The 451,980-nt window shown below is 65.2% G+C and carries 442 protein-coding genes and 10 tRNA genes (2 of these 452 running past the window's edge); 205 read left to right on the top strand and 247 right to left on the bottom strand.

Annotated elements, in window-relative coordinates; translation table 11 throughout:
• The 4 genes in view from V6U71_RS08645 to V6U71_RS08660 are tightly spaced (at most 32 nt apart) and all read left to right on the top strand, a layout consistent with a single transcriptional unit that may run on beyond the window.
• Window positions 1-248, top strand: the 3' portion of a protein-coding gene (locus V6U71_RS08645; protein WP_411341854.1) for a lipoprotein-releasing ABC transporter permease subunit. The gene continues 1,003 nt to the left of window position 1, outside the view; the window shows 248 of its 1,251 coding nt (coding positions 1,004-1,251); its start codon lies off the left edge, out of view; it ends in the stop codon at window positions 246-248.
• Window positions 241-918, top strand: a complete 678-nt coding sequence (locus V6U71_RS08650) for an ABC transporter ATP-binding protein (protein ID WP_411341855.1) — start codon at window positions 241-243, stop codon at window positions 916-918. The genes V6U71_RS08645 and V6U71_RS08650 overlap by 8 nt, the downstream gene beginning before the upstream one ends.
• 32 nt (window positions 919-950) lie before the next feature.
• Complete coding sequence (locus V6U71_RS08655; protein ID WP_411341856.1) at window positions 951-1,502, top strand: hypothetical protein; 552 nt, start codon at window positions 951-953, stop codon at window positions 1,500-1,502.
• Window positions 1,499-1,975: a glutathione peroxidase gene (locus V6U71_RS08660; protein ID WP_411341857.1), complete on the top strand. Its 477-nt coding sequence runs from the start codon at window positions 1,499-1,501 to the stop codon at window positions 1,973-1,975. The genes V6U71_RS08655 and V6U71_RS08660 overlap by 4 nt, the downstream gene beginning before the upstream one ends.
• Window positions 1,976-1,978: 3 nt before the next feature.
• On the opposite strand, the gene V6U71_RS08665 is transcribed toward V6U71_RS08660, so the two are convergent.
• A complete protein-coding gene (locus V6U71_RS08665; protein ID WP_411341858.1) occupies window positions 1,979-3,670 on the bottom strand; it encodes a sulfatase-like hydrolase/transferase in 1,692 nt (563 codons plus the stop codon).
• A gap of 269 nt (window positions 3,671-3,939) precedes the next feature.
• Here V6U71_RS08665 and dnaE point away from each other — a divergent pair, with 269 nt between their 5' ends.
• Together dnaE and V6U71_RS08675 are read left to right on the top strand one after the other, a co-directional pair.
• Window positions 3,940-7,428 (top strand): DNA polymerase III subunit alpha, encoded by a 3,489-nt coding sequence (gene dnaE, locus V6U71_RS08670; protein WP_411341859.1) that lies wholly within the window; start codon window positions 3,940-3,942, stop codon window positions 7,426-7,428.
• Between the two features lie 119 nt (window positions 7,429-7,547).
• A complete protein-coding gene (locus V6U71_RS08675; protein ID WP_411341860.1) occupies window positions 7,548-9,152 on the top strand; it encodes a long-chain fatty acid--CoA ligase in 1,605 nt (534 codons plus the stop codon).
• Here the strand turns inward: V6U71_RS08675 and V6U71_RS08680 are convergent.
• Genes V6U71_RS08680 through V6U71_RS08695 form a run of 4 tightly spaced genes read right to left on the bottom strand, consistent with a single transcriptional unit; the run spans window position 9,149 to window position 13,362 of the window.
• The gene (locus V6U71_RS08680) at window positions 9,149-10,243 is read right to left on the bottom strand and encodes a PA0069 family radical SAM protein (RefSeq protein WP_411341861.1); all 1,095 of its coding nucleotides are present in this window, start codon (window positions 10,241-10,243) and stop codon (window positions 9,149-9,151) included. The genes V6U71_RS08675 and V6U71_RS08680 overlap by 4 nt on opposite strands.
• Window positions 10,244-10,289: 46 nt before the next feature.
• Window positions 10,290-10,814 (bottom strand): molybdenum cofactor biosynthesis protein B, encoded by a 525-nt coding sequence (gene moaB / locus V6U71_RS08685; RefSeq protein WP_411342330.1) that lies wholly within the window; start codon window positions 10,812-10,814, stop codon window positions 10,290-10,292.
• On the bottom strand, window positions 10,804-12,573 hold the full coding sequence (locus tag V6U71_RS08690; protein WP_411341862.1) for a lytic transglycosylase domain-containing protein: 1,770 nt from the start codon (window positions 12,571-12,573) through the stop codon (window positions 10,804-10,806). The genes moaB and V6U71_RS08690 overlap by 11 nt, the downstream gene beginning before the upstream one ends.
• Before the next feature lie 3 nt (window positions 12,574-12,576).
• Window positions 12,577-13,362, bottom strand: coding sequence for a uracil-DNA glycosylase family protein (locus V6U71_RS08695; protein WP_411341863.1), 786 nt, complete (start codon window positions 13,360-13,362; stop codon window positions 12,577-12,579).
• 119 nt (window positions 13,363-13,481) lie between these two features.
• Between V6U71_RS08695 and V6U71_RS08700 the strand changes: the two genes are divergently transcribed.
• From V6U71_RS08700 to V6U71_RS08735, 8 genes are read left to right on the top strand one after another with little or no spacing between them, the layout of a single operon-like run.
• Window positions 13,482-15,137, top strand: a complete 1,656-nt coding sequence (locus tag V6U71_RS08700; RefSeq protein WP_411341864.1) for an electron transfer flavoprotein-ubiquinone oxidoreductase — start codon at window positions 13,482-13,484, stop codon at window positions 15,135-15,137.
• 19 nt (window positions 15,138-15,156) lie between these two features.
• Window positions 15,157-16,821 carry a hypothetical protein gene (locus tag V6U71_RS08705; protein ID WP_411341865.1) on the top strand — a complete coding sequence of 555 codons (1,665 nt, stop codon included), beginning with the start codon at window positions 15,157-15,159 and terminating at the stop codon, window positions 16,819-16,821.
• Window positions 16,818-17,666 (top strand): 4-(cytidine 5'-diphospho)-2-C-methyl-D-erythritol kinase, encoded by an 849-nt coding sequence (locus V6U71_RS08710; RefSeq protein WP_411341866.1) that lies wholly within the window; start codon window positions 16,818-16,820, stop codon window positions 17,664-17,666. The genes V6U71_RS08705 and V6U71_RS08710 overlap by 4 nt, the downstream gene beginning before the upstream one ends.
• Complete coding sequence (locus V6U71_RS08715; RefSeq protein ID WP_411341867.1) at window positions 17,663-18,394, top strand: N-formylglutamate amidohydrolase; 732 nt, start codon at window positions 17,663-17,665, stop codon at window positions 18,392-18,394. Before V6U71_RS08710 ends, V6U71_RS08715 begins: the two co-directional genes overlap by 4 nt.
• Before the next feature lie 59 nt (window positions 18,395-18,453).
• Window positions 18,454-20,316: a dihydroxy-acid dehydratase gene (gene ilvD, locus V6U71_RS08720; protein WP_411341868.1), complete on the top strand. Its 1,863-nt coding sequence runs from the start codon at window positions 18,454-18,456 to the stop codon at window positions 20,314-20,316.
• On the top strand, window positions 20,313-20,702 hold the full coding sequence (locus V6U71_RS08725) for a hypothetical protein (RefSeq protein WP_411341869.1): 390 nt from the start codon (window positions 20,313-20,315) through the stop codon (window positions 20,700-20,702). The genes ilvD and V6U71_RS08725 overlap by 4 nt, the downstream gene beginning before the upstream one ends.
• A 31-nt stretch (window positions 20,703-20,733) precedes the next feature.
• Window positions 20,734-22,086 carry an NAD(P)H-hydrate dehydratase gene (locus V6U71_RS08730; RefSeq protein WP_411341870.1) on the top strand — a complete coding sequence of 451 codons (1,353 nt, stop codon included), beginning with the start codon at window positions 20,734-20,736 and terminating at the stop codon, window positions 22,084-22,086.
• A gap of 1 nt (window position 22,087) precedes the next feature.
• The gene (locus V6U71_RS08735) at window positions 22,088-23,290 is read left to right on the top strand and encodes a class I SAM-dependent RNA methyltransferase (protein ID WP_411341871.1); all 1,203 of its coding nucleotides are present in this window, start codon (window positions 22,088-22,090) and stop codon (window positions 23,288-23,290) included.
• Here the strand turns inward: V6U71_RS08735 and V6U71_RS08740 are convergent.
• The 5 genes from V6U71_RS08740 to V6U71_RS08760 form a co-directional block, all read right to left on the bottom strand.
• Window positions 23,287-23,721, bottom strand: a complete 435-nt coding sequence (locus V6U71_RS08740; RefSeq protein ID WP_411341872.1) for an MAPEG family protein — start codon at window positions 23,719-23,721, stop codon at window positions 23,287-23,289. The genes V6U71_RS08735 and V6U71_RS08740 overlap by 4 nt on opposite strands.
• An 11-nt stretch (window positions 23,722-23,732) precedes the next feature.
• A complete protein-coding gene (locus V6U71_RS08745) occupies window positions 23,733-24,164 on the bottom strand; it encodes an MAPEG family protein (protein WP_411341873.1) in 432 nt (143 codons plus the stop codon).
• Between the two features lie 66 nt (window positions 24,165-24,230).
• Window positions 24,231-25,391: a CaiB/BaiF CoA transferase family protein gene (locus V6U71_RS08750; protein ID WP_411341874.1), complete on the bottom strand. Its 1,161-nt coding sequence runs from the start codon at window positions 25,389-25,391 to the stop codon at window positions 24,231-24,233.
• Window positions 25,392-25,461: 70 nt separating this feature from the next.
• Window positions 25,462-26,787, bottom strand: coding sequence for an MFS transporter (locus V6U71_RS08755; RefSeq protein WP_411341875.1), 1,326 nt, complete (start codon window positions 26,785-26,787; stop codon window positions 25,462-25,464).
• Between the two features lie 357 nt (window positions 26,788-27,144).
• Entirely contained in the window at window positions 27,145-28,338 is a 1,194-nt protein-coding gene (locus tag V6U71_RS08760) for a type III PLP-dependent enzyme (protein WP_411341876.1), read from the bottom strand.
• Between the two features lie 296 nt (window positions 28,339-28,634).
• On the opposite strand from V6U71_RS08760, the gene V6U71_RS08765 reads away from it, so the two are divergent.
• The gene (locus V6U71_RS08765; RefSeq protein ID WP_411341877.1) at window positions 28,635-30,329 is read left to right on the top strand and encodes an FAD-dependent oxidoreductase; all 1,695 of its coding nucleotides are present in this window, start codon (window positions 28,635-28,637) and stop codon (window positions 30,327-30,329) included.
• Between the two features lie 3 nt (window positions 30,330-30,332).
• Here the strand turns inward: V6U71_RS08765 and V6U71_RS08770 are convergent, their stop codons facing one another.
• From V6U71_RS08770 to V6U71_RS08790, 5 genes are all read right to left on the bottom strand, one after another.
• Window positions 30,333-31,520 (bottom strand): carboxynorspermidine decarboxylase, encoded by a 1,188-nt coding sequence (locus V6U71_RS08770; RefSeq protein WP_411341878.1) that lies wholly within the window; start codon window positions 31,518-31,520, stop codon window positions 30,333-30,335.
• A gap of 81 nt (window positions 31,521-31,601) precedes the next feature.
• Window positions 31,602-32,603 carry a N(4)-(beta-N-acetylglucosaminyl)-L-asparaginase gene (locus V6U71_RS08775; protein WP_411341879.1) on the bottom strand — a complete coding sequence of 334 codons (1,002 nt, stop codon included), beginning with the start codon at window positions 32,601-32,603 and terminating at the stop codon, window positions 31,602-31,604.
• A gap of 40 nt (window positions 32,604-32,643) precedes the next feature.
• Window positions 32,644-32,994 carry a DMT family protein gene (locus tag V6U71_RS08780; RefSeq protein WP_411341880.1) on the bottom strand — a complete coding sequence of 117 codons (351 nt, stop codon included), beginning with the start codon at window positions 32,992-32,994 and terminating at the stop codon, window positions 32,644-32,646.
• On the bottom strand, window positions 32,991-34,082 hold the full coding sequence (locus V6U71_RS08785) for an alpha/beta fold hydrolase (RefSeq protein ID WP_411341881.1): 1,092 nt from the start codon (window positions 34,080-34,082) through the stop codon (window positions 32,991-32,993). Before V6U71_RS08785 ends, V6U71_RS08780 begins: the two co-directional genes overlap by 4 nt.
• Window positions 34,083-34,084: 2 nt before the next feature.
• Window positions 34,085-35,293 (bottom strand): saccharopine dehydrogenase family protein, encoded by a 1,209-nt coding sequence (locus V6U71_RS08790; RefSeq protein ID WP_411341882.1) that lies wholly within the window; start codon window positions 35,291-35,293, stop codon window positions 34,085-34,087.
• Between the two features lie 65 nt (window positions 35,294-35,358).
• Here V6U71_RS08790 and V6U71_RS08795 point away from each other — a divergent pair, with 65 nt between their 5' ends.
• The 5 genes from V6U71_RS08795 (at window position 35,359) to V6U71_RS08815 (ending at window position 39,482) form a co-directional block, all read left to right on the top strand.
• Window positions 35,359-36,348: a threonine ammonia-lyase gene (locus tag V6U71_RS08795; protein ID WP_411341883.1), complete on the top strand. Its 990-nt coding sequence runs from the start codon at window positions 35,359-35,361 to the stop codon at window positions 36,346-36,348.
• 49 nt (window positions 36,349-36,397) lie between these two features.
• Window positions 36,398-36,853 (top strand): hypothetical protein, encoded by a 456-nt coding sequence (locus V6U71_RS08800; RefSeq protein WP_411341884.1) that lies wholly within the window; start codon window positions 36,398-36,400, stop codon window positions 36,851-36,853.
• Between the two features lie 122 nt (window positions 36,854-36,975).
• Window positions 36,976-38,196: a DUF3419 family protein gene (locus V6U71_RS08805; protein WP_411341885.1), complete on the top strand. Its 1,221-nt coding sequence runs from the start codon at window positions 36,976-36,978 to the stop codon at window positions 38,194-38,196.
• Between the two features lie 2 nt (window positions 38,197-38,198).
• Window positions 38,199-38,846, top strand: a complete 648-nt coding sequence (locus V6U71_RS08810; RefSeq protein ID WP_411341886.1) for a class I SAM-dependent methyltransferase — start codon at window positions 38,199-38,201, stop codon at window positions 38,844-38,846.
• A 36-nt stretch (window positions 38,847-38,882) separates the two neighbouring features.
• A complete protein-coding gene (locus V6U71_RS08815) occupies window positions 38,883-39,482 on the top strand; it encodes a GNAT family N-acetyltransferase (RefSeq protein WP_411341887.1) in 600 nt (199 codons plus the stop codon).
• Here the strand turns inward: V6U71_RS08815 and V6U71_RS08820 are convergent.
• The 3 genes from V6U71_RS08820 to hemA are packed head-to-tail and all read right to left on the bottom strand — an operon-like array spanning window position 39,479 to window position 41,560.
• Window positions 39,479-39,646, bottom strand: coding sequence for a hypothetical protein (locus V6U71_RS08820; protein ID WP_411341888.1), 168 nt, complete (start codon window positions 39,644-39,646; stop codon window positions 39,479-39,481). The two genes, V6U71_RS08815 and V6U71_RS08820, sit on opposite strands and share 4 nt — an antisense overlap.
• 13 nt (window positions 39,647-39,659) lie before the next feature.
• The gene (locus V6U71_RS08825; RefSeq protein ID WP_411341889.1) at window positions 39,660-40,349 is read right to left on the bottom strand and encodes a nitroreductase; all 690 of its coding nucleotides are present in this window, start codon (window positions 40,347-40,349) and stop codon (window positions 39,660-39,662) included.
• The gene (gene hemA / locus V6U71_RS08830) at window positions 40,346-41,560 is read right to left on the bottom strand and encodes a 5-aminolevulinate synthase (protein ID WP_411341890.1); all 1,215 of its coding nucleotides are present in this window, start codon (window positions 41,558-41,560) and stop codon (window positions 40,346-40,348) included. The genes V6U71_RS08825 and hemA overlap by 4 nt, the downstream gene beginning before the upstream one ends.
• A gap of 200 nt (window positions 41,561-41,760) precedes the next feature.
• Between hemA and V6U71_RS08835 the strand changes: the two genes are divergently transcribed.
• On the top strand, window positions 41,761-42,285 hold the full coding sequence (locus V6U71_RS08835) for a hypothetical protein (RefSeq protein ID WP_411341891.1): 525 nt from the start codon (window positions 41,761-41,763) through the stop codon (window positions 42,283-42,285).
• On the opposite strand, the gene murI is transcribed toward V6U71_RS08835, so the two are convergent.
• Window positions 42,282-43,088: a glutamate racemase gene (gene murI / locus V6U71_RS08840; protein WP_411341892.1), complete on the bottom strand. Its 807-nt coding sequence runs from the start codon at window positions 43,086-43,088 to the stop codon at window positions 42,282-42,284. The genes V6U71_RS08835 and murI overlap by 4 nt on opposite strands.
• Before the next feature lie 133 nt (window positions 43,089-43,221).
• Here murI and plsY point away from each other — a divergent pair, with 133 nt between their 5' ends.
• The 7 genes from plsY to V6U71_RS08875 all read left to right on the top strand — a co-directional run bounded on the left by plsY (window position 43,222) and on the right by V6U71_RS08875 (window position 52,322).
• Window positions 43,222-43,830: a glycerol-3-phosphate 1-O-acyltransferase PlsY gene (gene plsY, locus V6U71_RS08845; RefSeq protein WP_411341893.1), complete on the top strand. Its 609-nt coding sequence runs from the start codon at window positions 43,222-43,224 to the stop codon at window positions 43,828-43,830.
• The gene (gene dprA / locus V6U71_RS08850; RefSeq protein WP_411341894.1) at window positions 43,827-44,927 is read left to right on the top strand and encodes a DNA-processing protein DprA; all 1,101 of its coding nucleotides are present in this window, start codon (window positions 43,827-43,829) and stop codon (window positions 44,925-44,927) included. Before plsY ends, dprA begins: the two co-directional genes overlap by 4 nt.
• 114 nt (window positions 44,928-45,041) lie before the next feature.
• On the top strand, window positions 45,042-46,655 hold the full coding sequence (locus V6U71_RS08855; RefSeq protein ID WP_411341895.1) for a VWA domain-containing protein: 1,614 nt from the start codon (window positions 45,042-45,044) through the stop codon (window positions 46,653-46,655).
• Window positions 46,656-46,762: 107 nt separating this feature from the next.
• Complete coding sequence (locus V6U71_RS08860) at window positions 46,763-47,755, top strand: hypothetical protein (protein ID WP_411341896.1); 993 nt, start codon at window positions 46,763-46,765, stop codon at window positions 47,753-47,755.
• A gap of 93 nt (window positions 47,756-47,848) precedes the next feature.
• Window positions 47,849-48,517 (top strand): hypothetical protein, encoded by a 669-nt coding sequence (locus V6U71_RS08865; RefSeq protein WP_411341897.1) that lies wholly within the window; start codon window positions 47,849-47,851, stop codon window positions 48,515-48,517.
• Window positions 48,518-48,582: 65 nt separating this feature from the next.
• Window positions 48,583-51,135, top strand: coding sequence for a type I DNA topoisomerase (topA, locus tag V6U71_RS08870; protein ID WP_411341898.1), 2,553 nt, complete (start codon window positions 48,583-48,585; stop codon window positions 51,133-51,135).
• A 65-nt stretch (window positions 51,136-51,200) separates the two neighbouring features.
• Window positions 51,201-52,322, top strand: a complete 1,122-nt coding sequence (locus tag V6U71_RS08875) for a lipase family protein (protein WP_411341899.1) — start codon at window positions 51,201-51,203, stop codon at window positions 52,320-52,322.
• A 1-nt stretch (window position 52,323) separates the two neighbouring features.
• Here V6U71_RS08875 and V6U71_RS08880 read toward each other — a convergent pair whose 3' ends face one another.
• From V6U71_RS08880 to lepB, 4 genes are read right to left on the bottom strand one after another with little or no spacing between them, the layout of a single operon-like run.
• A complete protein-coding gene (locus V6U71_RS08880) occupies window positions 52,324-52,785 on the bottom strand; it encodes a hypothetical protein (protein ID WP_411341900.1) in 462 nt (153 codons plus the stop codon).
• Between the two features lie 22 nt (window positions 52,786-52,807).
• Window positions 52,808-53,701 (bottom strand): GTPase Era, encoded by an 894-nt coding sequence (era, locus tag V6U71_RS08885; RefSeq protein ID WP_411341901.1) that lies wholly within the window; start codon window positions 53,699-53,701, stop codon window positions 52,808-52,810.
• Window positions 53,698-54,378, bottom strand: coding sequence for a ribonuclease III (rnc, locus tag V6U71_RS08890; protein WP_411341902.1), 681 nt, complete (start codon window positions 54,376-54,378; stop codon window positions 53,698-53,700). Before rnc ends, era begins: the two co-directional genes overlap by 4 nt.
• Window positions 54,375-55,193 (bottom strand): signal peptidase I, encoded by an 819-nt coding sequence (gene lepB, locus V6U71_RS08895; protein WP_411342331.1) that lies wholly within the window; start codon window positions 55,191-55,193, stop codon window positions 54,375-54,377. Before lepB ends, rnc begins: the two co-directional genes overlap by 4 nt.
• Before the next feature lie 196 nt (window positions 55,194-55,389).
• On the opposite strand from lepB, the gene pgi reads away from it, so the two are divergent.
• The 3 genes from pgi (at window position 55,390) to V6U71_RS08910 (ending at window position 59,426) form a co-directional block, all read left to right on the top strand.
• On the top strand, window positions 55,390-56,895 hold the full coding sequence (gene pgi / locus V6U71_RS08900; RefSeq protein WP_411341903.1) for a glucose-6-phosphate isomerase: 1,506 nt from the start codon (window positions 55,390-55,392) through the stop codon (window positions 56,893-56,895).
• Between the two features lie 107 nt (window positions 56,896-57,002).
• On the top strand, window positions 57,003-58,349 hold the full coding sequence (gene gor, locus V6U71_RS08905) for a glutathione-disulfide reductase (protein WP_411341904.1): 1,347 nt from the start codon (window positions 57,003-57,005) through the stop codon (window positions 58,347-58,349).
• Window positions 58,350-58,409: 60 nt separating this feature from the next.
• A complete protein-coding gene (locus V6U71_RS08910) occupies window positions 58,410-59,426 on the top strand; it encodes an NAD-dependent epimerase/dehydratase family protein (protein WP_411341905.1) in 1,017 nt (338 codons plus the stop codon).
• On the opposite strand, the gene V6U71_RS08915 is transcribed toward V6U71_RS08910, so the two are convergent.
• Window positions 59,423-60,832 (bottom strand): helix-turn-helix domain-containing protein, encoded by a 1,410-nt coding sequence (locus V6U71_RS08915; protein ID WP_411341906.1) that lies wholly within the window; start codon window positions 60,830-60,832, stop codon window positions 59,423-59,425. The genes V6U71_RS08910 and V6U71_RS08915 overlap by 4 nt on opposite strands.
• 108 nt (window positions 60,833-60,940) lie before the next feature.
• Between V6U71_RS08915 and V6U71_RS08920 the strand changes: the two genes are divergently transcribed.
• From V6U71_RS08920 to V6U71_RS08970, 11 genes are all read left to right on the top strand, one after another.
• The gene (locus tag V6U71_RS08920; protein WP_411341907.1) at window positions 60,941-62,473 is read left to right on the top strand and encodes an acyl-CoA carboxylase subunit beta; all 1,533 of its coding nucleotides are present in this window, start codon (window positions 60,941-60,943) and stop codon (window positions 62,471-62,473) included.
• 94 nt (window positions 62,474-62,567) lie between these two features.
• Window positions 62,568-63,317: a hypothetical protein gene (locus V6U71_RS08925; RefSeq protein WP_411341908.1), complete on the top strand. Its 750-nt coding sequence runs from the start codon at window positions 62,568-62,570 to the stop codon at window positions 63,315-63,317.
• 10 nt (window positions 63,318-63,327) lie between these two features.
• Window positions 63,328-63,768 carry a methylmalonyl-CoA epimerase gene (mce, locus tag V6U71_RS08930; protein ID WP_411341909.1) on the top strand — a complete coding sequence of 147 codons (441 nt, stop codon included), beginning with the start codon at window positions 63,328-63,330 and terminating at the stop codon, window positions 63,766-63,768.
• Between the two features lie 110 nt (window positions 63,769-63,878).
• Window positions 63,879-66,032, top strand: coding sequence for a methylmalonyl-CoA mutase (gene scpA / locus V6U71_RS08935; RefSeq protein ID WP_411341910.1), 2,154 nt, complete (start codon window positions 63,879-63,881; stop codon window positions 66,030-66,032).
• Complete coding sequence (locus tag V6U71_RS08940) at window positions 66,029-66,523, top strand: hypothetical protein (RefSeq protein WP_411341911.1); 495 nt, start codon at window positions 66,029-66,031, stop codon at window positions 66,521-66,523. The genes scpA and V6U71_RS08940 overlap by 4 nt, the downstream gene beginning before the upstream one ends.
• A gap of 21 nt (window positions 66,524-66,544) precedes the next feature.
• Window positions 66,545-67,825: an O-acetylhomoserine aminocarboxypropyltransferase gene (locus tag V6U71_RS08945; protein WP_411341912.1), complete on the top strand. Its 1,281-nt coding sequence runs from the start codon at window positions 66,545-66,547 to the stop codon at window positions 67,823-67,825.
• Window positions 67,822-68,262, top strand: a complete 441-nt coding sequence (locus tag V6U71_RS08950; protein ID WP_411341913.1) for a hypothetical protein — start codon at window positions 67,822-67,824, stop codon at window positions 68,260-68,262. The genes V6U71_RS08945 and V6U71_RS08950 overlap by 4 nt, the downstream gene beginning before the upstream one ends.
• Before the next feature lie 22 nt (window positions 68,263-68,284).
• Window positions 68,285-69,322, top strand: a complete 1,038-nt coding sequence (gene bioB, locus V6U71_RS08955; protein WP_054726746.1) for a biotin synthase BioB — start codon at window positions 68,285-68,287, stop codon at window positions 69,320-69,322.
• Window positions 69,319-69,711: a lysozyme inhibitor LprI family protein gene (locus tag V6U71_RS08960; protein ID WP_411341914.1), complete on the top strand. Its 393-nt coding sequence runs from the start codon at window positions 69,319-69,321 to the stop codon at window positions 69,709-69,711. The genes bioB and V6U71_RS08960 overlap by 4 nt, the downstream gene beginning before the upstream one ends.
• Before the next feature lie 5 nt (window positions 69,712-69,716).
• Window positions 69,717-71,723: a biotin carboxylase N-terminal domain-containing protein gene (locus V6U71_RS08965; RefSeq protein WP_411341915.1), complete on the top strand. Its 2,007-nt coding sequence runs from the start codon at window positions 69,717-69,719 to the stop codon at window positions 71,721-71,723.
• Between the two features lie 124 nt (window positions 71,724-71,847).
• Window positions 71,848-72,219: a tRNA-binding protein gene (locus V6U71_RS08970; protein WP_411341916.1), complete on the top strand. Its 372-nt coding sequence runs from the start codon at window positions 71,848-71,850 to the stop codon at window positions 72,217-72,219.
• On the opposite strand, the gene V6U71_RS08975 is transcribed toward V6U71_RS08970, so the two are convergent.
• Window positions 72,220-73,602, bottom strand: coding sequence for a peptide MFS transporter (locus V6U71_RS08975; RefSeq protein WP_411341917.1), 1,383 nt, complete (start codon window positions 73,600-73,602; stop codon window positions 72,220-72,222).
• A gap of 120 nt (window positions 73,603-73,722) precedes the next feature.
• Between V6U71_RS08975 and V6U71_RS08980 the strand changes: the two genes are divergently transcribed.
• Window positions 73,723-74,130, top strand: coding sequence for an MAPEG family protein (locus V6U71_RS08980; protein WP_411341918.1), 408 nt, complete (start codon window positions 73,723-73,725; stop codon window positions 74,128-74,130).
• Window positions 74,131-74,133: 3 nt separating this feature from the next.
• On the opposite strand, the gene V6U71_RS08985 is transcribed toward V6U71_RS08980, so the two are convergent.
• Window positions 74,134-74,901, bottom strand: coding sequence for a cyclase family protein (locus V6U71_RS08985; protein WP_411341919.1), 768 nt, complete (start codon window positions 74,899-74,901; stop codon window positions 74,134-74,136).
• Window positions 74,902-75,016: 115 nt separating this feature from the next.
• Here V6U71_RS08985 and V6U71_RS08990 point away from each other — a divergent pair, with 115 nt between their 5' ends.
• Window positions 75,017-76,648 carry an MFS transporter gene (locus V6U71_RS08990; protein WP_411341920.1) on the top strand — a complete coding sequence of 544 codons (1,632 nt, stop codon included), beginning with the start codon at window positions 75,017-75,019 and terminating at the stop codon, window positions 76,646-76,648.
• Between the two features lie 57 nt (window positions 76,649-76,705).
• On the top strand, window positions 76,706-77,755 hold the full coding sequence (alr, locus tag V6U71_RS08995) for an alanine racemase (RefSeq protein ID WP_411341921.1): 1,050 nt from the start codon (window positions 76,706-76,708) through the stop codon (window positions 77,753-77,755).
• Window positions 77,756-77,875: 120 nt separating this feature from the next.
• Here alr and V6U71_RS09000 read toward each other — a convergent pair whose 3' ends face one another.
• Together V6U71_RS09000 and V6U71_RS09005 are read right to left on the bottom strand one after the other, a co-directional pair.
• The gene (locus tag V6U71_RS09000; RefSeq protein ID WP_411341922.1) at window positions 77,876-81,067 is read right to left on the bottom strand and encodes a TonB-dependent receptor plug domain-containing protein; all 3,192 of its coding nucleotides are present in this window, start codon (window positions 81,065-81,067) and stop codon (window positions 77,876-77,878) included.
• A 188-nt stretch (window positions 81,068-81,255) separates the two neighbouring features.
• Window positions 81,256-81,489, bottom strand: a complete 234-nt coding sequence (locus tag V6U71_RS09005) for a hypothetical protein (RefSeq protein WP_411341923.1) — start codon at window positions 81,487-81,489, stop codon at window positions 81,256-81,258.
• A gap of 100 nt (window positions 81,490-81,589) precedes the next feature.
• Here V6U71_RS09005 and phaR point away from each other — a divergent pair, with 100 nt between their 5' ends.
• From phaR to V6U71_RS09025, 4 genes are all read left to right on the top strand, one after another.
• The gene (gene phaR / locus V6U71_RS09010) at window positions 81,590-82,129 is read left to right on the top strand and encodes a polyhydroxyalkanoate synthesis repressor PhaR (RefSeq protein ID WP_411341924.1); all 540 of its coding nucleotides are present in this window, start codon (window positions 81,590-81,592) and stop codon (window positions 82,127-82,129) included.
• Window positions 82,130-82,174: 45 nt separating this feature from the next.
• Window positions 82,175-83,701, top strand: a complete 1,527-nt coding sequence (locus tag V6U71_RS09015) for an aminoacyl--tRNA ligase-related protein (RefSeq protein WP_411341925.1) — start codon at window positions 82,175-82,177, stop codon at window positions 83,699-83,701.
• A 155-nt stretch (window positions 83,702-83,856) separates the two neighbouring features.
• Entirely contained in the window at window positions 83,857-84,597 is a 741-nt protein-coding gene (locus tag V6U71_RS09020; RefSeq protein WP_411341926.1) for a hypothetical protein, read from the top strand.
• 48 nt (window positions 84,598-84,645) lie between these two features.
• Window positions 84,646-86,943, top strand: coding sequence for a ribonuclease R family protein (locus V6U71_RS09025; protein WP_411341927.1), 2,298 nt, complete (start codon window positions 84,646-84,648; stop codon window positions 86,941-86,943).
• 38 nt (window positions 86,944-86,981) lie between these two features.
• Here the strand turns inward: V6U71_RS09025 and V6U71_RS09030 are convergent, their stop codons facing one another.
• Window positions 86,982-87,764, bottom strand: coding sequence for a helix-turn-helix domain-containing protein (locus tag V6U71_RS09030; RefSeq protein WP_411341928.1), 783 nt, complete (start codon window positions 87,762-87,764; stop codon window positions 86,982-86,984).
• Window positions 87,765-87,881: 117 nt separating this feature from the next.
• Between V6U71_RS09030 and V6U71_RS09035 the strand changes: the two genes are divergently transcribed.
• On the top strand, window positions 87,882-88,271 hold the full coding sequence (locus V6U71_RS09035; RefSeq protein ID WP_411341929.1) for a hypothetical protein: 390 nt from the start codon (window positions 87,882-87,884) through the stop codon (window positions 88,269-88,271).
• Here the strand turns inward: V6U71_RS09035 and V6U71_RS09040 are convergent.
• Window positions 88,268-88,723, bottom strand: coding sequence for a universal stress protein (locus V6U71_RS09040; RefSeq protein WP_411341930.1), 456 nt, complete (start codon window positions 88,721-88,723; stop codon window positions 88,268-88,270). The genes V6U71_RS09035 and V6U71_RS09040 overlap by 4 nt on opposite strands.
• Window positions 88,724-88,893: 170 nt before the next feature.
• On the opposite strand from V6U71_RS09040, the gene V6U71_RS09045 reads away from it, so the two are divergent.
• Complete coding sequence (locus tag V6U71_RS09045; protein ID WP_411341931.1) at window positions 88,894-90,210, top strand: pyruvate dehydrogenase complex dihydrolipoamide acetyltransferase; 1,317 nt, start codon at window positions 88,894-88,896, stop codon at window positions 90,208-90,210.
• A 7-nt stretch (window positions 90,211-90,217) separates the two neighbouring features.
• Window positions 90,218-90,775, top strand: coding sequence for a hypothetical protein (locus tag V6U71_RS09050; RefSeq protein ID WP_411341932.1), 558 nt, complete (start codon window positions 90,218-90,220; stop codon window positions 90,773-90,775).
• Between the two features lie 19 nt (window positions 90,776-90,794).
• Here the strand turns inward: V6U71_RS09050 and V6U71_RS09055 are convergent, their stop codons facing one another.
• Entirely contained in the window at window positions 90,795-91,661 is an 867-nt protein-coding gene (locus V6U71_RS09055; RefSeq protein ID WP_411341933.1) for a class I SAM-dependent methyltransferase, read from the bottom strand.
• A gap of 169 nt (window positions 91,662-91,830) precedes the next feature.
• Here V6U71_RS09055 and lpdA point away from each other — a divergent pair, with 169 nt between their 5' ends.
• The 5 genes from lpdA (at window position 91,831) to V6U71_RS09080 (ending at window position 96,404) form a co-directional block, all read left to right on the top strand.
• Window positions 91,831-93,225, top strand: coding sequence for a dihydrolipoyl dehydrogenase (gene lpdA, locus V6U71_RS09060; protein WP_411341934.1), 1,395 nt, complete (start codon window positions 91,831-91,833; stop codon window positions 93,223-93,225).
• A gap of 21 nt (window positions 93,226-93,246) precedes the next feature.
• Entirely contained in the window at window positions 93,247-93,840 is a 594-nt protein-coding gene (locus V6U71_RS09065) for a hypothetical protein (protein ID WP_411341935.1), read from the top strand.
• A 36-nt stretch (window positions 93,841-93,876) separates the two neighbouring features.
• Window positions 93,877-94,530, top strand: a complete 654-nt coding sequence (locus V6U71_RS09070) for a phosphatase PAP2 family protein (RefSeq protein ID WP_411341936.1) — start codon at window positions 93,877-93,879, stop codon at window positions 94,528-94,530.
• A 44-nt stretch (window positions 94,531-94,574) separates the two neighbouring features.
• Complete coding sequence (locus V6U71_RS09075; protein WP_411341937.1) at window positions 94,575-94,991, top strand: hypothetical protein; 417 nt, start codon at window positions 94,575-94,577, stop codon at window positions 94,989-94,991.
• A gap of 78 nt (window positions 94,992-95,069) precedes the next feature.
• Entirely contained in the window at window positions 95,070-96,404 is a 1,335-nt protein-coding gene (locus V6U71_RS09080) for a metal-dependent hydrolase family protein (RefSeq protein ID WP_411341938.1), read from the top strand.
• A gap of 11 nt (window positions 96,405-96,415) precedes the next feature.
• On the opposite strand, the gene V6U71_RS09085 is transcribed toward V6U71_RS09080, so the two are convergent.
• Window positions 96,416-97,198 carry a tyrosine-protein phosphatase gene (locus V6U71_RS09085; protein ID WP_054587672.1) on the bottom strand — a complete coding sequence of 261 codons (783 nt, stop codon included), beginning with the start codon at window positions 97,196-97,198 and terminating at the stop codon, window positions 96,416-96,418.
• A gap of 2 nt (window positions 97,199-97,200) precedes the next feature.
• Window positions 97,201-98,004 (bottom strand): crotonase/enoyl-CoA hydratase family protein, encoded by an 804-nt coding sequence (locus tag V6U71_RS09090; protein ID WP_411341939.1) that lies wholly within the window; start codon window positions 98,002-98,004, stop codon window positions 97,201-97,203.
• 50 nt (window positions 98,005-98,054) lie between these two features.
• Here V6U71_RS09090 and V6U71_RS09095 point away from each other — a divergent pair, with 50 nt between their 5' ends.
• A complete protein-coding gene (locus V6U71_RS09095) occupies window positions 98,055-99,194 on the top strand; it encodes an acyl-CoA dehydrogenase family protein (protein ID WP_411341940.1) in 1,140 nt (379 codons plus the stop codon).
• Complete coding sequence (locus V6U71_RS09100) at window positions 99,191-99,910, top strand: acyl-CoA dehydrogenase family protein (protein WP_411341941.1); 720 nt, start codon at window positions 99,191-99,193, stop codon at window positions 99,908-99,910. The genes V6U71_RS09095 and V6U71_RS09100 overlap by 4 nt, the downstream gene beginning before the upstream one ends.
• Window positions 99,911-99,914: 4 nt before the next feature.
• Here the strand turns inward: V6U71_RS09100 and V6U71_RS09105 are convergent, their stop codons facing one another.
• Window positions 99,915-101,045, bottom strand: coding sequence for a CaiB/BaiF CoA transferase family protein (locus tag V6U71_RS09105; protein ID WP_411342332.1), 1,131 nt, complete (start codon window positions 101,043-101,045; stop codon window positions 99,915-99,917).
• A gap of 229 nt (window positions 101,046-101,274) precedes the next feature.
• Between V6U71_RS09105 and V6U71_RS09110 the strand changes: the two genes are divergently transcribed.
• Window positions 101,275-102,645 (top strand): alkaline phosphatase PhoX, encoded by a 1,371-nt coding sequence (locus V6U71_RS09110; protein WP_411341942.1) that lies wholly within the window; start codon window positions 101,275-101,277, stop codon window positions 102,643-102,645.
• A 40-nt stretch (window positions 102,646-102,685) separates the two neighbouring features.
• On the opposite strand, the gene V6U71_RS09115 is transcribed toward V6U71_RS09110, so the two are convergent.
• The 5 genes from V6U71_RS09115 to V6U71_RS09135 all read right to left on the bottom strand — a co-directional run bounded on the left by V6U71_RS09115 (window position 102,686) and on the right by V6U71_RS09135 (window position 107,947).
• Window positions 102,686-103,936, bottom strand: coding sequence for an acetyl-CoA C-acetyltransferase (locus V6U71_RS09115; protein WP_411341943.1), 1,251 nt, complete (start codon window positions 103,934-103,936; stop codon window positions 102,686-102,688).
• A gap of 35 nt (window positions 103,937-103,971) precedes the next feature.
• Entirely contained in the window at window positions 103,972-104,754 is a 783-nt protein-coding gene (locus V6U71_RS09120) for an SDR family oxidoreductase (protein ID WP_411341944.1), read from the bottom strand.
• 13 nt (window positions 104,755-104,767) lie between these two features.
• On the bottom strand, window positions 104,768-105,973 hold the full coding sequence (locus V6U71_RS09125) for an acyl-CoA dehydrogenase family protein (protein ID WP_411341945.1): 1,206 nt from the start codon (window positions 105,971-105,973) through the stop codon (window positions 104,768-104,770).
• Window positions 105,970-107,064 (bottom strand): acyl-CoA dehydrogenase family protein, encoded by a 1,095-nt coding sequence (locus V6U71_RS09130; RefSeq protein ID WP_411341946.1) that lies wholly within the window; start codon window positions 107,062-107,064, stop codon window positions 105,970-105,972. The genes V6U71_RS09125 and V6U71_RS09130 overlap by 4 nt, the downstream gene beginning before the upstream one ends.
• An 82-nt stretch (window positions 107,065-107,146) precedes the next feature.
• Window positions 107,147-107,947 carry an enoyl-CoA hydratase/isomerase family protein gene (locus tag V6U71_RS09135; RefSeq protein ID WP_411341947.1) on the bottom strand — a complete coding sequence of 267 codons (801 nt, stop codon included), beginning with the start codon at window positions 107,945-107,947 and terminating at the stop codon, window positions 107,147-107,149.
• A gap of 91 nt (window positions 107,948-108,038) precedes the next feature.
• Between V6U71_RS09135 and V6U71_RS09140 the strand changes: the two genes are divergently transcribed.
• Window positions 108,039-109,130 carry an acyl-CoA dehydrogenase family protein gene (locus V6U71_RS09140; RefSeq protein ID WP_411341948.1) on the top strand — a complete coding sequence of 364 codons (1,092 nt, stop codon included), beginning with the start codon at window positions 108,039-108,041 and terminating at the stop codon, window positions 109,128-109,130.
• 1 nt (window position 109,131) lies between these two features.
• On the top strand, window positions 109,132-110,355 hold the full coding sequence (locus tag V6U71_RS09145; RefSeq protein ID WP_411341949.1) for an acyl-CoA dehydrogenase family protein: 1,224 nt from the start codon (window positions 109,132-109,134) through the stop codon (window positions 110,353-110,355).
• Window positions 110,356-110,474: 119 nt separating this feature from the next.
• Here the strand turns inward: V6U71_RS09145 and V6U71_RS09150 are convergent, their stop codons facing one another.
• Window positions 110,475-111,965 carry a class I adenylate-forming enzyme family protein gene (locus V6U71_RS09150; protein WP_411341950.1) on the bottom strand — a complete coding sequence of 497 codons (1,491 nt, stop codon included), beginning with the start codon at window positions 111,963-111,965 and terminating at the stop codon, window positions 110,475-110,477.
• 76 nt (window positions 111,966-112,041) lie between these two features.
• On the opposite strand from V6U71_RS09150, the gene V6U71_RS09155 reads away from it, so the two are divergent.
• Genes V6U71_RS09155 through V6U71_RS09165 form a run of 3 tightly spaced genes read left to right on the top strand, consistent with a single transcriptional unit; the run spans window position 112,042 to window position 114,959 of the window.
• Entirely contained in the window at window positions 112,042-113,328 is a 1,287-nt protein-coding gene (locus V6U71_RS09155; protein WP_411341951.1) for an FAS1-like dehydratase domain-containing protein, read from the top strand.
• 46 nt (window positions 113,329-113,374) lie between these two features.
• Window positions 113,375-114,169: an enoyl-CoA hydratase-related protein gene (locus V6U71_RS09160; protein WP_411341952.1), complete on the top strand. Its 795-nt coding sequence runs from the start codon at window positions 113,375-113,377 to the stop codon at window positions 114,167-114,169.
• A complete protein-coding gene (locus V6U71_RS09165) occupies window positions 114,162-114,959 on the top strand; it encodes an enoyl-CoA hydratase/isomerase family protein (RefSeq protein WP_411341953.1) in 798 nt (265 codons plus the stop codon). Before V6U71_RS09160 ends, V6U71_RS09165 begins: the two co-directional genes overlap by 8 nt.
• Here V6U71_RS09165 and V6U71_RS09170 read toward each other — a convergent pair.
• A complete protein-coding gene (locus tag V6U71_RS09170) occupies window positions 114,956-115,753 on the bottom strand; it encodes a thioesterase family protein (RefSeq protein WP_411341954.1) in 798 nt (265 codons plus the stop codon). The two genes, V6U71_RS09165 and V6U71_RS09170, sit on opposite strands and share 4 nt — an antisense overlap.
• A gap of 95 nt (window positions 115,754-115,848) precedes the next feature.
• Here V6U71_RS09170 and V6U71_RS09175 point away from each other — a divergent pair, with 95 nt between their 5' ends.
• From V6U71_RS09175 to V6U71_RS09195, 5 genes are read left to right on the top strand one after another with little or no spacing between them, the layout of a single operon-like run.
• Window positions 115,849-117,060, top strand: a complete 1,212-nt coding sequence (locus V6U71_RS09175; RefSeq protein WP_411341955.1) for an acyl-CoA dehydrogenase family protein — start codon at window positions 115,849-115,851, stop codon at window positions 117,058-117,060.
• A gap of 1 nt (window position 117,061) precedes the next feature.
• Window positions 117,062-118,045, top strand: coding sequence for an acyl-CoA dehydrogenase family protein (locus tag V6U71_RS09180; protein WP_411341956.1), 984 nt, complete (start codon window positions 117,062-117,064; stop codon window positions 118,043-118,045).
• A 3-nt stretch (window positions 118,046-118,048) separates the two neighbouring features.
• Window positions 118,049-119,413, top strand: a complete 1,365-nt coding sequence (locus V6U71_RS09185; RefSeq protein WP_411341957.1) for a wax ester/triacylglycerol synthase domain-containing protein — start codon at window positions 118,049-118,051, stop codon at window positions 119,411-119,413.
• Window positions 119,410-120,468: a DUF7065 domain-containing protein gene (locus tag V6U71_RS09190; protein ID WP_411341958.1), complete on the top strand. Its 1,059-nt coding sequence runs from the start codon at window positions 119,410-119,412 to the stop codon at window positions 120,466-120,468. The genes V6U71_RS09185 and V6U71_RS09190 overlap by 4 nt, the downstream gene beginning before the upstream one ends.
• Window positions 120,469-120,512: 44 nt before the next feature.
• On the top strand, window positions 120,513-121,403 hold the full coding sequence (locus V6U71_RS09195; protein WP_411341959.1) for an NAD(P)H-dependent flavin oxidoreductase: 891 nt from the start codon (window positions 120,513-120,515) through the stop codon (window positions 121,401-121,403).
• Here V6U71_RS09195 and V6U71_RS09200 read toward each other — a convergent pair.
• The gene (locus tag V6U71_RS09200) at window positions 121,400-122,377 is read right to left on the bottom strand and encodes an NADPH:quinone oxidoreductase family protein (RefSeq protein ID WP_411341960.1); all 978 of its coding nucleotides are present in this window, start codon (window positions 122,375-122,377) and stop codon (window positions 121,400-121,402) included. The genes V6U71_RS09195 and V6U71_RS09200 overlap by 4 nt on opposite strands.
• A 95-nt stretch (window positions 122,378-122,472) precedes the next feature.
• Between V6U71_RS09200 and V6U71_RS09205 the strand changes: the two genes are divergently transcribed.
• Window positions 122,473-123,453 carry an NAD(P)H-dependent flavin oxidoreductase gene (locus V6U71_RS09205; protein ID WP_411341961.1) on the top strand — a complete coding sequence of 327 codons (981 nt, stop codon included), beginning with the start codon at window positions 122,473-122,475 and terminating at the stop codon, window positions 123,451-123,453.
• Between the two features lie 3 nt (window positions 123,454-123,456).
• Here V6U71_RS09205 and V6U71_RS09210 read toward each other — a convergent pair whose 3' ends face one another.
• The 7 genes from V6U71_RS09210 to V6U71_RS09240 all read right to left on the bottom strand — a co-directional run bounded on the left by V6U71_RS09210 (window position 123,457) and on the right by V6U71_RS09240 (window position 129,321).
• Entirely contained in the window at window positions 123,457-124,125 is a 669-nt protein-coding gene (locus tag V6U71_RS09210; RefSeq protein ID WP_411341962.1) for an SDR family NAD(P)-dependent oxidoreductase, read from the bottom strand.
• Between the two features lie 79 nt (window positions 124,126-124,204).
• Entirely contained in the window at window positions 124,205-125,164 is a 960-nt protein-coding gene (locus V6U71_RS09215; RefSeq protein ID WP_411341963.1) for an alpha/beta hydrolase, read from the bottom strand.
• Window positions 125,165-125,178: 14 nt separating this feature from the next.
• A complete protein-coding gene (locus tag V6U71_RS09220; RefSeq protein ID WP_411341964.1) occupies window positions 125,179-126,453 on the bottom strand; it encodes an acyl-CoA dehydrogenase family protein in 1,275 nt (424 codons plus the stop codon).
• A 28-nt stretch (window positions 126,454-126,481) separates the two neighbouring features.
• Window positions 126,482-127,549: a phosphotransferase family protein gene (locus tag V6U71_RS09225; RefSeq protein ID WP_411341965.1), complete on the bottom strand. Its 1,068-nt coding sequence runs from the start codon at window positions 127,547-127,549 to the stop codon at window positions 126,482-126,484.
• Window positions 127,546-128,004 (bottom strand): MarR family winged helix-turn-helix transcriptional regulator, encoded by a 459-nt coding sequence (locus V6U71_RS09230; RefSeq protein ID WP_411341966.1) that lies wholly within the window; start codon window positions 128,002-128,004, stop codon window positions 127,546-127,548. Before V6U71_RS09230 ends, V6U71_RS09225 begins: the two co-directional genes overlap by 4 nt.
• Window positions 128,005-128,045: 41 nt before the next feature.
• Window positions 128,046-128,468 (bottom strand): nuclear transport factor 2 family protein, encoded by a 423-nt coding sequence (locus V6U71_RS09235; RefSeq protein ID WP_411341967.1) that lies wholly within the window; start codon window positions 128,466-128,468, stop codon window positions 128,046-128,048.
• Window positions 128,461-129,321, bottom strand: coding sequence for an SMP-30/gluconolactonase/LRE family protein (locus V6U71_RS09240; RefSeq protein WP_411341968.1), 861 nt, complete (start codon window positions 129,319-129,321; stop codon window positions 128,461-128,463). Before V6U71_RS09240 ends, V6U71_RS09235 begins: the two co-directional genes overlap by 8 nt.
• A gap of 81 nt (window positions 129,322-129,402) precedes the next feature.
• On the opposite strand from V6U71_RS09240, the gene V6U71_RS09245 reads away from it, so the two are divergent.
• The 5 genes from V6U71_RS09245 (at window position 129,403) to V6U71_RS09265 (ending at window position 134,016) form a co-directional block, all read left to right on the top strand.
• Window positions 129,403-130,284, top strand: coding sequence for an SDR family oxidoreductase (locus V6U71_RS09245; RefSeq protein WP_411341969.1), 882 nt, complete (start codon window positions 129,403-129,405; stop codon window positions 130,282-130,284).
• Window positions 130,281-130,784, top strand: coding sequence for a hypothetical protein (locus V6U71_RS09250; RefSeq protein WP_411341970.1), 504 nt, complete (start codon window positions 130,281-130,283; stop codon window positions 130,782-130,784). Before V6U71_RS09245 ends, V6U71_RS09250 begins: the two co-directional genes overlap by 4 nt.
• Window positions 130,777-131,637: an SDR family NAD(P)-dependent oxidoreductase gene (locus V6U71_RS09255; RefSeq protein WP_411341971.1), complete on the top strand. Its 861-nt coding sequence runs from the start codon at window positions 130,777-130,779 to the stop codon at window positions 131,635-131,637. Before V6U71_RS09250 ends, V6U71_RS09255 begins: the two co-directional genes overlap by 8 nt.
• Before the next feature lie 106 nt (window positions 131,638-131,743).
• On the top strand, window positions 131,744-132,514 hold the full coding sequence (locus V6U71_RS09260; protein WP_411341972.1) for a FadR/GntR family transcriptional regulator: 771 nt from the start codon (window positions 131,744-131,746) through the stop codon (window positions 132,512-132,514).
• On the top strand, window positions 132,511-134,016 hold the full coding sequence (locus tag V6U71_RS09265; protein WP_411341973.1) for an AMP-binding protein: 1,506 nt from the start codon (window positions 132,511-132,513) through the stop codon (window positions 134,014-134,016). Before V6U71_RS09260 ends, V6U71_RS09265 begins: the two co-directional genes overlap by 4 nt.
• Here the strand turns inward: V6U71_RS09265 and V6U71_RS09270 are convergent.
• The 3 genes from V6U71_RS09270 to V6U71_RS09280 are packed head-to-tail and all read right to left on the bottom strand — an operon-like array spanning window position 134,013 to window position 137,503.
• On the bottom strand, window positions 134,013-134,801 hold the full coding sequence (locus V6U71_RS09270) for an SDR family oxidoreductase (RefSeq protein WP_411341974.1): 789 nt from the start codon (window positions 134,799-134,801) through the stop codon (window positions 134,013-134,015). The genes V6U71_RS09265 and V6U71_RS09270 overlap by 4 nt on opposite strands.
• A 2-nt stretch (window positions 134,802-134,803) precedes the next feature.
• Window positions 134,804-136,285, bottom strand: a complete 1,482-nt coding sequence (locus tag V6U71_RS09275) for an aldehyde dehydrogenase family protein (RefSeq protein WP_411341975.1) — start codon at window positions 136,283-136,285, stop codon at window positions 134,804-134,806.
• 24 nt (window positions 136,286-136,309) lie between these two features.
• On the bottom strand, window positions 136,310-137,503 hold the full coding sequence (locus V6U71_RS09280) for a cytochrome P450 (protein ID WP_411341976.1): 1,194 nt from the start codon (window positions 137,501-137,503) through the stop codon (window positions 136,310-136,312).
• 63 nt (window positions 137,504-137,566) lie between these two features.
• On the opposite strand from V6U71_RS09280, the gene V6U71_RS09285 reads away from it, so the two are divergent.
• Window positions 137,567-138,130, top strand: coding sequence for a TetR/AcrR family transcriptional regulator (locus V6U71_RS09285; protein WP_411341977.1), 564 nt, complete (start codon window positions 137,567-137,569; stop codon window positions 138,128-138,130).
• 6 nt (window positions 138,131-138,136) lie between these two features.
• On the opposite strand, the gene V6U71_RS09290 is transcribed toward V6U71_RS09285, so the two are convergent.
• Genes V6U71_RS09290 through V6U71_RS09310 form a run of 5 tightly spaced genes read right to left on the bottom strand, consistent with a single transcriptional unit; the run spans window position 138,137 to window position 142,624 of the window.
• Window positions 138,137-139,024 carry an acyl-CoA dehydrogenase family protein gene (locus V6U71_RS09290; protein WP_411341978.1) on the bottom strand — a complete coding sequence of 296 codons (888 nt, stop codon included), beginning with the start codon at window positions 139,022-139,024 and terminating at the stop codon, window positions 138,137-138,139.
• 4 nt (window positions 139,025-139,028) lie between these two features.
• Window positions 139,029-140,180: an acyl-CoA dehydrogenase family protein gene (locus V6U71_RS09295; RefSeq protein ID WP_411341979.1), complete on the bottom strand. Its 1,152-nt coding sequence runs from the start codon at window positions 140,178-140,180 to the stop codon at window positions 139,029-139,031.
• On the bottom strand, window positions 140,180-140,935 hold the full coding sequence (locus tag V6U71_RS09300; RefSeq protein WP_411341980.1) for an enoyl-CoA hydratase/isomerase family protein: 756 nt from the start codon (window positions 140,933-140,935) through the stop codon (window positions 140,180-140,182). The genes V6U71_RS09295 and V6U71_RS09300 overlap by 1 nt, the downstream gene beginning before the upstream one ends.
• The gene (locus V6U71_RS09305; protein WP_411341981.1) at window positions 140,932-141,843 is read right to left on the bottom strand and encodes an SDR family oxidoreductase; all 912 of its coding nucleotides are present in this window, start codon (window positions 141,841-141,843) and stop codon (window positions 140,932-140,934) included. The genes V6U71_RS09300 and V6U71_RS09305 overlap by 4 nt, the downstream gene beginning before the upstream one ends.
• Window position 141,844: 1 nt before the next feature.
• Window positions 141,845-142,624 carry an enoyl-CoA hydratase/isomerase family protein gene (locus V6U71_RS09310; RefSeq protein ID WP_411341982.1) on the bottom strand — a complete coding sequence of 260 codons (780 nt, stop codon included), beginning with the start codon at window positions 142,622-142,624 and terminating at the stop codon, window positions 141,845-141,847.
• 84 nt (window positions 142,625-142,708) lie between these two features.
• Between V6U71_RS09310 and V6U71_RS09315 the strand changes: the two genes are divergently transcribed.
• The 9 genes from V6U71_RS09315 (at window position 142,709) to V6U71_RS09355 (ending at window position 153,060) form a co-directional block, all read left to right on the top strand.
• Entirely contained in the window at window positions 142,709-143,473 is a 765-nt protein-coding gene (locus V6U71_RS09315) for an SDR family NAD(P)-dependent oxidoreductase (protein ID WP_411341983.1), read from the top strand.
• On the top strand, window positions 143,470-144,234 hold the full coding sequence (locus V6U71_RS09320) for an SDR family NAD(P)-dependent oxidoreductase (RefSeq protein WP_411341984.1): 765 nt from the start codon (window positions 143,470-143,472) through the stop codon (window positions 144,232-144,234). The genes V6U71_RS09315 and V6U71_RS09320 overlap by 4 nt, the downstream gene beginning before the upstream one ends.
• Window positions 144,234-145,733 carry a class I adenylate-forming enzyme family protein gene (locus V6U71_RS09325; RefSeq protein WP_411341985.1) on the top strand — a complete coding sequence of 500 codons (1,500 nt, stop codon included), beginning with the start codon at window positions 144,234-144,236 and terminating at the stop codon, window positions 145,731-145,733. Before V6U71_RS09320 ends, V6U71_RS09325 begins: the two co-directional genes overlap by 1 nt.
• Window positions 145,733-146,551, top strand: coding sequence for an SDR family NAD(P)-dependent oxidoreductase (locus V6U71_RS09330; protein ID WP_411341986.1), 819 nt, complete (start codon window positions 145,733-145,735; stop codon window positions 146,549-146,551). The genes V6U71_RS09325 and V6U71_RS09330 overlap by 1 nt, the downstream gene beginning before the upstream one ends.
• 1 nt (window position 146,552) lies before the next feature.
• Window positions 146,553-147,347 (top strand): SDR family oxidoreductase, encoded by a 795-nt coding sequence (locus V6U71_RS09335; RefSeq protein ID WP_411341987.1) that lies wholly within the window; start codon window positions 146,553-146,555, stop codon window positions 147,345-147,347.
• Window positions 147,348-147,370: 23 nt separating this feature from the next.
• The gene (locus tag V6U71_RS09340; protein ID WP_411341988.1) at window positions 147,371-148,165 is read left to right on the top strand and encodes an SDR family oxidoreductase; all 795 of its coding nucleotides are present in this window, start codon (window positions 147,371-147,373) and stop codon (window positions 148,163-148,165) included.
• 19 nt (window positions 148,166-148,184) lie between these two features.
• Window positions 148,185-149,204: a DUF2889 domain-containing protein gene (locus V6U71_RS09345; RefSeq protein ID WP_411341989.1), complete on the top strand. Its 1,020-nt coding sequence runs from the start codon at window positions 148,185-148,187 to the stop codon at window positions 149,202-149,204.
• A 119-nt stretch (window positions 149,205-149,323) separates the two neighbouring features.
• Window positions 149,324-151,729, top strand: coding sequence for a TonB-dependent receptor (locus V6U71_RS09350; protein ID WP_411341990.1), 2,406 nt, complete (start codon window positions 149,324-149,326; stop codon window positions 151,727-151,729).
• A 92-nt stretch (window positions 151,730-151,821) separates the two neighbouring features.
• Window positions 151,822-153,060 carry an MFS transporter gene (locus V6U71_RS09355; RefSeq protein WP_411341991.1) on the top strand — a complete coding sequence of 413 codons (1,239 nt, stop codon included), beginning with the start codon at window positions 151,822-151,824 and terminating at the stop codon, window positions 153,058-153,060.
• Between the two features lie 38 nt (window positions 153,061-153,098).
• Here V6U71_RS09355 and V6U71_RS09360 read toward each other — a convergent pair whose 3' ends face one another.
• The gene (locus V6U71_RS09360; RefSeq protein ID WP_411341992.1) at window positions 153,099-154,214 is read right to left on the bottom strand and encodes an amidohydrolase family protein; all 1,116 of its coding nucleotides are present in this window, start codon (window positions 154,212-154,214) and stop codon (window positions 153,099-153,101) included.
• 120 nt (window positions 154,215-154,334) lie between these two features.
• On the opposite strand from V6U71_RS09360, the gene V6U71_RS09365 reads away from it, so the two are divergent.
• From V6U71_RS09365 to V6U71_RS09395, 7 genes are all read left to right on the top strand, one after another.
• Window positions 154,335-155,057 carry a FadR/GntR family transcriptional regulator gene (locus V6U71_RS09365; RefSeq protein WP_411341993.1) on the top strand — a complete coding sequence of 241 codons (723 nt, stop codon included), beginning with the start codon at window positions 154,335-154,337 and terminating at the stop codon, window positions 155,055-155,057.
• On the top strand, window positions 155,054-156,280 hold the full coding sequence (locus tag V6U71_RS09370; protein ID WP_411341994.1) for an alpha/beta fold hydrolase: 1,227 nt from the start codon (window positions 155,054-155,056) through the stop codon (window positions 156,278-156,280). Before V6U71_RS09365 ends, V6U71_RS09370 begins: the two co-directional genes overlap by 4 nt.
• A 68-nt stretch (window positions 156,281-156,348) precedes the next feature.
• Window positions 156,349-157,566, top strand: coding sequence for a thiolase C-terminal domain-containing protein (locus V6U71_RS09375; RefSeq protein ID WP_411341995.1), 1,218 nt, complete (start codon window positions 156,349-156,351; stop codon window positions 157,564-157,566).
• Window positions 157,567-157,571: 5 nt separating this feature from the next.
• Window positions 157,572-157,997 carry a Zn-ribbon domain-containing OB-fold protein gene (locus tag V6U71_RS09380; protein ID WP_411341996.1) on the top strand — a complete coding sequence of 142 codons (426 nt, stop codon included), beginning with the start codon at window positions 157,572-157,574 and terminating at the stop codon, window positions 157,995-157,997.
• 4 nt (window positions 157,998-158,001) lie between these two features.
• A complete protein-coding gene (locus V6U71_RS09385; RefSeq protein ID WP_411341997.1) occupies window positions 158,002-160,197 on the top strand; it encodes a CaiB/BaiF CoA-transferase family protein in 2,196 nt (731 codons plus the stop codon).
• A complete protein-coding gene (locus V6U71_RS09390) occupies window positions 160,194-161,567 on the top strand; it encodes a phosphotransferase family protein (RefSeq protein ID WP_411341998.1) in 1,374 nt (457 codons plus the stop codon). Before V6U71_RS09385 ends, V6U71_RS09390 begins: the two co-directional genes overlap by 4 nt.
• 20 nt (window positions 161,568-161,587) lie before the next feature.
• A complete protein-coding gene (locus V6U71_RS09395; protein WP_411341999.1) occupies window positions 161,588-162,412 on the top strand; it encodes a coniferyl-alcohol dehydrogenase in 825 nt (274 codons plus the stop codon).
• Window positions 162,413-162,416: 4 nt separating this feature from the next.
• Here the strand turns inward: V6U71_RS09395 and V6U71_RS09400 are convergent, their stop codons facing one another.
• Window positions 162,417-163,070, bottom strand: a complete 654-nt coding sequence (locus tag V6U71_RS09400; RefSeq protein WP_411342000.1) for a TetR/AcrR family transcriptional regulator — start codon at window positions 163,068-163,070, stop codon at window positions 162,417-162,419.
• 116 nt (window positions 163,071-163,186) lie between these two features.
• Here V6U71_RS09400 and V6U71_RS09405 point away from each other — a divergent pair, with 116 nt between their 5' ends.
• Genes V6U71_RS09405 through V6U71_RS09420 form a run of 4 tightly spaced genes read left to right on the top strand, consistent with a single transcriptional unit; the run spans window position 163,187 to window position 166,929 of the window.
• Window positions 163,187-163,969, top strand: coding sequence for an SDR family oxidoreductase (locus tag V6U71_RS09405; RefSeq protein WP_411342001.1), 783 nt, complete (start codon window positions 163,187-163,189; stop codon window positions 163,967-163,969).
• 1 nt (window position 163,970) lies between these two features.
• Window positions 163,971-165,371: an MFS transporter gene (locus tag V6U71_RS09410; protein WP_411342002.1), complete on the top strand. Its 1,401-nt coding sequence runs from the start codon at window positions 163,971-163,973 to the stop codon at window positions 165,369-165,371.
• Window positions 165,368-165,763, top strand: coding sequence for a Zn-ribbon domain-containing OB-fold protein (locus tag V6U71_RS09415; protein WP_411342003.1), 396 nt, complete (start codon window positions 165,368-165,370; stop codon window positions 165,761-165,763). Before V6U71_RS09410 ends, V6U71_RS09415 begins: the two co-directional genes overlap by 4 nt.
• Window positions 165,760-166,929, top strand: coding sequence for a thiolase family protein (locus tag V6U71_RS09420; RefSeq protein WP_411342004.1), 1,170 nt, complete (start codon window positions 165,760-165,762; stop codon window positions 166,927-166,929). Before V6U71_RS09415 ends, V6U71_RS09420 begins: the two co-directional genes overlap by 4 nt.
• Here V6U71_RS09420 and V6U71_RS09425 read toward each other — a convergent pair.
• The 5 genes from V6U71_RS09425 to V6U71_RS09445 are packed head-to-tail and all read right to left on the bottom strand — an operon-like array spanning window position 166,926 to window position 173,401.
• Window positions 166,926-168,035: a Gfo/Idh/MocA family protein gene (locus tag V6U71_RS09425; RefSeq protein ID WP_411342005.1), complete on the bottom strand. Its 1,110-nt coding sequence runs from the start codon at window positions 168,033-168,035 to the stop codon at window positions 166,926-166,928. The two genes, V6U71_RS09420 and V6U71_RS09425, sit on opposite strands and share 4 nt — an antisense overlap.
• A 14-nt stretch (window positions 168,036-168,049) precedes the next feature.
• Window positions 168,050-169,282, bottom strand: coding sequence for a CaiB/BaiF CoA transferase family protein (locus V6U71_RS09430; protein ID WP_411342006.1), 1,233 nt, complete (start codon window positions 169,280-169,282; stop codon window positions 168,050-168,052).
• A gap of 24 nt (window positions 169,283-169,306) precedes the next feature.
• On the bottom strand, window positions 169,307-170,782 hold the full coding sequence (locus V6U71_RS09435; RefSeq protein ID WP_411342007.1) for an aldehyde dehydrogenase family protein: 1,476 nt from the start codon (window positions 170,780-170,782) through the stop codon (window positions 169,307-169,309).
• 10 nt (window positions 170,783-170,792) lie between these two features.
• Window positions 170,793-172,073 carry a cytochrome P450 gene (locus V6U71_RS09440; RefSeq protein WP_411342008.1) on the bottom strand — a complete coding sequence of 427 codons (1,281 nt, stop codon included), beginning with the start codon at window positions 172,071-172,073 and terminating at the stop codon, window positions 170,793-170,795.
• A 14-nt stretch (window positions 172,074-172,087) separates the two neighbouring features.
• Complete coding sequence (locus V6U71_RS09445; RefSeq protein ID WP_411342009.1) at window positions 172,088-173,401, bottom strand: amidohydrolase family protein; 1,314 nt, start codon at window positions 173,399-173,401, stop codon at window positions 172,088-172,090.
• Between the two features lie 103 nt (window positions 173,402-173,504).
• Between V6U71_RS09445 and V6U71_RS09450 the strand changes: the two genes are divergently transcribed.
• Window positions 173,505-173,909 (top strand): Zn-ribbon domain-containing OB-fold protein, encoded by a 405-nt coding sequence (locus V6U71_RS09450; protein WP_411342010.1) that lies wholly within the window; start codon window positions 173,505-173,507, stop codon window positions 173,907-173,909.
• Window positions 173,906-175,090, top strand: a complete 1,185-nt coding sequence (locus tag V6U71_RS09455; RefSeq protein ID WP_411342011.1) for a thiolase family protein — start codon at window positions 173,906-173,908, stop codon at window positions 175,088-175,090. Before V6U71_RS09450 ends, V6U71_RS09455 begins: the two co-directional genes overlap by 4 nt.
• Here V6U71_RS09455 and V6U71_RS09460 read toward each other — a convergent pair.
• Window positions 175,087-176,241 carry an amidohydrolase family protein gene (locus V6U71_RS09460; RefSeq protein ID WP_411342012.1) on the bottom strand — a complete coding sequence of 385 codons (1,155 nt, stop codon included), beginning with the start codon at window positions 176,239-176,241 and terminating at the stop codon, window positions 175,087-175,089. The genes V6U71_RS09455 and V6U71_RS09460 overlap by 4 nt on opposite strands.
• A gap of 12 nt (window positions 176,242-176,253) precedes the next feature.
• Between V6U71_RS09460 and V6U71_RS09465 the strand changes: the two genes are divergently transcribed.
• A complete protein-coding gene (locus tag V6U71_RS09465; protein ID WP_411342013.1) occupies window positions 176,254-176,412 on the top strand; it encodes a hypothetical protein in 159 nt (52 codons plus the stop codon).
• A gap of 8 nt (window positions 176,413-176,420) precedes the next feature.
• Here V6U71_RS09465 and V6U71_RS09470 read toward each other — a convergent pair whose 3' ends face one another.
• The 4 genes from V6U71_RS09470 to V6U71_RS09485 are packed head-to-tail and all read right to left on the bottom strand — an operon-like array spanning window position 176,421 to window position 180,204.
• Window positions 176,421-177,386 (bottom strand): CoA transferase, encoded by a 966-nt coding sequence (locus V6U71_RS09470; RefSeq protein WP_411342014.1) that lies wholly within the window; start codon window positions 177,384-177,386, stop codon window positions 176,421-176,423.
• Entirely contained in the window at window positions 177,383-178,375 is a 993-nt protein-coding gene (locus V6U71_RS09475) for an enoyl-CoA hydratase/isomerase family protein (protein ID WP_411342015.1), read from the bottom strand. The genes V6U71_RS09470 and V6U71_RS09475 overlap by 4 nt, the downstream gene beginning before the upstream one ends.
• A gap of 9 nt (window positions 178,376-178,384) precedes the next feature.
• Complete coding sequence (locus V6U71_RS09480; RefSeq protein WP_411342016.1) at window positions 178,385-179,890, bottom strand: class I adenylate-forming enzyme family protein; 1,506 nt, start codon at window positions 179,888-179,890, stop codon at window positions 178,385-178,387.
• Between the two features lie 5 nt (window positions 179,891-179,895).
• Window positions 179,896-180,204 (bottom strand): hypothetical protein, encoded by a 309-nt coding sequence (locus V6U71_RS09485; RefSeq protein WP_411342017.1) that lies wholly within the window; start codon window positions 180,202-180,204, stop codon window positions 179,896-179,898.
• Window positions 180,205-180,327: 123 nt separating this feature from the next.
• Between V6U71_RS09485 and V6U71_RS09490 the strand changes: the two genes are divergently transcribed.
• Entirely contained in the window at window positions 180,328-181,866 is a 1,539-nt protein-coding gene (locus V6U71_RS09490; protein ID WP_411342018.1) for an acyl-CoA synthetase, read from the top strand.
• Between the two features lie 15 nt (window positions 181,867-181,881).
• Here V6U71_RS09490 and V6U71_RS09495 read toward each other — a convergent pair whose 3' ends face one another.
• Window positions 181,882-183,159 (bottom strand): spinster family MFS transporter, encoded by a 1,278-nt coding sequence (locus V6U71_RS09495; RefSeq protein ID WP_411342019.1) that lies wholly within the window; start codon window positions 183,157-183,159, stop codon window positions 181,882-181,884.
• 361 nt (window positions 183,160-183,520) lie between these two features.
• On the opposite strand from V6U71_RS09495, the gene V6U71_RS09500 reads away from it, so the two are divergent.
• Together V6U71_RS09500 and V6U71_RS09505 are read left to right on the top strand one after the other, a co-directional pair.
• Window positions 183,521-184,462, top strand: coding sequence for a dipeptidase (locus V6U71_RS09500; protein ID WP_411342020.1), 942 nt, complete (start codon window positions 183,521-183,523; stop codon window positions 184,460-184,462).
• Between the two features lie 106 nt (window positions 184,463-184,568).
• The gene (locus V6U71_RS09505; RefSeq protein WP_411342021.1) at window positions 184,569-184,850 is read left to right on the top strand and encodes a hypothetical protein; all 282 of its coding nucleotides are present in this window, start codon (window positions 184,569-184,571) and stop codon (window positions 184,848-184,850) included.
• 27 nt (window positions 184,851-184,877) lie between these two features.
• Here V6U71_RS09505 and V6U71_RS09510 read toward each other — a convergent pair.
• Together V6U71_RS09510 and folK are read right to left on the bottom strand one after the other, a co-directional pair.
• Window positions 184,878-184,953: transfer RNA gene (locus tag V6U71_RS09510), tRNA-Lys, on the bottom strand.
• 43 nt (window positions 184,954-184,996) lie between these two features.
• On the bottom strand, window positions 184,997-185,518 hold the full coding sequence (gene folK / locus V6U71_RS09515; protein ID WP_054587767.1) for a 2-amino-4-hydroxy-6-hydroxymethyldihydropteridine diphosphokinase: 522 nt from the start codon (window positions 185,516-185,518) through the stop codon (window positions 184,997-184,999).
• Between the two features lie 23 nt (window positions 185,519-185,541).
• On the opposite strand from folK, the gene V6U71_RS09520 reads away from it, so the two are divergent.
• Complete coding sequence (locus V6U71_RS09520; protein WP_411342022.1) at window positions 185,542-186,231, top strand: uracil-DNA glycosylase; 690 nt, start codon at window positions 185,542-185,544, stop codon at window positions 186,229-186,231.
• Here the strand turns inward: V6U71_RS09520 and V6U71_RS09525 are convergent.
• Window positions 186,192-186,668, bottom strand: coding sequence for an RNA pyrophosphohydrolase (locus V6U71_RS09525; RefSeq protein WP_411342023.1), 477 nt, complete (start codon window positions 186,666-186,668; stop codon window positions 186,192-186,194). The genes V6U71_RS09520 and V6U71_RS09525 overlap by 40 nt on opposite strands.
• Entirely contained in the window at window positions 186,665-187,612 is a 948-nt protein-coding gene (locus V6U71_RS09530; protein ID WP_411342024.1) for an alpha/beta hydrolase, read from the bottom strand. The genes V6U71_RS09525 and V6U71_RS09530 overlap by 4 nt, the downstream gene beginning before the upstream one ends.
• A gap of 199 nt (window positions 187,613-187,811) precedes the next feature.
• Here V6U71_RS09530 and V6U71_RS09535 point away from each other — a divergent pair, with 199 nt between their 5' ends.
• The 5 genes from V6U71_RS09535 to V6U71_RS09555 all read left to right on the top strand — a co-directional run bounded on the left by V6U71_RS09535 (window position 187,812) and on the right by V6U71_RS09555 (window position 194,262).
• Window positions 187,812-189,671: a 2-oxoacid:acceptor oxidoreductase subunit alpha gene (locus V6U71_RS09535; protein WP_411342025.1), complete on the top strand. Its 1,860-nt coding sequence runs from the start codon at window positions 187,812-187,814 to the stop codon at window positions 189,669-189,671.
• A complete protein-coding gene (locus V6U71_RS09540; protein ID WP_411342026.1) occupies window positions 189,671-190,708 on the top strand; it encodes a 2-oxoacid:ferredoxin oxidoreductase subunit beta in 1,038 nt (345 codons plus the stop codon). Before V6U71_RS09535 ends, V6U71_RS09540 begins: the two co-directional genes overlap by 1 nt.
• 39 nt (window positions 190,709-190,747) lie before the next feature.
• Complete coding sequence (locus tag V6U71_RS09545; protein WP_411342027.1) at window positions 190,748-191,698, top strand: metal-dependent hydrolase; 951 nt, start codon at window positions 190,748-190,750, stop codon at window positions 191,696-191,698.
• Window positions 191,699-191,786: 88 nt separating this feature from the next.
• Window positions 191,787-193,067: a class I SAM-dependent methyltransferase gene (locus tag V6U71_RS09550; protein ID WP_411342028.1), complete on the top strand. Its 1,281-nt coding sequence runs from the start codon at window positions 191,787-191,789 to the stop codon at window positions 193,065-193,067.
• 19 nt (window positions 193,068-193,086) lie between these two features.
• Window positions 193,087-194,262, top strand: coding sequence for a serine hydrolase domain-containing protein (locus V6U71_RS09555; protein WP_411342029.1), 1,176 nt, complete (start codon window positions 193,087-193,089; stop codon window positions 194,260-194,262).
• A gap of 96 nt (window positions 194,263-194,358) precedes the next feature.
• Here the strand turns inward: V6U71_RS09555 and V6U71_RS09560 are convergent, their stop codons facing one another.
• The 3 genes from V6U71_RS09560 to purF are packed head-to-tail and all read right to left on the bottom strand — an operon-like array spanning window position 194,359 to window position 196,998.
• A complete protein-coding gene (locus V6U71_RS09560; RefSeq protein ID WP_411342030.1) occupies window positions 194,359-194,745 on the bottom strand; it encodes a hypothetical protein in 387 nt (128 codons plus the stop codon).
• Between the two features lie 56 nt (window positions 194,746-194,801).
• The gene (locus V6U71_RS09565; RefSeq protein WP_411342031.1) at window positions 194,802-195,530 is read right to left on the bottom strand and encodes an SDR family NAD(P)-dependent oxidoreductase; all 729 of its coding nucleotides are present in this window, start codon (window positions 195,528-195,530) and stop codon (window positions 194,802-194,804) included.
• Window positions 195,531-195,540: 10 nt separating this feature from the next.
• On the bottom strand, window positions 195,541-196,998 hold the full coding sequence (gene purF, locus V6U71_RS09570) for an amidophosphoribosyltransferase (protein WP_411342032.1): 1,458 nt from the start codon (window positions 196,996-196,998) through the stop codon (window positions 195,541-195,543).
• Between the two features lie 143 nt (window positions 196,999-197,141).
• On the opposite strand from purF, the gene hisI reads away from it, so the two are divergent.
• The 5 genes from hisI to V6U71_RS09595 all read left to right on the top strand — a co-directional run bounded on the left by hisI (window position 197,142) and on the right by V6U71_RS09595 (window position 201,963).
• Window positions 197,142-197,522: a phosphoribosyl-AMP cyclohydrolase gene (gene hisI, locus V6U71_RS09575; RefSeq protein ID WP_411342033.1), complete on the top strand. Its 381-nt coding sequence runs from the start codon at window positions 197,142-197,144 to the stop codon at window positions 197,520-197,522.
• On the top strand, window positions 197,509-198,048 hold the full coding sequence (locus V6U71_RS09580) for a hypothetical protein (protein ID WP_411342333.1): 540 nt from the start codon (window positions 197,509-197,511) through the stop codon (window positions 198,046-198,048). Before hisI ends, V6U71_RS09580 begins: the two co-directional genes overlap by 14 nt.
• A 66-nt stretch (window positions 198,049-198,114) precedes the next feature.
• Complete coding sequence (locus tag V6U71_RS09585) at window positions 198,115-198,546, top strand: MerR family transcriptional regulator (protein ID WP_054587780.1); 432 nt, start codon at window positions 198,115-198,117, stop codon at window positions 198,544-198,546.
• 63 nt (window positions 198,547-198,609) lie between these two features.
• Entirely contained in the window at window positions 198,610-200,412 is a 1,803-nt protein-coding gene (locus tag V6U71_RS09590; RefSeq protein WP_411342034.1) for an acyl-CoA dehydrogenase C-terminal domain-containing protein, read from the top strand.
• Window positions 200,413-200,466: 54 nt separating this feature from the next.
• Window positions 200,467-201,963, top strand: coding sequence for a phospholipase D-like domain-containing protein (locus V6U71_RS09595; protein WP_411342035.1), 1,497 nt, complete (start codon window positions 200,467-200,469; stop codon window positions 201,961-201,963).
• A 12-nt stretch (window positions 201,964-201,975) separates the two neighbouring features.
• On the opposite strand, the gene V6U71_RS09600 is transcribed toward V6U71_RS09595, so the two are convergent.
• Genes V6U71_RS09600 through V6U71_RS09625 form a run of 6 tightly spaced genes read right to left on the bottom strand, consistent with a single transcriptional unit; the run spans window position 201,976 to window position 207,656 of the window.
• Entirely contained in the window at window positions 201,976-202,827 is an 852-nt protein-coding gene (locus V6U71_RS09600; RefSeq protein WP_411342036.1) for an HpcH/HpaI aldolase/citrate lyase family protein, read from the bottom strand.
• Window positions 202,827-203,279 carry a MaoC family dehydratase gene (locus V6U71_RS09605; protein WP_054727031.1) on the bottom strand — a complete coding sequence of 151 codons (453 nt, stop codon included), beginning with the start codon at window positions 203,277-203,279 and terminating at the stop codon, window positions 202,827-202,829. The genes V6U71_RS09600 and V6U71_RS09605 overlap by 1 nt, the downstream gene beginning before the upstream one ends.
• Window positions 203,280-203,283: 4 nt before the next feature.
• On the bottom strand, window positions 203,284-203,742 hold the full coding sequence (locus tag V6U71_RS09610; RefSeq protein ID WP_411342037.1) for a GNAT family N-acetyltransferase: 459 nt from the start codon (window positions 203,740-203,742) through the stop codon (window positions 203,284-203,286).
• Complete coding sequence (locus V6U71_RS09615) at window positions 203,739-205,613, bottom strand: acetyl/propionyl/methylcrotonyl-CoA carboxylase subunit alpha (protein ID WP_411342038.1); 1,875 nt, start codon at window positions 205,611-205,613, stop codon at window positions 203,739-203,741. Before V6U71_RS09615 ends, V6U71_RS09610 begins: the two co-directional genes overlap by 4 nt.
• Window positions 205,610-206,005 carry a hypothetical protein gene (locus V6U71_RS09620; RefSeq protein WP_411342039.1) on the bottom strand — a complete coding sequence of 132 codons (396 nt, stop codon included), beginning with the start codon at window positions 206,003-206,005 and terminating at the stop codon, window positions 205,610-205,612. The genes V6U71_RS09615 and V6U71_RS09620 overlap by 4 nt, the downstream gene beginning before the upstream one ends.
• Before the next feature lie 52 nt (window positions 206,006-206,057).
• Window positions 206,058-207,656 carry a carboxyl transferase domain-containing protein gene (locus V6U71_RS09625; protein WP_411342040.1) on the bottom strand — a complete coding sequence of 533 codons (1,599 nt, stop codon included), beginning with the start codon at window positions 207,654-207,656 and terminating at the stop codon, window positions 206,058-206,060.
• Between the two features lie 146 nt (window positions 207,657-207,802).
• Here V6U71_RS09625 and V6U71_RS09630 point away from each other — a divergent pair, with 146 nt between their 5' ends.
• Window positions 207,803-209,887 (top strand): M13 family metallopeptidase, encoded by a 2,085-nt coding sequence (locus V6U71_RS09630; protein ID WP_411342041.1) that lies wholly within the window; start codon window positions 207,803-207,805, stop codon window positions 209,885-209,887.
• Window positions 209,888-209,907: 20 nt separating this feature from the next.
• On the opposite strand, the gene V6U71_RS09635 is transcribed toward V6U71_RS09630, so the two are convergent.
• Genes V6U71_RS09635 through V6U71_RS09645 form a run of 3 tightly spaced genes read right to left on the bottom strand, consistent with a single transcriptional unit; the run spans window position 209,908 to window position 211,705 of the window.
• Complete coding sequence (locus V6U71_RS09635; protein WP_411342042.1) at window positions 209,908-210,186, bottom strand: hypothetical protein; 279 nt, start codon at window positions 210,184-210,186, stop codon at window positions 209,908-209,910.
• On the bottom strand, window positions 210,183-210,539 hold the full coding sequence (locus tag V6U71_RS09640; protein ID WP_411342043.1) for a hypothetical protein: 357 nt from the start codon (window positions 210,537-210,539) through the stop codon (window positions 210,183-210,185). Before V6U71_RS09640 ends, V6U71_RS09635 begins: the two co-directional genes overlap by 4 nt.
• Window positions 210,536-211,705: an isovaleryl-CoA dehydrogenase gene (locus V6U71_RS09645; protein WP_411342044.1), complete on the bottom strand. Its 1,170-nt coding sequence runs from the start codon at window positions 211,703-211,705 to the stop codon at window positions 210,536-210,538. The genes V6U71_RS09640 and V6U71_RS09645 overlap by 4 nt, the downstream gene beginning before the upstream one ends.
• Window positions 211,706-211,805: 100 nt before the next feature.
• Here V6U71_RS09645 and V6U71_RS09650 point away from each other — a divergent pair, with 100 nt between their 5' ends.
• The 5 genes from V6U71_RS09650 (at window position 211,806) to V6U71_RS09670 (ending at window position 217,706) form a co-directional block, all read left to right on the top strand.
• Complete coding sequence (locus V6U71_RS09650; protein WP_411342045.1) at window positions 211,806-212,708, top strand: LysR family transcriptional regulator; 903 nt, start codon at window positions 211,806-211,808, stop codon at window positions 212,706-212,708.
• Window positions 212,709-212,801: 93 nt separating this feature from the next.
• On the top strand, window positions 212,802-213,707 hold the full coding sequence (gene cysD / locus V6U71_RS09655; protein ID WP_411342046.1) for a sulfate adenylyltransferase subunit CysD: 906 nt from the start codon (window positions 212,802-212,804) through the stop codon (window positions 213,705-213,707).
• Window positions 213,708-213,825: 118 nt separating this feature from the next.
• A complete protein-coding gene (gene cysN, locus V6U71_RS09660; protein WP_411342047.1) occupies window positions 213,826-215,739 on the top strand; it encodes a sulfate adenylyltransferase subunit CysN in 1,914 nt (637 codons plus the stop codon).
• Window positions 215,699-216,487: a 3'(2'),5'-bisphosphate nucleotidase CysQ gene (locus V6U71_RS09665; RefSeq protein WP_411342048.1), complete on the top strand. Its 789-nt coding sequence runs from the start codon at window positions 215,699-215,701 to the stop codon at window positions 216,485-216,487. Before cysN ends, V6U71_RS09665 begins: the two co-directional genes overlap by 41 nt.
• A gap of 79 nt (window positions 216,488-216,566) precedes the next feature.
• Window positions 216,567-217,706 (top strand): zinc-binding dehydrogenase, encoded by a 1,140-nt coding sequence (locus V6U71_RS09670; RefSeq protein ID WP_411342049.1) that lies wholly within the window; start codon window positions 216,567-216,569, stop codon window positions 217,704-217,706.
• Window positions 217,707-217,745: 39 nt separating this feature from the next.
• Here the strand turns inward: V6U71_RS09670 and V6U71_RS09675 are convergent, their stop codons facing one another.
• The 4 genes from V6U71_RS09675 to V6U71_RS09690 all read right to left on the bottom strand — a co-directional run bounded on the left by V6U71_RS09675 (window position 217,746) and on the right by V6U71_RS09690 (window position 221,939).
• Complete coding sequence (locus V6U71_RS09675; RefSeq protein ID WP_411342050.1) at window positions 217,746-218,900, bottom strand: cell wall hydrolase; 1,155 nt, start codon at window positions 218,898-218,900, stop codon at window positions 217,746-217,748.
• A 9-nt stretch (window positions 218,901-218,909) separates the two neighbouring features.
• Complete coding sequence (cysK, locus tag V6U71_RS09680; protein WP_411342051.1) at window positions 218,910-219,830, bottom strand: cysteine synthase A; 921 nt, start codon at window positions 219,828-219,830, stop codon at window positions 218,910-218,912.
• Window positions 219,827-220,495, bottom strand: coding sequence for an RBBP9/YdeN family alpha/beta hydrolase (locus tag V6U71_RS09685; protein WP_411342052.1), 669 nt, complete (start codon window positions 220,493-220,495; stop codon window positions 219,827-219,829). The genes cysK and V6U71_RS09685 overlap by 4 nt, the downstream gene beginning before the upstream one ends.
• A 139-nt stretch (window positions 220,496-220,634) precedes the next feature.
• Window positions 220,635-221,939 carry an MFS transporter gene (locus V6U71_RS09690; RefSeq protein WP_411342053.1) on the bottom strand — a complete coding sequence of 435 codons (1,305 nt, stop codon included), beginning with the start codon at window positions 221,937-221,939 and terminating at the stop codon, window positions 220,635-220,637.
• Window positions 221,940-222,068: 129 nt separating this feature from the next.
• Here V6U71_RS09690 and V6U71_RS09695 point away from each other — a divergent pair, with 129 nt between their 5' ends.
• The 3 genes from V6U71_RS09695 to V6U71_RS09705 are packed head-to-tail and all read left to right on the top strand — an operon-like array spanning window position 222,069 to window position 226,816.
• A complete protein-coding gene (locus tag V6U71_RS09695; RefSeq protein ID WP_411342054.1) occupies window positions 222,069-223,793 on the top strand; it encodes a DUF885 domain-containing protein in 1,725 nt (574 codons plus the stop codon).
• A 54-nt stretch (window positions 223,794-223,847) separates the two neighbouring features.
• The gene (locus tag V6U71_RS09700) at window positions 223,848-225,035 is read left to right on the top strand and encodes a TIR domain-containing protein (protein ID WP_411342055.1); all 1,188 of its coding nucleotides are present in this window, start codon (window positions 223,848-223,850) and stop codon (window positions 225,033-225,035) included.
• A complete protein-coding gene (locus V6U71_RS09705; RefSeq protein ID WP_411342056.1) occupies window positions 225,032-226,816 on the top strand; it encodes a TRAFs-binding domain-containing protein in 1,785 nt (594 codons plus the stop codon). Before V6U71_RS09700 ends, V6U71_RS09705 begins: the two co-directional genes overlap by 4 nt.
• Here V6U71_RS09705 and V6U71_RS09710 read toward each other — a convergent pair.
• Window positions 226,808-228,106, bottom strand: coding sequence for an RsmB/NOP family class I SAM-dependent RNA methyltransferase (locus V6U71_RS09710; protein ID WP_411342057.1), 1,299 nt, complete (start codon window positions 228,104-228,106; stop codon window positions 226,808-226,810). The two genes, V6U71_RS09705 and V6U71_RS09710, sit on opposite strands and share 9 nt — an antisense overlap.
• Here V6U71_RS09710 and V6U71_RS09715 point away from each other — a divergent pair.
• On the top strand, window positions 228,105-228,359 hold the full coding sequence (locus V6U71_RS09715) for a DUF1674 domain-containing protein (RefSeq protein ID WP_411342058.1): 255 nt from the start codon (window positions 228,105-228,107) through the stop codon (window positions 228,357-228,359). The genes V6U71_RS09710 and V6U71_RS09715 overlap by 2 nt on opposite strands.
• A gap of 20 nt (window positions 228,360-228,379) precedes the next feature.
• On the opposite strand, the gene V6U71_RS09720 is transcribed toward V6U71_RS09715, so the two are convergent.
• From V6U71_RS09720 to V6U71_RS09730, 3 genes are all read right to left on the bottom strand, one after another.
• Window positions 228,380-228,943: a cytochrome b gene (locus V6U71_RS09720; protein ID WP_411342059.1), complete on the bottom strand. Its 564-nt coding sequence runs from the start codon at window positions 228,941-228,943 to the stop codon at window positions 228,380-228,382.
• Window positions 228,944-228,954: 11 nt separating this feature from the next.
• Entirely contained in the window at window positions 228,955-229,734 is a 780-nt protein-coding gene (locus V6U71_RS09725; protein ID WP_054587805.1) for a SapC family protein, read from the bottom strand.
• A gap of 124 nt (window positions 229,735-229,858) precedes the next feature.
• Window positions 229,859-231,283: an FAD-binding oxidoreductase gene (locus V6U71_RS09730; RefSeq protein WP_411342060.1), complete on the bottom strand. Its 1,425-nt coding sequence runs from the start codon at window positions 231,281-231,283 to the stop codon at window positions 229,859-229,861.
• Window positions 231,284-231,471: 188 nt separating this feature from the next.
• Between V6U71_RS09730 and V6U71_RS09735 the strand changes: the two genes are divergently transcribed.
• Window positions 231,472-231,999: a hypothetical protein gene (locus V6U71_RS09735; RefSeq protein WP_411342061.1), complete on the top strand. Its 528-nt coding sequence runs from the start codon at window positions 231,472-231,474 to the stop codon at window positions 231,997-231,999.
• 140 nt (window positions 232,000-232,139) lie between these two features.
• Window positions 232,140-233,525: a DEAD/DEAH box helicase gene (locus V6U71_RS09740; RefSeq protein WP_411342062.1), complete on the top strand. Its 1,386-nt coding sequence runs from the start codon at window positions 232,140-232,142 to the stop codon at window positions 233,523-233,525.
• Window positions 233,526-233,537: 12 nt separating this feature from the next.
• Here the strand turns inward: V6U71_RS09740 and V6U71_RS09745 are convergent, their stop codons facing one another.
• Window positions 233,538-234,554: an NADP-dependent oxidoreductase gene (locus V6U71_RS09745; RefSeq protein ID WP_411342063.1), complete on the bottom strand. Its 1,017-nt coding sequence runs from the start codon at window positions 234,552-234,554 to the stop codon at window positions 233,538-233,540.
• A gap of 98 nt (window positions 234,555-234,652) precedes the next feature.
• Between V6U71_RS09745 and V6U71_RS09750 the strand changes: the two genes are divergently transcribed.
• Window positions 234,653-234,728, top strand: a tRNA-Ala gene (locus tag V6U71_RS09750).
• 69 nt (window positions 234,729-234,797) lie between these two features.
• Here V6U71_RS09750 and V6U71_RS09755 read toward each other — a convergent pair.
• The 3 genes from V6U71_RS09755 to V6U71_RS09765 form a co-directional block, all read right to left on the bottom strand.
• Window positions 234,798-235,676, bottom strand: coding sequence for a DUF4349 domain-containing protein (locus V6U71_RS09755; RefSeq protein WP_411342064.1), 879 nt, complete (start codon window positions 235,674-235,676; stop codon window positions 234,798-234,800).
• 76 nt (window positions 235,677-235,752) lie between these two features.
• Window positions 235,753-238,059, bottom strand: coding sequence for an ATP-dependent helicase (locus tag V6U71_RS09760; protein WP_411342334.1), 2,307 nt, complete (start codon window positions 238,057-238,059; stop codon window positions 235,753-235,755).
• Between the two features lie 66 nt (window positions 238,060-238,125).
• Window positions 238,126-238,992 carry a Rossmann-like and DUF2520 domain-containing protein gene (locus V6U71_RS09765; RefSeq protein WP_411342065.1) on the bottom strand — a complete coding sequence of 289 codons (867 nt, stop codon included), beginning with the start codon at window positions 238,990-238,992 and terminating at the stop codon, window positions 238,126-238,128.
• 151 nt (window positions 238,993-239,143) lie between these two features.
• On the opposite strand from V6U71_RS09765, the gene V6U71_RS09770 reads away from it, so the two are divergent.
• Window positions 239,144-240,409 carry an MFS transporter gene (locus tag V6U71_RS09770; RefSeq protein ID WP_411342335.1) on the top strand — a complete coding sequence of 422 codons (1,266 nt, stop codon included), beginning with the start codon at window positions 239,144-239,146 and terminating at the stop codon, window positions 240,407-240,409.
• 2 nt (window positions 240,410-240,411) lie between these two features.
• On the opposite strand, the gene rsmD is transcribed toward V6U71_RS09770, so the two are convergent.
• Both rsmD and V6U71_RS09780 read right to left on the bottom strand, forming a co-directional pair.
• Window positions 240,412-240,954: a 16S rRNA (guanine(966)-N(2))-methyltransferase RsmD gene (gene rsmD, locus V6U71_RS09775; protein WP_411342066.1), complete on the bottom strand. Its 543-nt coding sequence runs from the start codon at window positions 240,952-240,954 to the stop codon at window positions 240,412-240,414.
• 2 nt (window positions 240,955-240,956) lie between these two features.
• A complete protein-coding gene (locus V6U71_RS09780) occupies window positions 240,957-241,817 on the bottom strand; it encodes a pseudouridine synthase (protein WP_411342067.1) in 861 nt (286 codons plus the stop codon).
• A 154-nt stretch (window positions 241,818-241,971) separates the two neighbouring features.
• Here V6U71_RS09780 and V6U71_RS09785 point away from each other — a divergent pair, with 154 nt between their 5' ends.
• Both V6U71_RS09785 and V6U71_RS09790 read left to right on the top strand, forming a co-directional pair.
• On the top strand, window positions 241,972-242,409 hold the full coding sequence (locus V6U71_RS09785) for a response regulator (protein WP_411342068.1): 438 nt from the start codon (window positions 241,972-241,974) through the stop codon (window positions 242,407-242,409).
• A 107-nt stretch (window positions 242,410-242,516) separates the two neighbouring features.
• Window positions 242,517-243,938 carry an AmpG family muropeptide MFS transporter gene (locus V6U71_RS09790; protein WP_411342069.1) on the top strand — a complete coding sequence of 474 codons (1,422 nt, stop codon included), beginning with the start codon at window positions 242,517-242,519 and terminating at the stop codon, window positions 243,936-243,938.
• Window positions 243,939-243,947: 9 nt separating this feature from the next.
• On the opposite strand, the gene V6U71_RS09795 is transcribed toward V6U71_RS09790, so the two are convergent.
• The 8 genes from V6U71_RS09795 to purB all read right to left on the bottom strand — a co-directional run bounded on the left by V6U71_RS09795 (window position 243,948) and on the right by purB (window position 251,459).
• Window positions 243,948-245,297, bottom strand: coding sequence for a bifunctional folylpolyglutamate synthase/dihydrofolate synthase (locus V6U71_RS09795; RefSeq protein WP_411342070.1), 1,350 nt, complete (start codon window positions 245,295-245,297; stop codon window positions 243,948-243,950).
• 16 nt (window positions 245,298-245,313) lie between these two features.
• On the bottom strand, window positions 245,314-246,165 hold the full coding sequence (gene accD / locus V6U71_RS09800; RefSeq protein WP_411342071.1) for an acetyl-CoA carboxylase, carboxyltransferase subunit beta: 852 nt from the start codon (window positions 246,163-246,165) through the stop codon (window positions 245,314-245,316).
• Window positions 246,162-246,950, bottom strand: a complete 789-nt coding sequence (gene trpA, locus V6U71_RS09805) for a tryptophan synthase subunit alpha (RefSeq protein WP_411342072.1) — start codon at window positions 246,948-246,950, stop codon at window positions 246,162-246,164. The genes accD and trpA overlap by 4 nt, the downstream gene beginning before the upstream one ends.
• Window positions 246,951-247,131: 181 nt before the next feature.
• The gene (gene trpB, locus V6U71_RS09810) at window positions 247,132-248,343 is read right to left on the bottom strand and encodes a tryptophan synthase subunit beta (RefSeq protein WP_411342073.1); all 1,212 of its coding nucleotides are present in this window, start codon (window positions 248,341-248,343) and stop codon (window positions 247,132-247,134) included.
• The gene (locus tag V6U71_RS09815; RefSeq protein WP_411342074.1) at window positions 248,340-248,969 is read right to left on the bottom strand and encodes a phosphoribosylanthranilate isomerase; all 630 of its coding nucleotides are present in this window, start codon (window positions 248,967-248,969) and stop codon (window positions 248,340-248,342) included. Before V6U71_RS09815 ends, trpB begins: the two co-directional genes overlap by 4 nt.
• 103 nt (window positions 248,970-249,072) lie before the next feature.
• Complete coding sequence (gene pyrF / locus V6U71_RS09820) at window positions 249,073-249,747, bottom strand: orotidine-5'-phosphate decarboxylase (RefSeq protein ID WP_411342075.1); 675 nt, start codon at window positions 249,745-249,747, stop codon at window positions 249,073-249,075.
• Entirely contained in the window at window positions 249,744-250,073 is a 330-nt protein-coding gene (locus tag V6U71_RS09825; protein ID WP_411342076.1) for a lipopolysaccharide assembly protein LapA domain-containing protein, read from the bottom strand. Before V6U71_RS09825 ends, pyrF begins: the two co-directional genes overlap by 4 nt.
• A gap of 69 nt (window positions 250,074-250,142) precedes the next feature.
• Entirely contained in the window at window positions 250,143-251,459 is a 1,317-nt protein-coding gene (gene purB / locus V6U71_RS09830; RefSeq protein WP_411342077.1) for an adenylosuccinate lyase, read from the bottom strand.
• A 199-nt stretch (window positions 251,460-251,658) separates the two neighbouring features.
• Here purB and V6U71_RS09835 point away from each other — a divergent pair, with 199 nt between their 5' ends.
• Both V6U71_RS09835 and V6U71_RS09840 read left to right on the top strand, forming a co-directional pair.
• Window positions 251,659-251,934, top strand: a complete 276-nt coding sequence (locus V6U71_RS09835) for a hypothetical protein (RefSeq protein WP_411342078.1) — start codon at window positions 251,659-251,661, stop codon at window positions 251,932-251,934.
• A 4-nt stretch (window positions 251,935-251,938) separates the two neighbouring features.
• Window positions 251,939-252,460 carry a calcium-binding protein gene (locus V6U71_RS09840; protein WP_411342079.1) on the top strand — a complete coding sequence of 174 codons (522 nt, stop codon included), beginning with the start codon at window positions 251,939-251,941 and terminating at the stop codon, window positions 252,458-252,460.
• A 78-nt stretch (window positions 252,461-252,538) separates the two neighbouring features.
• Here V6U71_RS09840 and rnk read toward each other — a convergent pair whose 3' ends face one another.
• The gene (gene rnk, locus V6U71_RS09845) at window positions 252,539-252,901 is read right to left on the bottom strand and encodes a nucleoside diphosphate kinase regulator (protein ID WP_411342080.1); all 363 of its coding nucleotides are present in this window, start codon (window positions 252,899-252,901) and stop codon (window positions 252,539-252,541) included.
• Window positions 252,902-253,142: 241 nt separating this feature from the next.
• Complete coding sequence (radC, locus tag V6U71_RS09850) at window positions 253,143-253,826, bottom strand: RadC family protein (RefSeq protein WP_411342081.1); 684 nt, start codon at window positions 253,824-253,826, stop codon at window positions 253,143-253,145.
• Window positions 253,827-254,024: 198 nt separating this feature from the next.
• Here radC and V6U71_RS09855 point away from each other — a divergent pair, with 198 nt between their 5' ends.
• From V6U71_RS09855 to V6U71_RS09890, 8 genes are all read left to right on the top strand, one after another.
• Window positions 254,025-257,189 carry a YdbH domain-containing protein gene (locus V6U71_RS09855; RefSeq protein ID WP_411342082.1) on the top strand — a complete coding sequence of 1,055 codons (3,165 nt, stop codon included), beginning with the start codon at window positions 254,025-254,027 and terminating at the stop codon, window positions 257,187-257,189.
• On the top strand, window positions 257,186-257,401 hold the full coding sequence (locus V6U71_RS09860) for a YnbE family lipoprotein (RefSeq protein ID WP_411342083.1): 216 nt from the start codon (window positions 257,186-257,188) through the stop codon (window positions 257,399-257,401). The genes V6U71_RS09855 and V6U71_RS09860 overlap by 4 nt, the downstream gene beginning before the upstream one ends.
• A gap of 15 nt (window positions 257,402-257,416) precedes the next feature.
• Window positions 257,417-257,821, top strand: a complete 405-nt coding sequence (locus V6U71_RS09865) for a YdbL family protein (RefSeq protein WP_411342084.1) — start codon at window positions 257,417-257,419, stop codon at window positions 257,819-257,821.
• Between the two features lie 256 nt (window positions 257,822-258,077).
• Window positions 258,078-258,398 (top strand): AtpZ/AtpI family protein, encoded by a 321-nt coding sequence (locus V6U71_RS09870; protein ID WP_411342085.1) that lies wholly within the window; start codon window positions 258,078-258,080, stop codon window positions 258,396-258,398.
• 68 nt (window positions 258,399-258,466) lie between these two features.
• Complete coding sequence (locus V6U71_RS09875) at window positions 258,467-259,252, top strand: F0F1 ATP synthase subunit A (RefSeq protein WP_054587828.1); 786 nt, start codon at window positions 258,467-258,469, stop codon at window positions 259,250-259,252.
• 41 nt (window positions 259,253-259,293) lie between these two features.
• Window positions 259,294-259,521, top strand: coding sequence for a F0F1 ATP synthase subunit C (locus tag V6U71_RS09880; RefSeq protein ID WP_003044110.1), 228 nt, complete (start codon window positions 259,294-259,296; stop codon window positions 259,519-259,521).
• An 83-nt stretch (window positions 259,522-259,604) separates the two neighbouring features.
• The gene (locus V6U71_RS09885; RefSeq protein WP_411342086.1) at window positions 259,605-260,105 is read left to right on the top strand and encodes an ATPase; all 501 of its coding nucleotides are present in this window, start codon (window positions 259,605-259,607) and stop codon (window positions 260,103-260,105) included.
• Entirely contained in the window at window positions 260,098-260,640 is a 543-nt protein-coding gene (locus tag V6U71_RS09890; protein WP_411342087.1) for a F0F1 ATP synthase subunit B, read from the top strand. Before V6U71_RS09885 ends, V6U71_RS09890 begins: the two co-directional genes overlap by 8 nt.
• A 58-nt stretch (window positions 260,641-260,698) precedes the next feature.
• On the opposite strand, the gene V6U71_RS09895 is transcribed toward V6U71_RS09890, so the two are convergent.
• The 3 genes from V6U71_RS09895 to V6U71_RS09905 are packed head-to-tail and all read right to left on the bottom strand — an operon-like array spanning window position 260,699 to window position 262,353.
• Window positions 260,699-261,076: a hypothetical protein gene (locus tag V6U71_RS09895; RefSeq protein ID WP_411342088.1), complete on the bottom strand. Its 378-nt coding sequence runs from the start codon at window positions 261,074-261,076 to the stop codon at window positions 260,699-260,701.
• 47 nt (window positions 261,077-261,123) lie between these two features.
• The gene (locus V6U71_RS09900; protein ID WP_411342089.1) at window positions 261,124-261,702 is read right to left on the bottom strand and encodes a hypothetical protein; all 579 of its coding nucleotides are present in this window, start codon (window positions 261,700-261,702) and stop codon (window positions 261,124-261,126) included.
• Between the two features lie 12 nt (window positions 261,703-261,714).
• Window positions 261,715-262,353, bottom strand: a complete 639-nt coding sequence (locus tag V6U71_RS09905; protein ID WP_411342090.1) for a carbonic anhydrase — start codon at window positions 262,351-262,353, stop codon at window positions 261,715-261,717.
• 62 nt (window positions 262,354-262,415) lie between these two features.
• Between V6U71_RS09905 and lipA the strand changes: the two genes are divergently transcribed.
• Together lipA and V6U71_RS09915 are read left to right on the top strand one after the other, a co-directional pair.
• Entirely contained in the window at window positions 262,416-263,363 is a 948-nt protein-coding gene (gene lipA, locus V6U71_RS09910) for a lipoyl synthase (protein ID WP_054727122.1), read from the top strand.
• Between the two features lie 7 nt (window positions 263,364-263,370).
• A complete protein-coding gene (locus V6U71_RS09915; RefSeq protein ID WP_411342091.1) occupies window positions 263,371-263,811 on the top strand; it encodes a type II toxin-antitoxin system RatA family toxin in 441 nt (146 codons plus the stop codon).
• Between the two features lie 278 nt (window positions 263,812-264,089).
• Here V6U71_RS09915 and V6U71_RS09920 read toward each other — a convergent pair whose 3' ends face one another.
• Together V6U71_RS09920 and V6U71_RS09925 are read right to left on the bottom strand one after the other, a co-directional pair.
• Complete coding sequence (locus V6U71_RS09920) at window positions 264,090-264,647, bottom strand: CinA family protein (RefSeq protein WP_411342092.1); 558 nt, start codon at window positions 264,645-264,647, stop codon at window positions 264,090-264,092.
• Between the two features lie 4 nt (window positions 264,648-264,651).
• Window positions 264,652-265,833: a bifunctional 2-C-methyl-D-erythritol 4-phosphate cytidylyltransferase/2-C-methyl-D-erythritol 2,4-cyclodiphosphate synthase gene (locus tag V6U71_RS09925; protein WP_411342093.1), complete on the bottom strand. Its 1,182-nt coding sequence runs from the start codon at window positions 265,831-265,833 to the stop codon at window positions 264,652-264,654.
• 96 nt (window positions 265,834-265,929) lie between these two features.
• Between V6U71_RS09925 and dusB the strand changes: the two genes are divergently transcribed.
• The 7 genes from dusB (at window position 265,930) to hflX (ending at window position 275,209) form a co-directional block, all read left to right on the top strand.
• Complete coding sequence (gene dusB, locus V6U71_RS09930) at window positions 265,930-266,928, top strand: tRNA dihydrouridine synthase DusB (RefSeq protein WP_411342094.1); 999 nt, start codon at window positions 265,930-265,932, stop codon at window positions 266,926-266,928.
• On the top strand, window positions 266,925-268,022 hold the full coding sequence (locus V6U71_RS09935) for a two-component system sensor histidine kinase NtrB (RefSeq protein ID WP_411342095.1): 1,098 nt from the start codon (window positions 266,925-266,927) through the stop codon (window positions 268,020-268,022). The genes dusB and V6U71_RS09935 overlap by 4 nt, the downstream gene beginning before the upstream one ends.
• Window positions 268,019-269,437 (top strand): nitrogen regulation protein NR(I), encoded by a 1,419-nt coding sequence (ntrC, locus tag V6U71_RS09940; protein WP_054733244.1) that lies wholly within the window; start codon window positions 268,019-268,021, stop codon window positions 269,435-269,437. Before V6U71_RS09935 ends, ntrC begins: the two co-directional genes overlap by 4 nt.
• Before the next feature lie 103 nt (window positions 269,438-269,540).
• The gene (locus V6U71_RS09945; RefSeq protein WP_411342096.1) at window positions 269,541-271,847 is read left to right on the top strand and encodes an ATP-binding protein; all 2,307 of its coding nucleotides are present in this window, start codon (window positions 269,541-269,543) and stop codon (window positions 271,845-271,847) included.
• Entirely contained in the window at window positions 271,837-273,216 is a 1,380-nt protein-coding gene (locus V6U71_RS09950; RefSeq protein WP_411342097.1) for a sigma-54-dependent transcriptional regulator, read from the top strand. The genes V6U71_RS09945 and V6U71_RS09950 overlap by 11 nt, the downstream gene beginning before the upstream one ends.
• A gap of 119 nt (window positions 273,217-273,335) precedes the next feature.
• A complete protein-coding gene (hfq, locus tag V6U71_RS09955) occupies window positions 273,336-273,833 on the top strand; it encodes an RNA chaperone Hfq (protein WP_411342098.1) in 498 nt (165 codons plus the stop codon).
• A gap of 20 nt (window positions 273,834-273,853) precedes the next feature.
• The gene (gene hflX / locus V6U71_RS09960) at window positions 273,854-275,209 is read left to right on the top strand and encodes a GTPase HflX (protein ID WP_411342099.1); all 1,356 of its coding nucleotides are present in this window, start codon (window positions 273,854-273,856) and stop codon (window positions 275,207-275,209) included.
• Here the strand turns inward: hflX and mazG are convergent.
• The 10 genes from mazG to V6U71_RS10010 all read right to left on the bottom strand — a co-directional run bounded on the left by mazG (window position 275,187) and on the right by V6U71_RS10010 (window position 284,198).
• The gene (mazG, locus tag V6U71_RS09965) at window positions 275,187-275,960 is read right to left on the bottom strand and encodes a nucleoside triphosphate pyrophosphohydrolase (protein WP_411342100.1); all 774 of its coding nucleotides are present in this window, start codon (window positions 275,958-275,960) and stop codon (window positions 275,187-275,189) included. The genes hflX and mazG overlap by 23 nt on opposite strands.
• 64 nt (window positions 275,961-276,024) lie before the next feature.
• Complete coding sequence (locus V6U71_RS09970) at window positions 276,025-276,201, bottom strand: hypothetical protein (RefSeq protein WP_411342101.1); 177 nt, start codon at window positions 276,199-276,201, stop codon at window positions 276,025-276,027.
• Complete coding sequence (locus tag V6U71_RS09975; protein WP_411342102.1) at window positions 276,198-276,962, bottom strand: MBL fold metallo-hydrolase; 765 nt, start codon at window positions 276,960-276,962, stop codon at window positions 276,198-276,200. Before V6U71_RS09975 ends, V6U71_RS09970 begins: the two co-directional genes overlap by 4 nt.
• A gap of 13 nt (window positions 276,963-276,975) precedes the next feature.
• Window positions 276,976-277,752: a TatD family hydrolase gene (locus tag V6U71_RS09980; RefSeq protein ID WP_411342103.1), complete on the bottom strand. Its 777-nt coding sequence runs from the start codon at window positions 277,750-277,752 to the stop codon at window positions 276,976-276,978.
• Complete coding sequence (gene metG, locus V6U71_RS09985; RefSeq protein ID WP_411342104.1) at window positions 277,752-279,332, bottom strand: methionine--tRNA ligase; 1,581 nt, start codon at window positions 279,330-279,332, stop codon at window positions 277,752-277,754. The genes V6U71_RS09980 and metG overlap by 1 nt, the downstream gene beginning before the upstream one ends.
• 47 nt (window positions 279,333-279,379) lie before the next feature.
• Complete coding sequence (locus tag V6U71_RS09990) at window positions 279,380-280,357, bottom strand: DNA polymerase III subunit delta' (protein WP_411342105.1); 978 nt, start codon at window positions 280,355-280,357, stop codon at window positions 279,380-279,382.
• Window positions 280,354-280,983 (bottom strand): dTMP kinase, encoded by a 630-nt coding sequence (gene tmk / locus V6U71_RS09995; RefSeq protein WP_411342336.1) that lies wholly within the window; start codon window positions 280,981-280,983, stop codon window positions 280,354-280,356. The genes V6U71_RS09990 and tmk overlap by 4 nt, the downstream gene beginning before the upstream one ends.
• A complete protein-coding gene (locus tag V6U71_RS10000) occupies window positions 280,977-282,194 on the bottom strand; it encodes a D-alanyl-D-alanine carboxypeptidase family protein (RefSeq protein WP_411342106.1) in 1,218 nt (405 codons plus the stop codon). The genes tmk and V6U71_RS10000 overlap by 7 nt, the downstream gene beginning before the upstream one ends.
• A gap of 11 nt (window positions 282,195-282,205) precedes the next feature.
• Window positions 282,206-283,174: a septal ring lytic transglycosylase RlpA family protein gene (locus V6U71_RS10005; RefSeq protein WP_411342107.1), complete on the bottom strand. Its 969-nt coding sequence runs from the start codon at window positions 283,172-283,174 to the stop codon at window positions 282,206-282,208.
• Between the two features lie 13 nt (window positions 283,175-283,187).
• Window positions 283,188-284,198, bottom strand: a complete 1,011-nt coding sequence (locus V6U71_RS10010) for a lytic murein transglycosylase (RefSeq protein WP_411342108.1) — start codon at window positions 284,196-284,198, stop codon at window positions 283,188-283,190.
• A 290-nt stretch (window positions 284,199-284,488) separates the two neighbouring features.
• On the opposite strand from V6U71_RS10010, the gene V6U71_RS10015 reads away from it, so the two are divergent.
• Window positions 284,489-285,628, top strand: a complete 1,140-nt coding sequence (locus V6U71_RS10015) for an NAD(P)/FAD-dependent oxidoreductase (RefSeq protein WP_411342109.1) — start codon at window positions 284,489-284,491, stop codon at window positions 285,626-285,628.
• 250 nt (window positions 285,629-285,878) lie between these two features.
• A tRNA-Ser gene (locus tag V6U71_RS10020) sits at window positions 285,879-285,968 on the top strand.
• A gap of 7 nt (window positions 285,969-285,975) precedes the next feature.
• Here V6U71_RS10020 and V6U71_RS10025 read toward each other — a convergent pair.
• Complete coding sequence (locus V6U71_RS10025; RefSeq protein WP_411342337.1) at window positions 285,976-286,695, bottom strand: 2OG-Fe(II) oxygenase; 720 nt, start codon at window positions 286,693-286,695, stop codon at window positions 285,976-285,978.
• A gap of 204 nt (window positions 286,696-286,899) precedes the next feature.
• Between V6U71_RS10025 and V6U71_RS10030 the strand changes: the two genes are divergently transcribed.
• The 4 genes from V6U71_RS10030 (at window position 286,900) to V6U71_RS10045 (ending at window position 294,295) form a co-directional block, all read left to right on the top strand.
• Window positions 286,900-290,109, top strand: coding sequence for an autotransporter domain-containing protein (locus tag V6U71_RS10030; protein ID WP_411342110.1), 3,210 nt, complete (start codon window positions 286,900-286,902; stop codon window positions 290,107-290,109).
• Between the two features lie 271 nt (window positions 290,110-290,380).
• A complete protein-coding gene (locus V6U71_RS10035; RefSeq protein ID WP_411342111.1) occupies window positions 290,381-290,902 on the top strand; it encodes an RNA polymerase sigma factor in 522 nt (173 codons plus the stop codon).
• On the top strand, window positions 290,892-291,842 hold the full coding sequence (locus tag V6U71_RS10040) for a FecR family protein (protein ID WP_411342112.1): 951 nt from the start codon (window positions 290,892-290,894) through the stop codon (window positions 291,840-291,842). The genes V6U71_RS10035 and V6U71_RS10040 overlap by 11 nt, the downstream gene beginning before the upstream one ends.
• The gene (locus tag V6U71_RS10045) at window positions 291,824-294,295 is read left to right on the top strand and encodes a TonB-dependent receptor domain-containing protein (RefSeq protein WP_411342113.1); all 2,472 of its coding nucleotides are present in this window, start codon (window positions 291,824-291,826) and stop codon (window positions 294,293-294,295) included. Before V6U71_RS10040 ends, V6U71_RS10045 begins: the two co-directional genes overlap by 19 nt.
• 149 nt (window positions 294,296-294,444) lie before the next feature.
• On the opposite strand, the gene V6U71_RS10050 is transcribed toward V6U71_RS10045, so the two are convergent.
• The 7 genes from V6U71_RS10050 to V6U71_RS10080 form a co-directional block, all read right to left on the bottom strand.
• Window positions 294,445-295,584 carry an acyl-CoA dehydrogenase family protein gene (locus tag V6U71_RS10050; RefSeq protein ID WP_411342114.1) on the bottom strand — a complete coding sequence of 380 codons (1,140 nt, stop codon included), beginning with the start codon at window positions 295,582-295,584 and terminating at the stop codon, window positions 294,445-294,447.
• Window positions 295,585-295,690: 106 nt separating this feature from the next.
• The gene (locus tag V6U71_RS10055; RefSeq protein ID WP_411342115.1) at window positions 295,691-296,884 is read right to left on the bottom strand and encodes an acyl-CoA dehydrogenase family protein; all 1,194 of its coding nucleotides are present in this window, start codon (window positions 296,882-296,884) and stop codon (window positions 295,691-295,693) included.
• Window positions 296,885-297,067: 183 nt separating this feature from the next.
• Complete coding sequence (locus V6U71_RS10060; protein ID WP_411342116.1) at window positions 297,068-297,967, bottom strand: PAS domain-containing protein; 900 nt, start codon at window positions 297,965-297,967, stop codon at window positions 297,068-297,070.
• Between the two features lie 154 nt (window positions 297,968-298,121).
• Window positions 298,122-299,750 carry a TadG family pilus assembly protein gene (locus tag V6U71_RS10065; protein WP_411342117.1) on the bottom strand — a complete coding sequence of 543 codons (1,629 nt, stop codon included), beginning with the start codon at window positions 299,748-299,750 and terminating at the stop codon, window positions 298,122-298,124.
• Between the two features lie 4 nt (window positions 299,751-299,754).
• Window positions 299,755-300,210 (bottom strand): TadE/TadG family type IV pilus assembly protein, encoded by a 456-nt coding sequence (locus tag V6U71_RS10070; RefSeq protein WP_411342118.1) that lies wholly within the window; start codon window positions 300,208-300,210, stop codon window positions 299,755-299,757.
• Between the two features lie 222 nt (window positions 300,211-300,432).
• Window positions 300,433-301,317 (bottom strand): glutathione-dependent disulfide-bond oxidoreductase, encoded by an 885-nt coding sequence (gene yghU / locus V6U71_RS10075; RefSeq protein ID WP_411342119.1) that lies wholly within the window; start codon window positions 301,315-301,317, stop codon window positions 300,433-300,435.
• Between the two features lie 74 nt (window positions 301,318-301,391).
• Window positions 301,392-302,570, bottom strand: a complete 1,179-nt coding sequence (locus V6U71_RS10080; RefSeq protein ID WP_411342120.1) for a CaiB/BaiF CoA transferase family protein — start codon at window positions 302,568-302,570, stop codon at window positions 301,392-301,394.
• A gap of 146 nt (window positions 302,571-302,716) precedes the next feature.
• Between V6U71_RS10080 and V6U71_RS10085 the strand changes: the two genes are divergently transcribed.
• Window positions 302,717-305,983: an amidohydrolase family protein gene (locus V6U71_RS10085; RefSeq protein ID WP_411342121.1), complete on the top strand. Its 3,267-nt coding sequence runs from the start codon at window positions 302,717-302,719 to the stop codon at window positions 305,981-305,983.
• Window positions 305,984-306,072: 89 nt separating this feature from the next.
• Window positions 306,073-306,162, top strand: a tRNA-Ser gene (locus tag V6U71_RS10090).
• Between the two features lie 65 nt (window positions 306,163-306,227).
• Here the strand turns inward: V6U71_RS10090 and V6U71_RS10095 are convergent.
• Window positions 306,228-306,854: a Yip1 family protein gene (locus V6U71_RS10095; RefSeq protein WP_411342122.1), complete on the bottom strand. Its 627-nt coding sequence runs from the start codon at window positions 306,852-306,854 to the stop codon at window positions 306,228-306,230.
• Between the two features lie 178 nt (window positions 306,855-307,032).
• Here V6U71_RS10095 and hspQ point away from each other — a divergent pair, with 178 nt between their 5' ends.
• Window positions 307,033-307,407, top strand: coding sequence for a heat shock protein HspQ (gene hspQ / locus V6U71_RS10100; RefSeq protein ID WP_054587860.1), 375 nt, complete (start codon window positions 307,033-307,035; stop codon window positions 307,405-307,407).
• A gap of 9 nt (window positions 307,408-307,416) precedes the next feature.
• Here hspQ and V6U71_RS10105 read toward each other — a convergent pair whose 3' ends face one another.
• The gene (locus V6U71_RS10105; RefSeq protein ID WP_411342123.1) at window positions 307,417-308,289 is read right to left on the bottom strand and encodes an ABC transporter permease; all 873 of its coding nucleotides are present in this window, start codon (window positions 308,287-308,289) and stop codon (window positions 307,417-307,419) included.
• 113 nt (window positions 308,290-308,402) lie between these two features.
• Between V6U71_RS10105 and V6U71_RS10110 the strand changes: the two genes are divergently transcribed.
• Window positions 308,403-309,083 carry a GcrA family cell cycle regulator gene (locus tag V6U71_RS10110; RefSeq protein WP_411342124.1) on the top strand — a complete coding sequence of 227 codons (681 nt, stop codon included), beginning with the start codon at window positions 308,403-308,405 and terminating at the stop codon, window positions 309,081-309,083.
• Window positions 309,080-309,478 carry a PaaI family thioesterase gene (locus V6U71_RS10115; RefSeq protein WP_411342125.1) on the top strand — a complete coding sequence of 133 codons (399 nt, stop codon included), beginning with the start codon at window positions 309,080-309,082 and terminating at the stop codon, window positions 309,476-309,478. The genes V6U71_RS10110 and V6U71_RS10115 overlap by 4 nt, the downstream gene beginning before the upstream one ends.
• A gap of 51 nt (window positions 309,479-309,529) precedes the next feature.
• Here V6U71_RS10115 and V6U71_RS10120 read toward each other — a convergent pair whose 3' ends face one another.
• Entirely contained in the window at window positions 309,530-310,375 is an 846-nt protein-coding gene (locus tag V6U71_RS10120) for an outer membrane protein (RefSeq protein WP_411342126.1), read from the bottom strand.
• A gap of 171 nt (window positions 310,376-310,546) precedes the next feature.
• Here V6U71_RS10120 and parE point away from each other — a divergent pair, with 171 nt between their 5' ends.
• Complete coding sequence (gene parE, locus V6U71_RS10125; protein ID WP_411342127.1) at window positions 310,547-312,526, top strand: DNA topoisomerase IV subunit B; 1,980 nt, start codon at window positions 310,547-310,549, stop codon at window positions 312,524-312,526.
• A gap of 13 nt (window positions 312,527-312,539) precedes the next feature.
• Window positions 312,540-313,853: a serine hydrolase gene (locus tag V6U71_RS10130; protein ID WP_411342128.1), complete on the top strand. Its 1,314-nt coding sequence runs from the start codon at window positions 312,540-312,542 to the stop codon at window positions 313,851-313,853.
• A gap of 3 nt (window positions 313,854-313,856) precedes the next feature.
• Here V6U71_RS10130 and V6U71_RS10135 read toward each other — a convergent pair whose 3' ends face one another.
• From V6U71_RS10135 to uvrC, 7 genes are all read right to left on the bottom strand, one after another.
• Window positions 313,857-314,648 (bottom strand): LysR substrate-binding domain-containing protein, encoded by a 792-nt coding sequence (locus V6U71_RS10135; RefSeq protein WP_411342129.1) that lies wholly within the window; start codon window positions 314,646-314,648, stop codon window positions 313,857-313,859.
• Window positions 314,645-315,046: a Co2+/Mg2+ efflux protein ApaG gene (apaG, locus tag V6U71_RS10140; protein ID WP_411342338.1), complete on the bottom strand. Its 402-nt coding sequence runs from the start codon at window positions 315,044-315,046 to the stop codon at window positions 314,645-314,647. The genes V6U71_RS10135 and apaG overlap by 4 nt, the downstream gene beginning before the upstream one ends.
• A 17-nt stretch (window positions 315,047-315,063) precedes the next feature.
• Window positions 315,064-316,272 (bottom strand): trans-sulfuration enzyme family protein, encoded by a 1,209-nt coding sequence (locus V6U71_RS10145; protein ID WP_411342130.1) that lies wholly within the window; start codon window positions 316,270-316,272, stop codon window positions 315,064-315,066.
• 4 nt (window positions 316,273-316,276) lie between these two features.
• Window positions 316,277-317,278 (bottom strand): 3-isopropylmalate dehydrogenase, encoded by a 1,002-nt coding sequence (gene leuB / locus V6U71_RS10150; protein ID WP_411342339.1) that lies wholly within the window; start codon window positions 317,276-317,278, stop codon window positions 316,277-316,279.
• Between the two features lie 93 nt (window positions 317,279-317,371).
• Window positions 317,372-318,109, bottom strand: a complete 738-nt coding sequence (gene recO / locus V6U71_RS10155; RefSeq protein ID WP_411342131.1) for a DNA repair protein RecO — start codon at window positions 318,107-318,109, stop codon at window positions 317,372-317,374.
• Window positions 318,097-318,489 carry a PaaI family thioesterase gene (locus V6U71_RS10160; RefSeq protein ID WP_054727254.1) on the bottom strand — a complete coding sequence of 131 codons (393 nt, stop codon included), beginning with the start codon at window positions 318,487-318,489 and terminating at the stop codon, window positions 318,097-318,099. The genes recO and V6U71_RS10160 overlap by 13 nt, the downstream gene beginning before the upstream one ends.
• Before the next feature lie 106 nt (window positions 318,490-318,595).
• Window positions 318,596-320,530, bottom strand: a complete 1,935-nt coding sequence (uvrC, locus tag V6U71_RS10165) for an excinuclease ABC subunit UvrC (RefSeq protein ID WP_411342132.1) — start codon at window positions 320,528-320,530, stop codon at window positions 318,596-318,598.
• 71 nt (window positions 320,531-320,601) lie between these two features.
• Here uvrC and V6U71_RS10170 point away from each other — a divergent pair, with 71 nt between their 5' ends.
• Window positions 320,602-321,321, top strand: coding sequence for an SDR family oxidoreductase (locus V6U71_RS10170; RefSeq protein WP_411342133.1), 720 nt, complete (start codon window positions 320,602-320,604; stop codon window positions 321,319-321,321).
• A gap of 135 nt (window positions 321,322-321,456) precedes the next feature.
• Here the strand turns inward: V6U71_RS10170 and V6U71_RS10175 are convergent, their stop codons facing one another.
• The 3 genes from V6U71_RS10175 to ettA are packed head-to-tail and all read right to left on the bottom strand — an operon-like array spanning window position 321,457 to window position 324,295.
• Entirely contained in the window at window positions 321,457-322,119 is a 663-nt protein-coding gene (locus tag V6U71_RS10175; RefSeq protein WP_411342134.1) for a hypothetical protein, read from the bottom strand.
• Between the two features lie 32 nt (window positions 322,120-322,151).
• Window positions 322,152-322,583 (bottom strand): PaaI family thioesterase, encoded by a 432-nt coding sequence (locus V6U71_RS10180; RefSeq protein ID WP_411342135.1) that lies wholly within the window; start codon window positions 322,581-322,583, stop codon window positions 322,152-322,154.
• A 32-nt stretch (window positions 322,584-322,615) separates the two neighbouring features.
• A complete protein-coding gene (gene ettA / locus V6U71_RS10185; protein WP_411342136.1) occupies window positions 322,616-324,295 on the bottom strand; it encodes an energy-dependent translational throttle protein EttA in 1,680 nt (559 codons plus the stop codon).
• A gap of 125 nt (window positions 324,296-324,420) precedes the next feature.
• Between ettA and V6U71_RS10190 the strand changes: the two genes are divergently transcribed.
• From V6U71_RS10190 to V6U71_RS10205, 4 genes are all read left to right on the top strand, one after another.
• On the top strand, window positions 324,421-325,839 hold the full coding sequence (locus V6U71_RS10190) for a M28 family peptidase (protein WP_411342137.1): 1,419 nt from the start codon (window positions 324,421-324,423) through the stop codon (window positions 325,837-325,839).
• A 205-nt stretch (window positions 325,840-326,044) separates the two neighbouring features.
• Window positions 326,045-326,413 (top strand): hypothetical protein, encoded by a 369-nt coding sequence (locus tag V6U71_RS10195; RefSeq protein WP_411342138.1) that lies wholly within the window; start codon window positions 326,045-326,047, stop codon window positions 326,411-326,413.
• A 14-nt stretch (window positions 326,414-326,427) separates the two neighbouring features.
• Window positions 326,428-326,859: a VOC family protein gene (locus tag V6U71_RS10200; protein WP_411342139.1), complete on the top strand. Its 432-nt coding sequence runs from the start codon at window positions 326,428-326,430 to the stop codon at window positions 326,857-326,859.
• Window positions 326,860-326,896: 37 nt separating this feature from the next.
• A tRNA-Pro gene (locus V6U71_RS10205) sits at window positions 326,897-326,973 on the top strand.
• A 468-nt stretch (window positions 326,974-327,441) separates the two neighbouring features.
• Here the strand turns inward: V6U71_RS10205 and V6U71_RS10210 are convergent.
• From V6U71_RS10210 to V6U71_RS10225, 4 genes are all read right to left on the bottom strand, one after another.
• Complete coding sequence (locus V6U71_RS10210) at window positions 327,442-328,917, bottom strand: M20 family peptidase (protein WP_411342140.1); 1,476 nt, start codon at window positions 328,915-328,917, stop codon at window positions 327,442-327,444.
• A gap of 84 nt (window positions 328,918-329,001) precedes the next feature.
• Window positions 329,002-329,077: transfer RNA gene (locus tag V6U71_RS10215), tRNA-Ile, on the bottom strand.
• A 67-nt stretch (window positions 329,078-329,144) separates the two neighbouring features.
• Entirely contained in the window at window positions 329,145-330,149 is a 1,005-nt protein-coding gene (locus tag V6U71_RS10220) for a polysaccharide deacetylase family protein (protein ID WP_411342141.1), read from the bottom strand.
• A gap of 53 nt (window positions 330,150-330,202) precedes the next feature.
• Window positions 330,203-331,840 carry a histidine kinase dimerization/phospho-acceptor domain-containing protein gene (locus V6U71_RS10225; RefSeq protein WP_411342142.1) on the bottom strand — a complete coding sequence of 546 codons (1,638 nt, stop codon included), beginning with the start codon at window positions 331,838-331,840 and terminating at the stop codon, window positions 330,203-330,205.
• A 183-nt stretch (window positions 331,841-332,023) separates the two neighbouring features.
• On the opposite strand from V6U71_RS10225, the gene V6U71_RS10230 reads away from it, so the two are divergent.
• On the top strand, window positions 332,024-332,497 hold the full coding sequence (locus V6U71_RS10230; RefSeq protein WP_054727273.1) for an Lrp/AsnC family transcriptional regulator: 474 nt from the start codon (window positions 332,024-332,026) through the stop codon (window positions 332,495-332,497).
• A gap of 72 nt (window positions 332,498-332,569) precedes the next feature.
• Here the strand turns inward: V6U71_RS10230 and V6U71_RS10235 are convergent, their stop codons facing one another.
• Complete coding sequence (locus V6U71_RS10235; protein WP_411342143.1) at window positions 332,570-333,871, bottom strand: tetratricopeptide repeat protein; 1,302 nt, start codon at window positions 333,869-333,871, stop codon at window positions 332,570-332,572.
• A gap of 177 nt (window positions 333,872-334,048) precedes the next feature.
• Window positions 334,049-334,342 carry an Hpt domain-containing protein gene (locus V6U71_RS10240; protein WP_411342144.1) on the bottom strand — a complete coding sequence of 98 codons (294 nt, stop codon included), beginning with the start codon at window positions 334,340-334,342 and terminating at the stop codon, window positions 334,049-334,051.
• A 68-nt stretch (window positions 334,343-334,410) separates the two neighbouring features.
• Between V6U71_RS10240 and V6U71_RS10245 the strand changes: the two genes are divergently transcribed.
• Entirely contained in the window at window positions 334,411-336,780 is a 2,370-nt protein-coding gene (locus V6U71_RS10245) for a hypothetical protein (protein WP_411342145.1), read from the top strand.
• Window positions 336,781-336,869: 89 nt separating this feature from the next.
• On the opposite strand, the gene V6U71_RS10250 is transcribed toward V6U71_RS10245, so the two are convergent.
• From V6U71_RS10250 to V6U71_RS10355, 22 genes are all read right to left on the bottom strand, one after another.
• Entirely contained in the window at window positions 336,870-337,490 is a 621-nt protein-coding gene (locus tag V6U71_RS10250; RefSeq protein ID WP_411342146.1) for a DJ-1/PfpI family protein, read from the bottom strand.
• 94 nt (window positions 337,491-337,584) lie between these two features.
• Window positions 337,585-337,845 (bottom strand): DUF1467 family protein, encoded by a 261-nt coding sequence (locus V6U71_RS10255; RefSeq protein ID WP_054587883.1) that lies wholly within the window; start codon window positions 337,843-337,845, stop codon window positions 337,585-337,587.
• 17 nt (window positions 337,846-337,862) lie between these two features.
• A complete protein-coding gene (locus tag V6U71_RS10260) occupies window positions 337,863-339,497 on the bottom strand; it encodes a ribonuclease J (RefSeq protein ID WP_411342147.1) in 1,635 nt (544 codons plus the stop codon).
• On the bottom strand, window positions 339,494-340,279 hold the full coding sequence (locus V6U71_RS10265) for a type III pantothenate kinase (protein ID WP_411342148.1): 786 nt from the start codon (window positions 340,277-340,279) through the stop codon (window positions 339,494-339,496). The genes V6U71_RS10260 and V6U71_RS10265 overlap by 4 nt, the downstream gene beginning before the upstream one ends.
• 2 nt (window positions 340,280-340,281) lie before the next feature.
• Complete coding sequence (locus V6U71_RS10270) at window positions 340,282-341,085, bottom strand: biotin--[acetyl-CoA-carboxylase] ligase (protein WP_411342149.1); 804 nt, start codon at window positions 341,083-341,085, stop codon at window positions 340,282-340,284.
• On the bottom strand, window positions 341,007-342,437 hold the full coding sequence (gene nuoN / locus V6U71_RS10275) for an NADH-quinone oxidoreductase subunit NuoN (protein ID WP_411342150.1): 1,431 nt from the start codon (window positions 342,435-342,437) through the stop codon (window positions 341,007-341,009). The genes V6U71_RS10270 and nuoN overlap by 79 nt, the downstream gene beginning before the upstream one ends.
• Window positions 342,434-343,963, bottom strand: coding sequence for an NADH-quinone oxidoreductase subunit M (locus V6U71_RS10280; protein WP_411342340.1), 1,530 nt, complete (start codon window positions 343,961-343,963; stop codon window positions 342,434-342,436). Before V6U71_RS10280 ends, nuoN begins: the two co-directional genes overlap by 4 nt.
• A 26-nt stretch (window positions 343,964-343,989) precedes the next feature.
• Entirely contained in the window at window positions 343,990-346,038 is a 2,049-nt protein-coding gene (gene nuoL / locus V6U71_RS10285) for an NADH-quinone oxidoreductase subunit L (protein WP_411342151.1), read from the bottom strand.
• A gap of 4 nt (window positions 346,039-346,042) precedes the next feature.
• Window positions 346,043-346,348, bottom strand: coding sequence for an NADH-quinone oxidoreductase subunit NuoK (gene nuoK, locus V6U71_RS10290; RefSeq protein WP_003051614.1), 306 nt, complete (start codon window positions 346,346-346,348; stop codon window positions 346,043-346,045).
• Window positions 346,345-346,956 carry an NADH-quinone oxidoreductase subunit J gene (locus tag V6U71_RS10295; RefSeq protein ID WP_411342152.1) on the bottom strand — a complete coding sequence of 204 codons (612 nt, stop codon included), beginning with the start codon at window positions 346,954-346,956 and terminating at the stop codon, window positions 346,345-346,347. The genes nuoK and V6U71_RS10295 overlap by 4 nt, the downstream gene beginning before the upstream one ends.
• A gap of 12 nt (window positions 346,957-346,968) precedes the next feature.
• Window positions 346,969-347,457: an NADH-quinone oxidoreductase subunit NuoI gene (gene nuoI / locus V6U71_RS10300; protein ID WP_054587889.1), complete on the bottom strand. Its 489-nt coding sequence runs from the start codon at window positions 347,455-347,457 to the stop codon at window positions 346,969-346,971.
• The gene (gene nuoH, locus V6U71_RS10305) at window positions 347,454-348,497 is read right to left on the bottom strand and encodes an NADH-quinone oxidoreductase subunit NuoH (protein ID WP_411342153.1); all 1,044 of its coding nucleotides are present in this window, start codon (window positions 348,495-348,497) and stop codon (window positions 347,454-347,456) included. Before nuoH ends, nuoI begins: the two co-directional genes overlap by 4 nt.
• Window positions 348,498-348,627: 130 nt before the next feature.
• Window positions 348,628-350,640, bottom strand: coding sequence for an NADH-quinone oxidoreductase subunit NuoG (nuoG, locus tag V6U71_RS10310; RefSeq protein WP_411342154.1), 2,013 nt, complete (start codon window positions 350,638-350,640; stop codon window positions 348,628-348,630).
• Window positions 350,633-351,004: a hypothetical protein gene (locus V6U71_RS10315; protein WP_411342155.1), complete on the bottom strand. Its 372-nt coding sequence runs from the start codon at window positions 351,002-351,004 to the stop codon at window positions 350,633-350,635. The genes nuoG and V6U71_RS10315 overlap by 8 nt, the downstream gene beginning before the upstream one ends.
• Window positions 351,001-352,290, bottom strand: coding sequence for an NADH-quinone oxidoreductase subunit NuoF (nuoF, locus tag V6U71_RS10320; RefSeq protein WP_411342156.1), 1,290 nt, complete (start codon window positions 352,288-352,290; stop codon window positions 351,001-351,003). The genes V6U71_RS10315 and nuoF overlap by 4 nt, the downstream gene beginning before the upstream one ends.
• Window positions 352,291-352,396: 106 nt before the next feature.
• Window positions 352,397-353,065: a complex I 24 kDa subunit family protein gene (locus V6U71_RS10325; RefSeq protein ID WP_411342157.1), complete on the bottom strand. Its 669-nt coding sequence runs from the start codon at window positions 353,063-353,065 to the stop codon at window positions 352,397-352,399.
• Window positions 353,058-353,285 (bottom strand): hypothetical protein, encoded by a 228-nt coding sequence (locus tag V6U71_RS10330; RefSeq protein WP_411342158.1) that lies wholly within the window; start codon window positions 353,283-353,285, stop codon window positions 353,058-353,060. Before V6U71_RS10330 ends, V6U71_RS10325 begins: the two co-directional genes overlap by 8 nt.
• Window positions 353,285-353,590 carry a nuclear transport factor 2 family protein gene (locus tag V6U71_RS10335; protein ID WP_054733273.1) on the bottom strand — a complete coding sequence of 102 codons (306 nt, stop codon included), beginning with the start codon at window positions 353,588-353,590 and terminating at the stop codon, window positions 353,285-353,287. The genes V6U71_RS10330 and V6U71_RS10335 overlap by 1 nt, the downstream gene beginning before the upstream one ends.
• Before the next feature lie 23 nt (window positions 353,591-353,613).
• Complete coding sequence (locus V6U71_RS10340; RefSeq protein WP_173585685.1) at window positions 353,614-354,831, bottom strand: NADH-quinone oxidoreductase subunit D; 1,218 nt, start codon at window positions 354,829-354,831, stop codon at window positions 353,614-353,616.
• A gap of 35 nt (window positions 354,832-354,866) precedes the next feature.
• Window positions 354,867-355,769, bottom strand: coding sequence for an NADH-quinone oxidoreductase subunit C (locus tag V6U71_RS10345; protein WP_411342159.1), 903 nt, complete (start codon window positions 355,767-355,769; stop codon window positions 354,867-354,869).
• A complete protein-coding gene (locus tag V6U71_RS10350; RefSeq protein ID WP_411342160.1) occupies window positions 355,769-356,323 on the bottom strand; it encodes a NuoB/complex I 20 kDa subunit family protein in 555 nt (184 codons plus the stop codon). The genes V6U71_RS10345 and V6U71_RS10350 overlap by 1 nt, the downstream gene beginning before the upstream one ends.
• A complete protein-coding gene (locus tag V6U71_RS10355) occupies window positions 356,320-356,694 on the bottom strand; it encodes an NADH-quinone oxidoreductase subunit A (RefSeq protein ID WP_054587898.1) in 375 nt (124 codons plus the stop codon). Before V6U71_RS10355 ends, V6U71_RS10350 begins: the two co-directional genes overlap by 4 nt.
• Before the next feature lie 221 nt (window positions 356,695-356,915).
• Here V6U71_RS10355 and V6U71_RS10360 point away from each other — a divergent pair, with 221 nt between their 5' ends.
• Window positions 356,916-357,398: a YbjN domain-containing protein gene (locus tag V6U71_RS10360; RefSeq protein ID WP_411342161.1), complete on the top strand. Its 483-nt coding sequence runs from the start codon at window positions 356,916-356,918 to the stop codon at window positions 357,396-357,398.
• 102 nt (window positions 357,399-357,500) lie between these two features.
• On the top strand, window positions 357,501-357,974 hold the full coding sequence (locus tag V6U71_RS10365) for a YbjN domain-containing protein (RefSeq protein WP_411342162.1): 474 nt from the start codon (window positions 357,501-357,503) through the stop codon (window positions 357,972-357,974).
• 1 nt (window position 357,975) lies between these two features.
• Here the strand turns inward: V6U71_RS10365 and V6U71_RS10370 are convergent, their stop codons facing one another.
• From V6U71_RS10370 to V6U71_RS10380, 3 genes are all read right to left on the bottom strand, one after another.
• Window positions 357,976-358,794, bottom strand: coding sequence for an inositol monophosphatase family protein (locus V6U71_RS10370; RefSeq protein ID WP_054587900.1), 819 nt, complete (start codon window positions 358,792-358,794; stop codon window positions 357,976-357,978).
• A 41-nt stretch (window positions 358,795-358,835) separates the two neighbouring features.
• Entirely contained in the window at window positions 358,836-359,399 is a 564-nt protein-coding gene (gene efp / locus V6U71_RS10375; protein ID WP_192645519.1) for an elongation factor P, read from the bottom strand.
• 110 nt (window positions 359,400-359,509) lie between these two features.
• Window positions 359,510-361,468: an OPT family oligopeptide transporter gene (locus tag V6U71_RS10380; RefSeq protein WP_411342163.1), complete on the bottom strand. Its 1,959-nt coding sequence runs from the start codon at window positions 361,466-361,468 to the stop codon at window positions 359,510-359,512.
• A 125-nt stretch (window positions 361,469-361,593) separates the two neighbouring features.
• Between V6U71_RS10380 and V6U71_RS10385 the strand changes: the two genes are divergently transcribed.
• Window positions 361,594-361,743, top strand: a complete 150-nt coding sequence (locus V6U71_RS10385; RefSeq protein WP_411342164.1) for a hypothetical protein — start codon at window positions 361,594-361,596, stop codon at window positions 361,741-361,743.
• On the opposite strand, the gene V6U71_RS10390 is transcribed toward V6U71_RS10385, so the two are convergent.
• Genes V6U71_RS10390 through thiE form a run of 3 tightly spaced genes read right to left on the bottom strand, consistent with a single transcriptional unit; the run spans window position 361,740 to window position 364,152 of the window.
• Window positions 361,740-362,348, bottom strand: coding sequence for a M23 family metallopeptidase (locus tag V6U71_RS10390; protein ID WP_411342165.1), 609 nt, complete (start codon window positions 362,346-362,348; stop codon window positions 361,740-361,742). The genes V6U71_RS10385 and V6U71_RS10390 overlap by 4 nt on opposite strands.
• On the bottom strand, window positions 362,348-363,472 hold the full coding sequence (locus V6U71_RS10395; protein ID WP_411342166.1) for a L,D-transpeptidase family protein: 1,125 nt from the start codon (window positions 363,470-363,472) through the stop codon (window positions 362,348-362,350). The genes V6U71_RS10390 and V6U71_RS10395 overlap by 1 nt, the downstream gene beginning before the upstream one ends.
• Window positions 363,473-363,525: 53 nt before the next feature.
• Complete coding sequence (thiE, locus tag V6U71_RS10400) at window positions 363,526-364,152, bottom strand: thiamine phosphate synthase (protein ID WP_411342167.1); 627 nt, start codon at window positions 364,150-364,152, stop codon at window positions 363,526-363,528.
• Window positions 364,153-364,187: 35 nt separating this feature from the next.
• Between thiE and V6U71_RS10405 the strand changes: the two genes are divergently transcribed.
• Window positions 364,188-364,589, top strand: a complete 402-nt coding sequence (locus tag V6U71_RS10405) for a hypothetical protein (protein WP_411342168.1) — start codon at window positions 364,188-364,190, stop codon at window positions 364,587-364,589.
• Here the strand turns inward: V6U71_RS10405 and V6U71_RS10410 are convergent.
• From V6U71_RS10410 to tkt, 6 genes are all read right to left on the bottom strand, one after another.
• Window positions 364,586-365,242, bottom strand: coding sequence for an O-methyltransferase (locus tag V6U71_RS10410; RefSeq protein WP_411342169.1), 657 nt, complete (start codon window positions 365,240-365,242; stop codon window positions 364,586-364,588). The two genes, V6U71_RS10405 and V6U71_RS10410, sit on opposite strands and share 4 nt — an antisense overlap.
• Window positions 365,243-365,246: 4 nt before the next feature.
• Window positions 365,247-366,137 carry a fructose bisphosphate aldolase gene (locus tag V6U71_RS10415; RefSeq protein ID WP_411342170.1) on the bottom strand — a complete coding sequence of 297 codons (891 nt, stop codon included), beginning with the start codon at window positions 366,135-366,137 and terminating at the stop codon, window positions 365,247-365,249.
• An 87-nt stretch (window positions 366,138-366,224) separates the two neighbouring features.
• A complete protein-coding gene (locus V6U71_RS10420; protein ID WP_411342171.1) occupies window positions 366,225-366,863 on the bottom strand; it encodes a TIGR02466 family protein in 639 nt (212 codons plus the stop codon).
• Window positions 366,860-368,056: a phosphoglycerate kinase gene (locus tag V6U71_RS10425; protein ID WP_411342172.1), complete on the bottom strand. Its 1,197-nt coding sequence runs from the start codon at window positions 368,054-368,056 to the stop codon at window positions 366,860-366,862. Before V6U71_RS10425 ends, V6U71_RS10420 begins: the two co-directional genes overlap by 4 nt.
• Window positions 368,057-368,073: 17 nt before the next feature.
• Window positions 368,074-369,081 carry a type I glyceraldehyde-3-phosphate dehydrogenase gene (gene gap, locus V6U71_RS10430; RefSeq protein ID WP_054727329.1) on the bottom strand — a complete coding sequence of 336 codons (1,008 nt, stop codon included), beginning with the start codon at window positions 369,079-369,081 and terminating at the stop codon, window positions 368,074-368,076.
• 36 nt (window positions 369,082-369,117) lie between these two features.
• On the bottom strand, window positions 369,118-371,085 hold the full coding sequence (tkt, locus tag V6U71_RS10435) for a transketolase (RefSeq protein WP_411342173.1): 1,968 nt from the start codon (window positions 371,083-371,085) through the stop codon (window positions 369,118-369,120).
• A 157-nt stretch (window positions 371,086-371,242) separates the two neighbouring features.
• Between tkt and V6U71_RS10440 the strand changes: the two genes are divergently transcribed.
• The 4 genes from V6U71_RS10440 to V6U71_RS10455 all read left to right on the top strand — a co-directional run bounded on the left by V6U71_RS10440 (window position 371,243) and on the right by V6U71_RS10455 (window position 372,973).
• Entirely contained in the window at window positions 371,243-371,449 is a 207-nt protein-coding gene (locus V6U71_RS10440) for a hypothetical protein (RefSeq protein WP_054587910.1), read from the top strand.
• Window positions 371,442-371,894: a cell division protein ZapA gene (locus V6U71_RS10445; protein WP_411342174.1), complete on the top strand. Its 453-nt coding sequence runs from the start codon at window positions 371,442-371,444 to the stop codon at window positions 371,892-371,894. The genes V6U71_RS10440 and V6U71_RS10445 overlap by 8 nt, the downstream gene beginning before the upstream one ends.
• A gap of 252 nt (window positions 371,895-372,146) precedes the next feature.
• Window positions 372,147-372,731 carry a 5-formyltetrahydrofolate cyclo-ligase gene (locus tag V6U71_RS10450; protein ID WP_411342175.1) on the top strand — a complete coding sequence of 195 codons (585 nt, stop codon included), beginning with the start codon at window positions 372,147-372,149 and terminating at the stop codon, window positions 372,729-372,731.
• A 62-nt stretch (window positions 372,732-372,793) separates the two neighbouring features.
• Window positions 372,794-372,973, top strand: a complete 180-nt coding sequence (locus tag V6U71_RS10455) for a DUF2842 domain-containing protein (RefSeq protein ID WP_411342341.1) — start codon at window positions 372,794-372,796, stop codon at window positions 372,971-372,973.
• Window positions 372,974-373,053: 80 nt separating this feature from the next.
• Here V6U71_RS10455 and V6U71_RS10460 read toward each other — a convergent pair.
• Window positions 373,054-373,130: transfer RNA gene (locus tag V6U71_RS10460), tRNA-Asp, on the bottom strand.
• A 43-nt stretch (window positions 373,131-373,173) separates the two neighbouring features.
• Window positions 373,174-374,373 (bottom strand): AI-2E family transporter, encoded by a 1,200-nt coding sequence (locus V6U71_RS10465; protein WP_173585647.1) that lies wholly within the window; start codon window positions 374,371-374,373, stop codon window positions 373,174-373,176.
• Window positions 374,374-374,665: 292 nt separating this feature from the next.
• Between V6U71_RS10465 and V6U71_RS10470 the strand changes: the two genes are divergently transcribed.
• From V6U71_RS10470 to V6U71_RS10485, 4 genes are all read left to right on the top strand, one after another.
• Window positions 374,666-375,580: a hypothetical protein gene (locus tag V6U71_RS10470; protein WP_411342176.1), complete on the top strand. Its 915-nt coding sequence runs from the start codon at window positions 374,666-374,668 to the stop codon at window positions 375,578-375,580.
• 11 nt (window positions 375,581-375,591) lie between these two features.
• The gene (locus V6U71_RS10475) at window positions 375,592-376,056 is read left to right on the top strand and encodes a hypothetical protein (protein ID WP_411342177.1); all 465 of its coding nucleotides are present in this window, start codon (window positions 375,592-375,594) and stop codon (window positions 376,054-376,056) included.
• Window positions 376,057-376,130: 74 nt separating this feature from the next.
• The gene (locus tag V6U71_RS10480; RefSeq protein ID WP_411342178.1) at window positions 376,131-377,195 is read left to right on the top strand and encodes a hypothetical protein; all 1,065 of its coding nucleotides are present in this window, start codon (window positions 376,131-376,133) and stop codon (window positions 377,193-377,195) included.
• A gap of 68 nt (window positions 377,196-377,263) precedes the next feature.
• Complete coding sequence (locus tag V6U71_RS10485) at window positions 377,264-382,354, top strand: hypothetical protein (RefSeq protein WP_411342179.1); 5,091 nt, start codon at window positions 377,264-377,266, stop codon at window positions 382,352-382,354.
• Window positions 382,355-382,461: 107 nt separating this feature from the next.
• On the opposite strand, the gene V6U71_RS10490 is transcribed toward V6U71_RS10485, so the two are convergent.
• The 4 genes from V6U71_RS10490 to thyA all read right to left on the bottom strand — a co-directional run bounded on the left by V6U71_RS10490 (window position 382,462) and on the right by thyA (window position 387,103).
• Window positions 382,462-383,748, bottom strand: coding sequence for a dihydrolipoamide acetyltransferase family protein (locus V6U71_RS10490; protein WP_411342180.1), 1,287 nt, complete (start codon window positions 383,746-383,748; stop codon window positions 382,462-382,464).
• Window positions 383,749-383,752: 4 nt separating this feature from the next.
• Window positions 383,753-384,757, bottom strand: a complete 1,005-nt coding sequence (locus tag V6U71_RS10495) for an alpha-ketoacid dehydrogenase subunit beta (protein WP_411342342.1) — start codon at window positions 384,755-384,757, stop codon at window positions 383,753-383,755.
• Window positions 384,758-384,801: 44 nt separating this feature from the next.
• Window positions 384,802-386,112, bottom strand: a complete 1,311-nt coding sequence (locus V6U71_RS10500) for a 3-methyl-2-oxobutanoate dehydrogenase (2-methylpropanoyl-transferring) subunit alpha (RefSeq protein WP_411342181.1) — start codon at window positions 386,110-386,112, stop codon at window positions 384,802-384,804.
• 97 nt (window positions 386,113-386,209) lie between these two features.
• Complete coding sequence (gene thyA, locus V6U71_RS10505; RefSeq protein ID WP_411342343.1) at window positions 386,210-387,103, bottom strand: thymidylate synthase; 894 nt, start codon at window positions 387,101-387,103, stop codon at window positions 386,210-386,212.
• A gap of 184 nt (window positions 387,104-387,287) precedes the next feature.
• Between thyA and V6U71_RS10510 the strand changes: the two genes are divergently transcribed.
• Window positions 387,288-387,716, top strand: a complete 429-nt coding sequence (locus V6U71_RS10510) for a JAB domain-containing protein (RefSeq protein WP_411342182.1) — start codon at window positions 387,288-387,290, stop codon at window positions 387,714-387,716.
• A gap of 107 nt (window positions 387,717-387,823) precedes the next feature.
• A tRNA-Pro gene (locus tag V6U71_RS10515) sits at window positions 387,824-387,900 on the top strand.
• Between the two features lie 182 nt (window positions 387,901-388,082).
• Here the strand turns inward: V6U71_RS10515 and V6U71_RS10520 are convergent.
• Window positions 388,083-388,889, bottom strand: coding sequence for an N-formylglutamate amidohydrolase (locus tag V6U71_RS10520; RefSeq protein ID WP_411342183.1), 807 nt, complete (start codon window positions 388,887-388,889; stop codon window positions 388,083-388,085).
• Window positions 388,890-389,097: 208 nt separating this feature from the next.
• Here V6U71_RS10520 and cpdR point away from each other — a divergent pair, with 208 nt between their 5' ends.
• Together cpdR and V6U71_RS10530 are read left to right on the top strand one after the other, a co-directional pair.
• Window positions 389,098-389,475, top strand: coding sequence for a cell cycle two-component system response regulator CpdR (gene cpdR / locus V6U71_RS10525; protein ID WP_054587920.1), 378 nt, complete (start codon window positions 389,098-389,100; stop codon window positions 389,473-389,475).
• Window positions 389,476-389,546: 71 nt separating this feature from the next.
• Window positions 389,547-389,621: transfer RNA gene (locus V6U71_RS10530), tRNA-Val, on the top strand.
• Window positions 389,622-389,664: 43 nt separating this feature from the next.
• On the opposite strand, the gene V6U71_RS10535 is transcribed toward V6U71_RS10530, so the two are convergent.
• A complete protein-coding gene (locus tag V6U71_RS10535; protein WP_411342184.1) occupies window positions 389,665-390,456 on the bottom strand; it encodes an SDR family oxidoreductase in 792 nt (263 codons plus the stop codon).
• Between the two features lie 104 nt (window positions 390,457-390,560).
• On the opposite strand from V6U71_RS10535, the gene V6U71_RS10540 reads away from it, so the two are divergent.
• From V6U71_RS10540 to V6U71_RS10555, 4 genes are all read left to right on the top strand, one after another.
• Entirely contained in the window at window positions 390,561-391,427 is an 867-nt protein-coding gene (locus V6U71_RS10540) for an alpha/beta fold hydrolase (RefSeq protein WP_411342185.1), read from the top strand.
• Window positions 391,428-391,443: 16 nt separating this feature from the next.
• Window positions 391,444-392,205 carry an energy transducer TonB gene (locus V6U71_RS10545; protein WP_411342186.1) on the top strand — a complete coding sequence of 254 codons (762 nt, stop codon included), beginning with the start codon at window positions 391,444-391,446 and terminating at the stop codon, window positions 392,203-392,205.
• 183 nt (window positions 392,206-392,388) lie between these two features.
• A complete protein-coding gene (locus V6U71_RS10550; protein WP_411342344.1) occupies window positions 392,389-394,740 on the top strand; it encodes a TonB-dependent receptor in 2,352 nt (783 codons plus the stop codon).
• A gap of 57 nt (window positions 394,741-394,797) precedes the next feature.
• Window positions 394,798-395,481, top strand: coding sequence for a Fe2+-dependent dioxygenase (locus tag V6U71_RS10555; RefSeq protein ID WP_411342187.1), 684 nt, complete (start codon window positions 394,798-394,800; stop codon window positions 395,479-395,481).
• Here the strand turns inward: V6U71_RS10555 and V6U71_RS10560 are convergent.
• The 5 genes from V6U71_RS10560 to V6U71_RS10580 form a co-directional block, all read right to left on the bottom strand.
• Window positions 395,478-396,344 (bottom strand): FAD:protein FMN transferase, encoded by an 867-nt coding sequence (locus V6U71_RS10560; protein ID WP_411342188.1) that lies wholly within the window; start codon window positions 396,342-396,344, stop codon window positions 395,478-395,480. The two genes, V6U71_RS10555 and V6U71_RS10560, sit on opposite strands and share 4 nt — an antisense overlap.
• A 92-nt stretch (window positions 396,345-396,436) precedes the next feature.
• Complete coding sequence (locus tag V6U71_RS10565) at window positions 396,437-397,267, bottom strand: DUF4198 domain-containing protein (protein ID WP_411342189.1); 831 nt, start codon at window positions 397,265-397,267, stop codon at window positions 396,437-396,439.
• Window positions 397,268-397,286: 19 nt separating this feature from the next.
• Window positions 397,287-397,808: a DUF2271 domain-containing protein gene (locus V6U71_RS10570; RefSeq protein ID WP_411342190.1), complete on the bottom strand. Its 522-nt coding sequence runs from the start codon at window positions 397,806-397,808 to the stop codon at window positions 397,287-397,289.
• A gap of 12 nt (window positions 397,809-397,820) precedes the next feature.
• Complete coding sequence (locus V6U71_RS10575; RefSeq protein ID WP_411342191.1) at window positions 397,821-398,465, bottom strand: PepSY-associated TM helix domain-containing protein; 645 nt, start codon at window positions 398,463-398,465, stop codon at window positions 397,821-397,823.
• Between the two features lie 86 nt (window positions 398,466-398,551).
• Window positions 398,552-399,256, bottom strand: coding sequence for a glutamine amidotransferase (locus V6U71_RS10580; protein ID WP_411342192.1), 705 nt, complete (start codon window positions 399,254-399,256; stop codon window positions 398,552-398,554).
• Between the two features lie 275 nt (window positions 399,257-399,531).
• Here V6U71_RS10580 and V6U71_RS10585 point away from each other — a divergent pair.
• Both V6U71_RS10585 and V6U71_RS10590 read left to right on the top strand, forming a co-directional pair.
• Window positions 399,532-399,624 (top strand) — tRNA-Ser (locus V6U71_RS10585).
• 159 nt (window positions 399,625-399,783) lie between these two features.
• Complete coding sequence (locus tag V6U71_RS10590; protein WP_411342193.1) at window positions 399,784-400,563, top strand: DUF1134 domain-containing protein; 780 nt, start codon at window positions 399,784-399,786, stop codon at window positions 400,561-400,563.
• A 73-nt stretch (window positions 400,564-400,636) separates the two neighbouring features.
• Here V6U71_RS10590 and V6U71_RS10595 read toward each other — a convergent pair whose 3' ends face one another.
• From V6U71_RS10595 to petA, 5 genes are read right to left on the bottom strand one after another with little or no spacing between them, the layout of a single operon-like run.
• Entirely contained in the window at window positions 400,637-401,161 is a 525-nt protein-coding gene (locus V6U71_RS10595) for a nucleotidyltransferase family protein (RefSeq protein WP_411342194.1), read from the bottom strand.
• A gap of 51 nt (window positions 401,162-401,212) precedes the next feature.
• Complete coding sequence (locus tag V6U71_RS10600; RefSeq protein WP_411342195.1) at window positions 401,213-401,767, bottom strand: adenine phosphoribosyltransferase; 555 nt, start codon at window positions 401,765-401,767, stop codon at window positions 401,213-401,215.
• 26 nt (window positions 401,768-401,793) lie between these two features.
• Complete coding sequence (locus tag V6U71_RS10605; protein WP_411342196.1) at window positions 401,794-402,603, bottom strand: cytochrome c1; 810 nt, start codon at window positions 402,601-402,603, stop codon at window positions 401,794-401,796.
• Window positions 402,604-402,634: 31 nt separating this feature from the next.
• On the bottom strand, window positions 402,635-403,915 hold the full coding sequence (locus tag V6U71_RS10610; RefSeq protein WP_054727373.1) for a cytochrome b: 1,281 nt from the start codon (window positions 403,913-403,915) through the stop codon (window positions 402,635-402,637).
• Between the two features lie 13 nt (window positions 403,916-403,928).
• Entirely contained in the window at window positions 403,929-404,486 is a 558-nt protein-coding gene (petA, locus tag V6U71_RS10615; RefSeq protein ID WP_054587934.1) for a ubiquinol-cytochrome c reductase iron-sulfur subunit, read from the bottom strand.
• A 222-nt stretch (window positions 404,487-404,708) separates the two neighbouring features.
• On the opposite strand from petA, the gene V6U71_RS10620 reads away from it, so the two are divergent.
• Window positions 404,709-405,167 (top strand): tRNA (cytidine(34)-2'-O)-methyltransferase, encoded by a 459-nt coding sequence (locus tag V6U71_RS10620; protein WP_411342197.1) that lies wholly within the window; start codon window positions 404,709-404,711, stop codon window positions 405,165-405,167.
• Complete coding sequence (gene hemF, locus V6U71_RS10625; RefSeq protein WP_411342198.1) at window positions 405,164-406,024, top strand: oxygen-dependent coproporphyrinogen oxidase; 861 nt, start codon at window positions 405,164-405,166, stop codon at window positions 406,022-406,024. Before V6U71_RS10620 ends, hemF begins: the two co-directional genes overlap by 4 nt.
• Window positions 406,025-406,081: 57 nt before the next feature.
• Here the strand turns inward: hemF and V6U71_RS10630 are convergent, their stop codons facing one another.
• Together V6U71_RS10630 and V6U71_RS10635 are read right to left on the bottom strand one after the other, a co-directional pair.
• Complete coding sequence (locus V6U71_RS10630) at window positions 406,082-406,957, bottom strand: hypothetical protein (protein WP_411342199.1); 876 nt, start codon at window positions 406,955-406,957, stop codon at window positions 406,082-406,084.
• A 111-nt stretch (window positions 406,958-407,068) separates the two neighbouring features.
• Window positions 407,069-407,884, bottom strand: a complete 816-nt coding sequence (locus V6U71_RS10635; protein ID WP_411342200.1) for a hypothetical protein — start codon at window positions 407,882-407,884, stop codon at window positions 407,069-407,071.
• A gap of 132 nt (window positions 407,885-408,016) precedes the next feature.
• On the opposite strand from V6U71_RS10635, the gene lipB reads away from it, so the two are divergent.
• Window positions 408,017-408,670 (top strand): lipoyl(octanoyl) transferase LipB, encoded by a 654-nt coding sequence (gene lipB, locus V6U71_RS10640; RefSeq protein ID WP_411342201.1) that lies wholly within the window; start codon window positions 408,017-408,019, stop codon window positions 408,668-408,670.
• A 10-nt stretch (window positions 408,671-408,680) separates the two neighbouring features.
• Window positions 408,681-409,022, top strand: a complete 342-nt coding sequence (locus V6U71_RS10645; RefSeq protein ID WP_411342202.1) for a hypothetical protein — start codon at window positions 408,681-408,683, stop codon at window positions 409,020-409,022.
• A gap of 3 nt (window positions 409,023-409,025) precedes the next feature.
• Here the strand turns inward: V6U71_RS10645 and queE are convergent, their stop codons facing one another.
• The 7 genes from queE to V6U71_RS10680 all read right to left on the bottom strand — a co-directional run bounded on the left by queE (window position 409,026) and on the right by V6U71_RS10680 (window position 415,258).
• Window positions 409,026-409,658, bottom strand: a complete 633-nt coding sequence (gene queE, locus V6U71_RS10650) for a 7-carboxy-7-deazaguanine synthase (protein ID WP_411342203.1) — start codon at window positions 409,656-409,658, stop codon at window positions 409,026-409,028.
• Complete coding sequence (queC, locus tag V6U71_RS10655; RefSeq protein ID WP_411342204.1) at window positions 409,655-410,344, bottom strand: 7-cyano-7-deazaguanine synthase QueC; 690 nt, start codon at window positions 410,342-410,344, stop codon at window positions 409,655-409,657. The genes queE and queC overlap by 4 nt, the downstream gene beginning before the upstream one ends.
• A gap of 193 nt (window positions 410,345-410,537) precedes the next feature.
• On the bottom strand, window positions 410,538-410,933 hold the full coding sequence (locus tag V6U71_RS10660) for a DUF3617 domain-containing protein (RefSeq protein ID WP_411342205.1): 396 nt from the start codon (window positions 410,931-410,933) through the stop codon (window positions 410,538-410,540).
• Between the two features lie 168 nt (window positions 410,934-411,101).
• Complete coding sequence (locus tag V6U71_RS10665; RefSeq protein WP_411342206.1) at window positions 411,102-412,016, bottom strand: Hsp33 family molecular chaperone HslO; 915 nt, start codon at window positions 412,014-412,016, stop codon at window positions 411,102-411,104.
• Window positions 412,013-412,939 carry an ornithine carbamoyltransferase gene (gene argF, locus V6U71_RS10670; RefSeq protein WP_411342207.1) on the bottom strand — a complete coding sequence of 309 codons (927 nt, stop codon included), beginning with the start codon at window positions 412,937-412,939 and terminating at the stop codon, window positions 412,013-412,015. The genes V6U71_RS10665 and argF overlap by 4 nt, the downstream gene beginning before the upstream one ends.
• Window positions 412,940-412,967: 28 nt before the next feature.
• Window positions 412,968-414,155: an aspartate aminotransferase family protein gene (locus tag V6U71_RS10675; RefSeq protein WP_411342208.1), complete on the bottom strand. Its 1,188-nt coding sequence runs from the start codon at window positions 414,153-414,155 to the stop codon at window positions 412,968-412,970.
• A 116-nt stretch (window positions 414,156-414,271) separates the two neighbouring features.
• Window positions 414,272-415,258, bottom strand: a complete 987-nt coding sequence (locus V6U71_RS10680; protein WP_411342209.1) for an LLM class flavin-dependent oxidoreductase — start codon at window positions 415,256-415,258, stop codon at window positions 414,272-414,274.
• A 173-nt stretch (window positions 415,259-415,431) separates the two neighbouring features.
• On the opposite strand from V6U71_RS10680, the gene V6U71_RS10685 reads away from it, so the two are divergent.
• Together V6U71_RS10685 and V6U71_RS10690 are read left to right on the top strand one after the other, a co-directional pair.
• On the top strand, window positions 415,432-416,055 hold the full coding sequence (locus V6U71_RS10685) for a YqiJ family protein (RefSeq protein WP_411342210.1): 624 nt from the start codon (window positions 415,432-415,434) through the stop codon (window positions 416,053-416,055).
• A 63-nt stretch (window positions 416,056-416,118) separates the two neighbouring features.
• Window positions 416,119-417,813, top strand: coding sequence for a flotillin family protein (locus tag V6U71_RS10690; RefSeq protein WP_411342211.1), 1,695 nt, complete (start codon window positions 416,119-416,121; stop codon window positions 417,811-417,813).
• A gap of 70 nt (window positions 417,814-417,883) precedes the next feature.
• Here V6U71_RS10690 and V6U71_RS10695 read toward each other — a convergent pair whose 3' ends face one another.
• Complete coding sequence (locus tag V6U71_RS10695) at window positions 417,884-418,336, bottom strand: Lrp/AsnC family transcriptional regulator (RefSeq protein ID WP_411342212.1); 453 nt, start codon at window positions 418,334-418,336, stop codon at window positions 417,884-417,886.
• A 73-nt stretch (window positions 418,337-418,409) separates the two neighbouring features.
• Here V6U71_RS10695 and V6U71_RS10700 point away from each other — a divergent pair, with 73 nt between their 5' ends.
• Both V6U71_RS10700 and V6U71_RS10705 read left to right on the top strand, forming a co-directional pair.
• Window positions 418,410-419,000 (top strand): LysE family translocator, encoded by a 591-nt coding sequence (locus tag V6U71_RS10700; RefSeq protein WP_411342213.1) that lies wholly within the window; start codon window positions 418,410-418,412, stop codon window positions 418,998-419,000.
• Between the two features lie 68 nt (window positions 419,001-419,068).
• The gene (locus V6U71_RS10705) at window positions 419,069-420,085 is read left to right on the top strand and encodes an aldo/keto reductase (RefSeq protein ID WP_411342214.1); all 1,017 of its coding nucleotides are present in this window, start codon (window positions 419,069-419,071) and stop codon (window positions 420,083-420,085) included.
• Here V6U71_RS10705 and V6U71_RS10710 read toward each other — a convergent pair.
• Window positions 420,070-420,639, bottom strand: coding sequence for a hypothetical protein (locus V6U71_RS10710; RefSeq protein WP_411342215.1), 570 nt, complete (start codon window positions 420,637-420,639; stop codon window positions 420,070-420,072). The genes V6U71_RS10705 and V6U71_RS10710 overlap by 16 nt on opposite strands.
• 47 nt (window positions 420,640-420,686) lie before the next feature.
• On the opposite strand from V6U71_RS10710, the gene V6U71_RS10715 reads away from it, so the two are divergent.
• Window positions 420,687-421,154 carry a DUF411 domain-containing protein gene (locus V6U71_RS10715; RefSeq protein WP_411342216.1) on the top strand — a complete coding sequence of 156 codons (468 nt, stop codon included), beginning with the start codon at window positions 420,687-420,689 and terminating at the stop codon, window positions 421,152-421,154.
• A 2-nt stretch (window positions 421,155-421,156) separates the two neighbouring features.
• On the opposite strand, the gene V6U71_RS10720 is transcribed toward V6U71_RS10715, so the two are convergent.
• The 11 genes from V6U71_RS10720 to glmU form a co-directional block, all read right to left on the bottom strand.
• The gene (locus V6U71_RS10720) at window positions 421,157-421,408 is read right to left on the bottom strand and encodes a hypothetical protein (protein WP_411342217.1); all 252 of its coding nucleotides are present in this window, start codon (window positions 421,406-421,408) and stop codon (window positions 421,157-421,159) included.
• A gap of 23 nt (window positions 421,409-421,431) precedes the next feature.
• Complete coding sequence (locus V6U71_RS10725; RefSeq protein WP_411342218.1) at window positions 421,432-422,304, bottom strand: dienelactone hydrolase family protein; 873 nt, start codon at window positions 422,302-422,304, stop codon at window positions 421,432-421,434.
• A gap of 175 nt (window positions 422,305-422,479) precedes the next feature.
• Complete coding sequence (locus V6U71_RS10730) at window positions 422,480-423,151, bottom strand: HAD family hydrolase (protein WP_411342345.1); 672 nt, start codon at window positions 423,149-423,151, stop codon at window positions 422,480-422,482.
• Complete coding sequence (locus V6U71_RS10735; protein WP_411342219.1) at window positions 423,142-423,696, bottom strand: hypothetical protein; 555 nt, start codon at window positions 423,694-423,696, stop codon at window positions 423,142-423,144. The genes V6U71_RS10730 and V6U71_RS10735 overlap by 10 nt, the downstream gene beginning before the upstream one ends.
• Window positions 423,697-423,723: 27 nt before the next feature.
• The gene (gene glmS / locus V6U71_RS10740) at window positions 423,724-425,547 is read right to left on the bottom strand and encodes a glutamine--fructose-6-phosphate transaminase (isomerizing) (protein ID WP_411342220.1); all 1,824 of its coding nucleotides are present in this window, start codon (window positions 425,545-425,547) and stop codon (window positions 423,724-423,726) included.
• A 17-nt stretch (window positions 425,548-425,564) separates the two neighbouring features.
• A complete protein-coding gene (locus V6U71_RS10745; RefSeq protein WP_054727421.1) occupies window positions 425,565-425,933 on the bottom strand; it encodes a PIN domain-containing protein in 369 nt (122 codons plus the stop codon).
• Window positions 425,930-426,154, bottom strand: coding sequence for a ribbon-helix-helix domain-containing protein (locus V6U71_RS10750; protein ID WP_054727423.1), 225 nt, complete (start codon window positions 426,152-426,154; stop codon window positions 425,930-425,932). Before V6U71_RS10750 ends, V6U71_RS10745 begins: the two co-directional genes overlap by 4 nt.
• 30 nt (window positions 426,155-426,184) lie before the next feature.
• Window positions 426,185-426,649, bottom strand: a complete 465-nt coding sequence (locus tag V6U71_RS10755) for a GNAT family N-acetyltransferase (protein ID WP_411342221.1) — start codon at window positions 426,647-426,649, stop codon at window positions 426,185-426,187.
• Between the two features lies 1 nt (window position 426,650).
• Window positions 426,651-426,968: a hypothetical protein gene (locus V6U71_RS10760; RefSeq protein ID WP_411342222.1), complete on the bottom strand. Its 318-nt coding sequence runs from the start codon at window positions 426,966-426,968 to the stop codon at window positions 426,651-426,653.
• Window positions 426,965-427,513, bottom strand: a complete 549-nt coding sequence (locus tag V6U71_RS10765) for a GNAT family N-acetyltransferase (RefSeq protein ID WP_411342223.1) — start codon at window positions 427,511-427,513, stop codon at window positions 426,965-426,967. Before V6U71_RS10765 ends, V6U71_RS10760 begins: the two co-directional genes overlap by 4 nt.
• A gap of 4 nt (window positions 427,514-427,517) precedes the next feature.
• Window positions 427,518-428,876 (bottom strand): bifunctional UDP-N-acetylglucosamine diphosphorylase/glucosamine-1-phosphate N-acetyltransferase GlmU, encoded by a 1,359-nt coding sequence (gene glmU / locus V6U71_RS10770; RefSeq protein WP_411342224.1) that lies wholly within the window; start codon window positions 428,874-428,876, stop codon window positions 427,518-427,520.
• A 59-nt stretch (window positions 428,877-428,935) separates the two neighbouring features.
• On the opposite strand from glmU, the gene V6U71_RS10775 reads away from it, so the two are divergent.
• Window positions 428,936-429,598: an HAD-IA family hydrolase gene (locus tag V6U71_RS10775; RefSeq protein WP_411342225.1), complete on the top strand. Its 663-nt coding sequence runs from the start codon at window positions 428,936-428,938 to the stop codon at window positions 429,596-429,598.
• Here V6U71_RS10775 and V6U71_RS10780 read toward each other — a convergent pair.
• From V6U71_RS10780 to V6U71_RS10820, 9 genes are all read right to left on the bottom strand, one after another.
• Complete coding sequence (locus V6U71_RS10780; RefSeq protein WP_411342226.1) at window positions 429,595-430,287, bottom strand: alpha/beta hydrolase; 693 nt, start codon at window positions 430,285-430,287, stop codon at window positions 429,595-429,597. The two genes, V6U71_RS10775 and V6U71_RS10780, sit on opposite strands and share 4 nt — an antisense overlap.
• Window positions 430,288-430,361: 74 nt before the next feature.
• Window positions 430,362-431,375, bottom strand: coding sequence for a nucleotidyltransferase family protein (locus tag V6U71_RS10785; RefSeq protein WP_411342227.1), 1,014 nt, complete (start codon window positions 431,373-431,375; stop codon window positions 430,362-430,364).
• The gene (locus tag V6U71_RS10790) at window positions 431,372-432,238 is read right to left on the bottom strand and encodes an HprK-related kinase A (protein WP_411342228.1); all 867 of its coding nucleotides are present in this window, start codon (window positions 432,236-432,238) and stop codon (window positions 431,372-431,374) included. The genes V6U71_RS10785 and V6U71_RS10790 overlap by 4 nt, the downstream gene beginning before the upstream one ends.
• Window positions 432,235-432,516, bottom strand: coding sequence for an HPr-rel-A system PqqD family peptide chaperone (locus tag V6U71_RS10795; protein WP_411342229.1), 282 nt, complete (start codon window positions 432,514-432,516; stop codon window positions 432,235-432,237). Before V6U71_RS10795 ends, V6U71_RS10790 begins: the two co-directional genes overlap by 4 nt.
• Entirely contained in the window at window positions 432,509-432,955 is a 447-nt protein-coding gene (locus V6U71_RS10800; protein WP_411342230.1) for a MarR family winged helix-turn-helix transcriptional regulator, read from the bottom strand. The genes V6U71_RS10795 and V6U71_RS10800 overlap by 8 nt, the downstream gene beginning before the upstream one ends.
• A gap of 37 nt (window positions 432,956-432,992) precedes the next feature.
• Complete coding sequence (locus V6U71_RS10805; protein WP_411342231.1) at window positions 432,993-435,035, bottom strand: TonB-dependent receptor; 2,043 nt, start codon at window positions 435,033-435,035, stop codon at window positions 432,993-432,995.
• Complete coding sequence (gene maiA, locus V6U71_RS10810; RefSeq protein WP_411342232.1) at window positions 435,032-435,664, bottom strand: maleylacetoacetate isomerase; 633 nt, start codon at window positions 435,662-435,664, stop codon at window positions 435,032-435,034. The genes V6U71_RS10805 and maiA overlap by 4 nt, the downstream gene beginning before the upstream one ends.
• A 142-nt stretch (window positions 435,665-435,806) precedes the next feature.
• Window positions 435,807-436,826: an SO2930 family diheme c-type cytochrome gene (locus tag V6U71_RS10815; RefSeq protein ID WP_411342233.1), complete on the bottom strand. Its 1,020-nt coding sequence runs from the start codon at window positions 436,824-436,826 to the stop codon at window positions 435,807-435,809.
• Window positions 436,823-438,037, bottom strand: coding sequence for a parallel beta-helix domain-containing protein (locus V6U71_RS10820; protein WP_411342234.1), 1,215 nt, complete (start codon window positions 438,035-438,037; stop codon window positions 436,823-436,825). The genes V6U71_RS10815 and V6U71_RS10820 overlap by 4 nt, the downstream gene beginning before the upstream one ends.
• A gap of 93 nt (window positions 438,038-438,130) precedes the next feature.
• On the opposite strand from V6U71_RS10820, the gene V6U71_RS10825 reads away from it, so the two are divergent.
• The gene (locus V6U71_RS10825) at window positions 438,131-438,544 is read left to right on the top strand and encodes a DUF2147 domain-containing protein (protein WP_411342235.1); all 414 of its coding nucleotides are present in this window, start codon (window positions 438,131-438,133) and stop codon (window positions 438,542-438,544) included.
• Window positions 438,545-438,588: 44 nt separating this feature from the next.
• On the opposite strand, the gene V6U71_RS10830 is transcribed toward V6U71_RS10825, so the two are convergent.
• The 7 genes from V6U71_RS10830 to V6U71_RS10860 form a co-directional block, all read right to left on the bottom strand.
• Window positions 438,589-439,284 carry an aspartate/glutamate racemase family protein gene (locus V6U71_RS10830; RefSeq protein ID WP_411342236.1) on the bottom strand — a complete coding sequence of 232 codons (696 nt, stop codon included), beginning with the start codon at window positions 439,282-439,284 and terminating at the stop codon, window positions 438,589-438,591.
• 122 nt (window positions 439,285-439,406) lie between these two features.
• Entirely contained in the window at window positions 439,407-440,912 is a 1,506-nt protein-coding gene (locus V6U71_RS10835) for an NAD(P)(+) transhydrogenase (Re/Si-specific) subunit beta (protein ID WP_054587969.1), read from the bottom strand.
• Window position 440,913: 1 nt separating this feature from the next.
• Window positions 440,914-441,195 (bottom strand): proton-translocating transhydrogenase family protein, encoded by a 282-nt coding sequence (locus tag V6U71_RS10840; RefSeq protein WP_039573456.1) that lies wholly within the window; start codon window positions 441,193-441,195, stop codon window positions 440,914-440,916.
• 159 nt (window positions 441,196-441,354) lie between these two features.
• On the bottom strand, window positions 441,355-441,939 hold the full coding sequence (locus tag V6U71_RS10845) for a fasciclin domain-containing protein (protein WP_411342237.1): 585 nt from the start codon (window positions 441,937-441,939) through the stop codon (window positions 441,355-441,357).
• A 41-nt stretch (window positions 441,940-441,980) separates the two neighbouring features.
• On the bottom strand, window positions 441,981-442,655 hold the full coding sequence (locus V6U71_RS10850; protein WP_411342238.1) for a fasciclin domain-containing protein: 675 nt from the start codon (window positions 442,653-442,655) through the stop codon (window positions 441,981-441,983).
• A gap of 108 nt (window positions 442,656-442,763) precedes the next feature.
• Complete coding sequence (locus V6U71_RS10855; RefSeq protein ID WP_411342239.1) at window positions 442,764-443,885, bottom strand: NAD(P) transhydrogenase subunit alpha; 1,122 nt, start codon at window positions 443,883-443,885, stop codon at window positions 442,764-442,766.
• A 12-nt stretch (window positions 443,886-443,897) separates the two neighbouring features.
• Window positions 443,898-444,020 carry an aa3-type cytochrome c oxidase subunit IV gene (locus V6U71_RS10860; RefSeq protein WP_054587972.1) on the bottom strand — a complete coding sequence of 41 codons (123 nt, stop codon included), beginning with the start codon at window positions 444,018-444,020 and terminating at the stop codon, window positions 443,898-443,900.
• Window positions 444,021-444,290: 270 nt separating this feature from the next.
• Here V6U71_RS10860 and V6U71_RS10865 point away from each other — a divergent pair, with 270 nt between their 5' ends.
• The 3 genes from V6U71_RS10865 to V6U71_RS10875 all read left to right on the top strand — a co-directional run bounded on the left by V6U71_RS10865 (window position 444,291) and on the right by V6U71_RS10875 (window position 446,812).
• On the top strand, window positions 444,291-445,727 hold the full coding sequence (locus V6U71_RS10865; RefSeq protein ID WP_054727460.1) for a sigma-54-dependent transcriptional regulator: 1,437 nt from the start codon (window positions 444,291-444,293) through the stop codon (window positions 445,725-445,727).
• 87 nt (window positions 445,728-445,814) lie between these two features.
• A complete protein-coding gene (locus tag V6U71_RS10870) occupies window positions 445,815-446,471 on the top strand; it encodes an SRPBCC family protein (protein WP_411342240.1) in 657 nt (218 codons plus the stop codon).
• Window positions 446,468-446,812 (top strand): ArsR/SmtB family transcription factor, encoded by a 345-nt coding sequence (locus V6U71_RS10875; RefSeq protein ID WP_411342241.1) that lies wholly within the window; start codon window positions 446,468-446,470, stop codon window positions 446,810-446,812. The genes V6U71_RS10870 and V6U71_RS10875 overlap by 4 nt, the downstream gene beginning before the upstream one ends.
• Here the strand turns inward: V6U71_RS10875 and folP are convergent.
• The 5 genes from folP to thiD form a co-directional block, all read right to left on the bottom strand.
• Window positions 446,809-447,939, bottom strand: coding sequence for a dihydropteroate synthase (gene folP / locus V6U71_RS10880; protein ID WP_411342346.1), 1,131 nt, complete (start codon window positions 447,937-447,939; stop codon window positions 446,809-446,811). The genes V6U71_RS10875 and folP overlap by 4 nt on opposite strands.
• A gap of 97 nt (window positions 447,940-448,036) precedes the next feature.
• Window positions 448,037-449,176, bottom strand: coding sequence for a site-specific DNA-methyltransferase (locus tag V6U71_RS10885; protein ID WP_411342242.1), 1,140 nt, complete (start codon window positions 449,174-449,176; stop codon window positions 448,037-448,039).
• Window positions 449,177-449,391: 215 nt separating this feature from the next.
• On the bottom strand, window positions 449,392-450,288 hold the full coding sequence (locus V6U71_RS10890; protein ID WP_411342243.1) for an oxidoreductase: 897 nt from the start codon (window positions 450,286-450,288) through the stop codon (window positions 449,392-449,394).
• 19 nt (window positions 450,289-450,307) lie between these two features.
• Window positions 450,308-450,862 (bottom strand): ribonuclease HII, encoded by a 555-nt coding sequence (locus V6U71_RS10895; RefSeq protein ID WP_411342244.1) that lies wholly within the window; start codon window positions 450,860-450,862, stop codon window positions 450,308-450,310.
• Window positions 450,863-450,965: 103 nt separating this feature from the next.
• On the bottom strand, window positions 450,966-451,980 hold the 3' portion of the coding sequence (gene thiD, locus V6U71_RS10900) for a bifunctional hydroxymethylpyrimidine kinase/phosphomethylpyrimidine kinase (protein WP_411342245.1). 128 nt of this gene lie beyond the right edge of the window; 1,015 of the gene's 1,143 nt are visible here — the last part of the coding sequence; its start codon lies off the right edge, out of view; the stop codon is at window positions 450,966-450,968.

Genomic DNA, 451,980 nt, shown 5'->3' on the forward strand with positions numbered 1-451,980 from the left:
TCGGCATGGCGCTGGGGTTCGCCACGCTGTTTTTCCGGCAGGGCGTGCTGCGCGGGGTCGAGTTCCTGACCGGGCAGCAGCTCTGGGATCCGTCGATCCGCTTCCTGACCGAACTGCCGTCGAAGCCCGACCCGTTCGAAATCACCCTGATCGCGGTGATGACGATCCTCTTCAGCTTCCTCGCGACGCTCTATCCTGCGTACAAGGCGGCGAATACAGATCCCGTACAGGTGCTGCGCTATGAGTGACGTCGTTCTCGAACTCGCGGCATTGAAGCGCAGCTTCACCCAGGGCGATGTCACCATCGAAGTGTTGCGCGGCGTCGATGCGCATCTGAAGCGCGGCGAGATCGTCGCATTGCTCGGCCCGTCGGGGTCGGGCAAGTCGACGATGCTGCAAGCCGTGGGGCTGCTCGAGGGCGGTTTCGACGGCACGATCCGCATCGACGGTGAGGATGTCACGCGGCTGGGGCAGGGCGAGCGCACGAAGACGCGGCGCGAGAAGATCGGCTTCGTCTATCAGTTCCACCACCTGCTCCCCGATTTCAACGCGATCGAGAATGTCGTGCTGCCGCAACTGATTCGCGGTGCGAAGCAGGCCGAGGCGGAAGAACGCGCCGCCGACCTGCTTGGCCGGCTGGGGCTAGGCGAACGGCTGCATCACAAACCGAGCAAGCTGTCGGGCGGCGAGCAGCAGCGCGTCGCGGTGGCGCGCGCGCTCGCCAACCGGCCGCTGCTGGTCCTCGCCGACGAACCGACGGGCAATCTCGACGAGGCAACGGCCGACCGGGTGTTCGACCAGTTCGTCAAGCTGGTGCGCGATCATGGTTCGGCGGCGCTCGTCGCAACGCACAACGAACGGCTGGCGGCGAAGATGGACCGTGTGCTGCGCTTGCACGAAGGGCGGATAGAGGATTAGTCTGCCTCCGCCTCGGGGGTAGGGGAACGCGGATGCGAAGCGGAATAGTGTTTGGCCTGCTCGGCCTGCTGCCGGCGGCGGCGATTGCCCAGTCGACCCCGCCGGTAGCGGCGCCCGCGCCGCTGCCTTGCGCGACGCCCGATCATCGCGCTTTCGATTTCTGGGTCGGCGAATGGGATGTCTTCCCCAATGGTACGAGCACCCCGATTGCGACCAGCAGCATCGAGTCGATGTTCATGGGCTGCGCGATCCGCGAGACATGGAAGCCGCTGAAAGGCGGCGGCGGCGGATCGCTCAGCCATTACGACAATGAACGCCATTACTGGCGCCAGGCATGGGTCGACGCCAGCGGCGCGCGGGTCGACTTCGACGGCGGACCGGCGGATGGCAAGATGGTTCTGACCGGCCATTGGGCGAATGTCGTCGCCAAGGGGCAGGACGGGCTGATCCGCATGACCTATACGCCCAATCCCGACGGGTCGGTCCGCCAATATGGCGAGCAGTCCACCGATCACGGGCTGAGCTGGACCACGAGTTTCGATCTGATCTATAAACCGCGCAGGGCGGAGGAGAAAAAACAATGAACCTCTACGATCTCAAGGCGCCGCTTCCGGGCGGCGGCGCGCAGTCGATGGCCGATTACAAGGGCAAGGTGCTGCTGATCGTCAACACCGCATCGAAATGCGGCTTCACGCCGCAATATGAGGGGCTGGAAGAATTGTACCGCGACTATAAGGACCGCGGGTTCGAGATCCTGGCCTTTCCGTGCAACCAGTTCGGTGCGCAGGAGCCCGGCGACGCGGCCGAGATCGCGAATTTCTGTTCGCTGACCTATGACGTGACCTTTCCGGTGATGGCGAAGATCGATGTCAATGGCGACGATGCCGATCCGATTTTCAAGCATCTGAAGAAGGAAAAGACCGGCCTGCTCGGCAGCGGCATCAAATGGAATTTCACCAAATTCCTCGTCGATCGCGACGGCAAGACCGTCTCGCGCCACGCGCCGACGACGAAGCCCGAGCAGCTTCGCAAGGAAATCGAGGACCTGCTCGGCTGATCTCTAGCGTGCGTCGAAATCGCTCGCGGGGGGCCGCGCCACGGCGCTGCGTCGCACCTCGACCCATATCGGCTTGCGCCCCAGCCGGGCGTTGAACAAGCTGTTGAAGGTGCGGGGGTCGGGGCGCGCCGAATCGAGCGCTTCGCCGTAGAGGCGCCGGACCGCTTCGCGATCGTAACCCATGGCGCCGAGCAGGGTCGGAAAGATCCGGTAATGGCTCGACGCGTCGAAGTTGGCCTTTGCGGCGGCGGCCCAGCTATCGTCATCGCCGATGACGACGAGCGGCACGGCGCCCTCTTCGGCTTCCGGAAACGGGCTGCAATGCGTCGTCGTTCCGGGATCGCCGCGTTCGTGGAGGTTCTGGCCATGGTCTGCGGTGTAGACGATCAGCGCGCCGTCGAGGCGGGCGCCCGCGAACAGCCGGTCGAAGAAGGCACCGACCGTCCAGGCGACGGTGTTGCGGTAGCTGTTGCGATAGAGACGCCACGCCTCGGCGCCGCTGAACAGATTTTCGGGCAGCCGCATTTCGGTGACGTTGGTGCTTTCGCCGCGTGGCAAGGCCGGGCCGAAGGCTGCAGCGGTCTCGGGATATTTGTCCGCTACCGGAAAATGGGCGCCCATCTTGTTAACGAGGATGAAGTCGCGGCGGCCGTTGCCCAGCAGCGCGATCAGCGCGTCGGCGGCCGCCATGTCGCGATCGACGACCGGCGTGTCGTCGAACTGGACGAAATGGTCGATGTCGCGCCGCTCGGCGTCGTCCATCCCGTTCTGATAGGCGCCGCCGGTGCGCTGCGCATCGATATAGGTCGTCGCGAAGCCCGCGCGTCTTGCATAGGCGAAGATCGAAGGCAGCGCGGCATTCTGCCGCTGATATCCGTCACGGGTGCCGCCGTAGCGAAGGGTGAGGTTGCTGCCGTAGCTGCAATTGGTGATCGACGCGGCGATTCCGAAATTGCCGACGGTGACGCTGCCGGGCGGCGATTTCAGGCCCGAACGTACACCGGCGGGGTCGTTGATGTCGAGATAGCGCGCCGCGATGCTTTCATCGACGATCAGCACGACGTCACCCCGCGCGGCTGACGGTTTCGGCACAAGGCGCACCGGCTGGCGGGGTGGGACCGGTTCGGTCACCATCTCGATCGCATAGAGCGCCGCATAGGAGGTTCCGACCCACGCGCCGGGCAGGCCGCGTGCGCCTTCGCCGCCGCGGAAAAATAGCAGGGTGGTGAGCAGGATGAGGCCCGCGATTGGCGCCAACATTGCCAGCGCTTGCGGCATCCGTCGCGCGGGGGCGGGCTTCAGCCCGACGGCGAGAAAGAGCAGCAGAGCGCCGGTCGCGGCCCAGACGATCGAGGCGCCGTGCTGCGCCGCTGCGTCGCCCGCGAATCCCGCCGAATGAAGCATCGAAACAAACGCGTCATAGCTCATCGCCTCGGCGGTGGCCGACTGGAAGCCGTCGACGAGCAGCGCCGCGAGCGCGAACAGCGTCGCCCATGCCCAGCGCAGCGGCGATGAACGGATAAAGGCCGAGCACCACAGGCAGGCGGCGAGAACGCCATAAAGCGCAGCGTAGATGAGGAGCCCCGGCGACAGGCCGAGCATCGCGACGCGCGCAGCGATATCGGGGGCGCCGAAGGCGAGCGCGAGCAGGAGGAGGATTGTCTTGGCTGCCAGTCTTGTTCTCGCCCCACTCATCGCCTTCGTTGAATCCTATGCTTTGGCAAAAAGTGCGCCCGCCCGTGTCATCAATACCCCGTTTGTCCTGAGGAGGGGCTGAGCTTTGGCGAAGACCCGTCTCGAAGGACGGAGGCGCTAGCGTCCTTCGAGACGCCATTTCGACAAGCTCAATGGCTCCTCAGGACAAACGGGTGAATGGCATAGCACCCAGATATTGATAATCCCTCTGCACGCCTAACGGGCAATCGCCCCTTTCGCGAATCGCCGCGGGCGCATAGCGTCGTCCGATGGCCTTCAGCCCCTTTGTTCCGCTCCGCGTCTTTTCCAGTTTCACCATGCTGGAGGGGGCGATCGACCCCAAGGCGATCGCCAAGGCGGCACGCGACCGTGGCTTTCCGGCGATCGCCATCTGCGACCGCAACGGGCTCTATGGCTCGATGGCGTTCGGCGAGGCGTGCAAGGCGGCGGGGGTGCAGCCGATCGTCGGCGCGATGCTGAGCGTCGCGCGGCCGGGACAGCGGCTGGCGAACGGCGCGCCGCTGATCGACTGGCTCGCGCTCTATGCGCAGGACGAAACGGGGTACGGCAATCTCTGCGCGCTCGTCTCGTCGGCGCATCTCGACCGGCCGATCGAGCAGGATCCGCACGTCACCCTGTCGGCGCTGGCGGGCAAGACCGACGGGCTCATCTGCCTGACCGGCGGCGGCGAAGGCGCGCTGGCGCGGCTGCTCGCGGGCGAACAGGCGACCGCGGCGGATGATTATGTCGAACAGCTCGAGGCGCTATTCGGCGGGCGGCTCTATATCGAATTGTCGCGGCGCGGCGACGACACCGAAAAGGCGGCGGAGCAGGCACTGGTCGACATGGCCTATGCACGCGCGCTGCCGATCGTCGCGACCAATCCCGCCAGCTTCGTCGAACCGCAATTCCACCCCGCCCACGATGCGATGCTGTGCATCGCGCAGTCGGCCTATGTCGAGAGCGAGGACCGGCGGACGAGCAGTCCCGAGGCCTGGCTGAAGCCCGCCGAGGCAATGGAGGATGCATTCTCGGACCTGCCCGAGGCGATGCACAACACGCTCGTCGTCGCGCAGCGCTGCGCCTATATGGCGCCCAAGCGCGCGCCGATCCTGCCGAGCCTTGCGGGCGACCGCGAGGGCGAAGCGGCGCAGCTCGCCGCCGATGCGCGCGTCGGGCTGGACGCACGGCTGGCGCTGCATCCCGAACTGACCGAAGAGGAGCGCAATGCCTATGTCGCGCGGCTCGATTTCGAGGTCGGCGTTATCGTCCAGATGGGGTTTCCCGGTTACTTCCTGATCGTCGCCGACTTCATCAAATGGGCGAAGGCGCACGATATTCCGGTGGGGCCGGGGCGTGGTTCCGGGGCGGGCAGCGTCGTTGCCTGGGCGCTGACGATCACCGATCTCGATCCGCTCAAACTCGGCCTGTTGTTCGAGCGCTTCCTCAATCCCGAGCGCGTGTCGATGCCCGACTTCGACATCGACTTCTGCGAAACGCGGCGCGGCGAGGTGATCCGCTATGTGCAGGAGAAATACGGCCGCGATACCGTCGCGCAGATCATCACCTTCGGTAAGCTGAAGGCGCGCGCGGTGCTCAAGGACACCGGCCGCGTCCTCCAGATGAGCTATGGGCAGGTCGACCGGCTGGCGAAGCTGGTACCCAACCATCCGACCGACCCGTGGACGCTCGACCGCGCGCTGAACGGCGTTGCCGAGCTGATGACCGAGTATAAGCAGGACGACGGGGTCCGGCGGCTGTTCGACATGGCCAAGCAGCTAGAAGGCCTGCCGCGGCACAGCTCGACACACGCCGCCGGGGTGGTGATCGGCGACCGGCCGCTCGACCAGCTGGTGCCGCTCTATCGCGATCCGCGATCGGACATGCCGGTGACGCAGTTCGACATGAAATATGTCGAGAGCGCCGGGCTGGTGAAATTCGACTTTCTCGGGCTCAAGACGCTGTCGGTGCTGAAAGAGGCGCGGCGGCTGCTCGCGCTGCGCGGGATCGACGTCGACCTCGACGCACTCGCGTGGGACGACACGGCGGTCTACGAACTGCTCCAGCGCGGCGAGACGGTCGGGGTGTTCCAGTTGGAATCCGAAGGGATGCGGCGCACGCTGTCGGCGGTGAAGCCGACCAATTTCGGTGACATCATCGCGCTCGTCGCGCTCTATCGTCCCGGTCCGATGGACAATATCCCGCTGTTCGGTGCGCGCAAGAACGGGCGGGAGAAGATCGCCTATCCGCACCCGCTGCTCGAAGGCATCCTCGCCGAAACCTATGGCATCTTCGTCTATCAGGAACAGGTGATGCAGGCGGCGCAGATCCTTGCCGGCTACAGCCTCGGCGGTGCCGACCTGCTGCGCCGGGCGATGGGCAAGAAGGTCCAGGCCGAGATGGACGCGCAGCGCGAGACCTTTGTCACTGGCTGCGGCGAGCATAACCAGATCGCCCCAAAGGCGGCGAACGAGCTGTTCGACCTGATCGACAAGTTCGCGGGCTATGGCTTCAACAAGAGCCATGCCGCCGCCTATGCGCTGTTGTCGTACCAGACGGCGTGGCTGAAGGCGCATTATCCGCACGAATTCTTTGCGGCGTCGATGTCGTTCGACAGCCATCAGACCGACAAATTGTCGATCTTCATCGACGATATGCGCCGGCTGGGAGTCGAGGTGGCGCCGCCGTCGATCAACGACAGCGAGGCCGATTTTTCGGTCGGGCGCAGCGATGAGGGACTGGCGGTGCGCTACGCGCTCGGCGCGCTCAAAGGGGTCGGCGAAAAGGCGATGGAAGCGCTCGTTGCCGAGCGCCATGCGAAAGGCGATTTCGCGAGCCTCGACGATTTTGCCGCGCGCATCGACCCTAAACAGCTCAACCGGCGTCAGATTGAGGCGCTCGCTGGCGGCGGCGCGTTCGACCCGGTCGAGCCCGACCGGCCGCGCGCCTATGCCGGCGCAGAAGCGTTGCTCGCCTGCGCGAACAATTCGGCGCACGAGCGTTCGACGGGGCAGGGGGGGCTGTTCGGCGGCGATGTCGCGATCATGCCGGTCCTCCAGCTTTCGGCGGCCGAGCCGTGGACGCTGGCCGAGCGGATGACGCGCGAGAAGGAAGCCTTCGGCTTTTACTTCTCGGCGCATCCCGTCGAGCAATATGAAGCGATCATCGCGGCGCGCGGCGCGCGGAGTTATGGCGACATTTGCGAAAATGTCGAAATGACGCCGGGAACGCGCATCCCGATGGTGATGGCAGCGATGGTCGAAAGCGCGCGTCCGCGCGTGTCGCAGCGCGGCAACCGTTTCCTCAATCTGACGCTGTCCGACCGCAGCGGCCAGTTCCAGTCGAGCTGTTTCGACGAGGGGGCGGGCAAGATACTCGAAGCGCTCGCGGCCGATGGCGGCTGTGCGATGCTGTCGGTCGAACTCGATCTGCTCGAAGGCGAGGAAACGCCGCGCGTAACGGTGCGGGGGGCGCAGTCGCTTGTGGACATCGCCGCGACGGCGGCGCTGCAATTGACGTGCCGGGTCGAGCTGGCCGAGGCGGTGGCGGAAATCGCAAAGCTGCTCGAATGCCGCGACGATGCGCGCGGCCGTGTGATCCTGTCGACCCGCGATCCGCTGACCGACGAGGATGTCCGCGTCGAACTGGGGCGACGTTTCGCGCTGGGTCCCGATGTCGTCGCGCGGCTCGATATGATCGGCGGCGTCACCGAAGCTGTGCTGTCGCTGGTCGCGCCGCGCGAGTTCCGGGTGCGCTAGGCGACGTCTTCGGGCGCTGGCCATACCCGGCGGGAATGACCGCGGTGACTATCCGGTGCTTGCGCCGAAGGCCTTTCCCGACCTATCGCTTGTTCAAAGATAAATGGAGAGGTGCCACGATGGGAATGCAAGGCCAGCCGCTGCTCGTCACCAGCCTGATCGATCATGCCGCGCGCGAGCATGGCGAACGCGAGATTATTTCGCGCTGGGCCGACGGCAGCCTGACGCGATCGACCTGGGGCGAGGTCGGTGCCGATGCGCGGCGTTTCGCCGCCGCGATGGTGAAGCTGGGGATGCAAAAGGGCGACCGCATTGCGACGCTGGCGATGAATCACGGCCATCATCTCGTCAGCTGGTACGGTACCGCCGGGATGGGCGGGGTCCTGCACACGGTGAACCCGCGGCTGTTCGACGAGCAGCTCGTCTATATCATCAATCACGCCGAAGACCGGGTGCTGCTGTTCGACGCTGCCTTCCTGCCGATCGTCGAGCGTTTGCGCGACCAGCTACCGACGGTCGAGCATTTCATCCTGTTCGATGCGCCCGCGCGCGATGGCTATCTGTCCTATCGCGACCTGATCGATGCCGAGGACGGCAGTTTCCCGTGGGTCCAGCTCGACGAGCGCGATCCGGTGGGGCTTTGCTACACCAGCGGTACGACGGGCAATCCCAAGGGTGTGATCTACGAACATCGCTCGAACGTCATCCATGCGATCACCGAAATCCAGCCCGATGTGTTCGACCTGTCGAACCGCAGCGCGATCCTGCCGATCGTGCCGATGTTCCACGCCAATAGCTGGGGCATCCCGTTCGCCGCCGCGACGATCGGCGCGAAGCTGGTGTTTTCGGCGACGAACGATGCGCAGGTGCTGTGCGACCTGATGCACGACGAAGGCGTGACGCACAGCGCTGGCGTGCCGACGGTGTGGATCGCGATGTTCGCGCATATGGATGCGACGGGCATCGGCTATGGCGCGCTCCGGCGCGTGATCATCGGCGGGTCGGCCGCGCCGCGCGCGATGATCGAGCGCTTCATGAACGCCGGCATCGATGTCGCGCATGCCTGGGGCATGACCGAAACCTCACCGATCGGGACGATGGGCAAAAAACCGTGGAACTGGGACGCGATGAGCTTCGACGAGCGCGTCGACGTCGTCTGCCGTCAGGGCTGTCCGCCGTTCGGGGTCGAGCTGCGCGTCGTCGATGACGAAGACAATGTCCTGCCCCACGACGGCGTGTCGAGCGGGCGATTGCAGATCCGCGGGCCGTGGATCATCAAGCGCTATTTCCGCGCCGACGAGGATGCGGCCGACGACGATGGCTGGTTCGATACCGGCGACGTGTCGGTGATCCATCCCGACGGCGTCATGCAAATCACCGACCGCGCGAAGGACGTCATCAAGTCGGGCGGCGAGTGGATCAGCTCGATCGAGCTCGAAAATGCGGCGGTCGGCGCGCCCGGCGTGCAGGAAGCCGCCGCGGTCGGCGTCTATCACCCGAAATGGGACGAGCGGCCGATCCTGCTCATCGTCCGCAAACCCGGCGTGGAGGTCAGCGAGGCGGCGATCGTCGAATATCTCGCCGACAAGGTCGCCAAATGGTGGTTGCCCGACGAGGTCGTGTTCGTGGACGAACTGCCGCACACCGCGACCGGAAAGATACTCAAGCGGCAGCTTCGTGACGATTACAAGGATTACAAGCTGAAGTCGCTGGCGGCGGCCTAGACCCGGAACAACTCCATCTGACCGTCGCGTTCGGGCGGCCGGAACAGGTCGCTGCGGAGCGGCGGGAAGCTTTTGTCCATGCCATGCTCGCGCGCCGCGCGCTTCATGCGCTGGCGGATCAGTTGCGGCCAGACGCCCTGACCCTTCATGCGCGTGAAGAAATTCGGGTCGTTGTCGCGACCGCCGCGGATGTCCTGCACCATGTGCATCACCTTGTCGGCGCGGTCGGGATAGTGTGCGGCAAGCCAGGCGCGGAACAGCGGCGCGACCTCGAACGGCAGACGCATCAGGATATAGGAGGCGCGGATTGCGCCCGCTTCGGCGGCGGCGGCCATAATCGCCTCGATCTCGTGATCGGTGATCGCGGGGATGATCGGCGAGATATTGACCTGCGTCGGTACCCCGGCGTCGATCAGCGCCCGGATCGCGGCGAGGCGGCGGCGCGGGTGCGGCGCCCGCGGTTCGAGCGTGCGCGCGACCTTGGGATCGAGCGTCGTTACCGAAATCGCGACCCCGACCAGATTGTCGGCCGCCATTTGCGCGAGCAGGTCGATGTCGCGGAGCAGGCGGTCGGACTTGGTGGTGATCAGCAGCGGATGCCTGGTTTCGGCGAGCACTTCGACGATCTGGCGGGTGATGCCCCATTCGCGCTCGATCGGCTGGTAACCGTCGGTGTTGGTGCCGATCGCGATCGGCGCGACCTTGTAATTGCGCTTGGCGAGTTCGGAGCGCAGCAGCTTTGCGGCGTCGGGTTTCGCGAACAGCTTGCTTTCGAAATCCAGCCCCGGCGACAGGTCGTGAAAGGCGTGCGTCGGTCGCGCGAAGCAATAGATGCAGCCATGCTCGCAGCCGCGGTAGGGATTGATCGAGCGGTCGAACCCTATGTCGGGCGAGCTGTTGCGCGCGATGATCGTCTTCGGATGCTCGACCGTCACGGTCGTGCGCAGCGGTGGCGGCGCACCGTCGATATCTTCGGCTGCGTCGAGCCAGTCGCCGTCGGCAACCCGCTCGGCCGACCCGGTGCGCGTCGGCCGCAAATTGGTCGGCGCGCCGCGGCCCGCGATGGGGGGCAGGGGTTTGGCTGATTCCATCGGGCGAGAATATCGCGCCGATGAGAACAAAGAAAGAACAAATGCGCTATTCGGTGAGCCGCGGCATCAGTTCGACGAAGTTGCAGGGCTTGTGCCGGCTGTCGAGCTGGGTCGACAAAATGCCTTCCCATGCGTCGGTCACCGCGCCGGTCGAGCCCGGAAGTGCGAAGATATAGGTCCCGCGCGTGACGACGGCGCAGGCGCGCGACTGGATCGTCGAGGTGCCGATCTTCTGGTAGCTGAGCCAACGGAACAGCTCGCCGAAGCCGGGAATATCCTTGCCGTCGAGGCGGTGCAGCGCCTCGGGCGTCACGTCGCGGCCGGTGACGCCGGTACCACCGGTCGTGATCACGACATCGACTTCGGCATCGTCGATCCAGTTATGCAGCCGCGAGACGATCAGATCGCCCTCGTCGCGGATGATCGCGCGCGCGGCAAGGACGTGGCCGGCATCGGTGAGCAATTCGACCAGCTTGTCGCCCGACCTGTCGTCGGCTTCGCTGCGGCTGTCCGAAATCGTCAGGACGGCGATCCGGACGGGCCGGAATTCGAGAGTCTCGTCAATTGGCATCGGCGAGGCCGCCGGCATAGCTCAGCCGGACGCGGTCCTTGCCGTCGGGAAAGCGCGGCCATTTGCCCTGCGCGAGCGCGGCGCGGCTGACCGAAGGCTTGCCCTGCTGCGCTTCGTACATCCAGTAGTTGCGCAGCACGATGCCGACATAGCCCCGCGTCTCCCAATAAGGGATCGATTCCATGTAGAGCAGGGGGTCACCCTGATCGCGGATCTCGGTCTGCCAGCGCGCGACCGGGGCGGGCCCGGCGTTATAGGCGGCGATGACCTTGGGCAGCAGGCCGCCGGTCGCGCCGTCGCGGCTGAGATATTGCAGATAGCTCTGCCCGAAATCCATGTTGACCGCCGGGATGCGGAGGTCGCCGGTGCCGCTGTCGCCGCGCCAGCGCGCGACGTCGCGCGCGGTGCCGGGCAGCACCTGCATCAGGCCGAAGGCGCCCGCCGGGCTGACGACGGTGCGCTGGAAACGCGATTCCTGCAGCGTGTGTGCAAAGACGAGCGCTGGATCGACCTTCCAGCCGCCATTGGGTTCCCATTTCGGCTGCGGGTAGCGTGTTTGCGCCGCGAGCTTGCGGCCCTGCGGCGTATTATGCGCGAGATAAAGTTGCGTTTCGGGGAGGCTGAGTGCGCCCGCCATGCCGATCAACTGGGCATGCTGTTCGGGATTGCCGATCTGCGCCTGATGGCGCAGCGCCGCGCCGGCATATTTATCCTCGCCGATTTCGGCGAGCGCCATCGCGATGCGGACGTTGGGTAAATCCTCCAGCGCGCGCCAGGCGCTGCGGTCGGCGCGGACTTTCTCGCGCTGGCTGCCGGTTTCGACGCCCAGCGTTTCGGCGGCGAGCAGACCGTAGAGCGTCTCCTCGTTCGCGGCGGCGGCGCGCAGGCGCGGCTGGACCGACGCAGGATCGCCGGCGGCGATCGCGGCGCGGGCAGCCCAATAATAAGCGGCGGCGCGGGTTTCGCTGTCGGGCGCTTCCTTGGCGACGCGATCGAACGAGACGAGCGCGGTGCGGTAATCGTGGAGGCGCCACGAGGCGAGGCCCTGAACCCAGGCGCCCTGCGTCGCCCAGGCACCGCCGCCGGACGTGCAGGCCAGCGAAAGCCTGAGCGCATTCTGGTCGTCATTCTCGATATAATAGGACCAGGCGACCTTCTGCGTCCATTCGGCGCGCGCTTGCGGCGTGAGCTGGTCGGCAACGGCGTTGAGCAGCGCTTCGGCGCCCGCCGGATCGTCGTTCTTGATGCGATCGGGGATCGTCGCGGCAAGCCGCGCGGCGACCGGATCGCTGACGCTGTCGGCACCCAGCCGGCGCGGCGCGCTGCCCGCCCACGACAGGCGCGTCTGCATCGGCAGCGTCGGCAGGTCGGTCGCACCGCGCTTGGCCGCGAGCCGGCCGAGCTGCTCGGCCTGCGGCAATTGCGGCGAGCGGGCGAGGATCGGCATGATGTCGGCGACTTCGGCGCGCGGGCTGTTCGGTGCGGTGAGCAGTTCGGCGCGGAGGAAATCATTGAGCGGGCCCCCCTTAGCGTCCTGGTCGGCGCTGTCGAGGAGCGATTTTGCCTCGGCCCAACGCTGGCTGCGGATAGCCACGATCACCTGCGTGTAAAGCTGTTTCTGTTTCGACGATAATATGTCGGGCACGGTCTGCGGCTGCGCGGTCAGATCGCGGTCGCCGGCATCGGCGGCAAGTGCGGGCGCGGCGCAAATTGCGGACGCCGCAAGGGTGCAAGAGAGAAAAATTGTCTTTATCGTCATCTGTCAACGTCCCCGGTTGAACAGTTTGAGGCTATCCCAGGCCGCCGCCTTGTGGGCGGGCCGGGCCAGCAGCATCGCGGGGTGCGCGACGGCCACTGTCTCCATCTTGCGGCCATCTTGGTTAACATCGAGTAACCTTCCGCGCGCATCCGCGAGGGCGATATTTGCAGCCATGCGCACGATGTCGCTCCCGATCAGCAGGAGCCGTTCGGGCCCCGCAAGCCGCAGATGATGCCAGAGCAGCCGGTCGAGTTCGGCCGTGTCACGCTCGTTGCAGCGACCGCCCGGCGGCCGGGTGATGGCGAGGCTCGCGACATAACAGTCGGCGCGGCTGGCACCGATCGCTCGCAACATCGCATCGAGTAACGTTCCCGCGGGACCCGCGAACAAGGCGCCGTCACGCTGGTCGTCGACCTCGGGCCAGGCGGTCAACAGCATCAGCGGCGCGCCGGGATTTCCGGCGGGCAGGACGCGGCGGGCGTCCCACTGGCTGCCCGGAACGTCGGGATCTTCGGCGAGCCAGTTCTGGAACGCGGCCCATTCTTCCGGAAAAACGACGGGGCCCTTGGCGGCGGGCGCTATCGGCGCTTCCTGCCGCTGGAGCGCGGCCGGGAGCGGCATCGCCTCGGGCTCGGTGGTGGGCGCCTTGAGTTTCGGTGGAGCGGCATCATTCGCGGGCGGCAGGACCAGCCAACCCGCCGGCTCTTCGCCGACAAGTGCATCGACGCCAGCCAGCGACCACCAGTCGCAAATGCTTTCCGCCAGCAAGGCCGATTTTTGCCCACCCATGAATTTGTTTCAAACAGAGAGTTGACGGACGCGTCAATTGGCGGGCATCGCAATTCGTGACAGAATGAGCGCCGGACACGATGAATGATCGGCGCGGGGACGGCAGAAAGGTTATTGCGGTGAGCGAACGGGAATCGATGCCCTATGACGTGGTCATCGTCGGAGCGGGCCCGGCGGGCCTTTCGGCGGCGATCCGCCTCAAGCAACTCGCGAACGAAGCGGGCAGCGAACTATCGGTATGTATCCTCGAAAAGGGCTCCGAGGTCGGCGCGCACATCCTGTCGGGCGCGGTGATCGATCCGAAGTCGCTCGACGAACTGATCCCCGACTGGCGCGAACAGGGTTGCCCGCTCGCGCAGGTGCCGGTCAACGACAACCAGCATTGGGTGCTGACCAAGACGAAGAAATTCGGCCTGCCCGAATTCATCTCGCCCGGTTTCATGCACAACAAGGGCACCTATACCGGCAGCCTTGGCAACCTCTGCCGCTGGCTCGCCGAGCAGGCCGAAGGTCTGGGGGTCGAGATTTTTGCGGGCTTCCCTGCCGCCGAAATCCTCTACAACGACGATGGTTCGGTAAAGGGCGTCGCGACGGGCGACATGGGCGTCGCGCGCGACGGCAGCCACAAGGGCGATTATCAGCCGGGCCTTGAACTCCACGCCAAATATACTTTCTTCGGCGAGGGCGTGCGCGGCCACCTGACCAAGATGCTGAAGCCGCAATTCGCGCTCGACGCCGATTGCGAGCCGCAGGTCTATGGCCTCGGCGTCAAGGAATTGTGGGACATCAAACCCGAAAATCATGCCGAGGGCCGCGTCATCCACACGCAGGGCTGGCCGCTCGATCACAACAGCAATGGCGGCGGCTTCCTCTATCATCAGGCGAACGGGCAGGTGGCGCTGGGCTTCGTGACCTGGCTCAACTATCGCAATCCGCACACCTCGCCCTTCCAGGAAATGCAGAAGTGGAAGACGCACCCCGAGATCGCCAGGATCCTGAAGGGCGGCAAGCGCGTCTCCTACGGCGCGCGCGCGATCAGCGATGGCGGCTATCAGTCGGTGCCGAAGCTCGCCTTTCCGGGCGGCGCGCTGATCGGCGACAGCGCCGGTTTCCTGAACGTCCCCCGTATCAAGGGCACGCATACCGCGATGAAGTCCGGCATGATGGCGGCCGAGGCGGCGTTTGCGGCGGTGGCCGCAGGGCGCGGCAGCGATACGCTGACCGCCTATCAGGATGCCTATGACGATAGCTGGGTGAAGAAGGAACTCAGCGTCGTGCGCAATGTCCTGCCCCTCGTCGAGAAATATGGCGATCTGGCGGGTACGATCCTGTCGGGCATCACCATGTGGGCCGAAACGCTGAAGATTCGCATGCCCTTCACGATGAAGCATCATCCCGACAACACGACGCTCTATCGCGCCGACATGATGCCGAAGCCCGACTATCCGAAGCCCGACGGCGTGCTGACCTTCGACCGCCTGTCGTCGGTGTTCCTGTCGAACACCAACCATGAGGAGGACCAGCCGGTCCACCTCCAGCTCAAGGACCCGTCGATTCCGGTCGAATATAATCTGCCGCTCTATGACGAGCCCGCGCAGCGCTATTGCCCGGCGGGGGTTTACGAGATCGTCGGCGAGGCCGAGGGCGATCCCAAGTTCGTGATCAACGCGCAGAATTGCGTCCATTGCAAGACGTGCGACATCAAGGACCCGACCCAGAATATCAACTGGGTCACCCCCGAAGGCGGCGGAGGCCCCAATTATCCGAACATGTAAGTCCGCCCGGTTCCTTGCGGTGCGCTTCCTCGCGGTTGGCGCCGCCGCGCTGCCGATGCTGGTGCTCGCATCGCCCGCGTGGAGCGCCGAGGACAATGGCGGGGCGCTGAATGCGCTGGTGCGGGCGCGGCTGGCCGAGGAGGCCGGCGACCCTGCCGCGGCCCTGTCGGCCCTCGAAACGCTCGCCAGTCACGCGCCGACGCTTCCCGGGCTGCGCGGGCGGATTCTCGAACGGGCGATCGAGACGGGCGACCTCACAGTAGCACGCGGCGCCGCGGCGCAGCTCTGGCAGGTCGGCGATCGCCGTTTCGACGCCCAACTCGTCCTGCTGGTCGACGCGATCCGCCGTGCCGACTGGAAGGGTGCGCAGCTCTATATGGGCGGTCGCGCCGACAAGACCGGTGGCGACGCGATATCGCGTCTGATTCAGCCGACGCTCGATACATGGATCGATGTCGGCGCGCGGGTGAAACAGCCAGAACGTCACCTCGCTGCTGCCGGCGTCCGGGCGAGGCCCGAACCTGCGCTGCTGCTCGAAGCGGCACTGGTCAAGCTCGCGACGGGACGAACGGCCGAAGCTGTGTCGATTACCGACGAGATCATATTGACCGACCGGACGAGCCAGCTCGTCGCCCTTCGCGTCGCGGCAACGCTCGACAAGGCGGGGCAGGGCGAAGCGGGCGACCGGCTGCGGGGACGTATCGCGCTCGCATCGGGCGGCCGCGAGGATCCGATGCTGCTCTTGCCCGACCAGCCGGTATCGACGCCGCGCGGCGGGATCGGCCACTGGATGGCACTGCTCGCCGATGCCTTCGCACGCACGCCTAACAGCAGCCCGAAACTGTCCTTGTTGTTCGGGCGCACGGCCTTTTGGCTCGACGAGAACGACTGGATGGCGCGGTCGGCGCTGGTCGAGGCGCTCGATCGCAATGATCAGCGGCAGGACGCGCTGGCGTTGCTCGCGGGCAGCCGCCGCGCGATGCCACCGGTGCTCGACATGCGCCGCGCCGAGCTGATGGCCGACGCCGGCGATCTCGCGGGCGCCGCGAAGCTGGCGGAGGCGGCCGCTGCGCAGGAACCGCCGGTGCGCAGCCTGCTCGTGCGCTTTGCCGATATCGCCCGGCGATCGGACGACCCCAAGGCGGCTGAACGCGCCTATGCGCGGCTCGAAGCGACGCTCGGTACGGGGGAAGACGACGCGGCGCTGCGCGGCACGCTGCTGATCGCGCGCGCCGAACTCTTGCTGCAGGCCGACGCCTGGGGTGAAGCCGAACCCTTGCTCGAAAAGGCGGTGGCGCTGCGGCCGAACGATGCCACCGTTCTGAATTTCGCAGGCTATTCGGCGCTTGAGCGGCGCAAGGACGTCAAGACCTCGCTCGCGCGCATCGAGGCGGCGTGGAACGAAGAACCGCAGAATGCGAGCATCACCGACTCGCTCGGCTGGGCCTATTTCCTGACCGGCCGTGTCGAGGAAGCAGTGCCGCTGCTCGAAAAGGCGCAAGCGGGCGAACCCGACAATCCGGTGATCGTCGAGCATCTCGGCGATGCCTATTGGAAGGCCGGGCGGCGGTTTCAGGCACGCTATAGCTGGCGCGCCGCGGCGCTGCTCGCCGAGGCGGACATGGCGACGCGGATCGAGGCGAAGCTCCGCGACGGGCTGAGCGAAGCAACGACCGCGCCATGACCGCCTTTCGCGAAACCGGTTGGGCGAAGATCAACCTCGCGCTGCACGTCCGCGGGCGCCGCGCCGACGGCTATCACGATATCGAGACGCTGTTCGCCTTCGTCGACGACGGCGATGGAATCGCGGCGGAGTTCGCCGACGTCGACAGCCTGACCATCGACGGCGATTTTGCCGAGGGACTGACGGCGGGCGAGGATAATCTGGTTCGCCGGGTGTTGACTCTGCTGCGCACGCGCTATGGCGCTGATCGCGTACCGCCGCTGGCGGTCACGCTGACCAAGCGCCTGCCGGTCGCCGCCGGGATCGGCGGCGGGTCGGCCGACGCGGCGGCGATGGCGCGGCTGGTCCGGCGACACTTCCTGCCCGAACTGGGCGACGCGCAGCTCGCGCGGCTGGTCACACCGCTCGGCGCCGATATTGCGGCCTGCGTCGCCAGCGCGACCTGCCTCGGCCTTGGGACGGGGGACGCGCTGAGCGCGCTTCCCGAACTCCGGCTGTCCGGCACTCCGGTGCTGCTCGTCAACCCGCGCCAACCGGTGGCGACCGGACCGGTGTTCGCGGCGTGGGACGGCATCGACCGCGGGCCACTGTTCACCGGGGCAGACCTCCGCGCGCAGCTCTTTGCCGGGCGGAATGACCTCCAGCGTCCGGCAATTGCCCAGTGTCCGGCGATCGTCGACGTGCTGACCGAACTCGGCGCCCTGCGGCCATGGCTGGCGCGGATGTCGGGGTCGGGTGCGACCTGTTTCGCGCTGTTCGACGCGCCGGCCGAGCGCGATGCCGCCGCCGCACATCTGGCACAAAGCCGGCCGCACTGGTGGCAGATGGCGGGAGCATTGCGATGAGCGAGGCGTGGCGGCAACTGGGCGCGACGCGGGCAGGGGGCATCCTGTTGATCGCCGACCATGCCTCGGCCTTCGTGCCCGCCGATATCGATCTCGGCATCGATCCCGCGTTGCTCGGCGAGCATATCGCCATCGACATCGGGGTTGCCGAGGTGGCGGCGCTGCTCGTCGAAGGCGGCGCGGTCGATGCCGCGATCCTCGGCGGGGTGTCGCGGCTGGTGGTCGACTGCAACCGTGAAGAAGACGCCCCCGGCGTGTTGCCGATCGCCAGCGACGGCCACGCGGTGCCGGGCAATGCGCTCGACGATGCGGGGCGCGAGGCGCGGCTGGCGCGGTTTTTCCGGCCCTATCACGACCATATTGCCGCAACGATTGCGGCGTACCGCCCGGCGATGATCCTGTCGCTGCACAGCTTTACGCCGGCGCTGGCGGCGCATCCCGAACAGGCGCGGCCATGGCATGTCGGGGTGCTGTATAACGAGGACGACCGGCTTGCGGCGGCGGCGATCGCGGCGCTAGCAGCCGAAGGGCTCAACGTCGGCGACCAGCTTCCTTACTCAGGCAAATTGCTCAACGCGACGATGAACCGCCATGCCGAAGGCAATGGGATTCCCTATGTCGGGATCGAGATGCGGCAGGACCTTGTGCGCGATGCGGCGGGGCAAGCGCTGTTTGCCGAACGGCTTTCTCGCATGTGCAGCAAAGTTACATTGAATCTGGCCGGATAGGCGTGTAGAGGCGCGTTTCTTCGCTTATTTTTGAAATAAAATTATCAGGACTGTTGAAAATGCCTTCATATCGTTCGCGCACCACCACCCACGGCCGTAACATGGCCGGCGCCCGCGGGCTATGGCGCGCGACGGGGATGAAGGACAGCGACTTCGGCAAGCCGATCATCGCGGTCGTCAACAGCTTCACCCAGTTCGTCCCCGGCCACGTCCACCTGAAGGACCTCGGCCAGATGGTGGCGCGCGAGATCGAGGCTGCGGGCGGGGTTGCCAAGGAATTCAACACGATCGCGGTCGACGATGGCATCGCGATGGGGCACGACGGCATGCTCTACAGCCTGCCGAGCCGCGACCTGATCGCCGACAGCGTCGAATATATGGTCAATGCCCACTGTGCGGATGCGATGGTGTGCATCTCCAACTGCGACAAGATCACCCCCGGCATGCTGATGGCGGCGCTGCGCATCAACATCCCCGTTGTGTTCGTCTCCGGTGGGCCGATGGAAGCGGGCAAGGTGGTGCTCAAGGGCAAGGAGGTCGCGCTCGATCTGGTCGATGCGATGGTCGCAGCCGCCGACGAAAAATATAGCGACGAGGAAGTCACCGAGATCGAGCGGGCGGCGTGCCCGACCTGCGGCTCCTGCTCGGGCATGTTCACCGCCAACTCGATGAACTGCCTGACCGAGGCGCTGGGGCTGTCGCTGCCCGGCAATGGCTCGACGCTCGCGACCCACGCCGACCGCAAGCAATTGTTCCTCACGGCAGGACGGCTCGCGGTCGAGATGTGCAAGCGCTATTACGAACAGGACGACGACAGCGTGCTGCCGCGCAATATCGCGACCTTCGAGGCGTTCGAAAACGCGATGAGCCTCGACATCGCGATGGGCGGATCGACCAATACGGTGCTGCACCTGCTCGCCGCCGCGTTCGAGGCGGGGGTCGATTTCACCATGACCGACATCGACCGGCTGTCGCGCCGCGTGCCCTGCCTGTCGAAGGTCGCGCCGGCGAAGAGCGACGTCCATATGGAGGATGTCCATCGCGCCGGCGGGATCATGGCGATCCTTGGCCAGCTCGAACGCGCGGGACTGATCCACGCGCACCTCCCCACGGTGCACAGCGCGACCCTGGGCGACGCCCTGAACAAATGGGACATTTCGCGCACCAACGATCCCGACGTCCAGAAATTCTTCATGGCGGCGCCGGGCGGCGTGCCGACGCAGACCGCGTTCAGCCAGGACCGGCGCTGGGACTCGCTCGACCTCGACCGCGAAGCGGGGGTGATCCGTTCGGCCGAACATGCGTTCAGCAAGGACGGCGGGCTTGCCGTGCTGTCGGGCAATATCGCGCTCGACGGCTGCATCGTGAAGACCGCGGGGGTCGACGAATCGATCCTGAAATTTTCGGGGCCGGCCAAGGTTTATGAAAGCCAGGACGCGTCGGTCGCGGGTATCCTCACCGGACAGGTCGAGGCGGGCGACGTTGTCGTCATCCGCTACGAAGGACCGAAGGGCGGTCCGGGGATGCAGGAAATGCTCTACCCGACGAGCTATCTGAAGTCGAAGGGGCTCGGCGCCGCGTGCGCGCTGATCACCGACGGGCGCTTTTCGGGCGGTACGTCGGGGCTGTCGATCGGCCATGTCTCGCCCGAGGCGGCCGAAGGCGGGACGATCGGCCTTGTCGAGAACGGCGACCTGATCGAAATAGACATTCCGGCGCGCACGATCACGCTCGCCGTTCCGGAGGGCGAACTGGCTTCGCGCCGGGCAGCCATGGAGGCCAAGGGCGATGCGGCCTGGCAGCCCGCCAAGCCGCGGCCGCGCAAGGTTTCGGTAGCACTTCAGGCCTATGCTGCGATGACGACGAGCGCCGCGCGCGGCGCGGTGCGCGACCTGTCGCAGCTTAAGGGGGGCAAGACATGATATCGAACCGGGGCGCATTCCTGCCGTTCCTGTTGCTCGCCGGATGCAGCGGCGCGCCCGACAATGGCGAACTGGCCGAAGCCGAAGCGCGCGGATCGCGCGAAGCGGCCGAAAACGGCCGCATCGAATGCGCGCTCGAAGGCGCCAAGCTGTTCGACCGGACCTGCACCGTCGAGGAAATGAGCGGTGCCGACGGGACCGTGCTGGTGGTCGGGCGCGGCGATGTCGGATATCGGCGCCTGCTGATCGCGACCGACGGGCGCGGGCTGGTGTCGGCCGACGGGTCCGAACCGGCAAAGGTCACGATCGTCGGCGACAAGCTGATCGAGGTCGCGGTCGGAACCGACCGTTACCGCCTGCCCGCCAATACCGGTGGCCCGAAATAGGCTTTTGGGCAGGACATGATAGGGTGGCGCCATGTCGATACCCCCGGATGCCCCGATCCTGACCGGCGCCGCGATGCGCGAGGCGGAGGCGGCGTGCGCGATCCAGGGGACATCGCTTTCCGAGTTGATGGATCATGCGGGGGCCGCCGTTGCCGATACGGCGTGGCGGATGGCGGCGGGCGCGCCGATCCTGGTCCTCTGCGGTCCCGGTAACAATGGCGGCGACGGTTATGTCGCGGCGCAAATACTCGCGGAGCGTGGAGCGAATGTGCGCGTCGCCGCGCTTACGGAGCCGGCGACGAAGCTGGCGACGGCGGCGCGTGCGCGCTGGAACGGACCGGTCGAAACGCTCGATGAGCAGACGAAGCCGGCGCCGCTGATCGTCGATGCCTTGTTCGGCGTCGGCCTGTCGCGGCCGCTGGCCGACAGTCTGGCGGCGACGCTGCGCCGTTTCGCCGCGAGCCGCATCCTTGCCGTCGATGTGCCGAGCGGTGCCGACGGCGATGGGGCCAAGGATTGGGTGCCGCCGCTTCGAGCCGACGTGACGCTGGCGCCCGGGGCGCTGAAACCGGCGCATGTGCTGTTGCCGACGGCGGCAGCGTGCGGGCGCGTCCTGCTGGCGCCGATCGGCATCTCGGCGAACCGGGCGATGCGCAGCCTGCCGGCGATACCGCCCGCCAAACCCCGTCCCGAGGCCCACAAGTTCAGCCGCGGCATGGTGCTGGTCTTCGCGGGACCGATGCCGGGCGCCGCCGAACTGACCGCGGCGGCGGCGCTGCGGGCGGGGGCAGGCTATGTCGTCCTCGACGGCAGCGAGCGGGCACCGTTCGCCGCAATCGTCGTCGAGGGCGAAGAGAAGTTCGGCGAACGGCTCGACGATCCGCGCGTCGGTGCGGTCGTCATCGGGCCCGGCTTTCCGGCCGGCGACGAACTGCTGTTCGATGTCGAGGCGGCGCTCGATTCGGGCAAGCCGCTCGTCCTCGACGCCGCGGCGATCGCGGCGGCGTTGCCGCGCCTCTCCGAAACGCCGTGCAAGGCGATCCTGACGCCGCACGAAGGCGAGTTCGCGCGCACCTTTCCGCAGCTCTACGGTAGCAAGATTGACCGGGCGAAGGCCGCCGCGGTGCGGACGCAGGCCGTGGTTGTCTACAAGGGGGCCGACACGATCATCGCCGCGCCCGACGGCCGCGTTGTTGCCGCATGGCCGGGCAGCCCCTGGCTTGCGACCGCCGGAACGGGCGATGTGCTCGCGGGGGCGTGCGGCGCGATGCTGGCGCGCGGCGGCGATCCCTTCGACGCCGCGGTGGCCGCGGTAGGCTGGCATATCGCGCAGGCGGCGCGTATAGGCCCCGGCCTTGTCGCCGACGATCTGGTAAAGGAATAATATGACCGACAGCGCGCTGATCGAGCGCATCGCCGCGCGCGGCGATGGCGTGACGGGCGACGGGCGCCATGTGATGGGCGGCGTGCCCGGCGACCGCGTGCGCGACGACGGCATCATCATCCCCGGCCCTAACCGCGCCGATCCCCCGTGCCGGCATTTCGGCAAATGCGGCGGCTGCCAGCTCCAGCATGTTGCCGAACCCGCACTCGCCGAATTCGTGCGCGATCGGGTCGCCGGCGCGCTGGCTGGACAGGATGTCGCGGGCGGCGAGGTGCTGCCGGCGCACTTGTCGCCGCCGCAGAGCCGCCGCCGGGCTACGCTCACGGCGCTGCGGACGGGCAAGCAGGTCGCGCTCGGCTTCAACGCGGCGCAGAGCAACCAGATCGTCGACATGCGGATGTGCCCGCTGCTCCTGCCCGAATTGTTCGCGCTGGTCGCGCCGGTGCGCGAGTTGCTGGCGGTCATCGCGCCGCAAAGGCGCCCGGTGAAGGTCAAGCTCCAGATGCTCGACCAGGGGGTCGAACTGATCCTCGAGGGGGTGAAGGCCGACGGGCTCGACGCGGCGATGGCGATACAGGATTTCGCCGGCGCGCATGGCCTTGCCCGTCTGGCGATCGATCAGGGCGACGGGCTCGAAACGCTGTGGCAGCCCGAACCGCCGACGGTGCGCTTCGGCGACATATCGGTCGAGGTGCCGCCCTTTGCCTTCTTGCAAGCAACCACGGCAGGGCAAGCAGCGCTGGTCGATGCGGTCCGGCGTGCGATTGGCGACGCCGGTGCGGTTGCCGACCTGTTCGCGGGGGTCGGCACCTTCGCGCTGTCGGTCCAGGCGGGACGCAAAGTCTATGCTGCCGAGGGAGCGCGCGATGCGATCGCGGCGCTGACGGGCGCCGCAAACCGCGCCCGGGCGCTCGTCGCCACCGAACATCGCGACCTGTTCCGGCGGCCGCTGGTGCCGGCCGAACTGAACCGGTTCGGGGCGGTAATTCTCGATCCGCCGCGCGCGGGGGCCGAGGAGCAAGTCAAGCAGCTTGCCGCGTCCGAGGCGCCGGTTATCGCGTATGTCAGCTGCAATCCGGCCAGCTTCGCCCGCGACGCGAAGCTTCTCATCGCGGGCGGCTATAGCCTCGACTGGGTACAGCCGGTTGGCCAGTTCCGCTGGTCGACCCATGTGGAACTGGCCGCACGTTTTTCACGAGGTTAGTGCAACACGAAGCCGATGAAGGCGTGCACGCACAGCGCGATCAGCGCGAGGCTGGCCAGCGCGAAGATGCCGAAGCGCCACATGACGCGGTTGACGGTCGCCTGGATGAGGCTGTGGACGATGCGTAGCGCGACATAGGCCCAGGCAAGCTGCGCGTTGAGCCCGCCGCCCATGCCGCCGATCGCGAGCGCGAGCGCCACGGCATAGAAGACGGTCGGCTGTTCCATCAGATGGTTGTAATTATGCGCCTTCCACTGCACTTCGGCGGGCAGCAGGTCGTCGAGCCCCTTGCCGGTGCCGCCGACCAGCTTGGCGGCGTCGATCTTGGCGCGCTGCATCGCGGGGATACGCGTCGCGTACATCCACACCCACATGATCATCGACCAGAGCGCGAGCGTCGCGACCGGTCCCAATATTGCGTTGTTATCCATATTTCTCCCCCTCAACCCAAAGTGGCGATAACCGCGAGCAGCGACAGTGCGAGCAGGCACAGCGTCGACAGCAGGAACAGCATGAAGCGCACCGGAATGCGGTTGACCGTCGCCTGCCACAGGCTGTGGACGATGCGCAGCACGACATAGGTCCAGGCAATCCAGACGACATAGGCTGGATAGCCGCCCACGGCGTGCAGGATCAGGATGACGGCATAGAAGATCGTCGGCTGTTCGAGCAGATGCGTATAATTATGCGATTTCCAGTTGATCTCGGGCGGCAATATCTTTTCGAGATCGGCGCCGCGCCCGCCCGGCGGCGTTTTCTTGAGGTCGATCCCCGCTTTCTTGAGAGCCGGGAAGCGCGTCGTGGCAACCCACAGGAACATGATGAGCGTCCATAGGATCAGGACGGCTCCCGGTGCGAGCAGGTTTGCGGACATAGACATCTCCCCCTGTTGTTCGGATGCGATGCTAGGCCGTGCCCGGCGAGATGCAATCGCAGAACGTCACGGCCGCTTGCCGGCGACTTCGGCGCGGATCGCGGGACCGTCACCGTCGATGCGCGGGGCGAAACCAGGTTCGCGGGGCGCGGCGGCGCCATATCTGACCGGCGGCCGCATCTCGTGAAACGCGCCGACGTCGGGGTGGACGCGGCGGCGGAAAAATCCGGTCGCCTTAAGGTGCGGATCATCCTTGATATCCTCGAGATCGCGCACGGCGATGGCCGGAATGTCGTTCGCGGCAAAGATTTCGAGCCATTCGGCGGTCGTCCGGGCTGGCGTTTTTCTCGCGATTTCGCCGTAGACGAGCGCCATATGCTGGCCGCACATTTTGGCTGCCTCGAAGTCCGGCGAGGTGAGAAGCGCGTCGCTTCCAAGCAGCCCCATCAACCGCGCGGTCGAGGCGGGCGTATAGGGGACGACCGCGATATGGCCGTCGGCGGTCGGGAAGGGCTGGCGAGCCGGATCGAGCTGGCGTGGATATCCGGCGGGCCCGATCGGGGGATCGAGCGCCGCGTCGCGGAGGTGCTCGGTAAGCATGAAGGCAGCGAAGCACTCGAACATCGGCACCTCGACCGCCTGTCCTTCGCCGGTCCTGAGCCGGTGGACGAGCGCGGCGAGGATCGCCTGCGCGCCGAACTGTCCGGCGACCTTGTCGGCGATCAGTGAGGGGAGGTAGCGCGGCCGCGGATCGCCGTCGACACGCGGCAGCAGGCTGGTCGTGCCGGTCGCGGCCTGGATGACATCGTCATAGGCCTGCAGGTCGGCATAGGGGCCGTCCTGCCCGAAACCCGTGCCGTGGATATAGATGATGTCGGGCTTGAGTGCCTTGCACGCGGCATAGTCGAACCCGAGCCTTGCGATCGCCTTGCCGCGGACATTGTGGATGAAGACGTCGGCGGTCGCGATCAGGTCGCGGAGGACGGCGGCGTCCCCGGGCTGCTTGAGATCGAGCGCGATCGACCTTTTTCCGCGGTTGACGGTGAGGTGGACCGACCCCATCGTCGGGTCGGAGGCGCCGCTGCCGAGATAGCGCGACACGTCCCCGATGCCCGGGGTTTCGACCTTGATCACCTCGGCGCCGAGATCGGCGAGCATCTGGGTCGCATAAGGGCCAAAAATCACCGTCGTCAGGTCGATGATGCGGATGCCTTCGAGCATGGTCATTCAGCGATCGCTCCTTCGCCGCCGACTTTCGCAAAGCGGGACGTGGGCGCAAGAAAAATCGCTTAGGGGCCTAAGCCTCGGCCGCCGCCAGCCGGGCGTCGCCGGTTCCTGCGACATAGGCGGCTGAAATCCGGCGGTAGGATTTCGACCGGAACGCCGCGATCGTCGCGACGATGCCGAGCACGCCGGTGATCGTGAACACCGCGGCGATCCCACGTTCGGGGCCGCGGCCGTACCAGTCGCCGATCGCGTCGGCCCCGGCGCCGTCGGTCATCAGCGGGATGAAGACGAACTGGGTCAGTGGCGCAATCAGGAAGGCGGTCAGCGGCGACGCAGCCTGTTCGACCGACTGGGCGAAACCGAAGACGCGGCCCTGCCGTTCGTAGGGAACGACCTTTTGCAGCACCGTCTGCTCGGCGGCCTCGGCATAGGGGCCGAGGAAGAGCCAGACGAAGCAGCCGATCGCGAGCAGCGGGATCGACGACTGGATGGTGAAGACGGCGGCGACGATCCATTCGACGAGGCAGACCAAAAGCAGCGTCCGCACGGGATTGGCGCCAAGCCCGGTCCGTGAAATCAGCGCGCCGCTGACGATGAAGGCGCACGACATCACCGCCCACAACAGGCCCCATTGCTCGACCGCCATCAGCGACAACCCATAGGCGTCCATCAGCGCCATGAACACGCCGCCAAGCAGATTGTTGAGCGCGGTGAAGAGGATCAGCGCGAACAGGCCCGAAATGCCGAGGACGAGGCGAAACGTCCCGGCAAGGTCGACCTGCCGCGGTGCGTCATGCGCGCCGGTATCGCGCGGCTCGTCGATATGGACGAACAGCAGATGGAGCGCGGCGAGCAGCGACAGGCCGACGGCAAACATCAACGTCGCGGCGATGCCGCCCCACGCGACAAGGAAGCCGCTGATCGCCGAGGTGGTCAGGAAACCAATGCCGCTGACCACGCCGACGAGCCCGTTCGCCCTGTCGCGCCGGTCTTCGGGCACGAGCAGGGTGACGAGCGTCGGCAGCGCGATCATCCGGATATTGCCGACGATGACGCCGAACATCGTCAGCAGGATGAACAGCCATAGCGTCGCGCTGTCCTGCCTGACGGCGCGAATATCGGGATCGAGCGCATAGGCGGCGAGCGCGAAAGCATAGATCGCCAGCGAGGCGAGGCTCGAAACCAGCATCATGCTCCGCTTGCGATGATGGTCGACGAGGCTGCCGAACCAGATGCCGAGCGCCGAGGTGAACACCAGATAGATGCCCGCGATCATCCCCGTCGCGAAGACCGACTGGCTCTCGAGGAAAATCCAGAAGGTCAGCGCGAACCACACCGTGAAGTTGGTGATGTTGGCGACGAGGTTGTTGACGAGAAGATGGTGGAAGGGCTGCATGGGCGGCGCAATCTAGGGTCAGGATCCACCAATTGCGCGATCGAGGCGTCGAAATGGCGAAGATATCGGGTTCGGGCGGGCGCAGCGGGTAGCATCGCTACCCGCAAGACCGCGCGGGCCCAAGATCAAAGCCATTTCGACGTCCCTCCGGGATTTGACCGATTTTGCCCATGGCTTCGTCAGCAAGTCTTGGAATATTGACATATGCCTTCGCCTTGCCTCCTCGCCCTGCGCAAAATCGCTTCAAACCTCGATCGCGCAATTGGTGAATCCTGACCCTAGCGCCTTGGTTCGAAAGCGAAAGGGCCGGTCACATTGCTGTGCCGGCCCCTCAATTCGTGTGGCTGACCCTGAAGGTCAGAACAGCTTGGTCACCGTCGCGCTGCGGCGTTCGGGTTCGGCTTCGCCGGTGTAGAGGCTCACCATCGGTTCGTCGCTGACGACGTGGATTTCCTCGGCCCCGAAACCGTTGAACTTCGTCCGCATCGCGCAGCCATAGGCGCCGAGCATGCCGATTTCGATGAAATCGCCGGCCTTGATATCGTCGGGCAGGAAGAAAGGCCCGGCCATATGGTCGAGGTCGTCGCAGGTCGGACCGTAAAAGCTGAACGCCGTCATTTCCGCATCGCTCTTGCCTTCGCGAAGCAAGCTGACCGGAAAGCGCCAGCCGACATGCGCGGCGTCGAACAGCGCGCCATAGGCACCGTCGTTGATGTACAGCTCGTCGCCGCGGCGCTTTTCGACGCGGACGATGAGCGAGCTATACTCGGCCGACAGCGCGCGGCCCGGTTCGCACCAAAGTTCGGCCGAATAGCTGATCGGCAGGCTTTCGAAGCTGCGGTGGATCGTCTCGAAATAGGCGTCGAGCGGCGGCGGCTCCATGCCCGGATAGCTCGACGGGAAGCCGCCCCCGACATCGATAATGTCGACGGTCACCGACGCCGCGACGATCGCGGCGCGGACGCGTTCCATCGCCTGCGCATAGGCATGCGGGGTCATCGCCTGGCTGCCGACATGGAAGCAGATGCCGAGCGCGTCGCTGGCCTGGCGCGTCGCCATCAGCAGTTCGGCGACCTCGTCGGCTTCGGCGCCGAACTTGGCGGCGAGGCTGAGCTTCGAATGGTCCGACGAGACGCGCAGGCGCACGAGCAGGTTAAGGTCCTGCGCGCCTTCGGTGGCGCGGACGATCTTCTCCAGCTCTTCCATCGTATCGAGCGAGAAGGTGCGTACGCCATGCTTCCAATAGGCTTCGGAAATCGCTTCCTCGGCCTTTACCGGATGCATGAAACAGAGCGTCGCCTTCGGCAGGGTGCGCGCGACGAGGCGCACCTCGGCGATCGAGGCGACGTCATAATGGGTGACGCCCGAATCCCACAGCACGCGCAAGAGGTCGGGCGACGGATTCGCCTTGACCGCATACATGGTCGTGCCGGGAAATCGCTCGATGAAGAAACGCGCTGCGCGCGCCGCGGCGTGCGGGCGGACAAGCGTAACAGGTTCGACCGGCGAAAGTGCCTGAATCAGCCCGTGGGCGCTATGATGCTGGTGCAACTCAAGGGACCCCCAAAAAATACGTTAAACATCCAAGGCTGCCTTGCGGTTATTGGAAGTCCCCCTGGGGCAGCGGAGGGCGATATATGCAGGGGGGTCCCCCCTGTAAAGACCCTTTGGCGCAATTTTGTAATAAGCCGGTAACAGTGGGCCGAACCGGGGCTGGCATGCGCCGAAGCGGCAAGCGTCGGACGGATTCAGCTCATAGATGGTCATTGCGAGGAGCGAAGCGACGAAGCAATCTCCAGCCGTGATCATCGTGAAACAGGGCTGGAGATTGCTTCGCTCCGCTCGCAATGACGCCAAAGAAGCTCGAAAGGACACTCGCCATGGTCTCCCCCGCCGATGTGAATCACACCTTCACCGATAGCGAACTCGACGAGCTGAAAGCGTTCGGCACGATCGAATGGCGCCGCGCCGGCGACCTGCTCGTCGAGGAAGGCGCGATGGCGCCCGACTGCATCGTCACCCTGTCGGGCCATACCGACATCTTCGCGTCGACCGACGAAGGGCGCAAGCGTGTCGGCTGGATGGAGCGGGGCCAGTTCGCCGGCGACCTGTCGGTGCTGACCGGGCAGCGCCATCTGTCGCGCGTCGAAATGGGCGCCGACGGCGACATCCTGCGGATCGCCCATGCCGATTTCCAGCGCCTGATCGCGGGCAATTCCCATTATTCGGACATCTTCGTTCGCGTCCTGTCGGCGCGGCGCGAGTTCAGCAACACGCGCGGGTTCGCGGTGACGATCGTGATCGGTGCGGCGATGGACCGCAGCGTCTATGCGCTGCGCGACCTGCTGATGAAGCATGGCGTCGCGCATCGCTGGTTCGATCCGGCCGACGGGCCGGTCGCGGCGCATCTGATGGCCGAACGCGGGCTGACCGAAGCCGAACTGCCCGCGGTCATTCTCGGCGCCGCCGACGTGCTGGTCCAGCCGACGCCCGAACAGCTTGCCGCGGGGCTCGGGCTCGATCTGCTCCCCGACGGGGCGACCGCCGATGTGCTCGTCGTCGGCAGCGGCCCCGGCGGGCTGGCGGCGGCCGTCTATGCGGCATCGGAAGGGCTGACGGTCATCGCGCTCGACGCACTGGCGCCGGGCGGGCAGGCCGGGACGTCGTCGAAGATCGAAAATTACCTTGGCTTCCCGACCGGCATTTCAGGCAACGAGCTGGCGCGGCGCGCGACGGTGCAGGCGCAGAAATTCGGTGCCCGGCTGGTGGCGCCGGTGCGTGCGGCGTCGATCGGGCGCGACGGCGACGCCTATTGCCTCCATCTCGCCGACGGGCGCAAGCTGCGCAGTCGCGCGGTCGTCGTTGCCAGCGGGGCGCAATATCAGCGGCTGCCGATCGACGGCATCGAGGCCTATGAGGGGCGCGGCATCTATTATGGCGCGACGCCGATGGAAGCGCAGCTCTGCGGCAATGCCGAGGTCACCGTTGTCGGTGCGGGCAATTCGGCGGGGCAGGGCGCCATCTATCTCGCGAGCGTCGCGAAGAAGGTCCATGTCATCTTTCGCCGGTCGAGCCTGCGCGACACCATGTCGGAATATCTGGTCAAGCGGCTTGAGGAGCATCCGAATATCGAGATCGTCCCGTCGACCGATGTCACCGCGCTGCACGGCGAGGAGGGATTGGCCGGCCTGACCTATCGTTGCCGCGAGACCGGCGCCGAGGGCCATTGCGACTGCCGCTTCCTGTTCCTCTTCCTCGGCGCCAGCCCAAACACCGGCTGGCTGCCGCGCGAAATGGTCTGCGACGAGCGCGGGTTCGTGAAGACCGGCGCCGACATCGCGCCGATGGAACTGGTCAAGGCGGGCTGGTCGCTCGACCGGATGCCGAGCCGTTACGAGACGAGCTGGCCGCGCATCTACGCCGTCGGCGACGTGCGCAAGGGATCGGTCAAGCGCGTCGCGTCGTCGGTGGGCGAGGGGTCGGTGGTGGTCAGCGACATCCATCAGGCACTGGCGGAGGTGAGTCCTGTCACCGATGGGTAAGGTTCACCCCAGCCGCGTCTTGAAATCCTCATAGCCGAATTCGCGGACAAGCTTCAGTTCGTCGGTCTCGCTGTCCCACAGCCAGATCGACGGAAGCGGCACGCCGTTGAAAGTGTTGGTCTTGACCATCGAATAATGCGCCTGATCGAGGAAGGCGAAGCGCTGGCCGACGCGCGCGCCGCCGGGCAAGCGGTAATCGCCGATCACGTCGCCCGCGAGGCACGAGGGGCCGCCGAGGCGTGCCGCCATCCCCTCGCTGCCTTCGTCCAGCATCGCGGGGCGATAGGGCGCTTCGATCACATCGGGCATGTGGCAGGTCGCCGAAATGTCAGTGATGCCGATCGGCATGCCGTTGTCGAAGAGGTCGAGCACTTCGCCGACAAGGATGCCGGCATCGAGCGCGATCGCCTCGCCGGGTTCGATCATCACGTCGCAGTCGGTCGCGGCGCGCACTTGCTTCAGAAAGGCGATGAGGTCGTCGGTCTGGTAATCGGCGCGGGTGACGTGGTGCCCGCCGCCGAAATTGATCCATTTGAGGCGGCCGAAGAAGGGGCGCAGCATCGGCTGCACGGCGTTCCACGTCCGCTGAAGCGGCGGGAAATCCTGTTCGCACAGGCTGTGCATATGGATGCCGTCGATGCCCTCCAGATGTTCGGGGAGCAATTGCGTGACGGGGAAACCGAGGCGGCTGCATGGCGCCGCAGGGTCGTATTTGGCGACTTCGCCCTCGCTGTGCATCGGATTGATGCGCAGCCCGACGTCGAAGCGTTCGCCCGCCGCGCGAAGATCGTCGAGCAGCGGACGGAAGCGGGCGATCTGGCCGGGCGAATTGAAGATCAGATGATCCGACAGCCGCGCGATTTCGGGAAGATCGGCTTCCTTGTAACCGGCACAATAGGTCGCGACCTCCTTGTCGCCCTGCGCACCGCCATATTCCTCGCGCCCGAGCTTTGCTTCGTAGAGCCCCGACGCGCAGACGCCGTCGAGATATGTCGCGACGGTCGGGCCGAGCGACCACATCGAAAAGGCCTTGAGCGCCGCGAGCACGCGGGCGCCGGAGGCGTCGCCGATGTGGCGCAGCACGGCGAGGTTCGCGCGTATCTTCGCCGCGTCGACGACGAAAGCGGGCGAGGGGACGCGGGTAAGGTCGAAGCGGGCAAACGCCCCGGGATCGCCGGCTCTGGTTTCCATGGGGCGCCTCTAGAGTTTTTTGGTTCGCGATGAAAGCGGGTCGGTTCCGCGGTCGCTAAATGTGGAGACGGGGCGCCGTTTTCAAGCGACGGGCACTTTTACATTCCCGGCCGCGGTCTGGACCGAATAGCTGAACGGTTCGTCCTTCCAGCCGGTCTTGGCGCCGCCATGCGCGCCGTCGCGGCGCATCACCGCGATGCCGCCGTCTATTTCATAACCTGCGTCCTCGATCCGCCGGATCGCGGCTTCGGCCGCCGCCTGCGGTTCCATCCCGCCGCGCATCAGTTCGACGGCGTGATAGGTCGGAAGAAAACGCATCATCACGTCGCCGTTACCCGTTGCAACCGCCGCGCCGACCGCCTGATCGCAATAGGCCCCGGCGCCGATGATCGGCGAATCGCCGACGCGCCCCGGAATCTTGAACTCGCGCCCGTTGGTTGAACAGCCGACGCAAAGATTGCCCGCCGCATCGAGCGCGATGCAGCCGACGGTGTCGTGACCGGCGAGCTTTGGATTCTTGCCGATCGGCTCGGGAGCGAAAGCGTTGGTCTTTTCGCCCTTTGCCGCCCATTTGTCCCACGCCTTCTGCGATACGACGCTGGTCAGCGATGTCTCGGTGAAGCCCATGCGTGCGGCGAAGCGCGTTGCGTCGTCGCCGACGATCAGGCTGTGCTGGGTTTCTTCCATCACCTTTCGCGCCACGGAAATGGCGCGCTTGACCCGCTTGAGGCAGCCGACCGCGCCGGCGTCGTGCGTCGGGCCCCACATGATCATCGCATCGAGCGTCGTCTCGCCGACCTCGTTGGGAACACCGCCCGCGCCGACCCAATAGTCGCCGAGCAGCTCGACATGGTTGATCGCCGCCTCGACGACGTCGAGCGCCGAGGCGCCCGCCGCGAGCATCGGCCAGCCAATGGCGTTCGCGCCGGGCCCGAAGTCCCACGTCGTCATGATGAAGGACTTGCCCGTCGCGATGGCTTCCGGCTTGGCCGGTTTTGCCGTCGCCCCGCTGGTCCCCAGCGCCGCCAGTCCGACCGCGGCGGTGCCGAATGCACGCCGCGAGATCATCCGCTTGTCCGTCATCGCCCGTCCTCCTGCTGGAGCGAGGCTAGCGCCCTGCGGATCAGGCGGCAATCGGTCCCTTGAAGATGAAGAAGGCGCCGCCGGCGATCAGCAGAAAGCCGACGAGATGGTTGATCGTCAGTTTCTCGCCGAGCCAGAAGACGGCGAAACCCGCGAACACCAGCAGGGTGATCACTTCCTGCATCGTTTTCAGCTCGGCGGTCGAATAGACGCTATGACCGATCCGGTTCGCGGGGACTGCGAGGCAATATTCGAAAAAGGCGATGCCCCACGCGATCAGGATCGCCAGCCACATCGGACGCGAAACGTCGCCGAGATGGCCGTACCAGGCAAAGGTCATGAAGATGTTGGAGATGACGAGCAGCCCGATGGGGGCAAGATAGGGCGTCATGGCTTGTCCTTTGCGAGCGGCAGGACGTCGCGGAGCAGCGCGGCGAAGAAGATTCCGGGTTCCTCGACCATCGGCATATGCGCCGAATGTTCCAGCCAGACGAGCGTCTTCGACGGCGCCTGCACCTTGCCGAACCACTCCGCCGCGACCGGCGACGGCACGGTATAATCGTGGCGGCCGAGCAGGAAGACCAGCGGCACGTCCATCTTGCGCACCGGTTTGAAGCTGACGTCGGCGAGCCGCGGCCACAATGTCGTCACCGAAAATTCGCTGCCCTTGCCCCAAGCCTGTATGTCTGCCGGGCCATATTCGGGCGACAGGCGCGGGGTCTGGAAATAATATTTGAGGTCGGGCTTGTTGTAGATGAGCGAGCCGTAGGGGATCGCATATTTGCGCCAGCCGTCGGCCTTGGCGATGGTGAACTCGCCTTGCGGATAGGGAGCGAGCGCGTCGATGGCCTGCACCGCCTCGTTGTTACCCGCTGCCAGCGCCTTGGCGCGTGTCCACGCCATGCCGGCCTTTTCACCGTCGCGAAAATCGATACCCTGACCGACCCCGACATAGGCATAAAGGAGGTCTGGGCGCTTTACGGCGACCGACAGGCCGACGATCGAGCCCCAGCTATGTCCCATCAGCACGACCTTGCGCTTGTTATAGCGCTTTTTGAGCAACTCGATCAGCTCGATGGCGTCGTCGCGGTAACGGTCGGGCGTCATCGTCGGAGCCAGCGTGACGGGATCATTGAGCGGATAGGAACGCCCGGCGCCGCGCTGGTCGTACTGAACGACGGTGAAGACATCCTCCCAAGGTCGCTGGAACGCCCACGCAAACGGCATCTCGACCGCGCCCGGACCGCCGTGGACGAAGATCAGCAGCGGATTGTCCTTGTCGGCGCCGCGCACATTGACGACCTGCCGGGCACCGCCGAGCGTGGCCTCGAAGGTTTCCTGCACCCCGTTCGGCGTCACGATCTTGCCGATGTCGGCGACGATCGCACGTGCCGGGGCGTAGGCGTCTTCGGGTTGCGCGATTGCGGGCGCCGCGACCAGAGTGGCCGCGGCGGCAATGAGGCCCAGCAGTTTGCGCATCGTCAGAACGCCAGCGGCGCGTCGAGTTCCTTCACCTGCCAGGGCAGGCCGTGCTTGTTCAGCATGTCCATGAAGGGATCGGGATCCATCTGTTCCATGTTGAACACGCCGTCGCCCGACCAGGTTCCGGTGACCATCATCGCGGCGCCGATCATCGCGGGAACGCCGGTCGTATAGCTCACCGCCTGATTGCCCGTTTCGGCAAAGGCATCTTCGTGGTCGCAGATATTATAGAGGTAGAGCGTCTTTTCCTTGCCGTCCTTGCCGAGGCCGGTCGCGATGACGCCGATGTTGGTCTTGCCCTTGGTCGTCTCGCCGAGGCTCGACGGTTCGGGCAGCACCGCTTTCAGGAATTGCAGCGGGATGATCTCGCGGCCTTCGTAGATCACCGGATCGATGCGCGTCATGCCGACATTCTGCAGCACGGTAAGATGCTGGATATAGGCATCGCCGAAGGTCATCCAGAAGCGGATCCGCCGGATTTCGGGCAGGTGCGTCTTCAGGCTTTCGATTTCCTCATGATACATGAGGTACATGTTCTTCGGGCCGACGGCCTCGAAGTCGAACTGCTGCTTCACCGACATCGGCGGGGTTTCGACCCAGTCGCCATTTTCCCAGTGGCGCGCGACCGCGGTGACTTCGCGGATGTTGATCTCGGGATTGAAGTTGGTCGCGAAATGCTGGCCATGGTCGCCGCCGTTGCAATCGAGGATGTCGAGCGTGTCGATGCGGTCGAAATGATGCTTCTTGAGCCAGGTGGTGAAGACGCTCGTCACCCCGGGGTCGAAACCCGAACCGAGCAGCGCCATCAGCCCGGCGTCCTTGAAGCGGTCCTGATAAGCCCACTGCCAGTGGTACTCGAACTTTGCTTCGTCGCGCGGTTCGTAGTTCGCCGTGTCGAGATAGTGCGCACCGGTCGACAGGCACGCCTCCATGATCGTGAGATCCTGATAGGGCAACGCTAGGTTCACGACATGCGTCGCGCCGATCGAGCGGATCAGCGCCGCCGTCGCGTCGATATGGTCGGCGTCGACTTCGGCGGTCTTGATCGTGACGCCGGTGCGTTCCTTGACCGACTCGGCGATCGCGTCGCACTTGAACTTGCGACGGCTGGCGAGCGTGATGTCGGGAAAGATGTCGGGGTTCATCGCCATCTTGTGCACCGCGACCGATCCGACGCCGCCTGCGCCGATCACCAGAACCTTGCTCATGTGAAAACCTCCTGTCGGCTACCTATGCCGCTTGTCATCTATGCCGCGGCCTATAGGACGAAGCCATGACACAGCAAAGCCCCGATCCCTTGCTCGACCCGGCACGCGCGCCGTCGCTCGCGGGTGTCGAACGCGCAGCGGCGAAAGTCGCTGCACTCCTCCCGCAAACGCCGCTCCTGCCGCTTGACGTCGACGGCCGGACGATCTGGTGCAAGGCCGAATGCCTGCAGCCCGTCGGGGCGTTCAAGATTCGCGGCGCCTGGCACCGGTTGACCGATCTCACGCCCGAACAGGCTGCCGCCGGGGTGGTCGGCGTCTCGAGCGGTAACCATGCGCAGGGCGTCGCCTGGGCGGCGAAGCGGCTCGGCATCGCGGCGACGATCGTGATGCCGAGCAATGCGCCGCAGATGAAGCTGGCCGCGACGCGCGCACTAGGGGCGGAGGTCGTGCTCTACGACCGCGTGACCGAATCGCGCGACGCCGTGGCGGCGAAACTGCTCGAAGAGCGCGGCGGCACGCTCGTCCATGCCTATGGCGACCCGTGGATCATCGAGGGGCAGGGGACGGCGGGGATCGAAGCGCGCGCGCAGATGCAGGAACGCGGGATCGACGGCCCCGACAAGGTGATCGCCTGCTGCGGCGGCGGCGGACTCTCGGCGGGGCTGGCTCTCGCCTTACCCGAAACCGAACTCGTCGCGGTCGAGCCCGAAGGCTGGGATGATGTGAAGCGCAGTCTCGAAGCCGGCGAGATATTGTCGGTCGAGGACCTGTCATATCCTACCGAGTGCGACGCTCTCCAGACGCCGCAGACCTGGCCGATCAACTTCGCGGTGTTGCAGGCGCGCGGCGTCCGCGGCGTCGTCGTGACGCGCGAGGAAGTGCGCCATGCGATGCGCGTGGCATTCGAGAAGTTGCATCTTGTCGTCGAGCCCGGCGGCGCGGCGGCGCTCGCCGCTGTGCTCGCAGGCAAGGTCGAATTGGGCGATGCGACATTGATCACCCTGTCGGGCGGCAATGTCGACCCCAGGCATTATGCGGAGATATTGGCGGGATAGGCGGATACTTATCCCGATGCGTGCGTTTGGACGGGGAAGGAGAAGCAAGATGCAAAAGAGCTTTTTGATCGGCGCGGCGGCGCTCGTGCTGCTGAGCGGCTGCGAAAAGGCCGAGGCGCCCGCGCCGGCCGATACTACTACCACCGAGGTTCCGGTCGAGACCACGCCGCCCGAGGGTGCCGCCGACGCCACCGATCCCGCTGCTGACCCGGCGACGGCACCGCATCGTTTCGCAAGCTGGGCGGGCAAATGGACCGGCGTCGAGGGGATGTATGTCACCATCACCACCGGCGAGCCGGGCAAGTACAAGCTGGAGATGCAGTCGGATCTCGACACCAAGGGCACCTATGACGGCAACGACAGCGAGCATGGCATCAAGTTCAAGCGCGGCACCGAAGAATTGAGCCTGCGCCGCGGCAATGGAGACGAAACCGGCCTCAAATATCTGGCCGGCAAAAAGGAATGCCTGATCGTCAAGGAAGGCGAGGGATACTGCCGCGACTGACGGCTGCATCGGCGGCGGGGTTTTTCAGCCCTGTCGCCGGTTTGTCATCGAAACGACGCCGAAAACGCATGAACGTCTGTCATGGGCGGCTCCGGATCCACCTTGCTCCGGGAGACCTTACCATGGCCAGTCGGCCCAATCGCAAGATCGCCACAGCGGTCGTTCGGGAAGGCGTCGAACAGAAACAGCGCTTGCTCGACCGCGCCTTTGCTTTCGCGTTCAAGGGGCTGGTCTATGCCCAGATATGGGAAGACCCCGTCGTCGACCTTGAGGCGCTGGCGATCGAACCGGGCAACCGGATCGCAACGATCGCGAGCGGCGGCTGCAATGTGTTTTCCTATCTCACCGCCGATCCGGCCGAGATTGTCGCGGTCGATCTCAACACGGCACATGTCGCGCTGAATCACCTCAAACGCGTCGCCATCCAGCGCCTTCCTACCTACGACCATTTCCGGCGGTTTTTTGCGGAGGCGGACAACGACGCCAATATCGCAGACTATAAGGCGTTCGTGCGCGGGTATCTCGACGATACGACCCGTCGCTATTGGGAAGGCCGCGACCTTCGCGGGCGTCGGCGGATCGACGGTTTCGCGCACGGGCTCCACAAGCGCGGGCTGCTGGGCGGGTTTATCGGGCTCGCGCACCTTGTCGCGCGGCTGCATCGTGTCGATCCGCGGCAGTTTCTCGAGGCGACGACGATCGAGGAGCAACGCGCGATCTTCGATGCGAAGTTCGCGCCGTTTTTCGACCGCAAGTTTATCCGCTGGATCACCGACCAGCGCTCGTCGCTCTTCGGACTTGGTATCCCGCCGGCGCAATATGACGCGCTTGCGGGCGGCCGTCCGATGGCGGACGTTTTGCGCGCCCGATTGGAAAAGCTCGCCTGCGACTTTCCGCTCGAAGAGAATTATTTTGCCTGGCAGGCGTTCGGACGGCGTTACGGCAGGGACGCCAAGGCATCGTTGCCGCCCTATTTGCAGGCGGAAAACCACGCAGTGGTCAGGGATCGCGCTGCGCGGGTGACGATGCTGCATGCGAATATGACCGACATGCTCGCGGCGGCCGACGCAGCGAGTTTCGATCGTTATGTGTTTCTCGACGCACAGGACTGGATGAACGACGTGCAGCTGACCGCATTGTGGACCGAGGTTACCCGCACTGCGCGGCCAGGCGCTCGTGTGCTGTTCCGGACGGCAGCCGAACCGAGCTTGCTGCCGGGGCGCTTGCCAGAGGCGCTGCTCGACCGCTGGAAATATCGCGACGAGGCATCACGGGACTATACCCGCCGCGATCGTTCGGCCATCTATGGCGGCGTGCATCTCTATGTTCTGAAGGCTGCATGACGATGAGTGACGCGCATGGGAAATTGATGGACGGCATCTATCGCTACCAGCGGCATTTCTATGATTTCACGCGAAAATATTTCCTTCTCGGCCGCGACGAGATGATTGCGGGCCTCGCGCCGCCGCCGGGCGGCGCGGTGCTCGAAATCGGTTGCGGCACCGGCCGTAATCTCGTGCTCGCGGGCCGCGCCTGGCCGGAGGCGCAGTTGTTCGGCATCGATATCTCGGCCGCGATGCTGGACACGGCGCGCGCCGCGATGACGAAAGCGGGGCTGGACGGGCGCGCCATGCTGGCGGAAGGCGATGCGCGCGATTTCGACCCTGCCGTCCTGTTCGGCCGTGAGACCTTCGACCGCATCTTCATCAGCTATGCGCTGTCGATGATTCCCGACTGGGCCACGGCGCTCGCGCATGCGGCACGGTATCTCGCACCGGGCGGGCGGATAGAGATTGTCGATTTCGGCCAGCAGGACCGGCTGCCGACATTGTGGAAGCGCGCCTTCTTCGGGTGGCTCGCCCATTTCCACGTCGTTCCGCGCGCCGATCTGGGGCGCGTCATCGCGGGGCTCGCCCGCGAAACCGGGATGGCCGGTCATTGCCGCAGCATGGCGCGGGGCTATGCGATCCGCGGCGGTCTCGCGCGCGGCTGATTTGCTGCTATGCTTCCGTAAACGGGGGAGCGGCGGATGGGCGAGGCAATCGAACGGGCAACGGCAGCGCAGCTTGACGGTGTCAAGGCGACGCTGGCGTTCGCTTTCCAGACCGATCCGGCGCTGTCGTGGATCCTGCCTGATCCCGAGCACCGTGCACGCGCGCTTCGCGGGCTTTTCCATGTGCTTGTGCCCGCCGACTTTCGTGCGGGCGCCGTCCTCCGCTCGGCGGGCGACGAGGCCGCGGCGCTATGGCGTGCGCCCGGGCAGGCGCATGGCGGGATGATCGAGTTTTTGCGCACCGTCATCCCGCTTGTCGCGACCTTTGGCACCGCGCTGCCGCGCGGCCTGAAAGTGCAGGGCGGGATCGACGCCCATCGCCCGACGGGGCGTTTCTGGTACCTTCACTATGTCGGCGTGCGCCCTGAACATCAGGGCAAGGGACATGGCGGGCGGATTATTCGCACGCAGACAGCGACGGCGGACCGGGAGGGACTGCCTTGCTGGCTGGAAACCGCGACGGCGGAAAATGTGCCGCTGTACGAACGGCTGGGCTTTGTTACGCAGGTCGAATGGGATGTACCGGGCGGCGGACCCCATTTCTGGGGAATGATGCGGTCGGCGCGTGAAGCCTAGATCAGCGATCGAATCAGGCAGCCCGCGACCAGGCCCAGTACGACTGCGAATAGAGCCAAGCATCCGATTTGCAGCCAGCGGTGCTTTTGCAATCCCCGATCGACCGCTCCAATCATGAAAAAGTCGGCAATAGCTCCAAAAGCAGCCGACAGGATTTCGCCCATGGGCCTTGCGCCGTCAGTCGTCGAACCCGACGAAGCGTACCGCCTCGTCGACGCGCTTGCGGTTCGATACGACGGCGTTCGCCGGGAAATCCTCTGCAGGCCAGCCCATCGCGACGCAGATCATGATAACCTGATCGTCGGCGATGCCGGCATGTTCGCGCACCACCGGGCTTTGCATAATGCCCTGGCTGTTGATGACGCAGCCGAGCCCGCGCGACCAGGCGGCGTTGACGAGCGCGTTGGTCACCGCGCCGCAATCGAACGGAGCGATATCGCTGCCCAGCAGCACACGGTCGTAGGTGACGACGACGCTGACCGGCGCGTCGAACTGACGAAAACCGCGCAGCACCCAGTCCTGCCGCGCGTCCTTGTCCTCGCGCGCGATGCCCATCGCGCCGAACAATTGCTTGGCGATCTCGATCTGGCGGGCGCGGTGGTCGTCGGCGATGCCGTCGAAGCGGCGAAATTCGCGGCTGTCCGGAATGCCCGCGAGAATCCCGTCGGTATTGCCCTTGCGGATTGCGTCGAGCGGGGCGCCGGTGACGACCGCGAAATTCCAGCACTGGTTGTTGAACGAGGAGGGCGCGCGCATCGCGACCTCGATCACCTCGGCGATCAGCGCTTTCGGAACAGGCTTGTCGAGGAAGCCGCGGATGGAGCGGCGTCCCTTCACGACCTCGTCAAAACCGGGTGAGGTCGTCACGCCGCCTTGCGCAGTTCCAGCCGGTCCCAGATTTCGACGAGCGCCTGCGTCAGTTCGCGCATCATCGCCTCGTCGTGCGCCGGGCCGGGCGTGAAGCGCAGGCGTTCGGTGCCGCGCGGCACGGTCGGGAAATTGATCGGCTGCACATAGACGCCATATTCGGCGAGCAGGATGTCGCTGATCTTCTTCGCGCGCACCGGATCGCCGACCATCAGCGGGACGATATGCGTCGTCGAATCCATGACCGGCAGGCCGGCGTCGCGGAAGCTCTGCTTGAGATAAGCGGCGGCCTCCTGCTGTGCCTCGCGCTCGACGCTCGATGCCTTGAGATGGCGGACGCTGGCGAGCACCCCGGCGACGAGCACCGGCGACAGGCTGGTCGTGAAGATGAAGCCCGGCGCATAGGAGCGGATGACGTCGATGATATTCTTGTCGGCGGCGATATAGCCGCCCATCACGCCGAACGCCTTGCCCAGCGTGCCCTCGATGATCGTGACGCGGTGCGCTGCTTCGTCCCGGTCGGTAATGCCGCCGCCGCGCGGGCCGTACATGCCGACGGCATGGACTTCGTCGCAATAGGTCAGCGCGTTATATTTTTCGGCGAGGTCGCAGATCGCGTGGATCGGCGCGACATCGCCGTCCATCGAATAGACGCTCTCGAATGCGATCAGCTTCGCCGCTTCGGGATCGTCCTGCGCCATCAGCTCTTCGAGATGGGCGAGGTCGTTGTGGCGCCAGACACGCTTTTCGCAGCCCGAGTTGCGGATGCCGGCGATCATCGAGGCGTGGTTGAGTTCGTCCGAATAGATGATGCAGTTCGGCAGCAGCTTGCCGAGCGTGCCGAGCGTCGCTTCGTTCGAGATATAGCCCGAGGTGAAGAGCAGCGCGCCCTCCTTGCCGTGCAGGTCGGCGAGTTCGGCCTCGAGATCGATATGATAATGGGTGTTGCCGCCGATGTTGCGGGTGCCGCCCGAACCGGCGCCGACATCGTGCAGCGCCTCTTCCATCGCGGCGACGACCTTCGGGTGCTGGCCCATCGCGAGATAGTCGTTCGAGCACCAGACGGTGATCGGCTTGGGGCCGTTGTGGCCGGCAAAACAGCGGGCGTTCGGAAAGGCGCCCTTGTTACGCAGGATGTCGATGAAGACGCGGTAGCGCCCTTCTTCGTGCAGTCGGTCGATCGCCCGGGCGAAAATATCGTTATAGTTCACTACAGCCCCGCTTGTCAGCTGGTTGCCGTCCCCCGCCGACGGCTATTAACAGGCGGGCCAATAACGTCGAATCAGGCGGAAATCCAGTGCGAACGATTCGCAATTCACTCGCTCGATCAGAGTGATCGTGCGCACCGCGGGTCCGCCGCGATATGGTTATGGCAGGGCCTGAAGAAGGCATGTCGAAGGAGGTCGCGGATATGCGGATAGTGAAGGTCTTGATCCTGTCGGTGGCGGTGTCGGCAAGCGGGGCTTCGGCGTCGAAGCCCGCGAAGCCGCCGTTCGAGGGGTTATGGATGAGCTGCAAAAGCTGGCAGGGTTCCTCGATCTGCGCCTACACGGCGCTTGCGCAGCAGGGGACGCGTGTCTGCGGGGTGCAGAGCGACTTTGCGACCAACCGCTATTACGTCCAGCGCTTCGTCGGCACCGCGCGGGGCAATGTGGTCGAGATCGACCGCATCTGCGGCGATCCGGGGTCGGAAACCGACACCTATTGCGCCGGACAGGCACCCGCCGACGCTGCCAAGGTCGGCTGGGGCGCATCGGACGGGCAATTGTCGCTGTGCGAGGGGCGTCTGCTAGCCGGAAAAAAGGGTGAAGCGGCGCATTGCACGCCGGCAGCGGCGCGCGCCGCCATGCCCAAAACCTCGGGTCGGGATGGCGAAGGGCCTGAGGCCGAGGACCGCGCCTGGATGGCGTCCTGCGCGCAGGGCGACGACGGCTAGATCGTCTCGATCCTGCCGATGCCATAGGGCGCCAGCACCGCCAATGGCGGCGGCGGCCGGTCGTCGCTGCGGGTGAAGACCGCGAGGCCGGGCGTCGCCGTCGCCGGCCAGTCCTGCCCGTCGGTCAGATGGGCGATCCGGCGCGCGATACCGGCGGCGCCGTCGATCAGCCGGACGCCGGGACCGGTGGCTGCCTGCAGTTCGTCTTCGAGCAGGGGGAAATGGGTACAGGCAAGCACGATCACGTCCATCGCGTCGCCGCCCGGCTGGTCGCGCAGCCCCGAGATCGCGCGGGCGATAACGGCGGGATCGACCGGATCGCCGCGCAATTTTGCCTCGGCGCCGGTGACGAGCCCGGGACTGCCATGGCGCAGCACCGTTTTTCCGCCGGCGAATTTCGCGCTCAGATCGTCGACATAGGGCTGGCGGACGGTCGCTTCGGTGCCGAGCACGCCGATGACGCCGCTTTGCGTCAGTTCGGCGGCGGGCTTGATTGCGGGCACGGTGCCGACGATGGGCAGGTCGAGCGCGGCGCGGACGTGGGCGAGCGCGATCGTCGACGCGGTGTTGCACGCGATCACCGCGAGCCGCGGCTGGTAGCGTTCGACAAGCCGGCCGAGCAGCGCGGGCACGCGCGCCGCCAGTTCGGCCTCGCTTTTCTGGCCATAAGGCAATCCGGCATAGTCGGCGGCGTAGACGATCGGCGCGGTCGGCAGCAGCGCATGTGTCGGCCCCAGCACGGTGAGCCCGCCGAGGCCGCTGTCGAAGAAGAGGATGGGCGCGTCGCGAGGCGGGGATGACATCGGGCGGCGTTAGCAGGGGGCGGGGCGGGGCTCAATTGCCGTGATGCTGGTCCATTTTGACAGCGACCGATCTCGAATCGTTGATTGCACCGTCCAACATCGCCACAGTGGCGCCGATGGAGCGGGGAGTGTCATGACGATATTTTTGCTGATCGCGCTTGGCTATCTGCTCGGTTCGATCCCCTTTGGCGTCATCCTGACCCGGCTGTTCGGCGCGGGCGACCTCAGGCAGATCGGATCGGGCAACATTGGCGCGACCAATGTGCTGCGGACCGGGCGCAAGGGGCTGGCGGCGGCGACGCTGATCCTCGATGGCGCCAAGGGCGCGGTCGCGGTGCTGCTGGCGCGGCATTTCCTGCCCGATCTGGCTGAACCGGGCGCGATGCTCGCCGGGGCGGCGGCGATGATCGGCCATTGCTATCCGGTGTGGCTGAAGTTTCGCGGCGGCAAGGGTGTCGCGACCTTGCTCGGCCTGTCCTTTGCGCTCGCCTGGCCGATCGGGCTGGTCTTTGCGATTGTCTGGCTCGGTACCGTGCTGCTGCTCCGCATCTCGTCGCTCGGCGGCATGGCGGGTGCGGTGTCGGCACCCGTCGCGGCGCTGGCGTTCGGCTATCCGCCCTATGCCCTCGGCCTCGCCGGTCTCGCGGTGATCGTGTTGTGGCGGCATCGCGAAAATATCGCACGGCTGCGGGCGGGGACCGAGCCGCGGGTCGGGTCGAAGAAACAGGACAGCGCCGCGTGATCCCAGCCGAACGGCTGGCGCGGCTGCGGTTGATCCGCACGCCGCATGTCGGACCGGTAAGCTGGCACCAGCTCATGCAGCGTTTCGGCTCGGGTGAGGCGGCGCTCGATGCGCTTCCCGATCTCGTGCTGCGGGGTGGTGCGGGAAGGCCTCGTATCGCGCCCGCCGATGCCGTGCTGCGTGAAATCGATCGTGTCGCGGCGCTTGGCGCGCGTCATATCTTCAGTGACGAGGACGATTATTCGCCGTTGCTGCGCGAGGTCGAGGGCGCGCCGCCGGTCGTCATCGTGCGCGGCGATGCCGCGATGCTGCGCCGCCCTTGTGTCGCGATCGTCGGCGCGCGCAATGCCTCGGCGGCGGCGTGCCGCTTCGCGCGCCAGCTTGCGGTGGACCTCGCCGCGCGGGGCGTCACGGTCGTCAGCGGCCTTGCGCGCGGGGTCGACACCGCGGCGCATATCGGTGCGCTCGGCGGATCGACGGCTGGCGTCATCGCGAGCGGGATCGATATCGCTTTCCCGCCTGAAAATGCGGCGTTGCAGGAAAAAATTGCGAGCGACCAGTTGCTCGTCGCCGAACAGCCGCCGGGGACCGAACCGCTCGCGCGCCATTTCCCGTCGCGCAACCGGATCATCGCCGGCATGGCGCATGGTACGGTGGTGATCGAGGCGGCGCCCCGTTCGGGATCGCTGATCACCGCGCGCCGCGCCGGCGATTACGGGCGCGAGGTGATGGCGGTGCCCGGCTCGCCGCTGGATCCGCGCGCGCAGGGTTGCAACCTGCTGATCCGTGAAGGCGCGACGCTGATCCAGAATGTCGACGACGTGATCGAGGCGGTCGGGCCGATCGATACGCGCATGGTCCGCGAACCGGTCCGGCCTTTTGCCCTAGCCGCTGGCGCCCTTTCGGCTGCCGCGATCGATGCGGGCGAGGGCGACCGGCGCGATGTCGCCGCGCTGCTCGGACCGACGCCGGTCGCTATCGACGAGCTGGTCCGGCAATCGGGCCAGGCCGCGACGACGGTCCAGCTCGTCCTCCTCGAACTCGAGCTCGCGGGCCGGATCGAACGGCATGCGGGCGCGCGGGTTTCGCTGGTGTGACGGTCGGCACAGCGTCCTAACCCTTGGCAATACAACGATTCGTCCCGGTTCAGCCACGGTTCAGCGGCCGAGCGACAGGCTGATGATATTGTATCACATGAGGGGAGATTGATGATGCGTAGCCGATATCTGACCGGGGTTACGATGTTCGCCGTCCTCGCATCGGCCCCGGCGCCGTTGCCGTTGGCGGTTGCCCATGCGCAGCCGGGCGGCCAGCAGGGCTTTTGCCGTACTGCCGATCCCTTGCCGCGTCTCGACCCCGAAGCCCGGCCGCAGCAGCAATCGAACACGGGCTACAAGACCAAGGGAGGCCGCGTTTCGCGGGGCGAAGCCATGCCGATGGCGTCGCCCCCGCCACCGCCGCCCCCGCCGCCACCTCCGCCGCCGTCCCCGGTTTATGCACCCGAGGCGCGTTCGGACGAAAGCGCCGAGGCGGTGGTGGTTACCGGGTCGAGCGCCGAGCGCGGCGCCGCCGACATGTCGGCACCGGTAGAGAGCGCGCCGCCGGCGCCACCTCCTCCCGGCTCATCGAGCGACTATGCCCGGACCAGCCCGACAATATTGCCGCCATACCCGCCGCGCCCGCGCCCGCGTCCGCAACCGCAGCCGCAATCGGGCATATTGACCGCGGGCGAGCATGACGACTTGCTCAACCCCGAACTTTATGCAGCCTATGTGAACCGGACCAGCCTGGGTCAGGAAATCCGGGTGCTGCCCCGCGTCGACACGATGCGCGTCGTCACGGTGAAGGTGAACGACCGCAGCGGCCAGCCGATCCCCTTCGCCGACGTCGTCGTGACCTGTTCGGACGGCAACAGCATCACCATGGCGACACAGGCCGACGGGAGCGCGGTCTTTTTCCCCGGCCTCGACCGGCTGAGCGAACGGATCACGGTCACCGCGCGCAAGGCGGGCCGGACCATTGCCGACGCGCGGCCGGTGCTCGTCGCCGACGCGCCCGGCGGCCAGACCGTCGGGCTGACCGCGAACCAGGCGGCGGCGAAGGTCAGCAAGCTCGATCTGATGCTCGTCGTCGACACCACGGGGAGCATGGGCGACGAAATCAGTTACCTGCAGGCCGAACTGCGCTCGATCATCGGCGCCATCACCGCGAAGCACCGCGATCTCGATATCCGGATCGGCTTTGTCTTCTATCGCGATCTCGGCGACGAATATGTGACGCGGACGATCGCCTTCGACAGCGACATCGGCCGCGTGCAGGGCCAGCTTGCGCAGCAATATGCGAGCGGCGGGGGCGATTATCCCGAAGCGATGGATCAGGCGCTGATCCGCGCGGTCGGCCAGTCGTGGCGGCCCGATGCGGTGAAATCGCTGCTGCTCGTCGCCGATGCGCCGCCGCACGACGACAAGTTCGCCCGGACATGGGCGGCGGCCGAAGCCGCGCGTGCCAAGCGCATCCACATCACGCCGGTGGCCGCCTCAGGCGTTGCCGACAAGGCCGAATATGCAATGCGCGCGATGGCGGCAGCCACGCAGTCGCGGTACCTGTTCCTGACCGACGACAGCGGCGTCGGCAATCCGCACGCGCCGCCGGCGATCGACTGTTACCTCGTCACCCGGCTCGACGCCCTCGTCCGGCGGGTGATCGACAGCCAGATCAGCGGCCGCCGGATCGAGCCCGCCGATCAGGAAATCATCCGCAGCGTCGGCAATTACGATGCCGGCAAATGCATCCTGCCCGCCGATTTCAAATGGCAGAACCAGTAGCGTGTTGACTTGCCCCCGCATCTGACCGATGCGGGGGTCGTGGGTCGCTTCGGGGAACCCTTGCCGCCGGTTTGATTCTGGCCGCGGGGGACGGAGGACCAGAATCCATGAAAAAGCTGCTGTCGGCTGCCGCCGTGCTGGCGTTGCTCGCCCAGCCCATCCACGTCGCCGCAAAACAGGTGGAGCCCGTCAAGATATCGGGGCCTGCGAACGCGAAGGGCGTCACCAATGTTACCGTCGGTGCGTTCAATGTCGGCTTCATCTTCGAATCGATCGACCGTACGGCCGCGTCGGGCGGCCTGATGGGCGCGTTCGGGGGCACGACCAAGGCGAAGAGCGAGCTCGTCGGCGTAACGCCCGAAATGATGCAGGCGATCACCGATGCGGCCTATGCCGACTTCGTCGCCCAGCTCACGGCAGGCGGCTACACCGTCCAGCCCGCCGCCGACCTGTTCGGCCACACGGCGCTCGCCAAGACCAAGTCGCAGGAAGTCCCGCTCGACATCAACATCGCGCTCGAAAAGGGCAGCAAGGGCAAGGCGACCTATTTCAAACCGTCGGCGCTGCCGTCGCTGCTGATGATCCCGGGCGACTTCATGGGATCGGGCATGAGCAGCATGGGGATCAACATGTCGGCCGGGCAGGCGAACATGGCGCTGAACAACTATGCCCGCGAAACCGGGGTCGGGGTGATCGACGTCGTCTACCTCATCGACTTTTCGCAGCAAAAGCGCCCCGGTGCGTTCAGCTTCGGCGGCCTCCAGGTAAACAGCGCGCTGTCGGTCAGCGCCGACTATTCGCGCATGACGCTGATCGCGCCGAGCGGCAAACAGTCGGTGATCACCGTCAAGGCGCCGGTGGCGGTCGAGGGCGAGTTCGTCGAGAAGAGCGACGCGTCGAGCGGGACCGACAAGGCGCTGCAGTCGGGCGCGAACGTTGCGGGCGGGGTTGCCGCAGTGATGGGCTTCGGCGGTCTCCGCTTCGGCAAGACGCGCAAGTTCGCCTTCACCGCCAAGCCCGGCAATTATGAGGAAGGCGCGGCGAAAGCAGCGAATCTCGCCAGCGCGATGTTGCTGGGCCGGTTGGGGGCGCTTCGCTGAGCATCGATCCGACGGACGCCGTTTGATCTTGACGGGTCACCCGGCGTCCGCGAAGCCCTTGTCGTCGCACGGGCAAAGGGGGATTGGGTTCATATGCAGCTTGATGCATCACTCCTTGTTCCGACGCTGCGTCGGACTTGGGAGATGACGGTCGTCATGCCCGGCACCGTGCTGGTGGCGTCGCTATTGATGATGGCCATTGGCATATTGTCCGACGTCGGGGTGGAACGGTCGGGCGGCACCGGATCGGGAGTGCTCATCCTTTATGGTGTCGCGATTACCTTTGTGCAGGTCTGGTTGACGCGCGAAGCATTGGAGCGGGAAGGTGTCGAGCCGGCTGTGCCGATTTCCAACTCGCTGACGGTCTATCTGCAAGGCATTCTGGTCGGGCTGGGCATCCTTGCCGGACTTTTGTTGTTCATTCTGCCCGGCCTCTATCTGTTTGCGCGCTGGTATGTCGCCAACGTCATTCTGATCCGCGACGGCGGCGGACGTCGCGCGGCGATGAGGCGCAGTTGGGATATGCTGGAAACGCGGTGGCCCGCGGCCTTGGGCGTCGGCCTGATCCTGTTTATGATATCGGCGGGGCCGCTGGCCCTCGATCTCTATCGGCCGGCGTTTACCAAGGAGTATGAATTTGCGTGGTTGGTGATGACGAACCTGTTCTCGGGCGCCGGGCAGGTCGGTGGTTATCTGGCTGCGGTGGCGCTGCTCTTGAATATCGAACAGCCCGCATCGACCTTGCAGGAAGTTTTCGGTTGACGCACAGCGCGAGGACGCCACCCTCGCGCGTACGTACGTAAGAGTTTCCGGGGAACAGGTTTTTCATGCAATTGGTAATTGTGGAATCGCCCGCCAAGGCGAAGACGATCGAGAAATATCTTGGTCGCGATTTTAAGGTGCTGGCGAGTTACGGCCATGTTCGTGATCTGCCGCCGAAAGACGGTTCGGTCGATCCCGACGACGGTTTCGCGATGCAGTGGCAGCTTTATCCCGACAAGGCGAAGCGGCTGAAGGAAATCCAGGATGCGGCGAAGACTGCCGATCGACTGATCCTCGCGACCGACCCTGATCGCGAGGGCGAGGCGATCAGCTGGCATGTCCAGGAGTTGCTGCGCGCGAAGAAAGCGCTGCCGCAGGCGGTCGACCGCGTGACCTTCAACGCGATCACCAAGCAGGCGGTGACCGACGCGATGGCGCACCCGCGCGCGCTCGACGACGATCTGATCGACGCCTATCGCGCCCGCCGCGCCCTCGACTATCTCGTCGGCTTCACCCTGTCGCCGGTGTTGTGGCGCAAGCTGCCCGGCGCCAAGTCGGCGGGCCGCGTCCAGTCGGTCACGCTGCGCATGGTCGTCGAGCGCGAGCGCGAGATCGAGGCCTTCGTTGCGCAGCAATATTGGTCGGTCACCGGCCTGTTCGAAATGGGCGGCACGCCGTTCCGGGCGCGGCTTTCGCGCTGGCGCGGCGACAAGATCGAACGGTTGACGATCGGCACCGAAGCCGACGCGCGCGCCGCCGAGGCCGATGTGAAGGCCGGGCATTTCACCGTCGATGCGGTCGAGACCAAGCCGCTGACGCGCAATCCGCCGCCGCCCTTCACCACCTCGACGCTGCAGCAGGAGGCGGCGCGCAAGCTCGGCTTCTCGGCGAGCCACACGATGCGGATCGCGCAGGCGCTCTACGAGGACGGCGCGATCACTTATATGCGGACCGACGGCGTCCAGATGGACGGCAGCGCGATCAGCGCGGCGCGCAAGGCGATCGCCGACCGCTATGACGGCGGTTATGTCCCCGACCAGCCGCGCCAGTATCAGACCAAGGCGAAGAATGCGCAGGAAGCGCACGAGGCGATCCGCCCGACCGATTTTTCGAAGGACAAGGCGGGCAGCGGCGACCATGCGCGACTGTACGAGCTGGTTTGGAAGCGCGCGCTGGCCAGCCAGATGGCTTCGGCGCGGCTCGAACGCACCAGCATCGACCTCAGCGACGGCACCGGCAAGACGGTGCTGCGCGCGACGGGTCAGGTCGTGAAATTCCCCGGCTTCCTCGCGCTTTACGACGAGGGACGCGACGACAGCGGCGACGATGAGGACGCGCGCCTGCTGCCCGCGATGAGCAAGGGCGATGCGCCGGCGAAGACCGGCGTCGAGGTCGAAAGCCACGAGACGCAGCCGCCGCCGCGCTATTCGGAAGCGAGCCTCGTCAAGAAGATGGAGGAGCTCGGCATCGGGCGTCCGTCGACCTATGCCTCGATCGTCCAGGTGCTCAAGGACCGCGGCTATGTGACCGTCGAGAAGAACCGCTTCATTCCTGAAGAAAGCGGGCGGCTGCTGACTGCCTTCCTCGAACGCTTCTTCGAACGCTATGTCGAATATGACTATACCGCCGGGCTCGAGGAAGAGCTCGACGACGTGTCCGGCGGCCGCGCCCAGTGGCAGGCGGTACTCGACCGCTTCTGGCGCGATTTCAAGCCGCGCACCGGCGAGGTGATGGAGCAGAAGCCGTCGGAGATCACCGCGGCGCTAGACGAATTTCTTGGCCCCTATCTCTTTCCTGACAAGGGCGACGGCACCGATCCGCGCCTCTGCCCCAATTGCGGCACCGGGCGGCTGGCGCTGCGCGGCGGGAAGTTCGGACCGTTCATCGCCTGCAGCAATTATCCCGACTGCAAGTTCACGCGGAAATTCGCGCAGCCGGGAGGCAGCGACGCGGGCGACACGGGGCCGGAGACGATGGGGACCGATCCCGACAGCGGGCTTGAGGTCACGAAGCGCAGCGGGCGTTTCGGCCCCTATATCCAACTCGGCGACGGCAAGGAGGCGAAGCGGTCGTCGATCCCCAAGGACATTCCGGGCGAGGATTTCGATCTCGACTATGCGCTGCGGCTCCTAAGCCTGCCGCGCGAGGTCGGCGTGCATCCCGAAAGCGGCAAGCCGATCATGGCGGGGCTCGGGCGCTATGGCCCCTATCTGCTCCACGACGGCAAATATGCGAAGCTGACCGGTACGGCCGAAATCTTCGACATCGGCATGAACGCTGCGGTCGTCCGGATCGCCGAGGCGGCGGCTGGCGGCGGGCGCGGGCGGACCAAGGCCGAACCGCTCAACACTTTCGGACCACACCCGACGAGCGGCGGCGAGATGAAATTGATGGAAGGGCGTTTCGGTCCCTACGTCACCGACGGCACGACCAACGCGACCTTGCCCAAGACCGCCGATCCGGCGACGCTGACGCTCGAGGAAGCGATCGCGCTGATCGATGCGCGCGCGGCCAAGGGGCCGGCAAAGGGCAAGAAAAAGGCAGCGCCGAAGAAAAAGGCCGCTGCGAAGAAGCCTGCGGCCAAGAAGGCGCCGGCGAAAAAGGCTGCGGCGGAATAGCGTTAACGGGCGGCGTTTGCGGCGCCGCGAGGCCGTGATAGGATGGCGCATCGGGAGGTATTTCGATGCGCCACCTGCTTGCCGCGTTCCTCGCGTTCTGCGCGCTGTTTGCCATACCGGCGTCGGCCCAGTCGCCGCGCTACCTGATCTCGGCGCAGCCCATGGCGGACGCGCCGGCGGGCGTGCAGGCTTGGCGGGTGCAATATTGGACCACCAACGGCAGCGGCGCGCGCTTCGCGGTCACCGGTATCGTCGCGGCGCCGATGGAAGCGATCCCGCCGCGTCCGCGCCGGGTGATTGCCTGGACGCACGGCGCGTGGGGCGTCGCCGAAAAATGCGCTCCCTCGCTCAGCCCGAATTTCTTCGAATATTCGGCGGGCATGAACGCGGTTCGCAACGGCTATGTCGTCGTTGCGCCCGATTATATCGGGCTAGCCAGTCCGACGATGCACCCGTTTCTGGTCGGCCCCGATACGGCAAATGCCGTGCTCGACGGCGTGCGTGCGGCGCGCGAGATTCCGGGCGCGGCGTCAGGCGGCAGTTTTGCCGTCTGGGGCGAATCGCAGGGCGGACATGCGGCACTATGGACGGCATTGGCGGCGCGCGCCTATGCGCCCGAGTTGACGTTGGTCGCCACGGCCGCCGCCGCTCCGCCGACCGACCTTGCGGCGAACCTCCGCGAAGGGAGCGACAAGAATGCGCGTGCGTTGCTGATGTCCTTCGCGCTGCATAGCTGGTCGACGCTCTATGACTTCCCGCTCGACAGCATTGCCAACCGGACCAATCAGGGCATCATCCACCGGCTCGCCGAGAATAATTGCGTCGCGTTCAACAAGAAGCCGAAGCTCGGAACGGTCCTCGGCATCCTGAGCGTCGCGCGCGCCACGAGAAACAAGGATATCGCACGGATCGAACCCTTCGGCTCGTTCGCGCGCGCCAACAGCGTCGATCCGGCGCGCGTTCCGGGGCCGCTCCTGATCGCGCAGAGCAGCAAGGATACGATCGTCGCTCCTGCGGTGACGCGCAAGTTTGCCAAGGCGGTCTGCAAGCGCGGCACACCCGTCCGCTGGATCGACATGACCGGCGATCATGGCGCGAGCGCGAAGGACAGCGCACAGGAAACGATCGGCTGGATCACCTCGCGTTTCGACGGCAACCCGCCGCCGAACGACTGCCGGCGGGTTTAGGCTATCGGAAAGTTTCCGCATCGCCCCTTTTAAGCCAAGTTGATGCGTCTCTGCGGAACAGGATGAGGATTGAAATGACGGTCACACTTGCGGCGGCGAATCCTGCGATTGCAATGCTATCCGGCATGTGAGGAGGTCTGATACGCCAAATCATAATATAAGAAGCTAGGGCGCCACTCCCTGCGATGAACGTGTATAGACGTTTCGCAATATCGCTCGCGCGATGGGCAATATATTCTGAAAAGAGAAATGTGATCGCGAAGGACAATAAACCGCCTACTGCTGGAGCGATCGTACTTAAAGATCCATCCATTATGTACATGATAGCAGGATCGAGCATTGCCAGTGCGGTGAAGGCAAGCAACACGTCCACAAAAACCGTAAGTGGAAGGGCCCAAATAAGCCATTCGAAGATGTAGATCGATTTGGGCCTGTTAGCGTAGAATGTATCACGACGGCGCATAATTTTCCTCTGGGATCGTTCCTCACTCCACCCAGTCGAGCCCCATGTCGCGGTAGACGCTGCGGTCTTCGTCCCAATTTTCCTTGACCTTGACGTGCAGGAACAGGTGCACCTTGCGGCCCATGAGTTCGGTCAGTTCGGCGCGGGCGCGGGCACCGATTTCCTTGATCCGGCTGCCGCCCTTGCCGAGCACGATCGCGCGCTGGTTGTCGCGCGCGACGTAGATTTGCTGATGGATTTCGGCGCTGCCGTCGGGGCGCGACTTGAACAGCTCGGTCTCGACCGTCGACTGATAGGGCAATTCCTCGTGGAGCTGGCGATAGAGCTGCTCGCGCGTGATTTCGGCGGCCAGCATGCGCTCGGGCGCGTCGCTGACCTCGTCCTCGGGGAAGTGCCAGGGCCCCTCGGGCATCAGGGCCGCCAGATGCGCCTTGAGTTCGGGCACGCCATCGCCGTTGCCAGCGGCGATGAAGAAGGTTTCGTCGAACGCGAGCCGCGCGTTGAGTTCGGTCGCGATGGTGAGCAGCTTGTCCTTCTTGGTCAGATCGACCTTGTTGAGGATCAGATATTTCTTCTCGGGTCGGTTCGCGATGCCCTCCAGTACGCGCTCGACACGGCCGGTCAGCTTCGCGGCAGCGTCGACCATGACGAGGATCGCCTCGGCTTCTTCGAGGCTACCCCACGCGGCCGCGACCATCGCCCGGTCGAGACGGCGGGTGGGCGCGAAGATGCCGGGGGTGTCGATCAGCACGATCTGCGCGTCGCCTTCCATCGCAACGCCCATCAGCCGCGTCCGCGTCGTCTGCGCCTTGGGGCTGACGATCGCGACCTTCTGGCCGACGAGCGCGTTGACGAGGGTCGATTTGCCCGCATTGGGCGCGCCGACGACGGCGACGAAACCGCAACGCTGGGTCATTTTTCCTGTCCTTCGAGTTCGGCGAGCAGCGCCGCCGCCGCGGCCTTTTCGGCCGCCTGTTTGCTGGCGCCTTCGGCTTCGGCCCGCGCGAGCTTGCCGACGCTCACCGCAACGCGAAAGCGCGGGGCATGATCGGGGCCTTCGCGCGCGACGATTTCATATTCGGGCGGGCGTCGCTTGCGTGCGAGCGCCCATTCCTGCAGCGCGGCCTTCGGATGCTTGGGCGCCGCTTGCTGGCCCTCGATCATCCCGCCCCAGTGGGCGAGAATGAAGGCACGCGCGGCGTCGGCTCCCTGGTCGAGATAGAGCGCGCCGATCAGCGCCTCGATCGCATCGGCCGCGATATTGTCGCTGTAGCGGCCACCATCGCTGCGGGCCTGCGCCCCGAAGCGGACGAGTGCGGTAAGGTCGAGCCGGCGCGCGATCGCGGCGCAGGTTTCGCCCGACGCGAGCGCATGCAACCGCGACGAAAGCTCTCCCTCGGTCGCAGCGGGGAAGCGGGCGTAAAGCTCGGACGCGATGACGAGCCCGAGGACGCGGTCGCCGAGAAACTCGAGCCGCTGATAGTCGGCGCGGCCCGTACTGCCGTGGGTCAAAGCCTGATCGTAAAGCGCCAGGTCGCCCGGGGCGCAGCCGATGATGTCGGCGAGCGTCCCGGTGTCGAGGGTATCGCTCAAAAACCGTCCCCGATGCGGCTCCAGCGCGCGGCGGTGAACCAGCTGATCGGGTTGAACCAGCTTGCCGACCCGTCGGTCGAGAACATGCCGACCAGCGCGTGGCCGACGAGGTTCTTTTCGGGGACAAGGCCGATGCCCTGATTCTCGATCGCCGGGAAGCGGCTGTCGGCGCTGCGGTCGCGGTTGTCGCCCATCAGGAACAGATGCCCTTCGGGCACGACGACGAGCGGCGTATTGTCCTCGGGAATGGTCGTGATGTCGAGGATCGCATAGCTTTTGCCGCCGGGAAGCGTTTCGCGGAACTGCTTGTAGCGGCACTGGCGCAGGCCGTTCGCATCGACCTCTTCGAATTCGGGCGAATAGCAGGGCAGGGTGCCTGTCGCGCGCGATGCTTCGATCATGTTCGGCGTCACCGGGATCACGAGATCGGGCATCGCCTCGCGTTTCAGCGGCGCGCCGTTGAGCCACACGATGCCGTCCCGAACCTGTACGCTGTCGCCGGGCAGGCCGATCACCCGCTTGATATAATCATTGTCGGCGACCGGCGGTGCCTTGAAAACGACGACGTCGCCGCGTTCGGGCGTACGTGCGAAAATCCGGCCGGGGATCAGCGGGACGCTGAACGGCAGGCTGTACTTCGAATAGCCATAGGCCATTTTGTTGACGAGCAGATAGTCGCCGATCAGCAGCCGCGGCTGCATCGATTCCGAAGGGATGTTGAAGGGCGACAGGAAAAAGCTGCGGAAAATCAGTACCGCGACCGCGAGCAGGGCAAGGAAGCGGACGGTATCGACCGCCTCTTCCTTCGCCGACACCGGGGTCGGGGTGGGGGAGGCCGGCGCCGGCTGGTCGGCAGGCGCGTTATCGGCAGTAAAGCTGGCTTCGGTCATGTCCGCGCATTGGCGATGAATAGGTTCCCACGTCAAGCGAATATCGGCGGATGGCGCTGGCGCACCGATGGCGGCGGGCCTATGAAAAGGCCGATCTCGCTCCTCGAAGGAACCCAAGTTCATGACGACCGCCCAGCAGGCCTGGCAGGCCCTTGCCGACTGGCAGCCGAAGCCGTTGACCGAGCTGGTCGCTGCCGATCCCGACACGCGGTTGCAGGCTCTGGTACGCAGCGTTGCCGATATCCGCTTCGATTTCGCCAAGACCCACCTCGATGACGGCGCGATCGATATCCTGTCGAAACTCGCCGCGGCGCAGGATTTCGGCGGCCGTCGCAAGACGCTTTTTTCGGGCGGCATCGCCAATCCGACGGAAAACCGGGCGGCCGAGCACAGTGCCGAGCGGGGCGACGGGGCGCCCGAGTCGGTGCATGTCGCGCAGGCGCTGCACCAGCGGATGCGGATGATGATCGACGCGATCGAAGCGGGTGCGTTCGGCGAGATCCGCCACCTGCTCCATATCGGCATCGGCGGTTCGGCGCTTGGCCCCGACCTCCTCGTCGACGCGCTTGGGCGGCACAGTTCGCGTTATGACGTCGCGGTTGTCTCGAACGTCGACGGGGCCGCGCTTTCCGAAGCCTTTGCGCGCTTCAGCCCCGAACATACGCTTATCGCCGTCGCCTCGAAGACCTTCACCACGACCGAAACGCTGCTCAACGCCGCGTCGGCGTTGCAGTGGCTCGAGGAAGGTGGCGTTGACGATCCGCTCGGCCGGGTGATCGCGCTGACCGCGATGCCCGAGCGCGCGATCGAATGGGGCGTCGACGAAACGCGCATCCTGCCGTTCAGCGAAACCGTCGGCGGCCGCTATTCGCTCTGGTCGTCGATCGGTTTTCCCGCCGCGCTGGCCTTGGGATGGGACGCCTTTGCCGACCTGCTCGAGGGGGCGGCCGAAATGGACCGGCACTTCCGGCTCGCCGACGGCGCGGACAATATCTGCCTGCTCGCGGCGTTCGTCGACCAGCTCTATGCCAACCGCCTCGGTTGCCAGACGCGCGCGGTCTTTGCCTATGACGAGCGGCTGCGGTTGCTGCCCGACTATCTCCAGCAGCTCGAAATGGAATCAAACGGCAAGTCAGTGACGCTCGATGGCGCGCCGCTCGGACGTCACAGCGCGCCGATCACCTGGGGCGGGGTCGGCACCGATGCGCAGCACGCGGTGTTCCAGTTGCTCCATCAGGGCACGCACCTGACCCCGGTCGAGTTCGTCGTCGCGCGCGAGCCCGATCATCTGCTCGACGATGCCCATCACGAAACGCTTGTCGCCAATTGCATCGCGCAGGGCGCGGCGTTGATGACGGGCCGCGCGAGCGAGGACGGCGCGCGCAATTATCCGGGCAACCGCCCGTCGACGACGATCCTGCTCGATCAGGTCAGCCCGCGCAGCCTCGGCGCGCTGATCGCCTTTTACGAGCACCGGGTCTTTGCCAATGCCGTGCTGCTCGGCATCAACCCCTTCGACCAGTTCGGGGTCGAACTGGGGAAGGAAATGGCGAAGGGTTTGACCGAGGGAACCGTCGAATTCGACCCCGCGACACAGGCGCTGATGCACGCGGCGCTCGGCGAATGACCGGAAGTTCATCACAGTAACCGCAAATTCGATTGGCAAGTCGCCGTGGCGTAACCACATAGGCGTCCGTTGCCGATTGCAATTCATCTCAAGCGCGGGGTTCATCCATGAGCGAGTTCGACTACGACCTGTTCGTCATCGGTGCGGGGTCCGGCGGGGTGCGCGCCTCGCGCATCGCGGCCTCGCACGGCGCGCGGGTCGCGGTCGCCGAGGAGCATCGGGTCGGTGGGACCTGCGTCATTCGCGGCTGTGTTCCCAAGAAGCTGCTCGTCTATGGCGCCCATTTCGCCGAGGATATTCACGACGCTCGGAAATTCGGGTGGGAGGTCGCCGACTGCAAGTTCAACTGGACCGTGCTGCGCGACAATGTGCTGGCCGAGGTCGACCGGCTCGAAGGCCTCTATGGCCAGACGCTCGACAGCCACAAGGTCACCGTCTTCAAAACGCGCGCGACGCTGATCGGGCCGCAGAAGGTCCGCCTTGCCGACGGCCAGGAAATCAGCGCCGAACGCATCCTGATCGCGACGGGCGGCTGGCCCTTCGTTCCCGAATTTCCGGGCAGCGAGCATGCGATCACCTCGAACGAGGTTTTCCATCTCGACAAGCTGCCGAAGCGCGTCGTGATCGCGGGCGGCGGCTATATCGCCAACGAGTTCGCCGGCATCTTCAACGAATTCGGCAGCAAGGTGACGATCGTCAATCGCGGCGACACCATATTGCGCGGCTATGACGAACAGATCCGCGATCGCCTGCTCCAGATTTCGATGACGAAGGGGATCGACTTCAAGTTCAACGCGCCGTTCCAGTCGATCGAGAAGAACGACGACGGCACGCTGACCGTCCATCTCGAAAATTGCGATGCGATCACCGCCGACGCGGTGCTGATCGCGACCGGGCGGACGCCGAACACGAAGGGATTGGGCCTTGAGGATATCGGCGTCGAGCTCGACGAACATGGTGCGATCAAGGTGGGCGACGACAACCAGTCGTCGGTGCCGAGTATCTATGCCGTCGGCGACGTGACCAACCGCATCCAGCTTACCCCCGTTGCGATCCGCGAAGGGCAGGCATTCGCGGACTCGGTGTTCGGCGGCAAGCCGACCGTCGTCGATTATAAAAATGTTCCGAGCGCGGTGTTCAGCCATCCGCCGATCGGTGCGGTCGGGATGACCGAGGCCGAGGCGCGCAACAAGCTGGGCAGCATTCGCACCTACACGAGCGATTTCCGCGCGATGAAGAATGTCCTCGCCGGCCGTAACGAGCGCGCGCTCTACAAGATGATCGTCAATGCAGCGACCGATCAGGTCGTCGGGCTGCACATGATCGGACCCGATGCACCCGAGATATTGCAGGCCGCCGCGATCGCGGTGAAGGCGGGGCTGACCAAGGCCGATTTCGACGCCACCGTCGCGCTCCACCCCAGCATGGCCGAGGAGCTCGTGCTGCTGAAATAAGGTTTCGGCCCGCAACCAAAACGCGCTATCCTGGCCCAACAACGGGCAGGGGAGGTGCGGATGGCGGGCACGGCATTGGTCACCGGGGGCAGCGGCTATATCGCGGGCTTCCTGATCCGGCAGTTGATCGCGAACGGCTGGACCGTCCATGCCACGGTCCGCAGCCTGAAACGCGAGCCCGAGGTTCGCGGCTGGCTCGACGTCGATAACGGCAAGCTCGAATTTTTCGCTGCCGATCTTGAGCATGACGCGGGCTGGGCCGAGGCTATCGCCGGCTGTACCCATGTGGCGCACGTCGCCTCGCCCTTTCCGCTCGGTGTACCCAAGCATGCCGACGAACTTGTCGTTCCCGCGCGCGAAGGCGCGTTGCGCGCGCTCCGCTTTGCGAGGGCGGCAGGGGTGAAGCGCTTCATCCTGACCTCATCGATGGCGGCAATCGCCTATGGCCATGGCAAAAGCCGTGACCTCTATGACGAGGCCGACTGGACCAACCTCGATAATCCCGAGGTCATGCCCTACCCGCGATCGAAGACCGTTGCCGAGCGCGCCGCGCGTGACTGGGTAGCGGCCGAGGGCGGCGATATGGAGTTCGCCTCGGTCAATCCTGCGGCGGTGTTCGGGCCGCTGCTGTCGGACGATTTGTCGACCTCGATCGAGGTGGTGAAGCAGCTCCTGGAAGGGAAAGTGCCGATGTGCCCCGACGTCGGTTTCGGCATCATAGACGTGCGCGACGTCGCCGACCTCCACTATCGCGCGCTGACCGCCGAGGGGATCAAGAACGAAAGGTTCGTCTGCTCGGGTCCATTCCTCAAATTTATCGACGTCGCGCATATCCTGAAGGCCAATCTGGGCGAGCAGGCGCGCAAGGTGCCGACGCGGAAGATGCCCGACTGGTTGCTCAAGCTGCTCGCGATTGTCCGGCGCGAGCTCAAGCAGGTCGTTGCCGAACTCGGCAATGTGCGCGGCGGCGACAGCAGCCATGCGATGGAGACGCTCGGCTGGACGATGCGAGCCCCCGACGAAGCGCTGCTCGCGACGGCGAACGGTCTGATCGAGCGCGGGATCGTGAAGGTCTAGCCGATCCGGTACGGCACGACATCGCGCCGGTCGGGATCGACGAGGATCGGCCGGTCGCTGGGCGGAAAGGCGCGCTGGTCGCAGTCCTCGCGCGGGCAGATGCGGCACGACAGCCCGATCCGCGCAGCCGCCTGTGGCGCAGCGACATCGACGCCGTCGGCATAGACGAAATCGCCGGCATATTGTGCCTCGCACCCCAGCGCGACGGCGTAGCGGCGCGGGCTTCGCGCGTAGCTGCCCGATGGCTTCACCAGCCCCTTCGCCATCGAAACATAACGCAGCCCGTCGGGGGTCTCGGCGAGCTGAAACAGGATGCGGTCGGGGATCGCCGCGGCCTCGTGAACGATCCACAGCGGACAGGCGCCGCCGAAGCGCGCGAACTGCAGCCGCGTCGCGCTGTGCCGCTTGGTGATGTTGCCCGCCATGTCGACACGGCAGAAGAACATCGGGATGCCGCGCGCGCCGGGCCGCTGGAGGGTCGAGAGGCGGTGGCACGCCTGTTCGAAGCTGACCCCATATTCGAGCCGCAGCCGGTCGATGTCGTGCCGCACCGCGCGCGCGCTGGCGCGAAACGGACCATAGGGCATCAGCACCGCGCCTGCGGCATAGTTGGCGAGCCCGACGTGGAGCAATTGCCGGGCCGCCGGTGTTCGTAGCGGCGAGGCTTCGACCACCGCAGCGATTTCGTCGGCGAGGGCGAGCGCAGCAAGCTGGTGAGCGAGCTGGAAACGCCGGCTTTCGGTCGGCAGCGACGGATCGATGACGAGGTGACGCATCGTCGCGTCGAAGTCGCGCAGCGTCTGGCTCTGGCGATAGACGATCGAAATGCCGAGCGCGTTGCGCATGCGCCGCTCGATCGTCTCGACGGGGGGCGAGGGCGGCGAGCCGCTGAGGCTCGCAGCGAGGGCTTCGGCGGCGCGGTCGATGCTGTCGACATAATTGCCCGCATCGTGAAACCAGTCGCGCACCTCCTCCCATGGCAGGCGGCTGCCCTCGGCGGTGCCGCCGGTCAGCGCTTCGTCGATGATCTGCAGCCGCTGTCCGGCGCGGCGATAGGCAGCGTGGAGCGCAACGAACTGGTCGGCGAGTTGCGGCTGCTGCAATGCGGCGCGCTCGATCTGCTCGGGCGGCAAAGGCGCGGCGGCGAACAGCGGATCGGCGGCGGCTTCGCGGAGCGCGCCCTGCCGGCGGTCGCCGGCGTCGGCGGCGACCTCCTCCCATTCGAGCGGGAAGAGTTTTTGCAGACGGTCGAGCAGCGCCGGGGTCAGCGGGCGGTCGTCATGCTCGATCTGGCTGAGGTAGGAAGCCGAGATGTCGAGTTGCGCGGCGAAGTCCGACTGGCGGAGGGCGCGCGATTCCCGAAGTTGGCGAAGTTGTCGCCCAGCGTAGAGGCGGGTCGGTAGCATCGGGCGAGGATACTTTGCAAAGTCTGACTTTGCAACTTTGCAAATTCACATTTGCATCATGGCGCGTGCGGGGGCAGATGGCGCACTCGATATTATCCGGAGAGAAGCATGTCCGCCAACATCGCCGAAATGGAACGCCGCCGCGCCGCCGCCGCTCTGGGGGGCGGGCAGAAGCGCATCGATGCGCAGCACAGCAAGGGCAAGCTCTCCGCACGCGAGCGGCTCGACGTGCTGCTCGACGAAGGTTCGTTCGAGGAGCTCGATACCTATGTCGAGCATAATTGCACCGATTTCGGGATGCAGGACCAGAAGGTGCCGGGCGACGGCGTCGTCACCGGCAGCGGCACGATCAACGGCCGCCTCGTCTATGTCTTCAGCCAGGACTTCACCGTCTTCGGCGGCTCGTTGTCGGAGCGGCATGCCGAGAAGATCATGAAAGTCATGGACAATGCGATGAAGGTCGGCGCGCCGGTCATCGGCCTGAACGACAGCGGCGGCGCGCGTATTCAGGAAGGCGTTGCTTCGCTGGGCGGTTATGCCGAGGTGTTCCAGCGTAACGTCCTCGCCAGCGGTGTAGTGCCGCAGATCAGCCTGATCATGGGGCCCTGCGCGGGCGGCGCGGTTTACAGCCCGGCGATGACCGACTTCATCTTCATGGTGAAGGACTCGAGTTATATGTTCGTTACCGGGCCCGATGTTGTCAAAACGGTGACCAACGAAGTGGTGACGCAGGAGCAGCTTGGCGGGGCAATCACCCACACGACGAAAAGCTCGGTCGCCGACAATGCGTTCGAAAACGACATCGAAGCGCTGCTCGCGGCGCGTGATTTCTTCGATTATCTGCCCGAGAACAACCGCAGCGGCGTTCCGGTTCGCCCGACGAGCGACCCTTATGATCGCGCCGAGCCCAGCCTCGACACGCTGATCCCGCCGAATGCGAACCAGCCGTACGACATGCACGAGCTGATCCGGAAGACGGTCGACGAGGGCGATTTCTTCGAAGTGCAGCCGGGGCACGCCGCGAACATCATCTGCGGCTTCGGGCGCATCGAAGGCCGCACGATCGGCATCGTCGCCAACCAGCCGATGGTGCTGGCGGGCGTGCTCGACATCAATTCGTCGAAGAAGGCGGCGCGTTTCGTGCGCTTCTGCGACGCGTTCGAAATCCCGATCATCACCTTCGTGGATGTCCCGGGCTTCCTGCCCGGCACGGCGCAGGAATATAACGGCATCATCAAGCATGGCGCGAAGCTGCTCTTTGCCTATGCCGAGGCGACGGTGCCCAAGATCACCGTGATCACGCGCAAGGCCTATGGTGGCGCATATGACGTGATGGCGTCGAAGCATCTGCGCGGCGATTTGAACTATGCCTGGCCGACCGCCGAGATCGCGGTGATGGGCGCGAAGGGCGCGGTCGAGATCATCTTCCGCAGCGATATCGGCGACCCCGAAAAGATCGCCGAGCGGACGAAGGAATATGAAGACCGTTTTGCCAACCCGTTCGTTGCGGCATCGCGCGGTTATATCGACGAGGTCATCCACCCGCACAACACGCGCAAGCGGATCGCGCTGGGCCTTCGCAAGCTCCGCAACAAGAGCCTCGAAAATCCGTGGAAGAAGCACGACAATATCCCGTTGTGACAGCGAGCACTAAAATTTCCTCGCAGATGAGGTAGTTAGGGATCGCGGCCCGAAAGCGCGGCCGCGATGTTCGACTATCAAATGAGGTTTCGAGATGCGTAAATCCGTTCTTGCCGCTGTTATTACCCTGTCGGCGCTGATGTCGCCCGCAGCGTCGGCGTTCGACCCCGACACGCCGGTCGACGCGGAGAAGGAAGTCTTCCCGATCACGCTCGGCAGCGATGAGGATGAAACGATCGACCTGGCGTTCCGTACCGCCTTCGGCCTGCCCAAGGGGGCGGAGCCCGAGGCGGCGCGGACGATCGACGAGCGGAGCTATCATTTCCGCCCGGTCGCCATCCATCTGCTCGCAGACAACACCGGGGTGCTGCTCAGCGTCGGGTCGCTCGACGAGGCAGGGCACAGCGAAGGCGGTCTGAACGCGATCCATTATCTGAAATCGAGCCCCGACGGCTGGGTGAAGCAGGGCGAGTGGATCGGTCTCGGCGCGACGGGGACCGTCGGCAACGGCGCGACGAGCTGGGCCTTTTCGAGCCTGCTCGGCCGCAACCCCTATCTGATCACCGCGGGCGGCGGCGTATGGCAGGGCTGCGCGATCGGATCGGCGGCGGTGACCGAATTGGCCCCCGACGGCCCGGTCGATCGCGGCAGCTTTACCGACGGGATGAGTTCGGGCGCGGGCCTCGGTCAGACCGAACAGGAATATGAGGGCAAGATCGCTGCCGCGGTACCCGACAAGAGCTTCACCGTCGCCTACACCGGCACGCGGTCTTTCAAGCAGGAATATGTGCTCAACAACGGCAAGTACGAGCTGGTCGGCAAGGACCAGGTTCCGGGTTGCTGAGGAGAATGGAATGAAACTGGGTCGCCTCAACCATATCGGCGTTGCGACGCCGTCGATTGCCGACAGCATCGTCTTTTACCGCGATGTGATGGGGGCGACGCAGATTCACGAACCCTTCGACCTGCCCGATCAAGGCGTGAAGGTGTGCTTCGTCGATACGCCGGGCGCCGATGGCGCGCTGAACGGCACACAGATCGAGCTGATCGAACCACTGCCGGGCAATGCGTCGATCGCCGGATTCCTGCAAAAGAACCCTGCAGGAGGGCAGCATCATATGTGTTACGAAGTGCCCGACATTCATGCCGCGAAGGCCGAGTTCGAGGCGATGGGCAAGCGGGTGCTGGGCGAACCGCGCATCGGGGCGCACGGGACGCTGATTTTCTTCCTCCACCCCAAGGATATGGGTGGGGTGCTGACCGAGATTATGGAAACGCCGAAGGGCGATCATTGAGTTTCATTTCGTCGTCACCCCGGACTTGATCCGGGGTCCCGCTACTCGACGTCGCGGAGCGGGATGCCGGATCAAGTCCGGCATGACGAAAACAGAGTAGAGATACGCATATGACCGACAAACCGACCCTCGACCAATGGGCCGCCGCCGCCGACAAGGAAGTGAAGGGCAAGGACCTCACTTGGCCGACGCCCGAGGGGATCGACGTCAAGCCGCTCTATACGGCCGAGGACGTGAAGACCGACCCCGGCCTACCCGGCTTCGCGCCTTTCACGCGCGGCGTGCGTGCGTCGATGTATGCGGGGCGGCCGTGGACGATCCGGCAATATGCGGGCTTCTCGACCGCCGAGGAATCGAACGCTTTCTATCGCCGCAACCTCGCCGCGGGGCAGAAGGGCCTGTCGGTCGCTTTCGACCTTGCGACGCACCGCGGCTATGACAGCGACCATCCGCGCGTCGTCGGTGACGTCGGCAAGGCGGGGGTCGCGATCGACAGCGTCGAGGATATGAAGATCCTGTTCGACGGCATTCCGCTCGACCAGATGTCGGTCAGCATGACGATGAACGGCGCGGTGATACCGATCCTCGCCTTCTTCATCGTCGCCGGCGAGGAGCAGGGGGTCGAGCGCAAATTGCTCGACGGGACCATCCAGAACGACATCCTCAAGGAGTTCATGGTCCGCAACACCTATATCTACCCGCCCGAGCCGAGCATGCGGATCATCTCGGACATCTTCGGCTACACGTCTCGCGAGATGCCGAAGTTCAACAGCATCTCGATCTCCGGCTATCATATGCAGGAAGCCGGCGCGACGCAGGTGCAGGAGCTGGCGTTCACGATTGCGGATGGGGCGGAATATGTGCGCTACGGCGTCGCCAGCGGCCTCGACATCGACAAGTTCGCCGGGCGCCTGTCCTTCTTCTTCGCGATCGGCATGAACTTTTTCATGGAGATCGCGAAGCTCCGCGCCGCGCGCGTGCTGTGGCATCGCGTGATGACCAACCTCGGCGCCAAGGACGAGCGGTCGAAGATGCTGCGGACGCACTGCCAGACCTCGGGGGTTAGCCTGACCGAGCAGGACCCGTACAACAATGTCATGCGTACGACGATCGAGGCGATGGCCGCTATGCTCGGCGGCACCCAGTCGCTGCACACCAACGCGCTCGACGAGGCGATCGCGCTGCCGACCGATTTCTCGGCGCGCATCGCGCGCAACACGCAGATCGTCATCCAGGAAGAGACCGGGATGACCAAGGTCGTCGATCCCTTGGGCGGCTCTTACTATGTCGAGGCGCTGACGCAGGAGCTGGTCGACAAGGCGTGGGAGATTATCGAGCGCGTCGAGAAGGAAGGCGGGATGGCGAAGGCCGTCGCCGCCGGCTGGCCCAAGGCGATGATCGAGACGGCGGCTGCTGCAAGACAGGCGCGTGTCGACCGCGGCGACGATGTGATCGTCGGGGTGAACAAATATCGCCTCGCCAACGAGGATCTGCTCGAAACGCTCGAGGTCGACAACACCAAGGTCCGCGAGGCGCAGATCGCGCGGATCAACAAGACCAAGGCAGGCCGCGACGAGGCGGCGTGTCAGGCGGCGCTGAAGGCGCTGCGCGATGCGGCGGCGGGCGAACAGTCGATCGAGAATAATTTGCTGGCGCACGCGGTGGAAGCCGCCCGCGCCCGCGCGACGCTCGGCGAAATTTCGTCGGCGATGGAGGAAAGCTTCGACCGTTACGGCACCCAGCCGACCCCGGTGAAGGGCGTTTATGCCGCGCCCTACGAGGGTGACGACCGCTGGCAGCAGGTGCTCGACGGCGTCGCGGCGGTCGAACGCCGGATGGGCCGCAAGCCGAAACTGCTCGTCGCCAAGATGGGGCAGGACGGCCACGACCGCGGCGCCAACGTCATCGCCTCGGCGTTCGGCGACATGGGTTTCGACGTCGTGTCGGGACCGCTGTTCCAGACGCCCGAGGAAACCGTCGTTTTGGCGCTCGACAGCGGCGTCGATGTGGTCGGCGCGTCGAGCCTTGCCGCCGGGCACAAGACGCTGATCCCCGAACTGATCGGCAAATTGAAGGAAGCAGGGCGCGGCGACATCAAGGTGATCGCGGGCGGCGTCATTCCGCCGCAGGATTATCAATATCTGCGCGATGCAGGCGTGCAGGGGATTTATGGTCCCGGCAGCAATGTGGTAGAGTGCGCGGCCGACGTGCTGCGTTTGTTGGGGCACAATATGCCCCCGGTGATGGAGGAGGCTTTGACATGAAAAAGCGGTTTCTCTTTGCATTGACCCTTGCTGTCGCGGGTGTTTCGCCCGCGGGCGCGACGACCGAAGCTTCGGGAGGGCTGGCGGTGACCGGTCTCGACCGGGCGGTCGCCGAGTTCGACGATCTGTGCCTGTCGATCTTTCCCAGCGCCAAGCGCTTCGAATATGCCGTCGCCAAGAGCGATTTCGGCTATGAGCGCGCCGACGACGATCGCTGGCGTTCCGACCGGACAGTCGTGACCCGCTCGGCGCCGACGCAATGCGATTTCGACGCGGCGCTCAGCACCGGCGAAAGCGACCGCGAGACGGTCGCGACGGCGATCGAAAAAGGACTGGACAGGGCGCTCGGCCTGCCGCCGGTCCGCGTCGTCTATGACGGCGGGATGCGCTGGGAATGGCAGGTCAACGGCAAGACCCATAGCGTCTCCTATTATTTCGGCCCGACGATCCCGGCACAGCAACTTGCGCTTACCTATCGCGTCGGTGCCTGAGCGGACAGGCAGGGGGAAGGAATGACTGACATGAAGCCCGAAACGGCCGCGGTTCATGCCGGAACCCAGCCCGACCCGACGACGAAAGCGCGGATCACGCCGATCTATCAGACGGCGTCCTATGTGTTCGACGATGTCGAGCACGCATCGCGGCTGTTCAACCTGCAGGAATTCGGGAACATCTACACCCGGATCATGAACCCGACGAACGGCGCGCTCGAAGGCAAGATCGCGGCGCTCGAAGGCGGGCAGGCGGCGTTGGCGGTGGCGTCGGGGCATGCCGCGCAATTCCTGGCCTTCCACACGCTGATGGAACCGGGCTGCGAGATCGTTGCGGCGAAGAAGCTCTATGGCGGGTCGCTCAACCAGCTTGGGCAGAGCTTTCGCAAGATGGCGTGGACGACGCAGTTCGTCGACGCGGACGATGCGGACAATGTCGCCGCCGCGATCAACGACAAGACGCGCGCGGTGTTCATCGAAAGCCTCGCCAACCCCGGCGGGGTGGTGCAGGATATCGAGGCGATCGCGAAGGTCGCGCACGATGCCGGGGTGCCGCTGATCGTCGACAATACGATGGCGACGCCGATCCTCTGCCGCCCGATCGAGCATGGCGCCGACATCGTCGTCCATTCGACGACCAAATTCCTCAACGGCCATGGCAATGCGATCGGCGGGGTGATCGTCGATGCCGGGTCGTTCGACTGGGCGAAGGGCGGCAAATATCCGACGCTGAGCGAACCCAACGCCTCGTATCACGGGCTGAAGTTCACCGAGGCGTTCGGCAATCTGGCCTTCATCCTCGCCACACGGACGCTGGGCCTGCGCGACCTTGGCCCGGCGCTGGCGCCGATGAACGCTTTCCTCGCGCTCACCGGCATGGAAACGCTGGCGCTGCGCATGGAGCGGCATTGCAGCAATGCCGTCGCGCTCGCGAAATGGCTGCAGGGCCATCCGGCGGTGAGCTGGGTGTCCTATGCCGGGCTGCGCGACAGCCTCTATCATGAGCTGGCACACAAATATCTGGGCGGCCGCGGCGGGTCCGTTTTCACCTTCGGGCTCAAGGGCGGGTATGAGGCAGGGGTCAAACTCGTGTCCTCGGTCAAGCTGTTCAGCCATCTCGCGAACCTCGGCGATACGCGCTCGCTGATCATCCATCCCGCTTCGACGACGCACAGCCAGCTTTCCGAAACCGAGCTGGTCGAGGCCGGCGCGGGACCCGACGTCGTGCGTGTGTCGGTGGGGATCGAGCATATCGACGACATCATCGCCGATCTGGCGCAGGCGCTGGAGGGGGCGGCGTGAGCGTGCGTTCGCTTCTCGCCGCGCTGGCGCTGCTCGCGGCCGCCTCTCCCGCTGCGGCGAAGGATTTCGGTCAGCCGAGCGAATATCGTCCCGGCGTGACGGTCGAGCATCTCTACAAGCAGGACATCGAATATTATTTCACCAACTGGTTCGGGCGGCTCGAAGCGTCCGACGGACCGTGGCGCGACATCTATTTCGAGACGGCCGAGAAATATGTGAACAAGGGCGTCATGCGCATCAACTGCGACGATGCCGAAGCCGATATCGACTTCACCCTTTACGACGTCGGCACCTATGGCGATGCCGCCGAACGCCGGCAGGTCACCATCCCTTATGCGGATCGCAAGGCATGGGCCGACGGCAATTACGAACCGATGTCGGGCGAAACGCCGCCGATCGAATTTTACGCCGCAGCGCGCCAGCGCTTCTGCAACTAGCTCCAGAAGAAGGTTGTCCCTCATGACCCTGTCCCATCCCACCGAACAAGACGGCCTGTCGCGCACCGACTGGACGCGCGCGGAAATCGCCGAATTGTTCGACCTGCCGTTCGACGAGCTGATGTGGGAGGCACAGGGCGTCCATCGCCGCCATCATGCACGCGGCGAGGTCCAGCTCTGCACCCTCCTGTCGATCAAGACCGGCGGCTGCGTCGAGGATTGCGGCTATTGCTCGCAGTCGAAGCATGCCGACAGCGGGCTCAAGGCAACCAAGCTGATGGACGTGCGCGCGGTGCTGCAGGCGGCGGCGCAGGCGAAGGATTCGGGCTCGCAGCGTTTCTGCATGGGCGCTGCATGGCGCAACCCCAAGGACCGCGACATGCCCGCGATCGTCGAGATGATCGAAGGCGTGCGCCAGATGGGCATGGAAACCTGCATGACGCTGGGTATGCTCAGCAAGGAGCAGGCGCAGACCCTCGCAGTCGCGGGGCTCGACTATTACAACCATAATATCGACACCAGCCCCGAAAATTATGGCAACGTCATCACGACACGGACCTTTCAGGAACGCCTCGACACGTTGGAAGAAGTCCGCAGCGCGGGCATCAACGTGTGCAGCGGCGGCATCCTCGGCATGGGCGAAAACCGTACCGACCGCGTCGGCTTCATCCACGCGCTCGCGACGCTTCCCGAGCATCCGGGAAGCGTGCCGATCAACGCGCTGGTCCCGGTGAAGGGCACCGTGCTCGGCGACATGCTCGCCGATACGCCGCTCGCGGCGATCGACGACATCGAGTTCGTGCGCACCGTCGCGGTGGCACGCATCACCATGCCGATGAGCATGATCCGCTTGTCGGCGGGCCGCGAAAGCATGTCGGACGCGACGCAGGCGCTCTGCTTCATGGCGGGCGCCAACAGCATCTTCACCGGCGACAAGCTGCTGACCACCGCCAATGCGGGTGACAGCAAGGATGCGGCGCTCTTCGCCAAGCTCGGCCTGAAGCCGATGGTCAGCGAAGAGCCGATGCGCCAGGGCTGCATGCCGGAGGCGGCGGAGTGATCTTCGCGACGCTTCTGGCGATGGCCGCAGCGGCGCAGGAGCCCGAGGTCGATTGCGACAATGCGATGGCGCAATTCGAACTCAACGCCTGCGCCTACAAGGACTATGAGCGTGCCGACGCGGCGATGAATGCGCAGTGGAAGCTGACCGCGGCGCGGATGAAGGAAATCGACGCCGACTTCGATCGCTCGCAGGACAATCGCCCCGGTTATTTCGACACGCTGCTCGCCGCGCAGCGCGCGTGGCTGACGTACCGCGACAAGCAATGCGCGAGCGAAGGCTATACGATGCGTGGCGGCTCGGCCGAACCCATGGTCATCAGCGGCTGCCAGACCCAACTCACCGAAGCGCGCACCGCGCAACTGAAGTCCCTCATCGAGGAATATTGATCCCCATGTTCAAGAAGATACTGATCGCCAACCGCGGCGAAATCGCTTGCCGCGTCATCAAGACCGCGCGCCGCATGGGCATCGCGACCGTCGCCGTCTATTCGGACGCCGACGCGCGCGCGCCCTTTGTGCAGATGGCCGACGAGGCGGTGCATATCGGTGCGTCGCCGGCATCCGAATCCTATCTGATCGCCGACAAGATCATCGCGGCGTGCAAGGCGACCGGCGCCGAGGCGGTGCATCCGGGCTATGGCTTCCTGTCGGAGCGCACGAGCTTTGCCGAAGCGCTCGCCAAGGAAAATATCGCCTTCATCGGTCCGCCCGTGAACGCGATTGCCGCGATGGGCGACAAGATCGAGTCGAAGAAACTCGCGAAGGAAGCGGGGGTCAACGTCGTCCCCGGCTTCGTCGGCGAGATCCGCGACACCGAACATGCGGTCGAGATTTCGAACGAGATCGGCTATCCGGTGATGATGAAGGCCTCGGCCGGCGGCGGCGGCAAGGGCATGCGTCTGGCCTATGACGAGAAGGACGTCCGCGAGGGCTTCGAGGCGACGAAGCGCGAGGGTCTCAACAGCTTCGGCGACGACCGCGTCTTCATCGAGAAGTTCATCCTGAACCCGCGCCACATCGAGATCCAGATCCTCGGCGATCAGCACGGCAATGTGCTGTACCTCAACGAACGCGAATGCTCGATCCAGCGCCGCCACCAGAAGGTGGTCGAGGAAGCGCCGTCACCGTTCGTGACCGAAAAAATGCGCAAGGCGATGGGCGAGCAGTGCGTCGCGCTGTCGAAAGCCGTCGGCTATTACAGCGCGGGCACCGTCGAGCTGATCGTGTCGGGCGCCGATCCGACGGGCGAGAGCTTCTATTTCCTCGAAATGAACACCCGTCTGCAGGTCGAGCATCCGGTGACCGAAGCGATCACCGGCATCGATCTGGTCGAACAGATGATCCGCGTCGCCGCGGGCGAGAAGCTTGAGCTGACGCAGGACGATGTGAAAATCGACGGCTGGGCGATCGAGAACCGCGTCTATGCCGAAGACCCGTATCGCGGCTTCCTGCCGTCGACCGGGCGGCTCGTGCGCTATAGCACGCCGGTTCCGGCGTGGAAGGGCGACGAGCGCGGCGTCGACGGCGTGCGCGTCGATGCGGGCGTCGAAGAAGGCGGCGAGGTGTCGATCTTTTACGACCCGATGATCGCCAAGCTGGTGACCTGGGGCAAGACGCGCGACGAGGCCGCCGACTTGCAGATCGCGGCGCTCGACCGGTTCGAACTCGAAGGGCTGGGCCATAATATCGATTTCGTCTCGGCAATCATGCAGCATCCGCGTTTTCGCTCGGGCGAGCTGACGACGGGCTTCATCGCCGAGGAGTATCCCGAGGGTTTCCATGGCGCCGACACCGACGAGGATATCGTCCGCACCCTCGCCGCGATCGCCGGCTTCATGGCCAGCGCCGAGGCCGACCGCGCCCGCCGCACCGACGGCCAGCTCGGCGACCGGCTCGACCCGCCCGCGAAATGGCAGGTCACCGTCGGCGGCGCTGCGCACAAGGTCAAGCTCGGCCACAAGCACATCAAGGTCGATGGCGAAAAGGTCGACATCGCGCTCGAATATACGCCGGGCGACAAGCTGGTCGTGGCCGAAATAGGCGACAGCGAGCTGGCAGTGAAGGTCGCCAAGACGCGCACCGGCTGGCGCATGACGACGCGCGGGCGCATCCACGACGTGCGCGTCCTGCCGTGGCACGTCGCGCCGCTGGCGTCGCACATGATCGAGAAGATCCCGCCGGACCTGTCGAAATTCCTCATCTGCCCGATGCCGGGTCTGCTCGTCGCGCTGCATGTCGGCGAGGGCGATGCCGTCGAGGCGGGCCAGCCGCTCGCGACGGTCGAGGCGATGAAGATGGAGAATATCCTCCGGGCCGAAAAATCGGGAACGGTGAAGACGGTCAACGCCGCGCAGGGCGACAGCCTGGCGGTCGATGCGGTGATATTGGAGATGGAATAAGGAGCTTCTCGTCCTTGCGAGAAGCGTAGCGCGAAGCAATCTCCGGTTGCCGGGAGCAGATGCCCGATGGCTGGAGATTGCTTCCCCCGGCTTTCGCCGGGGTCGCAATGACGGAGTCCGATAGATGCATCTGAACCACGACAACGACGCCCCGTCGGCTGACCCGATCGCCTTCGATGACTTCCTTCGCGTCGATATCCGCGTCGGGACGATTGTCGCGGCCGAGCCCTTTCCCGAGGCACGCAAGCCCGCCTTCAAGCTGAAGATCGATTTCGGCCCGGCGATCGGGGTGAAGAAGAGCAGCGCGCAGATCGTCGACCGCTACAGTCTCGACGAACTGCCGGGGCGGCAGGTCGCGGCGGTCGTCAACTTTCCGCCGCGCCAGATCGGCAAATATATGTCCGAAGTGCTGACGCTTGGCTTTGCCGACGAAGAGGGCGCGGTCATCCTGTTTGCGCCCGACCGGGCGGTGCCCGACGGGTCGCGCCTCTTCTGATCAGGTCGCGGCGGGGTCGCCCATCAGGCGCTTCGCGAGGAACAGCTTGAACAATATGAAGGCGATCAGGCCGACGACGGCGGTCGCGACGTGGAACAGCCAGAAGGCGGTGGTCGGCATCGACGAATACCAGCCGCCGACTGTCCCGACCGCATAGTTCGCGCCGAAAAAGGCGAGATAATAGATGCCGATGATCGTCGCGTTGAGTGCACGCGGCGCGAGCTTGGTGAACAGCGCGAGGCTGACCGGCATGATATGCGCGAAGCCGATGCTGTTCAGCAGGTGGAACATCAGCGGCCAGAACAGCCCGATCTTGCCGTCGCCCTGCGTCGCCGCGGCCATGACGAGGCAGAGGCCGCCGGCGATCGAGAACAGGCTGCCGATGATCATCTTGCCGAGCTCGTCGGGTTCGCGATAGCGCTTGCCGTACCAGACATAGAAGGCCGCGACCGCGACGAGCATGCTGAAACTCGCCGTGGCATCGATGGTGATCATCCAGCTCGTCGGCAGCGTCTGGCCGAAGAAGGTGAGCTGGAAATGCTGATCGGCCCAGACCAGATAGGCGTTGAAAATCTCCTGATTGGTGAGCAGCGCGGTCGCAAGCACGGGGACGAGCAGCAGGACCGCGGCGACGCGCAGCCAGTCCTGCCGTGGCATCGGTTCGGCGGCCGCGGCGCCCGCGGCCTTTGCCTTCGACGGCAGATTGTCGGCGGGAAGCCACGGCTTGGCCATGATGTAGAGGATAAGGCCGATCACCATCACGACGCCCGCGGTGCCGAACCCCCAGTGCCAGCTCACTTTCTCGCCGAGTGTGCCGGCGACGAGCGGCGCCGCGATGACGCTGACGTTGATCGCGATGTAGAAGATCTGGAACGCCATCGCGCGGCGGAGGTCGTTCGGACCGTAAAGTTCGCCGACCTGGCTCGCGATATTGCCCTTGAACAGCCCGACCCCGACGATCAGCGCGACGAGCGCGAAGAGGAAGCTCCCCTCGAACGCCATCAGGAAATGGCCGAGCGCCATGACCAGCCCGCCGAGGATCAAGGTCGTACGGCGGCCGAGCCAGCGGTCGGCGATCAGTCCGCCGACGATCGGGGTCAGATAGACGAGCGAGGTGTAATCGCCAAACAGCCGCGACGCGAGCGGCTGGCCGTCGAGCCCGTAGAAATTCTTCACCCAATCGAGCCCGATCACGCCGGCGGCATTTTCGGGGAGCAGCAGATATTTGACCATGTAGAGCACGAGCAGCGTCTGCATCGAATAATAGGAGAAGCGCTCGCAGCCCTCGACGAAAGCGAGATAGCCGAGGCCCTTCGGATGGCCGAGGAAGGCGCGGTCGTTGCGGTCCGCCTCGAAATCGGGGGTCGCCTCGGCGATGGTCATGGGGGTTGCTCCGGTAGATATTCTCGGGCTGACGCGTAAGGTTTCCATTGCAACTTGCCAGCGGCGTTCGACGAACGACAGTGCCGGGCTATAGTGAGCGAAACAGAGGGAGAGGGAATCATGACATTACCAGTAACCGCGTTCGTTGCGGCGGTTTGCGCGCTGCTGCTCCTGCTGACTGCGGTGATGACCGTGCGTCAACGGCTGCGGCTCGGCGCCGCCTTCGGCGACCATGGCGACGCCCGGCTGATCAGTGCCAGCCGCGCGCACGGCAATCTTGCCGAGCACGCCCCGATCGTCGTCATCCTGCTGGGGCTGCTCGAAAGCGCGCGCGCGAACCATATGGCGTTGATGGCGTTCGGGGCGCTGTTCGTGATCGGCCGCATCGCGCATATCGTCGGTCTCCACGCACCGGTCGAGCCCGGCAAGCCGCCGGTGACGCGCCAGATCGGTGTGGCGGCAACGTGGATTACATTGATGGCGCTCGGCGGTTGGACGCTCTGGCTGCTGGCGACCGTGAACCTCTAGCGATCAGGCTTCGATCAGCGCCACCGCCCTGATCCAGCCCGCACTCGCGCGTTCGATCTTCACCGGGAAGCAACTGAGCGTCCAGCCGCTTGGCGGCAGGTCGGCAAGGTTGGTCAGCTTTTCGATCTGGTAATAGGGCTTGATCCGCCCCGCCTTATGGCCTTCCCAGATGATCGACGGATCGCGCGTCTCGGCCCAGCGGCGCGCGGTGTGGCTGAACGGCGCGTCCCAGCTCCATGCGTCGGTGCCGACAACCTTGACGCCGCGTTCGGTGAGATAGAGCGTCGCTTCGGCGCCCATGCCGCAGCCCTGATCGGTGAAATTGTCGGTGCCGTAGATCGCGCCCGACTGGACGAGCACGATATCGAGCGGCTGGAGGACGTGCCCGATGCGCGCGAGTTCGGCTTCCACCTCGGCGCCGCTGACGACGTGGCCCGCCGGACGGTCGGAGAAATCGAGCTTCACGCCGGGACGAAAGAACAGGTCAAGCGGGGCTTCGTCGATGCTCGGCGCGGCGCTCGCGCCGCTGTCGGTGGTCGAATGGAAATGCCAGGGCGCGTCCATGTGGGTGCCATTGTGGGTGCTGAGCGTCAGACTCTCGACCGCCCAGCCTTCGCCGTCAGGCAGGTCGGCCTTGGTCAGGCCCGGAAAGAACATCGCGATCTGCTCCCACGTATTTTCGTGGGTCATGTAAGTGATCTGCGGGCGCATCACCGGCGGGTCGGAGACGACGTCGTTGGTGATCGGGATCGAAAGGTCAATGAACTGCATATTTGCAGTCTGCCACCGGAATGACGCTACGCCAAGAAGGCTTGCGCGGCGATGCGCGGCGGCTAGAGATGGCGCAAAGCCCGCATCCGGTTGGGACGGGGGCAGGGGAGAGTTTATGACCGACGCAGCCGCCGTCGCCGACCATGGCGCGGTTTACCAGCCGACCGCGAAGGACATCCGCATGGTCATTGCCGCCTCCTCGGCGGGAACGATCTTCGAATGGTATGATTTCTTCATCTACGGCACGCTGGCGGCGATCATCGGCAAGGCTTTTTTCCCCAGCGACAATGCGACGCTCGAAGTGCTGCTCGTCTGGGCGGGCTTTGCGGTCGGCTTCGGCTTCCGGCCGCTCGGTGCGGTCTTGTTCGGTTTCCTCGGCGACCGGCTCGGGCGCAAATATACTTTCCTCGTCACCGTCACGCTGATGGGTGTCGCGACCGCCGGGGTCGGGCTGATCCCGTCGGCGGCGACGATCGGTATCGTCGCGCCGATCATCGTCATCCTGCTGCGGGTGTTGCAGGGGCTGGCGCTCGGCGGCGAATATGGCGGCGCGGCGGTCTATGTCGCCGAACATTCGCCGCCCGAAAAGCGTGGTTTCTATACTAGTTTCATCCAGGCGAGCGTCGTCGGCGGCTTTGTGCTCAGCCTGATCGTCGTGCTCGGGTGCAAGGCGCTGATGCCCGATGCGGTGTGGGAAAGCTGGGGGTGGCGCGTGCCCTTCCTGCTGTCGATCCTGCTCCTTGCCATTTCGCTGTGGATGCGGCTCAAGCTTTCGGAAAGCCCGGTGTTTCAGGCGATGAAGCAGGAAGGCGAGCTGGCGAAGAATCCGCTCAAGGAAAGCTTCACCTATCCGGGCAACCCGCGCCGCATCTTCATCGCGCTGTTCGGGATCGCGGCGGGGCTGACGGTGATCTGGTACACCGCGATGTTCTCCGGCCTGTCGTTCCTCAAGGGGCCGATGAAGATCGACGATACCGCGGCCGAGATCATCGTCGGGATCGCCGCCGCGCTCGGCATGGGTTTCTTCCTCTGGGCGGGGCGGCTGTCTGACCGCATCGGGCGCAAGAAGCCGATCGTCTGGGGCTATGGCGTCACGCTGATACTCCTCTTCCCCCTGTTCTGGCTGATGGGTGCCGTCGCCAACCCCGCGCTCACCGCGGCAGCCGAAAAGGCGCCGGTCGTGGTGACCGGGTCGAAATGCAGCTTCGACCCCTTCGCGTCGAAACAGGAAACCGCGTGCGGCAAGACGCTCGGTGAACTGACCAAGCTCGGCGTGCCCTATACGGTCGTCGCGAGCGGCAGCGCGTTCGACAGCGTCAAGGTGACGATCGGCGCGCGCGAAGTCGCGGGCGAAGATCCGGCGGTGCTCAAACCCGCGCTCGAGGCGATGGGTTATGATTTCGAGAAACAGATACCGGGGCCGCTCGGCATTGCGGTGATCCTCGCGGCGCTGCTCGGGCTCAGCGCGCTTTCAGGCTTCACCTACGGGCCCGTCGCGGCGCTGCTCTCGGAGATGTTCCCGCCGCACGTGCGCTATTCGTCGCTGTCGATCCCCTATCATCTGGGTACCGGCTATTTCGGCGGTTTCCTGCCGCTGATCGCCAGCTTCATCATCGCCAAGACCGGCAATGCCTATGCCGGGTTGTGGTATACATGGGGCGTGGTGCTGGTGGCATTCCTCGTCACGGCGTTCATGCTCAAGGACCCGGTCGAGGGGCAATGGGACAAGCCGAGATCTCCGGCCTGATCTACACCTCCAACAGCCCCATTGGCGCTGCCGTCAAAGCGGTCTAGTGGCACAGGGATGATTGCCATTCCGTCGCCGCTCCGCCTCCGTCTCGACCGTGAGGCGCTTGTCGCCAACTGGCGCTGGCTTGCGGCGCAGGGCGGCGCGGCGGCGTGCGGGGCGGCGCTCAAGGCCGACGGTTACGGGCTCGGCGCGCGCCAAGTGATGCACCATCTCGTTGCTGCGGGCTGCCGCGATTTTTTCGTGGCGAGTTGGGCCGAGGCGGCGGCATTGATGCCGCTCGCGGAAGGCGTCTCGTTGTCGGTGCTGCACGGGGCCGGCGAGGCCGACATGATCGCCACGAAAACGCTTCCGGCGCGTCCGGTACTCGGCAGCCTCCGGCAGGTCGCGCGCTGGCGTGCGGCGGGCGAGGGGCGACCGTGCGACGTCATGGTCGACACGGGCATGAACCGCCTCGGGCTGCGCGTCGAGGAAGCGCTCGGCGGTGCGCTCGACGGGCTGGCGATCGAGAATCTGCTCAGCCATCTCGCCTCGGCTGACGAGGATAGCGCGCAGAACGGACAGCAACTCGCGGCGTTTCGCGAGCTCAAAAGCCGGGTTCCTGCGCGCTGTTACAGTCTCGCCAACAGCGCCGGCATATGCCTGGGCGCCGACTATGGCTTCGACCTCACCCGCCCGGGGCTTGCACTTTACGGCGGCACCCCACGCCCCGAGGCGGCAGGGCATATCCGGCAGGTCGTCTTTCCCGAAGCGCGCGTCCTGCAGGTGCGCAGCGTCCGCGCCGGCGAGACGGTCGGCTATGGCGCGACCTGGACCGCGACGAAGAATGGCCGGGTCGCGGTCGCCAACATGGGTTATGCCGACGGCTATCTGCGCTGCCACACCGGCACTGGCGCGGCGAGCTGGCAGACGCAGCGCTTGCCGCTCGCCGGGCGCGTGTCGATGGACCTTGTCGCGTTCGATGCCAGCGATGCCGGCGCGATCGACGAGGGTGACTGGCTGACGCTCGACTATGCGCTCGCCGAAACCGCCGAGCGATGCGGGCTGTCGCAATATGAGTTGCTGACCGGCCTCGGGAAGCGCTGGGCGCGCGATTGGGTGGGTTAGGACAAGGGGCGACGGTTTTCCTGCCGATCGAGCCCACCGCAAAGTTTACGCTTCCGGAAGGCACACGAAAAAGGGCGGCAGATTGCTCTGCCGCCCTTTCGCATTCGAAGGTGTCAAACCTTAGAAGTTGCCGCGAAGGTTCATGAACACGCGGCGACCGAAATAGTCGTATTGCGAACCGAAGGCCGGTGCCTGACCGATCGCGCTGATACCAGCCTGAATGGTCGAAGCGCGCGGCGGCGCAGTATCGAAGATGTTCGCCACACCGAGCGTGATCTGGAACTTGTCTGCGATCTCGCGGGTAATCGACGCCGAATGGTAGAAGGTCGGCGACAGGCGCGTGTCCTGACAGTAACGACCGCCGGGACGGAAGATCGACGTGCGGCAAAGCGACGGATTGCCATCGGCATCGACCTGGGTGTCGAGCAGATCCTGCTTGTTCGATGTGCCGCCGATGACGTCCATGCCATAGAAGAGCGTCCACGGGCCCTTGGTCCACGACAGGTTGAAATCGCCGACCCACCGCGGGTCGCCGGCTTCGCCATTGTCGTTGACGACAAAGCCGTCGAACAGCGCGATGGTGTCCTTGATCTGCCAGGTCATCTGCGACAGGAACGTCAGCGAACCGAGATTGCCGAGATCCTGATCGAGCCGGATGGTAACGTCGATACCCTTGTTGCGTTGCTTATTGACGTTCACATAGGTGTCGAGAACCTGTGTGATGTTGTGGATATCCGGACCAGACGTCGAGCGGGTGATCAAGCCGCACAGCGGATCGTCGAGGCCGAATTCCGAATTATAGCAGCGATTGATGATGTTGCTCGCGCCGACGGTCGAAATTTCGTCGCGAATCTTGATGTCGAAATAATCTACTGCAAGATTGGCGCGCAGGCCGCTCCACAACACTCCGGACAGATCCGGCGTCAAAACGACGCTGACCGTCTTGGCTGTCGACGTCTCGGGCTTGAGAACCCCGATCCCGCCGCCGGAAACGATCGTGGCCGATCCCGTTGCCCCCTGGAAGTCCGTGGGCACGCCGGCCGCGACGCAATTATCATAGATGCGCTGGTTAATGGTTCCCTGTTCCAGTTTCGTGTCGATATCGATGCAGATGTCGATATCCTGCTGAGCAAGGAAGCCCGTCTGGTTCTCTAGGAAAAGTTCAAACAGTGCCGGCGCACGGAACGAGGTGCCCCAAGTGCCGCGGAAGCGCAGCCAATCGTTGACTTCCCAGTCGAGGCCGGCCTTCCAAGTGACGTCGCTGAAGCTGTCCTTGACCCCGTCGCGACGTGTCGCGGAGACGTCGGTGTAACGGCCGGCGCCTGACAGGGTCAAGCGCTGGATCAGCGGCGTGTTGTAGATCAGCGGAATCTGGATTTCGCCGAAAATTTCCTTCGAAATGGTCCGTCCGGCCGTGATGCCCGACGAGGTGCGGAGCGCCGCGTTGCCGGCCAGCGTGACTTCGCCCGGAACATCGCGAATTGCGTCGCGACGTATTTGTGCACCGAATGCAACGCCGACATCGCCGGCCGGGAGGGTCAGAAGGTTGCCCGAGACAGTGGCTTCGAGCGATTTCTGGGTGAACAGGGTGTTTCCGGTTTCCTTGCCCATCAGGAAGGCGCGTTCCTCGGGGGTGAAATCGCCGCGCAGAACCCGCGGGTCGGTCCAGTCGATGTCCATACACGGCTTGCCGGTAACCGGCGTGACCATGCCGACGCAGGAGCGGGTACGGAAATCCTGGGTGAAGCGGGCATCTTCGAAGATAACATCCTGCGTATAGTCGGCATCGGAGCGGCTATACTGACCGTAGATGTCCCAGTTCCATCCCGACAAAAAACCGCCGAAGTCGCCGCGGAAACCCAGGACGCCACGATAATAGTCGACGTCAGTGCTGAAATCCGATTTCACCAGAACGAGCGGGCGAAGCAGGAAATTGCCGCCGAATTCCTGGTTGAACGGATCGCCTGCATCGCCGACCACGCAATTGAAATCCGACGCCGTGCAGAAGGCGCCGGGGAAAGCGGGGTTGAGCGACAAGCCGCCAGTGTCCGGATTGACCGTCAACGAAGGAAGCAGTGAGTTGCCCGTGAACTGGAAGACGTTTAGTTGCTGAAAGCCGTTGTTGTACGACTTGCGGTTGTTGAACAGCAGTTCGGTGTAAACTTCGATATTGTCCGTGATCTCATATGAGGCGTCGATATAGCCCGTAATGCGCGACACCTTCGAAAAGACATCGGATATCTGTTCGAGCGGATCGTACTGGTTGAGCGCACCGGTCGAAGGGCCATCGAAGTTCAGGCCGTAGAAGTTGCTCGGCGCCGTGATCCCCGGAATGGAATTTAGCGGAACGCCGACCTGAGCATATTGGGGGCCGCCATATTGGCTGACAAAGAGCTGCTGGCCATTAGGTCCCTCGAGCGGGGCATCGCCAAAGATGTAGCCGAAGTCGTTGTTGGTCAGGATAACGTTGCCGAGCGTTCCGTTACATGCAGGCTTTCCGGTCCGGAAATCGACAATGTCGGCACGGCCGCCGTCCTCGAATGTCAGATATTCTTCCGAGCAGTTCAGGAACTTGCGGTCACGGCGACGCAGATTCTGCTGCTGGTAATAATCGACCGTCGCAAGGAAATGGCCGCGATCGAAACGCTTCCCGAACGTCAGGTTGACGTCGTAGATTTCGCCGCCGCCATGCTGCGGGACCGATGTGAAACCACTGATCTGGAAACCGTCGGCATTGTCTTTGGTCAGAATATTGACGACGCCCGCGACGGCGTCCGAACCGTAGATCGACGATGCGCCGGTCTTCAGGATTTCGACCTGGCGGACGATCGAGAGCGGCAGCACGTTAAGGTCGAACGAGGCGACCGCACCGCGGACGCCGGCGGGACCGGCGCGGCGGCCGTTCAGCAGCACCAGCGTGCGTTCGGCGCCGAGGCCGCGCAGCGAGATGGTCTGGGCATCGGCGCCGCCGTTGGTGACGAAGCCGTTCGAGATCGACGAGGTGATCTGGATCGAGCCGGCCGCGATCGGCGACGACTGGAGCAGGTCGGCGAGCTGGTTCTGACCCTGCTTCTGGCCGATGTCGGGGCTGATGACCTGGATCGGATCGGGGCTGTTGAATTCGCTCTTGCGGATGCGCGAGCCGGTGACGACGATCGCGTCGCCGCTGGTCGCATCGGAATCGCAGACGCCGTCATTGTTGGCGTCGGCGCAGGCGATGCTGTCGACCGTGTCTTGTGCGAAAACTGGTTGGCTGACGGAAATGGCCACTGCAAAGGCAGCGGCACCCCGAAGCAGGTGCGCTTTGAACATTGATGACTCCCCGGTTGCCCGTTCAAAAAACCAGATGAACGGCATGGGGTTTAGAAAGACCTAAAATTTCTGCGGCACAAGTCTTTGATGGCCAATTCCCGGGCCGCCAGTATCGAGAGTGAACGGATGTGCCATTTTGGCAACACCGCTCGCTCGTGCGGCACGTCTGTTCGAGTAATTTGCTTTCTTTACAACGATATGAATTGTGTGGCTGTGGTCACGGCGGCAATAAAAATGTCCAGAATGACGTTTCGATTGAAACGAAATTGCCAAAATCGGCATTCTGTCGCCTTTCGTTCCATTTTTTCCGGGAACGTCGGGAGCGTCGGCACGTCAAGAATGTCGACGGTCGGCGGCGGGCAGGCGACTCGGCTGCCATATTTCCATACCGAAGCCCTGCCGCGCATGTTGCGATGCATCATATATTGATGCTATTGCGCGCTTTGCACAATCAAAGTTCCGGCCGATGCATCTGAAACAGGGCATTCGCAACCGTCGGGGACATCAGGAGCGCGGGTCAGCATGGCGAGGTCGAAATCGACAGAAGAGGGCGACGTCGTCACGATCAAGAAATACGCCAACCGGCGCCTCTATGATACCGAGCGTAGCTGTTACATCACGCTGGAGGATCTCGGCACGATGGTTCGCGACGGCCGCGAGTTTCGCGTCGTCGATGCGAAAAGCGGCGACGACATCACGCACAATGTTCTGACCCAGATCATCATGGACGAAGAAACCCGCGGCGAGACGCTGTTGCCGGTCAACTTCTTGCGTCACCTGATCGGCATGTATGGCGACAAGATGCAGTCGATGGTGCCGCAATATCTGGAAGCGTCGATGACCGCCTTCCGCAAGAACCAGCAGGATGTCCGCTCGGCATTCGAGGGCGCGCTGGGTTCCAACCCGCTCGCCGAACTTACCCGGCGCAACATGGAAATGTTCCAGCAGGCGGCGGGGGCGTTCATGCCAGGCGCGGCTGGCAGCAAGGCCAAGGATGCCGAAATCGCGGCGCTCAAGGCCGAAGTCGCCGAGCTCAAGGCAGAGCTCGCCAAAAAGAAGTGAAGACGGGCATCACCCCGTCCCCCAACGACAGAAAACCGGAAAATCATGATCAAGCATGCGCTCAGCGTAACCCGGCAGGCCGACTTCGCGGCCTGGTATCAGGACGTCATTGCCGAAGCCGACCTCGCCGAGGAATCGGGGGTGCGCGGCTGCATGGTGATCAAGCCGTGGGGCTATGGCATCTGGGAACGCATCCAGACGATCATGGACGCGGGCATCAAGGACATGGGCGTCCAGAACTGCTATTTCCCGCTGTTCATTCCGCTGTCCTTCTTCGAGAAGGAAGCCGACCATGTCGACGGCTTCGCCAAGGAAATGGCGGTCGTCACGCACCACCGGCTGATCGGGGACGGCAAGGGCAAGCTGATCCCCGATCCCGACGCGAAGCTCGAAGAGCCGTTGATCGTCCGTCCGACCTCCGAAACCGTCATCGGCGCCGCGATGAGCCGCTGGGTCCAGTCGTGGCGCGACCTGCCGCTGCGCGTCAACCAGTGGGCCAATGTCGTGCGCTGGGAAATGCGCACCCGCATGTTCCTGCGCACCGCCGAATTCCTGTGGCAGGAAGGCCATAGCGCACACGACAGTAAGGAAGATGCGCTTGCCGAGACGATGCGCGCGCTCGAACTGTACCGCACCGTCGCCGAAGAAGCGCTCGCGCTGCCGGTGATTGCGGGGGAGAAGCCCGAGAACGAGCGCTTCCCCGGCGCCGCCGCGACCTATTCGATCGAAGCGATGATGCAGGACGGCAAGGCGCTGCAGGCGGGCACGTCGCACTATCTCGGCACCGGCTTCGCCGAGGCGGCAAACATCCGTTTCCAGGACAAGGACGGCGGTCACAGCCTGTGCCACACGGTGAGCTGGGGCTTCTCGACCCGCACGATCGGCGCGGTGATCATGACCCACGGCGACGACGACGGTCTCCGCTGTCCGCCGCGCATCGCGCCGCACCAGATCGTCATCGTGCCGATGCTGCGCGACAATGACGAGGATGCGGCGATCCTCGACTATTGCGCGTCGCTCGAAAAGGAACTCAAGGCGCTCGACGCGTTCCGCGAACCCGTGCGCGTGCTGCTCGACACCAATGCCAACAAGGCGCAGACCAAGCGCTGGGGCTGGGTCAAGAAGGGCGCGCCGATCATCCTCGAAATCGGCCCGCGCGACGTCGCCGGCGGCAATGTCGCGGTGATCCGCCGCGACCGCCTCTATAAGGACGACGGCAAGCTCAACAGTGCCTTCGTGCCGCGCGGCGAGTTTGTCGCGGCGGCTGTCGCGACGCTCGGAGAGATTCAGGACAATCTCTATGCCGAAGCGAAGGAACGGCTGCACGCCAACATCCGCCGCGACGTCACCGACCTTGCGGCGCATTACGCCGGCGACGACAAGTTCGCCGGCTGGGTCGAGGTGCAATGGTCGCGCCCGACCGGCGCCGTGCTCGACGGGATCGTCGAGCAGTTGAAGGCGCTGAAGCTGACAATGCGCAACACGCCGCTCGACGCGGTACCCGCTGACGGCGCCTGCTTCTTCACCGGCGAACCGGCGGTGGAACGCGTGCTGATCGGCCGGACCTATTGATCGCGCTGGTTAGCGCCGCCTGAACCCTGAAAGTCGTTCGCCGCCGGCCCTGTCTCTGATAGGCTGGCGGTGCAGAGGCTCGTTCGTCAGAGCTCGCCCGCTGGCCATGCCCGCGGCAGGTCGCTTGTCGCCTTCGATTCAGCAGGGGAACGATCATGATCATACGACAGATTACCGGTTCGGCCGCGATGGTGGCGCTCATCCTGGGCAGCACGGCGCCCGCATACGCCAAACCGCCTTCCGACGTCTCCGATCTCGTCGGGGCGCGTGCGCCCGGCGCCGAAACGCAGATGCAGGGCCGCGGCTACACGATGGCGAAATTCAAGGATGGCGCGCAATATTGGTGGAACAGCGGATCGCGCACTTGCGCGCGCGTTGTCGTCGCCAACGGCCGTTATGCGAGTGTCGACAAAACTGACGCGAGCGATTGCGGGCACAGCGACAGCGGCGGTTCGGGTGCCGGTGCGGCGATCGCCGGGGTCGCGGCGATCGGCCTGATCGCCGCGCTCGCCAGTCACAAGAAGAAGCATGGCAACGATCCCGGCGGCGATCACGACAGCGAATATGGCCGCGGGTACAACGACGGCCTCTATGGTGGCCAATATGACCGCAACGACAGCGAGGCCTATCACGACGGCTTCATGGCGGGCGAGACCGAGGCGTCGAACCGTCGCGCCGCCAATCGGCCCTATGCGCGCGGTGGTCCCGATGCGGCAAAGGCGGCGTGTGAGGCGCGCGGCGACCAGTATCAAAATGCCCCCGGCGGCAGCAGCGTGGCGGTGAGCCAGCGCGGCGACGGCTCGGGCAATTATGTCTTTACCATTGCGACCGGACATTATCGCTCGACCTGTACTGCCACGGCATCGGGGCAGGTACTCAACATTTCACCCTATTGATCCGCGCTTGGGGGTGACGGCTCGCCCGTTACCCCCTATCCGCGGAGGATGGCCCGCAAACAACACACCGGACTTCCTTCGCCCGAACAGATTCTGCGTTTTATCGAAGAGAGCAAGGATGCAGTCGGGAAGCGCGAGATCGCCAAGCATTTTGCGCTGCACGGTAACGAGAAGATCGCGCTGAAGGCTTTGCTCAAGGATATGACCGACGAGGGGCTCGTCGATCTCGCCCCCGGCCGCGCCTTTCACAAGCATGGCGGCCTCCCGCGCGTCACCGTACTGCGCGTCGCGGCGATCGAGGGCAGCATCGTCTGGGCGGTTCCCGATCGATGGGAGGCTGCCGGCCCGGCGCCGCGCCTCCGCGTGATGGAGCAGGGACGGAAGGGGGCGCTCGGGGTCGGCGACCGTATCCTTGCCCGCACCGAGGAACGTGGCAGCGGCCATGTCGCGCATCCGATGAAGCGGCTGCAGGCGAGCGCCGAAATGGTGATCGGTGTGCTCGTCGAGGATGTCGGCCCCGGCGGCAAGCCGATGATCTGGCTGCGCCCCGCCGACAAGCGCGCGCGCTACGACTTTGCCGTCGCCGACAAGGGCAATGCCGATATCGGCGATCTCGTCCGCGCCGAACTGACCGGGCGCGGGCCGGCGATCAAGGCGAAGGTCATCGACCGCATCGGCGACCCCTTCGCGCCGCGGTCGCTCAGCATGATCGCGATTGCGCGGCACGAGATACCGCATGTCTTCGGTCCCGAAACCCTCGCCGAGGCTGAAAAGGCGGCGAAGCTGCCGCTGACCCCCGACGGGCGCGAGGATCTGCGCGACCTGCCGATCGTCGCAATCGACCCCGTCGATGCGCGCGACCATGACGATGCCGTCTGGGCGGTCCCCGACGAGGACCCGGGCAACAAGGGCGGCTTTCGCGCCATCGTCGCGATCGCCGACGTCAGCTATTATGTCCGCCCCGACGGTGCGCTCGACCGCGAAGCGCGCCGACGCGGCAACAGCGTCTATTTTCCCGACCAGGTCGTCCCGATGCTGCCCGAAACGCTGTCGGCGGGGGTTTGTTCGCTGAAGGCCGGGGAGGATCGCGCGGCTATGGCGTGCCATCTCGTCATCGACAAGCACGGCAAGGTGACGTCATGGCGTTTCACGCGTGCGCTCGTCCGGCTGCGTGCCAACATTGCCTACGAACATGCGCAGGCGGCCTATGACGCCGACGAGCCCCGCGAGGGGTGGGATGCCGATGTCCTGCCGGCGCTCCGCAACCTCTGGGCAAGCTGGACGCTGCTCGCGAAAGCGCGCGCCGCGCGCGATCCGCTCGACCTCGAACTGCCCGAACGGCAGGTGATCCTCGACGAACAGGGCGGCATCGCCGAAATCCGCGTCCGCGACCGCCTCGACGCGCACCGGTTGATCGAGGATTATATGATCGCGGCCAATGTTGCGGCGGCAAAGGCGCTCGAGGCGAAGAAGTCGCCGGTGATGTATCGCATCCACGAGCCGCCGAGCCGCGAGAAGCTCGTCAGCCTGAAGGACTATCTCGAAACTTTCGAGCAGAGCTTCGCATTGGGGCAGGTGATTACGCCCGCCGTGTTCAACCGCCTGATTGACGGCTTTTCCGGGGACGACCGGCTGCCCGAGATCATGCAGGCGATTTTGCGCAGCCAGACGCAGGCCTATTATGGCCCCGCCAACGCCGGCCATTTCGGCCTTGCGCTCGGCAGCTACGCGCATTTCACCTCGCCGATCCGCCGCTACGCCGATCTGATCGTCCATCGCGCACTCGTTGACTCTTATCGCCTCGAAGTGCCCGGCAAGCCGAAGGATCTGCCCGCGCGCACCGGACTCGGCGACGAGGACGGCAAGGGGCTGTCGCGGATCGGCGAAGCGATCAGCGCGCTCGAACGCCGCGCGATGGAGGCCGAGCGCGAGACCGTCGACCGCTATGTCGCGGCCTATCTGGCGACCAAGACCGGCGAGATCGTGACGGCGCGGATCACCGGCGTCCAGCCCTTCGGCTTTTTCGCCACGGTCGACGGACTCGGCGGCGACGGTCTGGTTCCGGTGTCGACGCTGGGCAGCGAGCGCTTTTTCTATGACGAGGCGGCCCGGACGCTCGACAGCGAGCACGGGCGGGTGAGCTATACGGTCGGGCAGCGGCTCGATCTGCGGCTGCTCGATGCCAACCCGATCAGCGGCGCGTTGCGTTTCGAACTGCCCGATGCGCCCGAGGGCGGTTTCCGCAACCGGCCGCCGCGGCGCGACGGGGTGAAGAAGGCCGGGAAGCATATGGTCGGCAAGCGCGGGCGTCCGGCGAATATCAAGCACAAGGGACGGAAGCGCTGAATCCGTCGCCGTCGCCCCCGCCTTCGCGGGGCGACGTGTCAGTCCCCCGCCAGTTCCCGCAACAACACCGCACTTTCCGCGTCGGCCGGAAAGAAGGCTTCGATCGCCAGTTCCGACAGGGTGATGTCGACCGGCGTACCGAAGATCGTCACCGTCGAGACGAACGAGATACGCCCCGCTGCCGTTTCCAGCACCAGCGGCACCGCGATGCTGCTCACCGGCCCGGCGGCATTGTCGTTGGCCTCGACCGCATAGCCCGCAATCTCGTCGCGCAGCGACGCCAGCGCCGGATCGGCACTCGCTTCGATCTGCAGGTCGAGCCGGTGCAGGATATGAGCGCGCCACATCGCATAATTGGCGATCTGCGGTGCCAGCCCGTCCGGATGGAGCGCGAGGCGCAGCACATTGACCGGCGGCGCCAGCAGGGCGGGGGAAACCTGCCCGATCAGGATGGCGACCGCGGCGTTCGCCGCGACCATGTTCCAGTGCCGGTCGACCGCGAGCGCCGGATAGGGCTCGTGTCCTTTCAGTACATGTTCGACGATCGCGCGCATCCCCGCCATCTCGCTGCTATCGAGCGGACGTTCCTGAAAATCGGGCGCATAGCCCGCTGCGAGGAGCAGGGCGTTGCGCGCCCGGTGCGGCACCTCGAGGCAGTCGGCGATCCGCCCGAGCATCTGGGCGCTCGGTTTCGATCGCCCGGTTTCGATGAAGCTCAAGTGCCGCGTCGAGATTTCGGTATCGAGCGCGAGGTCCATCTGGCTCATCCGGCGGCGCGTGCGCCATTCGCGAAGCTGTTCGCCCAGCGGTGCAACCTGCATCATCGTCTCCTTTGCCGGCAAAGCTATACCCCGGCCTTCCTGCTTTCCATTACCTCGCGCGTAATCGACGTCATTCACTTTGCGGTCCAATTGGTCGGGGTCGAAAGGAGAACCATCATGTCGATCCCCAATCTCAAGACCATCCTCGTCGCCGATGCCGTCACCTGCACGGGCGTTTTCGCCATCGGCCTTCTCGCCGCCGTCCCGGTCGGGGCCTTGTTCGGCCTGCCCGCGAACATGGTTGCGATCGGCGGCTGGATCTGTCTCGCCGCCGCGATTGCGATGATCGCCGCTGTGCTTCAGAAGCTGCCGAGCCCGGCGCTGGTCAGGTTGATCGTGTTCGGCAATCTCGGCTGGGTCGCCGCCAGTCTCGCGGTCGTCGCGGCCTTTGCGGCTCAGATGACCGGCATCGGTATTGCGGTCGTCGTCGCGCAGGCGATTGGCGTGCTAGGGTTCGCGATCCTCGAGGTCAAGGCCGTGGCGCTGCCCCGCGCCGTTACCGTCTAGCTCAGCGCATCGAGGCGGCTGATGTCGATGCCGCCCGGGACCAGCATCACCGGACAGGGAAGCGTGCCCGCATCCTGTCCGGTGAAATGCGCGACCAAGGGGCCCGGGGCGCCCGACGCCGCGGTCGCGAGCACCAGTGCCGCAATCTCGTCGTTCGCGCCGATCACCTCGCGCACCACCTCGGCGGGCTTGCCCGATTTGACCATGATCTGCGGCGTGACATTCGCTTCCTGCACCACCGCGTCGGCGGCGGTCGCGACCAGTTCCTCGGCATGTTCGCGGGCCTCGGCCTCGATCGTCGCCTGGACGCCGCCGAATGCCACGAAGTCCTGCGGGGCGACGATGGCGAGCACCATCACGCCGCCGCCCGTCCGCGCCGCACGCCGGGCCGCAAAGCGCAGCGCCAGCGTCGCTTCGGGGCTGTCGTCGATCACCACCAGATACGTCCGCATCGCCCCGACCCCTCGTTATGCTTTTGCGGCGCGAGATTGCTTCACATTCGTATGAAAGGCAAGTTCGGCCGCTGGACCTTGACCGGCGCAATGCTTATGGCGAGGAACAATCCGTAGCGGCAGGCATGCCCTGCAAGACTCACGCCTGAAGATCGAGGACAAAAGCGACGATGCCGATCGAACTCAAAATGCCCGCCCTTTCGCCGACGATGGAGGAGGGGACCCTTGCCAAATGGCTGGTGAAGGAAGGGGATGAGGTAAAATCGGGCGACCTGCTCGCCGAGATCGAAACCGACAAGGCGACGATGGAGTTCGAAGCGGTCGACGAAGGCGTGATCAGCCAGATTCTCGTCGCCGAGGGCACCGACAATGTGAAGGTCGGTACGGTGATCGCCGTGATCGCGGGCGAGGGCGAAGATGCGGGCAGCGCGAAGGCCGCACCGGCGGCGGCTCCTGCACCTGCCGCTGAACCCAAAGCCGAAGCGCCCGCATCGGCGGCCGCGCCTGCACCTGCCGCCGCGCCCGCGCCGAGTCCGGCACCTGCGCCGGCTGCTGCGGCCCCCGTAGCATCGGGTGACCGCATCAAGGCGAGCCCACTCGCGAAGCGCCTTGCCGCCGAGCAGGGCATCGACCTCAAGGCGCTGACCGGCACCGGTCCCGGCGGCCGCATCGTCAAGGCCGACCTTGCGGGCGCTCCTGCAGGCGCCGCTGCACCCGCCGCCGCGTCGGCTCCTGCTGCCGCGGCTCCGGCAGCAGCCGCCGCACCCGCTGCTGCAGGCCCGATTCCCGACTTCGGCATCCCGCACGAGGACGAGAAGCTCAGCGGCATGCGCAAGACGATCGCGCGCCGCCTGACCGAATCGATGCAGCAATCGCCGCACATCTATCTGACCGTCGACATCCGCCTCGACGCGCTGCTCAAGCTGCGCGGCGAACTCAACGCCAGCCTCGAAAGCCGCGGCGTCAAGCTCAGCGTCAACGACATGCTGATCAAGGCGCTGGCGGTCGCGCTCGAGCGTGTTCCGGCGTGCAATGTCAGCTTCGGCGGTGACGTGATGCGCCAGTACAAGCGCGCCGACATCTCGGTCGCGGTCAGCATCCCCGGCGGCCTGATCACCCCGATCATCGTCGATGCCGGGGGCAAGTCGATGTCGAAGATTTCGACCGAAATGTCCGAACTTGCGGCGAAGGCGAAGGAAGGCAAGCTGCAGCCCAACGAATATCAGGGCGGCACCGCCAGCATCTCCAACATGGGGATGATGGGGATCAAGCAGTTCACCGCGGTGATCAACCCGCCGCAGGCGATGATCATGGCGATCGGCGCGGGCGAGAAGCGCCCTTACATTGTCGACGATGCCCTGTCGGTCGCAACCGTGATGACCGCGACGGGCAGCTTCGACCACCGCGCGATCGACGGCGCCGACGGCGCGCTGCTGATGAAGACCTTCAAGGAGCTGGTGGAGCGTCCTCTGGGGCTGGTGGCTTAGAACGCCAATGAATTGGGACGCTGCGTCTGTAGGTGTCGCTCTTGCAACTTTTGCACTGGGCCAGTTCTTTAGTTGGTGGGGCGGACGTAGATCAGCAGTGGTTTACACCCATCATTCTCTTTCCGCTCCTCTCGGCGGAATCGCAGAATTTGTTCATGAAACGCTTGGGAAGCGCTACGAAAACCATATCTACGCAGATCAATTTGAATTTGAAAACAAGGGTCGTCACATATCTGATTTTTCGGTCAGAATTAAGAAAAAGAACATTCTATCTTATAATTTATCTAAAACCTCATCTATAGATGAAGATGATATTGAAATAAAAGAAAATCAAAAGGGGAATATGATTATATCTATTCCAGACCTTCCTGCCGGAGAAAAGGTTTCTATAGATATTTTTAGCTTCTCTTATTCTGGGTCCTATGATGCGCTAGCTGGTGGTTCCTCAAAGTTTGTTTTAAAAGAGATCGGAGACTATAGAGCGCGTCGCGTGGGATTCATGATTGGATCTATTGCCGCGGCAACGGTAGCTTTTTTTGCTTTCCGATTTGCTGTTGGTGGATGAGGCGTGATGAGAGGCCAATCTAAGCCTTTTGAATAATAGTTGGCTTGCGCCACGTCGCGCTGAAGCTCGATCCAGCCATGCCGATCGACAGGCCGAACGGGCGGGTCAGGCTGGCCAGTGCGCGGGCGAGGCGCAGCTTGGCGGACGACTGACCCATCGCGGTGCGGGCGCGGCACCAGCTTTGCCCGCGGTCTGCCAGATCGACGTTCGTATAGCGGCGGAACGCGCAGAGGATCGGCAGCGGATTGACGCCGCGCTGCATCGGTTCACGGCGTAGCAGCCAGCGGTCGACCGCCCGCGGCCAGTAATTGACCAGCCAGCGCCCCGAATGCACCTCGCGCGGTGCAAGGCGGCTGGCGGTGCCGGACACGATGATGAGGCCACCGGGTTTCAGCACCCGGTCGATCTCGGCGAGCACCGCCGGCAGATGGTCGGGTGCGACATATTCGAGCACGCTGATGCACAGGATGATGTCGAAGCTCGCGTCGGCGAAGGGCAGGCGGCGCGTGTCGGGGAGGTGGCGCAGGTCGATGCGGTCGGCGACGCCGTAGCGCGCGCAGTTCAGCCGCGCGAGCGCGACGGCGCCGGGGTCGACATCGATGGCGGTGACGCTGGCGCCGAGCGTCGCGGCGACGATCGAACTGGCCGCATAATTGCACCCGAACTCGAGCAGCGCGGCGCCGTCGATATCACCCGCATAGGCTTCGATCAGGTGCCGGACGCCCTGCCATTCGACGTCGACATAGCCGCCGACCCAGCGGTCGTCGGGATCGAGGCCCATCTGTCCGGCCTGCGCGCGAAACTGCGCGTCCATCGCCTTGTCGACGACGGCAGGCGCATCGGGGGTGGAGCGGCGCGCGGGGGAATAGCTAGGGATCGGTTGCATGGTCCTGAACGCGGCTCTAAGCGAAACGCGTGAAGCCATCCTTAACCGGTCTGAAACAATAGCTTGCCGTAGCGGTCGGCCCGGCTCTCCGATTTGCGGTGGCGTCCTTGCCGCTCGCCGGTCTAAAGGGTGTCGAGCTTTCACCGATCAGGCAAAAAGGGATGCCCGAATGGCCAATAGTTACGACCTCATCGTCCTCGGTTCGGGCCCCGGCGGCTATGTCGCCGCGATCCGCGCCGCGCAATTGGGGCTGAAGACCGCGATCGTCGAGCGCGAACTGCTCGGCGGCATCTGCCTCAACTGGGGCTGCATCCCGACCAAGGCGCTGCTGCGCTCGGCCGAAATCTATCATTATATGCAGCATGCCGGTGATTACGGGCTGAAGGCAGCGGAGATCAGCGCCGATATCGACGCGGTCGTGAAACGGTCGCGCGGAGTCGCCAAGCAGCTCAATCAGGGCGTCACGCACCTGATGAAGAAGCACAAGATCACCGTTCATATGGGCACCGGCAAGCTGGCGGCGCCGGGCACGCTCGAAGTGACGGGCGAGAAGGGCAGCGAGACGCTGACCGCGAAGAACATCATCGTCGCGACCGGTGCCCGCGCCCGCGACCTGCCGTTCGCTCCCGCCGACGGCAAGCGCATCTGGACCTATCGCCACGCGCTCGTCCCGCCCGAAATGCCCAAGAAGCTGCTGGTCATCGGATCGGGCGCGATCGGGATCGAATTTGCGAGCTTCTACAAGGATATGGGCGCCGAGGTTACGGTCGTCGAAATGCTCGACCGCCTCGTGCCGGTCGAGGACGCCGATGTCTCGGCCTTCCTCGAAAAGGCACTCAAGAAGCAGGGCATGACGATCCACACCGGCGCGGGGGTCGAGGAGCTGAAGGCGACCGCGAACGGCGTCTCGGCGAAGATCAAGGGCAAGGACGGCAAGGTCGAAAGCGCCGAATTCAGCCATGCGATCGTCGCCATCGGCATCGTCCCGAACACCGAGAATATCGGGCTCGAAGCATTGGGCGTGAAGACGACCAAGGGCCATATCGACACCGACGCGATGTGCCGCACCAACGTCCCCGGCCTGTGGGCGATCGGCGACGTCACCGCGCCGCCGTGGCTCGCGCACAAGGCGATGCACGAATCGATCATCGCGGTCGAGGCGATCGCGGGTAACCACCCGCACGCGATGGACGTCCGCAACATTCCGGGCTGTACCTATTGCCGTCCGCAGATCGCCAGCGTCGGCCTGACCGAGGCGAAGGCGAAGGAACTCGGCTACGAGGTCAAGGCCGGAACCTTCCCCTTCATCGGCAACGGCAAGGCGATTGCGCTCGGCGAGGCGGAGGGTTTCACCAAGACCGTGTTCGACGCGAAAACCGGCGAACTGCTCGGCGCCCATATGATCGGCGCCGAGGTCACCGAGCTGATCCAGGGTTATACGATCGGCAAGACCGCCGAGCTGGTCGAGGATGATTTCATCGGCACCGTCTTCCCGCACCCGACGCTCAGCGAAACGATGCACGAGGGCGTGCTCGCGGCATTCGGGCGGCCGCTGCATATCTGAGGCCGTGCTGGCGGATAGAAGTTGAACCCGTCGATCCTGCATTTCTCGCGCTGGGGCAATGTCTTCAAGGCATTGTTCTTCGCGGGATTTGCGGCGCTGGCGTTCCTCTTCGCCGTCCTGCTCCATCGTGAGGCGGACGCGCCGCCGCAACGGGTTGCCTTGCCCGATATCGATCTGCCCGCACCGGCGCCGCACCGCGATCCGCTGGCGCCGGTCAAGATTCCCTTCCTTGTCGTCGCCGGCTGTGTCTGCCTCTTTTATGCCGGACGCCATGGCATGCGGGCGATAGCACGGCAGGTCGCGGTGAGGATCGTCGACGGGCAACTCCACTTCCATCGAAGCTACACCTCCGTGCCTCCGGTTCTGCCGATTGCGGATGTCGCGGAGGCGCTGTTCGACCGCGCCGACCGTCTGCCGGGCGAGGGCGACCGCGCGGCGCGGCTCGGTGCCCGGCTGCGCCACGGTCTCTACCTCCGCTATCGCACGCAAGGCGCGGAAGGCGAGCTGCGACTGGTCGACAATGATTTCGACGGCGGCACCGAACAACTGCGCCGTTTTGCCGCGCATCTGGAGGCATGGCGCCAGTCGGCGGCGCGCACCGCCTATCGCGACTGATTGCGACAGCGGCGAAGCTTTGCCAGAAGGCTTGGCATGACGTTTCTATCGGACCGGCCTGCTTCGCCTTTTCTTGCCCGCGCGCTGTTGATCATCCTGTTGCTCTTCGCCGTGCTCAGCGGCGTCGTGATGGCGGGCTTTGCAGATGACCTCGACCGCCAAATCGGGGCGTCGCTGGCGCTCTCCGCGGACACCTCGTCGTCTCGGCTGATCACGGCCATGCAATGGATCAGCTTCGTCGGCGGCGGAACGCCGCGATGGATCATCGTGATCCTGCTCTGCGGGCTCGTCTGGCGCTGGTGCGGACTACGCTGTGCGACTGCGCTCGCCGGGGCGTCGCTGCTGTCGAACCTTGCTTCCAGTTTGCTGAAGATCGCTTTCGGCCGCGCCCGGCCCGACCTCGTCGAGCATCTCGACCATGTGTCGAGCGCCTCCTATCCCAGCGGCCATGCGACGAATGCGGCGGTCGTCTACCTGCTCCTCGCCTGGCTGACACCACCGCGCTGGCGGCCTTATGCGTGGACGCTCGCCGGGACGATGATCGTCCTCAACGGCTTCTCGCGCATGACGCTCGGCGTCCATTGGGCGAGCGACATCGTCGGCGGGACGCTGCTCGGTGCGGCCTTTGCGTTGCTGGGGGCGTGGTGGGCCGGTGCGCATAACGCGTCGCCGCCACTAAGGGATTTGTAAGCTCTCGCTGCTAATATTCGCCCGTGGGAAACGGGGGCAGGATTATGTCGCTTGGGAAAATTATCGGGGTGATCGGCGGGCTGCTGCCGCTTGTCTATATCGGATATATGCTGCGTCACTTCATCGGCGTTGGCGGCGGCACGGCCGAAGGCATTGCGTGGATCGGCCTCGGCCCGACGGTGATCGGCCTGTCGATCGTCGGAATCCTGTTCGCCTTGCCGTTGATCGTCAAGCTGATCCGCGCGGGATCGGGCCTCAATCGCGTGCCCGGTGCCGCCAACCTGAAACCCGGCGAGGTGTCGTCGCCCGAAACGATCGAGTTCGACGCCGATGCCGCCTTTGCCAACTATATGCGCGGGCGCGAAGCGTCGGGCGGGGCGCCCCCGGTCGTCGAGCCGTTGCCGTCCGATCCGGCGCCGATCGCACCGCGTCCCGGCGGTTTCGGACGAAAGATCGTCTGACCCGATTTTTGGGCTGTCCTATTCAGTCCTGTTTTGCCATCCAGTTTCCCGGATAACGAAAACGGGTTGGGGGCAAATATGCAATCGCGTGTGAAGTTCGGCAGTTTTCTGCGGAGAATCGCTTTTCGCGGCGTCGCGCTTTTCGCCCTGTCGGCGGCACCTGCCGGAGCGCAGGAGGCGGAGGGCCAGACGGTCATCACCGCCGCGCGCTATATCGACGTGCTGACCGGCAAGACGGTCGACTATCCCGCCATCTTCGTTGGCGCCGACGGGCGTATCACCGGCATCGCCGATGCGCGGACAGTGCGTTGGGGTGCGAACGTCAAGCATGTCGACCTTGGCAACCGGACGCTGCTTCCCGGGCTCATCGACATGCATGTCCATCTCGACGGTCCCGCCGACATCGGCGGCTATCGCGGGCTCGAATTCACCGACAGCTTCTGGGGCATGACCGCAGTCAAGAATGCGAACGACATGCTTGGCGCGGGCTTTACCACGGTGCGCAACGTCGGGTCGGACAATCGCAACGACATCGGGCTCAAACAGGCGATCGATGCCGGCTATGCGACGGGACCGCGGATCGTTCCCGCAGGCTATGCGCTCGGCGCGACCGGCGGGCATTGCGACAGCACTTTCCTGCCGCCCAGCCTCGAGAAAAAGGACGGCAAGGAAGAAGGGATCGGCGATACGCCCGACGAACTGCGCTATCAGGTGCGTCGCCAGCGCAAATTTGGCACCGAGGTGATCAAGGTCTGCGCGACCGGCGGCGTCTTCTCGCGCAACACCGAACCCGGCCAGTTGCAGGTATCCGAAAAGGAACTCGCCGCCATCGCCGACGAGGCGCATCAGTGGGGGCTGCGCGTCGCGGCGCATGCGCATGGCGCGGCGGGCATTCGTGCCGCGATTGCCGCGGGAATCGACACGATCGAGCATGTCAGCCTGGTCGACGACGAAGGCATCCGCATGGCGCTCGCGCGCAAGCAGCCGGTGTGGTTCTCGATGGATATCTACAACACCGAATATACGCAGGCCGAGGGCGCGAAGAACGGCGTGCTCGAGGATAATCTGCGCAAGGACCGTGAGATTGCGCAGATCCAGCGCGACAATTTCCGCAAGGCGCACCGCGCGGGGGTGCGGATGGTGTTCGGCTCCGACGCCGGGGTGATGCCGCACGGCGAGGTCGGCAAGCAGTTCCGCGTTATGACCGAGTACGGGATGACGCCACTGGAAGCGATCCAGGCCGCGACGCGCAACGCGGCGCAGGCGCTGGGACGCGAGAGCGACGTGGGTGCGATCGCGGTCGGCCACTATGCCGATATCGTCGCGGTCGACGGCGATCCGCTGACCAATGTGCGCGAGCTCGAAAGCGTCGATGCGGTGGTCAAGGGCGGGGTGCTGGTGAAGGGCGGCTAGGCGCCGCGCTTTCAGTAGATCACCAGCTTGTCGACCATCGCCTCGTGCATTTCGGGGGTCAGGTTGAGCACCGCCTCGGCATAGGTCGCAACATCGCCATGGTCGCGGCGGATCGTCGCCAACGCCGCGTCGAGGAAGGCGGGATTGACCGACATCAGCGTGCGGATCGCATCGTCGTGGATCTCGCCGCCGTAGCGCGCCCGGATCTGCGATGCGCCCTGGGCGATACGCTCGTCGATCTTTCCGGCGCTGTTGGTGAGCAGATAGTCCTGCATCAGATCGTCCTCATGGACGCCGAGCAGCCGGTGGACGACCGCGACGGCCAGCCCGGTGCGGTCCTTGCCCGCGACGCAGTGGACGAGGCTGGGGGCATCATATTCCGACAAAGCGGCAAGATAGAGCCGCAGCGTCGCTACGAGGGCCGGGCGATACGGCATGCCGGCATAGGTATCGATCATGCGGGCCCGCGCCGTCTCATTGTCGATCGCGCCGCCTGCTGCTTGCAGGTGCGGTGCCAAGCCTGCGGTCTGCCCGCCCGCGAACAGCACGCGCGCCGAGAAATTCTCGCTGCGCCGGCACGGGTGGACCTCGCGCTCATCGTCGCCGCGCAGGTCGACGATCGTCTCCAGCCCCAGCGCGTCGACCGCCGCAAGATCCTCGGGCGTCGCTTCGACATGGTGCGCCGAGCGCCACAATATGCCGCCCCGCAGCCGTCCGCCGCCTTCGACGGCATAGCCGCCATAGTCGCGGAAATTGTGGATACCCGAAAGCGGCAGGACGCGTTCGGCAAGCATGGTCATTCTCCCGTAAAAACCGGCGGCCGCTTTTCGACAAAGGCGTTGATCGCCTCGCGATTGTCGGCGGTTTCGTGCACGATCGCCTGATAGGCGGCGCTTATTTCGAGGATGTCGCTCATCCGGCTGTGCTGCGCTTCGCGAAGCAACCGCTTGGTGAGCCGGAGCGCGCGCGGCGGGTTGCACACGATGCGTTCGGCGATGGCGATGGCGCGGTCCAGCAACTCCTCGTCGGGGACGACATCCGTCACCAGACCATATTCCTTTGCCTGCACGGCGTCAAAGCGGTCGCCGGTGAGGAACAGTTCGGCGGCGCGCGGATAGCCGAGGACTTTCTGGAGCAGCCATGCGCCGCCATCACCCGGTACAATCCCGACCTTGATGAAGCTGCACGCGAATTTCGCGCTCTCGGCGGCAATACGGATATCGCAGGTGCAGGCGAGGTCGCAGCCGAGGCCGATGGCGTGGCCGTTGACCGCCGCGATCATCGGGATTTCGCAATCCATCAGGGCGCGGATCACCGCCTGCACACCCTTGCGGTAGTTGCTGCGCGTCGAATCGGGCTGGTCGAGAACGCCGATGCCGGTGCGGTCCTGCATGCCCTTGAGGTTGCCGCCGGCGCTGAACGCCTTGCCGCTGCCGGTGAGGATGATCGCGCTGACGCTGCGGTCGTCGCCGAGGGTGCGGAGCGTGTCGATGATGTCCTGGCAATCCTCATGGCTGCCGATCGCGTTCATGCTCTCGGGCTTGATCATCGTCAGGATCGCGATCTTGCCCCGCCGCTCGACACTCAGAAACTCGCCCATATCTAAAATTCCTTTGCAGTTCGGGAAAGCTATTGCATGGCCAGCGGGACATGCAAGGCTTTGCGCTCTATCCCTTCGATCCGCCCGGCGACATATCGGCACTACGCGCCGATTTGCGGGCGTGGCTCACCGACCACCAGCCGCAGGGCGACATCGTGAAACGCGCCAATTGCTGGGCGAGCTTCGACGCCGGTTTCAGCCGCGCCTTGGGGGCGGCGGGTTACATCGGAATGACGCTGCCGGCGCGCTACGGCGGCGGCGACCGCCACCCGCTCGAACGCTATGTGGTGATCGAGGAGTTGCTCGCGGCGGGCGCCCCGGTCGGCGCGCACTGGATCGCCGACCGGCAAACGGGGCCGCTGATCCTGCGCTATGGCAGCGAAGAACAGCGGCAACGCTATCTGCCGGGAATCGCGAAGGGCGAACTTTATGCCTGCATCGGCCTGTCCGAACCCGGCGCCGGGTCCGACCTTGCCGCGGTACGGACGAGCGCGCGCGAAACGGCCGACGGCTGGCGGATCAACGGACAGAAAATCTGGACGACGGGCGCGCATCTGTCGCACGTCATCCTCGCGCTCGTCCGCACCGAGGAAGGCAGCGAACGCAACGCCGGGTTGAGCCAGTTGCTCGTCGACCTCGACACGCCCGGGATCACCATCCGCCCGATCATCGACATGGCGGGGAATCACGACTTCAACGAAATCTTCTTCGACGATGTGCTCGTTCCGCATGGCGCGTTGATCGGGACGCGCGGGGAAGGGTGGAAGCAGGTCACCGCCGAGCTCGGCCTCGAACGATCGGGTCCCGAGCGCTATCTGTCGAGCCATGCGCTGCTGGCCGCGCTGATCGATTCGGCAGGCAGCGACCCCGATCCGGCGGTTGCGGCGCTGATCGGCGAACTGACCGCCGAAATGTGGACGCTGCGCCAGCTTTCGATGTCGACCGCCGCGAAACTTGCGGCGGGTGAGGACCCGATGGTCGAGGCTTCTGTGGTCAAGGAACTCGGCAATGCGTTCGAACAGGATATGCCGCGCCGGGTGCAGGCGGTGATCGATTGCGGGTGGGACGATGACGCCGACCTGGCGCGGCTGCTGCGCGCGCTGCTCATCGCGTCGCCGAGCTTCTCGCTCCGCGGCGGGACGCGCGAGGTGATCCGCGGGATCATCGCACGCGGATTGGGCCTGCGATGAGCGGCGCCCGCGACATGCTGTGCGATACGGCAAGTGCCGTGTTCGCCGAGGCCGCCAGCGCGGGGATCGCGCCCGTCGAAGAAGCGGGCTTTGCCCTGTTGCTGGTGCCCGAGGCCGATGGCGGGTTCGGCGGCGACTGGGGCGATCTGAACGCGGTTTTGCGGATCGCGGGCGTGGCCGTGCCCGACCTGCCCGTCGCGCCTCTGATCCTGTCGGGATTGGGCGAGGTCGATCCTGCGTTGCACGCCGCTGCGACCGTCAGCCTGATGGCGGGTGCGATGGGGCAGGCGCTCGACCTGTCGATCGAGCATGTCAACACACGGCAGCAATTCGGCCGCCCGCTCGGCAAGTTCCAGGCGGTGCAGCAATCGCTCGCGGTGATGGCGTGCGAGGTGCGCGCGGTGGATGCGGCGGCAGCGGCGATGGCCAAGCGACTCGATGCCGTGCACTTCGATGCCGAGGCTGCCGGTTTCGAGATTGCTGCCGCCAAACTACGCGCCAACCGCGCGGTCGGGGTGGTCACCGCGGTCGCGCATCAGGTGCATGGCGCGATCGGCTTTACCCGCGAATATGATCTGCACCGCGTGACCATCCCGCTGATGCGCTGGCGCGGCGAGCATGGCAACGACGCGCATTGGGCGCAGCGACTGGGGCGTCAGGTTGCCGGTTTCGGCGGGCGCGGCCTGTGGGAAGCGATGACCGCGCGCGCCGATTGAGCCTTCAGCGTACCGCGCCGCCGCCGCGGAGCGCCGCGATCTTGTCCGCGTCATAGCCGAGCCCGGCGAGCACCGCATCGCCGTCGCCGCCGACCGCCGGCGCCTGCCGTGGTGTGTCGTTGACCGTCGCCGAATAGCGCGGCGCCGGGGCGGGATGCGGGACGCCTGCCACCTCGACGAAGGTCTTGCGCTCGACATTGTGCGGGTGGTGCGGGGCTTCGCTGAGCGACAGGACCGGCGCGAAGCAGACGTCGGTCATTTCCATCAGCTCGCACCATTCGTCGCGCGTCTTCGTCGCGAACAGCGCGGCGACCTTTGCTTTTTTCGCAGGCCAGTTTTCCTGATCGTCCTGCACATCGAAATCGGGATCGGCATCGAGCCCGGTCTTGGCGCGGAGCAGGGCATAGAATTGCGGCTCGATCGAGCCGATCGAGATGAACTTGCCGTCGCTGCACGTATAGGTGTCGTAATAGGGCGCGCCGCCGTCGAGGCGGTTCACGCCGGCTTCGTCCTTGATCATGCCCGCGCCATGAAACCACCAGCTCATCCCCGCGAGCAGCGCCGAACCGTCGGTCATCGCGCAGTCGATCACCTGACCCTGACCGGTCTTTGCGGCGTGCAGCAGCGCGCTCGACATGCCGAACGCCAGCATCATGCCGCCACCGCCGAAGTCGCCGACATAATTGACCGGCGGAACAGGCTTCTGGCCAGCGAGGCCGACGGTGTGGAGGACGCCCGACAGCGAGATATAGTTGATGTCGTGGCCCGCGGCCTGCGCATAGGGGCCGAACTGGCCCCAGCCGGTCATGCGGCCGTAGACGAGTTTCGGATTGTCGCCGAGCAGCACATCGGGACCGAGGCCGAGGCGTTCCATCACGCCGGGGCGATAGCCCTCGATAATTCCGTCGGCACTTTTGCAGAGGTCGCGGGCGATCTGGACGGCTTCGGGGTTCTTCATGTCGAGCGCGATCGAGGTGCGATTGCGCGACAGCGGATCGCGCGGGTCCATGAAGCCGCCGGGGCGGTCGATGCGGATGACTTCGGCGCCATGATCGGCGAGCATCATGCCGCAGAAAGGGCCGGGACCGATGCCGGCGAATTCGATGATACGGATACCCTGAAGCGGACCTGCCATGTCTTTCTTCTCCCAATATGTCCCCTTGGCCATGCCGTTGCGAAAGGGGCAGCGCAAGGGCCAAGCGCCCTGCGCGGAATAGGATTTCTTTGCCGGCGGGATAGGGCGCTGGCCGTCGGAAATGCTGAGGCGTCGAATGTTGCACTAATGTGCCAGCGAACATCAAATTGTTGTCAAAATGTCAGACTTCCGCAATCTGCCTGTCACGTCGTGAGCGTATCGCGCCGTCATGGAACGGGCATCCATCGCACTCGACCGCCGCGGCTTCGCCAAGGGGCTGATGGCCACCGCTTTCGCCGGGCTGGCGCTCCATAGCCGCCATGTCTCCGCCGCGATCCTCGCCGACGTCAACCGCTTCGGCGCGCCGGTTTCCGACCCTGCCCGCATCCTCGACCTGCCGCCCGGTTTTTCCTACAAGATCGTTTCGCAGTTCGGCCAGACGATGAGCGACGGACGCCGGGTGCCCAACAGTGCCGACGGCATGGGCTGCACGGCGCTGCCCGACGGGCGGCTGTGCCTGATGCGCAACCATGAACTGGGCGCCGACGAGCTCAAGCACGGCGCCTGCCCGGTGGGCACCGCGGGCGATGCGGCGGCGTTCGATTGCTACCGCATCGGCAGCCGCGAAGCCTTGCCGGGCGGCGTTTCGACGATCATCCTCGATCCCGCCAGCCTTGCGGTCGAGGAGCAATATCTCTCGCTCGTCGGCACCATCTACAATTGCGCGGGCGGCATCACGCCGTGGGGCACCTGGCTGAGCTGCGAGGAAGATGTTTCGCGCGGCGGCGGGCTTCACAAGGAAGACCATGGCTGGGTGTTCGAGATTCCCGTCGCGCCCGGCGGGCTGGTCAGCGCCGAACCGATCAAGGCGATGGGGCGCTTCAACCATGAGGCCGCCGTCGTCGATCCGCGGAGCGGCGCGGTCTATATGACCGAGGACCGGCAGGACAGCCTCTTCTATCGCTTCCTGCCTGCGGTGCCGGGTCAGCTCAGCAAAGGCGGTCGGTTGCAGGCGCTGGCTTTGGCCGATCCGGCGCTTGCGGACACGCGCAACTGGACGCGGCGCACGCTGGCGAGCGGCGGCTGGCACGATGCACGCTGGATCGACCTCGACGATGTCGAAAGCCCCAAGGACGACCTCCGCAAGCGCGGGGCGGGGGCCGGCGCGACGGTCTTCGCGCGCGGCGAGGGCATCCATGGCGGCGATGGCGAGATTTATTTCACTTGCACATCGGGCGGTCCGGCGCGGCGGGGGCAGATCATGCGCTATCGCCCGTCGCCCGCCGAAGGCACGGCGGCCGAGGCGGCGCAGCCGGGACAATTACAATTGTTCGTCGAAACGACCGATCCCGAACATTTCAGCTTCGGCGACAATCTCAGCGTCGCGCCCAATGGCGACCTGATGGTGTGCGAGGACCGGCGCGGCAGCCGGCCCGACAATTATCTGCGCGGCGTGACGCCCGAGGGGAAGGTCTATCCCTTCGCGCGGGTCAGCGCGGCGACCAAGGTGTCGGGCGTCTGCTTCGCGCCCGACGGCAAGACGATGTTCCTGAACCTCTATAACCCCGCGCGGACGATCGCGGTGCGTGGGCCGTTCTGAGCGAAGCCCCTCCCGCGTGGGGAGGGGCTTTGCTTCAGGATCAGATGCGTTCGATGATGATCGCCGGGGCCATGCCGCCCGCAGCGCACATGGTGACGAGGCCGTAGCGGCCGCCCGAGCGCTCGAGTTCGTCGAGCGCGGTGCCGATCAGGATCGAGCCGGTGGCGCCGATCGGATGGCCGAGCGCCATCGCGCCGCCGTTGATGTTCACCTTTTCGCGGTCGAGATCGAGGTCGCGGATGAACTTTTCGGCGACGACGGCGAAGGCTTCGTTGATTTCCCAGACGTCGATGTCGTTCGTGGTCAGGCCGGCCTTTTCGAGCACCTTCTTCGCCGCCGGAACCGGGGCGTTGAGCATCAGCGTCGGGTCGTCGCCCTGATTGGCGTAGGCGACGATGCGCGCGCGGGGCTTCAGGCCGTGCTTGTCGGCATAGTCCTTCGAAGTCAGCAGCAGCGCGGCGGCGCCGTCGACGACGCCCGACGAGTTGCCGGCGTGGTGGACACCCTTGAACTCGAGATCGGGATAGCGGCGGGTGATCTGCTTGCGGAAGGTGGCGCCGTCGCCAAGGTCGAAGTCGGCGAGCGCATCGAAGCTGGCCTTCAGACCCGCAAGCCCTTCGGCGGTGGTTTCGGGGCGCGGGAATTCCTCGCGGTCGAGCGCGACGCTGCCGTCTTCGTTATAGACCGGCACGACCGACTTGGCGAAGCGGCCTTCCTTGATCGCGCGGTCGGCGCGCTGCTGGCTGACCAGCGCAAGCGCATCGACGGCTTCGCGGCTGATGCCTTCTTTCGCCGCGATCGCATCGCCGCAGACGCCCTGATGCGATTGCGGGTGAATTTCGTCGAGCGCGGCGTTGCCCGAACCCATGCCGAGCGGCTTCAAGCCGGCATTGGCTTCCTCGGCGCCGATCTGCGCGGTGTAGCTCATCATTTCGGTGCCGCCGGCGATGACGCAATCTTCCATGCCCGACATCACCGATGCCGCGGCGAAGTTGACCGAGCTGATGCCGCCGCCGCAGAAGCGGTCGAGCGTCGTGCCCGATGCCTTGGTGTCATAGCCCGCGGCGAGTGCGGCCATGCGGCCGAGGTCGCCGCCCTGCTTGCCCTTCTGGGTCGAGGTCGACCAGACGATGTCGTCGACGGTCGCGGTGTCGAGATTGTTGCGATCCTTGATCGCCTTCAGAACCGTCGCGGCGAGGTGCTGCGGGTGGAGGTGCGACAGGGCGCCCTTGCCGGGCTTGCCGATCCCGCGCGGGGTGCGGACGGCGTCGATAATATAGGCTTCGGTCATTTCACAGGGTTCCTTCTTCGAGGGGAGTTTTTAAATTAACGCGGGGCCATCCTGATTGCGCCGTCGAGGCGCACGGCCTGGCCGTTGAAATAGCTGTTGCGGACCATCTCCATCGCGAGGCTGGCATATTCCTCGGCTTTGCCGAGCCGCTTGGGGAAGGGGACCGAGGCGCCGAGGCTGGCGAGCACCGGTTCGGGCAGGCCCGCAACCAGCGGCGTGCTGAACACGCCGGGCATGATCGCATTGACGCGGATGCCGAGGTCCATCAGGTCGCGCGCCATCGGCAGAACAAGACCGTTCACGCCGGCCTTCGCGGAGCCGTAGATCACCTGACCGATCTGCGCATCCTGCGCCGCGACCGAGGCGGTGAGGACGATCGCGCCGCGCTCGCCGTCTTCGAGTTCGGGCAGCGTCGCCATGCCCTCGGCCGCGATCGAGGCGATGCGGTAGCTCGCGGTCAGGATGCCGGCGACGCCATAGGCGTAATCTTCGGTCGGGGTGCGACGGAAGCTGCCGGTCGCCTTGTCGAACGCCAGCGTCTTGCCGCGGCGCGAGGTCATCGCGCAGTGGACGCAGATGCGCTCCTGCCCGTGCGCGGCGCGTGCGGTCCCATAGCCGTCAAGGACCGACTGTTCGTCGGTGATATCGACATGGATGAACAGGCCGCCGATCGACGCCGCGACCTCCTCGCCGAGCGCATCGTTGATATCGAAGATGGCGACCTTGACGCCCGCCGCGGCGAGCGCCTCGGCTGTCGCGCGGCCGAGGCCCGAAGCGCCGCCGGTGACGACGGCTGCGGTGCTGTTATCGATCTTCATGGGCGGCGCCTCCTCAGGCCGGGATCTGGTTGAAGGGGACGCCCTTGTCGGGGCGATGATCTTGCGGCAGCCCGAGAATCTTTTCGGCGATCGTGTTGAGCAGCGTCTCGTCCGATCCGCCCGCGATGCGGCCCGTCGGCGCGTTGATCCAGCTCGACGTCCAGTCCTCCTTTTGCGAGGCGTGATTGTCGTAGCCGAAGCCAGCCGAGCCTTGCAGATCGATCGCGAGTTCGGAGAGCTTCTGGCGCGATCGCACTGCGACGAGTTTGTTGAGCGAGCCTTCGGGGCCGGGGGTCATGCCGGCCTGCATCATCGCCATCGCGCGCGCGGTGATCGATTGCAGTCCGCTGCGCATCGCATAGTTGCGCGCGATCTGCTGGCGGATGCGGCCATCCTCGATCGCGGGCTTGCCATTGAGCTCAGTGTCCTTCGCAAGCTCGACGAACAGGTCGAGATGCGGGCCGAAGCCCGCACTGTCGGTCGCGACATAGCGCTCGATCATCAGCGTTGCGATCGCGACCGCGAAACCGCCGCCGACCGGCGACATGCGATGATCGTCGCCGATCTTCACATCGTCGAAGAACACTTCGTTGACGTGGCTGTCGCCGCCGACCAGCTTGATCGGACGCACGGTGACTCCCGGCGCCTTCATGTCGACCCAGAAGTAGGTGAGCCCCTTGTGCTTCGGCACATTGGGGTCGGTGCGCACGACGATGACGCCATAGTCGCTGTAATGCGCCCAGCTCGTCCACACCTTCTGGCCGTTGATCTTCCAGCCGTTGCCGTCGGGCTCCGCCTTGGTGCGCAGGCCAGCGAGGTCGGAGCCGCCGGCGGGTTCGGAGAAGAGCTGGCACCAGATTTCTTCGCCCTGCAGCGCCTTCAGCACCCGTTCCTTGACCCACGCCTTGTCCTCGCCAAACTGCATCAGGACGGGGATCGGCATGCCGAGCGAGATGCCGAAATAGAAGCTGGGGAAGCCGTGCTTCATTTCCTCGGTATCGAAGGTGACCTTTTCGAGGTGACCCTTGCCCTGACCGCCGAACTCGGTCGGCCAGTTGATCCCGGCATAGCCGGCGTCGAATTTCGCCTTCTGATATTTGCGGGCGAGCGCGAGGTCGTCGGCTTCGGACAGGCCCTTGCGCGCCGCCTTGCCATAGCTCGGCACCATCGATTCGAGCCAGGCCGCGGCCTTGGTGCGATAGGCTTCGAGATCACTCATGCGGCTTCTCCCGTCAGGCGGTCGACGAGAACGTCTTCCCAGAAGAGCAGATTGCCCTGCTCGATCGCGAGGCTGCGCGCGCGGCGGGTGTGAAGGTGGAGGCCGAGCTCCCACGTCACCCCGATGCCGCCATGAATCTGCACGCAGTCGCGCGAGGCGGTGTCATACGCCTCGGTTGCCGAGATGCGCGCCGCGGCGGCGGCGATGACGAAATCGACCTGACCTTCGCGCGAGGCGGCGTGAATGCAGTTGGCGCGCGCCAGTTCGACGAGGCCGTAAAGTTCGGCGATGCGATGCTTGATCGACTGGAAAGCGCCGATCGGCTGGCCGAAAGCGCGGCGGGTGACGGCGTAATCGCGTGCGATCTCCATCATCGCCTCGGCGCCGCCAGTTTGCTCGTGTGCGGTGATCACCGCTTGCAAGGCGAGGATATGGAGCGCCGCCTCGCGCGCCGCGCCACCGGTAACCAGCGTTTCGGCGGGTGTGCCCGCGAATTCGAGGTCGGCGTAAAGGCGGCTGTTGTCGAAGCTGGCGATTGCGGTGCGCTTGACGTCCGCAAGCTCCGCGACCGCGAGTACGGGCATGCCGGGGCCGTTCGCAAAGACCACCGCGATGTCGGCGGCAAGCCCGCCGGCAACGCCGGTCATCACCCCGTCGAGCCGCTCTCCGGTCAGCGTCAGCGACGGCCGCGCGGGCAGGGCGTTGGCGCCGCTGGCGAAGGCGACGGCGCCGATGGTCTCGCCGCTCGCGAGACCGGGCAGCCATTTCGCCTTCTGGTCGTCGGTCCCGTAGAGTTCGATCGCCTTGGCGGCGCCGAAGTTCGACGTCAGGAAGGGTGCGCCGCTCAGCGAGCGTCCTGCCTGATGCGCGATCAGCCCGAGTTCGACGAGCCCGAGGTCGAGTCCGCCATAGGCTTCGGGAAGCGCGAGCGCCGTCCAGCCTTGCTCCTTCGCCGTGGTCCAGAAGCTCTCATGATAGCGGCCACTGGTTTCGAGCAGCGGGAGCAACTCTTCCTTGCTCACCCGGGCTTCGAGCACGCGACGCGACTCGGTCGCGATCGCCTGTTGCCCTTCGTCGTATAGAATCGACATGCGCGTTCGAGTCCTCACCCTTATGTGTTGAGATATCCAACCGGACGTTGACGTAAACGTCAAGCAGTAGTTGACGCTACGGCTAGCGAACCGTGAATTTCTTGGCCTTGTCGGCCATCAGCGCGGCGCGGTTGACCTGCGGTACCCCGATCGGATTGCCGATCTGGCAATATTTGAGGCCCTGCTGCAGCGCGACGCTGCGCGGCAGGTCGAGCGATTCCCAGATCGCCTTGACCGATCCGGCCGTCGCTGCGGGCGGCTTGGCGGCGATCGTTGTCGCCAGTTCGTGCGCGCGCGGCCACAGATCGTCGAGCGTCGTGATCTCGCTGACCAGCCCGATGCGCAGCGCGGTTCCCGCGCCGATGCGTTCGTCGTTGCCGAGCAGCACCATGCGCAGCACGTCGTGGAGCGGCATGTGATAGGTCATGCCGATCGGTTCGAGCGCGCTGGTCATCCCGTATGTGACATGTGGGTCGAAGAAGGTCGCGTCTTCGGAGCAGATGATGATGTCGCTCTCGTTGAGCCAGTAGAAGGCGCCGCCTGCGGCCATGCCGTGCACCGCGGCGATCACCGGCTTCCAGCATTTCATCGACTTGGGGCCGAGATAATTGCCGGGATCCTCGCAGTGCCAGATGTTGGCGAGGTCGACGACCGTGCCGCCTTCCTTCTGCGATTCCTTGACGTCGACGCCGGTGCACCACGCCTTGCCGGGCGCCGCACGCAGCACGCAGCAATGCACGTCGTCGTTGCTGCCGACCCACTTCCACAGATGCTCGAATTCGTCCATCATCCGTTTGGTGAAGCTGTTCATCGCTTCGGGCCGGTTGATCGTGATCGTCGCGATATGGTCGGCGACGTCGACGAGGATGGTTTCATATTGCATGGCCAGCGATTCCTCTCCCGGCATTTGTCATGGTTGACCTAGTTATACAACTCGCTATGACACAGGTCGCAACAACGGGGCAAGTCCTGCGATGAATTTCGACCTCAGCGATGAACAGAAAATGCTCGGCGAGCAAGCGAGCGCGCTGTTTGCCGATATGACACCTTTCGACCGGCTGCGCACGCTGATCGATTCGGGCGCCGAATGGGACGAGCCGCTGTGGCGCGCGCTCGCCGACATGGGCTTCCTCGGCGCGGCGATCCCCGAGGAATATGGCGGACTCGGGCTCGGCGCGCTCGACCTCGGCGTGATCATGGAAGCGCTCGGCGCCGCCAACGCCGCGGTGCCGTTCATGAGCTCGATCGTGCTGGCAGCCGAGGCGATCCGGCTGGCGGGCAGCGAGGCACAGAAGGCGGCGTGGCTGCCGAAGCTGGCCAGCGGCGAGGCGATCGCCACCTTTGCCTATGCCGAAGGGCCGGGACCGGTGTTTGCGACCGGCGTGACGCTGGAGGGCGGCAAGCTAACCGGCAGCAAGTCGCCGGTCGCCGATGCAGGAATCGCCGATATCGCGGTGGTGCTTGTCAGGGGCGGCGGTTTCGCGCTCGTCGAACTCGATCAGGCGGGCGTGACGCGCACCAAGCTCGACAGTTTTGACCAGCTTCGCCCGCACTACCGGATCGATTTCGACGGGGTGGCGGCCGAGGCCATGCCGGGCGCCGGCAAGCTCGATCGCCTCATCGATCAGGCGGCGGTGCAGGCGGCATTCGAAGCCGTCGGCGGCGCCGAGGCCTGTCTGCACATGGCGCGCGACTATGCGATGGAACGCCAGATCTTCGGGCGGCCGCTCGGGGGGTTTCAGGCGATCAAGCACAAGCTCGCCGATGTTGCGGTGGCGACCGAACTCGCCCGCTCCAACGCCTATTATGGTGGCTGGGCGGCCGAATCCTCACCCGACGATTTGCCTGCGGCCGCCGCCGCCGCTCGCCTGTCCGGAATCAAATGCTTCGAAATGGCGGCGCGCGAGAATCTGCAGGTGCACGGCGGCATCGGCTATACCTTCGAGGCGAACTGCCATTTCTATTACCGGCGCGAGCGGATGCTCGCCGTGCATCTTGGCAACCGGGGCTTTTGGGCCGACCGGCTACTGAACGCACAGCCGGGCAGTCAGGTGAAGGCGGCGTAAGATGGATTTCAACGACAGCCCCGAAGAAGCCGCCTTCCGCGCCGAGGCGCGCGCGTGGCTCGCCGCGCACGCGCCCGCGCACGAACTTCCCGCCGGCGCGAAGATGCCCGACACCGAAGAGGCCGACCGCGGCCGCGCGTGGATGCGTGAGCTTTACGCCGGCGGCTGGTCGGGGCTGACGTTCCCCCAGGCGCTTGGCGGGCGCGGGCTATCGGGGATCGAGGCGGTGATCTTCGCGGAGGAAGAGGGGAAGTATCATCTGCCGAAGGGACCGTTCACGTCGATCGGGACCGGCATGGCGCTGCCCGTAATCGCGAAACATGGCAATGACGAACAGCGGGCACGCTTTATCGAAGCGACGCTGAAGGGCGACATCACCTGGTGCCAGCTCTTTTCCGAACCCGCCGCCGGCTCCGACCTTGCCGGATTGCGAACCAAAGCGGTGCGTGCCGACGACAGCAGTGGCGACTGGATCGTCAACGGGCAGAAGGTCTGGTCGAGCTGGGCGCATCTGACCGACTGGGGCATCCTCGTCGTGCGCACCGACCCGACGGTGCCCAAGCATAAGGGGCTGACCTTCTTCGTCGTCGATACGAAGACGCCGGGGATCGAGACGCGTCCGATCCGCCAGATTTCCGGGGCGAGCGAGTTCAACGAGACGTTCCTGACCGACGTCCGCATTCCCGACGCCAACCGGCTTGGCGCCGAAGGTGAAGGGTGGGCGTGCTGCATGACGGTGCTGATGGGCGAACGCCTCGGTTCGGGCGCGCATCGCAGCGGAGTCGAACCGCTGCTCGATTTCGCGGCCGTCACCCCCGACGGGCACGGCGGGACGATGCTCGACGACCGGTCGATCCGCCAGCAGTTCGCCGAGGCGCTGGCCGAGGAGCAGGGCGAACGCTTTTTTCAGGCGCGGCTGCGGACGATGGTGTCGAAGGGCGAGAACCCCGGCGCGCTCGCCGGGATGGTCAAGCTCGCTTATGCTTCGCGCTACCAGAAGACCAACGGTCTTGCGCTCGAACTGCGCGGTCTGGCGGGCATTGCGCCCGAAGCGGACGACACGCAGACGGGCGAGGTCCAGTATGACTATATCTATTCGACCGTGATGCGCATCGCGGGCGGCGCCGACGAAGTACTGCGCAACCAGATCGCCGAACGCGTGCTGGGGATGCCCGGCGAAGTGCGGATGGACAAGGACGTGCCGTTCGAGAAGCTGAAGGGATAGGCCTTCGATCTCGTCATTGCGACCCCGGTGAAAGCCGGGGGACGCAATCTCCAGCTATCGTCCAATCTACCCGATAGCTGGAGATTGCTTCGTCGCTACGCTCCTCGCAATGACGGCGATTAGGCCGCCCGCCGCCGCGCTTCCGCTGCCTTGGTCAACGGCGCGACGAGGTCCTTTTTCAGGATCTTGCCGTTCGGGTTGAGCGGCATCACGTCCATCACGACCAGCGTCCGCGGCACCTTGTTGTCGCCGAGATGCGCCTTGCAGAAATCGATGATCTCGTCTGCGGTCGCCTCGCCGCAGCCGGGGCGCAGCGTCACCGCGGCCGCGATATCCTCGCCGAGCACCTCGTGTGGTACACCGACCACGGCCGCCTGCTGGACCGCCGGATGCAGATGGAGCACCGTTTCGATCTCGAGCGGGGTGATATTGTAGCCGCCGCGGATGATCAGTTCCTTCGACCGCCCCGCCATGATCAGGTCGCCGTCATCGTCGACGAAGCCGAGGTCGCCGGTCTTCGTCCAGCCGCCCTTGAAACCCGCCTCGGTCGCTTCGGGGTCGTTCCAGTAGCGACGCTGATGTTTCTGCCAGCCGTAGATTTCGCCGACGACGCCCGGTTCGGTGACGATATTTCCCGCTTCGTCGCGGATCTGCATATGCGCCGGCATCTTGCCGACGCAGCCAGGCTTCAGCACCTGTTCCTGGCTGCGCGTCCCGATCCCGACGCCGCCTTCAGACATGCCATAGCTGTTGCGGATACGCAGATGCGGCCAGAGTTCGGCCGCCCGCTTCACCGAATCGTGGGGCAGCGGCGCGGTGCCGGTCATCAGATATTTGACCCCCGCCATGTCGTAGGTCGCGACATCGGGATGGTCGAGCACGAGCCGCAGCATCGAAGGCACAAGATAGACGAGGTCGGGCCGCTTTTCCTTCGCCAGTTCGAGGAAGCCCTTGGGATCGAATTTCGGCTGGGTGATCGCGGTAGCGCCGCCGCGCGCGGGCAGCATGACGATCCCGATATTGCCGCCCGATCCGGTGAGCGGCAGGGCGTTCAGCGTCGAGCGCGAGCGGTCCTGATTATGGCCCGTGACGCCGGTCATCAGGTCGGGATGCGAAATCACGACGCCCTTGATCTTGCCTGTCGTCCCCGATGTGCCGAGGATTTCGGCGTCGGCCGCCGGGTCGAGGCTCGCCTGATCGGGCAACGCGGCGAGGTCGCGCGGCATATCGTCGACATTCCAGCAGCCGGCGAGATCGAGACCCTTTACCAGATCGGGGGCGTCGGTCAGACAAAAGCGCGGTCCGCACAGCGCGGCATAATCGGCGACTTCCTTCGGGTTGAGCCGCGTGCTGATCGGGCAGGCGATGCCGCCGGCGCGGAACACCGCGAACACCGCGATCGCCATTTCGACCGCATGCGCGTTGCTGATCGGCAGGAAGACGCGGTCGCCGGGAACCAGCCCCGCCGCGGTGAGCCCGCCGCCGATCTCGTCGGCCTCGCGGTCCCATTCGGCGAAGCTGATCTGCCGCCTTATGTCGTCGTGTGCGATCTCATCGGCCTGATGCGACGCGCGCACCTTCAATGCATCGCTGATGCGGCGAACTTCCATTGGCGACACTATCCCCTTGCTTCGATATGAAGCATGTATTACCTAGTTATATAACTCGTGACAAGGGAGATATGCGATGGCCGAGGCGAAAAGCGACATCAAGCAAAGCGATGAGTGGCAGAAAGCCGTCGCCTATGAGATTACGGACGAGGATATCGAGCGGCAGCGCAAATTGCTCGGCTTCGATCAGGCGGCGAAGACGCGCGAATATATCCAGACCGCGACCGAGGATAATATTCGCAACTTCGCGCACGGCATGGGCGACGACAAGCCGCTCTACACCGACCCGGCCTATGCGAAAAAGACGCGCTGGGGCAGCGTGATCGCACCGGGGATGATGGCTGGCATCATCAACAAGCCGATGAAGGGCGACCCGGTGCCCGACGAGATCAAGGCGCTGAAAAAGAGCCTGTTCCGCGGCATCCACGTCTTCGTGTCGGGTTCGCAATGGGACTTTTATCGCCCCATTTATCCCGGTGACACCATCTACAGCTTCAACGGCGACGAAAGCTGCGAGGTCAAGCAGTCGGAATTTGCGGGCCGGTCGGTGATCACCGTTCGCCGCGACGTCAAGATGAACCAGCGCGGCGAGGTTGTCGCAGTTTACCGCATCCTGCGCGTCCTGACCGAGCGCAAGACCGCAGCGAAGAAGGGCAAATATTCGGCGATCGAACCCGCAAGCTATACCGACGAGGAAATGCAGGCGATCGAGGATATTTACGCCAAGGAACAGGTTCAGGGTGCCGAGAAGCGCTGGTTCGAAAGCGTGGAGAAGGGCGATTCGGTGGGGCTGCAGGCCAAGGGCCCGCTGACCGTCACCGACGTCATCTGCTTCCACGCCGGCGGTTACGGCTTCGTGCCCTATGCCCCGACCGCGAACCGCCTCGCGCACAAGAACCGCCAGCGCATCCCCGCCTTCTACGTGAAGAACGAGCATGGCATCCCCGACGTCGCGCAGCGGCTGCACTGGGACCCGCTGTGGGCGCAGGCGATCGGCAATCCGATGGCCTATGACTATGGGGTTATGCGCGAAAATTACCTGTGGCAGTATCTGAGCGACTGGGCGGGCGACGACGCGGTGATCACCCACATCCACGACGAGATCCGCAAGTTCAACTATATGGGCGACGTCCAGCGCGTCACCGGCGAAGTGCTCGCAAAGCGGCAGGAGGGCGGGCAGAGCCTCGTCGACGTTGCGGTGAAATTCACTAACCAGCGCGACGAGGAAACGGTGCGCGCGACCGCGACGATCGCGCTGCCGAGCAAGGATCGGCCGCTGCCGCTCTATCCGCAGGTGCCCGACGAACTCGCCGAAAAGGCGGTGCGCATGCTGGCGCGTCATCGCGAGCTCGGCGGGGATTGATTCACTTGCCATTCGCCATGAAGATCGGGGCAGGGGAGGCCCAGCGATGTCCGAAGTGCTGATCGACGATGATGCGGGGGTCCGTACCATCACCCTCAACCGGCCCGACCGGCTCAACGCGCTGACCAGTTCGATCATGGCGCCGCTGGCCGACGCTTGCGCCGATGCGGCGCGCGATGCGTCGGTCGGCTGCGTGGTGGTGACGGGGGCAGGCAGGGGCTTTTGTGCCGGCGGCGACCTCAAGGAAGGCGGCGCCGACAAGGCGGTCGTGCCCGCCAATCCGGATGTCGGCAGCCGCACCGAACAGGGCCATGTGCGCCTCCGCACTTTCATGGAAACCTCCCGCCTGCTCCACGAAATGCCCAAGCCGACGATCGCGATGGTCAACGGGCCGGTCGCGGGCGCGGGGATCGGCATCGCGGGAGCGTGCGACCTGCGTTTCGCAGGCAGGAGCGCGAGTTTCCTGACCGCTTTCGACCGCATCGGCGCGGGGGGCGATTTCGGATCGACCTGGTTCTGGACCAAGATCGTCGGCACCGGCGTCGCGCGCGAACTCTTTCTGCTCGGCGAAAAGCTGTCGGCGGAAGAGGCGTTCGCCAAGGGACTCTACACGCGGCTCTTCGACGACGAGGCGCTGCGCGACGAGACGATGAAGGCGGCGCGCCGCCTCGCCGACGGGCCGCGCATGGGTTACCGCTATATGAAGGCAAACCTCAACAATGCCGAGGATTGGGCGTTCGAGGCGGCGCTCGATGCCGAGGCGCTCAACATGGGGCTTTCGACCAGCGCGACTGCGATGATCTGGCGCGAGAAGAAGAAGGCCGAAAATCCCGATGGCTGATTTCGAGCATATCCGCATCGATCGCCATGACGGTGGGATCGCGGCGGTCGTTGTGGCGCGTGCCGATATCGGCAATGCGTCGTCGCCCGAAATGCTCGGTGAGATCCGCGAGGCCTTTGCTGCGCTCTCCACTGACCGCGACGTCCGCGCGATCGTGTTCGCCGCCGAGGGCAAGCATTTCTCGGTCGGCGCCGATTTTGCCTTTCTGCAAAAGCTGACGGGCATGTCGGCGAGCGAGATCAAGGACACCGTCTACGCCAATTTTCAGGGCGCGGCGCGCGCCATCTACCGTTGCCCCAAGCCGACGCTGGCGCTCGTGCAGGGCGCGGCGGTGACGGTCGGCTGCGAACTGGCACTCGCCTGCGATTTCCGTATCGCGGCCGACAATGCCATGTTTCAGGAAAGCTGGATCAAGCTCGGCATCATGCCGCCGCTCGGCGGGACATTCCTGCTCCCGCGCATCGTCGGGCTCGGCCGCGCGATGGAGATGTGCCTGCGCGGCAAGCAGGTTCGCGCCGACGAGGCGCTGCTCATCGGCCTGGTCGGCGAAGTCGTCGCCCGCGACGATCTCGACGCGCGCGGCATGGAACTGGCGCGCGACCTCGCGGCTTCGGCGCCGCTTGGCTATGCCACGGTCAAGCAGTCGATCCAGCGTGCGCTCGAAAGCAGCATGGAGGCCGAATGGCAGGCGAACCTGCCCAATCAGGCCCTGCTACTCGGCAGCGAGGATCATCGCGAGGGGCTGGCCGCGGTCACCGAGAAGCGCGCGCCGCAATTTCAGGGGCGCTAGGTCTTTTCGAGCTTCTGCCCCGCGGCGACGAAGATCGTCTGCGTTCCCTTGGCATAGACGCCCTCGGCATCGGCGAAGACCGTCTGTGCGAGGGCATGGCCGTTGCCCGCGCCCTCGGTAAACGCATCGAGCAGGAACCAGTCGCCGCGCGGCATGCGGAAGAACTGGATCGAGATGTCGAGATTGGCGTAGCTCCACTCATGCGCAAAGGTCGCGCTGCCGACGCCGTTGCCGAAATCGGCGAAGAGACATGCCTTGGCGAAGGGGGAGGCGGGCACGCCCGCCACGACTTCGCCGTCCATCCGCATCCACGACACGCCGCGCCCCGGTTCGCGCACCCGGCCCATGATCGGGCGCGTCCGGATCGCCCCGGCCATGCTCGCGCCGACGAGGAAATTGTCCTCGGCCACATCGTCGGGCGCCGGGTGCGGCTGCGGCGCGGCGAAGGCCGGGGTGTCGAGGTGGCGCGCGAGCAGCACATGCGCCTGTGCAACCAGCCGGTCGGCGGCGAGCAGCTCGATGCGGTATAGTTGCGCCTGCCGTCCCTGCCGCACCGGCACGATACGCGGCACCAGCGGCGCACGCGGGACGATGCCGAGGATATCGATCGTCAAGCGACAGATTTCGAAATCGGGATCGAAACCGGCATTCTCGACGATGTGTCCGATCAGCGCCGCGATCGGTCCGCCTGCGACCGCATTGGCGAACCAGGGATTGCGGGCAAGACCCGAAGGGAGGAAGGCTTCGCCTTCGGCGGTGAAATAGTGCGGGATGGTGTCGGGGTCGATGCTCATCGGTCGCCTCTACCACGCCCGCCATGTCGCACAACATATTTGACGTAGTTATATAACTCAGGCATAGGATTCGACAAGACGAGGGAGAGCGAGCGATGGACCTGAGCTATGGCGAGGCGGCGGAGACCTTCCGCGCCGAGGTGCGCGCCTTCCTGTCGCTTCACTGGCCGCCGCCATCGGATTTGCGCGGCAGCGACCTCAAACAGTTTGTCCGTAGCTTTCGTGCGCTCGCGACCGAACAGGGCTATCTCCACCGTGCGATCCCCAAACGCTACGGCGGTTCCGAGCAACCCGTCGATGTCATTCGCGCGCAGGTGATCCGCGAAGAGTTCCAGCGCGCGCGGGCACCGATGGAGGTTGGCGGCAACGGCATGAACATGACCGTGCCCACCTTGCTCGAAAAAGGCACCGACGAGCAGAAGGACCTCTTCATCCGCAAGACCGTCGACGGCGACTATATCTGGGGGCAGGGCTATAGCGAGCCCGGATCGGGTAGCGACCTCGCGAGCGTGCGGACCAAGGGCGAATTGTCCGCCGACGGCAGCAAATGGATCATCAACGGCCAGAAGATCTGGACCTCGCAGGGAATGCAATCGACGCACATGTTCATGCTCGTGCGCACCGAGCCCGACGCGCCCAAGCATGACGGCATCACCTATCTGTTGATCGACCTCGACCAGCCGGGCGTCACGCGCCGCCCGATCCGTCAGATGACCGGCGAGGAAGGCGATCATACCTTCTGCGAATTCTTCTTCGATAACGCCGAGACGCCGGTATCGTGGCAGGTCGGCGAGCGCGGGCAGGGCTGGTACGTCAGCCGCACGACGCTGAAGTACGAGCGTGCGAGCATCGGCGGCGCCGACGGGCTGGGTAAGCAGTTCGCCAAGCTGGTCGAGCTGGCGAAGGAGGTCGGCCGCATCGATGACCCGATCGTGCGCGACAAGCTGGCGCAGATCGAGGGATCGGTCCTGTCGCATCGCTATTCGAGCTATCGCATCTTCAGTTGCGCCGCGGCGAGCGAGGATCCCGGCCCGGTTGCGCTGATGATGAAGCTGCTGCTTACCGAAATCGGGCACGAGATGGCGCTGCTGGCGCAGGAACTGATCGGCGAAAATGCCTTTATCGAGCCTGCGGGCGCGGGCGGGCGCGGTAATCGCGGGCCGCGCGGGCCCGAAAAATGGCTCGACCAGATCATGGGCAGCCTCGGCAATTCGATCGCCGGCGGTGCGTCGAACATCCAGGGCAACATCATCGGCGAACGCGGCCTCGGCCTGCCGCGCGACCTCGCAATGAGCGGGGAGCGCTGACGTGCATTTCCACCTGACCGAAGAGCAGGCAGCCATTCAGGACGCGGTGCGCGGTACACTGGCCGACAACTGGCCGATGGAACGCATCCACGCCTTTGCCGACGGCGACGCCGATTTCGACCGTACAAGCTGGGACGCGCTGATGGGGCTCGGGCTTGGCGGGATGCTGGCGCCGGACAGCGGCATGGGGCTGCTCGACGCGGCGCTCGTCTGCGAAGTCGCGGGTGAGGCAGCGGCGGCGGGCCCGCTGATCGGGCAATTGCTGGCCGTCGCGGCGGCGGCCGCAAGCGGGCGGGGCGATGCCGAGGCGCTCATAAGCGGCAAGACGGTCGCGACGCTGGTCCATGGCGGCAGCGATTACGCCCCATCCGCTCGCGCCGCCGACCTGTTCCTGATCGTCGATCGCGCAAGGGGCGTCAGCCTCGTTCCGGCAGTCGAAGCGACCATCCAGGCCGTGAAGGCGGCCGACCGCACGCGACCGATGTCGAAGGTCGCCATCGCCGCCGGCGCAGGCGAAGTGCTCTTCGCCGCCACCGATCCGATAACCGCGCGTCTCGCCGACGCCGCGCTGGTGCTGGTCGCAGCCGATGCGCTCGGCGGCGCGCAGAAGGTCACCGACATGAGCGTCGCCTATGCCAAGGAACGCGAGCAGTTCGGCCAGCCGATCGGGCGTTTTCAGGGCCTCAAGCACCAGCTCGCGCATATGGCACTCGATGTCGAACCGGCGCGCGCCCTCGTCTGGTACGCGGCCTATGCATGGGATGCAGAGCTTCCCGACGCGCCGCGCGCCGCGGCGATGGCGAAGGCGCATCTCTGCGACGTCTATGTCCGCGCGACGCGCGCGGCGGTCGCGGCGCATGGCGGCATCGGCTATACATGGGAATATGGCCTCAACTACTGGTTCCGCCGCGCGATGGCCGACCGCGCCTGGCTCGGCAGCCCTGCCGAACATCGTGCGCGGGCTGCGACGCTCGCGGGCTGGTAGACGGTGAACGATCCGCTGACCCTCGCGCCGGGCGTGCGGCGGCTGCGCCCCGACGATCATTTCATGATCCTGTCGGAAACCGACGCCTCGCCGATGCACGTCGGCGCGCTGATCCTGGTCGACGTCCCGGCTGATCGACAGGAGGATTTTGCTGCGGCGATCCGCCGCCAGTTCGCCGACCGGCTGCCCGCCACACCCTTGCTCGTGCGGCTGCACGAGGCGCCCGACGGTTATGACAGCGACGTTTGGGCCGACATCGCACGCGCCGATCTCGAAACGCTGGTCGCGGTCGAGCCGCACGATGGCGCGTGGAGCGAGGCCGAGCTTTACGATGCGGTCGCTAGGCTCAACATGCGCCGCCTCGACCTGTCGGGTCCGCCGTTCGCGGCGCATCTGTTCGAACGGCTCGCCGAGGGCGGCAGCGCGATTTACCTCAAGATGCATCACAGCGTCGCCGACGGTATCGGCTTTCAGACGGTGCTCGGCCTGCTGAGCGACGCCGCGCCGCCGGCGACCGCGCGCTTCGCCGATGCAAGGCTGCCCGAACCCGAGAAATGGCGTTGCAAGGCCGATGCGCGCTTCGCGGCCGAAGAGGCGCTGCGCGCGGTACAATCGGCACGGCGCAAGCAGGCGCTCGCCGAACTCGACGCGTTCAAGGACGACCGCGAACCGACGCCGCAGCTCGCGATGTCGGGTCCGACCTCGGACAAGCGCCGCTATGCGACGATCAGCCTGCCGGTGGCGCGCGTGAAGGCGGCGGGGAAAGCGCTGGATGCGACGGTCAACGATATCTTCCTGACGCTCGCGAGCACCGCGCTGCGCAATTATCTCGGCGAAACGGGCGATCTTCCCGACACACCGCTCGTGATCAATTCGGCGCGCTCGTACCGCCGCGACGAGCATGGGGCTTTCGGCAATCGTATCGTAGCGCTGCATCCTCATCTCGCGACACATCTCGCCGATCCAGTCGCGCGGCTGCGCGCGATCCAGGCGTCGATGGCGAAGGAATTGCTGCGGACGGAGCACGACGAGGCGCTGCTCGACGCCGCCGAAAAGCCGTTCGGCGCGCGGGATCGGCGTGCTGCGTTCGCCGAGCGGCTGGCGGGGGGCAAGCGCCTGCTTTCCGGCAATCTGACGCTGTCGAACGTTCCCGGCCCGGCCGAGATGCGGAGCTATGCCGGTTTCCGTCAGCGCCACAATTATCCGGTCCCGATCATCGGTTCGGGCCGCTTCCTCAACATCACCTCGCGGCGCAGCGGCGACAATCTCGACATGGGCGTGATCGCCGATGCCGAAAAAATCGCCGACGTCGGCCGCATCGCGGCGCTGTTTACCGCCGCGCTGGACGAACTGGAGAGCCTTGCATGACCGACGATCTGACGTTCAGACCCGAAGACGACCGCTATCACCAGCTCTCCGACGATCCCTATGAAACCGAGACAAACTGGTGGTCGTTCAACATCCCCGAACGCAAGATCGGCTGCTGGATCCACGCGCCTTATTATCCCAACCGCAAGAGCGTGACCTGGCGGATATTTGCGTGGGACGACGAGGGCTATGATCAGGCGCGCATGGCCTATTACCGCAAGGTTGAGGAAGCGCCGATGCCCGACGCTCCCGACCTCACCGACATCGTCTTTCCCGGAGACAAGCATGGCGGCGGCTACAGCCTCAGGATGCTCGAGTCGGGGATGAAATATCATCTGCAATACGAGGACCCGTCGCGCGGCTTCGCGCTCGATTTTACTCACACCGGTCTCCACCAGCCGCACCGCTTCCCGCCGGGCAAGCCGCCGTTCATGGCGACGCCGCATTATGATCAGCTCGGTCATGTCGAAGGCTGGATGACCCTGCGCGGCGAGCGTATCCGCATCGATGGCATCGGGGTGCGCGACCGGACGTGGGGCCCGCGCGGCGGACCCTATGCGGCGAGCCCGAAAGTCTATGCGAATGACATGGAGCGGGTGAAGCATCCCGGCGGCGCGCGGTGGCGCGAGATCGAGCGCGAGCGCGGCCGCGGGCGTATCCAGTATATTTTCGGCCATCGCCGCGACGGTACCGGCTTTCTCGGCTTTGCGCGCGTGCAGGACGGCGACGCTGACGGCTGGTCGCCGATGAATGCCGGCTGGATACGCCGCGACGGGCAGTTCGGCAGCCTCGATGCCGCCCGATCGCGGATGCGCGTCTTTCGCAGCCCGAAGACCGGCTGGAGCATGTATATGCAGGTCGAGCTGGTCGACGAGCATGGCCGCGAAATGAAGAGCGAGGGCTTCACCGTTTCGACGATGAGCGAGGCCGGATATGGCGTGAACCAGTTGATGCGCTGGGACATTGACGGCGGTATCGGTTGGGGCGAGGATCAGGATGTGTGGAATCCGCAGCATTATCTGCGGATGCTCGATGCGCTGAAAGCCACCGTTTGACCGCAATCTTTTCCAGGCTGTCGCTGCCGCTGATGTGCGCGCCGATGAGCTTCGCCTCGTCGGTGCCGCTCGCCGTCGCCTGCTGTCGCGCGGGCGTGATCGGGGGCTGGCAGGGCGGTACGATCACCCCGTTCGAACAGTTCGAGGATTATCTGAAAGCGCTCGCCGACGTCGATGGGGCGCCGCCGATCGTCAACATGCCCGCGCGATGGGGCACCGATCCCGCGGCGGCCGACCGGCTCGGCCTGCTCGAAGGTTATCGCGTGCCGCTCGTCCTTTCGAGCCTCGGCGACCCGTCGACGCTGGTCGAGCGCGTCCACGGCTGGGGCGGGCGCGTCGTCCATGACGTGACGACGATGAAGCACGCCGAAAAGGCAATCGCCGCCGGTGCCGATGGGCTGATGCTCACCTGCGCCGGCGCCGGCGGACACACCGGCTTTCTGACCCCGATGGCGTTCGTGCCGGCGGTGCGGCGGATATTCGGCGGCTTGCTGATCGTCGCGGGCGGTATCGCGGATGCGCATGGCATCGCGGCGTCGCTGGCACTCGGCGGCGATATCGCCTGTATGGGCACGCGCTTTATCGCGACGCCCGAAAGCGGGGTGGTCGAAGGGCATCGGAGCATGATTCCCGCCGTGAGCGCCGACGATATCGTCGCATCGGCGGCGATGAACGGCGTCCCCGCGCACTGGATGCGCCAGTCGATCGAGGCGGTCGGGCTCGACGCAAAGGCCTTGCCCAATGTCCGCTCGCCGATGCCCGAAGGCGTAATGCCCTGGCGCGATATCTGGAGTGCGGGGCAAAGCGCCGGGCTGATCGATGTGGTCGAGCCCGTCGTCGATCTGGTCGCGCGGTTGAAGAGCGAGTTCGAGGCGTTGCCCGCGACCACCGATTGGCGCAGGCGCCTTGCGACAGTTGAGGCGGACTGGTCCTAGTCCATCACCAACACGATCCGTCCGGCGCTCTTGCCGGCTGCCGCATCCTCCATCGCCGCGCGAAAATCCTCGAGGGCGTAGCTGCGCGCGACGGCAGGCTTCAGCTTTCCTTCGGCGGCGAGCGCGAACACGGTGTCGCGATTGGCTTCGCTCTTTTCGGGTTCGAAAATGCCGAACTGGCGCACATCGACGCCGATCAGGCTGGCACCTTTGAGCAACGGCAGGTTGGTCCGCAGTGCCGCAATACCTGCGGGGAAGCCGATCACCAGATGGCGCCCGTTCCACGCGAGCGAGCGAAAAGCCGGATCGGTCGCTTCGCCGCCGACCGGATCGAACACGACATCGACGCCCTTGCCGCCATTGGCGGCCTTGACCTGCTCGCGCCAATCGTCGCCGCGCGCATCGATCACAGCATCGGCGCCGCCGGCCGTCGCGAGCGCGCGCTTGCTGGCGCTCGACGCCGACCCGATCACGCGCGCCCCGAGCTGTTTGCCGATCTGGACCGCAGCATAGCCGGTAGCGCCGCCCGCGCCGAGGACGAGCAATGTCTCGCCCGCCTTCAATTGCCCGCGATCGGTCAGCGCGTGCCAGGCGGTCGCATAGCTGACCGGGAACACCGCCGCTTCCTCGAACGACAGCGCTGCCGGCATTTTGCGCACCGTGCGTGCCGGCAGGTTCGCGACGTTGGCGAACATCCCGCCCCAGCCACTGGCGACGACCTTGTCGCCGATCTGCAGCCCTTCGACCTGGGCGCCGACTGCGATGATGACGCCCGCACATTCGCTGCCGGGAATGAAGGGCACCGGCGGCTTGACCTGGTAACCGCCCGACGCGGTGAGCACGTCGACGAAGCTGATGCCTGCCGCCTTGATAGAAATGCTAACTTGTGTGGGCGAAGGCGGACCGGGATCATGATCGACAAGACGATAGTTGTCGGGCGGGCCGAGCTCGTCGGCCATGACGGCGCGGGGCATTGCGTTTGGCGATGCGTTGGGCATAGGGGACACCTCTTGTCAGGATGATTTTAGAAGTATAACTAGGTTATATAAGAACGGAAGGGGCTAGGCTGATGGCTTTCAAGACGCGGATCACCGAAATGCTGGGGATCGAACATCCGATCGTCCAGGGCGGTATGCAAAGTGTGGGGACGGCGCAAATGGCAAGCGCGGTGTCGAACGCCGGCGGCCTCGGTATCATTACCGCGCTGACCCAGCCCAGCCCGCAGGCGCTCCGCGACGAAATCGAGAAATGCCGGTCGATGACCGACAAGCCGTTCGGCGTGAACCTGACCGTCTTTCCGACGATCAATTCGCCGGACTATAACGCCTATGCCGACGCTGTCGTCGAAAGCGGGATCAAGATTCTGGAAACCGCGGGCACGCCGGCGGTGCGCGAGATATGGGCGCGGGTGAAGCCGCACGGTGTCGTCATCCTCCACAAATGCACCGCGGTGCGTCACGCGCTCTCGGCCGAGAAAGCCGGCTGCGACATCATCTCGATCGACGGTTTCGAATGCGCGGGGCATCCGGGCGAGGACGACATCCCCGGCCTGATCCTGATCCCCGCCGCCGCCGACAAGGTCAAGATCCCGATGCTTGCGTCGGGCGGCTTCGGCGACGGGCGCGGTCTGGTGGCGGCACTCAGCCTCGGTGCCGAGGGCATCAACATGGGCACCCGTTTCTGCGCCACCAAGGAAGCGCCGATTCACGACAATGTGAAGCAGGCCTATGTCGAGAATGATGAGCGCGGCAGCTTCCTGATCTTCCGCAACTTCAAGAACACCGCGCGCGTCGGCCGCAGCGCGGTCAGCGAGGAGGTCGTCCGCCGCCTCGCACAGCCCGATGCCCAGTTCAGCGACGTGCAGGAACTCGTCGCCGGCACCGCGGGCCGCGAGCTGCTCCAGACCGGCGACCTCTCGAAGGGCGTCTTCTGGGCGGGGATGATCCAGGGGCTGATCCACGATATCCCGACCTGTCAGGAACTGATCGACCGGATCATTTCGGAAGCCGAAGCGATCCTCGACCAGCGGCTGGCGGGTTTCCGCACCTGACGGTTATTGCTGACCGCCGTCGACGCGCACCAGCGCCCCCGTCGTATAGGACGACGCGGGGCTGGCGAGCATCAGCGCGGCGGTCACAATCTCCTCGGGCCGCCCGGGGCGGCCGAGCGCAACCGGCTGCGTTTCGCGCTTCTTTGCATCCCACGCATCGGCGATGTCGGTCAGGAACGGGCCGGGGCTGATCGTGTTGACGCGCACCTTCGGCGCATATTCGCGGCTCAGCGACACCGTCATCGCATTGAGCGCCGCCTTGGCCGAACCATAGGGAATGACCATCGGCAACGCCATCAGCGCGCCGGTCGAGCTGATGTTGATGATGCAACCGCCGTCGCCTTTGCTCATCCGGTGCGCAACCTGGCTGGCGAGGCGGAACGGCCCCTTGAAGTTCAGGTTGAGCACCGAATCGAACAGCGTCTCGGGCATCTCGTGGCTGGGACAGGCGGGCGACATGCCGGCGTTGTTGATCAATATGTCGACGCGCCCGAACGCGGCGTAGCTCGCGTCGATCAGCGCATCGATCTCGTCCCAACGTCCGCAATGGACGCCATGCGCCAGCGCCTTGCGTCCCAATGCGCGGCATTCTTCCGCCACCGTCTCGCAATTTTCGATCTTCCGGCTCGCGACGATCACATCGGCGCCGCGTTCGGCGAGCGCTTTCACCATGCGATAGCCGAGCCCGCGCGATCCGCCAGTGACGAGCGCGACCTTGCCGGTGAAATCGAACAGCGGATCGGGTGTTATCTCATTCTCCTGAAGGGGCCGTCATCGCTGCGGCGGCAGCCATCAGGCCGGCGTTGCACCGCTCGGCTATGGCGGCGCCGGGTACGGCATTGAAGGCATGGATCGCGCCGGCATAGCTGTGCAACTCGACGGGTACCCCCGCCGCGGTCAGCCGCCGCGCATAGTCGAGATTTTCGTCGAAGAAGAGGTCGAGGCTGCCCGTCGCGATATAGGCGGGCGGCAGGTTCGCGAGGTCGTCGGTCAGGCTGGGCGAGAACCAGCCCCTGCGATCGTCGGCGGCGGCATAGTCGCCCTGCAGCGCGCGCCAGCCGAAGCGATTGCTCGCGCGGGTCCAGATGAACTCGCCGGTCGTCGGATTGGCATAGGGGCAGGCATCGCTCCCCGTGCGATGGTCGAGCATCGGATAGGTGAGGAGCTGCCCCGCGATCGCCGGCCCGCCGAGGTCGCGCGCCATGATCGCGAGCGCCGCCGCCAGCCCGCCGCCCGCGCTCTCGCCCGCCACGACGATCCGGCCCGCGTCGAAGCCGAGCGCCCCGGCCTGACCCGCGAGCCACACCAGCGCCGAATGGCAATCCTCCTGTGGCGCGGGAAAGGGATGTTCGGGTGCGAGCCGGTACTCGACCGACGCGACAGCCACGCTCGCCGCGACCGCGAGCATCGCCGGGCTCGTCTGGATCTGCTTCGCCGACCCCATGACCATGCCGCCGCCGTGGATATGCAGAATAGCGCCGCCCCCCGGTTTCGCTTCCGCCGGACGATAGAGATAGACGGTGATATCGGGCCCGCCGTGCACCGACGGGATGACGATCTCCTCGGGCAGGATCGCGGGCGGCGGCATGATCGCGTAGGCCCGGCCTGCCTGCTCGCGCAGCTCGGCGATCGGCGCCGATGCCAGATCGACCGGCGGGAACATGTCGAGCAACGGCGCGATCTGCTTGTCTACGAGCGGACGGGTGGTCATGCGAAACTCTCCTCTCAGCCCCGCGCCCGGATCGCCTCCAGCCGGGTCGGGATATGCTCGCTCGGGAACAGCCCCGGCGCGGGCGTCGCATTTTTGAGCCAGGCTTTCGCGACCTGTATCTTGTGCACTTCGGTCGGGCCGTCGGCCAGCGCCATTGCGGGGAGGCCCATCCACATGTCGGCGAGCGGCAGCTCGAGCGTCATGCCGAGGCTGCCGTGGAGCTGGATCGCGCGCTGGACGATGTCGTGATAGACCTTCGCCATCTGCACCTTGCACATCGCGATATGCGTGCGCGCCGCGCCGTGCGGCTCGTTGTCGATGATCCACGCGGTCTTGAGCACGAGCAGGCGAAACTGTTCGAGTTCGATGATCGAATCGGCGATCGCCCCCTGCACGAACTGATGCTCGCTGAGCTGTTTGCCCTGCGTGCGGCGCGACACGGCGCGTTCGAGCATCATGTCGATCGCGCGCTGGCATTTGCCTACGGTGCGCATCGCGTGATGGACGCGTCCGCCGCCGAGCCGCGCCTGCGCGACCTTGAACCCCTCGCCGGGGCCGCCGAGCATGGCGTCGAGCGGCACGCGCACCTTGTTGTAGCGGATATAGCTGTGCGTGCCGTCGTCCGCGCCCTTGCTGTCGCCCATCGTCTGCGAGTGGCGGACGAACTCGACCCCCGGGGTGTCGGTGGGCACGATCAGCATCGACATCCGCCCGTGCGGCGGGTTCTCGGGATTGGTCACCATCATCACGATCAGGAAGGCCGCGAAGCGCGCGTTCGACGAGAACCATTTTTCGCCCTCGATCACCCACTCATCGCCTTCGCGCCAGGCGCGGCAGGTGAATTCCTTGGGATCGGCGCCCGCCTGCGGCTCGGTCATCGAGAAGCAGGAGACGATGGTGCCGTCCATCAGCGGTTGCAGATAGCGCGCCTTCTGTTCGCCGGTCCCGAACATCGCGAGGATTTCGCTGTTGCCGGTGTCGGGCGCCGCGGTGCCGAACACGGTCGGTGCCCAATAGCTGCGCCCCAAAATCTCGTTCATCAACGCCAGCGTGAGTTGGCCATAGCCCGGCCCGCCGAGTTCCTTGTCGAGGTGGCAGCCCCACAGTCCCTGTGCCTTCACTTGCTCTTGCAGCGGGGCCATGTACGCGCGCGATTCCTTGTTCGCGACATCGTAAGGTGCGCCATGGCCGGGAAAGAGCAGGTCCATCGGCTCGCATTCCTCGCGGACGAATGTCGCCATCCAGTCGAGCTTCGCCTGCAATTCGGGTTCGATGCGGAAATCGATCATGTCGTGTCCTTGTTCGGAGGATGGGGGATTAGCCGATCAGGCGGATGAGTTTTTCGGCTTCGGCGAAATTGCCGCGCACCAGCCGGTCGAAGAAGCGCCCGGTCTCGGCGCTCAAGATACCCTTCGCCGCCTGCGCGACCTTATATTCGAGGATGCAGCCGCCCTTGAACATCGCGAGGATGAGGTAATAATCGAAGCTCGCCATGTCGCGGCCGGTGCCCGCGGCATAATGCGCCATCAGCTCCTGCCGCGTCGGCCAGTCCATGACATTGTACAGCGCCTTTTCGGGGATATGGCCGGGGAAGCGGTCGTCGCGAATGCCGTTGCAGAACCAGGCCAGGTCGAGCAGCGGGTCGGCGATCGTCGAGAGTTCCCAGTCGATCAGCGCGGTCAGCCGGCACGGCGGATCGAACGCAAAAAGGGCATTGGGCGTGCCGACATCGCCATGGATGATCCCCGGGCGGAAATCGGAAGGCCGGTTCGCGCGCAGCCAGTCGCGCGCGAGCGCATAGCCGGGGAGTTCGCGCCATTCGAAATCGTAAAGCTGTTTGTAGCTCCTGATCTGGCTTTCCCAGCGGTCGACCTGCCGTTCGAGGAAATTGTCGGGCCGCCCGAAATCCTCCAGCCCCACCGCTTTATAGTCGATATTTGCGAGCGCGATCAGCCCGTCGACCATCGCGAAAGGCACTTCGCGCGCATGCGGCGGCCGGTCGAAGGGCGGGCGGTCATGGATCTTGCCGTCGGTCAGGTCGGCGGGCCAGCCCTCGACCAGATCCATGACATAGAAGGGGGCGCCGATGACTTGCGGGTCGGCGCAACTGCCATGGCAGACGGGGTGAGGGACATCGGTGCCGTTGAGCGCGGTCAGCACGCGCGCTTCGCGCAGTACGCTCTTTTCGCTGCCCGGCGGTGGGACTGCGGGTGGGCGGCGGAGGATCAGCGTTTTGCCGCCCCGGTTAAGCGACAGGATGACGTTCGACGTACCGCCGTGGATCTTTTCGACCGCCAGCGGCGCGTCGCCGAGCCCCGGGATATTGGCGTCGAGCCATTCGGTCAGGCGTGCGGGATCGGCGAGCTCTTTCACCTCTTCGCTCATCCATCGCGCTCCCTCAGATAGGCTTCGATGTCGGTGCGGATCGCGTGTATCTGCGCGGCGGCATCGGCGAAGGCCTCGCTGCCGACGCGGCCGACCACCGCCCGGGTTACTGCGCTGGCGCGATCATGGTCGGCTGCCTTCAACGCGTGCCCTGCATCGGTCGCGATGATCAGCGAGGCGCGCTTGTGGTCGGGGTTGTTACCGAACGAGACGAGGCCGAGTTCGGCCAGGCGATTCGCGGCACGTTGCACAACCTGCCGCGGGTGCCCGAGACTGCGTCCGATCTGCGCGACCGTCGGGGGCGCAGCGGCATTCACCACCGCGGTCAGCACCGTCAGTTCCATCTCCGGCAGGCCGCTCGCGGCACGGGTGTCGGCATAGAGCGCGCGCATCCGCCCGCGCAGCCGCGACACCTCGTCGGCGAATCGTTCGAAATCGGTGAAGCGCTGTGACATGGCACTTCGATGTCAAAATGACACTTAAGTGTCAATAATCCTCAGCGGCTCGTCATCTTCGCGAATAACGATCCTTCGGCCTGCCAATCGATCCGGACCCGCCGATGCGCGAACCGCCAGCCGTCCGCTGTCCGTGCCAGCCGGTCGTCGTAGGTGCCGCTGTGATCGGGGCCGAAATTGCTGTGCACGGTGAAATAGCTGCGCGCCGTCGCAGTATCGCCATCGACCGCGATCAGCGGATTGGTGATATGATGCCGGATGAAGGTCAGCCGCGGGTCGCGCGTTCCCGATGACAGCGATGCCTCGATCTCGGCGGGGCCTTGCGGCGCCTTGCCGAGATATTCGAGCACGCCGTCCGCGGCGAAGCAGGCGGTCATCGCGTCGAGACGTCCGCGGTCGCCATTATAGGTATAGCGGGCAAGCAGGTCGCGGATCGCATCGCGGTCGGCGGCAAGATCAGCCATTGTAATGTAGCTCCAGTCCGGGTTCGTCCCAGCGCAGCTTCGCGAGCCGCCCGCTGGTCGAAAGCGTGATCCATGCGTCGCGCATATCGGCGCCGCCAAAGGCGATGTTGGTGACGTAACGCTCGCCGGAGATGTCGTATTTGCGCGAGGTGCCGTCGGGTGCGATCGTGGTGATGCCGCCTTCATAGAGGGTCGCGACGCAGATATGCCCGGCGGCGGTCACCGCGAGGCTGTCGAAGCCGACCGGTCCGGGCGCGGTCGCGACCCATTCGGGCCGCTGTTCCTCGACCTTGCGGTCGTAACGCCACAAGCGGGCCTGATGCGTGTCGGCGACATAGACATGCTCGCCGCCGGGCGAGAGGCCGACGCCGTTGTACGACACCGCATGGCGGTTGATCGCGGTGATCGCCGAGCCATCGGACAGCGCGCTGAACAGCCCGCTCGCGGTGCGGATGCCGTTGTGCGTCTTGCCGAGGTCGGTGAACCACATCCGTCCGTCGGGGTCGAAGACGATATCGTTGGGCGCTTCGAGCGCGATACCGTTGCATCTATCGTAGAGGCGCTCAAATTTGCCGGTTGCCAGATCTACGCGCTCGATGCGCCCTTCGTGGCCCGGTCCGCGCGCATTCTGGAATTTGACGAGGTCGAGTCCGCCGTTGTTGCACACATAGAGCGCGCCATCGGGCCCGATCGCGGCGCCGTTGGGGCCGCCGCCGACGTTGCAGACCGTCTCGGTCCTGCCATTCCAGCAACGCGTGATCCGCCCTGCGGCAAGTTCGACGACGATCACTGACCCGTCCGCCATCACCACCGGCCCCTCGGGAAAGGCGAGCCCCTCGGCAACGATCTCCATTGGCCTCTCCTATATAACCTAGTTATGTATGTCTTGACACGCGCCGGACGAACGCGCAACCCTGTGCGCAGGGAGAGAGACTTGCCGGTTCCAGCACATCATATCGTGGTGACACCGCCGCCGTTCGACATGCCGCCCTATCCGGGCGACATTTTTGCGGGGCAGACCGTCCTCGTTACCGGCGGCGGTTCGGGCATGGGGCTGGCGATGGCCAAGGCGTTCGCGCAGGGCGGCGCCAACGTCGCGGTGATGGGGCGTAGCCTCGACCGCGCGCAGGACGGCGCGGCGCAGCTCGCCACGCTAGGGGTCCGCAGCCATGCGATAAGCTGTGACGTCCGGTTGCCCGAGGCGGTCGCGGCGGCCTTCGACGAGGCGGAAGTTGCGCTCGGACCGATTTCGCTGCTGGCCAACAATGCTGGCGCCAATTTTCCCGTCCTTGCCGAGGATATCTCTCCCAACGCGTGGAATGCGGTCACCCGCATCGCGATCGACGGGACCTTTCTTTGCTCGACCGAATTCGCGCGGCGCCGCATCGCGGCCGGGCAGGGCGGGGCGATCGTCAACAACAGCGCGCAATATATCTGGACCGGCTTTCCCGGCGATGCGCACAGCGCCGCCGCAAAGACCGCGCAGGCAACGATGACACGGAAGCTTGCCGCCGACTGGGCGCCTTATGGAATTCGCGTCAATGCCATTGCCGCCGGTTTCTTCCCGCACGAAGGGTCGGTTTCGGGTCGCCGCGAGGAAGGCGTCGAGCCGCTGCAGAACATGATCCCCGCGGGTCGCACCGGAAGCATCTGGGAGTTCGGCTGGCTGTCGGCCATGACCTGCACGCCGCTGTTCGGCGGGATGACCGGGCAGGTGATCGTGCAGGACGGCGGCGAAAGCCTGCGCCGGTCGCTTATCATGCCCGACTTCGTTCCGCCCCGTGAACGCGCCGACGGTCCGTGGGGATGGCAATGAGCGGCTGGCTGGCGGGCAAACGCGTACGTGCCGAGGGTAACAGTGACGTGATTTTGCGCGCGCTGGAAAGAGCCGGAGCGACGCTGGTTGCCGGTGGCGATTGCGAGATATGGGTCCATGTCGCGTCGCCGCCGCCAACCAGGCTTGCGCACGACCTCACCCATGCAGAATGGCGCGCGAGCCTCGATGCGGGGCTCGACCGCCGCTTTCTCGGCGCGAAGGATTTCGCCGCCGCTTGTCGCGCTCGCGGTGAGGGTGGCGCTGTACTGTTCGTCGGCGCGCCCGAACAGGCGCTCGGCGTCGATCAGGCCGCGGCGGCGGGCGCGCTCGGCAACCTCACCAAGACGCTCGGGGTCGAATGGGCGCGTGACGGGATTCGCGTGAACAGCATCTTGACGCGCGAAGACGGTCCGACGCTCGGCAATCTCGCTGCCTATCTGGTGAGCGATTATGCAGCCTATGTCACCGGCGCGGTGATGGGGATCGGCCTCGATGACTGACCGGATGCGGCTCGACGGTCAGACGGCCTTCATCACCGGCGGCGGCGGCGGGATCGGGCGTGCCATCGCGCTGCGCCTTGCCGAAGCCGGCGCCGATATTGCGATCTTCGATATCTTTCCGGAACGCGCAGAGGAAGCCGCGGCGCGGGTCCGGGAATATGGGGTGCACGCCATCGCCATCTCCGGCGACGTGATGGACAGCGACGCGCTGCGGACGGCGATCGACCGGACGGTAAGCGAGCGGGGACGCCTCGATATCCTGATCAACAACGCCGGCGGCGTGTCGGCGCGGCCCTTCCTCGAACAGAGCGAGCGCAGCATGCGCAAACATATCGACATCAACCTGATGTCGATGCTGATCGCGACGCAGACGGCGGCGAAGCATATGGTCGCGGGCGGGCGCGGCGGCGCGATCGTCAATGTCGCGAGTATCGAGGCCAGCCGCGCGGCGCCCAACTTCGCCGTCTATGCCGCATGCAAGGCGGGGATGCTCAGCTTCACCAAATCGATGGCGGTCGAACTGTCGGCGCACGCGATCCGCGTCAACTGCATCGCGCCCGATCACACGATTACCCCCGGAAATCAGGGTAATCGTGCCGGACCGGTCGATCCCGCGACGTGGAAGTTGCATAGCGACGCAGAGGTCGATGCGATGAACCGGTTGATCCCGCTCGGACGCGAAGGCGTCGATCTGGAATGCGGCGATGCGGCGCTGTTCCTCGCCAGTGCGATGGCGGCCTATATCACCGGCACGCTGCTGCCCGTCGATGGCGGGACCTGGGCGTCGTCGGGCTGGGTGCGCGGCCGCAACGGCAAATGGACGTTGAATGAAGGATTGTCCTTTGGTCATTAACTTAAAGAAATCGCGCCAACATTGCGGGGGTGTGGCAAAACCCCTACAGACCGCGCTAGGGTAGACCCCGATTTCAACAACCCGGGGCAGGGGCAGGATTTTGCAGATGGAAAACGGCAACGCACGCATCCGGGTACCGAAGACATCCGAACTGGTCGCCGACCAGATCCGGGCCCAGATCGTCCGCGGCGAACTCAACGAAGGGGATTCCCTCCCGCCCGAGGGCACGCTGATGGCGACGCTCGGCATTTCGCGGCCGACGCTGCGCGAGGCTTTCCGCATTCTCGAGGCCGAAAATCTGATCAGCGTCGTGCGCGGATCGCGCAGCGGTGCCCGCGTCCACCGGCCATCGACCGAACTGGTGTCGCGTTACGCGGGCTATGTGCTCGAAGCGCAGGGCACGACGATCGCCGACCTTTACGCGGCGCGGCTTGCGATCGAGCCGACCGTCGTGCGCTGGCTGGCGACGGCCAAGGGACAGACGCCGGATTTCGCGCGGCTGAAGCAGGTGCTCGCCGACCTGGAAGATATGCTCAAGACCGAGAGCTATGCCGAGTTCGTCGACAATGTCTCGATCTTCCACCAGACGCTCGTCGAGGCGACCGGCAACAAGACGTTGAGCTTTATGAATCGCATGCTGCTCGACCTCGGCCGCCACCATCAGAATGACTATCAGCGCCGCCATCCGCGGACGACCGAAGACAAGTACAAGAGCCTTCGCGCCGGTCACAAATCCTTCGAGAAGCTGGTGACGATGATCGAGGACGGCGATGTCGAGGGCGCGGTCGCGCATTGGCGCCTGCACCTTCGCAATGCGAACGAGACCTGGGGCGCGCGCGGCGAGGCCGAACGGATCGTCGACTCGCTCCACGGATGAACTTTATCGAGGCGATGATCGCCGCGGCGGCGCGGACGCCGAACGCGCCGCTGACCGTCGCCTCCGATATCCGGCGCGCGGCTTCCACTCTCGGCGAGGTCGTGCAGGCGGGGCGCCATATGGGAACCCGCATGACCGCGGCGGGGATCGCGCCAGGCGATATCGTCGCGTGCATGGTCCCGAACTGGCGCGAATGGCTCGTCTTCGCGGTCGCGGCGGCGCAGGCGGGGGCGGTGATGCTGCCGATCGTCACCATCTATGGCGCGAAGGAACTCGGTTTCATCCTGCGGCAGTCGGGCGCGCGCTGGCTGTTCACGCCCGACCGCTTTCGCAATGTGGATTATCGGCAGGTCGTTGCCGTTTGCGGCGAACTGCCGGCGCTCGATCGCCATATCGTCACTGGCCCAGACTTTGCGGCGCTCGAGGCGCCGTGTGCGATCGCCGAGCCGGCGCGGATGGCGGAGGGCGATCTCGCTTTGCTCGTCTATACGTCGGGGACCACCGCCGATCCCAAGGGCGTCATGCATTCGGCGCGGACCTTCCTCGCCGAACTGGCGTCGATGCGCGAAATGCGCGGGGAGACCGACGATGACGCCGTCATCTCGCCCTGGCCGCCGGGTCATGTTGCGGGCGCGCTCTCGATGTACCGCTTCCTGTGTCAGGGAACGCCGCTGGTGCTGATGGACCAGTGGGACGCGGCGCTCGCCGCCGAACTGATCGATCGGCACAAGGTCACATCGTCTTCGGGGACCCCCTTTCACCTGTCGGGGATGATTGCCGCCGCCGACGCGCATGGCCACGACCTGACCTCGCTCCGCCAGTATCTCGTCGGCGCGGCACCCGTGCCGCCGTCGCTGATCGCGCGCTGTCAGGAGCAGGGGCTTGCGGTCTATCATTGCTATGGGTCGAGCGAGCATCCGACCGTTACCTCGGGCGTCGTCGACGATCCGCTCGACAAGCAGCTTCACACCGAAGGGCGGGTTATTCCAGGCTCTGAACTGCGCTTCGTCGACGATGACGGTAATGATGTCGCGCCGGGCCGCGACGGCGAGATCTGCACGCGCGGGCCCGAGCTGTTCCTGGGCTATTTCGATCCGTCGCTGGGCGACGGGGCCTTCCTGCCCGGCGGGTGGTACCGTACCGGCGACATTGGCCGTATCGACGAGGGCGGCTATCTGCTGATCACCGACCGCAAGAAGGATATCATCATCCGCGGCGGCGAGAATATCTCGTCGAAAGAGGTCGAGGCGCTGCTCCTCGCGCACCCGAAGATCGCCGATGCCGCTGCCGTTGCTGCGCCCGACGAGCGGATGGGCGAGGTGGTGCGCGCTTGCGTCGTACTCGCGCCCGATACCGCGCTGTCGCTCGACGAGCTGCGCGAATATTTCTTTGCCGCGGGGATCGCGAAACAGAAGACCCCCGAACGGCTCAGCATCCTGCCCGAACTGCCGCGCAATGCGTCGGGCAAGGTGCTGAAGCATGAACTCAGGCGCAGCGCCTAGTTGCGCATGATGAAGCCGCCGTCGACGTTGAGCGCCTGACCGGTAATCCAGTCGCCGGCGGGCGAACAGAGCAGCAGCAGCGCGCCAACCAGATCCTGCGGTTCGCCCCGCGGCTGCTTGACGACCCGCGCCATCGCCGCCTGCACGAACGGGCTTTCGTCGGGGGTCAACGCCTTGCCCGCGTCGGACATCGTCATTCCGGGCGCGATGGCGTTGACGTTGACGTTCATCCGTCCGAGCTCGGTCGCGAGCGTCGTCGTCAGCCCGAGCAACGCGACCTTGCTGATCCCGTAGGTCGTCTGGGCAGGAAAACCGCCCGCCGAGAGCTGGTTGACGATCTTGCCGCCGCCGCGCGCCTGGAACAGCGGCACGGCGGCTTTCGAGCAGATCAGCGCGCCGGTCAGGTTGACGCGCATCAGCTTGTCGAAATCGGCGATGCTCGTCTGGATCGCGGGGGTGCCGACAGCTTCGACCATCAGCGCAGCATTGTTGACGAGAATGTCGAGCCCGCCGAAGGTCGCGCTGGTTGCTTCCATCAGCGCCGCGACCGATGCCTCGTCGGCGATATCGACCTGTACTGCGACCGCCTTGCCACCGGCTTCATTGATCTCGCCCGCGACCCGCTCGGCGCCTTCCGCGTTCAGGTCGGCGACGACGACGCTCGCCCCCGCATTGGCGAGGCCCACGGCATAGGCGCGCCCGATGCTGTTACCGCGCCCGCCGGCGCCGGTGACGACCGCGACCTTGCCGTCGAGCCGGAACCGGTCGTTGGTGAAATCGGCCATGATCACGCCTCCTGCTTCGGAAAGATCGCGGCGCCGACGCCGATGGTGACGGTCTTGTAGTGCAGGAATTCGTCGATCCCCGCCTTGCCGCCCTCCTTGCCGAAGCCCGAGATGCCGATGCCACCAAACGGCGTGTGCGGATTGATCTGGAAACCGCCATTGTTATAGACGCCGCCCGCGCTCAGCCGCTCGGACAGGCGGTGGACGCGCTGGAGATCGTTCGACTGGATATAGGCGGCGAGGCCATATTCGCTGTTGTTGGCGATCGCGACCGCTTCATCCTCGGTGTGGAATTTCATCACGACGACCGCGGGGCCGAAAATTTCGACCTGACTGATCTCGTGATCGGGGTCGGCATCGACGATCAGCGTCGGCTCGATGAAATTGCCCGCCGCAAGGTCGCCGCCGCAGCGTCCGCCGCCAAGTTCGAATTTCGCTGCGCCGTCGGCCTTCGCACGCTCGAACATGCCGAGAATACGGTCGACCGCTGCCGTGTTGATCACCGGCCCGACCGCGACGCTCGGGTCCATCGGATCGCCGACCTTGAACTGGCCGATGATGGCTTTGAGCCGCGCGACGAAATCGTCATAGACGTCGGCATGGACAAGCTGGCGGGTGGGGAGGGCGCAGCCCTGTCCCGACAGGCAGCCGACGGTCCAGAACACCGCGCGCTCGGCGGCCGCCTGCAGGTCGCAGTCGGGAAAGACGAGGCTCGCCGATTTGCCGCCGAGTTCCATCACCGATGGCTTGATCTCCTCGGCGCAGGCGGCGAGAATCTTGCGGGCGGTGATCGGCCCGCCGGTGAAGCTGATCTTGCGGATTTTCCTGTGCCGGACGATCGCCTCGCCCGCCTCGGCGGTGCCGGGCAGGATCGACAGCACGCCATCGGGAACCCCGGCCTGCTTGCACAATTGCGCGAACATCTCGGGCGCGAAAGGCGTGATTTCGGCGGGCTTGCAGATCACGCAATTTCCCGCCGCGAGCGCCGCCGCGACCTTCATGCCGAGCGAGATCAGCGGGCCGTTCCAGGTGATGATGATGCCGACGATGCCGATCGGTTCGGGCACGGTATAGCTGAGTTCGCCGCGGGTATCGAAGGTCGAGATCAGCTCGCCCGACATCTTGTCGCACCAGCCGGCATAATAGCGCGTCCAGCCGACCGCGGTATCGACCCCGCGCTCGCCGACCATCAGCGTTGTGCCGCCATCGAGTGCGGCCATTTCTGCAAGCGTGCGCTTGTTCTCCTCGAGCAGGTCGGCGAGCCGGTTCAGGATGTCGCGCCGCGTTTCGGGCGGGGTCCGGCGCCAGTCCTCCTGCACCGCGGCCGCTCTTGCGACGGCTTCCTCGACTTCTCTGGCGCCGGCGAGCGGGATGTCGGCCTGTACGACCTGCCTGACCGGATGCAGGTGCGGGTGCGTGCCGCCGCTGCCGCTCGTGCGTTGTTCATGTCCCAGATGCAGATGGACTGCAGGTGCGCTGGCCATAATCTTGTCTCCCGATGAAAATTGTCAGGCGTCCCACGCCAGATGCAGATGTTCGAGCGCCATCACGCTGCCGCCGCGGCAGCTTTCGTCGCCCCTGGTGACTTGCCGGAAATGGCCGATGCGGCCGAACCAGGCGCGGTAGAATACGATCAGCTCCATCCGCGCCAGATGCAGGCCAAGGCAGGTGTGGATGCCCGATCCGAACGCGGCGTGGCGATAGAATTGGCGCTCGACCGACACTGTTTTGGGGTTCTCGGTCAGCCCCTCGTCCCAGCCGACGAGCGGCAGCGGGGCGAGGATGCAGTCCCCGGCAAACAGCTTTACGCCTTCGAGTTCGGTATCTTCGACGACGTAGCGCGGCGTCGCGACGAAAGCGTAGCGGCGCAGCAATTCCTCGACCAGATTGGGGATCACCGATGGGTCGTCGATCGCACGCTGGCGGAGCGTGTCGTCGTGCGCGAGATGGCGCATCCCGAAGCTCATCGCATTGGTCACCGTGTCGAGCCCGGCGAGGAACATCAGGAAGCCGATCGACATCAGCTCCTCGAAACCCAGTTTGCGCCCGTCGACCTCGCTGACGATGATTTTCGAGATCATGTCGTCGCGCGGCTCGGCCATGCGCTGCTGGATCAGTTCGGCGAGATGGCCGACGATTTGCTGCGCGAGAGTGTTGCGGCCCTCGTTGCTCGCCTGCGAGTGGAAGAAGCCGGTGACGAGGTGACGGAACTCGTCGAACTTCTCCATCGGAAAGCCGAACAATTCCATGAACACCGCGACGGGCAGGCGCGATCCGATCGCCTCGACGAATTCGCATTCGCCCTTGCCGGTCACGCCGTCGAGCAACTGGTCGGTCCATGCGGTCACCCGGTCCTCAAGCGGTTCGATCGCCTTGGATTCAAAGAAGGGGCGGAGCATCTGCCGGTAGGGACGGTGCTCGGGCGGATCGAGCATCTCGGGAATCATCTTCGGCTGGTCGGGATTGGGCGGGATCGACAGGTAACGGCTCGAGAATATCTCGGGATGGCGCACGACGTGCTGCACCGACGAACCCGTGTTGCATACCCAATGCCCGCCATGGGCATTGGTCCAGAAGACCGGCGGTGCCGTTTCCTTGAGCTCCCAATAGCGCGCATGACAATCGGCAAGAACGCCGGGGTCGGCGATATAGTCGAATTCATGCACCGGCGAACGCGCCGGTTGCGCTGACGACTCGGTCATCTATCCTCTCCTCTTGCGCAGAAGTAAACGACGGTTTACATAACGAGTCAACGGGGAACGAGCATGGCCACGAAGAATACCGATACGCCTACGCGCGACGCTGACCGGACGCGGCAGGCGATCCTTCATGCTGCGCAGCAAATCTTCGCCGAAAAGGGGTTCGCCGAAGCCGGCGTCCGCGACATCACCGCGCTTGCGGGCGTCAACCCGTCGCTGGTCAGCCGCTATTTCGGCGGCAAGCTGAAGCTGTTCGAGGCCGCGCTCGACGCGGCGCTCAACACGCGCATGATGACCGACCTGCCCAAGGAGAGCTTTGGTAAGGCGATCATGGCGCGCTTTGCCGACGACGACGACCGGGTCAGTCCGCTGCCGATGATGTTCAGCGCCGCGTCGGACAGCGAAGCGCGCGCGGTGGCGCAGCGGCTGCTGCGCGAACGGGTGTTCGAGCCGCTCAAGCACTGGTTTGGCGGCAAGGATGCCGACGTGAAGGCGGCGCGCTTCATGATGGTCTCGCTCGGCTTCTTCGCCTACCGCGACCAGCTTCCGCTCGCCGAGTTCGCAGGCCGCGTCGAACCGGGGCTGCGCCGCTGGCTGGAAAGGGAATTCCAGGCCATCGTCGACGACTAACATCGCTCAGGCCGCGAGCAGCGCCGCCGTATCGGCGGGGACAATGAACTGCAGCAAATGCGCACGCTTCAGGCACAAATGCGGATGCGCCTCGTCGGTCATGCCGATCCCGCCGTGGACCTGGATATTCGCGCGGCCGTTGTCGAGCGCGGCCTGATCGGCGAGCCGTTTTGCTGCGGCAATATGGAATGCGGCATCGTGATCATCGGCGTCGAGCGCACAGGCGGCGTAATAGAGCTGTGACCGCGCGACCGCGGCGCGCACCGCCATGTCCGAACAGATATGCTTGAGTGCCTGGAACCAGCCGATCGGCCGTTCGAACTGCTGGCGCAGCTTCGCATAATCCGTCGCCATGTCGCGCGCCGCGTCGGCGCAGCCGACGGCATAGGCGGCGCCGAGGAGTTGGAGGTGGAGCAGCGCATGCGGATCATCGACGCGCTCGATCGCCGCAGGACGGGCGATCCGCGCCAGCGGGGTGGACTGGTCGAGCGAAAATGTTGACGATAGCTGGCCTGCGAGCGCGAAACAGGCGAGGCCGTTGCCGAACGCGCCGAGCGCTCGCGAGGCTTCCACCCCGTCCAGTATCCGAACATCCTCTTGCGCGGGCAAGGCGAGCGCCGTCTTTCCGGTAGCGCCGGTCCAGCGTGCGGCGACCGCTGTCGACAGCAGTGCGACCGGTGCAAGGAACCGTCCCAGTTCGGCGAACACCAGCGCCTCGGTCGCATGATCGAGTCCCATTTCCGGAGCGGTCATGCCGGTCCATCCCATGGTGTCGAGTTGCTGCCATAGCCCCGCCGACCGCGCTCGCGCGCCTGCGAGCGGCATATGGTCTCGGCACCAGTCGGCGGTTGCGGTCTGGAGCGCGATCTGTTCGTCGTTCGGGGTCAGGTCCATGCAATCACCTCGACTTGGGCAGGCCGAGCAGGCGCTCGCCGATGATGTCGCGTTGGATCTGCGCCGTGCCACCCGCGATCGTCGCCGCGAAACCGCGCAGATAGTCGCCGACCGCATCGTCGTCCCCGTACCGGAAGTCGAGAATGTTGGCGCCCATCAGCAGCACCGCCATACGCTCGAGCCGCTGGCCGAGCTCGGAGGTGAAGAGCCGGATCACCGATGCCTCGGGTCCGGGCTGGCCGGTCCGCACGACCTCGGAAATATTGCGGTAGGTCATCGCACGTACCGCCGCGACCTCGGAGCGCATCTGTGCGAGCTGGTCGGCGATCCGGTCGTCTCGGATCATCCCGTTGGCGCGCGCTGCCGCGATCAGTTCCTCGATCTCCCGGCTCTGCTTGACCTGGTCGGCGATGAAGCCGGTGCCGCGCTCGAAGCTGAGCGTGGACATCGCGACCTGCCACCCGTTGCCGAGCCCGCCGACGACATTGGTCAGCGGAATGCGCACATCGTCGTAGAAGACCTCGGCGAATTCGGTCAGCCCCGACATCTTCCTGATCGGCCGCACGGTGATGCCGGGCGCGTGCATGTCGCAGATGACCCAGCTTAGCCCCTTGTGCCGCAGCGACCCTTCCTCGGTGCGCAGCACCAGTTCCTGCCAGTCGGCGACATGCGCGAAGCTCGTCCAGATCTTCGACCCGTTGATGATCAGTTCGTCGCCCTCGATCCGCCCGCGCGTCTTGATGCCGGCAAGGTCCGATCCCGCACCGGGTTCTGAAAAACCCTGGCACCAGATCGCCTCGCCCTTCAGGATGCGCGGCAGGTGATACGCCTTCTGCTCCTCGCGCGCGTTGAGGATCAACGTCGGGCCGCCATGGTTGATCCCGACGAAATTCGCGCCGATCCACGGCGCGTGTGCCTTCGCATATTCCTCGAGCCAGATGACCTGCTGCACGATCGACAGCCCGCGCCCGCCATAGTCGGTCGGCCAGTTGATTCCCGCCCAGCCGGCATCGAACAATCGCCGCTGCCACGCCTTGTCGAACCCGATCGCATCGGACGCATCGAGCGGGCGCTTCTCGGCGGGCACATTGGCGTGCAACCAGTCGCGGCACTCTTCGCGGAAGCGCGTTTCCTCCGGGGAGAAGCCGATGTCCATCAGTCGGGCCTCTTCGCGGCGGCGATCGGCTCGCCCTTCTTGCGCACCGCCGGATCGAAGCCCGCGTTGCGCATCAGTTCGTGGTTCAGCCCGGCGGCGATCCCCATGCCGTCGGTGTCGTAGATCAGCCTTTTGTTCTCGGCATTGCTGTGGCGGCTGTTGCCGAGGATCAGCGCGGCCAGTTCGGCGACCTTTGCGTCGAGCGCCTCGTCGGGCACGCAATAGTTGGCGAGGCCCATCGCCGCCGCATCCTCGCCCGCATAAGGCTGGCACGTCAGCATCATTTCGAGCGCCTTCGCCTGTCCGACGCGCCGCGGCAGCCGCTGCGACAATCCCCAGCCCGGGACCAGCCCCCATTTGCCATGCGTATCGGCAAAGCGTGCGCCGGTGCCGCAGACGATGAAATCGGCTGCGAGCGCGAGTTCGAGCCCGCCGGTGTAGCAGGTGCCACGCACCTTCGCGATCACCGGCTGGCGCAATTTGGTCAGCCGCTCGACGATCAGCATCTCCTGCCGCAGCCAGCCGAGCGCATCGGCGTGCGGCGGTGATTTGAGGTCGTGGCCGGCGCAGAAATGCTCGCCCGCGCCGGTGATCAACACCAGCCTGGCATCGCCGACGCCCTCCTCGATATCGCGGATATGCGCGCGGAACTCGCGGAACAGCGCGCGGTCGATCGCGTTGCGCTTGTCGGGGCGGTTGAGCGTCAGCGTGCAGACGCCGTCCTTATCGTCGCGCAGGACCAGCGCCTCGCTCATGCCCCGTCCCCGCGCGTCTTCGCGATCGCCTCGCGCGCGCTGCCGCTTTCCATCGCGCGCTTGCCGAACTGTTCGCGGATCGGCACGAACTCGGGCATCACCAGCGACCGGCGCAGCCAGTTGGCGGCGTCGACGACGAGCGTATGCCCGCTGATATACGCAGCATAGGGCGAACAGAGGAAGGTCGCCGCCCAGCCCAGTTCGCGCACCTCGCCGACGCGCATGCCGGGGATCGTATTATCGCCGCGCTCGCCTTCGCGGTGCCGCGTCATATGCGCGGGCAGATCGTCATGCGGGAAACGCCCCGGCGCGATGCAATTGACGCGAATGCCGTCGGGCGCCCATTCGACCGCGAGGCTCTGCGTGAGGTTGGTCACCCCCGCCTTCGCTGCCGCCGAATGCGAGGTGCCCGGACCGCCGGTCCAACTGTACGTCGCGCCGATGTTCAGGATCGCGCCCGGCAACCCCGCCGCCAGTCGCCGCACCGCAAATTCGCGGCTGCAATTATAGGTGCCGTTGAGCACGATATCGACGACGGTGCGAAAGCCGTTCGGGGTCATTTCCTCGGCGGGCGCGGGGAAATTGCCCGCGGCATTGTTGATCAGCACATCGACCGGGCCGAGCTTCGCCTCGATCTCGTCGAAGGCGCGCGCGATCGCATCGGGATCGCGCACGTCGCAGGCGACCGCAATGGCTTCGGCGCCGACCGCCTCGATCGCGGCGATGCCGGCGGCAAGATGGTCGGGCTTGCGGCTCAGTATCGCAATTTTCGCGCCCAGCCGCGCGAACTCGACCGCCATGCCCTTGCCAAGCCCGGTGCCGCCGCCGGTCACCGCGACTACCTGTCCGTTGTAAGTGCCGTCGGGCAGCGCCTTGGCGCCCAAGGGCGGGGGGGAGGGTAGAGCCATCCTATTTCCCCTTGTAGTTCGGCGCGCGCTTCTCGCGGATCGCGGCGCGGGCTTCCTGATAATCCTCGGTCTTGAACAGGTAGCTCTGCGCGTAGAGTTCGGCGCGCGTGCCGGTGCGGATCGTCGGGCCGTGCATCAGATTGATCATCTCCTTCGCCAGCGCGAGGTTGATCGGCGGGCGCGCCGCGATGTCGCGCGCCATCTCCAGCGCCCTCGCGTCGAGCTCCTCGGGCGCGACGACGAAATCGACCGCCCCCCATTCGAGCGCGGTTGCGGCGTCGATCTTCTGCCCCGACATCACCATATATTTGGTCCGCGACGGCCCGATCAGCGCGGTCATCATCTGCGTGCCCCCGGTGTCGGGCAGCACGCCGTATAATATCTCGGGCAGCGCCATTTTCAGCGTCGTGTCGCTGATGCGGATATCGGCGGCGAGCGCCAGTTCGCACCCGCCGCCGATCGCGCCGCCCTTCAGCGCCGCGACGATCGGCTTGGTCGACTCCTGCATCTTCAGTCGCCCTTCCTGATGCTGGCGGATGAAGTGGAAATCGCTCTCGTCGCGCGCGCGATGCCCCAGCACATTGGTGTCGCGCCCCGAACAGAAGCTCTTGCCGTTGGCGCGGATCAGGATCGTGCTCGACTCACGCTCGTCCAGCGCCTCGCCGAGCAATTTCTGGAACAGCGACGCCATCGCGTCGTCCATCGCATTGTGCCGGTCGGGCCGGTTCAACGTCAGGATACGCAAGGCGCCTTCGCGCTCGCTCAGGATCAGGTCGGCCATCTCCGCTCCCATTTTCTTTTCGGCAGGGCTTGCACGACTTGTATAACTAAGTCAATTATGTCGAAACGCTAGGGGAGAGAGAAAATGGCGGAGCTCAGCGGAAAGACCGCGCTCGTCACCGGCGCGTCACGCGGCATCGGCGCCGCGATCGCCCGCCGACTCGGCGCAGCCGGCGCGCATGTCGCGGTCAATTATGCGGGCAGCAAGGATGCTGCCGAAACACTCGTCGCGGAAATCATTGCGGATGGCGGGCAGGCCTTTGCCATACAGGCCGACGTCGGCATCATGGCGGGCATCGAGTCCATGCTCGCCGCCTGCGACGCGGCCTTCGGCGGCACCCCCAATCTCGACATCCTCGTCAACAATGCCGGCGTCGGCGGCGAGGGCGACACGGGCAGCCTGAAGAAGTGCAGCGAGGAACTGTTCGACCGCATGATCGCGGTGAACCAGAAGGCGCCGCATTTCATCACCCAGCTCTGCCTCGACCGCCTCCGTGACGGCGGGCGCATCGTCAATATCGGCTCGCTCGGCGGACGCTCGGCGCTGCCGCCCTTCGCGGCTTACGCGGCGACCAAGCGCGCGCTGCAGAGCCTCACCATATCGACCGCGGTCGTTGTCGGCCCGCGCGGCATCACCTGCAACCTCGTCGCCCCCGGGGCGGTCGATACCGAATTCAACAAGACCCTGTCCGAAAAGCCCGGCTGGGCCGAGGCGACGTCGAAGCTCACCCCGATGAAGCGCCTCGGCGTGCCCGAGGATATTGCGGGCGCGGTGATGATGCTCTGCCGCGACGAGGCGCATTGGGTCACCGGGCAGATCGTCGAAGCGAGCGGAGGGCTGTTCCTGTGAGCGACCTCGCCGGCAAGACCGCGCTCGTTACCGGCGGCTCGCGCGGCATCGGTGCCGCGATCGCGCGGCGGCTCGGGCAGGCGGGCGCGCATGTCGCGATCAACTATGCCAGCAGCAGGGAGGCGGTGAACGCGCTCGTCGCCGAGATCGAGGCTGCGGGTGGCAGGGCCTTTGCGATCCAAGCCGACGTCTCGTCGCTGTCGGGGATCGAGGCGATGTTCACCGCCTGCGACCGCGAATTCGGCGGCGCGCCCAATCTCGATATCCTGATCAACAACGCCGGGGTCGGCCGCGGCGGGCGCGACGGTACGCTGAAGGGCGCGGGTGAGGAGCTGTTCGACGAACTCTTCGCGGTCAATGTGAAGGGCCCGCATTTTGTGACCCAGGCCGCGCTGCCGCGCCTCCGTGACGGCGGGCGCATCGCCAACATCGGTTCGATGTCGGGCAAGGTCGGCCAGCCCTTCGCCGCGAGCTATGCGATGACCAAGCGCGCGATCCAGAGCCTGACCTTCAGTACAGCGCTGGCGGTCGCCAAGCGGCAGATCACCTGCAACTGCATCGCCCCCGGGGCGGTCGCGACCGAATTCATCACGGCGCTGCGCGAACAGCCGGGTTGGGACGAGGCAACCGCGAAGCACACCCCGATGGGCCGCCTCGGCGAGCCCGAGGATATCGCAGGCGCGGTGATGATGTTGCTCGGCGACGATGCGCGCTGGGTCACGGGGCAGGTGATCGAGGCGAGCGGAGGGCTTGCGCTCTGATGGCGCTGATGACCGAAAAATTGCGCGCGATCATGGCGCTCGATCCCGACCGGACGCAGATCGATTTCGGCGGGACGGATTATAGCTGGCAGCAGATCGCCGAGAATGTCCGCGCGATCGAGGCCGCGCTCGATGCGATGGGCCTGCCCGAGGATGCGCGCGTCGGCGTGATGCTGCGCAACCGCCCCGGTCATGTTGCGGCGATCGTCGCGGTGCTCTCGACCGATCGCTGCCTTGTGACGCTCAATCCGATCCTGCCCGACCCAAAGCTGTTCGCCGACGTCGAAAATCTCGGCCTGCCCGTGATCATCGCCGATGCCACCGACCTCGCGCGCCCGGGTCTCGGCGAAGCGCTCGCGCGCGCCGGTTCGGCAGTGATCGAAATCGACCCGTTCCTCGGCGGCGTCCGCGTCGTGCAGCCCGAGGTCCGCACCCGGATCCAGACCTCGCCCGGCGTCGCGATCGAGATGCTCACCAGCGGCACTACCGGGACGCCCAAGCGCGTGCCGCTCAGCCGCGATGCCTTCGACGCCAGCTTTCGCGGTTTCACCAAATATGAGCGCGGGCGCAGCTTCGACGATCCGCCACGGCTCAATTCGGGCTGCACGATGGTGGTCAATCCACTCACCCATATCGGCGGGATCTACGGCTGCATCGGCGCGCTCGCGGCGGGGCGGCGGATCGCGTTGCTCGAAAAATTCAGCGTCGACGCATGGGTGTCGGCGGTGCGCCGCAACCGTCCCGCGGTCGCGTCCGCCGTTCCTTCGGCGGTGCGCATGCTGCTCGACGCCGACGTCGATCCTGCCGACCTGACCAGCCTCAAGTCGCTGATCACCGGCACCGCGCCGCTTGCGCCCGATCTCGTCGACGCCTTCATGGCCAAATACGGCATCCCGATCTGCAGCAATTATGGCGCGACCGAATTTGCCGGCGCGATCGCCGGCTGGACGATCGACGATTTTCGAAGGCTCTGGCCTGAAAAGCGCGGCGCGGTCGGCCGCGTCCACGCCGATATCGAGGCGCGTATCGTCGATGCCGAAACCGGCGCGATTCTGCCGCATGGAGCCGAAGGTCTGCTTGAGATCAAGGGTCAGCAGCTTGGCAACGACCTTAAATGGCTGCGCACCACCGACCGCGCGGTGCTCGACGAAGACTGCTTCCTCTTCATCAAGGGCCGCGCCGACAATGCGATCATCCGCGGCGGTTTCAAGATCCATCCCGACGATGTCGTGACTGCGCTCAACGACCATCCCGCGATCCGCGAGGCCGCAGTCGTCGGCGTGCCCGACGAGCGCCTCGGCGCTGTTCCCGCCGCCGCGATCATCCTCAAGGACGGGGCTTCCACGCCCGAGACCGACGACCTCAAGGCTTGGCTCAAAGACCGGCTGATCGCCTATCAGGTCCCGGTTCATATCCGCATCGTTCCCGACTTCCCGCGCACCCCGTCGATGAAACCCTCGGCGCCCGGGCTGCGCGCGCTATTTGCAGGAGAGAGCTGATGGAAAGCTTCGCCGGAAAATCGGTGATCGTCACCGGCGGGGGCAAGGGAGTCGGGCGCGGCATCGCCGAAGCCTTCGCTGCCGCAGGTGCCGAGGTGATGCTCGGCGCGCGGACAATCTCCTACGCCGAAGATGTGAAGGCGGGGATCGAGAAGGCCGGTGGCGTCGCCGAATGCTTCGCCGCCGACATCGCCAAGCACGCCGATTGCCGCGGGCTCGTCGAGGCAACCGTGCAGGCCTTCGGCGGGGTCGATATCATCGTCCACGCCGCCGCCGACATCCCGCACGGCGGGCTCGGCCATGTCGACGACGAGCGGCTGGAAGCGGGCTTCGCCAGCATCGCCAAGGCGGCCTGGTGGCTGCTCGACGCCGCGCGCCCGCATCTGGCGCAGGCCCGCGACGGCGGCCGTTTCATCGCGATCGGTTCGATCAACGGCACCTTCAACGTCGTTCCCAATATGACCGCCTATGGCATGGCGAAGGCCGCGCTCGACGCCTTCATCCGCGCCGCGGCGGGCGACGTCGTCGGCGAGGGCATCACCGTCAACGCGATCAACCCCGGCCTCGTTGCCAGCGACCGCGCGAAAGCCGTGCTCGGCGACGAAGGCCTCGCTGCCTATGGCGCGACCGTCCCCGTGGGTCGCGCGGGCACCCCCGCCGATATCGCGCATGCCGCGCTGTTCCTCGCCTCGGCGCGCTCGGACTATATCACTGGCACGACGATCAAGATGGACGGCGGCTCGACCGTCGCGGCGTCGCCGGGCCGCAATGACATCCTGCAGGACCGGCTCAAGCTCCAGCACGGAAAGGCGCCCTGACATGGACCTAGGGATCAAGGGCAAGGTCGCGCTCGTCTTCGGCGGTTCGAAGGGCATCGGCCTCGGCTGCGCGTATGAATTCGCTCGCGAGGGTTGCAAGACGGTCATCGCGGCGCGGACGCAGGCGACCATCGATGCTGCGGTCGCCGAAGTGCAGGCAGCGGGCGGTCAGGTCGTCGGCATCTCCGCCGACTGCACCACCAAGGACGGCATCGCCAAAGCCGTGCAGGCCGCGACCGACGCTTTCGCGCCGTCCGATATCCTGATCTTCAACGTCGACTCCGGCCCCAAGGGCAGCTTCCTCGAAGTCGACGACGACACCTTCGCCGCCGCGAACAATAACAATGTCATGGCCTTTCGCTGGGCGGTTCAAGCGGTCATCCCGCATATGCACAGGCAGGGCTGGGGCCGCATCCTCACCATCGGCACCAATTCGGTGAAGGCGCCGCACCGCAAGCTCGCGCGGGCGGCGCAGAACACCTACCGCGTCGGCGCGCTCGCGCTGTCGAAGACGATCTCGGCCGAACTCGGGCCGATGGGGATCACCGTCAACACGCTCGGCACCGGGGCGATCGCGACACCCCAATTCAAGGAGGTGTTCACGAAGATCGCCGCCGAGCATGGCCAGACCTATGACGAGCATATCGCTGTGCGGACGAGCGCCTATCCGATCCCGCGCATGGGGACGCCGGAGGATATGGCCGCCGCGGCGGCCTTCCTCTGCTCCGACCGTGCGGGCTTCATTACCGGGCAGGTGCTTGTCGTGGATGGCGGCAATCTGGAAGTTCTGCAATAATTAGCAATCAAAGGAAGTAAGGCATGAAACTCGACAGCAATATCGCAGCGGTGGTGACCGGCGGCGCCTCGGGCCTCGGCCGTGCCAGCGCCGAAGCGCTGGCAGGCGCAGGGGTGAAGGTCGCGATCTTCGACGTCAACGAAGCGGGCGGCCGAGCCGTGGCCGATGCGATCGGCGGCATATTCTGCAAGGTCGACATCACCAGCGAGGACAGCGTCGTCGCGGGCTATGACGCCGCGCGTGCGGCGCACGGGCATGAACGCGTGCTCGTCCATTGCGCACAGATATCGAAGGGCGGCAAGACCGTCCGCTATGACAAGACGACCGGCGGCTATGTCCGCTATTCGACCGACGATTATGCATTCTCGGCGCAGGGCATCCTCATCGCCAGCTATCGCCTCGCCTCGCTCGCCGCGCTGGGCATGGCGAACGCCGAGCCGCTGAACGAGGATGGCGAACGCGGTTCGATCGTCCTCACCGCGTCGGCGGCGGCGCAGGATGCGCAGATCGGACAGGTCGGCTATGGCTCTTTGAAGGCCGGAGTGAACGGCCTTGTCCTGCCGATGGCGCGCGACCTGATGGACGTCGGCATCCGCGTCAATTCGATCATGCCCGGCATTTTCGCGACGCCGCCGATGCTGGCGGTGAAAGACAAGGCGCCCGCGATCTTCGAAGGGCTGGCGGCGTCGGTTCCGTTCCCGAAGCGCCTCGGCAAGCCCGAGGAGTTCGGATCGCTTGTCCTCGAACTTGCGCGCAACAGCTATTTTAACGGGCAGAATCTGCGTCTCGACGGCGCGATCCGCATGCCGCCCAAATAGACCGGAACAGGACAGAGATTTGAACGCACCCCAGCAGTTTCCGTTTGCCCGCCAGTCGGCGGGTCCCGCGCCGCTGCGCCGTCCGGGGTCGATCCGGCGAACCACGTCGATCGATTCGGACTGGCCCGACGGCTTCGGCGAACCGTGGATCATGACCGGACGGGCGCGCGACCTGCTGACGCCGCTCAATGGCGGTGCGATCGAGGTTGCGAGCGGCGGTTTCACGATCAAGGCGTCGCCGCTGCGCGAGATACTGGCGATCGATATCTCCGCCGACCACCCACGGGTCGACGAGATGGTCGGGGTGCGCGCGGGCGGGGCGAGCCGGACGGCGCTGGCCGACGTGCTGGGCGATCTGCGCGGCACGCCGCTGTTCCAGGTGCTCGACGATTATGCCGGTGCCAGCCTTGTCGCCGGGTGGATATGGTCGCGCTGGAGCGACGACTGGCATCAGCGGATGGCGAGCAACCGCGCCAGATCGGGCGCGAGCAGCAAGGGGCGGATGGTCAATATCTGCACCGGCTTCACAGAAGGCGGCAGTTCGCTGACCGCAGACGGCGACGTCGATCACAGCGACCAGTCGGCGACCGAGGTCGGTCCGCTGGCGAATCCCGACGACCCGATCGGCTGGCACGACATGCCGGCCCAGCAGGGACGCCCGCTCGCCCGCCGGGCACGGCGAATCGACGTGTGGCGCGGCGAAGGGGTGCTGAAGGTCGATGCCGCGTTTCAGGACAGCGGGCCGAACCCGCAGGGGACGCGTACCGCGATCCACGAATATCGCGTCTATGCAGAGGTCGACGAACGCGACGGCACCTTGCTTTCGCTTCAGGCGCTGCCGCTGATCCTGCCGTTCCGCGAATGTCCCGGCGCCTCGATGAAGGCGACGCGAATGGTCGGGCAGCACGTCGGCGAGTTCCGGCAGGCGGTTCTCGACACGCTGGTCGGCACGGTCGGCTGCACCCACCTCAATGACGTCCTGCGTGCGCTGGCCGACGTCCCGGTCTTGGCAAGTTTGTTGCCGAAAGAGGCGGCGTAGCGCCATTTTTTCGCCCTTTCCGCAGCGGAAGGCGTAATCCACTTGTCTGTCTTGTTAGACTTAGTTATATAACTGGCCAAGCGAGGACGCCAGGAAGCCTCGTGGGGAGGATGTTGACCATGATTTTCAAGCAGAATCGCGATTCGGCCCGATTGCTTGCGGCGGTCTCGCTTGGCGCGATTGCGCTTTCGGCTGCCCCCGCCTTTGCCCAGGCGGCGCCCGAAGAGACCCAATATGACGATGACGCGATCGTCGTCATCGGCGTGACCAAGCAGGACGCGAACATCCAGGAAACGCCGATCGCGATCACCGCGTTCAGCGGCGAGACGCTGACCGAACAGGGTATTTCGAAGGTCGAGGACATCGCGAGCTTCACCCCCGGGTTCAACATCCGCGGTGCGGGCAACAATCCCACCGCCTTCTCGCTCGCGATGCGCGGGCAGGTCCAGAACGACAATATCGCGACGCTCGAACCGTCGGTCGGTACCTATCTCGACGAAATATACATCGCGCGCGCCTATGGCCTGAACGTCGAGCTCGTCGATGTCGAAAGCGTGCAGGTGCTCAAGGGGCCGCAGGGAACGCTCTTCGGCCGTAACACCTCGGCGGGCGCGGTGCTGATCCAGACAGCGAATCCGCGCTATGACGAGATTTCGGGCAAGGCAAGCGCGACCTATGGCCGTTTCGACGAGCGCACCGGTCAGGCGGTGCTCAACCTTGGCCTGTCGGACAGCCTCGCGATCCGCGGTGCGCTCTATTACCAGAAGCGCGACGGGTACAAGACCGACATCAATACCGGCGCGAAATATGAAGGCCGCGAGACGTGGAACGGCCGCGTCAAGCTCGGCTGGAAGCCGACCGACACGTTCGAAATCCTGCTGTCGGGCGAATGGTACGACACCTATATCGACGGGCCCGTCCGCCAGAACCTGTTCTTCAACGCGCCCGCGGCTTTCGGCCCTGCCAAGCCGATCGTCGACGGGATCGCCGCAGCCGAGCGCGAAGAGTTTGGCGGCAATCCCAACCTTGCTGCCTACACACCACCCTCCGCGGTCATCGGCGCCGATCCGCGCGGTCCGTTCAACAAGACCAAGACGCAGACCTATACCGCCAAATTCATCCTCGATACGAGCTTCGGCCAGATCCGCTGGATCAACGGCTATCGCGGCGTGCAGAGCGAAAATCTGGTCGATCTCGACGGCACGAGCTTCGCGGGCCACTTCACCGAAGGCACGCAGGACCTCAAGCAATATTCGACCGAGCTGCAGGCCACCGGGACGGCGTTCGACGACCGGCTGAATTTCGCCACCGGCATCACCTATTTCCGCGAAACGGGTTTCGACCAGTCGCGTTCGAACCTGTTCAACGGCAAGTTCGCTGCGGGGCCGACGGTGCCGGCAGAGTTCGTCGGGCGGACGAGCTGGTCGAACTTCTCGGGCACGCTCGATAACGACAGTTTCGGCATGTACGGTCAGCTCAACTATGCGCTGACCGACCGTTTCAATGTGACTGGCGGTCTGCGCTATTCGATCGATGACAAGCGCGTGATCACCCGGTCGGGCGACGTCGTCGACAACACCGACCAGTTCGTCCGCTGTACCCCGGCAACGGTCGCGATTCCGTGCGATCGCGAACGGCACAAGACCTTCACCAACCTCTCTTATACGATCGGCGCCGATTACGACGTGACCGACGATATCCTGATCTATGCCAAGCAGAGCAAAGGCTATCGTTCGGGCGCGCTGCAGCTTCGTACCGTGACGCTGGAAGACTCGATCCCGTCGGATCCCGAAATCGTCAACGAGCAGGAAATCGGGATCAAGACGACGTTCCTCGATGGCCGCGCGCGCTTCAACATTGCCGGCTATCACAACAAGGTCCGCGATGCGCAACGCAGCCCGGTCCTTGCACCGAACGGCATCAGCCAGACGGTGATCGAAAATGCCGACACCGAAACCTGGGGCGTCGAAGCCGATGCATCGTTCGAAGTTGTCGACGGCTTCACCCTCTTTGCGTCGGGGGCGATCAGCGATCCGAAATATACGCGATATGAAGGCAAGGCGCTCGCCGGCACACCGCCGACACAGACGATCGTGACGGTCGACAAGAGCGATTATCTGCTCGTCGGCATCGTCAAGGAGCAGTTCACCGTCGGCGCCAATCTCAAGCAGGACCTTGGCGGGGTCGGGCTCGACGCCAACATTGTCTATGCATGGCAGGGCAAGATGCCGCAGATCGACATTCCCGTCGCGATGTTCACTTCGACAGCACCGGGTGGTCTCGGGCTGACGCAGGCGCAAGCCGACCAGCTCGCCGCCGTCGCCCAGTCGGGATCGCTCGGCCTGCTTAACGCCCGCGTCGCGCTCAGCTTCGGCCCCGAAAAGAACTTCGAGGTCGCGCTGTGGGGCAAGAACCTGACCAATGATCAGGAACAGCAATATACGCTTCTGCTGAGCAACATCTATGTCGGCACCTCATACAACGAACCGCGCAGCTACGGCGTGACCGCCAGCTTCAAATTCTAGGACCACAGGGCGCTCCTCTGGAGCAATGGGGGAGGGACGGCATTGCCGGACCTCCCTCTTTTTTTCGCGAAAGGAGAGTCATGCCTTCAGAAATGTCCAGCCGCCGCGGCCTTACGCTCGGACTGCTCGTGGTCGTCGCAATCCTGAGCTATGTCGACCGGCAGGTCTTCACGCTGTTTCAGGACGACATCAAGGTCGAACTCGGTCTCGACGACGGCCAGCTCGGCTTGCTTACCGGCATCGCATTCGCTGCATTCTATGCGCTCGCCGCCTTTCCGATCGCGCGTTACGCCGATCGCGGCGACCGGCGGCTGGTGATCGCGGTCTGCGTTTCGATCTGGAGCGCCGCGACCGCGCTTTCGGCCTTCGCGCACAGCTTCGTCCAGATGCTGCTCGCGCGTATCGGTCTTGCCGCGGCGGAAGCGGGCGCCGGCCCGGCGGGGATGTCGCTGCTCACCGATATTTTCCCCAAGGATCGCCGCACGACGATCATCTCGATCATGCTCGCCGCCAATGCCGTCGGCCTGTCGGGCGGGCTCGCGCTCGCGGGCTGGCTCTCGCAATGGTATGACTGGCGGACGGTGTTCCTGATCGTCGGCTTGCCCGGGATCGCGGTCGGCCTGCTTGTCTACCTGCTCGCCGCCGAGCCGCGCCGGCGCGGTGTTGCCGAGCCTGCTCCTGTACAGCAAACCAGCCTCGGCGACGTCTTGCGGACGATGGCATCGAACACATCGCTGCGCTGGGTCGGCCTGTTGCTCTGCATGGTGCCGCTCACCGGCTTCGCCTTCATCCTGTGGGGCGCGTCCTTCTTCCAGCGCGTGCATGGCATGGACAAGACCGAAACCGGCTTCTGGCTCGGCGGCGCGATGGCGGCGGGACTGGTTATCGGCAACCTTGTCGCGGGATGGGTCAGCGACCGTTACGGACAGGCGAAACCCGGCTTTAACGGCTGGTTCGCCGGAATCGGTCTGCTGATTTCCTTTCCCTTCGGCGTCGGGTTCGCCCTCGCCGGGAACGCTTATGTCGCGCTCGCCTGCTTCGTGGTGGTCAAATTCATGATGACGCTGCACCTCGGCCCGATCATCGCGCTCTGCTTCGCGCAGGTGCCGGTGCAGATGCGGGCGATGATGTCGGCGACGATCAACATGTTCATCGGCCTCGCCGGCGTCGGGCTGGGCGGAACAGTCGCGGGCTATCTCAGCAAGGCCTTCACGCCGGGCTATGGCGAGTTATCGCTGCAGCCGTCGCTGGCAATATTGTCGTGCTGCCTGCTGGTCGGCGGCATCGCCGCGATCATGGCGGGGCGGACAGCACGGCCGATCGAGGAATAGGGGGCTGCCCCTCCCTTTGAAGGGGAGGGGAGCCTTGATCAGGCGACGGCCTTTGCGCTCGTCACCACTTCGGGCTTCACGCCAAACAGCCGCGCGGCGTTCATTCCCAATATATTCCGCCGCACCTCGTCGCTGACGGTCATCCCTTCGAACAACTCGTCGATGATCCGGCGGCTGACGGGGAAGGTGCCTTCGGCGTGCGGATAGTCCGAACCCCACATCACATTCTTCGCCCCCGGCAATCCTGCCGCCGCCGACGCAATACACGCGCGGTCGTGCTGGAAGCTTGCCCACACCTGATCGTCGATGATCCTGCTCGGCGCGCGGCCGAGTTTCGGAAAGACGAAGTTCGCGTGGGCGACCGAGACCTCGTCCATGCGCTCGGCCAGCGCGACCAGCCAGCTCGCACCGCTTTCGATGAACGCGACCTTGGCACCCGGATTGCGGTCGAGGACGCCGCCCGATACCAGATACATGACGCTGTGCTGCGCATCGTTCATCTGGTTGGTGTAGTTGATGATCCCGGCGCCGGGGCCGCGTTCGACGATCACGCTTTCGAGGCCGGTGCCCGTGTGCATGACGAAGACGATGCCGAGCGCCGCCGCCCTGGCAAAGACCGGGTCCCACGCGTCGCTGTTATATTTGGGCAGGCCCGGCGGTGTCGTCGCCGGCAACATTGCGGCGGTGAAGCCTTTCGACGCCAGATAATCGAGTTCGGCGAGCGTGTTAGAGAAGTCGAGCACGGGTAGCATGCCGCAGCGGACGAACCGGTTGGGATGGCCACCGAGGAAGCTGTCGTTCCAGTCGTTGTAGAGCCGGGCCGAGGCCGCTTCGGCGTCGGGATTGTCGAGGCAGTAGAGCCACAGGCCGAGCGACGGGAAACAGATTTCGGCATCGATGCCCTCGAGTTCCATGTCTTCGAGCCGGCCGGGTATCTCGCGAATGCCCTTGCGTTGGGCATCGCCAAGCTGCTTCTCGCGGTGCTGCCCGACGCGCAGGCGATAGATGATCTTGTCCTTCGTCCCGGTGACCAGATACTCGCCTTCCATGCGGGCGTGGATCGCATGGTCCTTCAGCGACGCGGGCAGGCCATCGAGGAAGATGTCCGCTGGCTCCATGATGTGGCTGTCGGCGCTGAACACAAAGGGTTTCATCGGGCAATCTCCTCACGACTCGCTTTTAGCATTTGCTCGATTAAAAGATACCTAGTTATACAAGTCAAGCGCCATATGGGATAGACATCGTGTGGTATGGCGCATAAACAGGTATCTGTTATGGCAGCTCATCTCGAACCACGCGGCCCGGCCGAAACCCTTGCAAGCCGCACCGCCCGTCAGCTCTCGCAGCTCAGTCTGGCGGCTGTCCCCGGCACCCATCTCGGGGCGGAGGACGATTTGCTTGCACGCTTCGGCATCAGCCGCCCGACGTTGCGCCAGGCGGCGAAGCTCGTCGAGCGCGACCGTCTGATCAGCATTCGGCGCGGTGCGCAGGGCGGCTATTATGCCGAACGTCCCGACGCACGCGACGCGATCCAGTCGCTGGCGCGATTTCTGCGCATGAAGGGCGCCCATCTCGGTCATGTCATTCAGGTCACACGGCCAGTGTCGGAAGAGGCCGCCGTTGCCGCTGCGCGTTACCGCAGCGCCGCCGATGTCGAAACTTTGCAAGCCTTCGCCGCGACGATCGACGCGCGCGACACGCCGCGCGACCTGATCGCGGCCGAAGTCGAAATGGCGCGGCTGATTTCGCAGATGAGCGGCAATCCGGTCGTCGAGCTGATCCTCGAAATCGGTTACAGCTTTGGCCTCGACGAAAAGGGCGGCGACCTCTACGCCGATCCCGACCGGCGCCGGCGCACGCGCGACATGCAGCGCAGCCTGTGCAACGCGATCATCGACGGCGATCCCGACATCGCGCGGTTGATGATGCGGCGGCGATCGGACCAGTTTGACGCGTGGCTGCATCTGGGCGATGCGGCGAAGAAGGATCGGCAATGAGCATCGTCGAATATCGGGGTTTCGCGGGCGTCCGGCTGGAAGCCGAGGTGATTGGCTCCGAAAACGATCCCGCAGTCCTGTTGCTCCACGGCGCCGGGCAGACGCGCGCCGTGTGGTCGGGCGTTGCCTCCGCTCTCGAAAAGGCCGGCCGCCGCGTCATCAGCCTCGATCTCCGCGGTCACGGCGGCAGCGAATGGCCCGAGGATGCGCGCTACGATTTCGAAGCGCTGGTCGAGGATCTGCGCGCCGTGCTCGCGCAGATGGGCACGCGCCCCGTCGTCGTCGCCTCGACGCTTGGCGGCTGGATCGCCAGCGCCGCGCTCGAACGCGACGCCGCCGTGCTCGCGTCGGGCCTCGTACTCGTCGATTCGCCGGTGCATGTCGATCCAGCTTTGGCGCAGCGTGTCGGTGACCGGCTTCGCGAAGCGGCGACGCTCGGGCCGGGGCAGGCACAGTGGGATGTCCGCCTGTTCGATACGCTCGACACATCGGCGATGGCCGACCGGCTCGACGGGGTCGCCGCGAAGATCGCGCTGCCGACGCTTTATGTCCGCGGCGCGATCAGCGAACTCGTATCGAGGGAAGACGCCGCAGCTTTCGTCAGCCAGCTCCCCGACGGCGAACTGGTCGAGGTTGAGAACAGCGCGCTTGTCGTCATCGACGACCGCGCCGATGCCCTCGGCGGCTATCTGGTCGATTTCCTCGAACGCCGCGCGCCGCGCGGTTCGCCCGAATATCGTGCAGGCAGCGATGCGCGCACCTTCCGCGATGCACTTGGTTGCTTTGCTACCGGCGTGACCGTGGTGACTGCGATGTGCCCCGACGGCAGTCCGATTGGGCTGACCGCGAACAGCTTCACCTCGGTGTCGCTCGACCCCCCGATGCTGCTCGTCTGTATCGCCAACACCGCCGGCAGCGCGCCCTTTCTGCGCGATGCCGAACGCTTTGCGGTCAACGTTCTCCAGATCGGCCAGCAGCCGACCTCGAACCGCTTCGCCGGGAAGGGTGAGGATCGCTTCGGCGTCACCCCGTGGGAAGTGGGCGAATATGGCACTCCGGTGCTTACCGGATCGCTCTCCAGCTTCGAATGCGCGCGCGACGCGGTGCACGACGGCGGCGACCATTTCATCCTCGTCGGCCGCGTGCTGAAGGCGATCTTCGAGCCGCGCCGCGACCCCTTGCTCTACTTCCGCGGCAAATATCGCAAACTCCATTTCGCTTGACGACTGGACAAGCAGCCGCCAGCATCATATCCAACCTAGTTATATAACTAGAATCGGAGGAAAGGCGGATGGCCTGGGTCAATCAGGACAAATGCGCGATCGTGGGGATCGGGGCGACCGACTATTATGTGCGCGGCAAAAGCTGGCCGCGCACGATCAACGACATGGCGGCCGAGGCGATCATGAACGCCTGCGCCGACGCGGGGATCAGCCACAAACAGATCGACGGCTTCTCCTATTATTCGACCGCGGGCGCGGGCTATCTCGACAAGTTCGACACCGCCAGCCTGATGGAAACATTGGGCATGCCGCACATCAGCTGGTCGGCGACGCTGACCAGCGGCGGCGGCGGCTGCCCCGGCGCCATCGGCCTCGCCACCGCGGGGCTGATGAACGAGGATTGCACCTACACCGTCACCTTGATGGCGCTGCAGCAATTGCCGCAGCATCGCCTCGGCGTCGTCTTCGGCGCCGCGGCGCCCAATCCCGAAAACAGCTTTCTCCAGCCGTCGGGCCTCGTCGGTCCCGGCCATCTGATGTCGGTGCTCGCGCGGCGGCATATGCATCTCTACGGCACGACGCAGGACGCGTTCGGCGAGGTGGTAATGGCGACGCGCGCCAACACGCGCAACCGGCCCAAGGCGGTGCGCAAGGAGCCGCTGACCAAGGAACAATATGACGCTTCGGTGATGCTCGCCGATCCGCTGCGCCGCCTCGACTTCTGCCTCGAAACCGACGGCGCGGTTGCGGTGATCACCACGACGATGGACCGCGCGAAGGATTGCCGCCACAAGCCCGCCGTCGTCCACGCCGCCGCGCATGGCGGCCAGCGCGAATGGGGCCGCGCCTTTGCGTGGATGGGCATGCCCGACCCCTATTTCGCGAGTTCGGGCCACAAATTCACCGCGGACCGCGTCTGGGCACAATCGGGGCTGACCGCCAAGGACATGGACGTCGCGCTGATCTACGATCACTTCAGCCCGATGGTGCTGATGCAGCTTGAGGATTATGGCTTTTGCAAGAAAGGCGAGGGCAATGATTATGTCCTCTCGAACAAGCTCCGCTACGATCCCGCGACGGGCAAGGGCGTCAATGGCGGCGTGCCGGTGAACACCCACGGCGGCAATCTCAACGAAGCCTATATCATCGGCATGACGCACATCGTCGAGGGCGTCGAACAGGTGCGCGGCACCGCGATCAATCAGGTCAAGGATGCCGAATTTGCGCTCGTCTCGGGCGGCCCGGCGTCACTCCCCGTCTCCAGCCTCATCCTGCGCAAGGACTGACCGACATGACCTATGGCCCCGCCCGTGCGCTCCCCGGCGACCAGATCCGCATTACCACCAACCCCGATACCGAGCCTTTCTGGCAGGCGGCGAAGGAGGGACGGCTCACCGCGTGCCAGTGCGGCGAATGTGGCCATTTCCGCATGCCGCCGACCGCGATCTGCCCCGAATGCGGCAGCCGCGCCAAGGAGTGGCCGACGCTCCCCGGCACCGCGACGATCTTCAGCTATGCGATCTGCAACAAGAATCCGAAGAATGGCGAGGATTATGTCTATGTCCCCGTCGTCGTTGACCTCGACGGCGCCCCGGGAACGCGGTTGAATGCGAACGTGTCGGGATGCGATGCCGAGGACGTCCATATCGGGATGAAGGTCAGCGTGGACTGGACCCCGATCCAGGACGGCTGGGTCCTCCCCAACTTCAAGGCCTGAGGCGATGCTGGGCGACCTTCGCATCGTCGAGATCGGGCAGGGCATGGCGGTGCAGGTCGCCGGGCTGATGCTGTCCGAACTCGGCGCCGAAGTTCTGAAAGTCGAGCGTCCGGGCGGCGATCCCGCGCGCGGCACCGCGCGCTTCGCCAACTGGAACCGCGGCAAGAAGAGCCTCGTGCTCGATCTCGACACGCCCGAAGGGCTGGCGGCGCTCGACGAACGCCTCGCTGGCGCCGACGCTTTGCTCCACCAATTCACCCCGTCGCGCGCTAGGGCGCTCGGCCTCGACGACGCGAGCCTTGCCGAAAAACACCCGCATCTCGTCGTCACCGCGATCACCGGCTCGCCCGCGAACCATCCCGATGTCGAACGCAGCGACGACGAACTGCTGGTCGCCGCGCGTGTCGGCGCGATGTACGAAAATGACGGCCACCGCGCCGGCCCGATCGCCTATCGTTACCAGCAGGGCAGTTGGTCCGCCGCGCATCTCGCCGCCGCGGGTCTGCTCGCGCGCCTCGTCATGCGGCTGCAGACGGGGCAGGGCGGCCCGGCGCATACCTCGATCTTCCAGGGCTTTCTCGCGACGCTTCCGCTGGTCTGGGCGCGCAACAGCGAAGGGCCGATGCCCAACCCGGTGACTTATCCGCTCGGCCCGCGCCCGATCGCGCAGCAATTGTTCCAATGCGCGGGCGGCGACTGGCTCCAGATCATGGATCCGACTCGCCAGTTCGATTACGCCACGATGCCGACGATGTGGGACGTGATGGCGGAGGTCGAGGTCGACCTCGAAACCGAAGCCGGGCAGGCCGAAGCTTTCAAGCTCCGCCCGCTTGAGAACTGGCTCGCCGACCTGCGCGCTGCCGACATCGCCGCCGAACCCGCCTTCCCGATGGGCGAGGTGCTGCGCCACGACGATGCCGTTGCCAACCGCTATGTCATCGAAGTCGACGACCCCGACCTCGGCAAGACGCGCCAGCCCAACACGCCCTTTCACAGCGACGCCGACCTGCCGCAGGGCCGCCCGGCCCCGCGCCTGGGCGAAGGCGGCGATACGGCATGGCCCGCCAAAGCGGCGCCCGCGCCCGGCACCGTCCCCGCCGAAGTGCTCGAAGGCGTGCGCGTCCTCGACCTCGGCATGTTCCTCGCCGGGCCGATGGGGCCGTCGATGATGGGCGACATGGGCGCCAACGTGATCAAGGTCGAGGCGCTGACCGGCGACCGCATCCGCTTCATGCACCGCTATTATCAGGCCGCCGCGCGCAGCAAGCGCAGCCTCGCGCTTGACTTGACCAAGCCCGAGGCGCAGCCAATCCTCGAACGGCTGCTTCAGTGGGCCGAACTCGTCCATCACAATATGCGCTTCAAGGGCGCCGCGAAGCTGGGTCTCAGCGAAGAGGGCATCCGCAAATACAACCCCGATATCGCGTTCAACTATTCGAGCGCCTATGGCCAGCGCGGCGCGCGCGGCAACTGGCCGGGTTATGACTCGATCTTCAATGCGATCGCCGGCTGGGAGTTCGAAAATGCGGGCGAGGGCAATCGCCCCGTCTTCAACCGCCCCGGCACGATGGATGTCTCGACTGCGCAAAGCTGCCTCGTCGAACTGATGGCCTCGCTCTATGCGAAGCGCACCACCGGGCGCGGTTACACCACCCAGACCTCGCTGCTCGGCATGGCCGCCTTCACCCAAGGCGAGCGGTTGATCGGCGCCGATGGCGACCTCACCGATACCTATCACCTGACCAGCGACCAGACCGGCTTTTCGCCGTACCACCGCATCTATGAATGCGCCGACGGTGCGTGGGTGGCCGTCGCCGCACACAAGCCCGAGCAACAGGCCGCGCTGGCCAAGCTGCTCGGTGAGGATTTCGAAGCCGGGGCTAGAGCGCGCGATGCCACCGACCTGCTCGCCGACTTCGAAGCGGCGAGCGTCCCCGCCGACGCGGTCAATTTCGAAAATGCGATGCACCGCTTCTTCGACGATCCGCTCAACCGCGAGTTGAACCTGATCTCGGTCCTGCCGCAGCCGCTCTACGGCCTCGTCGAGCAGCCGGGCGCCTTCTGGAATTTCGGCGATACCCCGGTGGTGTTCAAGCGCTGCTGCCCCGCCGTCGGCGAGCATAGCGACGAGATCCTCCGCGAAATCGGCTATTCGGACGCAGAAATCGCTGCATTCCGCGAAGCGAAGATCGTCGGATGAACCCACACGACCTCATACCCGCTGGCCTTGCGTCCGCCGTCGAAAGCGCCAGCGGTGCGCGCGTCGTCGCGGTCCGCCCGCGCGGCGGCGGCGGCGCGTCGCGCGAAGGCGCCGAGCTCGACCTCCTATGGCCCGATGGCCGCGCGGCCAGCGCCTATATGAACTACGACGTGCACAAGGCGGGGGCAGGCGACGATGCAGCCTTCCTGCGCGAAGCCGCCGTTCTCCGCGCGCTTTCGGGCCGGCTTGCCTCCGCCGGGGTCCGCGTCGCCTCTTTCTACGCCTCGGTCCCCGACCAGCGCGCGCTCGTCTGCGGCATGGTCGCGGGCAAGGACCGCTTCGGCGGCCTCACGGATACCGCGCAGCGCGATATGGTCGCCGCCGACTTCATGGCCCAGCTCGCTGCGCTCCACCGCATCGACATCGCGGCGAACCCCGTCGAGGGCATGGGCCCGGTCGAACCCGCCGAGACCTTCATCCGCCGCCGCATCGCCGAACTGCGTCACGGCAACAGCGGCAAGGGCTGGGACCCGCTGATCCACCTGTCGCTGAACTGGCTCGAAGCCAATATCCCCGCGAACATGCCTGCGCCGGTCATCGTCCATGGCGATGCGGGCCCCGGTAATTTCCTCTATGATGGCGGTCGCGTCACCGCGCTGCTCGACTGGGAGCTTGTCCATTATGGCGACCCAATGGCCGACCTTGCGATGCTCGCGATCCGCATGCTCTTCCAGGGCTTCGTGCCGCTGCCGCAGGCCTTCGCTGCTTACGAGGCCGCGGGCGGGCACAAGGTCGACCTGCCGCGCCTCATCTACTGGCGCCTGCTCTTTCAGACGAGCTTCGCGCGCCGCTCGCGCTATGACGATCCCGACGCGCCGCCGCCGCCCAATCTCGGCATGAACCTCGTCTATTCGACGATCCATCGCCGCGTGCTTTCGCACGCGCTCGCCGACGCCGCGGACATCGCCTTGCCGCCCGTCGCGCTGCCCGACGCCTCGCCCGGCGCGCACGACAAGAGCTTCGCCATCGCGCTCGACGATATCAAGGACACTATCGTCCCGCGGCTTTCTGATCAGCAGGCGGCGGTGAAAGCCAAAGGCATGGCGCGCCTCATCAAATGGTGGCGCGCGATCGAGCGCCTCGAACCCGGCTTCCACGCCGCCGAAAAGGTGGAGATCGAAGCCGCGCTCGCGCTCGAGTTCACCGACTATCGCACCGCGTGGACCGCCTTCCGCGACGCCGTCGCCGGCGACCGCATTGCCACCGCTGCGGCGATCATCCTCTGCAACGCGCATGAAACGCGCGAGGCGGCGCTGATGGCCGACGCGATGGGCGGCCTCGCCGACACCAAATTCGCACCGCTGCAATAGGATCTGAAAGGGTAGAGACCATGTCGAAGGATATCTTGGGCTACAAGGGCAAGCGCGTCGTCGTCATGGGCTGTTTCTCGGGCACCGGCGAGGCCTGCGCCCGCGCGCTCGTCGATCTCGGCGCCGAGGTGCATGGCGCCGACATCAAGCCTTCACCCGTCAACCTCGCGAGCTTCACCACCGTCGATCTCAAGAACCCCGACGCCATCGCCGCGGGCATCGCGAGCATCGGCGGCAAGATCGACGCCGTCTTCAACGTCTCGGGCCTGCCACAGACCTTTCCCGGCGAGGATGTCGTCACGGTCAATTTCCTCGGCATCCGCGCCTGGACCGAGGGCTGGATCCCGCACCTCAACCCCGGCGGCGCGATCGTCTCGGTCTCATCGCTCGGCGGCATGAAATGGCTCACGCGCCAGCCGCTGCTGCGCGAATTCATCGCGATCGAGGATTTTGCCGAGGCGCGCCAATGGTATCTGGATCGCAAGGAGGAAGTCGGCGACCCTTACAGCCTCGCCAAGGAGGCGATCAACACCTGGACGCAGGTTCGCGCGCCCGACCTGATCGGCCGCGACATCCGCATCAACTGCACCATGCCCAGCCCGATCGACACGCCGATGCTCGGCGAATTCCGCAAGGTCGCGGGCGACGCGGTGCTCGGCGCCTTCGCCAAGGCCAAGGGCCGCTACTCGACCGCCGAGGAACAGGCGCTGCCGCTGATCCTGCTCAACAGCGACGCCGCAAGCTTCATCAGCGGCGTGTGCCTGCCGGTCGACGCCGGCCTCGCGGGCGGCCTCGCGACGGGCGTGCTCGACATCCAGAAGATGATCGCCGAGGCTTCGGCGTGATGTGTCAGCCGTGCGCGCCGAGCATCATCGCGATACTATGCGCCGCAGCCGCCTTCAGGTCGGCATAGCCGACGCCATCGCTATGGCTGCTCATCGGGCCGATCGCCGACAGGCGCTCGAGGATCATCAGCACGGTGCCGGCGCAGGATCGCGGGGACAGGTGCGCGGGGGTTCGTCCCGCCGTCTGCGCGCGCTCGACCTGCTTGCTGATCGCGTCCATCATCGGCCGCGCCTGCGTCATCCGCGCCTCGTAGAAGCGCGTGTCGCCTTCCTCGGCCGCCAGGTTACGCACGACGAAGATCGTCCGGTTGCGGTTCCAGATGCCGGTATATTCCTCGACGAACGCCGCCGCGGCCGCCTCGGCCCCCGGCGCCAGCCAGTCGCGCGCGACGATGGCTTCGAGCTCGGGCGAGGTCTGGCTGGCATGTTCGAGCGCCGCCAGAACGACCTCGGGCACGCCCTTGAAATAGACATAGAAGGTCGCGGGCGAGGTCTGCGCCGCGCGCGCGACGTCGACCACCGACACATCGCGCAACCCATGCGTTTCGAGCAAGTCGACCGTCGCGTCGATCAATTGCTGCCGCGTCCTTTGTCCCTTCGCGCCCAGCTTGCGCTCGGGCGGGGTCTCCGCCGCGATGATAGCCTGTGTCTGCGTCAAATAGGTGATCCTGCCCCGAAATCTTGTCGCCATCCTAACAGCGGGGTTGCGATATGGCAAAAAATTGACGTATCGTCAAAAATGAAGCGAATAGAACGAAAATCATGGGAGATGGCATGGAGAGGCTAGCCGGCAAGGTTGCCGTCGTAACCGGCGCATCGAAAGGCATGGGGCGGCATTTCGTCGCCGCGCTCGTCGCAGCCGGGGTGAAGGTCGCGTGCCTCGCGCGCCCGTCGGACGAGTTCGACACGCTCGCCGCCGAGTTCGGCGATGCCGTGCTGCCGATCGCTTGCGACGTCGCTTCGTCGGAGGCGGTGAATGCCGCCGTCGCACAGACCGCGGAGCATTTCGGCCGCATCGACGTTGTCGTCGCCAACGCCGCCATCTTCCACCCCTTCGCCTTCGAAGACGGCAGCGACGAAATCATCCGCAGCCATATCGACATCAACATCTTGGGCGTGTCCTGGCTGATCCGCGCCGCGATCCCGCACCTGCGCAAGACCAAGGGCCAGATCGTCGCGATCAGCAGCGAGTCGGTGAACATGCCGTTCCCGATGCTCGCGCTCTACGCCGCGACCAAGGCGGCGATCGAAACGCTGTGCCACGGGCTGCGCGACGAACTGCGCAGCGACGATATCCGCGTCACCGTCCTGCGCTCGGGCTCGGTCAAGGGCGGCTCGGGCGGCAAGAGCTGGTCGCAGGAAACCGTCGCCGCCTTCTACAAGAAGATCGTCGAGACGGGCCATGCGTCGATGACGGGCGAGGGGGCGACCCCCGAATCGATGGCGCAGGCTTTGCTTTCGGTGATCGGCCTGCCCGCCGACATCGGCGTCGACCTGATCGAGGTCCGCGCCGCGCAGGTCGGGGTGCCCGAGGGGGCGAAGGCCATCGCGAGCTAGCGTGGCCGACCGCCGCAACCTTCCCCTCATCATCGGCGCGCTGTGGATCGCCGAGGTCACCGGCTCGTTCGAGACGGCGATGATCCTCGCGGCGCTCAAAAAGCTGATCGAGGATTTCGGCAACCCCGCGATGGTCGGCTGGCTGATCACCGGCTACCTCATCGTCGGCGCCGCGATTGCGGCGATCGTCGGCCGCCTCGGCGACCTGTTCGGGCGGCGACAGATACTCGTAGTGGTGCTGGTCATCGGCGCGGTCGGGTCGCTGATCAGCGCGCTATCGACCAATTTTCCCGTGCTGCTCGCGGGTCGGCTCATGCAGGGCGTCACCGGCGCGATCCTGCCGCTCTGCATCGGGCTCGTCCACGAAAATGCGGGCAAGGAGCGCGCGCCGATGGCGATCGGGCTGATGATCTCAGGCGCGTCGATCGGCACCGCGGCGGGGCTCGTCGTCGGGGGTATGATCGTCGACAATTTCAGCTGGCACGGCGTCTTCTTCGCCAGCGCGGGTCTTTGCGCCGTCTCGGCGGTCGCGATCGGCGGGCTGCTTCCGCGCTCGCCGCGCCAGCCCGCAAGCGAGCCGGTCGACTGGCTCTCGGGCCTCGCTTTCGCTCCCGGCGTCGCGCTCGTCCTCGTCTATTTCTCCATGGGCAAGGATTGGGGCTGGGCCGCCCCGCTGCTGCTCGCCGCGCTCGGCCTCGGCGTGCTCCTCACCCTCTGGTGGTGGCGCGCCAGCCTCGCTAGCCAGAACCCGCTGATCGCGGTGCGCAGCTTCTCCGACCGCACCATCGCGATCGGCAGCGCGGTCACCGCGCTCGTCGCGATGAGCGCGCTCCAGATCACCGTCTTCTTCTCGCTGATGATGCAGGCGCCGCTGTGGACGCTCGCGGGTCTCGGCTTCACCGCGACGCTCGCGGGGATCGCCAAGCTGCCCTCGAACCTCAGTTCGGTCTTCGCCGGCCCGCTCGGCGGCTGGCTTGCGGCGCGCGGGGGAGGGCGCTTCGCGCTTATCGCGGGCGGGGCTGTCACCGTTGCCGGCTGGCTGCTCTGGTTCGTCATGGACGTCGACAGCTTTCCCAAGGTGGTCGCGCAGCTCATCGTCATCAGCTTCGGCACCACGATGCTCTTTTCGGTCGCGCCGACGATCATCGCGCAGGCCTCGCCGCCCGAGCGGATCAGCGAAATCTCCGGCCTGCTCACCGTCATCCGCCAGCTCTTCATGGGCATCGGCGCGCAGATGGTGACGACCTTGCTCGCCGCCGACATCGTGCGCCGCGGCGACGAAAGCTATCCGTCGCCCTTCGCCTACGACATCACCGTCGCCGTCATCGCCGCGCTCTGCACCGCTGCCGTGCTGACCGCGCTCGCATTGCCGCGCCAATATAAATCGCAGGAACCATCATGAGACCGCTTCCCGAACTCACCCCCGAAAACACCGCCTTCTGGACCGGCGGCGCCGGGGGGAAATTGATGATCGCCTTCTGCACCGACTGTGCGCATGCGATCCACCCGCCGCAGCTGATCTGCCCGAAATGCTGGAACGAGGCAGTCGAGACCAAAGCCGTTCCCGGTACCGGCACGGTCTACACCTATACCGTCAACCACCAGCCATGGGCGCCCGGCTTGGCGGTACCCTTCGCGCTCGCCGTCGTCGATCTCGACGGCGCGCCCGGCGTGCGCGTCACCGCCAAGGTGGTGAACGCCGATCCGGAAAGCGTCACCATTGGCCAGAAGATGAAAGTCGGTTTCCTCAACATCGACGATGTCTGGTTCCCGCAGTGGGAGCCCGCGCAATGACCCTGAACGCCGCCATCACCGGCGTCGGCATGTCCGACATCGGCCGCAAGACGGGTCGTCCCGCGATGATCCACCTCGCCGAAGCCGCGCGCCGCGCGCTCAAATGCGCGGGGCTGACGCGGGACGATATCGACGGCATCTCGACCTATCCGGGCAAGGCCGACAATTCGCCGGGCATGTCGCCGCTCGGCACCGGCGAAGTTCGCAACGCGCTCGGGCTCAAGACGCGCTGGCATAGCGCGGTACCCGATGGCCCGTCACAGATGGCCCCGATACAAGTGGCGGCGATGGCGGTCGCGACGGGGCAGGCGCGCCATGTCCTCTGCTTCCGCGCCCTCACCGAAAGCTCGTCGCAGACCGCGACGCAGCGCGCGAGCATCCCCGGCGCGGGCCGCGCGCGGCTCGGCGGCTGGTACTCCTACCTCGTCCCCGCCAATGCCATGTCGGCGTCGAACTGGGCGGGCTGGATGGCGCAGCGCTATTTCCACGAGTATGGCATGACGCGCGAGCATTTGGGGTTGGTCGCGACCGGCCAGCGTGCCTTTGCGCAGCTTAACCCCTCGGCGGTCATGCGCACGCCGCTGACGATGGACGATTATCTCGGCGCGCGCATGATCTCGTCGCCGCTCGGGCTGTTCGACTGCGACGTGCCGATCGACGGCGCCTGCGTCGTGATCGTCTCGGCCGCCGACGCAGCGAAGGATTGCGCGCAGGTGCCGCTGACGATCGAAGCGATGGGCGCCGCGCTCGGCTCGCAGGAGACCTGGGACCAGCGCCCCGACCTCACCACCATGGGCGCGCATGACAGCGCCGCCGACATGTGGAAACGCACCGGCCTCAAGCCCGCCGACGTCGATGTCCTCGGCCTCTACGACGGCTTCAGCATCTTCGTGCCCTTCTGGCTCGAAGCCATGGGCTTCTGCGGCCATGGCGAGGCGAAGGACTTCATCGCCGAGGGCAATATCGGTCCCGGCGGACGCTTTCCGGTGAACACCGGCGGCGGGCAATTGTCGGGCGGGCGGCTCCACGGTTTCGGCCTGCTCCACGAGGTTTGCACCCAGCTGTGGGGGCAGGCCGGCGGGCGTCAGGTGGATGGGGCGACGGTCGGCGCGTGCGGGATGGGCGGCGGCTTTATCGCGGGATCGATGCTGCTGCAGCGGGACTAGAGATCGATCCAACTGCGTTGGTTCGATGCGGTTGCCGACGCCTCGACGACCTCCTGCACATGCAGGGCCTGCGCGAAGTCGGGTGCCGCCGCTCCTACGCCGCCGATGGCATCGCGCATTTTCGCGAAGATCGACGCCAGCGCCAGCAAACCCGTCTCAGGCCGATCTGCTACGGCGCAGCATCCCGGCACCGCCAGATATTCGGGCTGGATCGCGATCTCGCCCATCGCGGCGCTGCCCAGCGCCGGATTCTGCGTTCCGAATAGCTGCGTATCGTGCGCCATCGGAAACACCGGCGCGCGCGCTTCGAGCCGCCCCTTCGATCCCCAGACCGAAAAGCAAAAGCCGTCGCCGCCGATCTTGCACCAGTTCGCCTCCAGCCGCGTCGGCAGCCCCGAAGCATGACGCAGCAACAGCGATGCCCGGTCGGGAACCGCCGGACGGATCGTTTCGCCCTCCAGCGGCCACGCTTTCAGCGCCAACGACTGGTCGGCGGTCACCGAAGCCACCCGCCCGAAAAAATGCACCAGCAGGTGCAGCATATGGCTGCCCAGATTGCGCCCCGCGCTCGCGCCGTTCGCCGGATCGGCGAACCAGACATAGCCCGGCACATTCGTCTGCGCCGCGCTGAACAAGGGTACTTCGAACGCGACATCGGCGCCGAAGACCTCGCCGAGCCAGCCGGCGTCAATCATTGCCTTCATCTGCACCATCGGCGGCACGGCCTGCATGAAGGCGTCGACCACCGCCACGGTCCCGGCCGAGCGCCATGCGGCGTGCATCGCCCGCGCATCGGCCAGATCCTTGGCGAAAGGAATGCCGTTATAGACATGCTTGCCGGCACCGAGCGCCGCCATCACCATGGCGTAGCGCAGCGGCGGACGCGTGCCGCAATCGACGATATCGATCTCGGGATCGGCGGCCATCGCGCGGAAATCGTGAAAGGCGCGCGCGACCTTGAAGTCGTCGGCCGCCTTCGCCGCGGTCTCGGGCCGCGAGGTGCAGATCGCGGTGACCTCGACCCCGTCGAGGCTACGCCAGGCGGGCAAATGCGCCTTGGCGCCCCAAGCGGCGCTGATGATGCCGACGCGAAGGGGAGGGGACATGGCGGCCTCCGCGCTCAGGCGATTGCCTTGCGGTTCTTCAGATCCTCGATGCGATCCCAGTCTAGCCCCAGTTCCATCAGGAAGAGTTCGGTATGCTCGGACGCTTCGGGCGCGCGGGTGTTCTCGACCCCCGCATGGTTGAACTGCACCGGGTTCGCGACGAGGCGGATCGGCGCACCGCCGTCGGCGGATTCGACCTCGAAAATCAGGTCGTTCGCCAGCACCTGCTCGTCGCTCGCGACATCGTGCACCGACTGATAGGCCGCCCATTGCCCCTTCATGGACTTCAGATGCTGGCACCAGTAATCGAAGCTCTGCGCCGCGATTGCCGCCTTGACCAGCGGATAGGCGTCCGCTGCATTGGCCATGATCGCCTCGGCGGTCGAGAAACGCTCATCCTGTGCGGCCTCGGGAATGCCGAGGTGCCCGAACACATCGTCGATATAGGGGCCGGGCGACAGCACGGTCAGGTTGATGAACTTGCCGTCCGAGGTCTTGAACACCCCCATGAAGGGATTGGTGCCGACCGACTGGCCGCCGCCGGGCATCAGATTCTCGAACGGATCCTTGTCCAGTTCCATCGCGACGTCGACCGAACAGGCGGTCGCCCAGATGCCCGACGACAGCAGCGAGACATCGACCTCGGTCGCCTCGCCGGTGCGTTCGCGGTGGAACAGCGCCGCGGCGATGCCGCCCGCGATGTTCATGCCGCCGATCGTGTCGCCATAGGCTGGCCCCGGCTGCGTCAGCGGGCCGTCGAGCGCCTTGGGCGTCACCAGCACAGCCGATCCGCCGCGTGCCCAATAGGCCGTGCTGTCGAAGCCGCCCTTGTCGCGCTCGGGCCCCTTGTCGCCAAAGGCGCTGCCGCGGACATAGATGATGTCGGGGTTCGCCGCGCGGATATGCTCGATGTCGATCTTCAATTTCTGCCGCGCCGAGGGCAGGTAATTGGTCAGGAAGACGTCGGCGGTCTTTGCGATCTCATAGAGCAGTTCGCGGCCTTCCTCGGTCGAGATATCGATTCCGACGCTGCGCTTGCCCCGGTTCGGATGCTGCATCAGCGACGAGCGCTGCGGGTTGACCGCGAGCCGCTGCAGCATCTGGATGCCGCGTTGCGCATCGCCGCGCACCGGATGCTCGATCTTGATCACATCGGCGCCCCAGTCGGTCATCACGCCGCCCGCGGCGGGCACGAAAGTGAATTGCGCAACCTCGAGGACGCGGATGCCCTCCATGACCTTTGTCATCGCCGTGTCTCTCCCTTTTGGCTCTTATTCAGCGTGAAAGCTGATCACCTTTTGATAGGTGAATTCGTTGAGGCCATCCTCGCCATATTCGCGGCCGTAGCCCGAGCGCTTGATCCCTCCGAAAGGCGCGTCGGACTGCATCGTGCCCGCGCCGCCGTTGATCGACACCCCGCCGGTGCGGATCTTGAGCGCCATGCGATAGGCTTCGCCGGCATCGGCCGAGTAGATCGCGCCCGACAGGCCAAAATCGCTGTCGTTCGCCATCGCGATAGCCTCGGCATCGTCGTCGAAGCCGATGACCGCGCCGATCGGCCCGAACACTTCTTCCTGCGCGATCCGGCTGTCGTTCTTCACATTGTCGAACAGGGTCGGCTCGTAATAATAGCCCTTGTCGAGCCCCTCGGGCCGCTTGCCGCCCGCGACGAGCGTCGCGCCCTCGTCCTGCGCGATCGCGACATAATCCTCGGTGCGCCGCCTCGCGACTTCGCGGATCAGCGGGCCGTAATTGACGCTGGGGTCAATGGGATTGCCGATCTTGAGATGGCCGAGCATCGCTTTCATCGCCTTGACGAACTGCGGGCGGACGCTGTTGTGAACGAGGTGCCGCGTGGTGAGTGCGCAGCCCTGGCCGCCATGCGTGGTAAAGCCCATGATCCCCGCCGCTGCGGCCTTGGCGATGTCGGCGTCGGCGCGCACGATCAGCGCCGACTTGCCGCCGAGCTCCATCACGATGCGCTTCAGCGTCGGCGCCGCCTGCGCCTGGATCATCGATCCGACCTTGTCGGACCCGGTGAAGTGGACAAGGTCAACGCGCGGATCGGTCGTCAGCAACTGGCCCGTCGCGATATCGCCGGTGACGATGCTCAGCACGCCCTTGGGCAGCCCGACCTCGTCGGCGATCTCGCCGAGGATCAACGCCTGCATCGGCGTATAGGGCGAGGGCTTGAGCACCACGGTGCAGCCGACCGCGAGTGCGGGGATCACCTTGCCGATATTGAGGAAGAAGGGGAAGTTGTACGGCGAGATCGCCGCGACCACACCCACGGGCTCGCGGCTCACCACCCCGGTGCCCAGCGTCGTGCGGCCGAGCGCATTGGGGGTCAGCTCAACCGGCAGCGACGACACCGCGGGGCGCGAGGCGACCTCCACGGTCCGCCGCGCGTGCTTCATCGGGATACCGTACTGCAGGAATTCCGCGAGCATCCGCGTCGCGCCAGCCTCCGCCACGATCATGTCGACGATCTCGCCCTTGCGCGCGTCGAGCGCGTTCAGGAAGCGCGTCAGCACCGCCTGCCGCTCGGTCACGAGCATATAGGCCCAATCGCCCTGGTCGAACGCCGTCCGCGCCGCGCCGATCGCCGCGTCGACTTGCGCTGCGCTGCCGACGGGGGCCTCGATCAGCAGGCTTTCGTCGGCGGGGTTGATCACCGCCTCGCGTTGGTCGGTCTTCTGCCATTCGCCGCCGACATAAATGGCGTCGTCATATTTCAAGAAAGCCATGTTGTTATCCTTATGAAACGGCTTTGGCGTCCCAGACGATCGGCAGGTTGCGGATCGACAGCAGTCCCGGGATCACCGTGGTATCGGCGCCGGGTTTCAGGCGGAAGGGCGGCACCCGCGACAGCCATTCGGCGAGCAGCACGCGCAGCTCGCGCCGCGCCAGATGCGCGCCGAGGCAGATATGGACCCCGCCGATCAGCGTGAAATGGCGGTTGTTCTTGCGCTCGGGGTCGAAATCGCGCGGGCAGGTGAACTGCTTTTCGTCGAAATTGCCCGAACTGTTGATGCAGGCGATCCAGTCGCCTTCCTTCAGCTCGACGCCGTGCCAGGTGAAGTCCTTTTTGATCCGCCGCCCGCTGTTGACGAGCGGCTGGACGCGCAAAAATTCCTCGACCGCGCTGTTGATGATCTCCGGATTGGCGCGGATGTGCGCCTGGAGTTCAGTGTCGAGCGCCATGCGGCGGAACATCTGGCTGATCGTCGACGCGACGGTGTCGAGCCCGCCGAGCCACAGGAACCAGGTCATGCCGATCGTCTCGTCGGGGGTCAGCGGCTGGCCGTCCATCTGGCCATTGGCGATATAGCTGCCCAAAGTCTCGTCGGGGTTCGCCTGCTTTTCGGCGATGAAGCCGCGCAGATAGGCGAGGATGCCCTTCACCGCCTCGGCCTTCGCGCCGATGTCGGGGTTGTGCAGGATCGCATATTCCCATTCGAGGAACTGGTCGAACATGCTGAAGGGGAAACCCATCAGGTTCAGGAACACCCGCACCGGATAGATGCGCCCGAAGTCATAGGCGATGTCGACCTCGCCATCCCCCACCACCGCATCGATCATCTCGGTCACGATCGCGCGGATCTTGGGCTCCATGTCGTTCATCGCCACGGGCGTGAACCAGGGGTTCAGGAACTTGCGGTAGCGGCCATGGTCGGGCGGATCGATGCCGAGCGGGATCGACGGAAAGGTCTCGCCCGCCAGCGCTTGGAACTGCGCCGCACCCTCGGTCGAGAATATCTCGTTGTCCTCATAGACGCGGCGGATGTCCTCATAATGCGACACTGTCCACGCGCCATGCTGGCGCCCGCTCGTCGGCCAGGGATAGTATAGGATGCGCGGTACCTCGGGGTCGCGCATCACGTCCGACGGCGCATAAGGGTCGGGCAGGTCATAGGCGATCTGCCCCTGCGCAAAGCGCGTGTCGAGCACCCGATCGGGCGGTACATGCGCGGGCACCGGCGGAGCGTCCGCCGGGGCATGCGCGATCGGACAGCGGGAGAGCGTCGTCTCGGTCATCGGTCGTCCTCCGCTCAGGCCGAGGCGAACATGCGTTCGATGTCGCCCGACGTCACCGGTCGCCGCGCCTTGCCGATCGCGTCCATGCTGTCGGTCTTGAGCCCGCCGAGATTGTGCCGGGGGCTGACATCGACGTCCTTGCCCAGTTCGCGCAGGTGCCCGACGGTGCAATTCTCGCGCCCGCCGTTGAGCGCGAAAGCGTCGAAGCTATATTCGCGCATCACATTGAGGTGGGTGATCTTGTCGATGATGGTCTTGTCGAGCCCGTTGACCGACGCCCACAGATACTCGGGGACATTGGGCCACACCGTATCCGAATGCGGATAATCGCATTCATAGGCGACCATGTCGGTGTTCATATAATCGAGGTTCTTCACCCCAAACTGATCGTCGATGAAGCAGCATATGATGTGCCGCTTGAACAGGTCCGACGGCCGTTCGCCATTGAAGTCGGTGAAGGTCCATTCGTGATGATGCTCGTGCGTGAAGTCGGCGCGTTCGAGGAAATAGGGAATCCAGCCGATGCCGCCTTCGCTCAGCGCCATGCGCAGGTCGGGATAGCGCTGCCAGAATTTGGCGAACGTCCAGTCAGCAGCTGAATTGGCGATCGAGATCGGCATCGCGGTGATCCACGCGTCGATCGGGCTTTCGCTCGACGGATGCAGCGCGCGCGCGCCGGTGCCGATATGGCAATTGATGACCATCTTGTAGTCGGAACAAGCCTTCCAGAACGGCTCCCAATATTCATTATGGATGCTTGGCAGCCCGATGTTGGCCGGATTGTCCGAGAAGCTGACCGCATGGACGCCAAGGTCGCTCATCCGCTTCAGCTCGGCGAGCGTGTCGTCCATGTTCCACATCGGAATGAGGCACATCGGAATGAAGCGGCCGGGGGCCGCGGCGCACCATTCCTGCACATGCCAGTCATTCCACGCGCGGCAGGCGAGCAGCGCCTCCTCGGGATCCTTCTGCGCCATGGTGACGAAGGTGCCGCCGGCAAAGCTCGGCATCGTCGGGAAGTTCAGCGACGCGAGTACGCCATTGGCGTTCATGTCGTCGACGCGCAGCTTTGGGTCATAGGTTCCGGGGCGGAGCTGCTCGAAGGCACTCGGCTCCATGCCATATTCGCTGCGCGGGCGGCCGACGACGGCGTTGAGGCCGATGGTGGGGAAGCGCTGGCCGTTCCACGACCAGATGTCCTTGCCATTGTCCTGGACGATGCGCGGCGCGCGGTCCTTCTTCCCCTCGGGATAGTGGCGGATGAAGGCCTCGGGCGGCTCGACCGCATGATCGTCGACGCTGATGATCACCATGTCGTCCATCTGCATGGCGACTCTCCTCTCAATGGTTTGTTGTTGGCCTCATCATCGCAAAAATTGACGATGTGTCAACTCTTGGCTTATGACATAGTTAAATAAGTGGGAGGTGCTGATGGTCGCGCGAACGCTGCCGGTTATCGACCGGGACAATGAAGCCTATTGGACCTGGGGCCGCGAAGGGAAGCTCGCGATCCATCGCTGCGCGTCCTGCGAATATTTCGTCCATCCGCCGGTACCCTTCTGCCCGCGCTGCGAGAGCCGCGACGTGGCGCCGCAGGCGGTGTCGGGGCGGGGCAGGGTGGTGACCTTCACCATCAACCACAAGGCGTGGGTGCCGGATCTCTCCGATCCCTATGTGCTCGCGCTCGTCGCCATCGCGGAACAGGACGATGTCCGCATCCCCTGCAACATCGTCGAATGCGACGTCGACAAGGTGGATTTCAACATGGAGGTCGAGGTCGTCTTCGAACAGGCGGAAGACCTCTGGGTTCCGCTCTTCCGCCCGGTGACGGCATGACGCGTTTCGCCGAAAAGAATAGCGCGATCACCGGGGTCGGCATGTCCGACGTCTCGCGCGGCGCCGACAAGTCCCCGCTCGCGCTCACCGTCGACGCCGCGCTCGAAGCCATCGCCGACGCCGGCCTCACCCGCGCCGACATCGACGGCATCGCGACCTGGCCCGGCGAGCGCGCCGATGGCTCGGGCTTCTCGCCCGTCGGCTGCGCGGCCTTGCAGGATGCGTTGCGGCTCGAGGTCGGTTGGTACGGCGGCGGCGGCGAGGCGCCCGGCCAATATGGCGCGGTCTTCAACGCGATCGGCGCGATCGCCGCCGGGCTCTGCCGCAACGTCCTCATTTTCCGCACCATGTACGAAGCAACGGCACGCAAGACGGCCTATGCCAATTCGCTGCTCCGCGAAGGTCAGCGGCAGGCCGGGCCCTTTTCCTGGTACACCCCCTATTACACCTATGCCGCCGCGCTCCAGCAGGCGCTCTTCTTCAACCTCTATGTCCACAAGAGCGGCATCCGACCCGACCAGGTGGGCCAAATCGCGGTCAACCAGCGCCGCAACGCCGCGCTCAACCCCAAGGCGATCTACAAGACGCCGATCACCATCGACGATTATCTCGCCTCGCCGCTGATCGCGACGCCGCTGCGCCTCTACGACTGCGACGTGCCGATCGATGGCGCCGCCGCGATCATCGTCTCGCGCATGGATGTCGCGCGGACCTTGCGGAACCCGCCGATCCGGATCGAGGCGATCGGCTCGTCGATGCGCTACCGCAACAGCTGGACCCAACTCGCCGAACTCGACACGCAGGCGCAGCCGAAGGTTGCCGAGATGATGTGGTCGCGCACCGACCTCAAGCCCGCCGACGTCGACATCGCCCAGCTCTACGACGGCTTCAGCTTCCACACGATCAACTGGCTCGAAAATTTCGGCTTCTGCGAGCTTCATGGTGCCAAGGACTTTATCGACGGCGGGCACCGCATCGCGCTCGATGGCGATCTGCCCGTCAACACCGGCGGTGGCGCCATGTCGGGCGGTCGCCTCCACGCCTATGGCGCCGTCCATGAAGCCTGCACGCAACTCTGGGGCCGGGCGGAGGCGCGGCAGGTGAAGGGCGATCCGCAAGTCTGCGCCACCTCGACTTCGGGCGGCCCGCTCGCCGGAGCCATGCTGCTCGTCCGCGATTAGGCTTGCCAGACGATCTTGCCGCCGATCAGGGTCAGGCCAACGCGTCCCAGTGCGGCGGGGTCATCGGGCCAATCGTAAAGGATGAGATCGGCGGCGGCGCCGACCGCCAGCGGTCCGGCCTGATAGAGCGCCAGCGCCGCTGCCCGGTCGATGGCTTCGTCCGCGCCAATGATTCTGCCGCCGCGGGTCAAACGGTCGGTGGCGGCGCGCAGCGCGATCCACGGATTGGCATCGCCATAAGGCGCATCGGATCCCGCGCGCACCTCGATGCCCCCGCGCTGCAGGGACCCTAGCCGGTACAGATCGCAAAGTTCATGGGGGTCGAGCTGTTCGAGATAGCGGTCGCCGCGGTCGTGGATGAAATTTGGCTGGGTGACGACGATCAGGCCCGCCGCGGCAATGTCGGCAATCAGGCTTGCGGCGATCATCCCGCCATGCTCGATCCGGTCGCCGGGACACGCACCGCCCGCCATCGCGAGCGCTTCGAGATAGAAGAGCAGTTCGCCCAACGTCACGCAATGCGCCGCGACCGCGCGGCCCAGCGCGCGCGCCGAAGCGATCCGCGATGCCACCGTCGCGACCGGTGGCAGGTCGTCTTCGTCGAGCAGCAGCTTGACCGCGCCCAGCACATAGCCATCGCCCGGTGGCAGCGCCTCGGTCCCCATGATCGTCAGTCGCTGCGGCATCGCACCGGCAAGAATCGCGGCTTCTTCGGCGCCGTTGGCCGCGCCCGCGTCGGTCACGCCGGTCACGCCCCATCGCGCCAGCCGGTCGCCCAACGCCGCCAGCGACGGCGGCGAACCCCCGATCCGTTCGCGCAGCCACGCATCGCCGCGCCGGATACGCCCGTTCGCGCGCCCATCGGCATCGCATTCGACGCAGGGAGGAAACGGCGCTTCGCCGAGCTTCGCCAGACCGGCACTGTTGAGGATCCAGTAGCCGCCGGTGCGGTCCTGCAGCCGCAGCGGCCGATCGGGTAGCCATGTGTCGAGCCGCACGCGATCGGGCAATCCTGCGGCCCGCTCGTCATAGCCGATCGCGCGCACCCATTCGCCCGGCGGCCCCGCTCCGGCCCGCAGGCGCGCGATTATGGTATCGGTGTCGCGGGCGCCGGCAAGGTCCACCGACTCCATGCGCGCTGCAGTCGCCAACAGGTGCAGGTGATGATCGTGAAGTCCCGGGCCAATAACCTGACCGCGTGCGTCGATCTCCGCGCCCGCTCCGGCAACTTCGCTTCCCACCGCCGCAATCCGCCCGTTCCGCATGCCGACCGAAAGCGCGCGCCCATCGGCGTCACGGGCATTGCGGATAAGCAGATCTAACGATGCGCTCATGCGATCGCCTCGGCAAAATGCGCCGCGGTGCCGGCCAGCGGTACGTCGAGCAAACCGCTTCTTCCATCGGCCATCGCCTCGAGCGCGAGGGTTGCCGCGGTGAGCCCCGTCAGCGGATCGGCCAGGGCGTCGCCGATGAAATTGGGCGTTCCGTCCAGCCAGCGCACCAACCCGCCCGACGCGGCGCAATCGTCGCCGAAGCCGACGCGCATCGCCGCCGCGCCGCGCCAGCCATGTGCGGTGATCGCGACCCAAAGGAGTCCGGGGTTGCGCGCGAACAAGCTGGCTTCATCCAGCCCAAGGCGCGCGAGCGCATGCGGCCGCGCCGCGGTGACCAACACGCGGGCACGCCCGATCGTCGCGATCAGGTCGGGATCGTCGAGTGCCATCGTCACGCGCTGCTTGGCGCCGTTGAGCCGGGCGTCGAGCGCCGGCATATGGTGCGATGTCGGATCCGGTCGCCCCGGGCTCTCGATCTTCACCACGCCATGACCGGCTTCGGCGAGCAGTCCGGCGCAATAGGGGCCCGCCCACAGCGCCGAGAGATCGACGACCACGCCGTCCCGGGCTGCGCCGACAGGTAATTCCGGTAGCGTTACGGGTGCCGCCTCGCCGACAATCGCGACGGGGAGATGGAGGGCTTGCGCGGCGGCCGCCATCTGTCCGGCAGAGCGGTCGGCCGCGGCAGCGATAACGGCACTCCACGGGTCGGTGTCGAACGACGCGCCGGTCCACGCGGGAACGAGGTCGCGGTCGTCGTCGCGCGCCAGCGAGACCGCCAGCCAACCGTCGCTGCACGCGACCAGCCGGCAATGCCGGTTCGGCGACCACAGGCCGGGTTCTTGCAGCGCAAGGTCTTCGTCGCGTGACAAGGCCTGCCGCGCGTCGAAAGCGATCTTTCCGTCCGCTGCCGCGACCAGCCGCTTGCCGGCGGCGGCGACCGCGTCGAGCAGGGCGGTCATGCGGCGTCCTCGATCGCGTGGATCAGACCCCATTCGCTCGCAATCCGCGCGTCTATCCGTTTTCCCGACAGCAGCATCCAGTAGCTGCGATGCCGTCCGATCGCTCGCGCGACCGTTGCGGTGCCGCCCGCGCCGGGGATCAGTCCCATCGCCAGTTCGGGAAGCTGGAACCATGCATCGGATGCCGCGATGCGGTGATGGGCGGCCGCCGCGACCTCGATCCCCGATCCCACACAGGCGCCGTGCAGCCGCACCGTTCCCCGCTCTCCCAGCGCGTCGAGCGCGCGGGCGCAACTATGCAGCATCCGCACCGCATGTGCTTCGGCGAGGTCGGTCGCGGTTCCGAACTCGGCCAGCGCGCCGCCGGTCGAAAAACAGCGTCCCGCGCCCTGCAGGGTCACGGCGGGCCTCGTCGGATCGTCGAGCGCATTGGCGAGCGCTTCGTACAGCGCATCGCGCATTATGGCTGTCATCGCGTTGCGGTTCGCGGGATCGTTTAGGGTCAGCGTGAGGCGGTCGTCCTGCCGTGCGGCGATTACCGGCTCGACCGGCGGCAGGGTGGGCGCGTCGGGCGCGGAGCGAGCCCGCCAGCGCCGGAATTCTTCGCCGCCGAGCAGCGCCGAATAGGCAAGCGATTCGACCGCCAATGCATCGGAAAGCGGCAGCTTCGCCGTCAGCCGCAACACCTGCGCCGCAATGGTGGCGGCCAGCGGGTTGGCGTGCGCGGCGTCGGTTAGCTGTGCTACCGATTTATCGAAACGCTGTTTGCCGACCGATACCCACGGGCGTGGCGCATTCTCCGTCGCGGTCACCAGCAAATCGAAATCGTCTGTGGCGACCAACGGCAGGGCGCCATCGGGGTCGAGGCCGATGACCGCCGCCTGGATCGGCGCAACGGGGCGCTGCCATGTCGCGGCGTCGACGACCAGAACCGGCGCGCCGCCCGGGGCGGAGAGCCGGTCGGCGTCGAGATGGTCGGCAATCGTCATCGCGCCTTCCTATCCGGCGCAAACCTCTTCCGCCAGTTCGGCCTTGAGGACGCGGCGGAGCAGCTTTCCTGTCTCGTTGTAAGGAAGCTCGCGGCGGCAGAACCATTGTTCGGGCGTCTTGGTCGAGCGAAGCCGGCTCCTGATCATCGCCGCCATCGCGCCCGTGTCGGGCGAACCCGATCGCGACACGATCACCGCGACGACCTTCTCGCCCCATTTCTCGCACGGAATCCCGAGGACGGCGCAATCGGCGATATCGTCGAAGCTGCGCAGCAGATCCTCGATCTCGCCGGGCGAGATATTCTCGCCGCCACGCACGATCACGTCATCCAGCCGCCCCTCGACGAAGAGATAGCCGCCTTCGTCGAGCCAGCCGGCATCGTTCGTCGCGAACCAGCCGTCGTCGGCGATCGCTTTTTTGTGCAGATATTCGCCCGACACCTGTTCGCCGCGGACGTGGATTTCGCCATGCTCGCCAATGCCGCACGGCGACCCGTCGTCGCGGCGGATCTCGAGCTCGATGCTCGGGAGCGGCTGACCGACCGAGGCGATGCGGCGGCGGATTGCGGGATCGTCGGAGGCAAAGGCGATGCGGTGATCCTCGGCACCGAGCAGCGCGATCGTCGAACTGGTTTCGGTAAGGCCATAGGCGTTGACGAAATCGACGTGCGGTAGTTGCCCTAGGGCCCGGGCAATCACCGGCTCGGGCATCTTGCCGCCGCCATAGGAGAGCGCCCGCAGCGATGGCAGCGCCTCGCCGGTCTCGTCCATCACGTCGAGAATCCGGTCGAGCATCGTCGGCACGACCATGGCGTGGGTGATGCGCTCGGCCGCGGCGATGCGGACCCAGTCTTTGGCCGTGAAAGCGGGCAGGTAGACAACGCGCCGTCCGCCATAAGCAGCGGTCAGGATCGCCGAGATTCCGGCGATATGATAGGATGGCACGCTCACCAGCGTCGCCTCTTCCTCGCCGGCGCCGAGGAATTCGACCGTCGACATGACATAGGAGGTCAGGTTGGCGTGGCGCAGCACCGCCGCTTTCGGATCGCCGGTCGTGCCGCTGGTGAACAGCAGCACCGCGATATCGTTTTCGGCTTCGGGCAGATCGACCCGTTCGGGTGCGGTGCCGGTCATGAATTCGGCCTCGAACGCGCTGCGCGCGATAAGTTCGATGCCGTCGACGGGGGCGATGCGCGGCAGCATCGCGTCATCGGCGATCAGCACGGCGGGAGCACTCCGCGCGACGAGCCGGTTCAGGTCGGCGTCGGCGAGGCGGTAGTTGAGTGGAACGAACGGTGTTCCGGCCATGCCGCTCGCGAAAAGCAGCACGGGAAGGGCGTCGCCGTTCATGCCGAGGAAGGCGGTATTCGCCACGCCCCTGGTCGCGAGCCATTCCGCAACCCGGCTGACGCGGGCGCGATAGGCGTCGAAGTCGAGCACCTTCCCGTGACCGCCGAGCGCGAGGCGATCGGGGCAGGCATCGGCGGCAATATCGAGCAGGAGCGGCGTGCGCATGCAGGTCAGTCCGAAGCGGGAAGCGGCTTGGCGCCCTTGACCGTCATCGCGGTGCCATTGAAGGCGAGTGAACCTTGCCCGGCCTTGGCGCCGAGGACCTCGAGCCCGCTATCCTCGTCGACATAGCGCTTGCCGATCGCGACTCCGTCCGAAAAATCGGGGCTGATGTCGCCGGTCGGGACGGCCGCATCGTCGATCGGCAGTACTGCCGCGCCGCCGCACTGCAGCTCGCCGGCGGCTTTCGGCGGGCGCACGACGACCAGTTGCGCGTCGCATACCGCGCTTTTCCAGCGCGAACCCGGTTTGAGGTCCATTGTCTCTCCATCCTTTCCCGTTGCCCTTGGGCTTTGCCACCGTCTCGGCGTTCGTCCGCCAATATGTCAATCGACATAGAAAGTAAACGTAGTTATATAACTCGAAACAGAAAAGGGATTGCGATGCATCCACGACATTTCGCACGAACCGCGCCCGATCGTCCGGCGGTCGTCATGGCGGCGGACGGCGGCGCGACCAGCTATGCGGCGCTCGAGGAGGTCGCAAACCGCGGCGCCCGGCTGTTCCGTTCACTCGGCATCGCCGCGGGTGACACGATCGCGATCTGGTTCAAGAACTGCCTCGAATATTATCACATCTATTGGGCAGCACAACGCGCGGGCCTCTACATCTGCCCGATTTCGACCCAACTCACGGTCGACGAGGCCGCTTATATCCTGACCGACAGCGGTTCGCGATTGCTCGTCACCCACGCCGATGTCCCGGCCGCCGCGGCGCTTGTGAATCGCGCGGTGCTCGCACCCGGCGTCGAAGCGATTTTCGATATCGGCGCCGATCTCGAAGGCGCCCTGTCATGGCATGCCGCTCTTGCAGAGCAACCCGCCGAAAGGATTGCCGACGAAACCGCCGGCTATCACCTTGTCTATTCGTCGGGAACGACCGGACGGCCGAAGGGGATTCGCCTGCCGCTCAGCGGCGAAGCCGCCGATGCGCCGCATATGCTGGCCGAGCGGATTTCGGGGCGCTACGGCGTCGGCGAAGCGAGCGTGCTCCTGTCGCCGGCGCCGCTCTATCACACCGCACCGCTGGTCTATGGCATGGCCGCGCACCGGCTCGGCGCGACTTTGGTAGTGATGGAGCGCTTCGATGCCGAGGCGGTGCTGCGCCTGATCGAGCGGCACCGGGTGACCTTCATGCAGATGGTGCCGACGATGTTCGTGCGGCTGCTCGCGCTCCCCGACGACGTACGCACACGTTACGATCTCTCCTCGCTCCAGAAGATCGTTCATGCTGCGGCGCCATGTCCGGTCGAGATCAAGCGGCAGATGATCGAATGGCTCGGCCCGATCGTCTATGAATATTATGGCGGATCGGAAGGGAACGGATCGACCTTCATCACGCCGCAGGAATGGCTCGATCGTCCGGGGTCGGTCGGCCGCGCCGATTGGGGAACGCTGCATATCTGCGACGAAGAGGGGGGCGAGGTGCCTGCCGGGAACGACGGCCTCGTCTATTTCGAGGGCGGATGGGACTTCCAGTATCTGAACGATCCCGCCAAGACACGCGATGCGCGCCATCCCGCGCATCCCGGCTGGAGCACGCTCGGCGACATCGGGCACCTCGACGACGACGGCTATCTCTATCTGACCGATCGCAAGAGCTTCATGATCATCTCGGGCGGCGTGAACATCTATCCGCAGGAAGCAGAAAATCTGCTGATCCTGCATCCCGAGGTCGCCGATGCTGCGGTGATCGGCGTACCGCACCCCGAGATGGGCGAAGAGGTGAAGGCGGTGGTGCAACCGAAATCATGGGACGACGCCGGCCCCGAACTTGCATCGCGGCTCATCGAATATTGCCGGGCGCATCTCAGCCACCTCAAATGCCCGCGTTCGGTCGACTTCGACCCGGCATTGCCCCGTCATGAGACGGGCAAGCTCTACAAGCAGGAAATCCGGGCGCGATATTGGCCAAAAGCCTGATCGGCCAACGCACACTCATTCGCTATCGGCAAGGAACTTCCGGCTCGCCATCGCGAACAGGATCGCTGCCGGCGCGAGTACGATAGCCATGATCATCAGCGCATAGCGAAGGCTCTGGATGCCGAAGTCCGGCGCGAGGAGATCGCTGATCCAGCCCGTCGCGAGTGGTCCCAGCGTCAGCCCGATGGCGTTGATCGACGCCATGACGATGGCCGAAGCGGTCGCGCGGCGCGTCGGGCCGCAAATATGCTGCACAGATGCGAAGACTGCCGGAAGAGCGGCGAAGAGAAGCGCCATCAACACCCCGGCCCAAAAGAGGAATCCGGCGAGCGACTGCGAACCGAACGCCAGCCAGGCGACGGGCATGGCGATGACATAGCTGCCCGCCGGCCACCAGACGAGCCACCGCGGATCGCGCCGGGTGAGCCGGTCGCAGACGATGCCGCCGACGATCGAACCGATGATCGTGCCGATTCCGCTGCTGATGCCATAGGTCGTTCCCGCCACCGCGACGTCGAGTTGCATGACCCGCATCAGATAGGCCGGAATGAAGATGATCGGCCCATAGGCGAAGAGCGAATAGATGGTGAAGCCGGTGATGATGAACCGGAAAGACGGCTTTTTCACCAGTGCCGAAGCTTCCTGCCGGAAGGCCGGGCGCGGTCCCGACGGGCTTTCGTCGCGGAGGCGCGGCGGTTCGCGCAGGATGAGCGCGGCGAGCACCGCGATCGGCAGCGAGGCCGCCCCCATCACGATGAACGCCATGCGCCAGCCGTGGCTATGGGCGAGCCAGCCGCCGGCAACGAGCGCCACCGTGCCGCCGAAAGTGACGGCAGAGGATAGCACCGCGAAAGCCTTGGCCCGCGCGTCCGGCGGAAAATAGTCGGCGACCAGCGCGTGGCTGACCGGCACGGCGCCGCCTTCGCCGATGCCGACGCCCATCCGGGCAATAAACAGGAAGACAAGCGAGGTGGCGAACCCGCAGAGGACCGTCATGACGGTCCACAGCATGAAGGCGACGATCAGCCAGAGCTTGCGATTGCCATGATCGGCCGCGCGCGCGAAGGGGATGCAGGACAGGGCATAGCAGAGGGCGAACGGCGCCCCGCCAAGCGCACCGAGCATGCGGTCGGACAAACCATATTCCAGCCGGATATGCTCGAGCACGACGGGCAGGAGTTGCCGGTCGGCATAGCTTGCGACGGCGATGAGAAACAGGACGATGAGGAAGAGCCAGCGCTGCCTCTCGGTAAATCGGGTCCACGGCTGAAATTCGGTCGTCGCGCCCGTCATGATCGCCTGTCCTCCCCGATGAACCGGTTGGCGATCGAACGCCCTGCATTGCTAAGGGCAAGGTTTGCCGGCTCTCTTCGCTATCCGCCAATAGAGAGGCGTTTGGCGTGCGGGGACAACTCAGTAATCCTCGCCCAATGGCGCAAATATTCTGATTCTGGACACAAGGGGCGCCCCGCTTATCCTGAATGCAGCAATGCCTGTCCGGACACCGCAACCATCGCGGAAGGGTCGGACCTGCCCGAACGACAAAAATAGTCGAATTTATACTGCGAGAGGAATGAATATGGCGACGGCGGATCAAACAACCACAGCTTCGCTAGCGGACATTCCGCAGCTCGCCGACGCTATCCTGTGCGACATGTTGTTTCCTTCGCCGCCGGCCGATGTGGAAGAGGAATTGCTGGCGCGCCGCGAGACCGGTTATTCCTATACGTCGCTGACGCTGGCGCAGGACAATGAAGCCGCGCCGTCGCAGGTCTATGCAACGCTCGCCAAAATGCGGCATTCGCTCAGCCTCCATCCCGACGACTTCATCGTGGTCGATAGCGTCGACGATATTCGCGAGGCGAAGCGCACCGGCAAGATCGGCGTCGGCTTTCACTTTCAGGGCAGCGAGGCCGTAGGCCGCGACCTGGCCAATGTCGGCGCCTATTACAAACTCGGCGTCCGCTGGATGCTGATGGCGTATAACTTCCAGAACAATGTCGGCACGGGCTGTATCGAGGCGCAGAAGAACGATGGCGGGCTGTCGGCCTTCGGCCGCGACCTCGTCGCCGAAATGAACCGCGTCGGCATGCTCGTCGATTGTTCGCATTCGGGGTACCGGACGACGATGGATGCGATGGAGGCATCGACGCAGGCGTGCATCTTTTCGCATTCCAATCCGCGGGCGCTCTACGATCACCCGCGCAACATCCGCGATGACCAGATCAAGGCCTGCGCCGCGACCGGGGGCGTGATCGGCGTCAACGGCGTCGGGCAATTCATCGGCGAGCCCGGCGGCGTAAAGGTCGACACGATCATTGCCATCATCGATTATATGGTGGATCTGGTCGGGCCGCAGCACATCGCGCTCGGGCTGGATTATATGACCCCCGGACATTGCGAGGCGCTCTATAATTTCTATAAGGGCAACGTCGCCAAGAAGATCGGCATGCCCGAACTGCCTTGGGCCTTCCTCAGTCCCGCAACCGTCCCGCTGATCCTCGAGAAGCTGCTGGCGAAAGGATATAGCGCCGAGGATCTTCGCGGCATCATGGGCGAGAATTTCCTGCGCGTCGCGGGGGCGGTCTGGAAATGAATTCGATTTCTCCGTCGGCCGGGAGGACATTCTCCCGCCGATAGAGAATCCGTTGCAAATCAGCACGACAGGGGTAGAAAGCGCGACCGGGGCGAGGGAGTGACATATGCTCGTGATCGTTTCGCTATTGCTTTCTGCCGTCATCGGCGCCGTGACCGACGATCTCGGTCTGCCGATCTGGCTGCTTTTCATCCTTGCCGCCGGAGCCGCCGCCTTCCTGTTCCTGAAAGGCGGCCAGGCCGAGCGGCTGACCAGCCTCAACCGCTCGCGGCGGCGCTGGCGCCGTGAAGCCGCGGGTTATATCCTGCTGAACTTCCTGTATCTTTCGCTGGCCGGTACCGCCGCCTATGTGCTGATCGCGCGGAGCGGCGCCGTTTCATTCCACTGATCCGAGGCAATGGGCGAGGATCGGTGGTGGTGAGCCCTGCTGGGTTCGAACCAGCGACCTACTGATTAAAAGTCAGTTGCTCTACCGACTGAGCTAAGGGCCCCATCGCGGTGCGGGACAGGCCCGACGCGAAGTGAGCCGTCGCCCTAGTGCGCCGATGCGTTCGGGTCAACCGGCTTCGCCCGGTTCAATCGCGCCGCAAGCTGCCGGACGCTGCGCCCGGCAACCGGATGACGCCATTCGGGCGCGATCGTCATCAGCGGGTTCAGGACAAAGCCGCGCCGGGTCATCTCCGGATGCGGGACCGTCAGCACGGTGTCGCTCCACGCGCCGCCCGACCAGAGCAATATGTCGAGATCGAGCGTTCGCGCGCTCCAGCGCTGCCCCGTCCGCCGTCCGAAGCCGGCTTCGATCGCCTTCAGTCGCTCGAGCATTTCGGGCGGGTCGAGTGGCGATGCGACCAGCGCGACCGCGTTAGCGTAGCGGCGGCGCGATGGTCCGAGCGGTGCGCTCGCGATGATCGGGCTGGCGTCGACCGGCTCGATATCGTCGCTCTCGAGCGCGGCCAGCGCCGCCATGAGGACGTGGCGCGGATCGCCGAAGCGGGCATGGCGGCGATTCGAGCCGAGACCGATCGCGTAGAGTTGCAGGGGCGTTGCGTCGCGCATGCGCCAGCGCCTATCGCAGCCCGGTGACGATTGATAGTCCCTTGCCGGGCACCGAGCCGCCGCGCGATTGCCCGCGCTGTCCGCGGCTGGTGGCGCTGCGCAGCGAATGCCGGGCCGAGCACCCCGATTGGTGGAACGCGCCCGTTTATGCGTTCGGCGATCCCGGTGCATGGCTGGCGCTCGCAGGGCTGGCGCCCGGCAAGCACGGCGCCAATCGCACCGGCCGGCCGTTCACCGGAGACTATGCAGGCGACCTTCTGTTCGCGACGCTCGCCTTATTCGGCCTCAGCAGGGGGCGCTATGACAGCCGGATCGATGACGGCATGACGCTCGACGGTGCGATCATCGTCAACAGCGTCAAATGCCTGCCGCCGCAGAACAAGCCGACCCCGGTCGAAATCGCCAATTGCCGGCCCTTTTTCGAAACCCAGCTTGCAGCATTGCCGAATGTGCGGGTGATCGTCGCGCTGGGCCGGATTGCCCATGATGCGGCATTGCGCGCCGTCGGCGGGAGGCTTGCCGCATTTCCTTTCGCGCATGGGGCCATCCATGCGCTGCCCGACGGGCGGCATCTGGTCGATAGCTATCATTGTTCGCGCTACAACACGAACACCGGCCGCCTAACGCCCGAAATGTTCGCCGATGTCTTCCGGATCGCAATGGCGCTGCGCGATCAGACGAGCGGGCCGAACTCCTCTACCAGCCCGCGATAAAGCACGCGCTTGAACGGCACGATCAGTTTCTCGATCTCGTTCAGTTCGGCCCATTTCCAGGCGCGGAATTCCTGATGTTTCGTGTGGATATTAACGTCGCTGTCCGCACCCATGAAACGCATGAGGAACCAGTGCTGGCGCTGGCCGCGATATTTCCCGCCCCACATTTTCCCGATCAGATGGTCGGGCAGGTCGTAAAAATATTCCTCGCGGCTGCGCGCGATGATTTCGACCAGTCCGCCGTGCACGCCGGTTTCCTCGCCGAGTTCGCGGATCGCCGCTTCTTCGGGACTCTCGCCGTCGTCGATCCCGCCCTGCGGCATCTGCCAGGCCTCGCTGGTCGTATCGAGGCGCTGCCCGACAAATATCCGCCCGTCGCGGTTCGCGAGCATGACTCCGGCGCAGGGACGGTAGGGCAGGGCGTTGTGGTCGATCATACCGCTCCGGTAGCCTCGGCGACGATCGCCTTCAAGACCGTCAATGCGCCGCGAATGTCGTCCTTGGCGCTCGGGATGCCCTGCGCAAGGCAGATATAGCCGTGGATCGTACCTTTCGCCTCGCGGTAGGTCGTCGGCACGCCCGCTTCGATCAGCTTGGCGGCATAGGCGCGACCCTGGTCGCGCAGCGGATCGAGGCTGGCGGTGATCAGCAGCGTGGGCGGCAGGCCGTCGGCGGGAAAGTCGATCGGCGCGGCGCGGCGGTCGGCGGGGTCGGCTGCATAATGATTGCCGAACCAGGTCATGCTGCCTTCGGTCAGCAAATGGCCCTCGCCGAAATCGCGATAACTCTGCCAGTCGTTGTGCGTCGTGACTGCAGGATAGATGGGATGGATCGCGATCACCGGCTTCGCTGCCGGTTCGTCGCGCAGCGCCAGTGCCGTTACGATGGTCAGGTTGCCACCCGCGCTGTCGCCCGACAGGACCAGACCGGTGCATGGAATATTGTCGGCGACCCAGCGCGTCGCCGCTTCGCAGTCGATCGGGGCGGCAGGGAAGGGATGTTCGGGGGCGAGGCGATAATCGATCGCAATGACCGGCATGTCGAGGATGCGTGCGGCCTCTGCGCAATAGGGATCGTGCGTTTCGAGGTCGCCGATCACCCAGCCGCCGCCATGATAGAAAACCATCACCGGACCGGCTTCGCGATCGGGGCGATTGTCGTAGAGGCGGATGGGAATGTCGCCGTCCGGGCCCGGGATCATGCGGTCCTCGACCTTGGCGATCTCGCCGCGCGGTACGTCGGCGAGCTGGCCCATCACGCGCATCATCTCGCGCGCGCCCGCGGGAGGCATTTCCTCCATCTTCGGCCCCTCCTGCGCGTTCAGGAAGGCCAGAAATGCCGCGACGTCGGGGCGGGTGTAATGGGTCGTGCTGTCGGTCATTCTCTATCCTCTCCCGGGTTCTGCAACGCTGCTCTGGTTTCGCTCAGCTATTCGGCATCGCCTGCTCATAATCAATGGCAAATCGAAACCGACTCCCGCCTTCCGCTTTGCGGCGCACAATTTTTTCTGAATTGCGGCTTGCCGCGGACAGGCCTAGGCCAGCTATAGCTTTGCAGCATTTTTTTGAGGCGGAACAATAATGGCGACAGCGGTAGAGGACCGGGCCGACGAGCGGCAGTCCCCCCTTTCGGATGCAGTGGTGGTACGTTTTGCCGGCGACTCCGGCGACGGGATGCAGCTTACCGGCGGCCAGTTCACCCTATCATCGGCGCTCGCGGGCAACGACTTTGCGACCTTCCCGGACTTTCCGGCAGAGATTCGCGCGCCGCAGGGCACGCTGTTCGGCGTGTCGGCGTTCCAGATCAATTTCGGCTCGTCGGCCATCGACACCGCAGGCGACGCGCCCGATGTTCTCGTCGCGATGAACCCCGCGGCGCTCAAGACCAATGTTCCCGCGCTCAAGCAGGGCGGCCTGATCATCGCCGACGAAGGCGAGTTCAACGACCGCAATCTCGCCAAGGCGAAATATGACGCGAACCCGCTCGAGGATGGCAGCCTCGCGAAATGGCAGTTGCTGAAGCTCAACATCAGCCAGCTCACGATGGACGCGGTGAAGCCGTTCGGGCTTGGCAACAAGGAAGCGTTGCGCTGCAAGAATATGTGGACGCTGGGGCTTGCGCTCTGGATGTTCGACCGCGACCGCCAGCCGCTGATCGACTGGCTGAACGGCAAGTTCGCGAAAGATCCCAACCTCGCGGCGGCCAACGTCGCGGCGCTGAATGCCGGCCATGCCTATGGCGAAACCGCCGAGCTCGCGGGCCCGCTCAAGCAGCATCATGTCGATCCGGCACCCGTCGCACCGGGGCTCTACCGCACGCTGACGGGCGCGGAGGGGATTGCCCTCGGTCTCGTCGCGGGCGCCCAGCTTGCGAAACTGCCGATGTTCTTCGGCGGGTATCCGATCACCCCCGCGTCGGCGATCCTGCATCACCTGTCGCGGCTCAAGGAATATGACGTCACGACCTTCCAGGCCGAAGACGAGATCGCCGCCATCTGTTCGGCGATCGGCGCCAGCTACGGCGGCTCGCTGGGCGTGACTTCGTCGTCGGGCCCGGGAATCGCGCTGAAGGGCGAGGCAATGGGCCTTGCGATCATGACCGAATTGCCGCTGGTCATCGTCAATTCGCAGCGCGGCGGCCCGTCGACGGGTCTGCCGACCAAGACCGAGCAGTCGGACCTGTATCAGGCGGTCTATGGCCGCAACGGCGACGCGCCGATGCCGGTGATCGCTGCGCGCTCGCCCGGCGATGCGTTCGAATGCGCGATCGAGGCGTGCCGCATCGCGGTGCAATATATGACTCCCGTCATGCTGCTGACCGACGGCTATATCGCCAACGCCGCCGAACCGTGGGCGGTGCCCGACCTGGCGGCATATGAGGATTTCCCGGTCGAGTTCCTGACCGAAGTCCCCGAAGGCGGCTTCAAGCCCTATGGCCGCGACGAGAAGCTCAAGCGGCCGTGGGTCAAGCCCGGCACGCCCGGCCTGCTCCACCGCATCGGCGGGATCGAGAAGGAAATCGACACCGGCCATATCAACTATGCGCCGGGTAACCATCAGGCGATGACCGATATCCGCAAGGACAAGATCGACGGGATCAAGGTTCCCGATCAGGTCGTCGAACTGGGTGCCGAAGGCGGCAAGCTGGCGGTGGTCGGCTGGGGCTCGACCTTCGGCCCGATCCATCAGGCGGTGCGCCGCAAGCGCGCCGAGGGCAAGGACGTCAGCCACATCCATCTCCGCCATATCTGGCCGCTGCCCGCCAATCTCGGCGAGCTGCTGAAGAGCTATGACAAGGTGATCGTCCCCGAAATGAACACCGGCCAGCTCAAGACGGTGCTGCGCGACCAGTATCTGGTCGACGCCAGGCCGGTGAACAAGGTGTCGGGCCAGCCCTTCACCATCGCCGAAGTCGAAGCTGCGATCGAGGGAGCCCTCTAATGAACGAGATGACCACCATCGCGCGCCCGACGACGCTCAAGGATTGGGAAACCGATCAGGAAGTGCGTTGGTGCCCCGGCTGCGGCGATTATGCGATATTGAAGGCCGTGCAGCGCACGATGCCCGAAATCGGCACCGCGCCCGAAAATACCGTCTTCATCAGCGGTATCGGCTGCTCGTCGCGCTTTCCCTATTATATGGAAACCTATGGCTTCCACACGATCCATGGCCGTGCACCGGCATTTGCGACGGGGCTGAAGCTCGCCAATCCGGATCTCGATATCTGGATCGTCACCGGCGACGGCGACGGGCTGTCGATCGGCGGCAACCACACGATGCACCTGATCCGCCGCAATCTCGATTGCCAGATCATGCTGTTCAACAACGAGATTTATGGCCTGACCAAGGGGCAATATTCGCCCACCAGCCGCGTCGGTACGACCAGCCCGTCGACGCCCTACGGTTCGGTCGATCGCCCTGCGCAGCCCGCCGCCTTCGCGCTCGGCGCCGGGGCGCGCTTCGTTGCTCGCGGCTTCGACGTGTCGAAGGAGTTACCGAACGTCCTGAAGGCCGCGCACGCGCACAAGGGCGCGGCGTTTATCGAGATTTTCCAGAACTGTATCGTCTATAATAAAGACGTGTTCGAGGATTTCGCGGCGCCGAAGGGCGCCGAGGGCCGCCAGCTCTGGCTCAAGGACGGCGAACCGATGCTCTATGCCAAGGGCACCAAGGGCATCGCGCTCGACAGCGAAGCGCTGCACCTCAAGACCGTCGATGTCGTCGACGGCGACTGGAAGGCCGCGGGCGTGATCGTCCACGACGTCACCAACCGCAGCGTCGCGCATATGCTCGTCGAAATGCGGTTCGGCGAATTTCCGATGGCATTGGGCGTCCTCTACGACGACCCGCGCCCGACGTTCGAGGCCGATGTCGTCCGCCAGAACAAGGCGGCGGCCGAGGGCAAGAAGGCCGACCTGCAAAGTCTGCTCAAGAAAGGGCAGACATGGACGGTGGCCGAAGGCGGTCCGGCGCTCTGAGCCTTGCTGCCGGTCGCCGGGTCGGCTCTATAGGCCGTCATGGATAATCTGACCCACAGTCTCGTCGGCGCCGTTCTGGCGCAGGCCGGTCTCAAGAAGAAGACCGGCCTTGCGATGCCGACGCTAATCATCGCGGCGAACCTGCCCGATATCGACGCCGCCTGCGCGGTATATGGCATCGAATCGCTCGCGATGCGGCGCGGCGTCACGCACGGGCCGATTGCATTGCTCCTGCTGCCCCTCCTGCTGTGGGGGCTGATGATCGCCTTCGACCGCTGGCAGGAAAGGCGCGGCAAGCGGCCGGCAACGCGGCTTCCCGTTCACAAGGGCTGGCTGCTCGCGCTCGCCTATATCGGCTGTTTCAGCCATCCGGCGCTCGACTGGCTCAACAATTACGGCATCCGCCTGCTCGAGCCGTTCAGTCATCGCTGGTTTTATGGCGATACGCTGTTCATCATAGACCTCTGGATATGGGCGGCGCTTGGCGTGTCGGTCTGGCTTTCGTTGCGCCGCGAATGGCGCGGCGCGGCGAACTGGCAGCGGCCGGCGGGGATCGGTCTTGCCGCTGTTGCCATCTATATCTTTGCCAACGGCCTGATCACGGGGGCTGCCGAAAACATGGCGGCCGATGCGTTGCGCGCGAGCGGTAAGGGCGATGCCCTCGTCGTCGCCAGTCCGCCGCCGCTGACCTTCTGGAAACGCGACATCTTCTGGCGCACGGCCGATCGTTATGGCAGCGCGAGCTTCATTCCCGGCGTCGGCGGCCATGTCGACATCAGCGGTACGTCGACGGGGTTGAGCGATCCGCGCCTCGCAACCTGGGTAAAGGCCGATCCCGCGGCACGTGCCTTCCTGTTCTGGGCTCGCATGCCGGTTGCCGAGGCCGACGGCGACGCAACCCTGCTTCGCGACCAGCGCTATATGCAGCCGCTGGCGCGCGACCGGTTTACCGTTCGCGTCACGGCGCCGGACACCGCGAGCCATCCCTGACCCGGTCAGCCTGGCATTCCGCTCGTGACGTCATGACGGCGCGCAACAGCGGATTGTCACGCCGGAAAGTTTGCGGCAGGATGGCGTTATGAACACGCATGTCAGTCCCAGACGCGGCAAGGCGCTGTTGCGGGCGGATCGGGCTTACCGCTCGGGCGGACTGACGGCGCGGCTCATCGCTTTGGCGCCGGCGGGACTGTTTCACCGCATGCTCGACCGCATCGACAGCGGCCTCGATTATGGGACCATCGAAGGTCATTTGCCCGACGGGAGCGTCCGGCTGCTCGGCGGGCGGGGGAAAGGGCCCGCTGCGGTGGTCCATCTCCATCACTGGGCGTCGCTCGTCCGCCTCGCGCTGTCGGGCTCGGTCGGCTGGTACCGCGCCTGGGAACGCGGCGAATGGTCGTCGCCCGACCCGGTCCCGCTATTCGATCTATTCATGCGCAACGGCGAAGCCCTCGGCGACGTCGGACGCGCGCATGGGCCGTGGCGCTGGCTCAACAAGATTGTCCATGGACTCCGTCGCAACGACCGTCGCGGGGCGCGGCGGAATATTCATGCCCACTATGATTTGGGTAATGATTTCTATCGTTTGTGGCTCGACGCGGGGATGAATTATTCCAGCGCATTGTTTCTGAAACCCGACCAGACGCTGGAAGAGGCGCAGATCGCAAAAGTCGATGCCATCCTCGACGGTCTCGACCTGCGGTCGGGAAGCCGGCTGCTCGAGGTCGGCTGCGGCTGGGGGGCGCTCGGCGAGCGCGCGGTCGAGCGGCACGACGTGCTCTACACCGGCATCACCCTGTCGCCGTCGCAGGCGGAAATCGCCGACGCACGGCTGCATGCGATCGACCTCTCGCAACGCTCGCGGGTCGAGATTTGCGATTATCGCGACGCCAGGGGTCCGTATGATGCCATCGCCAGTGTCGAGATGGTCGAGGCGGTGGGCGAGGCCTATTGGCCGGCCTACCTCGATGCGATCGCACGGCTGCTGCGCCCCGGCGGCAAGGCGGCCATCCAGTATATCCTGATCAACGATGCGCTGTTCGAGCGATATACGGCGAGCAGCGACTTCATTCAGGCCTATATCTTCCCGGGCGGCTGCCTGATTTCGGAAAGCCGTTTTCGTGCGCTGGCCGAAGCCCGCGGGCTTGCCTGGGGCGACGTACGGCGCTTCGGCAGCGATTATGCCGAGACGCTCTGCCAGTGGCGCAAACGCTTCGACGCGGCGGTCGAGGCAGGGCAGCTCCCTGCGGGCTTCGACGGCCGTTTCGTGCGGCTCTGGCGCTATTATCTGCAATATTGCGAAGGCGGGTTCCGCGGCGGCGGAATCGACGTCGCGCAAGTCACGCTCGAAAAGAAGGCCTGAAAACAGGGGAGGAATCGACATGCGAAGATTTTTGGCGGCGGTGCTGCTGTGCACTGCGGCGGCGGGGTGCAGCGCGCCCGCAACCTCCGACACGACCGACCAACTGCCAAAGGATCTGAATGTGCTATTCTGGACCCAGGATCAACGCGACGCCGCTTTCCGCACGATGGAAACGGTACCCAAGGTCGTTGTGAACACCGTCGAGGCCGGCGGTCCCGTATATCCGTTGCCGGAGGGCAAACCGCTCGATCTTGGCGCCGACGTCGATGCCTATATGGCCAAACAGCGCAATGCCGGGCTGATCATCGTGCAGGACGGGAAAATCCGGCTCGAGAAATATGCGCTTGGCTATGGCGCCGGGGGCCGCTGGACGAGTTTTTCGGTCGCGAAGAGCTTTACCTCGACCCTTGTCGGTGCGGCGGTCAAGGACGGCTATATCAAGAGCCTCGACGACAAGGTGACGACCTATATCCCGGCGCTCAAGGGTTCGGCCTATGACGATGTCTCGGTGAAGCAGCTGCTGACGATGACCTCGGGCGTGAAGTGGAACGAGGATTACACCGATCCAAAATCCGATGTCGCGCTGTTCAACCTGCAAAAGCCGGTCGCGGGAGAGGACATAACTGTCAGCTATATGAAGACCTTGCCGCGCGAAGCGCCCGCCGGGTCGAAATGGGTATACAAGACCGGCGAGACCAATTTGATCGGCGTGCTGGTATCGAGCGCGACGGGAAAGACGCTATCGGCCTATCTGTCCGAGAAGATCTGGAAACCGTTCGGCATGGAGCAGGACGCGGTGTGGATGCTCGGCGCGACGGGGCATGAAATCAGTGGCTGCTGCATGTCGGCGAGCCTCAAGGATTATGCGCGCTTCGGCCAGTTCATCCTGAACGGGGGTGTCGCGGGCGGCAAGCAGGTGCTGCCCGACGGCTGGCTCGCCTCGGCAACGACCAAACAGGCTTCGATCGACCTGCCCGGCCGCGGCTATGGTTATCAATGGTGGACCAACGACGACGGCAGCTTCGCCGCACAAGGCATCTTCGGGCAGGGGATTTTCATCGACCCGAAACGCAAGCTGGTGATCGCATCGAACGGCAACTGGCCCACCGCGACCGACCCCGAGGGTGTCGGAGCCGCGCGTGAGGCCTTCTATAAGTCTGTGCAGGCTGCGATCGACAAGGAATCTGGCGACTAAAAGACGTCGCCCCCGCGAAGGCGGGGGCCGCTGGAGGCCTTACCACTTCGCCGCGGCGTAAACCGGTGGCGGCCCCCGCCTTCGCGGGGGCGACGATCATTCGGCGGTGGTGCTGGCTACTCGCTGCGCGAGCCACACGGCCGCCAGCGGGACGAGAGTACCGAGCGCCATGATCCACCAGGCATCGTCGAGCGTCGCCGCGCGGTAGAGTGCAGCACCGATCACGGCGCCCGCAACGACCCAGCCGGCACCGCTTCCCGCCGATGCCCGCATCGCGATCCAGCCGCCGGCGAAGGTGCCGACGAACCAGCCGACGAGCAGCGCGATCGTCGAACCGACGGGGATCAGCACTTCGCCGGTGTCCGGATCATAGGCGTCGGGGGAAATTTCGCTCCCGGCGTATTGCGCCAGCCAGATCAGGCCGAACGCGACCACGATGCCGATCACGGCCGCGATTACGGAGCGAAAAACATTCTTGGTCATTGCGATCCCCCAAAGCTTATTGATGCGGCCAATAGCGCGGGAAAGCAAATTTCGCGTTAAGCGTCTGCCATCACCTTCGGCAGCGCATGGAATGCGGTGCTGTCGAAGCCTTGGGTCATCAGATTCGCGACAAATTCGCCGACCGCGTCCGGGTCCTTGATGCTTTGCGGATCTTCGCCGGGATAGGCGCGAGCGCGCATCTGGGTGCGCGTGCCGCCGGGGTCGAGGATCGCGGTGCGTACGGTCGAGATATTGCGCATTTCGGCGCCATAACTCGTGACCAAAGTTTCCAGCGCAGCCTTAGATGCAGCATAGGCGCCCCAATAGGCGCGCGGTTCGCGCGCGACGCCGCTGGACAAGGCCAGCAGGCGGCCGTTTGCAGAGCGGCGCAGCAGCGGGTCGAAATTGGCAATCAGCGCCTGCTGCGCGATGAGGTTCAACGTCAGCAGCTTGTTGAATTCCTTGCCGTCGATGGCGGCCACCGGAGTCAGCGTGCCGAGCATGGCGGCGTTGAGGACCAGCATGTCGAGTTGCTGCCAGCGCTCGGCCATCGCGGCCGCAAGGCGGGCGATGCTGTCGCCGTCGGTGAGGTCGAGCGGCGCGATCGTCGCGCTGCCGCCGGCGCCGTGAATGCGATCCTCGAGTTCCTCGAGCCCGCCGGCCGTGCGGGCGGTGATCACGACATGCGCGCCGCGCGCGGCCAGCGATTCCGCGATGGCTTCGCCGATCCCGCGGCTCGCTCCGGTGACAAGCGCGACCTGCCCCGCCAGTTCTTCAGTCTTCATGGTCATTGTTTCAGACAACCCGTTCGGCAAGCAGCGAAAATTGATCTTCCAGCGCATGCTCGTCGAAATCGGTCAGCGTCGTCGGATAGTCGCCGGTGAAGCAGGCGTCGCAATATTGCGGGCTGTCGTCGCTGCGCTTTGCTTCGCCCAGTGCGCGGTACAACCCGTCGATGGTCAGGAACGACAGGCTGTCGGCGTTGATGAAGTTCGCCATTTGGCCGACGGTCATCTGCGCGGCGAGCAGCTTTGCCCGTTCGGGCGTATCGACGCCATAGAAGCAACTATGCTGTGTCGGCGGGCTCGCGATGCGCATATGCACCTCGGCGGCGCCGGCGTCGCGCATCATCTGGACGATTTTCAGGCTGGTTGTGCCGCGCACGATCGAATCGTCGATGAGGACGATGCGCTTGCCCGCGATCAGCGCGCGGTTGGCGTTGTGCTTCAGCTTGACGCCGAGGTGGCGGACCTTGTCGCCCGGCTGGATGAAGGTGCGCCCGACATAGTGCGAGCGGATAATGCCGAGCTCGAACGGGATGCCCGATTCCTGCGCATAACCGATCGCGGCGGGGGTTCCCGAATCGGGCACCGGGATCACCAGATCGGCTTCGACGGGATTCTCGCGGGCTAGTTCGGCGCCGATTGCCTTGCGCACCGAATAGACGCTCGTCCCGTCGACGATCGAATCGGGACGTGAGAAATAGACATATTCGAAGATGCACGGGCGCGCGGCGCGTTCGGCAAAGGGACGGTGCGAGGTCAGTTCGCCGTCGCGGATGATCACCAGCTCACCCGGTTCGACCGAGCGGACGAATTCGGCGCCGACGACGTCGAGCGCCACGGTTTCCGAGGCGAGGATATGCGCATCGCCCAGCTTGCCGATAACGAGCGGGCGGATGCCGAGGGGGTCGCGGCAGCCGATCATGCCCTCGGCGGTCAGGCAGATCAGCGAATAGGCGCCCTCGACCTGCTTCAGCGCGTCGATGAAGCGATCGAGCAGGGTGCGATAATTTGAAGTCGCGACGAGGTGGATGATTACCTCGGTGTCGCTGGTCGACTGAAAGATCGAACCGCGGCGGACGAGGATGCGCTTCAGCGCCGTCGCGTTGGAGATATTGCCGTTGTGCGAGACTGCGAAGCCGCCCGTCGACAGGTCGGCGAACAGCGGCTGGACGTTGCGCAGCGAGGTCTCGCCCGTCGTCGAATAGCGGACATGACCGATCGACGAAGCACCCGCGAGCTGGCGCATGATGTCGTCGCGGTCGAAATTGCCCGCGACATGGCCCATCGCGCGGTGGGTGTGGAATTCCTTGCCGTCGAAGGCTGTGATGCCCGCGGCCTCCTGACCGCGGTGCTGCAGGGCATGGAGACCCAGCGCAACGACGGCGGCGGCGCTATCGGCGCCATGAATACCAAAGACGCCGCACTCCTCGCGGAGTTTGTCGTCATCGAAAGGATGGGTCGTCAGCATGTCGATCCAGGTGCAGGGGGCCGTGACTGGGGCGCATATAGGGACGCTTGCGGCAAATGTCGCCCCCCATATTCACGCCTTTGTCACATGCGCTTTCAACGATGGGGTGACATGGCCTTCGCTCCTGCTCTAAAGCGCGCAATATGGACAGCCAGCGCGACGCCACCGACCAGTTTCTGCCCCGTTTCGACGCCTCCGGCCTGGTGACGGCAATCGTCACCGACGCGGCGACCGGCACACTGTTGATGGTCGCGCATATGAATGCCGAGGCGATCGAGCGCACGCAGGCGACGGGGCAGGCGCATTTCTGGTCGCGTTCTCGCGGGCAATTGTGGCGCAAGGGCGAAACGTCGGGCAACGGGCTGACGCTGGTCGAGATGCGCGTCGATTGCGATCAGGACGCGCTTTTGCTGCGGGTCGACCCTGCCGGACCTGCGTGCCACACCGGGCGCCGTTCGTGCTTCTATCGCCGCGTCGAGGCCGATGGGCGCCTGACCTTCCTTGACGACGATGCGCACGGCTGACGCGCTGATCCTCGTCGCGGCGTTGCTCGTCGCGGGATGCGGGCGCCCGCCGCCGGATGAGGGCAAGCAGGGGGTCGACGCCGACAATCCGCTCGAAATCGCGGCGCGTGAACGCGGCATCGTTCGCCCGGAAGCGCAGGCGCCCACCGGGGTGTTCGAGCGCACGCACGATCTTGGCCGCGACGCGATGTGTGTCGTTCCCGACGGGGCGGGGCGCTGGCGCTTCGTCGTCACCGCGTCCTTCGGCCCGGGCCTTGCCTGTACCGCATCGGGGCAGATGGTTCGCGAGCATGATAGCTGGCGCATGCGCTTCCCTGCTGCCGATGGTTGCGAAGCACTGGTTCACGAAGAAGAGGACGAACTCCGGCTGCCAGGAAACCTGCCGTCGCAATGCGACAGCCTGTGCCCCGACCGTGCCTCGCTTTCGGGCCTCCGCCTGCCGCGGGCGAGCTGGTCGGAAGCGGATGCGAAACGCTTGCAGATCCGCGACAGGCAGGGCAATATGATCCGGCCCTGCGGTGGCTGAGCCGCGCTGTTTTCCTGAAATCTGCCAGCCTTGACGTTCACGTCAACGGAAACTAGTCTCGCCGGCATGACCGACGAATACGGCCACGCCCATATCGATACGCCCGATCACCTCGGGCGCGAACAATTCAGCATCACCGACCTGTCGTCCGAATTCGGCGTAACGGCCCGGGCGCTCCGCTTCTATGAAGACGAGGGGCTGATCAGCCCGTCGCGCAAGGGGCTGTCGCGCATCTATTCGAAGCGCGACCGGGCCCGGCTCGCGTGGATTTTGCGCGCCAAGCGGACCGGCTTCAGCCTCGCCGACATTCGCGAGATGATCGACCTTTACGACGTCGGCGACGGGCGCAAGCTGCAGCGTCAGGTGACGATTGAGAAATGTCAGGAACGCATCGCGTTGCTGCGTCGCCAGCGCGAGGATATTGACAGCGCTGTAGATGAGCTGTCACGTTTCATCGAAACGGTGCAAAAGGTCGACGCCCGCGAAACGGCGGGCTGAACCAGACCGATCCCTCCCCGGGTGAGCTGACACCAACTTAGCTGTTTTGCAGAAAGATTTCGCATGCCCGCTTATCGCGCTCCCGTCCAAGATACGCTTTTCCTCATCAACGATGTGCTCGGGATCGAGCGCCATGCCAACCTGCCGGGTTTCGCCAATGCGACCCCCGACATGGTCGAGGCAGTGCTGACCGAAGCAGGGAAATTCTGCGAGGAAGTGCTGTTTCCGATCAACCAGTCGGGCGATCTCGAAGGCTGCACGCGCCACGACAACGGGTCGGTGACGACGCCGAAGGGCTTCAAGGAAGCGTACAAGGCCTATTGCGACGCCGGTTGGGGCCTGCTGACCGCACCCGAGGAGTTCGGCGGGCAGGGTCTGCCGCACGTCATCGGTTTCCCGGTCGAGGAATATCGCAACGCCGCGAACCAGGCCTTTGCCATGTATCCCGGCCTCTCGCAGGGCGCGACCGCGGCGATCCTCGTCAAGGGGTCGGAGGAGCAGAAGGCGACCTATGTGCCGAAAATGGTGTCGGGCGAATGGACCGGCACGATGAACCTGACCGAACCGCATTGCGGCACCGACCTCGGCCTCATCCGCACCCGCGCGGTGCCGAACGGCGACGGCAGCTATGCGGTGACCGGAACCAAGATCTTCATTTCGTCGGGCGAGCATGACCTCGCCGACAACATCATCCACCTCGTCCTTGCCAAGACACCCGACGCGCCCGACAGCGTCAAGGGTATCTCGCTGTTCATCGTACCCAAATTCCTCGTCAACGAAGACGGCTCGCTCGGCGAGCGCAACACGCTGTCGTGCGGGTCGATCGAGCACAAGATGGGTATCCACGCCAACTCGACCTGCGTCATGAATTACGACGGCGCAAAAGGCTGGATGGTCGGCGAGGAGAACAAGGGCCTCGCCGCGATGTTCATCATGATGAACGCCGCGCGTCTCGGCGTCGGCATTCAGGGCTTGGGGCAGGCCGATGTCGCGCTGCAAAATGCCGTGCATTATGCGCAGGATCGCCGGCAGGGCCGGGCGCTCACCGGGCCGCAAGACCCGCAGGAAAAGGCCGATCCGCTGTTCGTCCACCCCGACGTGCGCCGCATGCTGATGGACGGCAAGGCGACCGTCGAGGGCTTGCGCGCGCTGTGCCTGTGGGGCGCGCTGCAGGTCGACCTGTCGCACGTCGCGGCGAGCGAGGAAGAGCGCCAGCAAGCCGACGACCTCGTCAGCCTGCTCACCCCGGTGATCAAGGGCTATGGCACCGACAAGGGCTATGAGGTCGCGACGAATGCGCAGCAGGTCTTCGGCGGCCACGGCTACATCGAGGAACAGGGCATGAGCCAATATGTCCGCGATGCCCGCATCACGATGATCTATGAAGGCGCGAACGGCGTGCAGGCGATGGACCTTGTCGGCCGCAAGCTTGCCCAGAACGGCGGCCGCGCGATCCAGGCCTTTTTCGCGATCGTCGACGGCGAATGCGCCGCCGCGAAGGAAAAGCCCGCGTTCGCGGATTTCGCGACGCGGCTCGAAAAGGCGAATGGCGAGCTCAAGGCCGCGACGATGTGGTTTATGCAGAATGGCATGGCGAACCCGAACAATGTCGGTGCCGGCGCGCATCATTATATGCACATCCTCGGCATCGTCGCGCTCGGATCGATGTGGCTGATGATGGCCGAAGCGGCGCAGAAGGCGCTCGACGAAGGCCGCGGGAACAAGCCGTTCCTCGAAGCCAAGCTGGTCACCGCGCGCTATTTCGGCGAACGTTTCCTGCCCGACGCGGGGTCGCTGCGCCGCAAGATCGAGGCGGGCAGCGAAGCGATGATGGCGCTGACCCCCGACCAGTTTCTGGCTGCCTGACATCGCGGTGACGCGCCGCTGCAACCAAAGTCGCTGCGGCGCGTCTCAGCGGGCATGAGCGAGGGCGCGCTTTCCCCGATCGTTGTCGAAGGCCGCAATTGCTGGCGGATCGAACGCGCCGACAAGGCGCGGATGATTGTCGATGCCGCCGACTATTATGCGCTGCTCGAACGGCTGATGGCGGGGGCGAAGGAACGCATCCTGCTCATCGGCTGGGATTTCGATCCGCGCATCCCGCTTTTGCCCGACGAACGAGGACGGGGCGAACCCCTCGGCAACTATCTGCTTCGCCTCGCTCACAACTGCCCCGATCGCGATATCGATATCCTCCGCTGGAATTTCGGCGGCCTCAAGCAGTTTCTCTCACCGACCATCGTCGCGATGATCGCCCGCTGGAAGCTGACGCGGGCAATCAGCTTCCGCCTCGACAGTGCGCATCCGGTCGGGTGCAGCCATCACCAGAAGGTCGCGGTATTCGATGATCATCTGGCAGTCTGCGGCGGCATCGATGTCGGCGCGCGGCGCTGGGATACGCGCGATCACGAAGACGGCGATGCGCACCGGACCGATCCGGACGGCAAGCCCTATATGCCCTGGCACGATTCGACGATGATCCTCGCCGGGGCAGTCGGAAACGCACTGGCCGATCTGGGCAACGAACGCTGGCAGCGCGCGACGAAAAAGCCGCTCCGCGAGGTCAATGGGGACGGCGAGAATTGGCCCGAAGACCTCGAACCCGACTTCCACGGCGTCGAGGTCGCCATTTCGCGCACCCGCGCCGAATATGACGATTGCGAAGAGATCCGGGAGATCGAGCAGCTTTACCTCGACATGATCGCCGCCGCGAAGCGCTTCATCTATTTCGAGAACCAATATTTTACGTGCGGAAAAATCGCCGCCGCAATCGCCGAACGGCTGAACGAGGACGACCCGCCCGAATTCGTCATGGTGATGCCCGAAACCGCCGACGGCTGGCTCGAACAGATGGCAATGGACGCGGCGCGGGTGAAGCTGGTCCGCGAGATTGCGAAGGCAAAACATGGCGACCGGCTGAAGGTCTATTTTCCGCGCACCGCGGGCGGCGAGGCGATCTATGTCCACGCCAAGACCGCGATCGTCGACGACCGGATGATCCGGGTCGGATCGGCGAATATGAACAACCGCTCGATGGGGCTCGACAGCGAATGCGACGTGACGATCGACGCGGCGCTATCGGCGAACACCGGGGTCGAGCCGACGATCCGGCGGTTGCGCGAATCCCTGATCGCCGAACATCTGGGGGTCGAGCCGGTCGATGTCGGACGACGTTTCGAAGGAACGGGGTCGCTTATCGAGACGATCGAAGGGCTGCGCGGCGACGGGCGATCACTCGAACTGCTCGACCTGACCAAGCCCGGCCCGCTGGACGACTATATCGCCGAGAACGAACTGCTGGACCCCGACAGCCCCGATGCGATGTTCGAGAGCCTCACCGAACGCGGGCTGAAAAAGAGTTGGCACCGCGGCCGCGACTGGATGAAGCGGCATCGGCCTTTCGGCCGACCGGCATGATCCCGCCGACGGTCAATCCGCCAGCGACAGGATATGCTGCGCCTGCTTGAGGTGCGGGGCATCGACCATCTTGCCATCGACCTGCAACACCCCGACGCCGGGGTTGGCGGCAAAGGCGTCGACGATACCCTGCGCGCGCGATACCTCGTCGTTCGAGGGGGTAAAGGCGGCATTGATCGGCGCCACCTGTGAAGGGTGGATCGCCATCATCCCGGTAAAGCCGTCGCGCCGCGCGCGGGCGGCATAGGCGGCAAGCCCTGCCTCGTCCTTCATTGCCGGGAATACCGTGTCGATCGCCGCGACGCCCGCGCCGTGCGCCGAGAACAGGGTCAGCGACCGGGCGACCTCATAGGGCGCGGTATAGCTGCCGTCGTCGTGGCGGCTCGTCGTCGCGCCGATGGCCGCCGGCAGGTCCTCGGCGCCCCAGGTCAAGCCGAGCAGCCGCTCCCTGACCTCACGATAGCTGCCGAGTGTGAAGATCGCCGCCGGGGTTTCGGTCGCGATCGGCAGGATCGCGGGCAGCGAGGCGTCGCGTGCCGACTCGCTGCGCAGGATCGTGTCGAGTTGCTGGATAGCCGGCGCGCCCTCCGCCTTGGGCAGCATGATCGCGTCGGGCCGTGCGCCGACGACCGCGGCGACGTCGGCGGCGGTCATATGGCCGTCGAGCGGATTGACGCGGACGAGCGTGATGACTTCGCGTTCGCCCGCCAGATAGTCGGCGATCGCGGCGCGCGCTGCTTCCTTGTTCGCGGGCGATACCGAATCCTCAAGGTCGAGGATGATCGCGTCGGCGCCCGACGCCGCCGCCTTGGCGAAGCGTTCGGGACGGTCACCGGGAACGAACAGGAGCGAGCGCAGGCGCATCAATTTTCCTTCTTTTTCAGCAGCGCGGAGCGTTCGCACTGACACACGGTTTCGCCGCGCTGGTTGATCGCGCGGTGCAGGAAGGTGACGATACCCGCATTCGGCCGCGATTTGGACTCCTTGAGACCGACGACCTCGCTGGTCGCACGAAGCGTGTCGCCGATGAACACCGGCTTGGGCATCACCAGCTTGTCGTAGCCGAGGTTGGCGACAAGCGTTCCCAGCGTCGTATCGCCGACCGACAGCCCGACCATCAGGCTGAAGGTGAAGGTGCCGTTGACGAGAATCTGCCCGAACTCCGACGCCTTCGCCGCCTCGATATCGAGGTGCAGCGGCTGCGGATTGTGCGTCATCGTCGTGAACAGCAGATTGTCGGTTTCGGTCACCGTGCGCCGGATATCATGCTCCAGCGTGTCGCCGACCTGCCATTCGTCGAAAAACCTGCCTGCCATATTCTCAGTCCCTCAGATGAAGTTTCATGCCGACATGGCTCTGGACGAAACCAAGTCGGGCGTAAAAGCGGTGCGCCGCAGTCCGGCTCGCCGACGAAGTGAGCTGGACGAGCTTGCAGTCGCGTGCGCGGCATTGGTCTACCGCCCACAGGATCATCTGCTCGCCAAGTCTTTGGCCGCGCAGTTCAGCGGCAATGCGCACCGCCTCGATCAGCCCGCGCCAGCTTCCGCAAAAGGAAAGCCCGGGGAGGAAGCTCAATTGCATCGTCCCGACGACGCGGCCGCCCAGTTCGGCGGCGATCAGTCGCTGGTTGGGGTCGGCATCGATCGCCTCGAACGCCGCGCGATAGCGCGGGTCGTCCGGCGCCGCCTCGCGCTGCGGCGGGATGGTGTCCTCCGCGAGCATCGCAAGGATGGCGGGCAGATCCTCCGCTGTCGCGTCGCGCAGGATCAACACGCTCACTCGGCCGCCTCGATCCGGACGAGCAAGGCCTCGACCTGCACCTGCGCGCCGGCTTCGGCATTGAGCTCCGCAACGACGCCATCGAACGGCGCGGTCAGGCTGTGCTCCATCTTCATCGCTTCGAGCGTCAGCAGCTTCTGCCCCTTCACCACGGTATCGCCCGCAGCAACCTCGACCGCGATGACCTTGCCGGGCATCGGCGACAGGATCGCGCCGTCGCCTGCCGAGCCGCCCGCCGCACCATCGGTGCGGTCGGGGGCGATGACCAGCGTGGCGCCGTCATGCACCATCAAAAGGGCAGCGCCGCCGTCAAAGGGTTCGAAATGGCTGGTGAAATAGCCGTCCTGGCGCGCGTCGGCGTCGAATTCGAGCCGCTGGCCATTAACCTTGAGCGCGCGCCGCCGTTCGGACACCCGATTGAGGCGGAAGCCGGCGAGATCCGTCGGCACCGTGGCTTCGCTCTCGAGCTTCGCGGCGGCCACCGTCAATTCTATCGCAGGCGGCACAGGGTTTGCCGCCAACGTGTCGCCGCGGCGTTCGATCAGTCCGGTATCGACATCGCCGTTCTGAAAATCCTCGTCGCCGAGCAGGCGATAAAGGAAGCCGGCATTTGTCTTCACCGGCCAAACGCCGAGCGTCGACAGTTCCTGTTGCAGATATTCGATCGCCTCGCCGCGCTGCCCGCCGTGCGTGATCACCTTTGCGATCATTGGGTCGTAAAAGGGTGAGACTTCGCTACCCTCCTCGATCCCCGTATCGACGCGCGACGACAACGGCAGCAACAATATGTCGAGTTTGCCGGTGCTCGGCAGGAAGCCCGTCGCCGGATCTTCGGCATAGAGGCGCGCCTCCATCGCCCAGCCGTTGATGTATAAATCCTCCTGGCGCAGCGGCAGCGGCTCGCCGCTCGCGACGCGGAGCTGCCATTCGACCAGGTCGACGCCGGTGATTTCCTCGGTCACCGGATGCTCGACCTGCAGGCGGGTGTTCATTTCCATGAACCAGATGCGGTCGGCGCGCAGGCCCTCGCTGCCGTCGGCGATGAACTCGATCGTCCCCGCGCCGACATAATCGACCGCTTGTCCGGCGCGGACCGCGGCGGCGCACAGCGCCTCGCGCGTTTCCTCGTCCATGCCGGGGGCGGGGGCTTCCTCGATCACCTTCTGGTGGCGCCGCTGCAACGAACAGTCGCGCTCGAACAGATGGACGATATTGCCGTGCGTGTCGCCGAAGATCTGCACCTCGATATGGCGCGGGCTCAGGATATATTTTTCGATCAGCACATGGTCGTTGCCGAATGAGGCCGCCGCTTCGCGCTGGCACGAGGCGAGGGCGTCGGCGAAGTCCGCCGCGGCATCGACCTTGCGCATCCCCTTGCCGCCGCCGCCGGCGACCGCCTTGATGAGGACCGGATAGCCGATGCTGGCGGCTTGTTCCGCCAGGAAGGCCGGGTCCTGATTTTCGCCCATATAGCCCGGCGTCACCGGCACCCCGGCATCGGCCATCAGCTTTTTCGCGGCGTCCTTGAGGCCCATCGCGGTGATCGACGACGGCTTGGGCCCGACCCAGACGAGCCCGGCGTCGAGCACCGCTTGAGCGAATTCGGCATTTTCGGAGAGGAAGCCATAACCGGGGTGGATCGCCTCGGCGCCGGTCACCTTGGCGGCGGCGATGATCTTTTCGCCGACCAGATAGCTTTCGCGTGCTGGCGAAGGCCCGATGTGCACGGCCTCATCCGCCATGCGGACGTGCAGCGCATTGGCATCGGCGTCCGAATAGACGGCAACGGTACGAATGCCCATCGCCCGCGCGGTGCGGATGATACGGCAGGCGATTTCGCCGCGATTGGCGATCAGGAGGGATTGGATCATAGACCTAGCATCTCGTTCAAGGAGCGCCACTGAATGTGTGCGGGTGGCGCTTGCCGATTTAGAAAAGAAACGAACACATCAACGGCGTCCTTCAATAGGAACCACTCGTCCGACTTCATCGTAATGTCGCCAGCTCCGGTGCTGATTTTCGCGCCATCCGCGTATTTTGGCGACGGTGTGTCTTGAAACGCGTGCTCATGAATCGGAGGCGCGACCTGTCGCCTTTCAAGCACGCACCACGGACGGCTACCGGCGGCCTGTACATAGTTCCCGGTCTTATCTGCCAGCGACACGAATGATGTGCCTGATCGTGAAAGCCCTAACACGGCCTGACGGACATCATCTTCAGTTGGATTGCTCAGTGGCGACAGCCCTTCGCCTTCGAGCGTCATCGTTGCCGGGCCGGGCGATTTTGAGAATAGTTTGCCAAGCAGTCTCATAGGATCACATCCTGAACACGCCGAACCCGCGGTCTTCGACCGGGGCGTTCAGCGTTGCGGCGAAGGCAAGACCCAGCACGTCGCGCGTCTGGGCGGGGTCGATGATGCCATCGTCCCACAGGCGCGCGGTGGCGTGATAGGGATTGCCTTCGTCTTCATATTTCTGGCGGATCGGCGCCTTGAAGGCTTCGGCCTCTTCGGGGGTCCATTTGTCGGCGTCGCGGTGGACGGTCGCCAGCACCGACGCGGCCTGTTCGCCGCCCATCACGCTGATCCGCGCATTGGGCCAGCTAAAGAGGAAGCGCGGGCTATAGGCGCGGCCGCACATGCCGTAATTGCCGGCGCCGAAGCTGCCGCCGATCAGCACGGTGATCTTGGGCACCGTCGCGGTTGCGACCGCGGTCACCAGCTTGGCGCCATGCTTGGCGATGCCCTCGGCCTCATATTTGCCGCCGACCATGAAGCCCGAAATGTTCTGGAGGAAGAGCAGGGGAATGCGCCGCTGCTGCGCGAGTTCGATGAAATGCGCGCCCTTGACCGCACTCTCGCTGAACAGCACGCCGTTGTTGGCGAGGATCGCGACCGGAATGCCCCAGATATGCGCGAAACCGCAGACGAGGCTCGACCCGTAATTCGCCTTGAACTCGTGAAATTCGCTGCCGTCGACGATGCGTGCGATCACCTCGTGCACGTCGTAGGGCGCGCGCACGTCGCTCGGCACAATACCGTACAGTTCCTCGGGGTCGTACTTCGGCGGCCGCGGTTCCTTGATCGCGACCTCGAACCCGCTTTCCTCGCCAAGGTGGCTGACGATATCGCGGACGATGGTCAGCGCATGTTCGTCATTCTCGGCGAGATGGTCGACGACCCCTGACTTCTTGGCGTGCAGGTCGCCGCCGCCCAAATCCTCGGCGCTGATTTCCTCGCCCGTCGCCGCCTTCACCAGCGGCGGCCCGGCAAGGAAGATCGTGCCCTGATTGCGGACGATTACCGTCTCGTCGCTCATCGCGGGAACATAGGCGCCGCCGGCGGTGCAGCTTCCCATCACGCAGGCGATCTGCGGGATGCGCTTCGCTGACATGTTCGCCTGATTGAAGAAGATACGGCCGAAATGGTCGCGGTCGGGGAAGACCTGATCCTGATGCGGCAGGTTGGCGCCGCCCGAGTCGACCAGATAGATGCACGGCAGGCGGTTCGCCTCGGCGATCTCCTGCGCGCGGAGGTGCTTCTTGACCGTCATCGGGTAATAGGTGCCGCCCTTCACCGTCGCGTCGTTGCAGACGATCATGCACTGGCGGCCCGAAACGCGGCCAATGCCCGCGATCATGCCCGCGCCCGGAACCTCGCCCTCATACATGTCGCCCGCCGCGAGCTGGCCGATTTCGAGGAAGGGCGATCCCTGGTCGAGCACCCGCTCGACGCGCTGGCGGGGGAGCAGCTTGCCGCGGCTCGTGTGCCGCTCGCGCGCCTTTTCATTGCCGCCCAGCGCCGCCTCGCCGACGCGCGCCCACAACTCGTCGCGCAGCGCGCGGTTGTGCGCGTCGTTGGCGCGGTAGGTCTCGCTGTCACGATGGACCATGGTTCCGAGTACTGGTGCGCTCACGTCGAAAATTCTCCTGTCACTGCCCGCCGGACTAATCCGCCGCTCGTCGATTGCAAAGGACCGCAGGCCGAAATTGGTTGGTATTGAAACCGGGTTGGCGCAGGCCTAGACCCTTCGCCTGTCCCCATGAAAGCAAGGTTTTCGTTATGAAAAAGACCGTCTTTGCCATCCTGCTGTCCACCGCCGCGATTGTCGCGGGGCCCGTCGCCTGTTCGAAGGGCGACAAGCAGGAAGCGAGCTATACCGTCGGCACCGGGATCGGCATCAACAAGGCCGCGATGGACACCGCCGTCAAACCCGGCGACGATTTCTACGCCTACGCCAACGGCAACTGGCAAAAGACGACCGAAATCCCCGCCGACCGCTCGTCGATCGGTGCCTTCCTGGTCGCCCAGCTCGAAACCGAAAAGCGGAACCGCGAACTGATCGATGCGATCGTCAAAGGCAATGCCGGGGCCGACACCGACGAAGGCCGCATCGCCGCCTTCTACAAGGCCTACATCGACACGAAGGCGATCGACGCTGCGGGGATGAAGCCCGTCGCTGTCGACCTCGCGCGCTTCGACGCGATCGCCGACAAGGCCGCCCTGTCGAAGATACTCGGCGAACAGGTTCGCGCCGACGTCGATCCGCTCAATGCGACGAATTTCTTCACCGAAAACCTGTTCGGCATCTTCGTGACGCAGGGGCTCGCGACGCCCGGCGACACCATTCCCTATATGTTGCAAGGCGGTCTCGGCCTGCCCGAGCGTGAATATTATCTGTCGTCCGATCCGAAGATGGCGGGCATCCGCACCGCCTATCAGGCCTATATCGCCAAGCTGCTGACCGCCGCGGGGCAGGCCGATGCCGAGGCGAAGGCCAAGCGCATCTACGATCTCGAGGCCAAGATTGCCAAGGCGCACGTCACGCGCGAACAGAGCGAGGATTTCACCAAATCCGCCGGCGTGTGGACCAAGGACGATTTTGCGAAGAAGGCGCCGGGCATCGACTGGCCGGTCTTCTTCGCCGCCGCGAAGCTCGACGGCGCGGGCAAATTCGGCGCCTACCACGGCGCAGCGATCACCAACCTGTCGGCGCTGGTAGCGTCGCAGCCGCTCGATGCGTGGAAGGACTGGCTGGCGTTCCATCAGATCAACAGCCACGCCGATGTGCTGCCGAGCACGATCGACAATGCGCATTTCGCCTTTTACGGCACGACGCTGTCGGGCACGCCGCAGCAGCGTAGCCGGGACAAGCGCGCACTCGCGGCGCTCGATACCTATCTGGGCGATGCTGTGGGCAAAGCCTATGCCGATAAATATTTCCCCGCCTCCGCCAAGGCCGAAGTCGGCGACATGGTGACGAACATCAAATCCGCCTTTGCCAAGCGCGTCGAGACGATCGACTGGATGGCGCCCGAAACCAAGAAGGAGGCGATCAAGAAGGTCGAAACGATCGCGGTCGGGGTGGGCTATCCCGAAAGCTGGCGCGATTACGGCAGCTACACCGTCAGCGCCGCCGACGCCTATGCGAACGAGGTCGCCGGGCAGCAGGCCGAATATGCGCACCAGCTCGCCAAGATCGGCAAGCCGATGGACAAGGGCGAATGGTGGATGGTCCCGCAGACGGTCAACGCCGTGAACCTGCCGGTCCAGAACGCGCTGAACTTCCCCGCGGCGATCCTGCAACCGCCTTTCTTCAACGCCTCCGCCGACCCGGCGTATAATTATGGCGCGATCGGTGCGGTCATCGGCCACGAGATCAGCCACAGCTTCGACAACAATGGCGCGGCGTTCGATTCGACCGGGGCGCTGCGCAACTGGTGGACCGCGGCGGATCTGGCGAAGTTCAACGCGGCGGGCGCGGCGCTCGCGGCGCAGTATGACGGGTACAAACCGTTCCCCGACCTCGCGCTCAACGGCAAGCTGACGCTCGGCGAAAATATCGCCGACGTTGCCGGGCTTCAGGCCGCATACGACGCTTATCACGCCTCGCTGAAGGGCAAGGAAGCGCCGGTGATCGACGGCTTCACCGGCGACCAGCGTTTCTTCATCGCCTTTGCGCAGACCTGGGCGACCAAGATGCGCGACGAGGCGCTGCGCCAGCGGGTGGCGACCGACGGTCATGCGCCCGGCATGTATCGCGCGCTGACGGTGCGCAACCTCGATGCGTGGTACAAGGCGTTCGACGTTCGCGAGGGCGACAAGCTCTACCTCGCGCCCGACAAGCGTGTGCGCGTCTGGGGCTGATGGGGAAGCGGGGCGGTGCATCATGTGCCGCCCTCGTCTTTTGTAGCCGGCTTTTTCCGGATCAGGTGACTGTAGACGCCGACGAGATTGATGCAGAGCAGCGCGACATTCTGCCACCCGATGCCTTCGCTGTCGGGTTGCAGGAACCCCCACGCGATCAGGGCAAGGCTGCTCGTCACGAAGATCACGAACGCCCAGCCGTTCCAGCGCTCGCCAAGGTTGAGCGAGACGAGCAGCGCCGCCAGCGTCGCGGCGGCGGCGCCATAATATTGGAGGGCGTCGAGCAGCGTCTGGCTCATGATAATGCCAACGCGCCGATCAGCGCGAAGATGCCCGCGCTGCTGAGTGCGGGCCATGCGATATGGCGGCCGCGTGTATATGCGGCATTGACCAGCCCCGTCGCGAGCCATGCCGCACCGATCACGATCAACAGGCCCGGCGAAGTACCCGGCCAGGCCACGGCGGCCGCCGAAATCAGCATCAGGACCGACGTGGCATGCCAGGCAAAACGGATAATCCGCCGCGACAGCGGATCGGCGAGCAGCCCGGCTTCGCTGCGCAGCATCGGCACGATCAGCCGCCGGTATCCCAGCACCGAATGAACCCCGGCCGTCGTCACCATGAAGGCGGCCGACAGCCAGAGCCAGATCACGCGCCGGCGCCGATCAGTTCGCGGCCGATCAGCATGCGGCGGATCTCGTTCGTCCCCGCACCGATGTCGAGCAGCTTGGCATCGCGCCAGAAACGTTCGACCGGCCAGTCCTTGGTATAGCCGGCACCGCCCAGCGCCTGGATCGCTTCGCCGGCGACCTTCACCGCGCTTTCGCTGGCGAGCAGGATGCAGCCTGCGGCGTCGAAGCGCGTCGTCTGGCCGGCATCGCAGGCCTTGGCGACATTATAGACATAGGAGCGCGCCGACTGGAGCGCGACATACATGTCGGCGACCTTCGCCTGCATGAGCTGGAACGACCCGATCGGCTTGCCGAACTGCTTGCGCTCGCGAACATAGGGGATGACCGTATCGAGACAGGCCTGCATGATGCCGAGCTGGAGCCCCGCGAGCACAACGCGCTCATAGTCCAGCCCCGACATCAGCACCCCGACGCCGCCGTTCTCGGGTCCCATGACCTGTTCGGCGGGCACTTCGCAGTCGTCGAAAACCAGCTCGGCGGTCGGCGAACCGCGCATCCCGACCTTGTCGATCTTTTGCCCGATGCTGAAGCCCGGCATGTCCTTCTCGATCAGGAAGGCGGTGATGCCGCGCGATCCCGCCTCGGGGCTCGTCTTGGCATAGACGACCAGCGTATCGGCATGGGTTGCGTTGGTGATCCAGAATTTGGTGCCGTTCAGGACGAAGCGGTCGCCCTTCTTCTCCGCCTTCAGCTTCATCGACACGACGTCGCTGCCCGCGCCGGCTTCCGACATCGCAAGGCTGCCGACATGCTCGCCGCTGATCAGCTTGGGGAGATATTTCGCCTTCTGTTCGGCATTGCCCCAGCGGCGGATCTGGTTGACGCACAGGTTCGAATGCGCGCCATAGGAGAGGCCGATTGCGCCGCTCGCGCGGCTCACTTCCTCGACCGCGATCACATGCTCGAGATAGCCGAGATTGAGGCCGCCCCATTCCTCTTCGACGGTGATGCCGTGCAGGCCGAGCTCGCCCATCTGCGTCCACAGTTCGTCGCGCGGGAACCAGTCCTCACGGTCGGCCTTGTCGGCGAGCGGGGCGATCTGTTCGTCCGCAAAGCGGGCGGTCGTGTCGCGGATCATGTCGGCATTTTCACCGAGGGCGAAATCGAAATCGGGGGTGGCGCGCATGGATCAGCCTATCGAGAGGGCGGGATGAAGGCGCGATAGTGCCCGAAAAGCGTACCATATGGAAATTGAAACGATTGCAGGATTATCATAAGTAGAATTTATGATAAAGCGCACCCATATCCGCCAGTTCCTCGCCGTCGTCGACGCCGGCAGCTTCACGCAGGCCGCGCTGCGCATCCGGGTGACACAGCCGGCGCTGTCGACCGGCATCGCCGAACTCGAAAAGCTGGTCGGCACGCCGCTGTTCATCCGCAACCGCCGCCAGATCCGGCTGACCGAGGCTGGCGGGCGCTTCCTCCCGATTGCGCGCGACCTCGAACGCGGGTTCCACACCGCCGACCGCTTCGGACGCAGCGCCGATAGCGTTGCGACCGGGCTCAAGCTCGGCACGATCCGCTCGGCGCCCGGCGAGTTGCTGCAGGCGCTCGCCACCGTACTGCGCCCGGGCTTTGCCATCGAGCTGGCCGAAAGCACCGAGTCCGACCTCCGCTCGGCGGTCGGCAGCGGCCGCGTCAACATGGCGTTGCTCCCGCTCCGCCCCGATGAGCGCGGGCCGCATATCCTGCCGCTTTACGAAGAGCCGCTGACAATGTTCGTCGCGACCGACCACCCGCTGGCGGGCCGGGTCGAGGTCGCGCCCGAGGAATTGGCGGCCGAGACCATGATCGCGCGCCGGTCGTGCGAATTCCTCGATGCGACCAGCCGGTTCTTTACGCGCCACGGCGTCCGTCCACGCTTTGCGCTGCGCAGCGACAGCGATGACCGTTGCCTGCGCATGGTCGCTGCGGGGGTCGGCATCACCACCGCGCCGGTGTCGCTAGCGATCGAGGGCATCGTTCCGCTGAAAGTTGCGGGTTACGACTTCCGTCGCGAGCTGGGGTTGATCCTCGACCCGGCCTGGGCCGAGCTTCCCGAGGTCGCGCCGCGGCTGACGCATGGTCTTGAGACGATCGCAAGCATCGCCGCTGACTGGCGCGAAATGAAGGTGGAGGGGGCGGCCTGACTCTGCGGCGGGCCGGGGCCCCACAAGTCTGGCTTGCAGCGCCAAAAGCCCATACAGCTTGCCCGCCGTCATGAGCGGCGGCAAGGGCGGAACATGATCGATACGCTGACCCATTTGGACCGTCTTGAGGCGGAGAGCATTCATATCATGCGCGAAGTGCTGGCGGATGCTGTGAAGCCGGTGATGCTTTACAGTGTTGGCAAGGACAGCGCGGTGATGCTGCATCTGGCGCGCAAGGCCTTTTATCCTTCGCCGCCGCCGTTTCCGCTGCTGCATGTCGACACGACGTGGAAGTTCCAGGCGATGTATGACCTCCGCGACCGGATGGCGGCGGAGAGCGGGATGGAGCTCATCGTCTACCAGAACCCCGAGGCGAAGGCGCGGGGGATCAACCCGTTCGACCATGGCCCGCTGCACACCGACATGTGGAAGACCGAAGGGCTGAAGCAGGCGCTCGACCTCCACGGCTTCGACGTCGCCTTCGGCGGTGCACGCCGCGACGAGGAAAAGAGCCGCGCCAAGGAACGCATCTTCTCGTTCCGCACCGCAAGCCACGGCTGGGATCCGAAGAAGCAGCGCCCCGAACTGTGGAACCTCTACAATGCGCGGAAAGCGAAGGGCGAAAGCATTCGCGTCTTCCCGATCTCGAACTGGACCGAACTCGACATCTGGCAATATATCGCGCGCGAGAATATCCCGATCGTGCCGCTCTACTTCGCCGCGCCGCGCCCGACGGTGGAGCGCGACGGCCTGCTGCTGATGGTCGACGACGAGCGCTTCCCGCTCAGGGAAGGCGAAGTGCCGGCCCTCCGCTCGGTGCGCTTCCGCACGCTGGGCTGCTATCCGCTCACCGGCGCGGTCGAGAGCGAAGCGACGACGCTCAGCGAAGTGATCCAGGAAATGCTCCTCACGACCACCAGCGAGCGGCAGGGCCGCATCATCGACAAGGATGGCGGCGACGCCAGCATGGAGAAGAAGAAGCAGGAGGGGTATTTTTGACCCGCCACGTCAATCTTCAGATTGATGAAGGGTCAACCCCCGCGAAGGCGGGGGCCGCCAGCGGCAGAGTACCCATGCCAACGGCCCCCGCCTTCGCGGGGGCGACGAGTAAGGCCATATGACCAAAACATCTACCGATCCTGTTTACGTCACCGACGCGCTGATCGCCGAGGATATCGACGCCTATCTCGAACAGCATCAGCAGAAATCGCTGCTGCGCTTCATCACCTGCGGCTCGGTCGACGACGGCAAGTCGACGCTGATCGGGCGGCTGCTCTATGACTCGAAGATGATCTTCGAGGATCAGCTTGCGGCGCTCGAGGCGGACTCGAAGCGCGTCGGCACGCAGGGACAGGAGATCGACTTCGCGCTGCTCGTCGACGGCCTCGCCGCCGAACGCGAGCAGGGGATCACGATCGACGTCGCCTATCGCTTCTTCACGACGGAGAAGCGCAAGTTCATCGTCGCCGACACCCCGGGGCACGAACAATATACGCGCAACATGGTCACCGGCGCCTCGACCGCCGACCTCGCCGTCATCCTGATCGATGCCAGGAAGGGCGTGCTGACCCAGACGCGGCGCCACAGCTTCCTCGCCCATCTGATCGGCATCAAGCATATCGTGCTTGCGGTGAACAAGATGGACCTTGTCGATTACGACAAGACGGTGTTCGAGCGCATCCTGCTCTCCTACCGCGCCTTTGCGAGCGAGATCGGCATTACGAACTTCACTGCGATCCCGATCTCGGGGTTCAAGGGCGACAATATCACCGCGCTGTCGGACAACACGCCCTGGTACAAGGGCCCGGCGCTGATCGAGCATCTGGAGGCGGTCGAGGTCGGCAGCGCCGCCGACGAGGCGAAACCCTTCCGCATGGCGGTGCAGTGGGTCAACCGCCCCAACCTCGACTTCCGCGGCTTCTCGGGCCAGCTTGCGAGCGGCAAGGTCAGGCCGGGCGACGCGGTGCGTATCCTGCCCAGCGGTAAGACGACGACGGTTGCCCGCATCGTCACCCTCGATGGCGATCTGGGCGAAGCGGTCGCGGGCCAGTCGGTGACGCTGACGCTGGCCGACGAGGTCGACTGCTCGCGCGGCGACGTTATCGCCGCGGCGGACAATCCGCCCGAAGCCGCCGACCAGTTCGAGGCGACTTTGGTGTGGATGGCCGACGAGGCGATGATCCCCGGGCGTGCCTATTGGCTGAAGCTGGCGACGCAGAGCGTCTCGGCGACGGTGCAGGCACCGAAGTATGAGATCAACGTCAACACGCTCGACCATCTCGCGGCGAAGACGCTCGACCTCAACGGCATCGGCGTCGTCGAGCTGTCGACCGACAAGCCGATCACCTTCGAGGCCTATGGCGACAACAGGACGCTCGGCGGCTTCATCCTGATCGACAAGCTGACCAACGCGACGGTCGCGGCGGGCATGCTGCACTTCAGCCTGCGCCGCGCGCAGAATGTCCACTGGCAGGCGACCGACATCGACCGCGACATGCGCGCGGGCCTCAAGAACCAGCGTCCCGCGCTGCTCTGGTTCACCGGCCTCTCGGGCTCGGGCAAGTCGACGATCGCCAACCTCGTCGAGAAGAAGCTGCACCGGATGAACCGCCACAGCTTCCTGCTCGACGGCGATAATGTCCGCCACGGGCTCAACCGCGATCTCGGGTTCACCGAAGCCGACCGGATCGAGAATATCCGCCGCGTCGGCGAGGTCGCGAGGCTGATGACCGACGCCGGGCTGATCGTCATCACCGCGTTCATCAGCCCGTTCCGGGCCGAGCGCGAGATGGTGCGCAGCATGCTGCCCGAGGGCGAGTTTATCGAGATCTTCGTCGACACCCCGCTCGCCGAAGCCGAGCGCCGCGACGTCAAGGGCCTCTACAAGAAAGCCCGCGCCGGACAGCTCAAAAACTTCACCGGCATCGACAGCCCCTATGAAGCGCCCGAGACGCCCGAAATCCGCATCGATACCACCAACATGACACCCGATGAAGCCGCTAACCTCATCGTCGACAGGCTGCTGGGATAGGCGCGTGATCGAAAGCGACGAACAACTCGCCGAAAGGCTCGCGACAGCGGCAGGGCGGATATTGCTCGATCTCCGTGCCCGCGGCGAATTCGAGGGCAAGGCGCTCGGCAAGGCGGGTGACGAAGCTGCCAATGCGATGCTCTGCCGTGAACTGAGAGAAGCACGGCCCGCCGACGCGCTGTTGTCCGAAGAGGAAAAGGACAATGTCGCCCGCTGCGCGCAAAGCCGCGTGTGGATCGTCGACCCGCTCGACGGCACCCGCGAATATGGCGAGGGCCGCAACGACTGGGCCGTCCATGTCGCGCTCGCCATCGACGGGGTCGCGCGGGTTGGTGCCGTGGCCTTGCCCGGCCTCGATGTGACGCTGACGTCGGGGGCTCCCGTCGCGCTCCAGCCCGCTAATACGCCGCCGAAAATGCTGGTCAGCCGTACGCGCCCCGCCGCCGAAGCGGTCTTCGTTGCCGAAAAGCTCGGCGCCGAACTCGTGCCGATGGGCTCGGCAGGGGCCAAGGCGATGGCCGTGGTCCGCGGCGAGGCCGATATCTACCTTCACACCGGCGGGCAATATGAGTGGGACAATTGCGCTCCCGCCGCGGTGGCCGCCGCTGCGGGGCTCCACGTCAGCCGCGCCGACGGCTCGCCGCTCCGCTACAACAATGCCGATACCTACCTGCCCGACCTGCTGATCTGCCGGGAGGAACTGGCCGACGACGTGTTGCGGTTCGCGGCGGAATATTCGCCGGGATGACCGGCTATGGAGAGGTTGCCAGCGGCATCGGCACACCTTAATCCGTTGCATCGAAAAACCGAACAACGGGAGATGCGCGATGACCGACCTGCCTGATACCAACCTTGTCATGCTGACGCTGGTGAAGCCCGAAGGGCAGCTCGAAGTCTCGCTCGAGCGCCGGCCGATGCCGCAGCTCAAGCCGCACGAGGTGCTGGTGAAGGTGCTCGCGGCGCCGATCAACCCGTCCGACCTGGGCCTGCTGTTCGGTGGTGCCGACATGACGACGGCGCAGGCATCGACGCGCGACGGCCTCCCCGTGATCACTGCCGATGTCCCGCCCGCGGGAATGCGCGCGATGAGCGGCCGTGTCGGCGATGCGATGGCGATCGGCAACGAAGGCTGCGGGCTGGTCGTGAAAGCCGGGGATTCGCCGGAGGCGCAGGCGCTGCTCGGCAAGACCGTCGCGCTGCTCGGCGGCGAAATGTACGCCGAATATCGCTGCCTGCCCGTGCAGATGGTAATGCCGCTTCCCGACGGCACCGACCCAGCCGACGGTGCCTCCTGCTTCGTCAATCCGCTCACTTCGCTGGCTTTCACCGAGACGATGCGGATGGAGAACCACAGCGCGATCGTTCACACTGCGGCTGCATCGAATCTCGGCCAGATGCTCGTCAAGATTTGCGCCAAGGACGGCATCCCGCTCGTCAACATCGTCCGGAGCGACGCGCAGGTCGAGATTCTGAAGGCCATCGGCGCGAAATATATCGTCAACAGCAGCGCCGACGATTTCATGGAGCGGCTGGTCGATGCGATCGTCGAAACAGGGGCGACGCTGGGCTTTGACGCGACCGGCGGCGGCAAGCTCGCCGGGCAAGTGCTGACCGCGATGGAAGCTGCGGCGGTCAAGCGGATGACGAGCTACAGCCGCTACGGCTCGGACACCTTCAAGCAGGTCTATATCTATGGCGCGCTCGACCTGTCGCCGACGACCTTCTCGGCGCGCAGCTTCGGCCTGACCTGGGCGCTTGGCGGCTTCCTGCTGACCCCCTTCATGGCCAAGGCGGGCATGGAGGTCGTGGGCCGGATGCGGAAGCGGGTCGTCGATGAACTGACGACGACGTTCAAGAGCCACTACAGCCACGAAATCTCGCTGGCCGAGGCGCTCGATGTCGACACGGCGCAGGCCTATAATGCCAAACGCACCGGCGAGAAATATCTGCTCAAGCCGCACGGCTGACAAGCAGGCGGTGCCCCGGCGAAAGCCGGGGAACCGGCCTCAGCGCTTCATACATTGGCGCGTGTCGTCGCGCTTATATTCGCTGCAGTTCCAGAGCGCCTTTTCGAACCCTGCCTTGTCGTCGCGGAGATAGGAAAAGGTCATCGCGGCGCGCTGCATGTCGCTCATCGCGTCGCTGTCGGGCTTGAGCGTCGGGTTGGTCCAGCCCATGAACTTGCAATAGGGCTTGTCGCCGCAGAGGCGCAGCGCGGTGGTGACGAAGCTTTCGGGCGCCGCCTTGCGGTCGAGCGCGACATAGATGGTGTCGCGGCCCGCGGCTTCGCCGGCGCCGGCGATCACCTTGGCCTCGCCGAGTGCGGCATTGGCATCGACTCCCGCGAGCTCGGTCGGCGGCACCCCAAGCGCGAGCGCGTGGAGCGGCGAGAGTGCCGCCATCTTCGCAACCGGGCCGTCGTTCCCCGATACCGCGCCGCGGAACGCGCCGGGCGTTCCCCAATAGCCAGGCCAGCGGAAGAACAGGTGCGTGTCGACGATCGCGATCTTTTCGAGGCTGTCGCTCCAGTATGGGCGGACCCAGTCGGTGTGATAATGGGTGGCGAGCCCGACGGCGGGGTAGGTAAGGCCCGACATCATCATGTCGGCATTGACCTGCGCCCGCGTCCACGCGGCCTCCGAATAGCGGCGGGCGAGCGCGCCGTCGCAGGTGAAGGTGAACTGGCAACCGGTGCTGCGTTCGGAACCCTGGAAGACGACCCCGCAAATCGACTTGGGAAAGGCGGGATGGCGCGCGCGGTTGATGATGACCTGGCCGACCGCGAGCTGGCCCTTGCTGTCGTCGCCTGCCTCGTAAAGCATCGCGGCTGCCAGACAGTCGCGGGCGCGGCTGCGTGCATCGCCGTCGCCAGCATAGACGAAGGGGCGGGGTGTCGCGAAATCCTTGGTTATCAGAGGGATTTTCGCATTGGCTGCGCGCGCATCATCCTCGGTGACGGGCGCCAGTTCCATCGGCAACACGTCGGGGACGATATCGGCGGGCGGTGCGACCGGATGCGGGCGTGTTGCCACACCGCCGCCGCCGATCTGGCCGCTCAGATGCAATACGCCGACGATCGCGGCGACAGCCAGCAGCACGAACAGCCAGCCCGACCGTTCGCGCCACAATGGCAACGTCACCGGATCGCCCTCGGGGCGCATGCAGGGGGATCAGATCTCGGGAAGGAAATCGGGAACCGACAGGTAACGCTCGCCGGTGTCATAATTGAAACCGAGCACCCGGCTCCCTGCCGGAAGTTCGGCGAGCTTCTGCGCAATCGCAGCGAGCGTCGCGCCCGACGAAATGCCGACCAGCATGCCTTCTTCGGTCGCGGCGCGACGTGCGAAATCCTTTGCGGCGGCGGCGTCGACCTTGATCACGCCGTCGAGCAGGTCGGTGTGCAGGTTCCGCGGGATGAAGCCGGCCCCGATGCCCTGGATCGGGTGCGGCGCGGGCTGTCCGCCGGAGATGACCGGCGATGCTTCCGGCTCGACTGCAAAGACTTTCAGGTTCGGCCAATGCTGCTTCAGGAACTGTGCCGTACCGGTGATATGGCCGCCGGTGCCCACCCCGGTGATCAGCACGTCGATCGGGGTGTCCTTGAAATCCTCATAGATTTCGGGGCCGGTGGTGCGGACATGGACCTCGATGTTGGCTTCGTTCTCGAACTGCTGCGGCATCCATGCGCCGGGCGTCGTCTCGACCAGTTCGATCGCGCGTTCGATCGCGCCCTTCATGCCCTTTTCGCGCGGGGTCAGGTCGAACGTTGCGCCATAGGCAAGCATCAACCGGCGGCGTTCGACCGACATGCTTTCAGGCATGACGAGAACCAGCTTGTACCCCTTGACCGCGGCAGCCATCGCCAGGCCGATGCCGGTGTTCCCCGACGTCGGCTCGACGATGGTACCGCCGGGCTTCAGGCTGCCGTCCTTTTCGGCGGCCTCGATCATCGCCAGCCCGATGCGATCCTTGATCGACCCGCCGGGATTGCTGCGTTCCGACTTCACCCAGACTTCGGCGTCGGGGAACAGCTTGGCGACGCGGATGTGCGGCGTGTTCCCGATGGTATCGAGAATCGAATTGGCTTTCATGATCGGTGCGCTCTTTCCTTGAATTCGAACCGCGGGTCGCGGCGGACGCGGTTCGGCCAGTCTCCGGCACGAAGCCAGAGCGCCTCGTCCGTGAGCGCCGGTACGGGCGCGGGTTGTAACGATGCGAGCAGATACTGTCCATAAGGCCAATCTGCGATCCCCGAGTCGGCGTTGATATGACCGAAGGGTCCTGCGTTGACGAAGCGCGCGTCCCACTGCCGCGACAGCCGCCAGACGTGCGACGTCTTGGCATAGGGATCATTGTCGCTCGCCACGACGATCATCGGCGTCTGCGACGTGAAGGAAGGCGAATCGGCGAAGCTCGTCGCGCGGTTGTCGCGCCGAAGCTGTGACAGTTCGGGCGGCGCGACCAGCAGCGCGCCGGCGATGCGGGCGCGGGCGAAATCGCTCGCCTGCGCAAACCAGTGCGCGAAGGCATGACAGCCCAGGCTGTGCGCCGCGATCAGCACCGGTTCGCTTTCGGCCGACATCGCCGCGGCGATCCGTCCGACCCATTCGTCGCGGTCGGGGTCGTTCCAGTTGCCGAGCTCGATTCGCTCGCAGGCGCCGAACTTCTGCTCCCACAGGCTTTGCCAATGGGTCGGGCCGCTATTGTAGAGCCCCGGTATCGTCAGGATTTTATGGTCGATTGTCGAGCTGTGCATGACATGTGCTCCATCCATGGGGGAGTGAGAGGGAGCCGCGGTGACGGGTGGCACCTAAATAACTCAACTAATTAAATTGACAATAGCCTTTGGACGGAATGACGGACAATTGCGGCAGACGGTTTTGGCGCCTGCGGTCCTATTGCTTGAACTGCGGTTCGAAGGTGCGCGCGCGCCGCAGTTCGGGGAACAGCCACGCCCACAATGCGGTCACGCCGACCGCCGCCGCCCCGCCAAGCGCGACGGCGCTGACCGGACCCAGCGCCGCGGCCATCGCGCCCGCGCGCATTTCGCCCAGTTCGTTCGAGGCCGATATGGCGAGCCCCGAGGCGGCGCTCACGCGCCCGCGCATGTGATCGGGGGTGTTGAGCTGGATCAGCGTGCCGCGCACGAAGACCGAGAACATGTCGGCCGCGCCCATGACGACAAGCAGACCGAGCGACAGAAAAAAGCTGGTCGACAGGCCGAAAGCGACGGTGACCGCACCGAAGACGGCGACTGCCCACAGCATCTTGACCCCGACGTTGCGCTCGATCGGGCGCCAGGCGAGCCCCAGCGCGACGACGGCCGCGCCGACAGCCGGTGCGGCACGGAGCAGGCCGAGTCCCTCGGACCCGGTGTGCAAGATGTCGCGTGCGTAAACCGGCAGCATCGCGGTCGCGCCCGACAGGATCACCGCGAACAGATCGAGCGTGATCGTGCCGAGCAGGAAGCGCTCGGTCCACACGAAGCGGAGACCATCGACCATCTCGCGCAGTGGATGACGGCGCACCTCGGCAGGCGGCGGCAACACGGGCCGGACGCGGCTGAGCGTGAAAGCCGAGACGGCAAGCAGCACAACCGCGAAAATATAGACCGACGTCGGATGCGCCGCATAGATGAGGCCGCCGGCGGCAGGGCCGATCACCGACGCAGACTGCCAGGCGATGCTGCTCATCGCGATCGCGCGGGGCAGCACGGCTGGCGGCACGATATTGGGAGCGATCGCGCTCATCGCCGGACCCGAGAAAACGCGTGCGACGCCGTGCAGCGCCGCGAGACCGAAGAGCAAGGACAGCGACAGGCCATCGGTCCAGGTGAACCAGCCGAGCGTCGCGGCGATGAGAATATCGATAAGGTTGGAGAATATCGCCACGGTACGGCGCTCGAACCGATCGGCCGCCCAACCCGCGACCGGGGTGAGGATGGCGAGCGGCAGGAACTGGAACAGCCCGAGCAGGCCGAGCTGGAACGACGCCTCCTTGATCGACATGCCGTAATCGGTGCGCGCGGTGTCGTAGAGCTGGTACCCGATGACCACGACCATCGCGATCGTCGCCATCACCGCGGTGAAGCGTGCGAACCAGTAATAGCGATAGTCGGGAAAGCTGAGCGGGGAGGGGGCTTTGGGATCGGCGCCCGGCATCACCGGTTCGTCAGCGGGTTCGGGTGGGAGCGTTGCCATCGCGTTCCGCCCTAAACCGCTTTTCGGGCCTGTCCAGACGGCTTGCGCCTGCCGTTCGTCGATTAACGGATGTCATCGATGGCACCGAGTGGCAAAAAGCCGGGCATCGGAGTTCAGGGAGTTTACCGGATGAGAAAATATTTTACCCGCTTTGGCGGTGCCGCGATGGCGGCAAGCTTGCTGGTCCTTACCGCCTGCAATGCGTCTGACAACAAATCCGCATCGACCCAGGGGAGCGCGGAAAACTGGACCGCGTTCCGCGACAATTTCCTTGCCGGCTATTTCCCGCTCAACCCGAACTTCGCGGTTTATCAGGGCAAGCACGAGTTCGATGGCCAGCTTCCCGACTGGTCGCGCGAGGGTATCGAAAAACAGGCGGCGTTCCTTGAGAAGACGATTGCCGACGCAAAGGCGTTCGACGGCAAGATGACCGATGCCGAAAAGTTCGAGCGCGATTATCTGGTCCATGTCGCCCAGGGGCAGCTCTTCTTCCTTCGCGATACGGATTTCGCGCAGAAGAACCCCGCTTTCTATGTCGGCGCGCTCGATCCCAACGTCTATATCGCAAGGCCCTATGCCGATGCGACGACGCGGATGAAGGCCTTCATCGCCTATGCGCAGAAGGTTCCGGCGGCCGCCGAACAGATCAAGGCGAACCTGAAGCTGCCGCTGCCCGCGACCTTCGTCAAATATGGCACGGCGGGCTTCGGCGGTTTCGCCGATTATTATACCGGCGACGCCAAAAAGGCCTTTGCCGAGGTCAAGGATGCCGAGTTGCAGAAGCAGTTCGACGATGCTGCGGCCAAGGCTGCGGCGGCGATGAAGGATCTCGCCGCCTATGTCGGTTCGCAGCCCGGCACGGCCGACGGCTATGCGCTCGGCGCCGACAAGTTCGCCAAGATGATCCTGACCAACGAAGGTGTCGACACGCCGCTCGACGAACTCGAGCGTATCGGCCAGGCCGACCTCAAGCGCAATCAGGATGCGCTGAAAGCCGCCTGCGCGACCTATGCCGCGGGGATGACGATCGCCGACTGCATGAAGAAGATGAACTCGGACAAGCCCGCCGACGGTCCGGTCGCCGAGGCACGCCGCCAGCTCCCGGCGCTCCGCGCTTTCCTCGTCGAAAAGGATCTGGTGACGATCCCCGGCACCGAACAGGCACAGGTCGAAGAATCGCCGCCGTACAACCGGCAGAACAGCGCCTATATCGACATCCCGGGACCGTATGAGAAAGGTCTGCCGTCGGTCTATTACATCTCGCCCCCCGATCCGACGTGGGACAAGCAGACCCAGAACGACTTCGTCCCGGGCCGCAAGGACCTGATGTTCACCTCGGTCCACGAAGTATGGCCCGGCCACTTCCTCAACTTCCTCCATTCGAACCGCGCCGAGAGCATCTTCGGCAAGCTGTTCGTCGGCTATGCCTTCGCCGAGGGCTGGGCCCATTATACCGAGGAAATGATGTGGGACGCCGGGCTCGGCGACGGCGACCCCGAAACGCATATCGGCCAGTTGTCGAACGCGCTGCTGCGTGACTGCCGCTATCTGTCGGCCATCGGGCTCCACACCAAGGGCATGACCGTCGCCGACTCCGAAAAGCTGTTCAAGGAACAATGCTATCAGGACGAAGGCAACGCCCGCCAGCAGGCGGCGCGCGGCACCTATGATCCGCTGTACCTCAATTACACGATGGGCAAGCTGATGATCCGCAAGCTCCGCGAGGATTGGACCAAAGGCGACAAGACCAAGTGGAAGGCATTCCACGACCAGTTCCTGTCATACGGCGGGCCGCCGATCCCGATGGTGCGCGCCGCAATGATGAAGGAAGAGGCGCCGAAGGCGGTCTTCTGAGGCTGGCGAATCGGCGACGGCATGGCTAGCCTCCCGTAAAAAGGGGGCTAGTCCATGGTCGACGTGTTCATTTCCTACTCGCGCGACAACAAGGCGCGCGTCGCCGATATCGCGGCGGCGGTTTCGGCGGCAGGCTATGACGTCTGGTGGGACGCCGAACTGCCCCCGCACCGCTCGTACGGCGATGTGATTACCGAAAAGATCGGCAGCGCAAAGGCGGCGATCGTCGTCTGGTCGCAGGCGTCGGCGCAATCCGAATGGGTGCGCGCCGAGGCCGATGTCGCGCGCAACCAGAAGAAGCTGGTGCAGACGGCGATCGACGACGTGATGCCGCCGCTGCCCTTCAACCAGATCCAGTTTGCCGACCTCCGCGACTGGCGCGGTGAGGCCGATCACAGCGGCTGGCGCAAGGTACTGATGAGTCTCGAGGATTTATGCGGCAGGGAAGCCGTGGCCGCACCGGCGCCGGTCCCGCGTCCGGTGGCCCCGGTCGCCCCGCCGCGCGATGATGTGCCGTCGCCGCCCGCAGCGCCAAAATCCTCTTTCCTGCCATGGGCACTGCTCGGGCTCGCCGTCGTCGCCATTGCGCTGCTCGCCTGGAAACTGACGCAGCCTGCCGCGGTCGAACCCGCCGCATCGCAGGCGGCCGCGCCGGTCGACGAGGAAAAGAGCGAGGTCGCCGCAACCGATGATGCGCCCGCGCCGGCCACCGCGCCGGGCGAAGCTTTCACCCTGGCCGCGGTCATCGACGACCCCGACGGCTTCACCAACATTCGCGCGGCACAGAACACCCAGTCGGCGATCGTCGGCAAGGTGCTCGAAGGCGAAAAATTCCTGACCTACCAGCAACCGGGCCAATGGTGGCGTGTCCGCAAGGCCGACGGCACGACGGGCTATATGTTCCGCAAATATATCCGCTTGGTCGAGGGCGGCGCGACACAGGCCGCAGCTGCCCCCGCTGGTCCGATGCCGACCGGCGTCGGCGGCAGCGGGGTGGTAATTCCCGATTCGTCCGAACGGCTGCTGACCCCCGCCGATATCGCCAATTTCGGGCTGCTCGAACTACGGATCGCGCGGAACGAGATTTTCGCACGCCATGGTTTCCGGTTCAGGGACCCGCGGCTGACGCGGCATTTCAGCCAGTTCGACTGGTATCGTCCGACAAGCGACAATGTGCAGTTGTCGGCGATCGAAAAGGCGAACGTCAGCCTGCTGAAGTCGGCCGAAGCCGCCGCGCAATGACCGATAGCGGGGCGACGGCGAGCGCCGCCGTCGAGGCGGAGGTCGCGCACCGGTTGGGGCAGGGCGATGCGCTGAGCGCGTTCGATTGCGCCGCCGCCGCCCGCCGCGCCGGCACCGACAGCCCGCGTCTCCGTTATCTGATGGTGCGCGCGCTGGCCGCGTCGGGCGACAGCATCGGCGCGATGCACCTTTATGAACAGCTCGACCTCGCCTCGAGCGGCGACGTCGATAGTCTTTCGCTCGCGGGGCGCATCTGGAAGGATGCAGCGTTCGACCACCACGGCAACGAGCGCGCGGCGTATCTGCAAAAGGCGGCCGCCGCTTACGATCACGCCTTTCGCATGTCGGGTGCAGACTTTCCGGCGATCAATGCCGCGAGCCTGTATGCGATGCTTGGCGAACGCGAGCGGGCCGCAGCGCTCGCCGAACCGATCGCCGCCAATGGCCCGGCTGGCAATTATTGGGATCAGGCGACTTTTGTCGAGGCGTTGCTGTTGCTGGGACGCGGGGAGGAGGCGTTGATCCACGCTCGCAGTGCGGATGAACAGGCCGGCACCCGGGCCGGCGACCGCGCTTCGACCTGCCGCCAGATTGACCGGCTCGCCAAGAGCCGCGCAATCAATCGCGAACATGCCGCCGCAGTCATCGCCGTGCTGCGCCCGATGCCGGTGGGCGTCTATTGCGGCCGCATGTTCCGTGCCGGCGGAATGGGAGAGGCCAATGCACGCGTGGCGATCGCGCGCGCGCTCGATACACGCCCCGTTTCGGCACTGATCGGCCCGCTCGCCTGCGGCGCCGATATCCTGTTCGCCGAGGAAGCGCTGGCGCGCGATATCGACCTGACCGTGGTGCTGCCGTTTGCCGAGGATGATTTCATCGCCCAGTCGGTGCTGTCGGGCGGCGACGAATGGCTCGCACGTTATGTCCGCTGCCGCGACGGCGCGGCGATGGTCCATTTCGCCAGCAACGCGCGCTATGTCAGCGACGACTGCCAGTTCATCCTCGGTTCGCACACCGCAATGGGACTTGCCAAGCTCCGCGCCCGCGAACTCGAAACGGCGGCGATCCAGTTCGCCGTCGTCGATCCGGCGGTGGCGGCGCGGCCCGATGCGGTCATCGCGGGCACCAACGCCGATATCGCGCTGTGGCGCGACAATGGCGGGGTTACCGGGACGATTGCCGTCGGCGATCTCGACCGCAGACTGGAATTTCCCCCTGCGCCGAAACCGCCCGAGGGCACGCGGCGCGGCCTCTATGCGATCCTGTTCGCCGATTTCGCTGGTTTTTCGAAGCTGGGTGAGGCCGAGCTCCCCGTTTTCGCGCAGGAGGTCATGGGCGGCATCGGCCGCATCCTCGACGATTTCGGCGAAGCCGTGTTGTTCCGCAACACGTGGGGCGATGCCGTCTATGCGATCATCGACGATCCGGCGACCGCCGCGCGGATCGCGCTGGCGATGCAGGAACGGCTCGGCACGCTGCCGCCGGGCCTCGGCCTTGAAGGGCATCGCGCCGGGATGCGCACCGGCATTCACTTCGGGCCGATCTATCGCGGCGTCGATCCGGTGGTCGGCAACGAGCTGTGGTACGGCACCGAAGTCACGCGTACGGCGCGGATCGAGCCGGTGACACTGGTCGGCGAGATTTATTGCACCCAGCCGCTCGCGGCGATGCTCGCGCTCGGCAATGCGCGCGATTTCAACTGCGATTATGTCGGCAAAGTGAAGCTCGCCAAGGATTATGGCGAGCTCGCGCTCTATCGCTTGTCGCGCCGATCAGCCTGACGGCGCGCGCAGCCGCGCAATGAAAAAGCCATCGAGGCTGCCGACGGCCGTAAGCATGTCTGGGAGCGTGCGGACGAAACCGTTCGCGTCGGGCACGATTCCCGCGGGGAGCTCGTCACCGCTTGCCGGAACGACCGTCCAGTCGGGTTGCCCGGCAAGAAATGCCGCAATCTGGTCCTCGCCTTCGGCGCGTTCGAGCGAGCAGGTCGCGTAGACAAGCGTGCCGCCCGGCTTGACCCACTTCGCCGCGCGCGCGAGCAGTTCGCTCTGAAGTCCGGCCATCTCAGCGATCTCGCGTGCTTCGATGCGGTGAAGCACGTCGGGGTGGCGCCGGAAGATACCCGTTGCCGAGCAGGGCGCGTCGAGCAGCACCGCATCGGCCGCCTCGCCCGGTTCCCACTTCCGGATATCGCCTTGGACGACCGCGGCCTCCAGCCCGGTGCGGTCGAGATTTTCCTCGAGCCGCGTCAGTCTTTTGGCGCTGGCGTCGACCGCGAGCACCGACCAGCCCGCTGCGGCGAGCTGCATCGTCTTGCCGCCGGGCGCGGCGCAAAGGTCGAGCACCAATCGCCCCTCGCCCGCGCCGAGCAGTCGCGCAGGGATACTGGCGGCGATATCCTGCACCCACCAGCCACCCGCCTTGAAACCGGGCAGGTCGGTCACCGCCTGCCCGCGTGGCAAGCGCAAATGGTGCGTGACGAGGCGGGTGGCGTCGGGCCACGTCTCCGCATCGGGTTCGGCGGCGAAGCTGAGGTCGAGTGGCGGCGCCGCGCTCCACGCCGCTTCCGCCGCCGTCACCATCGCGTCGCCCCACGCCGCCGACCAGCGCTGGGCGGTCGCCGGGGGCAGGGTAGCACGTTCGGGCAGCGCCCATTCTTCCTGCTGCGCGCGCGACAGGATCGCATGCACCAGCCGCCGCGGTCCACCATCGACGAGCGGCAGCGCGGTCGACACCACGGCATGCCCCGGGCTTTTCAGCACCAGGAGCTGCGCCAGTGCGATCCGCAGCACGGCGCGCGATTTGACGTCGTCGGGTAGCGGCTGCGCTGTCGCGCTGTCGATCAGTGTGTCGATGTCGACCATCCAGCGCAGCGTTTCGGATACGATCGCGATCGCAAAAGCGCGGTCGGCAGGCGCAAGGCCCTGCGTAGCGGCATGGGCGGCGATATCGAGCGGATCGCCGCGCCGCAGCACGGCGTCGATCAGGCGCAGGGCCGCGCGGCGCGGCGCCGTACCCGGCGGATCACCCTCGGCCCCGCGCCGCCGGCGGGGAGGACGCCGGTCAGCCATGACGGTTGGCGATCAAGACGCGCTGGCTTATATCGGCATGGTGATGAGTAAGCATGATGAACCCGAAACGATCGGCGGCACCCCGCGCGCCGCGAAACGCCCCGCGCATGTAAAGCCGCCCGCTGGCTGGACGAACACGCCGGTTCCCGTTCCCGAGGCGGTTCGTACCGAACCCGATGCCGATCAACCGGGCGGACGCAACCCGGTGCGCTACGGCGACTGGGAGCTCAAGGGCCTTGCCATCGACTTCTGACGCTTCGGTTGACGTAAAAATCAAAAGGGATTCATCCGTCCTATCAATCGCGTGCGGTCGACGAACTGATGCTTCAGCGCCGCCAGGATATGCAGCGTAACCAGCGCCAGCATCGTCAGCCCCAGCAGCTCGTGCCGGTCGTGCAAGGTGTCGGCCAAAGCTTCGCTTGGCGCAGCGATCGACGGCACCGTGAACAAACCGAAGAAATCGACAGGCCGGTCGGCCGCCGACATCCACACCCATCCCGACAGCGGCAGCAGGATCAGCAGCAGATAGAAGAGCAGGTGGACGATCTTGCTGACCGGCCGCTGCCAAGCCGGCATCGCCGCCGGATAGGGCGGGGGTTTATGTCCCAGCCGCCACAGGATCAGGACGATGGTCAGGAACAGCACCGCGATGCCGAGCGCCTTGTGGGTCGCCATTGCTGCGCGATGTGTCTCGCGCGGCATGTCCTCGGTCAGCATCGCGAGACCGATATTGGCGATGACCGACAGCCCGATCACCCAGTGAAGCCATATGGCCACCTTCGTATAGCGCGGATCGGCGGTCGTTCCCGCTGCCCCGGCGTCGGCGTTGGTGGCCATAAGCAGTCTCCTCAGGCGGCGGGAGCCTCCGTGACCAGCGGCATCTTGCCGCTCTTCACCTGCTCCGCAAAAATCTCGCGCATCAGTTGCAGCGAAAAGAGGTGCGCGAAAATCAGGCCGAGCATGCCGTTCTGCATCATCTTGCGCAAGACATCGCCGCGCAGTTCGCGCAGCTTGTTTTCGTCGACCATCTGGAACCCGCGATAGACATAGGGCTTGTCGCTGCCTTCGGGCTGGATGCTGACTTCGCCGTCCATCAGCAGGTCGGCTTTCTTGAGTTCGTCGACAAAGGCACCGGTGCGCTGGCCCGATTCTTCGAAATTCTTGCAGAATTCGAGCACGGCGTTGACCGGTTCGGTCGGCTTGCCGTCGGCGAACAGCGCGTCGCCCTCGTCGAACTTGCCGACCGCGCCCGACGTGGGGTCGAAGCACAGCGACAGTTCGTCGCTGTCGGGGCGCAGGCGGGCGAGCAGGAAGGGGTAACGGCGGATATAGGCCGGCACATAGACCGGGTTGATCAACTTGCCATCGGCATCGACAAAGGTGTTCATGCCTTCGTTGAGCCCCATCAGCGCCAGCGGAACCGGGTTTTCACCGGCCGAAAAGACGATCGGGTAAAAGCGGCTCGCGGCGATGAACTCGTCCGAGGTCAGCGGCACGGCATGCTGGTCGATCAGGAAGTCGGCCTTGTCGAGCGGGCGGGCGTGGAAGTCGGCGTGATCGACGCTCGAAAGCGGAACGAGGTCCTTGTAGAAAAGCGGCAGGTTGGCAGGTGCGGGCGCAGTGGCCATGATCGAACTCCGAGATGGGACCCCGTTGATACGGGGTCGAAAGGGCAATGGCGCGCCATATTGGCACGCGCGGCGCGGCGCAAGGGGGCGATGATCCGGAACGTGGCGGCCGAACGACGGATGGTCAGCCGATCAGCTTGCCCGGATTGAACAGACCGGCAGGGTCGAGGCCGGCCTTTATGCCGCGCAGCGCCGCCATGCGCGCCGGACTGTCGAGCTCGGCGAGGATGTCGTGCTTCATCTGGCCGATCCCGTGCTCCGCCGAGATCGAACCGCCGAGTTCGATCACATGCGAATAGACGAGCCGGCTCACCGCATCTCCATGCGCAGCAAGCCATGCCCGGCCGTCGGCATCCACCGGCGGCTGGACATGGTGATGGACATTGCCGTCGCCCAGATGTCCGAAGGAAAGCGCGCGGGCGCCGGGAAAGGCTGCGGCGAGGCGTAGCGGATTTTCGGCGATGAAGGCCGGCATCAGGTCGACGGGGACGCTGATATCGTGTTGAAGCGCCGGACCTTCGGCGCGCTCGGCTTCCGATATGGAATCGCGCAGGCGCCAGAAATCCTCGCTTTCGCGATCATTTTTGGCAATCACGACATCCTCGATCAACCCTGCTTCGAGAGCCGCGGCGAGTTCGGCCTGCAGCGCCATGTCGAGCGCATCTTCGCTCTCGCCGGCGAGTTCGACCAAGGCGTGCCAGGGACTGGCCTTCGCGAGCGGCGCGCGCGTTTGGGGAATATGACGGAGAACGGCGTCGAGGCAGCTTTGCGGAATGATTTCGAAGCCTTCGAGTTCGCGGCCGATCGCAGCGTCGAGGCGGCGGAGCAACTGCAGCGCGGTGGCGGGCGATTCGAGTCCGATCCATGCCGTCCGGCGCGCCGCTGCGGCGGGCACGAGCCGAAGGCAAGCCGCAGTCACGATGCCCAATGTTCCCTCGGCGCCGCAGAGCAGGTGGCGAAGGTCATAGCCGCGGTTATCCTTCTTCAATGGCGCGAGGCCATCGAAAATGCTGCCGTCGGGCAGCACGGCCTCGATCCCCGCGACCAGCGCCCGCATCGTACCGTGGCGAAGGACTTGCGTGCCGCCGGCATTGGTCGAAACCAGCCCGCCGATCGTCGCCGACCCCTTGCCGCCAAGGGTCAGGGGAAAACGCAATCCCTCGCGCAGGACCGCTTCGTGCAGATGTTCGAGGATCACGCCGGCTTCGGCGACGACGGTCTGCGCATCGCGGTCGATCGCGCGAATGGCATTCATTCGGCGCGTCGAAAGCAGGACCGTGTTTCCCGAAGCGTCGGGCGTCGCGCCTCCGACCATGCCGCTGTTTCCGCCTTGGGGCACCAACGCAACGTCGTTCTCGGCACAGAGGCGAACAACGGAAGCCACCTCATCGGTCGTCGCGGGAGACAGCATCGCGGCGGCGGCGCCATGATATTTGCCGCGCCAGTCGGTCAACCACGGCGCCATCGCGTCGGCATCGGTGGTGAAACCCTTGGGCCCGAGCAGGCCGGCAAGCGCATCGAGGGCCTGAGGCGATGGCGCGCTAGTCATGATGCTTTGCTCCCGAAATTTCGCGACGGTTGGAGAGGCAGGGGTCGACAGCAATTCATTTGATGTTCAATCATGCCTGTTAAAGGGGGCGTTGGACGAATAGGCTGTTTTCGTCCAGCGAGCATCGATGCGGGAGCCATGGTGAGCAACATCTTCTGTCAGGGCGCCGAAAGGACGGCAACCGAATCGTGCTGACGTCCGCGACCCTGCTGATACTCGCGGCGGCACCCGCCGACGCCGAAATGCCTGCCGCGCTGCCCGAGCCGCTGGTGTCGCTCGCGGCGCCGGCACTCGAACCGCCGACGACGCCTTACTGGCAGGTCGTGATCGAGCAGCAGTTGATCATCCGCGTTCCGGCACAACGTTCCTCGCTCAACAATTTCGCCGCGGGGCCGACGACGGCGCTGCGGTCGCGCGAACTGCCGCTGGTGTGGAAAGAAAAGAAGGCGCCGAAATGCGTCGCCATGCGCAACATCCTTGGCATGCAGGCGGTTCAGCGCGACAGTATCGATTTGATAACGCGGCAAAAACAACGGCTTCGCGCCCAGCTCAACCGCGGCTGCCGGGCGCTCGATTTCTACGCCGGATTCTATATGCAGGGCAGCAAGGACGGCAGGCTCTGCGAGGGTCGCGACCAGATCCACGCCCGTACCGGGGCGAAGTGCGAGGTCGACAAGTTCCGCCTGATGGTTCCGGTTCCGCGCGACGAGGATTGATGCTCGTAACGGACGCGACGATTAATCGTGTCCATAGGCTCGGCTTTCCTTGACTTTTCATCGCCCTTTCCCTTAGGGGCGGCGCAGCGTTGGCTGGCGTGGGACGCTGCGCTGTCACCTTTTCCGGACATGATGACCTTATGAAATTTGCCGACATCGGCCTTTCCGACGAACTTTTGCGCGCCATCGAGGAGTCGGGCTACGACGAACCGACGCCGATTCAGGCGGGGGTGATCCCGTCGGTCCTGATGATGCGGGATATTATCGGCATCGCCCAGACGGGCACCGGCAAGACCGCTTCGTTCGTCTTGCCGATGATCGACATCCTCGCTCACGGCCGCGCCCGCGCCCGGATGCCGCGCTCGCTGATCCTCGCGCCGACGCGTGAGCTTGCAGCGCAAGTCGCGGAAAACTTTGAAAAATACGGCAAATATAACAAGCTGTCGATGGCGCTGCTGATCGGCGGCGTCCAGATGGGTGACCAGGTCAAAGCGCTCGAAAAAGGCGTCGACGTGCTGATCGCGACGCCGGGCCGCCTGATGGACCTGTTCGAACGCGGCAAGATCCTGCTCACCGGCTGCAACCTGCTCGTGATCGACGAGGCCGACCGGATGCTCGACATGGGCTTCATTCCGGACATCGAGAATATCTGCACCAAGCTGCCCGCGAATCGGCAGACGCTGCTGTTTTCGGCGACGATGCCGCCGCCGATCAAGAAACTGGCCGACAAGTTCCTGTCGAACCCGAAGACGATCGAGGTTGCCCGCCCGGCGAGCCGCAACGAAAATATCGAACAGTTCCTCGTCAAGACGTCGGAACGCAGCAAGCGCGACACGCTGCGCGGGCTGATCGAGGCCGAAGACATCGGTACCGCGATCATCTTCTGCAATCGCAAGACGACGGTCCGCGAACTGGCCAAGTCGCTGCAGCGCTACGGATATAAGGCCGGCGAGATCCATGGCGACATGGACCAGTCGAGCCGGATCGCCGAGCTCGACCGTTTCAAGGCCGGCACGATCAATATCCTCGTCGCCTCCGATGTTGCGGCACGCGGGCTCGACGTGAAGGGCGTCAGCCACGTCTTCAATTTCGATGCCCCCTGGCACCCCGACGACTATGTCCACCGCATCGGCCGTACCGGTCGCGCGGGTGCGAAGGGGCGGGCGTTTACGCTGGTCACCCCGTCGGACGACGAAGCGGTCGACAATATCCAGAAGCTCACTGGCTACCAGATTCCGGTCCATAGTCAGGCGTCACCGACAGCATCGGATGCCAAGGCAGCCGACGTCGAGGATCGCGAACCGCGGCGAGAGGCCCGGTCCGGGCGCAGCCGCGGCGGATCGAAATCGACGAAGGACGAGCCGCGTCCGGTAAAGGCAACCGAGGAAGCGCCGTCGAAGCCGAAGAGGGCCGGCGACAAGCGCAAACCGCCGGCGTCCACCCGTCATGACGATCAGGACGGTCCCGACGATGGCTGGAACGGCCCGATGCCGAGCTTCCTTTCGGTTGGCTTCGGCACCGAGTGATGCCGACGCGGGTCAGAGCCTGACCAGCATCTTCCCGATATTGCCGCCGGAGAAGAGCCCGAGGAACGCCTGCGGCGTTGCCTCCAGACCGTCGTGCACCGTCTCGCGCATCGTCACCGCGCCGCTGGCGATCAACGCCCCCATGTCGGCGTAAAATTCCTCCATGCAGTCGATGAACTGGTCGGTGTAGATAAAGCCTTCCATTCGGATGCGCGCCGGGATCGCTCGGATCAGATATTTCATCTCCTGCGCCTTGCCGTCGTTATAGACGTCGATCATCCCGCAAATGGCGAAGCGTGCGAAATCACTGGCGGTAGCGAAAGCAGCGTCGAGATGCTCGCCGCCGACATTGTCGAAATAGACATCGACGCCGCTCTTGCCCAATTCATTCAGAGCCGCTGCCAGCGCCGGAAGGACGGGGCCAGCCTTGTAATCGATCACCGCGTCGGCACCGAGCGCCTTGACCCACGTGCATTTTTCCGCGCCGCCCGCCGAGCCGATCACCGTCATCTCGCGCGCCTTGGCGATCTGTACCACGGCGGAACCGACGGCGCCCGCGGCTGCGGAGACGAAAACGACGTCGCCGGGCTTCGCGGCCGCGATCCTCAGCAGTCCGATCCACGCCGTACCACCGGTCAGGCCCATGTTATGAAGAAAGGTCTGCGGCGTCATCCCCGCAGCAAGCGCGGCGGCGGGCAATTTGTTCGGCATCATGTCGAGCCCGATGACCCCGCCGTCGCGCCAGCCACCCATATGGAGGACGAGGTCGCCGGGCGCAAAACCCTCGAGCCGGCTTTCGACCACTTCGCCGATCGCGCCGCCGGTCATCGGCTGGTCGATCTGGAAACTGGCGGCATAGCTTTTCGCGTCGTTCATGCGGCCGCGCATATAGGGATCGACCGAAAGCCAGAGGTTGCGAACCCGCAGTTGATCGGCCTCCGGCGGCGCGTCGGGCAAATCGCGTAGCGCGAAGTCCGCCATCGTCGGTAGTCCGGTCGGACGGCTGATGAGGTGCCACGCCTTGGCCATATTACCCCCGCTTTCCCGTTTTTATCCGGCGACACGGCCCAATGATCAGAAAAGCCGTTGCCACTGTCCGGCTGGCCCGTTAAGACGCCGCCGGTCGCGGGGCCGTAGCTCAGATGGGAGAGCGCTGCAATCGCACTGCAGAGGTCAGGGGTTCGATTCCCCTCGGCTCCACCACGACCCTTTCTCCTTCCAGCCAAGCGTATCGACCGGGGACAGATCACCCGCCCCCGGCCATAACGCCCGTCAGGCTGTCGGCGCGGACGGCCCGGTCGGGCGCCCGCGACGGAATTTCCGCCACAGGAACACGATAAGCGCGGCAAGCAGCGCCCAGGGCAGGATCGCTGCGCCAGCCACGAGAATGATCGAAAGCAGGGTGCCGCCGCTGCCAAGCAGCGTCGTCCACGCGTTGCTGAACGGGTTTTTATGGCCGATGCCCGGCAGGCCGCCGTTGCCGACATAGTTGAAGACGACGCTGGTCATCGCGATCTTCGCTTCGCCGGCGCGCCGGCTGGCGCGCTCGTCACCGATCTGTCCGCGCAGCCCGGCGATTTGCGCGAGCAGTTCCGCGCGCTCGGCCTTGTCGAGTCCGCCCTGTTTCAGCCGCCCTTCGAGGCGCTCGATTTCGGCGGCAGCACCCGCACTGCGCTGTTGCGATTGCTCGATCTGGCTGCCGACATCCTCGCCGGCGACGCTGGCATCGGCGAGTACGCCCTCGGCTTTCTCGACGCTGGCGATCGCATCGGCGCCGAATTTGCGGGCGATGCCGGGGTCGAGTTTGAAACTCGTCTGCGCCTCGACCTCATTCTCACGGACCTTGCCATAGCGGATGTCGGCAATCCGGCACCGCGCGGTGCCGAGCATTTCACAGGCGGCGGCATGCTCGCTCTGGACCTTGGCGATCCGGTCATCGTCAAGGCGGAATGCGTAGCTGTAATCGAAAGCAATACCGGGGGTCGCGTTGAGGCCGATATCCGGGACGGCCTCTTCGGCAGCATCCCGGGCGGCGGTCGATGCTTCGGCAGCGGGGGAAGGGGTGTCGGTAGAAGCATTATCTTCGGCTGCTTTTTCCGAGCAGCCAATCAGGGCGAGCGCCATCGCGCCCGCTAAGAGCTTGGTTTTCATAGAAGACTCTCCCAAAACGCGACTCGTTGGCCGCATGGGACGACATATCATAACCAATGTAGTAGACAATAAGAAATCAGGCGAGCTTCACAAAGCCGTCGAGCACCCGCTTGCTGCCGGCCTGCTCGAACTCCACCTCCAGCTTGTTGCCGTCGATGTCGATGATCTCGCCGTACCCGAATTTCTCGTGGAAGACGCGCATACCGATCGCCAGGTCGCTGCGCGGCTTGGCGCCGACCGAGGCGGCGGGGCCTTTTTCGCTGGGCGCGGGCGCGCGGGTGATCGTCGAGGATTGCGCAACCGCACGCTGCCAGGCCGGACCGCGCGTCATCGTGCGGGCCGGCTGGCGTTCGGCGACATGGGCGAAGGGATCGCCCTGCGCCGACCAGTTGGCGCGCCACAGGCTTTGCCCGCCGCCGAAGCTGTTCTCGCTCTCGATATGCTCTTGCGGGATTTCGCCGATGAAACGGCTCGGGATGCTGCTCATCCACTGGCCATAGATACGCCGGTTCGCGGCATGATAGATGCTCGCGCGCCGACGGGCGCGGGTAATCGCGACATAGGCGAGGCGGCGCTCTTCCTCGAGGCTGGCGGTGCCGCCCTCGTCCATCGATCGCTGCGACGGAAACACCCCATCCTCCCAGCCCGCGAGGAACACATGGTCGAATTCCAGCCCCTTGGCGGCGTGGATCGTCATGATGGTGACGGTCTCGGTGTCGTCATTCTGGTCGCGGTCCATCACGAGACTGACATGCTCGAGGAAGGCTTCGAGCGATTCATACTCTTCCATCGCGCGGACGAGTTCGGACAGGTTTTCGAGGCGGCCCGCAGCCTCGACGCTGCGGTCGGCCTGCAGCATCGCGGTATAGCCCGATTCGTCGAGAATGAGCTGGGTGAGTTCGGGATGCGATAGTTCGTTCGCCTTGCCCTGCCAGTTCCGCATCTGCGCGACGAAATTCGCGAGCTGGCGGCGCGCCTGCGGCGTCAGTTCGTCGGTTTCGGTGATCCGCGAGGCGGCGTGGAAGAGCGGCGCGCGCTCGTGGCGCGCATATTGGTGGATCCGCGCCAGCGCCTTGTCGCCGAGCCCGCGCTTGGGGACGTTGACGATGCGCTCGAACGCAAGATCGTCGGCGCTCGACTGGACGAGGCGGAGATAGGCAAGCGCGTCGCGGATTTCGGCGCGTTCGTAGAAGCGGAAACCGCCGACAATGCGGTACGGCATACCGATCGCGATGAAGCGGTCTTCGAACTCGCGCGTCTGGAACTGGGCGCGGACGAGGATCGCGGTGCGATCGAGGCTGACCTTACGGTGCTGGAGCGTCTCCAGCTCCTCGCCGATCCGCCGCGCCTCCTCGGGCCCGTCCCAGACGCCGACGACGCGGAGCTTGTCGCCCGGATCGAGTTCGGTCCACAGCGTCTTGCCGAGGCGGCCGCTGTTCTGCGCGATCAGCGCCGAGGCAGCGGCAAGGATCTGCGGCGTCGAGCGATAATTCTGTTCGAGGCGGATCACCGTCGCGCCCGGGAAGTCCTTTTCGAAGCGCAGGATGTTTGCGACCTCGGCACCGCGCCACGAATAGATCGACTGGTCGTCGTCGCCGACGCAGCAGATATTCTTGCGCGCCTGTGCGAGCAGGCGGAGCCAGAGATACTGGCTGGCATTGGTGTCCTGATATTCGTCGACGAGGATATATTTGAAGCGCTCCTGATATTGTTCGAGCACGTCGCGGTGGTTTTTCAGGATCACCAGCATGTGGAGCAGCAGGTCACCGAAGTCGCAGGCGTTGAGCGTTTTCAGCCGCGCCTGATAGAGCGCGTAGAAATGCTGCCCCTTGCCGTCGGCATAGGCTTCCTTGTCGGCCGCATCGAGATCGGGCGGGGTGAGGCCGCGGTTCTTCCACTTGTCGATCAGCCCCGCGAGCTGGCGCGCCGGCCAGCGCTTCTCGTCGAGCCCCTCGGCCTGGATGAGCTGTTTGAGCACGCGAAGCTGGTCGTCGGTGTCGAGAATGGTGAAATTGCTCTGCAGCCCGACGAGTTCGGCGTGCCGCCGCAGCATCTTCGCCGCGATGCTGTGGAAGGTGCCGAGCCACGGCATGCCCTCGACCGCATCGCCGATCATCCGCCCGATTCGTTCGCGCATCTCGCGCGCCGCCTTGTTGGTGAAGGTGACCGCGAGGATCTCCGACGGCCAGGCCCGGCGTGTCGCGATGATATGCGCGAGCCGCGCGGTGAGCGCCGCGGTCTTGCCGGTGCCGGCCCCCGCGAGCATCAGCACCGGGCCTTCGGTCGTCAGCACAGCCTGCCGCTGCGGCCCATTCAGCCCGTGCAGATAGGGCGGGTCCGACGGGTCGGGCGGCGGCAGGTCGGGTATCGAGGCAGGAGGCATATTCACGCGCGAACGATTAGGGAACAGCGCGGGCGCTGTCCAGTGCGCGGCGACGGGACGGGCCGCTTAGCCGAGCAGCTTGCGCAGCTCGGGCGAGACGCGCTGTGCATCGCCACGCGCCATTTCGTCGAGCGTCGCCAGCCCCATGGCCCGATAGGCGGGAAGCAGGTCGGGACAGCATGCGGCGAGAATGTCGAGATGGCTTTGGATCGTCTGACTGTCGCCGCGCAGCAGCGGCCCCGACAAGGCATCGAAACCACGGTCGAGGCTGTTTTCGAGCGCAGCGCGGACGAGCGGGGCGAGCAGCCCGGCGGGATCGTCGACCCCCGCATTGCGCAACGCGTGCGAGGCGCCGGCCATCAAGGTGACGAGATGGTTCGACGCGTGGCACAGCGCGGCATGATAGAGCGGGCGCCGCTCCTCGGCGATATCGACCGCGATCCCGCCCAACAGGCCCACAAGGCGGTGCGCGAGCTCGATTGCTTGCGGCGACGATCCGGTCACCGCGAAGCGCGCCTGCTTCATGCGTGCGGCTTCGCCCTGCGGATCGCCGGTAAAGGTCATCGCGGGATGGATCGCCGCGGTCAGCGCTCCCGCCGCGTGTAATGGTTCGAGGATCGCTGCGCCGCTGCGGCCGCTGACATGGAACACGAACGGGCGACGATCCGCCGGCCCCGCCGCCGCCAGTTCAGCGGCAATCGTTTCCACGGCATCATCGGACACCGCTATGGCAACGGCATCGCAAGATTGCATCAGCCGGTCGATGCGATGCTCCGTGACCGCGCATCCCAAGCGCGCTGCGGCGGCTTCGGCCTTGTCGGGAGCGCGCGCCCACAGCAACGGCGGCGCGAGCGAGTGGGGCGAAAGGCCGAGCGCCAGCGCCTGCGCGACCCGGCCTGCGCCGACGATGCCGATCTGTTGAAATCCGGTCATATGGACCGCTCTTAGCTCCGTCGCAGGCGGTTGGCCAATGCGCCGCATGAAAGGTCCAAACGGCCACCGCGCTGCATTCTACCTTGCACCACACAGGGCAACGCGTCCAAAGCGGCGCCGAGACAAACAGGGGAGGGGCGTTGCCGTGGATCTGGCACCCTATCGCAAGCACCGGCGCATCCTGACCGCAAGCCTCGTCGGCACCGCGGTCGAATTTTACGATTTCTATATCTATGGCACTGCGGCGGCGCTCGTCTTCGGGCCGCTCTTCTTTCCCGACGAATCGGCGTCGGCGCAGCTCATGTACAGCTTCATGACCTTTGGCCTCGCCTTCTTCGCGCGGCCGGTCGGGGCGATCGTGTTCGGCCATTATGGCGACCGGATCGGACGCAAGTCGACGCTCGTCGCTTCGCTGATGCTGATGGGCGGATCGACGCTGCTCATCGCTTTCCTGCCGACCTATGCGATGGCGGGGTGGATCGCGCCGCTGCTCCTCTGCATCCTGCGCTTCGGGCAAGGGTTCGGGCTCGGCGGCGAGTGGGGCGGCGCGGCATTGCTGGCGGTCGAGAACGCACCGCCGGGATGGCAATCGCGCTTCGGCATGTTTCCGCAGCTTGGCGCGCCGGTCGGCTTCATCGCCGCGAACGGGCTGTTCCTGATCCTCGGCATAACGTTATCCGACGCCGATTTCACAAGCTGGGGCTGGCGCATTCCCTTCCTCTTTTCGGCGCTACTAGTAGGGCTCGGGCTGTGGGTGCGGCTCAAGATCGGCGAGACGCCCGCCTTTACCGAAGCACTGGAGCAGAAAGCGCCGGTCGGAGTGCCGATCGGCGAATTGCTGCGCGGTCACCTGATCCCGACGCTGGCGGGGACCTTCGCGGTCGTCGCCTGCTTCGCCATCTTCTATCTCGCGACCAGTTTCGCCCTCGCGCACGGGACAAGCGCGCTCGGCTATCCGAAGGAGCAGTTCCTGCTCGTCCAGCTCGGCGCGATCCTGTTCATGGCGGGCGGGATTATCTTCGCAGGCTATGCCAGCGACGCGTCGAGCGCGCAGCGGGTGCTCACCTGGGGCTGCGGCGCAACGATATTGATCGGCTTCCTGTTCGGGCCGTCGCTCGCGTCGGGAAGCTGGCCGATCGTCTTCCTCGGACTCGCCGCCGCGTTGTTCGTGATGGGGCTGGTCTATGGCCCGCTCGGTAGCTGGCTGACCGCGCTTTTTCCGGTGCACGTGCGCTACACGGGGGCCTCGGTCACCTTCAACGCCGGCGGCATCCTCGGCGGCGCGATGGCGCCGCTCATCGCGCAGGCGCTCGCCGAGCGCGGCGGGACGCCGATGGTCGGGCTCTATCTCGCACTAGCCGGGGTGGTGAGCTGGCTCGGCCTGCTGATGGTGCGCCGGCAGATAGCCGAAAGCTGAACTCAGGCGAGACGAAGCAGGGTCAGCTTCGCCTTGCCGACCTTGCGTTCGGCATCGATGTCGAATCCCGCAATCTCGACCGCTTCCTCTTCGGCGGTTTCGATCGAGATCAGGCTGTCGGGGCCGATCCAGCCGAGCCGGTTGAGCTTGTCGAGCGCAACGCTGCCCGCGCCGGTGCCGTAAGGCGCGTCGAACAGCAACAGGTCGTAGCTCCGCTTTGCCGGGCCGAGAGCGAGCACCGAACCCGCGCGCACATCGGCGCGGTCCGCGGCGCCGAGCGTACCCAGATTCTTCCTGAGCGCGTCGAGCGCATCGCGATCCTGTTCGGCGAACAGGCATTGCGCCGCACCGCGCGACAGCGCCTCGATCCCCAGCGCGCCCGATCCTGCGAACAGGTCGGCGACATGCAGCCCTTCGAAACTGCCGAGGCGGCTCGCCAGCATCGAGAAAAGGGTTTCGCGCGTGCGATCCGCCGTCGGGCGGGTCGCGTCATTTTTCGGCGCGAGCAATTTGCGTCCGCGCCATTCGCCGGAAATCACACGCATCGTCAGCCCATTCGCCGCCGGAACTGGAACAGTTCGTCGCGCGGGACGATCTCGACCGCGCCGACGTCGAGCGCTTCAAGGGTGAACTGGCCGTAACGCGTACGTATCAGGCGGCTGACCTGCAGGCCGAGATGTTCGAGCACGCGGCGCACTTCGCGGTTCTTGCCTTCGGTCAGCGTCATCTCGATCCACTGGTTGCGGCCCGTGCGGCGTTCGAGATTGGCATCGATCTTGCCATAACGGATGCCGTCGATCTCGATGCCCATCACCAGCTCCTCGAGCTGCTCCTGGCTGATGTCGCCAAAGGCGCGGGCGCGGTAGGTGCGCTCGACCCCGCTCGCGGGCAGTTCGAGCTGGCGCTTGAACTCGCCGTCGTTGGTCAGCAGCAGCAAGCCCTCGGTATTATAGTCGAGACGCCCGACAGGCATCAGGCGCGGCAGGCCCTTGGGAAGCAGATCGTAGATCGTCTTGCGGCCCTTGGGGTCGCGCGCCGCGGTCAGGCAGCCGGCAGGCTTGTGAAAGCGATAAAGGCGCGTGGACACGGGCTTGGCGACGGGATTGCCATCGACGGTCAGGCCGTCGAGCGACGCCAGCAAGGGCGCGGGCTGAACGATGATCTCGCCATTGAGGGCGATGCGCCCTTCCTCGATCATCCTCTCGACATCGCGGCGCGATCCCACGCCGGCGCGCGCCAGCAGCTTGGCGATGCGCTGCGGCCCGTCCTCGCGTTCGGACTCGGCAGCCTGGGGTTTACGCGGCGGTGCCGCCGCGCGCGCGGCGCGGCGGCCCTTCGGGGCGTCTCGGTCGCCGGCGCTTTTGGGCGCCAGGCGGGGCGGATTACGGGGCGGACGGCGTGTCGTCATCGGAACGGATGCGGCTTTCGTGTCGTTTTCAGGGAAAAGGTGTTGCGTTGTGATCACGCTCATAGCCGGAAACGCACCGCTTCGTCGATGGCGAGCAGAACCGATCTTGCAGGAAGGCGCAGAGCGAGTCATGGCGATGTCAAAGGGAGTGTCTATGCTCTTCGTGTCCCGCCCGTCGTGCATCAAGCGGCTGCTGATCATCGAGGATGATCCGCTGGTCGCGTTCGACAATGAACGGACGCTCAAGCACAGCGGCTATGATGTCGTCGCCACCGTCGATTCGGGCGAGGCGGCGGTCGCGATCATCGCGGCGGAACAGCTCGACGCGCTGGTCCTCGACCTCGCGCTCGCAGGACATATGACCGGACGCGAAGTCGCACGGCTGGCGCGCGATCGCGGCATCGCGGTGTTGCTCGTGACCGGACAATGCCCCGAAGATGCGAGCGACATCGCGCTCGCCTGCCTCGGCAAACCGCATAGCGCTTCGGCGCTCGTCGCGGCATTGCGCGCGGTCGAGGGCATGGTCTGCAAGAACAAGCCGCCGCGCAAGATCAGCGGCCTCCAGACCTACTGGCGCCCCGAGGCCGCCTGATCGGCTCGGCCCAGCGCATGATCGCCAAATAGCCGCTTCCAATTTAGGGACGAGGCTTTAGGCCTTTGGCTTTGACGGTCCGCGCACGCGGAATGGGGAGGGTCGCGATGCAGCTTGGGCTTGATTCGGTGGTGTTGGTCGCGGTGCTCGCGCTGGTGATCGGCCTCGCATTCGTCGTCCCGAGCTTTGCCCCTTATCGCAAGCCGATGCCGATCGTCGCCTTCTTGCTCGGCATTTCGAGCGGCTTTCCGCTGACTCTGCTGCTCGGCACGATGACCTTCTGGCTGTCGAAGGTCGGGATCGAGAAATCGACCATCGGCTTCGCGATCGGGCTGACGACGCCCTATACGTTGAAATTCCTGTGGGCGCCGCTCGTCGACCGTCTTCCGCTGCCGTTCCTGACCAAAACATTCGGACAGCGGCGCGGCTGGCTGTTCTTCATTCAGGCGTTGTTGGTCGTCGCGATCTGGCAGTTGGGCACGAGCAACCCGACCAACGACAATCTCGCGCCCTTCGCTTTCTGGGCGATCACCGTCGCCTTTTTGTCGGCGACGCAGGACATCGTCATCGACGCCTATCGTATCGAGATTTTAAGCGACGCCGAACTGCCGCACGGCACCGCGATGAACCAGTTCGGGTATCGTACGGGCAATCTGATCGCCGGTGTCGGCACGATCGCGCTGGCGTCGCCCGAGGGGTTCAACCTCGGCTGGGCCGCGGCTTATGGTTTCACCGGGCTAGCGATTCTCCCCGCGCTGCTCGGCGCGCTCTATGCGGGGCCGGGGCGTTTCGACCCGAACCGCGCCCGCGCCGTGGGGCAGAGCTTCGGAAGCTGGTTGCAGGAAACGGTGATCAACCCGTTCCGCGAATTTTTCGGCCGCCATGGCGCGGTGCTGATCCTCTTCTTCGTCCTCGTCTACAAGGTCGGCGACGCGATGGGGCAGGGGATGCTCAACCCGATGATCGTCGAACTGGGCTTCACCGACACCGAATTCGTCGCGATCAACAAGGGAGTCGGCTTCGTCGCGCTGATCCTCGGTTCGGCGCTCGCGGCGCCCTTTATCGCCTGGCTCGGCATGGGCCGTGCGCTGCTCGTTTCGGGGCTGATGATGATGTTCAGCAACCTGCTGTTCGCCGCGCTGGCCTCGGTCGGCCATTCGCCGCTGATGCTCGCGATCGCCGTCGGTACCGAGAACTTCACCAGCGGCATCGGCCTCACCGTCTTCGTCACCTATCTGTCGGGCCTGTCGAGCCTTGCCTATACCGCCACCCAGTTCGCGCTGCTGTCATCCTTCGCTGCGGTCGGACGCACCTGGCTCGCGGCGCCGGGTGGCTATATCGCAGAGGGCTTGGGCTGGGTGGGCTTCTGGCTGTTCACGGTGGTCATCGCAATCCCGGGAATGCTGCTGCTCTGGATCCTGTGGAAGAAGGGTTTCGTCGTCCAGACCGTGCGCCAGCCGAGCACCGAGGACGACGGTCACGAGATCGCACATCCCGAAGAGGACAAGCCGAAGCCGGCAACAACCTAGATCCTGAACTCAGCTAGGGAACTCTTCGTTGAGTTCGAGCGCCTGTCCGACCAGATAGAGCGATCCGCCGATCAATATGTTGCGCGCCGGGCTGTCGGCCGCGAGCGCACGGAGTGCCGACGGCAGGTCGCCCTGCGCCGAAGCCTGCGCAATGCCGCTATCGCGGGCGATGCGCACCAGATCGGCGGGAACGTGATGCTCGTGCCCTGGTATCGGTACGGCGACCAGCCTGCCGACGTGCGGGGCGAGCAGGGCGAGAAAGCCGGCGGCGTCCTTGTTTGCGAGCATGCCGAGGACAAGGTCGACCGGCTCGCGCCGGGCGAGCGTCTGACCAAGGAAGTCCGCAAGTTGCAGCGCCGCGTCGAGATTGTGACCGCCGTCGATCCAGATATTCTGCTCGCCGGACATTGCGGCGGTGAGCGGACCGTTACCGAGCAACTGCATACGCCCCGGCCAGAAGGTGCCCGCAATTCCGCGGACGACATCGACATCGGCGGGGCGCGGCTCCGCGAGCCGTGACATCGCGATCGCGAGCCCGGCGTTGCGCCGCTGGTGTGCGCCTGCCATGCGCGGGAACAATGTTTCGCCAACCGCGCCGAGCGATGCCGACGACCAGCGAAAGCCGTCGCCGTCAGGATCGACCTGCCAGCCGTTACCCTCGGCGAACAGCGGCGTACCGGCGGCTGCGGCACGCGCCGCGATGACGCCCGTTACCGCCGGGGGGTAAGAGAGCGTCGCGACCCGGGTGCCGGGCTTGACGATGCCCACCTTTTCCCATGCAATGCGCGTCGCGGGTTCCTGCGGCGTGCCCGCTTCGGGGGCGAGCAGAAATGCTTCATGGTCGATCCCGAGCGAGGCGATGCCGCACACCGCCGGGGCAGGAATGATGTTCGTCGCGTCGAGGCGTCCGCCAAGCCCGACCTCGATGATGCAATCGTCGGCCGGAGTCCGCGCAAAGGCGAGGAAGGCGGCGGCGGTCGTCACCTCGAAGAAGCTCGCGTGCAGGTCGGCGGCGGTATCGAGCACCTCTTCGAGCAGCGACGCGAGCAGGGCGTCGTCGATCAGCGCCCCGGCAAGGCGGATGCGTTCGTTGAAGCGGACGAGGTGCGGGCTGGTATAGCTGTGGACCCGGCGCCCGCCCGCCTCGAGGATCGCACGAAGGAAGGCGCAGGTCGAACCCTTGCCGTTCGTCCCCGCGACGTGAAAGGTGCGCGGAAGCCGCTCTTGCGGATTGCCGAGCCGCGCACAGATTTCGGCGATGCGTTCGAGGCCCAGGATATCGCGCCCCGGGGACAGCGCCGCAAGGCGATCGAGTTGCGCCTGCACCGCAGGGTCGGAGGAATGCGCGTGGTCGGCCATGGCAGGATATGGTGGCTCAGGCGGCCTTTTCGGGCGCCAGATAGCCGATCAGGCGTCCCAGTGTTTCGGGCAATTCCTTGCGGTGCACGACCATGTCGATCATCCCGTGATCGAGCAGATATTCGGCGCGCTGGAAGCCTTCGGGCAGCTTTTCACGGATCGTATTCTCGATCACCCGCTGTCCCGCGAAACCGATCAGCGCCTTGGGTTCGCTGATCTGCACATCGCCGAGCATCGCATAGCTGGCGGTCACGCCGCCGGTGGTCGGGTCGGTGAGCAGGACGATATAGGGCAGGCCGGCCCGGCGCAGGCGGGCGAGCGCGACGGTGGCGCGCGGCATCTGCATCAGCGACAGCGTGCCTTCCTGCATTCGCGCACCCCCCGCTGCGGTAATGGCGATATAGGGGCAGCCACGGCGGATGGCTTCCTCGACGCCCGCGACGAAGGCTTCGCCGACCGCGACGCCCATCGATCCGCCCATGAAGGCGAAATCCTGCACGCCGATCACCGTGGGAAGGCTGGAGATGCGGCCGAACGCATTCTGATAAGCATCGCGATCACCCGTTTGCGCGCGCGCGGCCTTGATGCGATCGACATATTTCTTGGTGTCGCGGAACTTCAGCGGATCCTCGGGCGCCGCCGGCGAAGCGATCAGTTCGTGGAGGCCGCCGTCGAACAATTGCGCGAACCGCTCTTTCGCGCCGATGCGATCGTGATGGTCGCAGCGCGGGCAGACGTTCAGATTGTCTTCCCATTCCTTGACGAACACCATCTGCTGGCACTGGCGGCATTTGTGCCAGAGATTGTCGGCGGTATCGCGCTTCGCCGTGAAGGGCAGGGCGTTGCGGACGCGGTCGAGCCAGCTCATGCGGCGATCTCCTTTGCGCCGTGGATAGCATCGGCAAGCGAACGGGTGAAGGTTTCGACGTGCGGCGCGGCATCGTCGCCATGCTCGGCGATGATGTCGATAAAGGCCGAGCCGACGACGACGCCGTCGGCGACCCTGGCGATCGCATGCGCCTGCTCGGGTGTCCGGACCCCGAAGCCGACCGCGACGGGCAGGTCGGTCGCCGCCTTGAGCCGCGCGACCGCTTCCTCGATACTCGCCTGCGCCGCCTGCTGCTGACCGGTGATGCCGGCGACCGAGACATAATAGAGAAAGCCGCTCGCGCCGCTGAGCACATCGGGCAGCCGCGCCGCGTCGGTGGTCGGGGTCGCGAGACGGATCAGGTCGACCCCGGCGCTGCGCAGCGCGGGTCCGAGTTCGGCGTCCTCTTCCGAAGGGATGTCGACGCAGATGATCCCGTCGACGCCAGCCTTGGCACATTCGGCGGCGAACCAGTCGGCGCCGCGGATCGTCATCGGATTGGCATAGCCCATCAGGACGAGCGGCGTGTCGCGATGGCGCGACCGGAAGGCGGCGGCGATTGCGAAGATATCGGCGGTCGTCGTTCCCTTCGCGAGGCTGCGCAGGTTCGCCGCCTGGATCGCGGGACCGTCGGCCATCGGATCGGTGAAGGGCATGCCGAGTTCGATGATATCGGCACCCCCCGCGACGAGCGCGTCGAGGTTCGCGGCGGTGTCGCCGTCGCCTGCCGTGATGAAGGCGACGAGCGCAGGGCCTTTGTGGAAGGCGGGTGCGAAACGGGTCATTGAGCGCGTCCGTGTAATAGCAAACGGCCGATTGCGATGAGCAGTGCTGCGAGAGCGGACACTTGCACCTCAGACATCGTGATTTCCATCTTCCCTCTGAAAATGAACGAACTGATCAAATGCGCTGCGCAGATCGTCACGAAAAACAGGAGAATGTTGGTAGCAAATTTCCGAACGGCAATCACAGCCTCACCCCCAGCGCGTCGGCGACGGTGAAGATATCCTTGTCGCCGCGGCCCGAGCAATTGACGATGATGACCTTGTCCTTGCCCAGCGTCGGCGCGATGCGTTCGGCGGCGGCGATGGCGTGGGCGCTTTCGAGCGCAGGGATGATGCCTTCGAGCTTGGTCAGCTTCTGGAAGCTCGCCAATGCTTCTTCATCCGTGACGGGTTCGTAGCGCACCCGGCCGATTTCGTGGAGCCACGAATGTTCCGGCCCGATGCCGGGATAGTCGAGTCCCGCCGAGATGCTGTGCGCCTCGGTAATCTGGCCGTCCTCGTCCTGCAGCAGGTAGGTCTTGTTGCCGTGGAGGATGCCGGGGCGACCGCCCGCAAGGCTGGCGGCATGCTTGCCATCGAGCCCTTCGCCCGCCGCTTCGACGCCGACGATCTCGACGCTTTCGTCATCGAGGAACGGGTGAAACAGCCCGATCGCGTTCGATCCGCCGCCGACCGGGGCGATCAGCATATCGGGCAAGCGGCCCTCGGCTTCGAGGATCTGCGCACGCGCTTCGTCGCCGATCACCGACTGGAAGTCGCGGACCAGTTCGGGGTATGGATGCGGACCCGCGACGGTGCCGATGATGTAGAAAGTGTCGTGGACGTTCGCGACCCAGTGGCGCAGCGCCTCGTTCATCGCGTCCTTCAGCGTCTTGGCGCCGCTTTCGACCGCGACGACTTCGGCGCCGAGCAATTTCATCCGGAACACGTTCGGCTGCTGCCGCGCAACATCGACCGCGCCCATGAAGATCGTGCAGGGCAAGCCGAACAGCGCTGCGACGGTCGCGGTCGCGACGCCGTGCTGGCCGGCGCCCGTCTCGGCGATGATCTTCGTCTTGCCCATCCGCTTCGCCAGCAATATCTGGCCGATGCAATTGTTGATCTTGTGCGCGCCGGTATGGTTGAGATCCTCGCGCTTCAGATAGATTTTCGCGCCACCGAGATGCTCGGTCAGCCGCTCGGCGAACCACAGCGGGCTCGGGCGGCCGACATAATGTTTCAGCAGATAGTCGAATTCGGCCTTGAAGCTGTTGTCCTGCTGCGCGGCGCGATAGCAGCGCTCGAGATCGAGGATCAGCGGCATCAGCGTTTCGGCGACATAGCGGCCGCCGAACTGGCCGAAATGGCCGCGTTCGTCGGGCTGGGTGCGGAGGCTGTTGGGTGCGTGGGTCATCGACCCGCCGCTTTAAGGAAAGCCGCGATCTTGTCCATATCCTTCACGCCCGGTGCGCTTTCGACGCCCGAGGATACGTCGACCAGCGGTGCACCGGTTGCCGAGAGCGCCTCGGCGACGTTGGCGGGGGTCAAGCCGCCCGCGATCCCCCAGTCGATGCTGTGGCGGTGATTGACGAGCAAAGACCAGTCGAAGCGGGTGCCGGTGCCGCCGGGCATCGCCTGCGCCGGGGCGTCGAAAAGGATGCGGTCGACCGCGCCCTCATATTGCCGGATGCGCTCGAGCGTCCCCGCGTCCTTCAGGCCCACCGCCTTCCAGACCTCGGCGGGGATCGATCGCTTGACCGTCGCCACCCATTCGGGCGTCTCTGTGCCGTGGAACTGGACGATATCGGGGCGTATCTTGCCGAGCGCTTCGGTGGTCGCGAGCGGCGACGCATTGACGAGCAACAGCGCCACCTTGACCCGCCCTTCGGCGCGTTTGCGGAGCTCGGCCGCGGTCTTGAGGTCGACGTAGCGCGGGCTCGGTTCATAGAGGTTGAGACCGATGTGCGTGGCGCCGAAGCGGATGGCGGCATCGACATCCTCGGGTGTCTTGAGGCCGCAGATTTTAACGAGAGGGGGCATGATCTTTATCCTGTCGTCATCCCGGCGAAAGCCGGGATCTCGCCGCTGCATCAGAGCGCATCATGGAGATCCCGGCCTTCGCCGGGATGACAGATGTCTTTTGTTAAAGCGTCGCCTCGATTTCGCGCGCGGCGAGATCGGGGTCGGGCGACTGGCTGATCGGGCGGCCGACGACGAGGATCGAGGCGCCGTCGGTCATCGCCTGCGCCGGGGTGACGATCCGCTTCTGGTCGCCCGCGGCGCCGTTCGCAGGCCGGACGCCCGGCACGACGAAGAAGCCGCCGGGCCAGGCCTTGCGCGCCGCCTTCACTTCCTGTCCCGAGCAGACGATGCCATCGACACCCGACTGGCGTGCCAGCGCCGCGAGCCGGACGACCTGATCGTGCGGCGTACCGCCGACGCCGATGTCATCGAGATCGGGCGCGTCGAGGCTGGTCAGCACCGTCACCGCGATCACCTTTGTACTCGTGCCCGCCGCGGCTTTCGCTTCCTCGAGCATCGCGCGGCCGCCCGCGGCATGGACGGTCAGGATGGCGGGTTCGAGCGGGCGCAGCGCCTGGATCGCCTTGGCGACCGTGTTCGGAATATCGTGCAGCTTGAGGTCGAGGAAGATCGGCAGGCCGAGCTTCGCCATTTCATGGACGCCGTGATGGCCGTTGGCGCAGAAGAATTCGAGCCCCAGCTTCAGCCCGCCGACATGGTGCCGTACCTTCTGCGCCAGCGTCAGCGCCGCATCGAGGTGAGTGGTATCGATGGCGAGATAAAGCGGCGAACTCATGGGGTCTCCAATGGCGATGGCGGGATGTCGTTGACGGGGGCCGACGTCGGGGCGGGGTCGGACGGGCGGTTGGCCATGGCGCGCAGGTCGGCAAGCTGGCGCTCGCTGTTGTCGAGCCGCCGCTTCATCGACCAGCGCGTCGCGCGCAACGCGATCCAGGTCGGGATACTGCCGAGCAGGAAGGCGATGAAAATGAGCATCGGCAACTTGGTTTCGAGATCCTGCCCCGGCCAGATGCGGACCGTCACCGGAATCCAGTTCGCCATCGCGAAAACGACCAGTACGATGGTCAGGAAAACCCAGATGATCGTTCGCAGGATTCCCACTTGGCCTTGCTCCTCGGTCGGTCTTCGCGCGATCCTAGGACAGATTGCCGCGGTTTTCCAGCCCGCGCGCTATGCTGCCCCGAACACCCGCGCAAAGATCGTGTCGACATGCTTCATATGATAGTCGAGGTCGAACAGCGCGGTGAGCTCGTCCGCCGACAGCCGCGCGGTGACGTCGGCATCGGCCTTGAGCAGTTCGAGCAGCGACAACTGGCCGTCGCTTTCCCACACGCGCATCGCGTTGCGCTGGACCAGCGCATAGCTGTCTTCGCGGCTCGCACCCGCCTGCGTCAGCGCCAGCAGCACGCGCTGCGAATGGACGAGCCCGCCCATCCGGTCGAGATTCTTCTGCATCCGCTCGGGATAGACGAGCAGCTTGTCGACGACCCCGGTCAGCCGCGCGAGCGCGAAGTCGAGCGTGATCGTCGCGTCGGGACCGATGAAACGCTCGACCGACGAATGGCTGATGTCGCGTTCGTGCCAGAGCGCGACATTCTCCATCGCCGGGGTCACGGCGCTGCGCACCATGCGCGCGAGGCCGGTGAGGTTTTCGGTCAGCACCGGATTGCGCTTGTGCGGCATCGCCGACGAACCCTTTTGCCCCGGCGAGAAATATTCCTCGGCCTCCAGCACTTCGGTGCGCTGCAAGTGACGGACCTCGACCGACAAACGCTCGATCGACGAGGCGATAACGCCGAGCACCGCGAAGAACATCGCATGCCGATCGCGCGGGATCACCTGCGTCGATACCGGCTCGATCGCGAGGCCGAGCTTCGCGGCAACATGCTCCTCGACGCGCGGGTCGATGTTAGCGAAAGTGCCGACCGCGCCCGAAATGGCGCAGGTCGCGATTTCGGCGCGCGCCGCCTGCAGGCGGAGCTTGCAGCGCGAGAATTCGGCATAGGCCTCGGCGAGCTTGAGCCCGAACGTCACAGGTTCGGCATGGATGCCGTGGCTGCGGCCGATCGTCGGGGTCAGCTTGTGCTCATAGGCGCGGCGCTTGATCGCTTCGAGAAGGGCGTCGAGGTCGGCGAGCAATATATCGGCGGCCTGCGCGAGCTGGACGGCGAGGCAGGTGTCGAGCACGTCGCTCGACGTCATGCCCTGATGCATGAAGCGCGCTTCGTCGCCGACATTCTCGGCAACCCAGGTCAAGAAGGCGATGACGTCATGCTTGGTGACGGCCTCGATCGCATCGATCGCGGCAACGTCGATGACGGGGTTGGTCGCCCACCAGTCCCAAAGTGCCTTGGCCGCCGATTTGGGAACTGTACCCAGTTCCGCGAGCGCATCGGTCGCATGTGCTTCGATTTCGAACCAGATACGAAAGCGATTCTCGGCCGACCAGATGGCGGTCATGTCCGGCCGGGCGTAACGCGGAACCATTGATTTTCCTTCCTTTTACGGCGTCTCATCGGAGAATCCGTCCGAAACTGCGACGGAGCGCCCCCTAGCAGGGACAGAGTGTTTCGCCAATCGCATCGACTACGCAACTTTCGGCAAATCGGGTGAGTTGACCCCATGCCCCATCAGAAAGGTGGCGGGTCGCAATATCGCAAGCCGTCGCCCCTACAGGAGTAATATCGTGATTAAACAGGTACTTTTGATCGGCGCGGCAGCAATCAGCTTCCCCGCTCTGGCGCAGACGACCGAACCGACGGACAGCGATCCGGCACCGACCACGCAGTCGGAGCCCGCACCGACGGCAGAGCCGGCACCCGCGCCTGCTCCGACCGGCAGTACGACCCCGACCGAGGATCCGGCCGCCCCTGATGCGGACAAGGAAAAGGCCGATCCGACCGACAGCACCCCGCCGGCCGAGCCGGCGCCGGAGCCGGAATCGGCTCCCCCGCAGGAGTAATATCATGCTGAAACAGATGCTTTTGATCGGTGCCGCCGCGGTGAGTTTCCCCGCGCTGGCGCAGGAAACCCCGCCCGCGGACCCCGCCGCTCCGGCAACGTCGCAGCCGGCTCCGGCCGACACGACGACCACGCCGGCCCCGGCTGAACCGGCTCCGGCTCCGGCACCCGATGCCGCAACCTCGACGCCGCCCGCCAGCGAGGCTCCGGGTTCGCCCCCGCCGGCCGGTGATCCCGCAGCGCAGCCTGCGCCTTCGGGCGGTACGGCAGCTTCGCCGACGCAGGTCGCACAGATCGTGGACCAGGAGTTCCCGACCTATGACGCCGACAAGTCGGGCGAACTCAGCGACGCCGAATTTGCGGCGTGGATGAAGAAGCTGCGGACTGCCACCGATCCTTCGGTCGATCCTGAATCGGCTGATGTGAAGACGTGGGTTGGCCAGGCCTTTGCTGCCGCCGATGGCGACAAATCGGGTCAGGTCAGTAAGACCGAGCTTACCGGTTTCCTGTCGCGCGGCGCTGGTTAAACAGCGTCCCTGACTGGGTGGTGAAGCCGTCGGAGCGATCCGGCGGCTTCATCGCGTCAGGGGTATTGCAAATATGCGTTAGGGCTGCCGGACCTTCACGATCGTCAACCGATGCTCCTCGCCGCCCCGATCGGGCCAGAGGATCGACTGGCCGGTACTGAGCCCGATCAACCCGGCGCCGATCGGAGTGAGGATCGATATCCGCCCCGCCGAAATGTCAGCATCGCCCGGATAGACCAGACGTACCGTCCGTTCGGTGTCGCTCTTCTCGTCGAGGAAGGTCACTTCCGACCCCATTGTCACGACGTCGTCGGGGATGTCGGTGCTGCTGTGGATCGCCGCGCGGTCGATTTCGCCGAGCAACAGTTCGTAAAGGCGGATATGGTCGCGTTGCTTCTGCAAGGTAAGCTCGGTCAGCGCATCGGCCTCGCTGTCGATCATATGGATATGTGGCCGGATGGCCTCTTCGTTTTTCATAGCGCGGACTTTCCAGCACACGCGCGGCAGAACAGCCGCACGCAACAATAGAATCTAGTGGAAATTTGCCCCGGGTTCGGGGCAGTCGCGCCGGAACCCGGGGCTAGATGCCCGCGAGAAGCTGTCCCCCATGGAAACGGAAAAGGCTGCGCATCATCGGCATGGCGCGATGATGTCGCCCATGCTCGCGAAAGTCAAATCGCGCCTAAAGGAGACCCATGGCGCGCAGGCTGCGAAAATCCGAGCCGCCGATGATGATATGATCGTGAAGCGCGATGCCGAGCTTTGCCGCCGCCGCGGCGATGTCGCGCGTGATCGCGATATCCTGCCGGCTCGGTTCAGGGCTGCCGCTCGGGTGATTGTGGACAAGGATGATCGCCGAGGCGCCGAGTTCGAGCGCACGCTTGATCACCTCGCGAACGTAGATCGCCGACTGGTCGATCGATCCCTCGCTCGCCAGTTCGTCGCGAATCAGCATGTTACGCGAATTAAGGTAGAGGACGCGGACGCGCTCGACGTCGATCGGCCCCATGTCGGCGCGCAGCCAGTCGAGCAGCGCGTCCCAGCTTGAGAGCAGGGGCTTGTCGCGAAACTCGCCCTTCAGCATCCGCAGCCCCGCCGCCTGAACGATTTTCAGTGCCGCGATCGCGCCTTCGCCCATGCCATCGACGCGGCGCAGCGATTCGGGATCGGCGCTGATCAATTGCGCGAGCGAGCCGAATTCGCGGAGCAGCGCCTTGGCCAGCGGCTTGGTGTCACGGCGCGGAATGGCGAGCCCGAGGAGATATTCGACCAGCTCGTAATCGGCGAGTCCCTCTGCATCGTCGAGCAGGCGTGCGCGGAGCCGCGCGCGGTGGCCGATATGATCTGGTGCTTCGCTATCCCCCATCCGCCTCCGAATAACCTCCTTGTGGGGCGCACTCAACGGTCATAGGAAACGGATGATGGCGATCCGGACCAATCTCCTGCAGCGAAACGGGATTTCCGGCGTTTCCATCCCGGACAGGGTTTGGGCCGGAGGACGATTTTTGCACGGCATGACGTCATCGGGCGATCTCTCTGGTTCCGCTCTTGCCGGAGGCAGGCCGTGAGCGAGACGGATGAGCATTCCCGGCCGCGGTGGCGATACCGGACATTGTTGTTCAAGAAGCGCTGGCTGACCGCGGGCGCGGTCGCCGCACTGATCGCGGGGGTGTGGCTGGCGCGCGAGCCGATCGCCGACCGCTTCATCCGCGAAGAACTCGACAGCCGTGGCATCGCAGCAAGCTATCGCGTCGAAGACATCGGCTTTCGCACCGAACGACTGTCGAATGTCGTCATCGGCGACCCCAAACGCCCCGACCTGATCGCCAAGGCGGTCGTCGTATCGCTCGGCTACGGTTGGTCGGGCCCTTATGTGTCCGAGATCCGCGCCGACGGGGTCCGGCTTTACGGGCGTTTTACCGAAGGGCGGCTATCGTTCGGCGCGCTCGACAAGTTTCGCGACCCGACCAGCACCGATCCCTTTGCCTTGCCCGACCTGTCGGTGGTGCTGAAGGACGCGCGGGCGCGGGTCGAAACGCCATGGGGCAATGTCGGCGCCGCGCTGAACGGCGGCGGCAATCTGCGCAACGCCTTTACCGGCAAGCTGGCGCTGGTTGCGCCCAGCATCGCCGCGGCGGGGTGCAGCGGCGATGGCGTCACCTTCTATGGCACAGTGTCGGTGCGCGATGTACGGCCGCGTCTCGTCGGGCCGCTGCGCGGGAAGTCGCTGCGCTGCGCGAACGGTAGCGTGACCGCCGCCGCGCCGCAGATCGCGCTCGACCTCTCGCTCTCCGAAAACCTGCAAAGCTGGAAGGGCAGCGCCGACGCAAGCATCGCGAAACTGGTGGCGGGGCCCGTGCAGGCGGACCGGTTGGGTGTCATCGCCCGCTTCGACGGGAAGGCGGCGCAGACCAGCCTCGACATCGACGCCGATATGGCGCGCCTGCGTGGTGCCGATTTCGCTGCCGAGTCGGTGAATCTCGATGCGAAGGGCATCGTCGGCGCAAAGGCGCCGAAGTTCGACGGGCGCATCGCCTTTGCCCGCGCGAATGCGAGTGCGGGCCTGCGGCAAACGATTGATGCGAGTGGCAATGGACTGAAAGCCACCCCCATCGGTCCCTTGGCAGCCAAGGCGACCGCCGCGCTGTCTCGGATGCTTGCCGACGCCGGCGGCAGCGCGGACTTCGTGCTGGCGGGCGAGGGGGAAGCCGCGCGGGTCGATGTCATGGCCTTGCAGCTTGCCAGCGCCAGCGGCGCACGTTTCAGCGGCAGCACCGACAGCCGCATCTCCTACCTCTGGGCGGCAGCGAAACCCGCGGTCCTCATCGCCGGGCGCTGGCGCTTCGGCGGCGGCGACCTGCCGACGGGTGACCTCGACCTCGATCGGCGCGCCGACGGGGCGGTCAGCGGGCTCGCGCGGCTCGATCCCTATAGTGCAGGCGATGCGCGGCTAGCGCTCGCCCCGGTCCGTTTCTCGGGCGAACCGGGCGGCCTCGTCCGCTTCGCGACGCGCGCCGAACTGTCGGGCCCGCTTGCCGACGGGCGGGTCGACGGATTGGCAGTGCCGCTTGCGGGCGTCCTCGCCCCGACCGGCGCGCTGGCCCTCAATGGCGGGTGCAGCCGAGTTGCTGCACAACGGATCGCGATTGCGGGTTTCCGGCTCGGTGCCAGCGCGATCGATCTGTGCAGCCGCACCGGCGCACCGTTGCTGAGCGCGGGCCCCGACGGGTTGCGCGGCGATATCCGCATTCCGGGCATCCGGCTGCGCGGCGCCAGCGGTACGTCACCTTTTGCCTTCGACAGCGGTCCGGCGCGGATCGACCTTGGGTCGATGCGCTGGTCGCTTGCGCGCGCTGACGTACGGCTGGGCGAGGGCGATGGCATCACCCGATTCGCTGCCGAAACGCTGTCGGGACGCAGTGCCGCGAACGGCATGGCCGGTGAGCTCGGCGGCGCGAGCGGCAAGATCGGCGTCGTACCGCTGAACATGAGCGAGATCGGTGGCGGATGGCGCTGGGCGGGCGGCGCGCTGTCGCTCGACGGCGCGATGGTGCTGACCGACGCTGAAGCCGACGCGCGCTTTTCGCCGCTGATCAGCAACGACGCCCACCTGTCCTTTGCGAATGGCGTGATCGACGCGACCGCCGGGTTCGACGAGCGGAAGTCGGGCGTCCGCGTCGTCGACACGGTCATCCGCCACCGGCTCGCCGACGGAACCGGTTCGGCCGACCTCAAGGTCAGCGAATTGCGCTTCGGCGACAATTTCCAGCCCGACCAGCTCACCCGCCTCGCGCTCGGCGTCGTCGCCAATGTTCAGGGATCGGTGGTCGGCGACGGCCGCATCGACTGGTCGCCGGCGGGCGTCACCAGCCGCGGCACCTTCGCCACTGCCGACACCAACCTGGCCGCGGCCTTCGGCCCGGTCACCGGGCTCACCACGACACTGACCTTCGACGACCTGATCGGCCTCAGGTCCGCGCCGGGGCAGATAGCGAAGATCAAGGAGATCAACCCCGGCATTCCGGTGGTCGACGGCGAGATTGAGTACCGGTTGCTCGGCGACAACAAGGTGCGCGTCGAGGGAGGAAGCTGGCCGTTCGCGGGCGGCAAGCTGCTGCTCCATCCGACGACGCTCGATTTCAATGCGACCGAACCGCGGCGGCTGTCGTTCGACATCGTCGGGGTCGATGCCGCGGTATTCCTGCAGAATTTCGGCTTCGACAATATCAACGCGACCGGCAAGTTCGACGGGACGCTGCCGGTAGAATTCGGCGGCCTCGGCGGCAAGATCGTGAATGGCCGCATCGATTCGCGCGAGGGCGGCGGCACGCTCGCTTATGTCGGCGAGCTGTCGAATCACAATCTGGGCGCGATGGCCAATTTTGCCTTTGGCGCTCTGCGCAGCCTCAAATATGACGACCTGACCATCATCCTCAACGGCGATCTAGACGGCGAGATGGTGACCGATATCCGCTTTGGCGGCGTCGGGCAGGGTGAAGGGGCGACACGCAATTTCCTGATCAACCAGATCGCGAAGCTGCCGTTCGTCTTCAACGTCAAGATCCAGGCCCCCTTCCGCCAGCTCGTAACATCGGCGAAGGGTTTTTACGATCCGACGGTATATATCGAACAGAATCTGCCCGCGTTGCTCCAGGCGCAGGAAGACGCCAAGGCAGCCGCCAACCCGCCCAATCCCGTTCAGCCCCCAGCAAGCGAGCCCGTGCAATGATGACGACCAATGGAGAAGCGAGGAGGCAGGGTGTCGCGAGCCGGTGTCTGGCGCTATTGATCGGAACCGTCGGCCTTGCGGGCTGCGTTCAGATCGACACGCCCGACAAGCCGATCGAGATCAACCTGAACATCAACATCCGCCAGGAAATCGTGTACAGGCTGGATGGAGACGCCAAAAAGCTGATCGAACAGAATAGCGAGATATTCTGACAGGGAATGATGACGATGAAGACATATTTGAAGCATATGAAGCCGACCGGACTGGCGATGGCCGCCTTGGCCGTGACCGCTGCAGTGGCCGTGGCAGTGCCCTCGGCGACGGCGCAGCGCAACCCCGCCTATGAAGCCGCGCGCGCGGCGGGGCAGGTCGGCGAGCAGCCCGACGGTTACCTCGGCTATGCCTCGACCCCGACCCCGGCGGTGCGGGCGATCGTCGACGACATCAACATCAAGCGCAAGGCCGCCTACACCAGCGGCGCACCGCAGGGCAGCACGGTCGAACAGTTCGCTTTCGTCACCGGCTGCAACCTGATCGCCAAGACCAAGCCGGGCGAAAAATACAAGGCGCCCGACGGGAGCTGGAAGACTCGCGACAGCGGTGCACCGGTACGCGATTCGCGCTGCCCGTAACGCTCGGCCAACGAACAAGGGCGCCCGCGGGCGCCATATGCCGCCGCGCCCCTAAACGCGGCGGCATTTTTGTGTGCGTGCGCCAAGCCCATTTGCGCGCTGCAACATAATGTTGCGCTGCGCCCACGCGCGGGCATTGACTTCACAGGGCGTCGTTCCTAAACGGACCGCGCCTTAGGGGTCCCCCGATTTTTCGGGCCTTTTTTCGCAGGCAGGATCGCGGTTTTCCGCTTCTGTTTCAGGAGGATGGCGCAAGATGACGGGGAACGGCAGCGATCCGGAACCAACTTCGGAGGATTCGCGCCTGGTCTCGCTCGAAGAGCGATTGGACCGGGCCGAAGCCGCAGAAGCGAAACGGACCGCGGTGAACGCCGGACCGGAATCCGATGCCAATTATCGGCTCGGCAACCGGGTCTTGGCGGAACTGCTGGGCGGATTGATCGGCGGCGCACTGTTCGGGTGGCTGATCGATCGCTTCGCCGGCACGTCGCCCTGGGGCTTGTTGGGGATGTTGTTTCTGGGGATCGTCGTGGCGTTCCGGAACATCATCCGCCTGACAAAGACGCCCCGCAACTAGCGGAGCAAACAGGAATTTATCGGCGGGACGGCCCCAAAAGCCGCCCCGCAATGCGCGTGGAGTGAAGAGTGGCGGCGGAATCCGGCAAGATCGACCCGATGCACCAGTTCGAGGTGACCCCGCTCGGCGGCGGTTTCAACCTCGGCGGGCATGAAGTCCTGTTCACCAACAGCGCGCTGTGGATGGTGATCGCCGCCGTCGTGCTCGGCCTCTTCATGTGGGGCGGGATGCGCCGCCAGCTCGTTCCGGGCCGCTGGCAGGCTGCGGTCGAAGGCTTCACCGGCTTCATCTCGAACATGATGACCGCGAATATCGGCAGCGAAGGGCGCAAATATACGCCTTACGTCTTCTCGCTTTTCATGTTCATCCTCTTCTGCAACCTGCTCGGCATGTTGCCGCTGGGCGTGCTGGGGCTCCACCCCTTCACCGTCACCAGCCATATCGCGATCACCGGCGTGCTCGCGCTGCTTTCCTTCTCGATCGTGCTCGTCGTCGGCTTCTGGCGCCACGGCCTGCACTTTTTCTCGCTGTTCGTTCCGCACGGTACGCCGTTGCCGATGATCCCCTTCATCGCGGTGATCGAGTTCATCTCCTTCATGATCCGCCCGTTCAGTCTCGGCCTGCGTCTCTTCGTCGCGATGACCGCAGGCCACGTGCTGTTGAAGGTGCTGTCGGGCTTCGTGATCAACGGCTTCAATGCCGAGAATATCGCGATCGGTTCGGTCGTATCGGTGCTCAGCTTCCTCCTGATGATCGGTATCAGCGCGCTCGAACTGCTCGTCGCCGGCATCCAGGCCTATGTTTTCGCCCTGTTGACCTCGCTTTACATCAACGACGCGGTCAACCTTCACTAATCCCGTTTTATAATAAACGCTTACACCCAAGGAGTATTACAATGGACGCAGAAGCAGCAAAGCTGATCGGTGCAGGTCTCGCCGCTATCGGTGCCGGCATGGCCGCCATCGGCGTGGGCAACGTCTTCGGCAGCTTCCTCGAAAGCGCGCTGCGCAACCCGGCGGCCGCCGACGGCCAGCAGGGCCGCCTGTTCATCGGCTTCGCCGCTGCCGAACTTCTCGGCCTGCTGGCGTTCGTCGTTGCGATGATCCTGCTCTTCGTCGTCTGATTTCAGCGACGACCGGTGGCGCCGGCTTTTCGGAGCCGGCGTTCGCCTGTGCAGGTTTTTCCAGATTTTAGGGTTCGCCTTTCATGCCCCAGATAGCCCAGCTCACCGCTGACAATTGGTACCTTGCCTCGCAGCTTTTCTGGCTGCTGGTCGTCTTTGCCGGTATTTATATCGTCATCGGCCGCGGCATGTTGCCCAAGATCGAAGCGACGGTGGACGCGCGCGACCGCAAGGTGGCCGACGATCTGGCGGCGGCAAAGGCGGCCCATGCTGCAGCCGACACGCTCGAGGAAAGCTACCGCCAGCAAGGCGACGCGGCACGCGCCGCTGCCCAGAAGGCGGTTGCCGACGCCAAGGACAAGGCCGCGAAGGACGCCGAAAAGCGTCTTGCCAAGGTCGATGCCGAACTCGGCGACAAGCTGTCGACCGCCGAAGCCGAAGTCGCCGCAGCGCGCACGTCGGCGATGGCCGAAATCGAATCGGTCGCGGCCGAGGCAGCGGGCGAACTGGTCGCCAAGCTGTCGGGCGTGAAGGTCGTCGCGGCGGATGCCAAGGCGGCAGTAAAGGCGGTGCTCCATGGCTAATCCCCTGATCATCCTGTCCGAAGCGGCAGGCGAAGCGCATGCCGATCCGACGGCATTCGGCATGGACGCCACCGTCTGGGTGTCGATCGCGATGCTCGTCTTCATCGGCATTCTGCTGTGGAAGGGCGTGCCCGCGATGATCGCGGGGATGCTCGACAAGCGGATCGCGGAGATTTCGAAGCAGCTCAATGAAGCCGAACAGCTCCGGCTCGACGCCGAATCGCTGAAGGCGGAATATGAGGCGAAGCTCGCCGACGCCGCCAGGGAAGCCGACGAGATGCGCGTCCGCGCCGATGCGGAAGCCGAGGCGCTGGTCACCAAGGCCAAGGCCGACGCGACCGCGCTGATCGCGCGCCGCAAGCAGATGGCCGAAGACCGCATCGCCGCGGCCGAAGCCACCGCGCTCGCCGACGTACGCAGCGCCGCAGCCAAGGCAGCGACCGAAGCCGCCGCAAAGCTGATCGCCGAAAAGCATGACGCCAAGGCCGACAAGGCACTGGTCGATCAGGCGATCGCGGGCGTCGCCAAGGGTTGATCCGGGCCACATCGTCGAACAAGGCGCCCGCGGATTTCCGCGGGCGTTTTGCTATGGGCTACGGTGGAGAGTGAATGACGGGTTCGGCACACAACCCGTGGCATTCTTCAAAGAACGCCATGATAAGCCGCGCCCTCGCATCGGTTTCTGCCACGATGTCTTCTAGCGAAAGTAGAACCTCGTCGTCGGCGTTCGCGGCAATAATCCTGTCGGTTACCCGCAAGATATAGGGTATTTTTCCAATCTCGGCTGGCAAATCACCGTATTTTAGAACGGAAAATGACAGCTGATCGCCAATTTGCGGGATAGTCCTCACATCGATAGAGCCCGACACACGGCCATACGCGGTGCCGATACCCAGCAGGGATATGTCAACATAAACCCGATGCATATTGCCTTGCTTCATTCTTGGAATGAAAGAGAGGCTGAGGTTCAAAAACCTAACGTCCCTTTCACCTCCAAATGCCTGCATCCCGCCCCGGCTCAGGCCGGCGGCACTTCCCACAGCATCAGCTTGGTCGCATGGACATTCTCGCGCGCCTTGGTGGCGTCGAGGCGCGTCAGTTTTACGTCGCCTTTCAGCGCACCCATTTCGAGCATCGCATCGATCACCACGACGCCGCCGGCGCCGACCTCAATCTCGAAATCGGTCGGACGGGTAAGGCTTGCCTTGGCGGTCGCGGCGTGGATGCGGTGCGTTCCCGGCGCGACATCGGCGAGCAACATCTGGCCCGACTTGATCTGCCCCTTGGCAGCGTCATCGAGCGTGATGTTCATGCCCTGCAAGGCAGCGACGAAGCCGCGGCGGGTGATATAGATGCGCGCCTTGCCCTCGGGCGCTTGCATCGCCCGCGCGTTGGCGACGGCCGCATCGTCGGCCTTGGCGCCGCCCTTGTTGCTCGACAGGGCCCAGAAACAGAAGATGACGACGCCGCCGATCAGCAGCACCGAAAGGATCAACAAGGTGCCCGGCGAAAAGATGCTGGCGAGCGATGGCCCCATGAAGGCCCCGAAAATGGCTGCGAGGAAAATGATCGTCAGCCACATTGCGTTCTTGCTCATGCCGTCCTCCTGTTATGCCGGGGCGAATTCTCCCGTCGCTTCGTCCATCACGTGCAATATGCCGTCGCTGATCGCAAAAAATGCGCCGCGCAGTTTCAGCGTACCGCGTTTTTCCTTCTCCTGGATACAGGGGAAAGTGCGCAGATTATCTATGCTCACGCGCACAGCCGCCATTTCCATCGCGCGGCCTGCGGTGCGGTTGTCGAAATCGGGATATTCGGCGCGAATCCCGGCGCTCGCTTCGTCGAGCATCGCGATCCAGTCGGCGATAAAACCGCCGCGCCCCGGCTCGGCACCCTCCATCGATTTGTGAAGCGCGGCGTGGCACCCGCCGCACAGACCATGCCCCATCACGACGATTTCCTCGACCTTCAGAAACTGCACTGCGAATTCAAGCGCGGCCGACACGCCGTGACGTCCCGGCGTCGTCTCGAACGGCGGCACCAGCGCCGCGACGTTGCGCACGACGAAGATTTCGCCGGGGTTGGTATCGAAAATCTGCGACGGTTCGGATCGGCTGTCCGAACAGGCGATGACCATCACCTTGGGCGACTGGCCCTCTGCAAGCTGTTCCCAGCGTTCGCGTTGTTCCGCCCAACCGCCGTTACGGAAACGGCGATATCCCTCGATCATGTCAGCAAAGTGAGTCATGGACGCGCCTTAGCATAGGATGCGAGGTTGAGAAGAGGCGCGTGCACGACTATGTGGGCGAAATGAACGCTCCCGCACAGCCCGTTTCCCCGGCGGCATCGACGCCCAGCCAGCGCAGCCGCAAGCCCGACTGGATCCGCGTCAAGGCGCCGACCAGCCCCGGCTATGCCGAGACGCGCAAGCTGATGCGCGAACTCAACCTGCATACGGTTTGCGAGGAAGCGGCCTGCCCGAACATCGGCGAATGCTGGACCAAGAAGCATGCGACGGTGATGATCCTCGGCGACACCTGCACGCGGGCCTGCGCCTTTTGCAACGTCAAGACCGGCATGCCGCGTCCCGTCGACCTGCTCGAGCCCGAACATACCGCGATCGCGGCGGCGAAGATGGGGCTCAGCCACATCGTCATCACCTCGGTCGACCGCGACGACCTGCCCGATGGCGGCGCGAGCCAGTTCGTCAAGGTGATCAACGCGCTGCGCCGCGAAACCCCCAAGACGACGATCGAGATCCTGACCCCCGATTTTCGCAACAAGCCCGAAAGTGCGGTCGCGGCGATCGTCGATGCGCGACCCGACGTCTATAACCACAATCTCGAAACCGTCCCCCGGCTCTACCCGACGATCCGTCCGGGCGCGCGTTACTATGCGTCGCTCCGCCTGCTCGAAAGCGTCAAGCGCCGCGATCCGTCGATCTTCACCAAGTCGGGGATCATGCTCGGGCTCGGCGAGGAACGGATGGAAGTCCATCAGGTGATGGACGACATGCGCAGCGCCGACATCGACTTCATGACGATGGGACAATATCTGCAGCCGACCCCGCGGCATGCCAAGGTGATCGACTTCGTGACCCCGCAGGCCTTCGACAGCTATGCGCAGATCGCGCGGGCCAAGGGCTTCCTGCAGGTCGCGTCGTCGCCGCTCACCCGGTCGAGCTATCACGCGGGCGATGATTTCGAGCGCATGCGCGCCGCGCGCGAGGCGCAACTGGCGCGCGCCAGGGCGGACTGACGCCGCGTTGCCGAGACACCACGAAAGCCGCGTCCTGCCGTACAGCGCCGAACAGATGTTCGCGCTGGTCAGCGACATCGCGCATTATCCCGACTTTTTGCCCTGGGTGATCGCGCTGCGCATCCGTAGCGAGAGCGAGGATGAGGCGGTCGCCGACATGATCGTCGGCTTCAAGGGATTACGCGAAAGCTTTTCGTGCCGCGTCCACAAACAGCGCCCGAGCGACGTGTCGGTCAGCTATATCGACGGGCCGATGCGCCATCTCAGCAACGAATGGCATTTCGAGCCGACCGACGATGGCGGCTGCCGCGTCGATTTTATGGTCGATTTCTCGTTCCGCAGCCGGGTTTTCGAAACGCTGGCGGGACAGATGTTCGACAAGGCGCTGCGCAAGATGATCGCGGCGTTCGAGGCGCGGGCCGATGAACTTTACGGGGTGGCGGCCTAGCAAGCTCTTGCTCGTGTTACGCGAACAGGCAATTGAGTGCTGAGGCCCGGACAGCCGGGCCAGCGTGATTATGTCAGGAATGCACGATGCCTAGAGCCATTCAGGGAGCGATCGGCCTGCTTGCTGGCTGCCTGATTTCGGTCGCCTTTTTCGGCGCCACCTTGAAACATGTCGGGCCCGGACTGCTGGCGGCATTGCTCCTGGCGGGCAGCAGTTTGGTGGGGTGGCTGGTCAGGCGTGTCAGGCCGCAGACCCCGCGTCCCTAAGATTCGACTTTATCAAGTTGCTGGTAGTGCGATATCCTCCGACGGCCGCAGCGCATCCTTGCCGGGCTGAAGAAGTTCGAGCGCGAACATCGTGGCGTGATGGCGGATGCCGGCGCGATCGCCGCCTTCGAACTGGACGCGCTGGGTGAAATAATCGTCGGGATCCTGCCCGCGCAGCGCGCGTGCGAAGACGACCTGGCCCACCGGCTTCTTTTCCGAACCGCCGCCGGGCCCCGCGATCCCGGTGATCGCGACCGCGACATCGGCGTCGCTGTTCGCGAGCGCGCCCGCCGCCATCGCCCACGCGGTCGCGAGCGACACTTCGCCGAAGGTTTCGATGATTTCGCTACTGACGTCGAGCTGGCGCTTCTTTGCTTCGCCCGAATAGGTGACGAAACCGGCGCTGAACACGTCCGAACTGCCGGCGATGTCGGTCAGCGCGACCGCCACCATGCCGCCGGTGCAGCTTTCGGCGACCGCGATCTTGCGACCGGCGGCGCGGTTTTCGGCGAGCACGGCAGTGGCAAGTTCGTCGCGCGCGGCAAGGCGCGTTTCAAAGTCGGACGGCACGGGGTCAATTCTCCGGAAGTTGCAGGGTAGCGACGGCCTGGGCGGCGATCCCCTCGCGGCGGCCGGTGAAGCCCAGCCGCTCGGTCGTTGTCGCCTTCACACTAACCCGCACGGAGGAAATCGCAAGGATTTCGGCGATGCGCTCGCGGATCGCGGTGCGATGCGGTCCGATTTTGGGCGCTTCGGCGATGATCGTCAGGTCGATATGGCCTATCCGTCCGCCGCGGGCGGCGACACGCGCGGCCGCGAAGGACAGGAAGCGGTGCGACGCCGCGCCGCGCCATTGCGGATCGCTCGGCGGGAAATGGTCGCCGATGTCGCCTTCGCCGAGCGCGCCGAGCAGCGCATCGGTCAGCGCGTGAAGTGCGACGTCGGCATCGCTATGGCCTTCAAGTCCATGACTATGCTCGATTTCCAGTCCGCCGATCCACAGCGGCTTGTCGGCGACCAGCCGGTGCACATCATAACCCATGCCCACCGCGGTCTGCATCATGACATTGCTCCCCAATAGTCCCGACAGGATCGCCATATCGTCGGCATATGTCAGTTTGTGGAGCCTTGCATCGCCGGCAACGGCGGCGACGGCGACGCCAAGCCGCCGCACAAGTTGTGCGTCGTCGGTTGCCGAACCGTCGCGCGCGGCCGTGTGCGCCTCGCGTAATGTCCCCAAATGAAACGCCTGCGGTGTCTGCACCCGCGCCAGCGCGCCGCGGTCGACGACCGCGCCCGCTTCGCTATCCGCCTGTTCGACGAGGGTATCGGGGACGGGCAGCGTCGGGATGGCTGCCTTGGCGCCATTCTTTAGCGCATCGAGCAGCCGGTCGATCACCGCCGCCGACACGCCGGGCCGCGCGGCATCGTGCACCAGCACCAACGCATCGTCCTCGCGGTCGGCGAGGGCCGCGAGGGCGTTGGCCACCGAATCCTGCCGTTCCGCGCCCGGCACGGCGGTTTCCCACCCCGCTGGCAACGGCCCGACCGCCGCAGCGACGTCTTCGCTTGCGACCAGCACGCCCGCCGCAATCGCTTCATGCGCCGCCAAGGCGTCGAGGCTCCAGCGCAGCACCGGCTTGCCCGCCAGCTCCGCGAGTTGTTTCGGCAATTCGAATCCGGCGCGCTTTCCCAGACCGCCGGCCAGCAGAATGGCGACGGCGTGCGGTGCAGGGGAGGATGCGGACTCGCTCATCGCCCGCGCGGTTAGCGCAGCATCGGCTTGCGGGGAAGCGGCTTAGCGTGTAGGGGCGTGCTCAATTTTTAGGCAATTCGACGAAAGCTCCCCGCCATGGCGCCGCTCCGGCCCATCCAGATCGGCAACATCACCATCGCGGATCCAGTGATCCTCGCGCCGATGACGGGCGTCTCCGACCTGCCGTTCCGCAAGCTCGTCCGCTATTATGGCTCGGGGCTCAACGTCACCGAAATGATCGCGAGCCAGGCTGCGATCCGCGAAACGCGCCAGTCGATCCAGAAAGCGGCATGGGATCCGGTCGAGGAGCCGGTGTCGATGCAGCTCGTCGGCTGCACTCCCTATGAAATGGGCGAGGCGGCGAAGCTCAACGAGGATCGCGGCGCCGCGATCATCGATATCAACATGGGCTGCCCGGTACGCAAGGTCACCAACGGCGATGCGGGTTCGGCGCTGATGCGCGATCTGAAGCTCGCCGCCGCCCTTATCGACAGCTGCGTGAAAGCGGTGTCGGTCCCGGTTACGGTCAAGATGCGCATGGGCTGGTGCCACGATAGCCTGAACGCCCCCGAACTCGCGCATATCGCCGAGGACCTAGGCGCCAAGCTGGTGACGGTTCATGGCCGGACGCGGAACCAGATGTACCGCGGCGAAGCCGACTGGCGTTTCGTCCGCACGGTCAAGGATGCGGTATCGATCCCCGTCATCGTCAACGGCGACATCTGTTCGTCCGACGATGCGAAGGCCGCGCTCGCGCAGAGCGGCGCCGATGGCGTCATGATCGGCCGCGGCGCTTATGGCCGCCCTTGGCTGCTCGGGCAGGTGATGGCGACGCTGCGCGGCGAAGCCGAGCGCCCCGATCCCGGCATCGACGAACAATATGACGTCATTACATCGCATTACCGTGCGATGATCGACCATTATGGCGAGATGACCGGGGTCAATATGGCGCGCAAGCATCTTGGCTGGTACGTCAAGGGACTGCACGGCTCGGCGGAGTTCCGCAATAAGGTCAACCAGATTCCTACCAGCCGCGGCGTGCTCGACGCGCTCGAGGAATTCTACGGTCCGCATCTGACCAGGGCCGCCGCGTGAGCGCGCTCACGTCGAGCATTCCGACCTTCGATCACGACGAGCTGATCCAGTCGCACCCGATCGCGACGCTGATGATCGACAAGGGCGGGGTGATCCTGTTCGTCAACGCCGCCGCCGAACAGCTTTGCAACGTCGGCCGCGCCGCGATGGTCGGCCGCGTCGTCTATGACGTGATCAGCATGGACCGCAGCTATCGCCAGCGGATGAACGATCCCGGCTATTCGGCGCTGTTCGCGCACCGCGCCGAAATTTCGGTCGGCGCGCGCCGCTCGATCTTCGTCGACATGCAGATGGTGTCCTATGGCCAGAGCGGCCACCGCATCCTCGCGCTGGTGCCGTCGCAGAACGAAGCCGAACTGATGGGCGGCGCGATCGGGCGCTCGGGACGCGCCGCCGGCGCCGCGGCATCGATGCTGGCGCACGAGATCAAGAACCCGCTCGCGGGCATCAAGGGCGCTGCGCAGTTGCTCGCGCGCAAGACCGATGCAGGAGGGGAGCGCTTCACCACGCTGATCTGCGCCGAGGTCGACCGCATCACGACGCTGATCGACCAGATGGAGCATTTTTCGCGCGGTCAACCGATCGCCTGTTCGGCGATCAACCTCTATCAGGCGATCCATCAGGCGATGGAGGCGGTGCGCGCGCGGCAGTTGCCCGACATCCGCTTCGTCGAGGATTTCGACCCGTCGCTGCCTCTGGTGCTGGGCAACCATGACGCCATGGTGCAGATATTGCTCAACCTCGTCACCAACGGGTGCGAGGCGCTGAGCGGCCAGCCCGATAGCACAGTGCGCATCGCGACCGCCTATCGTCACGGCCTGTCGATCGACAATGGCGACGGGCGCGGGCGCATCGCATTGCCGATCGAGGTCAGCGTCAGCGACAATGGCCCGGGCGTCCCCGCCGAGATTCGCGGCGACCTGTTCGACCCCTTCGTCACCACGAAACGCGAAGGGCGCGGGCTCGGCCTTGCGCTCGTCGCCAAGCTCGCGCGCGATATGGGCGGCACGGTACAGCATATGCGCGACGGCGAATGGACGCGCTTCCGCATCCACCTGCCTGCCGCGCCGGCGGGGAAGGGGGGCGCCCGGTGACGAACGGCAAGACGGTTCTGCTGGTCGAGGACGATCCCGCGATCGCGCTGATCATCCGCGAGACGCTGGTCGACGAATGCGGCACCTTTGCGTCGGTCGGCAGCATCGCCGAGCGAAACGCCTGGCTTGCCGACCACCGCCCCGACCTGATCATCACCGATGTCGTGCTGCCCGACGGCGACGGCATCGATTCGCTGCCCGGCGTCGGGGTCGACCCGGCCACCCCGGTGATCGTGCTGTCGGCACAGAATACGCTCGACACCGCAGTGCGGGCGACCGGGATCGGCAGCTATGATTATCTGCCCAAGCCGTTCGACCTCGAGGAACTGACCGCCAGCGTCCGCGCCGCGCTGCAGCGCCGCGCCGAACCTGCTGCGAAAGCCGATGCCGGACAGGCCGACAGCCATGGCCTCGTCGGCCGCGCCCCAGCGATGCAGGCGGTCTATCGCACCATCGCACGGCTTGCCTCGAACGACCTTGCCGTTCTGATCCTCGGTGAATCGGGGACGGGCAAGGAAGTCGTCGCCCGGGCGGTCCATGCGACCGGGCTGCGCCGGGCGGGGCCGTTCGTCGCGATCAACATGGCGGCGATCCCGCGCGAGCTGATCGAGGCCGAGCTGTTCGGCCACGAAAAGGGCGCTTTCACCGGCGCGCACAGCCGCAACGCGGGGCGCTTCGAGCAGGCGGCGGGCGGCACGCTGTTCCTCGACGAAATCGGCGACATGCCACTCGAAGCGCAGACCCGGCTGCTGCGTGTGCTGCAGAGCAACGAATATTCGACCGTCGGCGGCAGCCAGGCGCTGCGCGCCGACGTCCGCGTCGTCGCGGCTACGCACCGTGACATGCGGACGCTCGTCGCCGACGGGCGATTTCGGGAGGATCTGTTCTACCGCCTCAACGTCATCCCCGTGACCTTGCCCCCGCTGCGCGACCGGCGCAGCGACATTGCGGCGCTGGTTCGCCATTTCGTCGATGCCGGGCGGCATTCGGGGCTTCCCGACCGCCAGTTCGCGCCCGCCGCGATGCAGATGCTCGAACGCCATGACTGGCCCGGCAACGTCCGCGAACTCGGCAATGTCGTGCAACGGCTCGCCGTCCTGTCGCGGGATACGGTGGTCACCGCGCGCGACGTCCAGGCGGTGCTGCACGACAACATCGACGGCGTCGGCACCGCCGAACCCGCCGACCTGCTGGCCCGCGCCGTCGACGACTGGGCGCGCGACCAGATGGCCGAAGGCGCGGCGGACGGCGATATCCACGAACGGCTCGAGGCAATCGTCGAAGCGGCTTTGTTCCGCCGCATCTTGCGCGAGGTTCGCGGCAACCAGCTCGAAGCCGCACGGCGCCTTGGCATCAATCGTAACACGCTGCGCAAGCGGCTGGGACAGCTCGACATCGACCCGGCGCATCCCTGATCCGTTCGGCGCTCGGTTCGACCGGGCAGAAATCGGGCCGATCGAACCGCAAAACGCACTTTGTGTGTTTTCTATGCAACAGGTTTGTCGTAACGCAGCAACAATGGCGCAACTCGCTCCCCCCGCCAATGACATCGATTCGGGCGTGGACGACGCACGGGCGAATGGCTGGCAGTTTGCGGCGCCCGAATATTACACGCTCGGCATCATGATCAGCGTCGCGATCGCGACCTATATCTTCGTGACCGGCGACAGTCAGAGCCAGCGGCTGCTGACTCCCGCGATTGTCGCGGCGATCATGGTCGCCAACCTCGTGCCCGCGATGGCGCTGATCGTGCTGATCGGCAGCCGCGTCGCGCGAGCGCGCGCCGTGCGGTCGATGGCGGGAGGCAATGGCCGCCTCCACGTCCGCCTCGTCGCGCTTTTCTCGCTGCTCGCGGCGACGCCGACCCTGCTCGTCGTCATCTTCGCGTCGCTGCTGTTCCAGTTCGGCGTCGACTTCTGGTTTTCGGACAAATCGCGCGGCATGTTCGAAAATGCGGCGAACCTGGCCGAGGGCTATTATCAGGAAAACCAGCGCGAGGTCGCCGCCAATACGGGCGCCATGGCGACCGATCTCGGCGCCTATCTCGATCGGGTGCCGATCAACGACCCCGGCTTCTCCAACTATTATTTCCAGCAGGTCGTCGTCCGTAACCTCAATGAATCGGCGATCATCGAAATCGGCAAGGATGGCGTCGCGCGAACCGCTGCGGGGGTCGATCCCGACAATCGCGCGGCCGAAAACCGCCTGTCGAAGATGATGGTGAGCCGCCTCGATGCCGGCGAAGACGTCGTCGTCGTCCGCCAGCCCGACCGGATCGAGGCGGCGACCCGGCTGCCCGGAACGGAGCGCGCCTATCTCTATGCCTCGCGCGATTTCAACGTGCCCGGCTTCCAGCAGTCGGTGCGCGCCGGCAATGTGCTCGCCGACTATAATGCGCTGTTCAAGCGCTCGCAGCTTTTGCAGTTGCAGTTCAACGGCGCGCTGTTCCTCGGTGCACTGTTGCTCTTGGCGCTGGCGGTGGTCGCGGCGATCGTCGTCGCCGACCGTATCGTCCGCCCACTCGGGACGCTGGTCGGGGCGACGCGCACCGCGGCCGACGGCGATCTTTCGGTGCGGGTGACGCCCCCGGCGCGCGACGACGAAATTTCGGTGCTGACACGCGCTTTCAACCGCATGACCGAGCAACTGGAAGGGCAGACCGGCGCGCTCGTCAGCGTCAACGAGCAACTCGAAGCGCGCCGCAGCTTCATCGAAGCGGTGCTCAGCGGCGTGTCCTCCGCGGTGGTGTCGGTCGATGCCGACCATCGCATCCTGCTCGCCAACGCCGCGGCCGAGCGGCTGATCTGCCAGTCGAGCGATTGCCTGACGGGTCGCAATCTCGCCGAGGTTGCGCCTGAACTCGCCGAACTGCTCGCCAGCGACGAGCGCGAGGCCATCGTTCAGCACGCGCGGAAGGATGCAGAACCGGCCACACTCGCCGCGAAGGCGGTGGCGCAGGGTGACGGATTCGTACTGAGTTTCGAGGATATCACCCAGCAATTGCTCGATCAACGCCGCGCGGCCTGGTCCGACGTCGCGCGGCGCATTGCGCATGAGATCAAGAATCCGCTCACCCCGATCCAGCTCGCCGCGGAACGGCTCCAGCGCCGGTTCGGCGACAAGGTGGAAGGCGACAGCGCCACCTTCCGCAAGCTGACCGATACGGTGATCCGCCAGGTCCATGACATGCGGCGCATGGTCGACGAGTTTTCCAGCTTCGCACGCATGCCGAAGCCGACCTTCGGCGTCGAGGATGTCCGCGACATCCTCCGCCAGGCGGTCTTCCTGTTCGAGGTCGCCAAGCCCGAAATTGCTTTCACGATCAAGACGGCGGACGAGATCGAACCGCTCGTTTGCGACCGCCGCCTGCTCTCACAGGCGCTCACCAATATCGTCAAAAATGCCGTCGAAGCGATTGAAGAAAAACCGAAAGATGCCGAAGTCAACCCGGTCGGCCATATTCTCGCCGAGCTCGAAACGGGCGCCCGCGATTCGCTGATCATCCGCATTTGCGACGACGGGATAGGGCTCCCCGAAGCCCGCGAGGCGATCGCCGAGCCTTATATGACGACGCGGCAGGGCGGGACGGGGCTCGGCCTCGCGATCGTCAAGAAGATCGTCGAGCAACATTATGGCGAGCTGGAATTTTCGGACAATCCGGCGGGGCAGGGTGCATGCGTGACGATGACCCTGCACCCTGACCGGTTGCGCGCGCTTGCGGACCGGGGGGCCGGCAAGGGCGGCGAGGGGACAATGATAGGGCAGGCAGAATCGGTACCGGGGCGGGTACGGCACCGGCAGGACAGAGAAGAACATGGCGCTTGATATTCTGATCGTCGACGATGAGCGCGACATTTGCGACCTGGTCGCCGGCGTCATGGAGGACGAAGGCTATGAAGCGCGCACCGCGTCCGACAGCGACGCGGCGCTGGAAGCGATCCGCCAGCGGCGGCCGTCGCTGGCGCTGATCGACGTCTGGCTGCAGGGCTCGCGGCTCGACGGTCTGGGGCTGGTCGAGGCGATCAAGGCGTTCGACCCGACGCTGCCGATCATTGTCATTTCGGGGCATGGCGGGCTCGATACCGCGGTCGCGGCGATCCGCCGCGGTGCCTTCGACTTCATCGAAAAGCCGTTCGAGGCCGAGCGGCTGCTCCATCTTGTCGCGCGCGCGACCGAGAATGAGCGGTTGAAATTCGAATATGAGCAGCTTCGCGAAAAGGCGGGTCCCGCCGACGAACTGACCGGCACCAGCGCCGCGATCAACAATGTCCGCGCCACGCTGAAGCGCGTCGCCGGTACCGGCAGCCGGGTACTGATCACTGGCGCGCCGGGCGTCGGCAAGGAGGTCGCATCGCGCGTGCTCCATGGTTGGAGCGGCCGGCACAACGCGCCGTTCCGCGTCATCTCTTCGGCGCGAATGGATCCCGAGACGGTCGAGATCGAGCTCTTCGGTTCCGAATCCGACGACGGATCGATCCGCGTCGGCCTGCTCGAACAGGCGCATGGCGGCACATTGTTCCTCGACGAGGTCGCCGACATGCCGCTGACGACGCAGGGCAAGATTTTGCGCGTGCTGACCGACCAGAGTTTCACGCGCGTCGGCGGACGGACGATGATCCGCGTCGATGTCCGGATCATTTCGGGTTCGGCGCGAGACCTGATGGCCGAAATCGCCGAAAACAGGTTTCGAGAAGATCTTTATTATCGCCTGAACGTCGTGCCGGTACATATCCCGCCGCTGCGCGAGCGGCGCGACGATATTGCCAGCCTTTGCGACCATTTCGTTCGCCGCTACGCCGCCGACCGCCGTGTCCCGCCGCCGGAGATCAGCGCCGAAGCGATGGCCGCGCTGCAGGCGCACGACTGGCCGGGCAATGTCCGCGAGCTTCGCAACGTCATCGAACGCGTGATGATCCTGGCGCCGAGCGACCGGCTCGCACGGATCGACGCCGACATGCTGCCCGCCGAGCTGGTGCGCGGCGGCGCCGATATCCTGCCGAACAGCGAATCGATCACCGCGATTCCGCTCAAGGAAGCCCGCGAAAATTTCGAACGCGAGTATCTGCGCATCCAGATCAACCGGTTTTCAGGCAATATCTCGCGTACCGCAACCTTCATCGGGATGGAGCGTTCGGCCTTGCATCGCAAACTTAAGCTGCTCGGATTGACCGACAATAGCGACAACGAAGGGTAAGGGGCTTTGACGTAGACCTGCGGCGCGCTATGCCGCATATTGCGTGTGCGAAGAAGGTCAAAGATGCCGGCTGTGCCGACATCGCACCGCGGTTATACCGCCAAGAACAGGAGGCCAATGTGTCCGATAAGAATCAGAATCTCCAGGATCTTTTCCTCAACGCGCTGCGCCGCAGCAAGACTCCGGTCACGATGTTTCTCGTCAAGGGTGTCAAGTTGCAGGGAATCATCACCTGGTTCGACAATTTTTCGCTCCTTCTCCGCCGCGACGGCCAGTCGCAGCTCGTCTACAAGCACGCCATCTCGACGGTCATGCCCTCGCACGACTTCGACCTCTCGCTCCTCGGCGACAATCTGCGCGATGCGCCGGCCAGCAAGGGCAAGGCCCTGCAGGATGTTTTCCTGAACGCGGTGCGACGTTCGGACGAGTCGGTGACGATGTTCCTCGTCAACGGAGTGATGCTGCAGGGCGATATCGTCGCCTTCGACCTGTTCTGCATGCTGCTCGAGCGCGAGCGGCAGGTGCAACTCGTCTACAAGCACGCCATTTCGACGGTCCAGCCGAACGGGCCGATCAACCTGACCGACAGCGGCGAAGACGAAGCGGGCGACGCCTGATCGATCGCCCGAACGCTCCGATGAACGATGACATTGGCGAAGTGACGCGCGGCGCCGCAGCGCTGTTGGTCGTGCCCGAATGGCATGGCCAGCGGCTGTCGCGCGACCTCGATGCGCGCGTCGAGGAAGCAAAGGGGCTCGCCATCGCGATCGGGCTCGTCGTCGTCGCGGCGCATCCGATCCGGCTGCGCCAGACGCGCGCCGCCACCTTGCTCGGCGTCGGGCAGATCGACGCGATCAAACCCGACGTCGCGGCCCACGACGTCCAGGTCGTCATCGTCGACGCGGCGCTGACCGCGATCCAGCAGCGCAATCTCGAAACCGCGTTCGGGGCGAAGGTGATCGACCGGACCGGGCTGATCCTCGAAATCTTCGGCGAGCGTGCCGCAACCGCCGAAGGGCGGCTGCAGGTCGAACTCGCGCATCTCGACTATCAGGCGGGGCGGCTGGTGCGGAGCTGGACCCACCTTGAGCGCCAGCGCGGCGGCTTCGGCTTCCTCGGGGGCCCCGGCGAAACCCAGATCGAGGCCGACCGGCGGATGATCCGCGACCGCATGGCGCGCATCCGCCGCCAGCTCGAGGATGTGCGCCGCACGCGCCAGCTTCAGCGCGCGAAGCGCCAGCGCGCGCCATGGCCGGTAGTCGCGCTTGTCGGCTATACCAACGCCGGGAAATCGACCTTTTTCAACCGCTTGACCGGAAGTGACGTCATGGCGGAAGATATGTTGTTCGCGACGCTCGATCCGACGATGCGCGAGATCGGGTTGCCGGGGATCGACAAGGCGATCCTGTCCGACACCGTGGGCTTCGTGTCCGACCTGCCGACCCAGCTCGTCGCGGCGTTCCGCGCGACGCTGGAGGAAGTGACGACCGCCGACCTGATCGTCCACGTCCGCGACATCGTCCATCCCGACAGCGAGGCGCAATATGACGATGTCCGCGCGATCCTCGACTCGCTGGGCGTCAACGGCACGCTGGACGGGGAAGGGGGCGGCGATGCGCCCGACGCCATTCCGCAGATCGAAATCTGGAACAAGATCGATACCGCCGATCCCGAACGCCGCGCGGCGATCGCGGAAATGGCGGCGCGGCGGCCCGACGTCGCGCTCATCTCGGCCGTCACCGGCGAAGGCGTCGACGCCGCGCGTATCCTCATGGCGTCGCAATTGACCGCGCAGCACCAGACGCTGCGGATCTTCCTCGGCTTCGATCAGGGCGACGCGATGGCGTGGCTGCACGCGCGCGGCGAGGTGTTGAGCGACGAGGTGCAGGGCGAGGGGCATTTGCTCACGGTCCGGCTCGATCCCGCCGACCGGGCGCGTTTCGAGCGATTGTGGCCGGCCAGACCCGACGCTACGAGCGCTCCGACGCCTTGACGGCCTGCCAATGCGCTTCCTGCGCATCGAGCGACAGCCCCGCCAGGGTGCCGCCGGCGCGATCCTCCATGGCGGCAAAACGGCGCGCGAATTTGAGATTGGCATCGCGCAGCGCGCCTTCGGCATCGACGCCGAGCTTGCGCGCATAATTGACCACCGCGAACAGCAGGTCGCCAACCTCCTCGTGCCGTGCCGCATCGCTGTCCGCATCGGCGACCTCGGCCAGCTCCTCGGCAATCTTGTCGCGCGGCCCCTGGGTGTCGGGCCAATCGAAGCCGACCCGCACGGCACGCGCTTGCAGTTTCTGCGCGCGGAGCAGTGCCGGCAGCGACAACGCGACACCCGCCAGCGCGCCCTGCGGACCGTCCGCGGCGCGCTCCGCCGCCTTGATTTGCTCCCATTGCATCCGGACGTCATGGGCCTTGGTGTCGCCGAAGATGTGCGGATGGCGGCGCTCCATCTTGTCGCTGATCGCCGCCGCGACATCGTCGAACGTGAAGAGCCCGTCATCGGTCGCGATCTGGCTATGGAAGACGACCTGGAGCAGCAGGTCGCCAAGCTCGTCGCAGATCGCAGCGGGGTCGCCGCCGGCGATCGCGTCGGCAACCTCATAGGCTTCCTCGATCGTATAGGGCGCGATCGTCGAGAAATCCTGCGCCAGGTCCCATTCGCAACCGCCGTTGGGGTTACGCAATTGGCGCATGATGGCGAGCAAGCGATCGATGGGGGACAGGCTTGCGGTTTCGGCCATCTTATTATCCGATAATATATATTATGTTAAATTACGATATGCAGGCGAGAAGCGGCGAGCCCCCTCACGCCACGAGCTGCCAAGTCCGGATGACGAGGAACACGAGCGCGAAGATCGCGAGCCACGCCAACCCCATCTTGAGCCAGTCGGCGAGCTTGAGTTGGCGCGCGACGAGTGCGCTGATGACGAGCGTCAGCGCCATCGCGAACCACAACATGTCGGCGCCGGTTTCCATCGTCATAGCTGCACCTCCAGCCCGTCATAACCCGGCTCGACGCCCGGCGGCAACTCGGCCGCCAGATCGTCATAGTCCATCGTATTGTCCATATGCGTGATGATCGCCCGCGGGTTGCCGACTTTGGCGAGGCCTTCGAGCGACATTTGCAGATGCGGATGCGTCGGATGCGGATAGCGGCGCAGAGCGTCGATCACGAACAGATCGACGCCCTGGAAAAAGTCGACCATCTCGACGGTAAACTTCGAAAAATCCGTAGCATAGGCGATCCTGTGCGCACCGTCGCTGAAGATCAGCCCGGTCGCCTTGATCGGCCCGTGCGGCATTTCGATTGCCGACACCTCGATCGGCCCGATCGATTGATGATCCATCAGTTCGACCGGATCGACCGACGCCGGGTAGCCAGCATTGCCGGCAAAGGCATAGGTGAAGCGCCATTTCAATATGTCGAGGACATGGTCGCGGGCATAGGCGGGCACTGCCGACCGCCGCAAATGCATGATCTGCCGCAGGTCGTCGAGCCCATGGCAATGATCGGCATGCTCGTGCGTCCAGATGACCGCATCGACCTCACCGACCTCGGCGTCGAGCAATTGCAGCCGCATGTCGGGGCTGGTGTCGACGAGCAGCCGAAAGCCGCCGAGCGAGATCAGGATCGAGGCGCGGCTGCGCAAATTGCGCGGATTGTCCGGATCGCACTGCCCCCAATCGTTGCCGATCCGCGGCACGCCCGACGACGTCCCGCAACCAAGGATCCGAAGCTTCATGGCGCGTCTGACATCACGGCGCCGCCTTGTTGAAAAGCTTGTAGAAATTGGCGCTGGTCGTCGATGCCAGTTCGGCGCGATCGTCACCGCGCAAATCGGCGAGATAGGCCAGCGTATCGGCGACGAACGCAGGTTCGCCGGTCTTGCCGCGGTGCGGCACGGGGGCGAGGAAGGGCGAGTCGGTTTCGATCAGCAGCCGGTCCTGCGGCAGCCACTTCGCGGTCGCCTGGAGGTCGGTGGCATTTTTGAAGGTCACGATCCCCGAGATCGAGATATAGAGGCCGAGGTCGAGCGCTTTGCGCGCGAAATCGTCGCTGGCGGTGAAGCAGTGGATGACGCCGGGGAAGACCGCCCGGCCCATTTCCTCGCCGAGCAACGCCAGCGTATCGTCTTCGGCATCACGTGTATGGACGATGACCGGCAAACCGCTTTGCTGCGACGCGTGAATATGGCGGCGGAAACTGTCCCGCTGCCGCTGCCGGTCGCTCTTGTCGTAATAATAGTCGAGCCCGGTCTCGCCGATCCCGATCACGCGCGGATGCGCGGCGCGTTCGACGAGCTTGGCCGTATCGACGTCGGGATGCTGGTCGGCGTCGTGCGGATGGATGCCGACGCTCGCCCAGACATCGGGATTGGCTTCGGCTGCCGCGAGCACATCGTCCCATTCGCTTTCGCGCGTCGCAATGTTGAGCATCGCGGTGACGCCCTTTTCACGCGCACGCGCCAGCACGTCGCCCTGCTGCTCGGCAAGCCCCTTGTAATTGAGGTGGCAGTGCGAATCGACGAGCATTACGCCTCCCCTTCCCCCTCATCCTCTTCGGCAGGCAGTTCGAGGCGCGGGAAGATCGGGACGGGCTGGCCTACGGCGAAGCCGCTGGCGGCGAGTTTCGCGAACCAGTCGGTGTCGGCCAGCGCGGCGAAGTCGCGTGCGTCTTCGGCGATGCCCATCTGGTCGAGCAATTTGTCGGCGGCCGCCGGCACGACCGGACGGATCGCGATCGCGAGCGTCCGGACCACCTTGAACAAAGTCATCAGCACCGCGCGCATCCGCTCGGGGTCGGTCTTGCGCAGCGCCCAGGGCGCCTGCGCGTCGACATATTGGTTGCACGCGAAAACCGCGCGTAGCCAATCCTCAATACCGACCGAAAAGGCCAATTGCTCGAAGGCATGTGGCAGGCAATTGCGTGCCATTTCATTGACTTCGCCGAGCAGGTCGAGATCGTCCTGCGCCTGCGCATAGTCGGAGGAAAGAGCGCCATCCAAATTCTTGAAAATCATCGACAAGCTGCGCTGCGCCAAATTGCCGAAGCTGTTCGCCAGATCGGCATTGGCGGTGCGCACGATCGCCTCGGCCGAGTAGGTGCCGTCCTGCCCGAAGCTGACTTCGCGAAGCAGATAATAGCGCAGCGGGTCGACGCCGAATTGTTCGGCGAGCACCATTGGGTCGACGACATTGCCGAGCGATTTCGACATCTTCTCGCCGCGGTTGAGCAGGAAGCCGTGGCCGAACACCTGTTTGGGCAGCGGCAGGCCGGCGCTCATCAGGAAGGCCGGCCAGTAAACCGTATGAAAACGAACGATATCCTTGCCGATCATGTGGATATTCGCCGGCCAGAACTTGCCGAAATCGCTGGCGGGATCGGGATAGCCGAGGCCCGAGAGATAGGTGGTCAGCGCATCCACCCAGACATACATGACATGCCCCGGCGAGCCCGGCACCGGCACGCCCCAGTCGAAGCTGGTGCGTGAGACGCTGAGATCCTTGAGCCCGCCCTCGACGAAGCGCAGCACTTCGTTGCGGCGGCTTTCGGGACGGATGAAATCGGGCTGGTCGTTGTACAGCGCGAGCAACCTGTCCTGATAATTCGACAGTCGGAAGAACCAGCTCTCCTCGACCGTCCATTCGACCGGCGTGCCTTGCGGCGAGAGTTTGGTCTCCCCTTCCCCCTGCGTCAGTTCGCTCTCGTCGTAAAAGGCTTCGTCGCGGACCGAATACCAGCCCTCGTAGCGGTCGAGATAGAGATCGCCATTGGCCTCCATCGCCTTCCAGATCGCCTGCGACGCCGCATGGTGCGCGGTGTCGGAGGTGCGCATGAAATTGTCATAGCTGATATTCAGCCTGGCATACATCTCACGGAAATATCCCGACATTTCGTCTGCAAGATCGATCGTCGCGCGCCCCTGGTCGCGCGCCGTCTGGAACATCTTCAGCCCATGCTCGTCGGTGCCGGTGATCAGCCGCACGTCGCGGCCGCGGGCGCGCTGGAAGCGGGCCATGACGTCGGTGGCGATCGCTTCATAGGCATGGCCGATATGCGGGCGGCCGTTCGGATAGCTGATCGCGGTGGTGATATAAAAGGGGTCTGACATGCCCGCGCCTTAGCGGGTGCGGAGCAGGAGGGGAAGTATCCCGACGATTATCGCGCCGCCGCGACTTTCGGCGCGAGTTCGGCAAGGCAATTGCCGATCTCGAACCCGACCATCGCGCCGTCGTAGGAACCGCGGATGGCATCGCGCACAGTTCGCTGGATGCGGTCCCATTGCGCCAGCACCGGCGCGATCTCGGCCACCGGACGCTCGCGTGCCAGCCGCGCGAGCAACCCCGGAACGATGTCGATCACCAACTCGAGCCGGGCGCGGTTGCTGGTGCCCGAAACCTCACGCGCCAGCGCTTCGCGCAGGCGGTTTCCGGGATCGCCGCTCGCCGCAATGGCGAGCAATTTCTTCTCCATCGCCGCGACATCGCTGTCGATCAGGGCAATTGCCTTTCCGGGCACCCCGCCCGATGCCGCAACGATCGCGCGCACCTCCGCCATTTCGAGCATCGGGCGCAATTCGTGAAGCCACGATGTCATGACGTCATGTGCAACCGGTTGAAAACGAAGCATTCTGCACCGCGAACGGATCGTCGGCAGCAAGCGTCCGGGTGAGTGACTGATCAGCAGAAACAGCGTTCTTGCTGGCGGCTCCTCAAGCGTCTTGAGCAGGGCATTCGCGCCATCGGTCTCAAGGTCGTCGACCGCATCGACGATGATCACCCGCCACTCACCCAGCGACAGCGACAGGTGCAGGCGGCGAATGATGCCGCGCACCTGGTCGATCGTGATGTTGCGCGCGAGTTCCTTGCCCTTGTCCTTCGGCTGACGCGTCAGTGAAAGAATCTCCGGATGGTTGCCGGCGTCGACAAGGCGCGCTGCAGCGGTGTCGCCGGAGTCGTCGAGCGATACCGGCACGCCATCGCCGCCGCTCCCGTGGGTGACGAGGAAACGGGCCACCCGCTCGGCAAAGGCGCCCTTCCCCATCCCCTGCGGTCCCGCGAGCAACCACGCATGGTGGAGCCGCCCTGCGGCCCATGCCTCGACAAAGGCGCTTTCGGCATCCTGATGGCCGATCATGCCAGCCACTCCTGAAGGTCGGCGAGGATCGCCGCGGTCACCGCATCGGCAGGAGCATCGGCCTCGATCACCCGCCAGCGCGCAGGTTCGCTCGCCGCCATCTCGGCAAAGCGCGCAGCGAGGCGCGCCTGATAGTCGGCGGGCTTGCTGCCCATGCGGTCGGCGCCGCCCGCGTCACGCGCCGCCAGCCGCCGCGCAGCTTCATCGGCGCCGACGGTGAGCAGGAAGGTCCGGTCGGGGAGCAGCCCCTGCGAGCCGAAGCCGTGCAGCGTCATGATGTCGGCGTCGGTGATCCCGCCGCCGCCGCCCTGATAGGCGCGCGACGAATCGACGAAGCGGTCGCACAGCACCCACGCGCCGCGTTCGATCGCGGGCCGGATCGTCCGCGCGACATGATCGGCGCGCGCCGCGGCAAAAAGCAAGGCTTCGCTGCGGGCGTCCCAGCGGTCGTCGCTGCCTTCCATCAACAGGGCGCGGATCGCCTCGGCGCCCGTGCTGCCGCCGGGTTCGCGCGTCACGATGCTTTCGATGCCGCGTTCGGCCAGCGCCGCGGCGAGCGCGCGGATCTGAGTCGATTTCCCGACCCCCTCACCGCCTTCGAGGGTGATGAAACGCCCGCTCACCAGCCCGTCAGCCGGTAAAAGCCGGTGCGCGCCCGCGCCCACCAGCCGCCTTCGCCGACGTCGGCCGCCGCAAGCAGCGGCGTCGTCTGCGGCGGCAACCCGTCCGGAGTAACGACCAGATCGGCGATCGGCGTCCCGCGCACGACGGGCGCCGCGAGCGGTGAGCGGGTGCGCATCACTGCGCGATAACCGCCCGAATAGCCTTTCGGCACCGTCATCCGCACCGCCATGCCGGTTTCCGTCGCGACGACCGGCTTGGCGCCCTTGCCGACATCGATGCGGCCGACACTGGCACCCGCGGGAACCAGCTCACGGCCCTCCCATTGCTCGAAACCCCAGCTCATCAGCCGTTCGGCCTCGTCGCGGCGTGCCTTCTCGCTGCTCATCCCGGCAACGACCATGATCAGCCGCCGCCCGCCGCGCTTCGCCGAGCCAAGGAAGCAATAGCCGGCTTCGGCGGTGTGCCCGGTCTTGAGCCCGTCGGCACCCGCGAAACGGCCGAGGATTGGGTTGCGGTTCGGCTGGACGATCGGCTTGCCATCGGGCGAAGTGCCGTGCTGGAGCCGCGGCATCGAAAAATAGCGCGCATAGCCTTCGGGATGATCGCGGATCAGCCGGTCAGCAAGCGTGATCAGATCGGCGGCGCTCACCTTCGTCACCCCGCCGTCGGGCCAGCCATTCGGTGTCCCGAACTTGCTCGACGACATACCAATATTTGCCGCTATGACATTCATTCGTTTGACGAATGCTTCCTCGCTACCGTCGATCCCGACCGCCAGCACCGCCGCGGCGTCATTGCCCGAAACGGTGATCAGACCCTTGAGCAATTCGTCGACCGACACCTTCTCGCGCGGCCGCAGGAACATCGTCGATCCGCCGGTGCTGCCGTTCCACTTTTTCCACGTCGCTTCATCGACGGTGAATTGCTTGTCGCGCGACAATTCGCCCTTGCGGATCAGGTCGAGCACGACATAGGCGGTCATCACCTTCGCCATCGACGCGGGGGCAAAGCGCTTGTCGGCGCCGCGCGAGAAGAGGATCGCGCCCGAATCGAGATCCTTCAGCATCACGATCGGCGCCTGCGTAACGTAGAGCGGGCGGCTCACCGGCGCCGGAGGCGCCTTGCCGCCTGCCGAGGCAGCTGGCAACGCTGCGGCAACCGCCAGCGCGGCAAGCGCCGCAGCACCGCCCCTGATGATGATCGCCCGTCGCATCCGCCGGCGAGTCACCGGTCGCGAACGACCACTGCGTCGCGGAAACCCTTTGCCTTTGCCTTGCCGAGCGCGGCCTGCGCTTCGGCGTCGCTGGCGAACGGTCCCATACGGACCCGCCACAGATTGCCCGCCTTGACGACGCTGCCGCCGACCGACTTCGCGGCGGCGTTGGCGCGGCTCTGGCTGCTGAACGCGGCGACCTGCACAGCGTGGCTACCGCCCGCAGCGGACGGAGTCGGAGCGGGCTTGGCGACGGGTGTGGCAGGTGTAGCGGCAGGCTTTGCCGCTGGCTTCTTCGCGCCGGGGCCTTCGACGATGAAACGGTCGCCGCCTGCAGGCTGCGCCGGCGTCGGAGCTGTTGTCGTCGATGGCGTCGCCGTCGCGACATTGGCGGAAGCGCCCGCCGGAACCGGGATGCCCTTGAGCTTGCTGCGCAGGATCGTCAGCAGCGAGTCGGGTGTGGCGATCCGGTCGGGAACCGAGCCGCCTGCGCGCAACTGCGCCCTTTCGGCCGCGGGCGGATTGGTGCGGCGGACGCGGACGGCGGCGACGCCGCCGGTGAGGCCAAGCTGTTCGGCCGCGCCGCGCGACAGGTCGATCAGCCGGTCGTTCACCATCGGGCCGCGATCGTTGACGCGCACGAGGATGGTGCGCCCGGTATCGAGCGCGGTGACCTCGACATAACTCGGCAGCGGCAGCGTCTTGTGCGCCGCAGTGATCGCGGCGGGATCGAACGCTTCGCCGTTGGCGGTCGGGCGCCCGGCCAGTTCCTCGCCATACCAGCTCGCATAGCCGACATCGTCATAATCGGCGATATCGGCGGGCGTATAGGTGGTGCTGCCGATCGTGAAGGGCTCGCCGAGCTTGGCCGGTCCATCGACCCCGGCCGTCGCAGGCACCGGCCCCGCCGTGGGCCTGCTATCGCCCTTGCCTCCACCCAAATTGCCGCATCCGCTGAGCAGCAACGCCGCTCCTGCCATCAGGCCCCCGCCCCTAACGATCGATTTCATCCGCCAGCAACCCCACAGAAAGCGCGTAAAAGTTGGAACAATTATAGTCGAGTATCGCACGATAATTGCCCGTCAGCAAATAGGCGGTGTTGCCGGGGCCATCGGGTTCGAGCAACGTCGCCTGCACCTGCCCGTCGGGCCAGCGGCCGCTCGCGGTCTGGAAACCGTCGGCGCGCCATTCGGCCATGCTCCGCCAGCGGCTGTAACGCGCGAAAACGCGCGGGCAGCGCGTCGGCTGCAGCCGCGTCGCAAAGCGATTGCGGTCGAAACCGGCGGGCACGCGCACCGCGACACCCCACGGCTGCCCGGCGCGCCAGCCGGCGCGGCGCAGATAGGCCCCGATCGATTCGATCGCGTCGGCCTCGCTCGACCAGATGCGCGCAACGCCGTCGCCGTCACCGTCCTCGGCAACCGCCAGATAAACCGAGGGCAGGAATTGCGGATAACCGAACGCGCCCGCCCAGCTTCCTTTCAGCACGTTGCGCGGGACGCCCTTTTCGACCATTTCCAGCGTCGCGATAAATTCGGGTTCGAACAGGCTGCGGCGGCGGCCTTCATAGGCCAGCGTCGCCAGCGCCTCGGGCAGGTCGAAATTGCCCGTCACCTTGCCGTAAGCGGTCTCATGCCCGAAAATCGCGATCATGATGCTCGTCGGTACGCCGGTGCGCTGTTCGATCCGCGACAGCATCGGCAGCAGCCGGTCGTGAACCGCGCGCCCGCCGCCGATCCTCGCCGCATCGACATGCTTCGCCTTATAGGGCGCAAAGGCCGGGATCGGCGTGTTCGGATTGGGCGGTGCGCCAAGGTTGTCGCGATCGAGCGCCACGACACGGGGATTATAGACCAGCCCCGCGGTCACCCGGTCGAAGGTCGCGCGCGACACCCCGCGCGCCTGCGCCTTCGGCCACAGCGACTGGACATAGGTGGTAAATCCGGCATCGCTCCCCTGTGCGTGGAGCGGCGCCGATGCGGTGAGCGCCCAGGCCGACAGCATCGTGGCTGCCAGCTTGAAAACACGTCCGATTCTGAAACTGCTAGCGTGCATGACGTCCCCACCCATAGGCAATGTCTTGCACAGATGCGAGCGCCTTGACCACCCCGCGCCAAGACAAGCCGAGTCATTCGTGCGCCGGACCGATAACCCGGTTCGCTTGCCGCGTGCTCGAACGGTTCCGGCCCTTTCGGCGTGCGGATCGAGGTTATAAGAAGCATCGGCGTCATTCGAATTGCCGCTCGCCGGAACAGCGAGACGCTGTACCGAAGATTGCCGGAGAGGAACGGGAATTGCAGACAGCCGATTTTCTGATCGTGGGCGGCGGCATCGCTGGCGTATCGGCAGCCGCGCGGCTTGCCCCGCATGGACGGACCGTGCTGCTCGAAGCAGAGAGTGGCTTCGGCTATCATTCGAGCGGCCGCAGCGCGACCTATTATCATTTCGGCATCGGCAAATCGGTGGTGCGCGGCATGACCGCATTCAGCCGCGCGCATTTCGAAACCCCCAGCGCAAATGGCACCGCGCTGTCGCGCCCTTCCGCCGCGCTGTTCATCGCGCCGCCGGAGATGCTCGCGGGGCTCGACGCGCTTGAGGCGGAAATGCGGCCCTATAGCGACGGGCTCGAAAGGCTCGACGCTGACGCCGCGCGCGACATCGTGCCGGTACTCCGCTGCGGCGGCGACGGGATCGTCGCCGCGGTGCTCGATCGCACTGCCCGCCGCCTCGACAGCGAAATGCTGCAGCAGGATTATCGCGCCGCGATCAAGCGAGCAGGCGGTCAGTCGATCCCGGGTGCCCGCATCGTCGCGGTCGCGCGTGAAGGAACGAACTGGGTCGCGACCACCGCGGCCGGCGATCGCTTCTCGGCACCGATGCTCGTCAATGCGGCGGGCGCCTGGTGCGACGAGATCGCGCGCCTCGCGGGCATCGCTCCGCTCGGCCTTCAGCCATTGCGCCGGACGATCATCGCCTTCGACGCCCCGCCGGATCAGCAGATCGGCGACTGGCCCTTCACCAAGACCGCGGTCGATGATTTCTACATGCTACCCGAATCGGGTCGTCTGCTCGCCTGTCCCGTCGACGAAGTGCCGAGCGAGCCGACCGACGCCCAGCCGGAGGAATATGACATCGCCCTCGCCGCGGCGAAGACCGAACATTATACCTCGCTTGCGGTCCGGCGGATCAGTCACAGTTGGGCAGGACTGCGTACCTTCACGCGCGACCGCATTCCGGTCGCCGGCTTCGCGCCCGATGCGGAGGGATTTTTCTGGCTGGCCGGTCAGGGCGGATATGGCCTGCAAACCGCCCCCGCGATGGCCACCGCGACGGAATCGCTGATCACCGGCGGCAACTGGCCCGCCGGCTTGACGGACTGGGGCGTCGATCGGGCCGATCTTGCGGTCGAACGGCTCCAGATCACAGGACATTAGATCGACCATCCAAGCGCCGGGAAGCAATCAACGAGCAGCGAGCGCCCCACGCGGCGCCTCGCGGGCGGCGGCAACATTTATCGACTGCCAAGCGAAATAGGACTCTCGACAATCCGGCAGGCAGCAGAGTATCGGCCATATTTCACCGCCGAGGAGCAAGTCGCTGCCAAGGAGGTGTCCCGGCAGGTGCCCCACGCCATAACGGTTTCGCGGGCCGCAGCTTGGAATGAAGGGCGGTAACCCGCCGTGCGGACAGGTGGCCGAGTGGTTTAAGGCAGCGGTCTTGAAAACCGCCGTGGGTGCAAGCTCACCGTGGGTTCGAATCCCACCCTGTCCGCCACGCGCTTTCAGCTCGCATCATGAAGGATCATCCCCAGCGTATACCGCTCCCCGTCGCGGACTTCGCTGACGCCATGGCGTAGCTTGACGCGATAATATCCGCGCGTTCCCGCGCGCAGCGCCTCGTTGACCGCAAAGATCACCGCATCGCCCTGCCGCAACGGCACGACATGCGCGCGTGACTGCATGCGCGGGCGTTGTTCGGTCAGGACGAATTCCCCGCCGTCGAACTCGGTACCAGGCTGCGACAAGAGGATCGCGATCTGGAACGGGAAATGCACCGCGCCATACAGGTCCTGATGCAGGCAGTTGTAATCGCCCGCTGCATAGCGGAGCAGCAGCGGGGTCGGCCGTCGCTGCCCGGCGGCCTGGCAGATATCGATAAAGGCGGCGTGCTCCTCGGGAAAATGCGGCCCCTGACCCAGCGCGTCCGCCCAGCGGTTCGCGATCCCGGCCAGCGGCGGATAAAGCGCAGTACGGATCGCCCCGACGATATCGGGCAGCGGGTACCGATAATAGCGATAGGCGCCACGTCCGAAGCCGTGCCGCTGCATGACCACCGTGCTGCGATAGAGGTCGTCCCTATCATAGGCGCTGCGCAGGGCGGTGCAGCTTTCGGGCGTCAGCAGGCGCGGCACGATATGCCAGCCCTTCTCGCCAAGGTCGCTTGCCAGCGCCTCCACGTCCAGCGCCGCGGCGCGACCCTCGATGCTTTGCTTGTCGGTCATCGTCATAATCATCGGCAAATCCGCGCCTTCCTGCGAGTTTCGCGCTGGTCTTTGCCCGCGAATGGCGTCAGGACACCCCGTTTCTTGCGCCCGAACACCGGCGTCGATGCACCCGCCAAAGATTTTTCCAAGGCTAGGGCGAACCGCCTCCGTCTTGTGATTGTCCCGGGAGGACATCCCGATCGCGATCACAAGAGGAACCCAATGCGCAAGATCCTGCTAGCGTCCACCTGCCTGGCGGCGGTGTCGGCCACCCCCGCCCTCGCCGAAACCACCATCACCACCGCGACCACCGCACCCGTCCGCACCTCGACGGTCAAGTCGGGCACCCCCGACGATATGAAGATTACCTCGGCCGGATCGGTGAAGCCGACCAGCGGCACCGCGGTGACGATCGACAGCAATCACAAGGTGGTGAACGAAGGCACGATCCAGATCACCAATTCGGACAATGCGCGGGGCATCTTCGCCAATGCCGGCACCGTCGGTTCGATCACCAATAGCGCGTCGGGCAAGATCATCATCGACGAAAGCTATGCGCCGACCGACATCGACAAGGACGGCGACATCGACGGCCCCTTTGCGGTCGGCAGCAATCGCGTCGGCATCGCGACCGGCGGCGCCTTCACCGGCAATATCGTCAATTCGGGCACGATCACGATCGAGGGCAATGATTCGGCGGGTATCCGCCTCGGCGGCCCGCTGACCGGCAATTTCACCAACGACGGCACCATCTCGGTCCTCGGCGACCGTGCGCTCGGCGTCGGACTTCAGGACGTCACCGGCAACGTCCGCCTCGCGGGCACGATCAGCGCGCAGGGGCTCGACGCCGTCGCGGCACGGCTTTCCGGCGACATCACCGGCGCGCTCGTCGTCCAGGGCACCGTCGTCGCAACCGGCTATCGCACCACGACCGCTCCCGCGGACCCGTCGAAGCTCGACGCCGACGACCTGCTGATCGGCGGCCCGGCGCTGTCGATCGAAGGCGATGTGACGGGCGGCATCGTCCTCGCCGTACCGCCAAAGGACAATAACAAGGACGACAAGGACGAGGACAAGGACGGTATCGAGGACGCAAAGGAAGGCTCGGCGGCGGTCAGTTCGTTCGGCTCGGCGCCGGCGCTGCGCATCGGCGCCGCGAACCGCGACGTCACCATCGGCGCGGTCAATGGCACCGGCACCGGTTTCGGCCTGATCATCGACGGTTCGGTGCAGGGCAACGGGCTGTACGCGGGCAAGGCAGGCAATGCGATCCAGATCGGCGGCATGGGCGGCAACGTCACCATCGCCGGCGGCATCGGCATCGGCGGCACCGTCACAGCGAATTCAAAGGATGTTGCGGCAACCGGCATCCGCATGGGCAGCGGCTCGACTACCCCCGAAATCCGCGTCGCCGGCAAGGTCGAGGCGACGAGCGGCGGCAACAGCGCCAATGCGATCGCGACCGGCATCCTCGTCGAAGCGGGCAGCGATGTCGCCCTGATCCGCAACAGCGGCACGATCGCGGCGAAGACCGGCGGCGACAACGGCACCGCGCGCGCCATCGTCGATCTGTCGGGCAACGTCGATACGGTCGAGAACAGCGGCGCGATCAGCGCCAGCGGCGCGGCGGCAGCGTCGGGCCGGAATATCGCGATCGACCTGTCGGCGAATACCGGCGGCGCGACGGTCAAGCAGACCGCGGTCGCATCGGGCGTCACCGCGCCGAGCATCGTCGGCGACGTGCGCTTCGGCGGCGGCAACGATGTGTTCGACATCGCCGATGGCTCGGTCAAGGGCGACACCTTCTTCGGGGCAGGCACCAACCGCCTCGCATTGTCGGGCGACGGGACCTATGACGGCACCGCCCGCTTCGGCAGCGGCGCCGACGCCATGACGCTCGCCGGGACCTCGAAATTCAGCGGTACCGCCGATTTCGGCGGCGGCGCCGACACGCTGAGCATCGGCGGCACCTCGATCTTCTCGGGTCGCCTGCAAAATTCGGGCGGGCTGGCGGTCAGCGTCAGCGGCGGCGCGTTCGACGTCGTCGGCGCGGCGACCATCTCGTCGCTGTCGATCACCGACAAGGGTGTGCTGGGCGTGACGCTCGACACTGGCAGCACCGGCACCGCGTTGCAGGTTACCGGCAACGCCAGCTTCGGCGCCGAATCGACGCTGGCGCTCAAACTGTCGAGCATCGAGAATGCCGAGGGCGAGCATATCGTCCTGACCGCAGGCTCGCTGACCGGCGCCAGCAATCTGACGACGTCGCAGACGTTGCTGCCGTTCCTCTACAAGGGCACGCTGACCTCGAACGCGACGCAGCTCATCGTCGACGTCTCGCGCAAGAGCACGACCGAGCTTGGCCTCAATCGTTCCGAAGCGAGCGCGTTCAACGCGGTGATCGACGCACTCGGCGGCGACGAAGACATCGAGGATGTGTTCCTCGACATCGTCGACGGCGGCCAGTTCCGCAACCAGTTGCAGCAGATGCTTCCCGAACATGAAGGCGGCGTCTTCGAAACCGTCACCTCGGGCTCGCGCGCGCTGTCGCGCTACCTGCAGGACCCGAACGCACCGTTCCAGGACGAAGGCAAATGGGGATATTGGGTCAACCAGGCTGTCTGGGGCACCTCGAAGAGCCTCGGTAACACCTCGAGCTACGATGTCAGCGGCTGGGGCATTTCGATGGGTGCGGAGATCGAGAGCGATGTCGGCAACTTCGGCGCGTCGATCGCTTACCTCAAGGGCAAGGACGGCAACGGCAGCAACGACAATGAAGTCAGCACCAGCCAGTTCGAAGGCGCGCTGCACTGGCGCCTGCGCTCGGACCACCTGATGGCGAATGCCCGCATTTCGGGGGCGCCGATCAAAATGAAGGGCACGCGCATTTTCCGCGCCGAAGCCGGGGCCGAGGACATCGAAAAGACGATCCGCGGCAAGTGGGACGGCACGCTTTGGTCCGCCTCGGGTTCGGTCGCCTATGACGCGGTCACGAACGGCGGCTTCTCGATCCGCCCGGTCGTCGCGGTCGATTATTACAAGCTGACCGAGAAGGGCTATCAGGAAACCGGCGGCGGCGACTCGCTCGACCTCAAGGTCCTCGGCCGCGACAGCGACGAACTGGCCGTGTCGGGCACCGTCGCCGTCGGCTTCGACTTCGGCGGCCGCGACGAATATGACGGCTGGACGCGCTTCGAAATCGAGGGCGGCCGCCGTCAGATCGTCGGGGGTTCGCTCGGCGCGACCACCGCGTCGTTCAAGGACGGCACCCCCTTCACTCTCGTCCCCGACGACCGCACCAGCGGCTGGGTGGGCCGCCTGCGCGGCATCGCCGGCAACTCGGCGTTCCAGGTCGGGGGCGAGTTCTCCGCGGAAGAACAGCAGAGCCATATGGGCTGGTCTGTCCGCGCCAGCTTGCGGGTCGGTCTCTAACAGCCCCCCGGGGCCGACCTTGCCGCAAGGGGGAAGCACCCTCCCACTCCCGCTTCCCCCTTGCTACGGCACCAGCAGAATGAAGAAACCGATGTTCGCATATGCCGCCCCCTTCCCGTCCAGCCTCCCGCCACCGGCGGGTGCGCCCCGGCGTGCGCCGCGGTTGCACGGCTGGGCGATGGCGTTATATGACGGGATCATCAGGGGGCCGGGCGGCGCGCGGGTGCGCGGCGCCGAACAGCGACAAACGGCATTCCAGACAAAGCGATCGATGACAGAGGCGACTGAACGAACCGACGCCGGACAAGGCATCGAAGGCGTATTGCTCGCCAACCGGGATCGGATCGTCCGTTTCCTGATGGTTCGCGGCGCCGGCGACGCCGCCGAGGACCTGTTCCAGGACCTGTGGATGCGCCTCACCGACCGCAGTACGGGACCGATTTCCGACCCGCTCTCCTATGTGATGCGCGCCGCGAACAATCTGATGCTCGACCGCTATCGCTCGGCACAGCGCAGCGAGCTTCGCGACAAGGCATGGGGTGAAAGCGCTGCGATGCCGAAGCCCTCCGCCGAAGCACTGCTCATCTCGCGCGAACAGCTTCTGCTCGTCGAACAGGCGATCGCGGCGACCGGTGAACGTCCGGCCGCTATTTTCCGCCGGTTCCGGATCGACGGGATCAGCCAGCGCGACATCGCCGGCGAAATGGGCGTCAGCCTCAGCACCGTCGAAGCCGATTTGCGCAAGGTCTACGCCATGCTGGCCGATCTCCGGAGGCAGTTCGATGCCGGCTGACCCCCGCACCCTCGCCGAAACGCGCGCTATCGACTGGCTGATCCGTCAGCGCGATCCCGCGTTCGCCGACTGGGACGTCTTTGCCGACTGGCTCGCCGAAGACCCCGGGCATTCGGCGGTCTATGACGCGATGGCGAGCCTCGACCTCGACCTCGACGCCCTGCCGAAAAGTGCGCCCGAGCCGGCCAAGCCGGGGGTCGTCATCATCCCGCACGACGCCCCGCGCCGTCCGTCGCGCCGCGCCTGGTTCGGCGGCGCGATCGCCGCCGCACTCGTCGGCGCCGTCAGCCTGTCGAGCCTCGGCCTGTTCGGTGACGCGAACCGGATCGAAACTGCGGCGGGCGAACATCGCACAATCGCTCTCGCCGACGGCTCGCGGATCGAGATCAATGGCGCCTCGGTGGTCGAACTCGACAAGGAGCGCCCGCGCTTTGCCCGGCTCGCCTCGGGTGAGGCGATGTTCCATGTCGTCCACCGCGACGGCGACCCGTTCGTCGTCGAGGCGGGCGCGTCGAAGATCGTCGACCTCGGCACGGCCTTCAACGTCGTGCGGCGAAATCGCGCCACCTCGGTCGCGGTCTCCGAAGGGATCGTCGTCTACAATCCCGGCAAGGACAATGTTCGCATGAACGCGGGCAAGGCGATCGAAGCGCACGACGACGACAAGTCGCCGCCTGCGATTCGCGATGTCGATGTCGGCAGCGTCGGCGGCTGGCGCACCGGCCTGCTCGTCTACAATGGCACGCCGCTCGCCATCGTCGCTGAAGACCTGAAACGTACCGCCGGTCTCGACATTTCGGTCGCGCCCGAGGCCGCCGACGTGTCGTTCCGCGGCGCCCTGATCGTCGACAAAAATCGCGCCCGTACCGTCGCCGACCTCGCCGCGCTATCGGGAACGAAAGCGTCGCGGCAGGGCGACGGGTGGACCTTGACCCGCTGAAGATGACGCGCGCCCTGCCCCTTCTGATTGCAGCCGCACTGGCAAGCGTCCCGGCGCAGGCGCGTGCGGCCGAGGAGCGCGCATTCGATGTGCCGAGCGGCAGTCTTTCGGGCTCGCTGCCGATCCTCAGCCGGCAGGCCGGGGTCAGCATCAGCGTCGCCGATGCCAAGCTCTGGCAATCCACGGTCAAACCCGTGCGCGGGCGGATGAGCGTCGAAAAGGCGATCAAGCGGATGCTCGCCGGTTCGGACGCGCGCATCGTCCGGGTGAGCGCGACGAGTTGGCGGATCGAGCGCCGCCCCCCACCGCCGAAGGTCGCGCGCCGCGCCACGTCGCCGCCGCGTGCCCCGCCGCCACCGAGGGCGCGGGCGCCCGACAATCTCGTCGCCGGGCCCGACGACGAGATCATCGTCACCGCCTCGAAAACCGACATTCCCTACGCAAATTATGCGGGCGTCGCCACCGTTCTCGATGGCGACGATTTGGCGTTCGGCGGCGAGCGCGGAATGGATTCGATCCTGTCGCGTATGGCCACCGTATCCTCGACCCATCTCGGTTCGGGGCGAAACAAGCTGTTCATCCGCGGCATCGCCGATTCGAGCTTCACCGGCCCGACGCAGGCGACGGTCGGCCAGTATCTCGGCGATATCCGCCTCAGCTATAATGCGCCCGATCCCGACCTTCGCCTCTACGACATCCAGAATGTCGAAATCCTCGAAGGACCGCAGGGTACGCTCTACGGCGCGGGCTCGCTCGGCGGCATCATCCGCGTCGTCCCTACCCCGCCCAATTCCGACCGTCAGACGGTGCAGGCGATCGCGGGCGTCTCGCTGACCCAGCACGGCGACCCGGGCGGCGACCTTGGCGCCATCGCCAACGTGCCCTTGGGCGACAACGGGCATGCGCTGCGCCTCGTCGGCTATATGCTTAGCGACGGCGGCTACATCGACAATCCGCTGCGCGGCCAGAATGACGTCAACCGCGTCAACGTCTATGGCGGACGCGGCACGCTGCGGCTCGATCTCGGCGACGACTGGACCGTCGACCTCGGCGGCGTCTATCAATCGATCATCTCCGAAGATGCGCAATATGCCGATCGCGATGCACCGCCGCTGATCCGCAACTCGATGGTCGAGCAGAATGCCAAGGCACGCTACGGCCTCGGCACCCTCGTCGTGATGAAGGACTGGGACGGGCTGCATTTCCGCTCGTCGAACGCCTACGTCAATCACCGCCTGTTCGAACGCTTCGACGCAACCGCCCCGGACAATCCGCCGCGCATTCTCGACCAGCATAATGACACGCGCATGTTCGTCAGCGAAACGCGCCTGTCGCGCCCCTTCCACAATGGCTTCGGCTGGGTCGTCGGCGCCAGCTTCCTCGACAACCGCACCCGCCAGAACCGCGAGGTCGGCGATGCGTTCACCCTGACCCCGCTGACCGGCGTCACCAACCGCATCACCGAATTCACGGGCTATGCCGAGGCGACGGTCGAGGTCGTGCCGCACGTCATTGCCTCGGGCGGCCTGCGGCTGTCCCACGCAAGGCTCGGCGGCAGCGGCGAGGATGTGCCGTTCGACGTCGCCTATGCCGGGCGCGAAGTCACTGCGCACCGGAACGAAACCGACCTCCTGCCATCGGCGTCGTTGCTCGCATCGCCGTTCGCCAATGTCACCCTCTATGTCCGTTATCAGGAAGGTTTCCGTCCCGGCGGGCTGGCGGTCGACAGCCAGTTCGTCCGCCGCTTCCGCAATGATCAGGTACGGACGTGGGAAGCGGGCGTGCGCTTCGGCGAAAAGGGACGGACGCCCTTCGACGCCAGCATCGCGGTCTCGCGCAGCCGCTGGCGCGATATCCAGGCCGATTTCATCGACGCCAACGGCTTCCCCACCACCGCGAATATCGGTGACGGGCGGATCACCAGCATCACCGGCGCCTTCGCGGTGCGGCCGACGCCGGCGCTGTCGTTCGAGCTGGGCGCCGTTTATAACCACAGCCGCGTTTCCGAACTGTTCGACGCCGAACTGCGCGCCATTGCGATGCGCGCGGCCGCCATGGATGGGCAGGTCGGCGTGACGATCCCGCAAGCGACGCTGCTCGCCCGGCTGGGGCAGATCCCGAACGTCGCCCGCTACGCCGTGCGCGGCTCTTTCAACTATGCGGCGCCGATGGGCGACGAAGATTTCCGGCTCAACGGCTGGGCCAATTATGTCGGTCCGTCGCGCCTCGGGATCGGCCCGATCCTCGGCGAAGGCCAAGGCAAATATCTCGATACCGGCCTTGCCGCGCGGATCGGCGACGAACGGCGCGGATTGTCGCTGACGCTGACCAACCTGTTCGATGCCCGCGGCAACCGTTTCGCGCTCGGTACGCCTTTTGTCGAAGGCAGCGCCGGCTTCCTCACGCCGCTGCGCCCGCGCACGCTGCGGCTGGCGATCGATATCGCTTATTGATGGCGGCTATGGGGTGGGGAGCGGTTCCATATTCGTCGCCCCCGCGCAGGCGGGGGCCGCTGGCAACCTCGCGCTAGGCCTATAGCGGCCCCCGCCTGCGCGGGGGCGACGGTTATTTAGCTGGTGTCCTCTACCGGTCGCCGCCCTAATCAGTCCGCCAGCACGATCCGTTCGTACCGACCCAAATGATGATCGGCGCTGCCGAACTGCCCTTCGATCATCGTCGCGCGCTTGAAATAATGGCCGATCGCCAGTTCCTGCGTGATGCCGATGCCGCCGTGCGTCTGGATCGCGTTCTGGCCGACGAAATTCGCGCCGCGCGCGACCTTCGCCTTGCACGCCGACACCGCCGCCATGCGCTCGTTCGCGGGCAGGTCCAGCTTCAGCGTCCCCATGATCGTCATCGAGCGCGCCTGTTCGACTTCCATGAACATGTCGACCATGCGGTGCTGCAGCACCTGGAACTTCGCGATCGGCACGCCGAACTGCTTGCGCTGCTGCGTATATTCCAATGTGCCTTCGTGCAGCTTCTGCATCACGCCGGTCGCCTCGGCGCACACCGCGACGGTCGCCTCGTCGACGATCTGTTCGATCAGGGGCAGACCGGCTCCCTCGGCACCGAGCAGCGCATCGCCGGGGATCGCGACATTCTCGAAATAGATTTCCGACGCGCGGCTGCCGTCGACGGTCGGATAGTCGCGGCGGACGATGCCCGGCAGCTTCGCGTCGATCAGGAACAGCGATACGCCGTCAGGGTCACGCTGCCCGCCGCCGGTGCGTGCGGTGACGAGCAGGTGGCTCGCCCACAGCGCGGCATAGACGACGCTCTTATGGCCGTTCAGCACATAGCCGGCGCCGTCCTTCTTCGCCGCTGTCTTGAGATTGGCAAGGTCGTAGCGGCCCTGCGGCTCGGCATAAGCGAAAGCGACAATCGCATTGCCCGCGATGATCTCCGGGATCATCGCCTCGGCCTGTGCGCCGCCGACCGCCTTCAGCGCGCCGCCGGCGATGACCACGGTCGGCAGATAGGGTTCGATGCCGAGCACCTTGCCCAGTTCCTCCATGACGATCGCATTTTCCAGCGCGCCGCCGCCAAGCCCGCCATGCTCCTCCGCAAAGGCGGCACCGAGCATGCCGAGTTCCTGCGCCAGCGCGGTCCAGATCGCCGGATCGCGCCCGCTGTCGGTCGCGATGAACTTCTGACGCGTCTCGAAATCATAGGTGTCGGCAAGGAAGCGCGACAGCGTGTCGCGGATCATGTCCTGCGTTTCGGTGTAGGTGAAATCCATTGTCGTTATCTCTTTCTATGTTCCCCGGCGAAAGCCGGGGCCCATTGCCGCAAACGGCCCTCAAGGCCGACGGAGACCCCGGATCAGTTCCGGTGCGGTTTTGCGATCACAATCCCAAAACCATCTTCGCGATGATGTTGCGCTGGATTTCGTTCGACCCGCCATAGATCGTCGTCTTGCGCATGTTGAAATAGGTCGGCGCCGCGCGATGGGCATAATCGGGCCCGATCGGATGCTCGTTATCGCCTTCTCCGAAGCCGCGAAAATAGGGCGCGCCATAATGGCCGACGGCTTCCAGCGTCAGTTCGGTCAGTCGCTGCTGGATTTCCGAACCCTTGATCTTGAGCAGGCTCGATTCCGGCCCCGGCCCCTTGCCCGCATTCGGACCGGCTAGGCTGCGCAGCTCGGTAAATTCCAGCGCGGTCAGGTCGATTTCCAGTTCGGCGAGCTTGCGCTTGAAAAAGGCGTTGGCGATCAGCGGCTGGTCGCCGTCGAGCTCGGTCCGCGCGATCGCCTTCACCTTCTCGATCCCGCGCTTCGACGCGGCGACGCCGGCGATGCCGGTGCGTTCGTGCGCGAGCAGGAATTTGGCGCAGGTCCAGCCCTTATTTTCTTCATAGACGCGCTGCGACTGCGGCACGCGGACATCCTCGAGCCACACTTCGTTGACTTCATGCTCGCCGCCCAGCGTGATGATCGGGCGCACCGTGATGCCGGGCGATTTCATGTCGATCAAAAGGAAGCTGATGCCTTCCTGCTGCTTCGCTTCCTTGTCGGTGCGGACGAGGAAAAAGCCCCAGTCGGCGTGCTGCGCCAGCGTCGTCCATGTCTTCTGCCCGTTGACGATATAATCGTCGCCATCCTTGACTGCCGCGGTGCGCAGGCTGGCAAGGTCGGACCCCGATCCGGGCTCCGAATAGCCCTGACACCACCAATCCTCACCCGACAGGATGCGCGGCAGGAAATGCGCCTTCTGTTCGGGGGTACCGAAGGTGTAGATGACGGGCCCGACCATCGCGAGGCCGAAGGGCATCAGGCGGATACAGTCGGCGCGCGCGGTTTCCTCCGACCAGATGAAACGCTGCGTCGGGGTCCAGCCGGTGCCGCCATATTCGACCGGCCAGGCGGGGGCGATCCAGCCCTTCTTGTACAGGATCTTGTGCCAGGCGAGGAAATCCTCCTTGGACATCTCCTCGCCTTCGTCCTGCTTGTCGCGCAGTTCGGCGGGGTAATTCTCGGCGATGAAGTCGCGCACTTCCTTCTGGAATGCGAGGTCTTCGGGGCTGAACTCCATGTCCATGACGATTCTCCCTTGGGCAATGCCGCCCTTATATTATCGGTTCACGCTTACGTAAAGGTAAGTTGTCTTTCGCAACGCGATGCGTGACACCTTCAACAACTTCCGCCGCATGTCCAGCGGTCGCACGCAATTGCACCCCGCCGCCCGGGGGCGGCAGGGGCTATGGAGCGCGATAAGATAGTCCTAGCCGGCGCTGTACCGCGTCACGAGCACAACCGCACCCTCGCTGGCATAGGCGCCGCGAACCTCGGCGATCGACAGCATGACGTCGATCGCGATCCCGTCGCGGGTGACGATCTGCGAGGCGATGCGTACCGGCTCGCCGCTGCGGAATACGCTCTCGATCGCGTCCGAAAAGGCGGCGCGATGTCTGACGGCGAGCAACGCCGAAAAACGCACCCGCCGGATCGCCGCGGCATCGACCCCGACCAAGGTCGTCAACGCCTCGTTCGCGGTATCGACGGTCTCGCGCACCGAGAGCCGGGCATGACCGACACTGCCGTCGATATCGATCACGGTCGCCAGCGCCTGCCGCAGGTGGGTCGCGGCAATATCGTCCATCGCCTCGCTGACATCGCGCAGCACGATTGCGCCGCCGACAGGCAGCGGCACCAGATCGATATGCAACCATTGGCGCGGACGCAGGAGGCCCGGCATATCGCCCGAAAAGCGCTCGCGATGATCGAGCAGGCGGATGATGCGCTGGAACAACAGGCTTCCGCCGAGCTCCGGCAGCGCTGCGCCGAGTTCCGCTCCGATCAGGTCCGCCGCCGCGCGTTCTATCATGTCGCTCGCGGCCGGGTTGACCGACAGGATGCGCCACTGGCGATCGATGACGATCGCGCCGTCGGGGATCGCTTCGATCAGGAGAGCCAATGAGTCCTGCAGTGCGTTGGTCGACGCCCTCCCCGCGTCGCTTTCGCCGTCGAGGCGCCGATAGTCGTCGAGCGAGATCAGCACATGCGCATCCTTGCCATGGTGCGTTACCACCACCGGCTTTCGCGCCGCCTGCATCCGCCAGTTCGCGAAACCGCGGATGAACTCCGCCGCCGACACTCTTTGGGGTTCACGCGCTGTTGCCACATCGGCCTCCTCGAAGGCGATACTAACCCACTCTGTTCATCTTGTGTTCGCGTTTGCGCCGGAAGGGATGCAACAGCGTCTGTTCTATGAGGGTATGCGGCGCCGGGGACCGCATTCCGAGATTCTTCAGTCCGATCTGGCGCCACTGCGCTAATCAAACCAGCTTGGCCTTGCCGCAGCGCAGCGCATTGACGCGCGCGTCGGCTTCGCCGACATGGACGCCGAGTACCCCGGTAATGTCGGCAATCAGCGTGTCGAGCACCGGCGCGGCGAGGCCCACGGTATCACCGACCAATGACGTGAGCGCCTTGGCATTGAGCCCCAGCCCGAGGATGTTCACCCGCAGGTCCATGCGGTCGGAGAGCGATTTGGCGGCCCCGGCGACCAGCCCGGTGCTCTCGACCGTCTTCATCTTCCCCGCATCGATCTCGGTGCGCGAAAAGCCCAGCGGCTTTTCGGCAAGGTCCGACAGCACCAGTTCGGCCTCGCCATCAACGCTCGCCAGCGGGAGGCGCAGCAGCCGCGCCGGCTGCGGATCGAGTTGCCGTTGCATGTTCTGGAAATCGGCGCTGGCGACCGTGCCGATCGCCAGCGTCGCCGGGGTGGTGGTCACCGCAAGCGAGACAGACCCATTCCCCGCGCCCTGACACTGGATGTCCGAAATGCGCGCCGACGCCGACCCGAGCTCGGCCAGCACCGGAATCTGCACCGCGGCGAGCGGCGTCGACACCTTGGCGTCGAGCTTGAACCGCACCTGCGCTGTGCGCACCACGACGTCGTTGGTATCGGTGACCGCGATCAGCGGCGAATGCGCGGGCGGCTCGCCGATCATCAGCGCCAGATCGACCCCCGACCCGCCGGGCAGGCTGCTCGCCAGCGATAGGTCGAGTTGCCGGTTGGCATTGCCGAGCAGCAGCATCGCGCGCGCGAGGTCGAGCGCGTTGACCTTCACCGGATTGGCAGCATCGATGCGAATGCTCGACGAGCGTGGCCCGAGGTCGATCGCTCGCGAAGGAACCAGCGCGCGCGGCAACGCCTTCGAGGCGAGATGCTCGAGCGCGGTCGCCACCTGCCCGTCCGACGCCTGCGCCAGCGCCGACAGCACCTGCGGCGTCGTCACCTGCGTGTCGAGCGTCTGGCCAAAGGTCAGCACGTCGGCGCCGATCTCGGTCCGCAGCGCGTCGGAAAAGGCAAGCAAGTCGATATCGGCGCTCGCCAGCGCATTATAGTCCATCACCGACAAATTGACCTGGCTGCCCGTCAGCGCCGACAGCAGCGCATTGGGCACGCCGCCGTGCACCGCGGCCACCCGCGAGCCCAGCGAGAAGGCGGCATAGCCGCGCCGCGCGCCGGTTGCGGTCGCGCTGATCATGCTTTCGCTGCGACCGGTCAGGAAGCGGCCGAAGAATAGCGGGCGATTTCGGGTCAGCGTCACCCGCACCGCATTGGGCGAGCCGCCGCCCGCGACGAACCGCCTCTCGGCCTCGACCGCTGCGTCGGGAGTATAGGTGCCGCTGGTCAGCGCTGCGACGGTGATCGTGCACGCACAGCTTGCTGCAATGATCCGCTGTGCAGCAGCCCGCTCTTCACCCGGCCGTGCAGCGGCAGCCATTGCCGCGGCGTCGGCGATCCCCTGCAGCTTGCGGCGGTCGAGATAGAGCGAGCCGACATCGACCGCGAGCGCGGCCGAACCGATCAGCATCGTCAGCCCCAGCGCCGACATGATGCTGATCCCCGCGCGGCGGTTGCGGACGAGGATGGACAGGAACGAGAACAAGGTCATGGCGTCACTCCACCGGCAGTTCAAAGGTCGCGTCGGCGCGGATGACGTTGCCGGGCACGGGAACGATCGACGTGCGCAGGAAGCTGTCTGCCGGGACGGTGTAGGTCACGCCGACCGTAATCGCATCACTCGTTTCGGAGACGGCGATGGTTCGCTTGTCGGGTGTGATCTGCCGTGCGCCTTGCAGGCTGCGATCGACCGCCCGGGCGGCGATGGCGCGGCGATCGGCGGCATCGAGCCCGACGATCGCGGCGCGCGCGCCGTCGTTCGCAGCCTGCTGCACGCTGTGCGCGAGCAGGAAATATTGCCCATAGACGAGGATGCCCATCAGCAATGCGAGGAAGAGCGGCAGGACGAGCGCCATCTCGATCATCGCCGCGCCGCGGTCATGCCGCACCAGCGCTTGGCGGACTTCGGCGAATGGGCGGGTCAACCGCGAAAGGAAAACCGGATCTGTCATGCGGCCCAGGATGAGCCCACATGATGAAAGCCGGGTCGCCTCGCGGCGACACCGGTTTTTCGCATTTTACGCAAAATCGGCAGGCGACGAACCGGTCAGCACAGCAGGCCGAAGAGGCGGAAAACTGCCTCTTTCCTCAAAACCTCCGCGACATCCCGTCGAAATCTTAACGCCGACCGGACGACCGCTTCTGCAAATACCGCATTTCGGAAGATGAGATGCCTATTCGGCCGCAGGCTCCGGCGCCAGTTTGTCCTGCGTCCGCAAATCGAAATCCGACGCGTCATGACGCTCGTGGAGCTGGCTGGCCGGATCGCCCGTCACGCGATTGACCATTCGCCCGCGCTTGACCGCCGGGCGCGCCGCAATCTGGTCGGTCCAGCGCTGGACATGCTTGTAATCCTGCACCTGCAGGAACTCGCCGGCGTCATAGACCAGACCCTTCACGAGCGCACCGTACCAGGGCCAGACCGCCATGTCGGCGATCGTATAGTCCGTCCCGCCCAGATATTCGCTCTCCGCAAGGCGCCGGTCGAGCACGTCCAGCTGCCGCTTCACTTCCATCGCATAGCGGTTGATCGGATACTCCTGCTTGGTCGGGGCATAGGCGTAAAAATGACCGAACCCGCCACCGAGAAAGGGCGTGCTTCCCATCTGCCACATCAGCCACGACAAGGTTTCGGCGCGCTTCGCCGTTTCGGTCGGCAGGAACGCTCCGAATTTTTCGGCCAGATAGATCAGGATCGCGCCCGATTCAAAGACACGGATCGGCTCGGAACCGCTGCGGTCGACCAACGCAGGAATCTTGCTGTTCGGATTGGCACCGACGAAGCCGCTCGAAAACTGGTCGCCGTCGCCGATATTGATCAGCCACGCGTCATATTCGGCGCCGCTGTGGCCCGCGGCGAGTAATTCTTCGAGCATCACGGTCACCTTGACGCCATTCGGCGTGCCGAGCGAATAGAGCTGAAGCGGATGCTTGCCGACCGGCAGATCCTTGTCGTGCGTCGGTCCAGCGATCGGGCGGTTGATATTGGCAAAGCGCCCGCCGCTTTCCTTTTCCCAGGTCCAGATGCTGGGCGGCACATATTCATTCTGCTCGGTCATCGCGGACTCCATCGTTCAATTTCGTACTGACCGGTACTTAAACATGACCGCCTGCGACGTCCACCGCCAATGGCTCAAATAATCCTATCCCGTCGCAAAGCCGAAATGGCTTCGGGATCGTATCCCAGCTCCGCGAGGATCGCCTCGCCATGCTCGCCGACACGCGGCGCAGGAGAAAGCTCGGCCTTGGCGCTTGCAGACAGCGTGATCGGCGTCCGCACGATCGGCGCCGTGCCTTTGGCTCCCGGATACTCCATCGGCTCGACAAGCCGGGCCGCGGCGACCTGCGGTTCCGCCAGCGCTTCCGATGGCCGTAGCACCGGCCCGGCGGGAACGCGCGCCGCGCCGAGTTCGGCGATCGCGTCGTCGGTCGTCCGCGCGGCGCACCACTCCGCCATCAGCGCGCTCAATTCGGCGCCGTGTTCGCCGCGCGCGATGTCGGATCCAAAACGCGGATCGTCGGCAAGTTCGGGCCGTCCGATCAGCGCGGCCCAGCGCGCGAAGATCGGGTTGCCGACCACCTGCGTCATCACCCAGCCGTCGCGCGTCGCGAAAATATCGGTCGGCGCCGAACTGAAGGCGCGGCTGCCCATCATGCCGCGGTCGATGCCATTGAGGGCATGGTCGATCGTCAGCCCGTTCGAGATGGCGAGCGCGGAGCCGAGCAACGATCCGCTCACCCGCTGCCCCCCGCCCGTCCGTTCGCGCTCGCGAAGTGCGAGCATCACCCCGAAGGCGCAGTGGAGCGCGGTCGTGAAGTCGACATAATTGACCTGTGCGCGCGTGGGCGCGCCGTCCGAACCGCCGAGATACACCGCGCCCGACATCGCCTGTCCCACCGCATCGAAGCCGACCCGTTGCGCGAGCGGCCCCTCGCTGCCGAACGCCGAAGCGGTAACGAGGATGATCGCGGGATTGAGCGCCGAGAGCGTCGGATAGTCGAGCCCCAGCTTTTCGAGCGCGTCGTCGGGCATGTTCGCCACCACGACATCGGCGGTGCGGACCAGCCGCCGCACGACCTCGCGTCCCGCCTCGCTGCCAGGCTTCAACCCCAGGCTGCGCTTGTTGCGGTTCATCTGGAGGAACATCGCCCCCGACCCGTCGTCGGCGACCGGAACCGAATAGCGATCCTCGTTGCCCTCCGGCGCCTCGATCCGGATGACGTCGGCGCCATAATCGGCGAGCAGCGCGGCGCAATAGGGCCCGGCGATATAACGCCCGAAATCGATGACACGAATTCCCGTCAAAGGCACGCCTTGGCTCTCCCCGAATTCCGCCAGGCAAGCGGCGATCGCGATCCGCCGCCCGTCGACCCTGCCAGTTCTTCGTCGAAGACTGTCACTTGCAAGTCCGGACTTCAACCATATGGTCGCCCGATAATTTCGACAGGGGATATTATATGACGCGTTTCACCCTCGCCGTTCTGGCGACTCTGGCCTGCTCGACCTCGGCATTCGCACAACAGGCCGCGCCCGCGGCTGCCGCGGCTGCCGCGGCTGCCGCGGCTGATGCAAAGGCGGAAAAGTGGGACGTCAACGCGCCGCCGGGCATGACGACGCGCAAGGTTCCGATCGCCGTCGACGAAGGGAGCTGGATGAATGTCGACGTCGCCCCCGACGGCCGCACCGTCGCGTTCGACTTGCTCGGCGACATCTATACCATGCCCATCGAGGGCGGCACGCCGACGCGGATCGCCGCAGGACTGGCTTATGAACACCAGCCGCGCTTCTCGCCCGACGGCCGCCGCATCGCTTTCGTCTCCGACGCCGGCGGCGGCGACAATATCTGGGTCATGAACCGCGACGGAAGCGATCGCCGCCAGCTCAGCAAGGAGGATTTCCGCCTCCTCAACCAGCCGGGCTGGAGTCCCGACGGCCAGTTCATCGTCGCCAAGAAGCATTTCACGACCGGGCGTTCGCTCGGGACCGGCGAGATATGGATGTATCATGTCTCGGGCGGCGCCGGCGTGCCCTTGGTCAAACGAGTGAGCGAAAAGCATCAGAAGGAGCTCGGCGAACCGGTCTTCGCGGCCGACGGCAAGGGCATCTATTACACGCGCAACGTCACGCCGGGACCGATCTTCGAATATGCGCAGGACAGCAACACCGATCTCTTCCACATCGAACGTTATGATCTGAACGACGGCGAGGTCACGACGGCCGCATCGGGGGCCGGCGGCGCGGTCCGCCCGACACCTTCGCCAGACGGCAAGCGCCTCGCCTTCGTTCGCCGCGAAGGCATGGATTCAAAGCTTTATGTCAAGGACCTCGCTTCGGGCATCGAGCGCAAGGTTTACGATGCGCTCGATCAGGATGTGCAGGAAACCTGGGCGGTTACCGGCGTCTACCCGAATATGGCATGGACCCCCGACAGCAGCGACATCGTCTTCTGGGCCGGCGGCAAGCTGCGCCGCGTGAGCGGCAATGGCGGTGAAGCGCGCATCATCCCCTTCAGCATCAACGACGATCGCGTGATCGTCGACGCAACGCATCCCGCGGTCGAAGTCGCACCCGACAGTTTCGCGACGAAGATGCCGCGCTGGGCCGAAGTGTCGCCCGACGGACGACAGGTCGTGTTCGAAACGCTCGGCAAATTGTGGGTCAAGCCCGCGACCGGCGGCACCGCGCGGCGGCTGACTACGGCAAAAGACGGCGCATTCGAAATGTGGCCGAGCTGGTCGCGCGACAGCCGCTCGGTCGTCTTCGTCCGCTGGACCGACACCGGGCTTGGCGAAGTGCACGTCGTCGGTGCAGGCGGTGGCGCCTCGCGCAAGATCACGGCTGCCCCCGGCCATTATGCCGAACCGCGCTTCTCGCCCGACGGCCAGACGATCGTCTTCGAGCGCCGGGCCGGCGGCAACCTGACCTCGGAGCGCTGGGGCGACAATCCCGGCATCTATCGCGTCGCGGCTTCGGGAGGCACACCCGATCGCATCAGCGACAATGGCGCCAAACCCCAGTTCGGTGCGGACAACGACCGTGTCTTCATGATCGTCGTTGCCGACGGCAAAAGCCAGCTCGTCAGCACCGACCTCAGCGGCCAGGACAAACGCGTCCACGCCAATGGCGAACTGGTCAGCGATTACGAGATTTCCCCCGATGGCCGCACGCTGGCTTTCCGGGAGAATTTCGACGCCTATGTCACACCGCTGATGCCGGGCGGGCAGGACGTCTCGCTGGGGACCAAGAGCGGCGCCCTTCCCGTTACCCGCGTCAGCGGCAGCGGTGCCGATTATATCCACTGGTCGAACGGCGGTAGCCGTCTCCACTGGACGCGCGGTCCGACATTGTTCAGCGCCGACCTTGCCAGCTTCTTCGCCAATGCCCCGACCGACGCCAAGGCAGCGAAGTTCACGCCGCCTACCGATGGCGTATCGTTGTCGATGACACAGGCGGCATCGAAGCATCGCGGGACTGTCGTCATCCGCGGCGCAAAAATCCTCACCATGGCCGGCAAGGATGGCGGCGTCATCGAGAATGGCGTGATCGATATCGAAGGCGACCGGATCGTCTTCGTCGGTCCCGCCGACGCGGCGAGAAGGCCGTTGCCCGCCGATGCCGTGGTCATCGATGCCACCGGCAAGACGATCGTCCCCGGCTTCGTCGACGGGCACGCGCACGGCCCGCATGGCGACGACGAACTGGTGCCGCAACAGAACTGGTCCGAACTCGTCAATCTCGCGATGGGCACGACGACCAGCCACAACCCGTCGTCGCGCGCCGCCGAAATCTTCGTCTCGTCCGAAATGCAGCGTGCCGGGCTGATTCTGGCTCCCCGCATTTTTTCGACCGGCGAGGTCATCTATGGCGCGAAATCGCTGACCGGCTATTCGGAGATCAACAGCTACGACGACGCGCTCGCGCATGTTCGGCGGCTGAAGGCGCAAGGGGCGTACAGCGTCAAGAATTACAACCAGCCGCGCCGCGAACAGCGCCAGATGGTCGTGCGTGCCGCGCAGGCCGAAGGGATCACCGTCGTGCCCGAAGGCGGCTCGCTCTACACGCAGGACGTGACGCTGATCCAGGACGGCAACTCGACCGTCGAGCATAACGTCCCGCTCCACACCTTCTACAAGGACCTGGTGCAGCTCTGGGGCCAGACGCAGGTCGATTATACGCCGACGCTCGTCGTTACCTATGGCGGGCCCGCGGGCGATCCCTATTGGCGCGCGCATACCAATGTCTGGGAACAGCCGATCCTCGCGCGGCATATCCCGCCGACGATCCTCGCCGCCGACAACAAGCGCCGCGTCATCGCGCCCGAGGGCGATTATGTCGACGACGATTCGGCGCGTGAAGCCGCCAAGATTGCCGCCACCGGTCGCAACGTGTCGATCGGCGCCCACGGCCAGCAGGCCGGCGTGGGCGCGCACTGGGAGATATGGTCCTTCGTCCGCGGCGGTTGGAGCAACATCGATGCGTTGCGCGCCGCGACGATCATGCCCGCAACCGCGCTCGGCTACGCGAAGGATGTCGGATCGCTCGAGGCGGGCAAGCTCGCCGACCTGCTGATCCTCGACGCCGACCCGACGGAAAACATCCGCAATACCGAACAGATCCACCGTGTGATGTTGGGCGGACGGCTTTACGATCCGCTGACGATGAACGAGGCGGAGACAGGCAGCCGCAAGCGCGAGCCCTATTGGTGGGAGGCCGACAAGCCCTGATTCCCCCTAAATTCGGCAACCCGCCGCGATTTTGTGACGAGAGGGTTGCAAGTCGCGCGGGGCGCCGCTAGGGGCGTCTGCCTCAGCGAGGAGAGTTGGCTGAGTGGTCGAAAGCGTCGCACTCGAAATGCGAAGTGCCGGCAACGGTACCGAGGGTTCGAATCCCTCACTCTCCTCCATTTTACCTTGAAATCGACCAGCGGCGGACAGCCGCCCCGGACTTTGCCGGGACGGCTGGCGCGCGTCAGCCCCTGACGCTGAGCAGCGAAGGCGCGGTCAGTGCCCCGACGACCGCGCCGACGATCAGGAACAGCACGATCGCAACGACGACGACGACCACCGTATAGCCGAGCGCCTTTTCCTGCGGCACCTTCATCAGCACCGGCAGGCCAAGGTAGAGAAGGTAGAGCCCGTACAGCGCGAACAGCGCCCCGACCAGCGCCAGCGCGGGAAGCAGCCCGAAAATGCCGCCGACCCAGCCCGCGGTCGCCGAATAGGCGGCGACCTTGAGCGCCTGAACCTGATCCTTTTGTCCGCCGAAATTCGGCGCGAGCCCGTCGATGACGAGCGCGAGGATGAAGACCGTCGCGAAGGTCAGGCCATAGGACAGTATCGCGGAAACCAGCGCACTTCCGATCGGCGGGTGATAGGTGATCCCGAACGCGGTAAATCCGAAGACCTGTCCGCCGATGAACTGCGCAATGGGGCCGATCGCGGCGAGCACAACCACATAGGGCACAAAGATGGACTGGGTGGTGGCAGGCTCCGCGGCGATGACCGGCCAGGTCTCTTTCGGCTTCAGAATGATATCCTTCGCCCGCTGGACGATGCCCGAAGCCGGGCTGGAGCTATTGGGTGGTAGGTCGGCCATAATGCGTCTCCCCTGATGATGGCGGCCCGCAACCTCATCCGGAAATGCGAAGCCGCAGGAGCATTTAGCCTGAACGGCCGTTACTTCTGTAACCTCGATCACAGCCCGATTCGGCAAACCGCAGCGCCGGTGAATTTAACGGACTTGAAACAGGCGTAAACCGCCATAGATTGTTCCTATGACGCCCGAATCCTCTTCCGAACTTCCCAAAGCGGTTACCGCGCCGCTGATCGAACGCGCGCGCTTTGCGCCGGGCGATATCGTGCGTCACCGCATGTTCGATTTCCGCGGCGTCGTGTTCGACATCGATCCGGTCTTCGCGAACAGCGACGAATGGTATGAAGCGATCCCCGAGGCGATCCGCCCCGCGAAGGAACAACCCTATTACCACTTGCTCGCCGAGAGCGAGGATTCCTCCTACATTGCCTATGTCAGCCAGCAGAATCTGGTCGCCGACGGCGATGGCGGACCGATCGACCATCCGCAGATCGACGCGATGTTCGACGGGCTCGAACGCGGGCGGTACCGCATCCGGGCGATCCATCGCCACTGATCGGCAAGATCAGGCTTTCAGTTTCCAGCCCGACGCGAGCAGGCGATAGGTCAGGACGCCGAGCACGATGTTGACCGCGACCAGCGCCAGCGCCGCGGTGAGGACCGCGTTGGCGATCGTGGAATCGACGGTACCGATGAAGCCGTAGCGAAAACCCATGATCGCATAATAGACCGGGTTGCCGTGCGCGATCGACTGGAACCAGGGCGCCAGCCGGTCGACCGAATAAAAGGTCCCCGACAGCAGCGCGAGCGGGGTAACGACGAAATTGGTCACCGCCGCCGCATGGTCGAACTTCTCAGCCCATACCGACGTAATCAGACCGAGAAAGCCGAGCATTGCGGCACCAAGCACTCCGAACAGCGCGACCGCCCACAAATGGTCGGGGATCACATGGACGCCGGGCCACAGCAGCATCGCCAGCCACAGCGCCAGCCCGACGAGGATCGCGCGGGTGATCGCGGCGCCGATCAGCGCGATGATCAGCTCGCCGACCGCAAGCGGCGGCATCAGATAATCGACGATCGTCCCCTGGATCTTGCCGACGAGCAGCGAAAAGCTCGAATTGGCGAAGCTGTTCTGCAGCATCGCCATCATGATCAGCCCCGGCGCGATGAAATCGGCGAAGGGCACCCCGATGACCGTGCGCCCGGCGCCGCCCAGCGCGACAGTGAAAATGACGAGGAACAAAAGGGTGGTAATCGCCGGAGCCCAGATAGTTTGTAGCTGGACCTTGAAAAACCGCCGCACCTCCTTGACATATAGGGCCTGCATGCCCGGAACGTTCAGGGTGTGGATATGCGGGACGCCCGGTTCGGCGAAAGCCGGAACCGCGGCGAAATCGCCCGAGTCGGAGTGCGAAATTTGGGGCTGGTCGTTCATGGCGTTCTCGCCTATCGCCTCCCCGATCCTACCGCAAGCTGGGCCGTGACGGAGCCGATCCCCGAAGCCGGATCGCCGAACAGCCCGCGGCGTGGAATGATGAGGAATTGAACATGTCATGGACCGATGAGCGCATCGAAAGCCTGCGCAACATGTGGGAAAAGGGCCTGACGGCCAGCCAGATCGCCGACGAACTCGGCGGCGTGAGCCGCAATGCGGTGATCGGCAAGGCGCATCGCCTCGGCCTCAAATCGCGGCCTTCGCCCGTGAAAGCGACCGAAAAGGTCGCCAAGGCTCCCAAGCCTGCCGCTCCCAAGCCGGCAGCGCCGCCCCCCGCTCCGCGTGCGGCAGCGCCTGTCGCGCCGCGACCGGTCGTTCCGGCGCGCCCCGAACCCAAGCCCGCGGTCGACGCCGCCGAGGTCCCCGCCGATGCCGACGCACCGCGGAAGCCCGACGCCCCGCGTATCGTCTCGATCGGCCCCGGCGGCTTCATCCGCCAGGGCCCTGGTGATCAGCAGGCGCCGATCCCGCCCGCACCGCCGCGCCGCCTGGTGCCCGCGAAGCCGAGCCCGGAGATTGCCGACAAGACGAGCCTGCTCGATCTCAACGACCGCATCTGCCGCTGGCCGATGGGGCATCCGGGCGAGCCCGATTTCCACTTCTGTGGTCAGGCAGTGAACCCGGGCTTCCCCTATTGCGTCGAGCATTGCGGCCGCGCCTATCAGGCGCAGCTACCGCGCGGCACGCGCCGCCCGCCCCCGCCCCCGCCGTTCGGCGGACCGCGCGTCCGGTGAAGCCCTTCGGGCAGGAGTTCGAATTTGCGCGCATGCTCGGCTTTCAGATGGTCGAGCGTGGCGACGGGCGCTGCACGATGGCGATCGATATCGAGCCCAAGCGCCATTTCAGCCCGCAGGGCGCGGCGCATGGCGGCGTCGCCTATTCGCTGGCCGATACGGCGATGGGCGGTGCGCTCACCAGCATGCTCGGCGACGACCAGTGGTGCGCGACGCTCGAAATCAAGTTCAACTATCATGTCCGCGTCGGCGAAGGCCGCCTGACCTGCGAAGCCGAGGTCCTGCACCGCGGCAAGCGCATCGCCAATGTCGACGCGCGCCTTTATCAGGAAGGCCGTCTGGTCAGCAGCGCAAACGGCAATTTCGCGATCTTCGCGGCGCCGGCCGCCGCATAGGGAAAGGCGCCGGATCTTGCGATCCGACGCCTCCTTCCCGCTCCCAAGAGGTCAGAAGCGGAAGCTCACGGTTCCCCGGATGCTGTGCGTCCGGAAATGCGGATCGCTGCGCTGGATATCGGTGCCGCCCGCTTCGATCAGGAAGGGGTTGGTCGCCGGGGCGGTGCCCGGGCCGACATTCACCGTGTAATCCTTGTCCTTCACGTCGGTGTAAAGATACTCGAGGCCAAGCCCGATGTTGTTCGTGACCATGATCTCCGCACCGCCGCCGGCCGAATAGCCCCAGGCGTTGGTCTTGCCATTGTCGGCAAAGCTGTTCGCGGTGTTGGTCGTCACGAACTTGTTGTCGAGCCGCGCATATGCACCGCCGCCGGTGACATAGAAAAGCGCGCCGCCGCCGGGCGTATAACCCGCACGCAGGCGGGCACCCGCCTGATAGTCGGCCTCACGGCTCATCGTGTAGGCCGCCGGAGTGGTCGAAAAGCCCGATACGCTGTCGCGGGCTTCGCTGCGGCCGCCTTCGAGGACCGCACCGACGACGAAATTACCCATGCGGCGATCATAGCCGACGCGCGCGAAATATTCGGGACCGTCCTTGTCGTTGCGGCAGCCCTGATTGGCGGTGCCGGTAGCGGCGCCGTTACAGAAGCCCGGCGAGAAGGCATTCGCGCCGCCCGAGGTGTTCACGGTGTCACCGTAAGTACCGTCGAGATCATTGTCGAAGACCAGCGTTTCGCGGCGGTCGTTGCCCTGGACGGTGTAGCCGCCACCGAGGGCGATATAGGGTCCGTTGAAGTCCTGCGAGGTGTCGCGGCCGCCGCCAGTTGTGTCTTGTGCCACGGCGGGAACGGCCAGCGCGCTGACCGCCGCAGCGGCGAGGAGAGAAGCGAATTTCATTGTTATTACTCCACTTTTTGGTGACTTTGCAGTCGGGGGCCAAACCCTCCCCGCCAATCCAAAGTTCCCCGCGAACCCGGAAATGCGATGAACCGAGCCCGACGCGAGATATGCCCGAGGCCTTGAAAACCGCGCTTGCCAGCGGCCTTTCCCGCCCCCTATAGCCAGCATATGAGTCACGATTTGTTCGACAGCTCCGCCCCCGCAACCGACAGCTACAACGCCTCGCAGATCGAGGTGCTCGAAGGGCTCGAACCCGTTCGCCGACGGCCCGGCATGTATATCGGCGGCACCGACGAACGCGCGCTGCACCACCTCGCCGCCGAGGTGATCGACAACAGCATGGACGAGGCGGTCGCGGGCCATGCCAACCGGATCGAGGTGACGCTCGATGTCGGCAACCGCCTGACCATCGTCGACAACGGCCGCGGCATGCCGGTCGACCCGCATCCGAAATTCCCGGGCAAGTCGGCGCTCGAAGTGATCCTGACCATGCTCCATTCGGGCGGCAAGTTCGAAGGCAAGGCCTATGCGACGTCGGGCGGTCTGCACGGCGTCGGGGTCAGCGTCGTCAACGCACTGTCGACCGACACCGAGATCGAAGTCGCGCGCGGCAAGCAGCTTTACCGTCAGCGCTTCTCGCGCGGTACGCCGCTCGCGCCGCTGGAAGAGCTCGGGCCGACGCCCAACCGCCGTGGCACCAGCGTTTCCTTCGTTCCCGATCCCGAAATCTTCGGCGAGCATGGCCGCTTCAAGCCGCAGCGCCTCTATCGCATGGCGCGGTCGAAGGCCTATCTGTTCGCGGGCGTCGAAATCCGCTGGAAATGCGCCCCCGAGCTGATCGGCGACGACACGCCTGCCGAGGCGGTGTTCCAGTTCCCCGGCGGGCTTGCCGACCACCTCAAGGAACAGATTGGCACCCGCGAATGCGCGACCGCCGAACCCTTCGTCGGACGGCAGGATTTCCCCGGCGATCAGGGCCGCGCCGAATGGGCGATCGCTTGGCCTTTATGGTCGGACGGATCATATAGCTGGTATTGCAACACCATCCCGACGCCTGCCGGCGGCACCCATGAAGCCGGGCTGCGCGCCGCGCTGACCAAGGGCCTGCGGGCATTCGGCGAACTCATCGGCCAGAAAAAGGCGGCGCAGATCACCGCCGAGGATGTCTTCAACGGCGGCGAGATGATGCTGTCGGTGTTCATCCGCGACCCGCAGTTCCAGAGCCAGACCAAGGACCGGCTGTCGAGCCCCGAGGCAGCGCGCTTTACCGAAAATGCGGTGCGCGACCATTTCGACCATTTTCTGTCGGACAATATGGATCGCGGCCGCGCGCTGCTTGGCCTGATCCTCGAACGGATGGACGAGCGCCTCAAGCGCAAGGCCGAACGCGAGGTCAAGCGCAAGACCGCGACGAGCGCACGCAAGCTCCGCCTCCCCGGAAAGCTCACCGACTGTGCGAACAACGGCCCCGAAGGCACGGAATTGTTTATCGTCGAAGGCGACAGCGCCGGCGGCAGCGCCAAGCAGGCGCGCGACCGCAAGACGCAGGCAATCCTGCCGATCCGCGGCAAGATTTTGAACGTCGCCAGCGCCAGTGCGGACAAGATCCGCGCCAATCAGGAAATCGCCGATCTCGCGCTCGCACTCGGCTGCGGCATGCGCAAGGATTGCGACGCCGACCGGCTGCGCTACGAAAAGATCGTGATCATGACCGATGCCGACGTCGACGGCGCGCATATCGCGACTTTGCTCATGACCTTCTTCTTTCAGGAAATGCCCGACATCGTCCGCAACGGTAATGTCTATCTGGCGCAGCCCCCGCTCTATCGGCTGACCGCGGGCAGCACCTCGGCCTATGCGCGCGATGACGAGCATCGCGCCGAGCTCGAGGCGACGCTGTTCAAGGGCAAGAAAGTCGAGGTCGGCCGTTTCAAGGGCTTGGGAGAAATGAACCCCAACCAGTTGAAAGAAACGACGATGGACCCGGCGACACGCTCGATGCTTCGCGTCACGCTGCCGCAGGAATACGAGGAACGCCATCTCGTCAAGGATCTGGTCGACCGGCTGATGGGCAAGCATCCCGAGCATCGCTTCCAGTTCATCCAGGCCAATGCGGCGAGCCTCGACGAAGCGGCGATCGACGCCTGAGGAGGGCCTGTCTATGCACAACCGGTGGCACGGCCTGATCGCAGCGACGTTATGTGCCGCCAGCGTTCCCCTGCCCGCGGTCGCCCAAGCGCCCGAAACCCGAACGGCCCAAGCCACGTCATTCGACCGGCGCGCAGGCGAACTCGTCGACCTCCTCAATGGCAAGATCGCCTTCGCCGACTATTTTGCACCGTCTTTCCAGCAGGCCATTCCCGAAACGCAGTTCAAGACGATGACCGCCAGCCTGATCGCTCAATATGGCCGCGCGGTCGCCGTCGAGCGCGCGACATCGAAGGACGGCCGGTCGGGAACGCTGCAATTGCGCTTCGAAAAAGGCATCGGCAGCGTGACGCTCGACGTCGGCGCCGATGCCGACGAGCGCGTCATCGGCCTGCGCCTCACCGGGTTCCAGATGGCCGACGACAGCTATGATCGCGTCGCGGCCGAACTCGCCGCCTTGCCGGGCAACACAGGTTTCCTCGTCGCCGAACTCGATGGCGCGGCCATTCGCCCGCTCGCGATGGCAAATAGCGACAAGCAATTCGCCGTCGGATCGACCTTCAAACTCTATGTCCTCGACGAACTCGCGGCGCAGATCGCCGCGGGCGAACGCAAATGGAGCGATGTCGCACCGCTGTCGCACCTGAGCTTTTCCTCGGCCGGCACCGCGAACTGGCCAAAAGACACGCCGGTCACCCTCCAGACGCTCGCCAACTGGATGATCTCGGTCAGCGACAATGGCGCGACCGATACGCTGATCCACCTTCTCGGCCGCGAACGCATCGAGGCACGGATGCGCGCCGCGGGGCACAGCGACCCGTCGCGCAACATCCCCTTCCTGACCACGGTCGAGGCGTTTGCCCTCAAGGGCAATAATTTCGGCGATCTTCGCCCCGCCTTCGTCGCTGGCGACGACAAGGCGCAACGGGGGCTGATCGAGGCGAACCGCGACCGGCTGGTCCTCGCCAACGTCGACGGAGTCAGCTTCATCGACGGCCCGCGCTTCATCGACAGCCTCGAATGGTTCGCCAGCCCGAACGATATCGCACGCGCCTTTATCGGCCTGCGAGCGCGTCGCTCGACGACGCTGATGTCGGCGCTCGCCATCAACAATGGCGTCGGCCCCGCCGCCGGGGAACCGTGGCGCTATCTCGGTTACAAGGGCGGCTCGGAGAATGGCGTGCTGTCGATGAGCCTGCTCGGCGAGCGCAAGGCCGATGGCAAATGGTTCGTCGTGACGGCGAGCTGGAACGATCCGAAGGCCAACCTCGACACGGAGAAGATGGTCGGCCTCGTCACGCGGCTGCTGGCGCTCGCCGCGAAATAGGCGTCAGGCGGTCAGCGCCGCCACCAGCGCCTTGACCTTCGCCTGCCGCCACTGCGGCGTTGGCGCAACCAGCCAATAGCCGCGTTTGACCGCAAAGGGTTCCTGCACCAGCCGCACCCGGCCCGCCGCGATATCCGCCTCGGCGAGCATCGCCGGGACATTCGCCTGCCCCAGCCCGTTCGCCGCAGCATCGATCGCCAGCCCGGCATCGCCGAGCCGCAGCGCCGGCTCGCCATCCTCCACCGGGCACCCGGGCCATGCGATGCGCGTGTCGCTACCGCTGCCGGGGCCTGCGACCGTCACCATCATCGCATCGGCCAGCGGCACGCCCTCATGGTCGCCCGCACCGTCGGTCCAGAAAATCGCGAGGTCGAGGTTCGCTTCGGTGAAGTCGATCCCGGCGTCGGCAGAAACCAGGGTAAAGCGCACGTCGGGCGCCTGCTGGCTGTAGCGGGCCAGCCGCGGCGCCAGCCATTTGGCGGTCAGGTCGCGCGGCGCGGCGATCGTCAGCGACTGCGAAGACTGCCCCGCCTGCATCGCGCGCACCGATTCCTCGAACTGCAAAAAGCCCTGGCGCAGCGCATCGAGCCCGGCGTTCGCTTCTCCCGTCAGTTCCAGCCCTTTCGGGGTCCGCCGGAACAGCACTACCCCGAGCATATCCTCAAGGGCGCGAATCTGCTGGCCGACCGCAGCAGGCGTCACCGCCAGTTCGTCGGCAGCGCGCGTGAAGCTCAGGTGCCGGGCAGCGGCATCGAAAACGCGAAGCGCGTTGAGCGGCAGGTGGGTACGCTTCATGACGCGGTCGCAGGCGCCACGAGCGGGAAATGCGGAATGGCGACCAGCATTTCCGAACCGTCACCCATTTCCATCATATAGCTTCCCACCATCGATCCTTCGGGCGTCGGCAGCGGACAGCCCGAGACATAGTCGAACGCGCCGCCCGGCGCGATCAGCGGCTGTTCACCGACGACGCCTTCGCCCTCGACTTCGCTGATCTGGCCGCGCCCGTCGCTGATCCGCCAGTGCCGCGTCAACAGTTGCACCGCCACGTCGCCGTGATTTTCGACCCGGACATGATAAGCCCAGAACCAGCGTCCCAACGCCGGGTGCGACTGTTCGGGCAGGTAGCTGACCGACACGCGGACGGTGATCGACCCCGTGGTCGCGGCAAATGGGAAGAAGGAGTCGATCATCACCGCGCCAAAGTCGCCTAAAGCCCGACCTTGGTCAATGCCTGCTCCAGATCGGCGATGACGTCGCGCGGATCCTCGAGCCCGATATTGATCCGCAGCATGCCCTCGACGACCCCCATGTCGGCGCGCGCCTCGGCGCTGACGCCATAATGGGTCGTCGACGCCGGATGGCAGCAGAGGCTGCGCGAATCGCCGATATTGTTGCTGATGTCGACGAGTTCGAGCGCGTTGAGGAACATCATCGCCTGCTCGCGGCCACCATCGAGGATGAAGGAGAAGATCGGCCCGCAGGCTTCCATCTGGCTTTTCGCCAGATTGTGCTGCGGATGGCTGGCCAGCCCCGGATGCAGCATCCGCGCGACACGGCCTTCGATCGCTTTCCCGACCGCGAGCGCATTTTCGGACTGACGCCGTGCGCGGAGGTCTAACGTTTCGAGCCCCTTGAGCACCACCCACGCATTGAACGGCGACAGGTTCGGTCCGGTGTTGCGCTGAAACGGCAGCAGCACGTCGTTGATGAACTTTTCACTCCCGCACACCGCGCCGGCGAGCACCCGCCCCTGCCCGTCCATCAGCTTCGTTGCCGAATAGGCGACGACATCGGCGCCGAAATCCATCGGCCGCTGGAGCACCGCGGTCGCAAAGGCATTGTCGACGACGCTGGTGATCCCATGCGCCTTCGCCACTCCGCACACATGCTTCATGTCGACGATATCCATCGTCGGATTTGCCGGAGTTTCGAAGAAGAAGACCTTGGTGTTCGGCCGGATCGCCTTTTCCCACGCGTCATTGTCACGCCCGTCGATGACTGTCGTCTCGATCCCGAAGCGCGGGCAAAGATGGTCGACAAGCCAGCGGCACGAGCCGAACGCCGCCTTCGCGGCAACGATATGGTCGCCCGCCGATAGCTGGCACAGCAGGGCGGTCGTCATCGCCGCCATGCCCGTCGCCTGCGCGCGGCATGCTTCGGCGCCTTCCATCAGCGCGATACGTTCCTCGAGCATCGCGACGGTCGGGTTCTGCAACCGCGAATAGGTCATGCCCTGCGCTTCGCCGGCAAAGCGCGCCGCGACCTCTTCGGCACTTTCATAGGTAAAGCCGGAGCTCAGGAAGAGCGCTTCCGACGTCTCACCATGCTCGCTGCGCCACGTCCCGCCGCGCACCGCCTGCGTCGCGGGATGCCAGCTCTTCGTCTTGTTGCGATCGAAACCCGTCGTCTTCTTCATCTCGTCACCCGTTCAAAGCTGCCACGACCGCATCGCCCAGCGCCGCCGTGCCCATAGTACCGCCGAGATCGGCGCCGCGGCATCCATCGGCGAGGACCTTTGCCACTGCCGCCTCGATCCGCGCCGCGCTCGCTTCGTCGTCGCCCGAATGGCGGAGCAGCATCGCGAGCGACAGGATCATCGCTAGCGGATTGGCGATGCCCTTGCCGGCGATGTCGGGTGCGCTGCCGTGGATCGGCTCGTACAGCCCCTGCTTGCCTTCGCTGAGCGAGGCCGAAGCGAGCAAGCCGATCGATCCGACGCACATCGACGCCTGATCGGACAAGATGTCGCCGAACAGATTGCCGGTGACGACGACGTCGAACTGGCCCGGATTGCGGACCAGCTGCATCGCGGCATTGTCGACATACATATGGCTGAGCGCCACATCGGGATATTCGGCCGCGACCTCGATCACCACATCTCGCCAGAGCTGTGAGGTTTCGAGGACATTGGCCTTGTCGACCGAGCACAGCCGCTTCGCCCGCCCCTGCGCGGCGCGGAAGGCGACATGCGCGATGCGCCGCACTTCGCTCTCGCTGTACGACATGATGTCATAACCCTCGCGCTCGCCGCTCGCGGTCTTGCGCGTGCCCTTTTCGCCGAAATAGACGTCGCCGTTGAGTTCGCGGACGATCAGCAGGTCGATCGCCGAGGCAACCTCGGGACGCAGCGCCGAGCTGTCTTCGAGACCGGCAAACAGCTTCGCCGGGCGAAGATTGGCGAACAGGCCGAGTTCGGAGCGCAGGCCGAGGATCGCCTGTTCGGGACGCAGATGGCGCTCGACATTGTCGAAACGCGGGTCGCCGACCGCGCCGAACAGGATGCCGTCGGCCGCCTTGGCCTTTGCCAGCGTTTCCGCCGGCAGCGGATGACCAGTCGCTGCATAGGCCGCCCCGCCGACCAGTGCGCGATCAAGCGTTACCGGCAGCGCCAGCGCTGCAAGGACCTTTTCGGCCTCCGCCATGATTTCCGGACCAATGCCGTCCCCGGCCAGCAACAGGATATTCAACGCTTCGCCCTTTCGTATCTCGCCAGCCGCTTAGGGAGCGACGGCGAGTCACGCAACCGCCCTGTTGAGGCGGTTGATCAAACGTGCCCTTACGGCAAGCAGGTCGCGGTTGCGGCCTTCGAGCAAATCGCGGTCGAGAAAGAGGCCCGTAATGATCAGGCCATCGATCACATCGGCGAGCGACGGAGCAGCATCCGCGCCGCGCAAAAAGGGCGGCAGGCGGAGCAGCCTTTGTTCATAACCGGCCGCTGCGCCGACACTCACCGCCCCGCCCGACTTCGGGCTGACGAACGCCAGATTATCGGCTGTACCGGTCACCACGCATTCGTCGAGATTGAGCCCGAAACCGAGTTCGGCGAGCAGCAGCAGTTCGTATCGCGCCAGCGCCGCCGCCCATTGCCGCGCCGACGCCGCGACGCCGATCGCGTCGAGCACCGCCGACAATGCCGCGTAAAGCGCCGGATAAGGCTGGCTTTCGGGAAGGATCGCCGCCGTCACGCTGGTCAGCCAGTCGATCGCCGCCGCCGCCAGCGGCTCGGCGAGCAGCGGCGCCCGGCTCGCAAGCAGCTCCGCCGTTGCGCCGGCCAGTTGCTCCTCGGTCCGCGCGCGCAATTCGAGCGCGACCAGATTGCCCGGCACCAGAATCGGCCGCACCCGCCGCGACCGTCCGCCGCGCACATAGCCCGCAACCAGCCCCGCCTCGGCGGTCAGCGCCCGCACGATCGCGCCATGCTCGCCATGAGTGCGCACCGCGCAAACGATGGCTTCGGCGGTCAGGCTGGCCAAAGCACCATCTGCGTTTGCGTCACCAGCGCGACCTCGGCGCCCTCTTCGGTACGGATGCGCGTCTGCCATACCGACACGCGCTTGCCGATTTTCACCGGCGTCGCTTCACCGACCAGCATCGCGCCCACCGGCCCGGCGCCAAGGAAATTGGTCTTGCTCTCGATCGTCGTTGTGCCGCTCGCGCCCTCGGGCAGGGTCAGGAAGGCGCCGACCGCGCCGAGGCAGTCGGCAAAGGCCATGATCGCGCCGCCATGGACGATGTTGCCCGCGGTGCAGATTTCGGGCTGCACCAGCAGCTTGCCGGCGACGCGTTCCTTGCTGCCTTCGTGGATCATCACCCCCAGCGTTCCCGCCAGCGGCATCATCGCCGCGAAATCCATGGCCATTCCTCTTCTATTTCGTCATCCCGGCGAAGGCCGGGATCTCACCCTATCATCATTTCGCACCGTCGAGATTCCGGCCTTCGCCGGAATGACGAAAAATTGGTCAGCTCCCCGGATGATAGAAATCATAGACCGCCTGCGCGACCGCCGCGCTGACCCCCGGGGCCTTGCGCAGATCTTCGAGGCTGGCGTTGCGGACGGCACGCCCGGTGCCGAAATGCATCAGCAGCGCCTTCTTGCGCGACGGCCCGATCCCCGGCACCTCGTCGAGCGGCGACGAGCCCATCGCCTTCGCGCGCTTCTGCCGATGCGCGCCGATCGCGAAACGATGCGCCTCGTCGCGCAGCCGCTGGATGTAGAAAAGCACCGCATTGTTCGGCGGCAGGGTGAATTCGCGCCCGTCGGGGTGGTAAAAGGTCTCGCGTCCTGCGTTGCGGTCGGGGCCCTTGGCGACGCCGATGTAGGGCAGATCGTCGATCCCCAGTTCGGCAAACACCGCCGACACCGCCGATACCTGCCCCTTGCCGCCGTCGATCAGCACCAGATCGGGCCATTCGCCCTTCGTCCGCTCGGGGTCTTCCTCGATCGCACGCGCAAAGCGGCGCTGGAACACTTCGCGCATCATCGCGAAATCGTCGCCCGGTTGCGTCTCGGCGCGCTTGATATTGAACTTGCGGTACGCGCCCTTGATCCAGCCCTCCGGTCCGGCAACGACCATCGCGCCGAGCGCATTGGTGCCCTGGATATGGCTGTTGTCGTAGATTTCGATGCGCTGTGGCGGCTCGTCGAGATCGAACAGGTCGGCGAGTTCGCGCCCCAGCTTCGCCTGCGAGCTGCTTTCCGCGAGCCGCCGGTCGAGTTCTTCACCCGCGTTGCGGACAGCCTGTTCAAGCAGACGACGACGGTTGCCACGCTGCGGCACGCTGATCTCGATCTTGCGCTCGGCCACCGCGCCCAGCGCCTCCGCCAGCAACGCGCATTCGGCGGGTTCGCGGTCGACGAGGATCAGTTTCGGCGGCGGGACGCCCTCGTAAAACTGCATCAGGAAGCTTTCGAGCACCTCTTCCTCGGGCACACCCGACACGTGCGCGGGGAAGAAACTGCGATGCCCCCAATTCTGCCCGCCGCGGATGAAGAAGCCCGCGATACAGAGCTGCCCACCCTTCGCCGCCAGCGCAAACACATCGGCATCGCCGAGGCCATCGGCGTGGACCGACTGGCTGCCCTGAATGAAGGTCAGCGACTTCAGCCGGTCGCGCAGTACCGCGGCCTGTTCATAGTCCATCGCTTCGGCCGCTTGCGTCATGGCGTCGCCGAGCCGCTTCTGGACGGCGGTCGAGCGGCCTTCGAGGAAATCCTGCGCATCGCTCACCAGCCCGGCATAATCCTCCTTCGAGATGCGATCGACGCACGGCGCCGAACAGCGGCGGATCTGGTAAAGCAGGCACGGCCGCGAGCGGTTGGCGAAGAAGCTGTCGGTACAGCTGCGCAGCAGAAAGGTCTTTTGCAGCGCGTTGAGCGTCCGCGCCACCGACCCCGCGCTCGCGAACGGTCCGTAATAGCGTCCCTTGGCGCGCCGCGCCCCGCGATGCTTCTGCACGCGCGGAAAGTCGTGATCCATGCGCAGCAGGATGAACGGAAAGCTTTTGTCGTCGCGCAGCAGGACATTGTACGGCGGGCGATAGCGCTTGATCAGTTGCGCCTCGAGCAACAGCGCCTCGGCCTCGCTCGTCGTCGTGATGATCTCCATAGCGCGCGTCTGCGACACCATGCGCTGCAACCGCTGCGGCAGTTTGGCGACCTGCGTATAGTTGGTGACGCGGTTTTTCAGCGCCCGCGCCTTGCCCACGTACAGCACGTCGCCGCGCGCATCGAGCATGCGATAGACGCCGGGCCGCACCGGCAATTTGCGCACGACGCTACGGATCGCCTCGGCGCCGCGTTCAAGGTCGGGCTTGTCGCCCTCCTCGCCGCCGCCGCGGACGACATAGGTCGCTTTCTCTTCGTTGAATCGGTCGGGAGCATTCGGGCGAACCATGATTTTGCATGTAGGCGAAGGCGATCCGCCTCGCCATAGTGTCGGAGGTAAAACGACATAGGAGGGGTCTTATGGATGTTCGCGGCAAGCTGGCGCTCGTAACGGGCGGCAGCGACGGAATCGGGCGCGAAATCGCGCTGCAACTGCAGGCCGCGGGCGCGCAGGTGATCGTCACCGGGCGCTCGGTGGAAAAATTGCAGGCGATGGCGGCGCTGGGTTTCGAGACGGTCGCCGGCGACCTGTCGACGCCCGCCGGGGTCGATGCGGTCGTCGATGGCGTCGCGGGCAAGCCGCTCGCCCTCCTCGTCAACAACGCCGGGGTCGGCAGCGAATATGAACTCGACGATCCAGCCTCGCTTGCCAGCGCCGCAGAGTGCATCCGTACCAATCTCGACGCGCCGGTCGCGCTTTGCACGCGGCTGTTGCCGACCCTGCGCGCGCAGCCCGAAGCCGCCATCATCAACGTCACCTCGGGCCTTGCCATCGCGCCGCGTGCAGGCGGTTCGATCTATTGCGCGACCAAGGCAGGCCTCCGCAGCTATACGCAGGCGATCCGCCACCTGCTCAAGGACGGCAACGTCCGCGTCATCGAGGCGCTGCCGCCGGTCGTCGAAACCAACATGACCGCCGCACGCGCCGGCAAGAAGATGAGCGCGCATGATTGCGCGGCCGAGATCGTCCACGGCATCCGCACCGGCAAGCGCGAGGTCAACGCCGGGATGGTGAAGCTGCTCCAGTTCGTCCACAGCATATCGCCGGCGCTTGCTCGGCGGATCATGATCCAGTTCTGACCGGGGACTTTTGGCTCAACCCACCTTCGTCATCCCGGACTTGATCCGGGATCCATGACTACGGCAGTTGCCTGGATCCCGGATCAAGTCCGGGATGACGGAGAAGGAGAAGGCTGAGATCGGCCGAAATCGACCTCAATCGCCGATCATATAATCGGCGATGCCATAGCAATGGCTCGCCTGATACGCGTTCCGACCCCGGTTCATGTGCGTCAGATTGAACCTCCGGATGGCACGCAGCACTCGATCGGAGCCCATGAAGCGGCGGGTCGATGCGGCGCCACGCACGTTGACGATGAATATATCGGCGCCACGCGGAAAATAATGGCTCACATCCTCGGGCGCCGCGACGACCCCCTCCAGAAACGCCTCGTCGAGACGGTCCTGCATCACCGAGCCGTCATCGGTGAAATCCGACAGGTGGACGATGAAGCGCGATCGGACGCCTTCGCCGTCCGCATAGAGGGTGAACAGTTCCATCCAGCTCGCATTGACGCGGACCAAGGGCTTGTCGGAGGTCGAGGGCAGGCACGAAACCGACCAATATTCGCGTTCGGTCCGGCGCGGCATCGGGATGCAAGTCGCGCCATAGCGGCCGAGAATGTCCAGAACCTCCTGCGCCTGCGGGCGCCGCAGCAGCTTTTCGACCCGCGCGGCATATTTGAACCGTTGTTCGAGCGACTCCGAACGCGCATCGGCATCGCCCAGATCGGCTTTGCCCTCGATCCAGTCCTGCTGCTCGTCGAGACCCAGAAACTGGCGCAGACCGGTGGCGCCGCGGTGTGCTTTGTTGCTCATGCCCGATACCTAGCAGGTCCGGGGCCACACTGTCAGGGAATCGCGTAAGTGACGTTCGCCTGACCCACCGGCTTGTCGGCGTCGTCGGTCCAGATGCGGATATCCATCACCGCGAGCCGCTTGCCGAGCCGCAACAGATGCGCGTCGGCAAACAGCGGTCCGGGACGGCACGGCCGCAGGAACTGGTAATTGAGCGCGCTGGTCACCGCCATTGCAACCGGACCGATATGCGCGAGGACGAGCGCATAGGCGGCCATGTCGGCAAAACCCATCTGCGTCGGCCCCGAGATCAGCCCGCCGGGGCGCAGCGCCTTGTCGGTGGGATCGAGCCGCGCCCGGATATGCCCCGGAGCGGCCGACACGACGTGACCGCGCGAGCCGGGTTCCGACTGCGGGAAGGCCTCCGCCATAAAGGCGTTGAGCGCGTCCGCATCCAGGCGGATCGCGCCCGACGATATGGGCACCGAGGTCGGAGCCGCCTCCCCCGCCATCGAGATCAGCGCGTCAGCTTCTTGTACGACGTCGCGTGCGGGCGCGTCGCATCGTCGCCGAGGCGGCGGATCTTGTCCTCCTCATAGGATTCGAAATTGCCTTCGAACCATTCGACATGGCTGTCGCCCTCGAACGCGAGGATGTGCGTCGCGAGGCGGTCGAGGAAGAAGCGGTCGTGGCTGATGACCACCGCGCAACCCGCGAAATTTTCGAGCGCTTCCTCGAGCGCCGCGAGCGTTTCGGTGTCGAGGTCGTTGGTCGGTTCGTCGAGCAGCAACACGTTGCCGCCCTGCTTCAGCATCTTTGCCATATGGACGCGGTTGCGCTCACCGCCCGACAGCTGGCCGACCTTCTTCTGCTGGTCGACGCCCTTGAAGTTGAAGGCGCCCACATAGGCGCGCGTCTGCATCTCGTGCTTGCCGATGTTCATCAGCTCGTGCCCGCCGGAGATTTCCTGCCAAACATTATTGTCGGGCTTCAAATCGTCGCGGCTCTGGTCGACGAAGCCGAGGCGGACGGTGTCGCCGATCGTCACCTTGCCGCTGTCGGGGGTTTCCTGTCCGGTGATCAGCTTGAACAGCGTCGATTTACCCGCGCCGTTCGGCCCGATCACGCCGACGATGCCGCCGGGCGGGAGCGAAAAGTTGAGGTTTTCGAAGAGCAGCTTGTCGCCATAGGCTTTCGAGATGCCCTCGACCTCGATGACCTTGCCGCCGAGACGCTCGGGAACCTGAATGACGATCTGTGCTTTGCCCGGGATGCGCTTTTCCTGTGCCTCGACGAGCTGGTCGAAGCTCTTGATACGCGCCTTCGACTTGGCCTGCCGGGCCTTGGGCGACTGCCGGATCCACTCGAGCTCGTCCTTGATCGCCTTCTGGCGGCCGGCGTCCTCGCGCGCTTCCTGTTCGAGGCGCTTGCCCTTCTTTTCGAGGTAGGTCGAATAATTGCCTTCGTAGACGAAATAGCGGCCGCGATCGAGTTCGAGGATCCAGTTCACGACATTGTCGAGGAAATAACGATCGTGGGTGACGAGGATGACGTTGCCCGGATAGTCGACGAGATGCTTTTCGAGCCAGGCGACGCTTTCCGCGTCGAGGTGGTTGGTCGGTTCGTCGAGCAGCAGGATCGAGGGTTTTTCGAGCAGCAGGCGGGTGAGCGCGATGCGGCGCTTTTCGCCGCCTGACAGATTCTCGACGCTCCAGTCGCCCGGCGGGCAGCGGAGGGCCTCCATCGCGATTTCGAGCTGGTTGTCGAGCGTCCAGCCGTCGACCGCGTCGATTTTTTCCTGAAGCGTGCCCATTTCTTCCATGAGCGCCTCGAAATCGGCATCTTCGGGCGGATCGGCCATCAGCGTGCTGATCTCGTTGAAGCGGTCCATCATGTCGGCGACGCCGCGGACGCCGTCCATGACATTTTCCTTGACCGTCTTGGCCGGATCGAGCTCGGGCTCCTGCGCCAGATAACCAACGGTGATCCCCTCACCCGGCCAGGCTTCTCCCGTGAACTCGGTATCGATGCCTGCCATGATTTTCATCAGCGTCGACTTACCCGTGCCGTTCGGTCCGACGATGCCGATCTTGGCATCGGGATAGAATTGCAGGCTGAGATCCTTCAGCGTCGGCTTCTGCGCGCCGGGATAGGTCTTGTTCAGACCCTTCATCACGAAACTATATTGGGCGGCCATGGAAATGCTCCGGTATGGGCTGGGCCACAGATGCGCGGCCGGAAGAGTTGGGCGCCGGTTAGCGAATGGGCGCGGGCTTGGCAATCGGCGCTTGCGCCCGCGGGTCGGGCCGTTACGACAGCGGCATGAAAACTATGCCTTCCTTTGCCCGCCTTGCCGGGATTACCGCCCTTCTCTTGACCACCGCCAGCGCTTCCGCCTCGCTTCCGCCGCCAACGACAGCGGTCGATCTGGCGCAGCGCGGCGACGACATCGCATGGTCCATCACCGAGGATCTGACGACCGAGATCGGCCCGCGCATGGCCGGCACCGAGGCGGAAGCCGCGGCGCGGCGCTGGGCCGTCGCGCGGCTGCAATCGATAGGTTTCGCCAACGTCCGCGAAGAGCAGTTCGATATGCCGGTCTGGGTCCGCGGCGCGGAAGAAGCGTCGTTGATCGGCCCTTTCCTGCCCCAGAAGCTGGCGATCGCCGCGCTCGGCAACAGCGCTTCGACCGGACCGAAGGGAATCGAAGGTGAGATCGCCTATTTCGCGACCTATGACGAGCTGGTCGCCGCCCCTTCCGGGCGAGTAAAAGGCAAGATCGTCTTCATCGACCATCAGATGAAGGCGGCGCAGGATGGCAGCGGCTATGGCCAATATGGCCGGGCGCGCTTTACGGGCGCCAATGTCGCGGCGAAGAAGGGCGCGGTCGCAGTCGTGATCCGCTCGATCGGCACCGACAGCCACCGGGTGCCGCACACCGGCGGGACCAATTTCGAGGCGGGCGTGACGCCGATCCCCGCCGGCGCCCTGTCGAACCCCGACGCCGACCAGTTGGTACGGCAATGGCAGCGCGCGCAGCGCCTCATCCCCAACTCCGCCACCGCGAATGACGATGCAGAGCCGCTTCGCATGAAGCTGGTCCTGACACCGCAGAACCTCGGCACGAAACATTCGGGCAATGTCATCGCCGAAGTAGCGGGCAGCGATCCTGCTGCGAGCCCGGTCATCATCGCCTGCCATCTCGATAGCTGGGACCAGGGCACCGGCGCGATCGACGATGCTGCGGGCTGCGGCATCATTACCGCCGCCGCGAAACATGTGATGAGCGCCGGCCAGCCGCGCCGTACGATCCGACTGCTGTGGGCGGGCGCCGAAGAGGTCGGCGTGTTCGGCGGCAAGGCCTATTTCGAGGCGCACGGGAAAGAAAAACACGCGGTGGCGATGGAATCCGATTTCGGCGCCGACCGGATTTGGCGGGTCGACTTCAAGCTGCCCGACAGCGCCAAGGAGCTCTCGCATCGCATCGCCCTCGCCGTCGCACCGTTCGGGGTCACCCTCGGCCAGCATCCCGCCGGCGGCGGCGCCGATGTCGGCGCCCTGATCGCGGCGGGCGTCCCCGCGATCGACCTGCAACAGGATGGCACACGTTACTTCGACCTGCACCACACGCCCGACGACACGCTCGACAAGGTCGATCCCGCCCAATTGCGGCAGAATGTCGTGGTCTGGACGGCAGTTTTGGCGATTCTCGCCAACAGCAGCGATGCCGAGTTGCCATGAACGTTTCAACTAAATGACAGAATTCCGAGCCCGCCAGCCATCTCAATTATTTTTGTTGACGATTCATGCGGAACGGCTAAATCCCGCCGCTCGCGGTACGGGAAGTTTTCCCGGACGCGGAAAGGCATTTTAGGGAGCCCACACATCATGAAGAAGTTTGCTGCTATCGCCGTTGCTGCCAGCATGTTCGCCCTCGCCGCTTGCGGTGAAAAGGCTGCTGAAGAAGCCACCACCGACGCCCCGGCTGCTGAAGCTGTTGCGGAAGAAGGCGCTGACGCCGCTGCTGCTGGCGCCGACGCCGCCGCTGCTGGTGCCGACGCTGCCGCTGCTGGCGCCGACGCTGCTGCCGCTCCGGCCGCTGACGCCGCTGCTGCTCCGGCCGCTGACGCTGCCGCTCCGGCTGCTGACGCCAAGGCTGCTGCTCCGGCTGAAGAAAAGAAGTAAGTCGCAGCCCTTCGGGGCAATGACTGAAACGAAAAGGGACGGCCTTCCTTCGGGAAGGCCGTCTTTTTTTGTTTGGCTTCCGCCATCCGGAACGGTCGGGCGCCGCCATGCGTCCATCCAGCGAGCATGAGGATGGAGATGCGCATGTCCGAAACCACGATCCCCTTCACGATGGCGGGCCTCGACCATGTCGTCCTGCGCGTTTCCGATCTGCCGACGATGCTCGATTTCTATCATGACGTGCTGGGATGCAGCGACGAGCGCACGCAGGCCGAAATCGGGCTGTTCCAGCTCCGCGCCGGGCGCTCGCTGATCGATCTGGTGACGATCGACGGCAAGCTGGGCGCCGCCAGCGGCGCCGCGCCGGGCCGCGAGGGCCGCAACCTCGACCATTTCGCCCTCGCTATCCATCCATTCGACGAAAATGCGCTCCGCGCGCATCTCTCCCGTCATGGTGTCGCGATCGAGCAGTCGGGGCCGCGTTACGGCGCCGAAGGCGAAGGTCCGTCGGTCTATTTCCGCGATCCCGAAGGAAATCTGATCGAACTCAAGGGCCCCGCCGAGCACAGCGTATAGACTTGCCCTTCGACGCCGTCTAAGGCGCCCACGGCGTCGGGGAGTGGCGCAGCCCGGTAGCGCGCTTGCTTTGGGAGCAAGATGTCGCAGGTTCGAATCCTGTCTCCCCGACCACTTCCCGCCATTTTCGGCATATTGCCGATTTACATCGCAGCGATGGCACGAAACGACGCGCGGAGGTGCGCAAATTGCGGTCCGACATCGACACGGCTTTTTGCGAAACGGGCCTTGATCCACGGCCGCCGATCGAAAAAGTAACCGCTACATACTGCCCAATTATCAATGGCGCGGCATGATCAGGCAAAACAGAGCATAATGCACAGGAAGGGCTGCCAAGATTCGTCTGGAGTTCTGACATGCCACAAGAAATCTCTCCCGATAGCGAATATCAATGGAGCCCGCGTTTCATCGCTTTTCCCCGCGTCGCTATTTTCATCGCCGGTGGCGAAAGCCAGTTTCGTTTGATCTTGCCTGGCCGGTATCTCGCGCGACGATCAAAGACGCTCGGAAGATGGATTTACCGGCGGCTCCACACCGTCCGCGGGCTTGACGACTAGCTGTCGCGCATCGCTCCCTCCGTGGTCATCCTGCCGACGTCGCGATCAATCGCGCGTAATAATCGATCATGCGGCGAAAGCTGTCGATCGTCATATGTTCGTTGGTGCCGTGGATCATCGCGGTTTCCTTGAGCGTGAAGTGCATCGGCATGAAGCGGTACACATCGTCAGAAATCGGCTCCATGCTGCGGCTGTCGGTTGCCGCGACGACGAGATAGGGCGAAACCACGGCGTCGGGCGCATCGGCGCGCGCCGCCGCGACGACATATTTCCAGCCCGGCGAGCTGCTCGACGACACGCGCGAAGGCTCGTTCGGCGGTTTGACCCAGCTGAGGTCGACCGGTGCGTCGCCGACCGCGGCCTTGGCGCGCGCCATGACGTCGGCCGAGCTGTTCCACGGCGCGATACGATAGTTGATCAGCGCCGAAGCCGATTGCGGCAGCACATTCTCCTTCGGGCTCCCCTGCAACATCGTCGGCGCGATGGTCGTGTGGAAGGCGGCCGCCGACGAGGGGGAACCCGCCACCTCGCGCTTGACGAGCGAGCCGAGCAGCCACTGGTTGGCGACCGCCATCTTGGTCGTGCCACCCTTGTGCGCCGCCAGCGCGTCGATCATCGCCGCGCCGGGGCCGCGCATCTCGATCGGGAAAGGTTTCTCGGTGATCGCCAGCACCGCACGCGCAAGCGTCGTCACCCCCGTTTCCGGTGGCGGCATCGAACTGTGCCCGCCGGGAGCGTTGGCGGTGACCTTGAGCGTCGCATAGCCCTTTTCGGCGACGCCGATCAGGATCGCCGGGCCATTGATCACCGGCGTATCGCGCAGCACGACGCTACCCTCGTCGAGTGTGAACAGCGCGCGGACGCCGTCGGCCTTGAGCTTCGTCGCCGCCGCGACCGCGCCCGATCCGCCAGCTTCCTCATCATGCCCCGAAACCAGATAGATGCCGCGTTTCGGCTTGAAACCCTGCACCGCCAGCGCCTCCAGCGCCTCGAACAGGCCGATCAGCGATCCCTTGTCGTCGACCGTACCGCGGCCCCACACCGCATTTTCCGCAATCGTCCCGGCGAAAGGCGGGTATTTCCAGTCGCCCTCGGTGCCTTCGGTGACCGGGACGACATCCTGATGCGCCATCACGATGATCGGCTTCGCCGCCGGATCGCTGCCCGGCCAGTGATAGATGAGCGTCCGGTTCGGCAGGATGGTGCGCGTCATCGCGCGATGCATCGCCGGATAGGTCTTCGCCAACCAGCCATGCAGCCGGTCCCATTCGGCAATCTCGTTTTCGGCGGGATCCTGATGCGAGATCGTGCGGATCTGCGCCGCCGCGCTGAGATGGGCGACGGCGGCATCAAGATCATAGGGCGGCGCGGCGGCAAGGCGGATGTCGCTGCCGTCGGCGATATCCTTGGGCGCAAAGCCTGCCGTCCGGACCGCGACCGTTCCCGCGGCCAGTGCCAGCACCGCAAGACCGCCCAGGATGATGATCCGCCGTTTCGCCATATTCGCTTCCCCTCCGCCATCTGCGGCCAATGGACCGCGATCGGTTGCAAGATGCAAGGGAAATGCCTGTGCGGCGGGAGAAAATGGTGGGCCCGGCAGGACTCGAACCCGCAACCTAGCCGTTATGAGCGGCCAGCTCTAACCATTGAGCTACAGGCCCCTCCTTTACCCGGCGGGGTGTGCGGGCGATAGCGGAGCACGCGGCGGATTGGCAAGCCGCAACGCGCTCAGACCGCACTTGCCCTGCGCTCGGCCATAGCCAATATCTCCGCCGCGGTCGTCGCTTCGACCCCGCGCCGCGCCAGATGCTCCAGCAAGACGTCCCACCAGCGATAGAAGAGGTCGAGATCGGCAGCGCTGCGGACATAGGGCGTGTTGCCGGGCTGCAGCGACGGCGAATGAAAGGAGAAATTGAGGATCGGGACCTGCTGGTCGAGCGCGATATCGACCGCGCGGCAGGCGCGCTCGGCGGGGATACCCTCGGGCGTCAGGGCGATCCGTTCGACCAGCCCCAGCCGCGCGAGCGCTGCGCCGACATGGGTGCCTTGCCGCGCAAGCCGATGGTAAAGGCTGCTGCCCGCCCGCCCGAGCAAACCGCCGAACACCGTCGTCACGGGCACCTCGAGGATATCGCCCTGCCCGGCCGGCATCCACCAGGGTGCGAGCGGCGCGCCGCGATAGTCGGGGCCATGTCCGGCGCGGTAATCGAAGCCCGAGCGGACCGACGTATCGCAGCGGAAGCCGAGTTCGGCGAGGATCGCCGCCGTTTCGGGGCCAAGGCCATAGCGGCCCGCCCGATAGACGAGCGGCGAAAGGCGAAAACGGTCGCGGATCCCGTCGCGCAGCGCCGTCATCTTGGCGCGCTGAAGTTGGGCGGGCAAGTTGCCGGTATAGCTGTTTTGCTCGCTCACCTCCTCGTCGTGCGGCGGCGTCACCCAGGGATGAAGCTGCGCGCCGATCTCGCAGCGCCCGTCCGCCGCCGCAGCGCCCAATATCTCGACCGCGCGGTCGTCGGTGACGATCGGCCAGTCGACCAGATAAATCGGCCGCACGCCTGCGCGCTCGAACCACGCCTGGCATTCGGCAAGTGCTGGAACCGAGTCGAGGCGATAGCCGCTGCGCGCGAAGGGCGCCCGCCAGTCGAAATCTTCCTCGGTGTCGATCGTCACCCAGAAGCGCGGCCGCTCGCCGGCCCCGAGCCGGATCAGACTCGACGCTGCTGGTTGTGCCAAGAGATTGCCCGCAGGCTGCACCGCAATTTCCCCCGTCGGCCCCGGCCCGCGCTCTATTCGCTTTGCTGGACGTCCAGCCCGCTGCCAGCGCCCGGGTTGGCCGAGGGCAGATGCAAGGTCAAGGCGTTATGCCCGATTTCGAGTCGTCCCCCGGCGCCGCGCGCGAGGCTGTCGACGAGACGGAGCGAAAAGCCGAGGCTGAGAATAGCCGCGCCGGGCGCTTCGCCTTCGGGACTGAAACCGGGATCGAGCAGGTTGGCGGCGGTCGCGAAGCGAATCGACGCCGGACGGACGATGCGCAGTTGCAGCATGTCGTCATGCGCCGTTTCGGTGACAAGCTGGCCGACCATGATCGTCCCCGGTTCGGAGACATCGACCAGCGCAGTAAGCAGGCGGCCGATCATCCGGCGCGCGTTGGCGTCGCCCGCGCGGGCGAAAAACGACCCGCCGACGCGCGAGATGCTGAGGTCGATCCGCTGTTCCGCCAGCAGCGCGGCAAGGTCGTGCTCGACCTGCGCCACGATCGCCGCGACGTCGACCGTTTCGCCGGCGGGCTCGCCCGACCCGCTTTCGCCGGCCCGCGCCGCAGTTTCGAGATCGTCGATGATCGCCTGGATCGAAGCCGCGTCGGCGACGATCGTCTCCGCCATCCCGCGATACGCCCCGCTGACCGGACCGAACATCTGCCCCGAGATGATCTGGGCAAACCCCGAGATCGCGTTGAGCGGGCTGCGCAGTTCATGGATGAGCTGGCGGATCGAATCGCCCGAATCCGGCGCTGCCGGATGGCCGTAGGGCGTCTCGTTGCGGTAGGGCCGCCGCGCGGTGCCGCGGTACCCCCGAAACTGTCCGGTCGCAGGGTCGAACCAGGGCAAAGCCGAGAAACGCCACTCGCCTGCATCAGCGGGTGTGCCGTCGAGGATCATGCGCGCGTTGATCATCTCCGCCCGCTGGCGAAACGCGCCGGCGGCAACGCCATCGGTGCCCGGCTCGCCGCCGAAGGCAGCCTCGGCGATCGACAGGCCGATCGCGCTGCCGCGTGCGATCCCTTCGACCCAGTGGATGACGCCATCGGGGCCGGTTTCGAAAAGGAAACCAGTACGCGGCTTGCGCGCCGCCGTCGGCTGACCGCGCGTCGACTGGAACTTGTCGATCCGCCGGACGAGTTCGCTGATCTGGTTCGACCCGGTATCGTTGGCCGGGGAAGCCGCGGCGATTTCCGCGCCGGGCTCGGCCACGGCGAGCGGCGTTTCGATCGCATTCGCCGGCTGCGGCAAGGCGACCGATCCGCTGCCGAGGCTGGCCAGCGCGCGGCGGACATTGACCGGCAGGTCGTCACGTCCGGCAAGGATCGACCGCGCCATCGCGCCCGTCGCCGGGAGCAGCGCGAGCCAGTCGGCTTCCGACAAACGCGCGCCGCCGAGCATCGCGGCCGATACCGCGGGCACGTCGTTGGCATAGAGTGCGACAAGCGGCGCGAAGCGGCCGTGGCGAGCGATCGCCCGCGCGCAGTCGCGGCGGACATTTTCGGGGACCTGCGGCCGCAGGACGGCGAGCGCGTGCAAGCTGCGGCGAATATCGCCATCGCGCAGTTGATTGCCGCGCTGCGCCAGAATATCGGAGAGTTGACGCCACGCAGCGATACTCGCCCGGCGGTCCGAAGGCGCCTGGCGCAAGATGGTCGTAATCATCGAGTCAGCAGTCACGCGAAGCCGGCCCCACCCTCATTTCGTTGGTTAGCGTATCCTTAGCGGCTAGCGTGAATCAACGGGTCATGAAAGCACCTTAACCATCCGCGTCGCATTGTGGGACAATTGCATTCGCCTGAAATAATATTATGGTCAGCGGCTTGCAAGGACAGCGGAAGTTACAAAATGGCGAGCCAAAAATTCGATCAGATCGATTTGCAGATATTGGGCGAGCTGCAAAAAAACGGGCGGATGACGAATGTGGAACTGGCGCAGATGGTCGGGCTGACCGCCCCGCCGTGCCTGCGCCGCGTCCGTGCACTCGAAGAATCGGGGGTTATCCGGTCGTACCACGCCGACCTCGACGCCGCGAAGCTCGGCTATGGCATCACGGTGTTCGCGATGGTCAGCCTGCGCAGCCAGGCCGAGTCGGACCTCAAGGCGTTCGAGGATTATGTCGGCGGCCTGCCCGAAGTGCGCGAATGCTATATGCTGAACGGCGAGATCGACTTCTTGCTGAAGGTTGTCGCGCGCGATCTCCAGAGCTTCCAGTCGTTCCTGACCGCGCACCTGACGTCGGCGCCCAATGTCACCAGCGTGAAGACCTCGCTGACGATCCGCACCGCAAAGCAGCTCGCCGGCATCCCTGTCGAAGACTAGCCTGACGGTCCGCAACAAAAAATGGGCGCCGTCCGGGGAGGACGGCGCCCATTTTTGCATCAGGTAAAGGAATCAGCTTCCCGTTGCGGGTGTCGCGGCGGGCGCCGGCGCGGCACCGCCATCGACCTTGATCACCCACAGATCGGCAAGCCGCTTGCGGGGGCCGGTGACCTGCGCGAAGCTGGCTTTCGCACCGGCGGCATCGCCGGCCAGCGCCTGCGCCACGCCCATCCGGTAGGTCCAGAGCTCCTTGTCGCCGCCGGCGGCGATCGCCGCCTTGTAGAGCGGCACCGCATCGGCATAGCGGCGATAGCTGACCAGAGTGTCGCCGGTCGCGCCCGCGACCTTCGGGTTCGACTGCGTCGAAGGCTTGGCGGCATAGGCAGTGAGCGTCGATTCCTCGTCGCCCGCGCGTTCGCCCTGCGTCTTCGCGATTCCGTCGAAATTGGGGTCGGGCGTCGGAATGACCTTGCTCGCCTTGCCTTCGGCGACCAGCGCAACGACTTCGCCCGGAAGCGCAGCTTCGGTAGCAAGCGCCGCATATTCGGAATATTCGGGGCGCTGGAGCATCGATTTGGTCGCGCGCATCAGCCGCAGCGTGTCGAGCGCGATTTCCTTGTTCTCGCCGGTCTGCTGCAACAGGATGAACAGCGTCTGGCGCCACACTTGCGGCTGATTATAGTCGCGCATGCGGAGCGTCATCAGGTCGAGCGCCTCGGGATTGCGGTTCGCCTTTTGCAGCGCCTGGATCGGACGCACATAGAGCTCGTCCGAGGGACGCTGTCCGGCGGCACGGCTGGCTTCGATGCCGGCCTTGGCGATCGCGAGCCCCTGGTCGAGCTGGCCCTGCTGCAAATAGCTGTCCATCAGCAGCAGCGGCAGTTGCGCCTCGGTCGAACCCGCGGCCTTCGCCGCTTCGAGGCGCTTCACCGCCTTCGCATAATCCTTGGCGCCATAGGCAAAGTTGCCCGAGAAGAAGTTATAGCTGCCGGCATTTTCGGCCGGCGTGACGCCCGTGTCGAGCATCGCGTCGAGCCCCTGGCCCTGCACGGCCTGATCCTTGTTCAGGATACCGAGCTGGAGCTGGTAGAAGCCGGCGAGATATTTGTCGTCGGGGGTCGTGGCCGATGCCTGGCCTTCGGCGAGCGCGGCTTGCAATGCGGCGGCGTCCTTGGCCTTCGACGCTTCTTCCATCTTCTTCGCGGCGGGGATGAAGCCCTTGCTGACCGAAATGCCGCCTCCCTTCGCGGGCTCTTCCTTCTTGTCCTTGTCCTTCTTTTCCTTGGCACCGGCGGGGGCAGCGGACATCATCAGCGCGCAGCCCAGCGCAGCGGCCATCGCCGTCGCGGGCATCGAGCGAAAACGCTTGAACATCGAAATCTCTCCTCAAAGATACGGCCGCCTCGCCTCGGCACACAAATGGGCTCGGCCGCGGTTCGGTAACGCGGCTAAACCCGTCGCGTTGCCAAGGCAAGACAGCCGGGGTCGATATTTATCATGGAGAGGCGCGGCTGAACGGGGATTGAACCCGGATCGGCGCAAGTGGAGCGATCAGACCTCGTCGATCGCCCGGTTGATCTGGCGCAGCACCGCCGGATCGCCGGGCGCGCCGGCCATCGCCGCTTCGGAAAGCTGGATGAGCGGCACGATGCCGAATGTCGCGGCCAGCCCCTTCAGCCGCAGGGCCGCGACGTGCCAGTTCGCATCGCAACGGGCGCGGCGCATCAGATCGGCCAGCTCGCGCGCACTGCCGGTAAAGACGCTGCGCAGTTCGAGCGTGATCGCTGCGTCGTCACCGACGGCGGAACTCAGATACCGGTCGAGAGGGCCACTATCGAAAGACATTCCACAGGCTTGGCAGCTTGTGGTTAAGTTTCGGTTTCTCGGGCGTCATTTGGTGCTAAGATGGGGGGATGACGGGGGAAAAGAAGATCGTCGGATTGTGGCGGGATTCCGCGGCAAACCAGGAAACGGCCGGCAATGTTCCGGAACAGGCCGCTGCGCCCGAAGCAGCGCCTGCGCCCGAAACTGCGCCCGCCGCCGAACGGGATTGGCTGGATATGTCGCCGCTTACCGAAGCCGAAAACGCGGACGACGCGAGCGACACGCATGCCCCGCCCTCGGCATGGCGCGATCGCCTCGCCCCGGCCCTTCTCATCCTGCTCGGGGCGGGTTGGACATTGTTTGCGCTTTATGGTGCGACCGGCGGCTTCGCTGCGGCGCCTGCGGCGGAGGCTTGGCCGGCGCTGATCGCCACCATCTCGATGCCGCTCACGCTGCTCGCCATATTGTGGATGGCGCTGCTCCGGTCGAGCCGGTCGGAACAGGCGCGCTTCGCACGGATCACGACGTCGCTTCGCAACGAGAATATGATGCTCGGCCAGTCGATGCATTCGCTCGGCCTCCATCTCGCCGACGCGCAGAAACAGCTCGCCGAGCAAGCGAAGATCGTCCAGCAACTCGGTCTCGACACGGTCGCCCGGTTGCACGACAGCAGCGACCGCCTCGCCAGCAACGCGTCGGTGATCGCCAACGCGCACGACCAGCTCGCGCGATCGGGCGACGTCGCGATGCAGCGGATGGACGGGCTGCTCGCGGGCCTGCCGCGCATCGACGATGTCGCGCAGCGGCTCGCGGTGAATTTCCGCGAAGCCGGGCTGGTCGCGCACCAGCAGGGCGCAAATCTCGAGGCGCGACTGGCGGCGCTCGGCGAGGAAGCCGCCAAAACCGCCCAGACCAGCGAAGCCGCCACCACGAGCGTCCTCGAGGCGATGGTCGCGCTGCAGGGACAGACGAAGGAAACCGAAGCCGACCTGCTTGCCGCTTCGGCGCAGGTTACCGGCGCGCATGGCACGGCGCTGGCCCAAATCGCGAAGGGCGCCGCGTCGGCACGCGACGACATGTCGGCAACCGTGGCCGCGGTGACCGGTCAGATGGACGAGAGCTGGCGACAGTTCCGCGACGGCGTCGATGCCGCTGCCGCGCAGATGGACGCGAAGCTGGCAGCGGCACGCGAAGCCGGCGACGCGATCGGCGATCAGTTGACGGCCCATGGCGAAGCGAGCGAAGCGCTTGCTGCCCGCATCGGCGCGCATGTCGCCGACGTCGAACAGCAGCTTGCCGGTCTCGATGCCAGCGTCGCCAAACGCACCGACGTGATCGGCCGCGCCATTGCCGATACCAAGGCGCAGCTTGGCGCCTTTGCCGATCAGGTGACGAGCGGTAACGGCTCGGCGCAGCAGCTTGTCGGGCATGCCGAATCGCTGCTCCTCGCGCTCGATGCGGTGACGCGCGAACTCGACGAGTCGCTGCCGCACGCCCTTGGCCGCATGACCGCGCATGGCAAGACGACGCAGACCGCGCTGTCCGAACTGCGCCCGATGCTCGACGCCTCCGAACTCGTCGCACAATCGACGCTGTCGCACGTCAATGCTGTGCAGGCGACGCTGAAGACCAACGAAGCGCAGATGACCAGCCATGCCGAGAACCAGCGGCTGCTCGTCGAGCAGGTCAACGCCGCGCTTGCCGAAGCCGATGCCGCTTTGGCAAAGCTGCGCGACGGCGCCGACGACTTTGCTGAACAGGGCGGGGCGCGGATGATCGCGACGCTGGCCGAGGTGCGCAGCACCGCCGATTCGGCCGCCGAACAGGCGCGCGAGACGCTCGACCGGCTGATCGCCGGCGCCCGCGAGACGATGCAGGCGACGGCCAGCGACGCGATCGATGCGGCGTTCAAGACCGAGATCATGACGCAGCTCAACGCGATCGAGGACGCCTCGCAGCGCGCGGTTACAGCCGCGAACGCCGCCGCCGACCGGCTGATGCGCCAGTTCATCACGATCATGGACACGAGCGCCAGCGTCGAGCAGCGCGCACTCGAAGCCGAACAGGCAATCGCCGCCTCCGATCGCGATTCGCTGGCCAAGCAGGTCGGCGTGCTGACCGAAGCGCTGAAGTCGACGGCGATCGACGTCACCAAGATCCTCTCGACCGAGGTCAGCGACGCGGCATGGGACGCCTATCTGAAGGGCGACCGGGGCGTCTTTGCGCGGCGCGCGGTGAAGCTGATCGAAAATAGCGAAGCGAAGGAAATCCTGCGCGTCTACCAGAATGACGACAATTTCCACGCCGCCGTGAACCAGTTCATCCATGATTTCGAAGCGATGCTGCGCCTGCTGATCGGCGCGCGCGACGGGTCGGCGATCAGCGTGACCCTGCTGTCGTCGGATATCGGCAAGCTCTATGTCGCCATGGCGCAGGCGATCGACCGGCTGCGGAACTGATTGCGCTCAGACGGAATCAGACGGGCTACGGGTCTCGACCGATTGCGGTCATTCAGAACGCCGAAACAGCGGTCGAATGCAGCCGCCTGTTAAGCCGCGCGTGCATCCTCTGCGGCTAAGAAGGGAGTGATCGCTGCTAATGCCCTGTCGATGTAAAGTTCTTTCTCACCGACCGGTGCGACGTAGTTCATAGCTTCCGCGGCATCCTCAACCGATGCGCCGCGAGCGATCATCCACATTGCCAAATATTGAGACGCCAAGCATCCGCCTGCTGTTGCCACATTTCCATGCGCAACGAATGGCGCGTCGATCACGTTGACCCCAGCCTCGACCACCCAAGGTTTCGTAGTCAGGTCCGTGCAGGCCGGCAGTTCTCCAACCAGGCCGAGTTTGGCTAAGATCAGTGTGCCCGAGCATTGAGCACCGATAAGCTGGCGCGAGGGATCAAGCTTGATCCGGTCGAGCAGATCAGCATCCGCCGCGATGTCGCGAGTTTTCAATCCGCTGCCAATCAAGACAGCATCGGCTACGCTTGCGAACTCGATTGGCTTCTGGCGGCAAACTGTGACCCCGTTCATCGAAGTGACCTCTGGGGTCGGTGAAGTGATGTGCGCAGCCCAGCCTTTGGGTTTCATGCGGTTTAAGATCGCTGCCGCAACGAAGCTATCTAGCTCGTTGTAGCCATCGAACGTGAGCACCGCGATCTGCACTTTAACCTCCTGAAATGGTAAATTGGGATCGCGCCTCTATCGCATTTCGCGCTTTTATGCACGTCCGCTCAACATCCCCAATTCAGACGGCGCTTCAAGCCCGCCCGCTCAGCACATCCGGATCGGCCCAGCCATTCACATAAGCAAGGTAATAGAGCCCGAAGGCGACCGTCGCGACGATCGTCATCTGCAGCAGGATACGCCGGGGCCGGAAGCTCGCGGGAGCGCCGGGCTCCTGCCCCCGCACCAGCGGCGTGCTCTCATCGCTTGCCCGGCGCCCGTGAAACGGCAGCACGAAAAAGGCGCTGAATGCCCAGAACAGCAGATAGATGGCGAGTGCCGAGGTCCATTTCATCGTCGTGCTTCCGTATCTCAGATATCGACGAGCATGACGTCGACGATCGGCTTCTTGCCTGTCCAGTTGGTCGCGACGCGCCGCACGCCGAGCCGGATCGCCTCGCGCAGTTTCTCTTCATCGCGCGCCGGGCCGGTAGCGGCCTGTTCGGCGGCTTCGCGGAGCTCGTCGACGAAGGTTTCGCGCTCGTCCTCGACCGGAACGCCGCGATAGCTCACCGCGCTGTCGACGAAGCGCTTGTCCGAAAAGATCACCGCGACCGAAATCTGGCCGTTGAGCGCCAGCTTGCGCCGTTCGTTGATCGTCTCGCCGTCGGCGGGAAGGATCACGTCGCCGTCGAGGATAAGCCGCCCCGAACGCACGCGCTCGATAATCTTCGCAGGCCCCGGCGACAGGCGGACGAGATCGCCATTTTCCTGAATCAGTGCGTCGGGCACGCCTTGTTCGAGCGCAAAGCGCGCCTGTTCGTGCATATGACGGATCTCGCCGTGCACCGGCACGACCAGCTTGGGCCTGAGCCAGCCATAGAGCGCCGCAAGTTCGGGTTGCCCCGGATGGCCGCTGACGTGGATATGCGCCTGCTTTTCGGTCACCGTCAGCACGTCTTTCGCCGCGAGCTGATTCATGATCCGCCCGATCGCGACCTCGTTGCCGGGAATCTGCTTCGACGAAAAGACGACGGTATCGCCCGCCTCGAGCTTGATCTGGTGCCCGTCGGAAGCCATGCGCGCCAGCGCCGCGCGCGGTTCGCCCTGCCCGCCAGTGGCGATCACCATCAGCTTGTCGCGCGGCAGCCGCATCGCCTCGTCGAAATCGACCGTCGGCGGAAAATCTTTGAGATAGCCCACCGAGCGCGCGACCCCGAGGATGCGGTCGAGCGAGCGCCCCGCGACGCACAAGGTCCGCCCCGTCGCCTTGGCGACCGCGCCCAGCGTCGCCAGCCGCGCGGCGTTCGAGGCGAAGGTGGTGACGACCACCCTGCCCTTTGCCGCGCCGACCGCCTGCGTCAGCCCCTCGCGCAGCCCGCCCTCGCTGCCCGAGGCCTCGGCGTTGAACGCATTGGTCGAATCGCAGACGAGCACATCGACGCCCTCGTCGCCGATCGCGGTCAGCGCCGCGGCGGTCGCCGGCTGCCCGAGGATCGGCTCCTCGTCGAGCTTCCAGTCGCCGGTGTGGAAAACGCGGCCATAGGGCGTGTCGATCACCACCGCGCTCATTTCGAGGATCGAATGCGCCAGCGGGACCAAACGGATGCCGAAGGGCCCGATCCGGAAACTGGCGTCGATATCGACGACCTTGATCTCGACCTCTTTCTCCAGCCCTTCCTCGGCAAGCTTGTGCGCGATCAGCCCCGCGGTGAAGCGGTTGGCATAGAGCGGCACGCCAAGGTCGGCGGCCAGATAAGGGATCGCGCCGATATGGTCCTCGTGCCCGTGGGTCAGCACGATGCCGAGCAAATCCTTCTTGCGGTCCTCGATGAATTCGAGGTCGGGCATGACGATGTCGATGCCGGGATAATCGTGGCTGCCAAAGGTCACGCCAAGGTCGGCCATGATCCATTTGCCGTCGCAGCCATAGAGATTGGCGTTCATGCCGATCTCGCCCGAGCCCCCCAATGCGAGGAAAAGCAACTCCTTGCCGGGGTTCGTCATCTGTTCTGGTTCCGTTGGTTATAGAGGTGCATCAACCCGTTGAGCGTCAGATCGGGTTCGATACGGTCGAACAACTGCGCTTGTTCCTGGAACAGCGTCGCGAGGCCGCCCGTCGCGATGACGGTAAGCGATCTACCAATCTCAGTCTTCATCCGCGCGATGAGGCCTTCCATCATCGACACATAGCCCCAATAGACGCCGATCAGCATCTGGCTCTCGGTGGTGCGCCCGATGACGCTATCGGTTTCGGGCGCTTCGATGGCGATACGGGGCAGTTTCGCCGCCGCCGCAACCAGCGCTTCGAGCGACAAATTCACCCCCGGCGCGATGATGCCGCCGAGATAGGCGCCGTCCGGCCCGATATGGTCGAGCGTCGTCGCGGTACCGAAGCTGATGACCAGCTTGTCCTTGCCCGGCGCGACCGCCTGCGCCGAGATGGCGTTCACGGCCCGGTCGGCGCCGACCGACTGCGGCTCGTCGACCTTGAGCGCGATGCCCCAGGTTACCGGGTCGCGCCCCGCGACCAGCGCATCGACGCCGAAATATTTATGCGCGAGCAGTTGCAGATTGTGGAGCGCGCGCGGCACCACGGTCGAGATGATCACGTCGCTTACTCCGGCGCGGTCGTGTCCCTCGATGCGCAGGAGCTGGTCGAGCCAGACCATATATTCGTCCGCCGTGCGCCGGTCGTCGGTCGCGATCCGCCAGCGTGCCAGCAGTTCGGTATCGCGAAACAGCGCGAATTTGGCGTTGGTGTTGCCGACATCGATGGCGAGCAGCACGGTCAATTCCCTCCCGTTGCGGGCCGTTGCAGTTCGACGTCCCCCGCGTGGATCAGCATGACCTCCCCGTCGGCGCGGCGCAAGCGTAGCGCGCCGTCGGGCGCCAGCCCGTCGAAGCTGCCGTCGATCCCCTGCTCCGATACGCGGAGCGGCGTCCCGACCGGGTGGCCTTGCGGCAGCCAGGCGCGGACGATGCTGTCGACACCCTCCTGCCGCCATGTCCATAACGTATCGACCATCGCGATCGCCAAGGCCTCGGCGAAGCGATCGCGGTCGAGCACTGCGCCCTTGGCGGCGAGCGCCGCCGTCGGGCGATCGGGCAGCTCGGGCGCGGCGACCAGATTGACGCCGATCCCGATCACCACCGCATTGCCCGTGCGCTCCATCAATATGCCGGCGCATTTGGCGCCGTCGACGAGCAGGTCGTTCGGCCATTTGAGCTGGGCGTCGAGCCCGGGCGCCATCGCCGTCACCGCCTTCGCCAAGGCGATCCCCGCGACCAGCGCGAGCGTCGCGGGCGACGGATCGCCGGCGGTCAGGTGGACGACGGTCGAGCCCATGAAATTGCCCTGTCCGTCGTTCCATCCGCGGCCCAGGCGGCCGCGTCCGGCGGTCTGGCGCTCGGCGACAAGCCAGTGGCCTTCGCCGACATGTTCGCCGCCCGCCAGTCGCGCCAGCAGGTCGGCGTTGGTCGAACCTGTCTGCGCTACCCGCTCGATCGGGGGGATCAGAACAGCACCGACGCAGCGCCCGCCGAAGCGATCGCCAGCATGGGAATGAACAGATAGCCGATCACCGATAGCCACAGCGCGCTGACCGCGACGATCGTACCCTCGACGACATTGCCGCCGCCGGTCACTTCGACGTCCGACTTGTCGTCGAAGTACATCGTCTTGATGATCGCGATATAATAGAAGGCGCCGATCACCGAAGCGACGATACCGGCAACCGCGAGCGGCACGAGATTGGCGTTCACTGCAGCCTCGAAGACCAGATATTTCGGCCAGAAACCGAAGAGCGGCGGGATGCCGGCAAGGCTGAACAGGAAGACCGCCATCGCCGCAGCAAGCCCCGGGCGGCGCTGCGACAGGCCGGCGAGCGCCGGGATGCTTTCGACCTGATTGCCCTCTGCATCGCGCAGTTGCAGCACCACGAGGAAGGCGCCCAGCGTCGTCACGACATAGACGAGCAGATAGGTCAGCACGCCCTCGACCCCCTGCTGGGTCCCGGCAGCAAGGCCGATCAGCATGAAACCGACATTGTTGATCGACGAATAAGCGAGCAGGCGTTTGATATTCGTCTGCCCGATCGCGCCGACCGCGCCGAGAATGATCGAGGCGAGCGCGAGGAAGATGACGATTTGCTGCCACGCGCCGACCGCGGGGCCCATCGCGTCGATCACCACGCGCGTCATCAGCGCCATCGCCGCGACCTTGGGGGCGCTGGCGAAGAAGGTCGTCACCGGGGTCGGAGCGCCTTCATAGACGTCGGGAGTCCACATGTGGAACGGCACGGCGCTGATCTTGAAACCCAGACCCGCGAGCACGAATACGATGCCGAAGATCAGCCCGATATTCATCTCGCCGCCCATCCGCGCCGCGATACCCGCAAAATCGGTGGTCCCCGAAAAGCCGTAGAGCAGCGAAATGCCGTAGAGCAGCATGCCCGACGCCAGCGCGCCGAGGACGAAATATTTGAGCCCCGCCTCGCTCGACCGATCATCGGTGCGCATGAAGCTGGCGAGCACATAGGCGGCGAGGCTGTTGAGCTCGAGCCCGACATACAGCGTCATCAGGTCGCGCGACGACGCCATGATGCCCATGCCGAGCGCCGCGAACAGGATCAGCACCGGATATTCGGCGCGCATGCCGCTGGTGAAGAAGCGCGGCGCGACGAGGATGCAGACAAAGCTCGCAGCATAGATCAGCAGCTTGGCGAAACCGCCGAAACCGTCGACCGACAGCGTGCCCGAAAAGACCGTCGCGTTGACGCCAAACAGCGCCACGACCGCGGCAGCGGCGGCAGCGAGCGTCAGCAACGACGCCCCCTGATACAGGCCGACCTGCCGGTCACCCGCGAAGGTGCCGAGCATCAGGGTGATGAGCCCGCCGATCGTCAGGATCAGTTCGGGCCAGATGAGCGCGAGATCGGCGGTCATTGGACGCCTCCCGCATGGCTCGATCCGTGGGCGGCTTCGCCTTCATGCGCCTTGGCCGCCTTCGGCTTGGCTGCGGCAAGATGCGCATCGCCGGCGGGCTTTGCCGGGGCAAGCCGTGCGACGACCGTCGTCACGTCGCCGCGCATCGGGGCGAGGAAGCTTTCGGGATAAACGCCCATCCACAGCGCCACGGCGGCAAGCGGCGCCATGATCGTCCATTCGCGTGCGGTCAGGTCGGGCATCGCCTTCACATCGTCCTTGGTCAGTTCGCCGAACACGACGCGGCGGTAGAGATAGAGCATATAGGCGGCACCGAGGATGATGCCGGTGGTGCACACGAACGCCACGACGCTCGACGCTTCGTAAATGCCGAGCAGGCTCAGGAATTCGCCGACGAAGCCCGACGTGCCCGGCAGGCCGATCGACGCCATGGTGAACAGCATGAAGAACAGCGCATAGGCCGGCATGTTCACTGCGAGCCCGCCGTAGCGGTCGATCTCGCGCGTGTGGAGCCGGTCGTAGATCACGCCGACGCAGAAGAAGAGCGCCGCCGAAACGACGCCATGGCTGAGCATGATGATCAGCGCGCCTTCGATCCCCTGCTGGTTGAACGCGAAGAGGCCCGCAGTGACGATCGCCATATGCGCGACCGACGAATAGGCGATGAGCTTCTTCATGTCGTTCTGCACCAGTGCGACGAGGCTGGTATAGACCACCGCCACCATCGACAGCGCGAAGACGATCCACATGAGCTGCGCCGAGGCATCGGGGAACATCGGCATCATGAAGCGCAGGAAGCCATAGGCGCCGAGCTTCAGGAGCACGCCAGCGAGGATCATAGAGCCGGCGGTCGGCGCCTGCACATGCGCGTCGGGAAGCCAGGTATGGACGGGCCACATCGGCATCTTGACCGCGAGGCTGGCGAAGAAGGCGAGCCAGAGCCAGGTCTGCATCTCGACCGGGAAATTATAGGCCAGCAGCGTCGGGATGTCGGTCGTGCCCGCTTCGCGGATCATTGCGATCATCGCGACAAGCATCAGCACCGAGCCGAGCAGCGTGTAGAGGAAGAATTTGAACGCCGCATAGATGCGGTTCGCGCCGCCCCAGATGCCGATGATGAAATACATCGGGATCAGCCCGGCTTCGAAGAAGATATAGAACAGCAGCAGATCCTGCGCGCAGAACACCCCGATCATGATCGTTTCCATGATCAGGAACATCGCCATGTAGAGGCCGACACGTTGCTTGATCGCATCCCAGCTCGCAAGGATGCAGAGCGGCATCAGGAAGACGCTAAGCATGATCAGCATCAGCGCCATGCCGTCGATGCCGAGCGCCCACTGGAAACGCCCGAACAGGTCGGCGCGTTCGGTGAACTGCCACTGCGCCCCGCCGATGTCGAACTGCGCCCAGAGGATGCAGCCGAGCACGAAGTCGACCAAGGTCGCGGCGAGCGCGATCATCCGCGCATTGCGGTCGCCGGCATAGATGCAGAGGACGGCCGCGACGAGCGGCACCGCGAGCATCAGCGAAAGGATGGGAAGACCGCCGCTCACAGGAAATTCACCATGGCCCAGCTGGCGAGGCCGACAAGACCGAGCAGCATCACGAACGCATATCCATAAACATAACCCGATTGCAGCCGGACCGCGAGCCGGGTCCCCCCTTGCACAAGCGCCGCGGCGCCATCGGGACCGAAGCGGTCGATGGTGCCTTCATCCCCGCGCTTCCAGAAGAAGCGGCCGATCGCGAAGGCGGGCTTCACGAAGAGGAAGTTATAGAGCTCGTCGAAATACCATTTGTTGTACAGGAACTGGTGCAGCAGCTTGAACTGCGCCACGAAGCGCCCCGGCAGGCTGGTGTTGCGGATATAGCTGTTCCACGCGAGGAACAGGCCGATCGCCATCACCGTAAACGGCGTCCATTTGACCCAGGTCGGCACCTCGTGCGCGGCGTGCATCAGATGCTCGTCGAACGCGATGCTGCCCTTCCAGAAGGCAAGGCCTTCCTCGGGATAGATGAACGGGTGCGCAAAGACGAAGCCCGCGAACACGGCGCCGATCGACAGGACGATCAACGGGATCAGCATCGGGAACGGGCTTTCGTGCGGGTGATAACCCGCCGTGCCGTCGCCCGAATGCGCATCATGGTGGTGATCCTCGTGCGCCGCATGACCGTGGTCGCCATGGCCGTGACCATGGTCGTCATGCACCGCGTGCTGGATATGCTCGCTCTGCTCCCAGCGCGGCTTGCCGTAGAAGGTCAGGAAAACGAGCCGCCACGAATAGAAGCTGGTGAGCAGCGCCGCGAAGATACCGACCCAGAAAGCGATCTGACCGCCGCCGCCGGCAGCGAACGCCGCCTCGAGGATGCCGTCCTTCGAGTGGAAGCCGGCAAAGCCCGCGACGCCCGCGATGCCGACGCCGGTGATTGCCAGCGTGCCCGCCATCATCGCCCAGAAGGTGATCGGGATATGCTTTCTGAGGCCGCCGTAATAGCGCATGTCCTGCTCATGGTGCATCGAATGGATGACCGAGCCCGCACCGAGGAACAGCAGCGCCTTGAAGAAGGCGTGCGTGAACAGGTGGAACATCGCCGCGCCATAAGCGCCGACGCCCGCGGCGAAGAACATATAACCGAGCTGCGAACAGGTCGAATAGGCGATGACGCGCTTGATGTCCCACTGCGTCGTGCCGACCGTCGCGGCGAACAGGCAGGTCGCGGCGCCGACGAAGGTGACGACGCCGAGTGCGATCGGCGCGGTCTCGAACATCGGCGACAGGCGGCAGACCATGAAGACGCCCGCAGTGACCATCGTCGCGGCGTGGATCAGCGCCGACACCGGGGTCGGGCCCTCCATCGCGTCGGGAAGCCAGGTGTGGAGGCCGAGCTGCGCCGACTTGCCCATCGCGCCGACGAACAGCAGCAGACAGAGGATCGTCATCGTGTCGAGGCGCATCCCCATGAAAGTGATGGTGCTGCCCGCCATGCCCGGCGCAGCGGCCAGAATCTCGGGGATCGACACTGTGCCGAACACCAGGAAAGTGCCGAAGATGCCGAGCATGAAGCCAAGGTCGCCGACGCGGTTGACGACGAATGCCTTGATCGCCGCGGCATTGGCGCTCGGCTTCTTGTACCAGAAGCCGATGAGCAGGTAGGACGCGAGACCGACGCCTTCCCAGCCGAAGAACATCTGGACGAGGTTGTTCGCGGTCACGAGCATCAGCATCGCGAAGGTGAAGAGCGAGAGATAGGCGAAGAAGCGCGGCTGGTCCGGGTCTTCCTCCATATAGCTCCAGCTATACAGGTGGACGAGCGCCGACACCGTCGTGATCACGACGAGCATCACCGAAGTCAGCGTGTCGACGCGGAGTTCCCAGTTGAACTGCAGCGCGCCCGACGACACCCAGTGCAGCACCGGCGTCACCCCGGCTTCGCCCGTTCCCGCCACGAAGGACAAGAAGATCGGCCAGCTAAGCGCACAACTGATGAACAGCGCGCCCGTGGTAACGATTTTCGACGCGAACGGGCCGATGACCCGCTGGCCGAGCCCTGCGACGAGCGCCGCGAGCAGCGGCAGGAAAACGATCGCCTGGATCACCGGCTTACCCCTTCATCCGGTTGGCATCGTCGACGGCAATGGTGCCGCGGCCGCGGAAATAGATAACGAGAATGGCAAGACCGATCGCCGCTTCACCTGCAGCCACGGTCAGCACGAACATCGAGAACACCTGCCCGACGAGATCGCCCAGCGCCGCGCTGAACGCGACGAGGTTGATGTTCACCGCCAGCAGGATGAGCTCGATCGCCATCAGGATGACGATGATATTCTTGCGGTTGATGAAGATGCCGAGCACGCCGAGCGTGAACAGCACCGCCGAAACGGCGAGATAATGGCCGACCGAAATCACAGCTCAACCCCCTGCCCGGTGCCCGGATCGACAAGGCGCGTCGCATCCTCGGGACGGCGCCGGTTCTGCGCCGAGACATTCTGGATACGCACTCCCCCGCGGGTCCGATGCGTCAGCACGATCGCGCCGATCATCGCAACGAGGAGAACGATGCCCGCCGCCTCGAACAGGAAGATATAGCGCGTATAGAGCAGTTCGCCGATCTGCTGGATATTGCTCTTGTCGCTGACGACGGGCGCCACACGTGCAGCCAGGTCGACCCCGCCCGCCTGCCAGGCGCCGACTGCGAAGACCAGCTCCGCCGCAAGGATGATCGCGACCAGCGCGCCGAGCGGCAGATAGCGCACGAAACCGGCGCGCAGTTCGGCGAAATCGATGTTCAGCATCATCACGACGAACAGGAACAGCACCGCGACGGCGCCGACATAGACGATGACGAGCAGCATCGCGATGAACTCGGCGCCCGCCAGCAGCATCAGACCCGCCGCGTTGAAGAAGGCGAGGATCAGCCACATGACGCTGTGGACCGGGTTGCGCGCGAAAATCACCATCGCCGCCGAGGCGATGACGATGGTCGCAAAAAGATAGAAGGCAAAGAGCTGGATCATGTGCGCGCGCCCTTATCGATAGGGCGCGTCGGCGGCAAGATTCGCCGCAATCGCGCGTTCCCATTTGTCGCCGTTGGCGAGCAGCTTGGCCTTGTCATAGAGCAGCTCCTCGCGCGTTTCGGTCGCGAATTCGAAGTTCGGCCCCTCGACCACCGCATCGACCGGGCACGCTTCCTGGCAGAAGCCGCAATAGATGCATTTGGTCATGTCGATGTCGTAGCGCGTCGTGCGGCGCGAACCGTCGTCGCGCGGCTCGGCCTCGATCGTGATCGCCTGCGCCGGGCACACCGCTTCGCACAGCTTGCACGCGATGCAGCGTTCCTCGCCGTTCGGATAACGGCGCAGCGCATGCTCGCCGCGGAAGCGCGGCGACAGCGGGTTCTTCTCGAACGGATAATTGATCGTCGCCTTCGGCTTGAAGAAATATTTCAGCGTGAGGGCATGCGCCTTCACAAACTCCCACAGCGTGAAGCTTTTTACGAGATGGGCGACGTAACTCATGAATACCTCGTCAGCATCAGATAGCCGGAGATCAGGAAGATCCAGAGAAGCGAAATCGGCAGGAAGATTTTCCAGCCCAGCCGCATCAGCTGGTCATAGCGGTAACGCGGGACGGTCGCCTTGACCCAGCTGAAGACGAAGAAGAAGAACAGGATCTTCGCGAACAGCCAGATGATGCCGGGAACGGCATAGAGCGGCGCCCAGTCGACCGGCGGCAGCCAGCCACCCCAGAACAGCACCGCGTTGAGCGTGCACATCAGCAGGACGTTGGCATATTCGCCGAGCCAGAAGAGCGCGAAGCTCATCGACGAATATTCGGTCTGATAGCCCGCGACGAGCTCCGATTCCGCTTCGGTCAGGTCGAACGGCGCGCGCGCGGTCTCGGCGAGCGCCGAGATGAGGAACATCACCGCGAGCGGGAAGAGCAGCAGGTTGAAGCCGAAGGCGTTGACGAAGCCGAGCCCGTGCCCCTGCTGCGCCTTGACGATCTCGTTCATGTTGAAGCTGTCGGCAAACAGCACGACGCCGATCAGGATGAACCCGATCGAGACTTCATAGCTGATCATCTGCGCCGAAGCGCGAAGGGCCGAAAAGAAGGGATATTTCGAGTTCGACGCCCAGCCCGACAGGATCACGCCGTACACGCCGAGCGACGACACCGCGAGGATGTAGAGCAGCCCGACGTTGATGTCGGCGAGCACCGCGCCCGAATTGAACGGGATCACCGCCCACGCAAGCAGCGCGACCGTGAAGGTGATAATCGGCGCGATCAGGAACAGACCCCGGTTCGCCGAACTCGGGATGATCGTTTCCTGCAGGAACACCTTCAGCCCGTCGGCAAAGCTCTGCAGCAGGCCGAAGGGGCCGACGACGTTCGGACCGCGGCGCAGCGCGATCGCCGCCCAGATCTTGCGGTCGGCATAGATGATCATCGCGACCGCGAGCATCAGCGGCAGCGCGATGAGCAGGATGCCGCAAATCGTCGCGACGCCCCATGCCCATTCATAGGACATGCCAAGGCCCTGGAAGAATTCGGTCATCGGCCCGCTCCGTCCTGATTCCGCCAATTGTTATGCGGCCCGGGTTTCTTCGACCGAGGCGGATTGAAACCGCGCCACACCGAATAGCCCATCCCGGCCAGCAGGACGCTGGCGATCGCATGTGCGGCGGTCATTCTGCGGCCTCCGCATAATCGCCGCCGTGGAGCAGTTCGTCCGAGCAGCGCTGCATCGTCGGCGACGCGCGGCAGATGGCGTTGGTGAGGTAGAAATCCTTGATCGGCGACGGGATCGCGCGCGCCTCGGGCTTGGCGGGCAGCTTGGGCACCGTCCAGCCGTAACCGGCAAGCCCTTCGACGCCCAGCGCCGGCACCGCAGCGATCATCGCCGCGCGGCATTCGGCAAAACTGTCGAAGCCGACCGACACGCCGAGCGCATCGGCAAGCGCCCGGAAAATACTCCAGTCCTCGCGCGCGTCGCCCGGCGCGAACACCGCCTTTTCGCTGCGCTGGACGCGGCCTTCGGTGTTGACCGTCGTAAAGTCCTTTTCGGTCCACGCGGCAGCCGGCAGGATGACGTCGGCGGCATGGGCGCCCTTGTCGCCGTGGTGGCCGACATAAACCTTGAACGTGCCGGGCAGCGCCGCGAAATCGACCTCGTCGGCGCCGAGGAAGAAAGCGAGCTTCGGCTTCGCCGCGATCACGTCCTTGATGCCGCCGGGCAGGCCGTAGCCGAGCATGAGCGAACCCATGCGCGCGGCCGAGAAATGGACGACATTGTAGCCGTTCCAGCCGTCCTTGACCGCATCGACCGTCTTGGCGAGCGCAAGGCCCGCGCCATGAACGCCGGGCACCGACAGCGCGCCGCCGCCGAAGATCAGCATCGGCCGCTCGGCGCCCTTGAGCGCGTCGGTGACATGCTTCGGCAGCTTCGCAACAAGCGACGCGTCGTCGCCGAGCCATTCGGTCTTGTAGGTGAGATCGGTTCCGGGGCCGATCGCGAAGACCTTGGCGCCCTTCTTCCACACCGCCTTGCGGATGCGGGTGTTGATCAGCGGCGCTTCCCAGCGCAGGTTCGTGCCGACGAGCAGGATCACATCGGCATTTTCAGCCTCGGCGATCCCGGTGTTGAAATTGACCGCCGACAGGCTGGTGACGTCGTAATCGAGCCCGGTCTGACGCCCTTCGAGCAGATTGCCGCCAAGTGCGGTCACCAGCGCCTTCGCCGCAAACATCGTCTCGCAATCGGCGAGGTCGCCGGCAATCGCGGCGACCGACGAACCGGCATTCACCGCCTTGATCGCGTCGAACGCCTCGGCCCAGCTCGCTTCGACAAGCTGACCGCCCTTGCGGACATAAGGCCGGTCGAGGCGGCGGCGGATCAGCCCGTCGACATGGTGGCGCGTCTTGTCGCTCGCCCATTCCTCGTTCACGTCGTCGTTGACGCGCGGCAGGACGCGCAGCACCTGACGGCCGCGCGCGTCGATGCGCACATTGGTGCCGACCGCATCCATCATGTCGATGCCCAGCGTCTTGGTCAGTTCCCACGGCCGCGCTTCGAAGGCATAAGGCTTGCTGGTCAGCGCACCGACCGGGCACAGGTCGACGACATTGCCCGATAGCTCGCTCGCCACCGCGCGTTCGAGATACGACGTGATCTGCATATTCTCGCCGCGATAGATCGCGCCGATGTCTTCCACGCCCGCGACTTCCTCCGCAAAGCGAACGCAGCGCGTGCACTGGATACAGCGGGTCATCACCGTCTTGACGATCGGACCCATATATTTCTCGGTGACCGCACGCTTGTTCTCGTCATAGCGCGTCGCGCCGCGGCCATAGGCGACCGACTGATCCTGCAGGTCGCATTCGCCGCCCTGATCGCAGATCGGGCAGTCGAGCGGGTGGTTGATGAGCAGGAACTCCATCACGCCCTCGCGGGCCTTTTTCACCATCGGGCTGTCGGTCTTGATGATCTGCCCCTCGGCGGTCGGCAGCGCGCACGATGCCTGCGGCTTCGGCGGCCCCGGCGCGACCTCGACGAGGCACATGCGGCAATTGCCGGCGATCGACAGGCGTTCGTGGTAACAGAAGCGCGGGATTTCCTTCCCGGCCATCTCGCACGCCTGCAAGACGGTTGCGCCCTGCGGGACGTCGAGTTCTACGCCATCTACGGTGACTTTAGGCATTTTTTTTCACCAGTTTATCAATGTCGCTTGTGTCGTTGATAGCTTCAAACTGATCGTCGGGGACATAGCCCCTGCCCCCACTTTTCTGATCAGCGGCGGCAGCCTTTTCATAGCTGTCGCAGGCAGCAATTATCCGCCGTTCAAGCTTGGCCCAGCGAGGTTTGGCCGTCGGAAGCAGAGCTTTCCGGTTAGCCTTTGCCTTCGCAAAGTTCAGCAAAAACCCGTGGTCACCCGTTTCCGACGCGACCTTGTAGCTGCACTGCGCCCACGCTCGAGCCTTCGCGCTGACTGGAACGCAAGCTTGAGCGGCCGTAGCAGCCACAACACAGGCAACCGTGAAAAGCGCTGTTGCAAAATGCCTCACTCCGCCGCCTCCAGCGCGCCGCCATTCTCGCGAATGCGGCGTTCGATTTCGGGGCGGAAATGCTTGATCAGGCCTTGGATCGGCCACGCCGCGGCGTCGCCGAGCGCGCAGATGGTGTGGCCTTCGACCTGCTTGGTGACGTCGAACAGCGTATCGATCTCGCTGATGTCGGCGTCGCCGGTGCGCAGCCGCTCCATCACGCGCCACATCCAGCCGGTGCCTTCGCGGCACGGCGTGCACTGGCCGCAGCTTTCATGCTTGTAGAAATAGCTGATGCGGCTGATCGCCTGGACGACGTCGGTCGACTTGTCCATGACGATCGCGGCGGCGGTGCCGAGCCCCGAACCGACGGCTTTCAGCCCGTCGAAGTCCATCGGCGCGTCCATGATTTCGGCCGCGGGGACGAGCGGTACCGACGACCCGCCGGGGATCACCGCGAGCAGATTGTCCCAGCCGCCGCGGATGCCGCCGCAATGCTTGTCGATCAATTCGCGGAAGGTGATCCCCATCTCTTCCTCGACGACGCACGGGCGCTCGACATGGCCCGAGATCTGGAAGAGCTTGGTGCCCTTATTGTTTTCGCGCCCGAAGGAAGCGAACCACGGCGCGCCGCGGCGCAGGATCGTCGGGACGACCGCGATCGATTCCACGTTGTTCACCGTCGTCGGGCAGCCATAGAGGCCCGCACCCGCGGGGAACGGCGGTTTCAGGCGCGGCTGCCCCTTCTTGCCTTCGAGGCTTTCGATCATCGCGGTCTCTTCGCCGCAGATGTACGCGCCGGCGCCGCGGTGGACGAAGACATCGAAGTCGTAACCCGATTTCGCCGCATTCTTGCCGAGCAGGCCGGCGTCATACGCCTCCTGCACCGCAGCGAAGAGCGTCTCGGCCTCGCGGATGAACTCGCCGCGGATATAGATGTACGCCGCGCGCGCGCGCATCGCATAGCCCGCGATCAGCGCGCCTTCGATCAGCTTATGCGGATCGTGGCGGATGATTTCGCGGTCCTTGCACGATCCCGGTTCGGATTCGTCGGCGTTGATGACGAGGAAACTCGGGCGGTCGGCGCGCGGCTCCTTCGGCATGAAGCTCCACTTGAGCCCGGTCGGGAAGCCCGCACCGCCGCGGCCGCGCAGGCCCGATGCCTTGATCTCCTCGATGATCGCGTCCTGGCCGCGCTTCATCAGGTCTTTCGTCTTGTCCCAATCGCCGCGCGCCTGCGCGGATTTGAGGTTCCACGGCTGGAAGCCGTAAAGATTGGTGAAGATGCGATCCTTGTCGGCAAGCATGGCGTCTACTCACCCTTTCCCTTGCCGGCCTGCCGTGCGGCAAAGACAGCGATAAATATGACGGCGACCCCCATGAAGGCGGCGCCCAGCGCGATCCAGACCGCCATTACCAGTCCTTCCGGTAATCATGGTTGGCCTTGACCATTTCCTTCAGCGTCGTCGGGCCGCCTTCGGGCTCGCTCGTGTGACGCTTCGGGTTCTGGGGGCCGGTCTTGGGCTGCTTGCCCGCCGCGAGATCGTCGAGGATGCGCGACATGCTGTCGAAATCGAGGTCCTCGTAATTGTCGTCGTTGATCTGGACCATCGGCGCGTTGGTGCAGGTGCCCATGCACTCGACCTCGGTCAGCGTGAACAGGCCGTCGGGCGTCGTCTTGCCCTTGACCATGCCGCGGTTCTTGCACGCCGCCATCACATCGTCCGACCCGCGCAGCAGGCACGGCGTCGTACCGCAGACCTGCACATGATAGCGGCCGACGGGGACGAGGTTGTACATGGTATAGAAGGTCGCGACTTCGTAAGCGCGGATATAAGGCATATCGAGGCCTGCCGCGACATATTCGATCACCGGCACGGGCAGCCAGCCCTGCGTCTGCGTCTCGGCGCCGACCTGCCGCTGCGCGAGATCGAGCAGCGGCATCACCGCCGAGCGCTGGCGTCCCGCGGGATAGCGGGCGATGACCGCCTTCGCCTTCTCGGCATTCTCCGCCGTCCACGCAAAGGCGCCCCAGCGCGCGCGGACTTCGGCTTCATCGGGGATTTGGGGTGCGTCAGCCATGCAAATTACCTGATTCCGTTTTACGGCCTGCCCATTTCAAATAGAGCAGACGCCCGGCCAATCCCACTACGGCCAGCATAGCCAGCACTTTACCGGCGCCGATAATCCACCGGGCCGCTTCATTGGCTCCGGGTTCGCGGACGCCGAACGCCCATTGCATCGCCCAGAAGAAGACAAAGCCAACGGCGGCCCATCTAAGATATTTGGAGGTATCGGCCATCAGCGGACAAACTCCACACGCGACACCTTGTCGCCTTCAAAACTATAGATCGACATGACCTCGAACGGGTCGGCCTCCGGCGAGCGGGCGACCTTTTCATGCAGGACGACGAAGTCGCCCAGCGTGTAACCCGACAGGATATCGGCGCGGTTCTGAGGAAATTCGGCGAACATCGCCTTCAGCCCCTCGCGCACGCCTTCCTTGCCGTCGCGAACGACCGCGCCGCGATAGCCAGCTTCGGCCGCGTCGTCGGTCATCAGCGCGACATAGGCGTCGGCATCCTGCGCATTGTAATGCGCGATCATCGTCTCGGCGATTGCCAGCCTGCTCACCGGTCGCACTCCCCGAACACGACGTCGATCGCGCCGATGATGGCGGTGGTGTCGGCGAGCATGTGGCCCTTCGACATCATGTCCATCGCCTGCAGGTGCGAAAAGGCCGTCGGGCGGATCTTGCAGCGGTACGGCTTGTTGGTGCCGTCGCTGACCAGATAGACGCCGAACTCGCCCTTGGGGCTTTCGGTCGCGACATAAACCTCGCCCGCCGGGACGTGGAAGCCCTCGGTATAGAGTTTGAAGTGATGGATCAGCGATTCCATCGACTGCTTCATCTCGCCGCGCTTCGGCGGCACGACTTTGCGGTCGAGGCTGGCGATCGGACCGGCCGGCATCTCGTTGATGCATTGCAGGATGATGCGCGCCGACTGATAGACTTCCTGCACGCGGACCATGAAGCGGTCGTAGCAGTCGCCGCGCGTGCCGACGGGAATGTCGAAGTTCATCTTGGCATAGGCGTCATAGGGCTGCGACTTGCGCAAATCCCACGCGATACCGCTGCCGCGGATCATCGGGCCGGAGAAGCCCCAGGCCAGCGCGTCTTCCTTGCTCACCGTCGCGATATCGACATTGCGCTGCTTGAAGATGCGGTTGTCGATGACAAGGCTCATCGCGTCGCCGAACAGCTTCGGCAGCCGCTTTTCGCACCATTCGCCGATGTCGTAGAGCAGCTTTTCGGGCACATCCTGATGGACGCCGCCCGGACGAAAATAGGCGCTGTGCATCCGCGCGCCCGAAGCGCGCTCGAAGAAGTTGAGGCAATCCTCGCGCAGCTCGAACACCCACAGGTTCGGGGTCATCGCACCGACATCCATGACGTGCGACCCGATGTTGAGCATATGGTTGCAGATGCGCGTCAGCTCGGCGAACAAGGTCCGCAGATATTGCGCGCGATCGGGGACTTCGAGGTCGAGCAGCTTCTCGATCGCAAGCACATAGCTATGCTCCATCCCGAGCGGCGAGCAATAGTCGAGCCGGTCGAAATAGGGCAAAGCCTGCAGATAGGTCTTGTACTCGATCAGCTTTTCGGTGCCGCGATGCAGCAGCCCGACGTGCGGGTCGACGCGCTCGATGATCTCGCCGTCGAGCTCCATCACCATGCGCAGCACGCCGTGCGCCGCAGGATGCTGCGGGCCGAAGTTGATCGTGTAGTTGGTGACGACCTGATCGCCGGCGGTATCCGCCGTATCGACCGGATAGCCCTCGAACATGTCGCTGCCGTGGTGCTTCACATAAGGAGAGTCGGTCATGCGTCACCTCCCGTCTTGGGCTTGCGCGGCGCGCGCGGCTTGGCGGGCGCTTTCTCGGCCTTGGCGGTCGCGGGCGTTTTGGCGGCCTTGGTCGCCGGCTTTGCCTTCGCGCCGTCGCGGCTCGTCTTGGCGGCCTTCAGGTTGGTCTTCGCCCCTGCCCCGGTATCGGCCGGCTTTTCGGTCGTCTTCGGGGTCGGCGGCGGCGGCGCTTTCGCCTTGTCGTCGGCCTTCTTGACTTCGGCGGCGGTCATCGGCGTCGGCGCGCCCTTGCCCGGCGCTTCGCCGGTGCCGCCGGCCTTTTCGTCGCCGGGCAGCACATAGTCGGCGCCCTCCCACGGGCTCAGGAAGTCGAAATTGCGGAAATCCTGCGCCAGCTTCACCGGCTCATAGACGACGCGCTTGTCCTCTTCGCTGTACCGGAGTTCGATATAACCGGTGAGCGGGAAGTCCTTGCGCTGCGGATGCCCCTGGAAACCATAGTCGGTCAGGATGCGGCGGAGGTCGGGGTTGCCCGCGAACAGCACGCCGTACATGTCGAACACTTCGCGTTCGAGCCAGCCGGCGACCGGCCAGACCGGCACGATGCTCGGCACCGGCGTCGCCTCGTCGGTGCAGACGCGCACGCGCAGACGGTGATTCTTCGTCACGCTGAGCAGGTGATAGACGACCTCGAAGCGCTCGGCGCGATCGGGATAGTCGACCCCGGCGATTTCCATCAGCGACTGATATTCGAGATTGTCGCGCAGCGCGATCATCACGCCGGCCACCGCTTCGCGGCGCACCGTGATGCTGTCCTCGCCGACCGTGAAGACATGCTCGATCAGATCGGTGCCGAGCAGCTTTGCGAGCGCAGCGCCAATGCCGTCGCGGGGCGCGATCAGGGGAGCGGGACTGGCCATCAGCGTTCGATCGTCCCGGTGCGGCGGATCTTCCGCTGCAACTGCATCACGCCGTACAGCAGCGCCTCGGCGGTCGGCGGGCAGCCGGGGACATAGATGTCCACGGGCACGATGCGATCGCAGCCGCGCACCACCGAATAGCTGTAGTGATAATAGCCGCCGCCATTGGCGCAGCTACCCATCGAAATGACGTACTTCGGGTTCGACATCTGGTCGTAAACCCGGCGGAGCGCCGGCGCCATCTTGTTGCACAGCGTCCCCGCGACGATCATCACGTCCGACTGACGCGGGCTGGCGCGCGGCGCGGCGCCGAAGCGCTCCATGTCATAGCGCGGCATGTTGACGTGGATCATCTCGACCGCGCAGCACGCGAGGCCGAAGGTCATCCACCACAGCGAACCGGTCCGCGCCCAGTTGAACAGTTCCTCGGTCGAGGTGACGAGAAAGCCCTTGTCGCCGACTTCGCTATTGAGGTCGTCGAAGAAGTTCTGGTCCGGGTTCGTACCGGGCGCAACCGGCATCTGGCCGGGCATGATGATGCTGGAAGTGCTCATTCCCAATCCAACGCGCCTTTTTTCCACGCGTACACAAGGCCGAGCGTGAGTTCGGCGAGGAAAATCATCATCGTGGCCCAACCGGCCCAGCCGATCTCCTCGAGGCTAACCGCCCACGGGAAGAGGAAGGCCGCTTCAAGGTCGAAGATGATGAAGAGGATCGCGACAAGATAGAAGCGCACGTCGAACTGGCTGCGCGCATCCTCGAACGCGGGGAAACCGCATTCATATTCGGTGAGCTTCGCCGGATCGGGCTGGTGCGCACCGGTCAGACGGGCGACGCCCATCGGCAGAAAAACGAAGGCCGCCGACAATCCGACCGCAATGGCCAGAAAGATCAGGATCGGCAAATATTGCGTCAGGTCGACCATGGGGGCGCGCAGTCCTGTGTTGCTGACGCTCTTGTGGCGCCGTTCTTGCGGGGCGCTTTAGGCCAGCAAGTCGCACCTCGCAAGCGCTGCGGGCGCGAAATTCGCATCATTATGATCAAAAGCACAGGAGCGGGTGGCGGCGGGCGCTATCGCTGTGTTACGCCTTCCGCAGGGGTCGGCCTTCCGGGCAACCAGCGCCCGGCTTCGAATGGGGAGTTTTCATGCAAAAACATATCTTGCGGACGGCACTGGCACTGGGCGCAGCAAGCGTGATCGCGGCGACTCCGGCGCAGGCGGAACTGGTCAACGCCCAGAACCCGGCGACGATCAAGACGATCCTCGAGTCGCAGGGCTGGCCCGCAACGCTGATCCAGAAGGACGGCGACGATCCCTATATCGAAAGCAGCCGCAACGACATGAAGTTCTTGGTGATCTTCATGAACTGCACCGACAACAAACGGTGCAAGACGATCCAATATTATATGGGCTTCAACGACGCGAAGGACCTCGCGCTGACCCGGCTCAACCAGTGGAACAAGGACAAGCGCTTTGCCCGCGCCTACAAGGACGATGAAGGCGATCCGGTGCTCGAAATGGACGTCGATCTCGACTTCGCCGGCATCCCGCGCGAGAATGTCGGCGAAAGCCTCAACACCTGGGCATCGCTGATGGACAGCTTCCGCGAGTTTGTTTTCGAAAAATAGGTCGATCCGCCGCTCCCGGCGGGCCCCCGGATGACGCTGGTCAACATGCCCTGGCTGCGATAGGGCTGGCGTCGATCGGGTCGCGCCGTCGGGGGAAATTGCATGTCATCGATCAAACGCCTGTCCGCGCTTGCCCTTTCGGCCGCGCTTTTCGCCGCCGTGCCCGCCGGTGCGCAGACGATACTCGCCGACCCCGCCTCGATCACCGCCGCGTTGAAAGGCCGCAGCATGCCGGTGACGCAGGAAAAGGACGACGAAAACAATCCGGTCCTGCAGACGCAGTTCGGTGATGGCGCGAAATTCACCATCTACTTCTATGGCTGCACCGACGGATTGAAGTGCAGTTCGCTGCAATTCCACACGCTTTACAGCGGCAGCAATGCGACCGTCGACAAGATGAACCAGTTCAATCTCGATCGCCGGTACGGGCGCGGCGTGATCGAAAGCAACGGCGATGCCGGACTGCGGATGGATTTCAACTTCGCCGCGGGCGGCATGTCGAAGGCGCTGTTCCTCGACAATGTCGACCTGTGGGACGAGTTGATGTCGGTCTTTTCCGAATCCATCTACGAATAGGTCAGGCGTTGCGGAGCGCGCCCGCGACCAGTTTCTGCAGCTTCGAGTGCACGGCGCCGCTGCCGGCGATATATTCGCTGCGCTCGATCGCACGGTCGCCGCCGCGATAATCGCTGACGAAACCGCCGGCTTCGCGCACCAGCAACATGCCCGCCGCGACGTCCCAGACCTGAAGGTCGCTTTCCCAGAAGCCGTCATAGCGGCCCGCCGCGACCCATGCGAGGTCGAGGCTGGCGGCGCCGAAACGGCGGATGCCCGCAACCTCGGGGGCGACCGCACCGAAAATGCGGCTCCACTGCGCCATATTGCCATGGCCCATATAGGGGATGCCGGTGGCGATCAGGCATTCGTTGAGGTGGCGGCGCGACGACACGCGCAGGCGGCGGTCGTGCAGCCAGGCGCCGCGGCCGCGCTCGGCCCAATAGCTTTCATCGGTCACCGGCTGGTAGATCAGCGCCGAGGTGACATCGCCCCAGCCGCCGCCGGGCTTCGGTTCCTGCACCGCGATCGAGATCGCGAAATGCGGAATGGCGTGCAGGAAGTTCGACGTGCCGTCGAGCGGATCGATGATGAAGCGCGGTTTGCCCGGCTCGCCCTCGATCACCCCGCCCTCTTCGAGCACGAAGCCCCAGCCCGGGCGGTCGCGGGTCAGTTCGTCGTAAAGCGTACGCTCGGCGGCCTGATCGGCTTTCGATACGAAATCCGCCGGACCCTTTTGCGAGACTTGCAAATGCTCGATCTCGCCGAAATCGCGGCGCAGCTTCGTACCCGCCTTGCGCGCGGCACGTTCCATGACGGTGATGATGCCCGATACGGCCATGTCAAATCTCCACCCGCCCGAATTGCGGGCGGTGATTTCAGTTAGTCGGCGCGGCGAACATATTCGCGGTCGTACACATGCACGACGATCTTGGTCCCGCTGGTGATGTGCGGCGGCACCATCACGCGCACGCCATTGTCGAGGATCGCGGGCTTGTACGACGATGACGCCGTCTGGCCCTTCACCACCGCATCGGCCTCGACGATCGTCGCTTCGATCGTTTCGGGGAGTTCGACCGAAATCGGGCGTTCTTCCCAAAGCTCGAGCACGACGTCCATGCCGTCCTGCAGGAACTCGTGCGCCTCGCCGACGACATCCTTGCCGATGTTGATCTGTTCGAAGCTGTCCTTGTCCATGAACACCAGATCGTCGCCCTCGGCATAGAGGAACTGGAAATCCTTGGTGTCGAGGCGGACCTTTTCCACCGTGTCGGCGCTGCGGAAACGGTTGTTGAGCTTGCGTCCGTCGATCAGGTTCTTGGCTTCGACCTGCATATAGGCGCCGCCCTTGCCCGGCTGGGTGTGCTGGATCTTGGTGACCTTCCAGATGCCGCCTTCATATTCGATAATATTGCCGGGACGGATTTCAACGCCGGTGATTTTCATCGCGCACACTCGCTACACAAGGATGGAAAGAGCCGCCGGCACGCATCCGCATGCCGGTCACAGGAGCGCGCCTTTAGCCGCGCCGGCGTCGAAGGGCAAGCGGTGCGTGGTTACACCGTCGTCGTGACCGCCTTGCGCGTCCGCGCATAGCTGAGCGCGATCAGCCCCGCGAACAGGCCAAGGCCGACGAAGATCGACGGGATGTGGAAACCGTCGCCGACCACCGCCAGCGGCGCGTCGCTGTCGGTCGCGTAGACGAGGCCGGCATAAAAGACGCCGAACAGGCTTTCGCCGACGATCAGGCCCGTCGCGGTCAATACGCCCATACGATGCGCAAAGCCGGGATTGGCGCGGCCTGCGGCCCAGCGGTCATAGAACCAGCCCAGCACGGCGCCGACCACCACGGGCAGGATAACCGCCATCGGCAGATAGATGCCGATCCCGATCGCCAGCGGCGGCAGCCGCAGCTTGCCCGCGCGGCCCAGCAATTCGTCGACAAGGATAAAACCGACACCCGCCAGCGCGCCGTAGCCGAGCATCGTCCAGTTGAGATCGCCGCCGAGCACGCCCTTTGCCAACGACGAAATCAGCCCCGCCTGCGGCGCCGCGAGGGCATTGGGCCCTGCCCCGGGCACACCGACGAAGCCCAGCGTCTCGTTGAGGACGTTGAGCACCGGCGGCACGACGAGCGAGCCGAAAAAGACGCCGATGATCAGCGCGACCTGCTGTTTCCACGGCGTTGCACCGACGAGCTGGCCGGTTTTGAGGTCCTGCAGATTGTCGTTCGAGATCGTCGCGATGCCGAACACGACGCCGGTGACGATCAGCGCATAGGCGACCATCGCCGCGCTCGCTTCCTCACCGCCGCCGCGCCCGAGAAGCCCGACGAGCAGCAACGACGAGGCGATGATAGCGAGGATGCCGATGCCCGACACCGGCGAGTTCGACGCGCCGATCAGCCCCGCCATATAGCCGGTGACCGAAGCGATCATCAGGCCGATCACCACGACGAAGACCAGCGCGCCGGCGACAAGGATCGCCGCCGAACCGGCGAGCGGTCCGCCGGCAAGAATCGACCAGAGCAGCCAGGCGATCGGGACAAGTACGAGGAGCGAGCCGCCGAACACCCAGCCGATCGGGATGTCCTGTTCGCCGACCGCGAGCACGGTACCGGCGTGGCGCGCCTTGCTTGCGGCCATGGCGGAGCGAATCCCGCCGATCACCGGGCCGGCGATCTTGATCAGCGTCCAGATCGCCGCCACCGCGATCACCCCGGCGCCGAAAAAACGGACGTCGGAGCGGAACACCGTATTCGCCAGCGTTTCGGCGTCGCCGCTTCCGCCTTGCGTCAGGATCGGCAGCAGCACCCACCAGCCGGTAATCAGTCCGACGAGCTGCGCCATACCGACGGAAAGGCCCACCAGATGGCCGACGCCGACCAGCGCGAAACCCAGTCCGCCCGCAACGCCCGTCGCGCCGGCACTGACCGAAAACCATTTCGACACTTCGCCCGCCGCGACCTTCATCTGCGTCAGCAAGGTAAATCCGGCCGCGACGAGGCTGTTCCACAGCAGGGCCGACAGTCCGGCCTTGTTCTCCGCTGCCCCCTCGGCGCTCGCGGCACCGACCTGCAGCACTTCGGCGGCGGCGCGGCCTTCGGGATAAGGCAGGTCGGCATCGACGACGAGCGCGCGGCGCAGCGGGACCGAGAAGAGCACACCGAGGATGCCGCCGAGCATCGTGATCGCGGTCGTCTCGAGCAGCGGAAAGCCTTGCCAGTAACCGACCATGACCAGCCCCGGCAGCACGAAGATGATCGCTGCCAGCGTCCCCGCCGCGCTGGCGATCGTCTGGACGATATTATTCTCGAGGATCGTCGCCCCGGTCATGAAGCGCAGCAGCGCCATCGAAATGACCGCGGCGGGAATCGAGGTTGCAAAGGTCAGCCCGACCTTCAGCCCCAGATAGACATTCGCCGCGGTGAACATCAGCGTCAATATGCCGCCGAGCACGATCGCGCGCAGCGTCAGTTCGCGCATTCCCGTTGTCGGCTTGCTGGCTTCGGTCATCGGTTATCTCCCCGTCCGCTGTCTTGCGGGGCCCCGCGCCCGACGCAAGCGAAAAGGCGACGAAGCGATGCCGTTTTGACGCATCGATCCAATCCAGTCGGATGAAAAGCTGCGATTCCATCGACATGACACACATCCATCTCGCCGATCGCAACGACAAGAGGCCGCGCAAGCCGTTGCGCCCCGTGCTCGCCGCCGGCCTGTTCGGCTGGCGCAAACCGCAGCCCTCGAACGAAGACGACCGCAAGGACGGCGCCGCGCCCGCCGCGCGCTAGGGCGCGGGGCGCAGACCGGTCAGCAGCGGATAGGGATTGACCGGCTCGCCGGCATTCCAGTCGGCGCCGGGCGTCGTCCGCATCATCTGGAAATGCAGGTGCGGCACCGCCGGATCGGCGTTGCCGCTGGCGCCGACCGTCGCGATCACCTGCCCGCGCCGCACCGCCTGCCCCTCCGCAAGCCCGCGGCGATAGCCTTGCAGATGCGCGTAATAGAGCATCAGCGTCCCGTCGGCCGACCGCTGGTAGATCGTCCGCCCGCCGCGGCCGGAGGCGAAAAGCTTTTCGATCGTGCCGTCCATGGCGGCGAGAACCGGCGTTCCCGCCGGCGCAGGGATGTCGATCGCGGCGTGCAACCGCCCCTCCGACCGGCTCTGGCTCCAGCTATCGATCAGCTCGGAGGCGCGAATCCCCGCGACCGGAATGCCGACCGCCTTGTCTTTGCCGACCGGCGCAGCGGCATCGAGCGTCGCCCCGCTCACCCGCTTCGGCTCGGCCGAAGGCGCATCCAACAGGTCATAGGCCGTGACCCAATAGATCGACGTCAGGATCGCGGTGACGGTCGCCGTCCACAGCACCAATTTGGTGGCAGCCTGCCAGCGCATCAGGCGACGAAGTCGACCTTGGTGCCGACCGACACCATCTGCGCCAGCCGCGCCGCATCCCAGTTGGTCAGGCGCACGCAGCCGTTGCTTTCGGTGCGCCCGATATTCTGCGGCTCGGGCGTGCCGTGAAGGCCGTAATGCTCCTTGTTCAGGTCGATCCACACCACCCCGACCGGATTGTTCGGCCCCGGCGGCAGGCGATGCTTGCCCTCGCTCGCGGCAACACCGCGCAGCAGCGCCGGATCGAAGGCGTAATCGGGGTTGCGGCCGACCCCCTTCACCTTCCACTTGCCAATCGGCAGCGGATCGTGCGCCGAGCCGGTGGTCACGGTGAACAGCGCGATCAGCTTGCCGCCCGCGTCGAAGACCTTCATCGTTCCGCCCTTCTTCGACACCTCGATCCGGTCGGCCTGCGGCTGGCCGCTCCCGACGCCGAGCGACGACAGCGTCGCCAGCCAGTCTGCGTTATCGATATCGGCGGCAACGATCTGATCGGCGCCAACGTTCGGCACCCTCAATTTCGTCCCCGCGGCGACGGGTGCCGGCGCGGCCGTCGCTTCGCCCGCAGCGGGCGCCGAGCCAGCGAGGTCGGGATTCAATGCGCGCAGCACATCGGGCGTCGTGTGAAACCGCTCGGCGAGCTTTTCGAGCACCGACTCATAGCCCATGCTCGCCAGCTTCGATTGTTCTGCCGCCTTTTCGGGCAGCGGCGCGAAAGCGGCCTCGACGTAACTCGCCGGGACGGTCACCGCGCGGGTCGCCGGAATCTTCGCGCTGTCGGCCAGCGCCGCCTTGGTCGCCGCGTCCCATTCGCCGCTGACGGTCAGTCCTTTCGCTTCCTGAAACCCCTTCAGCGCATTGGTGGTCGACAGCCCCAGCTTGCCGTCGACGACGCCCGGCGAGAAGCCGAGGCGGTCGAGCACGACCTGCAACTGCATCTCGGGCCGCGCCACATCGTCGGCGTCGGCGGCGTCGCCGTCGCGCGCCACCATGCCGTCGTCCTTCCATTCGGGCGTCTTCGCCGCCGCCTCGCTCTTCGGCGGCGAATCGGCTTTGTCGCCCGAACCGCCGCAGGCGGACAGCGCGATCAGGGCGGCGGTGCAGAGCAGGGTCGGAAATTTCATCGGCAATTCCTGTCGTTGGACATGCTTTTCCAACGCACGGAATCGCGGGCGGTTCATCCCGCAAGCAGCTTTTCGAACCGTTTGACCGCGGCCGCAGGTCCGTCGGGATCGTTCCACACAGCGCCCGAAACGGCGAGGAAATCGGCCCCCGCCTCGATCAATATCGCCGCATTGCCGGGGGTGATGCCGCCGATCGCGACGCACGGCAGTTCGAACAATCCCTGCCACCATTCGAGGATTTCCGGCTCGGCACGATGCTCGACCGCCTTGGTCGTCGTCGGGAAAAAGGCACCGAAGGCAACATAGTCGGCCCCCGCATCGCCCGCCTCCATAGCGAGGTGGCGGCTGGCGTGGCAGGTCACACCGATCTGCGCATTCGGCCCAAGCAAGCGGCGCGCTTCTTTCGGATCGCCGTCGCCCTGCCCCAGATGCACGCCGTCGGCGCCGAGCCGCTTGGCCAGCGCGACATCGTCGTTGACGATGAAGGCCACCTCGTGCGCCGCGCAAATCGCCTGCAGCGGCTCGGCGAGCCGCGCCGCTTCGTGCTGGTCGATGCCCTTGACGCGAAACTGGAACGCCGCGACCGGCCCTGCGGACAGCGCCGCCTCCAGTTTCGAAGGAAAATCGCCGCCGACATCGAGCGGCGAGATCAGGTAAAGCTGGCAGTTCGGCGTGGTCATGGCGGGTTCATAGCGGCGGCGCCAATCTCCGGCAAATGCAGAACGCACCCCGCCTCGCCGCCACCGCCGTCCTCGCCGCACTCGCCCTGTCGGCGTGTGCAGCCTCCGGCCAGCAAACCCCGCTTCCGGATACCGATAATGTCGCGCTCGGCCAGCGCGCCTATGCCGACGGCCCGGTGATCCAGCCAGTCGCGGTAATCGAGGACAGCCGCTGCCCGATGAACGCCCGCTGCATCTGGGCGGGGCGGGTCAAGCTGAAGATGCTGTGGCTCCGACCAACCGGCGAAAAACAGCCGTTCGAAGTGACGCTCGGCGAAGCGACGCCGCTGGCCGACGGCAGCATCACGCTCGAATCGGTACGGCCGGAAAAGCGCACCGACGTGACGATCAGGCCCGAAGATTATCGCTTCTCGTTCCGCTTTGCGGGCGGGCTTTAGCGCACCCGCGCCAGCACGAACCCGTCCCAGCCCTTCGCCCCCACGGTCTGCACCGCGGTCGCGTCGAGCCGCTTGTCGGCCGCGAGCATGTCGAACAGCGCGCGCGTGCCGATGATCCGCTCGTCGTCGCTCCCGGCTTCCAGCACCCCGCCTTCGCGCACCACATTGTCGACGATGATCGTCGTACCCGGGCGGCCGAGGCGGACCGCTTCGGCGACATAGTGGACATTGCTCTGCTTGTCGGCGTCGATGAAGACAAGGTCGAACGGTGGTTCGTCGACCATCGCGGCAAGGCTTTGGCTCGCGGCGCCGACACGGATATCGACCTTCGCCGAAACTCCCGCCCGCTCCAGATTGGCGCGCGCCACCGCGGCGTGATGCGGTTCGAGCTCCAGCGTCACCAGCCGCCCGTCGTCGGGCAGCGCCCGCGCCAGCCAGATCGTCGAATAGCCGCCGAGCGTCCCGACTTCGAGAATACGCCGCGCCCCCGCCATCTCGGCGAGCAGGTATAGCATCTTGCCCTGCGCCGCCGACACGTCGATCGGCGGCAGCCCTTCGGCGGCATTGTTAGCGAGAGCGGCGGCAAGCCCGTCGTCGTCGCCGAGAAGCGTCCCGGCGATATAGTCGTCGACGGCCTGCCAACCGCCCTTCATCGCATCAGGCGACCGAAGCCGCGTGGATCTCGTCGATCGCGCCGCCGAGCGACTTGTCGAATTCAGCGTCGTCCATCTGGTGACGCAGGTCTTCGAGCAGCGCACGGCTGAAGCTTGCGATGATACCCGGGTTCTTCGCCAGTTCGGCGCAGGCTTCGGGGCGCGCAAAGCCGCCCGACAGCGCGACGACGCGCAGCACCTTCGGATGATCGACGAGCGGCTGGAACAGACCGGCTTCGGTCGGCAGCGACAGCTTGAGCATGACCGGCGCGCCGTCCCAGGCTTCGAGCGCCGCCAGCGTTTCCGCAAGGAGCAGGCGGTCGGCGCCGTCGCGGTCGGCGCTCTTGATGTTCACTTCGGGCTCGATGATCGGCACCAGCCCGTGGGCGGCGATGCGCTTCGCTTCGGCGAACTGCTGCTCGACGATCGCCTTGATCCCCGCGGCATTGGCCAGATTGACGACGCTGCGCATCTTGGTCCCGAACACCCCCTTGGCGACCGCACGCGCGCACAGGGTGTCGAGATCGGGGTTGGCCTTCATCAACTGGACGCCGTTTTCTTCGGCTTCGAGACCCTTGTCGACTTTCAGGAACGGCACGACGCCGCGTTCCCACAGCAGCGCGGGTACCGGCTTGCCGTCGGCATCGCCGTCCATCGTGCGTTCGAACAGGATCGCGCCGATCACCTTTTCGCCGTTGAAGCAGGGCGACGTGACGATGCGGCTGCGCATCGCGTGGATCAGCCCGAACATTTCCTCATCGTTCGAAAAGGCGTCTTCGTCGATGCCATAGCCCTTCAGTGCCTTGGGCGTCGAACCACCGCTCTGGTCGAGCGCGGCGATAAAGCCCTGCCCCGATTTGATCTGGTTCAGCATGTCGGCATTGGCGGTGGTCATAACGTCTCCGGTTCGTTGCATACGTATGTGGTGGCGCGCATAGCGACCCTCGCGAAAGGATGCAAATGCGCCGCGAAAGTGGCTCTCTCAAGCCGGGTTTATCGGCACCGCCAGCAGGTTGATCGCGATCGAAATACGCTCGCGCGTCCCCTGATGCGGCATCACGCCATGGTTCAGCCACGACGGAAACATGATGATCCGTCCGCTCCGCACCTTCATCTTCAGTTGCGGCTCGTGCACCGCGCCATTCGCGCTGCGCAGCCGCAAATTGGGCATCGTCATCAGGATCATCGGCATCCGCGGGTCTTCGATGATCAATTCACCGCCGGTCGCGCCGTCGGGCTGGCCGCCATCGTCGACATAATAAACCGCCGACCAATAGGCGCCCGGATGGGTGTGCATCTGGTTCGACGCCTGCGGCGGCGAGACATTGGCCCAGATGTCGCTGGCCCAGCGATGGCGCGCCGCCCCCGGCGAGACGATGTCGACGCAATGCGCCTCGGCGAGCGCGAAAATGTGACGGAGCAGATGCTGCAGCGGCTCGCCGCCCCAGGCAGCGACGTCATGCTCCGACTGCCAGCCGCCGATGTTGGAGATGTTCACCCCGGGCCCTTCGGCGCGGCGAGCGAGGATCAGCGGCTTGAGCGCGGCGTTGACGGCGGCGGCGTTCGGCAGCTCATCGACGACGATGGGCGTGTCGAAAAGGCCGACCACCTGCGCCGTCATTGCAGCAGCGCCTCCACGCCCGGCAAAGGCTTGCCTTCCATCCATTCGAGGAAGGCGCCACCCGCGGTCGAGACAAAGGTAAAATCGCCGGCGACCCCGGCGTGGTTGAGCGCGGCAACCGTATCGCCGCCCCCGGCAACCGAGATCAGCGACCCTTCGCGGGTCAGCGCCGCCGCGGTCTTCGCCAGCGCCACCGTGGCGGTATCGAACGGCGGGGTCTCGAACGCGCCGAGCGGACCATTCCAGACGAGGGTGCGGCAGTTTTTGAGCACGTCGGCAAGCGCTTCGACCGCGGCCGGACCGACGTCGAGGATCATCTCGTCGGCGGCGACCTCATGGACATTGACGGTCCGGTTCGGCGGGTTCGGCGCGAATTGCTTCGCCACCACAACGTCGTACGGCAGGTGGATCGTACAGCCCGCCGCGTCGGCGGCGTCGAAGATCGCATTGGCGGTGTCGACCAGGTCATGCTCGCACAGCGACTTGCCGACATCGACCCCGCGCGCGGCGAGGAAGGTGTTGGCCATGCCGCCGCCGATAATCAGGTGGTCGACCTTGCCGACAAGGTTGCGCAGCACGTCGATCTTGCTCGACACCTTCGCCCCGCCGACGACGGCCGCAACCGGATGCGCCGGATTGCCGAGCGCGGCGTCGAGCGCCTTCAGTTCGGCTTCCATCGCGCGCCCGGCATAGGCGGGGAGCCGCCGTGCGACGCCTTCGGTCGACCCATGCGCGCGATGTGCCGCCGAAAAGGCGTCGTTGACATAAAGGTCGCCGATCTCGGCCAGCGCGTCGGCGAAGGCCGGATCGTTCTTTTCTTCGCCGGGATTGAAGCGGGTGTTTTCCAGCACCGCGACGTCGCCGGGGGCGAGCACCGCGACGCCCGCCTTGGCGCCCTCGCCGACGCATTCGGGGATATACATCACCGAGTGGCCGAGCACGTCCTCGACCCCGCCCATGACGAGGCTCAGCGATTGCGTCGGGTTCTTTGCGCCCTTCGGGCGGCCGAAATGCGCGAGGAGCAGGACGATGGCGCCCTTGTCCGACAGTTCGCGGATCGTCGGCATCGCTGCCTCGATCCGCGTCTTGTCACCGACCGCGCCGTCGATCATCGGGACATTCAGGTCGACGCGCACCAGCACTTTCTTGCCGGCAACGTCGCCGATGTCGTCGAGGGTCTTGAACGCGGTCATCGCTGTTTCCTTCCGGCTCAGAGGAACTTGGCGATCACGCCCGCCGTGTCGATCATGCGGTTCGAGAAGCCCCATTCATTGTCGTACCAGCTCAGCACGCGCACCAGCTTGCCGTCGATCACCGCGGTTTCAAGGCTGTCGATGGTCGAGCTGTGCGCATCATGGTTGAAATCGATCGAGACCAGCGGCTCGTCGGTGAAGCCGAGCACACCCTTGAGCTCGCCTTCGGCGGCTTCCTTCAGCAGCTTGTTGACCTCTTCGGCGGTCGTGTCGCGGCTGGGCGTAAAGGTCAGGTCGACGACCGAGACATTGGGGGTCGGGACGCGGATCGACGAGCCGTCGAGCTTGCCCTTGAGTTCGGGCAGGACGAGGCCGACGGCAACCGCCGCACCGGTGCTGGTCGGGATCATCGACATCGCGGCCGCGCGGGCGCGGCGCGGATCCGAGTGGATCTGGTCGAGGATCTTCTGGTCGTTGGTGTAAGCGTGGATCGTGGTCATCAGGCCGCGCTCGATGCCGATCTTCTCGTGCAGCACCTTGGCCATCGGCGCGAGGCAGTTGGTGGTGCACGACGCGTTCGAGACGATCACATGCTCGGCGCCGATCTTGTCGTGGTTCACCCCATAGACGACGGTCAGGTCGACTTCCTTGGCGGGGGCCGAAATCAGCACGCGCTTGGCGCCGGCGTCGAGATGCGCCTGCCCGCCCTTGCGGTCGGTGAAAAAGCCCGTGCATTCCAGCGCGATGTCGATGCCGTTGGCGGCGTGGGGCAGCTTGGCGGGATCGCGCTCGGCGGTTACCTGGATGCGCTTGCCGTTGACGATCAGGTCGTTGCCGTCGACTTCGACGGTGCCGTTGAACGGGCCATGGACCGAATCGCGCTGGAACAGGCGGGCATTCGCCTTGGCGTCGGCCAGATCGTTGATCGACACGAGTTCGAGATCATGGTCGTTCCGCTCCAAAATGGCGCGCGCCACATTGCGGCCGATGCGTCCGAAACCATTGATTGCAACCTTCACTGCCATGTCGAAAATCCTTTCTGCGGAGGGGCCAGCCGGTCCTTAATTGCCGAGCTTTGCCAGAATCTGGGGGGTGATCGCGTCGACGGTCAGGCCGAAATGCGCATAGAGATCATCGATCGGCGCCGACGCGCCGAAGCTGTCGATGCCAAACCGAAGGCCATGGCGCCCCGTATACCGCTCCCACCCAAAGGTCGTGCCTGCCTCGATCGAAACGATCAGCGCGTCGTCGGGCAGGATATCGGCCTGATAGGCGGCAGTCTGTTCGTCGAACAATTCGGTCGAGACCATCGAAACGACATCGGCGCCTTGGCCCGCGGCTTCGAGCTTGTCGGCGATATCGATCGCCAGCGACACCTCGGAGCCCGTTGCCACCAGCACGACCTTGCGTCCGGCGGAAGCGGCGCGGAGGCGGTAACCGCCCTTGGCGGAAAGATTTTCCGTGACGTCATGGCGCAGCGGCGCGAGATTCTGGCGGGTCAGCGCGAGCAGCGACGGACGATCGCCTTGCGCCAGCGCCAGCGCCCAGCATTCGGCGGTCTCGACCGCATCGGCGGGGCGCATCACGAGCAGGTTCGGCATTGCGCGCAACGACTGGAGATGCTCGATCGGCTGGTGCGTCGGGCCGTCCTCGCCGAGACCGATGCTATCGTGCGTCATGACATAGACGACGCGCTGCTTCTGGAGCGCCGAGAGGCGGATCGCGGCGCGGCAATAATCGGCGAACACGAGGAAAGTACCGCCATAGGGGACGACGCCGCCGTGCAGCGCCATGCCGTTCATCGCCGCGGCCATGCCAAACTCGCGGATGCCATAATAGATATAGCGCCCCGAATAATCGGCCTTGGTCAACGGCTTGGTCGATGATGTTTTGGTATTGTTCGAACCGGTGAGGTCGGCGCTGCCGCCGACGAGCGCGGCAATATCGGCCGTCAGCGCGGTCAGCGTATTTTCAGAAGCCTTGCGCGTCGCGACCTTCGGCGGTTCGGCGACCAGCCCGTCCAGATAGGCCTTGAAGGCATCCCCCGGAACGAAGTTGCCGCTCAGTCGTTCAGAAAATTCACTTTTCTTATCGCTGCTTGCAAGGCGATCATTCCACTCGGCATGAAGTTTTTTGCCCTTCTCTCCGAACGCTGCCCACGCAGCGGCGATGTCGGCCGGGATGACGAAGGGCTCGGCGGTCCAGCCGATATTCGTGCGCGTCGCGGCGATTTCGTCGGCACCGAGCGGCGAGCCATGGGTCGCCGACGTCCCCTGCTTGTTCGGGGCGCCGAAGCCGATCAGCGTACGGCACGCGATCAGCGACGGGCGGCTGTCGGCGATCGCCGCATCGATCGCGCGGCGGATATCCGCCGGATCATGCCCGTCGCAGCTCTCGACATGCCAGCCGGTCGCGGCGTAGCGGGCCTTGACGTCCTCGCTCGTCGACAGGTCGGTCGATCCGTCGATCGTGATCTTGTTATCGTCCCAAAGCACGACAAGGCGACCGAGCCCCAGATGCCCGGCTAGGCCGATGGCTTCGTGGTTGATGCCCTCCATCAGGCAGCCGTCGCCGGCGATCACCCAAGTGCGATGGTCGACCAGATCGTCGCCGTAAAGCGCGTTGAGATGGCGTTCGGCGATCGCCATGCCGACCGCGGTCGCGAGCCCCTGCCCGAGCGGTCCGGTGGTTGTCTCGATGCCTTCGAGCTCGAAATTCTCCGGATGCCCGGCGCACGGGCTGTGCAATTGGCGGAAATTGCGGATATCGTCGATCGTCGGGCGCGCATAGCCGGCGAGATGCAGCGTCGCATAAGCGAGCATCGACCCGTGCCCTGCCGACAGAACGAATCGGTCGCGATCGGCCCATTTGGGATCGGCCGGGTCGAACTTCAGATAATCCGAATAAAGCACCGTCGCGACATCGGCCATGCCCATCGGCATCCCCGGATGGCCGCTGTTTGCGGCCTGTACGGCGTCCATCGCAAGCGCGCGGATGGCGTTGGCGAGTTGGCGGTCGGGTAGTGTCATTTTTCCCCCGGGGATGGATTATGGGATGGCCGGATTCGGTGGGGACAGCCCTTTGCGGGGGTGGGGGCAGGAGTCAACCGCCAGCGGCACAAAATCGCGGCTATTTCGGCGCCGAGAGGCGATTGCGCGCCCGAAGTCACGCTGCTACCCCTTGGGCATGGAACTCGATCTCGACGAATCCAGCCTGGCCATCGGCCGGATCGAACGCGCGCTCAGCCGTCTCGAAAAGGCTCTCACCGAACAGGCGAACCGCCCTCCCGCGCCGTTGCTCGCGGCCGCAAGCGATCAGAGCGGCCTGAAAGCCGAGGTTGCCGCGGTGATCGGCGAACTCGACCGGCTGATCGCGGAGGCGAAACATGGCTGATGTCAAACTCACCGTCGCCGGACGCCCTTACGACGTCCATTGCGCCGACGGACAAGAGTCGCAGCTCTTGCAACTCGCGGCGCTCGTCGATGAAAAAGCCCGTGAAATCCAGGGCGGGACCGAGGTTCGCCAATTGCTCTTCGCCGCGCTGATGCTCGCCGACGAAACGCAGGAAGCGCGCGCGAAGGTCGAAAAGGCCGAACCGCAATCCGATTCGCTCCGCGCCGCTGTGGCGCTTGCCGAGAGCCGCGAAGCCACGGCACGCGACGAACTGCGCGAAGCATTGGCGCGCGAACAGGCGGCCCTGAAGGAACTCGAAAGCCTGCGGCAGGCGGCATCGGCCGCCCCGGCGCCCGCAGCAGCGAGCCCGACGCATGATCGCGCGCTGGCCCAGATCGCCGACCGGATCGAAGCGCTGGCGGTCAAGGTCGAGCAGATCCCCTGACGCCCCGCGCAGTGCAAACCCCTTGAGGCTCAGCCCCCGCACCCCTACATAGGGGACGGCGGGCACTGCCCGGCACGAGCCGCTGCGAATATCCCTGAGGCGATACATCATCCAAGGGGGCTGTCCCTGCCCGGACCCTGGTCCGACGTATATGGTCCCCACCTGACGTTACTGGCGTCAGAGGATTTTCCGGCAAACGACCACGGCGGTCCCGCCAACCGCTACCGAAGTCCAGAGGAGGCGTTGACCGACTTGTCCGCCGACCTGCCCCTTCAAAAGCAGCAGTTGCGGGAAAAGCTGCGCTTCCGGCGCCGCCATTTTGCGGCGAATCTTGACGACATCGCACAGCTTGCGGCTTTTCGCGCGCTCCCTGCTCCACTCGCCAGTCTCCTCGCCGACCACGCCGTCGTCGGCGCCTATGCCGCATGGGGTGACGAGCCCGATGTGATACCGATGTTCGCGGTGATCGGCGAAGCAGGCGCCCTTGCCCTGCCACACCACGCCGCACGCATCGAAACGATGGATTTTCGGCGCTGGAAGCCGGGCGAGACGCTGGCGAAGGGGCCTTGGGGCACCCGGCAGCCGGTTGACGACGCCCCTTCGGCGCTTCCCGACATCATCTTTTGCCCGTTGGTCGGATTCGATCGGCACGGCGGCCGAATCGGTCAGGGGGGCGGCCATTACGACCGCTATTTTGCGGCTCATCCGGCCGCCTTGCGGATCGGTGTTGCCTGGTCAGTGCAGGAAGTCGATGCCGTGCCGCGCGAATCGACCGACATCGCGCTCGACGCGGTGTTGACCGAACAAGAATTTATCGTCTGTGGAGACCGTTTGTGAATCAGGATCGCCAAAACCCCGTCGGGGACCAGCATCAGCCGACCTGGCGCAAGCCGGCAGGCATGTTCCTGATCCTGTTGCTGATTGCCGTATGGGCCGCGATCATCGTCAGCCTGTCGCCGTGGGTCGGCACCTGGCCGGTGCTCGTCCAGGCGGTCTTCTATCTGGTCACCGGGGTGATCTGGATCATGCCGCTGAAGCCCCTGCTCCGCTGGATGGAGTTGGGGCGGCGGCGCGGCTGAAGCGCCGCGCCATCCCGTAACATTCCGATGTTGGAAAGTCCCAAGCTGCGGTGGCCATCCCCTTCCGAAAATGAAGGAAATGGCGCGAGTGACGGGGCTCGAACCCGCGACCTCCGGCGTGACAGGCCGGCACTCTAACCAACTGAGCTACACCCGCGTGTGCTTGGGAGAGGCGCCAATATGCGCCGCGCTCCACCCTGTCAACCGTCGCTTTCGCCGTTGGTGCGATTTAATCGGTCGCGCACGTCGTCGGTCGTCGTAAGCGTGCCGTGCTCGAACAGGAAACCCGCGAGATCGGGCGTTCCGGTCGAGTGCAGGATCGTCTGCAGGATCAGCAAGAGCGGCACGGCGAGCAGCGCGCCCGGGGTTCCCCACACCCATCCCCAGAAGCTCAGCGACACCAGGATCAGCAGCGGATTCACCGTGAGCCGCTTGCCGAGCACCAGCGGCGTCACCAGATTCGCCTCGACGAGATGGACGCCGACAAAGATCAGCGCGGGAAGCAGCGCCAGCCCCACCGCATCGAAGGTCATCAGACCGCCGAGCGCGAGCAGCACCGCGGCAACGATCGGTCCCAGATAAGGCACGAAATTGCAGATTGTGACGATCCCGCCCCACATGAACGGCGACGGCATGCCGAGCGCCCATAGCAGGAGGGAAACGATCAGCCCGAGGATCGCGTTGATCATCGTGATCGTCGCCAGATAATCCGCCGTCGCATCGACGACATTCTGGATCACGCGCGCGGTCTGCATCGCCCCGTCGAAGCTGCCGCGCCGGCGAATCGTCCCGCGCCGCAGCCGCGTCCAGCCGGCGAGGAAAAAGAAGATCACCAGCACCGCGAAGAAGAGCTGGATCGCCGCCGACGGTGCCGACGTGATGAAATAATCGACCACCGATGTCGGCGCAGTCGCTGCAACAGCTTGCGCGGTCGCCTCCGTCCCCGTCGCGACCGAGGTCAGCGTCCGGTCGACGAATTTCTGCAGCGTCGAATAAAAATCGATCAGCGGCGCAAGGTTGCTCTGGATACGCGGGATCGATTCGGGCAGCCGCGCGAACCATCCCGTCGCCGGCACGACGATGATCGCCAGCGCCGCATTGACGATCATCAGGAACGCCGAGAGCGACAGGAACGACGCGAGCGCCGACGGCACGCCGCGACGCTCGAGCCATTCGAGGAGCGGCACCAGCGCGATCGCGATGACGATCGCGGCGGTCAGCGGCAGGAAGAATTCGGCGCCCGCCTGCAAGGCGAACGGCAGCCCGAGGCAAAAGCCGGCGCCCAATATCAGCGCCAGCGCCGCGAGCAGGCGGTCGCGGCGGAAATCGTCGATCTCGATCTGATGCAGGGGATTGGCGCGCGGCTGGCGTGCCTCCTTCCTCCCCCTGTCCTCGGCCACGCCCCGTCACTCCCTTTTTGTTCCGTTCGCCCGTCTTACGCGAGCTTGATCCCGCACGCCAGCGGCTCGCTGCCGCGACCCGATGCGGCATCTTCTGTCCTCATCTGGGCCAGAACACTGATTCCTACCGGCAATTTAACCAGAAATTACCCTTTCGCCGTCATGACAGGCTCCGGACCAGCCATTTGGAGTCAATATTGTCATGATGAAAGCGCCTGTGGGGGGCGCGCAGCATCGGCTTCGCATAACCTCCTGTTCAGTCATCGCCCTGCTCGCTGCGCTTGCGCTGCCGATGCATGCGCACGCCGCCGGCACCCGGGCCGGCTCGACGATCAGCAACACCGCCAGCGCCAGCTTCGACAATGGCGGCGGGACGCAGACAATCGATTCGAACAAGGTCGACCTGCTCGTCGACGAACTGCTCGACGTCACCGTCGATTCGAGCAACCCGGCCGACGTCCCGACGACCCCGGGCGCGACCAACCAGGTCCTGACCTTTTCGGTGACCAACAACGGCAACGGCGAGGAAGCCTTCGTGCTCAGCACGATCGCGAACGGCGGCGGCGACCAGTATAATCCGACCGTCACCCAGATCTATCTCGACAACGGCGACGGCGTTTTCGACGCCGGCACCGACACACTCTACACGCCGGGCAGCAACAATCCGGTGCTCGATCCCGACGAAAGCATCACCGTTTTCGTGATCGCAACGACCCCGTCGACGGTCAGCGACGGCGATCGCGGTATCGTCAGCCTCGTCGCCGCAGCGCAGACCGGAACCGGTAATCCGGGGACGAGCTTTGCCGGCAAGGGCGAAGGCGGCGGCGACGCCGTCGTCGGCTCGACCCGCGCCGACGGCCAGGATAATGGCGCCTTCCGCGTCTCGGCGGCGACGGTGACGCTCGTCAAATCGGCAGTCGTCGTCGATCCCTTCGGCGGCGCCGAACCCGTTCCCGGTGCAACGATCACCTATACGATCACCGCGACGACGGCGGGCAGCGGCTCGCTGAACGGCCTCACCATCTCGGACAATGTGCCGGCCAATACGAGCTATGTCGCGGGTTCGATCAGGCTCGGCACCACCGCGCTGTCCGACGCGGCCGACAGCGATGCGGGCAGTTACGACGGCACCAAGGTCGCCGTCGCGCTGGGCACCGTCGCGGGCGGCCAGACCCGAACGGTCACTTTCAAAGCCATAATCGATTGATGGAGATGCGTATGCGTACCGCCTTCCTTTTGCTGCTCGCCGCGCTGCTGCCGGGTCAGGCGCTTGCCGCCAACCAGGTCGCGCTCGACAACAGCGTGTTCATCGAACGGGTGACGACCGACCCCGCCGGCAAGCAGCGCGTGCTGCTTGAGGAACCGAAGGTCGTGGTTCCGGGCGACCGGCTCGTCTTCGTGCTCAACTATCGCAACGCCGGCGCGCAGGCGGCCGACAAGTTCGTCATCACCAACCCGCTGCCCTCGGCGGTTCGCTTCGCCGATGCGGGCGACACGCATCCTCTCGTCTCGGTCGATGGCGGCCGCGGGTGGGGGCAACTTGGCGAACTGACGATCCAGCAGGCCGACGGCACCCGCCGCGCGGCGCAGCCCGCCGATGTCACGCACATCCGCTGGGCCTTCCAGAAACCCATTCCCGCCGGCGCGAGCGGCAAGCTCATGTTCCGGGGGGTTGTCAAATAACCATATGAAATAAGCCGCTTAACGGTCGCCAGCGGTGGGGAACAGGCGACCAACCAAAGCCTAGGAGCTCAGCTATGACCAGCAAGCTGACTTATATGGGCACCATTGGTCTGGCGGCGTTCTCATGCGTCGCTGCCGCCCCGGCATTCGCCGCGGCGGGGACGACCGCGGGTACCCAGATCACCAATACCGCCACCGTCAATTACCAGGTCGGCGGCATTTCACAGGGTTCACAGAACGCATCGAACACGATCATGGTCGACCGCAGGGTCGAACTGCTCGTCGAAGAGGATGGCACGACGACAACCGAAGTGTCGCCGGGCGAAACCGGCGCGATCACGACCTTTCGCCTGACCAACAAGACGAACGAAGTGCTCGATTTCGCGCTGGCAGTGTCGCAGATCACCGGTGGCACGGCGGCGCATGGCGGCACTGACTCGTTCACCGTCAGCAATGTCCGCATTTATCGCGACAATCCGACCACGGGGACGGTCGGAAGCTGGGATGTGGGCGACGCGCTCGTCACCTATGCCGACGAGGTCGGCATCGACGCATCGATCCGGCTGTTCGTGCTTGCCGATATTCCGGCCGGTCTCGCCACCAACGCCGTCGCCGGCATCCGCCTGACCGCTACCGCGGCCGAGGGCGGTACGGCCGGTTCGCCGGGGGCGGTCATCGCCCAGACCACCGGCGCCAACACCGCCGGCAAGGACACGGTGTTCGCCGACGCAGCGGGCGTCGCCGACGGCGCGCGCGATGGCTCGCACAGCGACGACGACGATTATACGGTGAAAACGGCGACGCTGACGGTCACCAAGACCAGCCGCGTCGTTTCGGACCCGGTCAACCTGACGAGCAACCCGAAGCTGATCCCCGGCGCCGTCGTCGAATATTGCATCGCGGTCGCCAATGCGGCCGGCGGTGCCGCCGCCTCGCCGGTCAACATTACCGACAGCGTGCCGACCCAGCTCACCTTTGTTGCCGGTACGATCAAGCTCAATGGCACCGTCACCGGCAGCACATGTGATTTCAACGGGACGGCGGGGGGCAGCTATGCGGCGCCGGTCGTGTCGGGGTCGCTCGCGACGGTCGCGGCGGGGCAGACGCTGACGCTCGTCTTCCAGGCCACGGTCAACTGATCGGAAACGGACGGAGCAGCGGATAACCCCGGACCGATCCGGGGACCGCTGCTCCCTTCGGGGCTGCGATGGCGCTCTCGACCAAATATTTCGGCCTCGTGACCGCCCTGGTCGCGGCAGCGCTGCTGCCTGCGACGGGCGCGCGCGCGCAGGTCATTTCCAACACCGCGTCCGCCTCGTGGAGTGGCGGCACGGGCGAGGTGCTGTCGAATCGCGTCGATTTGACCGTGCGCGAGCGCCCGCCCGAGCCGCCCCGGATCACGACCTATCGCCTCGGCGAAACCGGAGCGAAAGCGGCCCCGCTGGCTCCGACGCAATGCGAGGGCGCCGAGGGGACAAGGCGCATCGACCTTGCCGGGCCCTATGCCGGGATCGCGACCAGCCCCGCCGCCCTGCAAAGCAGCGACAGCTTCCGCGCCGGCGAAGTCGTCGTCGTCGGCGTCACTCTTGCCTCGGCAAATCACGATCCACGGCTACGCGACACGCTGCCCGTCACGCTCGCGCTCGAAAATGGCGATCGCGAACAGATCACGCTCACCGAAACGGCGGCGAACAGCGGCGAATTCGTCGGCATCATCAACACGATCGGCGTTCCGCCCGCGATCGTCGCGGGCGATTGCCGCCTGTCGGTGACCCCCGGCTCGCCCGTGCGGATGCAGGTCACCGACCGCGCCGACGCCAGCCTCGTCGCGCTCGCGACGCTCGATTTCCTCGTCGACCCGTTCGGCATCGTCTTCGACAGCGGCGACGGCGCGCCGGTCGCGGGCAGCCGGGTGACGATCATCGACGCGGCGACCGGCCGGCCGGCGCAGGTGTTCGGCGACGATGGCGTCTCGGCCTATCCGTCCAGCGTCATCACCGGCCAGAGCGTCCGCGATTCGGGCGGCACGACCTATGATTTCCCGCCCGGCGACTATCGCTTCCCGTTCGTCGCGCCGGGCACCTACCGTCTCGTCGTCGAGCCGCCGGCGCCCTATACCGCACCGTCGAAGTCGAGCCCCGCCGACCTCGCCGGCCTGCGCCGCCCTGACGACGGCCTGCCGTTCGTGATCAGCGGCGCGAGCTATGGCTCGCCCTTCACGCTCGACAGTCCCGCGCCGGTCCGCGTCGATATCCCCGTCGACCAGCCGGGCCTGCCGCTGGTGCTGCGCAAGACGACCTCGACGCAGGTCGCGGTGCCCGGCGACGTGATCCAGTATCGCATCGAGGTCGCCAACCGCGACACCCGCCTGCGTACCGGTGCTGTGACGGTCAGCGACGTGCTGCCCGCCGGGATGCGCCTGCGTGCCGATACGGTGCGCGTCGACGGCGTGCTGGTTACCGCCGATGTCGCCGCGAACGGCCGCGAATTTTCGGTCGCCCTGCCCGGCATTGCTGCGGGGCGTTCGGCGCTGCTCACCTATCTTGCAGAGGTCGTCGTTTCTGCGCAGCCCGGCAATGCGCTCAACCGCGCCACCGCCACCGACAACCGCGGAACGCAGAGCAATATCGCCGAGGCGACGATATCGATCAAACGCGACCAGCTCGGCGACCGGATGACGATCATCGGGCGCATTACCGACGGAGGCTGCGGCGTCGACCCCGGCAAGGCGAATGGAATCCCGGGCGTCCGGGTCATGCTGCAGGACGGCAGCTACGCCGTCACCGACGAAGGCGGCCGCTATCATTTCGAAGGCGTGCGTCCGGGCCTGCATGTCGTGCAGATCGATCCCTCGACGTTGCCACTCGACCGCGAGGCGGTCGACTGCGCGCGCTCGACGCAGAGCGCGGGCAGCCCGATCTCGCGCTTCGTCGAAGGCCGCGGCGGCGCGCTGAAACGCGCCGACTTCCGCGCCATCGCCAGCGCCCCGCGCGCTGCGCCCAAGACCGCTGCCACCGTCGCGCCGACCGTCCTCAGCGATCAGGACGCCGCCGGTGCGAACCGCGACTGGCTAGCGGGCGAGACGCCGGGCACCGGCTGGGTCTTCCCCGGCACCGATCATAACCCGCGCGCCAAGTCGGTGCGCGCCGTCGTCAAGCATCTGCCGGGGCAGACCGTCACCTTGCGCGTCGACGGCAAGCCGGTCAGCGATCTCAGCTATGAAGGCGAACGCAAGTCGGCCGACGGCAGCGTCATCGTCAGCATGTGGCGCGGCATCGAAATCGGCGACGGCGAGAATCGCCTTTCCGCCGAGGTAAAGGACGCCGCCGGCGCCACGGTCGAGACGCTCGAACGCAGCGTCCATTATTCGATCACGCCGATGCGCGCGACGCTGATCCGCGAACGTTCGGTGCTGATCGCCGACGGCGTGACGCGGCCCGTTATCGCCGTCCGCCTGACCGACCGCGACGGCAAGCCGGTGCGCAGCGGACTGACCGGCGATTTCAGCGTCCCGGCGCCCTATTATCCGGCGGTTGAGGCCGATGCGCAGCAGGCGCGGCAGTTGTCGGGGCTCGAACGCGCGCGGCCGGTGTGGAAGATCGATGGCGACGACGGCGTCGCCTATATCGAACTCGAACCGACGACGGCGTCGGGCACGCTGGCGATGGACTTCACCTTCCGCGACGACAAGATCGAGCGCAAGCAGACCGTCGAAACCTGGCTCGATCCGGGCGACCGGCCGTGGACCGTCGTCGGCTTCGCCGCGGGCACGATCGGCTACAACACGCTCGACGACCGGATGGAGCCCGTCGCCGAAACGCTCGACGATCTCAACGCCGACGCGCGGCTGGCGCTCTATGCCAAGGGCCGGGTGCGCGGCAAATGGCTGATGACGCTCGCCTATGACAGCGACAAGGATCAGGACGAAGCGCGCTTCGGCGGCGTGATCGACCCGCGCGCCTATTACACCATCTACGCCGACCGTAACGAGACGCGGTACGACGCGGCGTCGGTGCGCAAGCTCTATCTGCGGCTTGAGCGCCCGCAATTCTATGCGATGTTCGGCGATATCGAGACCGGCATTTCGGAGCCCCAACTCGCCCGCTACCAGCGCGCACTGAATGGCGGCAAGGCGGAATATCGCGGCCGCAATCTCGCCGCGACCGCCTTCGTCGCCGACACCCCCTATCGCTTCCGCCGCGACGAAATTCAGGGCAACGGACTGACCGGGCCGTACCAGCTCGGCGCCAGGGACATATTGCCGAACAGCGAGCGGATCATCATCGAAACGCGCGACCGGCTGCATAGCGAACGGATCGTCGAAACCGTCTCGCTGACCCGGCATGTCGATTACGACATCGACTATCTGGCGGGGACGCTCCGCTTCCGCGAGCCGGTGCTCAGCCGCTCATCGGGGCTCGACCCGCAGTTCATCGTCGCCGAATATGAGGTCGACGGGATCGGCCAGCGCGTGCTCAACGCGGGCGGCCGCATCAGCTTGTCGTCGAACGACGAAAAGCTGCGCGTCGGCGCAACGCTCATCCACGACGAGGATGGCAACGCCAAGACGAATCTCGGCGGCGTCGACGCCCGTTATCGCCCCGGGATCGATACCGAAATCCGCGCCGAAATGGCGATCAGCGATGTCAAGGCGCAGAATGGCAGCCCGACCGCCACGACGGGGAGCGCGAAGGCGTGGCTGGTCGAAGCCGAGCACCACAGCAGCAAGATGGACGTCCTTGCCTATGTCCGCGAGCGCGAGACGGGCTTCGGCGCCGGGCAGCTCAATCGCGGCGAGGATGGCACGCGCAAATTCGGCGTCGACGCCCGGCTGGGGGCGACCAAGACCTTGTCGGTTACGGGCAGTGCCTGGCAGGAAGATTATCTCGACGTCGGCTCGCGCCGCCGCGCCGCGCGTGTTCTCGCCGAATATGACAATGGTACCACGGTCGCGCGCGCCGGCCTGACCCATGCCGACGATCGCCTGTCGGATGGCACGCGCAACACATCGAACCTTGTCCAACTCGGCGCCACCCAGCGTCTGATGGGCAAGCGGCTCGAACTCGATGCCCAGACCGAATTCGCGCTGGGCGGCAAGGACGCCAGTGTCGATTTCCCGACCCGCCATCGCCTCGGCGCCCGCTTTGCGATCAGCCGCGACGTCAATCTCGTCGGCAGCTATGAGATCGCCGACGGCGATACGATCGAGGCGCGCACGGCGCGGCTGGGCTTCGATCTCGCGCCGTGGGCGGGAGCACGTCTGCTCGCCACGGCCAACCAGCAGGATATCGGCGAATATGGCCCGCGCAGCTTTGCCGCCTATGGCCTGTCGCAGTCGCTGAAGCTCGGCGAGCGCTGGTCGGTCGATTTGTCGGTCGACGGCAACCGGACGCTCGGCGGCATCCGCGCCAAGGACGTGCTCAATGTCGATCACCCCGTCGCATCGGGCGGCTTCCTTGGCGGCAATGGAACGCTGACCGAGGATTTCCTGGCGATCAGCACCGGCGCCACCTATCGCGCCGACCGCTGGACGCTGACGGGCCGCGCCGAATATCGCGACGGCGAACTCGCCGATCGCTACGGATTGACCCTCGGCGGTCTCCGCCAGCTCGGCGAAGGCCGGGCGCTCGGCGCGCTCTTCACCTATGCCAAGGCGAGCGGCAGCGGCACGACGCCAACGACCGAGGTCATCAATTTCGAGATGAGCTGGGCCCATCGCCCCGCCGAATCGCGGATCTCGTGGCTCAACAAGAGCGAGTTCCGTTCGGACAAGGTACGCGATGCCGTCGCCGGACAGCCCGGTCCGATCGGTGGCGGCGCGCTGACGATCGACGGCGACGCGACGAGCCGCCGCCTGCTCAACAGCCTGTCGCTGAACTGGAACCCGCTCGGCGACCGCGGGATCGGCAGCGGCGACGGCTGGTATGAACGCGCCGAATTCGGCTTTTTCTGGGGAACCCGCTATAATTTCGACAAATTCGGCGAGGACGATGACGCGGACAGTGTTGGGGGCTGGTCAAACCTGATCGGCGCCGACTTCCGCTTCAATCTCGGTGAACATGTCGATGTCGGCGCGTCGGGCACCGTACGGGTCGGCACCGGCGCCGACACGGTGAGCTGGGCCGGCGGGCCGACCGTGACGCTGGCGCCGATGAAAAACGCCAACATCACCTTCGGCTACAACTTCGCCGGCTTCCACGACCGCGATTTCGAGGATGCGCGCTATTCGCGGTCGGGCGCCTATGTCACCTTCAAGCTGAAATTCGACCAGACGAGCTTTCAGGGGCTGGGGCTGTAAGTTGCTCCGTCATTGCGAGCGAAGCGAAGCAATCTCCAGCTAACGGCCCGTAAGTCCGTCTGCTTGAGATTGCTTCGTCGCTAAGCTCCTCGCAATGACGAGGATTTTCAATCCGCGAACAGCAGGACCGGCGTTTCGATCAGCTTCTTCAGCGCCTGCACATAGCTGGCGGCGTCCCAGCCATCGACGACGCGATGGTCGCAACTGATCGACAGGTTCATCAGCTTTGCCCTGCGGATTTCGTCGCCGTCGAACACGGGGCGCTCGACGATCTTGTTCGGGCCGATGATCGCGACTTCGGGGCGGTTGATCACCGGCGTCGTCGCAATCCCGCCGAGCGGGCCGAGCGAGGTCACGGTCAACGTGCCGCCGGTCAGTTCCTCGACCTTCGCCTTGCCGGTGCGCGCAGCCTCGGCGAGACGGGTGATTTCGCTCGCAAGTTGCCAGACATTCTTGTCCTGCGCGTCGCGGATTACCGGGACCATCAGGCCGGCATCGGTCTGCGTCGCCATGCCAAGATGCACCGCGCCGTAGCGCGTCACCACGCCGCCCTCGTCGTCGTAGCGCGCGTTGATCATCGGGAACTGCGGGATCGTGCGGCAGATCGCGACGATCAGAAACGGCAGCATCGTCAGCTTCGGACGGCCGCCGCGATTGGCGTTGAGGTCGGCGCGCATGTCTTCGAGCGCGGTGACGTCCATTTCCTCGACATAGGTGAAGTGCGGGATTGCGCGCTTCGACGCCGCCATATTCTCGGCGATCTTGCGACGCATGCCGATGACCTTGATCGGTTCGTCGGTGCGGGCGCGCGAGGCGCCCGGCGCATGATAGCCCTGCCCGCCGCTGTAGCGCAGGAAGGCGTCGAGGTCGGCGTGACGGATGCGATCGCCCTCGGCGTGAACCTGTCCGAGATCGACACCGAGATCCTTGGCGCGCGCGCGAACCGCGGGCGAGGCCAGCACGGCCTTGGCGTGAGCAGCAGCGGGCGCAGGTGCCGGCGCGGGAGCGGGAGCCGGTGCTGCCGCAACAGGGGCCGGAGCCGGAGCGGGTTCGGCGACTTCCGCCACCGAAATCTCTTCAGCACCGGGTGTCTCGGCTTCGATCGCTTCCTCGACCGGCGTATCGGCCGGCGGCGCCTCAACGTCGCCGTCACCATCGGTTTCGATCACCGCGAGCGTCGAACCGATCGCGATCAGGTCGCCGACCTCGCCCGCGAGTTCGACGACGATCCCCGAAACGGGCGATTCCATTTCGACGGTCGCCTTGTCGGTCATCATGTCGGCAAGCTGGGCGTCTTCCTCGACGCGCTCGCCGATCTTGACGTGCCAGGCGACGATTTCGGCCTCGGCGATGCCTTCGCCGATGTCGGGCAGACGGAATGAATAGCGGGCCATGGCGTCAGTCCTTCAAGATATTGGTCAGCGCAGTCGCAATGCGCACCGGGCCGGGGAAATAGGCCCATTCGAGGCTATGCGGATAAGGCGTGTCGAACCCGGTCACGCGTTCGACCGGCGCCTCGAGATGATAGAAGCAGCGCTCCTGGACCAGCGCCGCAAGCTCCGCGCCGAAGCCGGAGGTACGCGTCGCTTCGTGGATGATCAGGCAGCGGCCGGTCTTTTTCACCGAGGTTTCGATCGCTTCGATGTCGAGCGGCAGCAGCGTGCGCAGGTCGATGATTTCGGCGTCGATGCCCATTTCCTCGACGATCGTCTTGGTCACATGGACCATCGTGCCATAGGCGAGGATAGTCAGCGCCTCGCCGGTGCGAACCGTCGCCGCCTTGCCGAGTTCGATGCGGTAATAATCCTCGGGAACCGCGCTCGCTTCATGCTTCGACCAAGGCTCGACCGGGCGGTCGTAATAGCCGCTGAACGGGCCGTTGTAGATGCGCTTGGGTTCAAGGAAGACGACGGGGTCGTTATCCTCGATCGCCGCGATCAGCAGACCCTTGGCATCATAGGGGTTCGACGGGATCACCGTCTTGACCCCGCAGATGTGGGTCATGATGCTTTCGGGCGACTGGCTATGCGTCTGGCCGCCGAAAATACCGCCGCCGAACGGGGTCCGCACGGTCATCGGACAGATGAAGTCGCCCGCCGAGCGATAACGCAGCCGCGCCGCTTCGCTGACGAGCTGATCGAGGCCGGGGTAGATATAGTCGGCGAACTGGATCTCGGGGACCGGGCGCAGGCCATAGGCGCCCATGCCGACCGCGACGCCGATGATGCCGCATTCGTTGATCGGCGTGTCGAACACCCGGGTCTTGCCGTGTTTTTTCTGCAGCCCCGCGGTGGCGCGGAAAACGCCGCCGAAAAAGCCGACGTCCTCGCCCATCACGACCATCTTGTCGTCGCGGCCGAGCATGACGTCCATGGCGCTGTTGATCGCCTCGATCATGTTCATCGTCTTGGTGGCGGTGCCCGCCATGGTATTGGTGTCGGCGCTCATCATTCGGGCTTCCAGTTGGGGCCGAACTTGGCCTCTTGTTCTGCCAGCATCTGCTTGCTTTGTTCCTTGAGGTGCCAGGGCATCTCCTCGAACACGTCCTGGAACATGGTTTCGAACGGCTGGTGCATGCCGTGGCCCAATATTCCGAGCTTTTCCGACTGCTTCTGCGTCGTCTTGACCAGGTCGTCGAGTTCCTTGCGCAGCGCTTCCTGACGTTCGCCATCCCATTCGCCGAGCGTCTCGAGATGCTGGGCGAGGCGCGCGATCGGGTCGCCGAACGGCCATGCGGTCGCTTCGTCGGCGGGGCGATAGGCGCTGGGGTCGTCCGACGTGCTATGGCCTTCGCTACGATAGGTGAAATGTTCGATCAGTGTCGGGCCGTTGTTCGTCCGGGCGCGGTCGGCCGCCCATTGCGTCGCCGCATAGACTGCGAGCGGATCGTTGCCGTCGACGCGCAGCCCGGCAATGCCGTAACCGACCGCACGCGCCGCGAAGGTCGTTCGTTCGCCGCCAGCAAAACCGGAGAAGCTGGAAATCGCCCACTGGTTGTTGACGACGTTGAAGATGACCGGCGCATTATAGACGGTCGCGAAAGTCAGCGCCGAGTGGAAGTCGCCTTCCGCCGACGAACCTTCGCCGCACCACACGGTGGCGATCCGGCTGTCGCCCTTCGACGCCGAAGCCATCGCCCAGCCCACCGCCTGCGGATATTGCGTCGCGAGATTACCCGAGATGCTGAAAAATCCATGTTCCGGCGCCGAATACATGATCGGCAACTGGCGGCCGAGCAGATGATCGCCGCGGTTCGAGTAGATCTGGTTCATCATCTGGATCAGCGGATAGTCGCGCACGATCAGGATGCCCTGCTGGCGATAGCTCGGGAAACACATGTCCGACCGGTCGATCGCCATCGTCGAAGCGACCGAGGTCGCCTCCTCGCCCGTCGATTTCATGTAAAAGCTGGTCTTGCCCTGCCGCTGGGCGCGGAACATCCGGTCGTCAAACGCACGGACGAGCATCATATAGCGCAGCATCGCGCGCAGACGGTCGGGCGTCAGCTTCGGATCCCACTGGCCCTTCGCCTGTCCGTCGAAATCGAGCACCCGGACCAGTCCGTAGCAAAGATCGCGCATCGCGTCGGGCTTGGTTGCTTCGCCGGGGCGCGGCGTCGCGTCGACCGCGGGGATTGCGATATCGCCGAAATCGGGCGTGTCGCCGGGGCGATAGCGCGGTTCGGGAATATGGAGCGACAGCGGCGGCAGGTTGCTCGCCGGGCGCCCCAAATTCGCCTTGGGAGGCGTCTCGGTCATCTCTTCATCCCTTCGCGGAGCGAATCATCGCTCCGTTTATTAATATTTCAACGTGACGACATATTATTACCGACACGAAGGCTTTGCAATGCCCCCCTCACACGGCGACGGGCGCGGGAATATGCGCTTGCGGCGCATAGGATTCGACGGTGAAATCCTCGAATTTATAGTCGAAAATACTGTCCGGCCGGCGCAGGATGCGCAGCTTCGGCGCCCCATCGGGGACGCGCGACAGCTGCTGCTCCACCAGCTCCTGATGGTTGAAGTAAAGATGGACGTCGCCGCCGGTCCAGACGAGCTCGTGCGCGGTGAGATCGCATTGCTGCGCGATCATCCGCGTCAGCAGCGCCGCCTCGAACACGTTGAAGGCGAAGCCGAGGCCGAGGTCGCACGAACGCTGAAAGAGCAGGCACGACAGCCCGCCGTCGCTGCGGACATGGAACTGATAAGTCATATGACAGGGCGGCAGTGCCATCCGGTCCAGATCGGCGACATTCCATCCGGTAAAGATATGCCGCCGCGAGCCCGGATTGTTTCGCAACCCGTCGACCAGTGCCGCAATCTGATTGTGCCCCTGCGCCGCGCGGCGAAAAAGCCCCTCGCCTGCCGCCTCGTAGCGCGGCCAGTTGACCCACTGGTGACCATAGACCGGGCCCAAATCGCCCCATTGCGTCGCAAAGGCTTCGTCGGCGATCACCCGCGCCTCGAAATCCTCGGCACTGATCGCTTCGCCCGTTTCGCGGCGATATTTTTCGAGCGGCCAGTCGGTCCAGATCCGCACCCCCTGCGCGACCAGCGGCCGGATATTGGTGTCGCCGGTCAGGAACCATAGCAGTTCGCGGAGCGCGGTCTTCCAATAGACGCGCTTGGTCGTCAGCAGCGGAATCGCGTCATCGCGCAGCGAGAATCGCATCGTCTCGCCGAACAGCGACCGCGTACCGACGCCGGTACGATCGACGCGTTCGTCGCCCTCCACCCAGATGCGGCGCATCAGGTCGAGATATTGCAGCTCATAATGGATGGAATCAGGCAAGAGTCGCTCCCGGGTCTGGAAGCTCTTTGCTAGGCTTCGCGCGGGTGAGCGACAAGGGCGCGGCGAACGCCATCGCTTCCATATATCCGATATGGCGCGGCCCGCGGTTGGACTTTGCCGCTTGGCATGCATGGTCACGGAAATGACCCTTCATGAGCCCGTCGGCCAACGGCTCGATCCGCTGGCGCCGCCCGGATTTGTCGCGCGCCAATCCGAGGACGGTATCGCGTGCGAGCTGCTGCGCCCGCATTTCCCGCCCGACCGCGAAATGCTCCTGCTGGCCGGATTCGACGGTTACGAGCGGCTGGTGCGGCTGGAACAGGCAGAAGGCGACCGCAGCGGCCGCTGCATCATCTATCCGCAAAGCTGGCGCGGCTTGCTGTGCAGCGGCGTCGTCCGCGTCCTGATGGCGCACAACCACCCCTCGGGCATCGCCCGGCCGAGCGACGCCGACCGCCGCTGCACGCAGGAAGCGGCGCTTTTCCTGCGCACGCTGGACATCGAGCTGGTCGATCATCTGATTTTCGTCGAGAGCGGTCATTTCAGCTTCCGCCGTGCAGAATTACTGTAGAAACGGCAATCGCGCCGAATGTGCCGATTGACGCTTGAAGTTCGCAGATTGCGCGTCTAGAGGACCGCCCTGCCTTCGCGGCGACCCCGGTCGGCGCGCAGATCGGTCGGGGAGTAGCTCAGCCTGGTAGAGCACTGTCTTCGGGAGGCAGGGGCCGGAGGTTCGAATCCTCTCTCCCCGACCAATTTCTTCTCTTATTGAAGATTTTACGCTGCTTCTTCTTGTAACGCGGCGCATTACACCCTAAATAAGTTGCACGCCGCTATGGTTTTCCCCCTTTCCATCGCGGTGAGTGCCCCGTCCCTGTGACGCGGGTGCGTCCTCCCTGGACCCTGGCCACCCCGTACTTCGGTATGGGGTGGTTTTTTATTCGGCAGCGAGCGGCGGCACTTCGGCTGCCGGCGAAACCAGTGCTGCGCTCTTCACCAGTTCCGCAAACCATTCCGAAATCGGCGCCAGCCGCCCCGGATCGGGCGACCGGTCGGGCGTCAGATAGAGGCTGCGGTCGATTTCGATCTGCACGGCGTGGACTCCCCGTTCGGGCCGCCCGTGCGTCCGGACGATGTGCCCGCCCGCATAGGGCTGGTTGCGCGTCACCGGAACCTCCAGCCGCGTCGCCGCTTCGACGATCAGCTCGACGAGCGACGCTCCCGCGGTAGCGCCGAAGCGGTCGCCGATCACGATACGTGCGCCATGCCCCGGCTGTCCGGCCGGAATTGGCGGCATGCTGTGAAGATCGATCAATATCGCATAGCCGAAACGATCGTACGCCGCCGCCAGCTCTTCGGCGAGCGCCGCCTGATAGGGGCGATGGAAGGACTCGAGGCGCCAGTGGAGCCCGGCGCGGTCGATCGGCCGTTTCCACAAGGGCCCACAGTCGGCGAGCCGCGTCGGCACGACCCCCAACCCGGCCCGCTCCTTGCGACCCGGTGCGGAAAACTGCGCGCGAAGCGGAATCGCAACCTCGCCCGGCGCCATCTGGTTTTCACCGCGGTTGCAATCGGCGACGGCGCGGGCCCACAATGCCTGCACGACGGTCGCACCGGCGGCGCAGGCACCCGAAGCGATCAGGTCGCACCAGCCATCCTCCAGCCGCTCGAGTTCGGGGCGCCCGACTCGCGCTGCGGCCAGAATTTCGGGTGGATAGATTCGTCCGGCGTGGGGAATGGACACGATAACCGGTCCGTTTACCGCGGGTCGATTGACAGCGATGGCGGCAGGCGGGATGGTGCGGTGCGGCATTTGGCGAAGGTGGCAAAAAAGGTTCGCGAAATCCAGCACGCACCGGAATTTGTTAAATCTCTCGCGCTATGACACGACTTCAGATTGGAGCGGCAGGCAATAGCCGGCGCCGCCGAGGGACCGGGGACAAACGTTCGACATGATTCGCATTTTGCTGGCCGAAGACGATGATGTGATGCGCGAGTATCTGGCGCGGGCGCTGACCAGCGCCGGTTACCATGTCACCGCGGTCGATCGCGGTACCGAAGCCGTCCCCTATATCGATTCTGGCACCTTCGACCTGCTGCTGTCCGATATCGTCATGCCCGAAATGGACGGGATCGAACTCGCCCAGCACACGGCCAAGGTGGCACCGCAGACACAGGTGATGTTTATTACGGGTTTCGCCGCCGTATCGCTGCGCGCCGAAGAAAATGTGCCGCAGGCAAAACTGCTGTCGAAGCCCTTTCATCTCAAGGATCTGGTCCGCGAGGTCGATAATCTGTTCGGCCGGGCCGACCGGTCAAGCCAACAATAATAAGGTCGCGGCAAGCGAAGGGCTTGCCAAGCGATGCAGGGGATATTAGGGGGCGCGTCACCCCAAGGGATGGGCGTGTAGCTCAGTGGTAGAGCACTGTGTTGACATCGCAGGGGTCGCAAGTTCAATCCTTGCCACGCCCACCATTAAAAACGCCGCCACCCGTCAGGGCTGGCGGCGTTTTTGCATTCAGGCCATTCCCTTTGCCAGATCGCCGCGCGAGGCATCGCCGATCTGGCTGCCGCCGTCGCAATCGAGGATCGTACCGGTGATATAGCCGGCAGCCGGCGAGCAGAGGAACACCGCCGATTCGGCGACCTCGCCGATTTCGCCCCAGCGCTTCATCGCGATCCGGTCGTAATGCGCCTGCCGCGAGGCGGCATCGGGTGCGAGCCGCGCCATGCCCTCGGTTCCCTCGATCGGCCCCGGCGAAATGCCGTTCACGCGCACCTCGGGTCCCCATTCGAGGGCGAGGACACGGATAAGCTGGTTGATCCCGGCCTTCGCGGCGCAGGCATGGGCCTGAAACGCCGAGGCGTTGACCGCCTGCCCCGCCGTGATCGCGATCAGCGACGCGCCCGGCCGATTGAGCAGATCGTGACAGCCGCGGAAGACATTGAAGGTGCCGTTGAGATCGATGTCGACCACGGTGCGAAACGCGTTCGCCGACATGCCGAGTACGGGCGCAAGGAAATTTCCTGCCGCGCCCGATATGACGATATCCATCGGCCCGAGCTTGTCGGCGACGGTTTCCATCACGCCGCGAATCGCCGCATAATCCCGAACGTCGCCCGACAGGCCTATCGCGCTGTGGCCGATCTCCGCCGCTGCGCGCTGCGCTTTTTCCGGATCACGGCCCGCTACGGCGACCTTCGCGCCCAGTTCGGCAAAACGCTTCGCGATGCCGAGGTTGATACCGCTGGTGCCGCCGGCAACGAAGGCCGTCTTGCCCGCCAGCAAGTCGCCGCGAAACGTACTCATAATCCTTCTCCCCGATGTGGTGATCCGTCGGCGCCGCGCATGCGGGGTTGACGGAAATGAATCAGTCGCCTTTTGAAACCCGACAAGACAGCAAGGATGAAACGATGGCAAGCGGCCCCACTTCGAACAGCTTCATTTCGCAGCGGCTGAAGCTCCACTATGCCGACTGGGGCAATCAGGACGCGCCGCCGCTGTTGCTCGTCCACGGCGGGCGCGACCATTGCCGGAGTTGGGACTGGGTCGCCGAGCGATTGGCCGACCGCTATCACATCATCGCGCCCGACCTTCGCGGCCATGGCGACAGCGCCTGGTCGCCCGACGGCAATTACGAGATGGGCGCGTTCGTCTATGACCTCGCGCAGTTGATCCACCAGCTCGATCTCGCACCGGTGACGATCGTCGCGCATTCGATGGGCGGCAATATCGCGACGCGCTATACCGGCCTCTATCCCGGCAATGTGAAGAAGCTGGTGTCGATCGAAGGCCTCGGCCCCTCACCCGCGGTACAGGAAGAGCGGGCAAAGACGTCGTTCGACGAACGTATGCGGCAGTGGATCGCCGACAAGAGGCAGGCGGCGGGGCGCTCGCCGAAGCGTTACGCGACGCTCGACGACGCGCTCGCCCGCATGGCGGCGGAGAACAGCTATCTAACGCCCGAACAGGCGCGCCACCTGACCATCCACGGCATCAACCGCAACGAGGACGGAAGCTGGAGCTGGAAGTTCGACAATTATCTGAACATCTGGACGATCTTCGACATGCCGCAAGACGATCTGCACCGACTGTGGGCGAACATCACCTGCCCGACGTTGCTGCTGTACGGCGCCGATAGCTGGGCATCGAACCCCGAGAAGGACGGACGGATCGAGCATTTCAGCACCGCGAAAGTGATCGAGTTCGAAAATGCCGGGCACTGGCTTCATCACGACCAGTTCGACCGGTTCATGTCCACGCTAGACGAATTCCTCTAAACTCCGCCCGTTGCGCGTGACGGGCACGCGCGTCGAGGCGGCGTCGATGGCCTATACGGGGCAGATTTCAGCACGGCAGCGAATCGCGGCAGGAAGCGGCGCCTTGCTGGCGGTCGCTGCGGTCGGCTTCGGGCTTGTGACCGGGCTAGACCTCCATGTCGTTCGCAAGCTAAGCGAAGCGATTACGGCGATCGCGATCCCGGCACCGAAACCGTCTCCCGAAACGGTCGTGCCGCCGAAAAAGCCCAGCAAAGCGGCGAGCGGCAAGGCCGCGCCCGCCAATCGCCACGCGAAAGCCGCGGCGGTCGTCGCGCCGAAACCCAAGATCCCGCCCCCGGCGCCGCCGCCTGTAGCCGCCGCCTCGCATCCCGGCACCGGCAGCGATGCGTCGGCGGGAGCGGCGCCGATCGCCGGCCCCGGTTCGGGCGCCGGCGGGACCGGTGACGGGACGGGGGCCGGCGGCGCGGGCAAAGGTACCGGCTCGGGCGGCACGCGCCCGGTCTGGCGCAGCGGCCGGATCGACGACGACGATTATCCTGCCGCAGCGAGCCGGTCGAAGATCGGCGGCGAAGTCGAGACTCTCTTCACCATCCTGCCCACCGGGCGCGTTACCGGGTGCCGGGTGACGCGGTCGAGCGGCGATGCCTCGCTCGACGCCACGACCTGCCGCCTGATCGAAAAGCGCTTTCGTTTCAGGCCAGCGACAAATGCCAACGGTGAGGACGTCGCCAGCCAATATGGCTGGCGGCAAAGCTGGTGGCTCGAGCGCAGACGCTGACGCAAAGCATCGATTTGCGGCAAGTTGCGACTTTATCGAGAACGATTCTCAATTTCATTGACTTTGCAACAGACTCGCAATAGCGGGCACCCGTCCATAACAAGGGGGTTCACCGTGAAGCAGTCCACATCCGCCACTTTCCTCGCACTGTCGTGCGTCGGCAGCCTCGTCAGCGCCCCCGCCATGGCCGCCAATGTCGACGAGGCACAGGATGCGCCGGGCACCCGCAGCGACATCGTCGTGAGCGGCACGCTCGCGACCGAAGTCGAATCGCCCAAGGCGACGGCGCCGATCGTCGATACGCCGCAGACGGTCACGGTGGTTTCGCAGGAACAACTCCGCCAGCAGAATTTGCTGACGCTGCGCGACGCACTGTCGACGATCCCCGGCATCACCTTCGGCGCCGGCGAAGGCGGCGGCGGCTATGGCGACTCGATCAACCTGCGCGGCTATTCGGCGAACAACGACCTCACGATCGACGGCGTCCGCGACAGCGCGCAGTACAGCCGCACCGACCCCTTCAACCTGCAGCAGATCGAAGTCTACAACGGCGCCAATTCGGTGTTCAACGGATCGGGCAGCGTCGGAGGCACGATCAACCTCGTCAGCAAGATCCCCTTCGCCCGCAACGCGACAACGGTGCAGGGCGCGATCGGCACCGACAATTATTACCGCGGCGCGATCGACAGCAACTGGCGCCTCAACGATCTGATCGCGGTCCGCATCAATGCGATGTATCACGAGAATGACGTGCCCGGCCGCGACGTCGAAAACTTCAAGCGCTGGGGTGTCGCGCCGTCGATCACCATCGGCGTCGACAGCGACACCAGCCTGACGCTCGCCTATATCCATCAGGACGATAACAACACGCCGATCTATGGCGTCCCCTTCTTCCTCAGCGGCGTCAACGACGGCCCGCTGCCGGGCGTCGACGACAGCGATTATTTCGGCATCGTCAACCTCGACGAGCAGAAGACCAAGGTTGGTCGCCTCACCGCGACCTTCCGCCACGCGTTCAGCGACAATGTCTCGATCCGCAACCTGACGCGCTGGCAGCGCGTTCACCAGCACAGCCAGACGAGCGCGCCGCAGGGCGTCTTCTGTCTTGCGAACGGCTTCCAGCCGGTTGGCGATGGACCTGATGCCATCGTCGGCAAAGCCTGCGCCGCGGGGCAGGACGCGCCCGGCTTCTATTATCCTGCGGGCCCGCGCGGCCTTGTCCGCGACCAGGTCAACGACCTGCTCCACAACCAGACCGACCTGACGATCCTCAGCGGTGCCAAGGGCGGTTTCTTCAACACCCTCGTCATCGGCGCTTCCTACAGCCAGGAAGATTATTCGATCGAGAATGCCCAGCTGCTCCGCAATCCGGGCGGCGCGCTACCGAACCCGGCGCAACCGCCGATCAGCCTGTCGAACCCGAACACGGTGTGGACCGGCCCGGTCAACTATATCCGCACCGGCAACAGCTATGGCGACACGCGCAATCTTGCCGTCTATGCCTTCGACACGCTCGAAATCTCCCCGATGTTCGAATTGAACGCCGGCGTCCGTTATGAAAGCGTCCGGACAGTGTTCCGCGCCGATACGGTGGCGACGCCCAACGACGGAGCCACTTACACCCGCGGCGTCGACCAGATCAGCGACGAGAATCTCTTCTCCTATCGCTTCGGCGCGGTGTTCCATCCGGTCGACAACGTCAGCCTCTACGCCGCTTATGGCAATGCGAAGACGCCGACGTCTGCTTCGGTTCGTGCGGGCTGCGGCCTGCCCGCAGCGGCCCCGGGTTCCGCCGACCCCTGTGCGGTTGCGCCGGAAAAGGCGCGCACGTACGAAATCGGCGCCAAAGCCGAGTTGATGGACAAAAAGTTGCTGCTCACCGCCGCTCTTTTCCGCAACGAACGGAGCAATTTCCGTACCCCGTCGAACGACCCCTCGCTGCCGAATGCACTGCAGGTTCTCGACGGACAGTCGCGGGTCGATGGCGTCGCTTTGGGGCTCAGCGGCAACATCACGCCCGAATGGGCAATCTTTGCCAACTACACCTATCTCGACAGCGAAGTGAAACAGAGCGTTTCCGATTTCTGTCTGGCAACGCCCGGCGCGATCGGTTGCCTCAACAATGCGGCCATTCCCGATCCGCAGCGCGGCGACCGTCTGATCCAGACGCCCAAGCATTCGGGCAGCCTGTTCACGACCTATGTCTTCCCGTTCGGCCTCCAGATCGGTTACGGCATCACCTATCAGGGCAAGTTCGCGACCAACCAGCGCAATCTGGCGCAACGCACGCAGTTCATGGTCGACGACTATCTGATCCACCGCGCCTTCGTGTCCTATGACTTCAAAAATGGCCTGGTGGCACAGCTCAACGTCAGCAACCTGACGAACGAGGACTATTACACCGGGGTCCGCAACAACGTCAGCGCCGCGACGATTTCCGGTACCGGCGTGGTCGGCGGCGGCGCCGTCTCGGGCGGCTGGGCAACCCCCGGCGACTCGCGTTCGGCGGTGTTCAGCCTCTTCTATAACTTCTGATCGAAAGGGCGGGCGCGGCGCATTGCCGTTCCCGCCCTTTTTCGCCTAAAAGCCCGCATGATCCGGATCATCCCCGATGTGCTCGACGCCGATGGCGTCGCAAAACTCCGCGCCATCCTCGACGCCGCGCAGTGGATCGACGGCAACGAAACCTCGGGACCGCAGGCCGCGCTCGCCAAGCGCAACGAACAGCTCCCCGAATTCGGTGAGGCGGCCACCGAGGCCGGGCGGCTGGTGCTCGATGCGCTGGGCCGCAGCCCGTTGTTCATCGCCGCCGCGCTGCCGCTCAAAATCTATCCGCCCTATTTCAACCGCTATGCGGGCGGCGAAAGCTTCGGCGATCATATCGACAATGCGATCCGCATGCGCCGCGGCAGCGATTTCCGGCTGCGCAGCGACCTGTCGGCGACACTTTTCCTCGCCGACCCCGACAGTTACGAGGGCGGCGGGCTGATCGTCGAAGGCATGGCCGAGGCACCGGGCATCAAGTTGCCGGCGGGTCATCTCGTGCTTTATCCCGCAACGACAGTGCACCGCGTCGAACCCGTGACCGCGGGCGCCCGGGTCGCGAGCTTCTTCTGGATCCAGTCGATGGTGCGCGATCAGGGACAGCGCAACCTGCTGTTCGACCTCGACATGGGGGTGCAGGGTGCAGCGGCGGCGATGGGCCAAGGCGATGCGACGGTCGTGCGCCTGACCGGCGTCTATCACAATTTGCTGCGCCGCTGGGCCGACAGCTAGTCCAGCATCTCGCGCCATGCGCGCGACAGATATTCGACATTACCCGCGATCAGACAGGCGGCTAGACTCTGCTCGTCAGCCAGCGCGATCGCTTGCTCGGCCCCCGGCACGGTCAGCGCCGTCGCCCAGCCATCGGCGATCATGCAGCTGCGATGCAGCACCGTCACCGAGGTTACGTCGCCGACGATCGGCCGGCCGGTGCGCGGGTCGAAACTATGCGAATAATATTGCCCGTCGACCGCGAAGCCGCGGCGATAATTTCCCGAGGTCGCGACCGACAGGTCGTGCAGCGCGATGCGATAGGGTGCGACCGCTGTCGCAGGCGGCATCTCGGTATCGACCCACCACGGCTGACCGTCGGGACGAATCCCCTCCCCGCGCAATTCGCCGCCGACTTCGAGAAGGAAATGCCTCACGCCCATGTCGAGGAGCCATTCGGCGGCGAGGTCGACGCCATAGCCCTTGGCGATTCCCGACAGGTCGAGCACCGCCCCCGCTTCGCGCCGGATACGCGGACCGACGGGATCGAAGTCGATCGCCCGCCCGGCGGATATCGCGGCCACATCGGGAACAGCACCCACGGACTTGCGGCTGCCGAACCCCCAGGCTTCGGTCAACCGGCCAAGCGCGGGATCGAACGCGCAGCCGCTGGCGCGCGAAATGTCGAGCGCAGCCTCGACGACCCGGGCGAACTCCGCCGGGATTGCATGCCAGCGACCGGGCGCCGCGCGGTTGAAGCTCGACAGATTGGAGTCCGGTTCCCACTGACTCATCTGGGCGACGACGAGGTCGAACGCCGCCTGTACGCCATGCGCGGTCGCTGCGGGCGGCGACACCGCCTGCAGCGACCAGCTCGTTCCCATCGTTTCGCCCGCAAAGCTCCCGATCGCCGCCGTCGCGTCGCGTGCGGCGAAGGCCGCCGGCGTCAGCGCGCGGGGAATCAGGATGCGGTCGGTCAGGGCGCCATCACCTCGAGCGTCGTGACATAGCTCGCGCGGCGGGCAATCGGCGGCGGTGCGCCCTCGACGGCGCCCTCGGCCTGCGGGGTGGTGACGTTGAGCCAGTACATGCCGGGTTCGGGCCAGGTGACTTCGACCTTGCCGTCGGCGTCAGTCTTGAGATCGACCTGCCCGAGCTGGTCGCGATAGCGGATGCCGCCGGGGATGACCGTCACCGGCAGGCCCGCGGCGGGCTTGCCATCGAGCAGGAACTGGAAGGTCGAAGCTTCGCCGGCAAACAGATCGTTGGGGTGGGTGACCGGAACCAGTTCGATACCCTTACCCGTCGGTTTGAACAGCGTTGTGGTCGGTTCGCCAACCGTCACGAAAATCTCGTTACGGTTGTTCGATTCGGCGGTTTTCACATTGGCCGCCCCCGCCGGAATCCGCTCGGCAAGGTTCGCGGTGGTCGTGCCGCGCGGCAGGCGCTCGGTCTTGCCGTTCAGATCATAGGTCCCCATCACGCCGTCGGATACCGACGCGATCCGCCACGTCCCCTTCTGCGTCAGGTGAACGTCGAAGGTGCTGCGATAGCGGCCGGTCGCCTTGTTCTCGATCGCTGCCTCGCTGCCATCGGGCGCCCACGCCTTCAGCGCGTCGAGGCGCATCGGCTGATGCTCGAAATAGAAGAGGTCGTTCGACACCGCGGCGTCGACCGTCACCCACACATCGTCGCCCGACAGCACGGTCGACGACGGCAGCATCCACTGGCGATGCGCGCTCGCCGGAACCGCCGCCAAGGCAGCAAGCGCGACGGTCGCCGCAAAACCAAAAATTTGCTTTTTCATATTCCTGCCCCTTTTGAATTCAGCGGAAAGCGACCGAAACGGCGCCCAATTCTGTCGTTCCTGCGGCGCGTCCGCCTGCGCCGGCCTTCGCCGGCCAGGTGAAGGGAACGCGGAGCAATTCGCGGCCGCCGACCTCGCGCGCCGCTTCGATGACCAGCGTGTACTGGCCTGCCGCCTGCGCGCCGAGTTGCGCCCGCGTGAAGGATATCTTGTGCGATCCCGGTGCGCGCGTCGCGCCGGTGATGCCATTGGCCGGGAAGCTCATCGACCGTCCCGATGCGCGCCACCACTGACGAACGTCGCGCAGCCATTTGGTGCCCTCATTCGCCTTCATGTCATGGTCGTACCAGACCGCCACGGTCTTAGCTTTTGCGCCCGCCTTTTCGACCCAGATCGCGACATAGGGCTTGTGATATTCGGCAACCTTGAGCCGCGGGATCGCGATGGTGACGTCCATCGTTCCCGGATCGGCGGCGAGCGCGGGCACGGCGAGCGTCGCACCGGCGCCGACAGACAGGACGATACGATAAGGCAGCTGCACGGCGACAATCTCCTAGTGAATAAAAATGATGGCGATCGCGGCGGGAATCGCGATTCCGGCGCCGACGAGTGGCCAGGTGCTTTTGCGCTTGGCCGAATGCAGCCAGAGCAGGAACAGGCCGGTGATCGCGAAGATCAGGCAGGCACCCGCGAAGATATCGATGAACAGGCTCCACGCGCCGCCCGAATTGCGGCCCTTGTGAAGGTCGTTGAGATAGGAAATCCAGCCGCGGCTGGTGATCTCGCTGGTGACGGCGCCGCTCGCGCGGTCGATCGCGACCCACGCGTCGCCGCCGGGCCGCGGCGCGGGCAGATAAACCTCATCCGCCGACCATTCGGCCTCGGCGGAGGCGCGCACCGGGAAATTATCCTCGACCCATGCGGCAACCGGTTTCGGCAGCGGCGCCTTGCCGTCCACGCGATTGGCCGAAGCAAGCTGGCGCAGCAGCGGCGACGGCAATTGCCCTGCCTTTTCGGTGACCACCGGCGATGCTTCGATGTCGGCGGCGTGGTTGAGCGTGAAGCCCGTGATCGCGAACAGCAACAGCCCGATCAGGCTGATGGCCGAGCTCATCCAGTGCCACATGTGGAGCTGTTTCAGCCAAAAGGCTTTCCGGCTCTTTTTGGTCGCCGGTCGCGGAGTTGTGGGTGCGTGCATCGATGATTTCTGGGCGGAGAGACTATCCGGCCATTATCGAGAACGATTCTCAATTACAATATCTATTGCAGCTTTTTCGCGGCCTTTCAGTGTTGAAGCCCGGAAAGCCACTGCGCAATCATCCGCCTGCCCGCAGCGACAGCGGCCGGGCCATGCAGCCGGTGATCGCGGTCGAGCGCTTCTGCGGTACTTCCCGCTTCGACGGCGGCTTCGGGCCATTGGCGCATCCATTCGTCGAACCGCGGGTCGAGGCCCATTTCGGCATGGAATTGCAGCGCCAATATGTTGGGCCCGCGGCGAAAGGCCTGATGGCGATAGGCCTTTGACGAAGCCAGCAATTCGACATCGGGCGGCAAGTCGAACGTGTCGCCATGCCAGTGAAGAACAGGAATATCCGCGAGTTCGCCGAGCGGCGATGCCGGATCGACGAAGCTCAGCGGATGAAAGCCGACCTCCTTGACCGGCCCCGCATAGACGCGCGCGCCCATTGCGGCGGCGATCATCTGCGCACCGAAGCAGACGCCCAGCGTCGGCAAGCCCGCCTCGATGCGGCGCGCAAGCATACGCAACTGGCACGCGATCCACGGATAACGGTCCTGCTCGTACACGCCCATCGGGCCGCCCATCATGATCAGCAGCCCGGGCGCACACAGGTCGATCCCGTCGAACCCCGCGTCGCCGACATCGATCCGGTCGAGCGCATAGCCCGCCGCCTCGACCGGATCGCGATACCCCGCGATCCCCTCGTGCGGCACATGGCGGATAATGAGTCCTTGCTTGGTCTGGGTCATAGCGGGTCGATACGGACGGTTCGATGAATGATGCTTGGCCGGGTTTCTCCGGCCCGCACCAATCTAGCCAGAACGCGCCGCCATTGTCACTCTACTCTTTTAGTAGAGATAATGCTGCCGGGCATAGCTCAGCTTGATCCCGCGTCGAGCTTCCAAGCCTCGACCGATGGATTCCATTTCGCGCCGCTAGCGCAATGTTTGGCGTTGCGGGGCGCGAGAGGCATGGCTATAGCGACCCGCCTAGGCCAGACTGCCGTTAGCGCGGCAGACCATGCGGAGACGTGGGTGAGTGGCTGAAACCAACGGTTTGCTAAACCGTCGTACTGGTAAATCCGGTACCGAGGGTTCGAATCCCTCCGTCTCCGCCACTTCCTTCATTTTGCCCTTGCCGCACGGTCTGCGGTCAAAATGATTCGGCCTGACGCAAAATCGACTCAAGTCATCGCCCATTCATTGCCCGCGATTCAAAGAGCGAGTCATGGTTAACCCGCGTGGCGCCACGGCGCGCCGACCGATTGGGGGATAATATGCGTATCAAGTTCGCCGCCTTTGCCGTCACGGCCCTTGCCGCGATCGGGCTGGCCGCCACGCCGATTCCGGCAGCGGCGCAAATGACCCAGGTCGATCCGAACACCGCGATCGATTCGGATCTCGACAATCCCAATCCAGCTCCGCAGGCAGATACGCCCACCTACGACAATCCGTCGGACAGCGACATCAACAGTGACCTCGCGACTGGCGACCAGCAGACGGCCACGGCGCCCGACACCGTGCCCACCGTCGCAACCAATCCCGAAGCGGCGGGAACGAATGCCGACCCGTCCACGACCTATAAGGAAGACGACCTGATCGGCGCCGCCGAGGGTGTGTTCGGCAAGGGCGCGCAGGGTCTCGCGAGCATGATCGAAGATATCCTGAAAAAGCAGGGCGAGCCGAACGCCTATATCGTCGGCCGCGAGGCCAGCGGCGCGCTGGTCCTCGGCGTCCGCTACGGTTCGGGCACGCTCTATCACAAGGTCGAGGGCGAACGGCCGGCCTATTGGACCGGCCCGTCGATCGGTTTCGACGCGGGCGCCAACGCCGGCAACACCTTCGTCCTCGTCTACAACCTCTTCGACAGCGAAGATCTCTACAAGCGCTTCCCGGCCGGCGAAGGCGCCGCCTATCTGATCGGCGGCTTCAACGCCTCCTACCTGCGCAGCGGCGACATCGTGCTGATCCCGATCCGCGTCGGCGTCGGCGCGCGCCTAGGCGCCAACGTCGGCTATATGAAATTCCGCAAGAAGCAGAGCTGGGTACCGTTCTAACCCCGACGCATTGGCCAAGGGGGCGAAGCCCGCGCTTCGGCGCGGGCTTTTTCTTTGCCCGCATGATGGACGCTTATCGCTCCACGACGCTCACCAGCGGATAGCGCTGCAACCATCGCTTCGACGATACCCGCGCGTCGAAAACGCCGCGCTTCGCGTCGCGAAAGCCGCTCGTTGGCCGCAAACGCAATTCGAACAGATCGTCGAGCCCCAAAGGTGCGTTGATCTCCATCCCGCTCCTCTCGCATCGTGCAGCCACCGCCGTTGCCGTCTCGGGCCAATGCATCATGGCGTCGGCAACCGAACGATATGGTGCGTCCCCGTTATGGCGGTGCATCCGCGCCTGATTCTTGACCGACCATCGCAAGCCGGGGAGCAGAACCCGGAGTTTCTCCTCGCTGTCGCGATCGATACCCTTGCCCGCTGTTCGGCAAAACCAGACCACATCGACATCGCCGACCGGCGGCGCCGGCTCGCGTCCATGCAGATGGTCCCATAAGGCGTCGCGGACGAACCCTGCCCCGATCCAGCAATCTGGCAGTCGCAGCGAAGCGACGGCAGCGAGCGCTGCCGACCGCAGCGGATCGGCGGACAGCAATGCCGCGAGGGCAGCGACCCGGTCCACGCTGGCAGCGCGTTGGTTCAAATCCTAATCGCCGTCGAAGGCGATCAATGTCTCGCAAGCCAGCCCCGCATCGGCGAGCCGACGCGAACCGCCGAGATCGGGAAGGTCGATGACGAACAGCGCCGCCGCAACCCCCGCGCCGGCATTGCGCATCAGCGCCGCGGTGGCGAGGATCGTGCCGCCGGTCGCGAGCAGGTCGTCGACGAGCACGACACGATGCCCCGGCAGGACGGCACCTTCGTGCAGTTCGAGCCGGTCGACGCCATATTCGAGTTCGTAATCGACGCCGATCGTCACGCCGGGAAGCTTGCCGGCCTTGCGCACCGGCACGACGCCCAGCCCCATCGCCGTTGCCATCGCAGCGCCGAACAGGAAGCCGCGCGCCTCGACAGCAACGATGAAGTCGGGGCGATGGACGGCGGCGAGCGCGCACAGGCGCCGCACCGTTTCGCTGAAACCGGCGGCGTCGCCGATCAGCGTCGTGATATCGCGGAACTGGATGCCCGGCTTGGGAAAGTCCGGAATAGTGCGGACGAGCGACGCGAGGTCGAGGTCCGGTCGAGGCGGGAGGGCGATCATCGAACTGGCCGCCCTCCCTTCTGTCCTCAATGCTTTTTGTCGGCCCAGATGTTCCGGTACGACAGATAGGTCAGCCCGCTGAAGATGAGCAGGAAGATGAATACGGCCCAGCCCACCTGTACGCGCTTCACCAGCTTCGGTTCGGCGGTCCAGACGAGGAACGCGGTGACATCCTTCGCCATCTGGTCGACCGACGCCTTGGTACCGTCGGCATAGGTCACCTGACCGTCCGCCAGCGGCGGCGCCATCGCGAGGTTGAGGTTCGCGAAATAGGGGTTGTAGTGGAGCCCCGTGCCCGGCTTCAGCTCGGCCGGCAGGTTCTTCGGCGGGTTCTGGAACCCGGTCAGCAGCGAGTAGACATAGTCCTTGCCGCCTTCGCGCGCCTTGGTGATCAGCGACAGGTCGGGCGGCAGCGCGTTGTTGTTCGCCGCGCGGGCAGCCGTCTCGTTCGCATAGGGCGACGGGAAATAGTCCGACGGCAGACCGTCGCGCGTCGCCGGCTCACCCGTGTCGGGGTTGATCGACGGCACCTGGAAGCCCTTGGCGAAAGTCTTCACCTGGCCTTCGGTATAGCCAAGATCACCGATATCGCGGAACGCGACGAGGTGCAGGCTGTGGCAAGCCGAGCAGACTTCCTTGTACACCTGCATCCCGCGCTGAAGCTGCTGCTTGTCCCAGTGCGGCTTCAAACCGTCGCTGGCAAGCTTCAGATGCTTGGGCTCCTTGTGAAAGTCGTGCGCGGCGTTGTGCTCATTGGACAGCGGCGTCGTGAAGATCGCGAGCACCAGCGCCGTGATGAAACCAAGACCGACGAGAAAACCGAGCGGGCGAACCATGGCTTTATCAGCTCCTATTAAAGTCCGGCGCTCAGGCCGTGGCCGCCGACGATTTGTCGGCATGCTTGGCGAGAACCGCCTCGGTGATCGAATTCGGCATCGGCAACGGACGTTCGATCCGCGACACGATCGGCAGAATGATCAGGAAGTGGGCGAAGTAATAGATCGCGCCGATCTGGCTGAGGATGACCCACGGCTGCTCCGCCGGCTGCATGCCGCACCAGCCGAGCAGCAGGACGTCGACGACGAGGACCCAGAAGAACCAGCGGTACAGCGGGCGATAGGTCGACGACTTCACCGGCGAGCTGTCGAGCCAGGGCAGGAAGAACAGCAGCGCGATCGAGGCGAACATCGCGATGACGCCCCACAGCTTCGCGTCGATCCACAGGAAGTTGAAGGTGAAGGCCTTCAGGATCGCGTAGAAGGGCAGGAAGTACCATTCGGGCACAATGTGCGCCGGGGTCGAGAGCGAGTTGGCCGGGATATAGTTGTCGGCGTGACCCAGCGTGTTCGGGCTGAAGAAAGTCAGCGCGACGAACAGCAGGAGGAAGATGCCGAGCCCGAAGCCGTCCTTCGCGGTGTAGTAAGGATGGAAGGGAACTGTGTCCTGTTCGTCCTTCACTTCGATGCCGGTCGGGTTGTTCGAACCTGGGATGTGCAGCGCCCAGATGTGCAGGATGACGACACCCAGGATCACGAACGGCAGCAGATAGTGCAGCGAGAAGAAGCGGTTCAGCGTCGCATTGTCGGGGACGAAGCCGCCGAGCAGCCATTCGCGCACCGGCTCGCCGACCAGCGGAATCGCCGAGAAGAAGCCGGTGATCACCTGCGCGCCCCAGAAGCTCATCTGGCCCCACGGCAACACATAACCCATGAAGGCGGTCGCCATCATTAGGAGGAAGATCACGACGCCGAGCAGCCACACCATTTCGCGCGGCGCCTTGTACGAACCGTAATAAAGGCCGCGGAAGATGTGCAGATAGACGACGATGAAGAACATGCTCGCGCCGTTCATATGCGCGTAGCGGATGAACCAGCCGGCGTTCACGTCGCGCATGATATGCTCGACCGAATTGAAGGCGACCGCCGCATTGGCGGCATAATGCATCGCCAGCACGATGCCGGTGATGATCTGGATCGCGAGCGCGGCACCGGCGAGAACGCCGAAGTTCCAGAAATAGTTGAGGTTGCGCGGCACGGGATAGCCGGCGCCGATCGCGTTATAGACGAGGCGCGGCAGCGGCAGCTTCTCGTCCAGCCACTTCATCAGCGGCTGCTGCGGTTCATAATTCTTGGCCCAGGGAAAGCTCATCTTATCTCGCTCCTCAGCCGATCGTCACGACGGTGTCGCTGGTGAATTCATAGGGCGGCACAACCAGATTCTTGGGTGCCGGGCCCTTCCGGATGCGCGCCGCGGTGTCGTAGTGCGAACCGTGGCACGGGCAGAAATAGCCGCCGAAATCGCCCTTGTTCTCGCCCTCGGCAGCACCGAGCGGCACGCAACCCAAGTGGGTGCAGACGCCCAGCGTGATCAGCCAGTTTTCCTTGCCGGGCTTGGTGCGTTCGTCGATCGTCTGCGGGTCGCGCAGGTCGCCGAGCGGCACGGCCTTGGCCTCGGCGATTTCTTTCGCAACGAGGTTGCGGACGAACACCGGCTGCTTGCGCCAGCTCGTCTTGATCGCCTGTCCGGGCTGGATCGCCGAAATGTCGATCTCGGTGGTCGACAGCGCAAGCACGTCGGCCGACGGGTTCATCTGGTTGACCAGCGGCAGGACAACTGCCGCCGCACCGACGCCCGCGAAACTCACTGCCGCGATATTGATAAAGTCCCGGCGCCGCACGCCATCTTCGATGCCGGCGTTGAGTTCGGATTCACTGGCCATTCGACTGCCCTTGCATGGGTGAAACGACAATATTTCCCGGAAGGTGAGCCGCCCTGCCACGCACGCACGAAATGGCGCGCCCCGGCGGCCCCTCCGGGAATTGCGGGCCTGATAGCCGCACATCCGGGGCTTGCCAACAGGCAATTTCCGCTTCCGTCACTGTGCAGCGATGCGGCAGCGAAGCCACTCGATTCCGCGAACGGCCGCGGTTATGGCGTGACCATGGAAATCGCCCTGTTTCAGCCGGATATTGCGGGTAATGTCGGCACGACGCTGCGCACCGCCGCCTGCTTCGATGTGCCGGCGCATATCATAGAGCCATGCGGCTTTCCCTTTTCCGACGCCGCATTGAAGCGCGCCGGGATGGATTATGCGACGCGCGCCAATGTCCGGCGCCACGCCGATTGGGCCGCTTTTCAGGCGTGGGCCGCTGCAACGGAGCGCCGCCTTGTCCTGCTCACAACCGCCGGCGCGACGCCCCTGCCCGGCTTTTCCTTCGCCTCCGGCGATATCCTGCTGCTCGGCGCGGAATCGTCGGGCGTACCGCCGCACGTCCATGACGCGGCGGACGCGCGGGTCGCGATTCCGATGCGGGCGGGCTTTCGCTCCTTGAATGTCGCGGTGGCGGCTGGCATCGCGCTCGCCGAAGCTCTCAGACAGACGAAAGGCTTTCCGTCATGATTTCGCTCGATCCCCAGCAGCAGGCGGCGCGTAGCTGGTTCGAATCGCTTCGCGACCGGATTTGCGCCGAATTCGAGGCAATCGAACGCGAAGCCGGCAGCGACGCGCGCTTCGACTACACGCCCTGGGATCGCGAAGCCGAAGGAATAGCGCCCGGCGAAGGCGGCGGCGGCGTACGCGGCGTGATGACCGGCAAGGTATTCGAGAAGGTCGGGGTCAATGTTTCGACCGTCGGCGGCCAGTTCGCGCCGGACTTTGCCGCGTCGATTCATGGCGCGGGCGAGGACCCGAGCTTTTTCGCGACCGGCATCAGCTTGGTCGCGCATATGGCGAACCCGCATGTCCCCGCGGTGCATATGAACACGCGCTTCCTTGTGACGACCAAACGCTGGTTCGGCGGCGGTGCGGATCTCAATCCGCCGATTCCCTATGCCGAGGACACCGACGCCTTTCACGCGCGGCTGCGCGCAGCGTGCACGCCCTTCGGCCCCGAGGTTTATGAGCGCTATGCCAAATGGGCTGAGGATTATTTCTATATCCCGCACCGCGGCGTTCACCGCGGCGTCGGCGGCATCTTCTACGACCATCTCGAATGCGGTGACGACGCCGAGTTCGACCGCAACTTCCAGCTCACGCAGGCGGTCGGCGAGGCGTTCCTCGATATCTTCCCGCAGATCGTCCGCCGCCGGATGAGCCAGAGCTTTACCGAGGCCGAACGCGACGAGCAGCTCGTCTGGCGCGGCCGCTATGCCGAATTCAACCTCGTCTATGACCGCGGGACGCTGTTCGGGCTCAAGACCGGTGGCAATATCGACGCCATCCTGATGAGCCTGCCCCCGCTCGCCAAATGGAGCTGAGATAGCGAAAGGGCGCCCCGTTGCCGGAGCGCCCCCTTGCCCATCATGCAGGAACGATCAGGCGAAAACGTCGCCCGATGCCCGCGGTGCGATGGCGCGATAGATGCCCATCGGCATCGCGAACGACAGCAGCAGTTGCGGCACATAGACGACGAGCGCCATGATGATCATCGAGATGACCGCGCCTGCCCCCGAGCCGCCGCTCGCCGCGGCGCCCATGATTCCCCCGAAGATCAATCCGACGACGAAGCCGTAGACCAGCGAGAGAATGCCGACGAGAACGTAAAAGCCGACGATCGTCCACTGCGACGCGCCGGTCATCCGCCACGATTCGGCGATGCCGGTGACCGGATTGCGCGTCAGACGGTCGGCCATCACCGGGCCCGCGACCGAGAGACGGCCGACGATCCAGAGGAAAAACACGATCACGGCAAGATAGAAGACAATCATGACCGCGATCGCGCCGCCGCCGATCGTCCCCGCCTGAAAAGCGCTCGGCGAAAAGCCTCCGGCGCCGGCAAAGGCCGCGCCGAAAATGAGCGCGAGTATGAACATCACGATCATCATGACGATATAGGCCGCGATAAAGACGACGAACATGCCGAAGGCGAACGCCGGTCCGGCCTGTAGCGCCCAGCCGAAATTCGGCGCTTCGCCGGGATGAAGCCCGCTGCGCCAGATCAGCATCGACGCGGCGTAGAGTATGACCCCGGCCACGATGGCGAAGAGGAATATCCGTCCCAATGCCCCCATCATCGCCGATGGGTCGCCGGCGGACATGGCCATCATCTGGAAAGTGGAGCCGAGCGTTAAATAGCCCAGCAAAGCGAGCAAAACGACCGCACCGCCGACCCACAGCAGCATCTGCGTCCAATTGGCCTTCAGAAAATCGAATGTTTCCGAAAAGGCCGCCCCGATACTCATCTTGACCATCTTCTCTCCCCTGCTGTTAAAATCGACTCTCCCGTATTTTTCCTGTCGGCCCAGAAATCATATGTCTGTGCCTGTGTTGCGACCGTTTTCCTTCGCCGCCTATGATGACGGTCACTGGAATATGTCGGACGATCCTCCGACCGTGAGCTGGCGATAGGTGGCGGCGGTGATCGCCAGGGTGACGATACCGCTGATCGCAGCGAAGCCGGCTTCGGCAAACCCCGTCAGTATCCGGCCGACTCCCTCGCCGGTGCCCGCCACGACCCCGACGACAATGCCGACGATCATCGCCGCAATGAAAAGGACCAGCGTGACGAGAAACAGGAACAGGAAGATGCGCCACCCATTGTCCCGCGTCAGCGCCCAGCTTTCCTGCAGTGCGGCCGCCGGATTATATTGAACCCGGTCGGCGATCAGCGGCGACACGACCGCCACCCGCCCCCACAGATAGGCGCCAAGCGCGGCGAACGCGATCAGGCCGACGAACAGGAACAGCATGCCCGGCGCGCCGCCGATCGCGGCGCCGGGGACAATGAGCACCACCGCGATCAGCGCGATCGCAAGCCCCATCAGGAATTGCACGGCGATCATCGTCGGGATCATCTTGAACGCGAAGGCCAGCGCATCGCCGACGCTGACGCTCGACCGCGACAGCCAGAGGCGGAGGATACCGACCCCGCCGATGGCCGCGATCACTGCGACGAGCAACTGGAACGGAACCGCCTGCCGCGCACTTTCGCGAAAGCTCGTCATCATCTGCTCGAAGGTCGCCCCGGCGGCGGGCTCGATCGGCGTGGGGCCGAACCAGCTGACCGCCAGCGTTGGCAGGAACAAAAACACCGCGGCGATCGTGCCGGTCAGCGCACTGTGCGATTTCAGCAGCGTCATGCTGTCTTCCCACGCCGCGCCCATGTCGAATTTTGCCATTGATACCCCGTTGTTTTTTATGGTCCTGAACGCGGCGAGACTGACAATCTTCCTTCCCTCTGTCCAGCCTTGTCACCGATCGCGCTTCGGCCCCTTGCGCCGCGCGCCGCATCGGGGCAGGAAGCGCGCGCAATGACGCTGCCCCCGCCCCCCGAATGGATCGTCTCGCCGGGCCATACCGATTACGAAACCGCGCTCTTGGACATGGAGACCCGAGCCGCGGCGATCCATGGCGGAGAAGCGGGCGAGCGCATCTGGCTGCTCGAGCATCCGCCGCTTTACACCGCCGGTACCAGCGCCGACCCCGCCGAGCTGCTCGACCCGCGCTTTCCGGTCTATGACGCCGGCCGCGGCGGGCGGTACACTTATCACGGGCCGGGCCAGCGCGTCGGTTATGTCCAGCTCGACCTCAGCCGGCGCGGGCGCGACGTGCGCGCTTATGTGTCGGCGCTCGAAGGCTGGGTGATCGATACGCTCGCCCAGCTCGGCGTCGAGGCGCGCCGCGCCGAGGGACGGATCGGCATCTGGACCGACGACGCGCAAGGCCGCGAGGCGAAGATCGGCGCGATCGGGGTGCGCGTACGGCGCTGGGTCACGCTGCACGGCTTTTCGCTCAACGTCGCGCCCGACCTGTCGCATTTCGGCGGCATCGTGCCGTGCGGCATCGCCGAATTCCCGGTCACCAGCCTCGCCGCGCTCGGCAAGCAGGCCTCGTTCGCCGATGTCGACGCGGCGCTGGCGGCAAGCCTGCCCGCCTTTCTCGACAAGCTTCGGGCAAGTGATTAGGAACGGCCCCATGACCCGCATTCTCCTCCCTTCGCTCCTGCTTCTCTCGCTTGCCGCCTGCGGCGGCGGCGACAATGCGGGCAAATCGACCGCCAAGCTCGACGCGGTCGAAGTTCAGCCCGGCACGATCAGCGATTCGATGATCATCCTTGATGATGCGGCGACCGACGGAACCGCGGTCGACAACAGCGTCCCCGACGACGGCACCGCCAAGCCGGCCGCCAAGACCGAAGCGGACAAGGAAGAGGCTGACGACGAAACAAGCGGCGGTAGCGAAAATCCCGATGCCGTCGCCGTGCCCGCGGTCAAGAAAGCCGTCACGACCGACCCCGCCGCCAAGAAGAGCGAATAGCGCTCAGCGCAGCCCGAGGCTCTTGTGCGTCTGGAGCGACAGGCGCCAGCGCGGATCGGCCATCACCAGATCGATGCAGCGCCGGACATTGTCGGCCGCGTGCGGATCGTCGAGCGGCTGGATCAGCCGGTGCGCGAAATCCAGCGATGCCAGCATTTCGACATCGCTGCCCGGCTGCGGCCAGACCAGTTTGAGTTCGTCACCGCTTCGCTGCACCAGTTCGCTACCCGCCTTGGGGCTGATGCAGATCCAGTCGATGCTGCGCGGCACCGGCAGCGTGCCGTTGCTTTCGATCGCGATCGTAAAGCCCTGTGCATGGAGCGCATCGATCAGGGCGTCATCGACCTGTAGCATCGGTTCGCCGCCGGTGAGCACGACATAGCGGTCACCCGGCGCCTCACCCCAGCTTTCCGCAATGACTGCGGCAAGCGTCTTGGCATCGCGATATTTGCCGCCGAGGGTGCCGTCGGTACCGACGAAATCGGTGTCGCAGAATTTACAGACCGCCTTGGCCCGATCCTGTTCGCGCCCGGTCCACAAATTGCACCCGGCAAAGCGGCAGAAGACGGCGCGCCGGCCGGCCTGCGCGCCCTCCCCCTGCAGCGTGAGGAAAATCTCTTTGACCGCGTAGGTCATGCGCCGGCGTAGCGGGTCGGGTCGGGCAGCCCCGCGTCGGCGAAGCCCTTGCTGCGCAGGCGGCAGCTGTCGCACAGGCCGCAGTGGAGATGATCGGGGGTGGGATCATAGCAGGACCAGCTCATCCCCGCGTCCATGCCCAGCCGTGCCGCCTCGGCCGCGATGTCGGCCTTGGTCATATGCTGGAGCGGGGCGTGAATGTGGAAATCGACCCCCTTGTCGCCGTCGCGCGTCGCAAGCCGTGCCAGATCCTGAAATCCGGCGATGAATTCGGGGCGGCAGTCGGGGTAGCCCGAATAGTCGAGCGCGTTGACCCCGATGACGATGTCCTGCGCCTGCCGCGCCTCGGCGAGCCCGAGGGTCAGCGACAGGAAGATGAGGTTGCGCGCCGGGACATAGGTAACGGGTACCTCGTCAGCGACCCCGTCCTTGGGCACGTCGATGTCGGCGGTCAGCGCCGAACCGCCGAAGCGGCGCAGGTCGAGCGGCAGCACGATATGCTCGGCCGCCCCGACATGGTCGGCGATGCGCGCCGCGGACTCAAGCTCGACGCGGTGACGCTGGTTATAATCGATCGTCAGCGCGACGATGCGCGCGCCGGCTTCGCGCGCCAGCCCCGCACAAACCATCGAGTCCAGTCCGCCCGAGAGAAGGACGATCAACGTTTTTCCGGCAAGATTCTGCATCGGCGCCCGATACGCCCGCGCCGGAGACGGCGCAAGGGACTGATCGGTTGCCCCGCCCCAAAAGAAAGGGCCGCATGGCTCTCGCTATACGGCCCAAGTCGGCAAGAAGCCGTTAGGGAGAAGGACACACATCGGTGCGCCGTGATCCCGAAGCTAATCGCCGATGGTTAACATCGCGTTACGAAAGGCGCCGTCAATTCGTCGCGGTACAGGCGCCGACCCGCCGCGCCTCGATCGCCTGCGAGAAAGGCCGGCCTTCGGCGATGCCCTGCGTGTCGATCTGGACCAGCCGGTTGGTTTCGGCGCGAATGCTGGTGCGGCCGTGTCCGGCGCCCGGGCAGGTATAATGGACCGTCACCGAATTGGGCACATCCTCGATGACATAGCGCGAGCAGCCCGAGCGCGGGTGGTAGATCTGGATCATCCGCCGCGCATCGCCGAGGCAGAAGGTCTTCACCACATCGGGCTTGCCGCGCTCGCGAAGCTGCCAACTGCCTTTCTCGAGCCGGTCGAGCATCGCCAGCGACGGCGCCTGCGCCGGCACGGCGCTCGCACCGGCAAAGGCAAACGCCGCCACAGACCATCGCATGAAGGGAGCCAAGATCGCCATTTCCACCTATCCACTGGCCGCCCGGCACGGGCGAAATTGCGACCCCGTTTGACACAAGGTAGCGACACCCCGACAGGATTTCAACCGCTTGGCGCTGGATTGCCTCGTTTCGCCGTCTCGATTTGCGACGAAATGCCGCAGGCCCGCTCAGTGACGCGACGCGATGTCTTCGAGCGCGATCGGAAAAATGCGCGAGCAAAAGGCGCAGTCGACGACGATTTTCCCTTGCTCGTCGGCCATGTCCTGCCGCTCGGTCTCGGGAAATTGTGCGAGGACGCCGGCGAAATAATCGGGGCTGCACCGGCAGCCGCGCGATACCGCCGTTCCGGGCTCGATCCGCACTTCGTCCTCGTGGAACAACCGCCAGGCGAGGGTTTCCAGCGAGGTCGCCGGATCGGTCAGTTCCTCGTCCTTCAGCGTCGTGCCGATCGTCTTCGCATGCTCCCACTCGGGAAGGTCGTGGCGGACATGCAGACGGTCGCGCCCGACCTCGCCCTCGGGAAGATGCTGGAGCAGCATCCCGCCGGCGACGCAGCCGGCTTCGGCGTCGTGGCGCGCGGCGAGCTTGATCAGGCTCGAAATCTGCTCCGACTGCTCGAAATAATGCTCGGCCGCGGCGCCGATCGAGGCGCCCTCAAGCGGCACGATACCCTGATAGCGCTCGCCGGTCGCCTCCTGATCGAAGGTGATTGCGAGAAAACCCTCGCCGAACAGGGCGAACAGCGTCGGGTCCGAGCCCACTTCGGCCAGCCGCTCGGCATCGAATTTCAGATAGCCGCGCAGTTCGCCGCCGCGATAATCACAGACGAGCAGTTCGACCGGCCCGCCGCCGGTCTGCGCCTGCAGCGTCATCTGCCCGCCTTCGGTCTTGAGCGTCGAGCCGAGCAGCACGGTCAGGACGAGCGCCTCGGCGAGCAGCTTTTCGGCGACCGGCGGATAGCTGTGCGCCGCCATGATCGTGTTGAGCACGGGGCCGAGCCGCACGAACCGGCCGCGGACATGCCGCGCCGCGATGGTGAAGACCAGCGGCTGGTCGAACCAGGTTTCGATCGTCTCGCTCATAGCTTGCCGAGCGCCCAGAGCAGGATCGACTTCTGCGCGTGGACGCGGTTTTCGGCTTCGTCCCAGATGCGCGATTGCGGGCCGTCCATCACCGCGTCGACCACTTCTTCGCCGCGATGCGCGGGGAGGCAGTGGAGGAAGATCGCGTCGCCCTTCGCCGCGGCCATCAGCCGTTCGTCAACCTGATAGGGCGCCATCGCCGCCAGCTTGTTGTGCGCATGGTCCTGCCCCATCGAAACCCAGGTGTCGGTGACGACGAGGTCGGCCCCGGCCACCGCTTCCTGCGCGTCGCGCACGATGTCGATGCGGCTGCCCTTCGCTCGCGCCGCCTCGACGAACGCCGCATCGGGATCATAGCCCTGCGGGACACCGGCGCGGATATGAAAGCCGAACAGTCCGGCCGCCTCGATCAGCGAAGCGAGCACATTGTTGCCGTCGCCGAGCCACGCGAGTTCAAGACCGGGGAGCGACTTTCCGCTTTCGACGATCGTCAGCAGGTCGGCGACGATCTGGCACGGATGCGAGAGGTCGGTCAGCCCGTTGATCACCGGGACGCTTGCATATTCGGCCAGTTCCTCGGCCTTTTCATGATGGTCGGTGCGGATCATGATCGCATCGGCGTAGCGTGACAGGACGCGCGCCGTGTCGGCGATCGTCTCGCCGCGGCCGAGCTGGGTCACGCCCGCGTCCATGATCATCGATACGCCGCCGAGCTGACGGATCGCGATGTCGAACGACGCGCGGGTGCGCGTCGAATTCTTCTCGAACACCATCGCCAGCACATGCCCGGCGAGCGGGGCATCGGCATCGGCTTTCGCCTTGGGCCAGCCCGCGCGCGCCGCCTTGCGGTCGATCGCGTCGGCAAGCATCGCCGCGACCGCGTCCCCGCCCGCGTCGGACAGGTTCAGGAAATTCCGCATCACGCCCTCCGTTCTGCAGGAACGGAAAACATCAGGACTCGGGCGGCGTATAGCTCGCCGCGCCTGCCGAGAGTTTCTCGATGAATTCGGCGATATGGCTGTCGTCGATGTTGAGCGGCGGCAGCACGCGGACGACATTCTCGCCCGCCGCGACGGTGAGCAGCCCGTGGTTGTCACGCAGGTGCGCGACGAAGGCGCGACTGTCCGAATTGAGCTTGAGGCCGAGCATCAGGCCGACGCCGCGGACGCTGTCGAAGAGCTGGTCGTGGTTCGGAATGAGCTGCTCGAGCGCACCGCGCAGCCGTTCGCCGGTCGCCTTGACCGACGCGAGGAAACCTTCCTCGAGCACGACGTCGAGCACCGCCTGCCCTGCCGCGCAGCCGAGCGGGTTGCCGCCATAGGTCGACCCGTGCGTGCCGATGACCATGCCGCGCGCGGCCTTTTCGGTCGCGAGGCACGCGCCCATCGGGAAGCCGCCGCCGATACCCTTGGCGCTCGCCATGATATCGGGGGTGACGCCATAATGCTCATAGGCATAGAGATGGCCGGTGCGCGCGACACCGCACTGGACTTCGTCGAAGACGAGCATCAGGTCGCGCTGGTCGCAGATGTCGCGCAGCGCCTGCAGGAACGGCTGCGACGCCGGGCGAATGCCGCCCTCGCCCTGGATCGGTTCGACAAGGAAGCCCGCCGTATTGTCGTCGACCAGATCGAGCGCGGCGTTGATATCGTCGAAGGGCGCATAGGCGAAGCCCGGCAGCAGCGGGTCGAAACCCTTGCGCAGCTTTTCCTGGTTGGTCGCCGAGATCGTCCCGAGCGTGCGGCCGTGGAAGGCATTGTTGAAGGTGATCAGCGTGTGCTTCTGCGGATTGTCGCCGCTCGAATGATAGGCGCGCGCGGTCTTGATCGCACATTCGACCGCCTCGGCGCCCGAATTGGTCAGGAAGACCGTGTCGGCAAAAGTGTTCTCGACCAGCCGCGCGGCATAGGCCTCGCCCTGCGGGCTGCCGTAGAGGTTCGAGACGTGCATCAGCGTCGCGGCCTGTTCCTGAATCGCTTTCGTCAGGTGCGGATGGCCATGACCGAGCAGGTTGACCGCGATGCCGCTTGCGAAGTCGAGATAACGCTCGCCGCGCTCGCCGATCAGATAAGCGCCCTCGCCACGCACCGGACGCACGCCACACCGGGGGTATACGGGCATCAGCGGCGTGATCGTCATGGCAGGCACCTTTCAGTCAAAAGTAAAAAGGCGACCCCAAAACGGGCCGCCCTTGGTCGGACCGCCCCTATACTGCCGCAGCCGGAGCCGCGTCAACACGCGGGCGCGCAACGGGTTCAGAGCGACTTTCCGGCCTCCATCGTCAGCGTCAGCGAATGCTTGCGCGCTTCGGGATCGTACATCGACGAGGCGACGATCACTTCATCGACGCCGGTGCGTTCGACGAAGGCCTTGAGCCCCGCTGCAACGTCGTCGGCGGTTCCGACCGCGGAGCATTGCAAAACATGGTCGAGGATCGCGCGCGCATTCGGCGGCAGGCCGTCCTTATAGCCCGCAAGCGGCGGCTTCATCTTACCGGGATTGCCGGTGCGCAATGCGACGAAGGCCTGCTGCTGCGACGAGGCGAGCAGTTCGGCTTCCTCGCGTGTGTCGGCGGCAAAGACATTGAACGCCGCCGCGGCATAAGGCTCGGACAATTGTGCCGAAGGTTTGAAGTTGCGGCGATAGATGTCGAGCGCTTCGTCGAGCGCGTCGGGCGCGAAATGGCTGGCGAAGGCATAGGGTAGCCCGAGCATCGCTGCGAGCTGCGCGCCGAACAGGCTCGACCCCAATATCCAGAGCGGAACGTTCGTCCCCTCGCCGGGCACCGCGCGAATGCCGAGTTGCTCGTCACCCGCCAGAAAGGCCTGGAGTTCAACCACATCTTGCGGAAACTGCCGCTCGTCGCTCGCGAGATTGCGGCGCAGCGCCCGCGCGACAATGCCGTCGGACCCCGGCGCGCGTCCGAGCCCGAGATCGACGCGGCCCGGAAACAGCGCCTCCAATGTCCCGAACTGCTCGGCGATCACCATCGGCGCATGGTTCGGCAGCATGATACCGCCCGCGCCGATGCGGATCGTCGAGGTCGCCTGCCCGATATGCGCGAGCACGACCGACGTCGCGGCGCTGGCGATCCCCGCCATCCCGTGATGTTCGGCGACCCAATAGCGTTCGTAACCGAGCGCCTCGGCATGGCGGGCCAGATCGGCGGCGTTGGCGAGCGACTGGGCAATCGAACCGGTGTCGGTGACAGGTACGAGATCGAGGAAGGAGAGTTTCGTCATGAAACCGATATGCGGTCGACAGGCCGGCGGTTCAAGCAGGCGCCCGGTTATTCAAACGAGGCGGCACCGATCATCGTAGCGAACGCAGTCCGGCTAGCCGGCGGAATGCGCTGGCGTTTGCTTCCAATACAGCTGCGCTTGCCAAAGATGGTATTGATGGCCAAGAAAAGCCGATGTTCGATCAGTTCCTTGCCCCCGAAAATGTCGTGTTCAATTCGGCGCTGCTATTGATGCTTCTGATCGGCGTGGTTCAGGCGACGGGGCTTTCGGGCGACATCGACGGGACGGATATGGACGCGACCGGCGACGCAAGCGCTGCGAACGCGCTCCTCGCATGGGCGGGGATCGGGCGCGTGCCGTTTCTGATGTGGCTGGTGCTGTTTCTGGCCATCTTCGGTGCATTGGGGCTGGGACTCCAGCAATTGATGACCGCACTGACCGGTGGGGCGGGATCGAATTTGCTGATGGTGCCGCTGACTGCGCTGGCTGCCCTGCCCCCGACCAGTGCCGCTGCACGGATCGTCGGCCGGATATTTCCCGGCCTCGAAACCACCGCGATCGACCGCGACGAACTCATCGGACTCTATGCGCAAATCAGCATCGGCACGGCGCGTGAAGGCCATCCCGCCCGCGCCCAGGTTATCGACCGGCACGGGCAGACGCATCAGATCATGGTCGAACCCGACAGCCCCGACCAGGTTTTCCAGACGGGCGAAAAACTCTTGTTAGTCAAGCGCGAAGGCGAATTGTTCAAGGGATTTACGAACGGCGATTTCTATTTACCCCGGCTCGACTGATCCTAATATCGATCATCAGCCTTCCAAGGTCTGGAAGCGCGAATCGGGGGTTATGGACAGTCCATGATTGAAATCGCCATCTACGCCGGGATCGGGCTTGCCGCCCTGTTGATCCTGGGACTTATCATCACGCGACTTTATCGCCGCGCCACCAAGGAAATAGCGTTTGTACGCACCGGCTTTCGCGGCGAACGCGTCGTGATGAACGGCGGCGCGTTGGTGTTGCCCGTGTTGCACGAAACGATGCCGGTCAACATGAACACGGTGCGGCTAGCGGTCGAGCGCAAGAATACCGACGCGCTGATCACCCTCGACCGGCTGCGCATCGACGTGAAGGCCGAATTCTACGTCCGCGTCCGCCCCGATGGCGGCGCCATCGCCATGGCGGCGCAGACGCTGGGCCTGCGCACCATGAATCCCGAGGCGCTGAAGGATCTCGTCGAAGGCAAGTTCGTCGATGCGCTGCGTTCGGTCGCCGCCGGGATGACGATGAACCAGTTGCACGAGCAGCGCGCCGATTTCGTTCAGAAGGTGCAGCAGGTCAGTTCGAACGACCTTGCGATGAACGGGCTCGAACTGGAATCGGTGTCGCTGACCGGCCTCGACCAGACGTCGATCGAGCATTTCAATGCGAACAACGCCTTCGATGCCGAGGGTCTGACGAAACTGACCGAACAGATCGAACTGCGCAAAAAAGCGCGCAACGACATCGAGCAGGACACGCGCGTCCAGATCGAAACCAAGAATCTGGAAGCCGACAAACGCAGCTTCGAAATCTCGCGCGACAACGAGTTCGCCAAGCTGAGCCAGGAACGCGAGATCGAAATACGCCGTGCCGAGCAGGCGGCCGAAGTCGCGCGCGAGCAGGCGCAGCGCAACCAGGAAGCCGAAAATGCGCGAATTCAGGCCAAGCAATTGGTCGATGCGAAACAGATCGAAGCCGACCGGGCCATCGAGGAAGCACGCATTGCCCAGGAACAGGCGATCGAACTTGCCCGGCAGGAACAGCAGATCCTGATCCAGAACAAGAGCCGCGAGGAAAGTCAGGCGCGCGCCGAAGCCGATAATGCGCGCGCAACTGCGGTTGCCGCCGAAGAGCAGGTATCGACTGCGCGCGAAACGGAGATTGCCGAACGATCGAAGCGCATCGAACTGATCGAGGCGGCCAAGGAAGCCGAACGTCAGGCAATTTCGGTCAAGGTGCAGGCCGAAGCGGAAAAGGAGGCTGCGTCGAATCGCGCCTCTGCGTTGCGGCTCGAGGCCGAGGGCGAAGCGGAAGCCGAAAAATTGCGCGCCGAGGCGGCGCGCGTCCGTTTCGAGGTCGAAGCGGCAGGCCAACGCGCGATCAACGAAGCGGCGAACATTCTTTCGTCGGGGCAGATATCGCTGCAGACGAAGATGGCACTGCTCAAGGTCCTGCCCGAGGTTGTTCGTGAGGCAGCGAAACCGATGGAGGCGATCGATTCCATCAAGATTGTGCAGGTCGACGGCCTTGGCCAGAATGCCGGTGGTTCATCCGTCGCCGGCGGCGAGCCAGGCAGCGGCAATCTTGCCAGCAACGCCGTATCCGCAGCCCTCGCCTATCGGGCACAAGCGCCCGTCATCGACAGCCTGATGAAGGAATTGGGTTTTGACGGAGGGTCGCTCGACGCGCTGGTCAAGGGGGCCGTAACCGCGCCTGTCGAGGTACCGCTCGTTGAAGCCACCGAAAAGCCAAATCGCAAACGCGGCACTTCCACGGCAACCGATATCGAATAGCGCCAAGCGCCCCACCAACTCCACACGCAAGCCCGACGGTCGAACTGATCGCCGTCGGGTTCCGGGCCAACTATGCCCGCTCGTCCTTGGGCGAGCCCATCAGCACATAAGTGGTGATCGAATTCACCTGCGGCAGCACCCCGAGCACCTCGGTATGGAAATGTTTGTACGCCGCCAGATCCTCGGTCTCGACACGCAGCAGATATTCGATCGTGCCGGTGACATTGTGGCATTCGCGCACCTCGGGCGCCGTCGCCATTGCCGCTTCGAAGCCCACCTGCGACTTCTTCGTATGCGACGACAGTCCGACGGCGACATAGGCGATGAAGGAGAGACCGCGCTTCGCGGGGTCGATTTGCGCGCGATAGCCGGTGATGACGCCGCTGCGTTCGAGTTCCTGAACGCGGCGCAGGCACGCCGAAGGCGAAAGCCCGACCCGCTCGGCGAGTTCGAGGTTCGAGATTCGCCCATCGCACGACAGCTCGTGCAATATCTTGCGGCTTATGGCATCCATCTTGGTCATTGATTGCATATCCTAACCCATCGCCGCCAATCTTTGCAATCCATCGTGATATGAAACGCATTATGTTGCGTGCATGGAACAGACCACTCTTGCCGCGCTTTCCGCCTTCGCGCTCGTCTCGTCGATCACGCCGGGGCCGAACAATATGATGCTGATGGCGTCGGGCGCCAATTTCGGTCTCCGCCGCACGGTGCCGCACGCGCTCGGCGTCGGCATCGGCTTCACGCTGATGATCGTCCTCGTCGGCATCGGGCTGATGGGCCTGTTCGACCTGTTCCCGGTGCTGAACCTCGTGCTCAAGGTGGTGAGCGTCGCCTATCTCCTGTGGCTGGCGTGGAAGATCGCGGGCGCCGCCGCACCCGACACCGAAAGCGGCGCCCGCGGCAAGCCGATGACCTTCGTGCAGGCGATGCTGTTCCAGTGGGTCAACCCCAAGGCCTGGTCGATGGCGCTGACCGCGATCGCGCTCTACGCGCCCGACCGCAATCTCGCCGCGGTGCTGCTCGTTGCGATCGTCTTCGGTCTCGTCAACCTGCCGTCGACCAGCCTGTGGGCGGTGATGGGCACCGCGCTGCGCGGCTGGCTGTCGAGCCCGGCGCGGCTCAGGGCGTTCAACTGGACGATGGCGGCGCTGCTCGTCGGATCGCTCGCGCTGCTGATCTGACCCGATTGCAAGGTTGCGAGACGCAACCTATGCACGGCGCTCCCTTCCCCTGACCGGAGAACAGAGCCATGCAGAGCCGCCGCCTCGGAAAAAGTGCCATCCATGTGTCCGACATCTGCATGGGGACGATGACCTTCGGCAGCCAGACCGACGAAGCCGAAGCGTTCCGCGTCCTCGACCGCTGTTTCGACGCCGGGATCAACTTTTACGACACTGCCGAGGGCTATCCGGTGCCGCCCGACACCAAATGGGTCGGCCGCACCGAGGAGATCGTCGGCCGCTGGATGAAGACCAAGCCGCGCGACGCGATCATCATGGCGACCAAGGTTTCGGGGCCGAGCCACGTCTGGTTCAAGTCGCCGTGCCGCGGCGGGATGACCGCGCTCGACCGCAAGAATATCATGCAGGCGATCGACGACAGCCTGACGCGCCTCCAGACCGACTATGTCGACCTCTACCAGACGCACTGGCCCGACCATGATGCGCCCTACGACGAAATCATGGATGCGCTCGACGAACTCGTCCGGGTCGGCAAGGTCCGTATCCTCGGCTGCTCGAACGAGACGAGCTGGGGGCTGATGAAATCGCTCGCGGCGTCGGAAAAGCTGGGCGTCGCGCGCTATCACACGATCCAGAACAATTTCAGCCTCAACAACCGCCGTTTCGAGGACGAATTGGCGCAGGTATGCCGGCAGGAGGGCGTCAGCCTGATCCCCTATTCGCCGCTCGCGGGCGGGGTGCTGTCGGGCAAATATCAGGGCGGCGCCACCCCCGAGGGCGCCCGTTTCTCGCGCTATCTGAAGATGGAAGGCCGGCAGGCCGCGATGGGCCGGCGGTTCGTCAACGAACGGAGCCTCGCCGCGACCGAACGCTACCTCAAGATCGCAGAGGAAGCCGGGCTGCACCCGGTCACGATGGCGACGGCCTGGTCGAAACAGCATGACTTCGTCGCCTCGACGATCGTCGGGGTCAGCGCCGACGATCAGGTCCAGCCGATCCTCGACGCGATGGAACTGGTGCTCGACGACGAGGTGATGAAGGCGCTGCACAAGGTGAGCCGCGACATCCTCTACCCGATGGGGTGAAGGCCCGGCCATTCGAGGACGAGCGCTTCGCCGGGGCGGAGCGCCCGCCATGCCTTTGCGAGCCGGTCGAAAGCACCGAACACCTGCGGCCTAGCGGCGTCCAGCCGTGCGCGCTCGTCGGCGCTCAGCGATGCGCGCGTCCGGTCAGCCTCGCCGAGCGCCGCACGCCGTGCGGCGCTGTCGGGCCGGGTAGCGCTCCGCCAGTCGACGTCGAACAGGAAGGCGGCGAGTTCGGACAATTCGCCTTCGCGTCCCTGCGCCCTGATCAGCTTCGCGCCCTTCGCAACCTGTTTGCGAGCCGCACGCTGACGCTCCTTTGCCGACAGCGTCCCGCCGGCCTCGACATGGAACGACCCGGCGTCGCCGCCCGCCGCGATCTGACCGAACACGCCGGTTTTCAGGCCAATCGCAGCCTCGACGACGAAATGGACCATGTCGTGCGGCAGGTCGGGATCGAAGCCGGGCGCGGGGTCCATGACGAGCGCCGGGCCGGCGCCGCGCTCGATGCGCATGCTGTAGCGGCGTTCGCCCGAACGGATGAAATGGACTTTCACGGGTCCCGCCTATAGGCTCGCCGCACCCTCTGCCAAAAGGATTTGCGATGACCTCTGTCCGCCGCGCGTTTTACGCCCTCGCCGCATTCTCCGCCATCATCGGCACCGCGCACGCCGCCAATCCGACGATGTTCCGCGACGCCGGCTGCGGCTGCTGCCTGAAATGGCTGGAACAGGTGCAGGCGTCGTTCGGCAAGAAGGCGGTGGTCATCAATTCGCAGGACATGACCGCGGTGAAGGACAAGCAGGGCGTGCCGCAGGCGCTGCGCAGTTGCCACACCGTGCTCGTCGGCGGTTATGTGATCGAGGGCCATGTGCCCGCCAAGGAAATCGCCCGCCTGCTCCGTGAGAGGCCCAAGGGGGTCAAGGGCCTTGCCGTCGGCGGGATGCCGATGGGATCGCCCGGCATGGAGCATGGCGACCACCGCGAGGCCTATAAGGTCATGACCTTTGGCCCCGCCGGCCAGCGCGTCTATGCGAGCTATGCCGCAAGCGGCGGTGCTCACGCGCACTGACGTCAGTCGCCGCTGCTGCCGCTGTCCCCGGAATCGCCGTCGCTGCCGCTGTCGTCGCTCGCATCATCGGCCCCATCGTAGAGGCTGTCGGTCGCGTGGAGGCCGATACTGGTCGCCGCGAAATTATACGACCCGTCGTCGGCCTCGCCGTCGCGGCTGAACAATCCCGCAAAGGCGCCGTTCCAGGCGAAGAGCGCGATGAGCGCGAGGATGAAGGCGCCGACGCCGCCGAGAATGAGCAGGTCCATGTCCATGGCGGCGCCCCCTCCCCGCCCCGTCAGGCCAGTTCGGTCTTGAAGAGCGCGAGCATCCGGCCCCACGCCTTTTCGGCGGCGGCTTCGTTATAGGCGCGGCCGTCGGGCGGGCACCAGCCGTGCATCGCGCCTTCATAGACCTCGACCTCGTGCCAGTGCGGCGACGGCGCGAGCGCTTCCTTCAGCAAGACCTTCTCGCTCGGCGTTTCCTTGTCGTCATTGTCGGCGATCGCGAACAGATAGCCCGCGTTGGTATCGCCGATCAGCAGGTGCGGACTGTCGGGCTTGTCGGTGGCGACGCCGCCGCCGTGAAAGCTCGCCGCCGCGCCGACGCGGTTCGGGCTCAATGCGGCGGTATAGATCGTCATCGCGCCGCCCATGCAATAGCCGGTCGTGCCGATCCGGCGCTTCGTATCGACCTCCGGCTGCGCATCTAGGAAAGCGAGACGCGCCTTTGCATCAACCTCCACCGGTGCCCGCGTGAGCTGTTTCAGATAGCCGAACAGTTTCTCGCGCACCTCGGGCACGTTGAAATCGTTCGCCGCATCGACGACGGGCGATTTCTGCCAGCGGTAGAAAGGATTGACGGTCAGCACCGCATAGCCCTCTGCCGCGAGGCGGTCGGCCATCTGGCGAAAGGCCGGACGTAAGCCCCGGATATCGGGCCACACCAGCACGCCGGGATGCTTGCCCTCGGCGGGCGCTACGAAATAAGCGTCGGCGGTGCCGTCGTCGGTCGTGATCGTGACGTCGCGACCCTTCACGGGCTTGCCCGCCATCGCCTGCACCGGGAGCATCGTCGCCAGTGCGCCGACGCCGGCAAGCGCGGTAAAACTGCGCCGCGCGACGGGCATTCCGGCGCGATCGAGATCGGCTTCAGTGGCTTCGGTACACATGCTGTCTCTCCTTTGGGGGATTCGGGAAAGTGACGGAAAACTGCGTAACTTTACGCGCGATTGGCTTCTCGGTTGCGCTGGCGAATGGCTCAGCACCTCGCATCGCGGCAGGCTAATATGGCGATCTTTTTTAGGACAGCGATTTTTCCTCCCTGTGGCGAAGCCATGAGGAAGATCAGTTCGATATCGGCGCCGCCAGTGCGATCTCGTCGAAGCTGTGCGCCACATGATGCACCCCGACCCCGCGCAGCATTTCGCCATGCGCCGCGCGGTCGGCGATATGGCCCGCGCCGCAGAAACCGACGACGGTCATCCCCGCCGCAATCGCCGCCATGGCCCCGGTCGGCGAATCCTCGATCGCCAGGCAGGACGCGGGATCGACGCCGAGCCCCTTGGCCGCGGCGAGATAGATGTCGGGATGGGGTTTGCCGCGATCCCAGCCATCGGCGCTGTACACATGCGCGCCGAAGTGATGCCCGAGCCCGAACAGACCGAGCGCCCAGCCGATATATTCGGCGCGGCTCGACGAGGCGATCGCGCGCGGCAGCGACCCCAGCGTGTCGAGAAAGGCGGGCGCCCCGGGCACCGCGTCGAACCCTTCCATGAAGCGCGCCCGCGCGCGGGTCCGATGCGTCTCGCGAAAATCGGCGGGCAGCGCGCGGCCGAAGCGCGCCTCGATCCGCCGCTGCGTCTCCTGCCAGTTATGCCCGTAATAGTCGCGCAGGCATTCGTCGTAGGTCGTGGGCATATCCGCCGCGGTCAGGCTTTCGGACAGCGAAAGATTTGCGCGTACCTCGCTGTCGGCGATGACGCCGTCGAAGTCGAAGATGATGGCGGCTACCCTGATCGTTTTGGTCCACTATCACCAAGAGAGTAAAGCCGTCGATCAACGATCATTGGCGTAACACCAAGGCGTTTAGCCACCCTTTTTGCAATTGCCAGATAAGATATCCACCCTGCGACCGATTTCGGGTTGATGTCAGTATCCACGATAGACATCAGCGCGGCACAAGCTCGACGATCGATTACCGCAAATTTGTTGGGATTTGTCCAAGTCAATATTGCGGATGCCGTTGGAACCCCGACGCCCCCTAACCCAATCAACAAACGCATCTGAATTTCGACATCTGGTTCAGCGAACGCAAGCCCGGTCAGTCGAAGGACCGCCGCGTTCGAATTGCCTTCAAGAGCCTTTAAAGCCTTGCTTTTCGCAAGCTTCCCTCCGTTCTTCTCCCGAGCAATCTCTATAAGCTGCTCTCGATTAAGCGCAGTGGGCGGCGAAGGATAACGATGCAGGATCGCTTGCAGACTGGGCGGATACTGCTTTTCAACCCCATCATTCAAAAAATCCGCGATCAGCGCTATCGATGCGTCTGCCAAGGCAAGAGACATGCGTATTGTCCTACAGCGGCGATGCCCTCACTCCACCGTCACCGACTTCGCCAGATTGCGCGGCTGATCCACATCGGTCCCCTTCGCCACGGCGACATGATAGGCCAGCAACTGCACCGGCACCGCGTACACCAGGGGCGCGATCAGCGGGTGGACCTTGGGCATTTCGATCGTCGCCATGCAGCCGTCGCCGGCTTCGGCGAGGCCTTCGGCGTCGCTGATCAGGACGACCTTCCCGCCGCGAGCGCGGACTTCCTGCATGTTGCTGACGGTCTTTTCGAACAGCGGGCCCGAGGGGGCGAGGACGATGACCGGTACCGCTTCGTCGATCAGCGCGATCGGGCCGTGCTTCATTTCGCCCGAGGCATAGCCTTCGGCGTGGATATAGCTGATTTCCTTGAGCTTGAGCGCGCCTTCGAGCGCGAGCGGATAGTCGGGGCCGCGGCCGAGGTAGAGGACGTCGCGCGCGGGGGCGACGAGATGCGCCATCGCCGCGATATCCTCGTCATGCTGGAGCGCGGCGTTGAGAGCGGCGGGCGCCTCGATCAGGTGCCGGACGATTTCATGCTCCTCGTCGGCGCTGAGCTTGCCCTTCTTGAGCGCGAGGTGCGCGGCGAGCGCGGCGAGCACCGCGAGCTGGCAGGTGAAGGCCTTGGTCGAGGCGACGCCGATTTCGGGGCCGGCGTGGGTCGGGAGGAGCAGGTCGGCTTCGCGCGCCATGCTGCTGGTCGGCACATTGACGACGACCGCGATCGTCTGCCCGTTCGCCTTGCAATGACGGAGCGCCGCGAGCGTGTCGGCGGTCTCGCCCGACTGCGAGATGAAGAGCGCGAGGCCGCCGGGCTGGAGCACCGGGTCGCGATAACGGAATTCGGACGCGACATCGATGTCGACGGGGACGCGCGCGAAAGTCTCGAACCAGTATTTGGCGACCATGCCGGCGTAGAAGCTGGTGCCGCAGGCGACGATGGTGATGCGATCGATCGCGCTGAGGTCGAAATCCATCTGCGGCAGCGCGACGGTCTGTTCGAGCGGGCGGATGTAGGAGGAGAGCGTTTGCGCGACGACGGTCGGCTGCTCGAAAATCTCCTTCTGCATATAGTGGCGGTAATTGCCCTTCTCGATCGTAGCCGCGCTGACGCCGCTGGTCGTGATCTCGCGCTCGACCGGATTGTTGTATTCGTCGAAAATGCGCGCGCCGTCGCGGGTGATGACGACCCAATCGCCTTCCTCGAGATAGGCGATCTGCTGCGTCAGCGGCGCGAGCGCGAGCGCATCGGAGCCGAGATAGGTTTCGCCTTCGCCATAACCGACGACGAGCGGCGAACCGAGGCGCGCGCCGATCAAGAGGTCGGGATGGCTGCGGAAGGCGATGGCGAGCGCGAAAGCGCCGCGAAGCTGCGGCAGCACCGCCTGCACCGCTTCCTCGGGCGACTTGCCAGCCTCGACCTCTTCCGAGACGAGATGCGCGACCACTTCGGTATCGGTTTCGCTTTCAAAGCTGCGCCCGCGCGCGGTCAGCGCCTCGCGGAGCGGCTTGAAATTCTCGATGATCCCGTTGTGGACCAGCGCAACTTCGCCCGTTGCATGCGGGTGGGCATTGTTCGTCGTCGGCGCGCCATGGGTCGCCCAGCGCGTGTGCGCGATACCGACGAGGCCGGGTGCCGGATTGCCGGCAAGTTCCTTCACCAGATTGGCAAGCTTGCCCTCGGCGCGGCGGCGGACGAGCTCGCCGCCCTCGACCGTGCACACGCCCGCCGAGTCATAGCCGCGATATTCCATGCGCTTCAGCCCGTCGACCAGACGGTCCGCCACCTGGTCCTTGCCGATGATTCCGATAATTCCGCACATGTGGGTCTGGCTTTCTTTCAGAGCGTGTAGGGAACGCGAATACCCGGCATCGATGCCGGAAACACTTTGATATTGCGCGTTACGAGGATGCGGCCCGATATTTGCGCGGTTGCTAAGACGAAGGCGTCGGCCATCGTCAAGCCCTTGCGTTCGGCCCTCAACGCAGCAGCGCGTCGGGCCACCGCATCGCCGACCTCCTCGATCGCGAAACAGCCGAGAAACGCCTCGACTGCCTTCACCGACGCGGGGTCGGCGGCCGACATCACCTCGGTCCAGCTGATCCGGCTGACGCTCTTGCGCCCGGCGCGGCGGATCTCGCTGCGCGCCGCCTCGACGCCGTTCAGCGCGTCGATGAGGATATCGCTGTCGAACTGCGCCTCGATCATTCGCGCTTGCCCCGCAGGCGCCGCTGATATTTGAGCCCGTCGCCGATATCGTCACGCGAACGCCATATCCCGAAGCCATTGTCGATCGCGTCGCCCGATATGTCGGCGCGGTACGCGCTCACCGCGCGGCGCATCAGCTCGGCGCGCGAGACACCCTGCGACGCCGCGAGCGCATCGAGCCACTGGACATCGTCATCGGGAATATCGGCGAGGAAGCGCATGCGAGAATGATATCATATCATGATATCAAGTCAATCGATCAGCTTGCGGTAAACGAGGAAGCCCGATTTTTCCGCGATCCGGTCGTAGAGCTGCATCGCCGTGCTGTTCGTTTCGTGCGTCTGCCAATAGACGCGCCGGATCGCCTGCCCCCGCGCCGCCGCATAGACCGCCTCGATCAGCGCCCGCCCGACGCCCGTGCCGCGTGCCTGTGCGGCCGTGAACAGGTCCTGCAGGTAGATCGACGGCTGCAGCGCGGTGGTGCTCCGATGGAGCAGATAGTGGGTGAACCCCAGCAGCGCGCCGTCCTGTTCGGCGACAAGCGCGAACATCGGTTCATAGGGATCGAAGAAGCGCGCCCATGTCGCCGCGGTGATCTCGGGCGCCAGCGCGGTATCGCCACTGCGGCCGTAAAATTCGTTATAGCCGTCCCACAGCGGCAGCCACCGGTCGTAATCGGCAGGGACGGCGGGACGGACGATCGGCGGGCCGGCCATCTCAGCTCCGCCCGAAATTCCGGTCGACGAAGATCATCGCGAACTGCCACGGATCGGCGGCTTCGCCATTGCCGGCTGCGAAACGCTGCTGCCCGTCGGCCCAGATCCGCTGGATCTGCGCCGGCAGGTCGGGGCCGAATTTCATCTGCTGCGCAACGATCTCTTCCCAGCTTCCACCCGTCACGCCGAAGCTCTGGCGGAGCTGCGGCACCATCGCCTTGCAGTAATTCTCCGTCGCGGGGTCGAGATGGCCGATCGCCTTCAGCACCCAGGCATCGACGAAACGGAGGAAGGGCTTGTCTTCGTAACGGTCGCTCACTTGAACTGGGTCTCCACTTTTTGCCACTCGTCCTTGAGCAGGCCGAAAATCAATGAATCGCGGACGCCGATATGCGTTTCCCATTCGCCGCGCAGATGCCCCTCGCGCCGGAAGCCCAGCTTTTCGAGGAGCGCGATCGACCCGGCGTTGTCGGGGTCGGTATCGGCGAAGATACGGCGCAGCCCGCCTTCGGTAAAGCCGTGCGCGATAACGCAGGCGACCGCTTCGCGGGCCAGCCCGCCGCCCCAGCGGTCGCGGCGGAGGATATAACCCACCTCGCCCACCCCGGGCTTGCCGTCCATCAGGATCACCCAGCCGAGCGCACTGTCATCGCCGGCCGCGGTAATCGCCCAGCAGAGCCAGCCCTGCCCTTCTTCGGCATTGCGCGTGACATAGGCCTCGGTCTCGGCGAGCGACTGATGCGGACCGCTCGACCACCAGGTCATCAGTTGGGCGTCGGACAGCACCGCGAACAGCGCCGCGGCATCGTCGGCGCGGAGCTGGCGCAGCACCAGCCGCGCGGTGGTCAGCGTCGGGGCGGCCATCGTCCTATTTCTTCTCCGCCGCCTTTTTCTTGCGCATCGTGTCGTGGAAGCGGTCGGCCCAGCCCGGTTTGACGAGTTGTTCGGCGCGCACCATGCGCAGGTCGCCGTCGCCGACATCGCGCGACACCGCGCTGCCCGCGGCGACGATGGCGTCGCGGCCGATCGTCACCGGCGCGATCAGCGCGCTGTTCGACCCGATGAAGGCATTTTCGCCGATCACCGTCTGATATTTGAAATAGCCGTCATAATTGCAGGTGATCGTCCCCGCGCCGATATTGGCGCCCGCGCCGACCGTCGCGTCGCCCAGATAGGTGAGGTGGTTCGCCTTGGCACCCTTGCCCAGATGCGCCTTCTTCGTCTCGACGAAATTGCCGATCTTCGCTTTCTCTTCGAGCACCGTGCCGGGGCGGAGGCGTGCGAAGGGGCCGATCTCGCAGCCCGCGCCGATGTTCGCGCCTTCGATATGGCTGTTGGCGCGGATCGTTACATGGTCGCCCACTGTGACGCCGGGACCGAAAAAGACATTGGGTTCGATCGTCACGTCGCGGCCCAGTTCGGTATCCCAGGAGAACCAGACGGTATCGGGCGCCCGCAGCGACGCGCCGCCCGCCATCGCCTCCTCGCGCTTGAACGCCTGCCACTGCGCTTCGGCGGTGGCGAGTTCGGCGCGGCTGTTGATCCCGGCGACATCGTTCGGATCGGTCGTCACGACTGCGCACGACCGCCCGTCGGCGTTCGCGATGTTGACGATGTCGACGAGGTAAAATTCCTTCGCCGCATTGTCGTCGGTGACGCGTGCGAGCAGCGCGAACAGGTCGCGTGCCTTTGCCGCCATCAGGCCCGAGTTGCAGAGCCGGACCGCGCGCTCGGCGTCGGTCGCGTCCTTGTGCTCGACCATCTTGGTCACCCGGTCGCCAGCAGTAATCACGCGGCCATATTGCAGCGGGTCGGCGGGTTCGAACGCGAGGACGACGACTGCGGGCGCATCGGCGGCGCCGAGCCGATCGATCATCGACTGCATCGTCGCGGTCGGGACGAACGGCACGTCGCCATAAAGAATCAGCACATCGCCGTCGAAACCGGCCAGCGCCCCCTCGCCCTGCTGCACCGCGTGGCCGGTGCCGAGCTGCGGGTCCTGCACCGCCAGTTCGGCCGAACCGCCGAGCGCGGCTTCGAGCTGGTCGGCCTTGTCGCCGACGATCACCACCTTCTTCGCGGGGCTCAGCGCGTCGACGCTCGCCATCAAATGCAGCAGCATCGGCCGGCCCGCGATCGGGTGCAGCACCTTGTGAAGGTCGGATTTCATGCGGGTGCCCTTGCCGGCGGCGAGGACGATAGCGGCGATCGGTCGATTTGTGGTCATGCGCGCCCCCATGCCAGCAAATCATTGCGGTTTCCAGACTGCCGGGCCATGCGCACGCGATGAATGACTTCCCTTTCCGGATCGTCGGATTCGACCTCGACGGCACGCTGGTCGATACGGCGGGCGACCTGACCGCGGCGGTCAACCATGCGCTGTCGCTCGTCGGGCGAGCGCCGCTGCCCGAAGCGGCGGTGCGGCCGATGATCGGGCTGGGCGCCAAGCATATGCTCGAACAGGGGCTGGCGGCGACCGGCGGCGTCCCGGGCGGCGATGTCGAGCGGCTCTATCCCGAACTGCTGCGCTATTACGAAGACCATATCGCGGTGCACAGCCGCCCCTTCCCCGGCCTGATCGAAGCGCTCGACCGGCTCGACGCGCTCGGCGTGCGTACCGCCGTCGTCACCAACAAGATGGAGCGGCTAGCGCGCCTGCTGCTCGGCGAACTCGGGCTGGCCGACCGGATGGCGACGATCATCGGCGGCGACACGCTGGGCGTCCGCAAACCCGCGGCCGAGCCGATCCTCGCGATGGTCCGGCAATGCGGCGGCGGGCGGGCGGCGTTCGTCGGCGACAGCATCTATGACGTGATGGCAGCCACGAACGCCGGAGTGCCCAGCATCGCGGTCAGCTTCGGCTTCCTCGACCGGCCGGCGGCCGAACTCGGCGCCGATCACGTCATCGACGATTATGGCGAACTGATCCCGCTGCTCGAAACGCTTTAGGTCGCGACCGCCCGCGCTGCCTCGTCGATCAGCGCCGCAACCTCGGCCGGCATCGAAGCGAGCGATGCGTGGCCGGCGTTCAGGGTAACGATCTTCTTTGCGCCCATCCGTCCCGACATCATCGCCTGATTGTCAGGGTGGATCATCCGGTCCTCGCTGGAAATCTGATACCAGCAATCCTTGTTGCGCCATGCCGGGTCGGACATCGTGTCGCCAAAGGTCGTTGCCAGCGGTGCCTTCTGGGTCACCGCCATCACCCGCGCGCCATCGGCATCCAGATCCTGACAGAAGTTTTCGTGAAACTTGTCTTTGCGTATCCACAAATATCCATCGCTGTCGGGCTCAAGCGCGGCGGCGCCCGCGGGCACATGCGCCTGGGTGATGCCGCCCGGCGATTCGCCCTCATCCGGCGCAAAGGCGGCGATGTAGACGAGACCCGCGACATTGGGATGATTGCCCGCGCCGGTGATCACCGCCCCGCCATAGCTGTGACCGACCAGCAGCACCGGCCCGTCATGCTGGGCGATCATCCGGGTCGTTCGCGCGACATCGTCGGCAAGCGATGTCAGCGGCAGTTCGACAGCCTCGAGCGAGTTATGACCCAACGCGTCGAGCGCCAGGATCACCTTGCCCCAATGCGCGGCGCCGCCCCAAAAACCGTGAACGAGCAGGATTGCGGGAGTCGTCATATCACCTCTCCTCTTATCCGGTTTTCGGACGATAGCATGTCACGGCAGCGCGCCCAACCGCGACCTTTTCCCGGTTACCGCTTCCGCCACTTGGTCCACAAATGCCGCGCGAGCATCGCGGGCGGCATGCGCAGCCAGTGCGAGCGGACGTAAAAGGCCTGCTGGAGCGCGAAATCGGTCGAACGCCCCCAGTCGTCGCGCGCCAGCAACCGGCGGCGATACCAGTCGTCGCCCGGCTCCTGTCCGTCCCAGCCCAAAGGAAGATCGCTGCCGTAAAGGTCGCGCGACAACCGGGCGGCGCGGCGAACCGGCGCGCGCAGCCCGTGCATGTCGGCGCGCGCGTCGAGCTTGCCCCAGAAGCCGGGATCGGCAGCGGCAAAGTCGCGCGTCAGGCAGTGGAAATCCCAAAGGTTGCGGAGCCCGCCCTGCAAATCGCCGTCGGCGAGCATATGCGCCGCGCAATGGCAGACCATGTCGGCGGGGCAGAGCACGGCATGGCCGCTGCCGGTCGCCACCGCATCGCTCATCAGCGCCAGCGCATCGGGCGTGATCCGGTGCGTCCGCGGCAGGATCGTATGGTGGACATCGATCATCCGGTCGCGCGCCTTGTGGATCAGCGGCGGGAGCTCGTGCATATGATCGCGGTAATAGGCGTCGTCATAGGGATCGGACTTCACCCACTCCCAGTCGGCCGCGAGCAGCTCGTTCTCGGCGCGGCCGATATCGCTTTGCAGGACGAGAATATCAAGGTCGCCGATCTGGCGGCCCGCCGAACAGGAGAGGTCGGCCGCGGCATAGGCCGTCCCCTTGAGCAGCACGAATTCGATGCGCTGTTCCTTGAGCGCACGGCGCGCCATCTCGGCTTCCCACAGCGCCTGTCGCTGCGCGACCTCGGCCGCGGTGCGCTGGTCGGCGAACAGTGCGACGACCGAAGGCGGCAGGTCGGCCGCTTCGAGCCGGCAGGCGAGCGTCGCAAGCATCGCTTCGCTGCGCGCGACGCCGATCACCCCGTCCCAGTCGCGCGGGCCGAGGTCGGCGGCATCGCGGCGTCCGGCCAGCAGGTCGACGAGCGTCCGCACCGCGCTCATCGCGCCGCCTCCGCCCACAATTGTTCGGCAAGCGCGATCCCCGTCGCGCTGTCGGGATAGGAGATGCCGAAAGCGGGCGTCTCGCGCACCAGCCGGGTCAGCGCCACGAAGCCCGCCTCGCCAAGCGTGACATAATTGGTCGATGATTCGGTGAGGCGCACGAAGGCTTCGCCCTCCCCCATCGGCTCGATCGCCGCCTCGCCGCCGAAGCGCGGAAAGAGAAGCAGCGCCGGGCATGCGGGTTCGTGCATCGCCGCGATCGCATTGCTTCTCGGGATCAGGTGGCGGATGTCGCCCTTCGGCGTTCCCGCAAGCAGCGGCCCGAGCCGCGACGCATCGACCCGCGATGCCATTTCGGCGATCGCCGCATTCTTGAGGCTGACCGCACGCGGAAAAGCGAGCGCATCGCCGCTCAAGGGCTCGATCAGGGTAAACTCGTCGCCCATCAGCCGCCAGTCACCCTCGCCCAGCAGCGCGGCGAGGGTCGATTTTCCCGACCCCGATTCGCCCGACATGATCAGCGCGCGACCATCCTTCGCAACCGCGCTGGCGTGGAGCAGCATATGCCGCCGCCAGCCCAGCGCGACCTGCAGGTTCATCGCCATCTCGGCGGCGAGCAGCCCCATCGACAGCGGCAGCGGCAGCGCGTCGGGGACGATGAAATCGCCCCCGATATGCACCGACGGGCGCAGCCAGCGCCGCCAGGGCCGGGCCGCGAACAGGCGCACCGTGGCGTCGGCCGGGCGTGCGTCGTCCTGCGGATAGGCGGCATAGAGCCGGTCGAGCGCCGCGATCGGTTCGGGCCAGTCGCTGCCGACGCGAAACTGGACGGGGCCGACGGCGATCCGCGTGCTGTGCCTCACGCGCGCTCCACCAGCCCGAGCGCGGCGAGTTCGGCCAAGCGGTCGGCAACGATCGCCGGTGCATCGCCATCCGCATCGAGGTCGAACGCAGCGGCGAGCCGGTCGGCGAGCGTGGCGGCATCGCATATATCGCTGCCCATCAGAGCGAGCATTTCGGGCATCGGCGGCGCGACGAGGTGCGTCTGCATCGAACGGCGGTCGAAAATGGCGGTGAGTTCGCCGAGCGGCTCGATGCGCAGGGCGTCGGGCGAGGCGGCGCGATAGGCCCGGTCAGGCATAATCTTCGGCGGCGGCAGTCAGCTTGGTGAGGATGGTCAGCAGCGTCGCGCGCTCGCGTTCGCTGATCGTCGATTCAAGCTGCGCCTCGCTCGCCAGCGCCGCGGGGACGATCGCATCGTAGAGCGAACGGCCGGTCTCGGTGAGTTCCAGATGGTGCGAGCGTCCGTCGGCCTCGTGCGCCTGCCGCGCGATCAGGTGCCGGTCGGCGAGCGCCTTGGCGGCGCGATTGACCGTGACCTTGTCCATCCGCGTCGCCGCGACGAGTTCGCGCTGGGTCAGCGGCTTGCCTTCGCCGAGCACCGCCATCAACCGCCATTCGGGGATCTTGAGGCCGAAGCGGTTCTGATATTCGGCGGCGATCCGGCTCGACAGCGCGTTCGACGCGATCGACAGCCGGTACGGCAGGAAATTGTCGAGGTTCAGTTTCTTGGCGGCCATATGCTATCCATATCGCCTGATCGCCGTCTGTGAAGCCTCAGAAATTCAGCCTTGCCCCGATCCAGAGGGTTCGCGGCGTGGCGCGTTCGACAATGCCCGTCGACGAGATCGCTGCGGGGACGAGTTCATCGAAGATGTTCTCGCCGCGCGCTTCGATGCTGATCGCCTTGGCAAGCCGCCACGACAGGCCGGCATCGAACGTCAGCGCGTCGCCGAGCTCAAGCAGCCCGAGGTCGTCCTCATTCTGCTTGCCGACATAGCGCAGCGTCGCGAAGCCGCCGAGCGGGCCATCGCCGTTACTGCGCAGCGACACGCTGCCGCCATGTTTGGCGATCTGCGCCGGGCGGCGTCCGTCGAGCGTCGCGGCGGCACCCGATGCGTCGACCCTGGCATCGGTATAGGCGTAGGTCGCGCGCAGGGTGACCGGCCCGACGCGCTGTTCGGCGGCGAGTTCGATGCCCTTGCTGTCGATCGCATCGAGATTCTGGCGCTGGTTGAGATTGGGTGCGAGCGTCACATTGGCGATCGCGTTGGTGAGGTGGTTGGCGAACAAGGTCGCCGACAGCTTCGTTGCGCCGCCGCTCCAGTCGGCCCCGATCTCGCCGCCCCACAGCCGTTCGGGCTTCAGCGCTTCGTTCGCGGTCGTCACCTCGGCGCCGACACGGAACGGCCGATACAGCTCGTTGAGCGTCGGGAGGCGCCAGCCGCGATAGCCCGCGGCGCGCAGCGAAAAGCCGTTCGACGTCCAGCGCAGCCCGGCGCGCCCGCTGCCTTCCCAGCCCTGCCGCGCCGCAAAATCGAGGTCGGTGATCAGCGGTCCGGCGATATTGCGTTCGAGCCGGTAGCCCGCGCCGAGCCACCAGCGGTCGACGCGGCCGCTCAAGGTCCACAGCAGACCGTCGTCCGGATCGCCCGATGTCCATTCGGCGAAGGCGCCGACGGTATCGCTGCTGCCGCCAGCGATGCGGTGACGGCCCGGAACGCCGTTGGTGAAGAAGAAATCCTCCTCGGTGCGGCCCGTCGTGCGGCGCCAGTCGGCGCCGACGCGCAGCGGATTGGCATTGCCGATCGCCGGGCGCAGTTCGAAGCGCGCGCCGAGCCCGGTCGCGGGAACGCGCTGGAACAGCGCGGGGCTCACACTGTTCCGTCCGGCGGCAACGCTCGCGAAACCGCTCTCGAAATCGCGGAGCTGGATATAGGTGAGCGCGAGCCACTGCGTCGCGCCCGCCGGGTCGTGGACGACGCGCAGGCTGGCATCGAGCCCGTCGACCTTGCTCTTGGTAAAGTCGGTGCCGCGGTCGCGCCGGTCGGCGAAGCCGCGCACGCTCGCCTCGATGCGGCTGTTGTCCCCGGCGTCAAAGCGCAACCGCACGCCGATCCCGCCCTGCTCGTAGGGCGCGGCGCGGTCGACTGCGCCGCGCTGACCTTTCGCGACGGGTACGAAGCCGTCGCCGCGGCCGTAGCGGCCGTCGATCGCGACCTGCCCGCTCCCGAGTTCGGTCCCGGCGCTCGCCGACGCATCGAAGCTGTCGCGGCTGCCATAAGCGGCGCTTGCGGTCACGCCGTCGGTCATTTCGGAATAGAGGCCGATCGTTCCCGCGAGCGCGCCGGGGCCGTCAGCCCCGCTGCCGCCGCCGCGGGTAATCGAGATGCCGCCCAGCCGGATCGCGTCATAGGCGCTCCACGCGACCCAGCCGCCGAAGGGGTCTGCCTGCGGTACGCCGTCGAGCGTCACCAGCGCGCGGCTCGACGCATTGCCGCCGAGCCCGCGCAAGGTTACGCCCTGGCTCGTCGGATGCGCGCTGCGTCCGTCCGAGCGGCGGAATTGAACGATGCCAGCCTCGTCGCGCAGGCGGTTTTCGATACGCGTGCCGAGGCCGGGATCGAGGTCGAGCAGGATCGCGGACGACTGGACCCGGTCGCTCTCCGGCGCCTGCAACATCCCGCTTCCGGTCACCACGATTTCCTCGGGCGGAACAAGCCGCGCCGGAATCCATATTTCGGTCTCGTCGCGCTTATCCTGCGCCATCGCCGCCGTCGGCAGGACCAGCACGGCGGTTCCGATCAGAAGGCGGATCATGCCGGCTTCACCGCATCGGGGTGCGCGTTCCGGAACGCATCCAGCTCCATGCACGCCGCATCGATCGCCACGAGCCGCGGATAATCGTCGAGCGGCACCTCGAAGCGTCGCGCATTGTACATTTGCGGCACGAGACAGCAGTCAGCGATCCCCGGCGTCTCACCACCGAGATAGCGGCCGTCGCCCGCCATCGCTTCGAGCGCCTCGAAGCCCTGCGCGATCCATGTGGCGATCCAGCGGTCCTTGGTCTGCTCGTTGAGGCCGAGGTCTTTGGTCAGATATTTGAGTACGCGCAAATTGTTGAGCGGATGGATGTCGCTCGCCACAACCTGCGCCTGCGCCAGCGCGACGGCGCGCGGCATGGCATCGTCGGGGATCAGCCGCGGTTCGGGATGACTGCGGTCGAGCCAGTCGATAATCGCCATGCTCTGGATCATCGGCTCGCCGTCGACGACGAGCATCGGGACGAAGCCCTGCGCATTCTGTTCGAGATAGGCGTCGCTGCGCTGCTCGCCCGCGATCAGGCTGACCTCGACGCGCTCATAGGCGAGCCCCTTGAGATTGAGCGCGATGCGGACGCGGAAGCTGGCCGACGAGCGAAAATAATCGTGAAGGATGAGGGACGCCATTGGAGAGCCTTTTATCGTCATCCCGGCGAAGGCCGGGATCTCGACGGTGCGTCAGGCTGCAAGGATGAGATCCCGGCCTTCGCCGGGATGACGCATATGGGCGGAACCTGTTTCATTCAAGGCCGAGACGGCCTCAATTATCTTAACGCTCAGGCATATCGGCGATCCATTGCCGGAGCAGCGCCGCGCCTTCCTTGTGTACGGCGCCGCGGCCGAGTTCGGGCATCGCGATGCCGGGATCGAGGCTTTCGAGACGATAGATCAGGAAGCTGTGATCGGGATCGCCCGGTTTGATCGCAAATTCCATCCCGCCGCTGCCGCGTCCCGCCGCGGTCGGGCGCTTGCCGATCCCGTAATTGACGCCCGTCGGATCGTCGGTCCAGCGCAGGAACAGGCCGCTGTTCGACGCGCTGCCCTTCGGGTTGTGGCAATGCGCGCAATTGACGTCGAGATAGGCACGCGCACGCTCCGCGACGCTGCCGCTCTTCGGGTCGTCCCAGCGCGGCAGCGGCGCGATGCGGTTCGCCGGCCAGGTGAAACGGCCGCTCCGGAACGCTTGCCACTGCGGCGCGAAGACGAGGTTGCGCGCCTTGGGGCCGATCGGGACGATCGCTCCCGCCTCGGCATGGCATTCCTTGCACTGATTCTTGTTCGGCACGGCATAGCTGATCGACTGCGGCGTGCCGTCGGGCTCGGTAAAACTTACCGGCACGCGCCGCCCGCCGATCGCCAGCGTCGCGTCGCGCCCGTCGGCGTCCCACACGTAAGGAAGCGCGGTCCAGCCGTCCTTGCGGTGGATCAGCAGCCTTGTCTCGACCGGCTTGCCACCGCCCTGCCCGCTCCACGAGAAGCTCTTGATCAGCACCGTGCCGACCGGAAAGGCGACGGTGCCGTCGCCGCCGACTTCGGCCTTTGTACCGACGGGCAGCCAGATCGCGCGCGCCTTGTCGGCATAGTCGCTGAACAGCGGCGTGTGCAGTTCGTACGGCACCACGCCGGCCTGCAATGCAGCGCCGCCCGATACGAACAGGCCGAACTCCGACAGCTTGCGCGGCATCGTGTCGCCGTCGATCAGCGCCTGATCGGGACCCGCCACCGGAACCGCGGCCCCGCCGCTCGCACATAACAGCGCCGCAGCAAAGGCGGCGGCAAGGCGCTTCACTGGACCTTCGCCTCCATGCTCGCGGGCAGCTTGATCCCGGGCAGCGCGGCGGGCGCGCTGTCCTTGAGGTCGACCGGCGACGGCTTCGCCTCGCTCTGCGGCGTCTGGACATCGGGCAGGTTCAGCGACAGCACGCCGACATCGTCGTTGACGATGGCATTGCCCGACCCGTCCCACAGGATCGGCGGGATCGATCCGCCCATCGCCGCCGCCATCTCGGTACCGCCGGGAAAGCCGGGCGCGAAACCCGCCCGGCCGTGCGCATTGTCGCGCACGAAGATCTGGCGCGGCAGCGGTTGGTATTTGTCATCCTTGTACGGATAGCGATAGCCGACGATCATGATGTTGGCGGTGCCGTTATCCTCGAAGGCATTGTCGAAAATCTCGACATTGTTGTTCGCCATCACCAGCACCCCGGTGCCGGTCGGGACGCTCGCGACGATATTGCCCTTCGGCGCGAAATTGGGCGTGCTGTTGTCCTTCACGATATTGTCGAAGACGCGGACATTGTGCCCGCCCTGCATCGGCAGGCTCGGCAGATCGAACACGAGGATGCCACCGGTATTGCGCATCGCGATATTGTCGTGGACGTCGGCGTCGTAGCTGTTCTCGATCTCGATCCCCGCAACATTCTCGATCGCGAAGCTGTCGCGCACCACGATATTCTTCGACTGGCCGACATAGATACCGGCGTCCGACGCGCCGCGCACGAACACGCTGTCGATCAGCACATCGGTGCTTTCGACCGGGTAGATGCCGTAGGCGCCGTTGGTTTCCTTCGGTCCGGCGGTCCATTCGACGCGCAGCTCGTGATAGACGATGCGGTCGGCGCCCTTCGACTTGATCCCGTCGCCCTTGGTGTTCAGCACCGCGAAGTTGGTGAGATAGACGTCGTCAGAGGTGACGAGCAGCCCCTCGCCCGACCCCTGCTGGTCCGAAAAGTCGAGGATCGATCCATTGGCGTCGGTTCCGGCGCCGCGGATGGTGACATTGGCGACGTCGAGCGACAGCCCGTCGATGAGCTTCCACGTTCCGGCGCCCAGTTCGACGACATCTCCCGACACCGCCATGATCAGCGCCTCTTGCAGCTTTTCATTGGCGTCGGGCGTATCTGCACTGACGCTGATCGTTTTGGCCGACGCCGGGCCCGCAACAAGCGCGGCGGCGGCGAAGGTCAGATAAGCCGTTCGCGACAGGCCATGGATTCGCATAAGTCTCTCCCTGTTTCTTTCGAAACATGCGGCAAGACTTGACGGAAGTCAAGACATGTTGCTGACATGCCTGTAAAACAGGGAGAGGTCGCAATGTTCCACAGATATGCCTTGGCGCTTGGCGCCTTGATTGCCGTGCCGACGATGGCCGCCGCGCCCGCCTCGATCAGCGGGCGCTGGAAGACCGACGACGGCAAAGGGATCGTCGCGATGGCGCCGTGCGGCGCAAAAATGTGCGGCCGCATCGAGCGTCTGCTGATCAAGGAACCGGCGGGCGGCCAGCGCGACGAGCGCAACCCCGACAAGCAGAAGCGCGACCGCAAGGTTGCCGGGCTACAGATCTACTGGGACCTCGTCCCGGCCGGCGACGGCTGGAAGGGTGAAGGCTATAGCCCCGAGGACGGGCGCTATTACAAGGCCCACCTGCGCGTGAAGGGCAACAAGATGACGATGAAGGGCTGCGTTTCGGTGTTCTGCCGCACCGTGACATGGACCCGGATGAGTTAGCCCATCACTCCTCCCCATCGCCTTGCGACAGGGAGGATTTTTGATCAGCCCTCGCCCAGAATCCAGTCGACGCCCGCCGCGACGTGGATGCGGGTCGTGTCGTAGATCGGCAGGACGTTGGCGTCGGGATCGACCAGCATCACCAGTTCGGTGCTCGCGAGGACCAGCGCCTGGATGTCCTGCTTGGCGATATCGGTGATGAAGGTCTTCATCGTCCGGCGCGATTCCTCGAGCACCTTGCCCTGCATGAGCTGGTCATAGATGATATTGTCGATCGCCTCGGCGCGCGTCGCGTCATAGGGGGCAAGCGTCAGCCCGTGGCGGACGAGCCGCTGGCGGAACCACGCCTCGGTCATCACATTGCGCGTACCGATCACCGCCGCGGCCTTGATGCCGTCGGCCTTCATCTTCTCGCCCGTTTCGTCGACGATATGGATCAGCGGGATCGAAATCGCCGCCGCGACGTCCTCGGCGACCCTGTGCATCGAATTGGCGGCGATCATCAGCGCCGTCGCCCCCGCCGCCTCGAGCCGCTGCGCCGAAGCGATCAGCACATCTTTCGCATGCGCCCATTGTTCGGGCGTCGTCAGCCGCGACAGCTCGCAATAGTTGAGGCTTTCGAGAATGATCGGCGCCGAACAGGCCGTCCCCAGGCGCTTCTGCACCCCCTTGTTGAGATGGCGGTAATAAAGCTCGGTCGATGCCCAGCTGATTCCCCCGATCAGGCCGATTTTACGCATAGGGTTCCTTATCCCAAAAACACGTCGCCCCCGCGAAGGCGGGGGCCGCTATCGAGGTAGCTCAAGGCTGCCAGCGGCCCCTGCCTTCGCAGGGGCGACGGTTTAGGTCAATCTCTGTGCGATCAATGCCCGCCGCCGTTCAGCGCCTTGACGATGTCGTCGGTCATCTTCTTGGCGTCGCCGAGCAGCATCATCGTCTGGTCCATATAGAAGACGTCGTTGTCGACGCCGGCATAGCCGACCCCGCCCATCGAACGCTTCACGAACAGCACGGTCTTCGCCTTTTCGACGTCGAGCACGGGCATGCCATAGATCGGCGACGACTTGTCGGTCTTTGCCGACGGGTTGGTCACGTCGTTGGCGCCGATGACGAAGGCGACGTCGCACTGCGCGAACTCGCCGTTGATGTCCTCCAATTCGAACACTTCGTCATAAGGCACATTCGCCTCGGCGAGCAGCACGTTCATATGGCCGGGCATGCGGCCCGCGACCGGGTGGATGGCATATTTGACGTTGACGCCTTCCTTCTTGAGCAGGTCGCCCATTTCGCGCAGCGCGTGCTGCGCCTGCGCGACCGCCATGCCGTAACCGGGAACGATGATGACATTTTCGGCCTGGCTCATCAGGAAGGCGGCGTCGTCGGCGCTGCCCGGTTTCCACGGGCGCTGTTCCTTCGTGCCGCCCGAACCGCCGCCCGAATCATCGGCGCCGAAGCCGCCGGCGATCACGCTGATGAAGCTGCGGTTCATCGCGCGGCACATGATGTACGACAGGATCGCACCCGAAGAGCCGACGAGCGCCCCGGTGATGATCATCGCGGTATTGCCGAGCGTGAAGCCCATCGCCGCCGCGGCCCAGCCCGAATAGCTGTTGAGCATCGACACGACGACCGGCATGTCGGCGCCGCCGATCGGGATGATCAGCAGGAAGCCGATGACGAAGCTGAGCCCGGTCACGGTCCAGAACACCCACGGGCTCTGGTCGACGGTGAAATAGGCGACGAGCCCGATGATCGCGGCGAGCGTGCCGAGATTGATGATGTGCCGGCCCGGCAGCATGATCGGCGAACCCGACATATTGCCGTTGAGCTTGAGGAAGGCGATGACCGAGCCCGAGAAGGTGATCGCGCCGATCGCGATGCCGAGGCCCATTTCGATACGGCTGACCGTGTGGATCTGCCCCGCCGCATCGGCAATACCGAACGCGAGCGGATTGAGATAGGCGGCGGCGGCAACGGCCACAGCGGCGAGGCCGACAAGGCTGTGGAAGGCCGCGACGAGCTGCGGCATCGCGGTCATCGCGATCTTGCGCGCCATCACGATGCCAATCACCGCACCGATACCGATCGCGGCGAGAATCTCGACCAAGGCGACGGGATCGATGCCGACATAGCTGTTCATGGCATCGCCGACCTTCATCGGCATATGCGTCAGCAAGGTGGTGACGACCGCGATCGTCATGCCGATCATGCCGAAACGGTTGCCGCTCTGCGCCGTTGCCGGCGACGAAAGCCCGCGCAGCGAGAGGATGAAGAGGACGCCGGCGACCAGATAGGCGACGGCCGCCCAAGGGTTTACGGCAAGGCCATGGCCGCCGGTCGCGGCGGAAAGGATCGACTGGATGTCCATCTCAGCGCTCCTTCTTCTTGTACATCGCGAGCATGCGCGCAGTGACCGCGAAACCGCCGAAGATGTTGATGCTCGCCATCACCACCGCGGCCAGCCCCAGCCACTTCGACGAAGCTGATCCGGCGGCGGCGCTGGCGATCAGCGCGCCGACGATGATCACCGACGAAATGGCATTGGTCACGCTCATCAGCGGCGTGTGCAGCGCCGGGGTCACCGACCAGACGACGAAATAGCCGACGAAACACGCCAGCACGAAAATCGAAAAAATCGCAATGAAATCCACGGCGCGCTCCCCTGCTGATTCCGCGTGGCGCACCTCTTGCCGTGGCGATGCAGGCGTGTCGACTCCTAAGCGGTCTAAAAAACGCGCTTCAGCCCCCAAAAAAGCAGGAAATGTCTGGAATTCACGACATAAAATGTCGCAGTGCAACAAAGTTGCGCGTTACATTGCCGGAAGCAGCACCGCATCGATGACATGGACCACGCCGTTGGCCTGCTGAATGTCGGGTGCCGTCACCGTCGCCCGGTTGCCGCTGGCGCTGGTGAGCAGGATCGCCTTGCCGCTGAGGCTGGCGGTCAGTTCCTCGCCGCTGGCCGTCTTGAGCAACGTCTTGCCGCCGTCCGCCGCGATCTTCGCCGACAGGTCGGCGACGGTCAGCTTGCCGGGCACGATATGGTATTGAAGGATGCCGGTAAGCACCTGCTTCTGCGCCGGCAGCATCCAGCCGTCGCGCGTCGTCGGCGGCACCTGGATGAAAGCGTCGTCGGTCGGCGCGAAGACTGTGAAGGGACCGGTGCCCGACAAGGTTGCCGCAAGCCCCGCCTGTTGCAACACGGTGGCGAGCATCTTGTGCGTCGGCGATGCCGCGACCGCGTCGGCGATGGTGCCGTTCGGGTCGGCCGCAACGGTCGCGGCGATCTGGCTCGCGACGCTCTGCTTTTCGGTGGGTGCGGGGTCGGATTTGCTGCTGCAACCCGCCAGGCCGAGGCCTGCGGCGATCAGCGCCGTTGCAAAATGGCTCTTCATGCGAAGCGCCCCTAGGCCCGGCGGGTTACAGTTTTGTTGCGTCAGCTCGCGGGGTCGGCGGCAGGTGCCGGCTCGGCTTCGGTCGCGGGGGCGGCCGGCGCGGCATCGGCGGCAGGCTCGGCTGCGGCAAACGTCGGCATCAGCACGCCGTTGAGGACGTGGATGACGCCGTTCGACTGCGCGACATCGGCCTGCGTCACATAGCCCGAGCTGCCCTGCGTCCCGTCGACCTTGATATTACCCTCGACCTCGGTGAAGGTCAGCGGCTCGCCTTCGACGGTGGTCAGCGTGGTCTTGCCACCGCCGGCCTTGATCTTCGCATAAAGGTCGGTCGAGGTGATCGTCCCGGGGACGACATGATATTTGAGCACCTGCGCCAGATGATCCTTGTTGACCGGATCCATCAGATAGGCGGTCATCGGCTGCGGCACCGCGGCAAAGGCCTGATCGGTCGGCGCGAAAACGGTGAAGGGGCCGGCGGCGCTCAGCGTGTCGGCGAGGCCGGCGGCGGTGATCGCCTGCACCAGCGTCTTGTGTTCGGGCGAACTCGTCGCATTCTGGACGATGTTCCAGCCGTCCTGCATCGCGCCGGCAGCGGCATCGGCTTCGGCAGCGGTCTCTTCGCCTTCATCGGCCCGCGCATAAGAAGCGGGCACGGTCATCGCGGCGGCAGTCAGAGCAAAAAGCGGAAAAGCGAAAAACTTCGCACGCAGCATCAATCATTCTCCGGTTGTTGAAACGTCAGGGTAATCAAACCCTGAACGCATCTTACCCCCGGAAAGTTCCATGAAAAGGCCGAAATCGGCCATTTTCGGATAGAAATTCTACCCCAGCAGCCGCTCGTTCACGACCTTGCCGCCCTGCGTCAGCCGCACCGCGTTGCCGATTTCCTCGTCGAGTACCGGCTTGCCGGCTTCCTTGTCCCAGAAGGCGGAGAGGAAGTTGAACAGGTTGCGGCTGAACAGTGCGCTGGTGTCGGCGGGCATCAATGCGGCGATATTCTGCGCGCCGATCACGGTGACGCCGTGAATCTTCTTAGCCTCGCCGGCGACCGCGCCCTCGACATTGCCGCCGCTTTCGGCCGCCATGTCGACGATGACGCTGCCCGCGCGCATCGTCGCGAGTTGCGCGTCGCTGATCAGCCGCGGCGCGGGGCGCCCCGGGATCAGCGCGGTGGTGATCACGATGTCCTGCTTGGCGATGTGCGACGACACGAGTTCGGCCTGCGCCGCCTTATATTCGTCCGACATTTCGGTGGCATAGCCACCGGCGCCCTCGCCCTCGATCCCCGCGACCGTCTCGACGAAGATCGGCTTGGCGCCGAGGCTGAGAATCTGTTCCTTGGTCGCGGCGCGCACGTCGGTCGCGCTGACCTGTGCGCCGAGGCGCCGCGCGGTCGCGATCGCCTGGAGCCCGGCGACGCCGACACCCATCACGAACGCCTTGGCGGCGCTAACGGTACCCGCCGCAGTCATCATCATCGGGAAGGCGCGGCCATAGGCGTTCGCCGCCATCAGCACCGCCTTGTAGCCTGCGAGATTCGCCTGGCTCGACAGGATGTCCATCGACTGCGCGCGCGTGATGCGCGGCATGAATTCCATCGCCAGCGCTTCGAGGCCGAGCTTGGCATAGTCGTCGACCCGTGCGCGTTCGCCGAACGGGTTCAGGCCTGCCGCGAGCCAGGCGCCGTCGGCGAAGCCCTTGAGTCCCTGCGGATCGGGCCCCTGAATGGCGAGGATGATGTTGGCGCCCTTCAGCACATCGGCGCGGCTGCCGACGCTCGCGCCCGCGGCGCCATAGTCGGCATCGGCGATCGAAGCGGTTTCGCCCGCCCCGGACTCGACCGCAACTTCAGCGCCCAGTCCGATGAATTTCTTCACGGTTTCGGGTGTGGCAGCGACGCGGGTCTCGCCAGCGGCGAGTTCCTTCAGCACAGCGATGCGCATGGCAGACGCCGATCAGGAAGCGATGAGGAGGACGACGAAAACGGTGACGATCGCAGTGATGATCGATCCGATTTTCAGCAGGCTGAGGAAACCCGTGTAGGTTTCTTCCGCTGCCTTCATTTCCTGCTGTGCCATCGCTGTTCCCCTTAGCCAGTTTCCGCTTCGACACGCGCATGCGCGCGCCGCAGAATCGGATTTCGCGCCGGTCTTAGCCACGCCATGCCATATGCTCAAGTGCCGCTTTGGCGGAAAGTCGCGCCGAAAGGCAAAAGCCCGATGGCCTTAATTGCGCCGCTGGGCAAAAGCCCGATGGCCTTAATCGCCCTTTTACCCCTATCGGTTAAAGGGGTTCGCTACGGCGGAACAATGGCATAACGTGCCGATAAAGGGGCAGATTCGAAGGCGATGGCAAGTACCCGCGATACGCGAATGGTGATGATCGTCGACAGCGAGCCTGCCCAGCAGCGCTTTCTGGCGGCGCTCGTGTCGCGTGGCGGCTGGCGCAGCGTCGTCGCCGCCGATACCGACACCGCGCTCGCCAAGCTGGGCACGCAGGAGGGCATGGCGCTCGACGCGGTGATCGTCGATCAGGGCATCTCCGGGCTGTCGATCCCCGAATTCGTCGCCGAACTGCGCCGCTGGCGCCCCGCGCTGCCGCTGATCGTCATCACGATGCGTAACGGGGTCGAGGTCGCGGTCGGCGCGATGCGCGCCGGGGCGAGCGATTTCGTTCAGAAACCTATCGCCCCCGACCGCCTGCTCAGCGCGCTCGACCGCATCGTTTCGACGAGCGGCCCGCAGGGCGAACTCCGCCCGCTCACCGAAAAGCTGCGCGCGCCGCTCGCTTTCGAGGAAATCATCGGGTCGAGCCCCAATTTCCGCAGCGCGCTGGCCATTGCCGCCAAGGCAGCGCGGGCGCGGGTACCGGTGATGATCAACGGCCGCCCCGGCACCGGCAAGGAAGTTTTCGCCCGCGCGATCCACAGCGCCAGCCCGCGCGCCCGCGGCGCGCTGGTGATGGTCGATTGCTCGGCGGTCTCGCCGGGCCTGATCGGATCGGGACTGTTCGGCCACGAACGCGGCGCCTTCCCCGGCGCCTTCGACCGTCAGGTCGGCCGGCTGGTGCAAGCCGATGCCGGCAGCATCATCATCGACCATGTCGAATGCATCCCGCTCGAGACGCAGGCGAAGCTGGTCGAGTTCCTCAATACCGGCGAAGTCCAGATGATCGGCGGCAGCATCCGCCAGAGCGTCGACGTCCGCATCATCGCGACCAGCGCCAGCCCGCTCGACAAGCTGATCGAGGCCGGCCACTTCCGCGAAGACCTGTTTTACGCGCTGTCGTCCGCGCAATTCACCCTGCCCTCGCTCAGCGAACGCCGCGGCGACGTCGGCCCGCTCGCGCGGCATTTGCTCCAGCGGATCAGCAGCTTGCCGGGGATGGGCACGATCGGGGTCACCGACGACGCGCTGCGCCTGCTCGCCGCTTATGCCTGGCCGGGCAATGTCCGCCAGCTTCAGGACGTGCTGTTCCGCGCCGCGGTCGAAAGCAAGACCGACGTCCTCACCAGCGCCGATTTCAAGGCCATCGAGGCGACGCTCGGCGGCAGCGGCGGCGTGACGAGCGACGGCAATGTCGCGATCAACGGCGAAGCGATCGGGGTCACCCTGTACCTGCCCGACGGCAACCTCCGCCCGCTCGAAGAGATCGAGGCCGACGTCATCCGCCTTGCCATCGGCCATTATCGCGGCCGGATGAGCGAAGTGGCGCGGCGGCTCGGCATCGGCCGCTCGACGCTTTACCGCAAGCTCGCCGATCTGGGGATCGACACCGCGGCCTGACCCGCTGCGGGCAACATCCGGTCGATCGCGCTTGATATATAAGTTTGCACTTATATAAGTATCCCGGCACCAACCGGGAGAATCATCATGTCGTTCGATACCGCCGCCCAGGCCGCCATGGTCGTCCGCAAGGTCGAGGATGTGACGCACGCGGGCGAGTCCTGCCGTGCCGTCGTCGCGTCGCGCGACTATGCCACCGGTATCGACGATCTGTGGAACGCGATCACCGACAAGGAACGCATTCCGCGCTGGTTCGCGCCGATCGAAGGCGACCTTTCGCTTGGCGGCAGATATCAGATCAAGGGCAATGCCGGCGGCACCGTCACCGCATGCACGCCGCCGCGCAATTTCGCGCTGACGTGGGAGTTCGGCGGCGGGATGAGCTGGGTGGAGGTCGAACTGGCCGAAGCCGGCGACGAGAGCACGCGCCTGACCCTGCGCCATATCGCCCCGCTCGACGACAAGTCCGAGGAATTCTGGGACAAATTCGGCCCCGGCGCCGTCGGCGTCGGCTGGGACCTCTCGCTGCTCGGCCTCGCCTGGCACCTTGAAACCGGTGCGGCGGTGCAGGAGCGCTTCGCCGAGGATAGCTGGCCGCTGAGCGACGAAGGCCGGGCCTTCGCGACGTCGAGCAGCGATTCATGGACCGCCGCCTCGATCGCCTATGGCACCGCTGCAGATGCCGCGAGCCGCGCGGGCGCCAGCACGACCGCCTTCTATACCGGCGCCGCAGCGCCCGAATGATGCACGCCTTCGACATCCTCGGCGATCCGGTCCGCCGCCGCATCCTCGAACTGCTCGCCGACGGCCAGCGGTCCTCGGGCGAAATAGTCGAGGTCATCGCCGCCGAATTTTCGATTTCTCAGCCTGCGGTGTCGCAGCATCTGCGCGTCCTGCGCGACAGCGGCTTTGCCACGGCGCAGGCCGATGGAAGGCGGCGGCTCTATGCGGTGGCGCCGGAGCGTTTCGACGAGGTCGATGCATGGGTGCAGCGTTTCCGCCGCACGTGGGAACCGCGTTTCGAAGCCCTCGCGACCGAAGTGGCGCGCGGCAAGAAGGCGCGGCGCGGAGAGGAGGAAAGCTAGGCCGTCAGCGCCGCATCGCGCAGCCCGCGCCAGACGCGCAGCGCCTGCCGGTTTTCGGCGACATCGTGAATGCGCAGCATCTGCGCGCCCTGCGATGCCGCCTGATAATGGAGGGCCACCGTTCCGCCGAGCCGCTGGTCGGCGGGGGCTTCATTGTCGAGCGCCCCGATCATCCGCTTGCGGCTGGCCCCGAACAGGATCGGGCAACCCAAGGTATGGAACAGCGCGAGACCGTTGATCAGCGCCAGATTGTCGGCAATCCCCTTGCCGAAACCCAGCCCCGGATCGACAATGATCCTTGCCGGATCGATCCCCGCCGCAACGCACGCCGCGACCCGCTCGGCGAGCATGTCGTACACGTCGAACAGCACATGGTCATAACCGCCGCCCGCGTGCGGATCGCTCTTGGCGGCCGGGGCGTGCATCAGCACGACCGGGCAGCGGGCACGGACGACGACCTCCATCGCGCGATCGTCGTAACGCAGCGCCGAAATATCGTTGACGATCCCCGCCCCCGCGGCGAGCGCGGCCTCCATTACCGCGGCCTTGCGCGTGTCGATCGATACCGCGACGCCGCCTTTCGCCAGCCCCGCGACGACGCCCTCGACCCGCTGAATCTCGTCGCCTTCCCAGACGAGCGGCGCGCCGGGCCGGGTCGATTCACCCCCGACGTCGATGATCGCCGCCCCCGCCGACGCCATCGCGAAACCCGCATCGACCGCCGCAGCGGTATCGACATGCTTGCCGCCGTCCGAAAAGCTGTCGGGCGTGACGTTCAATATGCCCATCAACTGCGGTTCGTTCAGCCGGATCGTTCGCTCGCCGAGCTGGAGCGCGCCCCGCGAACGCACGGTCGCGGCGCGCTGCATGGTAGCCGCCTGCGCGAGCGCATCGGGCATAGCGGCGATCCAGTCGTCGAATTCGGCGACGGTCACGATGGCGGATTTCACCGCGCCATCGTCGCGCAGGCTGACCTGCCATGCTGCGAACCAGACCATCGTGTCGGCGATGCGCAGACAATGATCGTCGAGCTCGTGGGGGCGATCGACAAAGCAGGCCGGACGGCAATAGATTTGCGCGTCCGCCGAGGCGCTGCCGAGGGCGGGTTTGGTCAGCGGTGCAAACATGCGCAGTCCTTCCGACGTCATCCCAGCGAAAGCTGGGATCTCTATCGTTGTGCTATTACGCCAGCGATCCCAGCTTTCGCTGGGATGACGGTATGTCCTACGCCTCGTTGGCCAGCAGCCAGTCCTGCCGCACCGCATCGATCACGCGCAGCTCCTTGCCGGTATCGACGTGCCAGAAGGTCCAGCCGTTGCAGCTCGGCGCGCCTTGCAGTCCGGCGCCGACCTTGTGGATCGACCCGGCGGGCTGGCCCTCGCATTCGAGGCTGCCGTCGACGCGCACCTTCGCCTTCCAGCGGCGCTTGGTGTCGGTCAGCACCGTTCCCGGCGCAATCATGCCGCATTCGACGAGCGTGCCGAACGCGACGCGTGTCGCGGCCTTGGGCGCCATCATCGTCTTCACCGCGCTTTCGTCGAGCGGCAGCGCCATTTCGATCCGCTCCAGCGCGGCCGCGATATAATCGTCCTCGCGCTCGATGCCGATGTAATGGCGGCCGAGCCGCTTTGCGACCGCACCCGTGGTGCCGGTGCCGAAGAACGGATCGAGGATCACGTCGCCGGGGTTCGAGCAGGCGAGCAGGATGCGATAGAGCAAGGCTTCGGGCTTCTGCGTCGGGTGGACCTTGTGGCCGCCCTTCTTGAGCCGCTCGGGTCCGCCGCAGATCGGGATCAGCCAGTCGCTGCGCATCTGGAGTTCGTCGTTCAGCGTCTTCATCGCGCGATAGTTGAAGGTGTAGCGCGCCTTTTCGCCCATCGACGCCCAGATCAGCGTCTCATGCGCGTTGGTGAAGCGCGTGCCCTTGAAATTGGGCATCGGGTTCGCCTTGCGCCACACGATGTCGTTGAGGATCCAGTAGCCCTGATCTTGCAGCGCGGTGCCGACGCGGAAGATGTTGTGATAGCTGCCGATCACCCAGATGCTGCCGCCGGGTTTCAGGATGCGCTTCGCTTCCTTGAGCCACGCGTGGGTAAAGCGGTCATAGGTCGCAAGGCTGTCGAACTTGTCCCAGTCGTCGTCGACCGCGTCGACCTGGCTGCCGTCGGGGCGCAGCAGATCGCCACCGAGCTGGAGATTATACGGGGGATCGGCAAAGATCATGTCGACCGATGCGGCGGGCAGGCTGCGCATCATCTCGACGCAATCGCCCTGCAGGATGCTGTCGAGCGGCAGATCGACCGGTGCCGTCTTCACCGCACGCTGCTTCGCCGCCGGGGCCTTGACCCGTTCCATCACACCCATGTTTCGCCCCTGTCTTCGTCCGAAAGAAGGCCCTGATGAGTCAGGCGGAGTCCGCCGTCAAGCGCAGGACTCTAGGGATTCCGCGTCACCAACTGGTTAACGGGATGAGAACGAAAGGAGTCTGCCACGACATATGGAGTCCGTCGCGACTCGGAGACTCAACCACTGGTGGTGTGTCGATGGGGACTCACTGGCGAAAAAAATTTCGATCGGGGTCATATCCCGGGGTCGACACCGGTCAGGTCGACCGAACGGACCCAGAGTTCGCGCGCGAGCTTCGGATCGCGTGCGGTGCGCGTCGCGCGCGCCGGACCCGAGCGGCCCGATATTTCGCCGAGCCCCTGCGGCCCCAGATAATCGCCGCCCTGCACATTGACCCCGGTCGCCGCCTGCAACGTCGGCCAGGCGCCCTGCGCGGCGCTGTTGAAGAAAGGCGCGGCGAGCGGCGTCATACTGCGCAGCGGCAGCGGCAGGTGGCGCGTCAGTTCGGTGAGCGCGACGCCGGGATGACAGCCGATCGCCTGCGTCGCGCGGCCGGCCGCGCCCAGCCGCCGGTCGAGTTCGAACATATGGAGCAGGTTGGCGAGCTTGCTCGTCTGATAGCGCTGCCAGTTATGATAGCTGCGGCTGGCCGACAGGTCGCTGAAATCGATCTCGCCACCCTTGTGCGCGATGCTCGAGGTGATGACGATGCGGTCGTCGATATGGGGGTGCACCAGCCCGGTGAAGGCGAAGGTGCCGAGGTGATTGACCCCGAATTGCGATTCAAACCCTTGCCTGGTGAGCGTTTTCGGCGGGATCATGATCCCGGCATTGTTCACCAGCACGTCGATCCGTGGCCCGGCGAGCACCGCCTTTGCCGCCTCGCGGACCTGATCGAGGTTGGCAAGGTCGAGCGGCTGGAACGACAGTTCGGCCGCCGGAACATCGGCCCGGATGCGGTTCATCGCCGCCTCGGCCCGATCGGCATCGCGGCACGCGAGGATGACATGTGCGCCGCGCGCCGCCAGCACGCGTGCAGTCTCGAAACCGATCCCGGCGTTGGCACCGGTAACCAGGAAGGAGCGCCCCGTCTGCGTGCCGACATCATCGGCCGTGAACCCGCTGCGCATGACGCTCTCCTGCGTGTTTTCAGACCAGATGCAGTTGAGCGACCGGCGCAAAACTGGTCCGATGGAGCGGTGTCGGGCCATGCTGACGCAACGCCGCGAGATGGTGTGCGGTACCATAGCCCATGTTTCTCTCCCAGCCAAAAGCGGGAAATTCGCGCGCCATCCGGGTCATATAGCGGTCGCGATGCTCCTTCGCGACGATGCTCGCCGCCGAAATGCACGGGTGGATCGCGTCGCCGCCGATCACCGCGGTCGCCGTATAGCGCCAGCGCGGCAGCCGGTTGCCATCGACGAGCACCGCGGCGGGCTCGAAGCCCAGCGCCTCGACCGCGCGCGTCATCGCGAGGAAAGTCGCCTGCAGGATGTTGATGCGGTCGATTTCCTCGACGCTGGCCTCGCCGACGCCCCAGCGGCAGCGCGCCTTGATTTCGATCTCCAGCTCGCCGCGGCGTTTGGCGGAGAGCTTCTTCGAATCGTCGAGCCCGGCGATACCGCCTTCGCAGAGCAGCACCGCCGCCGCGACGACCGGCCCGGCAAGCGGACCGCGGCCGGCTTCGTCTACGCCGACGATCATCTGTTCCCCTCCCATTTATGGGAGGGGTTAGGGGAGGGTCTGTCGAGCTCGGGCGCCGTCGAAACAGGCCCTCCCCCGACCCCTCCCATAAATGGGAGGGGAGTCAAATCCGCCACGGCGGGTACCTCCGATATTCGCCCGCCTGATACAGGCACAGCCGGTTGCCAGCCGGATCGGTCAGCCGCGCCTCGCGCCAGCCCCAGTCCTCGTCCTTCGGCATCTGGTCGAAGCGCACGCCGCGTCTGGCGAGATAGGCAACCCACGCGTCGAGCGCGCCGCTTTCCAGATAGGTCGTCGCGCCGCCAGCCTCGCCGTCGCCGACATGGATCGACAGCGTCACGCCATTGATCGCCTCGAAGCGCGCATAACCATTGTCCGGGCTATCGACGATCTGCGTCAGGCCGAGCTGCTTGTAGAAGGCGACCGAGGCCGAATAATCGGACGCGGGCAAGGTGAACTGGTTGAGCGCCGGGCCGGTGAATAGCCCGTCGTTGCGTACCGCCTGCTGCCCCATCGGGCCATGCCCCTCACCCAGTCCCGGCGCATCGAGCAGCGCCAGCCGCACGAAATCGCGCGCCCGCGCGACCGCGGGCTCGAGCGGCATGCCCTGCGCCAGCCCCGTCGCGATCGCGCTCGCCAGCGTGCAGCCGGTGCCGTGGGTGTGCCGGCTGTCGATCCGCGGCGCTTCCCAGCGCGCGACCTCGCCGGCATCGGGTTCGAGCAGCCGGTCGGTCACCGTCTCGCCCGCGCCATGCCCGCCCTTGACGAGCAGCGCGCAACCGTGGGCGAGCACCGCCGCCTCGCCGCCCAACGCATCGAGTTCGCCCAGATTGGGAGTCGCGACCGTCGCGCGCCGCATCAGCGCCTCGAACGCGCGGATCGTCGCGGCGTCGGCAAGCACCGACCCGCTCGTCGACACCATCACGGGGTCGAACACCACCGGCGTCGTCGCCAGATCGGCGCGCGCGAGCCGTTCGGCCACCGCCGCCGCCGTTTCGGCGCTGCCGATCATGCCGATCTTGACCGCATCGACGCCGATGTCCTGAACGACGCTGTCGATCTGCATCAGCACCATCTCGGCCGGGATCGCGTGGACGCCCTGCACGCCCATGCTGTTC

It is taken from the genome of Sphingopyxis sp. J-6 (assembly GCF_046603995.1).
In the GTDB taxonomy this organism is placed as follows: Bacteria; Pseudomonadota; Alphaproteobacteria; order Sphingomonadales; family Sphingomonadaceae; genus Sphingopyxis.

Coding starts and splice junctions, on each gene's coding strand:
- V6U71_RS09710 (WP_411342057.1), bottom strand. CDS start 228,106: ATGGCTGACCGGCGTCCTCCCCGCCGGCGGCGCGGGGCCGAGGGTGAT.
- V6U71_RS09865 (WP_411342084.1), top strand. CDS start 257,417: ATGAAGACATATTTGAAGCATATGAAGCCGACCGGACTGGCGATGGCC.
- V6U71_RS09560 (WP_411342030.1), bottom strand. CDS start 194,745: ATGACCAAGAATGTTTTTCGCTCCGTAATCGCGGCCGTGATCGGCATC.
- V6U71_RS09685 (WP_411342052.1), bottom strand. CDS start 220,495: ATGCACAGCTCGACAATCGACCATAAAATCCTGACGATACCGGGGCTC.
- folK (WP_054587767.1), bottom strand. CDS start 185,518: ATGCGCGACGCAACGCCCCTGCAACTCTACGCGATCGGTCTCGGCTCG.
- V6U71_RS09630 (WP_411342041.1), top strand. CDS start 207,803: ATGAAAAAGACCGTCTTTGCCATCCTGCTGTCCACCGCCGCGATTGTC.
- maiA (WP_411342232.1), bottom strand. CDS start 435,664: ATGGCGTCCCTCATCCTTCACGATTATTTTCGCTCGTCGGCCAGCTTC.
- V6U71_RS09535 (WP_411342025.1), top strand. CDS start 187,812: ATGGCGACAGCGGTAGAGGACCGGGCCGACGAGCGGCAGTCCCCCCTT.
- V6U71_RS08655 (WP_411341856.1), top strand. CDS start 951: ATGCGAAGCGGAATAGTGTTTGGCCTGCTCGGCCTGCTGCCGGCGGCG.
- nuoN (WP_411342150.1), bottom strand. CDS start 342,437: ATGACCGCCGATCTCGCGCTCATCTGGCCCGAACTGATCCTGACGATC.
- V6U71_RS09780 (WP_411342067.1), bottom strand. CDS start 241,817: ATGACGACACGCCGTCCGCCCCGTAATCCGCCCCGCCTGGCGCCCAAA.
- rsmD (WP_411342066.1), bottom strand. CDS start 240,954: ATGCGTGTGATTTCCGGCGAATGGCGCGGACGCAAATTGCTCGCGCCG.
- V6U71_RS08910 (WP_411341905.1), top strand. CDS start 58,410: ATGGCGGGCACGGCATTGGTCACCGGGGGCAGCGGCTATATCGCGGGC.
- V6U71_RS10420 (WP_411342171.1), bottom strand. CDS start 366,863: ATGACGGCGCAGGTGGTCGGCCTTTTCGACACGCCCATCGTCGTCGAT.
- V6U71_RS09310 (WP_411341982.1), bottom strand. CDS start 142,624: ATGGCCGACCTGATCCTGAGCGAGCGCGAAGGCGCCTTGCGTATCCTG.
- V6U71_RS10510 (WP_411342182.1), top strand. CDS start 387,288: ATGACCCTTCATGAGCCCGTCGGCCAACGGCTCGATCCGCTGGCGCCG.
- V6U71_RS09365 (WP_411341993.1), top strand. CDS start 154,335: ATGGCAGCTCATCTCGAACCACGCGGCCCGGCCGAAACCCTTGCAAGC.
- purB (WP_411342077.1), bottom strand. CDS start 251,459: ATGGTTCCGCGTTACGCCCGGCCGGACATGACCGCCATCTGGTCGGCC.
- V6U71_RS09755 (WP_411342064.1), bottom strand. CDS start 235,676: ATGAAAACCAAGCTCTTAGCGGGCGCGATGGCGCTCGCCCTGATTGGC.
- V6U71_RS08990 (WP_411341920.1), top strand. CDS start 75,017: ATGACCGACGCAGCCGCCGTCGCCGACCATGGCGCGGTTTACCAGCCG.
- V6U71_RS09695 (WP_411342054.1), top strand. CDS start 222,069: ATGAGAAAATATTTTACCCGCTTTGGCGGTGCCGCGATGGCGGCAAGC.
- V6U71_RS10240 (WP_411342144.1), bottom strand. CDS start 334,342: ATGTCTTTCGATAGTGGCCCTCTCGACCGGTATCTGAGTTCCGCCGTC.
- V6U71_RS09225 (WP_411341965.1), bottom strand. CDS start 127,549: ATGAGCGAAGAGGTGAAAGAGCTCGCCGATCCCGCACGCCTGACCGAA.
- V6U71_RS08985 (WP_411341919.1), bottom strand. CDS start 74,901: ATGCAGTTCATTGACCTTTCGATCCCGATCACCAACGACGTCGTCTCC.
- V6U71_RS09190 (WP_411341958.1), top strand. CDS start 119,410: ATGACCGACGATCTGACGTTCAGACCCGAAGACGACCGCTATCACCAG.
- V6U71_RS08730 (WP_411341870.1), top strand. CDS start 20,734: ATGTCGATACCCCCGGATGCCCCGATCCTGACCGGCGCCGCGATGCGC.
- V6U71_RS09230 (WP_411341966.1), bottom strand. CDS start 128,004: ATGTCACAGCGCTTCACCGATTTCGAACGATTCGCCGACGAGGTGTCG.
- V6U71_RS09645 (WP_411342044.1), bottom strand. CDS start 211,705: ATGCGCGCCACCCCCGATTTCGATTTCGCCCTCGGTGAAAATGCCGAC.
- V6U71_RS09465 (WP_411342013.1), top strand. CDS start 176,254: ATGATCGTGAAGTCCCGGGCCAATAACCTGACCGCGTGCGTCGATCTC.
- hflX (WP_411342099.1), top strand. CDS start 273,854: ATGAACGATGACATTGGCGAAGTGACGCGCGGCGCCGCAGCGCTGTTG.
- V6U71_RS09200 (WP_411341960.1), bottom strand. CDS start 122,377: ATGCCCCGCGCCGTCATGGCCGACGAGCTCGGCCCGCCCGACAACTAT.
- V6U71_RS09275 (WP_411341975.1), bottom strand. CDS start 136,285: ATGGCCAGCGCACCTGCAGTCCATCTGCATCTGGGACATGAACAACGC.
- queE (WP_411342203.1), bottom strand. CDS start 409,658: ATGACCTACGCGGTCAAAGAGATTTTCCTCACGCTGCAGGGGGAGGGC.
- V6U71_RS09285 (WP_411341977.1), top strand. CDS start 137,567: ATGGCCACGAAGAATACCGATACGCCTACGCGCGACGCTGACCGGACG.
- V6U71_RS10700 (WP_411342213.1), top strand. CDS start 418,410: ATGGAACAGACCACTCTTGCCGCGCTTTCCGCCTTCGCGCTCGTCTCG.
- V6U71_RS10780 (WP_411342226.1), bottom strand. CDS start 430,287: ATGACGACTCCCGCAATCCTGCTCGTTCACGGTTTTTGGGGCGGCGCC.
- V6U71_RS09015 (WP_411341925.1), top strand. CDS start 82,175: ATGATCAAGCATGCGCTCAGCGTAACCCGGCAGGCCGACTTCGCGGCC.
- V6U71_RS09420 (WP_411342004.1), top strand. CDS start 165,760: ATGACCCTGAACGCCGCCATCACCGGCGTCGGCATGTCCGACATCGGC.
- V6U71_RS09385 (WP_411341997.1), top strand. CDS start 158,002: ATGCTGGGCGACCTTCGCATCGTCGAGATCGGGCAGGGCATGGCGGTG.
- V6U71_RS10415 (WP_411342170.1), bottom strand. CDS start 366,137: ATGACCACCGCCAATGCCGACATGCTGAACCAGATCAAATCGGGGCAG.
- V6U71_RS08795 (WP_411341883.1), top strand. CDS start 35,359: ATGACACAGCAAAGCCCCGATCCCTTGCTCGACCCGGCACGCGCGCCG.
- V6U71_RS10885 (WP_411342242.1), bottom strand. CDS start 449,176: ATGGGTGTGATGGAACGGGTCAAGGCCCCGGCGGCGAAGCAGCGTGCG.
- gap (WP_054727329.1), bottom strand. CDS start 369,081: ATGGCAGTGAAGGTTGCAATCAATGGTTTCGGACGCATCGGCCGCAAT.
- V6U71_RS08770 (WP_411341878.1), bottom strand. CDS start 31,520: ATGGAAACCAGAGCCGGCGATCCCGGGGCGTTTGCCCGCTTCGACCTT.
- V6U71_RS09250 (WP_411341970.1), top strand. CDS start 130,281: ATGAGCGGCTGGCTGGCGGGCAAACGCGTACGTGCCGAGGGTAACAGT.
- V6U71_RS10385 (WP_411342164.1), top strand. CDS start 361,594: ATGACACACATCCATCTCGCCGATCGCAACGACAAGAGGCCGCGCAAG.
- V6U71_RS08980 (WP_411341918.1), top strand. CDS start 73,723: ATGACATTACCAGTAACCGCGTTCGTTGCGGCGGTTTGCGCGCTGCTG.
- V6U71_RS09525 (WP_411342023.1), bottom strand. CDS start 186,668: ATGATCGACCACAACGCCCTGCCCTACCGTCCCTGCGCCGGAGTCATG.
- V6U71_RS10725 (WP_411342218.1), bottom strand. CDS start 422,304: ATGTGTACCGAAGCCACTGAAGCCGATCTCGATCGCGCCGGAATGCCC.
- V6U71_RS10405 (WP_411342168.1), top strand. CDS start 364,188: ATGCAGAACGCACCCCGCCTCGCCGCCACCGCCGTCCTCGCCGCACTC.
- V6U71_RS09690 (WP_411342053.1), bottom strand. CDS start 221,939: ATGGCAACGCTCCCACCCGAACCCGCTGACGAACCGGTGATGCCGGGC.
- V6U71_RS10095 (WP_411342122.1), bottom strand. CDS start 306,854: ATGGCCGACCTACCACCCAATAGCTCCAGCCCGGCTTCGGGCATCGTC.
- V6U71_RS09070 (WP_411341936.1), top strand. CDS start 93,877: ATGACGTTTCTATCGGACCGGCCTGCTTCGCCTTTTCTTGCCCGCGCG.
- moaB (WP_411342330.1), bottom strand. CDS start 10,814: ATGCCAATTGACGAGACTCTCGAATTCCGGCCCGTCCGGATCGCCGTC.
- V6U71_RS08750 (WP_411341874.1), bottom strand. CDS start 25,391: ATGACCATGCTCGAAGGCATCCGCATCATCGACCTGACGACGGTGATT.
- V6U71_RS09315 (WP_411341983.1), top strand. CDS start 142,709: ATGGCGGAGCTCAGCGGAAAGACCGCGCTCGTCACCGGCGCGTCACGC.
- trpA (WP_411342072.1), bottom strand. CDS start 246,950: ATGACCCGTTTCGCACCCGCCTTCCACAAAGGCCCTGCGCTCGTCGCC.
- V6U71_RS10370 (WP_054587900.1), bottom strand. CDS start 358,794: ATGGCCGTATCGGGCATCATCACCGTCATGGAACGTGCCGCGCGCAAG.
- V6U71_RS09445 (WP_411342009.1), bottom strand. CDS start 173,401: ATGCAGATGGACGACATGGTGATCATCAGCGTCGACGATCATGCGGTC.
- V6U71_RS09205 (WP_411341961.1), top strand. CDS start 122,473: ATGGCTTTCAAGACGCGGATCACCGAAATGCTGGGGATCGAACATCCG.
- V6U71_RS08755 (WP_411341875.1), bottom strand. CDS start 26,787: ATGCAGCCCTTCCACCATCTTCTCGTCAACAACCTCGTCGCCAACATC.
- V6U71_RS10175 (WP_411342134.1), bottom strand. CDS start 322,119: ATGAGCAACAAAGCACACCGCGGCGCCACCGGTCTGCGCCAGTTTCTG.
- V6U71_RS10335 (WP_054733273.1), bottom strand. CDS start 353,590: ATGATCGCGCATTACAATGCGCAGGATGCCGACGCCTATGTCGCGCTG.
- V6U71_RS10410 (WP_411342169.1), bottom strand. CDS start 365,242: ATGAAGGGCGGTTGGCAGGCCGTCGACGACTATATCGCCGGGACGCTT.
- V6U71_RS10145 (WP_411342130.1), bottom strand. CDS start 316,272: ATGAAGAAGACGACGGGTTTCGATCGCAACAAGACGAAGAGCTGGCAT.
- V6U71_RS09165 (WP_411341953.1), top strand. CDS start 114,162: ATGGCTGATTTCGAGCATATCCGCATCGATCGCCATGACGGTGGGATC.
- V6U71_RS09705 (WP_411342056.1), top strand. CDS start 225,032: ATGACCGATAGCGGGGCGACGGCGAGCGCCGCCGTCGAGGCGGAGGTC.
- V6U71_RS09880 (WP_003044110.1), top strand. CDS start 259,294: ATGGACGCAGAAGCAGCAAAGCTGATCGGTGCAGGTCTCGCCGCTATC.
- V6U71_RS10680 (WP_411342209.1), bottom strand. CDS start 415,258: ATGACGAAACTCTCCTTCCTCGATCTCGTACCTGTCACCGACACCGGT.
- V6U71_RS10135 (WP_411342129.1), bottom strand. CDS start 314,648: ATGAAGCGTACCCACCTGCCGCTCAACGCGCTTCGCGTTTTCGATGCC.
- V6U71_RS09350 (WP_411341990.1), top strand. CDS start 149,324: ATGATTTTCAAGCAGAATCGCGATTCGGCCCGATTGCTTGCGGCGGTC.
- cysD (WP_411342046.1), top strand. CDS start 212,802: ATGATCGATACGCTGACCCATTTGGACCGTCTTGAGGCGGAGAGCATT.
- lipA (WP_054727122.1), top strand. CDS start 262,416: ATGAACGCTCCCGCACAGCCCGTTTCCCCGGCGGCATCGACGCCCAGC.
- V6U71_RS08785 (WP_411341881.1), bottom strand. CDS start 34,082: ATGCGCAAACTGCTGGGCCTCATTGCCGCCGCGGCCACTCTGGTCGCG.
- V6U71_RS09700 (WP_411342055.1), top strand. CDS start 223,848: ATGGTCGACGTGTTCATTTCCTACTCGCGCGACAACAAGGCGCGCGTC.
- V6U71_RS09335 (WP_411341987.1), top strand. CDS start 146,553: ATGGACCTAGGGATCAAGGGCAAGGTCGCGCTCGTCTTCGGCGGTTCG.
- V6U71_RS10325 (WP_411342157.1), bottom strand. CDS start 353,065: ATGGCTGACGCACCCCAAATCCCCGATGAAGCCGAAGTCCGCGCGCGC.
- V6U71_RS10820 (WP_411342234.1), bottom strand. CDS start 438,037: ATGCGAATCCATGGCCTGTCGCGAACGGCTTATCTGACCTTCGCCGCC.
- V6U71_RS10255 (WP_054587883.1), bottom strand. CDS start 337,845: ATGAAATGGACCTCGGCACTCGCCATCTATCTGCTGTTCTGGGCATTC.
- V6U71_RS09970 (WP_411342101.1), bottom strand. CDS start 276,201: ATGACGATGGAAACCGGCGCCGACATGTTGTGGTTCGCGATGGCGCTG.
- V6U71_RS08765 (WP_411341877.1), top strand. CDS start 28,635: ATGACGCCAAAGAAGCTCGAAAGGACACTCGCCATGGTCTCCCCCGCC.
- V6U71_RS10665 (WP_411342206.1), bottom strand. CDS start 412,016: ATGAGCGAGACGATCGAAACCTGGTTCGACCAGCCGCTGGTCTTCACC.
- V6U71_RS10070 (WP_411342118.1), bottom strand. CDS start 300,210: ATGACAGATCCGGTTTTCCTTTCGCGGTTGACCCGCCCATTCGCCGAA.
- V6U71_RS09175 (WP_411341955.1), top strand. CDS start 115,849: ATGGACCTGAGCTATGGCGAGGCGGCGGAGACCTTCCGCGCCGAGGTG.
- V6U71_RS10345 (WP_411342159.1), bottom strand. CDS start 355,769: ATGGCCAGTCCCGCTCCCCTGATCGCGCCCCGCGACGGCATTGGCGCT.
- V6U71_RS10470 (WP_411342176.1), top strand. CDS start 374,666: ATGCATGCGCACGCCGCCGGCACCCGGGCCGGCTCGACGATCAGCAAC.
- accD (WP_411342071.1), bottom strand. CDS start 246,165: ATGAGCTGGCTCGACCGCGTCCGCAACGCCCTGCCCTTCACGGCGAAG.
- V6U71_RS09035 (WP_411341929.1), top strand. CDS start 87,882: ATGTCGATCCCCAATCTCAAGACCATCCTCGTCGCCGATGCCGTCACC.
- V6U71_RS09665 (WP_411342048.1), top strand. CDS start 215,699: ATGAAGCCGCTAACCTCATCGTCGACAGGCTGCTGGGATAGGCGCGTG.
- V6U71_RS09885 (WP_411342086.1), top strand. CDS start 259,605: ATGCCCCAGATAGCCCAGCTCACCGCTGACAATTGGTACCTTGCCTCG.
- uvrC (WP_411342132.1), bottom strand. CDS start 320,530: ATGGTTCGCCCGAATGCTCCCGACCGATTCAACGAAGAGAAAGCGACC.
- V6U71_RS10425 (WP_411342172.1), bottom strand. CDS start 368,056: ATGACCGCGTTCAAGACCCTCGACGACATCGGCGACGTTGCCGGCAAG.
- V6U71_RS10475 (WP_411342177.1), top strand. CDS start 375,592: ATGCGTACCGCCTTCCTTTTGCTGCTCGCCGCGCTGCTGCCGGGTCAG.
- V6U71_RS09605 (WP_054727031.1), bottom strand. CDS start 203,279: ATGGCAGGCAGGTTTTTCGACGAATGGCAGGTCGGCGACACGCTGGAG.
- V6U71_RS09220 (WP_411341964.1), bottom strand. CDS start 126,453: ATGATCGATTTCCGCATCGAACCCGAATTGCAGGCGAAGCTCGACTGG.
- apaG (WP_411342338.1), bottom strand. CDS start 315,046: ATGATCGACTCCTTCTTCCCATTTGCCGCGACCACGGGGTCGATCACC.
- V6U71_RS08940 (WP_411341911.1), top strand. CDS start 66,029: ATGAAAAAGCGGTTTCTCTTTGCATTGACCCTTGCTGTCGCGGGTGTT.
- V6U71_RS09425 (WP_411342005.1), bottom strand. CDS start 168,035: ATGTCCCCTCCCCTTCGCGTCGGCATCATCAGCGCCGCTTGGGGCGCC.
- V6U71_RS09905 (WP_411342090.1), bottom strand. CDS start 262,353: ATGACTCACTTTGCTGACATGATCGAGGGATATCGCCGTTTCCGTAAC.
- V6U71_RS09585 (WP_054587780.1), top strand. CDS start 198,115: ATGACCGACGAATACGGCCACGCCCATATCGATACGCCCGATCACCTC.
- V6U71_RS10355 (WP_054587898.1), bottom strand. CDS start 356,694: ATGGTCGACCTGACGCAATATTTGCCGATCCTGATCTTTCTGGCCATT.
- V6U71_RS10330 (WP_411342158.1), bottom strand. CDS start 353,285: ATGGCCGATACCTCCAAATATCTTAGATGGGCCGCCGTTGGCTTTGTC.
- V6U71_RS09330 (WP_411341986.1), top strand. CDS start 145,733: ATGGAAAGCTTCGCCGGAAAATCGGTGATCGTCACCGGCGGGGGCAAG.
- V6U71_RS10230 (WP_054727273.1), top strand. CDS start 332,024: ATGGCGAGCCAAAAATTCGATCAGATCGATTTGCAGATATTGGGCGAG.
- V6U71_RS09380 (WP_411341996.1), top strand. CDS start 157,572: ATGACCTATGGCCCCGCCCGTGCGCTCCCCGGCGACCAGATCCGCATT.
- V6U71_RS10030 (WP_411342110.1), top strand. CDS start 286,900: ATGCGCAAGATCCTGCTAGCGTCCACCTGCCTGGCGGCGGTGTCGGCC.
- V6U71_RS09055 (WP_411341933.1), bottom strand. CDS start 91,661: ATGCAACCGATCCCTAGCTATTCCCCCGCGCGCCGCTCCACCCCCGAT.
- V6U71_RS10540 (WP_411342185.1), top strand. CDS start 390,561: ATGGCAAGCGGCCCCACTTCGAACAGCTTCATTTCGCAGCGGCTGAAG.
- radC (WP_411342081.1), bottom strand. CDS start 253,826: ATGGGGGATAGCGAAGCACCAGATCATATCGGCCACCGCGCGCGGCTC.
- V6U71_RS08875 (WP_411341899.1), top strand. CDS start 51,201: ATGCGCCACCTGCTTGCCGCGTTCCTCGCGTTCTGCGCGCTGTTTGCC.
- V6U71_RS10495 (WP_411342342.1), bottom strand. CDS start 384,757: ATGAACATGATCGAGGCGATCAACAGCGCCATGGACGTCATGCTCGGC.
- V6U71_RS08680 (WP_411341861.1), bottom strand. CDS start 10,243: ATGGAATCAGCCAAACCCCTGCCCCCCATCGCGGGCCGCGGCGCGCCG.
- V6U71_RS10190 (WP_411342137.1), top strand. CDS start 324,421: ATGAAAACTATGCCTTCCTTTGCCCGCCTTGCCGGGATTACCGCCCTT.
- V6U71_RS10795 (WP_411342229.1), bottom strand. CDS start 432,516: ATGCCTGACCGGGCCTATCGCGCCGCCTCGCCCGACGCCCTGCGCATC.
- V6U71_RS09030 (WP_411341928.1), bottom strand. CDS start 87,764: ATGCAGGTTGCACCGCTGGGCGAACAGCTTCGCGAATGGCGCACGCGC.
- V6U71_RS09495 (WP_411342019.1), bottom strand. CDS start 183,159: ATGACGGGCGCGACGACCGAATTTCAGCCGTGGACCCGATTTACCGAG.
- leuB (WP_411342339.1), bottom strand. CDS start 317,278: ATGGCGGAGGCCGAAAAGGTCCTTGCAGCGCTGGCGCTGCCGGTAACG.
- V6U71_RS08660 (WP_411341857.1), top strand. CDS start 1,499: ATGAACCTCTACGATCTCAAGGCGCCGCTTCCGGGCGGCGGCGCGCAG.
- V6U71_RS09430 (WP_411342006.1), bottom strand. CDS start 169,282: ATGACAAAGGTCATGGAGGGCATCCGCGTCCTCGAGGTTGCGCAATTC.
- ilvD (WP_411341868.1), top strand. CDS start 18,454: ATGCCTTCATATCGTTCGCGCACCACCACCCACGGCCGTAACATGGCC.
- V6U71_RS10550 (WP_411342344.1), top strand. CDS start 392,389: ATGGCCGCCAATGTCGACGAGGCACAGGATGCGCCGGGCACCCGCAGC.
- V6U71_RS08790 (WP_411341882.1), bottom strand. CDS start 35,293: ATGAGCAAGGTTCTGGTGATCGGCGCAGGCGGCGTCGGATCGGTCGCG.
- V6U71_RS09340 (WP_411341988.1), top strand. CDS start 147,371: ATGAAACTCGACAGCAATATCGCAGCGGTGGTGACCGGCGGCGCCTCG.
- V6U71_RS09210 (WP_411341962.1), bottom strand. CDS start 124,125: ATGGTGAAAGCGCTCGCCGAACGCGGCGCCGATGTGATCGTCGCGAGC.
- V6U71_RS09675 (WP_411342050.1), bottom strand. CDS start 218,900: ATGCGCCCCGAGGGCGATCCGGTGACGTTGCCATTGTGGCGCGAACGG.
- V6U71_RS09020 (WP_411341926.1), top strand. CDS start 83,857: ATGATCATACGACAGATTACCGGTTCGGCCGCGATGGTGGCGCTCATC.
- V6U71_RS09890 (WP_411342087.1), top strand. CDS start 260,098: ATGGCTAATCCCCTGATCATCCTGTCCGAAGCGGCAGGCGAAGCGCAT.
- V6U71_RS10225 (WP_411342142.1), bottom strand. CDS start 331,840: ATGATTACGACCATCTTGCGCCAGGCGCCTTCGGACCGCCGGGCGAGT.
- V6U71_RS10005 (WP_411342107.1), bottom strand. CDS start 283,174: ATGGCAGGAGCGGCGTTGCTGCTCAGCGGATGCGGCAATTTGGGTGGA.
- queC (WP_411342204.1), bottom strand. CDS start 410,344: ATGCAGAATCTTGCCGGAAAAACGTTGATCGTCCTTCTCTCGGGCGGA.
- V6U71_RS10685 (WP_411342210.1), top strand. CDS start 415,432: ATGTTCGATCAGTTCCTTGCCCCCGAAAATGTCGTGTTCAATTCGGCG.
- bioB (WP_054726746.1), top strand. CDS start 68,285: ATGACCCTGTCCCATCCCACCGAACAAGACGGCCTGTCGCGCACCGAC.
- V6U71_RS09670 (WP_411342049.1), top strand. CDS start 216,567: ATGACCGACCTGCCTGATACCAACCTTGTCATGCTGACGCTGGTGAAG.
- V6U71_RS09095 (WP_411341940.1), top strand. CDS start 98,055: ATGCAAGGCTTTGCGCTCTATCCCTTCGATCCGCCCGGCGACATATCG.
- V6U71_RS08915 (WP_411341906.1), bottom strand. CDS start 60,832: ATGCTACCGACCCGCCTCTACGCTGGGCGACAACTTCGCCAACTTCGG.
- tkt (WP_411342173.1), bottom strand. CDS start 371,085: ATGACACTACCCGACCGCCAACTCGCCAACGCCATCCGCGCGCTTGCG.
- V6U71_RS09375 (WP_411341995.1), top strand. CDS start 156,349: ATGGCCTGGGTCAATCAGGACAAATGCGCGATCGTGGGGATCGGGGCG.
- V6U71_RS09255 (WP_411341971.1), top strand. CDS start 130,777: ATGACTGACCGGATGCGGCTCGACGGTCAGACGGCCTTCATCACCGGC.
- V6U71_RS10480 (WP_411342178.1), top strand. CDS start 376,131: ATGACCAGCAAGCTGACTTATATGGGCACCATTGGTCTGGCGGCGTTC.
- V6U71_RS10715 (WP_411342216.1), top strand. CDS start 420,687: ATGACCTCTGTCCGCCGCGCGTTTTACGCCCTCGCCGCATTCTCCGCC.
- V6U71_RS08745 (WP_411341873.1), bottom strand. CDS start 24,164: ATGTCCGCAAACCTGCTCGCACCGGGAGCCGTCCTGATCCTATGGACG.
- V6U71_RS09470 (WP_411342014.1), bottom strand. CDS start 177,386: ATGACCGCCCTGCTCGACGCGGTCGCCGCCGCCGGCAAGCGGCTGGTC.
- V6U71_RS09115 (WP_411341943.1), bottom strand. CDS start 103,936: ATGACCGAAGCCTATATTATCGACGCCGTCCGCACCCCGCGCGGGATC.
- V6U71_RS09500 (WP_411342020.1), top strand. CDS start 183,521: ATGTTGTTTCCTTCGCCGCCGGCCGATGTGGAAGAGGAATTGCTGGCG.
- V6U71_RS10050 (WP_411342114.1), bottom strand. CDS start 295,584: ATGGATTTCACCTACACCGAAACGCAGGACATGATCCGCGACACGCTG.
- V6U71_RS10455 (WP_411342341.1), top strand. CDS start 372,794: ATGTTCCTGATCCTGTTGCTGATTGCCGTATGGGCCGCGATCATCGTC.
- V6U71_RS09595 (WP_411342035.1), top strand. CDS start 200,467: ATGAGCGAGGGCGCGCTTTCCCCGATCGTTGTCGAAGGCCGCAATTGC.
- thyA (WP_411342343.1), bottom strand. CDS start 387,103: ATGCGCCGCATCTGGGTGGAGGGCGACGAACGCGTCGATCGTACCGGC.
- V6U71_RS09005 (WP_411341923.1), bottom strand. CDS start 81,489: ATGATGCATCGCAACATGCGCGGCAGGGCTTCGGTATGGAAATATGGC.
- V6U71_RS10500 (WP_411342181.1), bottom strand. CDS start 386,112: ATGACCGAGACGCCTCCCAAGGCGAATTTGGGGCGCCCGGCGAGCAAC.
- V6U71_RS09815 (WP_411342074.1), bottom strand. CDS start 248,969: ATGCCCCCTCTCGTTAAAATCTGCGGCCTCAAGACACCCGAGGATGTC.
- V6U71_RS09125 (WP_411341945.1), bottom strand. CDS start 105,973: ATGAGTGATCTCGAAGCCTATCGCACCAAGGCCGCGGCCTGGCTCGAA.
- V6U71_RS10860 (WP_054587972.1), bottom strand. CDS start 444,020: ATGGCACAGCAGGAAATGAAGGCAGCGGAAGAAACCTACACGGGTTTC.
- V6U71_RS09195 (WP_411341959.1), top strand. CDS start 120,513: ATGAGCTTCGCCTCGTCGGTGCCGCTCGCCGTCGCCTGCTGTCGCGCG.
- V6U71_RS09975 (WP_411342102.1), bottom strand. CDS start 276,962: ATGAAGCTTCGGATCCTTGGTTGCGGGACGTCGTCGGGCGTGCCGCGG.
- V6U71_RS10830 (WP_411342236.1), bottom strand. CDS start 439,284: ATGCGTAAAATCGGCCTGATCGGGGGAATCAGCTGGGCATCGACCGAG.
- V6U71_RS10295 (WP_411342152.1), bottom strand. CDS start 346,956: ATGATCCAGCTCTTTGCCTTCTATCTTTTTGCGACCATCGTCATCGCC.
- cysK (WP_411342051.1), bottom strand. CDS start 219,830: ATGAAAGCCAATTCGATTCTCGATACCATCGGGAACACGCCGCACATC.
- V6U71_RS08880 (WP_411341900.1), bottom strand. CDS start 52,785: ATGCGCCGTCGTGATACATTCTACGCTAACAGGCCCAAATCGATCTAC.
- V6U71_RS10865 (WP_054727460.1), top strand. CDS start 444,291: ATGGCAAGTACCCGCGATACGCGAATGGTGATGATCGTCGACAGCGAG.
- V6U71_RS09945 (WP_411342096.1), top strand. CDS start 269,541: ATGGCGCAACTCGCTCCCCCCGCCAATGACATCGATTCGGGCGTGGAC.
- V6U71_RS10755 (WP_411342221.1), bottom strand. CDS start 426,649: ATGGCCGGCCCGCCGATCGTCCGTCCCGCCGTCCCTGCCGATTACGAC.
- V6U71_RS10630 (WP_411342199.1), bottom strand. CDS start 406,957: ATGGTCAAGATGAGTATCGGGGCGGCCTTTTCGGAAACATTCGATTTT.
- V6U71_RS10280 (WP_411342340.1), bottom strand. CDS start 343,963: ATGCTCGCGGTGCCGCTCGTCGCGGCCGTCCTCTGCATCTATGCCGGC.
- V6U71_RS09040 (WP_411341930.1), bottom strand. CDS start 88,723: ATGCGGACGTATCTGGTGGTGATCGACGACAGCCCCGAAGCGACGCTG.
- V6U71_RS09480 (WP_411342016.1), bottom strand. CDS start 179,890: ATGCGCACGCCGCTCCTGCTCGATATTGCCGCCGATGCCTGCCCCGAT.
- V6U71_RS10855 (WP_411342239.1), bottom strand. CDS start 443,885: ATGCGCATCGCTGTGCTGAAGGAACTCGCCGCTGGCGAGACCCGCGTC.
- V6U71_RS09455 (WP_411342011.1), top strand. CDS start 173,906: ATGACGCGTTTCGCCGAAAAGAATAGCGCGATCACCGGGGTCGGCATG.
- V6U71_RS09565 (WP_411342031.1), bottom strand. CDS start 195,530: ATGAAGACTGAAGAACTGGCGGGGCAGGTCGCGCTTGTCACCGGAGCG.
- V6U71_RS09100 (WP_411341941.1), top strand. CDS start 99,191: ATGAGCGGCGCCCGCGACATGCTGTGCGATACGGCAAGTGCCGTGTTC.
- V6U71_RS08710 (WP_411341866.1), top strand. CDS start 16,818: ATGACCGCCTTTCGCGAAACCGGTTGGGCGAAGATCAACCTCGCGCTG.
- V6U71_RS10690 (WP_411342211.1), top strand. CDS start 416,119: ATGATTGAAATCGCCATCTACGCCGGGATCGGGCTTGCCGCCCTGTTG.
- V6U71_RS09795 (WP_411342070.1), bottom strand. CDS start 245,297: ATGGCCGACCACGCGCATTCCTCCGACCCTGCGGTGCAGGCGCAACTC.
- V6U71_RS09615 (WP_411342038.1), bottom strand. CDS start 205,613: ATGATCCAATCCCTCCTGATCGCCAATCGCGGCGAAATCGCCTGCCGT.
- V6U71_RS09715 (WP_411342058.1), top strand. CDS start 228,105: ATGACGGTTGGCGATCAAGACGCGCTGGCTTATATCGGCATGGTGATG.
- V6U71_RS10555 (WP_411342187.1), top strand. CDS start 394,798: ATGATCCGGATCATCCCCGATGTGCTCGACGCCGATGGCGTCGCAAAA.
- ettA (WP_411342136.1), bottom strand. CDS start 324,295: ATGGCCGCCCAATATAGTTTCGTGATGAAGGGTCTGAACAAGACCTAT.
- parE (WP_411342127.1), top strand. CDS start 310,547: ATGAGTCACGATTTGTTCGACAGCTCCGCCCCCGCAACCGACAGCTAC.
- V6U71_RS09150 (WP_411341950.1), bottom strand. CDS start 111,965: ATGGAAGTTCGCCGCATCAGCGATGCATTGAAGGTGCGCGCGTCGCAT.
- V6U71_RS10490 (WP_411342180.1), bottom strand. CDS start 383,748: ATGGCCCGCTATTCATTCCGTCTGCCCGACATCGGCGAAGGCATCGCC.
- V6U71_RS08855 (WP_411341895.1), top strand. CDS start 45,042: ATGCGTAGCCGATATCTGACCGGGGTTACGATGTTCGCCGTCCTCGCA.
- V6U71_RS09260 (WP_411341972.1), top strand. CDS start 131,744: ATGGAAAACGGCAACGCACGCATCCGGGTACCGAAGACATCCGAACTG.
- V6U71_RS10805 (WP_411342231.1), bottom strand. CDS start 435,035: ATGATCCGCCTTCTGATCGGAACCGCCGTGCTGGTCCTGCCGACGGCG.
- V6U71_RS09270 (WP_411341974.1), bottom strand. CDS start 134,801: ATGGCCGATTTCACCAACGACCGGTTCCGGCTCGACGGCAAGGTCGCG.
- V6U71_RS09990 (WP_411342105.1), bottom strand. CDS start 280,357: ATGATCGGCCATCAGGATGCCGAAAGCGCCTTTGTCGAGGCATGGGCC.
- V6U71_RS09650 (WP_411342045.1), top strand. CDS start 211,806: ATGATAAAGCGCACCCATATCCGCCAGTTCCTCGCCGTCGTCGACGCC.
- V6U71_RS08810 (WP_411341886.1), top strand. CDS start 38,199: ATGAGTGACGCGCATGGGAAATTGATGGACGGCATCTATCGCTACCAG.
- V6U71_RS10445 (WP_411342174.1), top strand. CDS start 371,442: ATGGCTGATGTCAAACTCACCGTCGCCGGACGCCCTTACGACGTCCAT.
- V6U71_RS09900 (WP_411342089.1), bottom strand. CDS start 261,702: ATGAGCAAGAACGCAATGTGGCTGACGATCATTTTCCTCGCAGCCATT.
- V6U71_RS09505 (WP_411342021.1), top strand. CDS start 184,569: ATGCTCGTGATCGTTTCGCTATTGCTTTCTGCCGTCATCGGCGCCGTG.
- V6U71_RS08920 (WP_411341907.1), top strand. CDS start 60,941: ATGTCCGCCAACATCGCCGAAATGGAACGCCGCCGCGCCGCCGCCGCT.
- V6U71_RS10000 (WP_411342106.1), bottom strand. CDS start 282,194: ATGCGACGGGCGATCATCATCAGGGGCGGTGCTGCGGCGCTTGCCGCG.
- V6U71_RS09300 (WP_411341980.1), bottom strand. CDS start 140,935: ATGAGCGAGGCGCTGGTCCTGCGCGACGATAAGGACGGCGTCTGCACG.
- V6U71_RS10360 (WP_411342161.1), top strand. CDS start 356,916: ATGCAAAAACATATCTTGCGGACGGCACTGGCACTGGGCGCAGCAAGC.
- V6U71_RS09305 (WP_411341981.1), bottom strand. CDS start 141,843: ATGGCTCTACCCTCCCCCCCGCCCTTGGGCGCCAAGGCGCTGCCCGAC.
- V6U71_RS09050 (WP_411341932.1), top strand. CDS start 90,218: ATGAATTGGGACGCTGCGTCTGTAGGTGTCGCTCTTGCAACTTTTGCA.
- pgi (WP_411341903.1), top strand. CDS start 55,390: ATGACGACCGCCCAGCAGGCCTGGCAGGCCCTTGCCGACTGGCAGCCG.
- V6U71_RS10340 (WP_173585685.1), bottom strand. CDS start 354,831: ATGTTCGAGGGCTATCCGGTCGATACGGCGGATACCGCCGGCGATCAG.
- V6U71_RS10675 (WP_411342208.1), bottom strand. CDS start 414,155: ATGACGATCACGCCGCTGATGCCCGTATACCCCCGGTGTGGCGTGCGT.
- V6U71_RS09600 (WP_411342036.1), bottom strand. CDS start 202,827: ATGCGCCTGCGCTCGCTCCTGTTCGTTCCCGGTGACCGTCCCGAACGC.
- V6U71_RS08945 (WP_411341912.1), top strand. CDS start 66,545: ATGACTGACATGAAGCCCGAAACGGCCGCGGTTCATGCCGGAACCCAG.
- V6U71_RS10565 (WP_411342189.1), bottom strand. CDS start 397,267: ATGAAAAAGCAAATTTTTGGTTTTGCGGCGACCGTCGCGCTTGCTGCC.
- petA (WP_054587934.1), bottom strand. CDS start 404,486: ATGGCCAGTGAATCCGAACTCAACGCCGGCATCGAAGATGGCGTGCGG.
- V6U71_RS10395 (WP_411342166.1), bottom strand. CDS start 363,472: ATGAAATTTCCGACCCTGCTCTGCACCGCCGCCCTGATCGCGCTGTCC.
- V6U71_RS08965 (WP_411341915.1), top strand. CDS start 69,717: ATGTTCAAGAAGATACTGATCGCCAACCGCGGCGAAATCGCTTGCCGC.
- V6U71_RS09325 (WP_411341985.1), top strand. CDS start 144,234: ATGGCGCTGATGACCGAAAAATTGCGCGCGATCATGGCGCTCGATCCC.
- V6U71_RS10040 (WP_411342112.1), top strand. CDS start 290,892: ATGCCGGCTGACCCCCGCACCCTCGCCGAAACGCGCGCTATCGACTGG.
- era (WP_411341901.1), bottom strand. CDS start 53,701: ATGACCCAGCGTTGCGGTTTCGTCGCCGTCGTCGGCGCGCCCAATGCG.
- V6U71_RS10850 (WP_411342238.1), bottom strand. CDS start 442,655: ATGCTGCGTGCGAAGTTTTTCGCTTTTCCGCTTTTTGCTCTGACTGCC.
- V6U71_RS10875 (WP_411342241.1), top strand. CDS start 446,468: ATGATGCACGCCTTCGACATCCTCGGCGATCCGGTCCGCCGCCGCATC.
- V6U71_RS09085 (WP_054587672.1), bottom strand. CDS start 97,198: ATGCTTGCCGAACGCGTCCTGCCGCTTTCGGGTATCCACAATTTCCGC.
- V6U71_RS10695 (WP_411342212.1), bottom strand. CDS start 418,336: ATGACCAAGATGGATGCCATAAGCCGCAAGATATTGCACGAGCTGTCG.
- lipB (WP_411342201.1), top strand. CDS start 408,017: ATGACGCTGCCCCCGCCCCCCGAATGGATCGTCTCGCCGGGCCATACC.
- V6U71_RS10835 (WP_054587969.1), bottom strand. CDS start 440,912: ATGGACATCCAGTCGATCCTTTCCGCCGCGACCGGCGGCCATGGCCTT.
- V6U71_RS09135 (WP_411341947.1), bottom strand. CDS start 107,947: ATGCAATATGAAACCATCCTCGTCGACGTCGCCGACCATATCGCGACG.
- V6U71_RS09000 (WP_411341922.1), bottom strand. CDS start 81,067: ATGTTCAAAGCGCACCTGCTTCGGGGTGCCGCTGCCTTTGCAGTGGCC.
- V6U71_RS09140 (WP_411341948.1), top strand. CDS start 108,039: ATGAATTTCGACCTCAGCGATGAACAGAAAATGCTCGGCGAGCAAGCG.
- V6U71_RS09240 (WP_411341968.1), bottom strand. CDS start 129,321: ATGGAGATCGTTGCCGAGGGGCTCGCCTTTCCCGAGGGGCCGGTGGTG.
- V6U71_RS10390 (WP_411342165.1), bottom strand. CDS start 362,348: ATGCGCTGGCAGGCTGCCACCAAATTGGTGCTGTGGACGGCGACCGTC.
- V6U71_RS10200 (WP_411342139.1), top strand. CDS start 326,428: ATGTCCGAAACCACGATCCCCTTCACGATGGCGGGCCTCGACCATGTC.
- V6U71_RS08780 (WP_411341880.1), bottom strand. CDS start 32,994: ATGACGCCCTATCTTGCCCCCATCGGGCTGCTCGTCATCTCCAACATC.
- V6U71_RS09120 (WP_411341944.1), bottom strand. CDS start 104,754: ATGAAGATCGATAACAGCACCGCAGCCGTCGTCACCGGCGGCGCTTCG.
- V6U71_RS08650 (WP_411341855.1), top strand. CDS start 241: ATGAGTGACGTCGTTCTCGAACTCGCGGCATTGAAGCGCAGCTTCACC.
- hisI (WP_411342033.1), top strand. CDS start 197,142: ATGGACAGCCAGCGCGACGCCACCGACCAGTTTCTGCCCCGTTTCGAC.
- V6U71_RS10105 (WP_411342123.1), bottom strand. CDS start 308,289: ATGAACGACCAGCCCCAAATTTCGCACTCCGACTCGGGCGATTTCGCC.
- V6U71_RS09555 (WP_411342029.1), top strand. CDS start 193,087: ATGCGAAGATTTTTGGCGGCGGTGCTGCTGTGCACTGCGGCGGCGGGG.
- V6U71_RS10895 (WP_411342244.1), bottom strand. CDS start 450,862: ATGATCGTCGGCGTAGACGAAGCCGGCCGCGGTCCGCTTGCCGGGCCG.
- V6U71_RS10645 (WP_411342202.1), top strand. CDS start 408,681: ATGACCCGCATTCTCCTCCCTTCGCTCCTGCTTCTCTCGCTTGCCGCC.
- V6U71_RS09110 (WP_411341942.1), top strand. CDS start 101,275: ATGGAACGGGCATCCATCGCACTCGACCGCCGCGGCTTCGCCAAGGGG.
- V6U71_RS10575 (WP_411342191.1), bottom strand. CDS start 398,465: ATGCACGCACCCACAACTCCGCGACCGGCGACCAAAAAGAGCCGGAAA.
- nuoF (WP_411342156.1), bottom strand. CDS start 352,290: ATGCTTGCCGACAAGGATCGCATCTTCACCAATCTTTACGGCTTCCAG.
- V6U71_RS08860 (WP_411341896.1), top strand. CDS start 46,763: ATGAAAAAGCTGCTGTCGGCTGCCGCCGTGCTGGCGTTGCTCGCCCAG.
- V6U71_RS10085 (WP_411342121.1), top strand. CDS start 302,717: ATGACGCGTTTCACCCTCGCCGTTCTGGCGACTCTGGCCTGCTCGACC.
- V6U71_RS10485 (WP_411342179.1), top strand. CDS start 377,264: ATGGCGCTCTCGACCAAATATTTCGGCCTCGTGACCGCCCTGGTCGCG.
- V6U71_RS10775 (WP_411342225.1), top strand. CDS start 428,936: ATGAATGACTTCCCTTTCCGGATCGTCGGATTCGACCTCGACGGCACG.
- V6U71_RS10025 (WP_411342337.1), bottom strand. CDS start 286,695: ATGACCGACAAGCAAAGCATCGAGGGTCGCGCCGCGGCGCTGGACGTG.
- mce (WP_411341909.1), top strand. CDS start 63,328: ATGAAACTGGGTCGCCTCAACCATATCGGCGTTGCGACGCCGTCGATT.
- V6U71_RS09290 (WP_411341978.1), bottom strand. CDS start 139,024: ATGGACCTGACCCCGAACGACGAACAGATCGCGCTCCAGACCGCAACC.
- V6U71_RS10590 (WP_411342193.1), top strand. CDS start 399,784: ATGCGTATCAAGTTCGCCGCCTTTGCCGTCACGGCCCTTGCCGCGATC.
- V6U71_RS10365 (WP_411342162.1), top strand. CDS start 357,501: ATGTCATCGATCAAACGCCTGTCCGCGCTTGCCCTTTCGGCCGCGCTT.
- V6U71_RS08970 (WP_411341916.1), top strand. CDS start 71,848: ATGCATCTGAACCACGACAACGACGCCCCGTCGGCTGACCCGATCGCC.
- V6U71_RS08775 (WP_411341879.1), bottom strand. CDS start 32,603: ATGACGGACAAGCGGATGATCTCGCGGCGTGCATTCGGCACCGCCGCG.
- V6U71_RS09485 (WP_411342017.1), bottom strand. CDS start 180,204: ATGGACCTCAAACCGGGTTCGCGCTGGAAAAGCGCGGTATGCGACGCG.
- V6U71_RS10235 (WP_411342143.1), bottom strand. CDS start 333,871: ATGTTCAAGCGTTTTCGCTCGATGCCCGCGACGGCGATGGCCGCTGCG.
- dnaE (WP_411341859.1), top strand. CDS start 3,940: ATGGCCTTCAGCCCCTTTGTTCCGCTCCGCGTCTTTTCCAGTTTCACC.
- V6U71_RS09295 (WP_411341979.1), bottom strand. CDS start 140,180: ATGGACATCGGCTTCTCCCCGGAGGAAACGCGCTTCCGCGAAGAGTGC.
- V6U71_RS10110 (WP_411342124.1), top strand. CDS start 308,403: ATGTCATGGACCGATGAGCGCATCGAAAGCCTGCGCAACATGTGGGAA.
- mazG (WP_411342100.1), bottom strand. CDS start 275,960: ATGGCCGAAACCGCAAGCCTGTCCCCCATCGATCGCTTGCTCGCCATC.
- pyrF (WP_411342075.1), bottom strand. CDS start 249,747: ATGAGTTCGCCGCTTTATCTCGCCATCGATACCACTCACCTCGATGCG.
- V6U71_RS09395 (WP_411341999.1), top strand. CDS start 161,588: ATGTCGAAGGATATCTTGGGCTACAAGGGCAAGCGCGTCGTCGTCATG.
- V6U71_RS09540 (WP_411342026.1), top strand. CDS start 189,671: ATGAACGAGATGACCACCATCGCGCGCCCGACGACGCTCAAGGATTGG.
- V6U71_RS10210 (WP_411342140.1), bottom strand. CDS start 328,917: ATGGCGAAACGGCGGATCATCATCCTGGGCGGTCTTGCGGTGCTGGCA.
- V6U71_RS08925 (WP_411341908.1), top strand. CDS start 62,568: ATGCGTAAATCCGTTCTTGCCGCTGTTATTACCCTGTCGGCGCTGATG.
- V6U71_RS10720 (WP_411342217.1), bottom strand. CDS start 421,408: ATGGACATGGACCTGCTCATTCTCGGCGGCGTCGGCGCCTTCATCCTC.
- folP (WP_411342346.1), bottom strand. CDS start 447,939: ATGTTTGCACCGCTGACCAAACCCGCCCTCGGCAGCGCCTCGGCGGAC.
- V6U71_RS09405 (WP_411342001.1), top strand. CDS start 163,187: ATGGAGAGGCTAGCCGGCAAGGTTGCCGTCGTAACCGGCGCATCGAAA.
- yghU (WP_411342119.1), bottom strand. CDS start 301,317: ATGACCGAGCAGAATGAATATGTGCCGCCCAGCATCTGGACCTGGGAA.
- V6U71_RS10160 (WP_054727254.1), bottom strand. CDS start 318,489: ATGGATTTCGCGGCGATGATGCCGCTGGCGGGAACGCTGGGGGTGATG.
- V6U71_RS09740 (WP_411342062.1), top strand. CDS start 232,140: ATGAAATTTGCCGACATCGGCCTTTCCGACGAACTTTTGCGCGCCATC.
- V6U71_RS09590 (WP_411342034.1), top strand. CDS start 198,610: ATGCCCGCTTATCGCGCTCCCGTCCAAGATACGCTTTTCCTCATCAAC.
- V6U71_RS10785 (WP_411342227.1), bottom strand. CDS start 431,375: ATGAGCGCGGTGCGGACGCTCGTCGACCTGCTGGCCGGACGCCGCGAT.
- V6U71_RS10605 (WP_411342196.1), bottom strand. CDS start 402,603: ATGGTTCGCCCGCTCGGTTTTCTCGTCGGTCTTGGTTTCATCACGGCG.
- V6U71_RS09840 (WP_411342079.1), top strand. CDS start 251,939: ATGCTGAAACAGATGCTTTTGATCGGTGCCGCCGCGGTGAGTTTCCCC.
- V6U71_RS10735 (WP_411342219.1), bottom strand. CDS start 423,696: ATGTCTCTTGCCTTGGCAGACGCATCGATAGCGCTGATCGCGGATTTT.
- V6U71_RS10350 (WP_411342160.1), bottom strand. CDS start 356,323: ATGAGCACTTCCAGCATCATCATGCCCGGCCAGATGCCGGTTGCGCCC.
- V6U71_RS08690 (WP_411341862.1), bottom strand. CDS start 12,573: ATGACGATAAAGACAATTTTTCTCTCTTGCACCCTTGCGGCGTCCGCA.
- V6U71_RS09370 (WP_411341994.1), top strand. CDS start 155,054: ATGAGCATCGTCGAATATCGGGGTTTCGCGGGCGTCCGGCTGGAAGCC.
- V6U71_RS09545 (WP_411342027.1), top strand. CDS start 190,748: ATGGATAATCTGACCCACAGTCTCGTCGGCGCCGTTCTGGCGCAGGCC.
- V6U71_RS10010 (WP_411342108.1), bottom strand. CDS start 284,198: ATGCTGTCGGCCTGGGCGCTCACCGCATCGGCGCCGCTCCACGCACAG.
- V6U71_RS10580 (WP_411342192.1), bottom strand. CDS start 399,256: ATGACCCAGACCAAGCAAGGACTCATTATCCGCCATGTGCCGCACGAG.
- V6U71_RS09145 (WP_411341949.1), top strand. CDS start 109,132: ATGGATTTCAACGACAGCCCCGAAGAAGCCGCCTTCCGCGCCGAGGCG.
- V6U71_RS10440 (WP_054587910.1), top strand. CDS start 371,243: ATGGAACTCGATCTCGACGAATCCAGCCTGGCCATCGGCCGGATCGAA.
- V6U71_RS09870 (WP_411342085.1), top strand. CDS start 258,078: ATGACGGGGAACGGCAGCGATCCGGAACCAACTTCGGAGGATTCGCGC.
- cysN (WP_411342047.1), top strand. CDS start 213,826: ATGACCAAAACATCTACCGATCCTGTTTACGTCACCGACGCGCTGATC.
- hspQ (WP_054587860.1), top strand. CDS start 307,033: ATGACGCCCGAATCCTCTTCCGAACTTCCCAAAGCGGTTACCGCGCCG.
- V6U71_RS08740 (WP_411341872.1), bottom strand. CDS start 23,721: ATGGATAACAACGCAATATTGGGACCGGTCGCGACGCTCGCGCTCTGG.
- V6U71_RS10610 (WP_054727373.1), bottom strand. CDS start 403,915: ATGAGCTTTCCCTGGGCCAAGAATTATGAACCGCAGCAGCCGCTGATG.
- V6U71_RS10065 (WP_411342117.1), bottom strand. CDS start 299,750: ATGACCTTGTTCTCGTTCCTGTCCATCCTCGTCCGCAACCGCCGCGCG.
- V6U71_RS09745 (WP_411342063.1), bottom strand. CDS start 234,554: ATGGCCAAGGCGTGGCACCTCATCAGCCGTCCGACCGGACTACCGACG.
- V6U71_RS10825 (WP_411342235.1), top strand. CDS start 438,131: ATGTTCCACAGATATGCCTTGGCGCTTGGCGCCTTGATTGCCGTGCCG.
- V6U71_RS08695 (WP_411341863.1), bottom strand. CDS start 13,362: ATGGGTGGGCAAAAATCGGCCTTGCTGGCGGAAAGCATTTGCGACTGG.
- rnk (WP_411342080.1), bottom strand. CDS start 252,901: ATGATCGACAGCGAGGCCGATGCGCTGACCGAGCTTACCTTGCAGAAG.
- V6U71_RS08815 (WP_411341887.1), top strand. CDS start 38,883: ATGGGCGAGGCAATCGAACGGGCAACGGCAGCGCAGCTTGACGGTGTC.
- V6U71_RS10035 (WP_411342111.1), top strand. CDS start 290,381: ATGACAGAGGCGACTGAACGAACCGACGCCGGACAAGGCATCGAAGGC.
- V6U71_RS09390 (WP_411341998.1), top strand. CDS start 160,194: ATGAACCCACACGACCTCATACCCGCTGGCCTTGCGTCCGCCGTCGAA.
- nuoI (WP_054587889.1), bottom strand. CDS start 347,457: ATGAGTTACGTCGCCCATCTCGTAAAAAGCTTCACGCTGTGGGAGTTT.
- V6U71_RS10635 (WP_411342200.1), bottom strand. CDS start 407,884: ATGGCAAAATTCGACATGGGCGCGGCGTGGGAAGACAGCATGACGCTG.
- phaR (WP_411341924.1), top strand. CDS start 81,590: ATGGCGAGGTCGAAATCGACAGAAGAGGGCGACGTCGTCACGATCAAG.
- V6U71_RS09450 (WP_411342010.1), top strand. CDS start 173,505: ATGGTCGCGCGAACGCTGCCGGTTATCGACCGGGACAATGAAGCCTAT.
- glmU (WP_411342224.1), bottom strand. CDS start 428,876: ATGACCACAAATCGACCGATCGCCGCTATCGTCCTCGCCGCCGGCAAG.
- V6U71_RS09160 (WP_411341952.1), top strand. CDS start 113,375: ATGTCCGAAGTGCTGATCGACGATGATGCGGGGGTCCGTACCATCACC.
- lpdA (WP_411341934.1), top strand. CDS start 91,831: ATGGCCAATAGTTACGACCTCATCGTCCTCGGTTCGGGCCCCGGCGGC.
- V6U71_RS09580 (WP_411342333.1), top strand. CDS start 197,509: ATGCGCACGGCTGACGCGCTGATCCTCGTCGCGGCGTTGCTCGTCGCG.
- V6U71_RS09080 (WP_411341938.1), top strand. CDS start 95,070: ATGCAATCGCGTGTGAAGTTCGGCAGTTTTCTGCGGAGAATCGCTTTT.
- V6U71_RS10260 (WP_411342147.1), bottom strand. CDS start 339,497: ATGACGAACCCCGGCAAGGAGTTGCTTTTCCTCGCATTGGGGGGCTCG.
- V6U71_RS09730 (WP_411342060.1), bottom strand. CDS start 231,283: ATGACTAGCGCGCCATCGCCTCAGGCCCTCGATGCGCTTGCCGGCCTG.
- V6U71_RS10620 (WP_411342197.1), top strand. CDS start 404,709: ATGGAAATCGCCCTGTTTCAGCCGGATATTGCGGGTAATGTCGGCACG.
- V6U71_RS09090 (WP_411341939.1), bottom strand. CDS start 98,004: ATGGGCGAGTTTCTGAGTGTCGAGCGGCGGGGCAAGATCGCGATCCTG.
- V6U71_RS09765 (WP_411342065.1), bottom strand. CDS start 238,992: ATGACCGGATTTCAACAGATCGGCATCGTCGGCGCAGGCCGGGTCGCG.
- V6U71_RS10660 (WP_411342205.1), bottom strand. CDS start 410,933: ATGCGATGGTCTGTGGCGGCGTTTGCCTTTGCCGGTGCGAGCGCCGTG.
- V6U71_RS10870 (WP_411342240.1), top strand. CDS start 445,815: ATGTCGTTCGATACCGCCGCCCAGGCCGCCATGGTCGTCCGCAAGGTC.
- V6U71_RS10845 (WP_411342237.1), bottom strand. CDS start 441,939: ATGAAGAGCCATTTTGCAACGGCGCTGATCGCCGCAGGCCTCGGCCTG.
- V6U71_RS09215 (WP_411341963.1), bottom strand. CDS start 125,164: ATGACCACCCGTCCGCTCGTAGACAAGCAGATCGCGCCGTTGCTCGAC.
- V6U71_RS09725 (WP_054587805.1), bottom strand. CDS start 229,734: ATGGCCACTGCGCCCGCACCTGCCAACCTGCCGCTTTTCTACAAGGAC.
- V6U71_RS08725 (WP_411341869.1), top strand. CDS start 20,313: ATGATATCGAACCGGGGCGCATTCCTGCCGTTCCTGTTGCTCGCCGGA.
- V6U71_RS09265 (WP_411341973.1), top strand. CDS start 132,511: ATGAACTTTATCGAGGCGATGATCGCCGCGGCGGCGCGGACGCCGAAC.
- scpA (WP_411341910.1), top strand. CDS start 63,879: ATGACCGACAAACCGACCCTCGACCAATGGGCCGCCGCCGCCGACAAG.
- V6U71_RS08665 (WP_411341858.1), bottom strand. CDS start 3,670: ATGAGTGGGGCGAGAACAAGACTGGCAGCCAAGACAATCCTCCTCCTG.
- plsY (WP_411341893.1), top strand. CDS start 43,222: ATGACGATATTTTTGCTGATCGCGCTTGGCTATCTGCTCGGTTCGATC.
- V6U71_RS10560 (WP_411342188.1), bottom strand. CDS start 396,344: ATGGGAACGAGCTGGTCGCTGCAGGCGGTGTCGCCGCCCGCAGCGACC.
- gor (WP_411341904.1), top strand. CDS start 57,003: ATGAGCGAGTTCGACTACGACCTGTTCGTCATCGGTGCGGGGTCCGGC.
- V6U71_RS09235 (WP_411341967.1), bottom strand. CDS start 128,468: ATGGCTGATCTTGCCGCCGACCGCGATGCGATCCGCGACCTGCTTGCC.
- V6U71_RS09440 (WP_411342008.1), bottom strand. CDS start 172,073: ATGACCGAGACGACGCTCTCCCGCTGTCCGATCGCGCATGCCCCGGCG.
- V6U71_RS09550 (WP_411342028.1), top strand. CDS start 191,787: ATGAACACGCATGTCAGTCCCAGACGCGGCAAGGCGCTGTTGCGGGCG.
- V6U71_RS08835 (WP_411341891.1), top strand. CDS start 41,761: ATGCGGATAGTGAAGGTCTTGATCCTGTCGGTGGCGGTGTCGGCAAGC.
- dusB (WP_411342094.1), top strand. CDS start 265,930: ATGGCGCCGCTCCGGCCCATCCAGATCGGCAACATCACCATCGCGGAT.
- V6U71_RS09045 (WP_411341931.1), top strand. CDS start 88,894: ATGCCGATCGAACTCAAAATGCCCGCCCTTTCGCCGACGATGGAGGAG.
- V6U71_RS09355 (WP_411341991.1), top strand. CDS start 151,822: ATGTCCAGCCGCCGCGGCCTTACGCTCGGACTGCTCGTGGTCGTCGCA.
- V6U71_RS10800 (WP_411342230.1), bottom strand. CDS start 432,955: ATGGCCGCCAAGAAACTGAACCTCGACAATTTCCTGCCGTACCGGCTG.
- V6U71_RS09980 (WP_411342103.1), bottom strand. CDS start 277,752: ATGCTCGTCGATTCGCACTGCCACCTCAATTACAAGGGGCTTGCCGAG.
- V6U71_RS08675 (WP_411341860.1), top strand. CDS start 7,548: ATGGGAATGCAAGGCCAGCCGCTGCTCGTCACCAGCCTGATCGATCAT.
- V6U71_RS10170 (WP_411342133.1), top strand. CDS start 320,602: ATGGATGTTCGCGGCAAGCTGGCGCTCGTAACGGGCGGCAGCGACGGA.
- V6U71_RS08975 (WP_411341917.1), bottom strand. CDS start 73,602: ATGACCATCGCCGAGGCGACCCCCGATTTCGAGGCGGACCGCAACGAC.
- V6U71_RS10245 (WP_411342145.1), top strand. CDS start 334,411: ATGACGGGGGAAAAGAAGATCGTCGGATTGTGGCGGGATTCCGCGGCA.
- V6U71_RS08805 (WP_411341885.1), top strand. CDS start 36,976: ATGGCCAGTCGGCCCAATCGCAAGATCGCCACAGCGGTCGTTCGGGAA.
- V6U71_RS10765 (WP_411342223.1), bottom strand. CDS start 427,513: ATGGCCGCCCCGACGCTGACCACCGCGCGGCTGGTGCTGCGCCAGCTC.
- V6U71_RS09620 (WP_411342039.1), bottom strand. CDS start 206,005: ATGACGCTCGAAGGCGAAGGGCTGTCGCCACTGAGCAATCCAACTGAA.
- V6U71_RS09785 (WP_411342068.1), top strand. CDS start 241,972: ATGCTCTTCGTGTCCCGCCCGTCGTGCATCAAGCGGCTGCTGATCATC.
- V6U71_RS08735 (WP_411341871.1), top strand. CDS start 22,088: ATGACCGACAGCGCGCTGATCGAGCGCATCGCCGCGCGCGGCGATGGC.
- cpdR (WP_054587920.1), top strand. CDS start 389,098: ATGATTCGCATTTTGCTGGCCGAAGACGATGATGTGATGCGCGAGTAT.
- V6U71_RS09155 (WP_411341951.1), top strand. CDS start 112,042: ATGGCCGAGGCGAAAAGCGACATCAAGCAAAGCGATGAGTGGCAGAAA.
- V6U71_RS10705 (WP_411342214.1), top strand. CDS start 419,069: ATGCAGAGCCGCCGCCTCGGAAAAAGTGCCATCCATGTGTCCGACATC.
- V6U71_RS09925 (WP_411342093.1), bottom strand. CDS start 265,833: ATGAGCGAGTCCGCATCCTCCCCTGCACCGCACGCCGTCGCCATTCTG.
- nuoH (WP_411342153.1), bottom strand. CDS start 348,497: ATGACCGAATTCTTCCAGGGCCTTGGCATGTCCTATGAATGGGCATGG.
- V6U71_RS09415 (WP_411342003.1), top strand. CDS start 165,368: ATGAGACCGCTTCCCGAACTCACCCCCGAAAACACCGCCTTCTGGACC.
- nuoG (WP_411342154.1), bottom strand. CDS start 350,640: ATGCCTAAAGTCACCGTAGATGGCGTAGAACTCGACGTCCCGCAGGGC.
- V6U71_RS09530 (WP_411342024.1), bottom strand. CDS start 187,612: ATGACCGACAGCACGACCCATTACACCCGCCCCGACGTCGCGGCATTT.
- V6U71_RS10750 (WP_054727423.1), bottom strand. CDS start 426,154: ATGCGCTTCCTCGCCGATATTCCCGATGACGATGTCCAGTGGCTCGAT.
- topA (WP_411341898.1), top strand. CDS start 48,583: ATGCAATTGGTAATTGTGGAATCGCCCGCCAAGGCGAAGACGATCGAG.
- V6U71_RS08800 (WP_411341884.1), top strand. CDS start 36,398: ATGCAAAAGAGCTTTTTGATCGGCGCGGCGGCGCTCGTGCTGCTGAGC.
- V6U71_RS09490 (WP_411342018.1), top strand. CDS start 180,328: ATGCATCCACGACATTTCGCACGAACCGCGCCCGATCGTCCGGCGGTC.
- V6U71_RS09130 (WP_411341946.1), bottom strand. CDS start 107,064: ATGTCGATTCTATACGACGAAGGGCAACAGGCGATCGCGACCGAGTCG.
- efp (WP_192645519.1), bottom strand. CDS start 359,399: ATGAAAATCACCGGCGTTGAAATCCGTCCCGGCAATATTATCGAATAT.
- V6U71_RS09860 (WP_411342083.1), top strand. CDS start 257,186: ATGATGACGACCAATGGAGAAGCGAGGAGGCAGGGTGTCGCGAGCCGG.
- V6U71_RS09760 (WP_411342334.1), bottom strand. CDS start 238,059: ATGCCTCCTGCCTCGATACCCGACCTGCCGCCGCCCGACCCGTCGGAC.
- V6U71_RS09435 (WP_411342007.1), bottom strand. CDS start 170,782: ATGGCTTTCTTGAAATATGACGACGCCATTTATGTCGGCGGCGAATGG.
- V6U71_RS10130 (WP_411342128.1), top strand. CDS start 312,540: ATGCACAACCGGTGGCACGGCCTGATCGCAGCGACGTTATGTGCCGCC.
- thiE (WP_411342167.1), bottom strand. CDS start 364,152: ATGACCACGCCGAACTGCCAGCTTTACCTGATCTCGCCGCTCGATGTC.
- V6U71_RS09950 (WP_411342097.1), top strand. CDS start 271,837: ATGGCGCTTGATATTCTGATCGTCGACGATGAGCGCGACATTTGCGAC.
- metG (WP_411342104.1), bottom strand. CDS start 279,332: ATGTCAGACCCCTTTTATATCACCACCGCGATCAGCTATCCGAACGGC.
- V6U71_RS10535 (WP_411342184.1), bottom strand. CDS start 390,456: ATGAGTACGTTTCGCGGCGACTTGCTGGCGGGCAAGACGGCCTTCGTT.
- V6U71_RS10890 (WP_411342243.1), bottom strand. CDS start 450,288: ATGCGCAGCGGGTTCACGGCCGATGATGTCGGCACGCAGACGGGGCGC.
- V6U71_RS08715 (WP_411341867.1), top strand. CDS start 17,663: ATGAGCGAGGCGTGGCGGCAACTGGGCGCGACGCGGGCAGGGGGCATC.
- V6U71_RS09360 (WP_411341992.1), bottom strand. CDS start 154,214: ATGAAACCCTTTGTGTTCAGCGCCGACAGCCACATCATGGAGCCAGCG.
- V6U71_RS09105 (WP_411342332.1), bottom strand. CDS start 101,045: ATGGCAGGTCCGCTTCAGGGTATCCGTATCATCGAATTCGCCGGCATC.
- V6U71_RS09280 (WP_411341976.1), bottom strand. CDS start 137,503: ATGACCGAGTCGTCAGCGCAACCGGCGCGTTCGCCGGTGCATGAATTC.
- V6U71_RS10120 (WP_411342126.1), bottom strand. CDS start 310,375: ATGAAATTCGCTTCTCTCCTCGCCGCTGCGGCGGTCAGCGCGCTGGCC.
- V6U71_RS09025 (WP_411341927.1), top strand. CDS start 84,646: ATGGCCCGCAAACAACACACCGGACTTCCTTCGCCCGAACAGATTCTG.
- V6U71_RS10600 (WP_411342195.1), bottom strand. CDS start 401,767: ATGATCGCCCTCCCGCCTCGACCGGACCTCGACCTCGCGTCGCTCGTC.
- glmS (WP_411342220.1), bottom strand. CDS start 425,547: ATGTGCGGAATTATCGGAATCATCGGCAAGGACCAGGTGGCGGACCGT.
- alr (WP_411341921.1), top strand. CDS start 76,706: ATGATTGCCATTCCGTCGCCGCTCCGCCTCCGTCTCGACCGTGAGGCG.
- V6U71_RS10380 (WP_411342163.1), bottom strand. CDS start 361,468: ATGACCGAAGCCAGCAAGCCGACAACGGGAATGCGCGAACTGACGCTG.
- purF (WP_411342032.1), bottom strand. CDS start 196,998: ATGCTGACGACCCATCCTTTCGATGACGACAAACTCCGCGAGGAGTGC.
- V6U71_RS09790 (WP_411342069.1), top strand. CDS start 242,517: ATGCAGCTTGGGCTTGATTCGGTGGTGTTGGTCGCGGTGCTCGCGCTG.
- trpB (WP_411342073.1), bottom strand. CDS start 248,343: ATGACCCACGCACCCAACAGCCTCCGCACCCAGCCCGACGAACGCGGC.
- V6U71_RS10745 (WP_054727421.1), bottom strand. CDS start 425,933: ATGATCGAGGCGCAGTTCGACAGCGATATCCTCATCGACGCGCTGAAC.
- V6U71_RS09475 (WP_411342015.1), bottom strand. CDS start 178,375: ATGACGATTGCCGACCATCTCGACGCCGACCGGCTCTCCGCCCCGGGC.
- V6U71_RS10055 (WP_411342115.1), bottom strand. CDS start 296,884: ATGGACATGGAGTTCAGCCCCGAAGACCTCGCATTCCAGAAGGAAGTG.
- V6U71_RS09720 (WP_411342059.1), bottom strand. CDS start 228,943: ATGGCCACCAACGCCGACGCCGGGGCAGCGGGAACGACCGCCGATCCG.
- V6U71_RS09635 (WP_411342042.1), bottom strand. CDS start 210,186: ATGAGCCAGACGCTGCTCGACGCCCTCCAATATTATGGCGCCGCCGCC.
- V6U71_RS09075 (WP_411341937.1), top strand. CDS start 94,575: ATGTCGCTTGGGAAAATTATCGGGGTGATCGGCGGGCTGCTGCCGCTT.
- V6U71_RS09170 (WP_411341954.1), bottom strand. CDS start 115,753: ATGAGCATCGACCCCGACACCATCCCGCACTATTTCACCGCCGAAGGC.
- V6U71_RS08865 (WP_411341897.1), top strand. CDS start 47,849: ATGCAGCTTGATGCATCACTCCTTGTTCCGACGCTGCGTCGGACTTGG.
- murI (WP_411341892.1), bottom strand. CDS start 43,088: ATGTCATCCCCGCCTCGCGACGCGCCCATCCTCTTCTTCGACAGCGGC.
- V6U71_RS08820 (WP_411341888.1), bottom strand. CDS start 39,646: ATGGGCGAAATCCTGTCGGCTGCTTTTGGAGCTATTGCCGACTTTTTC.
- hemF (WP_411342198.1), top strand. CDS start 405,164: ATGATTTCGCTCGATCCCCAGCAGCAGGCGGCGCGTAGCTGGTTCGAA.